Here is a 327,658-nt window from a genome sequence, read left to right on the forward strand (position 1 = left end):
TATGCCCACCATCGTGCACGGCTTCGACTGGCCGGACCGTCTCGTCGTCGGGACCGTCGGCCTTCCGGGCGAGCGCTCCTTCTACATCCAGGCCCGTGACGGCCGCCGCGTCACGAGCGTGGCGCTCGAGAAGGAGCAGTCGTCCGTCCTCGCGGACAAGATCGACGAGCTCCTCGACGAGGTCGCCACGGTCGAGGACAACCGCTTCAGCGTCCCGCCGTCCGCTCCGACCGAACTCCGCGACGGTGCTCCGCTCGACCAGCCGGTCGAGCCCGAGTTCCGCGCCGGCGCCCTCAGCCTCGGCTTCGACCCCGCGACCGCGCAGGTCGTGATCGAGGCGTACCCGATCGACGACGAGATCGAGATCGTCACCGAGACCGACGACGACGGTGAGGAGATCGAGGCCGTGGTCGAGATCCCCGAGCCCGCCGAGCTGTTCCAGGTGAAGATCCCGGTCGGCACGGCGCGTGCGTTCGTCGAGCGCACGCGGCAGATCGTCGCCGCCGGCCGTCCACCCGGGGACGCATGAGCGACGGATCGCTGTCCATCCGGGCGCGCATCCGAGAAGCCTCGAACGCCACGTTCCTCGCCGACCTCGACGGCGAATCGGTCGTGTACAAGCCGATCGAGGGCGAGCGACCGCTGTGGGACTTCCCCGACGGCACCCTCGCCGGCCGCGAGGTCGCCGCGTACCTGGTGTCCGAGGCGTTCGGCTGGGGCGTCGTCCCGCCCACGTGGATGGGCGACGGGCCGTTCGGGCGCGGCATGGTCCAGCGCTGGCAGGACATCGACCCCGAGCAGGACGCCGTCGACCTGGTCCCCACCGAGGACGCCGAAGCCGACGGCACCCCGTGGCTCCCGGTGCTCGAGGCCATCGACGAGCAGGACCGCCCCGTCACCCTCGTGCACGAGGACACGACCGCGCTCCGCCGGATGGCCGTGTTCGACGTCGTCGTGAACAACGCCGACCGCAAGGGGGGCCACGTGCTCGCGATGCCGGACGGCCATCGCTTCGGCGTCGATCACGGGCTGGCCTTCCACGTCGAGCACAAGCTCCGCACGGTGCTCTGGGGGTGGATCGGGGAACCCCTCGACGCCGACGAGCTCGAGGGCATCGACCGCGTCACCGAGGCGCTGCACGGCGACCTCGGCGCAGCCCTCGACGAACACCTGACCGTCGCCGAGGTGGACACCCTCCGGCGCGCTGCGCCGCACTGCGGGCCGTCGGGGTCTTCCCGCCGCCGCCGGGGAACGGGCCGGCCGTGCCCTGGCCGCTCTTCTAGCAGGCCGTCGTGCAGGTGCCCGTCGAACCGAGATCGGGTCGGCAGGCACCGTCGGGTCCGAGCCCGCCGACCCGTACCGCGCCCCGGCTGCAGGGACGCGGAACCCGCGGTGATCCGGTCGGAGTGCGCCGTTGCCCTCCGGGACCCCCGCAGGGGGTCGACCGGCCGAGGACGGATCAGGTGCACTCGGCCGGTCGGCTCCGACGCGCCGACGAGGTCGGTGCGCGTGGATCGGTGACGGCGGCCGGGGTCTCGGGCAGCTGTGGCGTCAGCATACGACGGTCGCGGCAGGAGCAACAGACCCAGCTGGATGACGGACGGGAGGCGCGGTGCCGGCTGGCACCGCGCCTCCCGTCCGCCGTTCCCGCGTCAGACCGCCCAGTCGTCACCGAACAGGCTGCCGCGCCGTGCACCCAGGTACGAGCCGACGACGGCGACCCCGAGGTCGTCGTTCTCCGGTGCGACCACCGTGCCGTCCACCCGCTTCGCCATCGAGTCGATGAAGCGGGCCAACCCGGGGTCGTCGCCGAGCCGGAAGAAGGTCGTCTGCGCGCCGAGGCGTCCGGCGTTCTCGAGCTCCCGGACGGACAATGCGATCGTGATCGGGTCCGGCGGGTAGCCGAACCAGACCTGCCCGTTCGGCTCGAGGTGGGACGTCGGCTCACCGTCGGTGACGATGAGGAGCACGGGCTGCGCCGTCGGGTGCTTCCGGAAGTGGCGGTTGGCGAGCAGCAGCGCGTGGTGCAGGTTCGTGCCCTTGTCCCACATCGCGTCGAGTCCGACGAGCTGTTCGATGTCCATCACCTCGGCCTCGCGGCCGAAGGCGATGAGCTGCAGGTCGTCACCGCGGAACCGCGTCGACACGAGCGTGTGGAGCGCCAGGGCGGTGCGCTTCATCGGCACCCACCGGTCCTCCATCGCCATCGAGAACGACGTGTCGACGAGGAGCGCCACGCACGCCTGGGTCCGCGCCTCGGTCTCCTGCACCTCGACGTCGTCGATCTCGAGCCGGACACCCGGGCCGATCCGACCGGACGCCGCGGTCCGCGTCAGCGCGTTCGTGATCGAGCGGGTGACGTCCCACGGCTCGGTGTCGCCGTACTGCCACTGCCGGGTCGACCCCGACGGCTCCCCGGCCGCACCGGACCGGCGGAGGTCGCGAGCGCCCTGCCTGCCGGACATCCGCTCGGCGACGTCGCGGAGCAGGCTCTTGCCGAGCTGCCGCATCGCCTTCGGGGTGAGCCGGAGCTGCCCGTCCGCACCGCGCCGCATCGCCCCGGAGTTCCGCAGGGCCTTCTCGAGCTGCTGCAGGGTCTTCGCGTCGACCGCGGCCTCGTTGCCGAGCTGCCGGGCGAGGGCGTCCAGGTCGAGGTCGTCGAGATCGGATCCCGGTCCGGACTGTGCGATCTGGTCGGCCAGGGCGTCGAGGTCGGCGATGTCCTGGAACACCCCGGTGCCGTCGCCGAGTCCGAGCCCCTGTTCGCCGTCCATCCGTTCGGAGCCGCCCCAGTCCGCACCGGGGCGGAGCGACCGGAGGTTCCCGTCGAGCTGCGCGAGCTGGCCCATCAGGTCCGGTGACCCGAAGGCCTGTTCGGCGAGTGCGTCGAGTTCGTCCCGCTGCTCCTGGGTCATCGAGTTCCGCATCCGCTGGGCGGCGGCGGCCTGTTCGGCGAGGTCGTCGAGGAGTTCCTCGACGTTCTGCGGGTTCGACGGGAAGTACTGCCCGTGCTCGGCCATGAACTCGTCGAACTGCTCGGGGGTGTCCTCGCCACGAGCGTGCGACTCGAGCAGGGCGTTCAGGTCGCGCATCATGTCGGCCACGGCCTGCCGGTCCTGGTCCGTCGCACCCTCGAGCGCCTGCTTCATGCCGGCGAAGCGCTGGTCGAGCATCTCGCGGCCGAGCAGGTCCTTGATCTCCTCGTACTTCTGCCGCGCGGTCGGGCTCTTCCAGTCGTAACCGCTGAGCTCCTGCACGGCGGACGCGGGCGAGGGGGAGAGGCTGTCGAGCTGCATCTCGGCGAGGGCGCGGTCGCCGTCGTCGATGTCCGTGTCGCGGGCGAGCTGGCCGCGTTCGGCGAGCACGGCCTCGTCGAGCAGCTGCTTGACCTGCTGCAGCGTGCCGTCGAGGTTGTTCTTGCTCGTCAGCTCACGGCGTCGTTCGGCCACGCGACGAGCCAGGTCGTCCAGCCCGCGCTGGTCCCGACCGCCGCGCCGGAGGAACTCGCGGATCGCGCGCTCGGGCGAGGTCCCGCCCATGACGTCCTCGCCGATGGCGTCGAGCGCCTCGGCGAGGTCGACCGGGGAGCCAACGGATCCGGGCCGTCCTCGTACTTTCCGTACCGGGCGTCGCGGGACAGGCGCCGGTTCTGCCTAGCCATAGACGGCTTCGCCCCCGCCGGACTCCTTGCTGATGCGGCGCGCCAGGTAGAGCCCCTCGAGCGCGAGCTCGATCGCACCAGCCCGCTCGCCGTCGTTCGTGGCGCCGAGTCGATCGCACACCTGGTCGTACAGGTCGGACTCGCCGATCGACGGCAGCCCCTCGAGGAACGCACGGGCGCTGACCTGCTCGCCCGTGGTCACCATCGTGCCGCCGTCGAGCGCCTCGACGAGGACGGCGAAGTCGAGTCCCGTGAACCGGGAGCGCACGGTCTCCGCCGTGGCCGTCCGGAGCAGGTGCTCGAGGACCTCGTCGGCGCGGTCCTCTTCGCCGTTCTCGAACTCGATCTTGCCGCCGAGCACGTCGACCGCCGTCTCGAGGTCGATCGGACGCGCGACCGCGTGGTCCTCGCCCTGTCGGGCCGCACGGTGCACGGCGGCCGCGGAGACCGTCTCGGCGCCGGCGATCGAGAAGCGGGCGCTGACGCCGCTGCGCTGGTCGACCGCGCTCGACGCGCGGAGCGCCCGGGTGAACCGGGCGAGGATCTCGATGAGGGCGTCCGGCACGTCGGCGGTCAGCTGGGCCTCCTGCCGGATGACGGCGATCTCGTCCTCGAGTTCGATCGGGTAGTGGGTGCGGATCTCGGCACCGAAGCGGTCCTTCAGCGGCGTGATGATCCGGCCGCGGTTCGTGTAGTCCTCCGGGTTGGCGCTGGCGACGACGAGCACGTCGAGCGGCAGGCGCAGGACGTACCCGCGGATCTGGACGTCGCGCTCCTCCATCACGTTGAGCATCGCGACCTGGATGCGCTCGGCGAGGTCGGGGAGCTCGTTGATCGCGACGATGCCACGGTGGCCGCGGGGGACGAGTCCGAAGTGGATCGTCTCCGGGTCACCCAGGCTGCGGCCCTCGGCGACCTTCATCGGGTCGACGTCGCCGATCAGGTCCGCCACGCTCGTGTCCGGCGTCGCGAGCTTCTCGACGTAGCGGTCGTCGCGGTGCCGCCACTCGACGGGCATCGCGTCCCCGAGGTCCTCGGCGCGACGGATGCTGCGGTGGTGATCGGTTCGAAGGGGTGCTCGCCGAGCTCGGACCCCCCCCCCCCCCCGGCGATGACGGGCGTCCACTCGTCGAGCAGGCCCTGCAGGGTGCGGAGCAGACGGGTCTTGCCCTGCCCGCGTTCACCGAGCAGGACGACGTCGTGGCCGGCGATGAGGGCTCGTTCCAGCTGGGGGACGACGGTGGTGGCGAAACCGTGGAGGCCGGGCCACGGGTCGCGGCCCTCGCGGAGGGCACTGAGCAGGTTGTCGCGGATCTCGGCGCGGACCGTCTTCTGGACGTGACCAGAGGTGCGGAGCTCGCCGACCGTTCGGATGGAGGGTCGGGTCACCCGTCCGACGTTACGCCCGTGCCGTGGACGCGACCAGGTGCTGGCCTGGAGGCGCGTGGCGGGTCCGCCCCGCGCCTCCGGGCCGGCCGGCGCTGCCCGGCCCGCTTGTGGGTTTACATAGCAGTTGCAATGATTGTGGTTTCCGGCGTCCGGAGCCGGGTTTGATAGGGGGATTCGGCTCCGCGCCGGATCGTTCGTACCGAATGTGAACCAGCGTGGGGATCTCGGCGTACGGTCCCCTTTCGTGAGCAGCACGAACGGGGCGATCAAGAGCCTGGTCCCCGCCAGGATGGCAGACTGCCGTGGACCCGGTTTCACTGGAGTGTCGTCGTCGGACTCGGGGTCTCCTGGATCCTCGACGGTCTGGAGATCCAGATCGTCTCCAACGCCGGGTTCCAAGCCGACCTGAACCTGTCGACGCAGCAGGTGACGTCCCTCGGGACCATCTACCTGGTCGGCCAGGTCGTCGGCGCACTGGTGTTCGGGCGCATGTCCGACCGGTTGGGACGACGGGAAGCTCTTCATCCTCACGCTGGCGATCTACCTGATCGGCTCCGGCATCGCGGGACTGGCGCAGGACTTCTGGTTCCTCGCGGCGTTCCGGTTCGTCGCCGGCCTCGGCATCGGTGGTGAGTACGCGGCGATCAACTCCGCGATCGACGAGCTCATCCTCGAAGTACCGCGGCCACGTCGACATCGCGATCAACGGCACGTACTGGGGTGGTGCCGCGCTCGATGCCTTCGCGAACATCTACCTGCTCGACACCGCGTACTTCGCCGAGAACATCGGCTGGCGCATCGGCTTCTTCCTCGGCCCGGTGCTCGGCATCGCGATCATCTTCCTGCGACGCCACATCCCCGAGAGTCCGCGGTGGCTGATGACCCACGGGCGCGAGGAGGAGGCCGGCGCGACCGTGACGCAGATCGAGGAGTCCGTCGAGAAGTCGACCGGGCACCGCCTGCCGGACGTGGACCAGTCGAAGGCGTTGACGGTCACGCCGATGGACCGCGTCGGGTTCCTGACGATCGCGAAGGTGCTCCTCAGGCAGTACCCGACCCGCACCCTGGTCGGCGCCACGATGATGATCACGCAGGCCTTCCTCTACAACGCGATCTTCTTCACCTACGCGCTCGTGCTCACGAACTTCTTCGGCCTGAAGACCGCGCAGACGTCGATCTACTTCTTCCCCTTCGCGGTCGGCAACCTGCTCGGACCGATCATCCTCGGGCGGTTCTTCGACACGTGGGGTCGTCGCCAGATGATCTTCCTGACGTACCTGGTGTCCGGGCTCGTCCTGGCGGCGTCGGCGTTCCTGTTCCGCGCAGACGCCATCAGCGCCACCGTGCAGGTCGCCTTCTGGTGCGTCTCGTTCTTCTTCGCCTCGGCGGGAGCGTCGAGCGCGTACCTCACCGTCAGCGAGATCTTCCCGCTCGAGCTGCGGTCGCAGGCCATCTCGTACTTCTTCGCCCTCGCGCAGATCTTCGGTGCGGTCGCGCCGGCGATCTACGGGGCGTTCATCGAGGACAGGGTCGTCCCGTGAACCACTTCTTCTGGGGGTACTTGCTGGGCTCGGCGGTGATGATCGCCGGCGGGGTCGTGGCGTTGATCTTCGGGGTGGACTCCGCCCGGAAGGGACTCGAGGACATCACGCAACCGCTGTCGGTGTTGACGGGGGAGTCCGACTCGGCGCGGAAGTAGTATTCCGTATACGGAGTGTTTAGCGGGCGTGATCCGGAGCTGCCACCGTCATCGCATGGCGCTCCTCCACACCACGACGACAGTCCGCACGGTCCACGATCCGACCCCGACCGAACCCGGCGGCGTGGACCGTGCGTGATCCTGGCGAGATGGATCGATCGACGAACCGTCCAGGGCGCGGCGGGGACGGCCCGAACGGCATCCGCCGCAGCCTGCTGCGCGACGCCGTCTTCGCGCGCTTGCTCGACCACGTGCTCCGCGGGGTCTACCGACGGGGGCAGCGCATCCGGCTCGACGACATCGCCGGCGGCATGGGCGTCTCGCGAACTCCCGTGCGAGAAGCACTCGTGCCGCTCGAGACGCTCCGCCTCGTGACCGTGCAGCGCTACGTCGGCGTCGTCATCACGGGTTGGACGGTCGAGCACATGACCGAGCGGATCCGGATCGCCCGGACGATGTTCACAGCCCCTCCGTCGGGTCGGACTGCACCAGGGACCGGTTCGACGCGGGGTGGTTGCGGGAGTGCTCGACCGAGGGTGGGGCCTTCGTCGAGGTCGGCTCGTGGTGGCTCCGCCGGCACGGCGCCGCCGTCAGTGCCGACTGGTTGCTGTCCCAGCGCGCCGTGCTCGACGCCTTCTACAAGGACGACGTCGCGCTGGCGAACGGGATCGACGCCGTCGTTGCGCGGCGCGATCGCCTGGATCGTCGAGCGTGCGGCCCGCGCGGCCGAGGCCGAGGCGCTCGGGGACTGCGCCGATGCCCTCGTGGAGCTCGCCACGGCGCTCATCGCCCTGCCCGATCGGTTCCGGGCGGCCGCCTGGGCGCTCGCCGCGGGGTTGCGGGTGCCGCGCCCCGTGGTCCCTGTCGCGAAAGCGACGCCGGACGCCGAACATCCGCGTGCAACTGTCGCTTCGCGGGCAGCGCCGGCGTGGGTCGGCCGGTGTGCCCGGAGGCGGCCGAGAACGAGGGGCGCGGTGGTGGACCGCGCCCTGGCCGTTCCCGGCCGGGCGCCGCACGATCGGGCGCGTCGCGCGTCAGCTGCAGGGAACGACGTCGGTGCTGTGTCGCGACTACGGAGGCGCGAGCCCCGGGGAATGTGATCGCCGCGTCCCGACGATGCTATTGACCGGGGTACGTGCCGACAACCCCGCACGTCCCCACTTCGGGGGACCGGTGGTGACGCGGCCGACCGGAGCCGGGTCGAGACCGGTCTCGTCCTCCTGTATGGTGGTGTGAGCACTCGCGAGAGTGCATGGAGACGTCGCATAGTCCGGCCGAGTGCACCACCCTGCTAAGGTGGAGTCCCTTTGAGGGGACCGAGGGTTCAAATCCCTCCGTCTCCGCACAAGCCAAGAACTGGCAGCGCGCCAGAGAGGCGCGGCGCGAAACCCCGGTCCACGCGGACCGGGTTTTCGTCGTTCCACCGACGGTCAGACCGTGGCGAGCGCCGCTCCCCGTACCCGCCCCGACCGGCCGAGCCGCCCGTGACCGCCGCGCCGCCCCCGCCTTGATCCCGGTGAGCACCACGGCCGCCAGCGTGATCCCGGCACCTGCACCCAGATCGGCGGCGTGTACCCGAGCCCGGCGGCGATGGTGAAGGCCGCCGATCCACGCCCCGCAGCGCGTTGCCGAGGTTGAACGCCGCGATGTTCGCCCCGCTCGCCAGGGTCGGCGCGTGGTCGGCGTACTGCATCACGCGCGTCTGCTAGTGCTGGCACCGTGGCGAGCCCGAACGCGCCCATGAGCACGAGGGCGATGACGGTCAGCACGGGCGAGGTCGCGACGATGGCGAACAGCGCGAGCACGACCGTGAGGACGACGAGCACCACGAGGAGCGATGCCGTCGATCGACCGCGAGGCGAGCTTCCCGCCGGCGAAGTTCCCGACGAACAGCCCGACGCCGAGCGCGACGAGGAGCCACGGCACCGCACTCGAGGCGAAGCCCGACACCGAGGTCAGCGTGTACGCGATGTAGGTGAAGGCGCCGAACATGCCGCCGTAGCCGAGCACCGTGATGCCGAGCGAGAGCCAGACCTGCCCGGACCGGAGGGCGCTGGGCTCCCAGGCGAGTGGCGAGGGTCTCGGCGACTCGCACCGCGGGCACGAGCACGAGGACGCCGACGAGTGCGACGACACCGATGACCGCGATGGCCCAGAACGTCGCGCGCCAGCCGAGCGCCTGCCCGAGGAAGGTGCCGAAGGGGACGCCGAGGACGTTCGATGCCGTCAGAGCCGGTGAACATGAGGGCGACTGCCGGGCTACGCTTCTCCCGCGCGACCATGTTCGAGGCGACGACCGGAGCCGATGCCGAAGAACGCTCCGTGGCACTAGCGCGGCGATGACCCGGCCGAGCATCATCACGCCGTACACCGGCGCGAGTGCGGAGAGCGTGTTGCCGATGATGAACAGCACCAGTAGGCCGACCAGCACGGGCTTGCGGGGGAGTCGCGTGGTTGGCGGCGGTGAGGCTCGAGCGCTCCGACGATGACGGCGAGGGCGTACCCGGTGACAGCGAGACCAGCCCGCCGTGGTCTCGGTCACGCCAGCTAGTGCGGCGGCGACCTCGGGCAGCAGTCCAGTGATGACGAACTCGGTCAAGCCGATGCCGAAGCCGCCGAGTGCGAGGGCGATGAGTCCCGCGGGCATGGGTCGTCCCTTCCGTTGTGCGGTGCAGCTGTCCCGCGTGCGCTGGTTGTTGCACACGCGGGGTATCGATAGTTGCACACGCGAGGCCTATCCGCGCAAGCAACCACGTGGCGAACGCCTGCCCGCGCACCCGAGAACCGAAGGAGTCCGATGTCGGTCGACGACACCTCTACCAGATCCGCGCCCACGGCTGGCGCGCCCTCAGCCGCCCTGCACGGGCTGATCGAGACGCGCCTCGAGCGCGCGCTGCGCGAGGTCGACCTGTCCGTGGTCGAGTTCACGGTCCTCGATGCGCTCCGCCGCCAGGACGGCTTCCACATGCGGATGCAGCAGCTCGCCCGGGCGGCCGCCCTCAGCCCGAGTGCGATCACCCGTCTGGTGAACCGTCTCGAGGAACGAGCCCTCCTCACTCGCGTCCTGTGCGCTGACGACCGCCGGGGGCTCTGCACGGAGCTCACGCACGCCGGCCAGGCACTGCTCGACCGTGCCACCCCGATCCACGCCGCAGCCCTCGAAGGGGCGCTCGCCGAGGCGCGCGACGTCCGGGAACTCGAGGAGCTCGCCGTCGCCGTCGACCGGCTCGAGGGCGCGTCCGTCTGACGAGTGCGGCCGACCCGGCCGGGAGGCGCGGCTCCTCCCACCGCACGCTACGGTGACCGGGTGATGCGGCGGACAGGGCTCGTGGTCGCCGGAGCGCTCGTGCTCACGGTGGTGCTGGGTGGCTGCGCCACCCACGGCGGGTCCGACGACGGTGCCACCGGACTCGCGGTCGAGGCGTACGCGGAGCCCGGCCCGGGTACGGAGCAGCGGGTCGCGGACGCGGCTCCGGGTGCCACCACGATCGGCATCGACGGTGTCACGGTCGCCGACGACGGTGCCCGGCTCGACGACCTGCCGGACGGCGTCGGCACGCTCGCCCGCGCCGCCTCGAAGGGCGGCGCGACGTCCGAACTGCTCGTCAGCAACTACTCCGAAGCGCTCGGTGACTTCTCGCCCGGCATCGGGACGGCGCTGCTGTCCGACCGGGGCAACCGTGACCGCGTGGCGGCGCAGCTGGCCGGGCTCGCCGCCGAGCGGCACGTGACCGGGGTGCAGATCGACCTCGAGTCCTCCGGAGCCGTGACCGTGCCGGACTCGTGGCGTTCGCTGCAACGCTCGAGGCCGCCGTGCACGACGAACTCGGTGACGACGCCGAGGTCTTGATGGCCGTGATGGCCTCGACGAACGCCGGCGGGTACCGCGACACCGGGTACGACCTCGGCGCGCTCGCCGACCACGTCGACCGCTTCGTGCTGATGACCCGACCAGCACGGTCCCTGGAGCGGTCCGGGCACGATCAGGCGCCGCCCTGGGCGAAGCGGGTGGTCCGTGCTGCCGAGGCCGAGGGGGTGTCAGCTGACCGGATCGACCTCGGGATCGCCGGCTACGGCTACGTGTGGGGCGGCTCCGGCGACGCGCAGGTGTCCCCGGCGCAGGCGCGCACGGCCGCCGGGGACCGCGCTCGGTGGTCGTCGCGGAACGGGGGAGTGGTCCGCCGCGCTGGACGACGGCCGTCGACTGCACTGGTCCGACGCACGTTCCTACCGGGCACGCATCGCCCTCGCCGAGGACCTCGGGCTGCACGGTGTCGCCCTCTGGTCCCTCGGGACGCTCGCCCTCCCCGACTGATCCCGCGACGGACCGTTGCGCGGCGCCGGACGACAGTGGATCCTGACTGCGACGACCTGTGCCGCAGACCCAGGAGGCGACGTGAAGCTCTTGCTGACATCCGGTGGTGTCACGAACCCGAGCATCCATGCGGCGCTCGTCCGGGCTCCTCGGTAAGCCCGTCGACCAGAGTCCCGCACTGGTCATCCCGACCGCCCAGTGGGGGCACCCGATGTGCGGACCGGCCTCCGTCCGTGACACGGTGTCGGGTGGTAGACGACTCCCGGTTCTTCTCGGGGCTCGGGTGGGCGTCGCTCGGCGTCCTCGAGCTCACCGCGCTGCCCACGATCGGCGTCGAGCGGTGGGTCAGCTGGGTGCGGGAGGCCGACGTCCTGCTCGTCGACGGCGGCGACGCGACGTACCTCAGCCACTGGATGCGCGCCTCCGGGCTCGCGGACCTGCTGCCGTCCCTGCGTGACACAGTGTGGGTGGGGGTGAGCGCGGGGAGCATGGTGATGGCCCCGCGCATCGGCGAGTTCTTCGTGGAGTGGCCGCTCGCGGCCGACGACCGGACGCTCGGCGTCGTCGACTTCTCGATCTTCCCGCACCTCGCCGCGTTCCCCGAGAACACCCTCGAGAACGCGGGCGATCAGGCCGCCGACCTCGGTGTGCCGGCGTACGCGATCGACGAGCAGACCGCGATCCAGGTCGTCGACGGCGTGGTCGAGGTGGTCTCGAAGGGCGATGGGTGCACCTCGACCGGGAACCGACCGACTAGCTGATCGCCTCGTCGTCGCGGAGGGCGGCCAGCACCACCGTCCGCAGATCGGCCGCTCCCGCCGCCGAGTGGTCGACCAGCACTGCGCGCATGCCGGCGGCTCAGGCATCGGCCGATGTCCCGGTCGGCGTCGTCACCGACGAAGAGGCAGTCAGCAGCGTCCACGTCGAGTTCGTCCGCCAGCGTCAGGAGCGCTCGCGCGTCGAGGGTTTCTGGAAGCCGATGCGCTCCGAGACGCAGACGGCGTCGAGCGCGCTGCCCCAGCCCGGTCCGCGCGGGTTGTCGCGCTGCTGTTCCTCGGTCCCGTTGGTGAGGAGACCCAGCCGGTAGCCGCCTGCCCGGAGCTCGCGCAGCACGGTGCACTGCCCTGGAACAGCCGCCACGACGCGCGGTACGAGCGCAGGTAGCCCTCGAACAACCGGTCCAGGGCGGCATCGTCACGAGGCAGATCCGCGCCGAGCCGTGGCAGGACGGCGCGGAGGCGCTCGCGGCGCTGCCCCTGGAAGCTGATCTGCCCGGACCGCCAGCGCTCGAACTGCTCGGCCTCGGCAGATGACCACGCGTCGAGCGCCGACTCCGTCGCGGCCGACCCCAGACCCTCGAGGAAGTGCGTCGCGCCGGCTCGGGCGGCGCCCGCGTGGTCGAACAGGGTCCCGTCCAGGTCGAAGCACACTGCGCGAACGGCACCCACTCGTCCAGACTACGAGGCATGCAGCACGACGACGTGACACTGGCCTGGCGGACCGAGATCGCGGACCACGAGCTCGTGGCGCTCACGGCGGCGCACGGGGGTAGCGCCGCGGCCGGATGGTGGGATCGCGTCCGTCCCCGGTCGCTCGGGTGGGTCGCGGGTCGGACCCTGGACGGCGCACTCGTGGCGTTCGTCAACGTCGCGTGGGACGGTGCGGACCACGCCTTCCTCATCGACACGAAGACCCACCCCACCCACCAGCGCCGGGGGCTCGGCACCGCCGTCGTGCAGCTGGCGGTCGAGGCGTCCCGCTCAGCCGGCTGCGAATGGCTGTTCGTCGACTACGGCGAGGACCTGGTGCCCTTCTACGAGGGCGCGTGCGGCTTCACACCGACGCACGCGGGCCTGATCCGGCTGCGCTGACCGACGACCGGGCGCTCAGGCGCGCGGGGAGCGGTGGTCGAGCGGACGACCAGCGACGGCGGCACGAGGGTCCGCGTCGGCGCGGGGCGGTGCGGTGCCCCGATGAGCTCGACGAGTCGGGCCGCTGCGAGCCGACCGACCTCGTCGTTGTGCGGGTCGACCGTCGTCAGGCGCAGCAGGGGAGACGACGCCAACGGGGTCTCGTCGTTGCCGATCACCGAGACGTCCTCGGGCACGCGGAGCCCGGCCTCGCGCACGGCGGCGATCGCCCCCATCGCCATGACGTCGTTGGCGGCGAACACGGCGGTCAGGTCGGGGTGGTCCTCGAGCGCGCGCCGGGTGCCCTCGTAGCCGGTCTGCTCGGACGTCGGTCCGGCGCCGTACACCAGGGCCGGGATGCCGGACTCGGCCAGCCGCGTGACGGTGGCGGCGCGGCGGACGGCAGCCGGGCCTCCCGAGCCGGTGACGTGGGCGATGCGGCGGTGACCCAGGTCGACGAGGTGTGTCGCTGCCAGCCGGCCGCCGGCGGCTTCGTCGGAGGCGACCACGTCGAGTCCGCCCGGCACCTCGGCGCGTTCGCCGGCGACGACCACGGGGGTGTCGGCCGGGACGACGAGGTCGGTGAAGCCCTCGGCGGCGAGCACGACCCCGTCGACCCGGAGCGACACGAGGTCGTCGAACGGTGACGAACCGAGGTGGGCGTTGGCGAGGGTGTCGGTCAGGGTCAGGCGGAGGCCGTGCGGGGCGAGGGCTTCGCGCACGCCGTCGAGCATCGGGACGTACCAGGGGTTCCGGAAGTCGTCGACGACCACGCCGATCGTCCGCGTGCGTGTGCCGGCGAGGATCGCGGCGGCACGGTTCGGCCGGTAGCCGAGCTCGGCCGCGGCGGCGAGGACGGCGGCGCGGCGGGCGTCCGACACCCCGGGGTCGTCGCGCATCACCATCGACACCAGGGACTTCGAGACGCCGGCGCGGGTGGCGACGTCGATGATCGTCGGCGGACGGGACACACGGCTCCTTGACAGGACATGGGTTGCTACGGCTACAGTCTACCGACAGCTTCTGGAACGTTCCAGAAACAGCGCGAGTTCTCGAAGGAGAGACCATGAGCGACAGCATCGGCGTCGCCGTCATCGGGGCGGGCATGGCGGGCAAGGCCCACATGGCCGCGTGGCGGAACGCACCGTCCCTGTTCGGTTCGACCCTGCCGCCGGTGCGGCTCGTGTCGGTCGGCGACGTGTACGAGCCCCTGGCCGCCGAGGCCGCGAAGCGCTTCGGCTACGCCCGGCACGACACCGACTGGCGGGCGATCGCCGCGGCGGACGACATCGACGTGGTGAGCGTCGTCGTCGCGAACACGCTGCACCGCGAGATCGTCGAGGGACTCCTCGCCGCGGGCAAGCACGTGCTGTGCGAGAAGCCCCTGTCCGACTCGCTGGAGGACGCCCGGGCCATGGCGACCGCCGCTGCGCGCGCCGCCGACCGCGGTCTCGTCGCGCGCGTCGGCTTCACGTACCGGCGCGCACCGGGACTCGCGGCGATCCGGCAGCTCGTCGAGGACGGCACCCTCGGCCGGGTGCTGCACGTCTCCGCCCGCTACTGGACCGACTACGGCGCCTCGCCCGACGTCCCGTTCTCGTGGCGGTTCGCCGGGGCTCCCGGCACCGGCGCCCTCGCCGACGTCGGCTCGCACCTGACGTACGTCGCGGAGTTCCTGGCCGGGCCGGTGCAGCGCGTCAGCGGCGGTGTCTTCACGACCTCGATCACCGAGCGGCCGGTCGCCGCGGGTCCGACGCGCTCCGCGGGCAGGCGGCGCCGCTCACGGGCGAGACCGCCCGCGTCGAGAACGACGACTACGCGACGTTCAGCGCGCGGTTCGGCGACGGCTCGGTGGTCGGTTCGCTCGAAGTGTCACGGGTCGCCGCCGGGCACCCGAACGGCCTGGTGGTCGAGGTGTTCTGCGAGCGCGGCGCCGCACGCTGGGACCAGGAGCGTGCGTCGGAGATCGGCCTCGCGCTGCAGTCCGACGGCTCCCGCCTCGGCGGGTACCCGCCAGGTGGTGCTCGGCCCGGACCACCCCTACGTCGCTGGCGGCATGGCGATGGACGCGCCCGGCGTCGGCTGGGGCCAGAACCAGATGTTCGAGTACCAGGCCCGCGCGTTCCTCGACGAGGTCACGGGCGCGAGCGATGCCCTGCCCGCCAACGCCACCTTCGACGACGGCGTGCACAACATGGAGGTCCTCGACGCGGTGGCCCGGTCGGCCGCCGAGGGTGGGGCCGCCGTCGACGTGCCGCCCGTCCGCACCACTGAAGGAGCGCACGCATGAAGCTCGGGCTGTACGACGCGATCCTGCACGACCGCCCGCTGGCCGACGCCCTGCGGGTCATCGCGGACAACGGGCTGACCGGCATCGAACTGAACACCGGCGGGTTCCTGCCCCCGGTGCACGTCCCGGGGATCGACGAGATCCTCGTCGACGACGGTGCTCGCGACGCCTTCCTCGCGCAGTTCGACGGCACCGGCGTCGTGATCGCCGGCCTCAACTGCAACGGCAACCCGCTGCACCCGGACCCGGCGATCGGCCCGGCGCACGCCGAGGACGTCCGTCGCAGCATCCGGCTCGCAGCACGGCTCGGCCAGGACCGCGTGGTCACGATGTCCGGACTGCCAGCGGGGGAACCCGGCGGCACCCGGCCGAACTGGATCGTGAACGCGTGGAACTCCGCCGCGCTCGACGTCCTCGAGCACCAGTGGAGCGTCGCCGTGCCGTTCTGGCAGGAGATCGACGCGCTCGCCCGTGAGCACGGCGTCCGGGTCGCGCTCGAGCTGCACCCGCAGAACCTCGTGTTCAACCCGGCGACGATCCGCGAGCTCGTGGAGCGGGGTGGTCTGACGAACGTCGGGGTCGAGCTCGACGCGTCGCACCTGTTCTGGCAGCAGATGGACCCGGTGGCCGTCGTCCGCGACCTCGGGCCGCTCGTGGTCCACGCCGCCGCGAAGGACGTCCGGATCAACCCGCACGCCGCGATCAACGGCGTGCTCGACAACGCGTTCCGCCGCTTGTCGCCGGACGAGCCGCGCACGAACCTCGGCGGCGACGAGTGGGCGAACGAGTGGCCGAAGCCGTCGGCGTGGGACTTCGTCGCGCTCGGCAAGGGGCACGACGCGGCCTACTGGTCCGCGTTCCTCGAGGCACTGCACGGGGTCGACCCGGACATGTGGGTGAACATCGAGCACGAGGACACCGAGCTCGGCCGCGAGGAGGGGTGGCGGTCGCCGCCGCGGTGCTCCGCGCCGCGGACGCGGCTCTCGCGGCACGCGTCTGACCCGGCTGGGTCGGATGCACGGTGGGGTCGACCTGGAGGCCCGGATCACGTGAGCAGACCGCTCACGTGATCCGGCGCCTCCAGCTGCGCCGTCCCCCGGCCGGGTCGTGAGGCGCAGTCGGTGACGCATCTTCCGGAGGCTGTCACCGGGCCGTTGTAGCATGCACGACACCTGTCCGAGACGAGGAGGCCTGCGTGCCGGAACCGGCCGACCCCGCCTTCCCGATCGAGCGCATCCGCGATGTCGGCGACGGACGTCATCGCCGCCGTCTCGACGGTGATCGACGGCAAGACCGAAGCCATCCGCACCGCACTGACGGTGATGCTGGCCGAGGGGCACCTGCTGGTCGAGGACGTCCCCGGCGTCGGCAAGACCGTGCTCGCGAAGGCGCTCGGCGCGTCCGTCGGCGGATCGGTGAACCGCATCCAGTTCACCTCGGACATGCTGCCGTCCGACGTGACCGGCGTGAACATCTTCGACCAGTCCTCCGGCACGTTCCGGTTCTCGCCCGGCCCGGTGTTCGCGAACGTTGTGATCGGCGACGAGATCAGCCGCACGAGCCCGAAGACGCAGTCCGCCCTGCTCGAGGCGATGGCCGAGGCACAGGTGACGGTCGACGGCGTCACGCGCAAGCTGGACAGCCCGTTCATGATCGTCGCGACGCAGAACCCGATCGACATGGAGGGCACGTACCCGCTGCCCGAGGCCCAGCGCGACCGCTTCATGGCGCGTCTGACGATGGGGTACCCGAGTGCGGACTCCGAGCGGCAGATGCTCACGAACCGAGGCGGTGGTGACCCGCTCGCCCACCTGCGGCCGATCGTCGACGTGGACACGCTCCGCGACCTCATCCAGTCGGTCCGCACGGTGCACGTCGCCGCCGACGTCGAGGCGTACATCGTCGCGATCGTCCGGGCCACCCGCACCCACCCCGACATCGTGCTCGGCGCCAGCCCGCGCGCCACGCGCTGCACCTCGCGCAGGCCGCTCGCGCCCACGCCGCCCTGCTCGGTCGTCCCTTCGTCACCCCGGACGACGTCGCGACGCTCGCGCCCGCTGATCCTCGCCCACCGCCTCGTGCCCGTCGCCCGCGGCCTCGGCGGCGCCACCGGCGACGACACCGCGCGCGAGATCGTGGTGCGCATCGTCTCCGACACCGTCGTTGCCCTTCACCGCGACCGCCGTCCGCTCCTAGTGCCCGGCTCCCCGGCACCGTCGTCGTTCGCCCTGCGGACGGGTGCCGCGCGGTCGTTCGCCGTCCGGTACGGGCGCCGTGGGCCTGTCCCTGCTGCGCCGCTCCCGTTCCCGCGGCCGACCGCTCGGGGCTGGACCGTCATCGCGGTCGGCATCGGGCTGGTCGGTGGCGGTCTGGTGGGCACGACGAGCGTCGCCGTGTCCGCCGGACTCCTGCTGCTCGTGCTCGTCGTGCTCGGCGTCGTGATGGCGTTCGTCGTCGCGGCGCCGTTGCGGGGTCGTCCCGAGCTCGACACGAGGCGATCGTGCAGGTCGGCGAGGTGTACCGCGAACGCATCACCCTGGGCGGCACGAACCTGCCGATCGGACCGCGTTCGACGCTGCTCGTCCGTGAACAGCTCGACGACGGGCTCGTCGGCATGTCCACCGCCGAGACGTACGCGACCGTGGGGCCGCACGTCCCGCCGGCCGTCCTCGACGTCGAGGAGCCCTGGCGATGCACCGTGGCCGCAGCCTGGTCGGGCCGGTGACGATCCGCGTCGAGGACCCGTTCGGGTTGCTCCGCATCGACCGTCCGGTCGTGCCGGCCGAAGAGGTCGTGGTCGTGCCGGCCACCACCCCGCTCGCCGCGCTCGACACCGGTGCGCTGGCCGAGAGCCGTCTCCGCCGACGAGGGCCGGGTCGGCCGGGGCGGATCGGCGGACGACAGCGAACTCCGCCCCTACCGTCCGGGTGACCCCGATCCGTCGGGTGCACTGGGCCCAGAGCGCCCGCCGCGGCGAACTCCACGTCCGGCAGAACCACGCAGGCCCAGCCACCAGAGGCGGTGATCGCGCTCGACGTGCGGCGCGAGTCGTACCAGCGCCTCGAGCCGCGACGACCTCGCCGAACTGTCCGACCTCGGCGGCGACGCGGCCTTCGAGCACGCGGTCGTCGTGGCCGCCAGCGTCGCCCGCGCCCTCGCCGCACGGACCTCGCGCGTCCTCCTCGTCAGCGACGGGCCGTCCGGCAGCACCCGGCACGCCGGCGATGCCGGTGGACTGACCGACGTGCTCGTCGGCCTGGCCGACGTTCGCGTCCGGTCGGACGCCCGCGAGGTCACCGAGGTGCTGCCCGACGTCCGCGGCCGCGACGTGCACGGGATGACGGCCGTCGTCACCGGGCACTGCACCACCGAGCAGGCCGCCGAACTCGTCTCCGCGACCACCGGGTCGAGCCGGGGCATCCTCGCCACCATCGTCCCGCCGGACCCGGTCGTGCGTGGGATCCTCGACCGCGGCGGCTGGCGCACCCTCGTCGTGCCGGTCGCCGGCGCGCACACCGCGGGGAGCATCCGGTGAGCGGCGTCTCCGCGCGTCCCGTCGTGCCCGGCAGCGCCCCACGCGGTGGCGGTCCGCGTCGGTGCGGACGACGGTGCCCTCGCCGCGCGTGCGGAGCGTCCGGACTCCCCGAACCCCTGGGTCGTCGCCCTCGCACCCGTGCCGGTGCTCATCGCCGCCCTGGCGATGCGCCCGCTCGTGCAGGGTGCCGCCTGGTGGGTGTCCGGCGTCCTGATGGCCGCCGTGCTGGTCGGCACGATGCTCGCTTTCCGTCGCCGTGCACCGGGCGTCCGGTTCGTGGCCCTCGTCGCGGCGCTGATCGTCTGCTCGTGCGCGGCCGCCGTGGTCAACGACGTCCAGCCGCTCGGCTGGCTCGACAAGGACGGCGCGCTCGGTGAGACCCTGGCCGCCATCCGCCTCAACCCCGCGCCGCTGCCGCAGACCGACTCGATCCGGCTCATCGTCACGGTGGCGATCGGGTGGGTCGCCGGCGTGTCGCTGTTCCTCGCCGCCGTCGCCCCGACCGCGGCCCTCGCCGCGGTACCCGCCCTCGTGATCCTCATCGTCCCGGGCATCGTCACCGGGGCGCCGGCCGCACCCGGGCTGGTGATCGCCACGGGGCTGGCGTTCCTCGCCCTGCTCTGGCTGTCGGTCCGACCCGTGCAACGCGCCGTACCGGCTGCCGTGGTCGGCGCGATCGGCCTCGTCGTCGCGGTGGGCCTACCGGCGATCGTGCCGCTCAACGCCAGCTGGCTGTCCGGCGTGACCGGGGCCATCCAGTCGCCCGTGCAGCCCGGACGCCCCGGCACGCTGCTGAACCTCGGGCAGGACCTGCGGCAGCCGAACGAGCTCGAGGTCTTCCGGTACCGCTCGGCGGACGGGCAGCCGGAGTACCTCAAGCTCGCCGACCTCGACGAGTTCGGCACCGGCGACTGGGTCCCGACGACGACCGACGCCAGCACCTCCGAGACCGCCGACACGCAGCAGTGGGCGGTCGGGGTGAACCCACGGCTGTCGGCGCGCGGCGATGTGACGATCCGGATCACCGGGCTGTCGAGCAACTACCTGCCGGTGCCGGCCGGCGCGGTCTCGATCGAGTCGCGCTCCACCAACTTCGACCTGGCGCAGTGGCGCTGGATGGGCAACTCGGGCACCGTCCGGTCGACCGGCCCGGCGACACCGCGCGGTGCCACCTACGAGGTCTACGGCGCATCGACGTGGTCCGGCGAGTACCTCGACGCCATCGCCCAGTCCGGGCTGCTCGGCCGTGCCGACGGCCGCGGGTTCGCGCGCCCGTCGAACGCGGAGCTCCGGACCGACCGCGAGCTGCCGAAGCGGCTGCCGGCGAGCATCGCGCGGACGGCCCAGCGCGTCGCCGGTGGCGCCGGCAGCGACTACGAAGAGGCCCGGGCGCTCGAGCAGTGGTTCCGCAGCGACCTGTTCACCTACTCCGAGACCGCGCCCGTCGAGCAGGGCTACGACGGCGGCAGCATGGACGTCGTCGCGAAGTTCCTGCAGGTGCGCGAGGGGTACTGCGTGCACTTCTCGTCCGCGATGGCGGTGATGGCCCGCACGCTCGGCATCCCGTCGCGCATCGCGGTCGGCTACCGGGCCGGCTCGACGCAGGCGGACGGCGAGTACACGGTCTCCAACCGGCAGCTGCACTCGTGGCCCGAGCTGTACATCAAGGGCGCCGGCTGGGTCGCGTTCGAGGCCCACCCCTGACTCCGACCAGGCCGCGACCTCGTCGACCGAAGCGACCGCCACGCCGTCGCCCGCCGCTCCGGACACACCGCTGCCGGCACCCGGCGAGGCCTCGGCTGCGCCGTCCTCGGCGACCCCGACCCCAGCGCCTCCAGCCGGTCCCGGGGCCGCAGGGTCGACGAGCGGTGGTGCCAACGGTCCGCTCGGCCTCGGGGTCGGGATCCTGCTCGCGCTCGCCCTGCTGGTGGCACCGTCTGCCGTCCGGGCGATCCGCGAGACGATCGCAGTCTCGGTGCGATCCGCTCGGGCCGGTCGCCGGCGGTGAACGCCTGGCGCGAGGTCCTCGACGACGTCGCCGACCACGGGTACGCCCCGGGGCTCGCGCCACCGGACGACGCGGCCGCTGCGGCACGCACGGCACGCGCGGTGCTCGGTCGGCTTCGGCCATCGTTGCCGCCGGCCGTGTTGCCACACCTGGACGCCGTGGTCGACGCCGTCGACCGGGGAGCGGTTCGCCGCCGGTGGCGCAGCATCGGTGGACGTCGCCGCGTTGCAGGTGGCCGTCCGGCAGGCCCGGGTCGCCCTCGACGCGTCGGTGTCGGTGCGAAGGTGGTCCGGTCGCGCCTGCTGCCGCCGAGCCTGCTGCCGTCGTCGGCCTGGTCCCACGAGGGACGCCGGACGCGCCGCCGCCCCGCGTAGCGGTCGGCGCCGCAGCACCGCGCAGAGGGTCGGGGCCGCAGCCCTGCGGAGCGGGTCGGCGACGCAGCGGGTCGTAGCGGTTCGGAGCAGCCCCGTCAGCGGCGCCGGATGACCGCCTCGACCAGGGTCGCGACGACCTCGCCGGGGTTGACCCCTGGAAGCGCCGCGGTGTCGAACATGATCCCGACGTTCGCCCCGACGAGCACGGTCGTCAGGTCCTCGAGGGGCGTGCCGGGGTCGATCTCCGGGTGGGCGCCGAACCACAGCCGGATGAGTTCGAGCCGCACCGTCCTGCAACTCGCGGCGCTGCCGGACGAACTCGGGCAGGAACTCGGGGTGCCGGATCGCGTAGCCGCGGAACTCCGACAGCAGGGCGAACTGTGCGCTCTGGTCGTGCCGCCCGAACGCCGCCCGGACGACGTCCCCGATCTCGACGGCGGCGATGTCGGCGCTGACGAGCTCCCGCAGCGCGCCGAGCACCAGGTTCGTCGCGCGTTGCATGACCTGCGCGACCAGGTCGTCCTTCGACGAGAAGTTCGAGTAGACGGCACCCTTGCTGAACCAGCGCGGGCGGCGACCTCGTCGAGCCGGGCCTCGTGCACGCCGTACTCGGCGAGCACCTCGGCGCCCGCGTTCAGCAGACGTTCGCGGACTTCGGCGCGGGGGTCCGAGGGGTGGGGGAGTCGGAGGCGTCGTCGCTCATCGTTCCTGGTTCGGCGGGCCGTCGCGGTCCGTCGGGTCCAGCTGCGTCGGGCTGGCGTGGTGGTGGTCGGTCACCATTCTGTCGCGGGCAGATCGGTGGCGGAGACCTGCCGCGCCGCTCGTCTGATCCCGCGCGGCATCAGCCGTAGCCCCCATCCACACGTCTGCTCGGAACCGCCGCGTTCGGGTCGCGTCGGTGCGTGAGCGGACGACGTGCGCCGAGTCGATACCCGGCGGTACCGATGGTACGCCCGGGCACCGACGAGATCACACCCCCAGGTCGTCCTCAGGCGTGTCGTGCTCGCTCCGCACGCTGCCGGCACCGGAGCGGCGCCCGGGTCGGCGGAGCAGGCGGATGGCGTCCGGACGGGTCGCCGCCCGCGCTGCAGGGCGAACCGAGGGTCGACTTCGGCTGCCAGTCGCGGCCGTTCGGCAGGCCCCAGCCGCGCCGGACCGCGCCCCACCGCAGGCCGAGCGAGAGCACGATCGCGGCGACGATCCCGGCTCGTCGGCGACCCGAGGTGCGAGGCGATGACCATCACGGCCGAGGCGGCGACGGCGACGGTGGCGTACAGCGCGTTCCCGCCGAACACGGCCGGCACGCGCCGGAGCAGCAGGTCTCGCATCGCACCGCCGCCGACCGCCGTGATCGTCCCCATGATGATCGCGGCCGGCCACTCGAGTCCGGCGTCGAAGGTGCGTTGCACGCCGACGACCGCCCAGAACCCGATCACGGCGGCGTCGAGCACGGTGAACAGGCGGTCCCAGGTGCGCTCGGAGAACGACACGAAGAAGGCGATGAGCGCGCCGGCGATGGCGACCGGCACGTAGAGCGGGTCCACGAGGGCGACCGGCGGCCCGTCCTGCAGCAGGGTGTCGCGCAGCATGCCGCCGCCGAGGCCGGAGACGAACCCGACGACCAGGAACCCGAACAGGTCGAAGTCCATCGTCCGGGCGATCGATCCACCGAGCAGCGCCGAGGCGAAGACCCCCGCGAGGTCGAGGACGCTCGTGACGGAGGTCAGGCCCTCGGGGGACAGCAGGTTCATGAGAACCATCAAACCCCACGCCGCACGACTGGCGGGCCGAGCGCCGGTTAGGTTAGCCTCACCTTCGTCATGCTCGCCACCCTCGTCATCGGCCTCCGTGAAGGCCTCGAAGCGACGCTCATCGTCGGCATCATCGCCGCGTTCCTCCGTCGCAACCGTGTCCCCCTCGCCCCCATGTGGCTCGGCGTGGGGGTCGCCGTGGTGCTCAGCGTCGCGGTCGGCTTCGGTCTGCAGGTGGTCGAGCAGGCGCTCCCGCAGGCCCAGCAGGAGGGCATGGAGGCGGTCATCGGCATCGTCGCCGTCGTCTTCGTCACCGGGATGATCGTCTGGATGCGCACGCACGCGCGCACCCTGACGAAGGAGCTCGAGGCCAGCGCGACCGCCGCGCTCGGCCGTGGCACCGCGTGGGCGCTCGCCGGCATGGCGTTCCTGGCGGTCCTCAAGGAGGGCTTCGAGACCGCGGTCTTCCTCCTCGCGACCTTCCAGGCGTCGTCGGACACCGGGCTCGCCGCACTCGGCGCCGTGATCGGGATCGCCGCCGCGGTCGTCGTCGGCTACGGCATCTACACGGGTGGCGTGCGGCTGAACCTGTCGCGCTTCTTCACCGGCACGGGCGTCTTCCTGGTCTTCGTCGCCGGCGGCTTGGTGCTGACCGTGCTCCGCCGGGCCCACGAAGCCGGCTGGATCGTCATCGGCCAGCAGCGCACGGTCGACCTCTCCTGGCTCGCCCCGAACGGCTCGGTGCAGGGCGCACTCGTCACCGGCGTGCTCGGCATCCCGCCGGACCCCCGCGTCATCGAGGTCCTCGGCTGGGTGCTCTACGTCATCCCCGTGCTCGCCCTGTCGCTCTGGCCCCGGGCCTGGCGTCCGTCCCCGGCGCGCGTGCCGGTGGTCCGGCTGGTCACCGCAGGTGTCCTCGCCGTCGCGGCCGCCGCACTCGCGATCGCCGTGGCCACCGGCGGCACCGACCTGCCGCGCTCCACCGCCGTGACCGGCGACGCCCGGTCCGTCTCAGCCTCCGTCGACGGCGCGGCAGCCGTCCTGCGCACCGCCGGCGACGGCCAGGAGGCCCGGATCACCCTGCCGACGTCGGCTCACCGCCGCGCGACCCGCGCGGGCGTGACCGCCGACCGCTGGCGGCTCACCCAGGACGGCTCGGCTGCACGGCGGCCGTCCACCCTGACGCTCGACGACCTGGTCGCCCTGTTCGGCCGGGTGCCCGTCGGGATCTCGCCGAGCACGAACCCCGGCCCCTTCACCGCGCGCTGGGCCGTCCGTGACACCGTCACGCTGTGGACCGTCCGGGGTGGCGTCCTGGACGCGACCCGCACGGAACGCACGGTGCTCACGCTCGGTGGCGGGGGCCTCCCGGCTGCCCGCACCACGACGCTGGACCGCACCGTCTGGGCCGTGCCGAGCGCCACCGTCCAGCAGTCCGCAGCCGCCGTCTCGGCGGCGGACACCCGCGGTGCCGAGCTCCTGCTCTGGAAGGCCTGGCTGCCGATCGCCCTCGGCGTCACCGCAGCCGCCCAGGTGCTGCTCGCGCTGCGCGACCGACGTCGCCGCCCCCTCGTTTCGACCACCGCACCCGACCCCGACCCGTCGCGCGGCCCACCCGCCGACGACCCCACAAGGAGCCCCGAGTATGCCCTCCGCTAGGACTGCCCGCCCCCTGTTCACCCTCGGCGCCCTCGGCGTCGTGGCCGCCCTCGCGCTCACCGGCTGCGCGGATGCGTCCCCGTCGACCGGCGGTGGCGCGAGCAGCTCCGGCAAGGTCTCGCGCGTGTCGGTGACGCTGACGAACGACGGCTCGGACACGTGCTCCGTCTCGACCACGAAGGTCCCGGCCGGCCCGGTCACGTTCACCGTCAAGAACGAGTCGTCGACCGCCATCACCGAGGTCGAGCTCCTGCAGGACCAGCGGATCCTCGGTGAGAAGGAGAACCTCGCACCCGGCCTCGACGCCGTGCGGTTCACCGCGACGCTCACCGGTGGGAAGTACCAGGTCTACTGCCCCGGCGCCGACCGCGAGCTCACCGACTTCACCGTCACCGGCAAGGTGACCTCGACCGCGAACAGCAGCGCCGCGACCCTGCTCGACGAGGGCACGAAGGGCTACGCCGAGTACGTGGACGGCCAGGTCACCGACATGGTGGCCGCGGTCAAGCAGCTGCAGGCCGACGTCGACAAGGGCGACCTCGCTGCCGCGAAGACCGACTACGCGAACGCCCGCCCGTTCTACGAGCACGTCGAGAGCGATGTCGACGGCTTCGTGAAGCAGGGCCACAAGGCGACCGACAACGCCGGCAACCTCGACTACCTCATCGACATGCGGGCGTCGAACCTCGACGACGCCGTCGGCTGGAGCGGGTTCCACGCGGTCGAGAAGGACCTGTTCGAGGCCGGCGCGATCACCGCCTCGACGAAGAAGACCGCTGCGGACCTGACCGAGAACGTCGAACTGCTGGCGAAGCTCGTGCCGACCCTCGACTACAAGCCCGAGGACCTCGCCAACGGCGCCGCAGGGCTGCTCGAGGAGGTCCAGTCGAACAAGATCACCGGCGAGGAAGAGGCCTACAGCCACATCGACCTCGTCGACCTGGCCGCCAACGTCGAGGGGGCCCGGCAGGCCTTCGCGTACCTCAAGCCCGGACTGACGAAGCTCGACCCGACGCTGACGAAGCAGATCGCGAAGCAGTTCGACGCGACGAACACCCTGATGGACGGGTACCGCGACGCCGACGACCTCGGCGGGTTCGCGACGTGGGACGCCGCGACGAAGGCGTCCGACCGCGAACACGATCTCGCAGCAGGTCCAGGCGTTGCAGGACCCCCTGTCCCGCCTCGCCGGAGAAGGTCGCCACCGCGTGACCGACCCGCACGACGACGGGGTGCCCGCGGACCAGCACCGCGGGCGTCTCGCGGCGCGGGCTCCTCGGCGCGGGGGTCGCGGCGGCCGGCGCCGGCGTCGGTGCTGTCGCGGGCATCGCCGGAGCCGCCGCCGCGACCGGGGTGAACCCCCTCACCGCCGCGACGAACGGCGACGAGTCCATCGACCTCTCGCAGAGCCACCCGTTCTACGCCACCGCCGACCGGCAGCCGCAGGGCGGGGTGCGCACCGCACCGCAGCGGTACTGCGTCTTCAGTGACCTTCGACATGTCGTCGACGGTGACGACCGACCTGCAGGTGCTCCTCGCCCGCTGGTCGGCGTCGATCGCGCAGCTGCAGGCCGGCAAGACCGTCGGCAGCGTCGAACCCGCGCACGGCGACGGCGTCGGCGCGGACACGGGGGAGGCGCTCGACCTCGGCCCCGCCTCGCTCACCGTCACGGTCGGCCTTGGCCCCGGGATCTTCGACGAGCGCTTCGGCCTGGCGTCGAAGAAGCCGGCGCACCTGGCGGCGATCCCGACCCTGCCCGAGCGACAACCTCGACGCCGGACTCACCGGCGGCGACCTGTCCCTGCAGGCGTGCGCGGACGACCCGCAGGTGGCGTACCACGCGGTCCGTGACCTCGCTCGGATGGCCCGTGGCACCGCGACCGTCCGCTGGACGGTCCTCGGGTTCGGGCGGGCGTCGGCCGGGCCGGACCAGTCCACGCCGCGGAACCTGATGGGCTTCAAGGACGGCACCCGCAACATCAGCACCGACGAGGACTACGACCGGTTCGTCTGGGTCGACGACGCGGGTGACGGCGCCGGGGTGGATGACCGGCGGCATGTACCAGGTCACGCGGAAGATCCGGATGAACATCGAGATCTGGGACGCCGACGTCGTCAGCGACCAGCAGCGGGTGTTCGGCCGGACCAAGATCGAGGGCGCACCGCTCTCCGGCGGCTCGGAGCACACCACACCGGACTTCACGCGAAGGCGACGGGCGGCGGGACGAAGATCGACCCGACGTCGCACATCGCCCTCGCCGCGCACGAGGCGAACGACGGCGTGAAGATCCTCCGTCGTCCGTACAACTACACGGACGGGCTGAACCAGTACGGGCAGCTCGACGCGGGGACTGCTCTTCACGGCGTACATGAACGACCCCGAGCACTTCACGCGGCTGCAGCGGAAGCTCGGGGCGTCGGACCGGCTGAACGAGTACATCTCGCACATCGGGTCCGCGGTGTTCGCCGTCCCGCCGGCCCCGCGCAAGGGGTCGTACATCGGCGAGCAGCTCTTCCTGACCCGTCGGCGCTCCCCGCCGGCGCTCCTGTCGAACCCGGTGGAATCGGGCGTACCCGGTCCGAACTTCCGGGTGAGAACGCCCGGATTCACCAGGTACGCCCGGACTGACGTGGAGAGGGTGCCCTCCGTCGTTTCCCTGGAGACGGAGAGCACCCGCGTCGCGGAGTCCGCCGGGCGGAACCACCGTCCGGACGAGAGGTGACCCAGCACGACGCGTCGCGGTCCGGCAGGCCGAGCGTACCCCGCGCATCGCCGGACCCGCAGGGAGGTACCGGGATGGGACAGTGATGGTGACCGCCCGCCGACGCGGGCCGGACCGGTGCCGGCACCGCGCCTCAGGCAGGACGAGAACGGGCCGTCCCACCATGGTGAGACGGCCCGTCTGCCGGCCTGGAGGCGCGGTGTCGGTCCGTCAGGACCGTCGCGTCGCACGTCGCCCGGTTCCGGCGGACGAGCAGCGCGGTCGAGAGCCCGGCGAGGAGGAGCAGCCCCGCGGCGATCGCCGGACCGGTGATCTCGGCACCCGTGAAGGCGAGCTCGCCGTCGGCGCCCAGCACCGGCACGGTGCCGTCGACGACCCCGTCGCCGTCGAGGTCGACGCCCACCCCTCCGTTCCCGGCACCCGGTGTGGTCGGGTCCTCGTCGACGGGGGTGTTCGGGTCGCCGTCGTCCGGGTCGGTGCCCGGGTCGACGACGGCGGGCAGCGGGATCGTCACCGCGAGGGTGATCGTCCGGCCGTTCGGCAGCGTCACGACGAGCGGTTCGTCGGTCGTCGCGGCCGGTGTGGCGGCGGCGGCGGGGGCGACCGGCTGCGTCTCCGGCGCGGGTGCCGCACCCGGGACCGTGAACCGGAGCGTGGCCTGACCCTGCTCGTCCGTCGTGTCGACGATCGTCGTGTCGACCGCCGACCGGGCGAGCTCCGTTTCACCGGCGCTGACCGCGACCTCGCCGCCCTGGCCCGGCACGTTGCTGAAGACCAGGGACGACGGGTCGGCGGTGACGGCGTCGCCGGGCTGGAAGCCGCCCGTCGGGGTCGGCGTCACGCGGACGCCGATCGAGCGCTGGTCCTCCTGGACCTGGACCTCGGGGTCCGACTCGAAGTACTCGACCTGTGCCTCGGGGTCGACCTTGCCGCTGTCCTGCTTCGTGGCTGCGGCCGTGAAGGCCGCGAAGTTGTCGCCGCCGCCCGCGAGGAACGAGTTCACCGTCACCCTGTAGGTGCTGCCGGGCACGATCGGCTCGTCGCCCAGCGTCATCGAGGTGATGCGGGAGCCCGCCTCGGCCTTCGGGTCGTAGGTGTACGCGAACCCGTCCGAGACGCCGAGCTTGAGGAACGGGCGGCTGGCCGTCGACGGCTGCCACTGCTGCTCGAGCGCCTGCTGGATCTGCGCGCCGGTCAGGTCGAGGACGATGAGCGTGTTCGCGAAGGGCTGGACGACCGCGGCCTCCTTGTAGGTGACCGCACCGGCGGTGATGTCCGCGCGGAGACCGCCGGGGTTCATGAACGCGATCTGCGACCCCTGACGTTCGGTCGCAGCACGCCGCACATCGGCGACGAAGTTGCCGAGCGTCGACTCGCCGCGGTTCTCCGAGCCGTCCTGCTTACCGCGCGGCGCAGGTCGCGGTCGACCGTGCCGAGCTCGACGGCTCCGAGGCGATCGCCCTCGGTGACCGCCGCGCCGACGGTTGCGGCGACGGCCGCGTCCGGTCCGTACGTGCCGTCGACGAGCCGGATGTTCTCGGCGATCGGTGCGGTGACCGTGCCGTCCTCGGCGACGGCGAAGCTGCACGTGACCGAGGTTGAATCCGTACGAGCCGGTCTGGATCACCGGTCGGGCGAGCCAGTGCCGCCCTCGGGGACGACCGAGTGCACGTAGGTCTGGTGGGTGTGCGCGGAGGGGATCGCGGCGACGTCGGGCGTGACGCCGTGGACCGCACGGGCGAAGGCGCTGTCGCGGTCCAGGTCCCGCTGCCGCGGAGGTCTCGGCGCCGTCGTGCACGAGCAGCACCATGGCGTCGGCGGCGTCCTCCGCGACGATCTGCGCGGCGACCTTGTTGACCTCGGTCGTGATGTCGCCCATCACGAGCCCCTCGATGCCGTCCGGGCTGACGGTGGCCCTGACCGACCAGGTCGACCGTGGCGCCGATGAACGCGACGCGCTGGCCGCTGGTCTCCTCGACCGCGTGCGGGTCGAACGCGGGCTCGCCCGTCGCCTCGTCGAGGATGTTCGCGGAGACGTAGTCCCACTTCGCGTTCGGGTCGGAATCCGGGCCGATCACGCGGTCGCGCAGGTCGTCCTGCCCCTTGTCGAGCTCGTGGTTGCCGATCGCGCTGACGGACAGGTCCATCTGGTTCAGCACGTCGATGGTGGGCTGGTCCTGCTGGATGAAGGACTCGAACGTCGACCCGCCGATGTTGTCGCCGGAGCTGACGAACGCCGACGTGGTCGGGTCCTCGCCGCGCAGCTCGTCGAGCGCGCCGGCCAGGACCGCAGCGCCCGCGGCGTCGCCGTCGCGGGGCGTCGGCGCGCCGTTCGTCTGCGAGATGGACTGCGCGATCCGACCGTGGAAGTCGTTCACGTTGTAGAGGTCGATGGTGGTGTCGCCGTCGGCCGCGGCGGCTCCGGACGGCAGGGACAGGGCGACGCGGACACCGGCGGTGGCGAGTGCCGCGCCGCCGGCAGAGACGCCGCCGTCGGCGCGGGGGAGTGTGAGCGTTCATCGGCGTCGAACCTATGAGAACGCACAGCAGACCCGCCAGGGTGTGCCGCAACACGTCACGTGTTGTTCACACGGCCGGCGCGGGGCTCAGTCGCGGCCCAGGGCGCCCTTCACCCGCTCGACGGCCTCGGCCGCCATCGCCTTCGCCGAGTCCTTCACGACGCCGAGCTCCGCCGGGTCGCCCTTGAGCAGGCTCTTCGCGGTGTTGATCGCGTACTCGGCAGTGATGTGCGGCGGCAGCGGGGGGACGTTCCGGCTGACGTACGCGTCGATGAGCGTGACGCCCGGGTTCGCGAACGCCCGCTCGACGGCCGCCTCGACCTCGTCGTCACCGTGCACCGCGATGCCGGTGAACCCGAGGGCTCGGCGTACCCGGCGTAGTCCATCGACTCGACGTCCTGGGAACCGCGCCACATCGGGTTGCCGTCCTCGGTGCGCATCTCCCACGACACCTGGCCGAGGTCGTCGTTGTGCATGACCACGATGACGAGCTGCTGGTTCGGCTACGCCGCCATGTACTTCTTCACGGTGATGAGCTCGTTCATCCCGAGCATCTGGAACGCGCCGTCGCCGATCGTGCACACCGCGGGCCGGTCCGGGAACGCGAACTTCGCGGCGACGGCGTACGGCATCGCCGCCAGCATCGTCGCCAGCCGCCCGGACATGTCGCCGTGCATGCCGCGTCGCAGGCGGGTGTGGTGGCCGTACCAGTCCGCCGTGGTGCCCGCGTCGCAGGTGACGGTGACGCCCTCGGGGAGGTGCTCGTTCACCGCACGGATGACCCGGCGGGGGTTCGCGCCGTCGTCGTAGGCGACCTCGGCCTGGCGGGCCATCTCGGCCTCCCACTCGCGCATCTCGCCCGCGAGCTGCTCCTGCCACGACTTGTCCGTCTTCTCGGTGAGCAGCGGGAGCACGGCGTCGAGCGTCGCGCCGACGTCGCCCCAGAGGTTGAGCTCGGTCGGGTAGCGCAGGCCCATCTGCTCCGGCTTGATGTCGACCTGCACCCCGCGCGCCTGACCGGTCGCCGGCAGGTACTCGCCGTACGGGTAGTTCGTGCCGAGGAGCACGATCGTGTCGCACTCCTTGATCTGCGTCAGGCTCGGTCGCGAGCCGAGCAGCCCGACCTGCTGCGTGTGCCAGGGCACGTCCGAGGGCACGACGTCCTTGCCGCGCAGCGCCGTGATGATCCCCGCGCCGGCCTTCTCGGCGGCGGCGAGCACCTGGTCGGTCGCACCGCGGGCCCCGCTCCGACCAGGAAGGTGACGCGTTCTCCGGCGTTCACGATCTCGGCGAGCTTCGCGATCTCGTCGGCGGGCGGCGTGATGCGCGTGGACGGTGCGACGTCGCTCGACCGGGACACCCAGTGCTCGGCCGCGGGCGCCTCGTAGGCCATCGCCTGCACGTCGTGCGGGAGCACCCCACCACCGCCGGCTGCTTCCGGAGCATCGCCGTCCGGAACGCGGTGTCGACGACCACGCCGACGGCGTCCGGCGTGGCGACGGTCTCGACGTAGCAGGCCACGTCGGCGAACACCCGCTCGAGGTTCGACTCCTGCTGCGTGAACGTGCCGATCGACGCCAGACCCTGTTGCCCGACGATCGCGACGACCGGCTGGTTGTCCATCTGCGCGTCGTACAGGCCGTTCAGCAGGTGGAACGCACCCGGGCTCGACGTGGCGACGCAGACCCCGACCTCGCCGGTGAACTTGGCGTGGGCGGTCGCCATCAGCGCGGCGATCTCCTCGTGCGTCGGACGGACGTACTCGAGCGCTCGCTCGCTGCCGTCCGCCTTGCCGAGGGCACCGTCGAAGGCCCCGATGCCGTCGCCGGGGTACCCGAACACGCGGGAGACGCCCCACGCCTTGATGCGGTCGATGACGAAGTCGCTCACGGTGGTGCTCATGGCACCAGCGTGCGCGGGCTGCGGCCCCCGCGTTCTCGGGCTTCGGCGATGAGGGGACGGAGGGTGCGGTGCGCGATTCAGGAGCCCCTCGAGGACCTTCTCGTCGGTGCCGCCCCAGAGCGGGTCCTCGTGCTCGACGCTCAGCGTGCCGTCGAAGCCCGCCTCGTAGAGCCGGTCGACCACGTGCGGCCAGTCCACGACGCCACGGCCGGGCACCCGGAAGCGCCACCAGCCCATGTCCCACGGGTCGTCGCCCTTGTCGACCTTGCCGAAGAAGCCGTACTCGTTCCGCTTCCGGGGGAAGAGCTCGAGGTCCTTCGCCTGCGCGTGCACGATGTGCTCGGCGAACGGCAGGATCGTCTCGACGGGGTTGATGCCGATCCAGGTCAGGTGCGACGGGTCCCAGTTCAGGCCGAAGCCGAGACCGGTCACCCAGCCCCAGAGCTCCGGCGAGTACGCGAGGTTGCCCGGGTAGCCGTCGGGGTGCCAGCCCTCCATGACGCGGTTCTCGATGATGAGCCGCACGCCCCGCTCACCGGCGTAGTCGACGAGCTCCGGCAGCACCCGGTCGCCCTCGGCCATGTTCTCGCGCACCGACTTCGAGTTGTCGCGACCGATGAACGTGCCGACGTACGGCACCCCGAGGCGCTGCGCCGCGTCGATCGCGTGGAAGAGGTGCTCCTTGATCTCGGCGCGGCGGTCGAGGTCCTGGTGGAGGTTGTTCTCGTAGTAGGCGAACGCGCTGATCTCGAGCCCGGTGCGGTCGAGCAGGGCGCGGGTCGCCTGCGCGTCCTCGTCGGTGAACGTGGCCACCGGCAGGTAGGCGGCCTCGAAGTCGCGGCCGCCGGTGCCGGGCCACACGCCCACCTCGAGCCGCTCGTACCCCTGCTCGGCGGCGAACCCGGCGATGCGGTCCAGCGACCACCCGGGCAGGCACGCCGTCAGCATCCCCAGCTTCATTGGATCTCCCTCCAGCCACCGTCGGCGGCGCTGCCGATCACGGCGTCGATGATGTGCGCGGCCCGTGCACCGTCCGCGAAGGTCGGCAGCCCCTCGGGCCGCGCCGACCGGTCGTCGCCGGCCCGAACGGCGGCGTAGGTGTCCGCCACGAACGCGGCGAACGCGTCGAGGTAGCCCTGCGGGTGGCCGGACGGCACGAGGGCGAGCCGGCGCTGGTCGGGGACACCGAGCGACGGATCGCGGACGACGATCTGCGCGCCGCGCTCGTTGCCGAACCACGCCGACTCCGGGCTGCTCCTGGTCGAACGCCGCCGACCCGCGGGAGCCGTCCACCTCGAACCACAGCCGGTTCTTCCGGCCGGCCGACACCTGCGAGATGACGACGTTGCCGGTCCGGCCCGTGCCCGTCCGGAAGGTGGCGACCGCGGTGTCCTCGGTCGTGACCTCGGCGCGCGAGCTCGGGTCGAGGACGGGGTCCGGGTCGGGGGAGCCGGAGAACGACGGACCCGACGCCGCGGGACGGGTGGGGTAGACGATGTCGGTCACCGCGGAGACCGACGCGAACGGGTCACCGGTGACGAACTCGACGAGGTCGCACCAGTGCGAGCCGATGTCCGCGAACGCCCGAGACAGCCCACCGGCCCCGGCGTCGACGCGCCAGCTCGAGGCGTCCTCGTCGAGCATCCAGTCCTGCAGGTAGTGACCGTGCACGGCGAGCACCCGGCCGAGGTCGCCGTCCGCGATGCGCCCGCGGATCTCGCGGATGATCGGGTGGTAGCGGTAGACGAACGGCACCGTCGCGACGACACCGGCCTCTGCTGCGGCCGCGACGGGCTCGAAGGCCTGTGCCGCGTCGATCGCGAGCGGCTTCTCGCGCACCACGTTGATGCCGGTGGCGATCACCGCGAGCGTCTGGGGGTGGTGCTGGTCGTTCGGGGTGCAGATGTGGACGACGTCCGGGGCGTCCGCGATGACCTCGTCGAGGGACGCGTAGCCACGCGGCAGGTCGAGCTGCGTCGCGACCTGCTCCGACCGGGTCGCGTTCCGCCCGAGCACGCCCAGCACCTCTGCGCCGGCCGCGCGCGCAGCGCGCGCATGGACCCGGCGATCATGCCCGTGCCGACCACGACGACGCGCAGGCGTCGCCCTCCGTACCCACTGCTCATGGTGCTCCCTCGCGCCGAACTGGTCCCACCGTATCGGCGTCTCCCGGCCACGTGCCGGAACGCATGAGTACGTTCTGGGGCATGTCCGAGCCTCCAGACCTCCTGCTCATCCTCGGTGCCAGTGGCGACCTGTCGAAGCGTCTGCTCCTGCCGGGCCTCGCCCACCCTGCTGGAGGTGAAGGAGGACTGGGACGTCCAGCTCGTCGGTGCCGGCGTGGAGGACATCTCGGACGCCGACTGGAAGCAGCAGGTGCGCGAGTCCTTCGAGAACGCGCAGGCGTCGAAGAACGAGGACGAGGGCGCCGAGGCCGAGACCACGTTGTCGGACCGGCTGCAGGCCGTGGTCGACGCGTCGAGCTACCGCAAGGCCGACGTCACGAGCGCCGACGACCTGAAGGCCCTCCTGGCCGACTGCCGGCGCGACCCGGCGATCTACTTCGCGCTCCCGCCGGCCGTCACCGAGAAGAGCTGCGAGGTCCTGAAGGACCTGCCGCTGCCGGCCGGCACCCGCCTGGCGCTCGAGAAGCCGTTCGGCACCGACGCGGAGAGCGCCGAGCACCTCAACGACGTGCTGCACTCGTTCCTGCCGGAGGAGCGCATCCACCGCGTCGACCACTTCCTCGGCCGCTCGACGGTGCTCAACCTGCTCGGCCTGCGCTTCGCGAACCGCATCATCGAACCCCTGCTGTCGTCGCAGCACGTCGAGCGCGTCGACATCGTGTCCGACGAGACCCTCGGCCTGGAGGGACAGCGCCCGCTACTACGACAAGGCCGGCGCCCTGGTCGACATGATCCAGAGCCACCTGCTGCAGGTGCTCGCCGTCGTCGCGATGGAGGCCCCGGCCTCGATCGACGCGGACGACCTGCGGACCCAGAAGGAGCTCGTGCTGCGCGCCGTGCGGCCCTGGGGCGGCGACGTCGTCACGGCCGGCAAGCGCGCGCGGTACACGGCCGGCACCGTCGGCGACCGGTCGATGCCGTCGTACGTCGACGAGGACGGCGTGGACCCGTCGCTCGGCACCGAGACCCTCGCGCAGCTGAAGCTCGAGGTGGCGAACTGGCGCTGGGCCGGCGTGCCGTTCACCCTGCGGTCCGGCAAGGCCCTCGGCAAGCAGCGCCGCGAGATCCTCATCACGTTCAAGGACTCCCCGCACGTGCCCGTCGGGCTGACAGGAGCGGAGCGGCCCGACCGGCTCTGCATCTGGATCGCGCCCGACGAGATGCAGCTCGAGCTGAACGTCAACGGCCCCGGCGACCCGTACACGATCGACCACACCGCGCTCGAGGTGTCCTTCAACCCCGGACGGCTCAGCGCCTACGGCGAGGTCCTCGCCGGCGTGCTCGAGGGCGACGCGACCCTCTCCGTCCGCGGCGACAGCGCCGTGCAGGGCTGGAAGGTCGTCGAGCCGTTCCTGGACGCCTGGCGTGCCGGCACGACCCCGCTCGACGAGTACGCCGCCGGGGTCCGAGGGCCCCGATGCCTGGGACAACGTCGACCGCGTAACGTCTGACCACGTGACCACCATCGACGACGTCCTGCAGACCGTCCCCGCACCCGCCGGCTCCGACATCCGTGTCGAGTCCGTCCGCTACGACCACGACGGCACCGCGCTGCTCGGTGTCCTGGCGAAGGACGCCGCGGTGTCCGGGCCCGTCCCGCCGTCCTGGTGGTGCACGACTGGCACGGCGTGAACGAGCACGTCGAGGCGCGGGTCACCATGCTCGCCCGACTCGGGTACGTGGCCTTCGGCGCGGACATCTACGGCGAGGGCGTCCGTCCGGGCGACGACACCGCCGGGCAGGTCGCGGGGTCGTACTACCAGGACCTCCCGCTGCTGCGGGCACGGGCGCTCGCCGGGTTCGAACGGCTCCGGCAGGACCCCGACGTCGACCACACCCGGATCGTCGTGATGGGGTACTGCTTCGGCGGCTCGACCGCGCTCGAGCTCGCGCGGACCGGGGTGGACCTCGTCGGGGCGGTCTCGTTCCACGGTGGGCTCATCACGCACGACCCCTCCGACGCGTCGGAGATCCGCGCGAAGCTCCTCGTCCTCACCGGCGCCTCCGACCCGGTCGTGCCGGACGAGAAGGTCGTCGCGTGGCAGCACGAGATGCGCGCGGCACCGTCCGTCGACTGGCAGCTCGTCACCTACGCCGGAGCCATGCACGCGTTCGCCGTGCCGGGGACCGATGCGCCGGACCACGGCGCGCAGTACCAGGAGCGCGCCGACCGCCGGTCGTGGCAGGCGCTCGAGGTGTTCCTCGCCGAGGTCTTCGACGAGGAGCTCGCCGGGCTCTGAGGCCGACACGCCGAGCGGGCCGCTCGAGCCTGCTCGATTGGCGCCCTGGCCGCAGCTGTTGTAGAGTCTTCCAGGCCGCAAGGCCACGCGCTCGTAGCTCAATGGATAGAGCATCTGACTACGGATCAGAAGGTTGGGGGTTCGAGTCCCTTCGAGCGCACAGTACCGACAGGTCGGTACGACACCGAACAGAACGAAGCCCCGTCGCACTGCGACGGGGCTTCGTTCGTTCGACAGCCTTTCGTTCCGACCGCCCTTCGTGTCGGCACCCGCCGTGTCAGCCGCCGTACTCGGCGCAGCTGTCGGTCCCGCTGTAGCACGCCGGCACGTCGCGGCCCGGCAGCTGGAAGCCGTCCGGGGAGTGCCACCGGCCCTGCGGCACCGCGAAGACGTAGGCCGTGATCGGGACGATCGGCACCATGGTCAGCGCCAGCAGCAGCACGCCCCGCCGTCCGGTGCGAGCCCCGAGGATCATCGCGACCAGGAACGCGATCGGCGCGAGCACGAGCAGCACCTCGTAGGTGCGGATGGACGCGAGACCCTCTTCGCTGCCGCCGATCAGGCGGAAGGTGGAGACCAGGTTCCCGAACATCACGAACGGGACGGCGCACAGTACCACCACCGCGACCAACGCGATGCGGCGCTCGTCGTGCTCGCGCTGCGCACTGCCGCCGTCGCTGCTCACCCCGCGCGTCATCGCCGCGCACGACGTCGCCACCCACCATGTCATCCGCCCCCGTCATGGCCCGAGTGTCGCACACGTCGGACCCGTGTCGCCGAGCAGGCGGGTGGCTCGGCAGTGGGACGTGCTCAGGGCAGGCTGACCGCCACGACGAGGGCGACGAAGCCGAGTGTCACCGTCCCGACGATCAGGATCGTGCCGGCACCCCACGTGGTCGGGGTCGGCGACCGGCTCGTGCGACCTCGCGGACCCGCACCACCGGTTCGTCGTGCGCGGGCACGACCTCGTCGACCCGCTCGTCACGCCACCGACCCCAGCGCTCGACCCGGTCGTCGAGCGCGTCGACCACCGCGGCCAGCGCCTGCCGCCGTTCGGCACTGTCGGTGACGAGGTCGCGGGCGCTGATGATCGGTACATCCAGTCGTCGATGATCTCGACGTCGAGGCCGCGCAGGTGGTCGACGAGCCGGGCCATCACGTCCGGGGTGAAGACGGTACAGCGCGTCGCGTTCGTAGCCCGCCGGGCGGTACAGCCGGAAGTACCGGTCGAAGTCGCCCTCCAGCGAGAGCACCTGCGAGTCGCGGACGACCGACGAGGTGTGCAGCGGCCGCTTCGGGCCGTCCTCCGAGCGCAGCAGGATGTTCGGCAGGGCCACCGGCAGACGCATCGCGCAGTACCCGCCGAAGGCCGGCGAGGTGTTGTCCATCGTCGACCGGACGAGTTCGTGGTTCGCGAACTCCAACCCGCGCGGGCCCGGTGTCCGCAGCACGCGGTACAGGTTCAGTGACCCGCGACGGCGCATCGGGGCACCCCGGGGGGCCCCGTCGGACCGGGTTCGTAGGTCATCCCGTTCGCGGCCGCGAAACGCGCCAGCCGGTGGTGCACACGCTTCCGAGGGCGTCGTCGGTGCAGTCGGAACCACGCCCAGCCGCAGAGCACCCAGGCGAGCAGCATGAACGCGCCGATGGTGCTCTGGACGATGACGGCGGTGACCACGTCGTCGGCGCCCTCGGCGATGGTCTCCGGGATCCCGATGCCCAGGGCCAGGAAGCCGAGCGGGACGGTCCACATCGCGAAGCCGAGCACTAACCGGCGCGCGAGCCCGGAGGTGTCACGCGCTCCGGGGTGCGCGCGGACGAGCGACCGCCACGAGCGACGGACGTCCCGGCGGCGGACACGCTCGGTGAGCGCGGTGGTGTCGAGGATGGTGTCGGCAGTGCCTGCACGGTTCCCCCCTGGATCGCGGCCAGACGAATCTACCGGTCGTGCAGACGACGGACGGGAGGCGCGGTGCCAGCTGGCACCGCGCCTCCCGTCCGTCTGTGGTTCCGTCGACTACGCGACCGGCGTGCGCACCTCGGCCAGCGTCGGGTAGTCGGTGTAGCCCTCGGCGCCCTGGCCGTAGAAGAACTCCGGCCGCGGCTCGTTGAGCTCCGCGTCGTGCTCCCAGCGGTGCGCCAGGTCGGGGTTCGCGATCGCTGCACGGCCCACGCCGACGGCGTCCGCGTGGCCGCCGTCGACGAGGGCGATGGCCTCGTCGCGGGTGGTCAGCGAGCTGAAGCCGGAGTTCGCGACGAACGGTGCGCGGGCGGTGCGGCGGATGTGCTGGACGAGCTCGCCGGTCGGGTCGGCATGCAGGACGTCGATGAAGGCGAGGCCGAGCGGGGCCAGGCCCTCGGCCACGGCGGTGTAGGTCGCGTGGACGTCCGCCGGGTCGTCCTCGATGACGCCCTGGATGCCGTGCTCGGGCGAGAGGCGGATGCCGGTGCGGTCGGCACCGATGGCCTCGGCGACGGCCGTGGTGACCTCGACGGCGAAACGGGCGCGGTTCTCGGGGGAGCCGCCGTACTGGTCGGTGCGGGTGTTCGACACCGGCGACATGAACTCGTGCACGAGGTAGCCGTTCGCACCGTGCACCTCGACGCCGTCGAGTCCGGCGGCGATGGCGTTGCGGGCCGCCTGGACGAAGCCCTGGACGGCGTCCTGCACCTCGTCGGTGGTGAGCGCGTGGGGGACCGGCATGGCGGCCTTGCCCGTGGCGGTGTGGGTCTCGCCGGGAGCGGCGATGGCGGACAGGGCGACGATGCGCGGCGTCTGCGAGATGTCGGTGTGCGAGACGCGACCGCCGTGCATGAGCTGCATCACGATGGTGCCGCCCTCGGCGTGCACGGCGTCGGCGACGCGGCGCCAGCCGGCGATCTGCTCGTCGGTCTCGATGCCGGGCTGGCCGGGGTACGAACGGCCCTCCTGCACGGGCCAGGTGCCCTCGGTGACGATGAGCCCGAGGCCGGCGCGCTGCCGGTAGTGCTCGACGAGCAGGTCGTTCGGGATCCCGGCCTCGCCGGCGCGGGTGCGCGTGAGCGGGGCCATGACGATGCGGTTCGACAGGGGCAGGGCGCCGAGGGTGGCGGGTTCGAAGAGCTTCACCTCACGTGCAACGCGGTGTTGCGCACTGCAATTCCTGCTCGGGAGGGATTCAGTCGCGCGGGCAGACGAGCGTCGAGGAGCGGACCTGTCCCTCGGGCCGGATCACCTGGTGCCGCGAGAGCGGCTTGCCGCAGATCGGGCACCCGCGGTCCACGGTGCGGTCGTCGACGCCCTCGGGGTGGCCGGCACCGATCTGCGAGGGACCCATCTTCGCGATGAGCGTGCTGTTCCACCGTTCGTACCACTGTCCGAAGCGACCCACGGTCCGTCCTTTCGTTCGTGCACCAACCATTGTGCCACGAACGATCGCGGATCACACCCGGTCGACGCCGTCGACTCGTTCGAGGAGTTCGGTCAGCTCGTCCTTGAGGGCCTCGAGTCGTTCGAGCGGCCACCCCAACCGGTCGGCGACGGCCAGGGGGACGGCACGAGCGCGTTCACGCAGGGACCGGCCGGCCGTGGTGAGCGAGACCTCGAGCTGGCGTTCGTCGGTCGTGCTCCGGGAGCGGCGGAGGTACCCGGACGCCTCGAGCCGCTTGAGCAACGGGCTGAGGGTCGCCGAGTCGAGCCGCAGCTCACGGGCGATCTCGCGCACCGAGCGGGGGTCGTGCTCCCACAGCGCGAGCATCACGAGGTACTGCGGGTGCGTCAGGCCCATCGGCTCGAGCAGGTCGCGGTAGAGCCCGATGACGCTCCGGCTGGTCGCCGCGAGCGCGAAGCAGAGCTGCCGGTCGAGGGCGAGCGGGTCCACGTCGGTCTCGGTCATCCGTCCACCATACCGTTCGTGCGCGAATGGTCGGCAGGGGTGCGGTCGTGCGCCGGTTCGGTCGAAACATGTACACGCGGGTTTCGACATCCCACGAGTCGTTCGACGCGTGGGTTGTCGCAGATGCACGTGCATCTTCTGCGTGTGCATGTTTCGACGTTCCACGAGTCGATCGACAGGTGGGACGTCGCGAGATGCACGCGCATCGATCGACGACCTGCAGCGCCGCCCGCACCGCGAGCCGACGACCGGCAGCGCCGCCCGCACCGCGAGTCGACCGCCCGACCGCCGGCAGCGCCGTGCGCACCGCCAGCCGACAGCCCGGGTGCGGCAGCGCGCGCCCGGCCGCAACCGCCTGGAGGCGCGGGTCGGCCGTGTGGGTCGACCCGCGCCTCCGGGACGGGTGCGCTGGTGCCTACGCGCGGTGCGTCGGCGTGTGCCCCTCGTGCGGGTTCGCGTCCGGCTCGACGGCCGCGGCGTGGGAGCCGTGGTGGTCGCCGCTGCCCGCACCCTCGTGGCCGGCGACGGGGTGCGACCGCTCGAGCTTCGCACCCTCGACGTCGACGTCCGGCACGATCCGGTCGAGCCACTTCGGGAACCACCAGGCGCTCTGGCCGAGCAGGTGCATCGCGGCCGGGATGAGCAGCATCCGGACCACGAACGCGTCGATGAGGACACCGAACGCCAGGCCGAAGCCGATCGGCTTGATGGTCGACGAGTCCGAGGAAGATGAAGCCCGCGAAGACCGAGATCATGATGATCGCGGCCGCCGTGACCACCGCGCGGCCGGCGTGCAGACCGCGCTGGACCGCGACCTTCGCCGAAGCGCCGTGGGCGTAGGCCTCGCGCATGCCGGACACCAGGAACAGCTGGTAGTCCATCGCGAGACCGAACAGGATGCCGATCTCGATGATGGGCAGGAAGCTCAGGATCGGTGCGGGGTCGTGCACCCCGAACACGCTGCCGAGCCAGCCGAACTGGTAGATCGCGGTCAGTCCACCGAACGACGCCAGGACGGACAGGATGAAGCCCGCCGTCGCGGTGATCGGCACGAGGAACGACCGGAACACGATGATGAGGATGATCAGCGACAGGCCGACGACGACCACGAGGTAGAGCGGCAGCACGTTGGCGAGCTTCTCGGACACGTCGATGTTCGCGGACGCGTTGCCGGCGACGCCGAGTGTGGCCGTGCCGTCGTCGACGGTCACACCCTGCGACCGCAGGTCCTTGACGAGCTCCTCGGTGGAGACGCTGTCCGGGCCACCGGCGGGCTCCACCTGGAAGGCGATGATGTCGCGGTCCTTCGAGGCACCGATCGGCAGCACGGCCTTGACGTCGTCGTTCTTCGCGATCGCCTCGCCGATGGTGACCTCGGTCGCGGTGACGTCGTCCTTGCTGACCGCCTTCGGCAGGGTCGCGACGACGAGCAGCGGCCCGTTCTGGCCGGCACCGAACTCCTGGTCGAGCGCCTTGTAGGCCTTGTACTGGCTGGAGTCGACGGCCTCGGACGAACCGCTCGGCAGGCCGAGGCGCATCTGCGTGGCCGGCAGGGCGATCGTGCCGAGCACCGCGACGCCGGCGACGAGCGTGATGACCGCGCGCCAGGTCGACATCGGCTTGTTCGGCACGCGGGTCGACCCCGTGTTGCCGATCCGCGACCGCTCCTTCTTCCGCAGGATCCGCATGCCGATGAGCGACAGCAGCGCCGGGGTGAAGGACGTCGCGATGAGGATGGCGAAGAAGACCGCGACGGCGCCGACCGTGCCCATCAGGCCGAGGAACGGGATGCCGGTGATGTTCAGCGCGAGCAGGGCGACGATGACGGTCGCGCCGGCGAAGACCACGGCGTTGCCGGAGGTGCCGTTCGCCAGGCCGATCGACTCGTGCACCTGCATGCCCTGCTTCAGCTGGGTCCGGTGTCGGTTCAGGATGAACAGCGAGTAGTCGATGCCGACCGCCAGGCCGAGCATCACCCCCAGCACCGGGGTGACCGAGATGAACTCGACCAGGCCCGAGAAGGACAGCGACGCGAGCGAGGCCACGCCCACGCCGAGCACGGCGCTGACGAGCGGGATCGCGGCGCCGATGATCGTGCGGAGCATCAGGAAGAGCACGAGCGCGGCGATGATCACGCCGACGATCTCACCGGGGCCGAGGATCGAGGGCACGCCCTGGGCGATGTCGTTCGAGACGTAGACGTTCACACCGCTGATGTCGGCCGAGTCGGCGTCGTCGGCGATGGCGGTCTTCGTGTCGGCGGGGACCTCGAACGTCGACTTCGTGAACTGCACGGTGCCGATCGCGGCGCTGCCGTTCGACGAGACGAAGCGGATGTCCTTCGACAGGTCGAGCAGGCGCGCGTTCTCGTCGAGCTGCCGCTTGGCGTCGGAGAGCTTCGTCTTGCCGTCGTCGAGCTTCTGCTGCGACGCGTCGAGGGTCTGCTGCTGCGCGTCGAGCTGCTGCTGCGCCGCGTCCACCTGGGCCTGCGCGGCGCTCTGGGCAGCACCGGTCAGGGCGCTGACCTGCTGCTTCTGCGCGTCGATCTGCGCCTGCGCGGTCGCGATCTGCTGCTTGCCCGCGTCGATCTGCTTCTGGCTGTCGGAGATCGTCGTCTCCTGGTCGGCGATCTTCGACTGGCCGTCGGTGATCTTCTGCCGGCCGTCGTCGAGCTGCTGCTGGGTGTCGAAGCCGCTCGTCGCGCCCTTCACCCCGTCGAGCTTCTCGATGTCCTTCAGGAAGTCGGCGACGTCGGACTTCTGCGCGTCCGTGAACGCCTTGCCGTCCTTCGTCTCGAAGACGATCGTCCCGTTGCCGCCGTTCGCGGACGGGAACTTGTCGGCCAGCTCGTCCTGCACCTGACTGGTCTTGGTGTTCGGGATCGTGATCGACGACGAGATCGTGCCCGCGAACAGGGTGTAGGTGACGCCGGCGACCGCCATGATCACCACCCAGGTGATGATCACGAGCCAGTGGCGTCGTGCGGAGAACCGTCCGAGACGGTAGAGGAGACCGGCCATGCGGTTGCCCCGTTCCTTTCGTGTCAGGTGTTGTTGCGGTGGGGTGCGCCGGTGGACCCCTGGGGGTGGATCAGTCGGTGGGCAGGTAGCCGCTGCGGACGCTGTGCACGAGCCGCGCGAGCAGGGCATCCCAGGCGGCGACCGACTGCGTGTCGATCGCCGGTCCGGACGTGGACAGCCAGTGCTCCGCGATGACGACGATGCCGCTCATCAGTGACTCGACGAGCAGGGCGGCGTCGAGGGGTCGGCCGCCGGGTAGCGTCGCGCGACCTCGTCCCGCAGCCGCTCGGTCACCCGGGCGAACGCCGTCTGGGTGAGGACCGCGGCCTTCGGGTCGTCCTTGCCGGGGTCGCCGAGGATCCGGTACATGCTCGAGATCGCCGAGGCGAGGTCGGCTCCGCGTGCCGCGGACTCGAGCTCGTCGAACATGGACGCGCGGCTGCCGTCGCCGACCGGGGTCTTCGCCATGTCGGCCAGGAACCGGTCGATGATGACGGAGAGCTCCTGCTCGCAGACGGCCAGCAGGACCTCGTCGAGCGATCCGAAGTGGTTGAACACCGTGCGTCGGGCGATGTCGGCGCGGGCGGCCAGGTCGTCGACGCTGAACTCGCGGCCGCCGCGCTCCTCGACGAGGTCGCGGGCGGCCTGCAGGATCGCCGCACGGTGCTTCGCCTTGAGGGCGGCACGGCGGTCGATCGAGAGGGTCACGTGTACGAACACTAGGTGCATCGATGCACTCGGTGCATCTTCTACGAGTGCATCTTCAGGTTCGTCCCCCGACGAGTCCACACTGGCGCACCCGATCCACCCGCGCCCGGAAACTCGGTTCAGCACACCTGTGCATGGTTGACTGGACCGAGCCCGTCCGCCGTACGAAGGAGTACCGATGCCCGTCCGCCTGTCCCCGGAGACCCTCGACGAGATCGCCGCCAGCGGCGTCGCCGTCCCGACCTACGACCGCGACGGGATCACGGCCGGCATCGTCCACTTCGGCGTCGGCGGCTTCCACCGTGCACACCAGGCGATGGTCGTCGACCGGCTCCTCCAGCAGGGCGAGGCCCGCGAGTACGGCATCTGCGGCGTCGGCGTCCTCGAGCAGGACCGCCGGATGGCGACGGCGATGGCTGAGCAGGGCGGCCTGTACACGCTCGTCCTCAAGCACCCGGACGGCACCCGCGAGTCCCGCGTGGTCGGCAGCATCGTCGACTACCTGCTCGCCGTCGACGACCCCGACGCCGTCGTCGAGAAGATGGCGCACCCCGACACCAGGATCGTCAGCCTGACCATCACCGAGGGCGGGTACAACTTCGACCACGTCACCGGTGAGTTCGTCGCCGACGAGCCCGGGGTCGCCGCCGACCTGCGCGGCGACGGCCCGCCGCACACCGTGTTCGGGCTCGTCGTCGAGGCGCTGCTCCGGCGACGCGATCGCGACCTCCCGCCCTTCACGGTGATGTCGTGCGACAACATCCAGGGCAACGGGCACGTCGCGCGGGAGATGTTCACCGCCTACGCCCGGCTGCAGGACCCGGCGTTCGCCGACTGGATGGACGAGCACGTCTCGTTCCCGAACTCGATGGTCGACCGGATCACACCCGTCACCGCCGACGAGGACCGCGCCTGGGTCCGTGACGAGCTCGGCATCGAGGACGCCTGGCCCGTCGTCGCCGAGCCGTTCTTCCAGTGGGTGCTCGAGGACGACCACCCCGCGGGCCGTCCGCCCTACGAGCAGGCCGACGTGCAGATCGTCGACGACGTCGAGCCGTACGAGCTCATGAAGCTCCGGCTCCTCAACGCCAGCCACCAGGGACTCTGCTACTTCGGGTACCTCTCCGGGTACCGGTACGCCCACGAGGCCACGCAGGACCCCGCGATCGCCACGTTCCTGCGTCGCTACATGGACGAGGAGGGCACGCCGACCCTGCACTCCGTGCCCGGCATCGACCTCGAGGACTACAAGTCCACGCTCATCGAGCGGTTCCAGAACCCGGAGGTCCGCGACACCCTCGCCCGGCTCTGCGCCGAGTCGAGCGACCGGATCCCGAAGTGGCTGCTGCCCGTCGTGCGCGAGAACCTGGCCGCCGACCGCCCCGTCGCACTGTCCGCCGGGATCGTCGCGTCGTGGGCGCGGTACGCCGAGGGCACCGACGAGTCCGGCGAGCCCATCACGGTGGTCGACCGCCTGGCCGAGTCGCTCACGGCCGCCGCGAGGACCCAGCGCGACGACCGGCTCGCCTTCATCCGGAACCGGCAGGTGTTCGGCGACCTCGTCGACGACGAGCGGTTCGTCGCGGCGTACCGCGACGCCCTCGACGGGCTCCTCACGGACGGCGCGCACGCCACCGTGACGCGCCTGTCCCGTTCCTGAGACGCTCGCCACGACGGCCTGGAGGCGCGGTGCCAGCTGGCACCGCGCCTCCAGTCCGTCATCGGGTCGGGTCCGACGGCGGCGGTGGACGCCCGGTGGATCCCGTCCGCAGGGATGTCGGATCCGGACGGCGGATCCCGCGGATCCCGGTCCGGATCCGACATCGCGCGAACCGATACCGGCCCTGCTCCCCTCGCGACGCAGCCGATCGGAGCAGCATGGTCCGGTGGCGGACGTGTCGGACCGGTGGGTGCAGCGCCTCCGCGACGGCGTCGTGCCCCGGTCGTGGCCGGTGCACCCGTCGGCAGCTGACCGCGACCGCCGACGCGGTGTCGGCGTACGCTGACGTCCGTGGGGGATCGCCAGCGTTCGAGACCGTCAGACCAGGACACCGACCGGGGACCGCACGACCCCTACGCGCGCCGACCCGGGTACGTCACCGGCGCGGACGGCCGGACCGACACGTGGACGACCGCGGCGGTCGCGGGCGTGGTGACGGGCGTCGCCGTGCTGTTCTTGTCGGGTCTGCTGGGCGTGGCCGAGCTGTTCGCGTACCCGGCTGCAGGTGGTGATCGGCGCCGCAGTCTGGTTCACCGTCCGGACGCGCCGCCGGGCAGCGGACCGTCGCGTCGGACGCGCCCCGGACGCGGTCGCGAAGGCCCGATCGCAAGCCGTTGCCGACGCGAACGGCGGGCGGCGCTTCTTCGTTGCGCAGAACCCGGTGGTCGTCATCGTGATGGGTGGGATCTTCCTCGTGTTCGGCATCGTGCGACTCGTCGCCGCCGGCGCCTCCGCCGGGTCGGTCATCGTGACGCTCCTGCTGGCCGTGTCCGCAGTCGTCCTGATCGTGCAGGGGATCGGCACCCTCGTCGTCAAACGCCGACACCGGTCGCGAGCGGCCACGGAGAAGTGAGCCACGCCACGCGACCGATGCCGCCCCAGGCGCTATGGTCACGTCGTGAACCGGACCGACCGCCTGTACGCGCTCGTTGAGGAACTCCGCGCGGCGGCGCCCGGCCGCCGGACCGCCAGGAGTCTCGCCGAGCGCTTCGCCGTCAGTGTCCGCACCGTCGAGCGTGACCTCCGATCACTGCAGGACGCCGGCGTGCCCATCTGGGCCGAGCCCGGCCGGACCGGCGGGTACGCGATGGACGCCCGGGCGACGCTGCCGCCGCTGGGGCTCACCGTCGACGAGGCCCTCGCGGTCGCGATCGGCCTCGGCATCGCTCCGTTCGAGTCCCTTCCGAGACGCCGCCCAGAGCGCTGCGCGGAAGGTGACCGCGGTCCTGACGGAGGACGATGCCCGCCGCACCACCACGCTGGCGCGACGCGTGCACCTGCTCGAGTCCGGTGGACGGGAGCCCGCGCCGACGGCACTCGCGAGCGCCCTCACCGGCGGCCGTGTCGTGCGGATGCGGTACCGCGACGCCGGGGGATCGGACACCGAGCGCGCGGTCGAGCCCCTCGGGTACATCGGCAAGGGCGAGGACTGGTACCTCATCGCCTGGTGCCGGCTGCGCGACGGCGTGCGTGCGTTCCGGGGCGACCGGGTGCTCGACGTCGTGGTCACCGACGAGGTCGCGCCGCAGCGGGTGGTCCGGATCGACGAGCTCGACATCCCGCACGGTGTCCTCCGGCCGGTGCTCGGCGCCTGATCGCGGAAACCCCGACAGGACGGTGTCGCGGGACCCGAGGATGCTCGACCCGGGAGGTCACGGAGGCCGCCCGGGAAGGCACACCATGGAGTTCGCATCGATCCGGATCATCACCGACGACCTCGACGGGATGGTCGCGTTCTACGAGCGGGTCACCGGGTCGGTCGCCCGCCGGCCCGCCCCGGTGTTCGCCGAGGTCGTGACCGGCGGTGCCGTCCTCGCGCTCGGCACCCCGGCGACCGTGGCAGCGCTCGGAGCGGGAGCGCCGACGGCGGGGGCGAACGGGAGCGTGATCGTCGAGTTCCTCGTCGACGACGTCGACGCGACGTTCGAGGGTCTGCACGAGGGGCTCGACGACGTGGTGCTGCCGCCGACGACGATGCCGTGGGGGAACCGCTCGACGCTGTTCCGTGACCCGGACGGCAACCTCGTGAACCTGTTCAGCCGTCCGGCCTGACCGCTCCGACACGATCCGCCGATCGAGGTCCTGCGCTAGCGTCGACCACATGTCCGGGATGCTCGCGGCGCTCGACCGGTGGAACGCCCGGCACCCCTGGTCGCACAACCAGGCCTACAGCCGGGTCGTGCTCACCCACGGCCGTCGAGCACGGGTCGGAGGCGGCCCGTTCCGTGCGCTCGACGTCGGGTGCGGGACCGGCGTGCTCGCGAGCCGTCTCGCCCTGGAGTTCGACGAGGTCGTCGGGCTCGAACCGTCGGCGCCGACGGCCGAGATCGCGCGACGCACGGCGGCACACCTGCCTGCCGTGCGGATCGTCGAGGGGTCCCTCGACGCCGTCGGGCACGAGCAGTTCGACCTGGTGACGTTGGTCGCCGTGCTGCACCACCTCCCGCTCGACCCCGCGCTGCGCCGACTGCGGCACCTCGTCCGTCCGGGTGGTCGGCTCGTCGTCGTCGGTGTGGCGGCGGAGACGCGACGCGACCTCGGCTGGTCCGTGCTCTCCACGGTGGTCAACCCCGTCGTCGGAGTGTTCCGGCACCCTCGTCGACGCAGTGGTCCCGCCCGCGCGCAGGCCCCGACCGCTCCCGCCACCGAGACGTTCGAGGAGATCCGGACGCTGGCCGCCCGGTACCTGCCGGGCATGCGGATGCGCCGCGGACCCTTCTGGCGGTACGTCCTGGTGTGGGAGGCCGTCGCGGTCTGAGGGTGTGCGCTCAGCCGCCGACCGCAGCCGCCACGTCGTCGTCCCACGGCACCGGCGTCACGGAGCCGGTCACCCAGTCGCGGCGGAGGATCCCGTAGGCCACGGACGCGACGGGCGCGGCGCCCTCGACCGGCCAGGCCTCGCGGTAGTGCGCCTCCTTGACCCAGCCCGACCGCACGAAGACGCGGCGCATCGCCGTGTTGTCCTCGCGGGTCTGTCCCTCGAAGCGTGTGACCTCGCCCATCGTGCGGAACACGTGGTCCGTCGTAGCCCGCAGCGCCGACGGGACCGATGCCCTGGCCGCGGAACCGGCCGGCGATGCGCAGGTCGAAGAGCGGAACGGGATCGGCGAGGTCCTCGAGCCGGACGATGCCGATGCGGCCGTGGTCCTCGTGCTGCAACCAGTACGTGTCGTGTTCGTCGTCGCGGAAGGCGCCGGCGTCGATCGCGGCCTCGGCGTCTGCGTGGGCGATCGTGCGGCGGACGTGGAACGGGAACTCCTCGCCGGTCAGGAACGCGACGAGGTCCGCACGGTCGGCGCCGGTCGGGTCGAGCCGGACGAGGGTGACCGTCACAGGTACGGCCTCGGGTCCAGCAGTTCGACGTAGTGGCCCGACGGGTCGAGCAGGTAGACGCCGCGGCCGTCGTGCTCGGTGTTCGTCTCGCCGGGGCGCTGCCGCTGCGGGTCGGCCCAGTGCTCCCGACCCTCGGCGGTGATGCGGGCGTACGCGCGGTCGAAGTGGTCGTCGTCGACCAGGAACGCGTAGTGCTGCGGCGGGAAGTCGATCGGCACCGCTGCGAACTGCAGCAGGACGCCGTCGGGCAGCTGCAGGTTGGTGAACGGGCCCCACGACGGGGCCTCGGCTGCTTCGAGGAGGTCGACGAAGAACGCCGCGGACACCGCGGGCTCCTTCGCCGCGATGATCGTGTGGTTGAACGATGCGGTCATGGCGCTCACAGTAGCGGTGTGACCGCCCGCGCCACAGGGCAGCCGTCGTCAGTGCCGCAGGGTCGCGGCCCACCGGGCGATCGAGTCGTACGCGTGCTCGCGCACCTCGGGGACGGACAGCACGACGTCGTGGAGCGCACCGTGCAGCCGCCGGACGGTGACCTCGCTGCCCAGCGACAGCGCCCGGTGCGCCACGACGTCGACGTTGAGCGCGACGTCGGCCCGGGCCATGCCGTCGTCCCACGTGGGCTGCAGCATGCTCTTGTCGCTGAGCATCACGAGCACCGGGACCTCGAGACCCAGCCCGGCCTCGACCGTCGCCTGCCCGTCGAACACCGCGGCGAGCCAGCCCGGGTGGAGCGGGAAGCCCCGGTCCGGCCGCCACTGCTGGTCGTACGTCCGATCCCTCGCCGGCGCTCGACACGGTGCGCGTGTAGAAGCCGGGGTCGACCGCGGGCATCGGCGCGAGCGGGTTCCGGCGGGCGCCGAGCTTGATCACCGGGGTCACGAGCGCGCGGCCGACGGCGTTGGCCTGGAACTCGAGCCACGGGCTGTTCAGGACGATCCCGGCGACGTGTTCCGGGTGCCGGGCCGCCCAGAGCGACAGGGTGAGTCCGCCCGTGGAGTGCCCCATCGGCACGAGCCGCCGCCCCGTGTCCCCGCGGCGGTGCTCGGCGGTGATCACGTCGAGCGCCGCGGCGATGTCCTCGTCGTAGGTGCTGAGGTCGTCGACGAAACCGGGCGTCTGCCGGGGTTGCAGGCTCCGGCCGTACTTCCGCAGGTCGAGTGCGTGGAACCGGGCGCCGAGCTGTTCGAGTCGCTCGGCCAGTTCGACCTGGAAGAAGTAGTCCGACCACCCGTGCACGTAGAGCACGTCGACGCCGTGCAACGGGCCGTGGGCGTGCAGCAGCAGGTCGGCCGCCGAGCGTCGACGCCGGACGAGGGTCGCGACCACGGGGCCTTCGGAGTCCTCGCCGAGGGGGAGCTCGAGCCGCTCGAACGCCGCCCCGAGGACGTCCTCGCGCCAGCCGTGGTCCGCCATCGGTCGAGCGTATCCGCCGGGGTCCACGCCGTCCGCGGGTAACGATCCGTACCGTCTCGGGCCTTTCCCAGCGCACGTGGCGGACTTCTCCGGAGAAGTCCCGGCGGTTGTCCGAACAGGGCTGGGACGCTCCGGGAACCGCGAGGGCGGTGGATCGACACGACGGGGGAGGCCCACGGGATGGCATTCAGACGAGCAGGGGGAGCCGCGCTCGGCTTCGTGGGCGGCAGTGTGCTCGCCGGGTTGCTGGTGGGGGTCGGCGTCACACCGGTGCTCGCGGTCGCCGGGGTCGGGACGAGCTCGGCGATCGGCGTGTTCGACTCGTTGCCGGAGTACATCCGGATCGGCGACCTGCCGCAGCGCAACGAGGTCTGGGCGTACCGCGGCGGCAAGCCGGTGCGGCTGGCGAACGTGTGGGACCAGAACCGCCAGGAGCTCTCGTTCGACCAGATCAGCGACCAGCTGAAGCACGCCGCGGTCGACGGCGGGGACAAGCGCTTCTACGAGACCGGCGGCATCGACGCGACGTCGATGGTCCGGTCGCTCGTGAGCGTGGTGGCTGCGAAGGGCAAGGGCGGCTCCGGCGGCTCGACGCTGACGATGCAGCTCGTCCGGAACATCAAGATCCAGCAGGCGAGCGAGTTGCCCACCGAGGAGGAGCGCGCCGCCGCGTTCAAGGAGGCGACGAAGCGCACCCCGGACCGCAAGCTCGCCGAGATGAAGCTCGCGATCGGGCTGGCCAAGGAGTACTCCAAGAAGGAGATCCTCACCGCGTACCTCAACATCGCCTACTTCGGCGACCAGACCTACGGCGTGCAGGCCGCGGCGCAGCGCTACTACGGCAAGGACGCCACCGACCTGAGCCCGGCCGAGGCGGCGTCCCTCGTCGCGATCGTGCAGTGGCCCGAGCGACGCGACCTGTCGAAGCCCGCCCACTACAACGACAACGTCGCCCGGCGGGACGTCATCCTGCGCTCGATGCACGCGCAGGACACCTGACCCGGGCCGAGCTCACCGAGGCGCTCGCGGCGAAGCCGACCGACTACGTCCGGCTCACCGCCCCGCAGCAGGGGTGCGAGGCGGTCGCCCACGGCGCCGAGTTCTTCTGCGACTACGCGGTCCGGGTCGCGAAGGAGCTGCAGCAGCTCGGCCCGACCGCGGACCGCCGCGCGGACGCCTGGCGGACCGGCGGGTACCGCATCCAGACCACGCTCGACCTCGACCTGAACGCGCAGCAGAAGGCGCTGCTCGACCAGTACGACCCGAACACCGAGTCGCGGTTCGCGCTCGGGGCGACGCTCGACACCGTCGAGGCCGGCACGGGCCGCGTGCTGACGATGGCGCAGAACACGGACTACGACCGGTCCGAACGGGCTCCGGCGACCGCCACCTCGCTCAACTACGCGACCGACCGGGCGTACGGCGGCTCGAGCGGGTTCCAGGTCGGCTCGACCTACAAGATGTTCACCCTGTTGGCAGTGGCTCGCGTCGGGCAGGAGCCCGGACGCGATGGTGAACGGCACGCGGCACACCCAGACGACGTGGACGCAGTGCGGGCAGACCATCGAGCGGGCGTGGACGCCGAAGAACGACTCCCCGGGGCAGCGGGGGATGTACTCCGTGCGGAACGCGACGGCGCAGTCCGTGAACGCCGCGTACTCGTCGATGGCGGCGCAGCTCGACCTGTGCGACATCCGCGACGTCGCCGCGCGACTCGGCGTGCACCCGGCGCGGGGCGGCGACCTGCCGGCGAACCCGGCAGCCGTGCTCGGCACGACGAGCATCGCACCGCTGACGATGGCGGCCGCCTACGCCGGTGTCGCGAACGGTGGCGTGTACTGCGCGCCCGTCGTGATCGACCAGGTGACGGGTCCGGACGGCGAGCAGCTCGGCGGTCAGGCGAAGGCGTGCGGGCAGGCGGTGCCCGCGGACGTCGCCGCGACCGCGTTCGAGGTGATGCAGGGCGCCTTCCGCGGCGGGACGGCGAGCGGCGGACAGACCCCGGACGGGGCGACGCTGTTCGGCAAGACCGGCACCACCGACGAGGCGGACCAGATCTGGTTGGTCGGCGGGACCTCGCGTGCCGTGACCGCGTACTGGCAGGGCAACACCGACGGCGGGAAGACGAACCTCCGGCACTACTCGAACGGCGAGGGGACCTACGCCGGCACCCGGGCCGCCGTCTGGCGGCAGGCGCAGACGGCGGTGAACGCGGCCGTGCCGGTCGGCTGACGATCCAGACGCAACGGCGGACGGCCTGGAGGCGCGGTGCCGGCTGGCACCGCGCCTCCAGGCCGTCGGACGGTTGCGTCTAGGACAGCTGCTTGCTGTCCTCGAGCCAGCCCGCGAGCTTCTGCATGTAGTCCGCCTGCGACGCGTAGTCGAGCGCCGGGAAGGTCCAGCTGTGCACCTGGCCCGCCTGGAGGGCGGCGTTGTCGGCGAACGTCGGCTGCTTCTCGAGGTCGGCGACCTGGTAACCCTGCTGCGACAGCAGCAGCACGTCGCCGCTGATCTGGCCCGCGTTCTCCCACGAGTAGATGCCCCAGTAGAAGCCCTTCGGCTTCGGGTTCACGAAGTCGACGCCGAACGACGAGTACATCTGCAGCAGCGGCTCGTCGGTCGGACGGGTGACGTAGGCGCCGTCGCCGTCGGCGTACATGGAGACGACCGACAGGTCCTTCTCCTTCGCGACCTGCTCGAGCTCGTCGCCGGCGGTGTCGAAGCGCTTCTCGGCGGCCTCGATCGTCGACTCCTTCGCGCCGAGCGACTCGGACAGATCGGCGATCTTCTCGATGACGTCCTCGCCCTTGCCGCCCCACTTGACCTGGACGACGGGCGCGATGGCCTCGATCTGCTGCTCCTGCTCCTTGTCCTTGAAGCCGTAGCCGGGCTGCGTCGTGTCGAGCGTGCCCTGCTCGTCGGTCGGGTAGACCGAGGTGACGACGAGGTCGGGCTTCAGGGCCGCGAGCTGCTCGCGAGGTCGATGTCGCCGTAGCCGGTGCCGAGCTGCGTGATGCCGTCGGTGTCGAGTCCCGTGAAGCGGGCGTCCTTCGCCATGGTCAGCTGGCCGAAGGTGCCGATCGGCTTCAGGCCGTACTCGACGAACGAGATCGCGATGTCGTTGAGGACCACGACGCGCTTCGGGGTGTGGTCGACCTTGACGGTGGTGCCGGTGGCGTCCTCGTAGGACCAGGCCTTGTCCGCGGCGGCGTCACCGTTGCCGGCGCGGTCGCCGTCGTCCGAGGCCGTTCGCGCCGGAGCAGCCGGTGAGGAGGAGGGCCGAGACGGCCACGGAGGTCACGAGGGCGGCTCGGAGGGAGCCGCGGCGGGGGATCTTCACGTTAGGAGAGGCTAACCCTAAGTTCCGAGCGGTCGCCAGTGTTCGTTCGGTTTCTCCGGCTCGGGTGGCGTCGTGCTCGTCCGCTTCGGGGACGATCATCGGCGCGCCCGTGACCGGGTCGGCGAGGACGCGGGCGTGCAGACCGAAGGCGCGCTCGAGCAGTGCGGGCGTGAGGACCTTGGCCGGGGTGCCGTCGGCAGCGACCCCGCCGTCGTGCAGGACGACGAGCCGGTCCGAGTACCGCGCCGCGAGGGACAGGTCGTGCAGGACCATCACCACGGTCGACCCCTGCTCGCGGTTGAGGCGACGGACGAGCCGGAGGACCTCGAGCTGGTGCGCCAGGTCGAGGTACGTGGTCGGCTCGTCGAGCAGGAGCGTCTCCGCCTGCTGCGCCACGACCAGGGCGATCCAGGCGCGCTGTCGCTGACCGCCGGACAGGCTCGCGACGTCGCGGTGCGCCACCTCGGTCAGACCGGTCGCCGCGATGGCCTGCTCGGCGACGTCGGCGTCGTCCGCCGTCCACGGCTTCGCCCACGACTGGTGCGGGTTGCGGCCGCGCATCACCAGGTCGAGCACGCTCGTGCCGGCCGGTGCGACGAGGGACTGCGGCAGGATCGCGAGCTTCCGCGCGACGGCCCGGTTGTGCTCCTTGCGGATCGGGACGCCGTCGAGGTGGACCTCGCCGGCCTGGGGCTTCAGGACCCGGCCGAAGGCCTTCAGCAGCGTCGACTTCCCGCAGCCGTTCGCGCCGAGGAACGTCGTCACCGTGCCGCGCTCGATGCGCAGGTCGAGGTCGACCAGGACCGGGTGCTTGTCGTAGCCGACGGACAGGCCGCGGGCCTCGAGCACGGGCACACCGCCGTCCGGTCCTGCTGCGTTCGTGGTCATCGGGACATCTCCTTGCGGTGACGGATGAGGAGCCAGATCAGGTACGGGGCGCCGATCACGGTGGTGATGATGCCGACCGGCACCTGCCACGGGAACGCCGACCGGGCGAGGAGGTCCGCGGCGAGCACGAGCACCGCACCGAGCGCCCCGGCGAGGAGCAGCGGCGGCCGGTTCGTCCCCGCGAGCCGGAGCCCGATCTGCGGGACCACGAACGCCACGAACCCGACCGGGCCGGCGGCGGCGACCGCGGCGGCGGTCAGGACGACCGCGAGCGCGATGACGATCAGCCGGTGCCGCTGCACGGCCAGACCGACGCCCGTCGCGACCTCGTCGCCGAGCTGCCCGATGCCGAGGGCCGCACTGGTCGCGAGGGCGAGCGGCACCGCGACGACGGCGACGGCGACGAGCGGCCAGACGCTCGACCACGACGTGCTCGACAGGCTGCCCACGAGCCACTGCGACGCGGCGGCCGCCACGGTGATCTTCGCGCGGACGAGCAGGTAGCTGGTGACGGCGTCGAGCGTGGCGCTCACCCCGATGCCGACGAGGACGAGGCGGTAGCTCTGCACCCCGCCGCGCCACCCGAGCCCGTACACGGCGACGGCGGCGACGAGGGCACCGATCGTCGCGGCGACCGGGATGCCGCCGCCGAGCACGATCGACGACACCGAGTACGTCCCGCCACCGAACACGATCGCTGCCACGGCTCCGACGCTCGCGCCGGCGGTCACGCCGATGATGTCCGGGGTACCGAGCGGGTTCCGCGTGAATGTCTGGGTCAGCGCGCCGGCGACCCCGAGGGTCAGCCCGACGAGCGCGCCGGTGAGCACCCGCGGGAGTCGGAGGGTCTCGACGATGAAGGCGTCCGGCCCCGACTCGAGGCCGAGCAGGGAGCGGACGACGGTGCCGGGGGCGATCCAGGTCGACCCGATGGCGACCCCGAGGACGACCAGCACGACCACGGCGCCGAGCGACCCCACCGTGTACCAGAACACCCGCGGGCGCCGAGGCGAGCCCGACCGGGCCGACGACGATGCCGCGGCGACCGGCGGCGGTCCTCGTCGCGGCCGTGGTGTCCGTGGCCTTCGCACGGCTGCCCGGACGCGTCGTGTCCGCCGCGCTCACAGGGACACCAGCGACCGGCGTCGGGCGACGGCGACGAACACCGGACCGCCGATGACCGCGAGGACGATGCCGACCTCGACCTCGGAGAACCCGCCGATCAGACGACCGACCACGTCCGCGAGCAGCACGAGCGCGGCGCCGACGATCCCGGACACCGGCAGCGTCCAGCGGTGCCGGTCCCGACGAGGGCACGGGCGACGTGCGGCACGGTCAGGCCGACGAAGCCGATCGGGCCGGCGGCCGCGGTGGCACCGGCGGCGAGCAGCGTGATCGCACCGAGTCCGACCAGCCGGGCGACGAGGACGTTCTCGCCGAGCCCCTTCGCCAGTTCGGTGCCGAGGCCCAGGGCGTCGAGCGCCCGGACGTTGAGGACGGCGAGGACGAGCCCGGCGACGAGGAACGGCCACACCGCGCCGAGTACGTCGAGCTGCCGCGCGGCGAGCGACCCGACGACCCAGAGCCGGTACGCGTCGAGCGAGGCCTGGTCGGTGAGCACCACGAACGAGGTCAGCGCGCCGAGGAGTGCCGAGACCGCCGCCCCGGCCAGGGCCAGCGGCACCGGGCTGGCCGTGCCGCTGCCCGCGATCGTCACCGAGAACACGACGACGCTCGCGACGAGCGCCCCGACGAGCGCGAACCAGACCGTGGCGCCGGTGCTCGTCACGCCGAAGACGTAGACGCCGACCACGACGGCCAGTCCGGCACCCGACGAGACGCCGAACAGGCCGGGGTCGGCCAGCGGGTTGCGGGTGTGCCCCTGCATGAGGAGCCCGGCGATGCCGAGGGCCGCACCGACCGCGGCGCCGATGAGCGTGCGCGGGACCCGGGAGCCCCAGACGATCGCCTCGTCCGTGCTGCTCCCCGTCCGCAACAGGCCGGCGACCACCTGGTCGACACCGATCCGGTTGCTGCCGAGGAGCATGCTCGCGACCGCGACCAGGACGAGCGCCACGACGAGCCCGACGATCACGAGGACCCGGCGACGGACCGCGGCGCGGTGGACGCCGAGCGCGGCGATCGGGTCGGTCTCGCGGGGCTGCGGGACGGACGCCAGGGCGGGAGAGGGGCTGGCACGCAGGACATCTTGGGTTAGCCTTGCCTCATGGCGAAGACCCCGCGGCTCCTGCCCGAGAACCCCCGGCTCTTCCGCGCACGTGTCCTCCGGAGCGCGCGGGCCGCCCCCTCGATGCAGCGCGTCACGGTCACCGGTGACGACCTGCACGAGTTCCCGTTCCTCGGGTTCGACCACTGGTTCCGCCTGTTCGTCCAGCGCCCCGACCAGGACGCCTTCCGGATGCCGGACCTCGACGGCAAGAAGTGGTGGCCGACGTTCCTCACGATCCCCGAGGACGTCCGCCCGCACTGCGCGAACTACACGGTCGCCGCGTACCGCCTGCTGCCCGACGGCACCGCCGAGCTCGACATCGACTTCGTCGTGCACACCGACGCCGACGGCGAACCCGAGGGGCCGCGCCGCGATCTGGGCCTGCGCCGCCCGTGCCGGCGACGAGCTCGCCCTGCTCGACCAGGGCTGCATCTTCGACGTGCCGGACGGCACGAGCGAGGTGATCGTCGCGGCCGAGGAGACCGGGCTGCCCGGCGTCGTCGGCATCGCCGCCTCGTTGCCGCGCCACACCGTCGGCCGCATCATCCAAGAGGTCCCGACCGCCGCGGACATCCGCGACCTCGACGCCCCCACCGGGGTGCAGGTGACGTGGATCGTCCGGCAGCCGGGCACGGTCCCCGGCAGCGGTGCGCTCGCCGAGCTGCAGCGGTACGTCCCCGCCGACGACCGGTGCTACGCCTTCGTCGTGGGGGAGTCGACGCTCGCCACCGAGGGGCGCCGACACCTGCACCGTGCGGGCCTGCCGAAGTCGCGCATCACGTTCTCGGGCTTCTGGAAGCACGAGGTGCGCAAGCACGCGCACGCCTGACCCTCGTCGAGGGAGCAGGAATCGTCGACTCCCGGGGCGGGACCCGACGATTCCTGCTCCTCGACTGCGACCTCGCGTCCTCGAAACGACAGGGAGACGGACTGGAGGCGCGGTGCCGGCTGGCACCGCGCCTCCAGTCCGTCGTGGGTGGCGTCAGCCCTTCAGACCGGACCCGGTCACACCCTCGACGATCTGCCGCTGGAAGATCGGGTACAGGATGATCAGCGGCAGCGCCGCCAGGATCGCCCCGGCCTGGATGTCCGCGTAGCGCTGACCGAAGCTGCCCTGGACCGTGGCGAGCCCGACCGGGATCGTCATGAGGTCCGGGTTCGACAGCACGAACAGCGGCAGCAGCAGGTTGTTCCAGACCCCGACGAAGGTCAGGATCGTCACCGCCGCGATCACCGGACGCGACAGCGGCAGGATGACCGACCAGTAGACCTTCCAGATGCCCGCACCGTCGATGCGCGCCGCCTCTTCCAGCTCCTTCGGGATGCCGTCGAAGAACTGCTTGAAGATGAACACCGCGATCACGGCCGGCACCTGCGGGAAGATCACCGACCAGTAGGTGTTGAGCAGGCCGACGGCGTTGAGCTCCTGGAAGATCGGGATGATCAGCACCTGCGTCGGGATCATGATCCCGAGGATGATGAGCAGGAACGCGACGTTCCGGCCGCGGAACACGAGCCGGGACAGCGCGAACGCGGCCATCGACGCGAACAGCACGGTGAGCACCGCGGTGATCACGCTGGTGATGGCGCTGGCGAGGTACCAGTTCCAGATGTCGCCGGCCCCGAACAGTGCTGCGTACGAGTGCAGCGTCGGGTTCCAGTTCGACAGGATCGAGTTCGCGCCCAGGGCGGCGACACCGTTGTCCGACAGCGAGGTCTTCAGCGCGAAGACGCTCGGGATGAGCCAGATGATCGCGAAGACCGTGAGGATGATCGCGGCGACGGTGTTGAAGCCCCGGCCCGAGACGCCGATCTTCGCGGCGTTCGCGGGTGCGGCGGCCGAGACGCCGTTGCGGAGCTTGGCACGGGGCGTCGTGATGCTCTCGGTGGTGGTCATGTCAGGCCCCGATCTCACGCTTGGCGGCAGCGCGCTCGACGAGCTGCCGGATGACCGCGATCGCGACGATCACGATGAACAGGAGCACCGACGCGGCCGATGCGGCTCCGAGTCGGTTGTCGGTGAACCCGACGCCGGTGATGAGCTGCAGCGAGACCTGGGTCGAGATGCCCGGCCCGCCGTTCGTCATCAGGTACACCTGGTCGAAGATCTTCAGGCTCGCGATCACCTGCAGCAGGATGACCAGGGTCGTCGTGCGGCCGAGGAGCGGCAGGGTGATCGACTTGATCTGCTGCCAGCTCGAGGCACCGTCGACGGCGGCCGCCTCGTACAGCTCGCGGGGGATCTCCTGCAGACCGGCCAGGTACAGCACGAAGTTGAACCCGAGCGTCCACCAGACGGTGGCGATCGCGACACCGATCATCGCGGTGTTCGGGCTCGCCAGCATGCCGGCCCCGGGGGTCAGCCCGATCAGCGACTGCATGCTCGCCCACAGGCCGGTGGACGGCGTGAAGATGAACACCCAGATCAGCGAGATCGTCGCCGACGGCAGGATGAACGGCAGGAAGAACGCCAGGCGGAAGAACCACTGGCCGCGGTTCATCCGGTTCGTCAGGACGGCGAAGACGAACGCCAGGATGACGAGCGGCGGCGTCGTGTACAGCGTGAACTGCAGCGTGTGCCAGAGCGACGACCAGAAGTCGGCGCGTCCGAGCATCTCGGAGTAGTTCGCGAACCCGGCGAAGCTGCCGAGCCCGGTGCGGACGGTCGAGGTGTTGAAGAAGCTCGAGACGATCATCCAGACCGTCGGGCCGAGCAGGAAGGCCAGGTAGAACAGGCCGAAGGGGGCGAGGAACAGCCAGCCGCTGCGGCCCTGGCCGCGGGTGAGGCTGGTGCGGTAGGTGCGGGCCCGCCGGGGCGGCGCGGCCGCGTCCGTGGGGCGGTCGAGGACAGGTGCTGTGGTCACGTCATCGTGCCTTTCGCGCGGTGTTCACGTCGGTGTGCCGGGCGTCCTGGTGCCGGCTCTGGTGCCTGGTCTGGTGCCTGGTCACAGCGGGCTCGGGGTGTTGAGGTAGGTCGCGAGCTGGTCCTTGATCGCGCTGAGTGCCTGCGCGGGCGAACTGCTGCCCTGCTGCACGAGGGCGAGCTGCGCGCCGACGGTGTTCTCGAACGTGGAGCCGGACCCGCCGTACCAGGCCGGGTCGTCGAACACCGCGGTCTCGGCGGCCGAGGCGTAGTTCGACTGCGGCGTCAGCTTCTTGTACGCCGTGCTGTCGAACGTCGGCATGTACGCCGGCACGTGTCCGCCCTGCGCCCACGTCAGGCTCTGCTCGAGCATCTGCTTGATGAAGAGCATGTGCGCCTTGCGCTGCTCGGGCGTCCGGTCCTTCCGCGGCAGGATGAACGTGTGCGAGTCGGCCTGGGTCGCCGGCTTGTCGAAGAGCTGGGGGATCGGCGCCATGCCGAACTTGCAGGCCCTTGATCGACTGCGCCGTGCTGATCTCCCACTCGCCCTGCATGAAGAAGCCGGCCTTGCCGGTGAACATCAGCGTCTGTGCGGTGGCGTAGTCGAGGCCCTTGTTCAGCCAGCCGTTCTTGACCCACTTCTGGGTCATGTCGGTGACCTTCGTGTAGGCGTCCTCGTTGACGGTGAGCTTCGAGCCGCCGTCGCTGATGAACAGGGTCGACCCCTCGATCTGGTTGTACATCGTCCAGAAGAAGCGCCACGGGGTCGCGATCTCGCTGACGTTCGCGACGTTGAGGGCCGTGCCCCCGGTGACCTTCGCGACCGCGGCGAGCGCCTTCTCGAAGGCGTCGATGCCGGTCAGGTCCTTGAGCTTGCCGTCCGAGTCGATCAGGCCGGCCTTCTGGCAGACGTCGACGTTGTAGAAGAGCACGAACGGGTGGGTGTCGAGCGGCACGCAGATGTTGTTGCCGTCGGTCTTCTGCGCCGCCCAGGCCTTCTGGTTGAAGTCGCTGGCGCTGAGGCCGACGCTCGCCAGGTCGTCGCTGGTGATCGGGTCGAGCAGGTCGCCGTCCCAGAGCGGCTTCGCCCGGGTCAGGTGGGCGATCCGCGACGTCCGGCGGCTTGTTCCCGACGGTGGCCAGTGTCACCTTCGAGTAGTACGGGTTGCCCCACGCGAAGGTCGTCGCCTGCAGCGGGGACGATCCGCCGTGCTGCTTGGCGTAGCCGGCTTCCATGTCCTGCATGCGCAGTCCGTCGCCGCCGCCGAAGAGGTTCCAGAAGACGAGCGTCTCGGGGTTGAGCGGAGCGCCGGCGACGCCGGCGGCGAGGGACTCGAGCAGGCGGCGAGCGGCAGCACCGTGGCGGCGGCTGCTCCTGCGGCGAGGAGGCTTCGCCGTGTGAAGGCGCCGCCTCGGGATTGCGGGGTGGGTACAGCGATTCGGTTCGGCATGGCATCACTCCATCGGGACGGGCCGAGTCGGAGCAGGGTCGGTGCTCCGTGAGCGCTCACATTAGCGCGCGCCCCGACGTGCCGCCACTGTTTTCGCCGACGTCGCACCCGATCTGTGACCTTCGTGCACGGCCCCTTTCGTGTCGCGCGGAAAGCCGCTAGCGTTTCGGGGACGTGAGCGCTCACTTTGACGAGGGGCCGCTCGCTCCGCTGCACCGCACGATCGAAGGAGATCCATGCCCCGCACACACCTCGTCCTCGACGCCGCCTTCACCGTGGGGCCGGTGCGACGTCGCCTCTTCGGCGGGTTCGTCGAGCACCTCGGACGCCACGTCTACGACGGCATCCACGAGCCCGCGCACGAGACCGCCGACGAGCACGGCTTCCGTCGTGACGTGATCGACCTCGTCAAGGAGCTCAACGTCTCGGCCATCCGCTACCCCGGCGGCAACTTCGTCTCCGGCTACAAGTGGGAGGACGGCGTCGGCCCCGTCGAACAGCGCCCCCGCCGTCTCGACCTCGCCTGGCACTCCACCGAGACGAACGAGGTCGGCCTGCACGAGTTCCAGCACTGGCTCGACCAGGTCGGCTCGGAGCTCATGCTCGCCGTGAACCTCGGCACCCGCGGCACGCAGGATGCCATCGAGCTCCTCGAGTACGCGAACATCGACGCCGGCACCGCGCTGTCCGAGTACCGCCGCTCGAACGGCCGCCAGGAGCCCTTCGCCATCAAGATGTGGTGCCTCGGCAACGAGATGGACGGCCCGTGGCAGCTCGGTCACAAGAACGCCGAGGACTACGGCAAGCTCGCGGCGATGACCGCGAAGGCCATGCGCCAGATCCAGCCCGACCTCGAGCTCGTCGCCTGCGGTTCCTCCGGGGCGTCGATGCCGACGTTCGGCGAGTGGGAGCGCACCGTCCTCGAGCACACCTACGACGACGTCGACTACATCTCCGCGCACGCCTACTACGAGGAGGGCGACGACCTGTCGTCGTTCCTCGCGTCCGGCGTCAACATGGACCACTTCATCAAGACCGTCACGACGGCCGCCGACCACGTGCAGGCCGCAGAAGAAGTCCGACAAGCGCATCGACATCTCGTTCGACGAGTGGAACGTCTGGTCGATCAGCAAGTGGAACGAGCAGCAGAAGACGTTCGGGCCGCAGGACTGGCCGGTCGCCCCGCGTCTGCTCGAGGACGTCTACACCGTCGCCGACGCCGTCGTCGTCGGTGGTCTGCTCATCTCGCTCCTCCGCCACGCGGACCGCGTCGCCTCGGCGTCGATCGCGCAGCTCGTCAACGTGATCGGACCGATCATGACCGAGCCCGGCGGCCCGGCCTGGCGCCAGACCACGTTCTTCCCGTTCTCGCTCACCTCGCGGCTCGCCAACGGCACGTCGCTGCAGGTGAAGGCCTCGGAAGTGACACGGTCGACGGCGGCAAGTACGGCGAGGTCCCGGTGGTCGACTCGGCCGCCACGGTCTCCGACGACGGCGCCGCGGTGTTCCTGGTCAACCGGCACCCGTCCGAGAGCACCACGGTCACGATCGACCTCGCCGGCCTGTCGGCTGACGGGGACGTCCGCGCCGAGGGTGTCTGGGACGACGACCTGCACGCGGTGAACGACCTGTCGAACACGGAGCGCGTCGGCCTCCGTACGAACGACACCGTCCGTCGCGAGGGCGACACCATCACGATCGAGCTGCCGCCGGTCTCCTGGACCGCCGTGTCGATCGGCTGAGGCGCCTCGGCGCACGCTGCGGCGGGCGTCGAGTGAGCACAGAGGGCGTCGGGTCCGCGCAGCGGCTCCGGCGCCCTCTCTCCGCGGCGGCGCCGTCCGCGGCGGCGCCGTCCGCGGCGGCGCCGTCCGTGGGGGCGTGCTCGTCACGCGCTCAGCGACAGTTCACGGGTCGGATCCCGCGTGAGGTGTCGGTCGGCGCGAAGAGTCGCGCTGCGGGCCGGCGCGCGGGACCGCCGGGAGGCGCCTGGCGGGCTGGCACCGCGCCTCCTGTCCGGCGGTCTGCTGCGTCCACGGCGCGGGCTGACCGCACGGGGGTGGGCGACAGTTCGCGGGTCGGATCGCGCGTGAGGTGTCGGTCGGCGCGAAGAGTCGCGCTGCGGGCCGGCGCGCGGGACCGCCGGGAGGCGCCTGGCGGGCTGGCACCGCGCCTCCTGTCCGGCGGGCCGCTGCGTCCACGGCGCGGGCTGACCGCACGGGTTGGGCGACAGTTCACGGGTCGGATCGCGCGTGAGGTGTCGGTGGGGGCGAAGAGTCGCCGCGCCAGGCCCGCACGGAGGGGCAGTCCGTCAGGAGGTCGGCGGCGGCGTGCTCCGGACGGCGCGTGCGCGCCAGGTGATCTCCTCGACGAAGGCGGCGGTGTCCGGGCCGAGCGGATCGTCGGGGGCGTCCTCCACGAGGATGCCGAGGGCGGGGGCGAGCAGGAACGAGGTGGTCGTCGTGCTGCCGAACGCGTCGACGGTCGGGACGGCCACGGTGTCCGCGAGTCCGGCGTGCGCGAGTGCGGCGGCGTAGTCGAGGACTGCTTCGGCGGCTTCGTCGGTGGTCAGGACGGCGGTGAGGCCGTAGACGATGTTCTTCATGATCCGTCAGCCGTGGTGGAGGAGTGAGGCGTCCCGCGAGGGTCGTACTCCGGAGACACGGAGGCGTCGCATACCCGAGGCCGGACAGCGAACCGGCACATCCGCCACGGTACGCCTGTCCGACTGGATGCGTCAGTGTGCGGGCGGGGCCGCGGTGCTCGACCGGACGACCAGGCGCACGGGAACGAGGTCGGCGGTAGCCCGCACGGGCTGCCCCTCGATCTGGGCGAGGAGGTTCGTGACGGCGCGACGCCCGACCTCGTCGAAGGACTGGTGCACGGTGGTGAGCGGCGGCCAGAACGAGTCGGACTCGGGGGAGTCGTCGAAGCCCACGACGCTCAGGGTCTCCGGGACGGCGCGGCCGAGCTCGTGTGCGGCCCGGAGGACGCCGAGCGCGGTCTGGTCGTTGGCGGCGAACACGGCGGTGATCTCCGGGCGCCCGGCGATCTCACGGCCCGCGCGGTACCCGGACTCGGAGCTCCACCCCGCCGTGGAACACCGGCGGGACGGTGCGCCCCGCGGCTTCGAGCGTGGCCTGCCAGGCGGCGAGCCGACGTGCGGCGGAGTAGGACGACGTGGGGCCGGCGACGTGCCAGACCGTGTCGTGCCCGAGGTCGAGCAGGTGCTGCGTGGCCTGCCGTGCGCCGTCGGCCTGGTCGGTGTCGATCGCGGGGTGGTCGGTGCTGCCGGTGGAGTCGACGATGACCATCGGGACGCCGTCGGGCAGGACGACCTCGGCGGTGTCGATGATGTGCGACTCGATGATGATCACCACGCCGTCGACCGCCTGTTCGTGCAGGCGGGAGAACGCCGAGCGGACGCCCTCTTCGGTGCGCGAGGCCATCGGCAGCAGCGTGATGGTGAAGTCGGCGGCCCCGGCGGCGTCGGCGATCGCCTCGAGCGTGCGCATGTTGCCGAACGAGGCGAGCGTGAACATGATCACGCCGATGGTCCGGAAGCGCCCGGACCGCAGCGCGCGGGCGGCGCGGTTGGGGCGGTAGCCGAGGTCGTCCATGACGCGCTGCACGCGGTCGCGGGTGTCCGGGGAGACGTTGTCGAAGCCGCGTGCCACGCGCGACACCGTCTGCATCGAGACCCCGGCGGCTTCGGCCACGGCGGCCATCGAGGGGAGCGACGCGCTGCGGCGGACAGCTCGGTCGTCACGGTCGCCCCTTCCGTCGAGGACCGGGCGGCTCCGCCCGGTCCCAGCCGGGCAGCGGACCCGGCGTCCCCCGAACGCTAGCGCATGTTGACGTTGCCATGCTATCGTCGCGGCGTTCGATGTTGACGTCAACATCGGACGGTCGTACTGCAGCAGGACAAGGGAGTTCCATGAGCACGCTCGAAGCGCGCCCGGCCGGTGCCACGACACCGACCGCGTCACCGCGCCGCCGCGCCAAGCCGCGCGGCCGCTTCACCGGCTGGCTCTTCGTCGGCCCGTTCGTCGTCGTCCTCGTGGCGATGCTCATCGTCCCGATCGGGTACGCCCTCTGGCTGAGCCTGTTCCGCGACCAGCTCATCGGCGGCAACCAGTTCGTCTGGTTCGCCAACTACGTCCAGCTCTTCCAGGACGCCAAGTTCTGGTCGGGTCTCGGCCGGGTCGCGCTGTTCCTCGTCGTGCAGGTGCCGATCATGCTCGGGCTCGCGCTGGTCGCCGCCCTCGCGCTCGACAGCGCCCGGCTCTGGGGCACGTCGTTCTTCCGCATCGCCGTGTTCCTGCCGTACGCGGTCCCCGGCGTCGTCGCCGCGCTCATCTGGGGCTTCATCTACGGCAACCAGTTCGGCCTGACGGGCACCGCGAACACCGCGCTCGGCATCGACCTGCTGCAGCCGTTCAGCCCCGACTGGGTCCTCACGTCGATCGGCAACGTGGTCACGTGGGAGTTCCTCGGCTACAACATGCTGATCTTCTACGCAGCCCTCCGCGTCGTCCCCGGTGACCTGTACGAGGCCGCCGAGCTCGACGGCGCCGGCCCCCTCCGCACGGTGTTCTCCATCAAGCTCCCGGCCCTCCGCGGCCCGATGGTGATCGCCACGATCTTCTCGATCATCGGCAGCTTCCAGCTCTTCAACGAGCCGAACCTGCTGAAGACCCTCGCCCCGAACGTCATCGGCAGCGCCTTCACCCCGAACATGTACGCCTACTCGCTGTCGTTCAGCGGCCAGCAGTTCAACTACTCCGCGACCGTCGCCATCGTCATGGGTGTCATCACCGCCGTGATCGCCTACGTCGTCCAGGTCCGCGGAACCCGCCAGGAGAACCGATGAGCACCCTGCAACACCCCGGCAACCCGGCGGCCACGCCGGCCACGGTCCACCGAGGCGACCACGACGCAACGCGACCCGCGCGACCGGGCGAGCCGCGCCTCCAGGCCGACACGGACCCGCCGCCTGCGCAACGGGATCGACGGACGCAAGCCGAAGCGCTCCGGTCTCCTGACCGCCGTGATGGTCGTCTTCGTCGTCTACTCGTTCGCGCCGCTGTTCTACCTGCTGGTCAACAGCACGAAGACGCAGTCGTCGCTGCTGTCGACGTTCGGCCTCTGGTTCGGCGGCAAGTTCAACCTCTGGCAGAACATCGTCGACACGCTGACCTACAACGACGGCATCTTCGTCCAGTGGCTCGGCAACACGCTCCTCTACGTCGTCGTCGGGGCCGGCGGTGCGACCCTGCTCGCCACCGTCGCCGGCTACGGCATGGCGAAGTTCCAGTTCGTCGGCCGCCGAGCGGTGTTCGCCGTGGTGCTCGGCGCGATCGCCGTCCCCGGCACCGCGCTGGCCGTCCCGACGTTCCTGCTGTTCTCGCAGTTCGGGCTGACGAACACCCCGTGGGCGATCATCCTGCCGTCGCTCATCAGCCCGTTCGGGATGTACCTGATCTGGACCTACGCGGTCGACGCGATCCCCGCCGAACTCCTCGAGGCCGCCCGCATGGACGGCGCCGGTGAGTTCCGGATCTTCTTCACCATCGCGCTCCGCCTGCTCGCACCGGGTGTCGTCACCGTCCTGCTGTTCGCCGTCGTCGCCACCTGGAACAACTACTTCCTGCCGCTCATCATGCTGAGCGACCCGAAGTGGTACCCGCTCACGGTCGGGCTGAACCAGTGGAACGCGCAGGCGACCGGCTCCGGCGCGCAGCCGATCTACAACCTCGTCGTCACCGGGTCGCTCCTCACGATCATCCCGATCGTGGTCGCGTTCCTCTTCCTCCAGCGCTTCTGGCAGTCCGGCCTCGCGGCCGGGTCCGTCAAGGCCTGATCCGTCGGCCTGGAGGCGCGGGGCGGCCCCGCCACACGCCTCCCGGCCCGGCACGCAGCAGCTCCACCACCCCCCCCAACACGAAGAAGTGAAAGGCACCCGAATGCACAAGCGCATCCGGCGCGGGCTCAGCGCCCTCGCCATCGGCGTCACCGCCGCCATCGCCCTGGCGGCCTGCGCCTCCGGCGGCTCGTCGTCGAGCGGTTCCTCGGACGACATCGACAAGGCGCTCAAGGACGGTGGCACCCTGACCTACTGGTCCTGGACCCCCTCCGCCAAGGCCCAGGTCGCCGCGTTCGAGAAGCAGTACCCCAAGGTGAAGGTCAAGCTCGTCAACGCCGGCACCGGTGCCGACCAGTACACGAAGCTGCAGAACACGATCAAGGCCGGCTCGGGCGCCCCCGACGTCGCGCAGGTCGAGTACTACGCGCTCCCGCAGTTCGCACTGTCCGACTCGCTCCTCGACCTGTCGTCGTACGGGTTCGGCGACCTGAAGGACGAGTTCGCCGCGAGCACCTGGAGCTCGGTGTCGATGGACGGCAAGGTCTACGGCCTGCCGCAGGACTCCGGCCCCATGGCGCTGTTCTACAACAAGAAGGTGTTCGACGAGCACGACATCGCCGTGCCGAAGACGTGGGACGAGTACGTCGCCGCGGCGAAGAAGCTGCACGCCGCCGATCCGAAGGCCTACATCACCGCCGACTCCGGCGACGCGGGCTTCACCACGAGCATGATCGCCCAGGCCGGTGGCACCCCCTTCACCACCAAGGGCGACAAGGTCACGATCAACCTGCAGGACGCCGGCACCAAGAAGTGGACGAGCACCTGGAACGAGCTCGTCGAGCAGGGCCTGCTGTCGAAGACCGTGGGCTGGAGCGACGACTGGTACAAGCAGCTCGGCAACGGCCAGATCGCCACGCTGATCACCGGCGCCTGGATGCCCGGCAACCTCGAGGCGAGCGTCGCCGACGCGTCCGGTGACTGGCGCGTCGCCCCGATGCCGACGTACGACGGCAGCGCAGCGCAGACGGCCAACAACGGCGGCAGCGCCGAGGCCGTGCTGAAGCGAGTCGAAGAACCCGGCCCTCGCCGCCGGCTTCCTCAAGTGGCTGAACTCCTCGAAGGAGTCGACCGGGGTCTTCATGAAGTCCGGCGGGTTCCCGTCGACGACGGCCGACCTCGACTCGTCCGCGTTCCTCGACGAGAAGCCGGAGTACTTCGGCGGCCAGCAGATCAACAAGGTGCTCGTCGACGCGTCGAAGTCCTCGGACAACGACTTCACCTACCTGCCGTACCAGGTGTACGCGAACAGCGTCTTCGCGGACACGGTCGGGCAGTCGTACGAGAACGGCACCTCGCTCGAGAGCGGTCTCGCGGCCTGGCAGAAGGCCCTCGCCAAGTACGGCAAGGACCAGGGCTTCACGGTCTCGACCAAGTAGCCAACCCACCCCTCGGCGGGGCCGTGCGGACACGTCCGCACGGCCCCGCTCCACGCCCGGCCGCGGCCGGCCATCAGGAGAGTCACACCATGCGCTTCGCCATCGGCGACACCGACTTCCTGCTCGACGGCGAGCCGCACCGGATCCTGTCCGGCGCGATCCACTACTTCCGCGTCCACCCCGACCTGTGGGCGGACCGGATCCGCAAGGCGAAGCTGATGGGGCTCAACACCATCGAGACGTACGTCGCCTGGAACGCGCACGCACCGTCGCCCGGTGTCTTCGACCTGACCGGCGGGCTCGACCTCGGCCGGTTCCTCGACCTCGTCGCGGCGGAGGGCATGCACGCCATCGTCCGCCCCGGCCCGTACATCTGCGCCGAGTGGACCAACGGCGGCCTGCCGTACTGGCTCTTCGCCGACGGCACGGTCGGCGTCCGGCGCGACGAGCCGCAGTTCCTCGCAGCAGTCTCCTCGTACTTGCAGGCGTTGGCGCCGGTGCTGGTCCCGCGGCAGATCGACCAGGGCGGACCCATCGTGCTGGTGCAGGTCGAGAACGAGTACGGCGCGTACGGCTCCGACCCCGTGTACCTGCAGAAGCTCGAGGCGATGCACCGCGCGATCGGCCTGACGGTGCCGTTCACGAGCGTCGACCAGCCGATGGGCACCATGCTCGAGGACGGTTCGCTGCCCTCCCTGCACAAGACCGGGTCGTTCGGCTCCCGCTCGGCGTCGCGTCTGGAGCGACTCCGACAGGCGCAGCCGACCGGACCCCTGATGTGCTCCGAGTTCTGGGACGGCTGGTTCGACAGCTGGGGCGAGCACCACCACACCACCCCGGCCGCCGCCTCGGCCTCCGACCTGGACGACCTGCTGGCCGCGGGCGGCTCCGTCAACATCTACATGTTCCACGGCGGCACGAACTTCGGCTTCACGAACGGCGCGAACGACAAGGGCGTCTACCGCCCGATCTCGACGTCGTACGACTACGACGCACCCCTCGACGAGGCCGGTCGGCCGACCGCGAAGTTCCATGCGTTCCGGTCCGTCATCGAGCGCTACGCGCCCGTCCCGCCGTTGCCGGCGTCGATGCAGCCGGGTGGGTCGGGGCGCCTCGAATCGTATGACCATTCGAGCGACCGGGAGGCCCGGATCACCCCCGCCACGGACCTCACCGTCCGTCTCGACCGCGTCGCGACGCTCCGGTCCCTGCTGCCCGCGCTCACCGACTGGTCGACGCACGACGCCCCGCCGACGTTCGACGCCCTCCGGAGCCGCCTCCGGCTTCGTGCTGTACCGCGCCGAGGTCGACCTGCCCGCAGGCGGCGTCCTCACCGTCGGGGAAGAGGTCCGCGACCGCGCGATCGTCACCGTGGACGGCACCGTCGTCGGTGTCCTCGAACGCGAACACCACGACCGGGCGATCGCCCTGCCGCCCGTCACCGGCACGCTCGAACTCCTCGTCGAGGACCAGGGCCGGGTCGACTACGGGCCCCGCATCGGCGAACCGAAGGGCCTGATCGGCGGCGTCGCCGTCGACGGGGTCCTGCTCGCCCGCTGGACCGCGTCACCGATCGCGCTCGACCCGATCGCCCCCGCCGCCCTCGCGGTGCTGGCCGCGATCGAGCCGACCGACGGCGACGTGCTCGCCGGCCCGGTGTTCGCCGCGGGGTCGTTCGACCTGCCGGTGGCCGACGACCGCTACCTGTCCCTCGACGGGTTCCGGAAGGGTGTCGCCTGGGTCAACGGGTTCTGTCTCGGCCGGTACTGGTCGCGTGGTCCGCAGTCGACGCTCGCGATCCCCGGGCCCGTCCTCCGCGAGGGCCGCAACGAGCTCGTCGTGCTCGAGCTCCACGCCGCGGCGTCCGCACGGCGTGCCTGCTGCTCGAGCCGGAGCTCGGCCACACCGAGGCCTGACCCGCGGCGCCGGGCCCGGCCCGGGTCCCGGGTCCGGGCCGGCGCCGGGCCCGGTCCGGTTGCCGCGTACTCGGTCGTTTCGGGCGTGCTTGCGTCGATTCGGGCGTACCTGGTCGGAAGTTTCGACCAGGTACGCCCGATTCCGCTTTCAATCGCGGGCGTTGTGGGAAGTTCCGGCCCAGGCACGCACCTGGAGCAGCGCCTCGCGCCGCCAGCGCCAGAGCGGCGCGAACTTCGTGCCGTCGTCCTGCCACGCCCGGGTCAGCATCCCGATCTGCCGACGGCGCCGGGCACCGGAGGGGTCGTCCCACTCGACGAAGGCGTCGTCGAGCACGGTCGTGATCCCGGAACGCGGGGCCTCCCACGACACGAGGAAGCCCGAGTACCGGAGCACGTCGTCGGAGAGGTGCACGGCGACACGGGGCAACCGGGCCGTCACGCCAGATGCCACCGGCGACGAAGGCCGCTCCGAGGACGAAGACGAACACCCGGACCGACGCACCCGGCACGAAGGCCACTGCGGCGACGGCCACACCGGTACCCACGAGCACGGGGCCGAAGACGACGGCGTTGAGGATGCGGTCGAGGCGGGGCGGGCGGATCGTCGTCACGGCAGGGCGTCGAGGTCCGTCAGGGCCTGCCGGGCGTCGGCGATGCGCTCGGCCTCGGGGCGCTCCCACCACTCGGGTCCGCGCTCGCCGAGGCCGTGCTTTGCGAGGCCGTTCCGGTGCCGCGCTGCCGCCAGTGCCTCGTCGTCCCCGGATCGCTTCGCCTGCTTCACCGCGTTCCGACCCCGGCCGAGGTGCGAGCGGAGCGCAGCGGCCACGTCCTCGGGCAACGCCGGATCCGTTCGTCGCCAGCGTCGGCCGTCGACGACGAAGAAGTGGTCGTCGGGCTCGCTCATGCACCGAGTCTGCACCGTCGGTGGTCTCGGGTAGACAGGGATCGATGAGCGAACACCGTCCGCGTCCGATGCTCGACGTCCGCCGCATCTACGCCGAGCCGGCGGCGCTCGGGCTCGCGCGGGGGCAGGAGGTCGTGGGGCGCTGGCCCGATGCCGAGGTCGTGCCGGTGGAGTCGCACTGGAACATCCCCGAGGTGCACGGCGACGAACGCAACGTGCAGCGCTGGGTCCGGATCAAGACCGAGGCGCTCGTGCTCGGCGTGAAGAAGTCGCTCGTCACGCGGCCGAACGGCCGTTCCGCCGACTTCATCGCCCCCTCGACGGCGAACGGCTGCGCGATGGCGTGCGCGTACTGCTACGTCCCGCGACGGAAGGGCTACAGCAACCTCGTCACGGTCTTCGCGAACATCGACCAGATCCACGAAGCACGTCGCACGGAACATCGCGAAGCAGGGTCCGAAGACCGAGCCGAACCAGTGTGACCCGGAGTCCTGGGTCTACGACATCGGCGAGAACAGCGACTGCTCGGTGGACGCGATGCTCAGCGACAACGTGCGGGACCTCTGCGACCTCTTCCGGATGAGCCCGACGGCGAAGGCCTCATTCGCCACGAAGTACGTCAACCGCGACCTGCTCGACTGGGACCCGATGGGGCGCACCCGCATCCGCTTCTCCCTGATGCCGCACGAGACGGCGAAGGTCACCGACATCCGGACCTCACCGATCGCGGAGCGGATCGCCGCCGTCAACGACTTCGTCGATGCCGGGTACGAGGTGCACCTCAACTCTCGCCCGTGATCCTCACGCCGACGTGGGAGTCCGACTGGGCCGAGCTCCTCGGACAGGTCGACGCCGTGCTCTCGCCGGCGGCGAAGGCGCAGCTCGCGGCCGAGGTGATCTTCCTCACGCACAACCAGCCCCTGCACGAGGTCAACCTCGGCTGGCACCCGAAGGCCGAGGACCTCCTCTGGCGCCCGGACCTGCAGGAGCAGAAGGTGTCGCAGAACGGTGCCGTCAACGTGCGCTACCGGTCCGGCATGAAGGGGCAGCTCGTCGAGCGCTTCCGCGAGCTCGTCGCCGAGCACCTGCCGTCGTGCCGGATCCGCTACGCCTTCTGAACACCGCAACGGCCCGACGTCAGCAGACGTCGGGCTGTTGCGGTGTCCGCGAGCAGGTGCTCACTTGTCGTCGACGGCGTCCTTCGCCTTCTCGGTCTGCATGCGGGCCTCGCCCATGTGCTGGTCCTTCTTGCCCTGGGCGTGCAGTTCGGCGTCGTCCGATGTGCTCAGCCGACCTTCTCCTCGACCTTGCCGACGATCTTCTGGGTGGCGTCCTTGGCCTTGTCTCCGAGCGACATGGGGTTCCTTCCGGTGGTCATCACCGGTGGTCCCGACGATGTGGACCCGACAGTACGTCCGCCCCTGTACCCCGTTCGAAGCAGGAGGACATGTGCGCCGCCGATCAGGGGGACGAGCCGGTCCGCACGGTACCGGTCGAACAGGTCGGTGAAGGACCGCTCGGTCCGCCGGAACCCGGTGAACCCGGCCTCACGGCTCTTCCCCATGTCGGTGACGACCTCCATCGTCCGGCCGAGGTCGGCGTCGGTGTGCCACCACGACGCGAGCCGACCGATGTCCGGCTCGACGAGGCCGTGGCGCTCGGCGATGCCCACCCACTCGGACTCGTACGGCGCCATCTGCTCCTCGAGGGCGGGGACGGTCCTGGTAGCCGACGACGCGTGCGGGGTCCACCGCCGAGGTGTGCGGCCAGCCGCGGCCACATCCACCGCCAGCCGGAACACGTCGCCGTTCACGATGTTGAACGGCTCGTCCGCGCCCTCCGGGGAGGTCGCCGCCCCAGACCATGTGCTCGGCGAGCAGCCCCGCGTCGGTCATGTCGGTGAGGCCGTTCCACTGCGCCTCGCTGCCCGGGAACACGAAGTCGAGGTCGAGCTCCTTCGCGAGCGTCGCCTGCACCGCGAGCGTCAGTCCCATATTCATGGCGTTGCCGACCCGCGTGCCCGATGACCGTGTGCGACCGGTGCACCGACCAGGTGAACCCCTGCCGTTCGGCGGCGGCGAAGAGCTCGTCCTCCTGCGCGTAGTAGAAGTTCGGGGTGTCGAGGCGGGGCTCCTCCTCGTGGAACGGGGTGTCGGGCATCTCGCCGGCGGCGTACGCCTCGAACGGGCCGAGGTAGTGCTTGAGGCCGGTGACGAGCGCCACGTGTGCGAGCGGCGCGTGCCCGAGGGCCGCGAGCAGGTCGCGGACCATCCCGCCGTTCACGCGGATGTTCTCGGCCTCGGTGTCCAGCCGCTGCCACGCGGTGAAGAAGACGTGGGTCGGGCGTTCGTCCGCCAGGGCGACGGCGAGGTCCTCCGGGTCGCGGAGGTCGGCGGGGACCGTGCGGACGCCGTCACGGGCGACGGGCCGTCGCGAGAGCGCCGTCACCCGCCACCCGTCGCCGAGCAGGCGGTCGACCAGGGCCGAGCCGGTGATGCCGCTGGCGCCCACGACGAGGGCGTGGCGGTCGGTGGACTGCGGGGTGGTGTCGTCGAGAGTCATCCGGGTTCCCCAACACATGTCGTCCCGTCGGTGTTCCCTCACCGCGGTCGGCGGATGCGGATCGGCCCCTTCGCGGTGGACGGGTCGACGACGCTGCCGTGCTGCGTGATCTCGACCTCGCCCCGCGCGACCATCCGCCGTGCCGCCCGACGCGCGGGCCTCCATCAGCGGCCGCCAGTCGTCCGGGTCGAGCGAGCGCGCGACCTCGGACGGGCAGATGCTCGACGTCCGCGCACGCGCCGCGAGCAACTCGTCGATCCGCTGTTCGAGGGCGCGGTCGGTCTCGTCGACCCCGTGCTTGCGGCAGGCGCGGGAGCACCACTTCGTCTCGGGGGCGGCCGACGACGGCATCCGGCGCCCGCACGAGGCGCAGGTCCGCTCGGCGTGCTCCGACTCCGACGCCGTGGCGTCCGCTTCCGTCCTGATCGCCCGTCCCATGGCTCCATCCTCGTCCCACCGCAGCCGCCAGCACACAGCCCAGGTACGGCTGGCACCATCGCAGTGGTGAACCCCGACACCGCACCGGTCCGACCGTCCGAACCCGACTGGGTCCAGCACGTGATGTGGTGGCACGTGTACCCGCTCGGTTTCGTCGGCGCCGAGGTCCGACCGGAGACCGCGGTGGCGGACCGCCCCGTCGAGCACCGGCTGGACCGGATCGCCGGGTGGCTCGACCACGTCGTCGACCTCGGGCTGAACGGTCTGCTGCTCGGTCCGGTGTTCGCGAGTTCGACCCACGGCTACGACACCGTCGACCACTTCCGGATCGACCCGCGCCTCGGCGACGACGACGATTTCGACCGCCTGGTCGCCGCGGCGCACGAGCGGGGCGTCCGCGTCCTGCTCGACGGGGTCTTCAACCACGTCGGGCGGGAGCACCCGGCGTTCCCCGCGCTCGACACCGACGGGCCGGGCGCGGCGACCGCCGACCTGTTCGCGGTGGACTGGGACGGGTGGCAGGCCGGCATGCCGGTGCGCGTCGGGGACTTCGAGGGGCACGACATCCTCGTCGCCCTCGACCACCGGTCGTCAGCGACGGAGGACCTCGTGGTCGAGGTCATGACCCACTGGCTCGGCCGCGGTGTCGACGGGTGGCGTCTCGACGCGGCCTACGCCGTCGCCCCGGCGTTCTGGGCGCGCGTGCTCCCGCGGGTGCGCGAGCGGTTCCCGGACGCCTGGTTCAGCGGCGAGGTCATCCACGGCGACGCCGCCACGATCGTCCGCGAGTCGACGATGGACTCGACGACGCAGTACGAGCTGTGGCAGGGGATCTGGCACGGCATCGCGGACGGCAACTGCCACGAGCTGGCGCACGCGGTCGAGCGGCACGACGCCCTGCTCGAGACGTTCGTGCCGACCACCTTCGTCGGCAACCACGACGTCACCCGGATCGCCAGCGCGGTGGGGGAGGGCTTCGCGCCGCACGCCGCCGCGGTCCTGTTCCACGGTCGCCGGGACGCCGATCGTCTACGCCGGTGACGAGTACGGCTGGGCCGGGGTGAAGGAGGAGCGTCTGGGCGGCGACGACGCCGTCCGCCCGGAGTTCCCGGACGCCCTGCCGGCACCGACGGCGATCACGCACGACCACGAGGCGCTCGTCGCGCTCCGACGGCGCAACCCGTGGCTGCACCGGGCGCACACCGACGTCGTGCACCTGACGAACTCGGCGATCGTGCTGCGGACGGCGACCTCCGACGCCGCCGTGGTGACCGCCCTGAACCTGGCGGCCGATCCCGTCGACCTGCCCGCGGCCGACGCGACGCAGGTGGAGGCGGGCGGCGGCGATCTCGGGGACGGGACCCTGCGCCTCCAGGCCGGTGGGTGGGCCGTCCTCACGAAGTGAGGAGCAGGAATCGTCGGGTGCCCGAAGGCGACCCGACGATTTCTGCTCCCTCGATGGGATGGGCAAGCGAGCCCCGCGCCCTACTTGCGCGCGGACGCCGCCCGGCGCTTGCTGGAACACGTCGAACGCGACGGCGGCGAGCAGCACCAGGCCCTTGATGAGGGACTGGAACTCGGTGCCGACACCGAGGATCGACATGCCGTTGTTCAGGATGCCGATGATGAGACCACCGACGATCGCTCCGGGCACGGTGCCGATGCCACCCGTGACCGCCGCGCCGCCGATGAACACGGCCGCGATGGCGTCGAGCTCGAACCCGTTGCCCGCGCCCGGAGCCGCCAGGTTGAGCTGGCCCGTGAAGACCACGCCCGCCAGCGCCGAGATGACGCCCATGTTGACGAACAGCAGGAACGTCACGCGCTTGGTCTTCACGCCGGACAGCTGCGCGGCGAGGGCGTTGCCACCGATCGCGTAGATGTGGCGGCCGAAGACCGCGCTGCGCATGACGACCGAGTAGATGACCACGAGGGCGCCCAGGATGACGAGCACGATCGGGGTGCCGTTGTAGCTGGCGAGCAGGAGCGCCACGTAGATGACGAGCACCGCGCCGAAGGCCGTCTTCACGATGAACCAGACGAACGGCTCGCTCTCGAGCTGGTACTTCCGCCGCGTGATCCGGCCGCGGAAGGCCGCGACCACCATCACGACGGCCGCGGCGAAGCCGAGGATCATCGTGAGGGGCTCGTACCCGGTCGTGCCGAACGACGGCAGGAAGCCGGAGCCGAGCGACCGGAAGCCGGTCGGGAAGGGCGAGATCTGCTGGTTGCGCAGGACGATCTGCGCCGCACCGCGGAACGCGAGCATGCCCGCCAGCGTCACGATGAACGCCGGGATCCCGAAGTACGCGATCCAGAAGCCCTGCCAGGCCCCGACGAGCGCGCCGACCACCAGGCACAGCACGACCGCGATCGGCCACGGGATGCCCCACTGCGTGATCATCACGCCGGCCATGGCGCCGGTGAACGCGACGACCGACCCGACGGACAGGTCGATGTGCCCGGCGATGATGACCATCACCATGCCGATCGCCAGGATCAGGATGTAGCTGTTCTGGACGATCAGGTTCGAGACGTTGATCGGGGCGAGGGTGATGCCGTTCGTCGTCACCTGGAAGAAGAGGACGATGACGATCAGCGCGATGAACAGGCCGATCTGTCGGAGCTGCCCGGTGAGGTAGCCGACGGCGGACTTAAGCGCGTTCATTGACAGGGTCTCCCGTTCCTGGGTCATGTACTGCATGAGGACCTCTGGAGTGGCCTCGGAGCGGGGCACGTCGGCGGTGATGGTGCCCTCGGACAGGGTGTAGATGCGGTCGCAGATCCCGAGGAGCTCCGGGAGTTCGGAGGAGATCACGATGATCCCCTTCCCCTGGTCTGCGAGCTGGTTGATGATCGTGTAGATCTCGTACTTCGCGCCGACGTCGATGCCACGGGTCGGCTCGTCGAGGATCAGGACGTCCGGGTCGGCGTACATCCACTTCGACAGGACGACCTTCTGCTGGTTCCCGCCGGAGAGCTTGCCGGTGATGACGTCCACGTTCGGCGCCTTGATGTTGAGGCTCTTGAGGAACTGCCCCGCGACGGTCGTCTCCTCGGCGGCGTTCACGAAGCCCCAGTTGGCGAGCTTCCCGAGCGCGGACCCGGAGATGTTCCGCTTGATGTCGTCGATCAGGTTGAGGCCGTAGCGCTTCCGGTCCTCGGTGACGTACGCGATGCCGTTGTCGATCGCCTGCGTGACGGTGTGCGTCTTGATCGGGGTGCCGCGCTTGTAGACGGTGCCGCTGATGCCGGCGCCGTAGGACTGCCCGAACACGCTCATCGCGAGTTCGGTCCGGCCGGCGCCCATGAGGCCCGCGATGCCGACGACCTCGCCGGCCCGCACGTCGAGGTTCGCGTGGTGGATGATCTCGCGGGAGGCGTCGAGCGGGTGATGGACGGTCCAGTCCTCGATCCGCAGGAGCTCCTCGCCGATCACCGGGTTCTCGCGCTCCGGGTACCGGTTCGACAGGTCGCGGCCGACCATCCCGCGGATGATCCGGTCCTCGGACACCTCGTCGGCGTGCATGTCGAGCGTCTCGATGGTCTGGCCGTCGCGGATGATCGTGACCTTGTCCGCGATCGCCTTGATCTCGTTGAGCTTGTGGCTGATGATGATCGCCGTCATGCCCTCGGCCTGCAGCGACCGGATGAGCTCCAGCAGGTGCGCGGAGTCGTCGTCGTTGAGCGCCGCGGTGGGCTCGTCGAGGATGAGGAGCTTCACCTGCTTCGACAGCGCCTTCGCGATCTCGACCAGCTGCTGCTTGCCGACGCCGATGTCGACGATCTTCGTGACCGGGTTGTCCTTCAGACCGACGCGCTGGCAGGAGTTCCGCCGCGGCGAGGTTCGTCTTGTTCCAGTCGATGAAGCCGCCCTTGGACTGCTCGTTGCCGAGGAAGATGTTCTCGGCGATCGACAGGGAACGGACTGAGCGCGAGCTCCTGGTGGATGATCACGACGCCGGACGCTTCGGAGTCGTTGATGTCGGAGAACTGCACGGGCGACCCGTCGAGCAGGATCTCGCCGTCGAACGTGCCGTGCGGGTAGACCCCGGACAGCACCTTCATCAGGGTGGACTTGCCGGCGCCGTTCTCGCCGCAGATCGCGTGGACCTGTCCGCGCTCGACCGCGATCGAGACCCCCTGGAGGGCCTTGACGCCGGGGAACGTCTTGGTGATGTCACGCATCTCGAGGATGGTGTCCGTCACGTCGACCGCCTTCCGTAGTGCACGCTCGCGCGCGCAGGTGGGGACGGACTGGAGGCGCGGTGCGGTCTGGCACCGCGCCTCCAGTCCGTCGATGGGTTGCGACTACTTCAGGTCGGCTTCGGTGTAGTAGCCCGAGTCGACGAGGACTTCCTTGTAGTTGTCCTTGGTGACGACGGTCGGCTGGAACAGGAAGGTCGGGACGACCTTGACCTTGTTGTCGTAGCTCTTCGTGTCGTTGACCTCGGGCTTCTTGTCCGTCAGCAGGTCCTCGGCCATGGTGACCGACTGCTTGGCGAGCTTGCGCGTGTCCTTGTAGATGGTCGAGTACTGCTGACCGGCGATGATCGACTTGACCGAGGCGGCCTCGGCGTCCTGACCCGTGATGGTCGGGAGCGGACGGTCACTGCTGCCGTACCCGGCGCCCTGGAGCGCCGAGATGATGCCGATCGACATGCCGTCGTACGGGGAGAGCACGCCGTTCAGCGTGGTGCCGCCCGAGTAGGACTTGGCGATCAGGTTCTGCATGCGGGCCTTGGCGGTCGCCGGGTCCCACTGCTGCGTGGCGGCCTGCGTGAAGCCGTCCTGGCCGGAGCCGATCTTGATGGTGCCGGCATCGATGTACGGCTTCAGCGTCTTCATCGCGCCGTTGAAGAAGAACGTCGCGTTGTTGTCGTCCTGCGACCCGGCGAAGACCTCGATGTTGAAGGGGCCCTTCTCGTCGGTCTTCTTGCCGTCCGCGTCGAGCAGACCGAGACCGGTGAGGAGCGAGTTCGCCTGGTCGACGCCGACCTTCTCGTTGTCGAACGACACGTAGTAGTCGACGTTCTTGTTGCCGGTGAGCAGGCGGTCGTAGGAGATCACCTTGATGCCGGCCTTCGCGGCCGCGTCCAGCTGGTCGGAGAGGGCACCGCCGTCGATCGACGCGATGATGAGGACCTTCGCGCCCTTCGTGATCATGTTGCTGACCTGCTGCGCCTGCTGCTGGACCTTGTTGTCCCCGTACTCGAGGTCGACCTTGTAGCCGGCCTTCTCGAGGTCGCTCTTGACGGCGTTGCCGTCCTTGATCCAGCGTTCGGACACCTTCGTCGGCATCGCGACGCCGACCAGTGCACCCCTTGTTGTCCCCGCTGCCGCCACCGCTGCCGGTGTCGCCGCGTCCGCCGGCCGAGCATCCGGCCAGTGCGATGGCGATGCCGAGGGCGGCGACGCCCGCGACGATCTTGCGCTTCATCATCGAAGTACCTCTGTTCCTGCGCGACGACGTCGACGCGCTCGGGTGACGGGGCTGCTGTGCCCCCGGTGAGTGCTCGTGTGAGCGCTCACATACTGAGGGGTTCCGTGACGGGGTGTCAACTCGTCGTGACCGTTTCGCGATCTTGCGGCGGCGGACCGACCGCGCGGTACGGTTGGCCTCGTGACCACCACGACCGCCCCAGGGGGCAAGGGCGGCAACCGCCGGAAGGCGCCCACGATCTTCGACGTCGCCGAGCGCGCGGGGGTGTCGCACCAGACCGTCTCCCGGGTCATCAACGGCGACCCCACGGTGCGCGAGCAGTACCGTTCGCAGGTCACCGACGCCGTCGCCGAACTCGGGTACCGCCCGCGGGCCGCCGCCCGGGCGCTCGCCGGGGACGCAGCCGGGCGCTCGGCATCATCACCGCCGGCGACGCGCTGTACGGCCCGTCGAGCACTGCGATCGGCTTCGAGCGGGCAGCCCGTTCGGCCGGGTACCACGTGCTCCTGTCGACCCTGCCGGACGATCCACGGCCCGGCGACCTGTCCGCCGCCATCACCACCCTGCTCGCGCAGGACGTCGCCGCGATCGTCCTGGTCGCCGCCGACAACCGGGTGCTCGACGCCCTCGCCTCGTTGACGGTCCCGGTGACCGTTCCCGTCGTGGTGTCGAACGCCGTGCAGCGTGACGCAGCCCGAGCACCGGTCGCCCCGAGCGTCGCCGCCGTCGCGATCGACCAGGTCGCCGGGACGTCGCTCGTGATGGAGCACCTGTTCGGCCGCGGACACCGGCGCATCGTGCACATCGCCGGGCCGGGGGTCTCGCAGGAGTCCGAGGTGCGCCGCGAGACCTACGTCCGGATCATGCGCGAGGCCGGGCTCGACCCGGTCGTGCTCGACGGGGACTGGACCCCGGCGAGCGGGTTCGCCGCGGCGCGGACCATCGACGTGCACACCGTCGACGCGGTCTTCGCGGGGAACGACCAGATGGCGCTCGGGGCGCTGCACGCCTTCGCCGACGAGGGACTCCGGGTGCCCGACGACATCGCCGTGGTGGGCTTCGACGACGTCCCCGAGGCGGCGCACTTCACGCCGCCGCTGACCACCGTGCGGCAGGACTTCCGGGCGATGGGGGAGCGGGTGCTCGACACCGTGAAGGCGCTCATCGAGGGGGAGCCCCGCGACGAGACGCTGCTCGCGCCCGAGCTCGTGGTGCGCCGGAGCGCGTAGCGCCCGCCGCGCCGCGCCGCGCCGCGCCGCGCCGCGCCGCCGCGCCGTCGAGATCGCACTTCGGCGCCCGACGTTCCGGCGGAACCACGCCGAAGTGCGATCTCACGGAACAACACGGAACAGCACGGAACAACACGGCACAACACGGAACAACACGGAACACCAGGGCGGCGCCCCTCGCACGGTGCGAGGGACGCCGCCGGCGAGCTGACCCGACCGTCAGCCCTTCAGCGCGCCCGACGACAGGCCGGCGACGTAGAACCGTTGCAGCCCGACGTAGAGCGCGATGCACGGGATCATCGCCACGACCGACCCGGCGACGAGGTTCCCGTACGACACCTGCCCGTAGGCGCCGGTCTGCAGGTTGAGCAGCGCGACCGGCAGCGTGTAGAGCGAGTCCTTCGTCAGGAAGGTCAGCGCTCCGAGGAACTCCGTCCACGACGCCAGGAACGCGTAGAGCGCGGCGGTCGCGGCACCGGGCAGCAGCAGCGGGCGGAGCACCGACACGACGACCCGGAAGCGCGAGGCGCCGTCGACGAACGCCGAGTCCTCGAGCTCGGTCGGGATCGACTCGAACGCGTTCCGCATCACGAACACCCCGAACGGCAGGTTCACCGTCGTGTAGAAGAGCACGAGCCCGAGCAGCGAGTTCGTGAGCTTCATGGCGTTCAGCTCGAGGTACAGCGGCGTGAGGATGGCCTGGAACGGCACCATCATCGTCAGCAGCACGAGCCCGAACACCACGCCGGACCCACGGAACCGGAAGCGGGCGAACCCGTACCCGGCCATCGTCGCGATCACCGCGGTGAGCACGGCGGTCGCGATCGACACGATGAGCGAGTTCACGACGCCGGTGAGCAGGTGCGACGACGAGCTGAACACGGCGGCGAAGTTCTGCCACCCGAGCTGGAAGAACGTCGCCGGGTCGGCGGCCTGCGTGATGACGGCCTCGGACTGGAACGCCCGCAGGATCGACCAGATGAGCGGAACCCCGAACACCAACGCCGACCCGACGCCGGCGATGACGTAGAGCGTGCGCTTCACGGCGGTGTCCCGCGGGTGCCGGACGCTGCCCTGGTGGTGGCGTCGCCGACCACCGTCTCCGGTGGTGGTGAGCGTGCGGGTGGACAGGTCCGGAGCCAGGCCGGCCCGGGAGGTCGTGGTGCTCATGGCTCAGTCCTTCTCTCGCAGTGCCCAGAACTGGAACACCGTGACGGCGGCGATGACGACGACGAGGGCGATGGACTCGGCGGTCGCGGCGCCGAGCTGCAGGTTCACGAAGCCGCGGTTGTAGATCGCGTTGACGATCGTCGTGGTCTCCGTCCCCGGCCCGCCTTGGGTCAGGATGTAGAACTGGTTGAACGCCAGCAGGGACCCGATCACCGAGATGATGACGCTGAGCGCCACCGTCGACCGGATCATCGGGAGCGTGATGAGCCGCTCGGTCTGCCACCAGGACGCGCCCTCGAGCTGCGCGGACTCGTACACCTCGTCGGGGATGCCCTGCATCGCCGACATGAGCAGCACCATCGTCAGCCCGGAGACCGCCCAGACGACCAGCACGCAGATCAGCAGCGTCGCGAGCGGGCCGTTGACGAGCCAGGCCGTGCTGCCATCGGTGATCCCGAGCCAGCGGAGCACCATGTTCACGGCACCGGAGTTCGGCTGGGCCTCGAGGACGAGCATGAACGACAGCGTGGTCAGGCCCACCACGTACGGCAAGAAGAACACCGTCCGCAGCAGGGTGCTCCCGCGCCGCCGTGCCCGGATGAGCACGGCGAGGAAGTAGCCGAGCGCCAGGATCGGCACCGTCACGATCGCGGTGTACAGCAGCGTGTACCCGATGGCGTGCACGAACGTCGGGTCCTGGAACAGCGTCGCGTAGTTCTGCAGCCCGATGAACCGGTACGGGCCGATCAGGGCCAGTTCGTGAACGAGATGTAGAGCGCGAACAGGAGCGGCACGAGCACGAACACCGCGACGAACAGGATCGCCGGCGCGACGAGGACCGCCCCGGTGCGCGGCGGGTGGGTGAGCGAGTTGCGGACGGGCCGCGGCCGCGACCGCGGCCGACGGTGGGGCCGGCCCGCACCGGTCCGGCCGGGTGCGGCCCGGCTGGCGGAGCGCCGGGTGGAGATGGTCGACATGACGTGCACCTCTCTGTGCAGCAAACGAGCGAACGAGCGACGGACGGTCAGGCCTGGACCTGGTCGAGGATGCGGGTGTAATCCGCCTGCGCCGTCTTCATCGCGGCGGCCGTACCGGACCCGAACACCGCCTCGCGGAACATCGCGAAGTAGGGCGACGACGGCTGGTTGTTGAGCAGGTTGTACGCCAGCGTCTGCGGTGCGTACCCCTTGTCGATGGCGTCGAGCGGGCCGAACGCCAGCGGGTACTTCTTCCGGTACGCCGGCGTTGCCGCATCCGAGCGGGTGGGGAAGTACCCGCCGTCCGGCAGCGCCTGCTGCTGCGTTGCAGCCCGTTCGCGTACTGCATGAACGCCCAACCGCCGGACGGGTTCGCCGCCCCGTTCGGGATGCACATGTTGTCGCCGCCGTCGAAGAACGACCGCTTGCCGTCCCACGAGGGGATGAGCACGGTCTGCATCTTGGCCCGCATCGCCTTCGTGGCGGCGGGCACGGTCGCGCCGTACGACGTGGGGAAGATCCCGACCTTCCCGGCCCGGAAGTCGGCGCCCCACGTGGTGCCGGCGTCGGAGTACGTCGCCTTCGAGAGCACGCCGTCCTTCCACATCTGGCGGTAGAACTCGAGCATCCGTTCGAGGGCCTCGTTGCCGGTGATGTTCGCCTGCTGCTTGCCGACCTCACCGGACATCATGTCGACGCCGGTCGCCCAGACGTGCGGCTGGGTGACGAAGCCGATGATGCCCGCCGCGTTGCCGGAGATCGACCACCCGTAGACGTCGTCGCCGGTCTTCCGGATCGCCTTCGCCGCGGCGAGCAGCGAGTCGAGGTCCTTCGTCGAGTCCTCGACGTCGAGCCCCGCCCGCTCGAACAGCTCGGTGTTCACGAACAGCTGCGAGTTGTCGGCCAGGTACGGCAGCCCGTAGTACCGGTCGCGGTACTCGAGCAGCCGCAGGTGGCCGGGGAGATCGCGTCGAAGTAGTCGAGTCCCTTGACGACGTCGGTCAGGTCGGCGAACGCCTCGCGGAAGATGAACAGCTGCGAGTTGATGTCGTCGATGTCCACGACGTCCGGCGGCTCACCGCCGCGGATCGCGGTCGCGAGCTTCGTCACGTACTGCCCGTCGGGCACCGGGGTGAGCTCGACCTGCAGCTTCGGGTTCGCCTTGTTGAAGCCGGCGACCGCCGCCGTCAGGCCGGCCTGGGTTGCGGACCGGCACCAGACGTGCACGGTGCCGGTCGCGTTCCGGCCGAACGACGCCGCCTTCGCGTCCACCTTGGGCAGCGTGCCGGAGCACGCGGCCAGGGTGAGCGCGGCCCCGCCGGCGAGCCCGCCGGCGAGGAACGCTCTGCGCAGCATCACGTCACCGCGCCAGCGGGAGCCAGACGCGCATCGGCGCGGCTCCGCGGTTCGCCCAGGCGTAGTACGGGACCGCCGTCGCGGTGACGGCCTGGAGGCCCGTGGCGGGGTCCGAAGCGCCAGCCACGTCGTCGACGCTGGTGGCGCCCACGGCGCGATCCGCGCCTCCCGGCCCGTCCAGACGCCGGTACGGCCACGCTGCCTGCGCATGCTCGGCAGGGGCGTGTCCTTCGATCCGCAACGTGACCACGCCGTCGAGGAGTCCGTCCTGGCGCTCCTCGGTGATCGGCGCGTCCGCGTCGACCGTCAGGTCGTCGACCGTGAAACCCTGCTGGTCCGCCTGCTCGACCGCGTACACCAGCGGGCCGCGCTCGATCGCGACCTGCCCGCGGGCGGCGTCGATGCGGGTGTCGGCGACGTAGCGGTGCGGCGTGGTGTCGAACGCGAGCTCGACGGTGTCGCCGGCGGTCCACTCGCGGTCGATGACGTGGAGCGTGCCCGCTGCGGGACTCGCGTCGCCGCCGACACCCGTGACGGTCGTCGTGTCCGACCACGCCGGGATCCGGAGGCCGAGCGCGAGCGGGCCGTCCTCGGTGACCGTGACGACCACGCGGCCGTCGTGCGGGTAGCCCGTCTCGACGCGCACCGGCCCGAGGTCTGCCGTTGCGTACTGGTGGATCTGCAGCCCGCCGTCGGTCGCGGTCGCGAGGTAGCCGTCGAGGCTCGCGAACGTCCGCATGATGTTCGGCGGGCAGCAGGCGCAGTCGAACCAGCCGCGACGCCCATGCGCGGGGAGCGGTTCTCGTCCTGGTGCGCGTGGTCACGCTGCTGGAGCGGGTTGACGTAGAAGTACTCGGTGCCGCCCAGGCTGACGCCCGCGAGGAACGCGTTGTAGAGCAGGCGCTCGATCGCGTCGGCGTAGACGGGCTTACCGGTCGCGAGCAGCAGGCGCCAGGCCCACTGGACGCCACCGATCGCGGCGCAGGTCTCGGCGTAGCCGCGGTCGGTCGGGAGCTCGTACGGGTCGCCGAACGCCTCCCAGTCCCAGCGTGCGCCGAGGCCGCCGGTGATGAACGCCTTCGTCGCCATCATGTCGGCGAACTGGCGCTCGCTCGCCGCGAGCAGCTCGGTGTCGCCGGTCTCGATCGCGACGTCCACCGCACCCGCCGCCAGGTACACGGCGCGGACGGCGTGGCCCTCGACGGTCGCGGCCTGCCGGCTCGGCACCCGGTCGGAGAAGTACGTCGGCTCGCCGCCGGCGCGCTCGATGATGCCGTGACCGCGGGCGTCGACGAACCAGTGCGCCAGCTCGAGGTAGTCGCGGTTGCCGGTCTCGCGGTAGAGCTCGACGAGGCCCATCTCGACGACGGGGTGCCCGTCGATGTCGGTCGTCTTGCCGTCACCCTCGCCGAAGGTCCTCACCAGGTGGTCGGCGTTCTTGATCGCGACCTCGAGCAGGCCGGTGTCACCCGTCGCACGGTGCTGGGCCACGGCCGCCTGGTACAGGTGCCCGGCGCAGTACATCTCGTGGCTCCACTTGAGGTCCGTGTACCGCTCGCCCTTCCCCCCGGATCTGCTGCACGGAGTCGAGGTAGCCGTCGTCGGCCTGCGCCTGGGCGTACAGGGCGGTGACCTCGCGCTGGAGGTCGAGCAGGTCCTCCGACGGCGCGCGGCCGTACTCCCACGCCACGGCCTCGAGCCACTTCGTCACGTCGGAGTCCATGAAGATCGGGCCGGTGGCCTCGCCCTCCTCGAGCCCGGCCGCGATCCGGAGGTTCCGGAAGTTCCCGGCCGTCTCGAGCAGCGCGTAGCCGCCGCGGACCGCATCACGGCCGTTGGCGCTCCTGCCGGAGGGCCCAGAAGCCGCCGGTGATCCGGGCGTCGCCGGTCGGCAGGGGCCGGAGCGTGAGGTGGGCGTCGGCGGTCGGGAGGACCGGCGTCGCGGTCTGCGCACGGCTGTCGGTCGCGAGCGTGGTGGTCATGTCGCCTCCTTGCGATGTGACTGGGGCCGTTCCGGTGTCCGCGGTTCGTGCAGCGTTCGGAAAACGGTTTCTGCGGTGGACAGTACGACACAGACCGCCGGGGCGCAAGTGTCAGAGCGCTGTTGTGCGTATGCTCATCCACACGCCACTCGATCCGGAAAGGAGCTTGCCGTGACCCTCGAACGCAGCTCCCTCGACCGCGCCGCGCAGCCCGTCCGGATCACCGACGTCGCGGCGCTCGCCGGGGTGTCGATCGGCACCGCGTCGAAGGCGCTCAACGGCACCGGGCAGCTCCGCGACGCCACACGACTCCGGGTGAAGGAGGCCGCCGAGAAGCTCGGGTTCGTCGGCGACGCCCGGGCGCGGGCGCTCTCCTCGGGCAGGACCTACACCGTCGGCATGATCACCACCGACTCGTTCGGCCGGTTCTCGATCCCGGTGCTGCTCGGCGCCGAGGACGCGCTGTCCGCCGGCCAGATGGCCGTGCTGCTCTGCGACACCCGCGACGACCACGTGCGCGAGACCCACTACCTCCGCTCGCTCGCCGCCCGCGGGGTCGACGGCATCATCGTCACCGGACGCTCGGCCGACCCCCGCCCACCCATCGACGCGGCGATGCCCGTCGTCTACGCGTTCACGCCGTCGACCTCGGCGTCCGACGTGTCGATCACCCTCGACGACTCGGCGGGCAGCGCGGCCGTCGCCTCCCACCTGCTGACGCTCGGGCGCTCGCGGGTCGCCATCGTGACCGGGCCCGAGCGGCACCGTTCCGCCGAACGCCGAGTCGCGGGGGCGGTGTCGGTGCTCGGGTCACGGGTCGTCGCTCCGCCGATGTACGGCGAGTGGACGGAACGGTGGGGGCGCCAGGCGGTCGACGTGCTGGCGCGGGGATCGGTGGAGGTCGACGCGATCGTGTGCGGGAGCGACCAGATCGCCCGCGGTGTGTGCGACCGGCTGCGGGAGCTCGGTCGGTCCGTCCCGGAGGACGTCGCCGTCACCGGGTTCGATGACTGGGACGTGATGGCGCTCGCGAGCCGTCCGCCGCTCACCACGGTGGACCTGCGGCTCGAGGAGCTCGGCCGCGTGGCGGGGCAGGCGCTGCTGAGTCTCATCGACGGGGGACCGGCGGCGTCGGCCGCGGTCACCCCGACCCTGGTCGTCCGCGAGACACCGTCGGCGCCTAGGCCGGGCCGCGCGGGGTCGCGCGGGGCCGCGCGGGGTCGCGCGGGGTCGCGCCTGTCGCGCCGCGGGGTCGCGCCTGTCGCGCCGCGGGGTCGCGCCGGTTCGCCGAGATCGCACTCCGGCGGCCATCGGTCCTCAATGTCGCCGCGAAAGTGCGATATCGGCGGGGCGCTTGCCCGGGGCGTGTTCGGTGAGATCGCAGTTCGGCGGACGATTCGCGCGATGAACCCCGACGAAGTGCGATCTCGGCGGAGGGGGCGTCCGGGCTCGGGTGGGCGGCACTTCGTGCGACCCGCGAGCCGCGTTGCGGGAGTGAGCGCTCACGTGCCAGGATGTGAGCGCTCACGGGGACGACGAGGTCTGGGAGGACTGCATGAGCGACGACCGCCGACACCAGGTCGAGGACGGCCGCACCACGCTCGGCATCGAGCTCGGCTCCACGCGCATCAAGGCGTGCCTGGTGGACGAGGACCTCGTGCCCATCGCCGCCGGCTCGCACGAGTGGGAGAACGAGTTCGTCGACGGGCGCTGGACCTACTCGCTCCAGGCGGTCGAGACCGGACTCCGCGCCGCCTACGCCGCCCTCGTGGCCGATGTCGAGGCGCAGTACGGCGTGACCCCGACGACGTTCCGCGCCGCCGGCGTGAGCGCCATGATGCACGGCTACCTCGCGTTCGACGCCGAGGACGACCTGCTCGTGCCGTTCCGGACCTGGCGCAACACCTCGACCGGCCCGGCAGCCGAACGGCTCAGCGACGCGCTCGGGTTCAACATCCCGCTGCGCTGGTCGATCGCGCACCTGTACCAGGCCGTCCTCGACGACGAGCCGCACGTGCCGCAGATCGCCGGCATCACCACGCTCGCCGGGTACGTGCACCGTCGGCTCACCGGCCGCGACGTCCTCGGCGTGGGCGACGCGAGCGGCGTCTTCCCGATCGACAGCAGCCCCGCCGACAGCGGCCCGGGCGACCCTGGCACGCGCGACTTCGACACCGAGATGCTCGCCGTCACGCAGGACCTGCTGGGCGACGCCGTGCCGGACCTCCGCGCGCTCCTACCCGAGGTCCTCGTCGCCGGGGACGACGCCGGCACCCTCACCCCCGATGGGGCCGCGTGGCTCGACCCGACCGGTTCGCTCCGCCCCGGCGTCCCGCTCTGCCCGCCCGAGGGCGACGCCGGCACCGGCATGGTCGCGACGAACGCCGTCGCACCGCGGACCGGCAACGTCAGCGTCGGCACGAGCATCTTCGCGATGGTCGTCCTCGAGCAGCCGCTCGAGTCCGCGCACGAGGAACTCGACGTCGTCACCACCCCGTCCGGCGACGCCGTCGCGATGGTGCACTGCAACAACGGCGCGAGCGAGATCGCGAGCTGGGCACGGGTCTTCGGCCGCTTCGCCGAGGCATCGGGCAGCCCGATGGCGACGGACGACGTGTTCCGGGTCCTGCTGGACGAAGCCGAACACGCCGACCCCGACGCCGGCGGGCTGCTCTCCTTCAACTACCTGGCGGGCGAACCCGTCACCCACGTCGAGGACGGCCGGCCCCTGCTGCTCCGCACCCCCGACGCGCGCTTCACCCTCGGCAACCTGGTCCGCTCCGAGGTGCACGGCGCGTTCGCCACCCTCGCGATCGGCATGGACGTGCTGCACGGCGAGGACGTGCAGGTGGACCGGATGACCGCGCACGGCGGACTCTTCCGGACGCCCGGCGCCCCACAGCAGCTGCTCGCCGCGGCACTGCGGGTCCCCCGTCGCGCTCGAGGAGACCGCGGGCGAGGGTGGCGCCTGGGGCATCGCCGTGCTCGCCGCGTACCTCGAGCACACCGAGCACCACCTCGCCGACTTCCTGGCGGACACCGTCTTCGGCGGGGGCACGGTCCACGTCGCCGACCCCGAGCCGCGCGACGTCGAGGGCTTCCAGACGTACCTCGGCCGGTACCGCGCTGCGCTGCCCGTCCAGGCCGTGGCGGCAGCGGCGACCCGACCCGAGACGACCGGAACCGGTGCGGCAGCCGCCGCCGGCGCCGACGCGACCACGACCCGAGGCGAGGGGACGGCGGGAGCCGAGCCGCGCCTCCCGGCAGAGCAGGAAGTGACCAGATGACCAGCGCAACCGACCCCGACACCCAGCGGGCCGTCGCGGCCACCCGTGAACGCGTCGCCCGCCTGCACGGCGAGCTCGTCCGCTACGGCCTGGTCATCTGGACCGGCGGCAACGTCTCCGAGCGCGTGCCCGGCACGGACCTGTTCGTCATCAAGCCGAGCGGGGTGTCGAGCGACGACCTGACGCCGGAGAACCAGGTCGTCTGCACGCTCGACGGCGTGCCCGCCGACGGTTGGGGCAACGAGCACGGGCCGAGCTCCGACACCGCTGCGCACGCCTACGTGTACCGGAACATGCCCGAGGTCGGCGGCGTCGTCCACACCCACTCGACCTACGCGACCGCGTGGGCCGCACGAGCGGAACCCATCCCGTGCGTGATCACCGCGATGGCCGACGAGTTCGGCGGTCCGATCCCGGTCGGACCGTTCGCGATCATCGGCGACGACTCCATCGGCCACGGCATCGTCGAGACGCTCGCCGGTCACCGGAGCCGGGCGGTCCTCATGCAGAACCACGGCGTCTTCACCATCGGCAAGGACGCGAAGGACGCCGTCAAGGCCGCCGTGATGTGCGAGGACGTGGCGCGCACCGTGCACATCGCGAAGCAGGGCGGCGAGGTCGTCCCGATCGCACCAGCAGACATCGATCGACTCTTCGATCGCTACCAGAACGTCTACGGACAGAACCCCGAAGGAGCCATGCAATGACGCAGGAGACCACCGTCGAGACACTGGCGGGCTACGAGGTCTGGTTCCTGACGGGGAGCCAGGGGCTCTACGGCGAGGAGACCCTCCGCCAGGTCGAGGAGCAGAGCAAGCAGGTGCACGCGGAACTGGTCGCGGCGCTGCCCGTGAAGCTCGTCTGGAAGCCCGTCCTCAAGGACGCCGACGGCATCCGCCGCGCCCTCATCGAGGCGAGCGCCGACGACAAGGTCATCGGCGTCACCACGTGGATGCACACCTTCAGCCCCGCGAAGATGTGGATCGGCGCCCTGCAGGCGCTCACGAAGCCGCTGCTGCACCTCCACACGCAGGCGAACGTCACGCTGCCGTGGGCGGACATCGACTTCGACTTCATGAACCTCAACCAGGCCGCGCACGGCGACCGTGAGTTCGGCTACGCCCTCGCGCGCCTCGGCGTCCGGCACGCCACGGCCGTCGGCCACGTGTCGGACCCCCGCGTCCAGCAGCGCGTCGCGAACTGGACCCGTGCCGCCGCCGGTGCCGCCGCCGTCCGCGAGCTGAAGCTGACCCGCTTCGGCGACAACATGCGCTACGTCGCCGTCACCGAGGGCGACAAGACCGAGGCCGAGATCGAGCTCGGCGTGCAGGTCAACACGTGGGCCGTCAACGAGCTCGCGGCAGCGGTGGAAGCCGCCTCGGACCACGAGATCGACGCGCTGCTCGCCACCTACGACGCGTCCTACGACCTCGTACCGGAACTCCAGGAGGGGGCGAACGCCGAAGCGCGCTCCGCGACGGCGCCGCCATCGAGATCGGCCTCCGCACCCTGCTCGCGCAGAACGGCAGCGCCGCGTTCACCACGAACTTCGAGGACCTCGGCTCGCTCAAGCAGCTGCCGGGCCTGGCCGTGCAGCGCCTGATGGCCGACGGCTACGGCTTCGGGGCCGAGGGCGACTGGAAGACGGCGGTCCTGGTCCGCGCGATGAACGTCGCCGGCGCCGGCCTGCCCGGTGGTGCTCTCCCTGATGGAGGACTACACCTACGACCTCACCCCGGGCGCCGAGAAGATCCTCGGGGCGCACATGCTCGAGGTCTCGCCCAACGCTCACGACGACGAAGCCGACGTGCTCGAGATCCACCCGCTCGGCATCGGCGGCAAGGACGACCCGGTCCGCCTGGTCTTCACCGCCGACCCCGGCGAGGCCGTCGTCGTGGCGCTCTCCGACACCCGCGACGGCTTCCGCCTCACCGCGAACGTCGTCGACGTGGTGCCCCCGACCGAGGCCCCTGCCGAAGCTCCCGGTCGGCCGTGCCGTCTGGGAGCCGCGTCCGTCCTTCCCGGTCGCCGCGGAGGCCTGGCTCACCGCCGGCGCCGCCCACCACACCGTGATGACGACCGCCGTCGGCCTGCAGGGGTCGTCGAGGACTTCGCCACCATGGTGGGGACCGAGTTCCTCGTCATCGACGAGCACACCACCGCTCGCGGGTTCCGCGACGAGCTGCGTCTCCAGCAGACGTGGCACCGTCTCGACCGCGGTTTCTAGGAGTCAGGACCCCACGATGAGCGACGTGATCGCGGCCGAGCGCACGCGGACGAACTGGGCGGGCAACGTGACCTACCGGGCCTCGGCGCTGGCGCGCCCGACCTCGGTGGACGCGCTCCAGCAGCTCGTCGCGTCGACCCCGCGCCTGACGGCGCTCGGCTCGCGTCACTCGTTCAACACCATCGCCGACACCGACGCGGTCCAGGTCTCCCTGGCCGACCTGCCGCCCGTGCTCGACATCGACACGTCGCGTCGGGTGGTCCGGGTCGCCGCCGGGATGATCCACAGTCAGGTGGCGGCCGGCCTGGAGGCACGTGGCTGGGCACTCGCGAACCTCGCGTCCCTGCCGCACATCTCCACGGCCGGGGCGGTCGCCACCGGCACGCACGGTTCCGGTGTGCGCAACCCGTCCCTCGCGCAGGCGGTGGTCGGCCTCGAGGTCGTCCGGGCCTCCGGCGACCTGGTGCGGGTCGATGCGTCGACGGCGGACGGTGCGCTCGACGCCCACCGTGTGGCACTCGGGGCGCTCGGTGTCGTCACCGCCGTGGAGCTCGCGATCGAGCCGACGTTCCAGGTCGCCACGACCGTGCACCTCGACCTGCCGTGGGAGGCCGTCGCCGCGCACTTCGACGACATCGTGTCGGACGCCTACTCGGTGTCGATGTTCACGTCGTTCGACGACCGGGGCGCCCGGCAGGTCTGGGTGAAGCACCGCGTCGACGAGCCGGCGCCGGCCGTCGACCTCGTGCCGCACTCGGTGCCCGGCCCGCCGCCGGTCCGGTGCACCCGGGGGAGAACGACCCCGCCGGTGTCACGGAGCAGGGCGGTGTCCCGGGCCGTGGTCCGAGCGGCTGCCGCACTTCCGGTCGTCGTTCACACCGTCGACCGGTGCCGAGATCCAGGCGGAGTACCTGATCCCCGCAGCCTCGGCCGTCCCGGCACTGCAGGCCCTGCGACCGCTCCGCGAGCTGTTCGCCCCGCTCCTCATCGCCGCCGAGGTACGGACCATCGCGCCGGACACCGCGTGGCTCGCGCCGTCGTCGGGCCGGCAGTCGGTCGGGATCCACTTCACCTTCCGCCGGGACGCCGAGGCCGTGGCCGCCGCGGTCGCGCGGATCGAGGACGTCCTCGCGCCGTTCGATGCCCGGCCGCACTGGGGGAAGGTGTCGTCGACGAGTGTCGAGCGCCTGCACGAGGTGTACCCGAGGCTGTCGTCGTTCGCGGCGCTCGCGCGGGACCTCGACCCCACCGGGCGGTTCCGAACCTGTTCCTCGCGCGCGTCCTCGCCTGAGGCCGGAGCGCGTTTCACAGCACATCCGGATGCGATCTCGGGGTGGCACACCGCGTCGTCCCTGAGCGTCCACATGTGAGGACGCAAAGGTCGGGGCATGGCGAACCTCAACCGCATCCTCGGCATGGCCTCGAAGGTCATCGACAAGCAGCTCCAGAAGCGCGGGCAGGGTGACGGCGCGCCTGGCTCCGGTCCGCAGCAGGGTGGCTCACAGCAGGGTGGCTCCGACTGGCGGGACATCGTCCGGACGGCGGCGGACCGGCTGACCGGCGACGACCGTGGGCAGCAGCAGCAGCAGCAGCAGCAGCGGCCGCCGCAGCGGCAGTACGGCCAGCCGATGTCGGGCCACCAGCCGGCGCCCGGCCAGCCCGCGTCTGGTCGGTACGGTCAGCCGCAGTCGGGTGGGGCCGTCGACTCGGACAAGGTCGCCCTGGCGAAGTACGACTACCTCCTCCGCACCTCGTCCCCGGACCAGCTCGAACAGGTCCACCACGACGCCTTCGCCCGCCTGACCCCGGCGCAGCGCCAGCAGGTACGGAACCGGCTCAACTCCGAGCTCCCGCCGCACGAGCACCTCCGCGACGACTCGGCCGGCGGGATGGCCCGCGCGATGACCCGTGGCGAGGTCTCCCGTCCGGGACTCATCCGACGGGTCCTCGGCGGCTCCGGCTCCGGCTCCCGGTCGCGGCGGCGGTCGTGGTGGCGCGTTCGCCGGCGGCGCCGCGGTCGGCGCCGGAGCGATGGCGCTCGGAGGCCTCGGTGTCGCCGTGGCCGGTGGGGCCGTCCTGAGTGCTGCGGCCGGACCGGTGCTGGCCGAGGCGGCGAACGTCGGCGTCGACTTCGAGGGGATCGCCTCGGGCATCGGCGACCTCGGCCTCGCCGACCTCGGTGGTGGCATCGAGGGGCTGGCGGGTGAGGGGGAGCAGCTCCTCGGGGGCTTCGGCGAGCAGTTCTCCGGGTTGGGGGAGCAGGCGTCGGGCCTCGGCGAGCAGGCGTCGAACCTCGGCAGCGACTTCCTCGGCGGCCTCTTCGACCGTTGACCTCCGGTGGCGGATGGAGCGCCCCCACATCGCTCGTCGCGGTGTGGGGGCGCCCGTGTCCCTAGGCCTTGCGGATCAGGTCGAGCAGGAGCCGGGTGAGGTTCACGAGCAAGCTCGCGATCCCCAACCACAGCGCCTGGCGCCTGGTCCGGCCGTCGTTGTCCTGCGACATCGATGACCTCCTTGTGTCGTCGCCGGCTGACACGAGGAGCTTCGACCAAGGGATGCGGAGCCGAGCGGGCTCGGCTACCATCGGTTCCGAGCGATTGACTCCGGGATGGGTTTGCATCCCTTGGCTTCCACTCGGAAGGCAAATCGAGGCCCGGAAACTGTTCGTGCAGTTCCGGGCCTCGCTCATTCGCCCAGGTCGTGCTCCGGCGGGTGACACGACCACGAGCAGCCTACGACCAACTGTCCGCTGGTACGACGTATTTCACCGTTCGTCGCTCACAGATCCGCGTGTCGACGCATCGGGAATAGCGGGACGTCGCCCAGGGCTTGGACCGTTACGTGGTGCGACGTCCGTCGCACGCGGGATTCGGACGGGCGACCACCGCGGTGTCAGGATGGACGCCGCCCGGTGCCCCCGAACCCGCGGTCCCGCAGCGACCGTCGCCGGTCGACACCACACCCCTTCCCCACGAGGAGCAGCATCGTCATGAGACGCCCCAAGCGCCTGACCATCACCGCGGCGGTCGCCGCAGCAGCAGCACTGGTGCTCACCGGCTGCTCGGGCGGGGAGCCTCGGACGACGCCTCGAGCGGCACGAGCAAGGGCGGCACGCTCAACGTCCTGACGACCGCCACTGCGGTGCACCTCGACCCCGCGACGAGCCAGAACCTCAACATCACGACGCTCGGCCTCGTGCTGCGTCGTCTGACCGCGTGGGACGTCGAGCCCGGCAAGACGGCGAAGGTCGTCCCGGACCTGGCGACGAACACCGGCGACTCGAGCGACGGCGGCAAGACCTGGACCTACCACCTGAAGAAGGGGCTGGAGTTCCAGGACGGCAAGGCCATCACCACGAAGGACATCAAGTGGGGCATCGAGCGCTCGTTCGCGCCGACCCTCACCGGTGGCCTGAGCTACCACAAGTCGCTCCTCGTCGGCGGTGACTCGTACAAGGGTCCGTTCGACGGCAAGACCCTCGACAGCATCGAGACGCCGGACGACTCGACGATCGTGTTCAAGCTCAACGCGGCCTACGGCGACTGGCCGTGGATCGTCTCGATGCCGGCGTTCGCCCCGGTCCCCGAGGGCGACGGCACCGACACGGGCGCCTACGACACCAAGCCGGTCGCGTCCGGCCCGTACCAGGTGCAGTCGAACACGCAGGGCTCGCAGATCACCTTGGTCCGGAACAAGTCGTGGAGCGCGAAGACCGACGACGTCCGCACCGCCGGCCCGTCGAAGGTCGTCTTCAAGGAGAGCCAGGACCCGTCGACCGTCACGCAGACGCTCATCGCGGACAACGGCGACGCGAAGGACTCCTTCGGTGCGACCTACCTCGGCGCAGCCGAACTGAACCAGGTCCGGTCGAACCCGGCCGCGCAGGACCGCCTCGCCACGTCGAAGGCCGGCCCGATCAACTACCTGGCGATCAACACGCAGAAGGGCTCGCTCAAGGAGCTCAAGGTCCGTCAGGCCTTGCAGTACGCGGTCGACAAGAAGTCGTACCGGATCGCCGCGGGCGGTGGCCCTCGCCGGGACCTACGCCTCGACCCTCATCACGCCGGGGATCGCCGGTCGCCAGCAGTACGACCTGTACGAGCCCGGTGCCACCGGTGACGTCGCCAAGGCGAAGAAGCTCCTGCAGGAAGCAGGCGTCTCGGACCTCAAGCTGACGCTCGCCACACAGAACGACTCGGCGAACCTGGCTGAGGCGCAGGCGATCCAGGCGGGTCTCAAGCGCGCCGGCATCACGGTGACGCTGAAGCCGTACGACATCGACTCGTTCTACACGGCGACCACGGACGGCTCCGACTTCGACCTCGCGATGTTCAGCTGGCAGCCGGACTTCCCGAGCGCCAACGCCAACATCCAGCCGCTCTACGACTCGTCGCAGATCGGCGGGGGCGGCTACAACGTCTCGAAGTACAGCAACCCCGAGGTGGACGCCCTCATCGACCAGGCGAGCGGCACCGTCGACCAGAAGGACGCGCAGAAGCTCTGGGCCGAGGCGGACAAGAAGATCATGGAGGACGCCCCGATCGTCCCGCTGACCTACGCGAAGCAGTCCTTCCTGGCCGGCTCGAACGTGCAGAACTTCCAGATCGCGGACTTCCCGGCGTACCCGAACTACCTCAAGGTCACGCTCGCGAAGTGAGTTCTCCGCTGCTCGAGGTCGAGGGGCTCCGCGTCGCGTTCGGCGACGCGGAGCCTGTCGTCCGTGACGTCTCCTTCTCGCTGACGCCCGGCCGCGTGCTCGCCCTGGTCGGCGAGTCCGGCTCGGGCAAGTCGGTCAGCGCCATGAGCCTGCTCGGACTGCTGCCGCCCGAGGCGCACGTCTCCGGCAGCATCCGGTTCCGCGGCGAGGAACTCGTCGGCGCGTCCGCCGACCAGCTCCGAGCCGTGCGTGGCGCGGGCATCGGGGTGGTCTTCCAGGAGCCGATGAACTCCTTCACGCCCGTGCTGTCGATCGGCACCCAGATCGCCGAGGCCGTCCGGGCCCACCCGTCGGGCCTCCACCGTGCCGAGGTGTCGGCGCGGATCGACGAGCCGCTGCGCTCCGCCGGCCTGACCGATCCGGAGCGGATCCGGAAGGCGTACCCGCACGAGCTGTCCGGTGGGCAGTTGCAGCGCGCGATGATCGCGATGGCGCTGGCGGGCGACCCGGTCGCCCTCATCGCGGACGAGCCGACGACCGCGCTCGACGTCACCGTGCAGGCCGGGATCCTCGACCTGCTGGCGTCGGCTCGGCCGCGAGCGCGGCCTCGCGGTGCTCCTCATCACCCACGACATGGGTGTGGTGGCGGACGTCGCCGACGAGGTCCTGGTGCTGCGACGCGGCGACCCGATCGAGCACGGGAGCGTCGCCGAGGTCTTCGCCCACCCCGCGGCCGACTACACGCGTGAGCTGCTGGCGGCCGTTCCGAGCCTGGAGGCGCGTGGCGGGTCCGAGACAGCGACCAACGAACCGTCGCTGGTCGCCGCTGCGGACGCGAGTCGCGCCTCCCGGCCGCTGGTCGCGCAGCTGCGCGACGTCGCCGTCCGGTACGGGCGTCGCGGCGAGCCGACCGTCTCGGGGATCGACCTCGACCTCCACGCCGGCGGGACCGTCGGCCTGGTCGGCGAGTCGGGGTCCGGCAAGTCGACCATCGGACGTGCCCTCGCCGGCCTCGTGCCGGTCGTCGGGGGCTCGGTCGAGGTGGACGGCAGCGACCTCCGCACCGCTCGTGGCAAGCGCCTCCGCGAACTGCGCAGCCGCGTCGGGATCGTCTTCCAGGACCCGGCCTCGTCCCTGAACCCGCGGCAGACCATCGGGTGGAGCATCGCCGAGCCGCTCCTCGTGCACGACGCCGCGTCGGCAGACTCCCGAGCCGACCACGTCCGTGAGCTCCTCACCGCCGTGCAACTCGACCCGTCGTGGGCCGAGCGGTTCCCGCACCAGCTCTCCGGCGGACAGCGGCAACGCGTCGCCGTCGCCCGCTGCGCTCGCGCTCCGGCCGGCACTGGTGATTGCGGACGAACCGACCTCGGCGCTCGACGTCACCGTGCAGGCCGCCGTGCTCGACCTGCTCTCCTCACCTGCAGCAGGACTTCGGGTTCGGCATGCTGCTCATCAGCCACGACCTCGCCGTCGTCCGGCAGCTCGCCGACGAGGTGGTCGTGCTCCGCGACGGACGCGTGGTGGAGCGCGGCACGACCGACGCGGTGCTCGACGACCCGCAGCAGGACTACACGCGCATGCTCCTCGCCGCAGCGCCCGTCGCCGACCCCGTGCGACAGGCTGCTCGCCGCGAGGCCTGGCGCGCATGGGAAGGGGTGGCCTCGTGACCGCCAACGTCGTCGACCGTCCGGTGTCGGCCGCCGCGGCCCGGAGCACCGGGTTCCGCGCCGGTCGTGCGCCGCGTCCGGAAGGACCGCTGGGCGGTCGCGTCCGCCGTCGTCATCGTCGTGTTCGTCGTCGTGGCCGTCGCCGCGCCGCTCATCGCCGCCGTGACGGGACAGGATCCGTACGGGTACAACATCGACGCGCTGAACTCGTTCGGTGCGCCGAAGGGCGTCGGCGGTGGGATCAGCGCCGAGCACTGGTTCGGCGTCGAGCCGCTGACCGGCCGCGACCTGTTCGCGATCGTCACCTACGGCGCACGGACCTCGCTCGGGATCGGGCTCGCGGCGACCGTCGTGTCGATCGTCATCGGCGTGCTCGTCGGCGTCACCACCGGGTTCTTCGGCGGATGGTACGACCGCGTGCTCTCCCGCGTGGTGGACGTCATCTTCGGCTTCCCGTCGCTGGTGTTCATGATCGCCCTCACCGCGATCGTGCCGACGTCGTTCCCGAAGCCCGTGCTGGTCGTCCTCGTCATCGGGTTCTTCGGCTGGCCGTCCGTCGCCCGTGTCGTCGGGGACAGACGCTGTCGCTCGTGCACCGGAACTACGTCGTCGCGTCGACCGCGATGGGCGCCGGCCGGTGGCACGTGATCCGGACCCAGTTGCTGCCGAACCTCGCCGCGACGATCACCGTCTACGCGACGATCTCGATCCCGTCGATGATCGGGGCCGAGGCCGCGCTGTCCTTCCTCGCCGTGGGGGTGACCCCGCCGACGCCGTCGTGGGGCCGCAGCATCGGCGACGCCGTCGGGTGGGTGCAGACCGACCCGGCGTACCTGCTGTTCCCCGGCCTCGCACTGTTCCTGATCACCCTGGCCTTCAACGTGCTCGGTGACGCCCTGCGCGACGCCCTCGACCCACGAGGAGGAACCGGTGAGCACCTTCCGCTTCATCGCCATCCGCGTCCTCGGCGCCGTCGTCGTGCTGTTCGTCGTCGCCGCGATCACGTACGCGCTGTTCATGCTCCTGCCGACGAACCCGGCACGAGCGATCTGCGACAAGCCCTGCACGCCCGACCGGCTGCGCGAGGTGCAGGCGTTCCTCGGCACCGACAAACCGTGGATCGCCCAGTTCGGCGCGTACCTCGGCGGGATCTTCGCCGGCCGGACGTTCGGTTCCGGGGCGTCCGTGATCGACTGCGCCGCACCGTGCTTCGGGTACTCGTTCCAGCTGCACGACAGCGTGACGAACCTCATCCTGACGCGCCTGCCCGTCACCGCCTCGATCGCGGTCGGCGCGGCCGTGCTCTGGCTCGTCGCCGGGGTCGCCGGGGTGCGCTGTCGGCACTGCGCCGTGGCACCTTCGTCGACCGGGCTGTGATGACCGTCGCGGTCGCCGGGGTCTCCGCGCCCTCGTACCTGGTCGGGCTGCTCGGCATCCTGCTGTTCGGCTTCGTGCTCGGGATCCTGCCGACGAGTGGCTACGTGTCGTTCGCCGACGACCCGGTCGGGTGGTTCACGCACCTGATCCTGCCGTGGTGCGTGCTCGCGTTCATCAGCGCGGCGATCTACGCCCGGTTGACCCGTGGCGAGATGCTCGAGTCGATGTCGCAGGACTTCGTCCGGACCGCCCGGGCCAAGGGTCTGCGCGAACGCCAGGTCGTCGTGCGGCACGGGCTCCGGACCGCGATCCTGCCCGTGGTGACGCTGTTCGGGCTCGACCTCGGGTCGCTGCTCGGCGGAGCGGTCATCACCGAGAAGGTGTTCGCCATGCAGGGCCTCGGCGCGCTGCTCATCGACGCGGTGCACACGCTCGACCTGCAGGTCGTCGTCGGCTTCACACTGTTCTCGGCGCTGCTGATCGTCACCGCGAACGTGATCGTGGACGTCGTCTACGCGTTCGTCGACCCACGGGTGCGTCGCCGGGCGTAGCGCTCGGGCCGGACGCGCGCCCGGATACCGCCAGCACAACCGAAGTCACCCCGAACCGTCCGATCGCGCGGTTCGGGGTGACGTCAATCGTGCCGGACCCCGGTGGCACCGACGAACCGGTAGGCGGCGCCGTCGTCCGTGCGTTCGAGCACGCCGAGGTCGACCGCGTCACGCCGGACGATCGCCACGTCGTCGGCGAACATCGCGATCGCCGCGTTGAGCACGGCCTCGGACACCGTGCGTGCGACGCCGAGGCGCTCGAACACGAGTCCGACGATCCGCACCGACAGCGGGTGTCGCTCGACGTCCTTCACGGGCATGCGCGCGATGCGGTCGAAGGCGAGCAGCGCCGACGGTTCCTGCAGTCGTCGGAGGTCCTGCGCGGTCCGTCCGAGCAGCGGGGTGTCCGGCCCGTCGTCCCCGAGCCAGTCGAAGGCGGCGATGGCTGCCCGCGTCCGGTCGTCGAGGTCCGCGCCGCCCACGACCGCCGCGCGCAGCGTCGGACTGGCCAGCACGGCGACGGCCTGTCGTGCCCGCCCGATCGACTCGTGCAGCTCGGTCACGAACCCGCCGCCAGTCGATCGGGGTGCCACTTCGACCACTTCTCGCGGACGGCGTCGTCGATCGGCACCTCGAAGTGCCGGGCGACGAGCAGGACCTGCGCCAGGACGTCGGCGATCTCGTCGCGGAAGTCCTGCTCGAGTTCGTCGTCGGTGCGCCCCTTGCGCCGCGCCTGCCCGGCTCGGGCGAGAAAAGCCTGCGTGAGCTCGCCGACCTCTTCCCCGAGCTTCAGGACGAACCACTCGTCGGTGCGGTCGATGCCGTGGCGCTCGGCGTAGAACGCCGAGACGGCCTCGACCTCGTCGCTCAGGTCCTGCACGTCCATCAGAAGTAGGTGATCCCGTGCGGCGTCCGCGGCGGTGTCAGCATCGCGCGGAGGAGCGCCGGCGCAGCCGCGTCCGCGGAGCGGAGCAGCCCGGCCGCGGCCAGCGTGACCGGGGACACCGACCCGATGAGCAGCGCACCCAGGTCGGCCACGTCGAGCTGGAGGTCGGAGCCTGCCACGTCGGCGTCGTCGGCAATGCGCGTGACGCGGCCCCGTGCCTCCTGGACGTCCAACCGGTACGTGCCGGCGGCGAACCCGAGTGCATCGGTGACCGCGAGGGTCAGCGACCCGTCGACGGCGTACGGGCGGGACGCGAGGACGGCCGGGACGTCGAGGACGCGCAGCCAGACGTGGTCCTCCTCGTGGTCGACGTCGTACGCGCGGTTGTCACCGAGCGCCGCGACGATCGGGTCGTCGAGGCGTGAGCGGCTGTACTTGACGACGTCGTTGAGGTCGACCGAGAGCAGGAACTCCCACAGCGACAGGTAGGCGGCGTCGGTCGCGTAGACCAGGTCGACGACCTCGAGCGTGGTGTCGCCGTCACGACTCTCCTTGACGCGCCAGGTGACGTAGCCGTCGACCTCGTCCGAGTCGTCGGGGCGGTGGACGGCGGCGCGGACGTCCTTCGCCGGCTCGCCGTCGCCGGTGCGGAGCCCCAGGGCCACGGGCCAGGTGCCGGCGTTCCGCACCATCGACCCGGGGGTGCGTGCGTCGAAGCGGTCGAAGACCGACCGGGCCGGACCGCCTGCGAGCCACGCGGGCGTGACGACGCTGACCGTGCCGGTCGTGGGCGCCAGGAAGGGGAGGGCGCGGTCGCGGCGGACGCTGATCGCCCGCTCGCGGATCGCACTGCCGAAGCCGAAACGGCGGTAGATGGTGCCCTCCGACGCGGTGAGGGAGGCGATCGCGTAGCCATCGGCGACGCCGCGTTCGAGCGCGTGCGTCATCATCCGGCGGAGGATGCCGCGGCGGCGCTCGGTCGGTCGGACCGTCACGGCGGAGATCGCCTGCGTGTCGATCGACGAGCCGTCACCCCAGCTCAGCGGCTTCCGGAACCACGCGAAGGTGCCCGCGGGCCAGGTCTCGTCGACGGAACCGGGGGCGGGCCGACGGACGTAGGCGCCCAGCCAGGTGTTGTCGTCCTCGACGAAGTGCTCGACCATGCGGGCCGCCGCTTCGTCGCCGGGGTGCGTCTCGTGGAAGCCGAGTCCGACGGCCTGCATCCAGGCCTCGGTGTCGGCGTCCGGCGCCCCCTGGTCGTCCGTGCCGGGCGCGAACTCGCGCAGGTCGTAGCGGTCGTCGAATGCCTCGTTGCTCACGGTCCGACACTATCGGGGAGCGCTGACGTCGTCGATGCGCGGGCAGGAGGCGCGCAGGGCGTGCGTCGCGGTCAGGACGCGCGGTGGACGTGCGCTCCGGTTCAGACCCGCCGGAGCGTCTCGCTCGGGTACTCGCCGAACTGCTTCGCGTAGGCGGCCGAGAACCGTCCGGCGTGCGCGAACCCCCAGTGCCGCGCGACGTCGGCCACGGCCGTCGCCGACGGTTCGCCGTGGACGAGTTCGGTGCGGATCCGGTCGAGCCGGACGGCGCGGATGTAGGCGTTCGGCGACATCCCGAGCACCCGCCCGAACGACGCCTGCAGGGCGCGGAGGCTGAGGTTCGCCAGGGCGGCGAGGTCGGTGCTCGTGATCGGCAGGTGTGCGTGCTCGTGGACGTACTCGACGACGTGCCGGATCCGTGCGTTGCGGGGCAGCAGCAGCGCGGAGGGGAAGTCCGCGGTGGCCTGGGGGTAGAGCTCGAGGAAGGAGACCGCGGCGAGCCTGCCCATCTCGGCCTGCAGCAGCGGCGAGGCAGCGCGGTCCATCGTCGTCGCCGAGATGAGGTGCACCGTCTGGCGCCACTGCCGCATCGCGGTGTCGCTCGGCTGTGCGGTGTGGTCGAAGCGGGTCCCGGCGACGCTGACGCCGCGCTCGGAGGCGACCTCGTCGACGGCGTGACGGTTGACCTGGACGAGCCGCTGGTCGTAGTCCCGGAAGTCGAACCGGAACGCCTGGTTCGGCCACATCTGGGGCCGACCCGCCTGCAGATGGAGCTCCTGTCGGCCGAGGTCGAGGATGCCGCTGCCCCGGGTGATCCACTGCACGACGAAGTCCTCGCCCGCGGGCATCTCGCCGGTCAGGCGTCCGTCGAACTGCACGGCCCGCAGGGTCATCGCGTCGTCGCCGGCCGCGGCGTACCGGTAGGTGAACGGCACGTCCGTGGTGTCCGCCGTCCACGAGATGCCCGCGTACGCGGTGGCCAGGGTCTCGCGGGCGCGCACGACGTCGTCGCCGCGTTCGTCGACGCGGATGCGAGCAGGCGGTTGGTCAGTCATCGGGCACCGCGGATCAGTGTCACATCCCGATGTACCCGAGGACGGTGGCTGTCCGGTAAGCGTCGCTCAGAACCGGTCGGCGCCGTCGTACACGGACATGAGCATCGCGGCCGCCGTCCGGGCCGTGCGCGCGGGGTGGACGACCCCGTGGATCGCGGCCTCGACCTGCGCGCCCTGCACGAGGAGGGTGAGGGCCGGCGCGAGGTGGGCGGGGAGCTCGGCGGCGTCGCAGAGCATCGCGATGTGCTGCTCGCACTGACCGAGGTGTTCACCTGCGAGCCGGGCGATCAGGGGGTCGACACGACCGAGTTCGCCGTAGCCGTTGATGAACGCGCACCCCCGGTAGCCGTGGTCGGTGAAGCAGGTCTCGAGGTACCCGAACAGGGCGAGGATCTTGTCCCGCGGGTCCTGCTGGTGGGACTCGGCGTGCAGGAGTCCGTCCATCCACTCGCGGTGCCGGTACCGAAGGGCCGCCACGACGAGCTGCTGCCGCGACGGGAACGCTGCCTCGACGTCGGCGACGGTGATCCCCGCGCCGGACGCGATCCGTTCGATGGGCACCGAACCGACCCCCTCGGCGGTGAAGAGTGCGTCGGCGCTCACGACGACGGCCGCCTGCGCCGCGGAGAGCGCCGGAGCCGCGTCGGTGAGGGTCGCCGGCATCATGCGACGGTGTCGGACTGCGAGCGGTCGGTCGACAGGGGAGCGGCGAGGGCGATCGTGCGGAAGTACACCAGGCGGTCCCAGGTCGCCCGGTGCTGGGCGGTGAGGGGATGCGGGTCCACGATGAGCACTGGCTAGGCGCCGGCGAAGAAGTCGGCGTACGAGGGGTCGACCGGCAGGCGCGAGCCGGGGGTGTTCGCGACCCGGGCGGCGACCATGGCGTCGAGCTCTGCCGGGGGCGTCAGGCCCCGTCGGCGCCACTCGGTCGGGTGGGCTCGGAGCATCTCGAGGGTGATCGTGTCACGCATCGGTGCGGTCCTGTTCTGCGGAGGGTGGGTCGTCCCGGTCACCCGGGACCCTCCGACCCTACGAGTCGGGACGGACGCGACCGGCACGATCCCGCGAAGACGACGAAAGGCGGACAGCGTCAGGTCACGGGCCTGGAGGCGCGGTGCCAGCTGGCACCGCGCCTCCAGGCCGACCGTCGTCACCCGTCGGCTGCGCGAGCGACCCGAGGAGCCGCAGCTTGTCCGCCGCGTCGCTGCCCGTCTCCGGGTAGTAGAGGACGAGGATGAGCCCACCGACGGGCAGCTTCTCGCGGTGCAGCCGGAGCGATCCGAGGACCGGGTGCTCGATCTCCGCCGTGTTGCCCTCCAGCCTCCGGACGTCCTGACGTGCCCACAGCGTGCGGAAGCGAGCACTGGCGAGACTCAGTTCGCCGACCACCTCGACCGCCCGCGGATCGGAGACGTCGTTGCCGATGCTGCGCCGGAACGCGGCGACCATGTCGACGACCGCCTGCTCCCAGTCCGCGTGGAACGCGCGCTCCTCGGGGTCGAGCAGCAGGGAGCGCAGCCGGTTCTGCCCCGGCGTCAGCCGCGGCGAGAGCGCGACGGCCAGGTCGTTGGCGGCGAGGACGTCGAAGTGCCGCCCCTCGACGAAGGCCGGCACCGCGATCGTGGCGAGCAGGTGCTCGAGGCGCGCCGGCACGCGTTCGGCCATCCGTGGACGTCGGGCCCGTGGGCGACCGCTCGCCAGGGTGATCAGGTACTCCGTCTCGACCTCGTCGAGCAGGAGCACCCGGGCGAGCGCCTCCAGCACCTGCGCCGACGGGTTGTCGTCCCGCCCGCGCTCGAGTCGGAGGTAGTAGTCCGCGCTGATGCCGGCGAGCATCGCGACCTCTTCGCGACGCAGCCCGGGGACGCGTCGGCGTGCGCCGGAGGGCATGCCGACCTGCTCGGGCGAGACCAGCGCCCGGCGTGCGGCGAGGTACTGGCCCAGTCGGTTCGTGTCGGCGCGGTCGTCCATGTCCGTCACGCTAGCGATCCTCCGGCGGTGAGAGGGGGCCCTGCCACTCCCCGGATCACGGGGGCCTCGCCGGCGGTCCGGTCGGCGGCGGACGATCGTCCGGTACCGGCCGCCGGGCCGGATGAAGGAGTCGTCATGGACATCACCGACCGCACCGTCCTCATCGTCGGAGGGACCTCGGGCATCGGTCTGGGCCTCGCCCGCCGCTTCGCCGACGCCGGGTCCACCGTCGTCGTCGGCGGTCGCGACACCGACCGGGTCGCGGGCCTCGAGACCGTCACCGTCGACGTCTCCGACCCGGAGTCCGTCACCCGTGCCCGCGACGAGGTCCTGGCCGTTCACCCCGGCCTCGACCTCGTCGTCACGATGTCCGGCGTGATGCTGCTCGAGGACCTCCGCGACCCGGCACACATCGCGCAGACCGAGACCACGATCGCGGTGAACCTGCTCGGGACCATCCGCGTCCTCGACGCCTTCACCCCGCACCTGATCGCACTCGGACACGGCGACGTGATGACCGTCACCTCGGGGATCGCGTTCCTGCCGTTCCCGCTCATGGCGAGCTACGGCGCATCCAAGGCCGGGGTGCACGCGTACACCGAGGCGCTCCGCGCGCACCTCGCGGGGACCGGTGTCGGCGTCACCGAGCTCGTCCCGCCGGCGGTCGCGACCGCCGGCCAGGAGCAGGTGAACCCGAACGCGCTGCCCCTCGACGCGTTCCTCGACGAGGTCGTCGGCCTGCTCACGCAGACCCCGACCCCGGACGAGATCGTCGTGGAGCGTGCCCAGGCGCTCCGGTGGGCCGAGCGGGACGGCACCTACGCCGACCTGCTCGCGCAGCGGTCGCAGGCGCTGGCGTCGCTGCCCGGGCGCTGACCGTCCTCAGCGCCCGCCAGCGAGGTCCGGCCGCGTCTGCACGGGTGCGAGCCAGCGCGTGAGCAGGACGGCCGTGACGCTGCCGGTCGCCATGATGGCGGCGAGGACGACGATCTGGAACCGACCGGCCTCGAGCGGGGAGACGCCGCCGAACACCGCGCCGACGAACGCGCCGGGCAGCGTCACGAGGCCGGTCGTCTTCGTCTGGTCGACCGTCGGGATGAGCGCCGCGCTCACCGCACGCCGCACCAGGTCGGTCGTCGCCCGACGCGGAGCCGCGCCCAGGGCGAGCCAGCCCTCGACCTCGTCCCACCGGTCGTCGACGAGTTCACGGAACCGCCGTCCGGCGATCGTGGCGATCGACATCGCGTTGCCGATCACGATCCCGCCCACCGCGAGGGCGTAGCGCGGGGAGAGCTCGATGGCTCCGGTGCCGAACACCACGACACCGGTGACGAGGATGCCGGACGCCATCGAGACCGCGACCGGCAGCGCCATCGACCGGAACCCGCCGAGCCGCCGCGCCGAGGTGACGACGGCGACGCTGAACATCACGCCGAGTGCCAACCCGATCAGGACGGGGGAGCGGATGACGCCGGTCAGGACGAGGCTGATGGCTGCGAGCTGCAGGACGCCCCGGGCGATGGCGGCCGCCGGGGCCCACGGCGCCGACGCCCGTGCGGCGAGGAGGACGCCGGTGGCGATCGCGACGAGCACCAGCACGCCGAGCAGGGTGTGGGCGAGCGCGTCACCGTTCACGCATCACCGTGGCCTCCAGCCGTCCCGCGCACCGAGCGTCACAGCACGCTACCGCGTGCCGGCCGGGAGGCGCGGTGCCAACCCGCACCGCGCCTCCAGGCCCTGGTCGGTGCGGTCTCGGGCGCCGGCCGGTTCCGCGCCGTCGGCGCGCGTGGCAGGGTGAGCGGATGCCGAGCATCAGGAACATCGCGGTGGGGCTGCCGGTCCGGGACGGCCACGTCCTGGTGTCCGAGTCCCACGACGCCGTCCGCGACCTGGTCTTCTTCCGTGCTGTCGGGGGCGGGATCGAGTTCGGCGAACGCGCCGACCAGGCACTGCGACGTGAGTTCCGCGAGGAGCTCGCCGTCGAACTCGACGAGGTCGAACTCCTCGGGGTCATCGAGAACCTCTTCACGTTCGAGGGGCAGCCCGGGCACGAGTACGCACACGTCTTCGCGGTGCGGTCCGGCGAGCTCGACGCCGTGCCGCTCGACGCCGAGCTCGTCGTGCTGGACGAGGGCAGCCCGGTGCGGTGGGTGCCGCTCGACACGGGTGTCCCGGTGTTCCCGGACGGCGTCCTGGAGTTGCTGCGGGCGTCCGGCGTCAGCCAGCCGCGGGGTCCGGGTCCGGGCCCGGTCTGAGCCGACGTGTGACGCCCGGTCGGTGCACCGGCAGTCGGAAGCGGCCGCTGGCGATCGCCGCCGCGACTGCTCCGAGGGTCTCCGGCGGTGACTGCGTGGTCGTGCCGATCACGAACGGCTCTAGCCCGCCCAGGTCGGCGAACTGGTCCCAGAGCGCGAGGACCGGGCCCTCGTCGACCAGGGCGTCCGGATCGCTCCGACGTCGGGCGCGGTCGAGCGCGACGGCTCGAGCGGGCCGGAGGACGACGTAGTGCACCGCGACCTGCGGGTGCTCGGACACGGCCTGCCGGTAGTGGCCGAGCATCCACGGACCGACGATGCCGTCGACCACCACGGTGAACCCGCCCTCGGCGTAGGCGAAGGCCGCCGCGACGATCGCCCGGACCACGGTGTGGTTCTGCGCGTCGGCCGCGGGGAGGTACGGCGGCACGGCACCCGAGACGACGGCGTGCCAGAAGTCGTCCGTGTGCAGGTGGACCGCCCGGTCGAACTGCACGGCCAGCTGTCGTGCCGTCGTCGTCTTGCCGGAGCCCGGCGGTCCGGTGAGCACGATGACGGTCCCGGGGAGTCCATGCGGGAAGTATGCGCCCGTGGCAGCCTCCGTGGCGCACCGTCCGGCGTCGACGAGAGCACCATGTCCGTCACGGCGACACCCGAGCGGAAGCGAGTCCCACCATGACCGCAGACGATCCCATCGAGACGGACCCGCAGCACTACCGGCTGCTGTGGGAGAACGAGCACGTCCGGGTGCTCGACTACTCCGACGAGCCGGGCGACCAGACCCACCCGCACCGGCACCCGAACAGCGTGATGGTCACGCTGACGGCGTTCGAGCGGCAGCTCGCAGCCGACGACCGCAGTGTCGACGTCGCGCTGCCCGCGGGCGCCGCCGTCTGGTTGGCGGCCCAGCGACACTCCGGCCGCAACACCGGCACGACGCCGACCCACACGGTCCTGATCGAACTCAAGGACGTGCCGGACGACGGCGCGCCGACGTCCGTCCTCGGTCCGCTGAGGTGACGACGTCACAATTCCTTGACTTGGCACTTGTATTTTGCAAGTGTTGCGCCCATGAGCCTCTTCATCACCTGTCCGGTGGACAGCGTCGAACGCGCGACCGCCTTCTACACGGCCCTCGGCTGGGTCCTCAACCGGGACATGTCCGACCAGAACGTGTCGTGCTTCGCGATCGCGCCCGAGCAGTACGTCATGCTCGGCACCCGTGCGATGTACGCCGCCGTCGGGGGAGTCGAGGACCTCGTCGGCGGGCCCGACACCCCGTCGAAGGTGACGGTCTCGTTCGACCTCCCCAGCCGCGAGGCGGTGGACGAGCTGATCGAACGCGCGGGTGCTGCCGGGGGCCGGATCGGTGACACCGACGACTACCCGTTCATGTACCAGCGTCAGTTCGACGACCCGGACGGCTACCACTACTCGCCGTTCTGGATGAAGCCAGAGGCCGAACCGGAAGCGTGAGCGACCTCGCCGCCGCGCTGGACGTCGTCGGCGCACGGTGGGCGCTGCTCGTGGTCGAACGGCTGCTCGACGGGCCGCAACGGTACGGCGACCTGCAGCGCGAGCTCGGCGCGCCGACGAACGTGCTCGCCACACGGCTGCGCGAACTCGAACAGGCCGGAGTGCTGACCCGGCTGCCGCTCCGGCACAACACCCGCGCGTACGCGTTGACCGAACGCGGGCTCGCGTTGCGCCCGGCGATCGCCGCGCTCGGGCAGTGGGGTGCCGAGCACTCCCCGGACGATCCCGTCGAGGAGGACGAGCACGCCTGATCACCGGTCGCGGCTGCACGCCGCCCCGTGGTGCTCGTCCGGGAACACCACACGGCGTCGCGCGTTGCACGGCTGAGGGACCCCGACGTCCGCACGGGGTACTGACGGTGAGCAAGGAGGAACACGATGGACGCGCACGAGCACCACGGCACGAGCTGGACCGCGGCCGCGCAGGCGACGCTGCACTGCCTGACCGGCTGCGCGATCGGTGAGGTCCTCGGCATGGTCATCGGCACCGCCACGGGCCTGCACAACACCGGGACGATCATCCTGTCGATCGTGCTGGCGTTCGTGTTCGGGTACGCGCTCACCATGCGCGGCGTCATCCGTTCCGGGCTGACCTTCGCCGCCGCGTTCACGGTCGCCCTCGCTGCGGACACGGTCTCCATCGCCGTCATGGAGCTGATCGACAACGCCGTCATCGTCGTCGTCCCGGGTGCCCTGGACGCTCAGCTGGACGACTGGCTGTTCTGGGGTTCACTGGCGTTCTCGCTGGTGATCGCGTTCATCGTCACCACCCCGGTCAACCGGTGGATGATCAGCCGGGGCCGCGGCCACGCGGTCGTCCACGGCCACCACTGAGTCGTCCGCCCCGGTGCGGGGTGTCCCCGGACTGGTCAGCAACAGTCGCAAGGGCTCCTCGCCGGGGCGTTCTCCGGTGAGGACAGCGGTCGGGACGGCGCAGGTCTCACCGCGCCACGCTTCGAGCCCCTCGCGCAGCGCGAAGACCACGATGACGAGCCCGGCGACGGCGTCCGCCCACGCCCAACCCAGCAACGTGTTCGCCAGCAGGCCGACCAGGACGGCGGCGGACAGGTACGAGCAGATCAGGGTCTGCTTCGAGTCAGCGACCGCGGAGGCGCTGCCGAGCTCCGTGCCCGTCCGCCGCTCGAGCAGGCTCAGTCCGGGCATCACCAGCAGGGACACCGCCGCGAGGACGATGCCGACCGTCGAGTGGTCGGGGCTCCGCAGGCCCGCGAGGGCGAGGACGGCGTCGACGGTGACGTAGGCGGCGAGGCCGAAGAACGACACGGCGATCACCTTCAGCGCGACGCGCTCCCGCGCTTCGGGGTCGCGCCCGGAGAACTGCCACGCGACCGCTGCCGCGGAGAGCACCTCGACGACGGAGTCGAGGCCGAACCCGATGAGCGCGGTCGACGACGCGACAGACCCGGCAACGATGGCGACGACCGCTTCGACGACGTTGTAGGTGATGGTCGCCGCGACGACCCAGCGGATCCGACGCTGGAGCACCCGCTTCCGGTCCGTCCCGACGACCCCGACCGCGGCGGTCATGCGCCTGGCCTGCAGCAGAGCGGGACGTCGCAGTACTCGTCGACGCAGGCGGCGCCGTCCTCGACGGCGAGGACGACGTCGAGGAGCGACCGGAGGGCGGCCGTGAGGTGGGCATCCGCGATCTCGTACCGGGTCGAACGTCCTTCGGGAACGGCGACGACGATGCCGCAGCCGCGGAGGCAGGCGAGGTGGTTGGACACGTTCGAACGCGTCAGGGTCAACTCGGACGCCAGACGGCCCGGGTAGACCGGTCCCTCGAGCATCTCGAGCAAGATGCGGGAGCGAGTGCGGTCGGCCATGGCCCGGCCCAACCGGTGCATGACGTCCAGGCGTGGCGCAGTGGTCAGCATGAGCTGACATTACAGCGGTGACTGACCAGTGTCGAGACCTGTCGACACCGCGCACACGGCTGCGGAGAACCGCACGGTCCGGACGAACGGGGCCCGCGGCGGTTCATGATGAACGCCGTGGGCCGCCGAGCCCGAGGGAGCAACGATGCGAGTCCTGGCCTACCTGTTCGTGATCCTGGCGTCGACGGCGCTGTCCCTGGGAGCGGCACTCCTCATCGGGCTCCAGTTCGACGACGTGCCGAACGGACTGCTCATCGCGACGGCCTTCACGTCGCCGTTCCTGGTCATGGGGCCGCTCGTGATCGGTGCGCTCGCCGCGTACTGGGACCACCGGGCATCCCCGGAGAGCCGGCGGTACCTGGCGTGGTGGTTCACCGGCGTGGTCGTGGTGGACGTCGTCGCCGCCGTCCTCATCGTGCTCGCAGCGTTCTCGGCGGGGGCGCCGGCCTGGGTTCCGGGGCTGCTCATCGTCGGCACCGCGGTCCTGCTCATCGTCGCTCGGCCCCTCGGCGGGCTGTTCCGCCGCACCGAGCGCCCGATCGCGGACGACCCGGACCGATCGCTCCCGGACGCACGCACCATCCGCGGCAAGGTCCGGGCGATCGGCACCACGTTCGTGATCGCCGCGGTCCTGGCGACCCTCGGGGCGGCATTGCTCGCATCCGTCGGCGGAGAGCGTGGAGCGATCTCCTGCAGTCGGTGCTCATCGCCGGGCAGCTCACGTTCACCGCGACGGCGATGGCGACGATCTTCGTCACCCTCCCGCTCAACACCGCACTCCGTGACGCGGGCGGGCGTGACATCGGGCGACTGCGTCGGTTCGCGAAGGTCGTGCTCCGGGGCAAGCCGATCCCGCTGGACGACGCCGAGGAGCGGGGTGCGGTGCAGTACGCGCGCATCGTGCCGGTGACGCAGCAGTTCCAACTCGCCTACATCGGGTTGCTGTACATCGGGATCGCCTTCCAGTTCGTGTCGGCGGCGATCCGCGGAGAACTCGGCGTGCTGCCGGACTTCTTCCTGGCCGCCCAGGTGGTGGTCCTCGTCATCGTGGTGCCGCTGACGGTGCGTCGGATCCAGCGCGCCCGGACGTACGCCGAGCAGCACGGCGGGTCCGCCGGGATCGCATCGGGGGCTGCCGCACCGCTCCGGTGAACGAACCCGTGCGGGTGCGGTGGCGTCAGCGCTGCGCCGTCGGCCGGACGATCACCTCGCCGACGTCGACCCCCGCGGGCTGCGCGATCGCGTATGCCACCGCGGCGGCCACGGCGTCGGCGGGCATGGCGATCGCGTCCCGCTGCGCCTCCAGCAGTGCGCGCTGTTCGAGGTCGTCGGTCTTCGTGACGCCCTCGGTCGCGGTGAACCCCGGCGAGACGACGGTGACGCGCAGGCCGGTGCCGCTCTCCTGACGCAGTGCTTCGCTGAGCACCCGGACCGCCGTCTTGGTCGCTGCGTACACGCCCTGGGCCGGCACGATGCGGTGCGCGGACGTCGACGCCGTGTGGACGAAGTGGCCGGATCCCTGCTCGTGGAACACCGGCAGTGCTGCCGCGATCCCGTTGAGCACCCCGACCAGGTTGACGTCGACCATCTGCTGCCATCCGTCCACGTCGAGCGCGTCGAACGGCGACACCGCCATGGAGCCGGCGTTCTGGTGGAGCACGTCGAGGCGACCGAAGCGCGACCGGGCCGATGCGACCAACGCGTGCAGCGCCTCCCGGCTGCGCACGTCGGTCTCGACCGCGATCGCCTCGCCACCCGTCTCGGTGATGCGCTCGACGACGGACGCGAGCCGCTCGACGCGACGCGCGGCGAGGACGACGCTCGCGCCGCGCGCCGCCAGGTGCAGCGCAGTCGCCTCGCCGATGCCGCTCGATGCGCCGGTGATCGCGACGACCTTCCCCTGGATCCCCTCCATGGTGTTCCCTTCCGCTAGTCTGAAACGGACACACGTCCGATTCGTCGAGAGGTTACCGAACACTTGTCCGTTTCACCACCACCCCGTCGCGCCGACGCCGCGCGGAACCGCGCCCGCCTCGTCGACGTCGCCCGGGCGGCGCTCGCCACCGACCCGGAGGCGACGTTGCAGTCGATCGCGCGGCTGGCCGGCGTCGGCCAGGGCACGATCTACCGTCACTTCCCCAGCCGGGAGGCGCTGCTCGCCGAGGTCTACCGCGAGGACTTCCAAGCACTGGTCGCGTCCGCACGCGCGCTCGCAGCGGGTCGCGACAGCGGGCGCGCTGCGGTCCTGGCTCGACGAGCTCGCCGCGTTCGGGTACCAGAAGCACGCGCTGGCCGAGGTGCTCGACGCCGCCACGCGGCAGGAACTACACGACGAGCAGTACGACGAGATCGTCGACGCGATCGGGGCGCTGCTCGGTGCCGGAGTCCGCGCGGGGAGCTCCGGTCCGACGTCGGTCCGGCCGACCTGCTGGCACTGGTCGCGTTCCTCTGGCAGCTCGGGTCGTCAGCGGCGGGGCGGGTGCCGCACCTGCTGGACCTGGTGGTGGACGGGCTCCGCGCCTCCTGACCGACGGAGTCGCCACTTCTTCCCCGAAGGAGTGCGCCATCGTGTCGCCCCGTTCCTCGTCCTCCACCGAACGTCTGCCCGCCGGTGACGCCCTCCTCGTCTCGTCGACGCCTGGATCGCCCTCGCCGGGCTGTCGGCCGTGTTCCTCTTCGAGATGCTCGACAACTCCGTGCTCAACGTCGCCCTGCCGACGATCGGCCGCGAACTCGGGTCGTCGACGACGGGCCTGCAATGGGTATCGGCCGGACGGGTCCCGTGGCCTGCGGCTACGCGATCCACGGTGGCCTCCTCGGCTCCGTCGTTCAGCGGACGAGTCGTACCGTCGCCGAGATCGGACCGAAGCTCGAGGTCGCGCCGTCCGGTGCGAAGCCGTTCCGCCGGTAGAAGGCGTGGGCACGGGGGTTGTCGGCCGCGACCCAGAGCGACGCCGGACGTGTTCCGAGCACGGCGTCCAGCAGCGCTTGGCCGGCTCCACTCCCGTGCGCACGGGCGAGCACGTAGAGCATCGTGAGTTCCTCGGGGCGGACGGCGCCGGGCTCGTCGGTGGCCTGGACAGCGGCGAACCCGACGATGCCCGTCTCGTCCGCTGCGACCACCGTTCCGAAGGTCGCCTGCTCGAGGTTCGACCGCCACATCGCGATCCGCCGTTCGACGTCGAACCACGGATCGGTGTCCGGATCGTCCACGAAGCGGCCGTACGTCTCGCGCCAGGAACCGGCGTGGACGCGTGCGATCCCCTCGGCGTCGTCGAGGGTCGCCGGTCGGACCCCCACGGCGGCTGCGTCGCGCTCTGTCATGTCCCGACCGTACCGGTGGGTCCGCGGGTCATCGGCTCGTGCGCGCGACCTCCAGCAGCGTCGACGCGAGCGGCGTGCGGTCGCCCGCCCAGATCGCACGGAGCGGCCGGACCAGTGGTGCCCCCGCGAGCGGGATCCGGACGAGGGCACCCGAGGCGAGGTCCGCGTCGACAGTCCGGACACTCATCACCGCCGGCGCGATCCCCGCACGGGCGTTCGCCCGGACGATCCCGGTCGTCTCGAGCACCGCCGCCGGGACCGCGGGCGTCGCCCCTGCCTCCCGGAACCACGCCTCGATGGTCGCTCGGGTCCCGGAGCCCTCTTCGCGGAGCAGCAGCGGCGTCGCGGCCAGCTGTTCGACGTCGATGCTCGTGGCACCGCTCCAGGGGTGTCCCGGTGCGACGACCACGACCAGCTCGTCTTCCGTGATGACGACCGAGGACACCCCCGCGGGCTCCGCCGGCATCTCGACGAACCCGATGTGCGCGACGCCGGTCCGGACGAGCTCGGTGACCGTGGTGGAGTTCCCGGCGACGAGCCGCACGGTGACGTCGGGTTCGCGGCGCTGGAACTCGATGAGCCAGCCCGGCAGCAACAGCTCGGCGATCGTCTGGGAAGCAGCGATCACGAGTGCGCCGGTCGGTTGCTGCAACGCCGCCAGGCCGGCCGCGAACCGGCGCGACGCATCCAGCACGGGCCCCGCCAGGCCGAGCAGCAGACGCCCGGTCTCCGTCATCGTGGAGCCGGACGACGAACGGTGGACCAGGGGCTGACCGACCGCGCGCTCCGCCAGGGCGAGTCGCGCCGAGACGGCCTGCTGGGTGACACCGAGCGCCTCCGCCGCGCGGGAGAGGGAGCCGGCCTCGGCGATGCGTTCGAGCACCTCCAACGTGTCGAGGTCCAGGGTCCGGTCCGTCAGTCGCCGCGTCGCCACAACGAGCCATTGTGCCCCGCCAACCAGACCGCCGTTCCGCGGACCGCCGCAGATGCGCAGGCTGATCACATGTCCGTTGCGATCGCTCCCACGCCCGATCCCCTCGAGCACCGCGGGGGCCGCCCGAGACGGCTGTTCCGAGAACTGGAGCGTCCGGGGCAGATCGTGTCGAACCTGACGCCGAACTGGTTCGCGTCGATCATGGGCACGGGCATCGTCGCGGTCGCCGCCGCGTCGCTGCCGGTGCAGTTCCCGGGCCTGCGCACCGGCGCGACCGTCGTCTGGGCGATCGCCGCGGTCCTGCTGGTCGCACTCACGATCGCGACCGGCCTGCACTGGCTGCGCTCCCGGGACGTCGCCGCACGGCACCACCTGAACCCGGTGATCTCGCACTTCTACGGCGCCCCACCGATGGCGAGCCTCACGGTCGGCGCGGGCACGCTCCTCCTGGGCAGGGACTGGATCGGCCTGCCGGCCGCCGTGACCGTCGACTGGGTGCTGTGGACCGTCGGGACGATCGGCGGCCTGGTCACGGCCGTCGTCGTGCCGTACCTCGCGTTCACCCGGCACGAGAACGGGCCGGACTCCGCGTTCGGCGGCTGGTTGATGCCGATCGTGCCACCGATGGTGTCCGCGTCCACCGGTGCGCTCCTGTTGCCGTACGCGCCCGCCGGGCAGGTGCGGGCGACGCTCCTGTGGGGCTGCTACGCCTGTTTCGGCCTGAGCCTGATCACGTCCCTCGTCGTGATCACCCTGATCTGGAACCGGCTCGTCCGCCACTCGATCGGCAGCGCCGGCATGGTGCCGACGTTGTGGATCGTCCTCGGACCCGTCGGGCAGTCGATCACGGCCGTGAACCTGCTGGCGTCGAACGCGCCGACCGCTGTCGACGCCGACACCGCGCGTGCGCTGATGGGCGTGGCGCTCGTGTACGGCTTCGCGATGCTCGGCTTCGCGCTCCTCTGGACCGTTCTCGCCCTCGCCGTCACCGTCCGGACGGCCCGGCAGCACCTGCCGTTCAGCCTCACGTGGTGGTCCTTCACGTTCCCCGTCGGCACCTGCGTCACCGGGCTCAACGGGCTCGCCCTGCACTCGGGCCTCACCGCCGTCTCCGGCCTTGCCGTCGTGTACTACACCGGGCTCGTGGCAGCGTGGATCACCGTGGCGATCCGCACGTTCCACGGCTCCGTGATCCGCGGCAACCTGCTCGCACCGCCGCAGTCGACCTGAGCAGCACGACCACCGCCCACGGTTCAGCGGTCGGCGTCGTCCCCGGTGCGCAGCAGCGTCGGCACGAACAGGCCGAGCGCGAGTGCGAGGAGCGCGACCGCGCCGGCGACCGCGAGCCAGACGCCCCCGACCGGCCCCGCGTCGCCGAACCGCGCGACCACGATGAACGCGACCGCCTGGGTGCCGACCTGCACCGCGACGAACCGCAGCGCCGAGGGCAGGAGCGCTCGGAGCTGCACGCGGGCGGTCATCGGTGTCCACGCCCAGAGCAGGCTCGTCGCGAGCACGAGGTGCGTGGTGAGGAGGAGCACGGGGAGGTCCGTCCCGCCGAGCCCTGCGATCGCGAGCTGCACCACGAGCAGGGCGGCGAACGGTCCACGGGGCAGCACCGCGGCGGCCACGGCGAGGAGGGCCGCGACGACGAGCCAACCGCTCGCACCGATGACGACGATCGACCCGACGAGCCCCGCGACCAGGCCGAGCGCACCGATCGTCCACGCCGGGACCGCCGCGCCGATCGACGGCGCTCCGGTCCGCGTCGCTCGCGAACCGAGCCTCATCCGGCCCGCCGCGGGCGGCCGAGGAGCCGGAGCTGCACGGCGGGGGAGCCGTCGTCGCCGGTCTGCCAGTGGATCTGCTCGACACCGGTGGCGGCCATCTCGGCGAGCCGGTCCTCGCGTTCGAGGGCGACGAGCCGGAACGCCGTGCGCTCGTGCTTGCTCGCCCGGCGCAGGTCCGGTGTCGGCAGCACGTCCACCGCGACGACCCGGTGGCCGGTGGCGGCCCACGTCATCGCCATCGAGGCGGCCTGGTCGTCGAGGAACGTCGACAGGACCACCACGAGCGACGCGGCCGGCACGAGGGGCATCCGCGCCGCCTCGGTCGCATCGCCGGTCGGGGTCACCGAGGCGATCGTCGACCGGAGCCGTTCGAGGTGCCGTGTGCCGCCGCCGGGTTCGACCGAACGCGCGGTACCGGCCAGGGCGCGGAAGCCGACCCGGTCGCCGGCGGCGACGTACGCGGTCGCCAGGGACACGGCGGCCTCGCGCGCGAGGTCGAGCGACGTCGCCTCGTGCACGGGGCGACGGGAGCCGCCCCACTCCGTGACGTCGGAGCCGAGGTCGTCGCGGCCGTCCACGACGAGGACGACGAGCGCGTCCGCGGTGGCGAAGGTCCGCCGGACGTAGAGGTCCCCGGGGCGTTCGGCGCGTCGTGCGGTGCGCCGCCAGTCGATCCGCCGGAGCCGGTCACCGGGCGCGAACAGGGCGACGTCGCGGAACTCACCACCGTCACCCGGTCGGGCCGAGTCGTGCGCACCGGTGATCCCGGTCACGCGCCGCGGCATCGGCAGGTGCTGCATGCGGAGGTGCGGCGGCGGGACGACCGCCTCGCGCACGGGGCCGGCCGCGGGCACCGACACCGCGGTGCCGCCCCGACCGAGGAGGGAGACGTGCGTCCGCAGGATCTCCTGGGGTCCGGAGTGCGAGACCGGCACGGTCCCGGTGAGCCCCGCCGCCGCCCGGCGATCGACCACGACGACGTGCCGACGGTCACCCGCGACGCGGAGCTCGAGGGCGACGGCCTCGGCGGACGGCGGCAGTGCGACCTCCGTCCGGTAGCCGACCCCGCGGCCCGAGTCGGACGGGGCGAGTGTCGTCACCACGCGGACGCGTTCCCCGCCGAGCCGTGGACGCGCACCGAACCCGGCGGCCACGAGTGCCGGCAGCGCCACGACGGCGAGCTCGGGGCGCCCGGTGACGAGTGCGAGACCGGCGAGGAACACGCCGCCGGCGAGCCCGAACACGAGCGCCGGGTTGCGCGCCCACACCGGCGTGGTGTCGGGCCCGGGCGCGAGGCGGGCGGGAGGCGGGTCGGGAACGCTCACCGCGCCTCCCGGTCGACCACACCGGACGCGACCGCCGTGGCGGAAGTACCCCGGCCGACCACCGGCGGCCCCGGCACCTGCGCGACGATGCCCCGGACGATCCCCGCGGGGTCCACCCCGTTCGCCCACGCCTGCGGCGTCAGCGAGATCCGGTGCGCCAGCACCGCGACCGCGGTGAGCTTGACGTCCTCCGGCGTGACGAAGTCCCGCCCGTCCATCACCGCGCGGGCGCGGCCGACGAGCATCAGCGCCTGCGCTCCGCGCGGCGACGCTCCGACCTGCACGTCGCGATGGGATCGCGTCGCGCTCGCCAGGTCGACGCAGTACATGGCGATGTCGTCGTCGACGTGCACGCCCTCGACGCTCGCCTGCATGCGGAGCATCTCGGACGCGCTGACCACGGCCGGGACCTCCGCGACCTCGCGTCGCCGACCGATCCGGTTGAGGAGCACCCGGTGCTCGCCCTCGCGGGTCGGGTAGCCGACGGAGAGCCGCACCATGAACCGGTCCAGCTGGGCCTCCGGCAGCGCGTAGGTCCCCTCGTACTCGATCGGGTTCGACGTCGCGATGACGTGGAACGGTCGCGGGAGCGGAACCCCTCGCCCTCGACCGTGACCTGCCCTTCGGCCATCGCCTCGAGCAGCGCGGACTGCGTCTTCGGCGACGTCCGGTTGATCTCGTCGGCGAGGAACATCCCGGTGAAGACGGGACCCGGCCGGAAGACGAACTCGGCGGTCGCGGGGGCGTAGACGAACGACCCGGTGATGTCGGCGGGCAGCAGGTCCGGGGTGCACTGGAGCCGACGGAAGTCGAGTCCGCACGCCGCGGCGAGGCTCCGCGCTGCGAGGGTCTTCCCGAGCCCCGGGACGTCCTCGAAGAGCACGTGGCCGCCGGCGAGGATGCTCGCGAACGCCAGCGCGAGCGGTTCGCGCATCCCGACGACGACGGCGCCGACCGCGTCGAGGACGTCACGAGCTCGCGCGGCGACCTCAGCGATCGGCATCGGGGCCTCGGTCTCGGGCTGTGTCACGGTCACGGATGCCTCTCGGTCGCGGTGCGGTCGGTGGGGGGTGCGAGCGCCTCGACGGCGGTGAGGACGGCTCCGAACGCGGTGAGGTCGAGTTCGGGCCGCCGTTCGCTCCGCAGCACGGCGACGACGTCCGGCGGCAGGAGCGCCTCGATCGCGGCGCGGTCGCCCGGGTCGTCCAGGTCGAGTCGGTGCAGCAGCCGGAGACGGTGCCGCGCGACCGCGCGGGCGCGGCCGAGCGCGCGCTCCGGCACGCCGCCGCGGGACCGGAGCGCCCAGGCGGTCTCGGACAGGCCGCGCCGGGCGCCGGGTGCGGATCGGACGGGAGGCACGGGCCAGGTCAGCGACGGACCGTCGCGGATCGCGGTCCACGTCAGACCCACCGCGGCGACCACGCCGCCGACGGCGAGGGACAGCGGGACGCCGACGCCGAAGAACCAGACGACGGCGGACGCGATGACGGCGAGCACGACGACGCCGGCGGCGGCGCGGGGGTTCACGATCGACCCGTCGGGGCGACGGCCCACTGCCGCTCCAGCGTCCGCAGTGCGGCACGGACCGCGTCGACGTCCGCCTCGGTGGCCGGGACGCCGCCGAACCGCACCGCGAGGTAGCAGCGGCGGAGGGTGCCGAGGGCGGTCTCGTCGACGTCGAGCTGCTGGAGGATGCGCGTGGTGAACTCGGTCGGGGTCTCTGCGGAGCCGCGGCGGAACCCGGCGTCCTCGGCAGACTCCTGCAGACCGAGCCACGCTGCCGTGACGGCGTCCGACGGATCGCGGCGTTCCGACAGCACCGCGAGCGCGCGACCGAGCCCGCGGCGGATGTGCTGCAGCCCGACCTCGACCGAGGGGTCCGTGGTCACGTCGACCGCGAGTCCGGCGACGTCGATCCGTTCCGGGCGGACCCGACGGCGCCGGTGCCGGAGGACGTACAGCACCGCGAGGACGGCGAGCGTGACGAGGACGACCACCGCGACGACGAGGAGCCACGTCGTGTCGACGTGCTGGGCGGCCTGAGCGCCGAGCGGTTGTGGACCGGCGGTGGCCGGAGCGGAGGCGTCGTCCGGTGCCGGCGGCGCCGTGGCCGGGTCGACGGTCGGGGACCACCGTGCTCCGGTCAGGACGGGACGTGCGCCGAGGCCGGCCGCGACGACGACGAGACCGCCGAGTGCGAACACGATGACCGGAACGAGCAGGGGGCCGCCACGATGGGGACCGTCGTCGTTCGCCATGGGGCCACGGTACCCCGCGGTGGCCGCATCTCGCGGCGACGGCGGTCGGTGGCCTCAGTCCGTCGCACCCCTCGGCGGATCGACCAGGAGCCCGACCCGGTCGACCAGGTACTCCTCGAGCGGCACCGCAGCGCCGGCCGTGGGGGACCACCGCACCAGGGGGACGTCGCCCTCGACGAAGAGCACCCCGTCCGACCCGACCAGCGACTCGTCGAGGGGGATCGGTGTCGCGCCGTGGTTCACGGTGTCGCCCGGCTCGAAGTGCCCCTTCGCCGCCGCCGCCCGGTACGCCCGGCGCACCTCGGCGGACACGGACACGAACTGCGACCGCCCGGCCTCGGTCACCCGGGTGATCCGTCCGGTGGCCCAGACCCGCCCACCGGTCTCCACCGTCGAGCCGATCAGCAACGCGCCGACCCGCCACACCCGGCCGAGCGACCGGATCGTGGGCTCGCGCCGGATGCCGAGCACGGCCTTCGGCTCGACGTACTCGCCGAGTGCCTCGTCGGCGACGTCGGCGGCACGGAGCGTCCGTGCCGCGTCGTCGAGCAGCGACCTGGCTCGTTCCACCCCGTCCGTCACGTCACCCGAGCGTAGTGTCGGCGGTCGTCGCGTGGTCACCGCCGGTGGGGGCGGTGCGGCGGTGCGCATCTGGCCTGGAGGCACGGTGCCCGCCCGGAATACCGGCCCACCCCATGCAGTTGCATCGACCGGAACGAGGAGGACCCCATGGGGATCGTGCGGTGGTTGTTCGACGCGCAGCTCGTCATCGGTGACCAGACGGTGCTCTGGCGCGAGGTGATCGGCAACGTGTTCGGCCTGCTCAGCGCGCTCGGCGGGATGCGCCGCAAGGTGTGGGCGTGGCCGGTCGGCATCGTCGGCAACGCGCTGCTCTTCACCGTCTTCATGGGCGCGCTCTTCGACACCCCGAACCCGGTGAACCTGCTCGGCCAGGCCGGCCGGCAGGTGATGTTCATCATCGTCAGCATCTACGGCTGGTACCGGTGGACGCACCGACCCGACGACGCGACGACCGTGATCGAGCCGCGCTGGGCCTCCTGGAAGACCCGCGGACTGCTGGTCCTCGCCCTGGTGGGCGGCACCGCGGTGCTGACCCCGGTCTTCCGTGCCCTCGGCTCCTACGAGCCGGTGTGGAGCGACGCCTGGATCTTCGTCGGCTCGCTGCTGGCCACGTACGGCATGGCGAAGGGGTGGGTCGAGTTCTGGCTCATCTGGGTCGCCGTCGACCTGGTCGGCGTCCCCCTGCTGTTCTCGGCGGGCTACTACGCCTCGGGCTTGATGTACGTCGTCTACGGGGTGTTCACCCTGACCGGGTTCTTCGTCTGGATGCAGCAGCGCACGAAGCCGTCGTCGGCGCCCGTCACGGTCGGCTGACCGGGGGCGGGGTCCGCGCGGATCATCCGCAGAACGCAACGGCCCCCGGTCGGGGAGCAGACAGAAGCCCGTCCGTCCGCTGGGATGGTCGGATGGACCACGAGCAGGGCGAGCGCATCGAGGACGAACAGTCCATCGCCGAGCGCATCGTCCGCGGAGCAATCCGCGCCTACCGCCTGCACCCCTTCGACGCCGTGGACGCATCGGTGGTCGCCGAGGTCGCGGGCGTCGGGCTCGAGGTGGTCGAGCGGCTCTTCCCGACCTGGGACGCGCTGCTGCTCGTGACGTACGACCGGTGGACGCAGCTCCGCGGGACCCGCCGGAAGAACCCGCCGAGCTGCACGATCGCGTTCGTCCGGATGACCCTCGCCGAGGACGTCGCCGACCTGGGTCTCGTGCGGGTGCTCGCCGGCGTGATCACGATCGCCGCTGCCGACACCCGCTTCGCCGAGCTGTTCCGGAAACGCTTCGAGGAGTACGTCGCGCAGCTCGAGACCGGCATCCAACGGGACGTCGACGCCGGGAACGAACGCCTCGCGATCCCCGCCTACCAGGCGGCGACGCAGCTCCTCGCCCTGTACGAGGGCCTGCAGATCCAGATGCTGGTCCGGCCGCACCTCGACGTGCTGGTGGAGTACGACCGCGCCGTCCGGACCCTCCGCCAGGGCTGGCGTGAGCGTGAGGTCCCGGCCTGGGACCTCGACGAGGTCGTCCTGACGAGCTGATCCATCCTGCTGGATTCTCTGGAAAGTACTTGCCAATGCGGAAAGTACTTGCCAGACTGTTGTCAACGAGAGGGGACACCATGGACCAGACCGCAGGACGACCGCGACCCGCCGAGGCGGCGGAGTTGCTCGAACGAGCCGACCGGATCAGCCGACGGGCGCACGACGCCGTCCGCTGGCCGTACGTCACCTTCATCACCGCGCTCGGCGTCTCGACCGCGCTCGGCACGCTCGGGATGGGACTCACGACCGGCGATGCCTTCGCGGCCGTCTACGTCGGGACCCTCGCGACCCTGTTCGCGTTGCTGCTCTTCTTCGCGATCAGCATCCGTGGGCGGTCGGCGTTCGCGCGGAGTCGGCGGTGGACCGTCTACATCGCGAGCTGGACGGTGACCTACTGTGCGGCGATCGCGGTCGTCGCCTGGGTGCACGGATCGGTGCTGTGGTCCGGCGTGACGTCCGGCGCCGTGCTGGTCGTGGCGCTCGCGTGTGCCGCGTGGGAGTCGCGCTCGTGACGACCACCGACCGGACCCATCCGCGCCACGAACTCGACGACCTGCTGCAGCATCCGGTGCGCTTCTCGGTGGTCGCAGCGCTGACCCGGGCGGGGACCCTCGGCTTCCGCGAGGTCCGTGACGCCGTCGAGGTCAGCGACTCCGTCCTCAGCAAGCAGGTCTCCCTGCTCGAGGCCGCCGGGTACGTGTCGGTGGGCAAGGCCTTCGTCGGGAAGACACCGCGCACGTCGATCACGCTGACGAAGCAGGGACGGTCGGTGTGGGACGCGCACCTCGACGCCCTCCGGCGGATCGCCGGCAGCTGACGCCTCACCGCGCTGGTGGCCGACGCCTCACCGCGCGGTCAGCGCGCGCGGGTCCGCCGCCACGACGCGATCTGGCGCAGCGTCACCTTCGAGCCGTACTGGGCGACCGAGTGCCGGAACAGGTACTCCGCGAACCACAGCAGCAGCCCGGCGACGACGAACACCTCGACGATGCACACCACCGACTCGGTCACGCTGAGGGAACCGACGGCGTTCCGCACCATCGCGGTGATCGGCGTGAACGTCGGGAAGTACGTGAAGAACCCGGCGATCGGCGACGTCGGCGTCGTCATCACGAAGAACGCCGCGTAGATCGGGATGATCAGCGCGAAGATCGCCGCGGACTGCAACGCCGAGGCGTCCTTGATCGACGGCACGGCGGCGCCGACGGCCACGAAGAGCCCGGACGCCAGCAGCACACCGCCGATCAGCAGCAGCGCCCCGACGGTCATCCGCCACGGGTCGATCACGAGGCCACCCAGGCGCGAGGCGATGAGCGGCAGGAGCGCCACCAGGCCGACGAGCCCGGGGATCACGAACACCCCGACCTGGACGAACCCGACGAGCAGCATGGCGATGACCTTGCCGCGGATGAGGTCGCCGGCGGTGACCGTGGTGAGGATCATCTCGGAGATCCGGTTCTCCTTCTCCTCGACGACCACGGTCACCATCCGCGCTGCGAGCAGGATGACGAGCCCGAAGAACGCGGCGACGAAGACGAACGGCGGCACGATCGACAGCCACCCCGGCGCGACCTTGCCGTCGGCGTAGGTGGTGAGGTCGGTGTCCGGCGGCGTCCGCAGCAGGTGGACGGTCTCGGGGTCGTCGACCGTCGACGCGACGCTCTGCTCGAGGACCTGCGTGGCGAGGGACGAGTAGCCGCCGTTGCCGAACAGGCCGCGGTCGGCGGCCTCGACCCGGATCGGCGTGGTCGACGGCGACTCGGGGAAGGTGATGAAGGCGTCGAGCCGGCCGTCGCGCACCGCCGCACGGTCGGCTGCCGGGTCACTGGACGGTGATCCGCCCCACTTGTGCGCGACCCGCTCGGACACCAGGCCGGAGTCGTCGACGTAGTGGAAGGGGTCCGTGCCGCCGAGGAGCTCGACATCACCGAGTCGGTGCCGGCGGCCTGCCCGACGCCGACGAGCAGCGAGACGACCACGATGACGACGGGTAGCGCGAGCGTGCCGATCCAGAACGCGCGGGCTTCTTCACCGCACGGACGAACTCGAACCGGACGACGGTCCCGAGGCGGCTCACGCGGCCACCCCGGCGTCGGCGTCGTGCCCGTAGACCTGCACGAAGATCTCGTCGAGGGGGATGCGGCGCATCTCGAACGCGGTGACGTGGACGCCGGCGGCGACGAGCGTCGCGAGGATGTCCGACCCGTCGGCCGCGGCGGCCTCGGTCGGGACGAGGTAGGCGACGTGCCCCTCGTGGCGGGCGAGCCGGTAGAGCGGGGAGCGCGGGACGGTGCCGTCGAGGCCGACCCGGGCCACCGCGCCGCCGAAGGCGTCCTGCACGTCGGGGATGGTGCCGTAGGCGGCCGCGGCGCCGTCCTTGAGCAGCAGGATCCGGTCGCAGAGCCGTTCGACCTCGTCCATGTGGTGCGTGACGAGGATGACGGTCGCACCGTCGGCCTTCCGCTCGTCGACCAGGTCGAGCAGCAGCCGACGGTTCACCGGGTCGAGGCCCTTCGTCGGTTCGTCGAGGATGAGCAGTCGCGGGCGGTCCATGATCGTGATGCCGAGCTGCACCTTCTGCTGCTGGCCGCCGGAGAGCTTGTCGACCCGGAGCTTCGCGCGGTCGGCGAGACCGACCCGGGCGAGGTAGTCCATGCTCCACGCCGTGGCCTCGGGACCACGGAGCCCCCGCAGTCGCCCGAAGTAGGACATCACGTCGATCACGGATTCCTTGCGGTAGAGCCCGCGTTCCTCCGGCAGGTAGCCGATGCCGCCAGTGGCGGGCCTGTAAGGGTGCCCGTCGATCGTGAGCGTGCCGGCCGTCGGGGTCGTGATGCCGAGCAGGGCGCGGATCGTGGTGGTCTTGCCGGAACCGTTGCTGCCGAGCAGGCCGAAGGTCTCGCCGGGGGCGATGTCGAACGACAGGCCGTCGACCACGTTCCGGTCGCCGAAGCGCATGACGAAGTCCTGCACGGTGATCCTCGCCCCGGTCATCCTCGCCCCTCTCGACGTGCCGACACTACCGGGACCGCCTGACGGCCCGTCGGTCGGCTGAGCAGCGTGGGCCGTCGGTCAGAGGACCAGCGCGGCCACCGCTCCGAACAGCACGGTGAGGCCGATCCCGACACCGTCGCGGACCGGACCACCGCGGCGGTGCGGGTCCCGCCACGGCAGGTCCGGCCACCGCAGCGCGATCCCGACGGCGCACGCCGCTGCCACCCCGGTGAGCACCCACCACACTGCGGACAGCGCGCCGTCCCAGTCACCGAGCTGCCGGGCGACGACGAGGATCGCGGCGGCTCCGACCGCGCCGGACAGCACGACGAGCCGGTCCTGCGCGCCCGCGCGGCGCGGTACCGGACCACGGAGGCCCCGGAAACCGGCCAGCGCGACCCCGGCCGGTGCGACGAGGCCGATGACCGAGACGACGACGAGCACCCACCCGGCGTTCACGCGGCGACCTCCGCCAGCAGCCGGATGCCGACCTGGTCCACCGTGGCGGCGACGTCCGACGCGACGAACACCCCGGTGCGCGAGTGACGGTCCATCGCGAGCATGGTGGCGTACCCGCCGGTCCCGCCGTTGTGCCAGGTCACCGTGCGACCGCGGAACCGGTCCGTGAACCAGGCGAGTCCGATGCGGCTGCCGTCGCCGGCGTCGAAGCGCGGCTCGAGCAGGTCGTCGGCGGCGACGCCGGGCAGCGCGTCGTCGAGGAGCGCGCGGAGGTACCGGGACATGTCGCTCGCCGTCGAGCGGACCCCGCCGGCCGGCGCCCAGCCCGCCATCGTCCACGGGTCTGCGGGTCGTCCGGCCGCGGTCCGTCCACGTGGGGCTCCGGGAGCGAGGCCCGCCGGGCTGAGCGGGGTGGTGGTCGACCCCATGCCGAGCGGTTCGAGCAGGTGGGTCCGGAGCAGCTCGTCCCACCGGGTGTCGGCCGCCGTCGCGAGCGCCTGCCCGAGCAGGGCGACGCCGAGGTTCGAGTAGGACACCTCGCCGCGGTCGGTCGCGCCGGCGGAGCGGGCCGCGGCGACCACGTCGGCGGGACCGTCGGCCTGGTACGGGTCGGAACGCAGGAAGTTCGACAGGACCATCCGGCCAACGGCAGCCGGTCGAGGGTCCAACCGGGGGAGTCCGGACCGGTGGCTGGCGAGCTCGAGCAGGCTGTACTCGCCCGCGCCGACGTCGAGGTGGTCGGCCACCCGGTCGTCGAGGGAGACCACCCCGAGGGCGTCGAGTCGGGCGAGGAGGAACGCGGTCGTGGTCTTCGTGACGGACCCGATCTCGACCTCGGTGTGCCGGTCGGCGCCGAGCCCGGCGAACCGCGTGTCGTCGGGTCCCACCACCGTCGCCGTCACGTTCCCGACGGTGGTGCCGGCGCAGATCGCAGCCAGCCGGTCGGCGAGCTCCGGGTCTCCGGTCCGGAGGCGCCGGCACGCGGCGGCCGCGGGCGTCCGAGCGCGCCGAGTCCGAGGACCGCGGCACCCGCGGCAGCCGCCGTGACCGCCGTCCGACGGCGGACCGGCCGCGCGGTCACGGGGTCCTCCCGCCGGCCAGGACGGTTGCGAGCAGGGGGGACGAGACGCTCCGGCGGGACGGCGTAGTGGCCCCGCGTGGTCTGCCGCACCCACCCGGCTGCCGCAGCAGCCCGAGGTGGTGGTACACCTGCCCGGTGCTGCCGACGTCGGGGAGGTCGCGCAGCTCGGCCACCGAGGCGGGCCGGTCGGCGAGTGCCTGCAGGAGTCGCAGCCGGACCGGGTGTCCGAGGGCGGAGAGGGACGTCGCCACGGTACCGGCCGACCAGTCGTCGGTGAACAGGTCGGTCGCGGTGGCGCCGTACTGCCACCGCACGGGGCCGCCGACCGTCGGGACGCTGCCGGTGTAGAGCACGCCGCCGGTGTCGCCGAGGCGCGCCTCGAGCCCGGTCAGCGCCCAGAAGGCGTCCGCATCCGCGTCGGACGGCGGGTCGATGTCGGGGGTGGGGTGTTCGAGCAGCGCCGCTTCCAGCGCCGCGACCCGCTCCCGCAGGTCGGTGATCGCTGCCTCGGTGTCCGTCATGATTCGATCCTACGGATTTCCGGAATCATCGCAACGGTCGGGAACGAGACCGCCTGACGGACTGGAGGCGCGGTGCCTGCCTGCACCGCGCCTCCAGTCCGGCACCTGGTCACGTCGAGGACGCGCACCTTCCGTCAGGAACGCAACCAGGCCGTCCCCACCCGACAGTGCGCCGTCTGCCACCGGCGCGAGGGCGAGCAGCAGCTCGCCGGCGGGGAGTCCGCTAGGGCTCGTCACCGAACACCGTCACGCTCGTCCAGCCGTTCGGCCGGCGGAAGGCGAGCACGTCGTCGCGTCCGGTCTCGAGCCACTCGAGGTGCTCCTCGGACTGCAGCTGCCCGCGCAGCCCGAGGGCCTTCCGGTACAGGTTCAGCTGGAGTCGGGGTCGGCGTCCTCGGCCTCGACCGAGGACTCGCCGAACCACGACGGCTGCGGCAGGTGCGACCCGGCGGTACCGAAGCCGAACGACGATCCGGAGCGGGTCCACGGAGGGGCACGCGGCAGCCGTCACGGCCGACGTCGACGCCCGGGTTCCGGAAGAACGCCGGGTCCTGGCGGTCGGCATCGGGGATGTCGCCGACCTCCTGCAGACCGAGTTCCTCGCCCTGGTACAGGTAGGCCGAGCCGGGCAGCGCGAGCTCGAGCAGGGTCGCGGCCTTCGCCCGTCGCAGGCCGAGCGACCGGTCGAGCGCGTCCTGCGAGCCACCGCTGAGCCGCCACGCTGCCCTGCTTCTCGGTGGTGGGGGCGTGGTCGGCGTCGCCGCTCCGCGGCGGCAGCGCGTACCGGGTGGCGTGCCGGACGACGTCGTGGTTCGAGAACACCCACGTGGTCGACGAGCCGGACTGCTCGGCCAGGCCGAGGTTGAACTCGATGATCTCCTTGAACGAACCGGCGTCGAAGTCGGCCTCGAGCAGGTCGAAGTTGAACGCCTCGCTCGAGCCCCTCGGCGCTGGCGTAGCGGGCGCGGCGGTCGGCGGCGACCCAGGCCTCGGCCACGGCGGTGCGTGCGGGGGTGTACTCCTCGAATACCCGCCGCCACTCGGCGTAGATCTCGTGCACGTCGTCGCGGTCCCACAGCGGGTGCGTGCCGTCCTTCGGCATCTCGGCGAGCTCGGCCCACGTCGGCAGGGTCTCGCCCAGGTCCTTCGCGAGCCCGTGCGCCACGTCGATGCGGAACCCGTCGACCCGCGGTCGGACCAGAAGCGGAGGGTGTGCAGGAAGTCGTCGCGGACCTCGCGGTTGGCCCAGTTCAGGTCGGGCTGCTCCTTGGCGAAGCTGTGCAGGTACCACTGGCCGTCGCCGACGGCGGCCACGCCGGACCGCCGAAGATCGAGATCCAGTCGGCGGGGGCGTCCTCGCCGGAGGGCCCGCTGCCGTCGCGGAACACGTAGCGGTCACGGGCGGCGGGCCCTTGGGTGCTGCGAGCGCCCCACGGAACCACTCGTGCCGGTCGCTCGGCGGTTCGGCACGATGTCGACGATCATTCGGATGCCCGCACCGTGCAGCGCCTCGACCATGGCGTCGAAGTCGTCGAGCGTGCCGAGCTTCGGGTCGACGTCGCGGTAGTCGTCGACGTCGTAGCCGCCGTCGGCGAGTGCGGACGGGTAGAACGGGCTGAGCCAGACGGCCTCGATGCCGAGCGACGCCAGGTACCCGACGCGCGAGGTCACGCCGAGCAGGTCGCCGATGCCGTCGCCGTTCGCGTCCGCGAAGGAGCGCGGGTAGATCTGGTAGACGCTCGCCTGGCGCCACCAGGTCTCGTCGGTCGTGGTGGCGGCGGGCTGGACCAGGATGTCGGTCACGGGGATCCTCTCGAGGTCGGGGTCGTGGAGGTCGGGGTCGTGGAGGGTCTGGGTCGAGGAGGTGGGGGTCGTCGAGGTCTGGGTCGTCGTGGTCACTTGATCGCGCCCTGGGTCACGCCGGCCATCACCCATCGCTGGGTGACGAGGTAGACGATGATCGCCGGGGCCATCGCCATCAGGTACGAGGCGAAGGACACGTTGTAGTTGTTGCTGAACTGCGTCTGGAACATCTGCTGCAGCACCGGCAGGGTCTGCAGCGCCGGGTTCGAGGTGATCAGGGACGGCATCACGAAGTCGTTCCACGACGCAGGAACGCGAAGATGCCGACGGTGGCGCTCATCGGCGCGAGCAGGGGGAACACCAGCTGCCAGAACACCTGCCCCGTGCTCGCACCGTCGATGCGGGCACTCCTCCAGCTCGGCGGGGATCGACCGCAGGAACGCCGTGAAGAGGAGCACGCTGAAGGACAGCTGGAACATGACGTGCAGGATCGCGACGCCGACCGGGTTGTCGAGCCCGGCCATGCCGGTGAGCTTCACCCGCGACAGCGCGAGCACCGGGAACGGCAGGAACATCGCCGCGAGCAGGTAGAAGAACGACCAGCGGAAGAGTCGGCGGTCCCAGTTCCGGGCGATCGCGTACGCCGTGAACGAGGCGAGCAGGATCGTGCCGACGACCGTGACGGCCGCGACGAACACCGAGACGCCGAACGCCCGTGGGAAGTCGGTCAGCTGCCAGGCCTGCACGAAGCCGTCGACGCTGAACGGCGCCGGCAGCGAGAACGCGTTGCCGTCGACCGACTGCGCGGTCGTCTTGAACGCCATCGTGAGGGTGACGTAGAGCGGGACGAGGACGGACAGGGCGCAGACGACCAGCAGGACGGTGACGGGCCAGTTGGACCGGCTACCGCGACGGCCGGTGGTCTTGTCGGCGTCGACGGACCGGATGCTGCCGGTCGTCGTGGTGCCGGGGCGGGAGGGGTGCTTGCAGGGACATCAGAGCGCTGCCTTCCCGCGGGTCGCCCGCAGCTGGATCACGGCGATGACGACCGCGATGACGAAGAAGATCGTGGCGTTCGCCATCTGGTAGGCGTAGTCGCCGCCGTTGAACCCTTGAAGATCGACATCGCGACGCTGGTGGTCGACGTTCCGGGGCCGCCGTCGGTCAGGCCGACGATGATGTCGTACGAGTTCAGGAAGTTCTTGAACCCGATGACGAGGTTGATCAGGATGTAGCCGGCCGTCAGGGGCGCGGTGATCGAGATCAGCTGGCGCACGAGCTCGCCGTCGAGCGCCGCGTGCCTCGTAGACCTCGCCCGGGATCGACAGGACCCCGGCGATGTAGATGAGGAAGCGTCGACGGGATCGCCTGCCACGCGGTGACGATCTTGATGGCCACCCACGCCAGGTCGGGGTTCGCCAGGATGCTCTGCTCGAGCGGGGCGAATCCGAGAGTGCGGACGCGGCCGCCGGCAGGCTGTTCGCGAACAGGAACGAGAATACGTACGCGATGACGATGCCGGAGATCACCATGGCAGGACGAACACCCCGCGGAGCGCTGATCTTCCCGCGGATCTTCGACGTCAGCGCGATGGCGAGCAGGAACGCGACCGCGTTCACGACGATGACCGTGACGAGCGAGAAGCCGAGCGTGAACACGTACGCCTGCAGGATCGCCGGGTCGGAGAACACGGCGACGTAGTTCGTCAGGCCGACGTGCAGCGGAACTCGCCGAAGCCGACGGAGTTCGTGAAGCTGAGCACGATGCCCATCCGGCCGGCAGCGTGACCACGGCGAGCGTGAAGAGCAGCAGGGTGGGGAGCAGGGAGGCGAGGAAGAGCGGTTCGATCCGCTTCCGCTTGGGGGTGACGGACTGGAGGCGCCGGTGCGGCTCCGCCCCGTCGGCGGCGGTCCGCCGTCGTGATCGATTCGGTGGTCGTGGTGGCCATGCGAGGTCTCCCTTACGCGGCCGTGCGGAGCGCAGAGACTCGCCCAGTCGGCGTCGAGGGTGTCGGTTGCCGCTGCGCCGTCGCCGCCGAAGGCGATCGGACTCGCGCGTAGTTCGCGACGGGGATCTCGGCGGGGATGAGCTGCGAGGCGCCGAGGTAGAAGGCCGCGTCGTCGTAGTACGACTGCATGCCGGTGAGTGCGGGGTTGAGCTTGCGGGAGGAGCGTCCTTCCGGACGCCGAACCCGTTGTTGTCCGCGTTGTACTGGTCGTTCACCTTCGGGGTCATCAGGTACGACAGGAACTCGCGGGCGGCCTCCGCTTGCGGGACGCCTCCGGGATCCAGAGCGCCAGGTCGACGTTCACGCGAACCTTCCGGTCGGCGGCATCGTCGGTGACGGGGAGCGGGAACGTGCCGAGGTCCATGTCCTTGTTCGTCTTGGCGATCTCGCCGAGTGCCCACGGCCCCTGCAGGTACATCGCAGCCTTGCCCTGCGCGAAGGCGAGGTTCCCGTCGCCGTACCCGCGGCTGGCCGCACCGTCCTGGTGCCACTGACCGGAGCTGCTCCATCCGCTGCATCGGGGCGGCGAAGTCCCTCCTCGAACGACACGGACGAGTCCTTCCCGACGCTGGTGCCCTCGCGCTCGAAGCGCCGCGAACGTCTTCGGGACGTCGATCATGCCGCCGATCGAGTAGTCGAACATGCCCTGCGCGATCGATCCAGTTGTCCTTGAACGTGCCGTAGATCGGGGCGATGCTCGAAGCCTTCGTCAGGCGCCCGCAGACGTCGGCGAACTCGGTCCACGTCGTTGGGACCTCGAGGCCCTGCTCCGGCGAACGAGCCCTTTGTTGTAGATCACCGACGTGGCGGTGACCGAGTACGGCAGGGCGCTCTTCCCGCCCGGGGTAGTCGGCGGTCTGCTCGAGGGAGCGGCCACAGGTCGGGGTTGATCGTGTCCGCCTGGGGCAGGTCAGACAGGTCGGTGAGCGCGCCGTGCTCGACGAACGGGGCGACGGAGAAGTTGTAGTTCCAGCACCCGGAGGTCCGGCGGCCGGTTCCGGACGAAGTTCGCGGACATGCTCGACGTCGAGTCGCGGGCGACCCGGATCTTGTCCATGGCGTGGCGTGGAACTTCGCGATGACGTCGTCGAAGTACCCGATCACCTCGGGCTTCAGAGACGTCGAGAAGCTGGCCGTCGATCGGCTCCGGGTCGGCTGCTCGACGAAGACCACGGCGCCGGGCGCATCCCGCGAGGGATAGGCTCGCTCCGGATGCCGCCCGCACCGAACAGGAAACCGCGGCGGCTGACCGCTGCTGCGGCTCCTGGCGGGTTCCGTGGCGTGTGGTCGCACGTCGTCTCCCGTCCACACCGGACCCGGCGTCCCGCCTTTCGGACCGCGGGACGGCTCCGGTGCCGCCCGCAGGACTAAACGCAGCGAGAGGATCTAATCGCGCAAGCAATTGTCGTCGCGATAGGGTCACGACATGCCGTCGTACCGGAGGAACGAGCGCAGAGACGCTGCTCGACTACGCCCTTCGCCGTGCACGCCTTCACCGCGACCGAGGCGATCGACGCCACCTGGCCTGACCCGCTCGAAACCGCGCTCGGCGTGTGCGAGGAACTGGTCCGTCTCGGCCGGGTCCGTGAGCTCGACGACGCCCGGGCCGCGGGGAGTACCTGCATGGGGCGCCCCGCGTGGCGGTTGCCGAACTCGACACTCGACGCCGGTGGTGGTGATCGGCGTCGACGCCGGGCTAGCTACCGCGTGACCGTCCTCGTCGCCGATCTCCGCGGTGCCGTGCTCCGGGCGCTGCGAAACGGGCACCCTCGGCGATTCCGGACTCGACGTGCCTGATCCGCCTGCGGGTGCTGGCCGAGACCATCGCGACCGCGCTCGCCGACGCCGCGGTCGACCCCGCCCTGGTGCTCGTGACGGTGGTGGGGATCCCGGCGCTCGTCGACGCCGCCGGAGTGTCACCGGAGCGACGGCGGCTTCTGGGGCCGGATGAACCCGGGCTTCGGCGACGCCGTGCCGGGCGGCCGCGTGGTGGTCGAGAACGACGCGAACCTGGTGGCGCTCGCCGAGGGGCCATCCTCGGGCGAGGCCTCGTTCGCGGCGCTGCTCTCCGGAGAGCGCTTCGGAGCGCCGAGCTCGTCGTCGACGGTGTGCTGCTGCGCGGTGCCCACGGCGGCGCCGGCGAGATGCGCGTGCTCGAGATCGTGGACGGCGTGGGCTCGTCCGACGGCATCGGGGCGACCGCCCGCACGCTGGTCGTCGAGGCGGCGGCCGCGGGGGAACTGCCCGTCGGGGGGCCACTCGGGCCGGAGTCCGACGCCGCCGCGGTGTTCGCCGCCGCCCGGGTCGGGGACCCCGTCGCGGTCTCGATCGTCGGCCGGCTCGGCGACCGGTTGGCCCGGGTGTGCGTGCTGCTCGCGAGCCTGCTCGACATCGACCGCGTGGTCGTCGCCGGCGCCATCGCCGAGCCGGCCGCCGCGGTGATCGACCGTGCACGCGCCTTGCTCGACGGCGGCCACTTCGACCCCGTGCCCGAGATCGTGGCCTCGTCGCTCGGGGCCGACGTCGTCGTGCTCGGCGCCGTCGAGCACGCCGTCGACGCCGTCCGGGCCGACCCGCTGGCGTTCATCGTACGATCGGTCACCACTCCGGGTCGCTTCCTGACCAGGAGCGGTCGCGGCCTGGCCGGCCGAGGGCGGACCGATGGCCCGACCCCCTCTCATGCGTGTTCGGGGATCAGGAAGAAGTTGACCGAGAACGTGGAGACGGTGCTCGAGGTCTCACCGAGACCTCAGTGGCTGGATGGTCTGCGGACCGGAGGTCTTGGAGCTGACGAACGCGACGGCCTGGCCGGGAAGTCGAAGCCCGAGAGGCGCTCGGTGTTGCCGTTCAGCGTGACGAGGAACTCGGAGCCGGCGAGCTTCTGCCCCTGGATGAGGATCGAGGCGCGGCGCTGGAAGCCGAAGTTCTCGATGAGCGAGACCTTCCGGAGCGGAGATCGTCGACGAGGTCGGCGGCGGTTACCGTGAAGCCGGGGTCGGTCGGGCGCGTCGGGTCGACCGGGACTACGGGCGAGACGGGCTGCACGGGGGTCACCGTGGTGTCGCCGAACTTGACCGTGAGCAGGCCCACGGTGCTCGAGGTGCTGCCCGAGACCTGGAGGACGCGGACCCGGTCTGCGATCCCGAAGTAGGGCGACTCGACGAACGCGACGGCCTGGCCGCTGGAGGCGTCGAGGCGCTGCTTCCCGCCGACGCTGACGACGAACTCGGAGCCGGCGAGTTTCTGGCCCTCGATCTTGATCGAGGCGCGGCGCCGGAGGCCGAAGTTCTCGACGAGCAGAGACCTTCCAGGGCGTGATGGCCGCGGCGGGCGGCGGGGTGACGGTGAAGCCGGGGTCGGTCGGTCGGGTCGGGTCGACCGTCGCGACGGGGTCCGGGGTCGGGGTCGGGGTGGTGGTCCCCGACGTGTCGCCGAAGTCACGCGGAGGGTGCCGAACGCGCTGGTGGTCGATCCGGAGGACCTGCTTGACGCCGACGAACTGGTTGCCCGGAGGTCGTGGAGCTTCGACGAACGCCGATCCGGCCTGGCCGGTGGCGGCGTCGAGGCGCTGTTCTTGCCGTTGAGCGTGACGACGAACTCGGAGCCGGCGAGCTTCTGGCCCTCGATCTTGATCGAGGCGCGGCGCCTGAGGCCGAAGTTCTCGACGAGCAGAGACCTTCGGGGGCGTCGATGGCCGCGACGGGCGGCGGGGTGACGTCGGCGCCCGGTTTCCACCGGCGTGACCGGGCCCGGCGTCTGCGTGGCGTGCAGTTCGTCAGGCGCAGCAGGCTCTGGTCCGACGCGGCGTGCTCGGTGCCCTGGAACGCGACGGCCTTGATGACCGTGAAGGCCCTTCGGCTGACGACGACGTCACACGAGAACACGTACGAACCCGCGGTGCCCTCGATGGTGGTGTCGGTGCAGAGCGTCTTGTCGCCGGACACCAGCTGGACCTTGGAGATCGCGGTGCAGGACCTCGACCTGCCCACCGATCGTGGCGGTGCCGTTCTGGATGTAGGCGGTCCGGTCCCGAGCATGTACCTTCGCGCGCGAGGCTGTTAGCACCACCCGTGTACACGGAGGTGATCTCGGGGGCCGTGACCGGGGTGGTCGCGGCGAACGCACTGACGGCCGGGACTGCCACCATGCCGGCGGTGAGTGCGCCGATCGTGATGGCCTTGATGGTGTACTTCACGTGAGTGAACCTTCCTCGATGCGCGTCAGGAGGACACGCACTGGGAGCGTACCGCAGAAATACGATATTGAAATATAACAGCTCTCCAGCTTCCCCACCCGGAGGAAGCGCTGCAGCTGCGTCACGTGGCCCGGCTCGAGCTCGTCGAGGGTCGCGACGCCGAGCAGCTGCATCGTCCGTTCGATCTGTTCGGACAGGATCTGGATCATCCGGTCGACACCGGCCTCGCCACCCGCCATCAGGCCGTACAGGTAGGCACGACCGACCATCAGTGAACTTCGCGCCGAGTGCCACCGCCGCGACGATGTCGGCGCCGGACATGATGCCGGTGTCGAGGTGCACCTCGGTGTCGTTCCCGACCTCCTTCACCACCTGGGGCAGGAGGTGGAAGGGGACGGGCGCGCGGTCGAGGCTGCTTGCCGCCGTGGTTCGACAGCGTGATGCCGTCGACGCCGAGGTCGGCCAGGCGCTTGGCGTCCGCCAGGGACTGCACGCCCTTGACCACGACCTTGCCCTTCCACTGGTCGCGGATCCAGGCGAGGTCCTCGTAGGTGACGGTCGGGTCGAACATGTGGTCGAGGAGCTGCCGACGGTGCCGGACCAGCGGTCGAGGGAGGCGAACGCCAGGGTGTCTCGGTCATTGAGGAAGTCGAACCACCACCACGGCCGGGGGATCGCGTTGACGAGTGGTCTTCGCGCCGAGCTGCGGCGGGATCGAGAAGCCGTTCCGCTTGTCACGGAGGTGGGCCCCGGCGACGGGGACGTCCACCGTCACGAGCAGGGTGTCGAACCCGGCCGCCTCGGCGCGGGAGACCAGCGCCATGGACTTCTCGCGGTCCTTCCACATGTACAGCTGGAACCAGTTCCGGCCGTGCGGGTTCGCGTCGCGGACGTCCTCGATGGCGGTGGTGCCCATCGTGGAGAGCGAGAACGGGATGCCGGCGCGACCGGCCGCGCGGGCCTCCGGCGCGCTCGCCCTCGGTCTGCATCATCCGGGTGAAGCCCGTCGGTTGCGATGCCGAACGGGTACGCGACGTTCCCGCCGAGGACCCCTGTCGCGACGTGTCGACCGACGAGACGTCGCGGAGGATCAGCGGGCGTGAACTCGATGTCCTCGAACGCCTGCCGGGCCCGGGCGAGGGAGATTCGGCCTCGGCGGCACCCTCGGTGTAGTCGAAGGCCGCCTTCGGGGTCCGGCGGGCCGCGATCTTCCGCAGGTCCCAGATCGTCAGGGCGGACTCCAGACTGGCGACGTCGAGCGTTGAGGTCCGGCTTCTTGAACTGCATGAGCGGGGCGAGGTCGTGCACGGTCGGCAGCTCGCTTCTCCACCCGGGCTACGCGCGGTGGACGCGGGACCGGTCGAGGCAGCGGGGGCCCTGGTCGCGGGGTCGACGCGGTGCTGGTCGTCGGTCGTGGTCATGCGGGTGTTCTGGACGGTGGTTCGATCGGCGGGCGATGCGGCGCGCGAGGGCCGGGGAGGGGGTGTACCGCACGCGGGCCGGGCGGTCCGTGCGACGGTGCCTGCGGAGTGCCTCCGGTGAAGCCCTCCGAGCCCGCGCGAGTCCAGGCGGCGCGCGCCTGCAACCAGGACGTTGCCCAGCGCCGTCGGCTCGACGAAGCCCGCGAGCACGCGCAGCCCGGTGCAGTCGGCGGTGAGTTGCGGCAGAGCGTCGGGTTCTGCGATCCGCCGCCGACCACGTGCACTGGACGCGGACGTCCCCGCCGGTGACGTCGCGGATGGTGTCGAGCGTCGAGGCGTAGGCGGTCGCGAGCGACTCGAGGATCGACCGGACGAACTCCGCACGGGTGGCCGGTGCGCTCAGTCCGTGCGTCGTGCACCACGTCGCGATGCGCGACGGCAGCTATCGCCAGGGGGTGTGAACGACTCGTCCGCGGGGTCGAAGACGGGGACCGGGGCGGTGACGGCCGCGGCGGAGGTCGAGCAGCGCCTCCAGGTCGATGCGGGCCCGCCACGTTCCCAGGTGCGGACGCTCTCGGAGAGCAGCCACAGTCCGGACACGTTCTTGAGGAACCGGACCCGTCCGTCGACCCCGCCCTCGTTGGTGCAGTTGGCCTGTCGTGCCGCGTCCGACCAGGACCGGGGCGTCGAGTTCGACGCCGACGAGCGACCAGGTGCCCGAGGAGATGTACGCGAAGTCCGGCTCGGTCGCGGGGACCGCGACGACCGCGGAGGCGGACGTCGTGCCGACCCGACCAGCGTCACGGGTGCGTTGCCGCCGACCAGGTCGGCGACGGCGCGCAGAGGGGTCCGAGCCGGTCACCTGGTCGCGCAGGGTGGGCAGGAGTCCGGACGGGGAGGCGGCGCAGCCGCCTCGCAACGCCGGGTCCCACCCGCGCGTGGTCGCGTTCAACAGCCCGGTGGTCGACGCGTTCGTGCCAGCTCGGCCGCCTCGACGCCGGTCAGCCAGTGGCCGAGCAGGTCGGGGACGAGCAGTGCCTGCTGGGCGAGCAGGCACGGTCGGGTCGGCGGCGAGCTGGTCAACGGCGTGTTGAAGGGCAGGTGCATGCAGGCCGTTCCGTGCGGCCACAGCTCCGCCGCGTCGAGTCGCTCGTGCACGGGTGCGACCCCTGCTCGTGGCGCTCGTCGCGGTAGTGGTAACGGCTTGGCCTCGAGCAGGCGCCCGTCGCGGAGGAGCCCGTAGTCGACCGCCCACAGAGTCGATCCCGATGCTGACGAGCTTCTCGGGGTGCATGGGAATGCCTGGCGGAGCCCGTCGGTCACCTGCCGGTAGAGGCTCGACGACGTCCCAGTGCAGGGGTTTGTCGGTCGTGCTCGTGCACCGACACGGGGCCGTTCGGGAACCGGGCGACGTGCTCCATCCAGGACGCCGTCGGCGTCGACGTGGCCGACGATCACCCGGCCGCTCGTGGCGCCGAGGTCGACCGGCAGGCGACGCGCTGCCGCTGGTGGGTATCGCTCCTGCCCTCCAGGAACGCGGCGGCGACACCCGCGTCGACCGGTACGTGCAGCCCGGTCGTGTGCGAGAAGTCCGCGGTGCAGATCGCGTAGACGGCGTTGGCGACGTTCTCGGGCACGACCTCGCGCTTCTTGAGGATCGGTGCGCTGCGCGTAGAACGCGCCGAGGTCCTGCTCCTCGATGCCGTAGGTCTTGGCGCGGTTCGCTCCCCAGCCGCTCGCGAAAGATGCCCGAGCCACGGACGACGCCGTCGGGGTTGATCCCGTTGACGCGGATCCCGTGCTCGCCGAGCTCGGCCGCGAGGAGCCGGACCTGGTGCGCCTGGTCGGCCTTGGTCGCCGAGTACGCGATGTTGTTCGGGCCGGCGAACACCGAGTTCTTCGACGAAGATGCAGACGATGTTGCCGCCGAGCCCCTGTTCGATGAGGACCATTCGCCGCTGCCTTCGACACCAGGAACGAGCCCTTCGCCATGACGTCGTGCTGCAGGGTCCCAGTCCTGTTCGGTGGTCTCGAGCAGGCTCTTCGACAGGCTCAGCCCGGCGTTGTTCACGACGAGGTCGAGACCGCCGAAGTGCAGCAGCGTCCGCTGGATCGCCTGGTCGATGTCCGCTGCGGAGGTCACGTTCGCGGCGACGCCGATGGCCTCGGTCCGAGGCCGCCGATCTCGGCTGCCGCAGCGGGTGGCCTTGCTCGACGTCGAGGTCGGCGATGACGACCGCGGCGCCCTCGGCGGCCGGCAGCTTCGCGATCGCCTTGCCGATGCCGCTCGCGGCACCGGTGACCAGGGCGATGCGGGTGGCGAGCTTCTTGGGCGCTGGCATCCGGCTTGAGCTTCTCGCCTCTTCGAGGGCCCAGTACTCGATGCGGAACTTCTCGGCCTCGTCGATGGGGTCGCGTAGGTGCCTTTCGAACGACTCGGCACCGCGCATGACGTTGATCGCGTTGACGTAGAACTCGCCGGCGACGCGGGCCTCGGTCTGGGCGTCCTTGCCGTACGAGAACATCCCGACGCCGGGCACCAGCACGATGAGCGGGTCGGCGCCGCGGATCGCGGGGAGTCCGGGTCCGCGTGGCGGTCGTAGTAGGCCTGGTAGTCCACGCGGTACTGCTCGTGGAGTTCGTGCAGGCGGGCGGTCTGCTCCTCGACGCTCGCGGTGGTGGGCAGATCGAGGATGAGCGGCTTGACCTTGGTGCGGAGGAAGTGGTCCGGGCAACTGGTGCCGAGCGCCGCCAGTTTCTTCGGCGCGTTCGCTCTTGAGGAAGTCGAGCACGACGTCGCTGTCGGTGAAGTGACCCACCACCGGCTTGTCGTGCCCGGCGATGCCGCGGATCGTCGGGGCGAGGGCGGCGGCGCGTGCGTGGCGTTCGTCAGTCGGCAGCGCGCCTCGAAGCCTGCAACGGGTCCGCTTCGAACGGGTCGGCCTTCCCGTGCTTCGCGATGTACTGCTCGGCGGTGTCGATGATCCAGCGCGAGTTCGCTTCGAGCTTCCCCGGACGAGAAACCCCACGCCGATGGTATCGACCGCCGAGGATCGCGCCGATCGCCTGCGGGTGGTCCGCTTGATCGCGGCGATGTCGAGCCCGAGCTGGAAAGCCCGGTCGGCGCCAGGGGACCCACTCGACCTGGCCGCCGAAGATGCGCTCCGTGAGCGAGGGGCCGTCCGCCGCCGTCGCGATCGCGATGCCGGCGTCCGGGTGCAGGTGGTCGACGTGCGCGGCGTCGACGAGGGCGTGGTATCTCGGTGTCGATCGACGGCGCCGCACCGCCCTTGCCGTGCAGCGTGTAGTCGAACGCGGCGACCATCTCGTCCTCGCGCTCCACCTCTGGGTAGATGATCACTAGAGTGCACGGACGCGGTCGACGCGCAGGACTGCGAAGGCCCGCCGGGGTGAGGGTGCGCCGAGGTCGCCCCCGAACCCTTCACCCAGAGCAGCCTCCACCGGCTCGCGGGTCACCGGGTCGGTGTCGGTGCCCTTCGCCGAGGTGTTCTCGATGGCGTAGTTCGGTGATCCGCGGATCCGAGCCGAGCGCGTTGGAACGTGCGATGAGGGCACCGATCGTCGTGTCCGCGTCGGTTGCCGTGCGTTGCGGGGTCCACCCGTGCCTCCAGGTCGTTGATCGTCATCTGTCTACGCGCCCCAACCGGCCTGGACGCCACCGACGCGGTCCTCGGCGATGGACTGCTGGTAGCCCGACTCGAGGTACGCGCGCATCGGGTTCGCCGGCCAGGCCTCGGGATTCGCGCCAGGCGGCGAGGTCCTTCCGGACGTCCGTCTGGTACGCGTCCATGAAGACCTCGTTCGCGCCGAGGACGTCGTGGGCCTCTTGCGCGGCGGTCAGTGCCACACGGTCGAGCAGCAGCGCCCGGGCCGTCATCTCCTGCACGTTGAGCACCGGATGGCGGATCTGCCCGGGGATCTTGTCCTCGATGTTGTGGCACTGGTCGAGCATGAACGCGACGTCGGGGTTGTCGTGGCCGCCACCGCGGATGACCTCGACCAGGATGCGGAATAGCCGAGAAGGGTCCGCTGCACACCACGATCAGGTCGTCGTCGGCGTAGAAGCGCGAGTTCTCGAAGTCGAAGCTGCCGAGGCTTGCCGAGGCGCAGCAGCTGCATCACGATGAACTCGATGTTCGTGCCGGGGGGCGTGGTGTCCGGTGTCGAGGCAGACCATCGCCTTCGGCTCGAGGGCGCTCGTCTGCACGTAGCTCGTGCCCCAGTCCGGCACGTCGGTGTGGTAGAACGACGGCTCGAAGAACTTGTACTCGAGCACCAGGCGCTGGTCGGCACCGAGGCGGTCGTAGATCGTGCTGAGCGAGTCGTGCAGGCGGTCCTGGCGGGAGCGCATGTCCTCTTGTCCGGGGTAGGTCGAGCCCTCCGGCCAGCCAGATCTTCAGGTCGCGGCTGCCGAAGGTGGCGTCCATCACGTCGATGCAGCGCAGGTAGGTGGTCGATCGCCTTCTGCCGGATCGTCTCGTCGACGTGGGTGAGGGCGCCGAACTTGTAGTCGTCGTCCTGGAAGGACAGGCGCTCGAGTTCACCGTGCCGAGCCGCACGCCGTGCTCTTCCGCGTGGCGGCGGAGGTCGGCGAAGTCGTCCACGAGGTCCCACGGGATGTGCAACGCCACGGTCGGTGCGAGGCCGGTGTACCGGTGCACCTGGGCAGCGTCGGCGATCTTCTCGTAGGGGTCCCGCGGGGTGCCCGGCGTGCTGAACACCTTGAAGCGGGTGCCGGAGTTGCCGAAGGCCCAGCTGTGCAGCTCGATCTGCTGTCGGGCCAGCTGGTCGGCGATGCCGGCGAAGCTCGAGGGTCGATGTCATCGTGTCACTTCCTCGTGTGCGATTGAATCGTTTCATACGGTACGCACTGCGCGGGGTCCGCGCAAGCGGGTGGTGCGGGGGTGCGGTGCGGTGGCGGCCGGTTGCGGGCGCCGGTCGTCGTGCCGGTCGTGCGGGTGGCCCGGTTGCGCCCCGTGGCGAACATCGCGCCCCCGGTGTGCGGGGGTGCGATGTTCGTGCGGGGGGTGCAACCCGAGGCCCGCCGCCGCGGGACGACAGCGCCCGCCCCGCAGCCGGCGCTACGCCGCGGGGACCGCGGCCGGCGCTACGCCGCGGGGACCGCGGCCGGCGCGCGGAGCTCGTGCGTGCCTCCCGACACGCGGTGCTCGGGCGCACCCGGCAGCCGCACCAGCGCGGTGACGCCCTCGGGGACCGTCGCGTGCACGACGAGCTCGCCGTCGACGAGCTCCCACCGCACCGCCACGTGCCCGTGCACCGTGTCCAGCGAGGTCGACGCCCACGTCAGGCCACCGCCCGGCTGCGGCGCGATGAGCACGGACGAGTACCCCGGCTCGAGCGGCGCGAGACCGCCCACCACCCGGTGCATCCAGTCCGCCACGGCACCGAGCGCGTAGTGGTTGAACGAGGTCATCTCACCCGGGTTGATGGTGCCGTCCGGCAGCATCTAGTCCCAGCGTTCCCAGACCGTCGTCGCGCCCATCGTGACCGGGTACAGCCACGACGGGCACTCGGTCTGCAGCAGCTCGTACGCGTCCGACAGGTGGCCCGTCTTCGTGAGCGCGTCGGTGATGAACAGCGTCCCGCGAAGCCCGTCGAGATCCGGTACCCGGACTGCTCGGCCAGCTCGGCGAGGCGGTCGCCCGCCCTCGCCTCCTGCTCGGCGTCGAGGATCCCGAACACGATCGCGAGCGTGTACACGGTGGTCGCGTCGGACAGGATCCGGCCGTCGTCCAGCAGGTAGTGGGCCCGGAAGGCTGCCTGGAGGCGCGCAGCAGTTCCCGGAACTCGGCCGCTTCCGCCTCGTGGCCGCCCAGGAGCTCCGCCGCCTCCGCCACGATGGTCGCGGACCGGAAGGCGCAGATCGTCGCGACGACGCCCTTGTCGGCCTTCGCGTCCGCCGGGTTCTCCGGCGGGGCGTCGGGGTCGAGCCAGTCGCCGAACTGGAACACCGTGTCCCAGAGGTCCTGGGGGGACAGGTGGTCGCGGATCCGGCGGAGGTGCGCGGCCATCGAGTCGAACTGCTCCTCGAGGACGGCCGTGTCGCCGTACGCCTGGTACAGCGTCCACGGCACCCAGACCCCGGCGTCCGACCAGATCGCGGTGGCGTCGGGCTTGCCGAAGTCCTCGGCGGGGGAGTACTTCAGCACGTCCGGCACGACGAACGGGATGACACCCTCGGCGTGCTGCTGCTCGAGCCACACGTCGCGGAGCCAGTCGCCGAGGAACGTCCTGGTGTCGAACAGGTACGACGCCGTCGGCGCGAAGGCCGCGATGTCGCCCGTCCACCCGAGGCGCTCGTCGCGCTGCGGGCAGTCGGTCGGCACGCTCAGGAAGTTGCCCTGCATGCCCCGGACCACGTTGTCGTGGAAGGTGTTGAGCAGGTCGTGGCTCGACTCGAACGTGCCGTCCGCGTGGTCGGAGCCGACCTGCACGGCGGTGATCGCGGTGCGGAGCTCGTCGAGGGTGCCCGGCCAGCCGTCGACCTGTGCGTAGCGGAACCCGTGGAAGGTGAAGCGGGGCTCGAAACGGTCCTCGCCGCCGCTCAGGGTGAAGTGGTCCGTCGCCTTCGCCGAGCGCAGGGTCGGGTGCCGAGTTCGTCGTGCTCGAGGACCTCGGCGTGCTTGAGTGTCAGCACCGTGCCCGCGGCCCGGCGGCGACCACGCGGAGCCAGCCGACCAGGTTCACGCCGAAGTCGAGCAGGGTCGCTCCCGACGGGCTCGTCCACGTCGACCGGTGCGATCTCGGCGAGGGGCCGGACCGGCGGCACGGTGTCGGCGACCAGTGCGCGTTCCCCGAGGTCGACGGTGTGCACGCCGCTCGTGCGGCCTCGTGTCCGTCGACGCTCGGCACGGTGACCTCGCCGGGCGTCAGGAACGAGCCGTCGCGCAGCCGGGCGTCGACGTCCTCGCCGTCGTACAGCTGGTCGGCGGTGATCGCCCTCGACAGTGCCTGCCAGTCGGTGTCCGTCACCACGTGCTGCTCGTGGCCGTCCTCGAACGTGATGCGGAGCTCGGCGAACCCGGCGCGCTCGTCCGTGTACCAGCCGCCGCCACCGCCCCACGCGAGGCGTCCGGCGGCCCAGCCGTTGCCGATCACCAGCGCGAGGACGGCGGCGCTGCCCGGAGCCGTGTCGGCCAGGTGCGCCGTCACGTCGTGCGACGCGACGCGGATGCGCCACTCGTAGCTCGTCCAGCCCGGTTCGAGCAGGTGGTCGGAGACGCGCTGCCCGCCGAGCCAGCCCTCGACGACGCCGAGGGCGCTGAGGTCGAGGGTCGCCGCGGTGACGGGGCCGTGGCCCTCCTCGAGGGTGAACTCCCGGCGCAGGATCGGTGCGCTGCCGAGGTCGTCGTCGCTCGCGATGAACGATGCGGTCCAGGTGGTCATGTGGTGTGGTCCTTTCCGCCACCGGTCGTCGTCGACCGGAGCGGGGGTCGTGGGCCCGGCCGCCCCGACGGGGTGGGACGACCGGGGGAGGCGAGCCGTGCCTCCAGGCCGGGGTCGGGCGTCAGCCCTTGACGGCGCCGCTGGTCATGCCGGCGACGATCTGACGGTTGAAGAAGATGTACAGGACGAGCGGTGGGATCGTGATGAGCAGGACGTCGGTGAACAGCAGGTTGAGCTGACTGACGGACTGGCTCTGGAACGAGTAGAGCGTCTGCTGGACGGTGGCGTTCTCGAGCCGGGCAGGAAGTACAGCGGGTTCGTGAAGTCGTTGAACACCGTCACAGACTGCACGAGCACGACCGTGATGATGACCGGCTTGGGGAGCAGCAGGACCACCCCGAAGAACAGCCGGATCGGGCCGGCACCGTCGAGGACGGCGGCCTCGTCGAGCTCCTTCGGGATCGTCGCGACGAACGCCCGGAAGAGCAGGATGCAGAACGACAGGCCGAAGGTCGCCTCGATGAGGATCATCCCGCCCATCGTCTTGAACAGGTTCAGTCCCTGCAGCACCCAGATCGTCGGGACGATGGCGGGCGGGACGATGAGGCCGGCCAGCACGAAGAAGTTGATCAGGCCGTTCCACCTGCTCGGCCGTCGCTGCAGGACGTAGCCGACCATCGCGGAGAACACCACCATGATGATGACGCTGCCCACGGTGAGGATCGCGCTGTTCCAGAAGGCGCGGAGGATGCCGCCGTCGCCGGACTGGAACACGGTCTGCAGGTTCTGCCACAGCTGCCACTCGGTCGGCAGGCTGAAGCCGAGCTGGTTCGCCTCGGCCGGGTTCTTCGCCGCCTGGAACAGGACGAAGACGAACGGCACCAGGAAGACCACGAAGCTGACGACGATCGCGATCGAGCCGATGACCCACTTGCGGGTACGGCCCGGGTGGCGGGACCGCGTCGGGGGCGCCGACGCGGGGACTGGTGAGCGCGGTCACCAGGTCCGCCTCCTTGCGGTTGATGAGCCACGAGATGGGGACCATGATCGCGGTCACGACGATGAACAGCACGACGTTGCCCGCGGTCGACAGCCCGTAGAAGCCGGCCTGGTACTGCTTGTAGAATCCGCCATCGCGATGACGTCGCTGGTGAACCCGGTCCGGCCGCCGGTCATCGCCCAGATCAGGTCGAAGGACCGCAGGCCGCCGATGAGCGACAGGATGATGACCGTCCCCATCGCCGGTCAGGGACAGCGGCAACGTGATGTTCTTGAAGATCGACCACGCGCTCGCGCCGTCGACGCGGGCCGCCTCGAAGTACTCCTGGGGGATCGCCACGATGCCGTTGATGAAGATGAGCGTCGCGATGCCGACGCCCTTCCAGACGTCCACCGCGGCGACGCTCCAGAGCGCGAGCGCCGGGTCGGTCAGCCAACCAGGGTGGGGAGGCCGACCGAACCCAGGACGCCGTTGATGATCCCGTGGAAGGGGTCCATCAGCGCCTTGAGCGTGATGCCGATGCCGATGGTCGACACCAGCACGGGGAAGAACACCACCGCGCGGAGGTACCCGCGCTCGAGCACGGGACTCGTGAGGAGCAGGGCGGAGGCGAGTCCGAGGACCACCTTCGCCGCGCTCGTCACGAACCCGTACTCGAACTTGTGTGCACGAACCCGGAGACGAGCTGCGGGTCCTGGAAGAACCGGACGAAGTTGTCGAAGCCGATGAAGGTCTGGTCGAACAGCGTCCAGCGGGTGAGCGAGAAGTAGAACCCCGCGAAGGTCGGGACCAGCGAAGAACACGACGTACAACGCGATCGCCGGGATGAAGAACCACGCCGGGTAGAACGAGCGCATCCGGCGGGCGTGCGGGCCCGGCCCGGCCTTGAGGGTGTGCGGCGGTGCTGCCGCCGTCGTGAGCGTCGCGGTCACCGGATCACCAGCCCTTGATGCCGAGCCTGCTGCGCCTGCTGCACGACGTCCTGGTCGTACTGCTTCGCGCCGACAGCGGCGGAGGAGATGCCCGAGCCGACCTGCACGCAGATCTTCTCGAGGTTCGGGCCCTTGATGGGGGAGAGGAACTCGAGGGCCGGCGATGCCTTGCCGTCGTCGAGGTACTTCTGCAGGTCGCCGATCATCGTCGGGACGCTGTCCGGCAGCGTGCACGTCGAGATGACGTACGGGCCACCGGGGGTGCCGGTGTCGTTCTGCACCTTGCAGCCCTGGTCCGAGTTCGCGAAGGCGACGAACTTCTTCGCCGCCGCGAGCTTGTCGCCCGTCGACGTCTTCGGGATGTACAGGCCGTTCGGCTCCCAGATCGTCAGGTTCGTGTCGTCCGCGTTCTCCGCCGGCAGGGCGAAGGCGCCGATGTCGTTCACCGCGTCGGGGCTGTCCTGCTGCAGGGTCGAGATCGCGTTCGTCAGCATCGGGTACTGCGCCCCGGTGCCGTCGGCGAGCATCTTCAGGCCGTTGGCCTGCGTCGCGGACGCGTAGTCCTTGTTCACGAGGCCCTTGTCCTTGACCTCGGCGAGGTGGTCGAACCCGGCGAGTGCGGGGTCCTTCGCGTAGGACTCCTTGTTCTTCGTGTACTGCGTGGCCCAGTTCTTCTGCTGCGCGGTGATGTTCGCGAAGTCGCCGAGGATGAACAGCTGGCTGGTCCAGGTGTCGCCGTAGGTCTGGATGATCGGGTCGACGCCGGAGTCCTTGATCTTCTCGCTGTTGCTGATGAACTCGTCCCACGTGGTCGGGACGCTCAGGCCGAGCTTCTCGTAGACCTTCTTGTTGTACATGACGCCGCCGCCGAAGCTGGTGCCGAACAGGGCGCCGTACATGCCCTTGTCGGTGCTGACCACCTTCGTGAACTGCGGGTCGACGTCCTTCGCCCACTTCTGGTCGGTGAGGTCGACGAGGGTGTTGTCCGGGTTGAGCGCCTGCATGAGCGGGCCGCGAGTTGTAGTTGAACACGTCGGCCATCTCGCCGGTGGACAGCTGCGTCTTCACCAGGTTGTCGCCGTCGGTGCCCTGCGGGGGGGTGTCGAACTTGACCGTGATGTCCGGGTTGGCCTTCTCGAACGCGGCGATGAGCGGCTTCGCGGTGGCGGCCGTCGCGGGCGAGTTGTCGGCCTGGTACGTGATCTGCACCTTGCCGCCGCCGCTGCCGGTGTCGGCGGAGCCGCCCGACGAACACGCGGCCAGGCCGCCGATGAGGACCGTGGCGCCGCCGATGGCGATGAGCCTGGTGGTCAGGGAGCGAGCTGACATTCCTTACCTCCTCGTAAGGCCCGGGGCGGGGGTACCCCGGGGTGAAACGGACCGGATCCCGCTCCGCTGCGGGGCTCCGGTGCTGCTGTTTAGAACGTTTCAATCGGAATGGAACCACGGCGATTGAAGCGTGTCAATCGTCCGCCGCGATTCGTTACGGAAGTGGGTGCGGGTGGGGGTGCGGGTGGGGGTGGCGGCGCGGCGGGTGCGGTGGGCGCCGGCCCGAGTTTCGCGCTCAGCGACACATCACGGGCTCGTCGGGGCGTGAAGTGTCGCTCACCGCGAGACCTGGGTGCGGCGCGGGGCGGCGCGGCGCGGAGCGGCGCGGCGCGGTGCGGTGCGGCGCGGTGCGGTCGAGCGGCGCCCGCCTCCGCGGTCGCGCACTTCCGGCAGACGGAGGCGCGGCCCACCTCCGCCCCGTGCCGCACCGCCCGGGGTGGTCGCCACCAGGGCCGCCAGCCGGCTTTCGCTCAGCGACACTTCACGCGCTCGTCGGCGCGTGAACTGTCGCTCACCGCGAAACTCGTCAGCGGCGCGCGTGCCGCCCGCCGCGCCCACCCGCCCGCCGCCCGCCCCGCCCGCGTCAGCTCTCGCGCAACCGCGGGTCGCTCGGCTTCCGGCACCGCGCCGCCGCCGCAGCCGCCGCCCGGCCGAGCGTGCTCTCCCGCGCCACGAGTTCGCTGCCGATCACCACGGTCCGGTGCAGTGCTCGCCCGGCGCGTCCTGCAGCTCGTCGAGCAGGAGCCCGACCGCCGCCGCACCCATCTCCGCGCCGTGCATCGTCACCGAGGTCAGCGGCACCGCTCCGCCCCACGCCACGGAGTTGTGGTCGCAGCCCGACACCGGGATGTCCTCCGGCACGCGGAGCCCCGCCGCCCGCAGCTCGGTCACGACGGCCATCGCCAGGATGTCCGTCACCCCGAGCACCCCGTCCGGCCGTTCGGAGGCGGGCATCCGGGCGATCCGGCTCCGGCGTCCGTGCCGCCGACCGGGTCGATGTCCCCGGCGTCGACGTCGACGAGGGCGACCCCGGGGTGTTCCGCGAACGCCCGCAGCACCCTCGCGCGCCGTCGGTGCACCGGTTGCAGTTCGGGCGGGCGCTGACGAAGCCGATCCGCTTGCTGCCCCGCTCGATGAGGTGCGTCGTGGCGAGGTACGCTGCCTGCTCGTTGTCGACCACGACCGAGCAGGCCTCGACCTCGGACGGCTCGTGGTTCACGTACACGACCGGGTGCCCGTGCCGCCGGGTCAGGTCGACCTGCTCCTTGGACTCGGACATCGTCGCGAGCAGGATCCCGGACACCCGCGTGCTCTCGAGGTACGCCAGGTGGTCGGCCTGGGCCTCGAGGTCGTCCTCACTGCTCGCGATGAGCAACGCGTGCCCGCGCTCCGCGCCTCGAGCTGCGCCGTTCACCATGTCGCTGAACAGGGAGTTCCGCAGCGACATGACGACGAGCCCGATGGCGCGCGTGCTGCCGGACACGAGGGCGCGCGCGTTCCGGTTCGGCGTGTACCCGAGTTCGTCGATGGCGGCGCGGACCGGGGCTGCGGTGCGGTCCGCCACGCGCTCCGGGTGGTTGAGGACGTTCGAGACTGTCGCGAGCGAGACGCCCGCCCGGGCGGCGACGTGGTGCACGCTCGGCGGGCTGTCGCGCCGGGGGACATGCACCATGTTCCGATCGTAGGCGGCGGGTGGGGTGGTGCGGACACGTGCCGGCCTGGAGGCGCGGTGCGGCGCCGCCACGCGCCTCCAGGCCCGGGGGCGGAGCCGGCCGCGGGACGCGACCCGAGTCTCGACTCCGCGGTGCCTCGCGGGTCAGCGCTCGGCGACGGTGGACTGCCGCACCACGAGCTCGGGCGTGAACTCGACGTGGAGGGTCTCGACGGCGTGCCCCTCCTCGACCTGCGCGAGCAGCAGCTCGATCGCACGGCGGCCGAGGTCCTGCGCGGGCTGCCGCACCGAGGTGAGGGGGACGATTGCCGCCTCGGCGAACGCGATGTCGTCGTAGCCACGATCGCGATCTCGTCCGGCACCCGGATCGACCCGCGCGATGATGAAGGCCTGCTCGAGCCCGACGCGGCGAGCAGGTCGTTCGCCGCGAAGACCGCGTCCGGCCGTTTCGAAGCCGGGCGGGCCTGGATCTCCTCGCCGATGCGGCGACCCTCGAGGACGGAGAGCGATCCGGTCGTGAGGACCTCCAGCGACACCCCGGCCTCGGTGGCGGCGGCGACCGCTCCGGCGTGCCGGTCGGTGATACCTGCCGGATGCCGAACGGGCCGCCGACGAACGCGATCCGGCGTCGGCCGATCGCCGCGAGGTGCGACACCGCGATGTGCCCGCCGGCGACGTCAACCACCGAGACGGAGGCGAAGTGTTCGTCATCGGCGCGGCGGTCGACGAGCACCACGGCGGTGCCCTGGTCGCGGAGGCGGGCGAGGCGGGAGAGGTCGTCGCCGGCGGGGGAGATGAGGAGCCCGGCGACCCGGCGCTCCTCGAAGAGGTCGACGTAGGTGTGCTCGCGGTCGACCGACTCGTCGGAGGTTGCCGACGAGGACGGCGAGGCCCTTCTGCATCGCGGCGTCCTCGGCGCCGCGTGCGACGTCGGTGAAGAACGGGTTGCCGCCGTCGAGCACGATGAGGCCCACGGTGGAGCTGCCGGCCGGCCCGGAGCTGGCGAGCGGAGTCGTTGCGGACGAAGCCGAGCTGGGTGATCGCGGACTGCACGCGTTCGACGGTGCCGGGGGCGACTTTGTCGGGGCGGTTGAGCACGTTCGAGACGGTGCCGAGGGACACACCGGCGAGCGCTGCGACGTCCCGAACGCTCCACTGCCATGGGGTCATCCTGGCATCCCGCTGCCCGATCGGGGCGTCGTGCGGGTGGTGTCGGGGCCGGATCGTGGTGCTTTCCTTCCCATGACGCCTGCGATGGAAGTGTGGGGCGGAACTGGGCGTGACCTGGTCGGAATTTCCGGGCAGGTACGCCCGATTGCGGCAACTACGCCCGAAAGCGGCAACGACGCCCGACCCCGCCAACCGCCACCGCGCGCGCGCCGCGCGGGACTTGCTCCTCGTGCCCCGCGCCGAGTAACGTCCTCGCAGCACCGTTGAAACGATTCCACCGACGAACGCACGAACGGAGGACCAATGGCGGTCCGCATCCGGAGCCCGCACCACCACGGGCTGGAAGAGAGCGACCATCTCCGTCGCCATGTCGAACTACATCGAGTCCGGGTCGATCATCGCGATCGCCACGAGCCTCGGCCTCTGGCAGGCGCAGTTCCACATCGGGGACCTGCAGGTCGGGCTCCTGGCGAGCCTGTCCGCGAACGCGTTCGGGCGCTGCCGCCGGCTGCGATCGTCGGTGGACCGCTGTGCGACCGCTACGGCCGCAAGTTCATCTACACGTACGACCTGCTGCTCTACATGCTCGGCATCCTGCTCGCGGTGTTCGCCGGCAGCTACGGCATGCTCCTCGTCGGGTTCATCCTGACCGGCATCGCGGTGGAGCCGGGGTACCGGCCGCTGGACCTACATCGCCGAGCAGGCACCGGCCGACAAGCGCGCAGCCCACGTCGGCACCGCGCAGCTCGCCTGGTCGATCGGCCTCGATGGTGGGCTTCGCGCTCGCCATCGCCGCCGCGCGCCCCTCGGACTCCCTCGGCAGCCGCCTGATCTTCGCGCACCTGTTCGTCGTCGCCGCGATCGTGTGGTGGCTCCGCCGCGGCCTGGCCGAATCCACGATCTGGAAGGACGAGCGCGCGGCCACCGGCAGCGGGACTTCTTCCACGGCTTCTCCCAGCTCTTCAGCCGCCGCAAGAACCTCACCGCGATGCTGTTCATGTTCGGCGTCTACGCGCTCTGGAACACCGTCGCCGGCCAGGCCGGCATCTTCCAGCCGCGCGTGTACTCCGCGACCGGCGTCACGAGCGTCCCCGAGCAGTACGGACTGCAGATCCTGGTCTGGGGCTGCACCGTCGCCGCGACGTACTTCGGCTTCATGCGCTTCGCCGACCGGATGAGCCGCCGGGTCCTCTTCGCGATCGGCGCCGTGCTCGCGATCATCGCCTGGGCCGTCCTCATCTACGCGCCGGCGAACCTCGGCACCCTGCTGTTCTTCGCCGTCGCGTGGGGCATCTCGTCGGGCATCGGCGCGCAGGCGTTCTACGGCCTCTGGACGTCCGAGCTGTTCGCCACCCGGTACCGCGCCAGCGCGCAGGGCGTGCTGTTCCTCGCGGCGCGGGTGTGGTCGGCCTGCTGAGCATCTGGTTCCCGTTGCTGCTGTCGGACATCGGCCTCCGCGGCCTCGGCGGCCTCATCATCGGCCTGCTCGCGCTGTCGTTCCTATCGGCACGATCTGGGCCCCGAACACGCGCGGCAAGACGCTCGAGGAGATCGAGGCCGAGCGGTACGGCACCGTCACCAGCATGACCGGCACGGTCCGCACCCCGGAGGAGCACGCCGCGCGCCAACAAGGCGCTGCAGGGTGCGCGAGACCAGCGGACGCCTGGTGAGCGGGGCGTGGACCAGGGTGATCCGCGCCTGCGGCAGGCTGGAGGAACGGATCACGTGACCCGCGTCTGCTTCCGTCTGCAGGTGGCGGCGGCGCTTCATGGACGCCTACCGGGAGCGCCACGCTGCGGGTCTGGCCGGCCAGTGCTGCGGGTCGCCAGTCGCGACGGCGGGGCGGCGGGCACTACTCGCTGTTCCTCGACGACGACGGCCTGCTCATCGGGTACTACGAGACGGACTCGGTGGCGGACGCCGATGTGTCGCTCGCCGCGTCCGAGGTCGCGGGTGCGTGGGAGTCCCACATGCAGGACCTGTTCGACGGCGCGACGGGCCGGGCCGACCAGACGGCGCGTGTACTGCCCGAGGTCTTCAACCTGGAGGACCAGCTGGCCGTCGCCGACGCCGACGCCGACGCCGACGCCGCCGACTGACCGGGCGACCGCTGCGTCGAGGGAGCAGAAGTCGTCGGGTCCTCGGTCCTCCGGCTCGACGATTCCTGCTCCCTCGACCACGCCGGTGCCGCGCAGCGCCCGACGCGACGGCACCAGGCAACGCCAACCCGTGCGGAATGGTGGTGGCCGCATGCAGCCCGCCCGCACCGGGGACCCTCCGTGTCCTCCACCTCTCCGACACCCACCTGACCGGCGACGGCGCCCTCCACCAGGGGTCCGTCGACACCACGGCAGCCCTCGAGAGCGTCCTCGCCCGGGTCGACGACGTGCCCGGCGTGGGGGTGGTCATCGTGTCCGGCGACGTCTCCGAGGACGGCTCCGCGGAGTCCTACGCCGCGGTCCTCGAACGGGTCGGCGGCTGGGCGGAGCGGCATGGCGCGGCGCTCGTCACCGTGCCGGGCAACCACGACCTCCGCGAGGCGTTCCGTCAGTGCTGGCGAACGGCCACGTCCTCGGCGAGGGTGGGACGCGGCTCATGCACAACGATGGAGTACCTCCCGCCGACGGTCCCGGTGTCGGGGCAGTCGCTCGTCGCCGGCCGTCGGATCGTCACGGTCGACACGAGCGTCCCCGGGGCCGGGTACGGCGAGATCGACGAGACCTCGCTCGAGCGCCTGCGGACGGCGCTCGCCGGGGAGCCCGCGCCGCACGGCACCGTCGTCGTCCTGCACCACCCGCCGCTGCCGGCACTGACCGCCCTGCACGAGGCGCTGCGGTGCTCCGGAACCCGGGCGCGCTCGCCGACGCGATCCGCGACCTCGACGTCCGCGTGGTCCTCGCCGGCCACTACCACCACCACTTCGCCGGGGCCCTCGCCGGTGTGCCGGTCCTCGTCGCCCCGGGCGTCGCGAACGACACCGACGTCGCGGGACCCTGGTCCGAAGAAGCAGCCTTCGTCGACTCGGGTGCGCTCGTCGTCGACCTCGGCGAGGACGGCTCCGTCTCGGTCGACCCCGGTCCGGTACCCCGGACGGACGCCGACCGGCTGGCGTTCCGCTTCGACGCCGAGACGGTGACCCGCATCATCGAGGCGTCGACCGGCCGCTGACCCGGGTACCCCGCGCGTTCGGGTTGCATCCGGGAACTCCGAGTAGGCGGGTGGCACCTCTCCAGCGAAGGAGCACCCCATGCGGATCGGCAGTGCAGTCCAGTACGACCGGTACGGCGACTTCGACGTCGTCGAGCTCGTCCCCCAGGAACGTCCGGAGCCCGGACCCGGCGACGTCGTCGTCGAGATCATCGCGGCCGGCCTGAACCACGTGGAGCGCTTCCTCCGCGAGGGACGGTTGCAGGACCACATCGAACTCGCGTTCCCGGCGCACCAGGCGTCGACTTCGCCGGCATCGTCCGGGCGAAGGGCAAGGAGGTCAAGGGGATCCGCGTCGGTGACGAGGTGATGGGCCACGCTCCGGACGGCGGGGCGCACGCCACCTGGATCCGGGTGCCGCGCGAGGCCGTCATCCCGAAGCCGACGCACGTCGGGTGGGAGGTCGCCGGCGGCCTGTACCTGGCGGGGTGCACCGCGGTGACGATCGTCCGCGACCTCAAGCTCGGACCCCGACGACACCGTCGTCATCAGCGCCGCCGCGGGCGGTGTCGGGCACATCGAGTGCCAGCTCGCCCACGACGCCGGCGCGACCGTGATCGCCCTCGGCAGCGCGCGGAACCACGACTACCTCCGGCAGATCGGCACGCTGCCCGTCGTCTACGGCGACGGCGAGGAGGCCCGTATCCGCGAGATCGCCGACGGTCGGCCGATCACCGCGTTCATCGACAACCACGGGGACGCACCTCGAAGGCCCTGGCGGGGACTACTCGGCATCGACGACAAGCGGTACGTGTCGTCCGAGGAGCGCCGCGACGTGGAGATCCGGTACCTGCGTGCCCCGGCCGGCGACCAGGAGGCGATGGAGAACCTGACCATGCTCGCCAAGGCCGTGGAGGACCGCCGGGTCCAGATCCTCATCTCCGGCTACTACCCGTTCGAGTACATCGTCGACGCGTACGAGGACCTGGCCGAGATGCACTCCCGCGGCAAGGTCGTCGTCGGCATGCAGCCCGTCGAGACCGGGGCACGGCTGGACTGGTACCGGTCCGAGAAGGCCCGGGACCTGCGCGACCGGTACGCCGATGAACGCGGCAGCGACACCGAGACGATGGCCGGCGGATCGGCGAGCCCCGCGAGCTGACCGTCGGGCCGGCGGCTCAGCTCAGGATGTCCTTCGTGGCGAACCGGCTGTACGCCAACGCGCCGAACACCACGACGTAGCCGAGTTGCAGCAGGGCGTTCGACCCGAACGAGTCGAACGCGATCGGGTCGCGCAGCAGGTCGCCGAAGCCGAGCCACTGGTGCGAGAACAGGAACGGGTGCAACCAGTCGAGCTGCGGCAGCTGGTCGAGCACCTGCGAGGCGCCGGCGAGCACGACCGTCGCGGCCATCGCCCCGACGGGCACGCTCGTCAGGGTCGAGGCGAACAGTCCGATCGCGGACAGCCCGAGCATCGACAGCGTGACGTAGAGCGCCAGGAGCAGTGCCCGGCCGGCGTAGGACCAGCCGTCGACCTGCGTGCCGGACAGCAGGGTCACAGGACCGGGATCGGGAACAGCACCGCGCCGATCGCCGCACCGACGAGCACGATCAGCAGCGTCGCCGCCAGGCAGAACGCCACCGCACCCGCGCGTACTTCACCAGGATGAACCGGACACGCCCCGTCGGCGCGACGAGCAGGTACCGGATGGTGCCGTGGCTCGCCTCACCGCGCGACGGTGTCACCGGCGACGACGCCGACGGTGAGCGGCAGGAACAGGGGGATCGACACCGTCAGCGCGGTGAACGACACGAACAGGCCGTTGTTCGTGATGTCGCCGAGGAACGCGGGGCCGCCACCGTCGCCGCCGGTGGTCAGGCGGATCGCCACGGCGATCAGGATCGGGACGAGCGCGAGGGCTCCGAGCATCGCCCAGGTGCGGCGACGGCGGAAGACGAGGGCCAGCTCGGAGCCGAGCAGTGCGAACGGGCGCGGTCGACGGGCGACGGGGAGTCGGCCGGTCCGGCGGGTGCGACGGCGCTGCGGTCGGCCGCGGGTGCCGTGCCGTCCGCGACGCCGGTCTCAGGCTGCGACATCGAATCCCTCTCCGGTGAGTGCGACGAACAGGTCCTCCAGCGTTCCGCCCCCGACGGTGAGCCCTCGCACCCGGACGTCCGCGCGCACGAGTTCGGCGGTGATGGTCTCGGCGAGGACCTCGTTCGGCAGGTCGGCGACGAGCACGTCGGCACCGCCCTCGTGCCGCGGGGTCAGCCCCAGCCGGGTCAGGACGCTGCCGGCCTGCTCGAGGTCGGGCGTCCGGACGGTGACCGTGCGGGCCCCGGCCGACCGGAGGTCGTCCATCGCCCCCTGCGCCACGAGCTTGCCCGTCCGCATCACGGCGGCGTGCGTGCACACCTGCTCGATCTCGGCGAGCAGGTGACTCGACACGAACACGGTCGTGCCGTCGTCGGCGAGGGAGCGGATGAGGTTGCGGACCTCGCGCGTGCCCTGCGGGTCGAGGCCGTTCGTCGGCTCGTCGAGCACGAGGAGGTCCTGCGGGGCGAGCAACGCGTTGGCGAGGCCGAGCCGCTGCTTCATGCCGAGGGAGTACGCGTGCGCCTTCTTGTCGGCCGCGTGCGTCAGGCCGACGCGGTCGAGGGCACTCGCCACGCGGTCCTTGCGGGTGCGCGGGTCGGACGTGGGGTCGGCGGCGTCGAAGCGGAGCAGGTTGGCCCGGCCGGACAGGTACGGGTAGAACGCCGGCCCCTCGACGAGCGCGCCGACCCGCGGCAGCACGGTGTGCAGGGACCGCGGCATCGACTCGCCGAGCACCTCGATGGTGCCGCCGGTCGCGCTCGACAGCCCGAGCAGCATCCGGATCGTGGTGGTCTTGCCGGACCCGTTCGGGCCGAGGAAGCCGAAGACGGCCCCACGAGGGACGGCGAGGTCGATGCCGTCGACCGCGCGCTGCTTGCGGAAGACCTTCTGGAGGCCCGTGGTGCGGATCGCCAGGTCGGCCGCCGGCACCGGGGCGCTCGCGTCCACGGCGTCCGGTGCGGTCGTGCTCACCCGGTGGTCGTCCGCGCTCACTTCGCCGCGGCGACCAGGGCGGACACCGGCACGGCGCCGGCGAGCACACGGCCGTCGTCGGTCAGGTAGACCGACACGAGCGAGGTCTGCACCGCGCGACCGCCGTCGACCGCCTTCGTCACCTGGCTCAGCAGGCCGGAGGCGTCGGCACCGAGCGAGGACTGGTCGACCGTGCCGGCGGGGAGCTCGGCGATCGTGGCCCAGCCCTTCCCGGTGAACGTCGGCTCGTCACCGGCGACACGCTTGCCGTCGGTCCGGTGGTGGTCGGCGTCGCCCTTCGCGTGGGCGCCGGCGTCGGAGAGGTCCTTCGTCCTCGACCTTGGCGTTCGACGGCGGCGTGAAGTCGAACAGCCGCGCGGCCGGGGCGCCGTAGGACAGGCTCGTGAAGCCGACCTGCACGGCCGGGTCGTCCTGGCCCTTCGCGTCGACCGTGGCGCGGAGCGGCAGGCCGGTCTGCTGGTCGATCGCCAGGCGGACGGTTCCGACGAGGGTGCCCGACGCCTTCGGCGTCAGCGTGATCTGCCAGGCGTCGTGTCCGGCGACGCGGACCTCGGTCGGCTTCGACACCGTCGTGGTGGGCGTGATCCCGTCGACGGCCTGCTTGGCGATCTCGGCCGGGGTGGTCGCGCCGTCGTGCGGCGTGGCGGCGTCCTTCGGCAGGGTGACGTGCGTGGCCGTCCGCTCCTTCGAGTTCCACGTCCAGACGTCGGAGCCGTTGCGGATCAGGTCCTGCTCGGCGAGCTGCTGCGTCAGCTGGACGCGCTGCTTGTCGGCGCCGTCCACGTAGACGCGGGCGGTGTGCGACGAGGTGAGGAGCCCGACGACGTCCGAGGCGTCACCCTCGAGCGAGGATCCGCCGGAGCCGGTGGGGAGCTCGGGCAGCCCGAGGTCGCTCGTCTGCACGAGCTTGCCGGAGTACTGCGCGTCGGAGGACTTCGCGATGCTGGCGATGACGTCGGCGGCGCTCGGGTTCGTCCCCGCGATCGGGTCGTTCGCGGCGTTCGCGATCATCGGCGCGGCGACGGCGCCGGCCACGACGACCGGAGCGATGACTGCTGGCAGCCAGGCTGACTTCTTCATCGGTTTCCCCTCGGTGGAGCATCGGAGTCGGGAGTACGGTACGTCCGGCCCCCGACAGGAGCCTGGGCGTCGCCGTTCCCCCACGATCCCTCCTGCCGCTCCGCCGTGTCGTCCCCCGCGAGGATGACGACGCTCGATCGTTCGTAGACTCGCGGGGACCGACGACGGTCGACAGCGGCGAGGGAGGCGGCATGCGGGCGGTGCTCGGACTGGACATCGGGACGTCGAGCACGAAGGCGTTGCTCGTGCGGATCGACGGCACCGTCATCGCCGAGGCGGGCCGCCCGCACGACGTCGACCGCCCCGAGCAGGGCCTCGTCGAGATGGACGCCGACGTGTGGTGGGAGGAGTTCGTCGCCCTGACGCGCGAGCTGCTCCAGCGCGTCCCGGAGGCCGACGTGGTCGCCGTCGGGGTCAGTGGCATCGGACCCTGCGTGCTCCTCACCGACGACGCCGGCGCACCCTGCGTCCCGCGGTCCTGTACGGCGTCGACACCCGGACGGCGGACATGCTCGCCGACGTCACCGCGGAACTCGGCGGCGAGGGAGCGGTCCGGGAACGCTGCGGTTCGGCACTCACCACGCAGGGGGCCGGTGTGAAGCTCGCGTGGGTCGCCCGGAACGAGCCCGCGGTGTGGGAGCGTGCCGTCCGCTTCACGATGCCGTCGTCCCGCATCGTCGAGCAGCTCACCGGGGAGTACGTCCTCGACCACCACTCGGCGAGCCAGACCACGCCCCTCTACGACGTGCACGAGAACGCCTGGATCCCGGAGTGGTGCGACCTGCTCGCGCCGGGCCTGTCGATGCCGAGGCTCCTGTGGGCAGGTGACCAGGCCGGGTCCGTCACCGACGAGGCGGCCGCGGCCACGGCCTTCCCGGCCGGCATCCCGGTGACCGCCGGCACCATCGACGCGTGGGCCGAGGGCGTGAGCGTCGGCGAGTCCGTGCCGGGCCGGATGTTCCTGCAGTACGGCACCACGATGTTCATGATCGTGCCGACGGAGCAGCCGGTCGCGGTGCCCGGGATGTGGACGACGGTCGGGACGCACCCTGGTCAGCCGAGCGTGTCCGGCGGCACGGCGACCTCGGGAGCGGTGACGGAGTGGCTCCGGCGACTCGTCGACGGGGAGTGGCCGACGATGCTCGACGAGGCCCGGTGCGCCGGGATCGGCGCGAACGGGTTGCTCATGCTGCCGTACTTCGCGGGGGAGCGGACGCCGATCGCCGATCCGGACGCCCGTGGGGTGATCGCCGGGCTCACGGTGCGGCACACCCGCGGCGACCTCTACCGGGCGACGCTCGAGGCGACGGCGTACGCGGTGCGCCACAACCTCGAGGTGCTGCGGGAGGCCGGGGTCGAGGTGCGGGAGCTCGTCGGCGCGGGCGGCGGGCTGCTCGGGCGGCTCTGGCCGACGATCGTCAGTGACGTGACGGGCCTGCCGCAGACGATCCCGACGGTGACCGTGGGCGCGTCCTACGGGTCGGCGTTCCTGGCGGCGGGACTCGTGGCGGACGTCGACGTCCGCGACTGGAACCCGCCGGCGGTCCGCATCGAACCGGACCCGCACGCGACGGCCGCCTACGAGCCCGGGTACCGCGACTACCGCGAGCTGTACGAGACGACGAAGGCGGTCGTGCACCGGCTGGCCGCGCGCAGTTGACGTCGGCGCGACCGCGCTGCGCACAATCGAGGTGAGCCCGAACCACGCGATCACGTGGTTCGGGCTCACCTCGGTTGTGCAGAACGGCTCCGCGCCGCGCCGAAGCGCCGCGCCGACGCCGAGCCGACGCGTCCGCTGCTACGCCTGCGCGTCGACGCCGGCGGGGCGCTGCCGTCGTACTCGCAGATCGCCTGGACCTTCTCGGCACTCGCCGACGAGGTGTCGAACTCGTACCCGAGCCACTCCTTCGCCAGGCGTCGTGCGAGCTCCACGCCGATGACCCGCTGCCCCATGCAGAGCACCTGGGCGTCGTTCGAGAGCACCGAGCGCTCGACGCTGTACGAGTCGTGCGCCGTCACGGCCCGGATGCCGGGGACCTTGTTCGCGCTGATCGCGACGCCGAGGCCGGTCCCGCAGATCAGGATCGCGCGGTCGGCCTCGCCGTTCGCGACGAGCCGGGCGGCGTCGACGGCGACGTGCGGGTACGCGGTGTGCCCGTCGGCGTCGACCCCGACGTCCTGCACCGACGAGACCCGCGGGTCCGCCTGCAGGTCCTGCTTGATGATCTCCTTGTAGTCGTACCCGGCATCGTCCGAGCCGATCACGAGACGGTACGTCATGCGTTCACACCTTCCTGTTCTGCACGGGCGGCGAGGACCTCGCCGACCCGCGTGAGGATCATCCCCATCGAGGTGGCGCCCGCGTCGGGCGTCCCCAGGCTCTTCTCCGCCAGCGGCCGGGCACGCCCGACCTTCGGCTTGAGGTCGGCGGGTCGCCGCGGCCTGTTCGACCGCGACGCGCGCCGCCGTCTCCCACGCTGCCACCAACGGGGCGCCGCCGTCGACCGCGCTTCGCAGTTCGTCCACGAACGGCAACAGGGCATCGAGCAGCGTCTTGTCCCCACGGGACGCTCCGCCGAGGTGCACGATCGAGTCGGCGAAGGCCTGTGCGGCCTCGACCACGTCGCCCGGTCCGTAGGACGGACGGTCGTCGCCGAGCGAGCGGCCGAAGGCCTCGAGTGCTGCACCCCACAGGACCCCGGAGGTGCCACCGGCGAACTCGGCCCACGCGTCACCGGCGCGTCCGAGGACGAAGGCGACCCCCGCCTCCTGGCCGGCGCGGTCGACCGCCCCGCGGGCCGCGCCGATCCCCTTGACCATGCCGCGTCCGTGGTCGCCGTCGCCGGCGACCGCGTCGATGCGGCCGAGTTCCTCCTCGTGGTCGCGGAGGAGCGCGTCGACGGCCTCGACGGCGGCGCGCGCCGTCCCCGCAGCCCGCCTGGAGGCATCGGTCGCGTCCGGCACGACGGTCGCCTCGTCCTCGGCGACGTCCACGGCGTCGGCCGGCACGAGCGCGGCGACCGGCGCCGCCACCTTGCGGTACGCCGGCGTGTACGCGTCGGCCCGCCACAGCGTCTCGAGCTCGTCGTCGAGCCACTGCAGGGTCAGCGAGCAGCCGCCCATGTCGAGGCTCGTGACGAGTTCGCCGACCTCGGGTTCGACGACCTCGACCCCGGCGTCCTGCAGCAGCGGGAGGATGCGACCCCAGAGCAGGAACAGCTCCTCGTACTTGGTGTCGCCGAGGCCGTTGAGGATCGGTGCGACCCGGGTGCCGGCGGCCGGGCCGGATCGGCGAGGAGTCGCGACACGAGCAGGTCGGCGAGGTCGGTCGCGCGGAGGAGGGGGACGTCCTCGATGCCGGGTTCGCCGTGGATGCCGAGCCCGAGTCCCAGGTGCCCCTCGGGCACGGTGAAGAGCGGCTCGGTGGCACCGGGCATCGTGCAGCCGGAGAACGCGACGCCGATCGTGCGGGTCGCCGCGTTCGAGGCGTTCCCGATGCGCTCGACCTCGTCGAGGTCCGACCCGGCAGCAGCCGCCGCGCCCATGGCCTTGAAGACCGAGAAGTCGCCTGCGATGCCCCGGCGCCGCGCCGGCTCCTCGGCCGAGGCGACGTCGTCGGTGACGACCACGATCCGGGTGTCGATGCCCTCGGCACGGAGCCGTTCGGCCGCCAGCCCGAAGTTCATCGTGTCACCGGCGTAGTTGCCGAACGAGAGCACCACGCCCTTGCCCTGGTCGGCGGCCTTGGCGACCGAGACACCTGCGCGGTGGACGGCGAGGTGAAGACGTTGCCGACGACGGCGCCGGTGGCGAAGCCCGGGCCGACGACACCGCAGAAGGCGGGGTAGTGGCCGGAACCGCCGCCGACGACGACCGCGACCTGCGGCTCGGCGCCCTCGGTCGGCAGGCCGACGACGCCGCCGTGGACGCCGCGGACCCGGTCGGCGTAGAGCGCGAGCCAGCCGGCGAGCTGGTCCTCGGCGAACTCGTCGGGGGCGTCGTGGATCGTGGTCATGCGGTGCAGTCCTTCGTGTCGGTGGTGTGGCTCGCGGGACGAGCCGGTGGTGCACCGGGCGACGACGGGACGGCGTCGTCGCCCGGAACTCAGTGTGCTCGGTCCGCCTTCGGGGCCGGTCGGCCGTGGGCACCCGTCGGGCCCTGGGGCACCCGGAGGAAGTGGATCATCACGAACGCGCAGGCGTAGAGCCCGACGAACGTCCACGTGACGGCCTGTCCGCCACCGCCGAGGGCGAGGACGGCGGCCACGACACCGGTGCCGAGGAACGCGGCGCCACCCGCCGCGGTCGTGTACATCGCCATCGCAGCGCCCTTGTGCTCGGGTGCGAGTGCCGGCATGATCGCGCCCATCGGGACGAAGCCGGCGAGCAGGCAGCCGAACACGCAGCCGGCGATCACGGAGAGCACGTAGCCCCAGGTCGAACCGGCGGGGACGAGCTGCGGGACGTACCACCAGGCGACGAGCCCGACGGCGGAGCCGACGATGCCGAACCACTTCACGGTGCGCTGCCAGCCGATCTTGTCGCCGACCCAGCCGAACAGGGCGTTCACGAGGATGTTCGTGGCGTAGACGCACACCGTCATGAGCAGCCACCGGCTCTGGCCCCAGCCGCGCTCGTTCGCGATCACCGCGGGCAGGACGACGAACATCCCGAACTCGGGTGCGGTGTTGATCAGCCGGACCAGGAAGCCCATCAGGATCTTCGGCCGCGTGACCGTCAGCCGGATGCCGCTCGTCAGGACCCGCCAGGCGCTCTCGTCGGCCGGGGCGATCCGCCGGAACCCGTTGGGGAGCCGGACGCCGAACAGCAGGATGAGGAACCCGATGACGACCAGGCCGATCGACGCGACCATCGCACCCGTCTCACCACCCGTACCGCCGCCGAACACCGGGATGGCGCCGATCGCGAAGAGCGAGCCGAGGGTCGGCAGGCCACCCGTGAAGGCGACGTAGAACCACCCCACCGCGGAACCGTTGCGCTCGACCGGCGTGGTGATGTTCACCCAGACGAGGAACGCGAAGGCGAAGAGCGGGTACCTCGAAGCCGCGGATCGCGTAGGCGACCGCCGCGAAGGGCACGCTGCCGATGCTCAGCGCGAGCAGGAACAGGACCTCGAAGACCACCCACACGGCGAACCCGAGGATCATCACCCGGCGCGGCCCGACCAGGTCGGACAGGGCGCCCGAGACGTAGCTGCCGATGAGGGCGGCGAGGCTGTAGAAGGTGACGATCGTCGCGACCGTGGCCTCGGGGCTGCCGAGGACCGCGACCATGTGCGGGGTGATGAAGTTCGACTCGACGCCGTTGCCGGTCATGAAGACCAGGACGGCGACGAACCCCAGGGCGAGCGGCCGCGGGATGCCCATCCGGTCGAGTCGACCCTCGGTGCGGGGCGTGGTGGCGCCGGTGGCGCGCTGTGTCGTCGTTGACATGCTTGCTGACTCCTGTGGTGGGCTTCGGCTCAGGCCGACAGGGACGGGATGATCGACACCTTGACGCTGGCGCCGGCGGAGTCGCCGACGAGGTCGAGGGCCTCCTGGAACCGCTCGAGCGGGAACTGGTGCGTGCAGATCTCCGACATCGGCAGCGTCCCGGCCTCGAGCAGCTTGATCGCCGCCGGCCAGGTGTGCGGTCCGAGGTGGGCACCGCGGACGTCGAGCTCCTTGTCGTCCGAGATGATCGACCAGTCGACGGACACGTTGTCCTTGAACACCGAGTACTCGACGAAGGTGCCGAGCTTGCGCAGCAGGTTGAGCCCCTGGGGGACCGCCGACGGGTGACCCGTCGCCTCGATGTAGACGTCGGCGCCGTAGCCGTCGGTGAGCTCCTTGACCCGGGCGACCGCGTCGTCCTCCGCGATGTTGATCGTCAGGTCCGCGCCGACCTTGCGGGCGAGCTCGAGCTTCGCGCGTCGACCACGTCGAGCGCGATGATCCGGAGCGGGTTCTTCTGCCGTGCCCCGGCGATGGCGGAGAGGCCGATCGGGCCGGCGCCGGCGATCACCACGGTGTCGCCGAATTTGACGTCGCCGCGCTCGACGGCGTGGAACGCGCAGGACAGCGGCTCGGCGAAGGCGGCGACCTGACCCGGCAGGTCGCTCGACACGGGGTGCGTCAGGGCCTTCGTGGGGCACCAGGACGTACTCGGCCATCGCGCCGTCGTAGCCCTTGAAGCCGAACATGTCGTGGACGTCGCACATCCAGTACGCCCCCTCGAGGCAGTACCGGCACTCCCAGCACGGCACGATCTGCTCGCACGCGATGCGGTCGCCGAGCGAGACCTTCCGCTTGGCCAGGGCGTCGTCGTCGCCGGCGACGATCGTGCCGACGAACTCGTGCCCGGGGATCCGGTCGGTGTCGGCCCAGGCGGGGCGGTTCTCGTCGCCCCAGAACTTCGCGGCACCGTGGTAGCACTTCAGGTCGCTCGCGCAGACGCCGACGGCGTCGGTGCGGAGCAGGAGCTCGCCGGGGCCGGGGGTCGGGACCGGACGGGTCTCGAGGCGGTAGTCCTGGCCGTGGACGACGACGGCGCGCATCGTCTCGGGGATGGTGGTGGTCTCGGTCGTCGTCGACATGATCTGCTCCTCCTCGTTGGGTGGCTTCCGCGACGACTGTACACCGCTCGGAACACTTGTCCAGAACACAATTTCTGGTAGGTTCGGCACGACCGCGAAGGAGCGACCATGACCACCAGCACCGACTTCACCGCTGCCCTCCGTCCGGGCCCGGACACCGTCGACCTGACGAACGACTTCACCGACCGCACCGCGATCGTCACCGGCGGGGCCTCCGGCATCGGCAACGCGATCGGCTAGCACGCACATCGCCGGTCGCGGTGCCCGGGTGGCCGTCTCCTCACGTCCGTGCCGACGGCGCCGCAGCCGCCGCGGCCGAGCTGCCCGAGGTCGCCACGGGCGTCCACGGCGGGTTCGGGTGCGACGTGACGGACGAGGACTCCGTCACCGGCACGGTGGCCGAGGTCGTCGAGCGCTTCGGCCGCGTCGACGTGCTCGTCAACTGCGCCGGCATCGCCGCACTCGCCCCCGCCGAGGACCTCGACGCCGCGACGTGGGCGAAGACCATCGACGTGAACCTCACCGGCACGTACCGCGTCGCGCGAGGCGGTCGGTCGGCACATGCTCGGCGCCGGGTACGGCCGCATCGTGAACATCGCCTCGCAAGCAGCCCACGTCGGCATCGACGGGCACGCGGCCTACTGCGCGTCGAAGGCCGGCGTCACCGGACTCACGCGCGTGCTCGCCCTCGAGTGGGGCGGTCGTGGCGTCACCGTGAACACCGTCTCGCCGACCGTGGTGCTGACCGACCTCGGCCGTGCGGCCTGGGCGAACGAGAACGGACTCCGGCACCAGGACGAGATCCCGACCGCCGCTTCGCCACCCCCGACGAGGTCGCCGCCGCCGTGCTCTTCCTGGCCGGTGCGTCCAGCGCCATGGTCAACGGCACCGACCTCCGGGTGGACGGCGGGTTCGCGATCCGCTGACCGGCGCCCGGACTACGATCACGGTGTCCGATCGAGTCGAAGGGTCCCGCCGCATGTCCTCCGAGAGCACTGCCGGCACGGAGGCTGCCCGACCCGGTCCCCCTCGACACCGTCTACCAGGCGGCGCGGATGTACTACCTCGAGGACGCCACCCAGGTCGAGATCGCGTCACGCTCGGGGTGTCGCGGCCGACCGTCTCGCGGCTCGTCGCCGAGGCCCGGAAGGCCGGGCTCGTCCGCATCGAGGTGGTCGACCCGTTCCAGGACGAGACCGTCGCCCTCGCCGAACGGCTGCAGGTCGTGCTCGGGCTCCGGGCCGTGCACCTCGCCGCCGTCACGCACGCCACCACGCTCGGCGCCGACCTCGCCGGACCGGTCGCGGCCGCCCTCGAGGGCATGGCCCTGGTGCCGGGTGATGCCGTCCTGATGTCGTCCGGGCGCACCGTGCACGACGTCGCGCAGTCCGGCATGCCGCCGCTCGCCGGTGTCCAGCTCGTCCCCACCGTGGGCGGGCAGGCCGACCCGATGCCGTGGTTCCAGACGAACGAGATCACCCGGACCGCGGCCGAGCGCTCGGGGCCATCCCGGCGTTCCTCTTCGCGCAGGCGCTGCCGTCGCCCGCGATGCGGTCCTCGCTCGACGAGGACCCGGCGTTCCAGCACGTCGTCGGCCTGTGGTCGCGGGCCAAGGGAGCGATCCTCGGCATCGGCGCGCTGACCCTGACCCGCGATGCCCTCGCCCGCGGGGTCCCCGTCGAGGACGCCGCGTTCGACCAGGCAGCGGGGGACGTCTGCCTCAACTTCTACGCCGCCGACGGGTCGGCGATCGAGTTCCCCGGCAGTGACCGGATGGTGCGCACCTCGCGCGCGTTGCTCGCCGACGTCCCGCACGCCGTCGGGGTCGCCGTCGGCGCGGCGAAGGTCCCGAGCATCATCGGCGCCGTCCGCGCCGGGCTCGTGAACGAGCTGGTGACGGACGCCGCGACCGCGCGCCCTTGCTGGACACGCTCGCTCTGAGCGGTTCCCACCCGTCGGCCTGGAGAGCGCGGGGCGGCCCCGCCCCGCGCCTCCAGGCCGTCAGCCGGGACGGCTACTGCGTGCGCCGCACGTCCCACAGGTGGTGCACCGGGTCGTGCGCGTAGTAGGTCGCGAGGGTGGCGACCGTGAAGGCGCTGCCGTCGGACCGGAGGCCGGTGCGCTCGAGCTGGTCGTCGCGGACGTCGTCGAACGCCCGTGCCGCACGGTGTGCGGCCTCGCCGAGTTCGCGGGCCACCGTTGCCGGGTCCTGCTCGCCGTAGCGGTCATCGACCGCCGTCCGGTCCTGGTCCCAGTTCGCGAACGTCGGGGCGTCCTCGGCGAGCATGAGCCCGAGCCGTTCGGCCATCTTCCGGTGCACGTCGCGGACGTGGGCGCCGTACTCCAGCGGTGACCAGGCGTGGTCGTCAGGATCGCTCGTGCACGTCGTCGCGGCCGAGCACCGCGGGCCACGCCGCCGCGTTCGCCTCGATGATCCCCGGCACGTCGCGGATCGTCACTCGTCCTGCCGTCGTAGCCGCACTCCGGGCACGCGGTCTCGATGACCCAGGTCCAGTTCTTCGTCTCGGGTTCGATCGCCATGTCGCCGATGTTATGGCCTCGTTACCGTCGTGGCCGCTTCCGCACGGGCGTGCGGATCGGGAGCGACCCCTGTTCGGGTGACACGCCGTTCCCTGAGAATCACCGGCCAATGACATTTCGGTTGCTCGGTAACGTCGCTGGCTGTTCCGGGCCGGTACCGATCCAGCCCGCTACCCCCCACCCCCCCCCCCGAGGAGAGACGAATGGGTTCCGATCCCAGCAGTACCAACACCCGACCGCACCGACGGCTGCGCGAGAGCGACGTCACCGTGGTCGACAAGAGCATGATGCGGCGGGCCGTCAGCGGCATGGTCGTCGGCAACACCATGGAGTGGTACGACGTCGGCGTGTACGGCTACCTGGCCGTCACGATGGGGAGGGTCTTCCTCCCCACCGCGGAACCGGCGGTGCAGATCCTGTTCAGCCTCGGAGTCTTCGCCGCGACCTACATCGCGCGCCCGCTCGGCGGCATCGTCTTCGGGCGGCTCGGGGACCGCATCGGTCGCCAGAAGGTCCTCGCGACGACGCTCATCATGATGGCGGCGTCGACGTTCCTGATCGGGGCACTGCCCGCCTACGCGACGATCGGGGTGTTCGCGCCGATCGTCCTGGTCGTGCTGAAGCTCGCGCAGGGCTTCTCGACCGGCGGTGAGTACGGCCGGGGCCACCACGTTCGTCACCGAGTACGCGCCGGACCGTCGCCGCGGGTTCTTCGCGAGCATCCTCGACTTCGGCAGCTACCTCGGCTTCGCGCTCGGCGCTGTTCGTCGTCTCCGTGCTGGCTGATCACCCTCGGTGACGAGGCCATGACCGCCTACGGCTGGCGCTTCCCGTTCCTCGCAGCCGGGGTCATCGGCGTCGTCGCGATCTGGTTCCGCCTGCGCATCGAGGAGTCCCCGGTGTTCCAGGCCACCCAGGCCGCGCAGGAGGCCGCGACGGCGACCCGTGCGTCCTTCGGCGAGGACGAGCGTCCGGCGAACGTCCTCGCCATGGTCCGGCAGCACTGGCGCCCGATCGTCATCGCCGTGATGCTCGTCGCCGCGTCGAACACCGTCGGCTACGCGCTCACCTCGTACATGCCGACGTACCTCACCGACGCGCTCGGGTACTCCGCGCGCTCGACGGCACGCTGCTGACGATCCCGGTGCTCGTCCTGTTGGCGCTGATGCTGCCCCTGACCGGCAAGCTCTCCGACCGCCTCGGTCGCCGCGTCGTGATGTGGATCGGCGCCGCCACCACCGTCGTGCTCGTGGTGCCGGCGTTCCTGCTCATCGGCCACGGCGAGCAGTGGTCCACCCTCGCCGGACTCGGGCTGCTCGCCCTGATGACCGCGCTCTGGGTGTTGAACCAGGCCGCGTCGCTGCCCGCGCTCTTCCCGACCTCGACGCGGTACGGCGGCATGGGCTTCGCCTACAACATCGCGATCGCGGTGTTCGGCGGCACGACGCCCTCATCGTGCAGGCGCTGCTCACCGCGACGGGCGACGACCTCGCGCCGGCGTACTTCCTGATGGCGATGAGCGTCGTCGGGGCGATCGGGGTCTTCTGCATGAAGGAGTCCTCGAAGCGTCCGCTGCCCGGGTCGATGCCGGCGGTGGAGACCGAGGACGAGCCCGCGAGCTCGTGCTGACGCAGGACACCAACCCGAACCTCGACCTGGGGGACCTGCCGTTCGCGGCGCAGGACGCTGCGGCTGCGGCCGCGCGCGAGGCCGAGGGCGTGCCGCGCGCTGACGCTGGGGGTCGTGCGGGTCGGTCGCTGCTGACGGTGCCGGACCCCGGAACGACGAGGTCGGTGTCGTACGACATCGGCCTCGTCGTTCGTTAACGCGCGGTCCGTCGCGCCCCGGGAGGAACGACACCGTCGTGCGTCGTGCGTCGCGCGTCGCGCGTCGTGCGTCGCGCGTCGTGCGTCGTGCGACGTCGCCGATGTCGTACCGAGTCGCCGGACACCCGCACCCCGTTCCGTAGGGTGGCTGCATGCGACTGCTGCTCATCCGCCACGGCCAGACCCCCGCGAACGTGAACGGCGTCCTCGACGCCGAGGTGCCCGGGCCCGGCCTGACGGAGCTCGGGCAGCGGCAGGCCGACGCGCTCCCCGCCGCCCTCGCCGACCGGGGGATCGAGCGGCTCTTCGCCTCGACGATGGTCCGGACGCAGGTCACCGCGGCACCGCTCGCCGCCGCGCTCGGGCTCGAACCGGTGGTGCTGCCCGGCCTCCGCGAGATCGAGGCCGGCGAGACCCAGGGCAAGCGCGACAAGGTGTCCGTGCAGATGTACATCTCGACGGTGCACGGCTGGTCCGCCGGCGACCGCAGCACCCGGATGCCCGGTGCCGAGAGCGGCGACGAGTTCTTCGCGCGCTACGACGACGCGATCCGACAGATCGAGGCGACCGGTGTCGACGTCGCGGCGGCGGTGAGCCACGGCGCCGCGATCCGGACGTGGGCGAGCGCGGCCGCGCACAACACCCCGGACGAGTTCGGCACGAGCGGCACCTGGAGAACACCGGCATCGTCGAACTCGAGGGGTCGTTCGCCGACGGCTGGCGCCTGGTCGACTGGGAGGGCGAGCCCGTCGGCGGCGAGGACCTCGTCGACCGGACGGCGCAGGACCCGACCGGCGAGCGGTTCTGACCCGGCCCCCAACCCCGGCCCGCCCGGTCCCCTCCGCCAAAACGCAACGACGGCGGTTGCTCAGCGAGGTACCGCTGCGAGCAACCGCCGAGGTTGCGTTTTGCGAAAGGGAGGGTGGGGTCAGGCGAGCTGCGACGCGGACGTCAGCGGCACGATGACGCCGTGCGACTCCCGCAGGACGTCGAGGGTGCGCTGGACCTCGTCCGCGCGCTCCTCCGGCGTCCAGCCGAGGGTCTCGGCCATCACGTCGGCGAGCTCGTCGAGCAGGTCGATCGTGACGCCGCCGACGAACGCCAGGTTCGTGCGACGCAGCACGACGTCGACCAGGTGCACGGCCTGCTCGTGGCGGGCGAAGTACGCGACCTCGGCGCGGGTGAGCGACGGCTCGGACTCGAGCGCCTCGACCGAACCGTCGACCGATCGGTCGACGACCTCGGCGGCACGGGTGCCATAGCGCTCGAGCAGCCCCTCGACGATCGACGCGTCGAGGCCGTCGCGGTGCGACTTGATCCACAGGGCACGCTGCGCGTCGGTGGTCGGGTACTCCTTGCCACCGCCGATCGGCATGCCCGTGGTGTCGACCTTGCGGGTCATGCCGAGCTTCTGCGTGGCCTCGGTGGAGAGGTGCGCGGCGAGGGCGCGGAAGGTCGTCCACTTGCCGCCGACGAGCGACAGCACGGTGCTCTTCGGCAGCCCGGCGATCGGGGTGTCCACGATCCGGTAGTCACGCGACACGAACCCGGGGGCGGTGTCCTCGTGACGGGGGAGCGGACGGATGCCGGAGTAGCTGTACACGATGTGGTCGCGCGTGACGTCGATCTGCGGGAACACGTGCTTCACGAGTCCGAAGAAGTAGTCGATCTCCTCGTCGGTCGTGGTGACCGGCTTCGAGGGGTCGGCGTCGATGTCGGTCGTCCCGATGAGGACCCGCCCCTTGAGCGGGTAGATGAGGACGATGCGGCCGTCGTTGTTCTCGAAGAACAGCTCGCGGCCCTTCGTCGCCTCGAGCAGCTCGGGGTTGTCGACGACGATGTGGGAGCCCTTGGTGCCGCCCATGAACTTCGTCTCGCCGCCGAACGCGCCGTTGGTCAGGTCGGTCCAGGGGCCGGAGGCGTTGATGACGACGTCCGCCGTGAAGACGAACTCGTCGCCGGTCTCGCGGTCGCGCAGGACCACGCCGCCGTCACGCGTGCCCGCGGCCTCGACGTAGTTGACTGCGCGTGCCTTGTCGGCTCCCGCGGCCAGGCCGTCCTTGAGGACGTCGAGCGCCAGGCGCTCCGGCTCGTGGACACTCGCGTCGTAGTAGGTGCCCGTGTACTTCAGGTCCTTGTTGAGGGCCGGCATGTCCTCGAGCGCGGCCTTCTTGGTGCGGAAGACGTGCTTCGGGACGGAGCCGCCGTCACGCCGAAGGAGTCGTAGATCGTCATGCCGATCTTGATGAGCATCGCGCCGCGCTCCTTCGTGGAGCGCTGCTTGTGCGTGAGCATCCGCAGGGCGCGTTCATGATGCCGGAGAACGTCGAGAAGATCGGCATCGTGGTCTGCAGCGGCTTGACGTAGTGGGCGATGCGGATCAGGCCGTTGCGCTCCCCTGCACGCTCTCGCGCACCAGTCGGAACTCGCCGTTCTCGAGGTAGCGGATGCCACCGTGGATCATGTGGCTCGAGGCGGCCGAGGCGCCCGAGGCGTAGTCGCCGCGCTCGACGAGGGCGACGTCGACGCCCTGCAGGGCGAGGTCGCGGAAGGTGGCGATGCCGTTGATGCCGCCACCCACGACGAGGACCTGTGCGTTCGGGCGCTCCGTGAGCGCGTTCACCGTGTTCCGGGGCTGCGTCTTCTTCGACATCTGCTGCGTCGCTTCCTTGATCGGTTCGTTGTGTTCGAGATGAATCGTGCGCCTCCGTGAGAAGCCGGGCAACTCGCGTGCACGAACGTGCAGCACACGTGTCGGACAGGCTCCAGAGCGGGTCTGGAGGCGCGACAGGGGTTGCAGAGGCCGTGCACGTCCGTGCATGTGGTTGCGTTCTACCGGATCAAGGAGCACCCGTGAGCGATGCGGCTCAGCCCATGCGGACGCAGCAGGCGCTGCGCGCCGCCCACCTGTACTACCTGCAGGACCTGACGATGGACGCGATCGCCGACGAACTCGGCACCTCGCGGTCGTCGGTGTCCTCGCCTGCTCAAGTACGCCAGGGACACCGGGCTCGTCGACATCCAGATCCGCTCGCCCCTCGACCAGGCCGCCGCGCTCAGCCGGAGCATCCGTTCCCGCTTCGGGGTGCACGCGCACGTCGCCGGTGCCGGACCACACGAGCGACGTCGACCGCCTGGAACGGGTCGCCCTGTCCGCCGCGCGCATCCTGACGCAGTACGTCGAGTCGAACAGTGGTGATCGGCATCTCGTGGGGGGTCGACCGTCAGTGCGGTCAGCCGCTACCTCGTGCCGAAGACCCGCGACGGCTCACCGTCGTGCAGATCAACAGAGCCGCGAACACCCGCACCACGGGCATCGTCTACGCGTCCGAGATCCTCGGTCGGTTCGGCGAGGCCTACGGCGCGTTCGTGCAGCAGTTCCCGGTGCGCGTTTCTTCGACGACCCGGCGACGAAGGAGGCCCTGTTCAGGGAGCGCTCGATCCGCCGCGTGCTCGACCTGCACGAGCGGATGGACCTCGTCGTGTTCGGCGTCGGCGCGCCGCAGGCCCCGGTGCCCTCGCACGTCTACTCGGGGCGGCTACCTCGACCCGGAGGACCGCGACGAGCTGACGAAGGCCAAGGTCGTCGGCGACGTGTCGACCGTCTTCTACCGGGCCGACGGGTCGTGGAAGGACATCGGCGTGAACGCGCGGGGGGGGGCTCCGGACCTCGACACGATCAAGCGCGCGCCGCGCCGGGTCTGTGTCGTCGCGGGCCGTTCCAAGGCGGCCTGCTCCGCGGTGCGCTTGCAGCCGGACTGGTCACGGACCTCATCCTCGACGAGAGCGTCGGGCAGGCGATCCTCCAGCCCCTGAGTCACGATCTGATCTAGTTTGTCGGTGGTGCCCCGTAGGTTCTGGGCATGGTGCCCATTTCCGAGACCCTCACCGACACCCGGTACTACCGGCGACTCGTCGGCACCGACATCGACGAAGCGCTGACCTTCTTCGGGGGCGACTACGACTTCCGGTCGCCGAAGGTGCGACGAACCCGGCCGACGGCCCACTGGGACTTCGCGGGCGTCGGCGACGACTGGAGTCGCTGCGGTCGTCGCGGTTCCTCGTCGACCTGCGCACCGACAGTCGGACCGACGGCGAGTTCCTCGTCGCGTGGACCAGCCGGGGGTCCAGCACGCTGACCCACGCCGGCGAGGACCACGACCTCGAGCCGGGCGTGCCGGTGGTCCTGCCGTTCGCCGAGTCGTTCGAACTGCACCACCACGACATCGGGATGAACATCGTCCAGCTCGACGCGGACTTCTTGCGGACCGTCGCGGGCGACGACGACTTCGCGTTCGAGGCACTCCGGCGACCCACCGCCGAGGGGATGCGTGCGTGGCAGTCCGTCGTCCACGGGTACTCGTCGACCTGGCTCGACGTCGACACGGAGATGACCCCGACGATCCAGCGCGACATCGCCGAGGCGTTCGCCACCGCGGCGATCGCAGCTTTCCCGGAGCGCAACCGTTGGCGGTCGACGGTGACCGGCACCGGGCCCGAGCACGAGCGGCTGCGACGGGCGCTCGAGTTCGTGCACGAGCACGCGCGCGAGCTGATCGGCACGCCGGAGATCGCGGCGGCCGCCGGCCTCAGCCCCCGCGGGTTGCAGCAGTTCCTCCGGCGCCACCTCGACCAGACGCCGGGCGACCTGCTGCGCGGCGTCCGGCTCGACGGCGCCCGCGCCGACCTGATCCGCAGTGACCGCGACGACACCTCCGTGGCGGACGTCGCCCGGGCGTGGGGGTTCGGGCACCTCGGACGCTTCCTCGGCCACCTACCGCGCACGCTTCGGTGTGCTGCCGAGCGAGTCGCTGCGCTCGCGCTGACAGCGGTGCTCGGTAGCGTGGCGGCATGGACACCGTCGTCACCGCCCTCCGGTCCGCCCTCGACGACCCGGACGGCACGCTCGTCCTGACCGACCCGGCCGTGCTCGACGCGGCACTGGACCGACAAGTCCGGTTGGACCGCGCCCGGCGGCCGTCGCCGTGGTCGAGGCCCGGACGGTCGAGCACGTCCAGGCCACCCTCCGCACCTGCACCGCGCTGGGCGTCCCGGTCGTCCCGCGGGGTGCCGGCACCGGACTGGCCGGGGGTGCGAACGGCACCGAGGGCACGGTGGTGCTCAGCGTGGCGCGGATGAACCGCATCGTCGGCGTCTCGACGGAGGACGAGTTCGCGATCGTCGAACCCGGTGTGCTGAACGGCGACCTGAACGCGGCGGTCGCGGAGCACGGGCTCCGGTTCGCGCCGGACCCGGCGAGTGCGGCGATCGCGAGCGTCGGCGGCAACATCGCGACGAACGCCGGGGGACTCGCTGCGTGAAGTACGGCGTGACGAGGGAAGCGGTGCTCGGACTCGACGTCGTGCTCGCCGACGGTCGACTGGTCTCGACCGGACACCGCACGGTCAAGGGCGTGACCGGGCTCGACCTGACGGCGCTCCTGGTCGGCTCCGAGGGCACCCTCGGCGTGATCGTCGGCGCGACCGTCCGGCTCGTCCCGATCCCGGCGGGGGAGCCGGCGACCCTCGGCGCGGTCTTCCCGTCCGTCGAGTCGGCCGCCCGGGCCGCGGCGCTCGTCGTGACCGGAGCCGACCGCCCGTCGACGGTGGAGCTCCTCGACGCGGCCGCCCTCGAGGGCATCGCCGCGTACCTCGGGCCGGACGTGATCGCCCAGACCGTGGGGAGCACCGCGGCGGGCGAGGTGTTCCTGCTCGTCGAGTACGACGGACCGGGTGCGACCCAGGCTGCGCTGGCGGCTGCACCGTGCCTCCAGTCCGAGGGCGGCACCGTCCACCTGGCCGCGTCGGCCGAGGAACGCGAGCGCCTGCTCACCATCCGGCGGTCGTTCCACCCGGCGATGGAGGCACGGGGCCGGGTCCTCATCGAGGACGTCGCGGTGCCCCGCAGCCGGCTTCGCCGAGATGTTCGCCCGGGTCGAGGCGATCGGCGAGCAGTACGGGATCGCGATCCCGACCGTGGCGCACGCGGGCGACGGCAACCTGCACCCGAACTTCGTGTTCGCGGGCGACAGTCCCGCCGCACGTGTGGCAGGCGGCGGACGCGATGTTCCGTGCGGCGATCGAACTCGGCGGGACGCTCACCGGGAGCACGGGGTGGGTGTCCTCAAGCGGCGGTGGATCCGCGACGAGCTCGGCGACGACGTGCTCGAGCTGCAGCGCACGATCCGGCGGGTGTTCGACCCGGCGGGGATCCTCAACCCCGGCAAGGTGTTCTGAGCGGTCTCGCGAATCCGGTGACACGGATCGGCGGTTCTGCAGAAGATCGTTCGGCCGCTAACCCCCGCTGTAACGAATCCGGTGCTCAATGGACGGGACGACAGCACCGCCCACGAAGGAGTCTGCAATGCGCATCGGCATTCCCACCGAGATCAAGAACAACGAGTTCCGCGTCGCCGCCACACCGGCCGGAGTCGCCGAGCTCGCACTGCACGGCCACGAGGTCCTGGTGCAGGCCGGAGCGGGCGACGGCTCGTCCTTCCCCGACGCCGAGTACGCCGAGGCCGGTGCGACGATCGTCCCGACCGCGGCCGAGGTCTGGGAGCGCGCCGACATGATCATGAAGGTCAAGGAGCCGGTGGCGTCCGAGTACGCCTCGATCCGCCCAGAGCAGGTCCTCTTCACGTACCTGCACCTGGCGGCGGACCGGCCCCTGACCGACGCGCTCATGAGTCGGGCGCGACCGCGATCGCCTACGAGACGGTCCAGCTGCCGGACCGCTCGCTGCCGCTGCTCTCGCCGATGTCCGAGATCGCCGGACGGCTCTCCGCGCAGGTCGGCGCGCACCACCTCATGCGCGTGCACGGCGGTCGCGGACTGCTGCTCGGCGGGGTCCCCGGCGCGCCGAAGGGGCGCGTCGTCGTGATCGGCGGCGGCGTCGCGGGCGAGCACGCGGCCACCATGGCGCTCGGCCTGGGCGCCGAGGTGACCGTCTTCGACATCAGCCTGCCGCGGCTGCGCGCGCTCGACGCCCGGTTCGACGGACGGATCACGACGCTGCGGTCGTCGGCACACGCGATCGCGGAGGCGCTGCGGGACGCCGACCTCGTGATCGGGTCCGTGCTCATCCCGGGGCCCGGCGCCGAAGCTCGTCACGGACGCCATGGTCGCGGACATGCAGCCCGGGTCGGTGCTCGTCGACATCGCGATCGACCAGGGCGGCTGCTTCGAGGGCTCGCACCCGACCACCCACGACGACCCGACCTTCGCGGTGCACGACTCGGTGTACTACTGCGTGGCGAACATGCCGGGCGCCGTTCCGCGCACCCTCGACGATCTCGCTCACGAACGCGACGCTGCCCTACGCCGTGGCGATCGCGGACCGCGGGTGGCAGGACGCGACCGCGGCGGACCCGGCGCTAGCGCTCGGGGTGAACGTGCACGCGGGACAGGTCGTGAACGACGCCGTCGCCGCGGCGCACGGGCTGGTGGCCGCCGCGCGCTGAGCGGCTGCGGCGCCGCCGGCCGCCCGCCCGCCGCCCCCCCGCCGCCCCGCCCGCCGCCCTCGCCCGCCCGCCCGCCCGCCGCCGGGCGGGATTCGCTGAGCGACACTTCTCGCGGCCACGACCCCGAGAAGTGTCGCTCAGGGCGAAACGCTCGTCGCGCCGGGCGGCTGTCAGGACATCTGTCGCTCCGGCAGCACGGACGCACCGTGCCCACTCCGCCCCGCGCGTCCGGCGACCCAGCCGACCCGCGCCCGCACCACGAGGGTCACGACGACCGCCGCAGCCGCCGCGACCACCGCCGCCACCGCCGTCGGCGTCGACACGAGCGGCCCGTCGAGCCGCGCGACCGCCACCCACACCAGCCCCCACGCGAGCGCGGCGGTCGGCGCGAGGCGCCCGCGGCCCCACACCGCGAGCAGCACCCCGACGAGCCCGGCGACGGCGGCGACGAGCACGCCCCAGACGTCCTGCCCGAGGCCGAAGCCCCGGAAGCCCGCCGCCGTCAGGACCGCAGCCAGTGTTGGCCGCCGTCGCGACGCAGACCCAGCCGAGGTACAGGCCGAAGGTCCCGTCGGTGACGATCGCCGACACGATGCCGGACGGCCGCGTACGGCGCAGGATCGCGAAGACCCAGACGAGCACGACGAGCAGCGCGACGATGATCGGTTCGCTCAGCCACAGGAACCCGAACTGCACGGACAGGATCCACGCGGCGTTCAGGAGCAGCGAGAGCACGACCGGCACCGCGAGGCGTGCGTGACGGTCGTCGTCGGCGGTGCGGAAGCACTGGCGGACGGCGTACGCCAGCAGCCCCACGTAGATGACGCTCCAGATCGAGAACGCCGGGCCGTCCGGGGCGATCGCGGTCGAGGACGCCGAGAGCGCCCCGCCCGCGGCGTCCTGGATCGGGGTGCCCCCGGCGGCCCCGGAGCCCACGAACGCGCCGACGACCGCGACGACGGCGCTCACCGCGACGGCGATCCGCTTCCAGATCCTCTTCATGACAGTCCCTTTCGTCAGCATGCTGATGACCTGCACCGTAGGCGCACGGTCACCACCGGCGCGCAGCGTGCGTCCAGGCAGACGGGGGACGGCCGGGAGGCGCGCGGCGGCGCCGCCACGCGCCTCCAGGCCGGAAGCCGCTCACCCTGCGTACGGTGGTGGCGTGACCGTCGAGCTGAACACCGTCTACGTCGACCGGATCGCCCCGATCCCGAGTCCGTCGCTCGACGACACCTTCCGGATGCTCGAGGACCAGGGCGCCAGCGCGTGCATCGTGCTGCACCAGCCCGACGCCGAGGAGCTCGGCGACGTCGCGGTCGCGCTGGGCCTGCACGAACTGGCGGTGGAGGACTCCGCCGAGGGGCACCAGCGACCGAAGCTCGAGCGCTACGGCTCGACGCTCTTCGTCGTGCTGAAGCCGGCGCTGTACAACGACCGTGCGGAGGAGGTCGAGTTCGGCGAGGTGCACGCCTTCGTCGGCGAGGACTTCTTCCTGGTGGTGGTCAAGGCCGATCCCGAGGGGCGCGGACCGTGCCGCGGGCCCTGCAGCGGATGAGCGGGAAGCCCGGGCTCGTGACGGTCGGCCCGCAGGCGCAGGCTCTGGGCCCTGATGGACACGATCGTGGACGGCTACGTGCCGGTCATCGACGGCCTCGAGGAGGACATCAACCAGATCGAGGACCAGCTGTTCGCGGGCGAGGCCGGCGTCTCGCGGCGCATCTACGAGCTCTTCGGCGAGGTCGTCGACTTCCAGCGCGCCGCTCGTCCACTGATCCACATCATCGAGAACCTGCACCGGGGCGCCGAGAAGTACCACCTGCCGGTGGAGATGCAGCGACCGTTCCGCGACGTCCTCGACCACGCCATCCGGACGGTGGAGCGCCTGGACACCTTCCGGCAGCTGCTGCAGAACGCGCTGACGGTCGACTCCACGCTCGCGGCGCAGAAGCAGAACGACGACACGAAGAAGATCTCGGGGTGGGGCGGCGATCCTGTTCGCGCCGACGCTGGTCGCCGCGATCTACGGCATGAACTTCACGCACATGCCCGAGCTGCGTGGCCCTCGGCTACCCGCTGGCGATCGTCGCGATGGTGGTGTTCGCGGCGGTGCTCTGGGTGGTGTTCAAGGTCAAACGCTGGTTCTGAGCGGCGACGCCGTGTGACGGGGCGGGATCGGGGCAGCCGTTAGGCTTCCCGACATGCCGCACACGGGACACGCGACACGGACGACCCCGCTCTGGGCGCTCAAGCTGGCCGTGATCACGGCGCTGGTGGGGGTCGCCGGAGGCATCGCCGGGATCGCGGTGTGGCTCGCGCTGCAACTCATCCAGTTCGTCGCGTTCGGGTACCCGTTCGGCGGGCACCTCGAGGCGGCGGACGCCCTCGTCGCCCTCAACCGCTTCCTCGCGCTCGTCGCCGCCGGTGTCCTGACCGGGTTCGCCTGGTGGGCCCTCCGTCGCTGGGGTCGACCGATCGTCTCGGTGCCCGCGGCCGTCGGCGGCAAGCGGATGCCCGCGCTCGCGACGGTCGCGAACGCCGGCGTGCAGATCCTGGCCGTCGGACTCGGCGCCTCGATCGGCAAGGAGGTGGCACCGCGCGAGATCGGCGCCTGGCTGTCCCAGCTCGTCACCGCCCGGGCCGGTCTGACCGCCCGCGAGACGAAGATCCTCGTCGCCTGCGGTGCCGCCGCCGGCCTCGCCGCCGTGTACGACGTCCCGCTCGGCGGTGCGCTCTTCGCGGTCGAGGTGCTGCTCGGCGAGATCAGCTTCGCCACCGCGCTGCCGGCGTTTGCGACGAGTGCGGTCGCGGCCGTCGTCGCGCGCCTGGTGATCCCGGACGAGGTGCTGTACCACGTGCCGGCGACGCACCTCTCGCCGTCCCTGCTGGTCTGGGCGGTGGTGGTCGGCCCGGTGCTGCTCGCGGTGCGTGGGGTTCGTGAAGCTCGGCGAACCAGCTGCAGGGCATCGCGCCGAAGGGGTGGCACCTGCTCGTCGTGCTCCCCGTCGTGTTGGCGATGGTCGGCCTCATCGCGGTCCCGTTCCCGGAGATCCTCGGCAACGGGCGGGCGCTCGGCCTGGTGGCGATGAACGCGTCGCTCGACGACGGCACCGTGGCGGGCATGGCCCCGATCGTGCTCCTGCTGGTGCTCGGCCTGGTCCGGACGATCACGACCTCGGCGACGATCGGCGCGGGAGCGGTCGGCGGCACCCTCACCCCGTCGATCGCGATCGGCTCGGCGGTCGGCGGCGGACTCGGCGGGCTCTGGCTCCTGCTCTGGCCGACGGACTCGCAGGGCCTCACCGCCTTCGCGTTCATCGGTGCCGCGGCGTTCCTCGCGACGACGATGCGCGCGCCCTTCACCGCCCTCGTGCTCGTGGTCGAGTTCACCCAGGAGGGCACGGACATCCTCATCCCGTCGCTCCTGGCCGTGTCCGGCTCCGTCGCGGTCGGCTACGTGCTCGCACGACGCCGCAGCGCGCAGATGGTCTGAAGCGCGCAGATCGGCCTACCATCGGCTGCACGACGGAGCGACGGGCTCCGCACGATGCGAGGAGCAGGCCGATGGCGGGGTTCGACGACATCACGAAGAAGGCGCAGGAGTTCCTGAAGGACGGCAAGGTCCAGGACGCCCTGAAGAGCGAGCAGGCCGAGGGGGTCAGCGACAAGGTCCTCGACGGCGTCGCGGGACGCCGTGAAGAAGGCGACCGGCGGCAAGTTCGACGAGAAGATCGACGGCGCGCGCGACGCCGCCGACAAGCACGTCGGCAACCAGTAGCCGTCCGAGCGGCCGGCAGCCGTCCGAGCGGCCGGCAGTCGTCCGAGCGGCGGCAGCCGTCCGAGCGGCCGGCAGTCGTCCTGACAGCGAGCACACCGACCCGGGCGACGACGCCCGGGCTGGCGTGCGTTCGCCGTGGGCAGGTGCCGGTCGACTGGACGCCGGACCGCGCACGCACCACCATTGTCTGGTGACTGTCGTGGCGCCGAACCAACCGCTCACCGAGTCCGAGGTCGAAGCGATCAAGCGGGACTTCCCGATCCTCCAGCAGGAGGTGAACGGGTTCCCGCTCGCCTACCTCGGCTTCGGTGCCACCGCCGAACGACCCCGGCAGGTGCTCGACGCCGAGCGCCGGTTCCTCGAGCACGACAACGCCGCCGTCCACCGCGGCGCGCACACGCTCGCGGCCCTGAGCACCGACGCCTACGAGGACGCTCGCGCCACCGTCGCCGGCTTCATCGGTGCCGCGGCCCGACCGAGGTCGTCTGGACCTCGAACGCGACCGACGCCCTCAACCTGGTGGCGTACGGCATCGCGAACGCCAGCCGCGGCCGTGGCGGCACCCCCGCCGAGCGCTTCGGATCGGCCCGGGCGACGAGGTCCTCGTCACCGAGGCCGAACACCACGCGAACCTCGTGCCGTGGCAGGAACTCGCCGCCGCCACCGGCGCGACGCTCCGCTGGGTGCCGGTCGCCGACGACGGCACCTGGACCGCCGAGGACGCCGTCGCCCTGGTCTCCGAGCGCACGAAGGTCGTCGCGTTCGCGCACGTGTCGAACGTCACCGGCATGATCGCGCCCGTCTCGGCGGTCGTCGCGGCGGCCCACGCCCACGGCGCCCTCGTCGTGCTCGACGCCTGACCAGTCCGCCCCGCACGGCCGCTCGACGTGCAGGAGCTCGGCGTCGACTTCGCCGCGTTCTCGGGGCACAAGATGCTCGGCCCGAACGGCATCGGCGTGCTCTGGGGACGCCAGGAGCTCCTCGACGCCCTGCCCCCGTTCCGCACCGGCGGCTCGATGATCACCACGGTGACGATGGAGCACAGCGAGTTCATGCCCGCGCCCGAGCGGTTCGAGGCGGGGACGCAGCCCGTGTCGCAGGCCGTCGCGCTCGCCGAGGCGGTGCGGTACCTGCAAGGCATCGGCATGGAGCGGGTGCGCGCGCACGAGGAACACCTCGCCCGGCGGCTGCTCGACGGCCTGGCGTCGATCCCCGGGATCCGGTCCGATCGGCCCGCCCGCGGGGTGCCCCGGTCCGGTCTCGTGTCGTTCGACGTCGACGGCGTGCACGCGCACGACGTCTCGCAGTACCTCGACGCGCAGGGGATCGCGGTCCGCTCCGGCCACCACTGCGCCCAGCCCCTGCATCGCAGGCTCGGGCCGACGGCGACGAGCCGCGCCAGCACGTACGTGTACACGACCGAGCAGGACGTCGACCGCTTCCTCGTCGCGGTCGGCGAGATCCCGTGCGTACTTCGGAGCGACCTCGTGAACGGCCTCGACTCGCTCTACCAGCAGGTCATCCTCGACCACGCCAAGGCCCGGCACGGAGACGGCGAGCTGCCCGACGCGGATGCCGCCCACTTCGAGCGGAACCCCACCTGCGGCGACGAGATCACCGTCCGCCTGCGGCTCGAACCGGGGACCGACCGCATCGCGGCGCTCGCCTGGCAGGGCGACGGCTGCTCGATCTCGATGGCGTCGGCGTCCGTCCTCACCGACATGGCCGTCGGTCGCACGGTGCCGGAACTGCAGGCGCTCACCGAGGAGTTCCGCACCATGATGCGGTCCCGCGGCGTGGGCGAGCCCGACGAGGACGTCCTCGAGGACCTGGTCGCCTTCCACGGCGTCTCCAAGTTCGTGATGCGCGTGAAGTGCGGGATGCTCGCGTGGGTGGCGGCCGAGGCCGCGGCGCGTGAGGCGACCGTCCGCCCGTGACGTGACCGGTCGACGGCCTGGAGGCGCGGGGCGGGCCCGCACCGCGCCTCCAGGCCGTCGGTCCAGCCGTCCGGACCGGCGGGAGACGGCTCCGGGGGGAGCATGATCGGACCGTGCAGTACACGACGCGGTTGCTGACGGAGGAGACCTGGCCGGACTTCGCCGCGCTCGTGGAACGCAGCAACGGCGTCTGGGGCGGCTGCTGGTGCATCGGGTTCCACCCCGACGCCGCCGAGGTCCGCGCGGACCCGGACGTCCGGAACGAGGACGCCAAGCACCGGCACGTCCGGGCGGGGACCAACCACCAGGTGCTCGTGTACGCCGACGGCGTGGCGGTGGGGGTGGTGCCAGTTCGGGCGTCCGACGGAGCTGCCCGGCATCCAGAACCGGAAGGCGTACGAGCGGGACGTGGCCGCGGCGACACCACCGGACTGGCGCATCGGCTGCGTCTTCGTGGAGTCCCGGCACCGTGGCCACGGGGTCGCCCGGGCAGCCGTCACCACGGCGCTCGAGGAGATCCGCCGTTCCGGCGGCGGGGTGGTCGAGGCGTACCCGGAGCAGACGGCCGAGCGCCCGCCGCAGCGCGGGGCGTACCTGCACACCGGACCGGAGGAGCTCTTCACCGCGTTCGGGTTCGTCCGCGACCGCCGGATCGCGAAGTGGCGCTGGGTGATGCGGGCCACGGTCTGACCGCGACGTCACGGTTCGTCACCGTGCGTGACCAGCGGCGGACCGGCACGTAGCGTCGCGGTCGTGAGCGATCCGAAGCAGCGACAGATCCGGTTCAACGCGTTCGACATGAACTGCGTGGCGCACCAGTCCTCCGGGCTCTGGCGGCACCCGCGGGACCGGTCGCGGCACTACAACGACCTGTCCTACTGGACCGAGCTGGCGAAGACGCTCGAGCGCGGGGCGTTCGACGGCGTCTTCATCGCCGACGTGCTCGGGACGTACGACGTGTACGGCGGCACGGACGAGGCGGCGCTGAGCACCGCGTCGCAGGTGCCCGTGAACGACCCGATCCTGCTCGTGTCGGCGATGGCTGCGGTGACCGAGCACCTCGGCTTCGGCATCACCGCCGGCACCGCCTACGAGCACCCGTACCCGTTCGCCCGGCGCATCTCGACCCTCGACCACCTGACGAAGGGCCGCATCGGCTGGAACGTGGTGACCGGGTACCTGCCGAGCGCCGCGCGCAACATGGGGCAGACCGACCAGCTCGGCCACGACGACCGGTACGACGTCGCGGACGAGTACCTCGAGGTCCTCTACAAGCTGTGGGAGGGCTCGTGGGAGGACGACGCGGTCGTCGAGGACCGCGAGACCGGGGTGTTCACCGACCTGTCGAAGGTGCACCCGATCGGGCACCACGGGAAGCACTTCGACGTCCCCGGCATCCACCTGTCCGAGCCGTCGGTGCAGCGGTCCCCGGTCATCTACCAGGCGGGTGCCTCGCCGCGCGGGATCCGGTTCGCGGCCGAGAACGCGGAAGCCGTGTTCGTCGGTGCCCCGACCCTGCCGCAGCTGGCGGCGACGGTGCGGGAAGATCCGCGACGCCCTGGAGGCAGCTGGTCGCGACCGGTACGCCGCTCGCGTCTACACACTGCTCACGATCATCACCGACGAGACCGACGAGGCCGCGCAGGCCAAGTACCGCGACTACGCCTCCTACGCGTCGGAGCTCGGTGCGCTGGTGCTCAACTCCGGCTGGACCGGCGTCGACCTGTCGCAGTACGACCTCGACGAGCCGCTCGGGAACATCGAGTCGAACGCGATCCAGTCGACGGCCGCGAACCTGTCGGCGGCCACGGGTGAGGACGGTGCGAACTGGACGGTGCGGGACATCGCGAAGCACACCGCGATCGGCGGGCTCGGGCCCGTCGCGGTCGGCTCCGGCGCCACCATCGCCCAGCAGCTCGTGGACATCCAGGAGCAGACCGACGTCGACGGGTTCAACCTGGCGTACGCGGTGAGCCCCGGCACGTGGGAGGACGTGATCGAGTTCGTCGTGCCCGAACTCCGCGCGCGGGGCGTGTACCCGGACGGCTACCAGGACGGCTCCCTCCGGCACAAGCTGCACGGGCGCGGAGACCGGCTCCCGGAAGAGCACCGCGGCGCCTCCTTCCGGATCGCCAGCGACGCCGTCGTAGGGTGAGCGGGTGATCGGTGCCTCCTTCGTCGTGCGGACCGCGACCCAGGACGACACCGATGCGTGCGTCGAACTCTGGGTGGCGGCGGTGGCGACGCGGGACGGCGTGCCGGAGTCCGACGCGGTGCGCTCCCGGGCGTGTGCGAAGTTCGCCGCGGAGCGCGTGGTGCTGGTCGTGGCGTCGGAATCCGAGGCGGTCGACGCCGCGCTCGTCGGGTTCGCCCTCGTGACCGCACCGGGCACCGGGCTGCCCGACGACCCGGCGGACGCCGCCTACCTGTCGCTCCTCGCCGTCGACCCGCGGGCACAGGGACGAGGGCTCGGGCGTTCCCTGCTGCGCGCCGCGGTCGCCGAGGCCGGGCGCGCCGGCCACCGACGGTGCCTGCTGCACGCGCTCGAGGACAACGCGCCGGCGCTCGCGCTCTACCGGAGCGCCGGGTTCCGTCCGGTCGGGCCGGTGTTCCCGCACGCGCTGAACTTGCGACCGACCCGCGCGTGGGTGGCCGGTCCTGCGCGCTGACGGGTCCTGCTCGCTGACGGGTCCCGCTCGCTGACGGGTCCCGCTCGCTGACGGGTCCCGCGCTGACGGGTCCCGCTAGCTGACGGGGACGGAGCTCCCCGCGCTGCGGACGGCGTCGGCCGTGGTCGGCCAGGGCGCCCACTTCGCCCGGGGTGCCTGCAACAGGTACGGCTGCGGCGTCGGGTAGCTGACGAGCTCGAGGGTCGACCCCCACGGCGTCCGGGTGTAGACGAAGCGGTTGCCGTCGCCGGCCTCGAGCCCGCGCAGGTCGCGCGGGTCCGAGTTCCGGCTCCCGCCCGCGGCCTCGACCCGGGCGAGCGTCTCGTCGAGGTCGTCCGTGTAGATCGCCAGGTGCTGCCACCCCAGGTCGGAGGGGAGCGACGCGCCGTGCTGGTCCGTGCCGAGGTACTCGAACAGCTCGAGCCCCGGCCCTTCGGGGAGCGCGAGCATCCGGAACGCGCCCTGCGCCATGCTCCGTGGGATCCCGAGGTAGCGGTGCGCCTCGGGGGAGTCGTTCGGCGCCTCAGTGCGGCACCGCATGTCGTACAGGACGACGGCGTCGAACGCCGCCTCGAAGAACGCCGTGGCTGCGTCGATGTCCGGCACCGTGACGCCCACGTGGTCGATCACTGATTCCCCTGGTCATTGCTGTTGTCTAGCAGCGCCGTCGCGGCCCGTCGCAGCCCGGGCAGCACGGTGCGACATCACTGCGGCATGCCGCACGATCACCCCGGCTGTGGTGATGTTCAGCCCTTGCAGGACGTTCGGTGTGGCAGTCGTCCACGTCGGGAACGTCGCCGACCGGCCGTCGCCGGAGGATCGGCGGGTGACGCGACGGCCCACCCACGGCAGCACGTGCTCGCGGTAGTAGCGGGCCTCCTCGCGGAGGCGTCGTCGGCCGGCCGGGGCCTCGGTCGGGACCACCGGCGCGGGGCCGTCCACGACGGCGTGCAGGGCGAGGTCGGCGACGCGCTGGTGGCCGGTCGCGTTCATGTGCAGTCGGTCCTCGGACCAGAACTCGGCGCGGCGCAGGTGGTCGTCGCGGGAGACGTCGACGAACGGCAGGTCGTGTCGACGGGCGAGGTCGCCGAGCGCCTCGGCCCAGGCGTCGCCGCGGCGGTTGATCAGGGGCCCCAGGGGCAGTCGGGCGCTGGGGTCGGCCGGGCTGAGCAGGGCGATCCGGACCCCGCGGTCGAGCACGGTGGTCACCGCTGCCTCGAGTGGGCCGATGAGCTGGTCGGCGTCGAAGCGCGGGCGGAGCAGGTCGTTGCCGCCACCGCAGAAGGTGATGAGCGTCGGTGCGGGGTCGAGGGTGAGCGCCGCGTCGAGCTGCCCGTCGAGGACCCCGGCCAGCAGCCGCCCGCGGACGGCGAGGTTGGCGTACGAGACGGGTGCACCGAGGTGGTCGGCCATGCCGCTGGCGAGCCGGCCCGTCCACCCGGGGAACGGGACCGCGCCGGCATCGCCGACCCCTTCGGAGAAGCTGTCGCCGATGGCCACGTAGCGGGTGTCGTACTGCATCCCGCCATCATCGTGCACAAGCCTGTGCAAGTTCCTGGCGGCCATCGCCGGCTGGAACGGTCGTTTCAGGCCCGTCGCTCGGACACACGACCGTTACACGGGGGGAAACGGGCGCATCGAAGAGGCTTCGTAGCGTCGTGCGCAGAGGCGGGCACCGCTCGCCCTTCCCACTCCTCGGAGGACGCAATGGCTACAGAGATCCAGGCCCCGGTCGCCGTGCCCCACGCCCCCTTCACCACACCGGCCCCCGCCGGTGCCGGTGTCGTCAAGCCCGGGTACGACCCGGCGCTCACGAACGAAGACCTCGCCCCGCTGCGGAAGCAGTCGTGGACGAGCTACAACATCTTCGCGTTCTGGATGTCGGACGTGCACTCGGTCGGCGGGTACGTCACCGCCGGGTCGCTCTTCGCGCTCGGCATCGCCAGCCGGCAGGTGCTCATCGCCCTGGTGGCCGGCATCCTCATCGTGCAGGTGTTCGCGAACCTCGTCGCGAAGCCGTCGCAGCGCACCGGGGTGCCGTACCCGGTCATCAACCGCGCGGTGTTCGGCGTCCTCGGCGCGAACGTCCCCGCCATCATCCGCGGCCTCATCGCGATGGCCTGGTACGGCGTGCAGACCTTCCTCGCCGCGCAGTCGCTCAACATCATCTTCCTGAAGTTCATCCCGGCGTCGGCGGGGCTCCTCGAGCACTCGTTCCTCGGGCTCTCCGCGCTCGGCTGGATCTCCTACGCGATCCTCTGGGTCGCCCAGGGCGCCCTGTTCTGGATGGGCATGGACGCGATCAAGAAGTTCATCGACTGGGCCGGTCCCGCGGTCTACGTCGTGATGATCGCCCTCGCGGTCTACCTCGTCAGCCAGGCGGGCATCGGCAACATCTCGTTCACGCTCTCGGCCGGCGAACCGCTCTCGTTCGGCGCGAGCATCCCGGTGATGCTGTCCGCGATCGCCCTCGTGGTCAGCTACTTCTCCGGCCCGATGCTCAACTTCGGCGACTTCTCCCGCTACGCGAAGTCCTTCGACGCGGTCAAGCGCGGCAACCTCTGGGGGCTGCCGATCAACTTCCTGTTCTTCTCGGTGCTGACCGTGCTCTGCGCCAGCGCCACGGTGCCGGTGTTCGGCAAGCTCATCACCGACCCGATCGAGACCGTGCAGGCCATCGGCGCACCGTTCGCGATCCTGCTCGGCGGCCTGACCTTCGTCACCGCCACCGTCGGCATCAACATCGTCGCGAACTTCATCAGCCCCGCGTTCGACTTCTCGAACGTCGCCCCGCGGCGGATCAGCTGGCGCGCCGGCGGCATGATCGCCGCGGTCGGTTCGGTGCTGCTCACCCCGTGGAACTGGTACGGCAACGACCAGGCGATCCTCTACACGCTCGGTGTGCTCGGCGCGCTGATCGGCCCGTTGTTCGGCATCCTCATCGCCGGCTACTACATCGTCGCGAAGCAGCGGGTCGCGGTCGACGACATGTACACGAAGGACCCGACGGCGCGGTACTGGTACGCGAAGGGGTTCAACCCGAACGCGATCTGGACCCTCGTCGTCACCGGCGCCGTGTCGGTCGCCAGCGCGGTCCTGCCGCCGGCGCTCGGTGTGCTCCCCGTGGCTGTCGAACTACAGCTGGTTCATCGGCTGCGCGCTCGGACTCGTGGTCTTCTGGGCCTCGAGCGGGTCCGGCCGAGCATGCCCGTCCTCGACGCCGACGACCCCACGGTCGACGACGGCGCCGCCACCGGCCGCGCCTGACCCCGTCGCCGCGACCCGTCCTCCACAGGCGGGTCGCGGCGGCCGGCCGTCCACCGACCACGGTCACGGCCTGGAGGCGCGGCTCGCCTCCGCCACGATGGTCACCACCCAGCACCACGCTCCACGCACCACCGGAAGGACCCCGATGCGCATCCGTGTCGTCAACCCCAACACCACCGCGTCGATGACGCGGAGCATCGGAGCCGCCGCTGCGGCGGTCGCCGGCCCCGGCACCGTCGTCGAGGCCGGTCAACCCGACGATGGGGCCGGCCTCGATCGAGAGCCACTACGAAGAGGCGCTGGCCGTGCCCGGGCTGCTCGAGCAGATCGCGATCGGGGAACGGGACGGGGTGGACGCGTACGTCGTGGCCTGCTTCGGCGACCCCGGGCTCGACGCCGCACGCGAGGTCGCCGGCGGCCCCGTGATCGGCATCGCCGAGGCGGCCTTCCACGCCGCCGCGATGCTCGGCCGGCGCTTCGGCGTCGTCACCACGCTCGCCCGGACCACGGCCGTGCGCACGAGCTCGCCGAGCGGTACGGCTTCGCGTCGCTCGTCACCGAGATCCGGGCGTGCGAAGTCCCGGTGCTCCGGCTCGGGGACCCGACCTCCGGCGCGCGTGGACTCGTCGTCGAGGAGTGCCGGGCCGTGCTCGCCGGGGGAGCGGACGCGGTCGTGCTCGGGTGCGCCGGGATGGCCGACTTCTGCGCCGAGGTCTCGCGCGAGGTCGGGGCGCCGGTGGTCGACGGCGTCGCCGCCGCCACCGTGCTCGCCGAGTCGCTCGTGCGCCTCGGGCCGACGACGGGCAGACGTGGCGAGTACGCCGCGCCACCCGCCAAGCCGATGTCGGGACTGCTGGCGGGGTTCGAACGCCACCCGTCGGTCGCCGTGACGGTCGGGGCGGGCGCATGACGCGCCTCCAGGCCGACCTCGTCCTGCGCGCAGGACGCGCGTGGATCGACGGCGCCTTCCGTCCCGCGGCGGTCGTCGTGCGCGACGGCCGGATCGACGCCGTCCTGCCGGTCGACGCCACGGTCGCCGCAACGGTGGACCGGACCTGTCCCCGACGACCAGGTCCTGCTCCCCGGACTCGTGGACACCCACGTGCACGTGAACGAGCTGGGCCGGACCGAGTGGGAGGGCTTCGCGTCCGCCACCCGGGCCGCCGCCCTCGGCGGGGTCACCACCGTCATCGACATGCCGCTCAACCTCGATCCCCGCGACGACCACCGTCGACGCGCTCGCCGTCAAGCAGGCGAGCGCCGAGGGCCGGGTCGCGGTCGACGTCGGGTTCTGGGGCGGAGCCGTCCCGGCGAGCCTCGGATCGCTCGACGCACTGCACGACGCCGGCGTCTTCGGCTTCAAGTGCTTCACCGCGCCGTCCGGCGTCGACGAGTTCCCACACCTCGAGCCCGCGCAGCTCCGGGCCGCGATCGAGGAGGTCGCCCGCATCGACGCGCTCCTCATCGTGCACGCCGAGGACCCCGCGTTCCTGGTCGACCACGACGCCCTCGGCGACCACTACGACGACTTCCTGGTCACCCGACCCGTCGACGCCGAGCGGTCGGCCATCGCCCGGGTGATCGACGGTGCGCGGCGACCGGGCGCGGTGCATCGTCCTGCACCTGTCTCGACGCCGGCGCCCTGCCGATGATCCGGGCCGCGAAGGACGACGGCGTGCGGATCACGGTCGAGACCCGCCCGCACTACCTCGCGTTCGAGGCCGGCACGATCCCGGACGGTGCGACCGAGTACATGTGCTGCCCGCCGATCCGCGACGACGCCAACCGGGACGCCCTCTGGGCGGGCCTGCTCGACGGCACGATCGACATGGTCGTGTCGGACCACTCGCCCTCCACCGCAGACCTCAAGGTCGACGACTGGGACTCGCCTGGGGTGGCATCGCCGGACTGCAGGTCGGGTTCCGCGCGGTGTGGACCGAGGCGTCGCGTCGCGGCGTCCCGCTCGAGGACCTGCTCCCGTTCTTCACGACCGGCCCCGCAGCGCTCGCCGGCTTCGCCGACCGCGGCGTGGTCGCCCCCGGCGCGCTCGCCCACTTCGCGGTCTTCAACCCGTCCGCCACGGCCGTCATCGACGTGGCCGGCCTCGCGCACCGCAACCCGGTCTCCGCGTTCGCCGGCCTGGAGGCACGGGGCCTGGTCACCGAGACCTGGCTGCGCGGGCAGCTGGTCGCCACGGCAGCGGACGGCGCACCGCCGTCACGGGGCGGCTCGTGCCACGACCGGTGCCAGCGACCGCGACGGTCCCCGCAACACGTCTGTAACGATCGTTCCGATATCCTCGGACCAGGAACGGAGGAACCACCATGCTCCCAGTGAACCCGCCCGCACGCCTCCTCATGGGGCCCGGTCCGATCACCGCCGACCCGCGCGTGCTCCGGGCGCTGTCGACCCCGCTCGTCGGGCAGTACGACCCGTGGATGACCACCACGATGAACGAGACGCAGGCGCTCTACCGGCAGGTGTTCGGTACCGACAACGAGGCCACCGTGCTCGCCGACGGCACCTCGCGCGCCGGCATCGAGGCGCGCTGTGTCGCTGCTGGCCCCCGGCGACCGGGTGCTCGTGCTGGTGTTCGGCCGCTTCGGCACCTGCTCGCCGAGATCGCCGGACGGGCGGGTGCCGAGGTCCACACGATCGAGACCGCCTGGGGGCAGGTCTTCACCCCGTCCGCCGTCGAGGAAGGATCGTCCGCGTCCGGCCGAAGGTCCTGGCCATCGTGCAGGGCGACACCTCGACCACGATGAACCAGCCGCTCGACGAGCTCGGCGCGATCTGCGAGCGGCACGGCGTGCTGTTCTACACCGACGCGACGGCGACGATCGGCGGCAACCCGCTCGAGACCGACGCGTGGGGGATCGACGCCGTCAGCGCCGGGTTGCAGAAGTGCCTGGGCGGCCCGTCCGGCAGCGCACCCCTCACCCTGTCGCCGAAGGCCGTGGCGGTCCTCGACGGCCGACGCAGCGTCGAAGCGGGCATCCGCGAACCCGGTGACGAGGTCTCCGGACGACCCGATCCGGTCGAACTACCTCGACCTGGCGATGATCCTCGACTACTGGGGCCCGCGTCGGCTCAACCACCACACCGAGGCCGCCTCGATGCTCTACGCCGCCAACGAGTGCGCCCGCATCCTGCTGGAAGAGGGCCGCGACGCCGTCGTCGCCCGCCATGAGACCGCGGGCCGCGCGATGCTCGCCGGCGTCCAGGCCCTGGGACTCGGCGTCTTCGGCGACCTGGCGCACAGGATGCACAACGTCGGCGTGGTGGAGATCCCGTCCGACGTCGTCGGCGACCAGGTCCGCGCGGCGATGCCCTCGACGACCACGGCATCGAGATCGGCACGTCGTTCGGGCTCGCTGCACGGCAGGGTGTGGCGGATCGGCACGATGGGCTACAACGCCCGGAAGGACACCGTCGTGACCACGCTCGCCGCCCTCGAGCAGACACTCCGCCGCGCGGGGCACGCGGTCCCGCAGGGTGGGGGCGTAGACGCCGCGCTGGACGTGTACGCGGGTGTCCGGGTGCTCGCATGAGCGCCGCACCCGTCGTGGCCGCCACCGACCTGGCCACCACCGACGCCGAACTCGTGGCGGGGTGGTGCGACGAACTCGCGCTGATCACCGCGGAGACCGGCCGCATCACCCGCGTGTACCTGTCGCCCGAGCACGCCGCCGTCAACGCCGTCGTCGCCGGGTGGATGCAGGACGCCGGCCTGCGCACCTGGCAGGACGCCGCCGGCAACCTGCACGGGCGCGTCGACGGGGCGGAGCCGGACGCCCCCGTGCTGCTCCTCGGCTCGCACCTCGACACCGTGGTCGACGCCGGTCGGTTCGACGGCATCGTCGGGGTCCTCATGGCGATCCGGACCGTCGCACGCCTCACCGCCGACGGTCCGCTGCCGGTGGCGCTCGAGGTCGTTGCGTTCTCCGACGAGGAGGGCACCCGCTTCGGCAAGGCCCTGCTCGGCTCCTCCGCGGTCGCCGGCGTCTGGGACGAGTCGTGGTGGGACCTGGCCGACGGCGACGGCGTCACCCTCCGCCGCGCGTTCGAGGACTTCGGGCTCGACCCGTCACGGGTCGGCGAGGCCGCAGCGGACCCCGGCACGCTCGTCGGCTACCTCGAGGCGCACATCGAGCAGGGCCGTACCCTCGAGCAGGCCGGCCAGGCGCTCGGCGTCGTCACGAGCATCGCCAGCGCACGCCGCTTCACGGTCGAGGCCGTGGGCGAGGCCCGGCACGCCGGCGGCACCTCGTACGAGCGCCGCCACGACGCACTGCTCGCCGCCGCCGAGGCCGCCCTCGCCGTCGAGCGGATCTGCCGGGCGTCGCAGCACGTCGGCACGGTCGGCACCATGACCGTCGAACCGGGCGCAGTCAACGTCGTCCCCGGCCTCGCGCGGTTCTCGGTCGACCTCCGCGGGGAGTTCGACGAGGGACGCGACCGGGTGTGGGACGAGCTCACCAAGGCGTTCACGCTCATCGGGGAACGCCGCGGGGTCAGCGTGACGCCGACCGAGGTGCACCGCGCACCCGCCGTGTTCTGCGCGCCCCGGCTGATGGACGCCGTCCGCGCCGGGATCGAGTCGACGGGGGAGACCGAACCGATGGAGCTGTTCTCGCGGGCCGGACACGACGCGATGTCGCTCGGGCTCGTCACCGACGTCGCGATGCTCTTCCTCCGCAACCCGGACGGCATCAGCCACCACCCGGACGAGTTCGTCGCGACGGCGGACATCGCCCTCGGGCTCGACGCCCTCGCCGTCGCCGTGGACCGGGTGGCCCGCGCATGAGCACCGCCGGCCCCGACGTCCGCGCCCGCATCGACTCGGTCTGGGAGCAGCTCGCCGGCCGAGCGTCGGGTCGCCGCGATGGTCCGCCACGACCCGGAGCTCCTGCTCGTCGGCACCCTCCGCCGAGCTCGCCGCCGAGTCGGGCACCTCGAAGGCCACGGTCTCGCGGCTCGTCCGGTCGCTCGGCTTCCAGGACGCCGCCGAGGTCCGGGCGAACCTGATGTCGGCGCGCGGCACCGGACTGCCGTGGGCTATGGAGGACGCCGCCCACGTCGACCAGCGCGCCGTCGAGTCGCGCAACCTCGACGCCGCGTTCGCCTCGCTCGCGCGTGCCGACCGGCCCCGGCTCGCGCGGCGCATCGTCCGTGCGCGACGCGTCCTGGTGATCGGCGAACGCGGGGCCTTCCCCATCGCCCTGCAGCTCCGCGCCCAGCTCGCCCAGGTCCGACCCGACGTCCGGATCGGTCTCGGCGCCCGGGCAGCGCCTCGGGGAAGAGGTCGCCGACCTCGACCGCCGCGACCTCGTCGTCATCGTCACCGTGCGGCGGCACGCCTCCGGGATCGGACGGCTCGTCCGGCACTGCGTCGCGACCGGAGCCGACGTCGTCGTGCTCGGGGACCCGACTGCGGCGGTCATCGCCGCACCGGCTGCCACCGCGATCCTCTGCCCCGTCGACTCCCCGTCGGCGTTCGACTCGATGGCAGCGCTGTTCGCCGTGGTCGCGGCGGTCGCCAACGACGTGTACGAGGCGTCCGGACCGGGTGGCCGGGCGCGTGTGGACGCCGTCGCGAACGCCTACGAGGCGCTCGGCGAGCTCACCGCCCCGTGAGCGGGCAGGCGGTCGCGCCCGTCGGGGCCGTGCGCGTCGCGGTCGTGCGCATCGCCGTCGCGTGGAGTGCCGAGATCGCACTCCTGCGGGCCGACGCCGCCACCGAAGCCGCACGAACTGCGATCTCGGCGCTCGATCAGTCCTCGGCCGAGGCGCGGAGCTCGGCGGCGAGCGAGGCATTGCGCTCGGCGATCAGCCGCGGAAGGTAGCGCGCCAGCGCGACCCGTTCGGCCAGTCGGCCCAGCGGGCCGAACGGCGCCCGGAACTCGATCTCGTCCACCACTCCGCGTGCCGCGCGCCGACGGCTCGAAGCGGTGGAGGTGGTGGAACCGGGCGAACGGCCCACGCACCTGTTCGTCGACGAACCGGTGCGGCGCCTCCAGTGCGGTGATCCGACTCGTCATCCGCCACACGATCCCGAAGTGCCGTGCGCGCCAGGTGACGGTCTCGCCCAACCCGATCGTGCCGGAGGTCGTGCTGGCCACGGCACGCTCGCTGCTGCCGGCCATCGACCGCTCGTGCGCACCGATGTCGAGGGAGAGCGCGAACGCGCGGTCAGGCGGAGCGTCGAGTTCGGTGACGACGCGGAACGCGACGGTCACGCGTTGGGCCAGACCGTCGGCACCGAGCGGTCGTCGTCCCGCAGGACGGCCGCGATGAGCTGGTCGTGGCGCGCGCCGCGGTGGGAGACGCCGGATCGGAGTCGACCCTCGTACCGCAGGGCGAGCCGCTGGGCGATCGCGGCGGACGGGGCGTTCGTCGCGATCGCACGCCACTGCACCCGGACGAAGCCGAGCCCCTGCGGCGTCGGGGCGAACGCCCAGTCGAGGACGGCGCGCGCCGCCTCGGTCACGAACCCGTGGCCCCGTCCGTCGGGGTGCACCGCGTAGCCGATCTCCGCCGCACCGTCGACGAAGCCGAACAGGCCGACCGTGCCGAGCAGCCGGAGGTCGTCCGCACGTCGGATCCCGAACTCGTAGCGGGTGTCGGCCGCCCAACCGGGGCGCACGACCTCTGTGATCCAGTGCCGCGCTTCGGCGTGCCCGTACGGCACCGGGACCGGCGTGTACGCGATCACGTCCGGGTCGTTCGCGTACGCGACGACGTCGTCGGCGTCGGACTGGTCGGGGACGGAGAGCACGAGCCGGTCGGTGCGGAGCGTGACGGGGTCCATGGGCCGACCCTACCGACGTCGGGCGGCCGGTAGCGTCGTGGCATGACGTTCGACGCGCTCCTGTTCCCGGTCATCGACGGCCACAACGACCTGCCGTGGGAACGTCGGGACACGCACGCCTCCGGCGTCGAGGGGATCGACTCGGAGGAGGGCTCGCTCCACACCGACCTGCCGAAGCTGCGCGCCGGCGGCGTCGTCGGGCAGTTCTGGTCGGTGTTCGTCCCCGCCGACGACCCGGACCCGGTCCGAACGACCCTGCAGCAGGTCGACGTCGCGCACCGGATCATCGAGCGCTACCCCGAATCGCTCGTGCTCGCCCGGACCGCGGCCGAGGTCCGGGCGGCGATCGACTCCGGCCGGATCGCCTCGTTGCTCGGTGCCGAGGGCGGCCACTCCATCGGCGACGACCTGGCCGTGCTCGGACCCTCGCCCGGCTCGGCGTCCGCTACATGACCCTCACCCACAACGACGACACCCCCTGGGCCGACTCGGCCACCGGGGAGCGGGCGCACGACGGCCTGACCGACCGCGGTCGGCAGGTCGTGGCGGAGATGGAACGGATCGGCATGCTCGTCGACCTGTCCCACACCGCTCCCGCGACGATGCGGACACCCTCGACGTCGCGACGCAGCCCGTCGTGTTCAGCCACTCGTCGACCGTCGCCGTCGCCGACCACCCGCGGAACGTGCCCGACGACGTCCTCGGACGCCTGGCCGACAACGGCGGCGTCGTGATGATCACCTTCGTGCCGCAGTTCGTGTCCACGGCGTACGCGGAGTGGGTCGCGGCAGGTTCACCGGGAGCGCCGCCGCTCGTCACCGTGTCGGACGTGGCAGACCACGTCGAGCACGCGCGGGAGGTCGCGGCGTGGCGCACATCGGCCTCGGCGGGGACTACGACGGCACGCCGGTGCTGCCGCCGGACCTGCGGGACGTGTCGCGGTACCCGGTGCTCGCGGCGGAGCGCAGCGGCGCGGGTGGGGCGCCGCGGACCTGCGGGCACTGGCGGGCGGCAACGTGCTGCGGGTGCTCGAGGCGACCGACGGGCGCTTCGCGCGCACGGCGTTCGTGCGCTGAGACGCTGCTCGTCGGGGTTTCGTGCTCAGCGACACCTCACGGCTGGCCGAACGCGTGACGTGTCGTTCACCGCGAAAGCGACAGATGGCCGCCGCCCCCCCCCGACCGGGCAGCGACTCAGCCGTACGTCGGGTACTGCGGCCAGCCCTCGGGGCTGTCCTCCCAGTCCTGCTGTCGCCCGTACACCGTGCGGTCCATGATGTGCGCGACCGGCAGGATCGCCTCGGTGCCGCGCGAACCGGTCGCGTAGGTCAGGTACGGCACCCCGTCGCGCAGCAGGTAGTACGAGTAGCCGGGCACCGGGCCGTCCCAGCCCTCGCTGTGCACGGTCCACTCCCAGTCGTCGTGGTACGTCGTCCCGCCCGACGACACCCACGTGTGCGGCCAGCCACGCTGCTCCCGCCAGGCCTCGAGCTTCTCGATCGGCCCCTCGGAGACCATCGCGAACGCGATCCCCTCGTCGTCGAGTCGGCCCATGTCGGCGGGCAGGTTGTCGACGGCCCAGGTGCAGCTCGGGCAGCCCTCGTCCCAGTCCTGTCCGAACATGACGTTCTGCACGACGAGCAGGTACTTGTCGCCGAACAGCTCGGTCAGGCGAACCGGTCCGTCCGACCCCTTGAAGACGTAGTCGTCGACCCGGACCACTCGGCAGGCGGCGACGGGCGGCGGACACGCGGTCGCCGTGTCGCGTGAGTTCCTTCTCGTCGCGCACCTGCGCGGCCAGCGCCTCGTCGAACGCCGCGCGGTCGACCACCGGTGGGGCGACGTCGGGTTGCTGTTCCTTGGACATGACGACCTCCTCGTCGTTGCGGAGCACGGTACGCGCGGCGGCGCGCGTCGGCAACGGCCTGGAGGCGCGGCATTCGTCCGGCGCAGAGCGCACGTCATCGACAGGGACACGCCGGGTGCGCTCGGTAGGGATCGCAGCGCACGCCGTGCCTCCAGAGGGGTGGGCACGCGACCTGACCCGATGAGGACGGAACCGATGAGCGGCACCATCTACGACGACATCTCGCAGGCGTTCGGCAACACGCCGCTGGTCCGGCTGAACCGACTGCCGAAGGCCGGCGGAGCCGAGATCCTGGCGAAGCTCGAGTTCTACAACCCCGGTGCGAGCGTGAAGGACCGGCTCGGCGTCGCGATCGTCGACGCGGCCGAGGAGTCCGGCGAGCTGCAGGCCGGCGGCACCATCGTCGAGGGCTCGTCCGGCAACACGGGCATCGCCCTGGCGCTGGTCGGTGCGTCCCGCGGCTACCGGGTCGTCATCGCGATGCCCGAGACCATGAGCGTCGAGCGTCGGGCCCTCGTCCGCGCGTTCGGTGCCGAGATCGTCCTGACCCCGGGCTCCGAGGGCATGAAGGGCGCGGTCGCGCGGGCCGAGCAGATCGTCGCGGAGACGCCCGGCGCGATCCTCGCCCACCAGTTCGAGACCGCCGCCAACGCCGCGATCCACCGGAAGACCACGGCGGAGGAGATCCTCCGCGACACCGAGGGCCACGTCGACGTGTTCGTCGCGGGCGTCGGCACCGGCGGCACCATCACAGGCGTCGGGCAGGTGCTCAAGCGAGCGCGTGCCGGGCGTGCAGATCGTCGCGGTGGAGCCGAAGGACTCGCCCCTCCTCACCGAGGGCAAGGCCGGCCCGCACAAGATCCAGGGCATCGGTGCGAACTTCATCCCCGAGGTCCTCGACCGCAGCGTCATCGACGAGGTCTTCGACGTCGAGCTCGACGACGCGCTCCCGGGTCGCCCGCGACCTCGGCACGCAGGAGGGCATCCTCGCCGGCATCTCGTCCGGCGCGATCCTGCACGCCGCGATCGAGATCGCTGCGCGTCCCGAGAACGCGGGCAAGCGGGTCGTCGCGATCGTGTGCGACACCGGGGAGCGCTACCTGTCGACGGTGCTCTTCGAGGGACTCCACCGCGTGAGACGACCTGCTCGACGAGGCGTGCTGCGGACCGTCCGTGAGGACCTCTCCGCAGCACGCCGAGGCGACCCCGCATCCCGCGGTGACCCTCGAGAACGCGATCGTGTACTCGGGGCTGCACGCCATCTGGACCTACCGGCTGACGCACCGGCTGTGGAACGCCGAGGGGCTGCCCGGATCGCGGTTCGCCGCACGGGTCGTCGCCCAGGTCGCCCGCTCGGTGACGGGCATCGAGATCCACCCGGGAGCCCGCATCGGCCGACGCTTCTTCATCGACCACGGGATGGGCGTGGTGATCGGCGAGACCTCGGTCGTCGGCGACGACGTCGTGGTCTTCCACGGGGTGACCCTCGGAGGCCGCGGCGGCGAGCACGGTCGGGGCGTCCGCCGGCACCCGGCGGTGGGGGATCGCGTGGTCCTCGGCGCCGGGTCGTCCCTGATCGGTGCGATCACGGTCGGCGCGGACTCGGTCGTCGGTGCGAACACCGTGGTCACGAAGGACGTCCCCGCGGGTTCGGTCGTCACCGGGGTCGCCGGGACCGCGCGCCCGCGCTCCGGCACGAGGGCGTCCCGCCGCTCTGAGCCGTCAGCTCTTCTCGCAGGCGATCCCGGTCGGCGTCCGCGTCCATCTTCTTGTTCGCGGCGTAGAGCGCGTCGTCCTTCTTCACCGTGCCCTTGAGCGCGCGGTACGTGACCTTGCCCTTCGAGGTGCCGCGGTTCTTCGTGACGGACTTCTTCGCGATCCCGCCCGAGTACACCTTCTGCACGGCGGTGCAGTTCTTGTAGACGGTCGGAGCGGCCTGCGCGGTGGACGTGCCGCCGACGACGACGGACGCGGCGAGGACGACGGTGGCGGCGGTGACGCCGAGGGTACGGGTGAGACGCACGGGTTCTTCCCCCAGGGGTGGTCGTGACCGCGGGAGCGGCCGCCGGGTCGGGTGCACGGCGCGTCGATCGTACGACGGCGGGCACGGCCGCTCCCGCCCCCAGAACGAGGCGCGCCGTCGGCGGTGTGCGGCATGCTGGTCGCATGGACGGCGAGGCGCTGCACGAGGTGGCGGTCCGCACCGCGATGGCCCTGCCCGCGGTGGCGGAGACGCAGCCCTTCGGCGAGGGCGCCTTCGTCTACAAGGTCGTCGGCAAGATGTTCGTGATGACGTCCGAGCTGCGGGGTGTGCCGATCGTGAACCCGGCGCGCACCGCCGCACGGCGCCGCGCTCGTGCGGGAACACGACGAGATCACCCCGGGCTGGCACATGAACAAGCAGCACTGGATCACGCTGTCCCCGGGGGACGGCATCGACGCGACGCTGGTCGAGGACCTGGTCGGCAACGCGTACGACCTGGTGGTGGCGGGCCTGCCGCGGGCGAAGCGACCGATCGACCTGTCGCGCGGCACCGGCGGTGGGGCTGCCGGTCGAACGGGTTCTGCGCCATGATCGTCACGTGACCCCGAACCTCGAAGACGAGCAGCCGACGGTCGTCGCCGTGAGCCGCGACACCGCCCACCACTTCACCAAGCCCGTGGTCGACGAGGTCGTCCTGGTCGAGGGGTGGGGCATCGAGGGCGACGCCCACGCCGGTACCACGGTGCAGCACCGCTCCCGGGTCGCGCGGGACCCGTCGCAGCCGAACCTGCGCCAGGTGCACCTGCTGCACGCCGAGGTCTTCGACGAGGTCGCCGACGCGGGCTTCACCGTGGCGCCCGGACAGATGGGCGAGAACGTCACCACGCGTGGCGTGGACCTGCTCGGGCTGCCGGCCGGCACGCTCCTGCACCTCGGCGACGACGCGTGCGTGCGGGTGACGGGGCTGCGGAACCCGTGCCAGCAGATCAACGACTTCGAACCGGGGCTGCTCCGCGCGGTCCTCGGTCGTGCCGACGACGGGACGGTCGAGCGGAAGGGCGGCGTGATGAGCGTCGTGGTCGCAGGCGGCGTGGTCCGTGCGGGCGACCCCATCCGGGTCGAGCTGCCGGCGGGGGAGCTTGCAGCCGCTCAGCCCCGTCTGATCCCAGTCCAGTCTGACCGCAGCCCCGTCTGACCTCAGAACCGGACGAACACCGGAAGCGCCCCCGTGTCAGCGGTCGAGGACCTGTCCGCGCGCGAGGAACCGGGACACGTCGCGCACCACTTTCGGCGCCAGACCCGTCCCCGAGTCGAGCACCGCGCGCGCCTGCTCCGATGACAGCCCGGCGAAGAGCTGCCCGATCGTGACCCCGTGCTCCGGCCGGTGCGTGACGACGACCGGATCACCGGCGGCGACGGGCCGGACCGCAGCACGCGGAGGTACGCCCCGGGCCGTCCCTCCTCGGCGAACCGCTTCACCCACCGGTCGACCTTCATACGCCGGGCGAAGGTGCCGCACGGCGTGCGCGGGATGGTGACCTCGAGCTCGAGGGTCTCGCCGATGCGCCAGCGCTCCCCGGTGACGGCGCCGGTGACGTCGATGCCGCTCGTGCGGAGGTTCTCGCCGAACAGCCCGGGCGGGACGTCGCGGCCGAGGGACTCGGCGAAGAACGCGGCGTCCTCGTCGGCGTAGGCGTACACGGCCTGGTCCTCGCCGCCGTGGTGCTTGCGGTCGGCCTGCACGTCGGCGTGCAGCCCGAGCGGCCGAACCCGGACGGGGCCGTCGACGGGGCGCTTGTCGATCGCGGTGATCCCGATCGTGCCGGAGTCGCGGTGCAGGCGGTCGACGCGGCAGACGGCGGTGACGAGGGACATGCAACCACTCTGCCGCAGAAGTGTGACGAACTCCGTCCTCGTCACGTCTCACCGGTGCAGGACCACACCCGAGGAGACCACCATGACCGACACCGCCGCCCCGCAGCAGCCGTCGCACGCCCGCGTCGCCCACGCACACCTCCTGGCGACGGCACGGGTCCGTTCCCCGCGGCACGGCCCGCCGGTCCGTTCCGTGTGCGCCGCGCACCGGGCGTCCGCACCGGCCGGGAGTGACGCCCGAGACCGACGCCCAGCAGACCCCCATCCGCCACCAGTAGAAGGAATCCGTGCCACACCCGCCCCTCACCGACCTCGACGACGCCGTCCTCGCGGATCGGTCGTCCGACGGCGACGTCCGTGCGTTCGAGGTGCTCATCCGCCGGTACACCCCGCTCCTGCGCGCCTACGCCCGCCGGACGCTCGGGTCGACGGACGAGCTCGACGACGTCGTGCAGGAGACGTTCATCACCGCCTGGAACCGGATGGACCGCCTCGACGACGGGGCCCGTGTGAAGGCGTGGCTGATGCGCATCCTCAGCCGCAAGTGCCTCGACCGGATCCGCGCCAGACGCTTCCACGACGACGTGACCGAGCTCGAGGTCGAGGCGCCCGCCGACGACGCCCCCGACCGCGTCGCCGAGGCGCGCTCGCGCGAGGAAGCGGTGGAGACGGCGCTCGCCGAACTGCCCGAGGCGCAGCGGCGGTGCTGGCTGATGAAGGAAGTGCTCGAGTACTCGTACGACGAGATCGCGGAGGAACTGGACCTCCCCGCCTCGACCGTCCGCGGACTGCTGTCCCGGGCACGGAAGAACATGATCCGTCTCATGGAGGGATGGCGATGACCGAACCCGATCCCGTCCGGCTCGACTCCCTCGAACCCGACGACCTCGACGGCCACACGATCGACGAGCTGGCCGACTACCTCGACGCGGGCATGTTGCCCGCCGACCCGAGCATCGACGAGTCCGCCGCGTGTCAGAACGCGCTCGCGGCGATCGTCCGCCTCCGCCACTCGTCGCTCGGTTCCCTCGAGGCAGCCGCGGCGAACGAGGCCCCAGCCGACGAGTCGTGGATCAGCGGCGTGCTCGCGAACATCTCGATCGAGGCGCGGTCCGGTCGCGACGTCCCGCTCCGACCGGAGGCCCCGACCGAACGGCCCGTCATGACCGAGGGTGCGATCCGCTCCCTGGTCCGCAGTGTCGGCGACGGCGTGCCGGACGCCCTCATCGCCCGGTGCCGGCTCGAGGGCGACGTCGTCGAGCTCGGCGCGCCGGTGCGGGTCGTGGTCGAGATCGCCGTCCGCGCCGGAGCGGCCATCCCGGCCGTGGCGTCCGAGGTGCGCGAGGCGGTCGCCGAAGTACTCGCCACCCAGACGGACCTGCTGGTCGAGTCCGTGGACGTGGTGGTCCGCGACCTGCTGCCCCCGACGACCGACGACGAGGAGGACCGCGCATGAGCGCCGACGACGACGTCCTGACCGCCGTGGAGACCGCCGTCCTCGCGGTCCCCGGCGTGACCGAGCTCTACCACGCACGCCCCACCCTGGGCGCGACGATCGACACCGCGAAGCGGCTCGCGACGCGTGCAGCGCTGGCGCGGGTCGTCCTCGACGACGACGTCCTGCGCGTCGTGATCGGCACCGACGGAGCACGTCCGGCACCGGAGACGGCCCGCGCGGCGCACCTCGCGGCCCTCGCGGTGGCCGAGGCCCACGGCCTCGCCCTCAGCCGGGTGGACGTCCGGGTCGCGCGCGTCGGCTGACGGATCCGCCTGACGGCCTGGAGGCGCGGTGCGGGCCCGCACCGCGCCTCCAGGCCGTGTGACGGTCGCCTGTTCGGACCGCCACCGGTGCGCAGACCGGGTCACCCCTCCCGAGTGAGGCGGCGGCGTCCGCCGCGATGCACCATCGCCGCATGGTGGAGACGGGGTCGCGGCGGTCGGACGGTGCGCGCGAGGCGCGCTGGGTCCGGATGCGGTCGCGCTTCGGCGACGCACGGTTGGACCGCGTCGGCGCGGTCGCGTCGCTCGGCGCCGCCGTGACCGGCGTCGGCATGGGGTTCGTCCGTCTGGCCGTGCCGGCATCCGACCCGTGGGCGGTCGGCCGCTTCACCGCACTCGAGGTCGTCCTGGCCGTCCTGTGGACGTCCGTGCCGGCGTCCGTCGGTGCGTCGCTCGGACTGGACCCGCTGCGACGGTTCGTCACGGCCCTGCTCGGCGGCGCCGGCCTGGCGCTCGCGGCCGCTTCGACGGCGGGGGAGGACCCGCTGGTGCTCCCGCTCACCGCTGCCGGCGCGTCGGTCCTGGCGACCGGTGCGGCCTGGTGGCTGCTGGCACGGCGGATGACGACGGCCCCGCACCGTGCCGCGTGGACGGCTGTGGCCGGGCTGCACGGCGCGACCGGGCTGGTGCTGATCGGGGTCGAGCGTCTGGGCGTCGGCCCGGGAGACGACCTCGTCCTCGTCGCCGGCGCGTTCGTGTGGCTCGGACTCGGCCAGGCCGCCGTGCTCGCGATCCGGGCACAGGTCGTCGACTGACGGTCGTTCAGGAACCGGCCGAGGCCGTCGCCGACGAGGACCGCGCCGACCAGCACGAGGACGACGATCGTCACCGCCCGGGAGTTGTGGCGGAGCCACGCCCGGACCTGGCCGAGCCGCCCGCGAGCCGCGTCGCCGCCCACCAGCGCGTAGACGATCGGACCGGTGACCGTGCTCGTCATCAGCACGGTACCGACCGTGAGCAGCACGCCGGTCGGAACCGGTGGCAGGTCCGCCGGGGCGAGCACCAGGCCCACACCGGACGCGAGCAGCAACGCCTTGGGCCGGAACGCGAGCACCGCGCCGACGGCCAGGGCGACGGCGGGGCGAACGGTCCCGACGGCGGTCGCGAGCAGGCCACTCGCCCGACCCGGACCGGTCGTGCCGCGGCGTCGGAAGAGGACGCCGCCGGCGACGACCGCGGCGACGCCGAGCAGGCACTCGCAGAGGCCGAGGGCGGGCGACCCGGTGACCGTGACGTCGGCGAGGAGGACGCGGCCGAGGAGTGCGGTCGCGGCGGCCGTGACGGCGAGGACGGCGACGACGTACCCGGCGGCGAAGAGGACGGCCGGGCCGAGACCGCGTCCGCCGAGCAGCAGCGTCAGCACCGCGGCGATGGGGACGGAACTCAGCGCCCCGGCGATCACGAGGGGCAGCATCTGACCGATCACGGCGAGCACGGTGCTCCTGTCCGCCCTCGTCGCGGGCTGCCGGGTCCGGGTTCAGGCCCGGGTGTCGTCCTCGTCGATCCGGCGGACCGTGCGCTGCCCGGTCACGGGGTCGACGTCGGTGACCACCGTCGTCTCGGCGCGGCGCGGTCGGAGCCGCAGGACGATGCCCAGCACGAGGACCAGGAAACCGGCGACCATGAGGATGTAGCCGATGAGCTGGATGTCGATGCCGACCACCTGGAAGTCCAGGGCGAACGCCAGGATCGCCCCCACGACGAGCAGGAAGATCCCGCCGCCGATGCTCACGGGGTCACCGCGTGCGTGTGGACGTGCCGTGCCGTCGCAGGAGTCATGAGCGCACGCTGCACCCGGCGCGCGCGGGGTGCATCACCCGCCCCGGGTGATCCGTCCGGCGCCCGTCAGATCACCCGCTTGGGGTGGTCCTCCCCGTTCGTCGCGCCGGGTAGACCTGGGCCATCAACTCAGGGAGGAACGGTCATGGACTTCTGGGACACCTTTTGGGCGATCGTCTGGTACGCCTTTCTCGCCTTCACGTTCGTCGCGGCGCTCATGGCGCTGTTCTCCGTCATCGCCGACCTCGTCCGCGACCGCGAGCTGAGCGGGTGGTACAAGGCGATCTGGGCCTTCTTCCTCGTGTTCGTGCCGTTCCTGACGGTGTTCGTCTACTTCATCGCGCGGGGCCGGGGCATGGCCGACCGCAGCGCCCGAGCCGCCGAGCGGGACCAGCAAGCGGCCGAGGGGTACATCCGCCGGGTCGCCGGGAGTTCGCCCTCCGACGAGATCGCGAAGGCCCGGGCGCTCCTCGACGCGGGGACGATCGACCAGGCCGAGTTCGAGGCCATCAAGCGACACGCCGTCGGCTCCGGCCGCCCGGCAGCCCACGCGACGGCCTGGAGACCGTGACCACCTTCACGTACGGGCCGGCCGAGGTCTTCGTGGCCGCCTACCGGGGCGAGCTGCCGGACGCCGCCGTGCTCGGAGCGCTGACGGACCTCGTCGCGAACGAGACCGTCCGGCTGCTCGACCTGCTGCTCATCAGCCGCGACGCCGACGGCAGCGTCCGGGTCCGTGAGGTCGACGACGTGACGCCGGACGGGTTCCCGGACGGGCCGATCGTGCTCGAAGCGCGTGGCCTCGCCGCGAACGACGACGTCGACCACGTGGCCGACTCGCTCGAGCCCGGCACCTCGGCGGCGATCGTCGTCATCGAGCAGCTGTGGGCGAAGTCGCTCGCGGAACGGTTCGCCGACAGCGGCAGCCACCTGCTCTGGAGCGCCCCGGTGCCCGCGCCCGAGCTCAACGAACTCGCCGCCGCGGCGCACATCGGGTAGGGGACGCCATGCCGTTCAGACGTTTCGGCCGACCGGGGACTCCTCGGCCTCGCCGCACGGACCGCCGTCGTCGCCGGGACCGCATCCGCGGTCGGCGGTGCGATGCGGAACCACCAGGAGCGTGCCGCCGAGGAGCGTGCCGAGGCGGACGCCTGGGACGCCGAGCAGACCGTGCCGATGCGACCGGCGCCGCCGGCTCCCGCTGCACCGCCGCCGGCTTCCGGTTCCGCCGACCTGCTGACCGAGCTGGAACGGCTCGGGCAGATGCAGCAGCAGGGACTCCTCACCGCCGACGAGTTCGCCGCGGCCAAGCAGCGGCTGATCAGCGGCTGACCACCACACACCACGAAGGGGACGCACCATGGCAACGACCACCACCGCCACCGCCACCGACTCGACCGTCGGCGTGTTCGACTCGAGCGACGACGCGCTCGGGGCGGCGAAGGCGCTCAAGGACGCCGGCTACGGCGACGACGTCGTCTCGATCGTCGGCAAGGGCGTCAAGGACGACAAGAAGGTGCACGGCTGGATCCCGGTCGGCAACGAAGCCGGCACGTTCGGCGGATGGGGTGCGCTCTGGGGCGCCCTCACGGGCTGGCTGCTGCTCGGCTTCGTCTGGCTGCCCGGCATCGGCTGGGTCGCCGCGGCCGGCTGGCTGGCGAGCACCCTCGTCGGCGCCGGCATCGGTGCCGGACTCGGAGCACTCATCGGCCTCGCCGTGCCGGAGGAGGAGATCCCGCAGTACGAGGACGACCTCAAGGCCGACCGCTACCTCGTCGTCGTGCACGGCGATGCCGCGACGGTCGACGCCGCGCACCGGATCATCGACGCCGCCAGCCCGGTGCGCGTGAACCGCTACTCCGCCTGACCCACCACCGAACCGAAGGGAACGACCATGGCAGACCTCATCGTGATCTCGTTCGACGACGACGCGAACGCCGTCGCCGCGTACGAGGAGGTGCAGCAGTTGCAGAACGACCTCGTCGTCGAGCTCTGCCGGCCTCGCACTCGTCCGCGTCGACGAGAAGGGCAAGACGCACGTCGAGACACCCGGACCGGTCGGGAAGGTCGGAGCGGGAGCGGCCGGTGGTGCGCTGTTCGGCACCCTGCTCGGGCTCCTGTTCTTCGTGCCGTTCTTCGGCCTCGTCATCGGCGGAGCCCTCGGGGCACTGTTCGCCGGACTCGACAAGACCGGGCTGAACGCCGAGTTCCGCGACCGCGTGAAGAGCGCCGTCGCCGACGGTCGGTCCGCGGTGGTGATCTACGCGACCAAGATCACCGAGGACAAGTTCGGTGCCGCGCTGTCGCGCTTCGGCGGGACGGTCGTGCAGACCTCGCTGTCCGCCGACGACGAGCACGAACTCGCGCACGACATGACGGGTGCTCGCTGAGCCCCCACCGATCGACGACGCGCCGCCGCCCCTGACCGCGGCGGCGCGTCGTCCCCACGTCTTCGAAGGGACCGGGCCATGGGTGCGCCTCATCGTCGGGCTCATCGCCCCCGCGCTCGGCATCCTGCTCAGCCCGCTCGCGATCATGGCGCTCGTGGCCGAGTTGCTCTCGCGGCGCTACCGCGAGAACGGTCTGGCGTTCTTCATCGGGTGGTTGCTCGCCACCGTGGTCGTCGTCGGGGTCTCGGTCGCCGTCTTCACCGCGATCGACTTCCACCCGCGCACGGACACCCCCGTCTGGCTCGGCGTCGTCCGGCTCGTCATCGCACTCGGCCTGCTCGCCGCCGCCGTGTGGGTGTACCGCCGCGGTGGACGGCGCCTGCGGAAGATGTCGGAGGCCTCCACACCCGAGGAGGTCGCGGCCGCCGCACCGCAGCTGCCCGGGGTGGCTGCAGAAGGTGAGCGAGTTCACGCCGGGCCGGTCCCTCGCCCTCGGGTTCGGGATCTTCGCGATCAACCCCGTCGATGCGTCCTGCGCGATCATCGCCGGCCTCGACATCGCCGGGGCGCAGGTGACGATCGTCGAGGGAGCGGTCGTGGCGGTCGGGTTCGTGGTCGTGGGCGTCGCCCCGATCGCCGTGCCCGTGGCGTACGTCCTGGCTCGGGGTGGAGCGGCCGCCCCGGTCCTCGAACGCCTCCGGGTGTGGATCGCCGGACACACCAACGTCCTGAACGCCGCCCTCATCCTCGTCATCGGCGTGCTGCAGTTGCAGAAGGCCGTCTCCGCCCTGGTCTGACACCCCGTCCGACCCCACCACCGCCCCGCTCGGGAAGGAGCGCGTCATGACCACCACCGAGGACCAGCTGGCTGCACTCCGCGCCGAGAACGCAGCACTCCGTCACCAGCTGTCGGCGCGCTCGGCACCGGACCGGGCGGAGCCTCGCCGTCGTGGCTGGGCGTGGGCGATCCCGTCCGCCGCGCTCATCGTCATCGGTGCGGTGCTCGCGCCCGTCGCGGTCGTCTCGACCTGGGCGCAGCGCGAGGTGACCTCGACGGACGCGTTCGTCGCCACCTTCGCGCCGCTCGCGCGGGACCGAGCGGTGCAGACCTTCGTCGCGGACCGCACCGTCGGGGTCATCGAGGACCGGCTCGACGTCGCCGAGCTCACCGGGACGGTCTTCGACGGCATCGGTTCGCTCGACCTCCCGCCGCGAGCGAAGACCGCACTGTCGGCGCTCGAGGCACCCGCCACCGCCGGGATCCAGGACCTCATCAGCTCCACCGTCGACCGGTTCGTCGCGTCCGACCAGTTCGCGACGCTGTGGAACCGCCTGCTCCGGACCGGGCACACCCAGATGGTGGCGTCCCTCAGCGGTGACCGACGAGCGGCGGTCGCGATCGGCGAGGACGGCTCGATCGGGATCCAGCTCGGCCCGGTGGTCGCCGAGGTCAAGGACCGGCTCGTCGACCGCGGCCTGACGTTCGCCTCGCGGATCCCGGCGGTCGACCGCACCATCGTGATCGCCACCTCGGACGCCGCGGTCCGCGCGCAGACCGGCTACACCCTCCTTGCAGGTCACCGCGGTCTGGCTGCCGTGGCTCGTCGTCGCCTGCATCGGGATCGGCGTCGTGATGGCACGCCGCCGTGCACGAGCGCTGGCCCTCGGGGCGGTCGGCGTGGCAGTGGCGATGCTCGCGACCCTCGCCGGGATCGGCATCGGTCGGGTGGTCACGGTGCGCACCCTCGCGCCCGAGCTCATGCCGCGGAACGCCGCGCGCGCGATCTACGACGCCGTCGCGGCGTTCGCCGTGCACGCCGCAGTCGCCACGGCGGTGCTCGGACTGGCCCTGGCCCTCGTCGCCTGGTTCGCCGGCACGTCGGTGCCGGCGCGGCGGGTGCGGGGGCCGCGGTGGCGGGGGCCGCCTCGCTGCGGCGATGGGGCGACGCGCACGGGGTCGGCACGGGGCAGGTGGGCGTGCAGCTCCACCGTGGGCGGGTGCTCGTCCGCACGCTCATCGCGCTCGGGGCCGCTGCGGTGATCGTGCTCCACCGTCCGCTCGAACCGGCGCTCATCGTGTGGACGCTCGTCGGGGCGCTCGTGCTGGTCGCCGTCCTCGAGGTCGTCCAGCGGCCGACCGTGCCGAGCGGGCGGTGAGGGCGATGCCGTTCTGGCGACGCCGCGCTCGGGCCGTGGTCGCACCGGTGGTCCCGGAGGACGCCGCCGAGCGAGCGGGCGGCTCAGGACGAGGACTCCGGATCATGCTCGGGCTGGCGGCCGCTGTGGTCGTCGCCATCGGGTGCGCCCGCTTCTCGGGATCATCGGGCCCACTGTCCTCGCCCTCGTCGTCACGATCTGCGTCCAACCCGCCCGGGTCTTCCTCGAGCGGCTCGGCGTCGCCCGGAGCCTGGCCTCCGCGCTCGTCATCGTCGTGATCCTGGTGCTGATCGTCGGCTTCTCACTGGCCTTGGTGGTCTCCGTCGCCCAGTTCACGACGCTCTTCCCCCAGTACGCCGACCAGATCCACGACTTCGAGGTGCAGCTCGGTGGCTGGCTGACGTCGCTCGGCATCGGGCAGCAGGAGGTCCAGACGCTCCTCGCCGGGCTCAACCCCGGGAAGATCATCGGCGCCGTGTCCGACGTCGTGGGCAGCGTGTTCGGCCTCGGCGTCAGCCTCGTCGTCGTCCTGGCGCTCATCGTGTTCATGACGCTCGACGCGGGATGGGGGGCACCTGATCGCCGACCGGCTCCGGCCGGTTCGTCCCCGCCTGGTCGAGGCACTCACCGGCTTCACCGTCAGCGTCCGCCGCTACATGGTCGTCACCGCCGGCCTCGGCGCCGCCGTCGCGGTACTCGACGCCCTCGCGCTGGTCCTGCTCGGGGTCCCCGGCGCAGCGCTCTGGGGGCTGCTCGCGTTCATCACGGGCTTCATCCCGAACATCGGCTACTGGATCGGCATCATCCCGCCGGTGATCCTGGCGCTGCTGGCGAACGGCTGGCAGAACGCGGTCGTCGTCATCGTCGTGTACGCGGTCATCAACGGGGTGATCCAGTCCGGGCTGCAGCCGCACATCGTCGGCTCGGCGGTGTCGCTCAACCAGACCGTCGCGTTCCTGTCGGTGGTGTTCTGGTCCGCCGTGCTCGGCCCGCTCGGGGCGATCCTCGCGATCCCGCTGACCCTGCTGGTCCGCGCGGTCCTCGTCGACGCGAACCCGGACGCGCACTGGATGCGTTCGGTCCTCGGCGACGTGACCGGGCTCGGCCCGCCGTCCCGCAGGCAAGGACGACGAGGGCGGCGGACACCGGACGGCACCACGACCAGGAAGGACGCACCGTGACCACGGCAGCACTCATCGGCGAACTCCTGCCCCAGGCGGTGACCATCGCGATCAGCCCGATCCCGATCATCGCCGCGATCCTCGTGCTCCTCAGCCCACGGGCACGGTCGGTCGCCACCGCGTTCCTCGTCGGCTGGGTGGCCGGCATCGCGGTCGCGGTCGTGGTCGTCACGCTGCTCTCCTCGTCGGTCCCCGCCACCGACCCGGACGCCTCGAAGCCGGTCGCCGGCGTCGTGAAGACCGTCCTCGGCGTGCTGCTCGTCCTGCTCGCCGTGCGGCAGTGGCGGGCCCGGCCGGCACCGGGCACCACGGCGGCGCCTCCGAAGTGGATGGCGGCGATCGACTCGATGACGCCCGTGAAGGCCGCCGGACTCGCGTTCCTGCTCGCCGCGGTCAACCCGAAGAACCTCATGATGGCCGTCGCCGCGGGCGTCACGGTCGGTACGAGCCAGGCGTCCACCGGAGCCGTGGTCTGGTCGCTCGTCGTCTTCGTCGTGATCGCATCCCTGAGCATCGCGCTGCCCGTGGTCGGGTTCCTCGTCGCGGGTCGGCGGATCGCGGACCGCTCGGGACCATGCGGGACTGGTTGACGGCGAACAACGCCACGATCATGGCCGTGCTGTTCCTGGTGATCGGCGTGACCACCCTCGGCAAGGGCATCGGGTCCTTCTGATGCGGATCCTCGCCGGGCTGGACCGGCACACCTGGAGCACCGAGGTCCTGTCCGGCGTCACGCTCGCCGCGATCGCGATCCCGCTGAACATCGGCTACGCGCAGATCGCCGGGCTGCCACCCACCGCGGGCCTCTACTCGCTCATCGTGCCGGCGGTCCTGTTCGGCCTCCTCGCCTCGAGCCGGCAGCTCGTCGCGTCGCCGGACGCGGCCGCGGCGGCCCTGGTCGGGTCGTCGCTGGCGGGGCTCGCCGCGACCGGGAGCGCCTCGTACATCCAGCTCGCCCTGGCCCAGGCACTGTCGGGGCCGTCGTCTTCGCGCTGTGCGCCGTCCTGAAGCTCGGGTTCCTCGCGAACTTCCTCTCCGCCCCGATCCTGGTCGGTTTCGTCGGCGGCCTCGCGCTCGACATCCTGCTCAGCCAGGTGGCGAAGATGCTCGGGGTGAAGGTGGACAGCGGCGACGAGTTCCTCCCGCGCCTCGGCGAACTCCTCGCCGGACTCCAACACCTCAACGTCTGGTCGGTGTGCCTGTCGGCAGGGTCGGTGCTCCTGCTCCTGATCGGCCGTCGGTACCGTGCGGTCCTGTGGGCCCTCGTGGTCCTCGTCCTGACGACCGTCGTCCTGGTGGTGTTCCGGCTCGACGACGCCGGGGTCGCGGTGCTCGGCGAGGTCCCGGCCGGCCCGCCGACCCTCGACGTGGCCCCAGATCTCCTGGCAGCAGTGGGTCCAGGTCGTCCCGAGCGCCGTCGCGCTGACGCTGGTCGCGATGGCCGAGGGACTGCTCGTCGCCCGGCGCTACGCGGAGAAGAACGACTACCGCGACCACGCGAACCGCGACCTCTACGCCTTCGCCGCGTCGAACCTCGGCTCCGGACTCACCGGCGGGTTCACCGTGGGGTCGTCCGCGTCGCGCACGGCGGCGATGGACCAGAGCGGGTCGCGCACGCAGCTGCCGTCGCTCGTCGCGGCGGTGCTGACGCTCCTCGTGGTCTGCTTCGGGACGGCGCTGCTCCAGGACATCCCGTCGCCGGCGATCGGTGCGATCGTCGCGGTGGCGGTGGTCCCGCTGCTCGGCATCCGCGACTTCGCGCGGCTCTGGCGGCTCCGGCGGTTCGAGTTCGCGGTGGCCGCGGTCTGCTTCCTCGGAGCGCTCCTGCTCGGGCCGATCATCGGCATCGTCATCGCGTTCGTGCTGTCGCTCGTCAACGTCATCCGTTCCGCCGCCAACCCGCCGGTCGACGTGCTCGTGCCGAGCGGCGACCCGGTGGACGTCTTCCGCGCGGCACGGAACGGGAGCGTCACCGCCGAGCCGGGCGTCGTCGTGCTCTGGTTCGCCGGGCCGCTCTTCTTCGGCAACGCGCAGCTGTTCGCGAGCGCGCTCCGGTCGGCCGTGACCGCCGGCGGGGAGGAGGGGGTGCACGCGCTCGTGCTGGACTGCAGCGCCGTCACCGGGATCGACACCACCGCCGCCGACGTGGCCGGCGAAGCCCTGGACTGGGCCCGCGCCAACGGGGTCACGGTGGCGTTCAGCCGGGCACGCGCAGCGACTCGGGCGGACCTCGAGCACTTCGACGGCCCCCCCCCCCCCCCCCCCCCCCCCCCCCCCCCCCCCCCCCCCCCCCCCCCCCCCCCCCCCTGGTCGGCGACAGCCGCTTCTTCCCGAGCAACCGGGCGGCGGTGGCCGAACTCGCGCGCTGACCTGGCGGCGGTCAGCGGTCGGTGTCCGTCCTCAGCGCAGCTGTCGGAGTTCGGCGATGTCGAGCCCGAGGTCGGCGATCCGCGCGAGCAGGCCGTGCAACTGCGTCCTGGTCGGCGAGGTCCCCGACGAGCAGGGTCTCGCCCGGGCCGATCTGCACCAGCGCGAACTCCGGGAAGGCCGCCGTCAGCGTGTCCGACAGGGCGTACGGCAGACGGACCTCGTAGCGGCTCATCGTCGGCCTCCCGCTCGTCGTGAGGGTTCGATCCTCCCGCTGCGGCCACGTCGTCTGGTTCCCCTGAACCGGGTGAGGTCCGGTGGTCAGAGCAGGCCGCGCCGTCGAGCGGCCTGCACCGCCTCGGTCCGTCCGGCGGCCGACAGCTTGCCGTAGATGCCCCGCAGGTGCGTCTTGATGGTGTTCACGCTGAGGTGGTGCTTCGCGGCGATCTCGGCGACCGTCTGGTGCGCCGGCAGCTCGAGCAGCAGCTCCTGCTCCTTCGGCGTCAGCGGGACGGCGGCGTCGGGCTCCTCGCGCCCGACCCCGATGCGTTCGTGGTCGGCGAGCGCCAGGACGTGGTCCGCGTACGGTTCGAGCGCGCCGTACGATCCGCGGAACCGGAACACGAGCTGCGCGCCGGCTCCCCGGCAGGCGAGGAACTCGCGCGCGTAGCCGAACTCCTCGCTCACGGCGAGCGCACGACGGACCCGCTCTGCGGCCTCGCCGGGCCTGCCGTGGGTGCAGGCGTGCTCGGCGAGGGCCAGGTGCGCGTTCACGATGCTCGAGCCGGACCACGCGGCGTCCCGGCCGTCGACCACCGATGCGACCTCGAGCTCCAGGAGGTGGTCGTTCCGGCCACCGGCGAGCAGCCGCAGGGTGTTCACCTCGAGGCAGTCCGACCCGAGGACCTCGGCGACGAGCCGGCGGACCTCGGCTGCTGCCGGGGCGCCGTGCAGGACCGTCGGCCACGTGTGCAGGCGCACTGCGACCCACGCGATCACCCGTGGGTGCCGACGGCCGTCGAAGCGCACGAGCTGGACCAGCCGGGCGAGGGCCTCGCGCGGGGTGGGGGAGGCGTCGAGCGCGGCGACGAGCAGGAGCGCCCGCACCTGGAAGAGCAGTCCGAGTTCGCTGCCGGTCGGGTCGGCCGCGTCGATGCGGTGCAGCGAGGTGAACGACACCGGCTCGCACCGCGTGTAGGCGCGGGAGGTGGAGAGCAGCAGCGCGCGGGCGGTCGCTCGGTTGTAAGGCGGGGACGTGTCGAACGTCACCGCGCCCATCCGGGCCTCGTAGGCGCAGGCCGTCCGCCAGTCTCCGGCACGGACGGCCAGGGTCGCGGCAGTGTCCGTCGCGATGAGGTAGACCCAGGCGTGTCCGGCGTGGGCCGCGGCACCCTGGATCGAGCGCAGGAGCTGGTCGGCGTCCTCACGGTGTCCCGCGACGACGAGGCACCAGGCCACCGCGGCACGGAGCAGGAGCGCGACGTCGAGTGAGTCGACGGGTGTCTCGCGGAGGAACGCCCCGAGTTCGCGCAGTCGGGACTCCGCGGCGTCCGCGTCCTCGATCGTGAACGAGCCGAGCGCCTCGACGACGGGACGCCACCGGCGCGCGACCTCCGGGGCCGCATCAGCGAGCAGAGCCGCCGCCTGCACGAAGCGTTCCTCGGTGCCGATCCGGTCCGAGAACGCCGGGGCGTCCATGCCGAGCCGGATGGTGAGCGTGGCGAGGGTGTCCTGGCACGACGGCAGCGCCTTGCAGAGCAGTCGCCACGAGCGCGGCGCGGCCCTGCATGAGGAGCACGCCGCCGGAGCGCTCGACCTGCGCCCGGAGCGCGACCGGGTCCCGCGCCAGCAGTGCCTGCTCGAGCGCGAGGGCGTGCTGCCCCTGCGCTTCGTACCAGGTCGCCGCGGCCGCGTGGTTGCGGACCGACCCGCACTCGTCCCGCCGGCGGAACTCCGCCCGCATGAAGCCAGCGAGGATCGGGTGGAACCGGAAGCCGTCCTGGTCGGCGCTCGTCGTGACCAGCACGTTCCGTGCGCTCAGCCGCTGGAGCACCGCGCCGGCGTCGGGGCGTCCGGTCAACGTGACCGCCAACGCCAACGGGACGTCGGTCGCCACCGCGGTGCGCATGAGGACGTCGCGGTGGTCGTCGTCGAGCGAGTCGAGCACCCGGGTGACCAGGTAGTCGGCCACCTGGTGCTGGTCGCCCTCGAAGTGCCGCACGGCGGCGGCCCGGTCGGGCTGTTCGAGGAGGTAGGGGATCGCGAGCGCGAGACCGGCTGCCCACCCGTCGGTCCGGGTCGTCAGGGTCTCGGCGTCCTGGATCGGCAGGACGAGGTCGGACCGCAGGGCGAGCGCGAGGGTGTCCTCGACGCTGAACGCGAGGTCCTGCGGGGTACGACGAGCCGGCCGCCTGCAGCGTCGGTCACCGCGGCGAACCCGCTCGGTTCGAACCGTCCGGTGACGACGACGCGGGTCCGCGGGCCGAGTCCGCTGAGCAGCCGGACGAGCGGGGGGACGCCGGAGTCCGCCGAGCAGCCGGTCGACGTCGTCGAGGAACAGCCAGACCTCGGCCTCCCCGTCTTCGTCCGGCCCGCCGGTCGGGTGCTGCAGGAGGACCGTCGCGTCCAGCCAGCGGACGACGGCGCCGTCCGCGGCGAGGACGTCGGCCCAGCGTGCCAGCGCGGTGCTCTTGCCCGCACCGGCCGGGGCCCACATCGTGAGCAGTCGGCGATCGGACTCGCGGAAGTGACGGAGGTGCCCGAGCAGTCGTGGTCGGTCGAGTGCGTCAGCGAGGCGTTCCCCTGACGCGCGGTGCTCGGTGCTCCTGGTCTCCTGGTTGGTGTACATGTGGAGCCTTTCCCTGAAAAGGCGTGCTGCTGCACACCCTAGGTGCCGAAAGTGGACACCGGGAGGCCCCGAGGTGCGTCACCCGGACAATCACCCCATCCGGGTGAGCGCCCGCGCGGAACGGATGGCGTCTCAGGCCTCCGGTCCGGCCGGTGGCCTCGCCAGGGCCGCCTCCACCGACGGGTACACGCGCTCCTGGTCGACGAGCCCGCCGAACCACCTCGACCGTCCGGCGGTGACCGCAACGGATCCGGTGACCCCGGCGAGCAGCAGCACGACGCGCCGCTGCCGGAGCTCGCGGTCGAGGTCGGCCAGTCCGTCGAGCACGGTGACCGAGGTCTCCTGCACGCGCGAGAGGTCGAGGACGAACGCGACGACGGGGATGTCGGCGTCCGCAGCGGTGCGAGCATCGACGAGGTCGAGGACCGCCGTCTCGTACCCGAGCACGTTGGCGGTGTAGACCGCACCCTCGACCCGGGCGCTCATCGTCCGGCCGGCGGCGGGGCCGGGGACGAGCCGGACGCGCTGGAGTTCCCGGAGGACCAGGAAGTAGGTGCCGAGGACCCCGACGAGCACCGCGGCGAGCAGCCCGGCGGTCAGCCCGACCGCGGCCGTCACCACCGCGAGCCAGAAGTCCCTCCGGCTGATGCGTGCGATCCGCCGGAGCTCCGCGACGTCGATGAGTCCCACGACCGCGGTGACGACGAGTACCGCGAGCGTCGCGGTCGGCATCAGCGCGAGCACGGGCCCGAGGACGAGTGCGACGAGCACGGCGAGCGCAGCCGTCACCAGGGCGGAGACCTGCGTCCGGGCGCCGGCACGTTGGTTGACGGCGCTCTGCGAGAACCCACCGGCGGCCGGCAGGGCCTGCGTCACGGAACCGGCGAGGTTCGCGGCGGCGGTGGCGAGCAGCTCGCGGTCGCTGTCGATCTGCGGCTCGCTCGGGCGTCGGATCCCGCGTGCGACCGCCGCCGACTCGAGGAACGCCATCATGGCGATGCCGAGCGCGCCCGGCAGGAGCGCGGGGACGAGCGTCAGGTCCGGCAGCGCCGGTACCGGCAGACCGCTCGGGACGGGCGGGATCACCTCGACGCCGTGAGCCGGCAGTTGCAGGAGAGCCGCGGCAGGCGATCCCGCCGGCGACGACGACGAGGGGACCGGGGACGACGGGCAGGAACCGCCGCAGGAGCAGCAGCACGGCGATCGAGGCGACGGACAGCACCACCGTCGGGCCGTGCGCGCGGGGGAGCGCCTCGACGACGGCCACGACGGAGCGGATGAAGCCGGCGCCGGTGGGGTCGTCGCGCAGGCCGAGCAGCTTGGGCAGCTGTCCGACGGCGACGGTGGCACCGACGCCGATCTGCACGCCGACGAGGGTCGACTTGTTGATGTTCTCGACGAGCGAGCCGAGTCGGAGCAGTCGCGCGAGCACCAGGACGAGTCCGACCAGGAGCGTCAGCGTGGCCAGGGCACGGAGCGCGTCGTCGGACCCCGCGGGCGACGCCGGCCGCGACGAACGTCGTGGCGCTGAGGGTCGCGATCGTCGACGTCGTGGAGACGCTCATGGCCCGCGAGCCGCCGAGGAGCGCGTAGACGACCATCGGGGCGGTGCAGGTGTAGAGCCCGACCTGCACCGGGAGCTCGGCGATCGAGGCGTACGCCATCGCCTGGGGCACGACGACCGCGCCCGCGCTCAGCCCAGCGACGAGGTCGCGGCCGAACGAGGCCCGGTCGTACCCCCGGATGGTCGGGGCGAACCAGCTCCGTCGGCCGACCGGTGTGGCACCCGCCTCCATGGTCGGCTCCCGCCTGTCGGTCTGCTCGGCGATCGTGGTCGGCGCCGCACCCCGCGCACACGCCCGGAACGGGTGAGATCGTCGTCAGTCGAGCGCGTCCACCCGGGCACTGGTGAACCGCGGCGGGTCGGACGACACCGAACACGGCAGCCCGGTGCTCCGCAGCGCCTCGGCCACGGCGCGCACGACGTCGGACCGCACGGCCTCGCGGTCGTCGTAGGACGACCAGAACCGCACCGTCACGTCCGCCCACGCCGGGGTGAGGGTGTGCAGGAACACCTCCGGGTCGACGGCTGCACGACCGTCGATGGCGGTCACGGCGGAGACGACCGTCGGGCAGATCGCGTCGAGGTCGGGAGCGCCGTGGATGCGCGCCTCGACCTCGCTCCGCACGGCTCCGCTCTCGCTGGCGTTCCAGAGCGGGTTCTCGAGCAGCATCGTGTTCGGGATCCGGATCGTCCTGCCGTCCGAGGTCTTCAGCAGGACGGCCCGTCCGGTCATCTCGACGATGCGTCCGGCGACCCCCTCGACCTCGATCGAGTCCCCGATCCGCACCGGGCGTCGCGCCTGGATGACGAGCCCGGCGCCGAAGTTCGCCGCGATGCCGCGGAGCGCGAGGAACGCCACCGTGCTGATGATGAGCACCGCGGCGAGCACGGGCGCAGCGGCGCCCTCGAGCACGGTGAGCACGATCCCGATGGTGAGCAGCAGGACCGCGTACCGGGTCAGGCGTGCGGCGAGGTTGGTGGCGCTCGGCCCGAGGCCGCTCCACTTGGACAGGGCCGCGACGACCTCCGCGGCGCGCCCACCCGGACACCAGCCAGCCGGTGACGAGCACGACCAGCGCCAGGACGACGTCCCACGCGCCGAAGGACGAGTTCCGCACCAGCCCGCTCACGAACTCCTGCATGGCGTCTCCTGCTCCCGTTGGACGACGGAGCGTAGCCGCACGCGCACCACCGCCCATCGCACCCTCCGGGTGAGATGGGCGGCCCGAACCTCGGGGTCAGCGCGCCGGTCCGCGACCTCGAGCACGACCACGATCGCCACGACCAGCACCGCCGTCGCGACGAGCGACACCGCGGGCACGGCGGTGCTCGCGAGCACCGCCAGCGCGAGCACCACGACCACGACGTTCCACCCGGTGGTCAGCGACGGGCGGAGCGCGAGCCACCAGATCGCGAGCACGAACAGCGCGACGGGCACCGCGATCGTGCCGGCGACGGAGGCGTGGGACAGGTCGGCCTCACCCGCGTCCGCGCTGACGGCGACCTCGATGCCGGCGGGCAGCGCGCCGGCGGCCGCGAACACGAAGTAGTGGCCGTAGCCGAACACGAGGGCGGTGGGCAGCGACCGGATGTGGGCGTGCTGCTCCCGCGAGAAGTAGATCCACCACATGCCGACGACGATGACGAGGCCGCACGCCGCGAGCACGAGGAGCGACGCCAGGTGGTCGGCGTGCGCGATGCCGTCGATGACCGCGTTCGCGGACGCGACGAGCCCCTCGCCGAGGACGATGAGCGTGAAGAGGGAGTAGCGCTCGGCGATGTGCCGGGTGTGCCACGGGGTGGTGTGGGCGCCGACCTCCGCGAAGGGCGGGACCAGGACCTCGAGCAGGATGAGCACGGGGATGACGAACCGCTCGACCTCCCAGGGCAGCAGCACGGCGAGCACCCAGAGCGCCTGCACCACCACGATCCCCGCGGCGTAGCGGAGAGCCGTCCGCCGGTACTCGGGCGACGAGGCCGCGACCCGCAGCCACTGTCCGACCAGGGCGAGCCGCATCACCACGTAGCCGACGACCACGACGAGGGTGGAGCCGTCGACCATGACGGCGTGCACGCCCGCGGCGAGGACGAGCACGCCCGCCATCTGCACGACCGTCATGACCCGGTAGAGCCAGTCGTCGGTGTCGAACGAGGTCGCGAACCACGTGAAGTTGATCCAGGCCCACCAGATCGCGAAGAACACGAAGGCGTACGCGACCACCGCGGAGGCGACGTGCCCCTCGGCCTCGATCTCGTGCAGGTTCGACGCGGCGAACCCGACGGCGACGACGAAGACCAGGTCGAAGAGGAGCTCGAGGGGGCTGGCGGCACGGTGCCCCTCGGTGGGGTCGCGGGGCGCCATGCGGCGGAGTCCGATGGTGGTCACCCGGTATGCCTACACGACGAAGGGCCCCGGAGCGATCCCGGGGCCCTTGACGTCACGTGCTCAGTAGAAGTTCGACGCCTGCGAGTGCGCCCACGCCGCGCACGGCGTGCCGTAGGACTGGCTGATGTACTGCAGCCCCCACGTGATCTGGGTGGTGGCGTTGGTCCGCCAGTCCGCCGCGATCGTGCCCATCTTCGAGCCGGGGAGCGCCTGCGGGATGCCGGTCGCGCCGCCGTTCGCGTTGACGGCCTGGTAGTTCCAGCCGGACTCCTTGGTCCAGAGGTTGTCGAGGCACTGGAACTGGTCGGAACCCCAGCCGTACTTCGACGCGGCGAGCGAGCTGGCCGTGGCCTTGGCCCCGGCGGGGGTGTTGGTTGCAGCCTGCTTCCGCGCGGCCTCGGCTGCGGCGGCCCGCTCGGCTGCTGCCTTCTGCGCTGCCGCCTCGGCTGCTGCCTTCGCGTCGGCGTCCCGCTTGTCCTGCGTGGCGCTGGCGTTCGCGACGTCGGTGCTCGCGTCCACCGTCGAGGAGATCCGCGAGGTCAGTGCCGCGCCGGAGAGCTTCCGGTAGTCGCCGAGCGCGTCGATCCGACGCTCGAGCGCGGTCGTGTCGGTCTTCTCGTTCGCGGTCGAGATGACCGTCTGCGCCGTGGAGATGGTCGCGGCGGCCTGCGCCCGGTCGAGCGCGGTGCCGTCGAGGGCCGGTGCCGGAGTGGCGCTGGCACTCGGCATGCCGAGTGCCTCGCCGATCGCGGGCTGCGTCCCGACGGTCGCGATGCCGCCGGCGACGGCGAGGACCGCGGCGCCACCCACGATGAACGTCGTGGGACGGCGGAGCGCCCGGCGGAGGCGCCGGTCGCGGGTGTTCAGGGCCTCACGTCGGGTCGAGGCAGTGGTGGTGGGGAGGTCGGTGGTGCTGTGTCCTGTCATCGATTCCGGTGGTCGGCCGGCTCGTGGTGCGTGGCTGTCGACGTTGCGCGCGGGGGGTGGGGGAGCGCGCCGGTGTTCCGTGACGTGGGGACGTCCGTCGTCGAGAGCTCGCGAGCCGGGGGAGGACCGGACGGTGGTGTGGGGCCCGTCCGTCCGCCGGCCGGCAGCCGTGGGGTGGCCGCCGATGGGCGAAGCCGACACGATGACTCCCGAGTCTGGACGGCGCGTCCAGGGAGGCTGGCAGAACCGTCCGTCCACCCGTCGGTAACGGTTCGGTAACGACGGGATCAGGCCTGCGCGCTGTGCGCTTCCGGGAGCGATCGTGCCGCTCGCCCTGCGCCACCCGCTCGAGTGCGTCGAGCGCCGCGGCGATGGCGTCCACGTCGTGGTCGGGCAGGTCGGCGATGAGCTCGGCGACGATGCCGGTGCGGTCGGCGCGGGCGCGCTCGACCGCCGCGATGCCCTCGGGCGTCGCGGTCACCATGAAGGCCCGTCCGTCGCGCGGGTCGGCTTCGCGCTCGATGAACCCGCGCTGCTCGAGCTCGGTCAGGATGCGCGTCATCGTCGGCTTCGTGACCACCTCGATCCGCGACAGGTCGCCCGGGCGCAGGGGTCCTCGCGCTGGATGGTCGCGAGCGCGGACACGATGCCGTACCCGAGGGCGGCCGAGTCGGTCCGGGCCCGGCGGTTGATGCGGCCGACGGCGGCGGCGAGGCGCGCGGCGATCTCGGTGCGGTCCGGCTGGCGGTGGCTCATGCGGTGCTCCGGGTGGTCCGACAGGTGGTCGGAGCGATGTTACCGGCTTCCGTCAGTGCGTGACTGCGCGTGCCCGGCGCGCTCGGTCGGGGACTGCCGGGAGGCACGGGGAACGCGGGACGCCCGCCTCGCGTGGGCGAGACGGGCGGGTTCCTGTACGGCTGTTCAGCCAGGGTCAGCGCTTTTCCCCCGGGAGTAGGTGGATGGCCTCGGTCGCGAGCTCCGCGGCGACGTTGTCGCCCTGCTCGGTGGCCTCGCGCAGCAGGCGGAAGTCCGCCGTCATCCGGTCCCAGTCGACGAGCTCGTCGAGGTTCGGCAGGCGCAGCCGGAACGCCAGGCCATCCATGGTGTCGCGGCAGACCCGCTGCAGGTTCTCGTTGCCGCACTCCGCGACGTACAGGGCGAAGACCCCGAGGGCGTCGCGGTTGACGGCCGGGACGTCGTGCGCCTCGAAGTCCGCGATGGCGGTGTCGAGCTGGGCCAGGATCTTCTTCTTCGACGCCGCACCGAGCCGCGGGACCGCCAGGCGCACGACGCCGCCGAACAGCACGCCGAGCGTCTGCATCGCCTCGACGACCTCGGACGGGTTCGGGGTGGTCACCCGGGTGTACCGGTTCGGTGCCATCTCGATGAGACCGGCGCGGGCGAGCTGGCTGAGGGCTTCGCGGATCGGGGTGCGGGAGACCCCGAGCCAGGCGATCAGCTCGTCGTCGTTCAGCCGTTCGCCCGGTTCCAGCGTGCCGTCCATGATCGCGTCGTGGATCTTCTCGCGGACGGTGTCGCGGAGCAGCTGGTGCTCGGTCGGGTGCGCTGCTGGGGACCGGCATGCGGGTTCCTCCGGGTCGTGGTGGACGGGCGACGGGTTGCGCGGCCGACCGATCGGTACGGACGCATGGTTCACCGTACCTGATATACGAACGGCGTTCCGATCGGATCGAGGCGTGTCAGTCGTCGAGGTGCAGGAGGCGCACCGTCACCGGGTCCTCGCGGCCGCCGTACCAGCGGTCGAGCACCGCGCGGAAGGCCCGGATCGGCGGCGGCGTGCGTGAACAGGGTCATCGAGGAGCGCAGCTTCAGCGCGTCGACGCCACCGAGCAGGTCGTCGGCGGAGCGCGCGGGCGCGGTCGCCACGACGCCCGTCGCCTCGAGCAGCCGCGGGCCGAGCACCGGGGTGGTCGAGGTACGCCCGGGCCTCCGCCGCGCCGTCGAGGGAGTAGTGCTGCGCGGTCGCGCTCCGTCCGAGCCCGGCCAGCTGCGGGAAGACGAACCACATCCAGTGCGAGGTCTTCCGGCCGGCCCGGAGCTCGGCGAGCGCCGTGTCGTGGACGCCCTCCTGCGCGTGGACGAAGCGGTCGAGGTGGTGCGGGTCGTCGGTCACCGGACCACGTCCCCCCACGCGTACCGGACCGTCGTGCCGTCGACCACGAGCAGCGAGTCCGGTTCACGGTCGAACAGCCCGGACATCCCGACGGCGTCCGGCAGGTCGCCGTCCAGGCGTTCGAGCCGCGCCGACCGGACCGTCAGCGGCGGGTGCTGCCGCTGCCAGAACAGGGTCTGCGCGAGCAGGCGGGCGTGGATGCCCTGTCGGGTCGTGAGCTCGGCGGCCAGCGGGCTGTCGACGACGTCGCCGGCCACCACCCGGACGGTGGCCGCGTGGCGGGGCTGCACCGCGCCTCCAGGCCGTGCCCGCAGCCACCGGACCGGGTGCAGCGCGCGTGCTCGGGCCGGGTGCCGGACCGAGTGGTGCGCGATGGTGTCGCCGCGCCGGCGCGCCCGAGCGTGCGCGAACGTGTAGGGGACGCCGAGGAGCGCGTGCGCGGCGACGATCGCCGGCACGTTCGCGGTGTCGACCGTGCGGTAGGCGACGCCGCGCCGACCGCGGTCGTCGACGGTCAGGATCTCGATCGTGACCTCGGTCATCGAGCCGAGCCGGCCGGACGGCGGGAACGGCGGGACGCGGGTCTCGCGGAACATGTACGCCGACAGCCCCGCCCAGGCACTGCCGTCGACCACGTCCGGGCGGGTACCGGGCGGAACGAGCGCGGCCAGGGACGCCGGGTCGTGGCGCCAGTGCGCGAAGACGATGTCCTCCCACGCGTGCACGGTCACCGGGCGGTGCAGCAGCGGCACCGCGGCACGGTCCCGCGTCGCCCCGGTCACCGCTTCGGCGCGTGCCGGCCGACGCGCACGGCCCAGGCGACGAGGGGTGCCTGCAGCGGCAGGCGGAGGACGGAGCCGAGCCGCATCCCGCGGGTCGACCGCGGGCTGTCGAGCAGGTCGTTCGCCATCTTGAGGTTCGCGGGGAACACCGCGAGGAAGAGCGCGGCCGCGGCCCAGCCGGCGTTCCGACGGGTCGACGGCACCAGCAGGCCGGCCGCGATGCCGAGCTCGGCGGCACCGGAGGCGAGGGTCGTGATCCGTGCGGGCAGGGCGTCCGGCACGATCCGGTCGTAGCCCCGCGGTCGGAGGAAGTGGGTCACACCGGCCCCGCCGAGCACGACGGCGAGGAGGGTGGCGGTCCGGGTGGCGCGTCGTGCACGCTCGCGTCGTCGCATGCCTCCATCGTGCCCGGCGGACACCGCGCACGCACGGAGACCGCTCAGGTCAGCGCGGTCGCCACGAGGTCGAGGACCGCCGTCGCCACCTCGGCCTTGCTGCCCGAGGTCTCGCGGACGACCTCGCCGCCCGGCACGAGCACCTCGATCGCGTTCTCCTCGCGCTCGAACCCCGCCGACCAGCCGACGTGGTTCACCACGAGCAGATCAGCGGGCTTCCGGGTGATCTTCGCGCGGCCGAGCTCGATCCGTGCGGCCCGGTCGGGTTCGGTCTCGGCGGCGAAGCCCACGATGATCTGCCCGGTCCGGCGCGCCGCCACGAGGTCGGCGAGGACGTCCGGTTCCGCACGAGCTCGAGCGTCATGGTGTCGCCCTGCGACTCCTTCTTGAGCTTCTCGGCACGGACCTCGGCCGGTCGGTAGTCCGCGACCGCCGCCGTCATCACGACGACGTCGGCATCGGCGGCCGCGGTGTGCACGGCGTCGGCGAGTTCGAGGGCGGAGCCGACCGGCACGACGGTGGCGTCGAGTCCGGCGGTGAGCGACGACTCGACGTTCGCGGCGACGACCGTGACGGTCGCGCCGCGGCGGGCGGCGTCGGCGGCGATCGCGACGCCCTGGCGGCCGCTCGACCGGTTGCCGACGAAGCGGACCGGGTCGAAGGGCTCGCGGGTCCCGCCGGCGCTGACGACGACGCGCACCCCGGCGAGGTCGCCCTGCTCGCCGCGTGCGCCGGTGCCGGCGATGTCCGTGGTGCCGGCCTGGAGGCGCGGTTCGGCCCCGGCGGGCCGCTCGCCGTCGGCTCGTGGTGCGGTCCCGACCGCGTGGCCGGCGGTCGGTCCGTGGTCCAGCACGGCGAGCGCCGCGGTGACGATGTCCTCGGGCTCCGCCATCCGACCGATCCCCGCGTCGTCGCCCGTCAGGGCCCCGACCACGGGGCCGACGAAGCGGACGCCGCGCTCCCGCAGCGTGGCGACGTTCGCCGTGGTTGCGGGTGCTCCCACATCTGCGGGTGCATGGCGGGGGCGACGACGACGGGGGCCTCGGTCGCGAGCAGGGTCGTGCCGAGCAGGTCGCCGGCCATGCCCGCGGCCATCCGGGCGAGCGAGTCGGCGGTCGCGGGGGCGATGACGACCAGGTCCGCCCGACGGCCGAGGGACGACGTGCCGCACCTCGGCGACGTCCTCGAACACGCTCGTGGTGACCGGGTTGCGGCTGAGTGCTTCGAGCGTCGGCAGTCCGACGAACCGGAGCGCGCCCTCGGTCGGCACGACGTGCACGTCGTGGCCGCGCTTGACGAGGTCGCGGACGACGCCCACGGCCTTGTAGGCGGCGATGCCCCCGGTGATCCCGACGACGACGGTCAGACGGCTCCTCTGCTGCTGCGTTCACGTCGGTCACGCTACCCGGGGGCCCGTGCGAGGATCGACCCCATGTGCACCGTCGTCGTCCGCGTCGATCCCGGTTCCGACTGGCCCGTCACGATGCTCGCCCTGCGCGACGAATCGCCGGACCGACCGTGGGACCCGCCCGCCGCGTGGTGGCCGGAGCGCGACCCGTCGGTGCGCGGCGTCCGCGACCGCTCGGCCGGGGTGCCTGGCTCGCCGCCTCGGACGACGCCGGACTCGCGGTGGTGCTCAACCGTGCCGAGCCCGTCGCGAGTGCCGACGGCACCTGGACCACGCGCGGGGTGGTCCTGCTCGACGCCGTCGACGGGGTGCTCCCGGGGCACGACGGCACGGTGCCGACCACGCGGGCGTTCAACCTCGTCCGCGCCACCGCCGACGGCGCCGAGGTCGTCACGTGGGACGGCGTAGCGGTGCGCACCACGGCCCTCGGCCCGGGCGTGCACATGGTCACGCACGGCGAACCGGACGACCCCGCCGCGCCGCGCATCGGCCGCTGGCTCGAGGCGTTCCGTGGGGTCGGGGCGCCGGTCGGGCCGCCGGAGCTCGGGCCCTTCGACGAGCTCCGCGCCGTCGACGCCGGGGACGACGCGGGCGACGGGTGGAGCGGGTGGTTCGGGGTCCTCGCGGCGTCGGCCGCACTGCCGGCGGACGACCCCGACGCGATCCTGCGCGACGCCCACGAGCACGAGGGGCACGTCGCGACGCTCTCGATCGTCGCCGCAGCGGTCGGACCGTCCCGCACGGTGCTGCAGCACGCCCGCCTCACCGAACCCGGACGCCTCGACGGGTCGGTCGAGCTGCACCGCTCCTGAGCCAGGCCTCAGCGGGGCCGCGGTCCGTCCATCGGAGCGCGGCGTACCGTCCCCGACGTGCCCTCCCCACCCCTGGCTCGTGGGTCGCCGTGCGGCGGCCGCGACCGCACTGGCCGTCACCGTGTCGCTCGCCCTCGGCGCCTGCGCCGAGGGCTCCGCGTCGGCGGACGGCACCGCCACCACCAGCCGGGCGAGCGCAGCCAGCGGCCGACCGTGGAACGCCGCGCCGGGTGCCCGGGTCGTCGTGGTCGGCGACTCGATCAGCGGCGGGCACGGCCTCCCCGCCGAGCAGGCGTGGCCCGCGGTTCTCGCCCGGACGGAGCACTGGCAGCTGACGAACCTGTCGTGCGACGGCGCCGGCGTGCTCACCGAGGGTGACAGCGACTCGTGCGCGAGCGCGTACGAGGGGCTCGTCGAGCGGGCGGCCGCGCTCCGGCCCGCGGTGGTGCTCGTGCAGGCCAGCTCGAACGACCTCGGCCAGGACGCGGACGAGGTCGACGGCGCCACCGAGCAGCTCGTCGCCGACGTCCACCGGCTGCTGCCCCGCGCGCGCGTCGTCGGGCTCAGCGCGATCTGGAACGAGGACGCCCCGCCCGCCGGGCTCGGGGCGGTCTCCGCGGCGCTGCGGTCCGCGATCGACCAGGACGGCGGCACCTACGTGGACATCGGCCAGCCGCTCCGCGGGCACGCCGACTGGATGCAGTCGGACGACGTGCACCCGACCGCCCGCGGGCAGCGCGCCGTCCTGGAGGCGGTGACCACGGCCTTCGAGCGTGACCACGTGCGGTTCTGACGGCCGGGCCGGCGGGGTGCGCCGCGCCTCCAGGCAGGACGCGCCGCCGTCGGGGCCGGACCGGCCGGCCTCCGCCGCTCGGGCGGGTGTCAGACCGGCGGGCGCGTGCCGGTCAGGTCCTCGGCGACCGCCCACAGTGAGCGGGCCAGGTCGGCGCTCCGCGCGGACCGCGGGATCGACGCGACCGTCGTCGGTCCGGTCAGGCCGAACGCGCCGGACGGGCCGTAGTAGGCGCCACCGACCGCCGCCGGTCCGACCGCGGCGTACAGCAGCGGCTCGGAGCCCTGCTCGACCGCCTGCGTGAACGGCACCGCGCGCTTCATGGGTGCCGCCTGCTTCGCCTTCCCGAGGGACCGCCCCGACGACTGCAGGTTCGTGCGCGTGAAGCCGGGGTGTGCGGCCGTGCTCATCACGGGCCAGTCGAACTCGACCGACAGCCGGTGCAGGTGCAGTGCGAAGAGCAGGTCCGCGAGCTTCGACTGCGCGTACGCGCGCCACGTGTTGAAGCCGTGCTCCCACTGCAGGTCGTCGAACCGGATCCGTCCGCCGACCGCGGCGATGCTCGACATCGTCGCGACGCGGGCGTCGGGCGACCGGAGGAGCGCCGGCAGCAGCAGGTTGGTCAGGGCGAACGGGCCGAGGAAGTTCGTGCCGAGCTGCAGCTCGAAGCCGTCGACCGTCTCGAACCGCTTCGGCGGCGCCATCACGCCCGCGTTGTTGACCAGGACGTCGAGGGAGCGGTCGTCGGCCAGGATCCCGGCGGCGAACCGGCGGACGCTCGCGAGGTCGGCGACGTCGAGCTCACGGACCTCGACGTCGGCGCCGGGGTGGGCGGCACGGATGCCGGCGGCGGCCTCCTCGCCCTTCGCGATCGTGCGGACGGCGAGCACGACGGAGGCGCCCGCGGCGGCGAGCCGGGTCGCGGTCTCCTTCCCGGTCCCGCTGTTGGCTCCGGTGACGACGACGCGGCGTCCGGTCTGGTCGGGGATCTGCGGCATGCCGGCGACCGTACACGGGAGGCCTGGTCAGGGCGGGTCCGTCGTGCTATGTTTATGCAAACGCATCGATCTGGGAGAGCAGCATGAGCAACGCATTCGGCACCGACCGCCCCTCGGACGTGCCGCCGCCCGCACCCGAGCGGATCGGTCCCGTGCAGCTCGGCCTCGACACCTTCGGCGACGTCACCGAACTCGCCGACGGCAGCCTGCAGTCCGACGCGCAGAGCATCCGCGACGTCGTCGACCAGGCCGTCCTCGCCGACCAGGTGGGCGTCGACTTCATCGGCGTCGGTGAGCACCACCGCGCCGACTTCGTCGTGAGCGCACCCGAGGTCGTCCTCGCCGCGATCGCCGCCCGCACCTCGCGCATCCGGATGGGCTCCGCCGTCACCGTGCTGTCCTCGGACGACCCGGTCCGCGTGTACGAGCGCTTCGCCACCGTCGACGCGCTCTCGAACGGCCGCGCCGAGGTCATCCTCGGCCGCGGGTCCTTCACCGAGTCGTTCCCCCTGTTCGGCTACGAGCTGTCCGACTACGAGGTCCTGTTCGAGGAGAAGCTGCAGCTCTGGGCGTCCCTCCGCGGCGGCGACGCGGTCACCTGGTCCGGCACGAAGCGCGCCTCGCTCACCGACCAGGACGTCTTCCCGAAGCTCGAGCACGGCGCCATCCCGACGTGGATCGGCGTCGGCGGCTCGCCCCAGTCGGTCATCCGAGCGGCCTCGTACGGCCTCCCGCTCTTCCTCGCGATCATCGGCGGCCAGCCCGCCCAGTTCGCTCCGTTCTCGCGCCTCTACCGGCAGGCACTCACGCAGCTCGAGCTGCCGCAGCAGCCGATCGCGATGCACTCGCCCGGTTTCGTCGCCGCGACCGACGAGGGGGGGGGGGGGGGGGGGGGGGGGGGGGGGGGGGGGGGGGGGGGGGGGGGGGGGGGGGGGGGGGGAGGCCGCCGAGCGCTACTGGCCGTACCACAAGGCCGTCACCGACCAGCTCGGCCGGGAGCGCGGCTGGCCGCCCCTCGACGTCGCCGGCTACCGCGCGGGCCTGTCGGCCGGAGGGTCGCTCTACGTCGGTTCGCCCGAGACTGTCGCGCGGAAGATCGCGCGGAACATGCGGATCCTCGGGGCCTCGCGGTTCGACATGCGGTACGCGACGGGTCGCCTGCCGCACGAGGACATGATGCGGTCGATCGAGCTGTACGGCACCCAGGTGGCCCCGCGGGTGCGGGAGCTGCTGGCCGAGCCCGTCCCCGTCCCGTAGGCGGGCTGGCCGCCTGATCGCAGGCGTCGAGGGAGCAGGAATCGTCGAACGGCCTCGCGTCGCTCGACGATTCCTGCTCCCTCGATCACGTCCCCGGCTGGTCAGCGTCGGCCGGGAGGCGCGACTCGCCTCGCCGACGCCCCTCACGGGAGCGCCGCGTAGCGTCCAGGGCATGCCGTCACGTCCCAGCACCCCTTCCGTCGAGCGCCGGTTCCGCGGCCGGATCGCGGGCGTCGGGACGACCTCCGGCGTGCGACTCGTCATCGGGATGTGGGAGCGCTCGCCGTTCGGGGCGTTCACCGACGTGTTCGTCGAACTCCCCGACGGCTCGAGCGTGCTGCTCGCCCCGGACGAGATCGTCGCCGCCTACGTGTCCGGCACCTACCGGTTCGACACGGTCTCCGTCGTCGACGTCTCCGCCCGCCGCACGGCCACCGGGATCGAGCTCGCCGCCGGGGCCCTGCAGGCGACGATCGACGTCGGCACGATCTCGCCGCTCGGCCGCGTGCTCCGGATCGTGCCGAAGCCCATCGCGCGCGACCCCCGCTGGCTCGCCGTCATCGACCCGGTCGCGCGGCTCGTGGCGCCCGGTTCGGGCACGGCCGGGTCCGCCGGCAACGGCCGCCGCGAGTACTACGGCGTGACCGGGGCGCACGACGTCACCGGCGTGCGCGGGACCTGGGCGGGGGAGCCGCTCGGTTCCCTGGCGCCGCTCGACCCGCCCGTGGCGTTCGGCTTCGCGTCGATGCCGCGTGTCCCGCAGGTCGTCGACGTCGAGACCACGATCCGCGAACCCGCCTGAGCCGCCGTTCCCTGCTCCGGCCCGCGGCCCGCCGCCGACGGCCCGCCGCCGACGGCCCGCTGCCCGCCGCCCGCCGCCGCCGCCCGCGCAGATCGGATGCACGTGCATCGGTCGACGAAGCACCCCGTGATCGACTCGTGGATCGTCGCTCGGTACGCACGCATCGGATACTCGTGCATGTTCCGACGAGCCACCTGTCGATCGACTCGTGGGGTGTCGCACCATGCACCCGCATGCGCGAGCCGGCGGTCTCCACCCGGGGAGGGCGTGCCGTGGAGTTGGCCCGTCCGCGGTGCCGGCGCAGTGGGACGGACGCCGGCCGCGCCTCCTGGCTGCTGATCGCGGACCGCGGCGGACGTGCCCAGCGTCGAGGGGCAGACTGGCCGGAACGGACCGCGCCCCGGGAGACCCGGCCGCACGTCGAGCACAACGGGGCGCACGACGCGAGAGGAGCACCATGACCGACACAGAGGCAGACCAGCGAGCAGCCATCTCGGACATCGTCCACGGAGCCCACACGGCCCTGCTGACGACCGTGAGCGAGGACGGGCACCTCCACGCCCGACCCCTCGCCGTGCAGGACAAGGCGTTCCACGGCACGCTCCGCTTCCTCGTGCAGGACGGCAGCGAGAAGGTCGAGGACATCGCCCGGAACCCGCACGTGAACGTCTCGATCGAGTCGCAGGGCGGCTACCTGTCCATCGCCGGCACGGCCACCGTCACGCAGGACGACTCCGTCGTCGACGAGCTGTGGTCGCCGTTCGCCGAGGCGTGGTTCCCGGACGGCCGTGACGACCCCTCGATCCGCCTCCTCACCGTCGAGGGGGTCTCGGTCGAGTACTGGACGCAGGACACCGGGCCGGTCGGCAGCCTGGTGCAGACGCTCAAGGCCGCGCTCGGCAAGCAGAGCCAGCCGGACACCGGCGACCACGGGACCGTCGAGCTCTAGCGAACGCGGTCGCGCGCTCGCGCGCGCGCGTCCGGCGCTCGCCCGAGCGTCGAGGGAGCAGCAATCGTCGGGTTGCCGTGTGCGACCCGACGATTCCTGCTCCCTCGACGAGCGGAACGACCCCGCGCCGTGCGCTACGGCGGCCCGAGCAGCCACAGCACGGCGACGAGCACCGGCTGACCGAGGACCGCGCAGGTCACCAGGGTCCACCGCATCCACGGCTTCGCCACGAGCTCCGGCGAGCCGAACAGCGGCGCGAGCGGCATCAGGAGCCGCGGCGTCGACGCCATCGGCAGCGACACCGCGAAGATGTAGAGCGCGTACGCCGCCGAGAACACCACGGTCGTGAACCCGAGCTTCCGCGTCGACCGGCGGAGGAGCCACACCGGGTACGACACGAGCAGGAACACCACGATGAGGACCCCGCCGACGCCGAGCCAGCGCGCTGCGATGAGGAACCACGGGGTGAGCGGCATGAAGTCGACCCGCCCGATGAAGTTCACCCACCACGACATCTCGGTCTCGAGGTAGGCGTTCGGCGACCCCGTCACGTGCGAGGCGATGACCGGCCAGGCGAACCCGGCCACGACCATCGTGACGCCCGCCGCGACGACCCGCACGCGCTCGGCCACCGGGAACGCGTCGAGGGATCGCACCCCCTCGGTCCGGCGGGCGCGGACGTACCGGACGAGCGCGATGACGCCGAGCACGAGCGGGATCGCCAGGGCTCCCGGCCGGGTGAACGCGGCGACGACGCCGAGGACGGTCAGCAATCCGTACCGCCGCCGTTCGAGGGCGAGCAGCGCGCCGAAGGTCAGCGCGAGGAACATGCTCTCCGCGTAGCCGACCTGGCAGCAGGAACGACAGCGGGCCGCACGTGAAGAAGAAGACCGCCCACATCGCAGCGGACGACCCCGCCCGATCGCGGACCAGCCGGTGCAACAGGTAGGTCGCGAGCAGTCCGGCCACGAGGGCGATCGCGGGCGCGCCGACGTCGAACGGCACCCCGGTGGACGCGGTGAGCATCCGGATCGTGAACGGGAACGCAGGCAGGAAGGCCCAGGCGTTCTGCGCGACGTTGCCCGTCGCGTCGAGCGGCAGCGTCGTCGGGTAACCGTGCACCGAGATCTGCTCGTAGTACTGGCCGTCCCACGCCGTCAGGAAGTTGAGGAAGCCGTGACCGTTGCCCCAGATCGCGTTCTCGGGCAGGGCGCGACCGATGAGCGGGAACGCCAGCGCCAGCCAGAACGTCGACACGATGCGCCCACCGGTCCACACGAGCAGCACGGCCGCCCATGCGGGCAGGCTCGTCGCGAGGTCGAGGACCCGGCGACGGCCGCTGGCGATCGTCTCCGGGAGAGTCCCGTCCAGTCGACTCACCGCGGCACTCCGCGATGTTCGGGCAGGGCAGGGGGCACGCTGGCAGCGTAGTCGGGGCTGCCTGGTCGGAGCCTCACCGTCGCGGCGTGGTCGGGTGCCACGGCCTGGAGGCACGACTCGCGTTGTGCAGGACGGAACGGCCCCGGTGGGCGGGACGGTCCAACGAGTGGGGCGCGCCTAGCCTGGAGGTCGCGTCCGGCGGGCGCTTCCGTGGACGCACCCGCGGACGCTTCTGCGGACGCCGCAACCGCAACGACCCTCGAGGAGCACCGTGCCGAACAAGACCGCCATCGTGACCGACAACGCCCCGAAGCCCGCCGGCCCCTACAGCCAGGGCATCGTCGCGAACGGCTTCCTCTACACGGCCGGCTTCGGGCCGCAGGACCCGGCCACGGGGGCGATCGCCGACGACGTCGCGGGCCAGACCGCCCAGGTCCTGGCGAACATCGCGGCCGTGCTGGCCGAGCACGGCGCCACCCTCGACGACGTCGTGAAGTCGACCGTCCACCTCGAGCACTCCGACCGCGACTTCCCCGCCTTCAACGAGGAGTACGCGAAGCACTTCTCGCAGCCGTACCCGGTGCGCACGACGGTGCAGTCGCACCTGGCGAACATCCTCGTCGAGATCGACGTCGTCGCCGTGCGTCGCGCCGCCGCTTGATCGCGGCGGCTGGCTGAGTGAAGCCTCACCGACCCCCGGCGCCCCGATCGCCCCGCTCCGGCTGGGCTCGGCCGAGTCCGTCTCGGCGGAGTCCGGCACCGGGGGTCGCGTGCGTCAGGGAGCCGTCGGCCAGCACGGGGACCCCGGCCACCAGGACGTCGTCGACGCCCTCCGCGAGCTGCATCGGACGCTCGTAGGACGACCGCGCGGCGACTCGTGCGGGATCGACCACGACGAGGTCCGCGACCGCGCCCGGTCGGACGGTCCCGCGGTCGCCCAGCCGGTACCGCTCGACGCTCGTGGTGGACAGGTGCCGGACGGTCTCCGACCAGCCGAGCCGGCCGGTCGCGCCGTACTCCTGCAGGTAGCGCGCGAAGGTGCCGTAGGCCCGTGGGGTGCGGGTGGGTCCCGACGAAGATGCCGTCCGAGCCCGCCGTGTGCCCGGGCAACCGGAACAGGGGTGCGAGCTCGTCGGCCGTGCGCGGACGAGGGACCCGCATCACGACGGTGACCTTGCAGCGCCGAGTCCACCAGGACGTCGAGCGCGAGGTCCACCGGGTCCGTCCCCGTGGCCGTCGCGGCCTCGTCGAGGGTGCGGCCCTGCAGTGCGTGGAACTCGGCCGCCGGCACGTGCGAGAGCGTGATCTGCTCCGCCCACCCGGTGCCGAGGTCTGCCCGGCCGAGGACCCGCTCGAGCACGGCGGCACGCACACGCCGTCGCCCCGGTTCGTCGGCCAGTGCCCGGGCGAGGTCGTCCGAGCCGGGGCGCGCCAGGTCGGCCGGCAGGAGCAGCATCGACAGGATCGTGCACCCGCGCGAGTACGGGTAGGCGTCGAAGGACATCGGGGCGCCGTCGTCGGCGAGCTCGGCGAGGGCGGCGATCGCCAGCTCGACCGGGGCGTGCAGGTGCGAGACGTGCGCCCGGACCCCGGAAAGGCGCACGATCTCGGCGATCTCGTCCAACCCGGCCCGGGCGTTGCCCTCGTACCCGCCGCGCATGTGCGAGACGTAGAGCCCGTCGGCCGCGGCGACCTCGGTGCAGAGCGCGGCGAGCTCCGCGGTGTCGGCGTACAGCCCCGGCACGTAGTCGAGCCCTGTGGCGAGGCCGACTGCTCCCTCGGACAGCCCCTGCCGGACCAGCGCCCGCATGGCGTCGAGCTCCGCCGGGCTCGCCGGTCGGTCCTCGTCGCCGAGCACCTCGTGCCGCACGGTCCCCGCGGGCACCAGGGTCGCGACGTTCACCGGTGTTGCTCCGTCGTAGGTGGCGAGCAGCGCATCGATCCCGCCGCCGCGGTGGCGGGGGTGCGGGCCGTCGATCGCGGCGAAGTACGTGTCGGCCCAGGAACCGTCGCCGGGAGCGGGCCCGACGCCGTCCTGCCCGGTGACGATCGTCGTGACGCCCTGCCGGAGGAGCGCGAGCTGCACGCCCTCGTCGAAGACGAGCGAGCCGGCGTGCGAGTGGCCGTCGACGAAGCCGGGCAGCACGAGGCGCTCGCCGCAGTCGATCGTCTCGGTGTCGGACGGGGTGTCGAGGGCGGTCCCGACGGCGACGATCCGGCCGTCCGCGACGAGGACGTCCGCGCGCACGGGCTCGGTGCCCGGGGTGCTGCCCGGTTCGGAGCCAATCGGTACCGAGCCACTCGGTACCGAGCCCCCCAGTACCGAGCCGCCGCGCAGGAGCGTGGACCGGGTCGGGCCGGTCACCGGGGGAGTCCGGCGACGAGCCGCTCGGCGCGGGTCCGGAGGGCGTCGAGGTCGCCGCTCGTCAGCGCGTCTCCGACCAGCGGCGATCCGAGCCCGACGGCGACCGCGCCGGCCGCGAGGTACTCGGCCGCGTCCTCGACGCCGATGCCGCCGGTGGGGATCACGTCGACGAAGTCGAGCGGTGCGAGGACCTGCTTGAGGAACGCCGGTCCGCCGAGCTGCGCCGCCGGGAACACCTTGACCGCGCGGGCGCCGAGCTGCCAGGCGCGCACGATCTCGGTCGGCGTCGCGGCGCCGGGGTACCAGCCGAGGCCGCGTTCGTGGGCGCGCTCGCCGATGGCCGCGTCGAGGTGCGGGCTGACGGCGAAGACCGCACCCGCGGCTGCCGCCTCGTCGAGCTGGCGTGGTTCGAGCACGGTGCCGACGCCGATCGACGCCGACGTGCCGTAGCGCTCGGCCGCCCAGGCGATGCCCTCCCGCCAGTGCGGGGTGTTCGTGGTGATCTCGATCGCGCGCACACCGGCTTCGACCAGGGTGGCGATGACGTCTTCGACGTGGTCGCCGGTGCCGCCGCGGAGGATTGCGATCGCGGGCCCGGCGGCGTGCCGGTGCCGTGCGGGAGCTGCCGTCGCGGCGGTGTCGGTACTGCTGGTGTTCGTCATGGGTTCGTTTCCTCGTGGTCGGCGGACGTGGGTCGCGGCGGTCGTGATCACGGTGCGGTCGCGGGTCAGCGGTCGACGCGGTCGTGGACGGCGTGGTCGACGTCCGAGGGGATGGTCGGATCGTGCAGCGCGGCAGGATCCGGCTGCCGCCAGTCACTCTCGACCGTGCAGGCGAGCGCCCCGGCGTCGGCGGCGCGGTCGAGTGCCTCGTCGGCCGACGCACCGGTCAGGGTCGCCGCGAGCCACCCCGCGACGAAGGCGTCGCCCGCGCCGACCGGGTCGACGACGCGCACCGGGGTCGCCGGCCGCCGGAGGAAACGTCCGTCGATCGACGCCACCGCCCCGCGCGACCCGAGCTTGACGACGGCGCGGCCACGGCCGAGTGCGGCGAGTTCGTGCGCCAGCGTCTCGTCGTCGCCCTCGTCGTCGGTGAGTCCGAGCACGAGGCGTGCTTCGTCGTCGCCGGCGAACACCACCGACGAATGCGCTGCGGCGCTCCGGTACCGCGCCCGTGCAGTGTCGGCGTCGATGAGCTTCGGGCGGTGGTTGACGTCGAACGAGACCGGCACACCGGCGCGGTCGGCCCGCTCGATCGCGGCGTCGACGGCGTCCCGCGCCGAGTCGGAGAGCGCGAGGGTGATGCCGGTGACGTGCAGGAGCGTCGCGCGCTCGACCACGCTGACGGGCAGGTCCTCGGCGCGGAGTGCGGAGCCCGCCGAGCCCCGCCGGTGGTAGGTCACCCGTGTCCGTCCGTCGGTCAGGCGCTCCTTCATCATGATGCCGGTGGAGTGGTCGGGGTCCGGCACGGCGACGACGTCGACCCCCTCGCCCCGGACGTCCCGCGTCACGCGGTCACCGGCGGGGTCGGTGCCGACGCGGCCGATCCACGTCGTCGGCACCCCCCGCACGGACGAGCCCGATCGCGACGTTGCTCTCGGCACCCCCGGTGTCGACGCGCATGTGCTCGAGGTCCGGGACGGCTCCGACGTCGCGCCCGGTGAGGAGCAGCATCGTCTCGCCGAACGTCAGGACCCCGCCGGTCACCGGGTGCCCTTCGACAGGGCGAGCTGGGCGGAGGACGAGCCGAGTGCGACGGAGATCTCGAGCGCGGTCCGGACCACCCCGTCGCCGAGCTCGCGGACGGCTGCCGCCGGGAAGCGGGAGGCGAGTCCGGAGATGCTCATGGCGCCGACGACCTGGTTCGCGTGGTCGAGCACGGGAGCGGCGACGCAGCGGATGTCCGGCTCGTTCTCGCGGTCGTCGATGCCGTACCCGCGGCCGTGCGTCCGGTCGATCTCGGCGCGCCACCGGTCGTCGTCGACGATCGAGTGCTCGGTCATCGCCGTGGCCGGTTCGGCCAGCACACGGGCGAGCAGCTCCGGTTCGCCGAACGCCACCATCGCCTTGCCCGACGCGGTGTTGCGCATCGGCAGGCGGTTGCCGATCCGCGAGCCCATCCGGACGGTGCCGCGGGTCTCGACCTTGTCGACGTAGACGATGTCGGTGCCGTCCGGCACGACGAGGTGGCACGTGAGCCCGGTCTGCTCGGCGGTGCGGCGGAGGAAACGGCGCAGCCGCGGACCGGAGGTCGATGCCCTCGAGGTAGCTCTGCCCGAGCAGCAGTGCGCCGAGGCCGAGCGTGAAGCCCGCGTCGGCGGTGCGGCGGAGCAGGTCGTTCTCGAGCATCGGCGCCGTCAGCCGGAGCACGGTCGACTTCGAGGTGCCCAGCTCGTCGGCGAGCGTGGTGAGCGACACCGAGGACTCGCCGTTCCGGGTGCGGTCCGCGATGCAGTCGAGCAGGCGGAGACCCCGGCGGAGGGAGAGCGCGGCGTTGCGCGCCGGGGCGTCGTCCTCGGCGGAGACGACCGGTGTCGTCGCACGCATCAGAACCACGTCGCGATCGTGTCGAGCACGGTGTCGTCGTCGTCGAGGACGACGACCTGCCGCCACTTGTCGAAGACCGTGCACGGGTGCGAGATGCCGAACACGACGACGTCGCCGGGCGTCAGCCCGATCGGTCCGGTGGTGCCGTCGGTGCCGTCTGCCAGCGCGAGGTAGCAGTGCTGGTCGTCGAGGCGGGTGACGGTGACCGCCCCGGGTGGTGGGACGACCTGCGCGGCGTCAGCCGTGCCTCCTGGCCGGATCCCGCGCACCACCGGGAGTCCCTCGTCGAAGGAGATGTCGCGCTTGCCGACCGCGACGAGGGCGAGCCCTGGTTCCGGACAGGACGTCACGCGGCCCCAGACCTCGATCGCGGGGACGAGCGCGCTCCCTCGTCGGGGTGCCGGCCGAAGGGCGTGCGTTCGGCGTAGAAGCCGTCGTCGTGGGTGAGGTAGGCGCCGGAGCGCAGGAGGACGTCGAGGTCGTCCGGGCGGGCGGTGACCGCGTCGACGACGCCGTCGAACCAGGCGCTCCCGCCCATGCTGAGCAGCGCACGCGGTCCATCGACGAGTGGCCGGACGGCGACCGCCACGTCGAGGACACCCTCGACGTAGGCGCGGGCCGCGTCGACCCCGGGCAGGCCGCCCTCGTACCCGGAGACCCCGCGGAGCGCGAGACCGCCGTCGTGGGCGAGTTGCGCGAGGTCGCGTGCCTCGGCGGCCGTGCGGACGCCGGTTCGACCACCGGGGAAGCCGACCTCGACCAGCACGTGCAGGGTGCCGTCGACCGCGGCCTGCGCGGCCCGTCCCGCCGCGACGCCGACCGGTGAGTCGACGTAGCAGAGGACGTCGGCGTCGGGATCAGCCGCCCGACGCGACGCGAGCCACGCGAGGCCCGTCGGGTCGAGGACCTCGTTCGCGACCAGGATCCGGTGGACCCCGTGCTCCCACGCGACCATCGCCTGCTGAACCGAGGCGACGGTGACGCCCCACGCGCCCGCGTCGACCTGGCGTGCGGCCAGGGCGGGCGCCATGTGCGTCTTCATGTGCGGCGCGAACAGCAGCCCGTGCCGGTCGACGTAGGACTGCATGACCGCGGTGTTGTTCGTCAGGGCGGACTCGCGCAGCGTCATCACCGGCAGGTACGCGTGGTCGAGGACGTGCCGCGTGGACGGCGCGGCCGGGTCCGGAGCGCCCTTCGCCGTGACCGTGCCGGGGACGGGTGTGGTCGTCATCGAGCCTCCTGGTGCGTCGTGTGCGGTCCCACGCTCCCCGAGCCGGGAGTGGCGGAGCAACGTCGTCGTCGTTCTCATTCTGCAATGCAGAAGTCGCGCGCGAGGGGGCGCTCGCCGGACAGTGCGCGCGTCGGCCGGGCATAGCATCGGACACGACATGGCGACGATGACGACGACACGACGACGGGGGAGCACGGCGGTGGCGGTGCTCGTCGCGGGCACCTTCTTCATGGAGCTCCTGGACGGCACGATCCTGGCGACCGCGGCCCCGGCGATGGGCCGTGACCTCGGGGTCGACTCCGCGGCCGTCGGCGTCACGATCACCGCCTACCTCGTGACGCTCGCGGTGTTCATCCCGGTCAGCGGATGGCTCACCGACCGCATCGGCTCCCGCACGGTGTTCACCGGCGCGATCGCGCTGTTCACGATCGCCTCGGCGTTGTGCGCGCTGTCGACCGGGCTCGTCGACCTGACGCTCTGGCGCATCGTGCAGGGCCTCGGCGGGGCGCTCATGGTCCCCGTCGGCCGGCTCGTCGTGCTCGAGCGCGCCGGTCGCGAGCAGCTCGTCACCGCCATCGCGATCCTGACCTGGCCCGCACTCGCAGCGCCGATCATCGCCCCGTTCGTCGGCGGCGTGCTCGTCGACACCCTGTCGTGGCACTGGATCTTCCTCATCAACATCCCGCTCGGGATCATCGCCTTCGTCGCGGCCCTCGTGCTCGTGCCGCAGGAGCGGGCGGCCGAGCGCGTGCCGTTCGACTGGTTCGGCTCGCTGCTGGCCTGCTTCGGCCTCGGGTCGCTCGTCGTGATGGCGTCGCTGCTCGCCCTCGACACGGTGCCGGTGCTCGCCGTGGTGCTCTCCGGCGTGCTCGGCGCCGTGTGCTGCTGGCTCGCGGTGTGGCACTTCCGCCGCGCCCCGCACCCGATCATGGGGCTGGACTCGTTCCGGCTGGAGACCTTCCGGGTGTCCCACGCGGGCGGCAGCCTGTTCCGGCTGGCGGTCTCGGCGGTGCCGTTCGTCCTGCCCCTGCTCTTCCAGGACGCCTGGGGCTGGAGCGCCGTGCTCGCCGGCTCCGCCGTCCTCTGGGTCTTCGTCGGCAACCTCGGCATCAAGCCGATGACGACGCCGTTCCTCCGCTGGTTCGGGTACCGACCGGTGATCGTCGTGTCGAGTGCGGTGGCGGCTCTCAGCGTCGTGGCGATGGTGTTCATGACCGAGGACACCCCGTTCTGGCTCCTCGCCGCGCTGCTCGTGGTGAGCGGCGCCGCGCGGTCGGTCGGCTTCACGGCGTACAACACCATCGCCTTCGCAGACGTCGAGCAGGCGGACATGACGCCGGCGAACACGCTGTCGTCGACGCTGCAGCAGACCGCGGCCGGGTTCGGCGTGGCGGTCGCAGCCGTCGTGATCCGGGCCGCCGCCGGGCTCGGCGGGACGGGGCCGTACGACGCCGCGTTCTGGGTCATCGCCGTCCTGCTCGTCGTGGCCTGCGTCGAGGGACTCCTGATGAGCCGCACGGCGGGGGACACCGTGCGACCGGCGCGACGGGTCCGCGCCGCCTGACGCCCGCTCGCCGCCTGACTCCTCCTCGCAAAACGCAACCTCGACGGATCCGCGCAGCGGTACAGCGCTGCGAGCTCTCGCCGACGTTGCGTTTTGCGGCCCGGCCCGGCCCGGACGCCCGGCCCGGCCCGGACGCCCGGCCCGGACGCCACCCAGGGGACGCACGCAGCCGTTCTCCGCACGGTCACACGCACGAAACCCGGCCCGCGCTACAGTCTCAGCAATCGTTTGCGATCGCCGAGTACGGTGACCGCGGCAGGGTGACCGGAAACACCCGGAACAGGAAGGCAGCATGGCCGCGCCACAGCAGCAGGGGACGATCGCAGCCGAGACGGCAGCGGAACCGACCGGGCTGCGTGTCGTCAGCTACAACCTCCGCGAGCACACCGCGAACGGCGAGCTCGCCGCCCTGGCCGAGGCCTCGGACGCCGACGTCATCTGCGTGCAGGAGTGCGACAGCAACGACCTCGCCCCCTCGGTCGCCGGGCTGTCCCTGGCCGCCTCCACCAAGGCGAACCGCCTCGGGCTCGCGATCTACAAGCGCGACGACCGGTTCGAGGTGCAGGACTTCAGCATCCACTCGCTGCAGAAGTCACTGCACGACCGAGTCCTGGCGCCCGCGCACGAGCGGCTGATCGCCATGCACCTGCGCGACACCGAGGCCGACGCCGAGGTCGTCGTCGCGTCCTTCCACGCCTCGCCACTGACCGCCACGAACTCCCTGCGTCGCAAGCAGATCGAGGCCGCGCACCAGTTCCTCCGCGAGCTGGCGAAGGACGCCCCGGCGATCATGGTCGGCGACTTCAACTACCCGTGGTTCCAGACGAACCTCCGCCGGAAGATCGAGCAGCACGGCTTCGCCCTGTCGCTCTCCGACCAGCCGACGTACCTGCGGTACCGCAAGTTCACCGGACACTTCGACTTCGCCACGAGCGTGGGCCTGCACATCGCCGGCGTCGAGACGCTGCCGGCGGGCATCTCCGACCACCGGCCGATCCTCGTGCGCGCGCACTACGAGCACGACGGCGCGACCGGAACCGTCGCCACGGTCGAGTCGCCGGCCGCCTGACGCGCCGAGCGGGCGCAACGCGCCGCCGGCGCCCGCCGAGCGGGCGCAACGGCCGAGCGTGACGAACCGGGCCCGCTCGGGGAGCGCCCCGCGCCCGACCGGCGACGCACTGGAGGCGCGGTGCCGGTCTCGTGGACCGGCACCGCGCCTCCAGGCGGTCGCGTCCACCACCGGGGCCGAGATCGCACTCCGGCGCCCCGCCCCGAGACGGACGCGCGCCGGCGTGCGATCTCAGCGACGCAGGGTCGCGCGGGCCAGCCGGTTGCCGACGAACTGGCCGAGCTGCACGATGACGACGATCGCCGCCACCGACACGTACACGATCCACCAGTCGTAGCGCTGCGACCCGTAGGTGATCGCGTACTCGCCGAGGCCACCCCCACCGATGAGCGCACCCTGCGCCGTCATGTCGACGATGCCGATGTAGATGAAGGTGTAGCCGAGGATGAGCGGCCCGAGGCCCTCGGGGATGAGGACCGTCAGCAGGATCGACACCGGGTGCGCACCCGAGGCCCGCGCCGCCTCGACGACGCCCGGGTCGACCGCGAGCAGGTTCTGCTCCACGATCCGGGACACCGCGAACGCCGCCGCGAGCGAGATCGCGAACGTCACCGCCGGCACGCCGATCGTCGTCTGCACGACCACGCGGGACAGCGGTGCGATCGCCGCGAGGAAGATCACGAACGGGATCGGTCGGACCAGGTTCACGACCACGTTGAGGATCGTGTACGCGGCCCGGTTGCCGAGCAGGTTGCCCGGTCGGGTGGCGTACAGCGCGAGGCCGAGCGCCAGGCCGATGATCCCGGCGATCACGAGGGAGACCAGCGACATCACGATGGTGTCGCGCACCGACGCGAGGAAGACGTCGAACGTGTCGATCACGCTCTGGAACGAGTTGTTCACGCGGCGGCCTCCTCGTCGGTCGTGACGCCCGCGGCGCGCAGGGCGGCGATCGCGGTGTCGATGGCTGCGGGTGTGGCGGCGCCGAGTTCGTAGGTGAGCGAACCGATCCGGCGCTCGCGGATCTCGCCGACCCCGCCGTACACGAGTTCGGCGGTGACCCCGGCCGCCCGGAAGGCGGCGTCGATGCGGTTCTGCAGCCCGGCCTCGTCGGTGATCTGCACCGTGACGAGGCGACCAGGGTGCCGTTCCCGCAGTCGCGCGAGCGTCTCGGGGGAGGGACGGTCGTGCAGCGCGGTCCGGACGAAGCGCTGGGCGGCGTCGGTCTGCGGTGCGGAGAACACGTCGTAGACGTCCCCGACCTCGACGACGCGGCCCTGCTCCATCACGGCGACGCGGTCGGCGATCTGCCGGACGGCGTCCATCTCGTGGGTGATGACGATGATCGTGACGCCGAGCTCGCGGTTCACCCGGCGGAGCAGTCCGAGCACCTCGGAGGTGGTCTCCGGGTCGAGGGCGCTGGTCGCCTCGTCCGCGAGGAGCAGCTCGGGGTCGGCGGCGAGCGCACGGGCGATGCCGACGCGCTGCTTCTGCCCGCCGGAGAGCTGCTCCGGGTAGGCGTGGGCGCGTTCGAGCAGTCCGACGAAGTCGAGCAGTTCGGCGACGCGACGGTCGCGCTCGGCCTTGGCGACGCCGGCGACCTTGAGCGGGTACGCCACGTTGCCGGCGATGGTCCGGGACCGGAACAGGTTGAACTGCTGGAAGATCATCCCGATGTTGCGACGCGCCAGACGGCGGTCCCGCTCGGGGATCGCCGTCAGCTCCTTGCCGGCGACCGTGACCGAGCCCGAGCTCGGCAGTTCCAGCGCGTTCACGAGACGCACGAGGGTGGACTTGCCGGCACCGGAGTACCCGATGACGCCGAGGACCTCTCCTGGTGCACGTCCAGGGAGACGTCCTCGACGGCCACCACGTTCTCGCCGGTGTCGGCGCGGCGGTAGTGCTTCGAGACGCCGCGGAGTTCGACGAGGACAGCCACTACTGCTTGGCCGCCTTCGCGTCCTTCTCGACCGCTGCGAGCTCGGACTGCAGCTTCGAGGCGCTCTCGTCGCGGCTGACGGCCTCGGGCAGGTCCTTCTTGAAGGCCTTCTGCACCGACTCGTCCTGGAACAGCCTCGCGAGGGCGAGGTAGGTCGCGTTGTCCTTGTCGGCCTTGCGGACCGCGAAGACGTTCACGTACGGGGCGGCGCTGGCGCTCGAGGGGTCGTCCTGGTAGATCGCGTCGGAGATCGGCAGGCCCGCGGCGGTCGCGTAGTTGTTGTTCACCACGGCGGCGGCGACGGAGCCCTGCTGCAGCGCGTTCGCGGTCTGCGAGGCGTTCAGCGGCTGGACGTCGACCTTCGACGACTCGATGTCCGTGGTGGTCGAGAAGGCCGAGCCGCCGTCACGCAGGGTGACGAGCTTCGCGGCCTGCAGGATGAGGAGCGCACGCGCCTGGTTGATCGAGTCGTCCGGGATCGCGACCTTGGCACCCTCGGGGAGCGCGGACGGCTTGTCGTACTTCGTCGCGTAGAGCGGCAGCGGGTAGACAGCGGTCGAGCCGATCGGCTGCAGGTCGTCGTCCGAGGTGACGTTGTAGTCGGCGAGGTACTGGATGTGCTGGAACTGGTTGAGGTCCAGCTGACCGTCCTTGAGCGCCGGGTTCGGCAGCGAGTAGTCCGCGAAGTTCGTCAGCTTCACGGTGACGTCGAGCTTCGACTTCGCGAGCTTCGTGTAGGTGCTCCAGTACCCGAGGGACTTGTCGGCGACGCCGATCGTGACGGTCTTCGGGCTGCCCCCTGCGGCGCCGGCGCTGCCGTTGCCGTCGTCACCGGAGCGGACGGCTCCGACGATCACGGCGACGACGATCGCGACGACGACCACCGCGGCGGCGATGATCCAGCCGATCGGACGCTTGCCCTTCGGCTTCTCGGGCAGTGCGGGTGCTGCGGTCATGGTGGTGCTCCTCGTGGGCCGTGCTGTGTGGGGGACCGCGGTGGCCGCGGCGTGCAGTCGAGTGTGACGGGCCGTCCGGCGCGGTGCGAGTTCCGTTCCGCTGTGTTACATCGCAACGGGCACGGGCACGGGAACGGGCCCGTTGTTGGGCGCGCTTGGTTCACTCGGGGGTGCGCAGCATCGAACTCCTCCTGGACCCCGCGTCGGACGCGGCCGTGCGGACGGCGTGGACCGCCCTCGTCGACGCCGACCTGCCGAGTCTCGGTCGGCACCCTCACCGTCGAACGCCCCGCACGTGACCCTCGCCGCCGGCCCGGAGCTCCCCGTGCCGACCGGGTTCGCGGTACCGGTGCCCACCGATGTCCGGCTCGGCGGGCTGCTGCTGTTCCCCGCCGGCCCCACACGGTCGGTGCTCGTGCGCGCGGTGGTCGTCGACGCCGCGCTCGCCGCCTTCCACGAGGCGGTGCACGCCGTGGCGCCCGGCGGCCTCGAGACGTCCTTGCCGGGCTCGTGGTCCCCGCACGTCACGCTCGCCCGGCGGGTGCGCGACGAGGACCTGCCCCGTGCCGTCGCCGCGCTCCGGACGGCGCCGCTGCCGGACTCGCTCGGCGTCGCGGGCGTCCGGCACTGGGACGGCGAGACGCGGGCGATCACGCCCGTCGGCTGAGGCTGTGGTGGGGACCGTCGGCCTGGAGGCGCGGGTCAGCTCCCGAGCACGCGCTCGCCGAACGCGGATGCGAACGTCCGGTCCGGGTCGGCCGCCGCCACCAGGGCGCGGAAGTCCGGCAGCCGCGGGTACAGCGCCTCGACGGCGTCGCGGTCGAGCGAGCTCATCTTGCCCCAGTGCGGGCGCCCACCGAACGGTGCGAGCCGTGCCTCGAGGTCGGGCAGCAGCGCGGCGACCTCGACGGGGTGCTTCTGCCACGTGAAGGCGATGCAGAGCACGTCCTCGCCCTGCGTCGGGCTGAGCCAGAACGGGTCGGCGGCCATGGTGCGGAGTTCGCAGACGTGCAGGTGCGGCTGGATGCGGTCGGCCAGGCTCCGGACGGCCTCGAGTGCTGCGGCGGCGTGCCGCAGCGGGACGAAGTGCTCGCTCTGCACCTCGGACCCGTGGCTCGGCACCGACTCGATCGGGAAGTGCGGCAGCCGGTCCCACCACGGGCCGACGGACCCGTCGCGCGCGGTGTGGTGCTCGTCGCCGGGGGAGCCCGGCAGCCTGGGGGCACCGACGAGCGAGTCCGGCACGGCCACGTCGTCGGCGCCGTCCGGCACGCGGGACTTCAGCAGGACCTCGCCGATCTCGTCGCCGAACACCGTGTACGCGCACACCGAGTAGGCGGCTGCGTGGATCTCGGCGACGTGTGCGGTGAACGTGTCCCAGGGGATCGGGCCGTAGGAGTCCTGCCGCATCCGGTAGCTCGGCTCGACGTCGACGGTCACCCGGGTGACGATCCCGAGCAGGCCGAGGTGCAGCACGGCGCCGTCGAACGACGGGTCCTGCCGGTCGATCGTGCGCGCGGTGCCGTCCGGCCCGAGCACCTCGAAGGAGCGCACGGCGGTGCTGAGCGAGCCGAGGGCGGTGCCGGAACCGTGCGTGCCGGTCGCGATCGCGCCGCCGAGGGAGATGTGGGGCAGCGACCCCTCGTTGTGCAGCGCGAACCCGGCGCGGTCGATCTCCGGCGCGACGATGCCGTACCGGGTGCCGGCGCCCATCGTGGCGGTGCGCTGCTCGGCGTCGACGTGCAGGTCGGTCGGGATCGCGGTGAGGTCGAGCAGGACCCCCGGCGCGTCGGCGGAGTCGTTGAACGAGTGCCGGGTGCCGAGCCCGTGCACGCGGGGTTCGCGCGCGACGATCTCGGCGGCCTCGTCGATCGACGTCGGACGGAGGACCCGTTCGGCCGTGTAGGTGACCGTGCCGGACCAGTTCAGCTCGCTCGTCGTCGACCGCATGCCGCCCACGATGCCACGCGCCGCCGGGATCGCACCCCCGAACGCACATCGCGCCCCGTCGAGACGGGGCGCGATGTGCGTGGGTGGGTGCGAGCGGTCAGTGCATCGCCGGCTTCGGTGCGCCCTCGGGCACGTCGGGCTTCCGGACGAGCGAGGAGGTCGCGATGCCGAACAGCGAGATCACCGCACCGACCAGGAAGGCCGTCCGCACGCCGGAGGCGGTCGCCTCGGCGAGGCCGTCCGCACCCGAGCCGGCGGTCGCGGTGGCCGCGCCGATGGTCAGCAGCGTGACGAACAACGCCGTGCCCGCCGCACCGGCGAGCTGCTGGGCGGTGCCCAGGACGGCGCTGCCGTGCGAGTAGAGCTTCGGGGGCAGCCCGCCGAGCGCCGCGGTGAAGAGCGGCGTGAAGGTCAGGGCCAGGCCGATGCTGAGGACGACGTGCGCGCCGAGCACGAACCACACGCTGGTGTCCACGCCGACGGTGGAGAGTGCCCAGAGCACGGCGCTGATGATGATCGAGCCCGGGATGAGCAGCACGCGCGGACCACGGCGGTCGTAGATCCGGCCGACGATCGGCGACAGGAGCCCCATGATGAGCCCACCGGGCAGGAGCAGGAGCCCGACGTTCAGGACCTCGAGCCCGAGCACGCGCTCGAGGTAGATCGGCAGCAGGATCAGCGTGCCGAACATCGCCATGAAGCTGAGCCCCATCGCGACGATCGGGATCGTGAAGCCCTTCGTCTGGAACGTGCGGAGGTCGAGCAGTGCACGGTCGGCACGCTGGAGGCGCGTCTGCCGGACGATGAAGAGGGCGAGTGCGACGGCGCCGACGACGAGCGCGGTGATCGGCACGGCGGGACCCGTCGCGCCGGCCTCGCCGATGCTCGACAGGCCGTAGACGATCCCGCCGAACGCGAACGCCGACAGCACGACGGAGAACACGTCGAGCGGGGCCTTCCGCGGCGTGGACACGTTCCGCACCTTCACCATGCCGAGCACGAGGGCCGCGAGCGCGATGGGGAGGACGAAGCCGAACAGCCAGCGCCACGAGAACGCGTTGAGGATCAGACCGGAGATCGTCGGGCCGATGGCCGGGGCGACGGAGATGACGATCGAGATGTTGCCCATCACGCGGCCACGGTGCGCGGGCTCGACGAGGGTGAGCACGGTGGTCATCAGGAGCGGCATCATGATCGCCGTCCCGCTCGCCTGCACGATGCGGCCGAGCAGCAGCATCGTGAAGCCGGGGGCGAGCAGCGCGATCAGGGTGCCGGCGGAGAACAGGCTCATCGCCCAGACGAACACCGGACGCGTGTTGAAGCGCTGCAGCAGGAACCCGGTGATCGGGATGACGACCGCCATGGTGAGGAGGAAGCCGGTGGTGAGCCACTGCCCGGTCGCGGCGCTGATGTCGAGGTCGTCCATCAGGCGCGGCAGGGCGACACCCATGATCGTCTCGTTGAGGATGACGACGAAGGCGGAGACGAGCAGCAGCCCGATCACGAGCCGGGTCTCGGCGGGGGAGGGCTGCGAGACGCTCCCGGTGCGGGGTGCGGAATCGACGGCCTGGGTCATGCGGGGCTCCTGGTGGATCACGACTGCTGGAACGAGGGGGCGCAGGACGCGCAGACAGGGCAACCGCCTGGAGTGGATTCGATTATTCCGCTTCGGGCCGACATCCGCAGGTGAACGGTCGGTGCCGGGGCGTCAGTGCAGGATCGCGAAGCCGTCGTCGTCGCCGTGCGGGACCACCGACCGGCAGGCCACGTCGGTCACCGTGGCGGACGGAGGACCGGTGCGGATCCAGGTCATGAGCGCGTCGACCGCCGGAGCCGGTCCCTCGGCCTCGACCTCGACCGTCCCGTCGAACAGGTTCCGCGCGTAGCCCGCCAGGTCCAGCCCGTCGGCCTTCCGTGCGGTCCAGTACCGGAACCCGACCCCTTGGACCGTCCCCGACACCACGGCGTGCATCCTCGTCACCGTCGTCATGTCGCTCAATGTGAGGCGCGCGGTCGGACCGGGAGTTTTCGGCGCTGTTTCGGTCTCGTGAAACCCAGTGATAGTGTCATCCCAACCCGAACACTTCGAGTCATCATGACACTATCTCCTGAACCCCACGAGCCAGCCATCCGCGTCGCGGTCTCGACCGTGATCGTGGCGCTGCGCCCGCACCCCGACACGGGCGCCCCGGCGCTCTGGATGCCGCTCGTAGCGCCGCGTCGCCGAGCCGTACGAGGGGTCGTGGGCGCTGCCGGGTGGTTGGGTCCGCCCCGACGAGGGGCTCGAGGACTCCGCCGCCGCACGCCTCCGCGAGACGACGAACGTGCAGCCGCGCTACCTCGAGCAGCTCTACGCCTTCGGTGACGTCGACCGTTCCCCGAGCCGCGTCGTCTCGATCGTCTACTGGGCCCTGGTGCACCCGGACGAGGCATCGTCGGTGCCGGACGACTGGAACGTCCGGTGGTTCCTCGCCGACGAGCACCCGCCGCTCGCCTTCGACCACGACCGCATCGTCGACTACGCCCTCTGGCGGTTGCGCAACAAGATGTCGTACTCCCGGATCGCGCAGGCGTTCCTGGGGGACCGGTTCACCCTCGCCGAACTCCGCGGGGTGTACGAGGCGGTGCTCGGGCGTGCGCTCGACCCCGCGAACTTCCGTCGGCAGGTCGAGAAGACCGACGCGATCCTGCCGACCGACGAGACCACGAGCGGCGGGCGGCACCGACCGGCCCGGCTCTACCGCTCGAACCCCGATCTGGCCTACGCGGACAACGGCCCGCTGCAGACCGGCACCCCCCAGCAGCGGAACCGATAGGAAAACCGTGTCCATCGCCACCACGATCGAACTGATCTCCAACGGCCAGGCGGCCGGCAGCACCTGCACGCCCGACCTCGCCGCTCCGACCTGGGACTTCGATGCCCGACCCGGCTACGGCCCCGGCTCGTCGATGTCCGACGTCATCCCGACCTCGGCCCCGCGCCAGGGCGTCCTGCCGGACGAGTACAAGCACGCCCCGGTCGACGAGCTCCACGAGCGGATCGAGCGCGCGAAGGCCACCCTCGGCGACCGCGTCGTCGTGCTCGGAGCACTTCTACCAGCGCGACGAGGTGGTCCGGCACGCCGACTTCCTCGGCGACTCGTTCCAGCTCGCCAACGCCGCGCTGACGAAGCCCGACGCCGAGGCGATCGTCTTCTGCGGCGTGCACTTCATGGCGGAGACGGCGGACATCCTGGCCCGTGACGACCAGCGCGTGATCCTGCCGAACCTCGCCGCGGGCTGCTCGATGGCCGACATGGCCGACATCGACAGCGTCGAGGCGGCCTGGGCCGAACTCACCGCCCTCTACGGCACCGAACCCGACGCCGACGGCCGCGTGCCGGTCATCCCCGTCACCTACATGAACTCGGCGGCGGACCTCAAGGCGTTCTGCGGCCGGAACGGCGGGATCGTCTGCACGTCGTCGAACGCCGCGACCGTCCTCGAGTGGGCGTTCGAGCGGGGACAGCGCGTGCTGTTCTTCCCGGACCAGCACCTCGGCCGGAACACCGCGAAGGCGATGGGCATCAGCACCGATCTCATGCCGATGTGGAACCCGCGGCTCGCGGGCGGCGGCAACACCGCCGAGGACCTCGAGGCGGCGAAGGTCATCCTCTGGCACGGCTTCTGCTCGGTGCACCGCCGCTTCACGGTGGACCAGATCGACCAGGCGCGTCGCGAGCACCCCGGCGTGCAGGTCATCGTGCACCCCGAGTGCCCGATGGCGGTCGTCGACGCCGCCGACCACGCCGGCAGCACCGACCTCATCCGGAAGACCGTGGCCGCGGCGACCGAGCCCACCACGTTCGCCATCGGCACCGAGATCAACATGGTGAACCGGCTCGCGGCCGAGTACCCGCAGCACACGATCTTCTGCCTCGACCCCGTGGTGTGCCCCTGCTCGACCATGTACCGGATCCACCCGGGCTACCTCGCGTGGGTGCTCGAGGCGCTCGTCGACGGCGAGGTCCTCAACGAGATCGTCGTCCCCGCCCACGTGCAGGCCGACGCCAAGGTCGCCCTCGAGCGCATGCTCGCCGCGAAGCCGCGTCCGCTCGCCGGCCAGATCGACCCGAGCGCAGAGGCCGGCCAGCCCGACCCGAGCGCGCAGGCCGACCCGCGCGCACACGCCGACCAGAACCCGCAGGCCGGCCCGAGCGCGCAACCCGACCCGACAGCCCCCGCGGCCCGCTGACCGACAGGACCGCACCGTGCACGTCGTCATCGTCGGCTCCGGCATCGCCGGACTGACCGCAGCGATCCGCGCGAGCGCCCGCCACGACGTCACCCTGGTGACGAAGGGCGCGCTCGCCGACGGCGCGACCGCGTACGCCCAGGGCGGCGTCGCGGTCGCGCTCGGGGCGGACGACTCGTCGTCCCTCCACCAGGCGGACACCCACGTCGCGGCCGCTGGCAGCGCCGACGCCCGCGCCGTCGAGGTGCTCTGCACCGACGGACCGGCCCGGGTGCGCGACCTGCTCTCGCTCGGGGTGCCGTTCGACCGCACGGCGGACCCGTCGAGCCTCGACCGGTACGGCGACGACCTCGCGCGCGGCCGTGAAGCCGCCCACGGCCGGTGGCGGGTCGTGCACGCGGACGGCGACGCGACCGGTGCCGCGATCGAGCGCACCCTCGTCGACGCGCTGCACCGCCGGCACGTCACGATCCTCGAGCGCACCTGCCTCACCGACCTCGTCGTCCGCGCCGGAGCCGTGGTCGGGGTCGACGTCCTCGACCTGCTCGGTGAACCCCGGCGCATCGACGCGGACGCAGTCGTGCTCGCCTCCGGCGGCGCCGGCCACCTCTACCGCGAGACCACCAACCCGCTCGTCGCGACGGGCGACGGGGCCGCCGCGGCCTGGCGCGCCGGCGCCGTCCTCGCCGACCTCGAGTTCGTCCAGTTCCACCCGACACGCCTCGCCGTGCCGGACGGCGGACTGGTCTCCGAAGCGGTCCGCGGCGAGGGCGCGGTCCTCCGCGACGCCCACGGACGCCGCTTCATGACCGCGGTGCACCCGGACGCCGAGCTCGCCCCGCGCGACGTCGTCGCCCGGGGCATCGCGAGCGCGGTGCGCGACCAGGGCGGGGAACCCGTCCTCCTCGACGCGACCGGCCTCGACCCCGCGTTCCTCGTCCGACGCTTCCCCGGCCTCACCCGCGCCACCCGAGCGGCCGGCTTCGACTGGACCCGCGAGGGCGTCCCGGTCGCACCCGCAGCCCACTACTCGATGGGCGGTGTCGCCACCGACGCCGAGGGCCGCACCAGCCTGCTGGGCCTCCTCGCGATCGGCGAGGTCGCCTGCACCGGCGTGCACGGCGCCAACCGCCTCGCCTCCAACTCGCTCCTCGAGGGCCTGGTCTTCGCGGTCCGCGCCGCCGACGCCCTGGACGCGCCGCGTCCCGACCGGCTGCGCCTGCGCGGCGACGCAGGTCTCCACCCGACCACCGTGACCGATGCGGCGGACGTGATCCGCGCCTCCCGTCCGGACACCGCCTGGAGGCGCGGATCACCGCACCGACGTCGTCGACGTCCGGCAGGCGGTCCAGTCCGTCATGACGGACCGTGTCGGGCTGCTGCGCGACGCGACCGGACTCGCGAGCGCCCGCCGCGAACTCGCCGCCCTGACACTGCCGGAGCCGACCGGGGTGCGCGACCACGAGGACCGCGCCCTCCTCGACCTCGCCCGGATCACGGCGCTCGCCGCCGAGACCCGGACCGAGTCCCGTGGTGCGCACGCCCGCACCGACCACCCCGACACCGACCCGTCCGCTCCCGCGTCGTACGCGTGGGTCGCACAGCACGCACCCGTCCCGCAGGAGGTACCCGCATGACCGTCACCGCAGCCCCGACCGAGACCGCACCGACCGACCCCGGCAGCATCGCGCCGCACGCCCTGCGCCGCGTGATCGAGACCGCGCTGGAAGAGGACGCGCCGTGGGGTGACGTCACCAGCGAGACCTTCATCCCCGCCGACGCCGTGGCCACCGCGACCCTCGGCGCCCGTGAGCCCGGCGTGCTGAGCGGCGGCGGGGTGTTCGCCGCGGTCGTGCACGCGGTCGACCCCTCCGTCGACGTCGTCCTGCACGTCCCCGACGGCTCCTCGTTCGCGGCGGGCACGCTGCTGGCGACGGTGACGGGCAACGCCCGCTCGGTGCTCCGGGCCGAGCGGGTCGCGCTCAACCTCGTGCAGCGCATGTCCGGCATCGCGACCGTGACCGCCACCTACGTCGCGGCCGTCGAGGGCACGCGGGCGCGCATCGTCGACACCCGCAAGACGACGCCGGGCCTGCGCGCGCTCGAGCGGTACGCCGTCCGGTGCGGCGGTGGACACAACCACCGCACGTCGCTGTCCGACGCCGTGCTCGCGAAGGACAACCACCTCGCGGTGCTCCTCGCCGGCGGGATCGGGATCGGCGACGCGATCGCGGGCGCACGGCACCGACTCGGGCACACCGTGCACGTCGAGGTCGAGGTGGACCGCATCGACCAGATCGAACCCGTCGTCGCGGCCGGGGTCGACACGATCATGCTCGACAACTTCACCCCGGAGATGCTCGAGACCGGCGTCGGGATCGTCGCCGGGCGCGCGCTCGTCGAGGCCTCCGGCGGGGTCTCGCTCGACACCGTCGCCGCGATCGCCGCCACCGGCGTCGACGTCATCTCGGTCGGCGCGCTGACGCACTCGGCGCGGGCGCTCGACCTCGGGCTCGACGTGTCCGTGGAGGCGCCCGCCGGGTCCTGACCGTGTTCTACCTCGACCGCGCCGCCACGACCCCCGTCCGCCGCGAGGTGTTGGAGGCGATGTGGCCGTACCTGACCGGCACCTTCGGCAACCCCTCGTCGACGCACGGTGTCGGTGACGCCGCCGCACGGGGCCTCGCCGACGCCCGCGCCGCCGTCGCCCGGGTGCTCGGGTGCCGACCGGGCGAGGTCGTCTTCACCACCGGCGGCACCGAGGGCGCCAACACGGCCGTCAAGGGCATCGCGCTCGCCGCACCCCGGGGACGGCACGTCGTCACGAGCGCGATCGAGCACGAAGCCGTGCTGGAGAGCTGCCGGTACCTCGAACGGTTCCACGGCTTCGACGTCACGGTGCTGCCGGTCGACCCCGACGGCCACGTCGACCCGGCGGTGCTCCGCGCGGCGCTGCGGCCGGACACCACGCTCGTCTCGGTCGCGCACGCCGACAACGAGATCGGCACCGTGCAGGACGTCCGGGCGCTCGCGGCGGTCGCGTACGACGTCGGTGCGCGCCTCCACACCGACGCCGTGCAGTCGGCACCGTGGCTGCCGGTCGGCCTCGACGTGCTCGGCGTCGACGCGGTGTCGCTGTCGGGCCACAAGCTCGGCGCCCCGAAGGGCACCGGGGTGCTCGCCGTCCGCGCGGGGGTGCAGCTCGAACCGCTGCTGCACGGTGGGGGACAGGAGCGGGGTCGACGGTCGGGCACCGAGGACGTCGCCGGAGCCGTGGCCGTCGCGACGGCGCTGACACTGGCGGACGCCGGTCGGCGCGCTGCCGCATCGACCGCGACCCGCACCCGTGACGCCGTCATCGACGGGGTGCTCGGCGTGGTCCCCGGCGCGTTCGTCACCGGGTCGCGGACCTCGCGCCTGCCCGGGCACGCGTCGTTCTGCTTCCCCGGTGTCAACGGCGAGACGGTGCTGCTCGAGCTGGAGCAGCGGGACGTCGTGTCCTCGTCGGGGAGCGCCTGCGCGGCCGGCAGCACCGAGGCGTCGCACGTCCTCACCGCGCTCGGGCTACCGGAGGACGTCGCCCGGACGGCCGTCCGCCTGACCTTCGACGCGGGGCTCACCGATGCGGACGTCCCCGTCGTCGTTCGGGCCGTGGCGTCCGCCGTCGGAGCCGTCCGCGCGCTCGCCTGAGCCCGACCGCTCCGCGCGAGGGTGTACTAGACGTTCTACTCCATGAGTGGGGCCGTGTCCCCCTTTTGCGGACCGGAGAAGTGCGTCAGAGTACTCACATGGCAAACGCGATGACGACTCGGGTCCGGCAGGAGGACCACTTCCGGGCGGTCCAGCTCCTCCCGGCACCCGCGACCGTCGTCGCGCTCGTCCTGGCCGCACAGCACGACCTCGGCACAGCCCCGCTCGGGCTGATCGCCGTCGTCGGGGCACTGGCGACCATCGGGAGTGCCCTGCTCCCCATGGTCCGACCCGCGGCGGCTCGACGGTCGATGCCCGCACCGACCGAGACAGACCGGTACCGAGAGGACACCGAACACCCTTGAGGACCAGCACCGACGGGACCGTCCCCCGCGGACCCGACGGTGCGACGACCGGACGCGACCCCCTGATCTGCGTCCGGCGCGGGGCACGACACCCCCTGATTCGTCGTGCCCCGCAGCACTTGTGACCCGTCGTGGGCACGAGCCTCGCTGCCCCCGCGCGACGCTCAGTCCCCCTCAGCCCACGACGGGTCCGTGCACTGCCAAGCGCGTCCCGCCCGCTGCGTTACCGTGTGGCGGTGCCCTCGTACCGCGTGACTCTCGCCGTCGGCGCACTCGCCGCGGGGACCAGCCCCGACGCCGTCCTGCCCGAGGCGGCCCGGCTCGTCGCCGAGCTCACCGTGGTGGAGGCGAAGGACGTGCAGTTGCTGCGCGGCGTGCCCTGCGCCGTGGTCCGGTACGACGCGCCGTCGGACGAGATCGCCGAGGCGGTCGCCGAGCACGCCGTCGACGGCCTGGCCGGTGTGGTCGAGGTCCGCTCCGCCGTCGTCACGCGTCGCGACGGGCAGCGGTGGACGCCCGTCCGCTGACCGGCCAGACGTAGTCCAGGTCGTCCGGCACGTCCGGGAACAGCGGCCGGTAGTGCTCCGGGGCCTTCTGCACGAGCTTCGACCGGTGCGAGCGGTGCACGGCCGGGTCCTCGTTCCAGGCCGGCACGACGTAGTCGCCGCGCTCGTAGGCGTCGAGGTCCTCCGGCACGAGCGCCAGGTCCGCCAGGGTCTTCCCGAGGCACGTGTCCGCGTGACCGCGCTCCGCCCACACCCGGCACGTGGCGTCCTGGTAGGCCATCAGTGCGGGCCGGTAGCCGCGCCACATCGCCACCACCGGGTGGTGCTGCCAGCCGTAGTCCGGCAGGGTCAGCGCGCGCATCACCTGCAGCGTCTCGACCCGCTGCTTGCCGAGTCGCCGGTCGTCGAGCACCTCGGCCGAGGCACGGAAGTCCGGGTACGGCAGGAACGTCTGCATGGCGCGGACGGTACGCGGGGGCGCTGGTACCTGACACATGTCGTCACACGCGCACGTGCCGTCCGTGGTCGTGTGAGCATCGACGGCATGAGCGGAGAACTCGTCGTCGGTGTCAGCGGCAGCCCTTCGGACCCCTCGCGGACGTCCACCCTGGTGGCTGCGACCGTGGCGCGCCTCGGGCAGGAGATCGAGGACTCCCGGACGGAGACGATCGAGATCGGGCCGCTGCTGGCCGACCTCGGAGCGTCACCGTCCCGGGCTGCGATGTCCGACCGCACCCGCCGGGCCCTCGAGACCGTCGAGTCGGCGGACGTCCTGGTGGTGGGCAGCCCCGCGTTCCGCGCCGCCTACTTCGGCGCGTTCAAGCTCTTCTTCGACTGGGTCGGGCAGTACGACCTGGTCGACACCCCGGTGCTCCTGACCGCGACGGGCGGCAGCGACCGGCACGCCCTGCTCGTCGAGCACCAGATGCGCCCGCTGTTCGGCTTCTTCCAGTCGACGACGCTGCCGATCGGGGTGTTCGGCAACGAGCGCGACTTCACCAAGCGCGAGGGCGGCTACGACATCACGAGCGTCGACCTCGAGCTCCGGATCGACCAGGCCGTCGTGCGGGCGCTGCCGCTCATCCGCGGTGGCTTCGCGACCGCCGGCGCCCACGAGGTGCGTCGCCCCGCCGAGTTCTGACCGGCCGGCGCTTCCGGGCGTACTCGGCGTTTCCGGGCGTACTCGGTCGTTTCGGGCGTACTCGGTCGGAAGTTCCCACCAGGTACGCCCGTTTCGACCCTGCATCGCGGGCGTCATGGGAAGGAACGGGCGCGTCCCGGCGCGACCAGCCGACGGACTGGAGGCGCGGTGCGGCGCCGCCACGCGCCTCCAGTCCGGACTCAGGCCAGCAGCGACGCGACGTGCGCGACCGCGAGCCGGTAGCCGTCCGGTCCCGCACCCGCGATGACCGCCGTCGCGGCGGTCGCCACGTGGTCGACGTGTCGGAACGGCTCCCGCTTCCACGTGTTCGACAGGTGCACCTCGACCACGGGCACCGACAGTGCCTCGACCGCGTCGTGCAGCGCGACCGAGGTGTGCGCGTAGGCGGCGGGGTTGATCACCACGCCGACGAAGTCGTCGAGCGCCTCGTGCAGCCACTCGACGAGCTCGCCCTCGCGGTTGGTCTGCCGGAAGTCGGCCTCGAGCTCGTGGACCGCGGCCTCGGTGTGGACGATCGCCTCGATCTCGGCGAGCGTCACGGTGCCGTACTGCGTCGGGTCGCGCCGACCGAGGATGTCGAGGTTCGGGCCGTTGAGGACGAGGATGCGCGACTGCTCGGTCATGCAGCGAGCCTAGCGATCGGCGTCGAACCGTCCGGCTCGTGATGCATACCCCGGCTATGTGAACGGTCACAATTCGGTGTAACGTCTCCGTCCGGGTCGGCGGAGTTGTCGACTGCAACACATCGACGGAGAGTGTCAATGGTTCTCGCGGCAGCGAACAACGGGATCCGGCTCGACTTGGGCTGGGTCGACTACCTGATGATCATCGTGTACTTCGCGGTGGTGATCGGGATCGGGTTCACGGCTCGGCGGCAGGTCCGCACGAGCATGGACTTCTTCCTCTCGGGCCGGAGCATGCCCGCGTGGATCACGGGGCTGGCGTTCGTGTCCGCGAACCTCGGAGCGACCGAGATCCTCGGCATGGCCGCCAACGGTGCCCAGATCGGCATGGCGACCCTGCACTACTACCTCGTCGGCGCGGTGCCGGCGATGGTGTTCCTCGGGCTCGTGATGATGCCCTTCTACTACGGCTCGAAGGTCCGCTCCGTGCCGGAGTTCATGCTCCGACGGTTCGGCAAGGCCCCGCACCTGGTGAACTCGATCGCGTTCGCGGTGTCGAACGTCCTCATCGCCGGCATCAACCTCTACGCGATGGCGATCGTCATCGAGGCCATGCTCGGCTGGCCGGAGTGGCTCGCGATCATCGTCTCGGCGGGCTTCGTCCTCGTCTACATCACCCTCGGCGGCCTCTCGAGCGCCATCTACAACGAGGTCATGCAGTTCTTCGTGATCATCGCCGGGCTCATCCCGCTGACGATCGTCGGTCTGCACCGCGTCGGCGGCTGGGACGGCCTCACCAAGGCGATCACCGAGACGCAGGGCGTGCAGCACCTGCAGGCGTGGGCCGGCACCGGCTTCGGCGACGTGACCAACCCGATCGGCGCGAACTGGCTCGCCATCGTGCTCGGCCTGGGCTTCGTGCTCGGCTTCGGCTACTGGACGACCAACTTCACCGAGGTGCAGCGCGCGTTCTCGGCGAAGAACATGTCCGCGGCCCGCCGCACCCCGCTCATCGCCGCGATCCCGAAGCTCTTCATCCCCGCGATCGTCGTCATCCCCGGCCTCATCGCCGCGGCCGTCGTCGGCAACCAGTTCGCGTCCGGCGCGCTCGACTACAACGACGCGATCCCGAAGCTCATCCAGATGTACCTGCCGACGGGCGTGCTCGGCGTCGCGGTGACCGGTCTCCTCGCCTCGTTCATGGCGGGCATGGCGGCGAACGTCTCGTCGTTCAACACCGTCTTCACGTACGACATCTGGCAGCGCTACATCAAGCCGAACATGCCCGACGTGCACTACCTCACGACCGGCCGCTGGGTCACCGTCGTCGGCGTCGTGGTCGGCATCGCGACCGCGTTCATCGCCGCGCAGGCGTCGAACATCATGACGTACATGCAGACGCTGTTCTCGTTCTTCAACGCGCCGCTGTTCGCCGTGTTCATCCTCGGTCTGCTCTGGAAGCGGATGACCACCCAGGGCGCCCTCTGGGGCTACGTGCTCGGGATCGTCACGCCGACGATCACGTGGATCGCCTACCTGGTGAACCCCGACCTCTTCGCCACCGCGACCGCGGAGACCCTGTACGGCGCGATCATCTCGTTCGTCACCGTGCTCGTGGTCGGGTTCGTCGTCTCGATGGTCACGAAGCCGAAGGCCGAGAAGGAGCTCAGCGGCCTGGTCTACGGCATCGGGAAGATCGACCTGCACGGCGACTCGGTCGCGACGGACACCGCCTGGTACCGCTCGCCGGCGCTGCTCGGCACCGTGGCGCTCGTGCTCTGCGTCGTCCTCTACCTCCCGTTCCTCTGAGCCATCCCGCGAGATCCGCGAAGGAGATCACCACACATGAGTGACACCACCACCGGCATGACGGACGAGCAGAAGGCCGCACTCGTCCGCTCCACCCGCCGCCTCGACCTGCGCCGCATCCTCGGCGGCCTGTTCGTCCTCTACGGCGTCATCACGACGATCGTCGGCATCGTGCACTGGAACACCGACCCCGAGAAGACCGGCGGCATCCACATCAACCTGTGGGTCGGGCTCTCGATGCTCGTCGGCGGGCTGCTGTTCTTCCTCTGGGACCGCCTGAACCCGGTGCCGGCCGAGGACATCATCGGCCAGGCCGAAGCCGAGGCGCACCAGAAGGCCGCCGGCGAAGGGCGCGAGCTGGCCTGACCAGCGCGCGTCGCTGCGCTCCGGGCGCCGACCCGGAACGACGAAACCGCTGTCGGACGACGGCGGTTTCGTCGTTCCCGGGCGGCCGCAGCTGCTGGTGCCCGCGACGAGTGACGAGGCCGCGGTCGACCCTGACCTGTCGGCTCGCGTCGGCCGAGGGGGCAGCGCCAGCCTGGAGGCACCGTGCAAGTCCGTCGCGTGACTCACGCCCGCCTCGGCGACGGTTGACAGCCTTTCCGCGCGGCTCCTAGTATTGATATGTCGATCGGGTGCTCTCGGTCGAAAGTGATCCCCGGATGTCCTGCAGCCAGCGCGGGCCCGGGGATTTGCGTTGTCGGCGACCGATCACGACACGACGACCGCTTCCTCTGCGCCGATCGCTCCGCCGTCCTGTGCGACATGGGCGCCGCATGCGATGTCCGCCAGTGCGAGCAGCGGCTCCTCCGGATGCCCGGACGTGCTGGAACCGGATCCGTTGCCCGAGTCCGCGGTCTCGAAGGACGTGGAACATCGCCCGGTCGTCTCGGTCACGGGCTGCTCCTCGTGTCTCGAGCACGACCTCGCGGATGTTGCGCTCCTCGAGTTCGTGAACGAGCCGTTCGAGGCATCGCCGTCGGCGCCGCTCCGACCGTGCGGGAGCTCCGTCGTAGCGGATGACGAGGACCGAGATCGCGTGCCGCAGGAGCTCGAGCCACGAGAGGCGCTGTCCGGGGAGGCCCTCGTACCAGTGCAGCTTCCGCATCCGGCGCGGCGTGGCTGAGCGGATCTCGGCTCGAACTCGTTCGGCATCGGCGTCGCTGACCACCACGGCTGCGAGGACGTACGCGGTGTGGTCGCGCCCACCGCCGGGCTCGGACTCGTCGACGTACGCGCGCATCGGACCAGCATATTGCGTATCACTGGCTCGGGGTGGTACCGGGAAGGAACGGTTGCGGCCCGCGGGCGGGTGGGCCAGGTTGATCCTGACGAAAGGACCTCCCATGGACACGATGGTCTTCATCAACCTGCCGGTCGACGACCTCGAGCGCTCGAAGGCGTTCTACGAAGCGCTCGGCTACTCGATCAACCCGGACTTCACCGACGAGACCGCGGCGTGCGTGGTGGTCAGCGACACGATCTACGTGATGGTGCTGACGAAGGCGAAGTTCGCCGAGTTCACCGACAAGCCCATCGCCGACGCGGGCACGATCGAGGTGATCAACTCCGTCAGCGCACCGTCGAAGGACGAGGTCCACCGTGTGGTCGACGCCGCGGTGATGTCGGGCGGGAACGAGGACCGGCCGGAGATGGACCTCGGGTTCATGTACCAGCGGAGCTTCACCGACCCCGACGGCCACCGCTGGGAGTACGTGTGGATGGACTCCGAAGCGATGCAGGACGGCCCGCCCACGGAGTGACGCTGTCGGCCGGGGCGGCCATGATGAGGGGATGAGCCCCGAACCCGTCGCCGCGCCCACGTCCGACCTCGTCGTGGGGGACGACGGGCTCGCCCGACCGGTGTGGGCCTCGACGGACGCGCTGCTCCGCGACTACTACGACACCGAGTGGGGCATGCCGGTGCGCGACGAACGGGGCGTGTTCGAGCGGCTCTCGCTCGAGGCCTTCCAGTCCGGGCTCTCCTGGCGCACGATCCTGGCGAAGCGGCCGGCCTTCCGAGCGGCCTTCGCGGACTTCGACCCCGACACCGTGGCGCAGTTCGGCGAGGACGACGTCGCACGGCTGATGGCGGACGCCGGGATCGTCCGGAACCGCGCGAAGATCCTCGCCACGATCACCAACGCGAACGCCACGATCGCCCTGCGCGAGGACGGTGGCCTGAGCGACTTCGTGTGGTCGTTCCGGCCCGCGTCGACGCCCGAGCCGCGGTCGTACGCCGAGGTCCTGACGAAGTCCGACGAGTCCGTCGCGCTGTCGAAGGCACTGCGGAAGCGCGGGTTCGCCTTCGTCGGCCCGACCACGATGTACGCGCTGATGGAGGCGCTCGGCATCGTCGACACGCACCTGGTCGGCAGCCACCGGCGGGGGACCTCGGGCGTCTGGGGCTGATCGAGACCGGGCAGGTCGGTCAGGGCTATGGTCGCGACATGAGCTCCGAGAACCCGCGCGTCCACCCCGTCCACCCGGTCGACGCCGACGTGGTCGAGGTGCCGGTCGACGCCGAGGTCCCGACCCCCGACCCCGTCGACGACGGCGACGCGGTCACCCCCGAGCACGACCCGGACGAGGTCCGGATCTCGTTCCTGCTCTTCCCGCACCTGACCCAGCTCGACCTGACCGGTCCGGCGCAGGTGCTGTCGCGGGTGCCCGGAGCGCGCGTCGAGTACGTCGCCGCCACGCTCGAGCCCGTCCCGAGCGACTGCGGGCTCGCCCTCGTGCCGACGACGACCATCGACGAGGCCGGCCCCGCGGACGTGCTCGTCGTACCCGGCGGGGACGGAGTCTTCGACGCGATGCTCGACCCCGCGGTGATCGCGTTCGTCCGGCGGGAGGCTGAGCGTGCGACCTGGGTGACCTCGGTGTGCACCGGCGCGTTCGTGCTCGGAGCGGCGGGGCTGCTGGCGGGCAAGCGTGCGACGACGCACTGGGCGTCGAAGCCGATGCTCGAGGCGTTCGGAGCACAGCCGGTGGAGGACCGCGTGGTCGCCGACGGGTCGATCGTCACCGCGGCCGGGGTGAGCGCCGGCATCGACATGGCGTTGTGGCTCGCGGCCGAACTCGTCGGTCAGCCCGTGGCCGAGGCGATCCAGTTGCAGATCGAGTACGACCCGCAACCGCCGTTCGACGCCGGTTCCGTTCTCCGTGCCGACACCCGGGTCGTCGCCGAGGCTCGCGCGGCATCCGAGGACGCCCGCGGTGCACGGGTCGCACGAGCGGCGGCGGCCGTCATGCGCTGAGCGCGTCGGTCAGGGTGACGGCGTCCTCAGCGGTTGCCCTTGGACCCGCGCTTCGGCTTGCCCTTCATCCCGCGCTGCGTCCGGCCGCGGCCGGACGAGTTCTTCCCGCCGCCGCTCTTCGCGCCGGTGCCCTTCGTGGCGGAGCGCTTCGCGACGGTCTTCCCGTTGGCGGGTTTCGCCTTCCCGCCACCGCCGGTCGACGAGCGCGAGCCGTCCCCGCCACCTGACCGACGCGAGCCGTCCTCGGCGTCGCGATCCGCGCCTCCAGGCTGGTCCGCCTGGTTCCGGGAACTGTTGGCGGTGCGTCCACGCACCACGCCGATGAACTCCTCCGTCGTTTCGGAGGCGTCCTCGTCGCGCCAGGCGAGCACGATCTGGGTGCCGGGCGCGCCGACGAGCGGGCGGCCGACCAGGTCCTTGCGGCTGGCCGCGCGGAACAACGACTGGGGGAGGACCGCCACGCCGACGTTCGCCTCGACCAGGTCGAGCGTCGCGTCGATGTCGGCGGGGACGGGGCCGGCGTCGATGACGTGCACCTCGGCGTCGGCGAGGTCGACCTCGGCGAGTTCGGCGAGCGGGGAGTCCTTCGGCATCGCGACCACGGCGGTCTCGGTCCACAGCGGGATCGCGTTGTGGGCGTCCGACACGGGGACGCGGGCGAAGACCATGTCGACCTCGCCGGCGAGTGCGTCGTCCACCTCGTCGGCGCCGATCGGGCGGAGGAGGAGCTCGACGGAGGGGAAGCGTTCCCGCCAGACGCGAGCCCACTTGGCGGGGGAGACCCCGGGCACGAAGGCGATGGTGAGAGCCGCGGTCATGCAGACGAGCATAGGGGCCGTACCCTTGTCGGTATGGCGCAGGAACAGACCATGAAGCCCGAGACGGCCGCGAAGAAGCTCGGCATCCTGCTGGCGGCCGCCCCGGAGACCTTCCAGAGCGCGCCGATCAGCCGGACCGCGTTTCGACGAACTCCGTACGGAACCCCCGACCTGGCTCGAGGACCTCCGTCGCGACGGACCGCACCCCCGACCCGTCGTGGCGCAGAAGCTCGGCATCTCGATCTCGGGCTTGACCCGTGCCGGGATCGACGATCCGCTCACCACGGCCGAGATCAAGACGCTGCTCGAGCAGAAGCCCGAGTGGCTCGTCCGCGAGCGTGCGACGCAGGCAGCGGTGCACGCCGAGAACGCCCGCGCTGAAGCAGGAGCGCGCCGCCAAGGCCGCTTCCCGCGCCCAGGACTGACCACCGCGCGCCACCCAGCGCTCCCGCCCGAGGAACCGCCGTGCACGAGACCGTCGCCGACGCCATGCTCGTCGTGCCGCAGTTCGCGTCGGTGTGCTGCATCGTCGGGGACCGGTACCGGCCGCGTCCGGCGGTGATCGTGCCCGCGGCGGTGATGCTCGTCGCCATGCTCATGCCCGTGGTGCACGCCGGTGCGTCGTGGACCCTGCTCGCGGCGACCGTCCTCGCTGCTCGCTCGCACCGCTGCCGGTGATGCGTCGACGACGCGCCGACGGACGTCGCGCCGAGCCGATGGACGTCCACCGGGCGCTGTCGGCGGTGGTGATGGCGGGCATGCTGCTGATGGGGCACGCGACCGGACTCGCCGACGGACACGCCGGGCACGGCATCGCGCTGACCGCGGTCCTCGGAGCCGGGGTGATCGGCTACTGCGCGTTCAGCGGGTGGCTGCTCCGGTACGAGTGGGGGCGCGACGACCGTCGTGCGATCCGCAGCGGCGAGGTGTTCGCGATGACGGTCGCCGTGGTCGGCATGACGCTCGCGATGTAGTCAGACCGCGTCGGTGTCGGCGTCGGTGTCGGCGTTGCTCGCGGAGTGGACCCGCTCCTTCGTCGCCTGGATCGTGTCGCGCGGCACCGGCGGCACGCCGCGACGGATCCCGCGCACGCCGACGGCCAGCAGGATCGCGGTCACGATCCCGAAGCCCACGAAGGTGATGCCCGTCGCCGCCCAGAGCGGCAGCGCCAGCGCGAGCAGTGCGACCACGAAGCCGGCCAGCGCCACGAGGGTGGTCAGCGCGAAGGCCACGCCGACGCCGGTCAGCACGAGCCCGGTCTTCGCGCCGCTCACCCGCTCGCCGACCTCGCGTCGGGCCGACGCGACCTCGTCGCGGACGGCGCGGAGCACCGGCTCGAGCGCCTTCTGCACCAGTCCGGCGGTCATCGTGTCGCGGAACGACGGCTTGCTGCTGCGGCTCTCGTCGTGGTCAGTGCTGCTCATGGGGTCTCCTGTCCGGGGCGCGGCGTTCGCGCCCACGGGGTGGACGCAGCGGAGTCGATGATCGTCACGGCACCGGCGAGGGTGCTCGGCGGGTTCGCAGGTTCAGCAGGGCTCGCGAGACGCGCACCGCGCGCCGCCGGACGCATCGCACCCCCGCACGGTCGTCGCGCCCCCGCACGCGGGGGCGCGATGTCCGCGTCGGGGTGCGATCCGCGCGCGTGACGGCCACGGGTGGGCACCGCAACGGCCTGGAGGCCCGCCCCGCGTCGACGACGCAGGGCGGGCCTCCAGGGACGGTGGCGTTCAGGGCGTCAGGACGCAACCTCGTCGAGGTCGTCGATCCCGCGGGCCGCGGCCGCTGCGCGGCGGGCGCGCATCGACGGCGCGATGAGGGCCCCGACGACCGCGAGGACCGCCACGCCGGTGCAGGTCCAGAAGCCGATCGTGAACGCGTCGTCGGTCGGCAGCCCCTGCGGCGTGCTGTGCGAGGTGATGAGCGCCGCGATGACGGCGGCAGGCCGACGCTCGAACCGATCGTCCGGACGACGGTGTTGGCGCTGATCGCCTCGCCGGTCTGGTTCGCGGGGACGCTCTCGATGATCGCGTTCGAGCACGCCGCGAGGGCCATGCCGATGCCGACACCGGTCAGGACGCCGGAGACGACGACCTGCCAGAGCTCGGCGTGGCTGATCGCCGGGATCACGAACGCGGCGACGATCGCGACCCCACCGATGAGCATCGGCGGCTTCGGGCCGACCTTCCGGACGAGGATGCCGGCGATGGGGCCCGCGATGACCATCATGATCACGGTCGGCAGGAGGAAGAGCCCGGCCTCGGTGACGTCCTTGCCGAAGCCGTACCCGACGGCGCTCGGCAGCTGCAGCAGGGTCGGGACGAGGACGAACGTGCCGAACATCGCGAAGCCGAAGACGAGGGCGACGACGTGGGCGGTCCAGACCCCGCGGACCGCGAAGAGCCGGACGTCGATCAGGGGTTCGCTGACGCGGAGCTCGACGAACACGAAGGCGATGAGCGCGACCGCGCCGAGCACGAGCAGACCGACGGTCTTCACGTCGCCCCAGCCCCAGGTCTCGCCCTCGCTGATCGCCAGCAGGATCGCGACCAGGGAGACGCCGAGCACGAGGGTGCCGACCATGTCGAGGCGCCCGGGCTTCCGGACGGGGGACTCGGGCATGCCGAACACCGCGCCGAGCAGGGCGATCACGACGAGCACGGCGGGCAGCCAGAACAGCCAGTGCCACGACAGGTGCTCGACGATCGGACCGGCGGCGACGATGCCGACACCGGCGCCGATGCCGAAGATCGCCGAGAGCAGTCCGATGGTGACGCTGACCTTCTCCTTGGGGAGCTCGTCACGCACGATGCCGATCGACAGCGGCATGACCGCACCGGCAGCACCCTGCAGCGCACGGCCGACGATGAGCGTGCCGAGGTTCGGCGCGAGGGCGGCGAGGACGGCCCCGACGAGCAGGATCGACAGCACGACGATGAGGACCTTGCGCTTGCCGACCATGTCCCCGAGACGGCCGAGGATCGGCGTGAGCACGGAGGCCGACAGCAGGTAGGCGGTCAGGACCCAGCTCGTCGCGCTCGTGGAGGCGCCGAGGTCCTGCCCGATGGTCGACAGCGCCGGGGCGACGAGCGACTGCAGCACCGCGAAGGACAGGCCGCCGAGGGACAGGTAGACGATGATCGCCGTGCTGTTCGGTCGCCGGCCGTCGGTGGTGGGATGGGACCCGGTCCGCGGGGTCGCCATGGTCTCGGTCATCGTGCTCTGTACGATCGATGTGCAACGCTTGCTGACTTCGACGAGGGTACGCGGTTGCGGGCCGATGTCAACACTTGCTTACATCGCGGCTCGGGCCGGTACGCTTCGACCATGAGCAAGGACGCCGAGGCCACCCGCCTGCTGCTCGTGCAGTCCGCGCGACGCCGGTTCGCCTTCGACGGCTACCGGTCCACGACTGTGCGCGACATCGCTGCCGACGCCGGCGTCAACGTCGCGCTCATCAACCGGTACTTCGGGTCGAAGGAGGGGCTCTTCCGCGCGTGCCTCGACCGCGTCGTGCGGGACCTCGGCACCGAGGAGCGCACCGACGGCGACGCCGAGCGGGCGGTCCGCGGCTTGATCGGGCACGTCGTGCGGTCGCCGACGGACGAGGACTCGCTGCAGCTCATGCTCCTCCTGCGGTCCTCCGGCGACGACGGCGCCGACGCCATCCGCCGCGAGACGCTCCGCCGCTACGCCGAACGGCTGGCCGGCGCCGTCGCGACCGAGGTCACCGACGACCTGCTCGTCCGTGCCGAGATCGCGCTCGCCGTGGTGCTCGGCATGACCATGCTGCGGACCTCGACGCAGGTCGAACCGCTGGCGTCAGCCGACCACGAGGCCGTCGCGGTGCCGCTCGAGGACGCCCTGCGCGCACTCCTCACCGGCGGCACGGCACGGTAGCGTCGAGCCGTGTCCGAACGCGCCGTCCGCCGCCCCGACCCCGCCCCGCGCCTCGACGAGGTCGACGAGCGGATCCTCTGGACGCTCGCGGCCGACGCCCGGATCCCGAACAACCGGCTCGCCGCCGCGGTGGGCATCGCCCCGTCGACGTGCCTGACCCGGGTGCGAGCGCTCGAGGACGCCGGGGTCATCCGGGGTACCGCGCGGAGGTCGACGTCGCCCGGCTCGGGTTCGCGATCGAGGCGATGGTCTCGGTGCGCGTGCACGCCGCCGCCCGGCACGAGCTCCGGGACTTCGCGAAGCGCCTGCTGCGGGTGCCCGTCGTGCAGGACGTGTCGTTCCTGGCCGGCGACAAGGACTTCCTCGTGCACATCGCCTGCACGTCGACGGAGCAGCTGCGGGACTTCGTGGCCGACGAGCTCAGCGGCGACCCCTCGGTGGCGACGACGCAGACGAACATCGTGTTCGAACGGCTCGTCGCGGACCAGGCGCACCAGGGCCGCTCGTTCGACGAGCTCCGCCGCTGGCGCGCCTGACCGGCGGAGCCGCTGGCGAGCCCGACGGCCGCCGCGCCTCAGCGCGTGCGGGTCATCGGGAGGTGCGTGATCCCGTCCTCGACGAAGTCCTCGCCGGAGCGCACGAACCCGAACCGGCCGTACCACTGCTCGAGGTGTGCCTGGGCGTCGAGCGCGATGCTCGGCGAGCGGGTCTCGGCGATCGCGGCCTCGATGAGCTGCGCGGCCAGACCCTGACCACGGGACGCCCGCGCGGTGGCGACCCGACCGATGCGCTCGGTGCCGTCGGGCTCGCGAAGGAGCCGAAGCGTCGCGTCGACCGACCCCTGCCCGGCCCAGAACTGCACGGTGCCCGGCTCGAGGTCGCGGCCGTCGATGTCGGGGTACGCGCACCCCTGCTCGACGACGAAGACGTCCTGCCGCAGACGGAGGATCTCGTGCAGCGTGACGACGTCCAGATTGCGGGTCGGAGCGTTGAAGATCGAGACCAAGACCGGCCTTTCCTGACGAATTCTTGAAAAACTGGTGCATTCGGGAACGGACGGGCGTACCGTGCCGATCAACCACTCTACGTGCGCAGCCGAGATCGGAGGTGAGCGCATGGACCAGCCGTTGCGCGCACCCTGGCGCGCGATGACCCGGTACGCGCTGTACGGCATCGTCGTCGCCGCGGCCCTCGTGCTGCTCACCCTCGTGCTCGGTGCCCGTCCTGCCTCCGCGGCGACGAACGCACCCCAGCCGTCACAGCAGCGCGGCCTCGTCGGTGGCCTGGTCCAGGGCCTCGGCGACACCGTGCAGGGTGTGACGAGTGGTGTCGGGCACGTCGTCGAGCGTGCCGTCGACCCGGTCCGGACCGCGGTCGCGCCGCCCGCGGCACCCGCACCCGCAGCGCCCGCTCCGGCGCCTGCATGCTCCGGCTCCGGCAGCGCCCGCTCCCGCCCGGTGTCGTCCGCCCCGGTGTCGTCCGCCCCGGTGTCGTCCGCCCCTGCGGCGCCGGCCCCCGCAGCGTCAACACCCGCGGCCTCGAGCCCCGCACCGTCGTCCCCGACGCCGTCGAGCCCCGCCCCGCGGCACGGCTCCGGCGCCCGCGACGACCCCCGCAGCTCCCACCGGCAGCGCGCCGACCGGCGCCACCGCCGGCTCGAAGCCGGCCACCGGGACCATCCCGGCCACCGGGACCATCGCGGCCACCCCGGCGACCGCCGCGGACGCGACCGGGGCGAGCAGCGCCTCCAGGCCCGTCACGGAAACCCTCGTCACCGTTCTCCGCCCCGTCACGGGAGCCGTCGAGCACCTCACCGGCGCACGCCCGGTGACCACCGTCGTCGGTGCCCTCGACCAGGTCGTCGGCTGCCTGCCGGTCCTCGGGACCGTGCTCGGCGACGACACCCTCGGCACCGTCACCCGCCCGGTCACCGGGCTGGTCGACGACACGCTCGGCGGCGTCGGTTCGACCGTCGGGTCCGTCCCGGACGTGGTCGCCGGCCTGCCCCCGGTCGTGGGCGGCGTCCTGCCTGGAGGCACGGATCCCGTCGTCGACGTCCCCGGCGCCCCGGTGGGCGGCGGCTCCACGGCCCCCGTCGGCTCGGCACCCTACGGCGCGCGTCCGGACGGCGCGACGTCGGTGGCCGGCACGGCGGCCCAGTCCGCACCGGCCTCGAGCGCGGCTGCGACCGCCGCCGAGCGCTCGGCGCGTGCGGACGCGGTGTCGTCCGAGAGCGCGACGATCATCGCCGGCGACCGGACCACCCGGGCTGGCCTCGCCGCCCAGGACGTCACCGTCGGCGGCCGGGCGCTCCTCGTCCCGCAGGGCAACGGCACCGGGAACGGCGACGGCCCCCTCGACGGCCCCGTCGCGGGCGTCCTCGGCAGCAGCGCCACTCGGCTCGACCGGCTCGGCAGCAGCCGTCGGCATCGTCGGTTCCACCGGCGGACAGATCTCCCTCGCCGCGGGGTCACGCGGCACCCTCTCCGACGACGCGGTCCCCGCATCGGTCGTCGGCGAGCACGACGTCGCCCCTGACTGAGATCGGTGCTCCTGTCCACCACGGCAGCAGCGCACCACCGGCCGCCATCGCGGTCGGCCAACGATCTCGATCAGTGAGGAACGACCATGAACAAGTACGTCTCCAGAGGGCTGTGGTTCACCCTCTTCGTCGGCGGGCTGACGCTCGGAGGAGAGCATGTGCCGCGAACGCGGCCACGACCTCCGGCGCGGACAGCACCGTCTCGGGGCACACAGGTTGCCCCGTCCGTCTCCGCCCCGGTGTCGGCCTCCGGCAACGCGCTCGGCGTGCTCGGCGACGCGGTGTCGTCGGTCACGTCGGCCGTCACGGGCGCTCCGACGGCTCCCGCATCCACGCCGGCAGCTCCGGCCGCAGCGCCCTCGACCGCGGCGCCCTCGACCTCCGGGTCGGACGGCGTCGCCTCGGGTACGCAGGTCGTGCCGGAGGTCGCCGCTCCCGTGCAGGTCTCCGGCAACGCCATCGCCGTCGGCGGGGACGCCGCGTCGACCTCGGCGGCGCCGGCCGCTCCTGCGGCGGCTGCTGCACCTGCACCTGCCGCTGCACCTGCCGCTGCTGCTCCGGCGACCTCCGGGTCGGACGGGGTGGCCTCGGGCACCCAGGTGGCCGGTGACGTGACCGCTCCGGTCACGGCGACCGGCAACGCGATCGCCGTCGGTGGGGACGCCACGTCCTCGACGCCGGCGTCCTCCGCTCCGGCTGCGCCGGCGTCCTCCGCTCCGGCTGCGAGTGAGGTCGGCTCCGACGACGTCGGGGTCGGACGGGGTGGCCTCCGGCACGCAGGTCGCGCCGGTCGTGTCGATCCCGGTGACGGTGACCGGCAACGGCATCGGGCTGCTCGGTGACGGCTCCTCGAGCGGTGCCACCGCGGGTTCGGCAACGACCACGCCGGCTGCGGGTGGTTCGACCTCCGGGTCGGACGGCATCGCGTCGGGTTCGCAGGTGTCCCCGGTGGTGTCGCTGCCGGTCACGATCGGTGGGAACGGCATCGGTCTGCTGGGTGACGGACCTCGACGGGGTCGACGACCCCGGCGACGGGCACGGGCACCGGCACGATGACGCCGGCTGCTGGCGGGTCGACCTCCGGGTCGGACGGCATCGCGTCGGGTTCGCAGGTGTCGCCGGTGGTGTCGCTGCCGGTCACGATCGGTGGGAACGGCATCGGGCTGCTGGGTGACGGGACCTCGACGGGGTCGACGACCCCGGCGACGGGCACGGGCACCGGCACGATGACGCCGGCTGCTGGCGGGTCGACCTCCGGGTCGGACGGCATCGCGTCGGGTTCGTAGGTGTCGCCGGTGGTGTCGCTGCCGGTCACGATCGGTGGGAACGGCATCGGGCTGCTGGGTGACGGGGCCTCGACGGGTTCGACGACCCCGGCGACGGGCACGGGCACCGGCACCGGCACGACGACGCCGGCTGCGGGCGGGTCGACGTCGGGCGACGGAGGACTCCTCTCCGGCACCCAGCTCACCCCGGTGATCAGCCTGCCGGTCACGATCGGCGGCAACGGGATCGGCATCGTCGGCGACGGCACCAGCACGACCACCACGCCCGGCACCGGGACGGACCCCGGCACGGGCACCGACCCCGGTGACGGGACCGACCCCGGTGACGGGACCGACCCCGGTGACGGCACGACGCCCGGCGACGGGACCGACCCCGGTGACGGCACGACGCCCGGTGACGGCACCACCCTGGTGACGGCACCACTCCCGGCGACGGCACCAGCACCCCGGGGGCCGCGACCGGTGCCGGCGACGGCACCACGGTGGGAACGGTGACCACCCCCGTCACCGGAGCCGCCGCGGTCGTGGCGACCACTGCCTCCCGGGCCGTGAGCGCCGACACGATGACCGCCGGTGCCTCGACGGTGGCACAGACGGCGGTCCGCGCCGCTGCCGGCGCGGCCGCGCCGGGGCTCGCCTACACGGGCGCGACCTCGCCGGTCCTGCCCGCCGGGTTCGCCCTGCTCCTGCTCCTCGCCGGAGCGGGGACGATGGTGCTGCGCAAGCGGCACTGACCACGCTGCGGGTGTCGGTGCCGTGCACGCGGCACCGACCCCGCGGTACACAGCGGGTCGGAGGGGCACCGGATCAGGGTGCCCCTCCGACCCGTGCCCGCGGTGCGTCGCAGCCGATCAGAGCTGAACGCCGGCTGGTGGCGGTCTGGGAGCGGTCGGTGGTGAACCTGTGGACAGCAGAAGCGCCTCCGGGGCTGCCCGGCAGCGGGGTGCGGCCACGATGAGACCGTGCTCCACGACCTCCTGCGCATCCCGATCACCGGGCGCGACGTCCTCGTCCCCGTCGACGTCCTCGCCCTGGTGCTCACCGTCTGGGTGGTCGTCGTGCCACTCCTGCAGCGGGGCGATCGGCGGCGATCGGCGCACCCCGTCCGCGCCGTCGTGATCCGGGTCGCCGCGCTCGTGGTGGGCGCCGGTGCCGGACTCGTGGCGGTGTGGTGGACCGGGGACGTGCTCGACCTCTTCGGGGTCTCGTTCACGCCGGTGACCCGCATGTGGATCGCCTTCGCGTGCGCCGGCATCGCTCTGCTCGTCGTGGTGCTCGTGCAGGGCGGGTGGACCCTCCGCGTGGTCGCGCTCGGCGCAGCGGCGTGCGTGGCCCTGGCCGCCGGACTCGGCGTCAACGTCGACTTCGGCTTCTACAAGGACGTCGAGCAGGCGGTCGCGACGAACCCGTACCCGACGCGGACGCTCCCCGCGCCCCACCACGGCGGCGCGACCGGTGCTGAAGCCGCTCCGCCCGCCGGCAGCGCCGAGGTCGACCCAGCGGACTGGCACGCTCCGGCGGGGATGCCGCACGAGGGCGAGACGATCAGCGTGCGGATCCCGGGACGGTGTCGCACTTCCACGCTCGGAAGGCCGTCGTCTGGCTGCCGCCGGCTGGCCGCACCGCGCACCCGCCGAAGCTTCCCGTGCTCGTCTCGCTGTCCGGCCAGCCCGGGCAGCCGGCAGACATGTTCCAGACGGGGTGACCTCGGCGAGTACCTCGAGCACTACGCCGAGACCCACGACGGGCTCGCCCCGATCGTCGTGGCGCCCGACCAGCTCGGCGCTCCCGAACGGAACCCGATGTGCGTGGACTCCCGCCGGCTCGGGCGCAGCGCGACCTACGTCATGACGGACACCGTGCAGTGGATCCGGCACCACCTGCCGGTCGCGAGTGCGCCGAGCGCCTGGGGCATCGTCGGGTTCTCGGAAGGGGCCACCTGCGCGATGCAGTTCTCCGCCGCACACCCGGAGGTGTTCGGCACGACGCTGGCGATCTCGAGCGAGATCGGCCCCGGAACGGCAGCGTGCAGCAGACGATCGCGCTCGGCTTCGGCGGATCGGTCGCGGCCTACCGGGCGGCGGCGCCGAGCGCGATCATGACGGCGCACGGGCACTACCCGCACCACCTCACCGTGTTCGGGTACGGCCAGGACGACGCGCCCTACCACGCGTCGACGGACGCGCTCGAGCGGTCGCCGAACGGGTCGGGATGCAGACGTCGCTCATCGTGTCGCCGGGGTCCGCCCACGACTGGAACACCGTGCGCTACGTTCTGTCCCACGGCCTCCCGGCGGTCATCGCGCACCTCGGGCTGCCGGCGACGAAGGGATCGCTGTGACCCAGACCGACCCGGGCACGAGGGAGTCCGGACCGGCGGCGACCCGCTGGCGGAGCGCCTGGCGGACCGTCTCGCGCACGGTCCGGAGGCGCCCGGTCACGACCGCGATCCTCGTCCTGGTGCTCGCCACCTCGGCGACCGCCGTCGTCCTCCGCGTGGTGCACGGCACCGGCCCGGTCTCCTACGGCCCGTTCCGGGTGTTCGCCGCGTCGACCGGCGTCATCGCGATCCTGCTCACCCTGGCCGGCGTGGTCGTGCTCGTCGGTGCCGCCGAACGCCTGATGGGCTCGTGGCGGACGGCGGTCGCGTTCGTCCTGACGACCGTCGTCGGCACCGGCATCGGGGCGTTCAGCGCCTTCGTCGACTCGGACGGACGTGACGTCGGGCCGCTGCTCCTCGGGCGGGCGACGAGCTTCGACCCGTGGACCGCCATCGTGGGCACGATCGTCACCGCGAGCGCCTTCGCCGGTCCGCTGTGGCGTCGCCGGATCCGGGTGAACGCGCTCGCCGTGGTGGCCGCACTGCTGCTCTACGCCGGACACGCCTCGGACCTCTACGCCGTGCTGGCAGCCGGCGCCGGTTGGCTGCTCGGTGAACTGCTCCGCCGGACCCCGAAGCGGAACGGCTGGCTGCGGCAGGCTCGCACCGTGAGACCCGGGTCCTGCTCGGCACCGTGGTGCTCGTGTCGGCGGTCGGCCCGGTCATCGCCCTGGTGTCCCGCGCCCGGGTCGGGATCCTCGCGCCGCTCGCCGCCGTGGTCGGGGCCGGACCGGTGACCCCGGTGCACGGCTGCCGTGCCGACGGCATCGCGGGGGAGTGCCTGCGGGCCCTCATGGCCTACCGCGCGACCGACCCCTGGACGGTGGTGCTGGCGGCAGCCCCGCTCCTCGTCCTCGTCGTCGCGGGGCTCGGGCTGTTCCGCGGCAGCCGGTTCGCCGTGTGGCTCGTCGTCGTGGTGGACGTCGTCACCGCCGCGGCCGCGGCGATCACCTACGGCGCCGTCCCCGGCCGGGTCGAGCAGCTGCACGGCACCGAGGACCAGTTCATCGTCGACGTGTCGATCGCCGCCTCGATCATCGTCCCCCTGGCGACCGCCGTCGTGCTGGTGGTCCTCCGCCGGTCCTTCACGGTGCTGTCCTCGCGCCGTCGCGTGGTCACCTTCGCGGTGACGGTCGGGTCCGCCCTGGTCGTCATCGTCGCGGTCGTGCTGGTGACCGCGGCGTCCGCACCCCAGCACGTCGAGGACCCGCTCCGGCTCGCCGTCGCCGCCCTCGGTCCGCTCTCCCCGGTCACGTTCTGGGACCGCCTGCCGTCGCTGCACCCGATGCTGCGCGTGGTCCTCGGCCTGGCCGGACCGGTGCTCTGGTTCGTCATCGCCCTGGCGTCCGTGCGGCCCACCGGCGCCGTCCGAGGCCCGACGCCGACCCGGACGGCACCCGGCACGACCGTGACCGTGCCCGCGCCCTGCTCGAGGCCGGTGGCGGCGACGCGTTCGGCTGGATGACGACGTAGCACGGCAACGCGTACTGGTTCGCCGAGGACGGTCGTTCGGCGGTCGCGTTCCGCCCGCAACGGCCGCGTCGCGGTGACGGTCGGCGGCCCGTTCGGCTGGCCGGACGCCCGCGCCGACGCGATGACCGCCTTCGCCCGCTGGTGCGACGACAACGGCTGGACGGCGGTGTTCTACGGCATCGGCGTCGAGGCCGCCGGCTCCCTCACGGAGCAGGGCTGGAGCACGCTGCCCGTCGCCGAGGACGCCGACCTCGACCCGCGCACGTGGACGACGAGCGGCAAGAAGAAGCAGGACGTCCGGACCTCGGTGAACAAGGCGAAGCGCGAGGGCATCACGGCGACCTGGTCGTCGTGGCAACAGCTGCCGAGCTCGACGACCCGGCAGATCGAGGCGATCTCGGAGGAGTGGGTCGCCGAACGCGAGCTGCCCGAGATGGGCTTCACCCTCGGCGGCGTCGACGAGATGCGGGACCCGGCGGTCCGCACCCTCGTCGCGCAGGACCAGGCGGGCACCGTGCTCGCGGTCACGAGCTGGCTGCCGAGTCACCGCGAGGAGCGCGTCGTCGGGTGGACGCTCGACGTCATGCGCCGGACCGGTGCCGCGCCGAACGGGGTGATGGAGTTCCTGGTCGCGAGCGCCGCCGGCCGGATGCGCGAGGACGGCGTCGAACGCCTCAGCCTGTCCGCCGCACCGCTCGCGCGGGCGTCGGACACCGCGCCGGCGAACGAGGGCGTGCAGGACCTGCTCGACCTGGTCGGCGGGGTGCTCGAGCCCGTGTACGGCTTCCGGTCGCTGCTGAAGTTCAAGCTGAAGTTCGGCCCCGAGCTGCACCCGCTGGTGCTCGCCTACCCGGACCCGGTCGCGCTCCCGGCGATCGGGATCGCAGTGGTCCGCGCGTACCTGCCGGACCTGTCGCTCCGGCAGGTGGTCGCCCTGGCGCGGGGGCGCGGCTGACGGGAGGCGCGGTGCGGGCCCCGCCCCGCGCCTCCCGGCAGTCGGCACGCACGTCGCGAGCCGCCGTCGGGACGGCGACGCCCCGTTACGTCCGCGCAGGTGGCGGAACGCGACCGTCGTGCGTCTGGGGTATCGTTCGACTACGCAAGCGCTCCGGGGTCGGTGTAATTCCGAACCGGTGGTGACAGTCCACGAACTGATGACGGGTGCGAACCCGGCAGAGGTTGACCTGGTGAAACTCCGGGACCGACGGTGAGAGTCCGGATGGGAGGCGCGCTGGCGGACAGGACGTCCACCGTGCGGTGGCGCGACCCGTCCGTCGATGCCGACGATCGTCGAACGCCCCGGAGTCCCGTTGAGAGGACACCAGTGTTCACCGGCATCATCGAGGAACTCGGCACCGTCACCGCCGTCGAGGAGCACGGCGACTCCGTCGCGCTCACCGTCCACGGCCCGCTCGTGGTCGCGGACGCACAGCACGGCGACTCCATCGCCACGAGCGGCGTCTGCCTGACCGTGGTCGAGCAGACCCCCGAGACCTTCACCGCCTTCGTCATGAAGCAGACGCTCGACATGAGCGCGCACGGCACCCTGGCCGTCGGCGACCGGCTCAACCTCGAGCGTGCGGCCTCGGTCGGGGACCGCCTCGGCGGCCACATCGTGCAGGGGCACGTGGACGGCACGGCGTCCGTGCTCGAGACGTCGGACGGCGACGGGTGGCGCCGCGTGCGGTTCTCGCTCGCGCCCGACCTCAGCCCGCTCGTCGTCGACAAGGGCTCGATCGTCGCTCGACGGCGTCTCCCTCACGGTCAGTGCCGTCTCCGCGGAGGACACCCTCCGGATGCCGCCTGGTTCGAGGTGAGCCTGATCCCCGAGACCCTCGCCGCGACCACCCTCGGCGCGCGGAAGCCGGGGGACCGGGTGAACGTCGAGACCGACGTGCTGGCGCGGCACGTCCGGCGGATGCTGCGGCTCGACGCCGCCGTGCAGTCCTTGCCGGCGGGGTCGGGTGCGGCCGTCGGGTCGACCGCGGCGCCTGCGCCGGTCGGTCTGGAGGCGCGGTAGTGGTCGCCGAAGCACGGACGCCGCCGACGTACCCGCCCCGACCGACGTGCTCGCGCTGTCCGGCATCGACGAGGCGGTCGCCGCCATCGCCGCCGGCCGACCGGTGATCGTCGCGGACGACGAGCACCGCGAGAACGAAGGGGGACGTCATCCTCGCCGCGGAACTCGCCACCCCGGAGTGGATCGCCTGGACCGTCGCCCACTCGTCCGGGTTCATCTGCGCCCCGGTCAGCGCCGAGATCGCCGACGCACTCGACCTGCCGCCGATGGTGGCGCACAACGAGGACGTGCGCGGGACCGCCTACACGGTGACCGTCGACGCCGCCGTCGGTGTGACCACCGGCATCGCCGCCCACGACCGGTCCCGCACGCTGCGGGTCCTCGCCGACCCCACCTCGGTCCGCGACGACCTGCACCGCCCCGGACACGTCGTGCCCCTGCGTGCGCGACCGGGCGGGGTCCGCGAACGCGCGGGCCACACCGAAGCCGCGATCGACCTCGTCACCGCAGCCGGGCTCCGGCCCGCCGCGGCGATCTGCGAGATCGTCGACGAGGACGGCGGCATGATGCGCCTGCCGGGACTCCTCGCACTCGGGGCACGCGCCGGCGTGCCGGTCATCACCATCGCCGCACTCGTCGAGTGGCTCGACGCGGCAGACCGGGCGACGGCCGAGGCCGTGCCCACGGAAGAACGACACGATGAGCGGAGCAGGCGCGGCGGACCGCGACCACGTCGACGGCAGCGGGATCCGGGTGGCGATCGTCGCCAGGCAGTGGCACGAGGCCATCGCCGGCGGGCTGCTCGCCGGAGCGCAGCGCGAGGTCGAGCGCCTCGGGGCCACCGGCGAGGTCATCCCGGTCCCGGGCAGCTTCGAGCTGCCGGTCGTCGCGAAGACCGCGCTCGAGTCCGGCTTCGACGCGGCGGTCGCGCTCGGCGTGATCATCCGCGGCGGCACCCCGCACTTCGAGTACGTGTCGGACGCGGCCACCAGCGGCCTGACCCGCGTGGCGATCGAAACCGGCAAGCCCGTCGGGTTCGGCGTGCTCACCCTGGATGACGAGCAGCAGGGGCTCGACCGCGCCGGGCTGCCGGACTCCAAGGAGGACAAGGGCGCCGAGGCCGTGCACGCCGCCGTCTCCACGGCGGTCACGCTGCGGAAGCTGCGCGTGCTGGCCTAGCGCGGACGCCGCGGATCACACCACGAATCCGACATCGAACCGGGCCCCGTGGTCGGTTCGATGTCGGATTCGTGGTTCGGCACGGGCCGGTCCCGCCGCCGAACGCAGAACGGCCCCGCACCTCTGCAGGTGCGGGGGCCGTTCTGCGTGCGGTGTAGGTTACCGCTTGCCGAACACGTGGATCGGCAGGAAGAAGGGAGAGCGACATGAGCAGGAGGCCGCCCATGAAGATGAAGGCCTGACCGGACTCCACCTGGAACGCGAAGCCGAACAGGTACATCGACACCAGCAGCAGCAGGATCGAGAAAACAGCGGCGATGACGCGGCCCACGGTGGTACCTCCGGAAGTCAGGCGGGTGGATCGTAGCCAGTCTATCCCCAGCGGGGTCGGTGTCGGTTTGCGCACCGGGCCTGGTCGCGATGAGGCGGTCGACGACGCCGAGCAGGGCCTCCATGTCGACGGTGCTGCGGTTCGGCCGGACGTCGCTCGCGGCCCCCAGGGATGCCTGGTGGTACAGCCCGTCGCCGAGCAGTTTCACGGCCTGGGCGGTGGGTTCGTCCCCGAGCGCGTCGACGAGCGTGGTGAGCCAGCCGTTCTCGGTCTCGTCGAGGGTCCGACCCGCCTCTTCGTAGCCGGCCTGCTGCAGGCGGCTCGCGGCGAGGAGGGCGAGGTCGAGCTCGCTGCCCACGAACAGGCAGTTCCGCACGAAGTACCGCGCGGCGCCGTCCTCGGCGTCCCGCATCCGGTCGACGTTCATCGCGGAGAGGTCGGAGAGACGCTCGCAGAGCCTTCGACCAGGGCGGCCTTCGAGCCGAAGTGGTAGAGCAGTCCGCCCTTCGAGACCCCGGCACGAGCGGCGACGGCGTCGAGGGTCGCCGGACGCTCTCCTTCCTCGCACACGATGGCGACGAAGCTGTCCAGAACACGATCGCGGGCGCTTGCCATGGGCACGAGTCTAGGAGTCGTGCAGTGCTCCGGCGCCGTGGGCGGCGACGCGGCGGCCGCGCCGCCCCACGGTCCACGGTCAGCCCTTCAGTGCACCGGCGGCGATGTTCGCGATGAAGTGCCGCGACCCGATGATGAAGACGCCGATCAGTGGGAAGACGCTGATCACTGCGCCGGCCATCACGGCGCCGAGGTCGGTCGCGTTCACCGAGCTCAGCCCGGCGAGGGCGACCTGGAGCGTCTGGCCCTTCGGGTCGATGAGCACGATGAGCGGCCAGACGTAGTCGTTCCAGGCGGTGATGAACGTGAAGATGCCGAGGAACGCGAGCCCGCCGCGGAGCATCGGCACCGCGATCGACCACCAGGTGCGGAAGAACCCGGCGCCGTCGACCCTGGCGGAGTCGATCACCTCGTTCGGGATCGACCCCGTCGCGAACTGCCGGAGCAGGAAGATGCCGAAGGCGTTCGCCGCTCCCGGCACGATGAGCGCCTGCAGGCCGCCGATCCACCCCAGGTTCGCCATGAGCACGAAGCTCGGCACCAGGGACAGGCTGCCGGGGACGAGGAACGTGGCGAGCATCACGGTGAAGAGGGACCGCTTGAACGGGAACTCGTACTTGGCGAACGCGAACGCGGCGAGCGAGTCGAACAGCATCACGAGGACGGCGGTGCTGCCCGCGACGACGACGGTGTTGAGGAGCGCCCGCAGCATGTCGACGTTGCTGAACACCGAGGCGACGTTGGCGAGCGCGTTGTCGCCGAACCAGAGCGACGGCGGGTAGCCGAAGATCTCCGCGTTGGTCGAGGTCGACATCACGAGCAGCCAGTAGAAGGGGAAGATCGACAGCAGCACCCCGACGATCAGGCAGAGGTGCGTGACGGCGGTGCCGAGCCACCCGCGGCGGAACCCGTGGCCGCGGTCGTCGCCCGCGGCGCCCGGACGTCCGAGGGCGGCTGCGGTGTTCGTGGTCGTCGTGGTCGGTGTCGTGGTCATGCGTCGACCCCCTTCGCGCTGGTGCGGGTGGTGCGCGGGGCCCGGAGGCGTCGCGGCGTCTTCAGGCCGTCGCGCTCACTGAGCAGGCGCCAGTTGATGATGGCGAACACCACCGAGAAGATGAACAGCACCCAGGCGATCGCCGACCCGTAGCCGAAGTCGAACTGGTTGAACGCCTGCTCGTACTGGTAGAGCACGATCGTCATGCCGGCCTCGTCGGGGCCGCCCACCGCCTGCCCGTTGAACAGGATCTGCGGCTCGGTGAAGAGTCCGAGCCCACCGATCGTCGACGTGATGAGGGTGAAGAGGATCACGGGGCGGAGGAGCGGCACGGTGATCCGCGAGAAGATCTGCCACGCGTTCGCGCCGTCGACCTTCGCGGCGTCGTACAGCTCGGTCGAGATCGACTGCAGCCCGGCGAGGTAGATGATCGCGTTGTACCCGGTCCAGCGCCAGATCACCATCACCGAGATCGTGATCTTGATGCCCCAGTACGACGACAGCCAGCCGACCGGATCCGCTCCGAGTGCCCGCAGTGCCGCGTTCACCAGACCGAAGCCGTCGGAGAACACCGATCCGAACACGATGGCCATCGCCACCATGCTCGTGACGTTCGGCACGAAGAACGCGACGCGGTAGAAGCCCTTCGCCCGGATGTTGCCGTGCAGCAGGAACGCGAGCACGAGTGCGAGGAACAGCATCGGGATCGTCGACATGATCCAGATCAGGAAGGTGTTGCCGACGGCGTTCCGCAACCGCGGGTCGCCGAGGAGGTACTGGTACTGCGCGATACCGACGAACGCGGGGGACCCGACGCCGTCCCAGTCGGTGAACGACAGCACGATCGAGAACACGATCGGGAACAGCCCGAACACCAGGAAGAGGACGTAGAACGGCGCGATCGCGACGTACTGCGGCCAGAACCGTCGGAGCCCGAACCGCTTGCCGGTCGCGGCGGTGGTGATCGACGAGGTCGGTGTGCCGACCACGGCGGGGATGCTCGTCGTCGGGGGAGCCTGCTTGGTGCTCATGCCGCCACCCCGCGCTTCTCGAGGACCCGGTTGGTCTGGTCGACGGCGTCCTGCCATGCCCGGTCGGGGTCCTTCCCGCCGGCTTCGACGTTCGTGATCTCGGTGGCGAAGGCTCCGACGAACCGCTCGGAGTTCGAGATGTACGTCACCGGGACGTCCATCGCCGAGGCGTTGAAGAACGCCAGGGGGTCCTGGTCGCCGAAGTAGTCGCCGGGCTTCCGCATGATCCCGTTCGCGAACGACGCCGGTGTCGACGTGGAACAGCTGGATGTCGTTGTACGTGTGCGACTGGACCTCGGGCGAGGTGATCCACTGCGCGAAGGCGGTGGCGGCAGCGGGGTCCTTCGACGTCTTCGGGACGGCGAGGAACGAGCCGCCGCTGTTGCCCGGCCGCTCCGGCTGCCGTGCGATCCGCCACTGACCGGCGGCGTCGGGCGCGGTGTCGTGGATGATCTGCGTCCACCACGCGCCCTCGATCTGGCCGGCGACCCGGCCGGACACCCACCCGGCGTTCTGGTCGGTGCCCGACTGACCAGGTTGCCGGTCAGCCCGGACCGGACACAGGCGACGGCGTTCTCCCACGCCTGCCGGATCGAGCTGTCGTGCCGCTCGAACACCGGGCGGTCGTCGCGGTCGAAGTACCGCGTGGGGCTCGCGTAGACGTACTGGTTGAACAGCTGCGTCGCCGTGATCACGGTGGCGGCGTCCGCGCCCTTCCGGATCTTCGCGCCGAACGACCGGAATCCGTCCCAGGTCGAGACGGCGTCCGAGACCTCGTCCGGGTCGGTCGGCAGCCCGGCCTTCGCCAGGACGTCCTGCCGGTAGAAGAAACCGGTCGGTCCGGTGTCGACCGGCCAGAAGCACTGCCTGCCGCTCGGCGTCCGGCCCAGCGCGGTCTTCCAGTCGTAGTACTCACCCCGCTTCGCCGTGCCCCCGTGGTCGTCGAAGTCGGTGAAGAGGTCCTCGTCGGGGAAGTAGAGCCAGCAGTTCGAGTTCACCATGAGGACGTCGGGGATGAAGGCATTGCCGGCCAGCGCCGTCCGGAACTTGGTGTCGTACGACGCTCCGCCGATGAGGTCGGGGCGGAGTCGCTTCGAACCGTGGCCGCTGATGCCGTCGGCGGCCTGCCGGAGGAACTTCGGGTCGAGCGACCGGTTCCAGTACCAGAGGACGAGCTCGTCCGGGTCCTTCGAGATCGCGGTGCCGGTGGAACACCCGGCGAGGAGCGCCGTGGAGGCGAGAGCGCCGAGGGCGCCCGCACCGGCGAGGAACCCCGCCGGCTGAGACTGATCGATGGTGCTGCTGTCACGGAGTACCTGCTCTCGTCGTTGAGATCGGGATACCTGGAGCGTTCGACCGTGAACGCTCACGAAGTGGTGCAGAGCCTCCTCCCGTGGACACGCCGTGTCAAGCACCTGCACCGTTGCAGGCCCGGCACGCTGGCAGTACGGTCGTCGTGACCGTGAAGGTTCACGACGAGAATGGGTACCCGCATGTCAGCGCAGACCGCGACCACCGCCAGCAGCAGCACGGACGTGCAGCAGGACGTCCCCGGCTGGGCGGTCCTCGGCCCCGGCGGGATCGCTCGCCGCTTCCTCTCCCAGCTCCCCGCGAGCGCCGTCGGCGCCACCCTCGTGGCCGCCGGCAGCTCCTCGCCGGAGCGGGCACAGGCGTTCGCCGACGAGGCCGCGGAGCACGGCTTCACCGGTGTCGTCGCCGGTTCCTACGACCAGGTGCTCGCAGACCCCCGGGTGCACGCGGTGTACGTCTCGACGGTGCACACCGGGCACGCCGCCCTCGTCCTCGCCGCGCTCGAGGCGGGCAAGGCCGTTCTCTGCGAGAAGCCCCTGTCGCCGAACCACGGCACGTCGATGGCACTCGCCGATGCCGCGCGCCAGGCCGGCCTGCCGCTCGTCGAGGCGTACATGTACCGCTTCCACCCGCAGACCGCTGCGCTGCTCGAGCTCGTCCGCGACGGCGCGATCGGCGAGGTCACCCACATCGACGCCTCGTTCGCCTTCCGCGCCGGCGAACGGTCCGGCCGGCTGTTCGACGTCGACACCGCGGGCGGCGGGATCCTCGACGTCGGCGGGTACCCGGTCACGATGGCGGCCGCGATCGTGCAGGCCGCCACCGGCGTCGCGGTCGCCGAGCCGACCGAACTGACGGCCCGCGGGACCCTCGGCCCGACCGGCGTCGACGAGTGGACGGTCGCACACCTCACCTACCGCGACGGCATCACCGCGGACGTGCGCACCGGCGTCCGGGTGCAGGACGACAACGCCGTCCGGGTGCACGGCACGCGCGGGACGGTCACGCTCGCCGACCCCTGGACGCTCGGCGACGACCCGACGATCGTGGTCCGGACCGTCGACGAGGACCCGCGCACGCTGTCCTTCGCCGGCGAACTACCCCTACGCGCGCGAGGCCGACGCGACCACCGCGGCGCTCGCGGCCGGCCGGGTCGAGGTCCCCGAGTACACACTCGACGAGTCGCTCGCCACGGCCCGCACGCTCGACAAGTGGCGCGCCGCCATCGGTCTCCGCTTCCCGTTCGAGGCCGAGTCCGCCGACATCCCCACCGTGAGCGGTCGGCCGCTCCGCGTGCAGGACGGCAACCCCATGCGGTACGGCGAGATCCCCGGCGTCGGCAAGCAGCTGTCCCGCCTGGTGATGGGCGTCGACAACCAGCCCGACCTCGCGCACGCCAGCGCGATCTTCGACCTGTTCGTCGAGCAGGGCGGCAACGTCTTCGACACCGGTTACATCTACGGTAGCGGCGTGCTCGAGGGTCGGCTCGGCAAGTGGATCCAGAACCGCGGCGTCCGCGAGGACGTGGTCGTCATCACGAAGGGCGCACACACCCCGTTCTGCGATCCGGAGTCGCTCACGAAGCAGCTGCTCGAGGAGCCTCGAGCGCCAGGGCACCGACTACGCGGACATCTACATGATGCACCGCGACAACCCGGACATCCCGGTGGGGGAGTTCGTCGACGTCCTCGACGAGCACCGCCGTGCCGGGCGGATCCGCGTGTACGGCGGCTCGAACTGGACGCCCGCGCGCTTCGACGAGGCGAACGCCTACGCGCGGGCCAACGGCAAGCACGAGTTCGAGGTGCTCAGCAACCACTTCGGTCTGGCCGAGGCGTACGACGTGCCGTGGGCCGGGGTGCGAGCACGCCACCGACGCGGCGTCGAAGGCGTGGCTCGAGGAGCGGGCAGGTCCAGCTCCTGCCGTGGTCGTCGCAGGCACGCGGGTTCTTCACGGGACGTGCGACGCCGGAGGACACCAGCGACGCCGAGCTCGTGCGCTGCTACTACAGCGACCAGAACTTCGAGCGGCTCCGCCGTGCGCGCGAGCTCGGCGAGCGGTTCGGGGTCCCGGCGACGGCGATCGCCCTGGCCTACGTCCTGAACCAGCCGTTCCCGACCTTCCCGCTGTTCGGACCGCGTACGATCGCGGAAGCCCGGTCGTCCATGACCGGCCTCTCCGTCGACCTCACTCCGGAACAGGTGGCATGGCTGGACCTCCGCGACTGACCCGGTCGCCCCCGGACGGCCCGCACCCCGGCGGCCGCGCGACGATCATCGACGTCGCCGCGGCCGCCGGGGTGTCCCGGCAGACCGTCACACGCGCCATGAACGGCATGTCCGGCATCAGCGCCGCGACCAAGCAGCGCGTCCTCGCCGAGGCCGAACGGCTCGACTACCGGCCGTCGCGGTTCGGCCGCGGGCTCGTCACCGGCGGCGACCACCAGCTCGGGCTCGTCGTCAACGACCTGCGGAACCCGTACACACCGCAGCTCGCGTCGGCGGTGTTCCGGCTCGCCGCCGAGCAGAGTGGAACGTCATGCTCGCCGACGTCGACCTGGCGAGCGACGCCGACCGGATGGTCCAGGCCTCGGTGCGCAGACCGACGTGGTGATCGGCTACCTCGGCTCCCGGCGGCACCGGTGGAGCGAGCTCCTCGGCAGCGTGCCGATGGTCGAGCTCGACCGTCGTCCGACCGCCGACCGCCGCGGTCTGGATCGACCCCGCCGACGCGATCGAGACCCTCGCCGACCACCTCGTGGCGACCGGGGTGCGACACCCGGTGGTGCTCGACAACTCGTCGCCCGAGCACACGAGTGCCCGTGGGGTGCTGCTGATGGACGCCCTGCGCGGCGCGGGTACCTGCCCGAGCTCGTGCACGCCCCGCACGGCACGGCGGAGTGCGGCGCCGAGGAGACGACGGCGATCCTCGGACGACGACGCCTCGACTGATCCTCGCCTTCAACGACGTGATGGCGCTCGGTGTGCTGCAGGCGTGCCGCCGTGCCGGCGTGGACGTGCCCGGTAGAGGTCCGGGTCGTCGGGGTCGAGCGGGCTGCCGCTCGGCGGGCTCGTGTCGCCGACCCTCACGACCTTGGCGGTCGACCTCGACGCCGTCGCGCGCGAGGCGCTCGACCTCGCCCTCGGCATGCTCGCCGGTGAGCTGCCGCGGCAGGGTGCGACGGTGCAGCGCACCGTCCGGCCCAGCCTGCTCCTGCGCGAGTCGGCCTGACGACGAGGGCTGCCCTGGGCGGGGACCCGAGGGGACTGACGGGAGAGCGCGGTGCGGGCCCCGCACCGCGCGCCTCCCGTCCGCCCTTGGTTGCATTTGCAACCATCACCGTCCGACGGTATACTAACGGAGTCCTGACGGGACGCGTGCAGCCCCCGCGTCCCGTCTCGTCCTGCCCACCGCCGTCGACCTGGTCCGGCTCGAAGTCCCGGGAGTCCTTCCGTGTCCGCACTGCTCACCGGTCCCGTCACCACCGCCCGTCACCGGCAGCCGCACCAGTCGGTTCGCCGCGCTCTTCGTCCTCATGCTGCCCGTCCTGCTCATCTCGGTGGACAACACCGTGCTGAGCCTTCGCGCTGCCGTCGATCTCGCGCGCGCTCAACCCGGACGCCACGACGCAGCTCTGGATCGTCGACGCCTACCCGCTCGTCCTCGCCGGGCTCCTCGTCGTGATGGGCAGCATCGGCGACCGCATCGGTCGGCGTCGGATCCTGGTGATCGGCGCGAGCGGCTTCGCCCTGTTCTCCGTCGCCGCGGCGTTCGTGACCGACGCCTGGATGCTCGTCGCCGCCCGCATCGCGATGGGTGTCTTCGGCGCGATGCTCATGCCGGCCACGCTGTCGATCATCCGCAACGTCTTCGTCGACGCGGGGGAAACAGCGCGGATGGCGCTCGCCGTCTGGTCGGCGATTGTTCCGCTGGCCGGCGGCGCCCTCGAGCCGCTCGTCGGCGGCGTCCTGCTCGCGCACTTCCACTGGGGCGCCGTGTTCCTGGTCGCCGTGCCGATCCTCGTCCTCATGCTCGTGGGCGTGCCGTTCTTCGTCCCCGAGTCCCGCGACCCGATGCCCGGGCCGGTCGACGTGCCGAGCATGTTCCTCTCCCTCGGCACGCTCGCGCCGATCGCGTGGGCCATCAAGTCGGTCGTGCACCCGGAGGAGCGCGGCTTCGCGATCGCCATGCTCGCCGTCGGCGTGCTCGGCGGGATCGCGTTCGTGCGGCGGCAGCTCCGCTCGCGCACGCCGATGCTCGACCTCCGGCTGTTCCCGCAGCACCGCCTTCAACTGGGCAGCGTCCTGATGAACATGGCGGCGATGTTCTCGTTGACGGGCTTCCTGTTCTTCTTCATCGCCCAGCACCTGCAGCTCGTCGCCGGGCTCGACCCGTTCACGTCCGGCATCGTGCTCGTCCCAGGTCCGGTGCTCACCATCGTCGCCGGGCTCGTGGTCGTGCCGATCGTCGGCCGGGTCGCACCGCGCTGGGTCGTCGCGGTCGCCCTGCTCTTCTCGGCCGCGGCCTACGCGATGGTCGCCGTGCTCGGCCACCACGCCTCGATCGTGGCGCTCGCGTTCGCCTTCGTGCTGCTCGGCATCGAGGAGATCGGCGCGTCGGGAGACCGTGACGAACGACCTGATCATCTCGACAGCCCCCGCGGACAAGGCCGGCGCGGCGTCGGCGATGTCCGAGACCGCGTACGAGATCGGTGCGGTGCTCGGAACAGCCGTCCTCGGCACGATCCTCGCCACCGCCTACCGGGCGCACGTCGTGGTGCCGGGCGGGTTGTCCTCGTCGGCGCACACGGCGGCGCAGGAGGCCCTCGGCGGTGCGGTGTCCGCGGCGAACTCGCTCGGCGGGTCCGCGGGGCAGGTGCTCCTCGAAAGTCGGCGCGGGTAGCGTTCGGCTCGGGCGTGACGATGACGGCCGGGGTCGCGGCGCTCCTCATGGTGGTCGCGGCGGCCGGCGCGGTCGTCATGCTCTTAGCAGCTGACGCGCGGGCATGGGGCGCTCGCTCGCCGCTTGAGGGAGCACAAATCGTCGGGGAGCTCTCGTGCGCTCGACGATTCCTGCTCCCTCGACGGACACTGGCCCCGCGCCACGCGCCCGCGCGTGCCTGCCCCGCGCCCGTCCGCCGCATTGAGGGAGCACAAATCGTCGGGGGGCTCTCGTGCGCTCCACGACCGATTCCTGCTCCCTCGACGCCCGCCCGCCAGCGCCCGCGCCCTCACCCCGCCCCGACGCCCGCGCCCACTCCCGGCGCGTCACGCGTGGTCACTCGGCGCGCCCGGGATCGGTCGAACCTGAGAATCGTTGACCTCAGCCACGGTTGAGGTCCTACGTTGGGACATGGCCGCGGAGCCGCGGCCTCCCCTCCCCGAAGGAACGACCACGACTCCCATGCCCGACGAAGCACCGGCGACCATCGCGGACGCGTACAAGGCCGCCTTCCGGGGACACCCCGCAGGCGTCGCCGTCATCACCGCCGAAGGGCCGGACGGCCCCACCGGTCTCACCGCCTCGGACGTCGCGAGCGTCGCGATCGACCCGCCCGTCCTCGTGTTCTCGCTGTCCACCAACTCCGGGTCCGCCGGCGTCGTGCTCGGCGCCCCGCTGTTCGTCGTGCACCTGGTCGACTCCCTCGGGGTCGCCCTCGCGAAGCGCTTCGCCTCGACCGGCAGTCCGGCGGCCGACGACCCGATCTGGGGGACGCTGCCCTCCGGGGACCGCTACCTGCCGAGCGCCGCGAGCGCGCTGCGCTACCGACCGCTGTCGACCACGCCGATCAGCTCGTCCACCGTCGTCGTCGCCGAGGTCCTCGACATCGTCGTCGGCCTCGAACAGGGCGAGCCGCTGGTCTACCACAACCGGGAATTCCCTCCCTCACCGATCGTTCCCGGCTCTCGTGAGCCGCCAGACACCATCCGCACACCACTGATCCGAAAGGAACTCACATGGCTGAGTACGCCCTGCCGGAGCTGCCGTACGACTACGCCGCGCTCGAGCCGCACATCAGCGGCAAGATCATGCAGCTGCACTACGACAAGCACCACCAGACCTACGTGACCGGCGCGAACACCGCGATCGAGCAGCTCGCCGAGGCCCGTGAGTCCGGCAGCCTCGCCACCGTGAACAAGCTCGAGAAGGACCTCGCGTTCAGCCTCGGCGGTCATCAAGCCCTCGTCTTCTGGACCAACCTCGGCCCGGACACGAAGGTCCCGGAGGGCGAGCTCGCCGCCGCGATCGACGAGTTCTTCGGCTCGTTCGAGAAGTTCCAGGCCCAGTTCACCGCCGTCGCCACGGGTATCCAGGGCTCCGGCTGGTCCGTCTCGCGTGGGACACCGTGGGTCAGAAGCTCACCACGTTCCAGCTGTTCGACTGGCAAGGCCAACGTGCCGCTCGGTGTCGTGCCGATCTTCATGCTCGACATGTGGGAGCACGCCTTCTACCTCGACTACCTCAACGTCAAGGCGGACTACGTCAAGGCCGTGTGGAACATCGTCGACTGGGAGAACGTCGCCGCGCGCTTCGCGAACGCGAAGTCGCAGAGCTTCATCACGCTCTGACAGAGCGTCGGCGGGTCGCCTCGGTGACCGTCTGACGGACTGGAGGCGCGGGTGCCGGCTGGCACCGCGCCTCCAGTCCGTCGGGGTTTCGTTCGAGACCGCAGCGCGCCGGCCAGGCCATTGCGTCGGTGTAGACCGGCGTCACCGCTCCGTCGGCGGCTCGCTCGCGATCGCGCGCGCAGTTCGACGTCGACGTCGCTGTGCTCGTGGTCCACGATGGCGCCCCACTGAGCCCCGCGTGCGGAGAGGACGGCGTCGCGTGCCGATCGGTCGGCCTCGTCGGGGTCGGCACCGTGCTCGCGACACCACGCTGCGATCAGGACGACCTGGTCGTGGTGGAACACGTGCTCACGGTCGCGGCCGTCGAGTGACTCCACTGCGCCGAGCTCGAAGGCGAGCCGCGCGGCGAGTGCCCGTTCCGGGTCGTCGAGTCCGCCGAACACGGCGACGAGGTACTCGGCGAGTCCGTGCGCATCGGTGGCGGGGTCGAGCGCCGGGGGCATCGCGGAGTCGGCGAGGTGCGCGACGACGGCGTCGATCAGGGCGTCGCGCGAGCCGAAGTGGTAGACGATCGGGTAGGCGCTGGTGCCGAGCACCCTGCCGAGGCTGCGGACGGAGACGTCTTCGAGCTTGGTGTCCCGGAGGTGCTGCGCCACCTTCGCGATGATCGCCGGCTTCAGCGTCGGGTCGGGCTTCCTGGGCATGGCGTCTCCGTGGGGTCGGTGTGGGTCGCGACCGTTCACATACGATCGTTGAGTATATTACCGGTCGTTCCCGGGAAGAGCCACCACGTCGTCATGAACCGGAGATTTACTCGTGTTCGCGTAGGATGGGGCCGATGACCACTCCGCTCCGAGCGCCGGCCCGACGCCCCGTCACGTCCCGGGGCGACCCGTGCCGGACGCACGGTCGCGGGGCGACGTCGGGGAGCAGGGAAGCGCTTCCTGGTCGTCGGCGACGTCCTGGACGGTGTCCTCGTGCAGACCACCGCCACCACCGTGGGCGACACACGACCTGGCCGCCGTCATCCGCCACCGTCCAGGTCGGAGCGGCCGGCAACGCCCCACCTGGCTCGGGTGGCTCGGCGCCGAGGTCGACCTCGTCGCTCGCGTCGGGGTCGACGACGTGTACCGACACGAAGGGTCACTCAACACCTCGGCGACGCCGGGGTCCGTGCCCACATCCGCTACGACGCGCGGAGCACGACGGGCGGGTCGTGTCCGTGCGGAACGACGTCGGCAGGACCGCGATGTCCGACCCCGCAGCGAGCGGTGCGCTGACCGCCGACGACGTGCTCGGCCGAACTCGTCGACCGCGCGGACATCGTGCACCTCACCGGAGCGGCGATGCTCGGCGGCGGCGGTGCGGACCGCATCGCCGCCTTCCGTCGCACGCGCACGGACCGGGGCAGCACGGGTGTCGCTCGATCCGTCCGCCACCGCGGGCCGGTACGACCTGGTGGGGGCCGACGAGTTCGTCGAGGCACTCGCCGGTGTGGACGTGCTCTTCCCGAGCGAGGCCGAGGCGATCGCCCTGACCGGTGCCGACACCGTCGCGGACGCGGTGCGGGCACCTCACCGAGCGGGTCCCGCTCGTGGTCGTGACCCGGGCGCACGACGGCGTGCTCCTCGGGCGGAGGGGGCGGAGTCCGCAGCGGGTGCTGGTCACGCCGGCGACCGTGGTGGACACCCTCGGTGCGGGGACGGCGTTCGCCGCGGGCTTCCTCCGAGCGTGGGCGACCGACCCGGTGCGGGTCGGGGCGGCAGCCCGCGAGGGCACCCGTGTCGCCGCACGGGCGCTCGGTTTTGTCGGCGGGCGACCGCCGGTCTAGGAGCCGTGCGACGGGCCGTCGGTCGGGGTCGCCGTTCGCGGGCGTCAGGCTGACGGGCTCGGGGGTGACGGTGAGGGTCTGGACGCGACCGGCCGCCAGCGGGGCCAGCCGGATCTCGACGCGCAGGCGTCCGGTGGTACCGGGCAGCCACCACCGGAGGTGCGACGGGGCGGAGGACTGCTCGGCCTCCGGCGCAGCGGTGACGTCCGCGCCGACGGCCTGGACCGCCTCGGCGATCGCGCGACGTCGACGTTCGTACGGCACGTCCTGTGCGACGTTCGGCGATTGCCAGATCGCATCCGGCGAGCTCGTCTGTTCCACCCGGCGAGCAGCTGCGTCACCGCCCGCTGCGCAGCCCTGGTCGCGGTGGCCGTCCGGCCGGTGGTGGCCGTCCGTCCGGCGGTGGTCGGTGCGGTCGTCCGGCCGGTGAGGACGAGGTCGAGCGCGGCGTCGGCGGCCGCCGGTCTTCGCCTGCGTGGCGTTCTCGAACGCCACGACTCCGAGGCCGTCCGCACGGACCACCGCATGTGCGCGGAGAAGCCCGGGTACCCGCCGGAGTGCGACACGAGCTCGCCGAACCGCGGGTCCTGCTCGACGAACAGTCCGAAGCCGTACGCGGTCGCGCGCGCGGCGCCCGGCACGGTCGTCGGGGGCACGACGCGCATCGCCTGCTGCATGGCCAACGGTCCGCGGGGAGACCGAGGCCTGGTTCAGGGAGACCGCTCCGAACGCCGAGACGAGGTGCCGACCCCACCGTGCCAGGTCCGCCACGGTGGAGAAGAAGAGCCCGCCGATCGGCGAGAACGCTCCGGACCGGTCAGCGGCAGCGGTTCCCAGGTGCCCGCGTGCGGACGGACGCCGGTCACGACGAACCCGTATGACTCGGCCGCGCTGAACACCGTGTCGTCGAGCCCGAGCGGGCGGAGGACCCTGGCCGCTGCGACCCTGGGTGTAGGGCGCTCCGCCTACCGCGGCGATCACGCGGCCGAGGAGCGCGTACCCGAGGTTCGAGTACGCGAACCGGGTGCCCGGCACGGAGTCGAACAGGAGCCCGGCACGCAGCACGGCGTCGAGCTCGGCGTCGGAGATCGATTCCTGCCGATCGGCCCAGGGGTCGTCGGTGGGGAACCCGGCGCCAAGGGTCAGCAGCATCCGGAGGGTCGGCACGGGGAGAGTCCGCGGTGGGCAGCTCGACCGCGGCGAAGGCCGGCACGAAGTCCGTCACGGCGCGGCCGAGGTGGACGCGTCCGGCGGCCACCAGGGCGAGCAGGGTGGCGGCGGTCAGCCGCTCTTGGTGCAGGACGCGATCCGGTAGACGGTGTTTCGTCCGGAGCGCGTCCGTCTCCACGGTCGCCGTGCTTCCGCCGGATGCGACGAGGCCGGTCCGGTCGAACACGCCCCACACGCTGCTCGGCGCCGTGCCGCGTTCGACCCGCAGTCGGAAGACGGCGTCGACCTCGGTGAGGACCTGCGCGTCGGCCCCGGTCACGACCGGCGCATCTTCGTCGTAGGCGTCGAGTGCCCGCTGTCGCGTCGCTCTGAGGTCGACCATCGCTCCGGCTCGTCCGGACGGCACCCACCGGTGCACGTAGCCAGCGGCGCGGGGTCGAAGCGCTCGAGCTGTCGGTCGGGGTTGAACACCTCGAAGTACGGTGCGGCGTCGAACTCGACCCCGCGACCCACTGCCAGTTCGCGGCGTTGTTGGCCGGGTCGGCGTCGACCAGGGTGTCCCAGAACCACTGCTCGCCGATCCGCCAGTCGACGAGCAGGTTCTTCACCAGGAAGCTCGCGGGCGGCCAGGCGGACGCGGTTGTGCATGGCGCCGGAGTGCCAGAGTTCCTGCATGCCGGCGTCGACGAGGTCGAAGCCGGTCGTGCCGGTGCGCCACCGATCGAGCTCGTCGTCGGAGACGTCCCCGCCGGAGAAGGCGTCGAACTCGCGCCGGACGTTGACCGTGGCGATGTCGTCGCAGTAGAAGTACTCGTTCCAGTTGAACTCCTTCGGCCAGGCCAGCTGCCGGAGGAATGCCGGCGCCTTGCTGGCGCTGCTCGGGTTCGAGCCGGCCGCAGGCGGTGCCACACCTGGTACGGGCTCACCTCGCCCCAGCGCAGGTGCGGCGAGAGGTCACTGGTGGCGGCCATCGCCGGTTCGTCGCGCTGGTCGTAGTCCTCGAGCGCGCCGTCGACGAAGTGCTCGAGCCGACGGTGCGCGCCGGCCTCGCCCGGCTCCCACGCCTCGCGCAGACCACCGGCCCAGTCCGGTTTCTTGGTCGGCAAGGAGCGCCCAGTAGCCGAGGTCGTCGGACACGCCACGTCGGGCGTCGGGGGCAGGTCGCGCGGTTTCGGCGGAGGGTGCTCGGGGCTCGGGCATCGCCTGCGCTGCCCGCCAGAACGGCGTGAAGACCTTGTACGGCTCGCCCTGACCGGTGAGCACCGTCCACGGTTCCCAGAGCAGGTTCGCCGCGAAGCTGTGGGCCTCGGTGCCGGCCTCGGTGAGCGCGCTCTTGATGCCCGCGTCGAGGTCGCGCTCCACCCGGCCGTAGCGCCGGTTCCAGAACACCCCGTCGGCGCCGGTCTCGGCCACGAGCCGGTGGACCACGTCGGCGGCGGGGCCGCGGCGGAGCACCAGGCGGGAACCGCGGTCGCGCAGCTCGGCATCGAGCGCGGTGAGCGAGTGGTGCCACCACCGACTCGCCGCACCGAGCGGTCGGATGCCGGTGCTCTCCTCGTTGAGCACGACGACCACGGCGAGGTCGCCGCCGTGGTCGATCCCGGCCTCGCAGCGCGGGGTTGTCGGCGATGCGCAGGTCTTCGCGGAGCCAGACGAGTGCGCCGGTCACACCGTGGCCGGGTCCGGGGTGATCGCCGAACGTGCCTCGGCCCGTCGCGGGGACGTCGCGGCGGCCGCTGTGTGAGCTTCGTGCAGAGCTCGGTGAGGTCCGAGTTCGAGTCGTCCAGCCCGGCACCGACCTGGTCGGCGATCGTCTGCGCGTGCTGCACGGCGACGGACCGGTAGACGTCGAACCTGTGCGCCGTGAGCGCGACGATGACCCCGCGTGCGTCCGTCGGGTCGGGCTGCTTTCGACGATGCCGCGGGTGGTGAGACGGTCGACGAGGCGGCTCACGCTCGGCTGCGTGAGGAGCAGGTGGTCGGTCAGCCGCGCATGCGGCAGCGGCGACCGGGCTGCGTCGACAGGTTGAAGCAGACGTCGTACTCGTTGAAGGAGATGTCGTCGGCGGGGAAGTCGGCGTTGAGCGCCTGCATCACGGTGACCTGTGCGCGGAAAGAGCGCTTCCCAGGCCGCCACGGCGGTCGCCTTCTCGGTGCGACGGGCCCGTCCACGGTCGCGCCCTCCGGTCGTGCGGTCATCCCACACTACCGACGGGCGACGACACCGGCCGCGAGGAGCACGGGATCGGGGTACGAGGAGTGGCCGCGGATGACGAGGGCCGGCCGTCACGGGGACGACCGGCCCTCTCCTTGCACCAAGAGTGTCCTGCAATCACACTCACAGCCGGTGCCACAGCAAACACCGACTGCACGACCGACTGTATAATGAACTGGTAACGGCGCGCCAGAGGGTAACCGCCGTTCGCTGCGAATACCAAGCGCTCGCCGTGCGGGTCAGAAGAGATCGGGCGACGGCGTGGAGGCGTAGCGCACGGCGACGTCGGCGTGACGGTCGAACTGGTAGCCGATGCCGCGGACGGTCCGGACGATCTTCTCGAAGGCGCCGAGCTTCGAGCGGAGCCGGCGGACGTGCACGTCGATGGTGCGCTCGTTCGGCGTCTCGTCCTCGCCGCCGGACCAGAGTCCGTCGATGATCGCCGAGCGGTCGACCGTCTGGCCCTCGCGGAGCACGAGGAACTGCAGGAGCTCGAACTCCTTGAAGGTCAGGGAGCGGCCTTCGCCGTCGAGGGTCACCGCTTCCGCGAGATGTCGATGACGACCTCGGTCTCCTCGGGCTCGGCTTCTCGGCCTGCTTGGTGTGCCGCGACGGCGGAACGGTCTCAGTGCGCGAGGCGGACCACGTCGACGTCGCGCCCACCAGAGCCCTCGGAGGCGACGGCCGGCGGCGTACGTCTCCGACGTCGGACGAGTTGCGCGGTGAGGGCCTTCAACTGCTCGACGACCGCGGCGAGCGTGCCGGCGGCCGCGGCCTTCGCCTCGTCGATGCCGACGCAGAGCGCGAAGCCGCGGCCCGGTGCCCGGGGAGTGCGCGGTTCCGCTGCGGAGCGACGACCGGGTCGGGACGCCGTTCGACGACGGCGGGGCGACGGGCAGACGACGCGGGCGGATCGGCGTCACGGTGCCGAGGTCGGTGGCCGCTGCGGGGTGCGGAGGTCGGACGGGGCTGGGCGATGGTGAGCGACATGGTGGTTCTCCGGGCGATGTGGCTGCGGCCCGATGTGGTGGCCGCGGCCGTGTCGAAATGCGTCGACCCGGGGACGGCGAGCGCCGTGGTGCCCTGCGGTCCGGTTGGGGGACCGGGGCGGACCTGGGGGCAAGGGAGACGAGTCTCGTGACGTGGTGCGCGTCGTCGACGAGGTCGTCATCCGGGGATCACGCGCGCGCGACCGGGGTGGTGTCGCGGGGATCCGGCTGGAACGAGTGCTGATCAGGCACACATTCGACAACGCATGACGGCCATGGCCGGCATCATCGCCGACGGTCCCCACTGCCCCTGCGGAGGAGCACGCTCGGAGAGGACGCGGTGGACACGGTTGCAGCCATGGGACGAGTATCGGCGGTATACCAAGTCGTGTCAACCGTCCGAGCGGACGGTGCGGTCCGCGCGGACGACATGGACTCCGCGCTGCACGCTCGTTCCTTCCCATCACGCCTGCGATGGGAGGTCGAAGGGCGTACTGGTCGGAAGAACGGACCCAGTACGCCCGTTTCTGCCGAGTACGCTCCGGTTCGCCAGGTACGCCCGATTCCACCAGGTACGCCAGGGGCGCCTCGGCGGGGGACGGATTGAGGCGCGGCGCCAGCCGGCACCGCGCTCAGTCCGTCAGGTGGCGGGTCTGCGCGTTTCGGCGAGCCCGTACAGGTCGCCGGCGTCGCCGAGACCCGGCACGATGTACCCGTTCTCGTCGAGCTTCTCGTCGAGTGCCCCGAGGACGATCGACACAAGCTGCGGTCGCCGACGGCCTGCTCGACCACCGCGAGGCCCTCGGGCGCACCGAGGATGCACACGCAGGTGACCTCCTTCAGGCGCCGCGGGCGAACAGGAAGTCGATCGCCGCGGCGAGGGTGCCGCCGGTCGCGAGCATCAGGTCGAGCACGAAGCACTGGCGGCCGGAGAGGTCGTCGGGCAGGCGCTCGGCGTAGGTCTGCGGCTCGAGGGTCTCCTCGTTGCGCGCCATCCCGAGGAAGCCGACCTCGGCCGTGGGGACGAGCTTGACCATGCCCTCGAGCATGCCGAGCCCGGCACGGAGGATCGGCACGACGAGCGGACGCGGCTTCGCGATCGAGACGCCCATGGTGTGGGCCACCGGGGTGTCGATCGGCGTCGCGGTGACGCGCACGTTCCGGGGTGGCCTCGTACGCCAGCAGCGTCACGAGCTCTTCGGTGAGGGCGCGGAACGTGGGGAGGGCGTCGTACGGTCGCGGAGCACCGAGAGCTTGTGGGTGATGAGCGGGTGGTCGGCGACGTGGACTCGCATAGGGTCGACCCTACCGTGCCGCCGACTGCCAGGAGGTCCCGTGGAGGAGCCCGCCGCCCGACCGTTCGTCCCCGCGATGCGACGTGCGCTCGACGAGGCCCGCGCCTGCCTGGACACCGGTGACGTGCCCGTGGGGGCCGTCGTGCTCGACCGGCACGGCGCCGTGGTCGCGGTCGGACGGAACGAGCGCGAGGCGCTGCAGGACCCGACGGCGCACGCCGAGGTGCTCGCGCTCCGGGCAGCGGCGGCCGTCACCGGCGACTGGCACCTGGCGGAGCACACGCTCGTCGTCACGCTGGAGCCCTGCCCGATGTGCGCCGGCGCGGTCATGGCTGCCCGGGTGCCGCGCGTCGTGTTCGGGGCGTGGGACCCCAAGGCCGGCGCGAGCGGCAGCGTCTACGACATCGCACGGGACCGCCGCCTGCCGCACCGGTCCGAGGTCGTCGGCGGCGTGCTCGAGGCCGAGTGCGCGGCCGTGCTCGACGCCTTCTTCAGTCAGCGGCGCGGATGACGATCGCCTCGGTCGGCGGGCGCGGGCCGGTGCGGAGCACGTCCGGCTCCACGTAGATGACCCGGGCGATCGGCACGGCGGCACGGATCCGCTGCTCGACCGTGTCGATGCCCGCCGCCACGTCGCCGAGCCGTCGGTCACCGTCGACCGCGACCTTCACGCCGACCATGAGCTCGTCCGGCCCGAGGTACAGGGTCTTGATGTGGATGATCGAGTCGACCTCCGGTCCGTCGAGCAGCGCGTGCTTGATGCGCTCGACGTCGGCAGCGGTCGCGCCCTCGCCCACCAGCAGGCTCTTCGTCTCGATGCCGAGCACGACCGCGACGGCGATGAGCAGGGCCGCGATGAAGATCGTGCCGATGGCGTCGAACACGCCGTTGCCGGTGATCGCTATGAGGCCGACGCCGAACAGCGCGAACACGAGGCCGAGCAGGGCCGCGGTGTCCTCGAGCATGACGACCGGCAGCTCGGGCGCCTTGGCCCGGCGGACGAACTGCACCCAGCTCTGCCGGCCCTTCTGCGGGCGGGCCTCGCGGAGGGCCGTGCGGAGCGAGAACCCCTCGAGCCCGATCGCGATGACGAGCACCACGAGCGGCAGCCACCAGTTCTCGAGCGGGTGCGGGTGGGTGAGCTTCTCGATGCCCTCGTACAGCGAGAAGACGCCGCCGACCGAGAACAGGATGATCGAGACGACGAAGGCGTAGACGTAGCGCTCCCGGCCGTAGCCGAACGGGTGCTCCTCGTCCGCCGCACGCCGAGCACGTCGGCCGCCGAGCAGCAGGAGGAGCTGGTTCGCCGAGTCCGCGAGGAGTGCACACCCTCGGCCAGCATCGACGCCGACCCGCTGATCGCCGCGGCGATGAACTTGACGATCGCGATGCCGACGTTGGCACCGAGTGCGGCGAGGATGGCCTTCGTGCCTCCGGAAGCGCTCACGGGTGTCCCTTCTCCCTGACGTGCGATCCGATCCTAGGCGCGAGGGCTGGATAGGGTCGGGAGCATGACCATCGAACTGCCCCGCACCGCCCTGCTCGGCGTCGGCTCCATGTCCGGCGCGGTCTTCGACGGGCTGCTCGCCGCCGGGCTCGACCCGGCCACGGTCACGCTGACGACGAAGTCCGAGGCGTCGGCGGCCGCGCACCGCGGGCGCGGGCTCGACGCCGCGGCGACCGACACCGACGCCGACGCGAACCGCGCGGCCGTCCGGGGTGCCGCGCTCGTCGTCCTCGGCGTCAAGCCCTACGCGATCGGCGACCTGCTCGACGAGGTCGCCGCGGACCTCGAGCCCGGCGCGGTCGTGGTGAGCGTGGCGGTCGGCACGACGACCGCCAGCATGGAGGCGAAGGTCCCCGCCGGTGTCCGCGTGGTGCGCGCGCTGCCGAACACGCCGATCGGCGTCGGGCACGGCGTGACGGGCATCAGCCCCGGCAGCTCGGCCGACGCCGACGCGGTGGCGCTCGCGTCGTCGGTGTTCACCGCGTCCGGCGTCGTCATCGAGGTGCCCGAGTCGCAGCTCGACGCGCTGTCCGCGGTCTCCGGTTCAGGGCCGGCGTACGTGTTCCTGCTCGTGGAGCAGTGGCAGCAGGCGGCCGAGTCGCTGGGCTTCACCGCCGAGCAGGCCGAGACCATGGTGCAGGGCACCCTGCGCGGCGCGGTCGAGCTGCTCGCCGCGTCCGGCAGGGAACCGGCGGACCTCCGCCGCGCCGTCACGAGTCCGAAGGGCACCACCGAGCGTGCCGTCGCAGTCCTGCAGGACGCCGATCTGGCGGGCACGTTCGAGCGGGGCATCCCGCGCTGCGATCGCGCGGGCAGCGGAACTGTCACAGGGGTAGACGGCGACCGGTGACGGACTGGAGGCGCGGGGCGGGCCCGCCACGCGCCTCCAGGCCGTCCCGGGTCACTCCAGGGCTGCGAACCGCTCGAGATCGCCCTCGGTGCCGGAGACGATGATGACGTCGTCTTGACCGATCACGCTCTCCGGGGTGGCCGGCACGAACGCCCGGCCGGGCGTCTTGATGCCGAGCACGGTGAGGCCGAAGCGGGTGCGGATGACGGTCGTGGCGAGGTCCTTCCCGCGGACCGAGGCCGGCGGGAACATCTTGACCACGGCGAAGTCGTCGTCGAACTCGATGAAGTCGAGCATCCGCCCGGACACCAGGTGGGCCGTGCGCTCGCCGGCCTCGCGTTCCGGGTAGACGACGTGGTTCGCGCCGATCCGGGACAGGATCGTGCCGTGCGACCGGCTGATCGCCTTCGCCCAGATCTGCGGGATGCCGAGGTCGACGAGGTTCGCGGTGATGAGGACGCTCGACTCGAGGTCGCTCCCGGTGCCGACCACCGCGATCGGGAAGTCCTGGGCGCCGATCTGCCGGAGCGCGTCGATGTCGGTCGCGTCGGCCTGCACCGCGTGGGTGACCCGGTCCGACCACTTCTGCACGAGGTTGGCGTCGGTGTCGACGACGAGGACCTCGCGGTCCTGCCGCTCGAGCTGCCCGGCGGTGGCGGCCCCGAACCGGCCGAGGCCGATGACGAGCACCGGGGCATCGTGGCTGACGGCACCCAGCGGGTGCGGACGGTTGCGGTCAGCCAACGATCGGCCTCTCCTCGGGACGGCGGAACAGCTGCCGGCTCTGGCTGGCAGCCAGGGCAGCGGCGATGGTCACTGTACCGACACGACCGAGGAACATCGTCGCAGCCAGCACGTACTTGCCCGACTCGGGCAGGCTCGCGGACACCCCGGAGGACAGGCCGCACGTGGCGAACGCGGAGATCACCTCGAACAGCACGCGGTCGAGGGACTCGTGCGTGATCTGCAGCAGGACCACTGTGGCGATGGCGACGATCGTGGCGCCCCAGAGCACGACGGCGACGGCGACGCGCAGCACGTCGCTCGGGATGCGCCGCCCGAAGGCCTCCATGCTCTGACGTCCGCGTGCCTCGGCGACCGCGGCGAGGAACAGCACGGCCAGCGTCGTGACCTTGATGCCGCCGGCGGTCGAGGCCGAGCCGCCGCCGATGAACATGAGCATGTCGGTGACGAGCAGGCTCGACCCGTTCAGCTGGTCGAAGTCGACGAGGGAGAACCCACCGGACCGGGTCATCGTCGACAGGAGGGGCCTGGAACGCCGGCCGGCGCCCTCCTCACCGAAGGTGGTCGGGTTCGACGCCTCGAGCGCGATGTACACGGTCGCGCCGCCGACGAGCAGGACCGCGCTCGTCGCCAGGGTCAGCTTCACGTGGATTGGCCACCGCCGGGGCGTGCGGAGCTGCTTCGTCAGGGCGCGGATCACCGGGAAGCCGATGGAGCCCGCGACGACGCCGACCATGAGCAACGACAGGAACCAGTAGTCGTGCGCGAAGGGGGTGAGGCCGCTGGCGTTCGGCACGAAGCCGGTGTTCGTGAACGCCATCGCCGCGTAGTAGACGAGTCGCCGACCGCCGTCCAGAACGGCATGCCGGCGATGAGCACGGACGGCAGCAGGAGGAGCCCGAGGACGATCTCGGTCGACAGGGTGCTCACCGCGACGGTGGCGAGCAGGGTGCTGACCTCGCCGAGGCGGACGGCCTGCCCCTCGGGGACGGCTCCGTGGTGGGTCGGGCGGGTTCGAGTCGCCGGCTGCCATGAGCTTGGCGCGCAGGCCGAGCTTCCGCGTGACGAAGAGCCCGAGGATCGAGGCGAACGTCAGGACCCCGACGGCGCCGATCTGGGTGCCGATGACCACGAGCGTCTTGCCGAAGACGGACCAGTGCGTCGCCATGTCGACCGTCGCGAGCCCGGTGACGCACACCACCGAGGCGGCCGTGAAGAGGGCGTCCGCGAAGTGCGTCGACTGCCCGTCGGCCTTGGCCCACGGCGTCATGAACAGACTCGTGAAGAGGAAGATCAGCGCGACGAAGACCGCGATCGCCAACCGGGACGGCGACGAGCGGAGGGCGGTGCCGAGACGCGACGGGCGTCGGCGGGTCGCGCCCGCGGAGCGGGTCGGCGGCTCGTGCCGGTCGAGCATCGTTGCCTCCGGGGACATGGGCGGGACGGTTCGTCATGGTACATCCGTGGTGCCGCGGCTGGCCTTGCCCCATGGCCGACATCGCTTCAGCGTCGCGGCGGACCCACCAGACGCGAACTGCTCGGGGCGCTCCTCTCCGCGTACGGATCCGACGCGACCGGCGGCGAACTCAGCGTCGGCCAACTCGTCGAGCGGCTCGGCGTCAGCCAGCCGACCGTGTCGAAGCACCTGCGCGTCCTGCGGGACATCGGCCTCGTCACGAGTCGCGAAGAGGGCCAGCACCGCTACTACCGGCTCGATCCGGAGCCCCTCGTCGGCATCGAGGAGTGGGTCCTGCCCTTCACCGGTGCCGTCGACGCCGACGGCACCCTGGCGACGACCGCGTGGACGATGGACGGCCAGCCGGTGTCGATCCGGCTTGAACGGCGTGGCGGGCAAGGCCACCGTCGAGGTGGGCACCGAACTCGGCCGGGTGATGGCCGAGGCGTCCCACCGCGCGACCGCGGCGCTGTCCGGCGCGCAGCAGGAGCTGGGGCGCGTCGTCGAGAGCAGCCGCAAGCGCTTCACGCGGCGTGGCGACGAGGACTGACGCCTGTCTGGACACCGATCCCACCGGCCCCTACAGTGTCCAGTGACCACACAGGATCACACCGATCCCGAAGGCGGACCATGACCGGCAGTTTCGACGACGTGCGCTTCCTCACCGTCGCTGAAGTCGCCGAGATGATGCGCGTCTCCAAGATGACCGTCTACCGCATGGTCCACGCGGGAGAACTCCCCGCCATCCGCTTCGGCCGTTCGTTCCGCGTCGGAGTCCGCCGTCGCGGGCGTCCTGCGCGGTGGCGTCGCCGACGTCGGGCTAGAGCGGGTCCAGAACCGCGCCGTTCGACATCGCGTCAGCGCTCCGCTGGAGCTCGGCGGGGTTGTTTTTTCCGCGGGTCTCGTTGGCCCCGGTGTCCCGCACGGCATCAGATCCGAGTGTGAGGTCCGTTATGGGTTTCTGTCCGTCAAGAAGCGTCTGCAAGCGCATGGCGAAGAGGAAGCACCGCAAGCTGCTTCGCAAGACGCGCCACCAGCGTCGCAACAGAGAGTAAGTCGCACGACTTGCCGCTGAAGCCCCGGTTCGCCGGGGCTTTCGCGATTTGTCGGCTTAGCCGCATTTTCCGGGTTGCCCCGACGGCTCTGCGCCGCCGGATATGGTGGTGCCATGCCCGCCAGTGACCCTGCTGACGAAGCCCGGCTGCCGCCTCTGCGACGACGCCCGACCGGTCGTCGAGCACGTGTGGCGAGCTACCCCGGAACGACACTGCAGGAGCGGTCCTGATCCTCGACGACGACGCCCTCCGCCTCGAGTACGCAGAGGACATCCCGGTCGTGCTGGTCGACGGTCTGGGTCCACCGCCAACTGGCACGTCGACGCCGACCGGCTCCACCGTGCCCTCGAGCAAGGGGAGGCTCGCGCATGATCCACTACGTCGTCCTGCTGGACCCTGCGCGAGGACCTCGACCGTGACGAGTCGATCGCGCGGATCCGGGAACTGCTCGTCGGCCTGATCGGCACCGGCGTCGGCGTCGATCCGCTCGCTCGGAGGTCGTCGAGGAGCGATGGCCTACCCGGGGAAGAACCAGGACGTCGCCGTCGTCGCGGCGTTCGACGACCTCGCCGGGCTGGACGAGTACCAGGTGCACCCGCAGCACCAGGCCGCGGCAGCGGAGATCCGCGGCCTGGTCGCGGGGCAGGCCGCCATCGACTGGCGGAGCTGAGCCGCGCCTCCCGGCAGACGCGAAGGGCCCGGCCGTCCCTGTCGGAACGGGGGCCGCTGTCGTGGACCGGATGACTACGAGGGTCAGGCGCGTCGGGCCGCGGAACAGGTACGTGACCTCGCGGATGGACGGCTCGTGCAGCGCGAGCGTCAGGCGCGTGCGAGGGCCATGCCGAACCCGCCGTGCGGCGGCACGCCGTAGCGGAAGAAGTCGAGGTACCAGCCGAGCTCCTCCGGGTCGAGGCCCTTCTCGACGGCCTGGGCCGTCAGGGTCTCGACGCGGATGCTCGCGCTGCGCGCCGGTCGAAGATCTCGGCGCCGTTGAACAGCAGGTCGTAGCTGTTCGTGAGCGTCGGGTCGTCGGCGTGACGCATGTGGTAGTACGGCCGGATCGAGGCGTCGTAGTCGGTGACGAAGACGAACTCGGAGCCGTGGTGCTCCTTCGCCCAGGCGCTGACGCGGCACTCGCCCTCGGGGTCGAGGTCACCGTCGGCGCGGACGGCCTCGTAGCCGCTGTCGGCGACGATCTTCCGGGCCTCGGCCAGGGTGACGCGGGGGAGCAGGGCGGTCGGCACGACGAACTCGAAGCCGAAGACCTCTTCGATGTCCTTGCCGTGCTTCTCCTTGACGGCCGTGAAGCCGGCGACGAGGAGTTCCTCGTGCATGGCCATGACGTCCTGGTGGGACTCGACCCACGAGAACTCGGCGATCGATGCTCGTGAACTCGGTGGCGTGGCGGCGGCTGGTGAACGAGGGGTCGGCGCGGAAGGCGTCGGCGATCTCGAAGACCGCGCCGAAGCCGGCCGGCTGGGCCATCTGCTTGAAGTTCTGCGGCGACTGGGCGAGGTACGCCGTCGTCTCGAAGTACTCGAGCTGGAAGAGCTCGGCGCGGGACTCCGACGCCGGGGCCATCAGCTTCGGGGTGTGGATCTCGATGTAGTCACGCTCGACCCAGTACGTGCGGAACGCGTGCTCCATCGTCGTCTGGATGCGGAAGATGAGGTTCTGCTTGCGGTTTCGCAGGTCGAGGAAGCGCCAATCGAGCCGCTTGTCGAGCGACGAGTCGTCGGCGATCGGGGTCTCCGGGATCGCGGCGCTGATCACCTCGAGCGAGCCGACCTTGACCTCGAGCCCGCCGAGCTTGACCCGCTCGTCGTGCTTCAGCGTGCCGCGCACGTGCACGAAGGTGCCATGTGCGAGGCCGAGGATCTCGTTGGTGATGCCGAGCGCGAGCTGGGCGGCGTCGTCGCCGTCCTCGGCTTCGCGGGTGGCGGGGTTGACGAGCTGTACGGCGCCGAGCTCGTCGCGGAGCACGACGAACTGCACCTTCTTCTGGTCTCGGACGGTCTCCACCCATCCGGCGACGGAGACGGGGCCGTCAGGAGGTGCGGCGAGGTCGGCGATGCGGGTGCGTTCGATCACGGTGGTCGAGTCTAATGCTCCGGCTCAGCCGGTGCTCGTTCCTCCACAGGTCGGGTCGGCTGCGGTGTTCTCCACGGGTGGGCCTGGAGGCACGTGCCGGGTCCGCCGGGTCCGTAGCGTCCTCGACGTGGCCGGTCGCGAGCTGGGAGAGGCCCGGATGACGGCAGAGGTCGAGGGGCTCGCGGCCTGGCCGCCTGCGGCGGTGGCGACGGTGGTGGTCGCGGCGCTCGCGGCGGCGGCGTTGACGCTGGTGGCGGGGCTCGTCGGGGGAGTGTGGGCGGTGCTGCGGTGGCGGCGGGACGTGGCGCGTGAGGAGCGGGATCGTGCGTGGTCGCGGTTCGTGTGGACGGTGGAGCAGGCCTGCGATGGCGACGTCGGGCGTGCGGAGATCGGCTCGACGAGTGCCGAGGCGATGTACGACATGCGGATTCTTCGCGGAGACGACGCCGCGCTCGGCACGATGGTGCTGGGGCTGATCACGGGAAGGGAAGGACCATGACGGTCGAGGACTGGTGCTGGCACTGGTGACGCGTCGGCAGGAAGTGGCGGGAGAGAACGAGTCCGGCGGCCAGTGCCGCTTCCGGCCGTGGAAGGCCCGCCGGATCATCTGGGAGCACGACGAGCTGATCCGCCGGAGCGCGGGTGGCGCCGCGCGCCGTGAGCGTGCGCGCCTGATCGACGCCGGGGGCTCCCCAATGGCTGACGGCCCGATGGCTGACGGCCCGATCGCTGACGCTCAGGGGAGCGAGGCGCGGAGTGACCCGAGGGTGCCGATGAACTCCTCGGCCATGCCGGCCCGCTCGACGAGCTTCGCGTGCCGGGCGCGGGCGTCGAGCAGGAACTCGTCGAGGCGGGCGGCGACGCGACCTCGTCGTCGGGGTCCCTTCGCGGCTTGAGGCCGGCGACGACCCGGAGCAGCTCTGCCATCTCGTCGAGCGTGAGAACCCGAGCGGCTTCATGCGTCCGGATCACGAGCAGCCGTTCCGAGGTCCTGCTCGGTGTAGACGCGGAACCCGCCCGAGGTCCGACCGCTCGGCACGAGCAGCCCGACCTCGTCGTAGTGGCGGATCGTCCGGAGGGACATCTCGGCCCGCTCGGCCAGTTCCCCGATGTGCATGGTGGTGCTCACGCCCCCAACTCTACCCTCACGTGAGGGTAGAGTTCCCCGTGATGTCCGCGATCACCCACGCCCCCACCGCCCCGAGCGTCCTCAGCGCCCTCCGCTCGCCCCGGCTCCTCACCCGAGAGGTCCTGGCCGGCGTCGTCGCCGCGCTCGCCCTCATCCCCAGAGGCGATCTCGTTCTCGGTGGTCGCCGGGGTCGATCCCGCCGTCGGGCTGTTCTCGAGTGTGGTGATCGCCGTCGTCATCTCGATCATGGGCGGTCGTCCGGCGATGGTCTCCGCCGCGGCCGGCTCGGTCGCGCTCGTCATCGCCCCGCTCGTGCGCGACCACGGCATCGCCTACCTCGTGCCGACGATCGTCCTCGGTGGCCTCATCCAGATCGTGCTCGGGTTCCTCGGGGTCGCGCGGCTCATGCGGTTCATCCCGCGGGCGTGAACGTCGCGTTCGTCAACGCCCTGGCGATCCTGATCTTCACCGCGCAGCTCCCGAACCTCTTCGGCGGCGACGTCCCCGTGGTGGTCTGGCCGCTCACCGCGCTCGGCGTCGCGATCATCGTCGGCTTCCCCTTCCTGACGAAGTCGATCCCGGCGCCCCCTCATCGCGGTGGTGGTGGTCACCGCGATCACTGATCGTCTTCGGCGTGGCCGTGCCGACGGTCGGCGACGAGGGCTCGCTGCCGACCGCGCTGCCCGGGTTCAACGGCATCACCACCCCGATCAGGCTCGAGACCCTGCTCATCGCGCCGTACGCGTTCGGCGTCGCGATCGTCGGGCTCATCGAGACCCTGCTCACCGCCCAGCTCGTCGACTCGATCACCGAGACGGGGTCGAGCAAGTGGCGCGAGTCCTGGGGGCAGGGCGTCGCGAACGTCGCCTCGGCCTTCTTCGGCGGGACGGGCGGCTGCGCGATGATCGGGCAGACCGTCATCAACGTGAAGACCGCCGGCGCGCGGACGCGGGTCTCGACCTTCACCGCGGGCGTCTCGGTCCTCGTGCTGACGATCGTGCTGCACGACATCGTGGCCGAGATCCCGATGGCCGCCCTCACCGCGGTGATGATCATGGTGTGCGTGGCGACGTTCGACTGGCACAGCATCCGGCCGCGCACGCTCCGTCGGATGCCGCTCGGCGAGACCGCGGTGATGGTGATCACGGTCGTGGTCGTCGTCGCCACGGACAACCTCGCCACCGGGGTCCTCGTCGGGGTGGTGGTCGCAGCCCTCGTCTTCGCCCGTCGTGTCGCACACGTCGTGGCGGTCGTCCGCGAGCCGGTCGACGACCGCACGGTCCGGTACCGCGTGCGCGGCGCGCTGTTCTTCGCGTCGTCGAACGACCTGGGTCGCCCGGTTCTCCTACGCCGAGGACCCGGAGCACGTCGTCATCGACATGTCCGAGGCGCACGTCTTCGACGCCAGCACGGTGGCCGCGCTCGACGGGGTCGAGCAGCGCTTCGCGAAGCACGGCTCCACGGTTGAGGTGGTGAACCTCAACACCGGCTCGGTGGCGCTGCACCGGCGGCTGTCCGGCGAGCTCGGCTGTAAGCGGTTCCGCATCCGGTGAATCGTCTGTGCGGCCGGTGGCGAAGGCCTGAGCGACCTACACTGGAACCCATGCCCCGCGCGACCCGAATCCACCTCGTCCGTCACGGCGAGGTGCTACAACCCGGACCGCGTGCTCTACGGACGACTGCCGGGCTTCGGCCTGAGCGAACTGGGCGGCCAGATGGCGCTCGCGTCGGCGACCGCCTGGAAGGACGCCGGGGTCGACGTGCGCAGATCGTCGCCTCACCGCTGCAGCGCAGAGGAGTCCGCGGCGCCGTGGGCCGCCGCGTACGGGCTCGAAGTCGCCCTCGACGAACGACTCATCGAACCGACCAACCGGTACGAGGGACGGCCCCCGGGTTTCACCAAGCGCTCGCTCGGACGCCCGGCGGAGTGGCCCTGGATCGCGAACCCGTTCCGGCCGAGCTGGGGCGAGGCGTACGAGTCGATCGCGAACCGGATGGTCGCCGCCGGTCGCCAACGCGTGGGAGAGCGTGGACGAGGGCGACGTCGTCCTCGTCAGCTGCCAGCTGCCGATCTGGATAGTGCACCGTCGGCTGGCCGGCGAGCAGCTCTGGCACGACCCGAGGAAGCGCCGCTGCGGCATGCTCTCCAGCATCACGACCGTCGAGGCGATGTACCGCCGCCTCGTCCGGCCGTTTCACCGAGGTCGGGTACCCGGACCCGGCGCAGGCACTGCGTGCGACCGCGATCGACGAAGGAGCAGTGTGAGCGTCATCAGCAAGCGGTTCGCGGTCCTCGCGGCGACGGCCGTCGCCGCCGTCCTCGTCCTGTCCGGGTGCTCGTCCGACAGCGGCGGCCTCTGCCAAGCAGTACGGCAACGGCGCGACGCAGAACTACATCTCCGGCGACGGTGCGGTGACCGAGGTCGCCACCGACAAGCGCACTGATGCCGTCGACTTCTCGGCGAAGGACACCGACGGTGACACCGTGTCGTCGAAGGCGCTCAAGGGCAAGGTTCGTCGTCCTGAACTACTGGTACGCCGGATGCCCGCCCTGCCGGGCCGAGGCGAAGTACCTGAGACAAGGAGTGCACGACGAGTACGCGGGCAAGGACGTCCAGTTCATCGGCGTGAACGTCCGCGACGAGCGCAAGCATGGCCTGCTGCCACGTTCGAGCGCACCTTCGGGATCGACTACCCGACCGTGCTCGACCAGAAGACCGGCGAGGTGCAGCTCGCACTGTCCGGGCAGATCGCTCCGAACGCCGTCCCGCGACCATCGTGCAACTTCGACAAGCAGGGGCGGGTCGCGGCGCGCGTCCTCCGGAGCGGTCGACGGCCCGTCGATCCTCGACACGCTCGTCGGTGACGAACTGGCCGGCGAAGGCCTCCCTGACCCGTGTCCAGCAACCCCTTCGCCGACGCGATCCTGAGCGGGCAGATGGCCGTCGCGCTGCCCGTGGCGGCGCTCGCCGGGCTCGTCTCGTTCCTGTCGCCGTGCGTGCTGCCCCTCGTGCCGGAGCTACCTCGGCTACGTCGGCGGCGTCGCCGAGGGCGGAGCAGCGCCGCGGTCCGCGTGGTGCTCGGGGTGCTGCTGTTCATCCTCGGCTTCACGGCCGTCTTCGTCGCCTACACGACGGTCTTCGGCGCGCTCGGGTTCTGGCTCGTCCGCTGGCGCGACCTCGTCACGCGAGATCCTCGGCGTCGTGGTCATCGCGATGGGCCTACGTCTTCGTCGGCCGGTTCACGTTCATGCAGCGCAGCCTCGAAGCCGAGCTGGACCCCGGCGACCGGGCTCGTCGGGGCGCCGCTGCTCGGCATCGTCTTCGGCCTCGGCTGGACCCCGTGCCTCGGCCCGACCCTCGCCGCGATCAACCTGCTCAGCGTCCAGTCCGGCAGCGCCTGGCAGGGCATGTGGCTCGGGGTCGCGTACTGCCTCGGACTCGGCATCCCGTTTCGTGCTCGTCGCGCTCGGCGCCGGCTGGGCCACGGGTGCGATCCGCGCCGTGAAGCGCCACATGCGCACCGTCAACATCATCGGAGGGGCGATCCTGATCGGTAATCGGTCTGCTCATGGTCGCCGGCATCTGGTCGGCCGTCATGTCGAGCGCAGGGGCGGTGATCCAGAGCTTTGTCCCCCGCAGTCTGACCCGACCAACCCGGCCGACGCGGCCGAGGACCGCACCCCGACCGACGCGTCCGAGGACCCGCTACCCCGACCGACGCGGCCGAGGGCGCCGACGCCGTCTCCGACCCGCAGCGACCGTCCGACCACGTCGACGGCTCCGGCCCCGGCGAGTCCGGCGTCGCCCAGCCGGGCTCGGTCCGATCGGCTACCTCCGCTTCTTCTGGCGCCAGCTCACGAGCATGCGGACGGCGTTCTTCCTCCTCATGCTCCTCGCCCTCGCGGCGATCCCGGGTTCCCTCGTGCCGCAGCGCACGGCGGACCCGAACGGCGTCGTGCAGTACAAGGCCGACCACCCGCAGCTCTTCCCGGTCCTCGACAAGCTGCAGGTCTTCGACACCTACACGTCGGTGTGGTTCTCGGCGATCTACCTGCTGCTCTTCGTGTCCCTGATCGGCTGCATCGTCCCGCGCACCGAAGCACCACCTGGCAGGCCCTCCGCAACCGGCCGACGAAGAAACGCCGGTGCGTCTGGCCCGCCTGGCGGGCTACCGCAGCGTGCCGGTCGGTCGCACGACCCTGGAACGCGACACCACGACCGGGCGCGAGCGGCGAGGACCGGACGCGGCCACGGGCCTCCCGTCCGTCGAGCACGCGGTCACCCGCGCTGATGGCGATCCTGAAGCGGTCCGGGTACCGCGTCGAGCGCTTCGGCGACTCGGTGAGCGCGGAGCGCGACTTCCTGCGCCGAGACCGGCAACCTGGTGTTCCACGCGGCCCTGGTCGGCGTGCTCCTGGCGGTCGGTGTCGGCGGCGGGTTCGGCTACACGGGGCAGCGGCTCCTCGTCGAGGGGCAGACCTTCTCCGAAGACGTGCTCGGCTGTACGACTCGTTCAACCCGGGCCGCTGGTTCCAACCAGAGCGACCTCGAGGGCTACAACCTGACGCTCGACAAGTTCGTCACGAAGTACGAGGAGCGGAACCTCGAGGCCCTCGGACAGGCGCTCGACTACTCCGCGACCGACCACCCGGCGGCGCCGGGCAGGCGCCGGGCATGGCCAGCTCAGCGTGAACGACTGGTGAGCGTCGGCGGCACGAACGTCTACCTGCTCGGCAACGGCTACGCGATGCAGATGACGGTGCGCGACGGCAAGGGCGACATCGCCTTCCAGGACGTCGTGCCGTTCCTGCCCGAGGACGCCAACTACACCTCCACCGGCGTCGTCTGGGTGCCGGACGCGGTGCCGGACCAGCTCGGCATGGTCGGGTTCTTCTACCCGACGGCGGCAAGCTGTCGACCGGCGCCTACACGAGCAACTACCCCGACGGCCAGAACCCGCTGCTGACCCTGCAGGTCTACACGGGCGACCTCGGGCTCGACGACGGTGTCCCGCAGAGCGTCTACACGCTCGACACGAGCGAGCTCAAGCAGATCGCCTTGAGTCGGCAGTCGGCCGCAGCGAGCATCGAGTTGAAGCCGGGGCAGACGAAGTCCCTGCCCGACGGCGCGAGGTCCATCACCTTCGACGGGGTGAAGCGGTACGTGTCGCTCGACGTGCACCACGACCCGTCGCAGCTGTTCGTCGCCGGGTTCGCCGTGCTGTCCGTGCTCGGGCTGCTCACCTCGCTGTTCGTGCCGCGCCGCCGGGTGTGGGTGAAGGTCGTCCCGACGAAGCGCACCACCGACCCCGACCCCGACGGGTCGGACACCGAGTACACCCTGGAGTACGCGGGTCTCGCCCGCGGTGAGGACCCGAACCTCGAACGGGCCGTCGCGGACATCGCCAACGCCACACGTCGGACCTCGGGTTAGGATGCCCCAGTGAACGACATGACCACGAACCTCGCGACCTACTCGGTCGTGCTGACGTACTCCGCGATGGCGGTCTACGTCATCGCGTTCATCGCGTTCGCCCTCGACATGGCGAAGCGCTCCGGCGAGTCCTGCGCAACTGCGGCCGGCACCGCCGCACCGCAGGCCACCGCCGAGAAGACGGTCGCGACGGTCCAGGGCGACACCGTCGTCCTCGAGCAGGTCGACCAGAGCTCCGACGGCGACGCCGGGTCACGTCGCTGACACCCGCTTCGAGCGGGTCGGCGTAGCGATGACCGTCCTCGCGCTCGATGCTGCACGTTGGCTCGGTGGTGCTCCGCGGCATCGCTGCCGACCGTGTGCCGTGGGGCAACATGTTCGAGTTCTCGCTCACCGGCACGGCGCTGATCATCCTGATCTTCCTGCTCGTGCAGCTCTGGCAGAACCTGAAGTTCCTCGGCGTCTTCATCACCGGCCTGACGATCATCCTGCTCGGCATCGCCACCGTGAACTACTACGTGCCGGTCCGCCCGCTGGTGCCCGCGCTCGAGTCGTACTGGCTCGTCATCCACGTGTTCGTGGCCATCGCCGGCACCGGGTTCTTCGCGCTCGGTGCGGGCCTGGCGGTCGCGCAGCTCGTGCAGACGTACCGGCAGGGTCGCGGCCCGACCGGCAAGCTCCGCTTCATGGCGACGCTGCCGGACGCCGACCGGCTCGAGGTGCTCACCTACCGCGTGCTGCTCGTCGGCTTCGTGCTCTGGACCTTCACGCTCATCGCCGGTGCGATCTGGGCCGAGCGGGCCTGGGGTCGCTACTGGGGTTGGGACACGAAAAGAGGTCTGGACCTTCATCATCTGGGTCGTCTACGCCGGGTACATCCACGCACGGGCGACGCGCGGCTGGCGCGGTGCACGGTCCTCGTGGCTGGCACTCATCGGCTTCGCTGCGGTGATGTTCAACTTCTCCGTCGTGAACGTGTTCTTCAAGGGGCTGCACAGCTACTCGGGGCTGCTGACCCCGGAGCGTCGCTGACGCGACCACGATCGTCCTGGAGGCGCGGCGCCAGCTGGCACCGCGCCTCCAGTCCTCCGGTCGCGTCTCGGGGCCGCACTCGCGTCGTTCCTGCCGCCCGCCCGCCGCCGGCCGCCCGTCGTCCGTCGTCCGTCGTCAGCGAGATCGCACTTCGTGGCGCCCGGGCCGCGGCGAGACCGTCGGAAGTGCGATCTCGGCGAACGGGAGCGGCAGGCACGTCGTGCCACCTCGCCGGCCGCCGGTGAGCGCCCGCCGCCCGTCAGATCGCACTTCGTGGCGCTCGGGCCGCGGCGAATCCGTCGGAAGTGCGATCTCGGCGAGCGGGAGCGGGAGCGGCACGTCGTGCCACCTCGCCGGCCGCCGGCGAGCGCCCGCCGCCCGTCAGATCGCACTTCGTGGCGCTCGGGCCGCGGCGAATCCGTCGGAAGTGCGATCTCGGCGAGGCGCGCAGCGCTCCGCGACGCGCGTGCCGCGCGCGACGTCAGGCGGCGAGGAGTGCGTGCACGCGCTCGAGCCACGCCACCACGCGGTGCGCTCCGGCGACGCCGCGTTCCGTTCCAGCAGCTCCCGCGACACCGCAGCGCGCTCGACCGGGATGCGTCCGGCGACCGGCAGGAGCGGCGACGCCGACACGTCCGACGCGAACATTGCGGCCGTCCCGAGCCCCGCTGCGTACCCCGGTGACATCGCGGCCGCCGCCAGGAACGCCCCCATCCCGAGCCCGACCGACGTGTCGGGCGCACTGGAGACCACGCAGGGCAGTCCGGCGTCCGCCACCACGGCGCGCGCCGCGGTGATGCCGCCGAGCGGCTGCGCCTTCACCACGAGGACGTCGGCGGCCCCGGCCCGGGCGACGGCGAGCGGGTCGGAGGCCTTCCGCACGCTCTCGTCGGCGGCGACGGGCACGTCGAGGCCCGCGATCCGGGCCCGGAGCTCGGCCAGTTCCGGCACCGTGCGGCAGGGTTGCTCGGCGTACTGCAGACCGAACGGGGCGAGGCGCTCGAGCGCCTCGGCGGCCTGGCCGACCGACCACAGCCCGTTCGCGTCGACCCGGACGGCGGCGTCGGGGCCCATCACTCGTCGGACCTCGGTGACCCGGGCGACGTCGTCGTCGATCGTCGTGCCCGGTTCGGCGACCTTCACCTTGGCGGTCGTGCACCCGGGGTAGCGGGCGAGGAGCGTGGCGACGGCGTCGGGCGCGATCGCGGGGACGGTGGCGTTCACCGGGACGGAGTCGGCGGCGGGCTCGTGCTCGGTCCACCCGAAGTCGACGGTGGCGCGGAGCCACGCAGCGGCCTCGGCGTCGTCGTACTCGACGAAGGGCGAGAACTCGGTCCAGCCCGCGGGGCCGCGGAGGACGAGGGCCTCCCGCACGGTGATGCCGCGGAACCGCACCCGCATCGGCAGGGCGACGACGTGGGCGTCGGCGAGGAGTTCGGCGAGGTCGGGGAGCACGGTCCCATCCTCCCAGCCGGTGTCCGTCCGCGACGTCCAGGGCACCTCACACTTCCTCGGAGGGTACCTGCCAGGGCAGGGCATTAGCATGCATCGGTCGGCCTCCGGTCGGCAGCAGGGTGAGGGTCGGACGAAGTCGAGGCTCGGTGGCGCGTGATCCGCAGCAGCGCACGTCGGGGCGTTCGTCGACGCCGGCGTCGCAGCGTGCCGCGCAGGCAGCGCAGCGCCCCGCCCAAGCACCGCCCCGAGCCGTGACCCCGCCTTCGCAGCGAGCCACTCCGCCGTCGCCGCGCGCCGGGGTCGCCGGCAGCGTCCCCTTTCCCCGGTCCGCAGCACCCCGCCGGTGCCGCTCGCGCCCCCGGCCGCGACACCCGACGAGTTCGCCCCGCCTCATGCAGCGCCAACACGCGACTCGACGTCCGCCAGCAGGACCAGGCGGCACGGCGGAAGCGCAACCCGGTCGTAGGCAAGATCGCCCTCGGGCTGGCGGTCGCTCTGGCCGCCGTCGACGCCAGTGCCTTCGCCAGTCTTCATGGGCAAGCGATCACCGACTTCGCGTTCGGCATCTGCTTCGTCGTCGTGTTCCTGACCCTCATCGCCGCGGTGCTCGGTTTCGTCGCCGCGGTCGGCTCGTTCGGCCGGTGGTACGGGGCGGTCGGCGTCGTGGTGGCGTTCTTCGCGAACCCGGTGATCCTCATCGTCCTGCTCGTGATCTGGCGGCGGAGCTCCTCACCGACATGGGCGGCCTGGCGACGGGCGGCTCCGGCAACTAGCCGTCCGGACCCGGCGGTAGCGTGGGGGCATGGCTTGCTCCCGTCTCCGACCTCTTCGACCCCCGACGTCTGGACCGCGGCTCCGATCGCGGAGCAGTTCACCGACATCACGTACCACAAGCACGTCTCGCAGGGCATCGTCCGGGTCGCGTTCGACCGTCCCGAGGTCCGCAACGCCTTTTCGCCCGCGCACCGTCGACGAGCTCTACCTGGCCCTCGACGACGCCCGTCAAGGACCCGCGCGTCGGCGTCGTCCTGCTGACCGGCAACGGCCCGAGCCCGAAGGACGGCGGCTGGGCGTTCTGCTCCGGCGGCGACCAGCGGATCCGCGGTCGGAGCGGCTACCAGTACGTCGGCGACGAAGGTACTCCACCCGAGGGGGTCGACCCGCGGCCGCGGCGCAGGCGTCGATGGGCCGGCTGCACATCCTCGAGGTCCAGCGCCTCATCCGGATGATGCCGAAGGTCGTCATCGCGGTCGTCCCGGGGTGGGCGGCCGGCGGCGGACACTCCCTGCACGCGATCTGCGACCGCCTGACGATCGCCAGCGCCGAGCACGGGAAGTTCAAGCAGACCGATGCCGACGTGGGGGCTCGTTCGACGGCGGGTACGGCAGCGCCTACCACGCGAAGCAGATCGGCCAGAAGCTCGCGCGCGAGGTCTTCTTCCTCGCCGAGGGAGTACCCGGCGCAGCGCGCGTACGAGATGGGCGCCGTCAACAAGGTGGTGCCGCACGAGGACCTCGAGCGCGAGGCGATCCGCTGGGGCGAGGTCGTCCTCGGCAAGCTCGCCGACGGCTATCCGGATGCTCAAGTACGCCTTCAACGCGGTCGACGGCCGGCCTGGTCGGCCAGCAGGTCTTCGCGGGCGAGGCCACCCGTCTGGCCTACGGCACGGACGAGGCCGTCGAGGGTCAAGCGTCCTTCCTCGAGAAGCGGAAGCCCGAGTGGACCGCGTTCCCTGGCACTACTGATGGCCGGATCCGACCGATGACGCGTCCGCTGGTCACCCCGGGTGCGTCCGACCCGGTGAGCGTGCTGCGCGGCCTGGAGGCGGTACTCGCCGGCGGCCCACGTACTGCTCCCCGTCGCCGAGGACGCCCCGGCGCTGCCGACACCGGCTCCGGCCGACGTCCCGCAGCGGGTCGCCCTGGTGGTCGAGACGAGCGGCTCCACGGGGACGGGCAAGCGGGTGGCGCTCTCGTCGGACGCGCTCCTCGCCGGCGCCGCTGCCGCGGACGCGGCGCTCGGCGGACCTGGCGCGTGGGTGCTGGCGCTGCCGACGCACTACATCGCGGGCCTCAACGTCCTGACCCGGTCGATCGCCGCGGGGACGACGCCCGCCGTTGTGGCACCGGGGCACTTCGACGCTGCGGCGTTCGCGGACGCCGCGGACCGGGTCGACACGGGGCCCGCGGCCCTCGCGGCGGTACACCTCGCTCGGTGTGCCGGTGCAGCTCGCCCGCGTGCTCGACGACACCCTGTGCGACCGAGGCGCTCGCGTCCTTCGACGCCGTCCTGGTCGGCGGTCAGGCCACGCCCGCGCCCCTCCGCGACCGAGCCCGTGCGGCCGGGGTCCGGGTGGTGACCACCTACGGCGCGAGCGAGACGAGCGGCGGCTGCGTGTACGACGGCGTGCCCTTCGGCACCGTCCGGACCACGGTCGTCGACGGCGAACTGTGGCTGCACGGGCCGATGCTCGCCGAGGGGTACCTCGGCGACGACGTCCGTACGGCCACGACCTTCGTCGAGCGGGACGGCTCTCGCTGGTACCGCACGGGCGATGCCGCGACGGTCGATGACCGTGTGCAAGTGCTCGGCCGCCTCGACGACGTCGTCATCTCCGGCGGGGTGGAGGTCCCGCTGGGGCTCGTCGAACGGCTCGTCCAAGAACTCCCCGGGCAGGACGCCGCCGTGGTCACCCGGCGTGCGTCGGGGGTGGGGCGAGGTGCCGGTCGTCGTGACGGCACGACCGCTCGACCTCGACCGCGTCCGGGAGCACGTCGGAGCGGCCCTCGGTCGCGCGGCCCGTCCCGCCGCTGTCGTCCTCGTGGACGCGCTGCCGATGCTCGCGTCCGGCAAGCCGACCGGCGGGCGATCCAGGCGCTCGCAGCGACTCCGTAGGCCCGGGGCCGTGCTGCTGCCGACCGGCGAATAGGATGAGCGGTCGTTGGCACAGAACGAAGAACTCGACGCAGTCCAAGCGCCGCTCCGGCAACCCGGCGAAGGCCGCGGCGCCCGCGCCGCACGAAGCGCACGGCGACCGCCCGCGACTGGATCGGTGGCGCACGCTCCGCACCCTGACGCTCGGCGTCGTGCCCGTCGTGATGGGCCCGACGGTCGGCTTCGTGGACAGCGGTGAGCCGGGCGACTTCGGCGCGTACCTGGCGAATGATCGAGCACGTCGTCATCGCGGTCCTGGCGCTGCTCGTGGCGCTGTTCCTGCAGATCGGCGTGAACTACAGCAACGACTACTCCGACGGCGTCCGCGGGACCGACGAGTTCCGCGTCGGCCCGGCCCGGCTGACCGGCGCCGGACTCGCGAAGCCCCGCACCGTGCTGACGGTCGCGCTGACGTTCTTCGGGCTCCCGCCGTCGCGGGGATCGCGATCGTCGTGCTCACCCAGCTGTGGTGGCTGCTCCTCGTCGGCGCGGCCGCGATCGTCGCCGCGTGGTTCTACACCGGCGGCAAGAAGCCCTACGGCTACAACGCCCTCGGCGAGGTCTTCGTCTTCGTCTTCTTCGGCCTCGTCGCGGTGCTCGGCGCACGTGTACGTGCTCAATCCACGTCGACGACGAGCGGTTGGGCGGCCGCCGTCGCCGCCGGCTTCTTCGCCTGCGCGGTCCTGATGGTGAACAACATCCGCGACATCGACGAGGACCGGCTCGCCGGCAAGCGCACTGCTCGCCGTCGTGGCTTCGAGACGGCCCGTCGCCCGGGTGCTGTACGGGCTGTTCCTGATGCTGCCGTACGTGGTGCTGCTCTGGTTCGTGCTGCTCTACTTCCGCACCGGCTTCACGTACTTCTCGCTGCTGCTGGCCCTGCCGGCACTGGGCGATCGGGGTGTCGTCGCGGAAGCCGCGCGAGCTCATCACGGCGCTTGGCCAGCTGTCGTCGTTCGCGTCGCTCGTGTTCGGCGTCGTGCTCGGGATCACGCTGGCGATCCAGCCGTAGTCCCCGGCTGGCGCCACGGACCAGCCCTGGTCGGGCTCGAAGTCCTGGTCGTGCTCGCGACGGGCGGCATGCCGGTCGGCGTCGGAGATCGGACGGGCGACGGGGGCGTCGGAGTCGGCGGTGTCGACGAAGTCGTCCTCGAAGTCGGAGTCCGCGTCGCGCTCGGGCTTGCCGCGGCGGTTCGCCAGGCTCGTCGTCGCCTGCTCGCGCAGCTTTCCCGAGCGCGATGTACGACACGAGCAGGCCGATGAGGGCGCCGATGATCACGGCCCAGTACCAGGGCAACGGGGTCAGGAGGAGCAGCGCCTGCCGGCCGCGGGCGAAGATGCCGAGACGGGCCAGGGTGTAGACGAGCCCGCTTTCACCCGGCAAGTCTACGGAAGCGCAGGCCGCTGGGAGCGCAGGCAGGGGAGGACCCCACAGGCTCGCGACGTAGTGTCGTCGCCATGGTCCGACTGTGGTTGATCGTCGTCGTGGCCGCCGTGGCCGTCCACGGTGTACGCGGTGATCGACTGCGCCACCATGCCCCGCCAGCGGATCCGCTCCCTGCGACGCGGCGTCTGGATCCTCCTCGGTGATCGTCCTGCCCGTGCTCGGCGCCGTGCTCTGGTTCCTGCTCGGTCGTGCTCCCGCGACCCGAACCCGGCGGCGGGTCCGGGTACCGTGGACCCGAAGATGACCCCGAGGACTTCCCTCGGCGGCCCATCGGGCTCCCGAGCGGCACCGCACGGACAAGGACCAGGATGTACGAGACCCTCAAGAGACCTCGAGCAGCAGTTCCGAGACCGCGAACGGGACCGCCGCCGCGAACGAGACCAGCGTGGCGAGCGGGACCAGCGCCCCGACGACGGCCGCACCGATCGCTGACGGCCCTGCGGGGTCCGGCAGCCCGGCGACCGACTTCGCCCTGGCGCGCCTGACCGAACTGGCCCGCGCCGGTGTCACCGACGTGGTCGTGAGCCCGGGTCCACGGTCGCAGGCCCTCGCCCTCGCCGCTGCGGCCCTCGAGCGCGCCGGCGGCATCAGCGTCACGTCCGCCTCGACGAACTGACCGCGGGCTTCCACGCGCTCGGCCTCGCGGTCGAGTCCGGCCGGCCCGCCGCGGTCGTGACCACGTCCGGCACCGCCGTGGCGAACCTGCACCCCGCCGTGCTCGAGGCGCACCACTCCGGCGTCCTTGAGGATGATCGTCGTCAGCGCCGACCGGCCCGACGGCTCCGCGGTATCGGCAGCAACCAGACCACCGTCCAGCCCGGCATCTTCGGCGCGGCCGTCGACTTCGTGCGCGACGTCGAGGCGCCCTCCGTGCACGGTGTCGAACGCGAGCATCGGTCGATACGGTCCGGACCCTCGTCCGCCAGGCCGTCGCCGCCGCCGGGCACCAGGGCTGGTGCCCGGCCCGGTGCAGCTCAACGTGGCGTTCCGCGAACCGCTCTCCGCCGGACTCCGCGACGAGGACGTCCACGCGATCCCCGACGACGAGGTCGACCTCGCGTTCGCCACACGCCGCGTGCACTCGGGACTGCCGGTGATCGAGCTCGCGCCGGACGACGAGGCCGCGACGGTCGTCATCGCCGGGCACGACGCCGGTGCCGACGCCGAGCGCATCGCCTGGGGCTCGGCGCGCCGCTCATCGCCGAGGGTGTCGAGCGGTGCCCGCTTCGAGGAGCGGAACCTCGTCGTCACCTACCGCGAGCCCTTCCTCCGTGACCCGGCCTTCGGCGGCGTGGTCCGCCGCCGTCGTGCTCGGCCACTCCGACGCTCAGCCGCGAGGTCCCCGCGCTCCTGCAGCGCGACGACGTCGAGACGATCGTGGTCCGCTCACCGGCGGCCGACCTGTTCGACCCGGCCCGCGCCTCCCGGCCCGACGCCCCGACCACCTTCGTGTCCGACGTCCGCGTGACGGGCCGCACCTCGATCGGCCGGAACACCGGGCGGGGTGGGGCGTTGGGTGGCGGCGGCCGCGCGCTCCTCGGGGACGGCGACGCCGGACCGGACCTCGACGCTGAAGCTGTCCGAGGACCGCGCCGAGCGCAACAAGTTCCTCCGGCGACGAGGTCGCCCCTCTCGCCGCCGTCCTCGTCGACCGCACCATGCTCGCCGGACGCGGTGTGGGGCGCGATCCTAGCCAGCACGACCGGCTCGTGCTCGGGGCGTCGCAGATCATCCGCGTCGCCGACGGCCACGTCGCCGGCAAGGCGATCCGGGTGCACGCCAACTGGGCTCGCCGAAATCGACGGCACCGTCTCGACCGCACTCGGCATCGCGGGCGGCGCTCGAGCGGTCGTCGGCCTCGGTGGGGACGACCCGGGTGCTGCTCGGCGACCTCACCCTGCTGCGACTACGTCGGCGCGTTCGTCACCGGCACCGAGGAGCCGCACCACCGCGCAGGTCATCGTCGGCAACGACGCCGGGGGAGCGATCTTCCGTGGCTTCGAGGTCGCCGCGACCACCCCCCAGGCGGACATGCGACGGATGATGACGACGCCGCGCAGCACGTCGACGTCGAGCGCGTGGTGACCGGCCTCGGGGTGGGAGTACCGGCGTGCCGCGACGGTGGGCGACCTGGAGCAGGTGCTCACGGACCCCGCCGAGCGGCTCGTCATCGAGGTCCTGCTGGCCGAGTGAGCCGGGCGCACCGATCAGGCGAGTGCGTCCGTCATCCGACGGAACCCGAGAGCACAATCTCGGTGACCTCGCGGTCGGGATCGGACCCCGCCACGATCCCGGCGCCCGCCCAGGCCCTGAGGGCCCCGTCCTCGATCTGCGCGCTGCCCGGAGCGCGAGCATCCACTCGCCGTCGCCGGTCGCCGCCGAGCCAGGCCGACCGGCCCGGCGTAGCCGACCGCGGTCCGCTGCCCTCAGAGCTCGGCGACGAAGCCGGACCGCGACGTCCGTCGGGGAAAGCCGGCGACCGCGCGGCCGTCGGGTGCAGCACGTCCGCGACGTCGAGGGCGAGGTCGTCCCGATGGAGCAGCGCGTCGCCTGCACGTCGGTCGCGAGGCGTGCCACAGGTTCGGCAGCTGCAGCCGAACGGCTCCTGGTCGGCGCGGAGGTCCGTGGCGATCGGGCGGAGTGCGGCGAGGAGGCTGGTCGATCGCGAACGCGTGTGCTCGCCGACGTCCTTCGCGCTGGCCGCCAGGTCTTCGGCGGCGGCACGGTCGGACACCGCGTCCGTGCCGCGGCCGCGCTTGCCGGCGAGCACCCGGGCGGAGAGCCTCGTGCCGTCGGTGCGGGCGAGGGTCTCCGGCAGGTGGCGCCGACCAGTCCGTCGACCGCGAAGGTGACGCACTGCGGGTAGGCGGCGGCGAGGTCGAGCAGCAGCGCCCGGTGGTCCGCGCCAGGTGGGAGCTGCCCTCATCGAGGTCGCGTGCGAGGTTGACCTTCTCAGCGTCCCCGGCGGCAGGGATCCGGCGGACGGCGTCGGCGCACGCGCGGCGTAGGCCTCGGGGCCGATCCGGCCGGGGGTGAGCTGCGTTTTCGCCACGGTGCTCCGCCGACGCGGGGGACTCGGCGCCGTACGGGCTAGCACCATGAGGGTCGAATCCAGCGTGGTGTCGACCGCGGTCAGCCCGCCTTGGCCACGACGCCGACCGATCACGACGCGGCGGCATCGATCAGGACGCTCGTCTCGGCGGAGTCGTCGGCGAACGTGAAGGCCCCGAACGCGACCAGGCCGGTCCCGCGGAGCTGTACCGGGTCGTCCACCACCGCGTCCTGCACGAAGGCGTGTCGCCAGACCGCCAGATGCCTCGCGCATCCGTTTCCGGGCCGCTGAAGGTGAAGCGGGCGCCTCGCCGATCCCGACGATGTCGTCGCCGTTCCGGACGAACGCGAGCGGGCTGTCCCGGAGGGTGTGGCAGAGGACGGCGCCCGGGTCGTCGAGGATCGGGTCGAGACCGTCAGCGGTGGGGCCGCCGTGGTGGTTCGGGTCACGGTCCGATCGTACGCGTCGGGCGATCCGACGACGGACCGGGGAACGCTCGGCCGGGACCTCCCAGGATGTTGTGGGTGAGCAGAGCGGACCTGAACAAGCGGCCGGACGAGGTGGCGGCCATGTTCGACGACGTCGCCGCGAAGTACGACCTCACGAACGACATCCTCTCCGCGGGCAACGCCCCGCTGTGGCGTGTCCTACGGTCCGCGCGCGGTCGACCCCCAGCCGGGCGAGGCGCATGCTCGACATCGCCGCCGGCACCGGTGACGAGCGCCGCGGCCTTCTACAAGAAGGGTGCAGAGGTCACCGCACTCGACCTGCTCGGCGTGGCATGATCGCCGTCGGCCGCGAGCGTCACCCTGGAGATCACCTTCGTCGAGGGCGACGCCGAGCACCTGCCCTTCGACGACGACTCCTTCGACGCCGTCTCGATCTCGTTCGGCCTGCGCAACGTCAACGACCCGATGCAGGCCCTCGGTGAGATGCTCCGCGTCCTCAAGCCCGGCGGCCGCGTCGTCATCTGCGAGTTCTCCACGCCCCCGCTCGCACTCCTGCGCTTCGGCTACGGCGCCTCACCTCAAGCGCGTCCTGCCCGGTGTCGCACGCCTGTCGTCGAGCAACCCGGCCGCCTACCGCTACCTGGCCGAGTCGATCGAGGCCTGGCCCGAGCAGCAGGTGCTGAGCCAGTGGCTCCGGGGCGTCGGGTTCACGATGGTGGCCTACCGGAACCTCACCGCGGGCATCGTCGCGCTGCAACTGCGGGCGGAAGCCCGTGGCCGAGCCGGTGCGCGAGTCCGTCGCCCGCCGCGCGAAGGCCCGTCGTGCGCACCAGCACACCGGCGAGCAGCCCAGCGTCGAGCAGCCCGGCGTCGAGCAGGCCGACGTCGACCAGCCCGACGTCGACCAGTCCGACGTCGACCAGACCGGCCCCGCCCGGCCCGGTGCCGAACCCACCGCCGGCTGACCGGTCCACCCCCGAACCACGGAGCAGCACTTGAACCCGAGCGTCCCGGTCGCACGTCGCCCGCACCGAGTCTCCCGCGCATCGTTGGGCATCGGCGAGCGCCTGTTCGCGAACCCCGGCGGAGCGTCCGGTTCATCTCGGCCGCTCGACGACGGGCTCGGGCGCTCGTCGAGCAGGGCCTCGAAGAAGCGATGCGCTCCACCGACACCCTCGCCGACACGACGAGCCGGTACCTGCTCTCCGCGGAGCGGCCAGCGGATCCGTCCGACGCTGACCCTCCTCATCGCACAGCTCGGCGACGGCGTGCAGACCGACGCGGTCGTGAAGGCCGCGGTCAGCATCGAGACCACCCACCTGGCGCTGCTGTACCACGACGACGTCATGGACGAGGCCCCGGTGCGCCGCGGGGTCCCGGCAGCGCACGTGACGTACGGCAACAACGTCGCGATCCTCACCGGCGACCTGCTCTTCGCTCGGGCCAGCCTGATCACGGCCGACCTCGGCACCGAGGGCATCCGGACGTGCAGGCCGAGACCTTCCAGCGCCTCTGCATGGGCCAGCTCCACGAGACGACGGGCCCCCAGCCCGAGGACGACCCGGTCGAGCACTACATCCAGGTGCTCAGCGACAAGACGAGGTCGCTTCATCGCGACCGCCGCCCGCGCCGGCGTGATGTTCTCGGGTGCCGACCGGTCGTACCTCGACGCAGTCGGCACGTTCGGCGAGAAGGTCGGCGTGGCCTTCCAGCTCGTCGACGACGTCATCGACCTCGCGCCGGCCAAGGGGCGGCGAAGACCCCGGCAAGATCGCCGGCAACGACCTGCGCGCCGGCGTCGACACGCTGCCGCTGCTCCAGCTGCGCCGCCTGGCGCAGGCGACGGGAGCGCCGGACGCCGTCGCGCTCCTCGAACGGATCGAGCGTGACGTGAACGCGGCACCGGACGACGTGGTCGACTCCGGGCGCCGTACCAGTCCCGCGGTCGCCGCACTCCGCGAGCACGAGGCCACCTCCGCCACCCGGGCCGTCGCGGTCCGCTGGGCGACGGAAGCCGGTCGACGCGCTCGCACCGCTCCCCGACGGGACGGTGAAGCGGGCGTTGATCCGGTTCGCCGAGTCGGTCGTGGAACGCAGCCGCTGACACGGACCGCCCCGAGCGACGGACCGACCAACTCGCCCCAGCGACACAGCCCATCGGGAGCACCCCGCCCGAACGAAACTGGAGACGATCAGTGCCCACCCTCCGAGTCGCCATCGTCGGCGCCGGCCCCGCCGGCATCTACGCCGCGGACATCCTGCTGCGCGAGGCCCACGGCCACGACGTGTCGATCGACCTGTTCGAGCAGCTCCCCGCCCCCTACGGCCTGGTGGTGTACGGCGTCGCGCCGGACCACCCCCGGATCAAGGGCATCGTCAACGCCCTGCGGGACGTGCTCGACCGGGGGGTCGTCCGGTTGTTCGGCAACGTCCGCTTCGGCGAGGACATCACCCTCGACGACCTCCGCAAGCACTACCACGCGGTCGTGTTCTCCACCGGAGCGATCAGCGAGGACGCCGACCTCGACGTGCCGGGTGTCGAGCTCGAGGGCTCCTACGGTGCCGGCCGAGTTCGTCAGCTGGTTCGACGGCCACCCGGACGTCCCCGCACCTGGCCGCTCGAGGCCTCGAAGGCGTCGCCGTGATCGGCAACGGCAACGTCGCCCTCGACGTCTCACGCATCCTCGCGAAGCACGCCGACGACCTCCTGCCGACCGAGATCCCGGCGAACGTCTACGAGGGGCTCAAGGCCTCCCCGGTGACCGACGTGCACGTGTTCGGCCGTCGCGGCCCCGCGCAGGTGAAGTTCACACCGCTCAGCTGCGCGAGCTCGGCGAGCTGCGCGACGTCGACATGGTCGTCTACGACGAGGACTTCGACCACGACGAGGCCTCGAAGAACGCCATCGCGACGAACAAGCAGGTCATGGTGATGAACCGCGTGCTCGAGCAGTGGCGCACCCGTGAGACCGGGCAGGCCAGCCGCCGCCTGCACCTGCACTTCTACGCGAAGCCCCTCGAGTTCGTCGGCGAGGACGGCAAGCTCACCGCCATCCGCTACGAGCGCACCCGTCCGAACGGGCAGGGTGGCGTCGAGGGCACCGGCGAGGTCCGCGAGATCCCGATCCAGGCCGCCTACCGCGCGGTCGGCTACTTCGGCTCGCCGCTGCCGGGAGTGCCGTTCGACGAGCGCCACGGGGTCATCCCGAACCACGAGGGCCAGGTCCTCGACGACGACAACCAGCAGATCCCGGGCGTCTACGCCACCGGGTGGATCAAGCGCGGGCCGGTCGGACTCATCGGGCACACCAAGTCCGACGCGATGGAGACCGTGCAGCACATCGTCAACGACCAGGCGAGCTGGTGGACGCCGGAGGACCCGTCCGAGGGTGCGGTCCCGGCGCTGCTGGCCGCGCGCGGCGTCGAGGTACACACCGACCTCGACGGCTGGCACAACCTCGACGCGCACGAGCTCGCGCTCGGCGAGGCCGAGGGTCGCGAGCGCATCAAGGTGGTGCCGCGTGACGAGATGGTCGAGGTGTCGCTCGGCCGCACCGCCGACGCCCGCACCGCCGACGCACACCGCCGAGCGCACCTGGCTTCGAGCACCGAGCCGACCGCCATGTCGACCGCACGCCCCGCACCGCCCACCGCGCTGCGGGGCGTGTCCGTCTCGGTGCCCGTCTGCAAGTCGACGTCGCGCGGGCACGGCGCTCCTCGGCATGATGGCGACGCCGTGGGCGGCATCGCCGACGAGGTCGACTGGTCCGACCCGACGACCTGGGCCGCCGTGGCCCGCTACGGTCGTTCCTCGTCGCTGTTCGCTGTGCTCGCTGGCGTCTCGATCGGGCTGACGAGCGGCCGGACCGCGCCGCCCGGGCCGCCGACGATCGGCGGGGTCCGCGCGCGGCTCGCGATCCGCGCGGCGGTCGTGGTCGCGATCGGCCTGCTCCTGATGGCTGCAGACCCCCGTGTACGTGATCCTGCCGACGTACGGAGCCCTCTTCCTGCTGGCCGTCCCCGTCCTGCGGGTCCGGGCCGGATGGCTGCTCGTGCTGGCGGCGGCGTGCGCGGTGGCCTCGCCGGTCGTCGCGCTGAGCATCGTGCCGCTCTACGCGGACGCCGGCATGTGGGAGGTCCAGCTCGGCCTGGTCTACCCCGTGGTCACCTTCCTGGCGTACGTCCTGGTCGGGCTCGCGGTCGTCCGTGCGGGCCTGGAGGAACGTGGCCGCCAGGTCGCGCTCCTCGCGTCCGGCGCCGTGGTCGCCACGGCCGCCTACGTGGTCGAACGTGCTCGCCCCGGTGCCCGTCGACGCCGTCCAGGCCTTCCCCGGGGTGCCGTACGCCGGGCAGAGCAGTACGCCGGCGGCGGCTTCGCGCAGCTCTTCCTGTCGCCGCGTGACCACTCGTCGTCGGTCGTCGACGTCGTCGGGACGGCGGGTGTCGCCGTCGCGGTGATCGCCCTGTGCACCCTGCTGTTCGACGGACACGAGAGGCGGGGCGCGGGCGGTCGCCTGGCCGGGCGCATCGCCTTCCCGCTCGCCGCGGTCGGAGTCGATGCCGCTCACGGTCGCGGGGGCACCTCGTCGTGCTGGCGATGCTGCGGGGTACGGACTCCGGGGTGCGGCGTGGGCGTGGTTCGCCGTCGGGTCGGTGCTGTTCGCGATGGTGTGGCGGACGGCCCTGGGTCGCGGTCCCCCTCGAACGCCTGACCGCGACGCTGAGCGGACTCGTCCCGCTGCGTTGACCCGGCTGCGCTGACCCGATGGCGCTGACCCGTCGGCGCTGACCCGTCGGCGCTGACCCGTCGGCACGAACGCGCGACACCGTCGACGTCGTCCGGCGAGCGCCTGGTCACCGCACGTCGACGCGCGACGCCTGTCGGAGCCGGGCCGCGCCTCCTGGCTGTCCGCTACTGCGCGCCGCCGGTGAGCCGCGCGACGTTGTCGAGCACCTGGGACCGGCGCGGGCGACCGAGCCACGAGTCCAGCCGCAGCTCGAAGCTGTTCTCGCTGTAGGCGTCCTGGACCTCGCGCAGGGCGTCGACGAACCGCTTGCCACGGACCATCACCGAGACCTCGGGGTTGAGGCTGAAGGACCGCATGTCCATGTTGCTCGACCCGATCACGGACACCTCGTCGTCGATCGTGAAGTGCTTCGCGTGCAGGATCGTCGGCGCCCGGTAGAGGCAGATCTTGACGCCGGCCCGCAGCAGGCCCTCGTAGTAGGAGCGCTGGGCGTGCCAGGTCATCGCGTGGTCGCCCATCTCGCCGACGAACAGCTCGACCTCGACCCCGCGCTGTGCCGTGGTCGTGATCGCGTAGAGCATCGAGTCGTCCGGCACGAAGTACGGCGACGTGATCGACACCTTTTTCTGCGCCGAGTAGAGCAGCGCGTTGAAGAGGCGCAGGTTGTTCTCGCCGTCGAAGCCGGGGCCGGACGGGACCACCTGGTCCAGGGCGTCACCGCGGTCGGCACGCTGCCTGAGGTCGCTCTCGCGCAGCAGCAGCTCGTCGGTCTCGCTGTACCAGTCGGTCACGAACAGGGCGTTGAGGCCGGCGACGACCAGACCCTCGAACTGGGCGAACAGGTCCTTGTAGACCATGCCCTTGTCGATGTGCGACTGCAGGTCGTAGGAGCTGTCGATCAGGTTCTGCGACCCGGTGAAGGCCACCGAGCCGTCGATGACCATGATCTTCCGGTGGTTGCGGAGGTCGGGGCGCTGGAACTTCCCCTGCAACGGCAGGAGCGGCAGCATGAGGTGCCACTCGATGCCGGCGCGGTCCATGAACGCCAGCGTCTCCTTGTAGCCGGGGTACCCGCAGCTGGCCAGGTAGTCGAGCAGGAACCGCACCGACACCCCGCGTGCCTGGGCACGGGCGAGGGCGTCGAAGAACGGGCGGGTGGTGTCGTCGATCGTCGCGATGTAGAACTCGACGTGCACGAACCGCCGGGACTGGTCGATCGCACGGGTCATCTCGGCGATGGACTCCTCGTAGTCCAGGTAGAGCTCGGCGGAGTTGCCGCCGACGAGGGCATCGCGCAACTCGCGGTTCAGCGTCGTGATGCTCTCGAGCCACAGCGGCCACGGGTGGTCCTGGCGGACCGCTCGATGCCCTCGGTCTGCTCGAGGATGTAGGCGTTGATCTCGGTCTGCTTCTCACGCCGGGCATGCGGGAGCTTCGTCGACCCGATGATGAGGAAGACGATGAACCCGACGTAGGGGATGAGGAAGATCGCGAGCAACCAGGCCGTCGCGGTCTGCGGCTTCCGGTTGATCGGGACGTAGATGATCGAGAAGACGCGGATCGCCAGGTCCAGCAGGACGAGCAGGACGACGATCGCGACGTTGAGCCAGTGCTCCAAGGCGGCGGGCGGCGCGTCAGCGGAAGTTGATGAACTGGGTGGCGTCAGAACTCTTCACCTTGAGAACCTGGATCGTGTTCTGCAGGTCGTCGCGGCTCTTCGAGGGCGAACTCGTCGCCCTGGATCTGGCTCTTCACGGTCTTCGGCACCATTCGCGCAGGAAGCGCCGATCTTCTTCGCGACGTCCTGCTCGACGATGCCGTTCTTGAACTTCACCTCGATGCGGTACTCCTTGCCCGACGGGTACGGGTCGCCCGCGTCCAGGCTCTTCAGCGAGATGTTCCGCTTGATCGCCTTGCTCTGGAGCACGTCGAGGACGGCCTTGGCGCGCTCCTCGGAGTTCGCCTTGATGAGGACGTCCTCGCGGAACGACCGAGGCGTCGGCGCCCTTGAAGTCGTACCGCTGCTCGATCTCCTTGGCCGCTTGGTTGAGGGCGTTCTCCGCCTCCATCTTGTCGACCTTGCTGACCACGTCGAGGGAACTGTCTGCCATGCCGGACAGCCTAACGGCGGACAGGAGGCGCGGTTCGGGTCCCGCAGGTCGGCCCACCGTGGTCACGAGCACCGTCTCCGATCGGCTATGCTTTCATGCGCGCCTTCGGTTGGTGACCACGGGCCGGGTGCGCGTAGCCAAGTTACCCAAGCGGCCAAGGGATCTGACTGTAAATCAGCCGGCGTAGCCTTCGGGGGTTCGAATCCCTCACTTGCCACGTGATCGACGAAAGCCCCGTCCTCGGACTGGAGGCTTTCGTCGTTCCTGGCAGGATCGGTGGATGACCTCCGCGCTCACCCCGTCCCAGTACGCCGACCTCGCCGAGTCGATCGCCCGCGAGGCCGCCGACCTCGCCGCACGCCGTCGAGCCGAGGGGGTCGAGGTCGCCGACCAGGAGTCGAGCATCGCCGACGTGGTCACCGCGGCCGACCGTGAGGTCGAGGCCCTCATCCGTGCCCGCATCGCCGAGGCCCGACCGGACGACGCGTTCTTCGGCGAGGAGTCCGGCACCGAAACCGGCACGTCGGGCACCACCTGGTGGTCGATCCCATCGACGGCACCGTCAACTACCTCTACGGTAGCCCGGACTACGGCGTCGGCATCGGGGTCGTCCGCGGGGCGGCCGACCCGGCGACCTGGGAGCCGGTCGCCGGCGTCGTCGTCGCTCCGGCGACCGGCGTCGTCCACCGTGCGGTCACGGGGCAGGGTGCGACGCGGGACGGCGTGACGCTCGAGGTCAGCGCCCCCGCGTCCCTCGCCGAGACCCTCGTCGCCACCGACTTCGGGTACACCGCCGACCGCCGCCGGGAGCAGGTCGCGGTGCTGGCCGGGCTGATCGGCGAGGTCGGGACATCCGCCGCGGGGGAGCGGCGTCGCTCGACTGCTGCGCGGTCGGAGCCAGTACCGTCGACGCCTACTACGAGCGGGGATCAACCCGTGGGACATGGCCGCCGGGTCGATCGTCGCGCGGGAAGCTGGCGCCGAGATCCGCGTCTGGGACGCCGGCAGGACGCGGTCCGCTTCCTGTTCGCGAGCCCCGCCGTCGTCGACGAGCTGGCCGCTCTGCTGCGGCGGCTCGAGGGCCCCGTCCTCGCGCGCTGAGCCGCACGTCCCTCGCTCTGGGGGACCCCTGTGGTCATGACCAGGACGAAACCGCTGGGCGCTTTTTTACCGTTCTCCCGGTGTTCGTGTCACCT

General features: G+C 71.8%; 322 protein-coding genes, 3 tRNA genes, 108 pseudogenes and 1 riboswitch. Of the genes and pseudogenes, 237 read left to right on the forward strand and 196 right to left on the reverse strand.

Features of this window, described 5'->3' with window-relative positions; all coding sequences use genetic code 11:
- Nucleotide 1: 1 nt before the first annotated feature.
- Nucleotides 2-529 carry a DUF3090 domain-containing protein gene (locus ACZ8AI_RS07895; protein WP_071290829.1) on the forward strand — a complete coding sequence of 176 codons (528 nt, stop codon included), beginning with the start codon at nucleotides 2-4 and terminating at the stop codon, nucleotides 527-529.
- Nucleotides 526-1,283: pseudogene (locus ACZ8AI_RS07900) on the forward strand (SCO1664 family protein). The gene ACZ8AI_RS07895 and the pseudogene ACZ8AI_RS07900 overlap by 4 nt, the downstream one beginning before the upstream one ends.
- Nucleotides 1,284-1,652: 369 nt before the next feature.
- Here the strand turns inward: ACZ8AI_RS07900 and ACZ8AI_RS07905 are convergent.
- Together ACZ8AI_RS07905 and ACZ8AI_RS07910 are read right to left on the reverse strand one after the other, a co-directional pair.
- Nucleotides 1,653-3,661 (reverse strand): annotated as a pseudogene (locus ACZ8AI_RS07905) (vWA domain-containing protein).
- Nucleotides 3,654-5,050: pseudogene (locus tag ACZ8AI_RS07910) on the reverse strand (MoxR family ATPase). Before ACZ8AI_RS07910 ends, ACZ8AI_RS07905 begins: the two co-directional pseudogenes overlap by 8 nt.
- Nucleotides 5,051-5,476: 426 nt before the next feature.
- Between ACZ8AI_RS07910 and ACZ8AI_RS07915 the strand changes: the two are divergent.
- The 5 genes from ACZ8AI_RS07915 to ACZ8AI_RS07935 all read left to right on the forward strand — a co-directional run bounded on the left by ACZ8AI_RS07915 (nucleotide 5,477) and on the right by ACZ8AI_RS07935 (nucleotide 8,092).
- Nucleotides 5,477-5,683 (forward strand): hypothetical protein, encoded by a 207-nt coding sequence (locus tag ACZ8AI_RS07915; protein ID WP_464857824.1) that lies wholly within the window; start codon nucleotides 5,477-5,479, stop codon nucleotides 5,681-5,683.
- Nucleotides 5,680-6,591 carry an MFS transporter gene (locus tag ACZ8AI_RS07920; protein ID WP_464857826.1) on the forward strand — a complete coding sequence of 304 codons (912 nt, stop codon included), beginning with the start codon at nucleotides 5,680-5,682 and terminating at the stop codon, nucleotides 6,589-6,591. The genes ACZ8AI_RS07915 and ACZ8AI_RS07920 overlap by 4 nt, the downstream gene beginning before the upstream one ends.
- Complete coding sequence (locus ACZ8AI_RS07925; protein WP_464857828.1) at nucleotides 6,588-6,749, forward strand: hypothetical protein; 162 nt, start codon at nucleotides 6,588-6,590, stop codon at nucleotides 6,747-6,749. The genes ACZ8AI_RS07920 and ACZ8AI_RS07925 overlap by 4 nt, the downstream gene beginning before the upstream one ends.
- A gap of 149 nt (nucleotides 6,750-6,898) precedes the next feature.
- Nucleotides 6,899-7,849 carry a GntR family transcriptional regulator gene (locus ACZ8AI_RS07930; protein ID WP_464857830.1) on the forward strand — a complete coding sequence of 317 codons (951 nt, stop codon included), beginning with the start codon at nucleotides 6,899-6,901 and terminating at the stop codon, nucleotides 7,847-7,849.
- Nucleotides 7,850-8,003: 154 nt separating this feature from the next.
- Nucleotides 8,004-8,092, forward strand: a tRNA-Ser gene (locus tag ACZ8AI_RS07935).
- Between the two features lie 87 nt (nucleotides 8,093-8,179).
- On the opposite strand, the gene ACZ8AI_RS07940 is transcribed toward ACZ8AI_RS07935, so the two are convergent.
- Nucleotides 8,180-8,554: a hypothetical protein gene (locus ACZ8AI_RS07940; RefSeq protein ID WP_464857832.1), complete on the reverse strand. Its 375-nt coding sequence runs from the start codon at nucleotides 8,552-8,554 to the stop codon at nucleotides 8,180-8,182.
- Nucleotides 8,512-9,396 (reverse strand): MFS transporter, encoded by an 885-nt coding sequence (locus ACZ8AI_RS07945; RefSeq protein WP_464857834.1) that lies wholly within the window; start codon nucleotides 9,394-9,396, stop codon nucleotides 8,512-8,514. The genes ACZ8AI_RS07940 and ACZ8AI_RS07945 overlap by 43 nt, the downstream gene beginning before the upstream one ends.
- 176 nt (nucleotides 9,397-9,572) lie before the next feature.
- Between ACZ8AI_RS07945 and ACZ8AI_RS07950 the strand changes: the two are divergent.
- The 3 genes and pseudogenes from ACZ8AI_RS07950 to ACZ8AI_RS07960 all read left to right on the forward strand — a co-directional run bounded on the left by ACZ8AI_RS07950 (nucleotide 9,573) and on the right by ACZ8AI_RS07960 (nucleotide 11,825).
- Nucleotides 9,573-9,996: pseudogene (locus ACZ8AI_RS07950) on the forward strand (MarR family winged helix-turn-helix transcriptional regulator).
- Between the two features lie 60 nt (nucleotides 9,997-10,056).
- On the forward strand, nucleotides 10,057-10,599 hold the full coding sequence (locus ACZ8AI_RS07955) for a glycoside hydrolase family 18 protein (protein WP_464857836.1): 543 nt from the start codon (nucleotides 10,057-10,059) through the stop codon (nucleotides 10,597-10,599).
- 713 nt (nucleotides 10,600-11,312) lie between these two features.
- Nucleotides 11,313-11,825 carry a Type 1 glutamine amidotransferase-like domain-containing protein gene (locus ACZ8AI_RS07960; protein WP_464857838.1) on the forward strand — a complete coding sequence of 171 codons (513 nt, stop codon included), beginning with the start codon at nucleotides 11,313-11,315 and terminating at the stop codon, nucleotides 11,823-11,825.
- A 181-nt stretch (nucleotides 11,826-12,006) separates the two neighbouring features.
- On the opposite strand, the gene ACZ8AI_RS07965 is transcribed toward ACZ8AI_RS07960, so the two are convergent.
- On the reverse strand, nucleotides 12,007-12,177 hold the full coding sequence (locus tag ACZ8AI_RS07965) for an HAD family hydrolase (protein ID WP_464857840.1): 171 nt from the start codon (nucleotides 12,175-12,177) through the stop codon (nucleotides 12,007-12,009).
- A 353-nt stretch (nucleotides 12,178-12,530) separates the two neighbouring features.
- Between ACZ8AI_RS07965 and ACZ8AI_RS07970 the strand changes: the two genes are divergently transcribed.
- Nucleotides 12,531-12,935, forward strand: coding sequence for a GNAT family N-acetyltransferase (locus ACZ8AI_RS07970; RefSeq protein ID WP_464857842.1), 405 nt, complete (start codon nucleotides 12,531-12,533; stop codon nucleotides 12,933-12,935).
- Here the strand turns inward: ACZ8AI_RS07970 and ACZ8AI_RS07975 are convergent.
- A complete protein-coding gene (locus tag ACZ8AI_RS07975; protein WP_464857843.1) occupies nucleotides 12,878-13,945 on the reverse strand; it encodes a LacI family DNA-binding transcriptional regulator in 1,068 nt (355 codons plus the stop codon). The genes ACZ8AI_RS07970 and ACZ8AI_RS07975 overlap by 58 nt on opposite strands.
- Before the next feature lie 95 nt (nucleotides 13,946-14,040).
- Here ACZ8AI_RS07975 and ACZ8AI_RS07980 point away from each other — a divergent pair, with 95 nt between their 5' ends.
- The 7 genes and pseudogenes from ACZ8AI_RS07980 to ACZ8AI_RS08010 all read left to right on the forward strand — a co-directional run bounded on the left by ACZ8AI_RS07980 (nucleotide 14,041) and on the right by ACZ8AI_RS08010 (nucleotide 21,181).
- A complete protein-coding gene (locus ACZ8AI_RS07980; protein WP_464857844.1) occupies nucleotides 14,041-15,264 on the forward strand; it encodes a Gfo/Idh/MocA family protein in 1,224 nt (407 codons plus the stop codon).
- Nucleotides 15,261-16,264: pseudogene (locus ACZ8AI_RS07985) on the forward strand (sugar phosphate isomerase/epimerase family protein). Before ACZ8AI_RS07980 ends, ACZ8AI_RS07985 begins: the two are co-directional and overlap by 4 nt.
- Before the next feature lie 322 nt (nucleotides 16,265-16,586).
- A pseudogene (locus tag ACZ8AI_RS07990) lies at nucleotides 16,587-16,931 on the forward strand (AAA family ATPase); the annotation flags it as partial.
- A gap of 302 nt (nucleotides 16,932-17,233) precedes the next feature.
- On the forward strand, nucleotides 17,234-17,989 hold the full coding sequence (locus ACZ8AI_RS07995; protein WP_464858123.1) for a hypothetical protein: 756 nt from the start codon (nucleotides 17,234-17,236) through the stop codon (nucleotides 17,987-17,989).
- Nucleotides 17,990-18,508: 519 nt separating this feature from the next.
- Nucleotides 18,509-18,799, forward strand: a complete 291-nt coding sequence (locus ACZ8AI_RS08000; protein ID WP_464857845.1) for a hypothetical protein — start codon at nucleotides 18,509-18,511, stop codon at nucleotides 18,797-18,799.
- Between the two features lie 45 nt (nucleotides 18,800-18,844).
- Nucleotides 18,845-20,503, forward strand: a complete 1,659-nt coding sequence (locus tag ACZ8AI_RS08005; RefSeq protein ID WP_464857846.1) for a transglutaminase TgpA family protein — start codon at nucleotides 18,845-18,847, stop codon at nucleotides 20,501-20,503.
- A gap of 300 nt (nucleotides 20,504-20,803) precedes the next feature.
- The gene (locus ACZ8AI_RS08010) at nucleotides 20,804-21,181 is read left to right on the forward strand and encodes a hypothetical protein (RefSeq protein WP_464857847.1); all 378 of its coding nucleotides are present in this window, start codon (nucleotides 20,804-20,806) and stop codon (nucleotides 21,179-21,181) included.
- A gap of 95 nt (nucleotides 21,182-21,276) precedes the next feature.
- Here ACZ8AI_RS08010 and ACZ8AI_RS08015 read toward each other — a convergent pair whose 3' ends face one another.
- Nucleotides 21,277-21,801 carry a hypothetical protein gene (locus ACZ8AI_RS08015; protein ID WP_464857848.1) on the reverse strand — a complete coding sequence of 175 codons (525 nt, stop codon included), beginning with the start codon at nucleotides 21,799-21,801 and terminating at the stop codon, nucleotides 21,277-21,279.
- 153 nt (nucleotides 21,802-21,954) lie between these two features.
- Entirely contained in the window at nucleotides 21,955-22,932 is a 978-nt protein-coding gene (locus ACZ8AI_RS08020; protein ID WP_464857849.1) for a trimeric intracellular cation channel family protein, read from the reverse strand.
- Between the two features lie 69 nt (nucleotides 22,933-23,001).
- On the opposite strand from ACZ8AI_RS08020, the gene efeU reads away from it, so the two are divergent.
- From efeU to ACZ8AI_RS08045, 5 genes and pseudogenes are all read left to right on the forward strand, one after another.
- Nucleotides 23,002-24,591 carry an iron uptake transporter permease EfeU gene (gene efeU / locus ACZ8AI_RS08025; RefSeq protein ID WP_464857850.1) on the forward strand — a complete coding sequence of 530 codons (1,590 nt, stop codon included), beginning with the start codon at nucleotides 23,002-23,004 and terminating at the stop codon, nucleotides 24,589-24,591.
- On the forward strand, nucleotides 24,578-25,948 hold the full coding sequence (efeO, locus tag ACZ8AI_RS08030; RefSeq protein ID WP_464857851.1) for an iron uptake system protein EfeO: 1,371 nt from the start codon (nucleotides 24,578-24,580) through the stop codon (nucleotides 25,946-25,948). Before efeU ends, efeO begins: the two co-directional genes overlap by 14 nt.
- A 129-nt stretch (nucleotides 25,949-26,077) precedes the next feature.
- Nucleotides 26,078-26,443, forward strand: a complete 366-nt coding sequence (locus ACZ8AI_RS08035) for a Dyp-type peroxidase domain-containing protein (RefSeq protein WP_464857852.1) — start codon at nucleotides 26,078-26,080, stop codon at nucleotides 26,441-26,443.
- A pseudogene (locus ACZ8AI_RS08040) lies at nucleotides 26,394-26,876 on the forward strand (Dyp-type peroxidase domain-containing protein); the annotation flags it as partial. The gene ACZ8AI_RS08035 and the pseudogene ACZ8AI_RS08040, both read left to right, overlap by 50 nt.
- An 85-nt stretch (nucleotides 26,877-26,961) precedes the next feature.
- On the forward strand, nucleotides 26,962-27,315 hold the full coding sequence (locus tag ACZ8AI_RS08045) for a hypothetical protein (RefSeq protein WP_464858124.1): 354 nt from the start codon (nucleotides 26,962-26,964) through the stop codon (nucleotides 27,313-27,315).
- 133 nt (nucleotides 27,316-27,448) lie between these two features.
- On the opposite strand, the pseudogene ACZ8AI_RS08050 reads toward ACZ8AI_RS08045, so the two are convergent.
- The 5 genes and pseudogenes from ACZ8AI_RS08050 to ACZ8AI_RS08070 all read right to left on the reverse strand — a co-directional run.
- Nucleotides 27,449-28,693 (reverse strand): annotated as a pseudogene (locus ACZ8AI_RS08050) (5'-nucleotidase C-terminal domain-containing protein); the annotation flags it as partial.
- A 22-nt stretch (nucleotides 28,694-28,715) separates the two neighbouring features.
- Nucleotides 28,716-29,693 (reverse strand): hypothetical protein, encoded by a 978-nt coding sequence (locus ACZ8AI_RS08055; RefSeq protein ID WP_464857853.1) that lies wholly within the window; start codon nucleotides 29,691-29,693, stop codon nucleotides 28,716-28,718.
- A gap of 228 nt (nucleotides 29,694-29,921) precedes the next feature.
- A complete protein-coding gene (locus tag ACZ8AI_RS08060; protein ID WP_464857854.1) occupies nucleotides 29,922-30,281 on the reverse strand; it encodes a hypothetical protein in 360 nt (119 codons plus the stop codon).
- A 56-nt stretch (nucleotides 30,282-30,337) separates the two neighbouring features.
- Nucleotides 30,338-31,054, reverse strand: a complete 717-nt coding sequence (locus ACZ8AI_RS08065; RefSeq protein WP_464857855.1) for a thiamine pyrophosphate-dependent enzyme — start codon at nucleotides 31,052-31,054, stop codon at nucleotides 30,338-30,340.
- A 58-nt stretch (nucleotides 31,055-31,112) separates the two neighbouring features.
- Nucleotides 31,113-33,752 carry a TIM barrel protein gene (locus ACZ8AI_RS08070; protein ID WP_464857856.1) on the reverse strand — a complete coding sequence of 880 codons (2,640 nt, stop codon included), beginning with the start codon at nucleotides 33,750-33,752 and terminating at the stop codon, nucleotides 31,113-31,115.
- A 360-nt stretch (nucleotides 33,753-34,112) separates the two neighbouring features.
- Here ACZ8AI_RS08070 and ACZ8AI_RS08075 point away from each other — a divergent pair.
- From ACZ8AI_RS08075 to ACZ8AI_RS08095, 5 genes and pseudogenes are all read left to right on the forward strand, one after another.
- Nucleotides 34,113-34,445 (forward strand): annotated as a pseudogene (locus ACZ8AI_RS08075) (glucose-6-phosphate dehydrogenase); the annotation flags it as partial.
- Nucleotides 34,446-34,650: 205 nt separating this feature from the next.
- On the forward strand, nucleotides 34,651-35,373 hold the full coding sequence (locus ACZ8AI_RS08080) for a hypothetical protein (RefSeq protein WP_464857857.1): 723 nt from the start codon (nucleotides 34,651-34,653) through the stop codon (nucleotides 35,371-35,373).
- Nucleotides 35,374-35,377: 4 nt separating this feature from the next.
- On the forward strand, nucleotides 35,378-35,554 hold the full coding sequence (locus ACZ8AI_RS08085; RefSeq protein ID WP_464857858.1) for a hypothetical protein: 177 nt from the start codon (nucleotides 35,378-35,380) through the stop codon (nucleotides 35,552-35,554).
- Entirely contained in the window at nucleotides 35,533-36,162 is a 630-nt protein-coding gene (locus ACZ8AI_RS08090; protein WP_464857859.1) for a dienelactone hydrolase family protein, read from the forward strand. The genes ACZ8AI_RS08085 and ACZ8AI_RS08090 overlap by 22 nt, the downstream gene beginning before the upstream one ends.
- 87 nt (nucleotides 36,163-36,249) lie before the next feature.
- Nucleotides 36,250-36,322, forward strand: a tRNA-Arg gene (locus ACZ8AI_RS08095).
- Between the two features lie 117 nt (nucleotides 36,323-36,439).
- Here the strand turns inward: ACZ8AI_RS08095 and ACZ8AI_RS08100 are convergent.
- The 9 genes from ACZ8AI_RS08100 to ACZ8AI_RS08140 form a co-directional block, all read right to left on the reverse strand.
- On the reverse strand, nucleotides 36,440-36,847 hold the full coding sequence (locus ACZ8AI_RS08100) for a hypothetical protein (RefSeq protein ID WP_464857860.1): 408 nt from the start codon (nucleotides 36,845-36,847) through the stop codon (nucleotides 36,440-36,442).
- A gap of 184 nt (nucleotides 36,848-37,031) precedes the next feature.
- Nucleotides 37,032-37,613 carry a hypothetical protein gene (locus ACZ8AI_RS08105; protein WP_464857861.1) on the reverse strand — a complete coding sequence of 194 codons (582 nt, stop codon included), beginning with the start codon at nucleotides 37,611-37,613 and terminating at the stop codon, nucleotides 37,032-37,034.
- Nucleotides 37,614-37,624: 11 nt separating this feature from the next.
- On the reverse strand, nucleotides 37,625-37,930 hold the full coding sequence (locus tag ACZ8AI_RS08110; RefSeq protein WP_464857862.1) for a hypothetical protein: 306 nt from the start codon (nucleotides 37,928-37,930) through the stop codon (nucleotides 37,625-37,627).
- 249 nt (nucleotides 37,931-38,179) lie between these two features.
- Nucleotides 38,180-39,271 (reverse strand): alkene reductase, encoded by a 1,092-nt coding sequence (locus tag ACZ8AI_RS08115; protein ID WP_464857863.1) that lies wholly within the window; start codon nucleotides 39,269-39,271, stop codon nucleotides 38,180-38,182.
- A 49-nt stretch (nucleotides 39,272-39,320) separates the two neighbouring features.
- Nucleotides 39,321-39,533: a hypothetical protein gene (locus ACZ8AI_RS08120; RefSeq protein ID WP_175477544.1), complete on the reverse strand. Its 213-nt coding sequence runs from the start codon at nucleotides 39,531-39,533 to the stop codon at nucleotides 39,321-39,323.
- A gap of 51 nt (nucleotides 39,534-39,584) precedes the next feature.
- Nucleotides 39,585-40,037: a MarR family winged helix-turn-helix transcriptional regulator gene (locus tag ACZ8AI_RS08125; protein ID WP_464857864.1), complete on the reverse strand. Its 453-nt coding sequence runs from the start codon at nucleotides 40,035-40,037 to the stop codon at nucleotides 39,585-39,587.
- The gene (locus ACZ8AI_RS08130) at nucleotides 40,034-43,057 is read right to left on the reverse strand and encodes an MMPL family transporter (RefSeq protein ID WP_464857865.1); all 3,024 of its coding nucleotides are present in this window, start codon (nucleotides 43,055-43,057) and stop codon (nucleotides 40,034-40,036) included. Before ACZ8AI_RS08130 ends, ACZ8AI_RS08125 begins: the two co-directional genes overlap by 4 nt.
- A 70-nt stretch (nucleotides 43,058-43,127) precedes the next feature.
- Complete coding sequence (locus ACZ8AI_RS08135; protein WP_464857866.1) at nucleotides 43,128-43,268, reverse strand: hypothetical protein; 141 nt, start codon at nucleotides 43,266-43,268, stop codon at nucleotides 43,128-43,130.
- On the reverse strand, nucleotides 43,268-43,765 hold the full coding sequence (locus tag ACZ8AI_RS08140; RefSeq protein ID WP_464857867.1) for a TetR/AcrR family transcriptional regulator: 498 nt from the start codon (nucleotides 43,763-43,765) through the stop codon (nucleotides 43,268-43,270). The genes ACZ8AI_RS08135 and ACZ8AI_RS08140 overlap by 1 nt, the downstream gene beginning before the upstream one ends.
- 178 nt (nucleotides 43,766-43,943) lie before the next feature.
- On the opposite strand from ACZ8AI_RS08140, the gene ACZ8AI_RS08145 reads away from it, so the two are divergent.
- The 6 genes and pseudogenes from ACZ8AI_RS08145 (at nucleotide 43,944) to ACZ8AI_RS08170 (ending at nucleotide 48,243) form a co-directional block, all read left to right on the forward strand.
- The gene (locus ACZ8AI_RS08145) at nucleotides 43,944-45,425 is read left to right on the forward strand and encodes a mannitol dehydrogenase family protein (protein WP_464857868.1); all 1,482 of its coding nucleotides are present in this window, start codon (nucleotides 43,944-43,946) and stop codon (nucleotides 45,423-45,425) included.
- Between the two features lie 568 nt (nucleotides 45,426-45,993).
- The gene (locus ACZ8AI_RS08150) at nucleotides 45,994-46,338 is read left to right on the forward strand and encodes a hypothetical protein (protein WP_464857869.1); all 345 of its coding nucleotides are present in this window, start codon (nucleotides 45,994-45,996) and stop codon (nucleotides 46,336-46,338) included.
- 45 nt (nucleotides 46,339-46,383) lie between these two features.
- Nucleotides 46,384-46,509, forward strand: a pseudogene (locus tag ACZ8AI_RS08155) (HTH domain-containing protein); the annotation flags it as partial.
- Between the two features lie 190 nt (nucleotides 46,510-46,699).
- Nucleotides 46,700-47,080, forward strand: a complete 381-nt coding sequence (locus tag ACZ8AI_RS08160) for a helix-turn-helix transcriptional regulator (RefSeq protein WP_464857870.1) — start codon at nucleotides 46,700-46,702, stop codon at nucleotides 47,078-47,080.
- A gap of 85 nt (nucleotides 47,081-47,165) precedes the next feature.
- The gene (locus tag ACZ8AI_RS08165) at nucleotides 47,166-47,537 is read left to right on the forward strand and encodes a VOC family protein (protein WP_464857871.1); all 372 of its coding nucleotides are present in this window, start codon (nucleotides 47,166-47,168) and stop codon (nucleotides 47,535-47,537) included.
- Between the two features lie 49 nt (nucleotides 47,538-47,586).
- On the forward strand, nucleotides 47,587-48,243 hold the full coding sequence (locus tag ACZ8AI_RS08170) for a class I SAM-dependent methyltransferase (protein ID WP_464857872.1): 657 nt from the start codon (nucleotides 47,587-47,589) through the stop codon (nucleotides 48,241-48,243).
- A 10-nt stretch (nucleotides 48,244-48,253) separates the two neighbouring features.
- Here the strand turns inward: ACZ8AI_RS08170 and ACZ8AI_RS08175 are convergent, their stop codons facing one another.
- A complete protein-coding gene (locus ACZ8AI_RS08175; RefSeq protein WP_464857873.1) occupies nucleotides 48,254-48,499 on the reverse strand; it encodes a GNAT family N-acetyltransferase in 246 nt (81 codons plus the stop codon).
- Between ACZ8AI_RS08175 and ACZ8AI_RS08180 the strand changes: the two genes are divergently transcribed.
- Nucleotides 48,489-48,851: a hypothetical protein gene (locus tag ACZ8AI_RS08180; RefSeq protein WP_464857874.1), complete on the forward strand. Its 363-nt coding sequence runs from the start codon at nucleotides 48,489-48,491 to the stop codon at nucleotides 48,849-48,851. The two genes, ACZ8AI_RS08175 and ACZ8AI_RS08180, sit on opposite strands and share 11 nt — an antisense overlap.
- Here the strand turns inward: ACZ8AI_RS08180 and ACZ8AI_RS08185 are convergent.
- The 3 genes and pseudogenes from ACZ8AI_RS08185 to ACZ8AI_RS08195 form a co-directional block, all read right to left on the reverse strand.
- Nucleotides 48,815-49,192, reverse strand: coding sequence for a VOC family protein (locus ACZ8AI_RS08185; protein ID WP_464857875.1), 378 nt, complete (start codon nucleotides 49,190-49,192; stop codon nucleotides 48,815-48,817). The two genes, ACZ8AI_RS08180 and ACZ8AI_RS08185, sit on opposite strands and share 37 nt — an antisense overlap.
- Before the next feature lie 48 nt (nucleotides 49,193-49,240).
- Nucleotides 49,241-49,528: a hypothetical protein gene (locus ACZ8AI_RS08190; RefSeq protein WP_464857876.1), complete on the reverse strand. Its 288-nt coding sequence runs from the start codon at nucleotides 49,526-49,528 to the stop codon at nucleotides 49,241-49,243.
- Between the two features lie 226 nt (nucleotides 49,529-49,754).
- Nucleotides 49,755-50,066: pseudogene (locus ACZ8AI_RS08195) on the reverse strand (alpha/beta hydrolase); the annotation flags it as partial.
- Here ACZ8AI_RS08195 and ACZ8AI_RS08200 point away from each other — a divergent pair.
- Entirely contained in the window at nucleotides 49,983-50,276 is a 294-nt protein-coding gene (locus tag ACZ8AI_RS08200; RefSeq protein WP_464857877.1) for a hypothetical protein, read from the forward strand. The pseudogene ACZ8AI_RS08195 and the gene ACZ8AI_RS08200 sit on opposite strands and share 84 nt — an antisense overlap.
- A gap of 138 nt (nucleotides 50,277-50,414) precedes the next feature.
- Nucleotides 50,415-51,233 carry a transglycosylase domain-containing protein gene (locus ACZ8AI_RS08205; RefSeq protein WP_464857878.1) on the forward strand — a complete coding sequence of 273 codons (819 nt, stop codon included), beginning with the start codon at nucleotides 50,415-50,417 and terminating at the stop codon, nucleotides 51,231-51,233.
- A gap of 112 nt (nucleotides 51,234-51,345) precedes the next feature.
- Here ACZ8AI_RS08205 and ACZ8AI_RS08210 read toward each other — a convergent pair whose 3' ends face one another.
- Nucleotides 51,346-51,585, reverse strand: a complete 240-nt coding sequence (locus tag ACZ8AI_RS08210; RefSeq protein ID WP_464857879.1) for a hypothetical protein — start codon at nucleotides 51,583-51,585, stop codon at nucleotides 51,346-51,348.
- A 158-nt stretch (nucleotides 51,586-51,743) separates the two neighbouring features.
- Between ACZ8AI_RS08210 and ACZ8AI_RS08215 the strand changes: the two genes are divergently transcribed.
- Nucleotides 51,744-52,466: a penicillin-binding transpeptidase domain-containing protein gene (locus ACZ8AI_RS08215; protein WP_464857880.1), complete on the forward strand. Its 723-nt coding sequence runs from the start codon at nucleotides 51,744-51,746 to the stop codon at nucleotides 52,464-52,466.
- Between the two features lie 79 nt (nucleotides 52,467-52,545).
- Here ACZ8AI_RS08215 and ACZ8AI_RS08220 read toward each other — a convergent pair whose 3' ends face one another.
- The 5 genes and pseudogenes from ACZ8AI_RS08220 to ACZ8AI_RS08240 all read right to left on the reverse strand — a co-directional run bounded on the left by ACZ8AI_RS08220 (nucleotide 52,546) and on the right by ACZ8AI_RS08240 (nucleotide 56,509).
- Complete coding sequence (locus tag ACZ8AI_RS08220; protein ID WP_464858125.1) at nucleotides 52,546-53,193, reverse strand: ABC transporter substrate-binding protein; 648 nt, start codon at nucleotides 53,191-53,193, stop codon at nucleotides 52,546-52,548.
- On the reverse strand, nucleotides 53,190-53,366 hold the full coding sequence (locus tag ACZ8AI_RS08225) for a hypothetical protein (protein ID WP_464857881.1): 177 nt from the start codon (nucleotides 53,364-53,366) through the stop codon (nucleotides 53,190-53,192). The genes ACZ8AI_RS08220 and ACZ8AI_RS08225 overlap by 4 nt, the downstream gene beginning before the upstream one ends.
- A 79-nt stretch (nucleotides 53,367-53,445) precedes the next feature.
- Nucleotides 53,446-54,462 carry an ABC transporter ATP-binding protein gene (locus ACZ8AI_RS08230; RefSeq protein ID WP_464857882.1) on the reverse strand — a complete coding sequence of 339 codons (1,017 nt, stop codon included), beginning with the start codon at nucleotides 54,460-54,462 and terminating at the stop codon, nucleotides 53,446-53,448.
- Complete coding sequence (locus tag ACZ8AI_RS08235) at nucleotides 54,459-55,457, reverse strand: FecCD family ABC transporter permease (RefSeq protein WP_464857883.1); 999 nt, start codon at nucleotides 55,455-55,457, stop codon at nucleotides 54,459-54,461. The genes ACZ8AI_RS08230 and ACZ8AI_RS08235 overlap by 4 nt, the downstream gene beginning before the upstream one ends.
- A gap of 126 nt (nucleotides 55,458-55,583) precedes the next feature.
- A pseudogene (locus tag ACZ8AI_RS08240) lies at nucleotides 55,584-56,509 on the reverse strand (FecCD family ABC transporter permease).
- Between the two features lie 264 nt (nucleotides 56,510-56,773).
- Here ACZ8AI_RS08240 and ACZ8AI_RS08245 point away from each other — a divergent pair.
- Nucleotides 56,774-56,974 (forward strand): annotated as a pseudogene (locus ACZ8AI_RS08245) (siderophore-interacting protein); the annotation flags it as partial.
- Nucleotides 56,975-57,131: 157 nt separating this feature from the next.
- Nucleotides 57,132-57,521, forward strand: coding sequence for a siderophore-interacting protein (locus ACZ8AI_RS08250; protein ID WP_464857884.1), 390 nt, complete (start codon nucleotides 57,132-57,134; stop codon nucleotides 57,519-57,521).
- A 153-nt stretch (nucleotides 57,522-57,674) separates the two neighbouring features.
- Here the strand turns inward: ACZ8AI_RS08250 and ACZ8AI_RS08255 are convergent, their stop codons facing one another.
- The 3 genes from ACZ8AI_RS08255 to ACZ8AI_RS08265 are packed head-to-tail and all read right to left on the reverse strand — an operon-like array spanning nucleotide 57,675 to nucleotide 60,511.
- Nucleotides 57,675-58,589, reverse strand: a complete 915-nt coding sequence (locus ACZ8AI_RS08255) for a carbohydrate ABC transporter permease (protein WP_464857885.1) — start codon at nucleotides 58,587-58,589, stop codon at nucleotides 57,675-57,677.
- 1 nt (nucleotide 58,590) lies between these two features.
- The gene (locus ACZ8AI_RS08260) at nucleotides 58,591-59,556 is read right to left on the reverse strand and encodes a carbohydrate ABC transporter permease (protein WP_071291369.1); all 966 of its coding nucleotides are present in this window, start codon (nucleotides 59,554-59,556) and stop codon (nucleotides 58,591-58,593) included.
- A gap of 1 nt (nucleotide 59,557) precedes the next feature.
- Nucleotides 59,558-60,511, reverse strand: coding sequence for a hypothetical protein (locus ACZ8AI_RS08265; protein WP_464857886.1), 954 nt, complete (start codon nucleotides 60,509-60,511; stop codon nucleotides 59,558-59,560).
- A 731-nt stretch (nucleotides 60,512-61,242) separates the two neighbouring features.
- Here ACZ8AI_RS08265 and ACZ8AI_RS08270 point away from each other — a divergent pair.
- Nucleotides 61,243-61,950 (forward strand): annotated as a pseudogene (locus ACZ8AI_RS08270) (alpha-L-arabinofuranosidase); the annotation flags it as partial.
- Between the two features lie 181 nt (nucleotides 61,951-62,131).
- A complete protein-coding gene (locus ACZ8AI_RS08275) occupies nucleotides 62,132-62,629 on the forward strand; it encodes an alpha-L-arabinofuranosidase C-terminal domain-containing protein (protein ID WP_464858126.1) in 498 nt (165 codons plus the stop codon).
- A gap of 685 nt (nucleotides 62,630-63,314) precedes the next feature.
- Here the strand turns inward: ACZ8AI_RS08275 and ACZ8AI_RS08280 are convergent.
- From ACZ8AI_RS08280 to ACZ8AI_RS08290, 3 genes are all read right to left on the reverse strand, one after another.
- Nucleotides 63,315-63,608, reverse strand: coding sequence for a hypothetical protein (locus ACZ8AI_RS08280; protein ID WP_464857887.1), 294 nt, complete (start codon nucleotides 63,606-63,608; stop codon nucleotides 63,315-63,317).
- A 132-nt stretch (nucleotides 63,609-63,740) separates the two neighbouring features.
- A complete protein-coding gene (locus ACZ8AI_RS08285; protein ID WP_464858127.1) occupies nucleotides 63,741-64,055 on the reverse strand; it encodes a substrate-binding domain-containing protein in 315 nt (104 codons plus the stop codon).
- 1 nt (nucleotide 64,056) lies between these two features.
- A complete protein-coding gene (locus tag ACZ8AI_RS08290; protein ID WP_464857888.1) occupies nucleotides 64,057-64,731 on the reverse strand; it encodes a LacI family DNA-binding transcriptional regulator in 675 nt (224 codons plus the stop codon).
- A gap of 209 nt (nucleotides 64,732-64,940) precedes the next feature.
- On the opposite strand from ACZ8AI_RS08290, the gene ACZ8AI_RS08295 reads away from it, so the two are divergent.
- From ACZ8AI_RS08295 to ACZ8AI_RS08310, 4 genes and pseudogenes are all read left to right on the forward strand, one after another.
- Complete coding sequence (locus ACZ8AI_RS08295; protein WP_071291365.1) at nucleotides 64,941-65,876, forward strand: carbohydrate ABC transporter permease; 936 nt, start codon at nucleotides 64,941-64,943, stop codon at nucleotides 65,874-65,876.
- Between the two features lie 180 nt (nucleotides 65,877-66,056).
- Complete coding sequence (locus tag ACZ8AI_RS08300; RefSeq protein WP_071291385.1) at nucleotides 66,057-66,866, forward strand: carbohydrate ABC transporter permease; 810 nt, start codon at nucleotides 66,057-66,059, stop codon at nucleotides 66,864-66,866.
- 103 nt (nucleotides 66,867-66,969) lie between these two features.
- Nucleotides 66,970-68,305, forward strand: a pseudogene (locus ACZ8AI_RS08305) (ABC transporter substrate-binding protein).
- An 89-nt stretch (nucleotides 68,306-68,394) separates the two neighbouring features.
- A pseudogene (locus ACZ8AI_RS08310) lies at nucleotides 68,395-70,221 on the forward strand (glycoside hydrolase family 35 protein).
- 148 nt (nucleotides 70,222-70,369) lie between these two features.
- Here the strand turns inward: ACZ8AI_RS08310 and ACZ8AI_RS08315 are convergent.
- On the reverse strand, nucleotides 70,370-70,660 hold the full coding sequence (locus tag ACZ8AI_RS08315) for a hypothetical protein (RefSeq protein ID WP_464857889.1): 291 nt from the start codon (nucleotides 70,658-70,660) through the stop codon (nucleotides 70,370-70,372).
- 168 nt (nucleotides 70,661-70,828) lie between these two features.
- Complete coding sequence (locus tag ACZ8AI_RS08320) at nucleotides 70,829-71,125, reverse strand: biopolymer transporter Tol (RefSeq protein ID WP_464857890.1); 297 nt, start codon at nucleotides 71,123-71,125, stop codon at nucleotides 70,829-70,831.
- A gap of 44 nt (nucleotides 71,126-71,169) precedes the next feature.
- Between ACZ8AI_RS08320 and ACZ8AI_RS08325 the strand changes: the two genes are divergently transcribed.
- From ACZ8AI_RS08325 to ACZ8AI_RS08335, 3 genes are read left to right on the forward strand one after another with little or no spacing between them, the layout of a single operon-like run.
- On the forward strand, nucleotides 71,170-71,607 hold the full coding sequence (locus ACZ8AI_RS08325) for a spore photoproduct lyase family protein (protein ID WP_464857891.1): 438 nt from the start codon (nucleotides 71,170-71,172) through the stop codon (nucleotides 71,605-71,607).
- A 55-nt stretch (nucleotides 71,608-71,662) separates the two neighbouring features.
- Nucleotides 71,663-71,923 carry a spore photoproduct lyase family protein gene (locus ACZ8AI_RS08330; RefSeq protein WP_464858128.1) on the forward strand — a complete coding sequence of 87 codons (261 nt, stop codon included), beginning with the start codon at nucleotides 71,663-71,665 and terminating at the stop codon, nucleotides 71,921-71,923.
- Complete coding sequence (locus tag ACZ8AI_RS08335) at nucleotides 71,920-72,243, forward strand: hypothetical protein (RefSeq protein ID WP_464857892.1); 324 nt, start codon at nucleotides 71,920-71,922, stop codon at nucleotides 72,241-72,243. The genes ACZ8AI_RS08330 and ACZ8AI_RS08335 overlap by 4 nt, the downstream gene beginning before the upstream one ends.
- 347 nt (nucleotides 72,244-72,590) lie before the next feature.
- Here the strand turns inward: ACZ8AI_RS08335 and ACZ8AI_RS08340 are convergent.
- Both ACZ8AI_RS08340 and ACZ8AI_RS08345 read right to left on the reverse strand, forming a co-directional pair.
- A pseudogene (locus ACZ8AI_RS08340) lies at nucleotides 72,591-73,687 on the reverse strand (SDR family oxidoreductase); the annotation flags it as partial.
- 213 nt (nucleotides 73,688-73,900) lie between these two features.
- Nucleotides 73,901-74,125, reverse strand: a pseudogene (locus tag ACZ8AI_RS08345) (hypothetical protein); the annotation flags it as partial.
- Between the two features lie 123 nt (nucleotides 74,126-74,248).
- On the opposite strand from ACZ8AI_RS08345, the pseudogene ACZ8AI_RS08350 reads away from it, so the two are divergent.
- A pseudogene (locus tag ACZ8AI_RS08350) lies at nucleotides 74,249-75,530 on the forward strand (alpha-amylase family glycosyl hydrolase).
- Nucleotides 75,531-75,617: 87 nt separating this feature from the next.
- Here ACZ8AI_RS08350 and mmsB read toward each other — a convergent pair.
- The 3 genes and pseudogenes from mmsB to chvE all read right to left on the reverse strand — a co-directional run.
- Nucleotides 75,618-76,793 (reverse strand): annotated as a pseudogene (gene mmsB, locus ACZ8AI_RS08355) (multiple monosaccharide ABC transporter permease); the annotation flags it as partial.
- 9 nt (nucleotides 76,794-76,802) lie between these two features.
- Nucleotides 76,803-78,334: pseudogene (gene mmsA / locus ACZ8AI_RS08360) on the reverse strand (multiple monosaccharide ABC transporter ATP-binding protein); the annotation flags it as partial.
- A gap of 102 nt (nucleotides 78,335-78,436) precedes the next feature.
- Nucleotides 78,437-79,414, reverse strand: a complete 978-nt coding sequence (gene chvE, locus ACZ8AI_RS08365; RefSeq protein WP_464857893.1) for a multiple monosaccharide ABC transporter substrate-binding protein — start codon at nucleotides 79,412-79,414, stop codon at nucleotides 78,437-78,439.
- A 418-nt stretch (nucleotides 79,415-79,832) separates the two neighbouring features.
- Here chvE and ACZ8AI_RS08370 point away from each other — a divergent pair.
- Nucleotides 79,833-79,877: pseudogene (locus ACZ8AI_RS08370) on the forward strand (hypothetical protein); the annotation flags it as partial.
- Between the two features lie 152 nt (nucleotides 79,878-80,029).
- Nucleotides 80,030-80,797 carry a substrate-binding domain-containing protein gene (locus ACZ8AI_RS08375; RefSeq protein WP_464858129.1) on the forward strand — a complete coding sequence of 256 codons (768 nt, stop codon included), beginning with the start codon at nucleotides 80,030-80,032 and terminating at the stop codon, nucleotides 80,795-80,797.
- Between the two features lie 219 nt (nucleotides 80,798-81,016).
- Here the strand turns inward: ACZ8AI_RS08375 and ACZ8AI_RS08380 are convergent, their stop codons facing one another.
- The 8 genes and pseudogenes from ACZ8AI_RS08380 to ACZ8AI_RS08415 form a co-directional block, all read right to left on the reverse strand.
- Nucleotides 81,017-81,967 carry a carbohydrate ABC transporter permease gene (locus ACZ8AI_RS08380; RefSeq protein WP_071291272.1) on the reverse strand — a complete coding sequence of 317 codons (951 nt, stop codon included), beginning with the start codon at nucleotides 81,965-81,967 and terminating at the stop codon, nucleotides 81,017-81,019.
- 3 nt (nucleotides 81,968-81,970) lie between these two features.
- Nucleotides 81,971-82,651 carry a carbohydrate ABC transporter permease gene (locus tag ACZ8AI_RS08385; protein ID WP_464857894.1) on the reverse strand — a complete coding sequence of 227 codons (681 nt, stop codon included), beginning with the start codon at nucleotides 82,649-82,651 and terminating at the stop codon, nucleotides 81,971-81,973.
- 62 nt (nucleotides 82,652-82,713) lie between these two features.
- Nucleotides 82,714-82,944, reverse strand: a complete 231-nt coding sequence (locus ACZ8AI_RS08390; RefSeq protein WP_464857895.1) for a hypothetical protein — start codon at nucleotides 82,942-82,944, stop codon at nucleotides 82,714-82,716.
- A 97-nt stretch (nucleotides 82,945-83,041) separates the two neighbouring features.
- Complete coding sequence (locus ACZ8AI_RS08395) at nucleotides 83,042-83,827, reverse strand: extracellular solute-binding protein (RefSeq protein WP_464857896.1); 786 nt, start codon at nucleotides 83,825-83,827, stop codon at nucleotides 83,042-83,044.
- The gene (locus tag ACZ8AI_RS08400) at nucleotides 83,824-84,300 is read right to left on the reverse strand and encodes an extracellular solute-binding protein (protein WP_464857897.1); all 477 of its coding nucleotides are present in this window, start codon (nucleotides 84,298-84,300) and stop codon (nucleotides 83,824-83,826) included. Before ACZ8AI_RS08400 ends, ACZ8AI_RS08395 begins: the two co-directional genes overlap by 4 nt.
- 4 nt (nucleotides 84,301-84,304) lie before the next feature.
- Nucleotides 84,305-85,039, reverse strand: a complete 735-nt coding sequence (locus ACZ8AI_RS08405; protein ID WP_464857898.1) for a glycoside hydrolase family 127 protein — start codon at nucleotides 85,037-85,039, stop codon at nucleotides 84,305-84,307.
- Nucleotides 85,040-85,152: 113 nt separating this feature from the next.
- Nucleotides 85,153-86,023 (reverse strand): annotated as a pseudogene (locus ACZ8AI_RS08410) (glycoside hydrolase family 127 protein); the annotation flags it as partial.
- Nucleotides 86,024-86,126: 103 nt separating this feature from the next.
- The gene (locus ACZ8AI_RS08415) at nucleotides 86,127-86,282 is read right to left on the reverse strand and encodes a hypothetical protein (RefSeq protein ID WP_464857899.1); all 156 of its coding nucleotides are present in this window, start codon (nucleotides 86,280-86,282) and stop codon (nucleotides 86,127-86,129) included.
- A 171-nt stretch (nucleotides 86,283-86,453) separates the two neighbouring features.
- Here ACZ8AI_RS08415 and ACZ8AI_RS08420 point away from each other — a divergent pair.
- The 15 genes and pseudogenes from ACZ8AI_RS08420 to ACZ8AI_RS08490 all read left to right on the forward strand — a co-directional run.
- Nucleotides 86,454-87,392, forward strand: a pseudogene (locus ACZ8AI_RS08420) (LacI family DNA-binding transcriptional regulator); the annotation flags it as partial.
- Nucleotides 87,393-87,837: 445 nt separating this feature from the next.
- Nucleotides 87,838-89,569: pseudogene (locus ACZ8AI_RS08425) on the forward strand (xylulokinase).
- Nucleotides 89,566-90,276: an L-ribulose-5-phosphate 4-epimerase gene (locus ACZ8AI_RS08430; RefSeq protein ID WP_464858130.1), complete on the forward strand. Its 711-nt coding sequence runs from the start codon at nucleotides 89,566-89,568 to the stop codon at nucleotides 90,274-90,276. Before ACZ8AI_RS08425 ends, ACZ8AI_RS08430 begins: the two are co-directional and overlap by 4 nt.
- Nucleotides 90,273-91,796: pseudogene (gene araA, locus ACZ8AI_RS08435) on the forward strand (L-arabinose isomerase). Before ACZ8AI_RS08430 ends, araA begins: the two are co-directional and overlap by 4 nt.
- Nucleotides 91,797-91,938: 142 nt before the next feature.
- Nucleotides 91,939-92,208 (forward strand): annotated as a pseudogene (locus ACZ8AI_RS08440) (FAD-binding protein); the annotation flags it as partial.
- Between the two features lie 538 nt (nucleotides 92,209-92,746).
- Nucleotides 92,747-93,166 carry a D-arabinono-1,4-lactone oxidase gene (locus ACZ8AI_RS08445; protein ID WP_464858132.1) on the forward strand — a complete coding sequence of 140 codons (420 nt, stop codon included), beginning with the start codon at nucleotides 92,747-92,749 and terminating at the stop codon, nucleotides 93,164-93,166.
- Between the two features lie 18 nt (nucleotides 93,167-93,184).
- The gene (locus ACZ8AI_RS08450) at nucleotides 93,185-94,003 is read left to right on the forward strand and encodes a hypothetical protein (protein WP_464857900.1); all 819 of its coding nucleotides are present in this window, start codon (nucleotides 93,185-93,187) and stop codon (nucleotides 94,001-94,003) included.
- A gap of 682 nt (nucleotides 94,004-94,685) precedes the next feature.
- A complete protein-coding gene (locus ACZ8AI_RS08455; protein WP_464857901.1) occupies nucleotides 94,686-95,915 on the forward strand; it encodes an ABC transporter substrate-binding protein in 1,230 nt (409 codons plus the stop codon).
- The gene (locus ACZ8AI_RS08460; protein ID WP_464857902.1) at nucleotides 95,821-96,453 is read left to right on the forward strand and encodes an ABC transporter substrate-binding protein; all 633 of its coding nucleotides are present in this window, start codon (nucleotides 95,821-95,823) and stop codon (nucleotides 96,451-96,453) included. The genes ACZ8AI_RS08455 and ACZ8AI_RS08460 overlap by 95 nt, the downstream gene beginning before the upstream one ends.
- Nucleotides 96,450-97,202, forward strand: coding sequence for an ATP-binding cassette domain-containing protein (locus ACZ8AI_RS08465; RefSeq protein WP_464857903.1), 753 nt, complete (start codon nucleotides 96,450-96,452; stop codon nucleotides 97,200-97,202). The genes ACZ8AI_RS08460 and ACZ8AI_RS08465 overlap by 4 nt, the downstream gene beginning before the upstream one ends.
- Nucleotides 97,087-98,289, forward strand: a complete 1,203-nt coding sequence (locus ACZ8AI_RS08470) for an ABC transporter ATP-binding protein (protein ID WP_464858133.1) — start codon at nucleotides 97,087-97,089, stop codon at nucleotides 98,287-98,289. The genes ACZ8AI_RS08465 and ACZ8AI_RS08470 overlap by 116 nt, the downstream gene beginning before the upstream one ends.
- Nucleotides 98,190-98,771 (forward strand): ABC transporter permease, encoded by a 582-nt coding sequence (locus ACZ8AI_RS08475; RefSeq protein WP_464857904.1) that lies wholly within the window; start codon nucleotides 98,190-98,192, stop codon nucleotides 98,769-98,771. Before ACZ8AI_RS08470 ends, ACZ8AI_RS08475 begins: the two co-directional genes overlap by 100 nt.
- A pseudogene (locus ACZ8AI_RS08480) lies at nucleotides 98,747-98,983 on the forward strand (ABC transporter permease subunit); the annotation flags it as partial. The gene ACZ8AI_RS08475 and the pseudogene ACZ8AI_RS08480, both read left to right, overlap by 25 nt.
- Nucleotides 98,984-99,053: 70 nt before the next feature.
- Nucleotides 99,054-99,500, forward strand: a complete 447-nt coding sequence (locus tag ACZ8AI_RS08485; RefSeq protein ID WP_464858134.1) for a hypothetical protein — start codon at nucleotides 99,054-99,056, stop codon at nucleotides 99,498-99,500.
- On the forward strand, nucleotides 99,500-100,051 hold the full coding sequence (locus ACZ8AI_RS08490; RefSeq protein WP_464858135.1) for an ABC transporter permease: 552 nt from the start codon (nucleotides 99,500-99,502) through the stop codon (nucleotides 100,049-100,051). Before ACZ8AI_RS08485 ends, ACZ8AI_RS08490 begins: the two co-directional genes overlap by 1 nt.
- Before the next feature lie 83 nt (nucleotides 100,052-100,134).
- On the opposite strand, the gene ACZ8AI_RS08495 is transcribed toward ACZ8AI_RS08490, so the two are convergent.
- From ACZ8AI_RS08495 to ACZ8AI_RS08530, 8 genes are all read right to left on the reverse strand, one after another.
- On the reverse strand, nucleotides 100,135-100,614 hold the full coding sequence (locus tag ACZ8AI_RS08495) for a DUF2087 domain-containing protein (protein ID WP_464857905.1): 480 nt from the start codon (nucleotides 100,612-100,614) through the stop codon (nucleotides 100,135-100,137).
- Nucleotides 100,611-100,937 (reverse strand): MazG nucleotide pyrophosphohydrolase domain-containing protein, encoded by a 327-nt coding sequence (locus ACZ8AI_RS08500; RefSeq protein ID WP_464857906.1) that lies wholly within the window; start codon nucleotides 100,935-100,937, stop codon nucleotides 100,611-100,613. The genes ACZ8AI_RS08495 and ACZ8AI_RS08500 overlap by 4 nt, the downstream gene beginning before the upstream one ends.
- Complete coding sequence (locus ACZ8AI_RS08505; protein WP_464857907.1) at nucleotides 100,937-102,256, reverse strand: GNAT family N-acetyltransferase; 1,320 nt, start codon at nucleotides 102,254-102,256, stop codon at nucleotides 100,937-100,939. Before ACZ8AI_RS08505 ends, ACZ8AI_RS08500 begins: the two co-directional genes overlap by 1 nt.
- Nucleotides 102,257-102,357: 101 nt before the next feature.
- Nucleotides 102,358-103,311 (reverse strand): helix-turn-helix transcriptional regulator, encoded by a 954-nt coding sequence (locus tag ACZ8AI_RS08510; RefSeq protein WP_464857908.1) that lies wholly within the window; start codon nucleotides 103,309-103,311, stop codon nucleotides 102,358-102,360.
- Between the two features lie 66 nt (nucleotides 103,312-103,377).
- Nucleotides 103,378-103,977, reverse strand: a complete 600-nt coding sequence (locus ACZ8AI_RS08515) for a TetR/AcrR family transcriptional regulator (protein WP_083402637.1) — start codon at nucleotides 103,975-103,977, stop codon at nucleotides 103,378-103,380.
- Nucleotides 103,974-104,096 (reverse strand): hypothetical protein, encoded by a 123-nt coding sequence (locus ACZ8AI_RS08520; RefSeq protein ID WP_464857909.1) that lies wholly within the window; start codon nucleotides 104,094-104,096, stop codon nucleotides 103,974-103,976. The genes ACZ8AI_RS08515 and ACZ8AI_RS08520 overlap by 4 nt, the downstream gene beginning before the upstream one ends.
- Nucleotides 104,097-104,108: 12 nt before the next feature.
- Nucleotides 104,109-104,282, reverse strand: coding sequence for a hypothetical protein (locus tag ACZ8AI_RS08525; RefSeq protein ID WP_175477448.1), 174 nt, complete (start codon nucleotides 104,280-104,282; stop codon nucleotides 104,109-104,111).
- A 124-nt stretch (nucleotides 104,283-104,406) separates the two neighbouring features.
- Nucleotides 104,407-105,282 (reverse strand): helix-turn-helix domain-containing protein, encoded by an 876-nt coding sequence (locus tag ACZ8AI_RS08530; RefSeq protein ID WP_464858136.1) that lies wholly within the window; start codon nucleotides 105,280-105,282, stop codon nucleotides 104,407-104,409.
- A gap of 135 nt (nucleotides 105,283-105,417) precedes the next feature.
- On the opposite strand from ACZ8AI_RS08530, the gene ACZ8AI_RS08535 reads away from it, so the two are divergent.
- Nucleotides 105,418-106,158, forward strand: coding sequence for an SDR family oxidoreductase (locus ACZ8AI_RS08535; RefSeq protein WP_464857910.1), 741 nt, complete (start codon nucleotides 105,418-105,420; stop codon nucleotides 106,156-106,158).
- A 6-nt stretch (nucleotides 106,159-106,164) separates the two neighbouring features.
- Here ACZ8AI_RS08535 and ACZ8AI_RS08540 read toward each other — a convergent pair whose 3' ends face one another.
- Nucleotides 106,165-106,917, reverse strand: a complete 753-nt coding sequence (locus tag ACZ8AI_RS08540; protein WP_464857911.1) for an ABC transporter permease — start codon at nucleotides 106,915-106,917, stop codon at nucleotides 106,165-106,167.
- Nucleotides 106,918-107,084: 167 nt separating this feature from the next.
- On the opposite strand from ACZ8AI_RS08540, the gene ACZ8AI_RS08545 reads away from it, so the two are divergent.
- Complete coding sequence (locus ACZ8AI_RS08545) at nucleotides 107,085-107,537, forward strand: NUDIX hydrolase (protein ID WP_464857912.1); 453 nt, start codon at nucleotides 107,085-107,087, stop codon at nucleotides 107,535-107,537.
- Here ACZ8AI_RS08545 and ACZ8AI_RS08550 read toward each other — a convergent pair.
- Nucleotides 107,500-108,087, reverse strand: coding sequence for an AAA family ATPase (locus tag ACZ8AI_RS08550; protein ID WP_464857913.1), 588 nt, complete (start codon nucleotides 108,085-108,087; stop codon nucleotides 107,500-107,502). The two genes, ACZ8AI_RS08545 and ACZ8AI_RS08550, sit on opposite strands and share 38 nt — an antisense overlap.
- Nucleotides 108,088-108,212: 125 nt before the next feature.
- Here ACZ8AI_RS08550 and ACZ8AI_RS08555 point away from each other — a divergent pair, with 125 nt between their 5' ends.
- The 4 genes from ACZ8AI_RS08555 to ACZ8AI_RS08570 all read left to right on the forward strand — a co-directional run bounded on the left by ACZ8AI_RS08555 (nucleotide 108,213) and on the right by ACZ8AI_RS08570 (nucleotide 109,906).
- Nucleotides 108,213-108,557 carry a cupin domain-containing protein gene (locus ACZ8AI_RS08555; RefSeq protein ID WP_464857914.1) on the forward strand — a complete coding sequence of 115 codons (345 nt, stop codon included), beginning with the start codon at nucleotides 108,213-108,215 and terminating at the stop codon, nucleotides 108,555-108,557.
- Between the two features lie 51 nt (nucleotides 108,558-108,608).
- Nucleotides 108,609-109,013 (forward strand): VOC family protein, encoded by a 405-nt coding sequence (locus ACZ8AI_RS08560; protein ID WP_464857915.1) that lies wholly within the window; start codon nucleotides 108,609-108,611, stop codon nucleotides 109,011-109,013.
- Entirely contained in the window at nucleotides 109,010-109,324 is a 315-nt protein-coding gene (locus ACZ8AI_RS08565) for a winged helix-turn-helix transcriptional regulator (protein WP_464857916.1), read from the forward strand. The genes ACZ8AI_RS08560 and ACZ8AI_RS08565 overlap by 4 nt, the downstream gene beginning before the upstream one ends.
- A gap of 126 nt (nucleotides 109,325-109,450) precedes the next feature.
- Complete coding sequence (locus ACZ8AI_RS08570) at nucleotides 109,451-109,906, forward strand: DUF4396 domain-containing protein (RefSeq protein ID WP_071291293.1); 456 nt, start codon at nucleotides 109,451-109,453, stop codon at nucleotides 109,904-109,906.
- Here ACZ8AI_RS08570 and ACZ8AI_RS08575 read toward each other — a convergent pair.
- Nucleotides 109,802-110,620, reverse strand: a complete 819-nt coding sequence (locus ACZ8AI_RS08575) for a cation efflux transmembrane domain-containing protein (RefSeq protein ID WP_464857917.1) — start codon at nucleotides 110,618-110,620, stop codon at nucleotides 109,802-109,804. The genes ACZ8AI_RS08570 and ACZ8AI_RS08575 overlap by 105 nt on opposite strands.
- The gene (cmtR, locus tag ACZ8AI_RS08580; RefSeq protein WP_464857918.1) at nucleotides 110,617-110,970 is read right to left on the reverse strand and encodes a Cd(II)/Pb(II)-sensing metalloregulatory transcriptional regulator CmtR; all 354 of its coding nucleotides are present in this window, start codon (nucleotides 110,968-110,970) and stop codon (nucleotides 110,617-110,619) included. The genes ACZ8AI_RS08575 and cmtR overlap by 4 nt, the downstream gene beginning before the upstream one ends.
- Nucleotides 110,971-111,115: 145 nt before the next feature.
- On the opposite strand from cmtR, the gene ACZ8AI_RS08585 reads away from it, so the two are divergent.
- Nucleotides 111,116-111,880: a hypothetical protein gene (locus tag ACZ8AI_RS08585; RefSeq protein ID WP_464857919.1), complete on the forward strand. Its 765-nt coding sequence runs from the start codon at nucleotides 111,116-111,118 to the stop codon at nucleotides 111,878-111,880.
- Nucleotides 111,877-112,122: a hypothetical protein gene (locus ACZ8AI_RS08590; protein ID WP_464857920.1), complete on the forward strand. Its 246-nt coding sequence runs from the start codon at nucleotides 111,877-111,879 to the stop codon at nucleotides 112,120-112,122. The genes ACZ8AI_RS08585 and ACZ8AI_RS08590 overlap by 4 nt, the downstream gene beginning before the upstream one ends.
- A gap of 25 nt (nucleotides 112,123-112,147) precedes the next feature.
- Here the strand turns inward: ACZ8AI_RS08590 and ACZ8AI_RS08595 are convergent, their stop codons facing one another.
- Entirely contained in the window at nucleotides 112,148-112,885 is a 738-nt protein-coding gene (locus tag ACZ8AI_RS08595) for an SDR family oxidoreductase (protein WP_464857921.1), read from the reverse strand.
- Nucleotides 112,886-112,948: 63 nt separating this feature from the next.
- Here ACZ8AI_RS08595 and ACZ8AI_RS08600 point away from each other — a divergent pair, with 63 nt between their 5' ends.
- The gene (locus ACZ8AI_RS08600; protein WP_464857922.1) at nucleotides 112,949-113,497 is read left to right on the forward strand and encodes a TetR/AcrR family transcriptional regulator; all 549 of its coding nucleotides are present in this window, start codon (nucleotides 112,949-112,951) and stop codon (nucleotides 113,495-113,497) included.
- Nucleotides 113,498-113,799: 302 nt separating this feature from the next.
- On the opposite strand, the gene ACZ8AI_RS08605 is transcribed toward ACZ8AI_RS08600, so the two are convergent.
- Both ACZ8AI_RS08605 and ACZ8AI_RS08610 read right to left on the reverse strand, forming a co-directional pair.
- A complete protein-coding gene (locus tag ACZ8AI_RS08605) occupies nucleotides 113,800-114,294 on the reverse strand; it encodes an N-acetyltransferase family protein (protein WP_464857923.1) in 495 nt (164 codons plus the stop codon).
- Between the two features lie 28 nt (nucleotides 114,295-114,322).
- Nucleotides 114,323-115,228, reverse strand: coding sequence for a LysR substrate-binding domain-containing protein (locus ACZ8AI_RS08610; RefSeq protein WP_464857924.1), 906 nt, complete (start codon nucleotides 115,226-115,228; stop codon nucleotides 114,323-114,325).
- 69 nt (nucleotides 115,229-115,297) lie between these two features.
- Here ACZ8AI_RS08610 and ACZ8AI_RS08615 point away from each other — a divergent pair, with 69 nt between their 5' ends.
- The gene (locus ACZ8AI_RS08615) at nucleotides 115,298-116,458 is read left to right on the forward strand and encodes a TDT family transporter (RefSeq protein WP_464857925.1); all 1,161 of its coding nucleotides are present in this window, start codon (nucleotides 115,298-115,300) and stop codon (nucleotides 116,456-116,458) included.
- A gap of 23 nt (nucleotides 116,459-116,481) precedes the next feature.
- On the opposite strand, the gene ACZ8AI_RS08620 is transcribed toward ACZ8AI_RS08615, so the two are convergent.
- The 6 genes and pseudogenes from ACZ8AI_RS08620 to ACZ8AI_RS08645 all read right to left on the reverse strand — a co-directional run bounded on the left by ACZ8AI_RS08620 (nucleotide 116,482) and on the right by ACZ8AI_RS08645 (nucleotide 121,171).
- Nucleotides 116,482-117,018 (reverse strand): hypothetical protein, encoded by a 537-nt coding sequence (locus tag ACZ8AI_RS08620; protein WP_071291301.1) that lies wholly within the window; start codon nucleotides 117,016-117,018, stop codon nucleotides 116,482-116,484.
- A complete protein-coding gene (locus tag ACZ8AI_RS08625) occupies nucleotides 117,015-118,343 on the reverse strand; it encodes a DUF58 domain-containing protein (protein WP_464857926.1) in 1,329 nt (442 codons plus the stop codon). Before ACZ8AI_RS08625 ends, ACZ8AI_RS08620 begins: the two co-directional genes overlap by 4 nt.
- Nucleotides 118,340-119,346, reverse strand: a pseudogene (locus tag ACZ8AI_RS08630) (AAA family ATPase). The gene ACZ8AI_RS08625 and the pseudogene ACZ8AI_RS08630 overlap by 4 nt, the downstream one beginning before the upstream one ends.
- A 29-nt stretch (nucleotides 119,347-119,375) precedes the next feature.
- Entirely contained in the window at nucleotides 119,376-119,870 is a 495-nt protein-coding gene (locus ACZ8AI_RS08635; RefSeq protein ID WP_464857927.1) for a hypothetical protein, read from the reverse strand.
- Nucleotides 119,867-120,601 (reverse strand): DUF4129 domain-containing protein, encoded by a 735-nt coding sequence (locus ACZ8AI_RS08640; RefSeq protein ID WP_464857928.1) that lies wholly within the window; start codon nucleotides 120,599-120,601, stop codon nucleotides 119,867-119,869. The genes ACZ8AI_RS08635 and ACZ8AI_RS08640 overlap by 4 nt, the downstream gene beginning before the upstream one ends.
- A 54-nt stretch (nucleotides 120,602-120,655) precedes the next feature.
- Nucleotides 120,656-121,171, reverse strand: a complete 516-nt coding sequence (locus ACZ8AI_RS08645) for a hypothetical protein (protein ID WP_464857929.1) — start codon at nucleotides 121,169-121,171, stop codon at nucleotides 120,656-120,658.
- Nucleotides 121,172-121,330: 159 nt separating this feature from the next.
- On the opposite strand from ACZ8AI_RS08645, the gene pnuC reads away from it, so the two are divergent.
- The 4 genes from pnuC to ACZ8AI_RS08665 all read left to right on the forward strand — a co-directional run bounded on the left by pnuC (nucleotide 121,331) and on the right by ACZ8AI_RS08665 (nucleotide 123,541).
- Entirely contained in the window at nucleotides 121,331-121,996 is a 666-nt protein-coding gene (gene pnuC / locus ACZ8AI_RS08650; RefSeq protein ID WP_464857930.1) for a nicotinamide riboside transporter PnuC, read from the forward strand.
- Between the two features lie 92 nt (nucleotides 121,997-122,088).
- Nucleotides 122,089-122,721 (forward strand): hypothetical protein, encoded by a 633-nt coding sequence (locus ACZ8AI_RS08655; protein WP_464857931.1) that lies wholly within the window; start codon nucleotides 122,089-122,091, stop codon nucleotides 122,719-122,721.
- Between the two features lie 80 nt (nucleotides 122,722-122,801).
- Nucleotides 122,802-123,236 carry a chemotaxis protein CheY gene (locus ACZ8AI_RS08660; RefSeq protein WP_464857932.1) on the forward strand — a complete coding sequence of 145 codons (435 nt, stop codon included), beginning with the start codon at nucleotides 122,802-122,804 and terminating at the stop codon, nucleotides 123,234-123,236.
- Nucleotides 123,233-123,541, forward strand: coding sequence for a winged helix-turn-helix domain-containing protein (locus ACZ8AI_RS08665; protein ID WP_464857933.1), 309 nt, complete (start codon nucleotides 123,233-123,235; stop codon nucleotides 123,539-123,541). Before ACZ8AI_RS08660 ends, ACZ8AI_RS08665 begins: the two co-directional genes overlap by 4 nt.
- Before the next feature lie 38 nt (nucleotides 123,542-123,579).
- On the opposite strand, the gene ACZ8AI_RS08670 is transcribed toward ACZ8AI_RS08665, so the two are convergent.
- The 12 genes and pseudogenes from ACZ8AI_RS08670 to ACZ8AI_RS08725 all read right to left on the reverse strand — a co-directional run bounded on the left by ACZ8AI_RS08670 (nucleotide 123,580) and on the right by ACZ8AI_RS08725 (nucleotide 132,763).
- On the reverse strand, nucleotides 123,580-124,593 hold the full coding sequence (locus ACZ8AI_RS08670; RefSeq protein WP_464857934.1) for an ABC transporter permease: 1,014 nt from the start codon (nucleotides 124,591-124,593) through the stop codon (nucleotides 123,580-123,582).
- A gap of 55 nt (nucleotides 124,594-124,648) precedes the next feature.
- Nucleotides 124,649-124,801, reverse strand: coding sequence for a hypothetical protein (locus ACZ8AI_RS08675; RefSeq protein WP_464857935.1), 153 nt, complete (start codon nucleotides 124,799-124,801; stop codon nucleotides 124,649-124,651).
- Nucleotides 124,798-125,718: an ABC transporter ATP-binding protein gene (locus ACZ8AI_RS08680; protein WP_464857936.1), complete on the reverse strand. Its 921-nt coding sequence runs from the start codon at nucleotides 125,716-125,718 to the stop codon at nucleotides 124,798-124,800. The genes ACZ8AI_RS08675 and ACZ8AI_RS08680 overlap by 4 nt, the downstream gene beginning before the upstream one ends.
- A gap of 78 nt (nucleotides 125,719-125,796) precedes the next feature.
- Nucleotides 125,797-126,177 carry a hypothetical protein gene (locus tag ACZ8AI_RS08685; protein ID WP_071291313.1) on the reverse strand — a complete coding sequence of 127 codons (381 nt, stop codon included), beginning with the start codon at nucleotides 126,175-126,177 and terminating at the stop codon, nucleotides 125,797-125,799.
- Nucleotides 126,174-127,079, reverse strand: a complete 906-nt coding sequence (locus ACZ8AI_RS08690) for a serine hydrolase domain-containing protein (RefSeq protein WP_464857937.1) — start codon at nucleotides 127,077-127,079, stop codon at nucleotides 126,174-126,176. The genes ACZ8AI_RS08685 and ACZ8AI_RS08690 overlap by 4 nt, the downstream gene beginning before the upstream one ends.
- A gap of 175 nt (nucleotides 127,080-127,254) precedes the next feature.
- The gene (locus ACZ8AI_RS08695) at nucleotides 127,255-127,779 is read right to left on the reverse strand and encodes an ArsR/SmtB family transcription factor (protein ID WP_464857938.1); all 525 of its coding nucleotides are present in this window, start codon (nucleotides 127,777-127,779) and stop codon (nucleotides 127,255-127,257) included.
- Between the two features lie 134 nt (nucleotides 127,780-127,913).
- Nucleotides 127,914-129,714 (reverse strand): annotated as a pseudogene (locus ACZ8AI_RS08700) (glycoside hydrolase family 13 protein).
- Nucleotides 129,675-130,529 (reverse strand): annotated as a pseudogene (locus ACZ8AI_RS08705) (carbohydrate ABC transporter permease). Before ACZ8AI_RS08705 ends, ACZ8AI_RS08700 begins: the two co-directional pseudogenes overlap by 40 nt.
- Nucleotides 130,530-130,577: 48 nt before the next feature.
- Nucleotides 130,578-131,430: pseudogene (locus tag ACZ8AI_RS08710) on the reverse strand (carbohydrate ABC transporter permease).
- 112 nt (nucleotides 131,431-131,542) lie between these two features.
- Nucleotides 131,543-131,719 carry a hypothetical protein gene (locus ACZ8AI_RS08715; protein WP_464858161.1) on the reverse strand — a complete coding sequence of 59 codons (177 nt, stop codon included), beginning with the start codon at nucleotides 131,717-131,719 and terminating at the stop codon, nucleotides 131,543-131,545.
- A gap of 97 nt (nucleotides 131,720-131,816) precedes the next feature.
- Nucleotides 131,817-132,233, reverse strand: coding sequence for a hypothetical protein (locus ACZ8AI_RS08720; protein ID WP_464857939.1), 417 nt, complete (start codon nucleotides 132,231-132,233; stop codon nucleotides 131,817-131,819).
- Between the two features lie 152 nt (nucleotides 132,234-132,385).
- A complete protein-coding gene (locus tag ACZ8AI_RS08725) occupies nucleotides 132,386-132,763 on the reverse strand; it encodes a hypothetical protein (protein WP_464857940.1) in 378 nt (125 codons plus the stop codon).
- Between the two features lie 309 nt (nucleotides 132,764-133,072).
- Here ACZ8AI_RS08725 and ACZ8AI_RS08730 point away from each other — a divergent pair, with 309 nt between their 5' ends.
- Nucleotides 133,073-133,387: a hypothetical protein gene (locus ACZ8AI_RS08730; RefSeq protein ID WP_464857941.1), complete on the forward strand. Its 315-nt coding sequence runs from the start codon at nucleotides 133,073-133,075 to the stop codon at nucleotides 133,385-133,387.
- Between the two features lie 11 nt (nucleotides 133,388-133,398).
- Entirely contained in the window at nucleotides 133,399-134,577 is a 1,179-nt protein-coding gene (locus ACZ8AI_RS08735; RefSeq protein ID WP_464857942.1) for an ROK family protein, read from the forward strand.
- Nucleotides 134,578-135,460: 883 nt separating this feature from the next.
- Here ACZ8AI_RS08735 and ACZ8AI_RS08740 read toward each other — a convergent pair.
- Nucleotides 135,461-135,655, reverse strand: a complete 195-nt coding sequence (locus tag ACZ8AI_RS08740; protein WP_464857943.1) for a hypothetical protein — start codon at nucleotides 135,653-135,655, stop codon at nucleotides 135,461-135,463.
- 5 nt (nucleotides 135,656-135,660) lie between these two features.
- Between ACZ8AI_RS08740 and ACZ8AI_RS08745 the strand changes: the two genes are divergently transcribed.
- Nucleotides 135,661-135,789 (forward strand): hypothetical protein, encoded by a 129-nt coding sequence (locus ACZ8AI_RS08745; RefSeq protein WP_464857944.1) that lies wholly within the window; start codon nucleotides 135,661-135,663, stop codon nucleotides 135,787-135,789.
- Here ACZ8AI_RS08745 and ACZ8AI_RS08750 read toward each other — a convergent pair.
- The 17 genes and pseudogenes from ACZ8AI_RS08750 to ACZ8AI_RS08830 form a co-directional block, all read right to left on the reverse strand.
- Nucleotides 135,782-136,054 carry an alpha-hydroxy-acid oxidizing protein gene (locus ACZ8AI_RS08750; RefSeq protein ID WP_464857945.1) on the reverse strand — a complete coding sequence of 91 codons (273 nt, stop codon included), beginning with the start codon at nucleotides 136,052-136,054 and terminating at the stop codon, nucleotides 135,782-135,784. The genes ACZ8AI_RS08745 and ACZ8AI_RS08750 overlap by 8 nt on opposite strands.
- A 203-nt stretch (nucleotides 136,055-136,257) precedes the next feature.
- A pseudogene (locus ACZ8AI_RS08755) lies at nucleotides 136,258-136,722 on the reverse strand (alpha-hydroxy acid oxidase); the annotation flags it as partial.
- A 926-nt stretch (nucleotides 136,723-137,648) separates the two neighbouring features.
- Nucleotides 137,649-138,158, reverse strand: a complete 510-nt coding sequence (locus tag ACZ8AI_RS08760; RefSeq protein WP_464858162.1) for a hypothetical protein — start codon at nucleotides 138,156-138,158, stop codon at nucleotides 137,649-137,651.
- Nucleotides 138,155-138,529, reverse strand: coding sequence for a hypothetical protein (locus ACZ8AI_RS08765; protein WP_464857946.1), 375 nt, complete (start codon nucleotides 138,527-138,529; stop codon nucleotides 138,155-138,157). Before ACZ8AI_RS08765 ends, ACZ8AI_RS08760 begins: the two co-directional genes overlap by 4 nt.
- Nucleotides 138,530-139,028: 499 nt before the next feature.
- Nucleotides 139,029-139,502 (reverse strand): annotated as a pseudogene (locus ACZ8AI_RS08770) (SDR family NAD(P)-dependent oxidoreductase); the annotation flags it as partial.
- Nucleotides 139,459-139,731 (reverse strand): annotated as a pseudogene (locus ACZ8AI_RS08775) (bifunctional rhamnulose-1-phosphate aldolase/short-chain dehydrogenase); the annotation flags it as partial. The pseudogenes ACZ8AI_RS08775 and ACZ8AI_RS08770, both read right to left, overlap by 44 nt.
- A 364-nt stretch (nucleotides 139,732-140,095) precedes the next feature.
- Entirely contained in the window at nucleotides 140,096-140,491 is a 396-nt protein-coding gene (locus ACZ8AI_RS08780) for a hypothetical protein (RefSeq protein ID WP_464857947.1), read from the reverse strand.
- Between the two features lie 75 nt (nucleotides 140,492-140,566).
- Nucleotides 140,567-140,782 carry a hypothetical protein gene (locus ACZ8AI_RS08785; RefSeq protein WP_464857948.1) on the reverse strand — a complete coding sequence of 72 codons (216 nt, stop codon included), beginning with the start codon at nucleotides 140,780-140,782 and terminating at the stop codon, nucleotides 140,567-140,569.
- 75 nt (nucleotides 140,783-140,857) lie between these two features.
- Nucleotides 140,858-142,023 (reverse strand): annotated as a pseudogene (gene rhaI, locus ACZ8AI_RS08790) (L-rhamnose isomerase).
- A 311-nt stretch (nucleotides 142,024-142,334) separates the two neighbouring features.
- Complete coding sequence (locus tag ACZ8AI_RS08795; RefSeq protein ID WP_464858137.1) at nucleotides 142,335-142,661, reverse strand: alpha-L-rhamnosidase C-terminal domain-containing protein; 327 nt, start codon at nucleotides 142,659-142,661, stop codon at nucleotides 142,335-142,337.
- Nucleotides 142,662-143,829, reverse strand: a pseudogene (locus ACZ8AI_RS08800) (family 78 glycoside hydrolase catalytic domain); the annotation flags it as partial. It abuts the gene before it with no gap.
- Nucleotides 143,830-143,878: 49 nt separating this feature from the next.
- Nucleotides 143,879-144,634 carry an alpha-L-rhamnosidase N-terminal domain-containing protein gene (locus ACZ8AI_RS08805; RefSeq protein WP_464857949.1) on the reverse strand — a complete coding sequence of 252 codons (756 nt, stop codon included), beginning with the start codon at nucleotides 144,632-144,634 and terminating at the stop codon, nucleotides 143,879-143,881.
- Nucleotides 144,635-144,778: 144 nt separating this feature from the next.
- On the reverse strand, nucleotides 144,779-145,528 hold the full coding sequence (locus tag ACZ8AI_RS08810) for a carbohydrate ABC transporter permease (protein WP_464857950.1): 750 nt from the start codon (nucleotides 145,526-145,528) through the stop codon (nucleotides 144,779-144,781).
- Nucleotides 145,529-145,687: 159 nt separating this feature from the next.
- The gene (locus tag ACZ8AI_RS08815; RefSeq protein ID WP_464857951.1) at nucleotides 145,688-145,873 is read right to left on the reverse strand and encodes a hypothetical protein; all 186 of its coding nucleotides are present in this window, start codon (nucleotides 145,871-145,873) and stop codon (nucleotides 145,688-145,690) included.
- Between the two features lie 64 nt (nucleotides 145,874-145,937).
- Nucleotides 145,938-146,027, reverse strand: a pseudogene (locus ACZ8AI_RS08820) (sugar ABC transporter permease); the annotation flags it as partial.
- 35 nt (nucleotides 146,028-146,062) lie between these two features.
- Nucleotides 146,063-146,566 carry a hypothetical protein gene (locus ACZ8AI_RS08825; RefSeq protein WP_464857952.1) on the reverse strand — a complete coding sequence of 168 codons (504 nt, stop codon included), beginning with the start codon at nucleotides 146,564-146,566 and terminating at the stop codon, nucleotides 146,063-146,065.
- Nucleotides 146,563-147,570 (reverse strand): ABC transporter substrate-binding protein, encoded by a 1,008-nt coding sequence (locus tag ACZ8AI_RS08830; protein WP_464857953.1) that lies wholly within the window; start codon nucleotides 147,568-147,570, stop codon nucleotides 146,563-146,565. The genes ACZ8AI_RS08825 and ACZ8AI_RS08830 overlap by 4 nt, the downstream gene beginning before the upstream one ends.
- A gap of 20 nt (nucleotides 147,571-147,590) precedes the next feature.
- On the opposite strand from ACZ8AI_RS08830, the gene ACZ8AI_RS08835 reads away from it, so the two are divergent.
- A complete protein-coding gene (locus tag ACZ8AI_RS08835) occupies nucleotides 147,591-148,022 on the forward strand; it encodes a hypothetical protein (protein ID WP_464857954.1) in 432 nt (143 codons plus the stop codon).
- A 560-nt stretch (nucleotides 148,023-148,582) separates the two neighbouring features.
- On the opposite strand, the gene ACZ8AI_RS08840 is transcribed toward ACZ8AI_RS08835, so the two are convergent.
- From ACZ8AI_RS08840 to ACZ8AI_RS08850, 3 genes and pseudogenes are all read right to left on the reverse strand, one after another.
- A complete protein-coding gene (locus ACZ8AI_RS08840; RefSeq protein WP_464858139.1) occupies nucleotides 148,583-148,849 on the reverse strand; it encodes a substrate-binding domain-containing protein in 267 nt (88 codons plus the stop codon).
- Nucleotides 148,850-149,006: 157 nt separating this feature from the next.
- Nucleotides 149,007-149,567: pseudogene (locus tag ACZ8AI_RS08845) on the reverse strand (LacI family DNA-binding transcriptional regulator); the annotation flags it as partial.
- A gap of 144 nt (nucleotides 149,568-149,711) precedes the next feature.
- Nucleotides 149,712-150,737, reverse strand: a pseudogene (locus ACZ8AI_RS08850) (LacI family DNA-binding transcriptional regulator).
- 303 nt (nucleotides 150,738-151,040) lie between these two features.
- On the opposite strand from ACZ8AI_RS08850, the gene ACZ8AI_RS08855 reads away from it, so the two are divergent.
- The 7 genes and pseudogenes from ACZ8AI_RS08855 (at nucleotide 151,041) to ACZ8AI_RS08885 (ending at nucleotide 155,046) form a co-directional block, all read left to right on the forward strand.
- Nucleotides 151,041-151,568, forward strand: coding sequence for an MFS transporter (locus ACZ8AI_RS08855; RefSeq protein ID WP_464857955.1), 528 nt, complete (start codon nucleotides 151,041-151,043; stop codon nucleotides 151,566-151,568).
- 37 nt (nucleotides 151,569-151,605) lie between these two features.
- Entirely contained in the window at nucleotides 151,606-152,154 is a 549-nt protein-coding gene (locus ACZ8AI_RS08860) for an MFS transporter (protein ID WP_464857956.1), read from the forward strand.
- 14 nt (nucleotides 152,155-152,168) lie between these two features.
- A complete protein-coding gene (locus ACZ8AI_RS08865) occupies nucleotides 152,169-152,324 on the forward strand; it encodes a hypothetical protein (RefSeq protein ID WP_464857957.1) in 156 nt (51 codons plus the stop codon).
- A 293-nt stretch (nucleotides 152,325-152,617) separates the two neighbouring features.
- Nucleotides 152,618-152,836 carry a hypothetical protein gene (locus ACZ8AI_RS08870; RefSeq protein WP_464858140.1) on the forward strand — a complete coding sequence of 73 codons (219 nt, stop codon included), beginning with the start codon at nucleotides 152,618-152,620 and terminating at the stop codon, nucleotides 152,834-152,836.
- Nucleotides 152,837-152,979: 143 nt separating this feature from the next.
- Nucleotides 152,980-153,873 (forward strand): metallophosphoesterase, encoded by an 894-nt coding sequence (locus tag ACZ8AI_RS08875; RefSeq protein WP_464857958.1) that lies wholly within the window; start codon nucleotides 152,980-152,982, stop codon nucleotides 153,871-153,873.
- A gap of 326 nt (nucleotides 153,874-154,199) precedes the next feature.
- Nucleotides 154,200-154,268, forward strand: a pseudogene (locus ACZ8AI_RS08880) (hypothetical protein); the annotation flags it as partial.
- A 229-nt stretch (nucleotides 154,269-154,497) separates the two neighbouring features.
- Nucleotides 154,498-155,046, forward strand: a complete 549-nt coding sequence (locus ACZ8AI_RS08885) for a zinc-binding dehydrogenase (protein ID WP_464857959.1) — start codon at nucleotides 154,498-154,500, stop codon at nucleotides 155,044-155,046.
- Nucleotides 155,047-155,062: 16 nt separating this feature from the next.
- Here ACZ8AI_RS08885 and ACZ8AI_RS08890 read toward each other — a convergent pair.
- The 4 genes and pseudogenes from ACZ8AI_RS08890 to ACZ8AI_RS08905 all read right to left on the reverse strand — a co-directional run bounded on the left by ACZ8AI_RS08890 (nucleotide 155,063) and on the right by ACZ8AI_RS08905 (nucleotide 158,055).
- Nucleotides 155,063-155,814: pseudogene (locus ACZ8AI_RS08890) on the reverse strand (ABC transporter permease).
- Nucleotides 155,815-155,967: 153 nt separating this feature from the next.
- Nucleotides 155,968-156,954, reverse strand: a complete 987-nt coding sequence (locus ACZ8AI_RS08895) for an ABC transporter ATP-binding protein (RefSeq protein ID WP_464857960.1) — start codon at nucleotides 156,952-156,954, stop codon at nucleotides 155,968-155,970.
- Nucleotides 156,955-156,971: 17 nt separating this feature from the next.
- Nucleotides 156,972-157,097, reverse strand: coding sequence for a hypothetical protein (locus tag ACZ8AI_RS08900; RefSeq protein ID WP_464857961.1), 126 nt, complete (start codon nucleotides 157,095-157,097; stop codon nucleotides 156,972-156,974).
- 106 nt (nucleotides 157,098-157,203) lie between these two features.
- Nucleotides 157,204-158,055, reverse strand: coding sequence for a LolA family protein (locus ACZ8AI_RS08905; RefSeq protein WP_464857962.1), 852 nt, complete (start codon nucleotides 158,053-158,055; stop codon nucleotides 157,204-157,206).
- A 191-nt stretch (nucleotides 158,056-158,246) separates the two neighbouring features.
- Here ACZ8AI_RS08905 and ACZ8AI_RS08910 point away from each other — a divergent pair.
- Both ACZ8AI_RS08910 and ACZ8AI_RS08915 read left to right on the forward strand, forming a co-directional pair.
- Nucleotides 158,247-158,908, forward strand: a pseudogene (locus tag ACZ8AI_RS08910) (FGGY family carbohydrate kinase); the annotation flags it as partial.
- Between the two features lie 171 nt (nucleotides 158,909-159,079).
- A complete protein-coding gene (locus ACZ8AI_RS08915; RefSeq protein WP_464858141.1) occupies nucleotides 159,080-159,715 on the forward strand; it encodes a xylulokinase in 636 nt (211 codons plus the stop codon).
- Nucleotides 159,716-159,888: 173 nt separating this feature from the next.
- Here the strand turns inward: ACZ8AI_RS08915 and ACZ8AI_RS08920 are convergent.
- The 5 genes and pseudogenes from ACZ8AI_RS08920 to ACZ8AI_RS08940 form a co-directional block, all read right to left on the reverse strand.
- Nucleotides 159,889-160,335 (reverse strand): annotated as a pseudogene (locus tag ACZ8AI_RS08920) (ribose-5-phosphate isomerase); the annotation flags it as partial.
- Nucleotides 160,332-162,070: pseudogene (locus ACZ8AI_RS08925) on the reverse strand (dihydroxyacetone kinase family protein). The pseudogenes ACZ8AI_RS08925 and ACZ8AI_RS08920, both read right to left, overlap by 4 nt.
- Before the next feature lie 89 nt (nucleotides 162,071-162,159).
- Nucleotides 162,160-163,038, reverse strand: a complete 879-nt coding sequence (locus ACZ8AI_RS08930; RefSeq protein ID WP_464857963.1) for an MFS transporter — start codon at nucleotides 163,036-163,038, stop codon at nucleotides 162,160-162,162.
- Entirely contained in the window at nucleotides 162,938-163,507 is a 570-nt protein-coding gene (locus tag ACZ8AI_RS08935; protein WP_464857964.1) for an MFS transporter, read from the reverse strand. The genes ACZ8AI_RS08930 and ACZ8AI_RS08935 overlap by 101 nt, the downstream gene beginning before the upstream one ends.
- Before the next feature lie 29 nt (nucleotides 163,508-163,536).
- Nucleotides 163,537-164,649, reverse strand: coding sequence for an alcohol dehydrogenase catalytic domain-containing protein (locus ACZ8AI_RS08940; RefSeq protein WP_464857965.1), 1,113 nt, complete (start codon nucleotides 164,647-164,649; stop codon nucleotides 163,537-163,539).
- 108 nt (nucleotides 164,650-164,757) lie between these two features.
- On the opposite strand from ACZ8AI_RS08940, the gene ACZ8AI_RS08945 reads away from it, so the two are divergent.
- The 6 genes and pseudogenes from ACZ8AI_RS08945 to ACZ8AI_RS08970 all read left to right on the forward strand — a co-directional run bounded on the left by ACZ8AI_RS08945 (nucleotide 164,758) and on the right by ACZ8AI_RS08970 (nucleotide 166,590).
- Nucleotides 164,758-164,889, forward strand: coding sequence for a hypothetical protein (locus ACZ8AI_RS08945; protein ID WP_464857966.1), 132 nt, complete (start codon nucleotides 164,758-164,760; stop codon nucleotides 164,887-164,889).
- Between the two features lie 20 nt (nucleotides 164,890-164,909).
- Nucleotides 164,910-165,137 (forward strand): annotated as a pseudogene (locus ACZ8AI_RS08950) (SDR family NAD(P)-dependent oxidoreductase); the annotation flags it as partial.
- 73 nt (nucleotides 165,138-165,210) lie between these two features.
- Nucleotides 165,211-165,375, forward strand: a pseudogene (locus ACZ8AI_RS08955) (SDR family NAD(P)-dependent oxidoreductase); the annotation flags it as partial.
- Between the two features lie 119 nt (nucleotides 165,376-165,494).
- On the forward strand, nucleotides 165,495-165,575 hold the full coding sequence (locus tag ACZ8AI_RS08960) for a hypothetical protein (protein ID WP_464858142.1): 81 nt from the start codon (nucleotides 165,495-165,497) through the stop codon (nucleotides 165,573-165,575).
- Nucleotides 165,576-165,628: 53 nt separating this feature from the next.
- A complete protein-coding gene (locus ACZ8AI_RS08965) occupies nucleotides 165,629-166,291 on the forward strand; it encodes a sugar-binding transcriptional regulator (protein ID WP_464858163.1) in 663 nt (220 codons plus the stop codon).
- Nucleotides 166,198-166,590, forward strand: coding sequence for a sugar-binding domain-containing protein (locus tag ACZ8AI_RS08970; protein ID WP_464858143.1), 393 nt, complete (start codon nucleotides 166,198-166,200; stop codon nucleotides 166,588-166,590). Before ACZ8AI_RS08965 ends, ACZ8AI_RS08970 begins: the two co-directional genes overlap by 94 nt.
- Nucleotides 166,591-166,663: 73 nt before the next feature.
- On the opposite strand, the gene ACZ8AI_RS08975 is transcribed toward ACZ8AI_RS08970, so the two are convergent.
- Complete coding sequence (locus ACZ8AI_RS08975; protein WP_464857967.1) at nucleotides 166,664-166,969, reverse strand: DinB family protein; 306 nt, start codon at nucleotides 166,967-166,969, stop codon at nucleotides 166,664-166,666.
- 424 nt (nucleotides 166,970-167,393) lie between these two features.
- Between ACZ8AI_RS08975 and ACZ8AI_RS08980 the strand changes: the two are divergent.
- The 3 genes and pseudogenes from ACZ8AI_RS08980 (at nucleotide 167,394) to ACZ8AI_RS08990 (ending at nucleotide 169,824) form a co-directional block, all read left to right on the forward strand.
- Nucleotides 167,394-169,016, forward strand: a pseudogene (locus ACZ8AI_RS08980) (MFS transporter).
- 152 nt (nucleotides 169,017-169,168) lie between these two features.
- Nucleotides 169,169-169,612: pseudogene (locus tag ACZ8AI_RS08985) on the forward strand (histidine phosphatase family protein); the annotation flags it as partial.
- 20 nt (nucleotides 169,613-169,632) lie between these two features.
- Entirely contained in the window at nucleotides 169,633-169,824 is a 192-nt protein-coding gene (locus ACZ8AI_RS08990) for a hypothetical protein (RefSeq protein WP_464858165.1), read from the forward strand.
- Between the two features lie 120 nt (nucleotides 169,825-169,944).
- Here ACZ8AI_RS08990 and ACZ8AI_RS08995 read toward each other — a convergent pair.
- Nucleotides 169,945-171,669, reverse strand: a pseudogene (locus ACZ8AI_RS08995) (glycerol-3-phosphate dehydrogenase/oxidase).
- Nucleotides 171,670-171,890: 221 nt separating this feature from the next.
- Here ACZ8AI_RS08995 and ACZ8AI_RS09000 point away from each other — a divergent pair.
- The 7 genes and pseudogenes from ACZ8AI_RS09000 (at nucleotide 171,891) to ald (ending at nucleotide 176,478) form a co-directional block, all read left to right on the forward strand.
- Nucleotides 171,891-172,849, forward strand: a pseudogene (locus tag ACZ8AI_RS09000) (sugar-binding transcriptional regulator).
- A gap of 30 nt (nucleotides 172,850-172,879) precedes the next feature.
- Nucleotides 172,880-173,155: a hypothetical protein gene (locus ACZ8AI_RS09005; protein WP_464857968.1), complete on the forward strand. Its 276-nt coding sequence runs from the start codon at nucleotides 172,880-172,882 to the stop codon at nucleotides 173,153-173,155.
- A 41-nt stretch (nucleotides 173,156-173,196) separates the two neighbouring features.
- The gene (locus tag ACZ8AI_RS09010) at nucleotides 173,197-173,931 is read left to right on the forward strand and encodes a helix-turn-helix domain-containing protein (RefSeq protein ID WP_464857969.1); all 735 of its coding nucleotides are present in this window, start codon (nucleotides 173,197-173,199) and stop codon (nucleotides 173,929-173,931) included.
- 70 nt (nucleotides 173,932-174,001) lie between these two features.
- A complete protein-coding gene (locus ACZ8AI_RS09015) occupies nucleotides 174,002-174,337 on the forward strand; it encodes an FAD-binding oxidoreductase (RefSeq protein WP_464857970.1) in 336 nt (111 codons plus the stop codon).
- A 257-nt stretch (nucleotides 174,338-174,594) separates the two neighbouring features.
- Nucleotides 174,595-174,852, forward strand: a pseudogene (locus tag ACZ8AI_RS09020) (FAD-binding oxidoreductase); the annotation flags it as partial.
- An 85-nt stretch (nucleotides 174,853-174,937) separates the two neighbouring features.
- Nucleotides 174,938-175,252, forward strand: coding sequence for an FAD-binding oxidoreductase (locus ACZ8AI_RS09025; RefSeq protein WP_464858144.1), 315 nt, complete (start codon nucleotides 174,938-174,940; stop codon nucleotides 175,250-175,252).
- A 127-nt stretch (nucleotides 175,253-175,379) separates the two neighbouring features.
- Nucleotides 175,380-176,478 (forward strand): annotated as a pseudogene (gene ald, locus ACZ8AI_RS09030) (alanine dehydrogenase).
- On the opposite strand, the gene ACZ8AI_RS09035 reads toward ald, so the two are convergent.
- On the reverse strand, nucleotides 176,392-177,480 hold the full coding sequence (locus ACZ8AI_RS09035; protein WP_464857971.1) for a tryptophan-rich sensory protein: 1,089 nt from the start codon (nucleotides 177,478-177,480) through the stop codon (nucleotides 176,392-176,394). The pseudogene ald and the gene ACZ8AI_RS09035 overlap by 87 nt on opposite strands.
- Nucleotides 177,481-177,721: 241 nt before the next feature.
- Here ACZ8AI_RS09035 and ACZ8AI_RS09040 point away from each other — a divergent pair.
- From ACZ8AI_RS09040 to ACZ8AI_RS09080, 9 genes and pseudogenes are all read left to right on the forward strand, one after another.
- Nucleotides 177,722-178,669, forward strand: a pseudogene (locus ACZ8AI_RS09040) (CorA family divalent cation transporter).
- A 10-nt stretch (nucleotides 178,670-178,679) separates the two neighbouring features.
- A complete protein-coding gene (locus ACZ8AI_RS09045; RefSeq protein WP_464857972.1) occupies nucleotides 178,680-179,567 on the forward strand; it encodes a chloride channel protein in 888 nt (295 codons plus the stop codon).
- Nucleotides 179,495-179,971, forward strand: coding sequence for a chloride channel protein (locus ACZ8AI_RS09050; protein ID WP_464857973.1), 477 nt, complete (start codon nucleotides 179,495-179,497; stop codon nucleotides 179,969-179,971). Before ACZ8AI_RS09045 ends, ACZ8AI_RS09050 begins: the two co-directional genes overlap by 73 nt.
- 71 nt (nucleotides 179,972-180,042) lie before the next feature.
- Complete coding sequence (locus ACZ8AI_RS09055) at nucleotides 180,043-180,450, forward strand: hypothetical protein (protein WP_464857974.1); 408 nt, start codon at nucleotides 180,043-180,045, stop codon at nucleotides 180,448-180,450.
- 5 nt (nucleotides 180,451-180,455) lie between these two features.
- Nucleotides 180,456-181,747, forward strand: a pseudogene (locus tag ACZ8AI_RS09060) (SufS family cysteine desulfurase).
- A 17-nt stretch (nucleotides 181,748-181,764) separates the two neighbouring features.
- A pseudogene (sufU, locus tag ACZ8AI_RS09065) lies at nucleotides 181,765-182,193 on the forward strand (Fe-S cluster assembly sulfur transfer protein SufU); the annotation flags it as partial.
- A gap of 408 nt (nucleotides 182,194-182,601) precedes the next feature.
- Nucleotides 182,602-182,883, forward strand: a complete 282-nt coding sequence (locus ACZ8AI_RS09070; RefSeq protein WP_464857975.1) for a GNAT family N-acetyltransferase — start codon at nucleotides 182,602-182,604, stop codon at nucleotides 182,881-182,883.
- Nucleotides 182,884-182,991: 108 nt separating this feature from the next.
- Nucleotides 182,992-184,348 (forward strand): annotated as a pseudogene (locus tag ACZ8AI_RS09075) (LLM class flavin-dependent oxidoreductase).
- Nucleotides 184,349-184,352: 4 nt separating this feature from the next.
- A complete protein-coding gene (locus ACZ8AI_RS09080) occupies nucleotides 184,353-184,862 on the forward strand; it encodes an N-acetyltransferase family protein (RefSeq protein ID WP_464857976.1) in 510 nt (169 codons plus the stop codon).
- Between the two features lie 75 nt (nucleotides 184,863-184,937).
- Here the strand turns inward: ACZ8AI_RS09080 and ACZ8AI_RS09085 are convergent, their stop codons facing one another.
- Together ACZ8AI_RS09085 and ACZ8AI_RS09090 are read right to left on the reverse strand one after the other, a co-directional pair.
- Nucleotides 184,938-185,480, reverse strand: coding sequence for a VOC family protein (locus ACZ8AI_RS09085; RefSeq protein WP_464857977.1), 543 nt, complete (start codon nucleotides 185,478-185,480; stop codon nucleotides 184,938-184,940).
- Between the two features lie 24 nt (nucleotides 185,481-185,504).
- Entirely contained in the window at nucleotides 185,505-186,383 is an 879-nt protein-coding gene (locus tag ACZ8AI_RS09090; protein ID WP_464857978.1) for an SGNH/GDSL hydrolase family protein, read from the reverse strand.
- 186 nt (nucleotides 186,384-186,569) lie between these two features.
- Here ACZ8AI_RS09090 and ACZ8AI_RS09095 point away from each other — a divergent pair, with 186 nt between their 5' ends.
- The 3 genes and pseudogenes from ACZ8AI_RS09095 to ACZ8AI_RS09105 form a co-directional block, all read left to right on the forward strand.
- Nucleotides 186,570-188,129, forward strand: a complete 1,560-nt coding sequence (locus ACZ8AI_RS09095; protein WP_464857979.1) for an NCS1 family nucleobase:cation symporter-1 — start codon at nucleotides 186,570-186,572, stop codon at nucleotides 188,127-188,129.
- A gap of 260 nt (nucleotides 188,130-188,389) precedes the next feature.
- Nucleotides 188,390-189,039: pseudogene (locus tag ACZ8AI_RS09100) on the forward strand (aspartate/glutamate racemase family protein).
- 198 nt (nucleotides 189,040-189,237) lie between these two features.
- Nucleotides 189,238-189,321 (forward strand): annotated as a pseudogene (locus tag ACZ8AI_RS09105) (hypothetical protein); the annotation flags it as partial.
- 10 nt (nucleotides 189,322-189,331) lie between these two features.
- Here ACZ8AI_RS09105 and ACZ8AI_RS09110 read toward each other — a convergent pair.
- Nucleotides 189,332-189,601, reverse strand: coding sequence for a hypothetical protein (locus ACZ8AI_RS09110; RefSeq protein WP_464857980.1), 270 nt, complete (start codon nucleotides 189,599-189,601; stop codon nucleotides 189,332-189,334).
- Here ACZ8AI_RS09110 and ACZ8AI_RS09115 point away from each other — a divergent pair.
- The 6 genes from ACZ8AI_RS09115 (at nucleotide 189,596) to ACZ8AI_RS09140 (ending at nucleotide 193,766) form a co-directional block, all read left to right on the forward strand.
- Nucleotides 189,596-189,781: a hypothetical protein gene (locus ACZ8AI_RS09115; protein ID WP_464857981.1), complete on the forward strand. Its 186-nt coding sequence runs from the start codon at nucleotides 189,596-189,598 to the stop codon at nucleotides 189,779-189,781. The genes ACZ8AI_RS09110 and ACZ8AI_RS09115 overlap by 6 nt on opposite strands.
- Before the next feature lie 103 nt (nucleotides 189,782-189,884).
- Nucleotides 189,885-190,466, forward strand: coding sequence for an amidohydrolase family protein (locus ACZ8AI_RS09120; RefSeq protein ID WP_464857982.1), 582 nt, complete (start codon nucleotides 189,885-189,887; stop codon nucleotides 190,464-190,466).
- Entirely contained in the window at nucleotides 190,454-190,894 is a 441-nt protein-coding gene (locus ACZ8AI_RS09125) for a hypothetical protein (protein ID WP_464857983.1), read from the forward strand. Before ACZ8AI_RS09120 ends, ACZ8AI_RS09125 begins: the two co-directional genes overlap by 13 nt.
- Nucleotides 190,867-191,319 (forward strand): aminotransferase class V-fold PLP-dependent enzyme, encoded by a 453-nt coding sequence (locus ACZ8AI_RS09130; RefSeq protein ID WP_464858145.1) that lies wholly within the window; start codon nucleotides 190,867-190,869, stop codon nucleotides 191,317-191,319. The genes ACZ8AI_RS09125 and ACZ8AI_RS09130 overlap by 28 nt, the downstream gene beginning before the upstream one ends.
- A 357-nt stretch (nucleotides 191,320-191,676) precedes the next feature.
- Entirely contained in the window at nucleotides 191,677-192,936 is a 1,260-nt protein-coding gene (locus ACZ8AI_RS09135; RefSeq protein WP_464857984.1) for a hydantoinase/carbamoylase family amidase, read from the forward strand.
- A 539-nt stretch (nucleotides 192,937-193,475) separates the two neighbouring features.
- Complete coding sequence (locus ACZ8AI_RS09140) at nucleotides 193,476-193,766, forward strand: hypothetical protein (protein WP_464857985.1); 291 nt, start codon at nucleotides 193,476-193,478, stop codon at nucleotides 193,764-193,766.
- Here the strand turns inward: ACZ8AI_RS09140 and ACZ8AI_RS09145 are convergent.
- Together ACZ8AI_RS09145 and ACZ8AI_RS09150 are read right to left on the reverse strand one after the other, a co-directional pair.
- Nucleotides 193,733-194,368 (reverse strand): SRPBCC family protein, encoded by a 636-nt coding sequence (locus ACZ8AI_RS09145; protein ID WP_464857986.1) that lies wholly within the window; start codon nucleotides 194,366-194,368, stop codon nucleotides 193,733-193,735. The two genes, ACZ8AI_RS09140 and ACZ8AI_RS09145, sit on opposite strands and share 34 nt — an antisense overlap.
- Nucleotides 194,365-194,940: a GNAT family N-acetyltransferase gene (locus ACZ8AI_RS09150; RefSeq protein ID WP_464857987.1), complete on the reverse strand. Its 576-nt coding sequence runs from the start codon at nucleotides 194,938-194,940 to the stop codon at nucleotides 194,365-194,367. The genes ACZ8AI_RS09145 and ACZ8AI_RS09150 overlap by 4 nt, the downstream gene beginning before the upstream one ends.
- 42 nt (nucleotides 194,941-194,982) lie before the next feature.
- On the opposite strand from ACZ8AI_RS09150, the pseudogene ACZ8AI_RS09155 reads away from it, so the two are divergent.
- Both ACZ8AI_RS09155 and ACZ8AI_RS09160 read left to right on the forward strand, forming a co-directional pair.
- Nucleotides 194,983-195,751, forward strand: a pseudogene (locus ACZ8AI_RS09155) (dipeptidase); the annotation flags it as partial.
- 56 nt (nucleotides 195,752-195,807) lie between these two features.
- Nucleotides 195,808-196,074, forward strand: a complete 267-nt coding sequence (locus tag ACZ8AI_RS09160; protein WP_464858167.1) for a hypothetical protein — start codon at nucleotides 195,808-195,810, stop codon at nucleotides 196,072-196,074.
- A 59-nt stretch (nucleotides 196,075-196,133) separates the two neighbouring features.
- Here the strand turns inward: ACZ8AI_RS09160 and ACZ8AI_RS09165 are convergent, their stop codons facing one another.
- Nucleotides 196,134-196,661: a DUF899 family protein gene (locus tag ACZ8AI_RS09165; protein WP_464857988.1), complete on the reverse strand. Its 528-nt coding sequence runs from the start codon at nucleotides 196,659-196,661 to the stop codon at nucleotides 196,134-196,136.
- 340 nt (nucleotides 196,662-197,001) lie between these two features.
- On the opposite strand from ACZ8AI_RS09165, the pseudogene cysK reads away from it, so the two are divergent.
- The 4 genes and pseudogenes from cysK to ACZ8AI_RS09185 all read left to right on the forward strand — a co-directional run.
- Nucleotides 197,002-197,933, forward strand: a pseudogene (cysK, locus tag ACZ8AI_RS09170) (cysteine synthase A); the annotation flags it as partial.
- Nucleotides 197,934-197,966: 33 nt separating this feature from the next.
- Nucleotides 197,967-198,621: pseudogene (gene epsC, locus ACZ8AI_RS09175) on the forward strand (serine O-acetyltransferase EpsC).
- A gap of 351 nt (nucleotides 198,622-198,972) precedes the next feature.
- A complete protein-coding gene (locus tag ACZ8AI_RS09180) occupies nucleotides 198,973-199,392 on the forward strand; it encodes an MmcQ/YjbR family DNA-binding protein (protein ID WP_464857989.1) in 420 nt (139 codons plus the stop codon).
- The gene (locus ACZ8AI_RS09185) at nucleotides 199,389-199,985 is read left to right on the forward strand and encodes an MOSC domain-containing protein (RefSeq protein WP_464857990.1); all 597 of its coding nucleotides are present in this window, start codon (nucleotides 199,389-199,391) and stop codon (nucleotides 199,983-199,985) included. Before ACZ8AI_RS09180 ends, ACZ8AI_RS09185 begins: the two co-directional genes overlap by 4 nt.
- 2 nt (nucleotides 199,986-199,987) lie before the next feature.
- Here the strand turns inward: ACZ8AI_RS09185 and ACZ8AI_RS09190 are convergent, their stop codons facing one another.
- Nucleotides 199,988-200,665, reverse strand: a complete 678-nt coding sequence (locus ACZ8AI_RS09190) for an MOSC domain-containing protein (protein ID WP_464857991.1) — start codon at nucleotides 200,663-200,665, stop codon at nucleotides 199,988-199,990.
- Between the two features lie 287 nt (nucleotides 200,666-200,952).
- Between ACZ8AI_RS09190 and ACZ8AI_RS09195 the strand changes: the two genes are divergently transcribed.
- The 4 genes from ACZ8AI_RS09195 (at nucleotide 200,953) to ACZ8AI_RS09210 (ending at nucleotide 203,199) form a co-directional block, all read left to right on the forward strand.
- Nucleotides 200,953-201,507: an RNA polymerase sigma factor gene (locus ACZ8AI_RS09195; RefSeq protein ID WP_133518868.1), complete on the forward strand. Its 555-nt coding sequence runs from the start codon at nucleotides 200,953-200,955 to the stop codon at nucleotides 201,505-201,507.
- Nucleotides 201,504-202,121, forward strand: coding sequence for an Asp23/Gls24 family envelope stress response protein (locus ACZ8AI_RS09200; protein ID WP_464857992.1), 618 nt, complete (start codon nucleotides 201,504-201,506; stop codon nucleotides 202,119-202,121). The genes ACZ8AI_RS09195 and ACZ8AI_RS09200 overlap by 4 nt, the downstream gene beginning before the upstream one ends.
- Entirely contained in the window at nucleotides 202,118-202,426 is a 309-nt protein-coding gene (locus tag ACZ8AI_RS09205) for a hypothetical protein (protein ID WP_464857993.1), read from the forward strand. The genes ACZ8AI_RS09200 and ACZ8AI_RS09205 overlap by 4 nt, the downstream gene beginning before the upstream one ends.
- 152 nt (nucleotides 202,427-202,578) lie before the next feature.
- Nucleotides 202,579-203,199 carry a hypothetical protein gene (locus ACZ8AI_RS09210; RefSeq protein ID WP_464858168.1) on the forward strand — a complete coding sequence of 207 codons (621 nt, stop codon included), beginning with the start codon at nucleotides 202,579-202,581 and terminating at the stop codon, nucleotides 203,197-203,199.
- Between the two features lie 32 nt (nucleotides 203,200-203,231).
- On the opposite strand, the pseudogene ACZ8AI_RS09215 reads toward ACZ8AI_RS09210, so the two are convergent.
- Nucleotides 203,232-203,858: pseudogene (locus ACZ8AI_RS09215) on the reverse strand (GAP family protein); the annotation flags it as partial.
- Between the two features lie 63 nt (nucleotides 203,859-203,921).
- The gene (locus ACZ8AI_RS09220; RefSeq protein ID WP_464857994.1) at nucleotides 203,922-204,176 is read right to left on the reverse strand and encodes a DUF6458 family protein; all 255 of its coding nucleotides are present in this window, start codon (nucleotides 204,174-204,176) and stop codon (nucleotides 203,922-203,924) included.
- A gap of 192 nt (nucleotides 204,177-204,368) precedes the next feature.
- Here ACZ8AI_RS09220 and ACZ8AI_RS09225 point away from each other — a divergent pair, with 192 nt between their 5' ends.
- From ACZ8AI_RS09225 to ACZ8AI_RS09290, 14 genes and pseudogenes are all read left to right on the forward strand, one after another.
- On the forward strand, nucleotides 204,369-204,794 hold the full coding sequence (locus ACZ8AI_RS09225) for an SHOCT domain-containing protein (protein ID WP_464857995.1): 426 nt from the start codon (nucleotides 204,369-204,371) through the stop codon (nucleotides 204,792-204,794).
- Nucleotides 204,791-205,222: a DUF6325 family protein gene (locus ACZ8AI_RS09230; protein ID WP_464857996.1), complete on the forward strand. Its 432-nt coding sequence runs from the start codon at nucleotides 204,791-204,793 to the stop codon at nucleotides 205,220-205,222. Before ACZ8AI_RS09225 ends, ACZ8AI_RS09230 begins: the two co-directional genes overlap by 4 nt.
- Before the next feature lie 102 nt (nucleotides 205,223-205,324).
- Nucleotides 205,325-205,555: an SHOCT domain-containing protein gene (locus tag ACZ8AI_RS09235; protein WP_464857997.1), complete on the forward strand. Its 231-nt coding sequence runs from the start codon at nucleotides 205,325-205,327 to the stop codon at nucleotides 205,553-205,555.
- 28 nt (nucleotides 205,556-205,583) lie between these two features.
- Nucleotides 205,584-206,090, forward strand: coding sequence for a hypothetical protein (locus ACZ8AI_RS09240; protein ID WP_464857998.1), 507 nt, complete (start codon nucleotides 205,584-205,586; stop codon nucleotides 206,088-206,090).
- Nucleotides 206,091-206,349: 259 nt separating this feature from the next.
- The gene (locus tag ACZ8AI_RS09245; protein WP_464857999.1) at nucleotides 206,350-206,613 is read left to right on the forward strand and encodes a DUF1269 domain-containing protein; all 264 of its coding nucleotides are present in this window, start codon (nucleotides 206,350-206,352) and stop codon (nucleotides 206,611-206,613) included.
- Nucleotides 206,614-206,758: 145 nt separating this feature from the next.
- Nucleotides 206,759-206,938 (forward strand): annotated as a pseudogene (locus ACZ8AI_RS09250) (hypothetical protein); the annotation flags it as partial.
- A gap of 43 nt (nucleotides 206,939-206,981) precedes the next feature.
- The gene (locus ACZ8AI_RS09255; protein ID WP_464858146.1) at nucleotides 206,982-207,410 is read left to right on the forward strand and encodes a GAP family protein; all 429 of its coding nucleotides are present in this window, start codon (nucleotides 206,982-206,984) and stop codon (nucleotides 207,408-207,410) included.
- 46 nt (nucleotides 207,411-207,456) lie between these two features.
- On the forward strand, nucleotides 207,457-208,770 hold the full coding sequence (locus ACZ8AI_RS09260; RefSeq protein WP_464858000.1) for a hypothetical protein: 1,314 nt from the start codon (nucleotides 207,457-207,459) through the stop codon (nucleotides 208,768-208,770).
- Nucleotides 208,771-208,912: 142 nt separating this feature from the next.
- Nucleotides 208,913-209,269, forward strand: a pseudogene (locus tag ACZ8AI_RS09265) (AI-2E family transporter); the annotation flags it as partial.
- 112 nt (nucleotides 209,270-209,381) lie between these two features.
- On the forward strand, nucleotides 209,382-209,951 hold the full coding sequence (locus tag ACZ8AI_RS09270) for an AI-2E family transporter (RefSeq protein WP_464858147.1): 570 nt from the start codon (nucleotides 209,382-209,384) through the stop codon (nucleotides 209,949-209,951).
- Nucleotides 209,948-210,541: a GAP family protein gene (locus ACZ8AI_RS09275; protein ID WP_464858149.1), complete on the forward strand. Its 594-nt coding sequence runs from the start codon at nucleotides 209,948-209,950 to the stop codon at nucleotides 210,539-210,541. Before ACZ8AI_RS09270 ends, ACZ8AI_RS09275 begins: the two co-directional genes overlap by 4 nt.
- 82 nt (nucleotides 210,542-210,623) lie before the next feature.
- Nucleotides 210,624-210,959 carry a SulP family inorganic anion transporter gene (locus ACZ8AI_RS09280; RefSeq protein WP_464858001.1) on the forward strand — a complete coding sequence of 112 codons (336 nt, stop codon included), beginning with the start codon at nucleotides 210,624-210,626 and terminating at the stop codon, nucleotides 210,957-210,959.
- Nucleotides 210,956-211,258, forward strand: a pseudogene (locus tag ACZ8AI_RS09285) (SulP family inorganic anion transporter); the annotation flags it as partial. The gene ACZ8AI_RS09280 and the pseudogene ACZ8AI_RS09285, both read left to right, overlap by 4 nt.
- 115 nt (nucleotides 211,259-211,373) lie before the next feature.
- Nucleotides 211,374-212,126, forward strand: a pseudogene (locus ACZ8AI_RS09290) (SulP family inorganic anion transporter); the annotation flags it as partial.
- Between the two features lie 22 nt (nucleotides 212,127-212,148).
- On the opposite strand, the gene ACZ8AI_RS09295 reads toward ACZ8AI_RS09290, so the two are convergent.
- From ACZ8AI_RS09295 to ACZ8AI_RS09380, 18 genes and pseudogenes are all read right to left on the reverse strand, one after another.
- A complete protein-coding gene (locus ACZ8AI_RS09295) occupies nucleotides 212,149-212,289 on the reverse strand; it encodes a hypothetical protein (protein ID WP_464858002.1) in 141 nt (46 codons plus the stop codon).
- A 42-nt stretch (nucleotides 212,290-212,331) separates the two neighbouring features.
- The gene (locus ACZ8AI_RS09300; protein ID WP_464858003.1) at nucleotides 212,332-212,553 is read right to left on the reverse strand and encodes a hypothetical protein; all 222 of its coding nucleotides are present in this window, start codon (nucleotides 212,551-212,553) and stop codon (nucleotides 212,332-212,334) included.
- An 86-nt stretch (nucleotides 212,554-212,639) separates the two neighbouring features.
- Nucleotides 212,640-214,016, reverse strand: coding sequence for a helix-turn-helix transcriptional regulator (locus ACZ8AI_RS09305; protein WP_464858004.1), 1,377 nt, complete (start codon nucleotides 214,014-214,016; stop codon nucleotides 212,640-212,642).
- Nucleotides 213,943-215,166 (reverse strand): hypothetical protein, encoded by a 1,224-nt coding sequence (locus tag ACZ8AI_RS09310; RefSeq protein WP_464858005.1) that lies wholly within the window; start codon nucleotides 215,164-215,166, stop codon nucleotides 213,943-213,945. Before ACZ8AI_RS09310 ends, ACZ8AI_RS09305 begins: the two co-directional genes overlap by 74 nt.
- 132 nt (nucleotides 215,167-215,298) lie before the next feature.
- Nucleotides 215,299-216,252 (reverse strand): SulP family inorganic anion transporter, encoded by a 954-nt coding sequence (locus tag ACZ8AI_RS09315; RefSeq protein WP_464858006.1) that lies wholly within the window; start codon nucleotides 216,250-216,252, stop codon nucleotides 215,299-215,301.
- A gap of 103 nt (nucleotides 216,253-216,355) precedes the next feature.
- Nucleotides 216,356-216,598, reverse strand: a pseudogene (locus tag ACZ8AI_RS09320) (SulP family inorganic anion transporter); the annotation flags it as partial.
- Between the two features lie 142 nt (nucleotides 216,599-216,740).
- Nucleotides 216,741-216,962: pseudogene (locus ACZ8AI_RS09325) on the reverse strand (SulP family inorganic anion transporter); the annotation flags it as partial.
- 84 nt (nucleotides 216,963-217,046) lie between these two features.
- The gene (locus ACZ8AI_RS09330) at nucleotides 217,047-217,652 is read right to left on the reverse strand and encodes a mechanosensitive ion channel domain-containing protein (RefSeq protein ID WP_464858007.1); all 606 of its coding nucleotides are present in this window, start codon (nucleotides 217,650-217,652) and stop codon (nucleotides 217,047-217,049) included.
- A gap of 204 nt (nucleotides 217,653-217,856) precedes the next feature.
- A complete protein-coding gene (locus ACZ8AI_RS09335) occupies nucleotides 217,857-219,116 on the reverse strand; it encodes a low temperature requirement protein A (protein ID WP_464858008.1) in 1,260 nt (419 codons plus the stop codon).
- A 60-nt stretch (nucleotides 219,117-219,176) separates the two neighbouring features.
- Entirely contained in the window at nucleotides 219,177-220,043 is an 867-nt protein-coding gene (locus ACZ8AI_RS09340) for an aggregation-promoting factor C-terminal-like domain-containing protein (RefSeq protein WP_464858009.1), read from the reverse strand.
- Nucleotides 219,988-220,605, reverse strand: coding sequence for a MarR family winged helix-turn-helix transcriptional regulator (locus tag ACZ8AI_RS09345; protein WP_464858010.1), 618 nt, complete (start codon nucleotides 220,603-220,605; stop codon nucleotides 219,988-219,990). Before ACZ8AI_RS09345 ends, ACZ8AI_RS09340 begins: the two co-directional genes overlap by 56 nt.
- The gene (locus ACZ8AI_RS09350) at nucleotides 220,602-220,799 is read right to left on the reverse strand and encodes a hypothetical protein (protein WP_464858011.1); all 198 of its coding nucleotides are present in this window, start codon (nucleotides 220,797-220,799) and stop codon (nucleotides 220,602-220,604) included. Before ACZ8AI_RS09350 ends, ACZ8AI_RS09345 begins: the two co-directional genes overlap by 4 nt.
- 175 nt (nucleotides 220,800-220,974) lie before the next feature.
- Nucleotides 220,975-221,700: a GntR family transcriptional regulator gene (locus tag ACZ8AI_RS09355; RefSeq protein ID WP_464858012.1), complete on the reverse strand. Its 726-nt coding sequence runs from the start codon at nucleotides 221,698-221,700 to the stop codon at nucleotides 220,975-220,977.
- The gene (locus tag ACZ8AI_RS09360) at nucleotides 221,697-221,966 is read right to left on the reverse strand and encodes a DUF1810 family protein (RefSeq protein WP_464858013.1); all 270 of its coding nucleotides are present in this window, start codon (nucleotides 221,964-221,966) and stop codon (nucleotides 221,697-221,699) included. Before ACZ8AI_RS09360 ends, ACZ8AI_RS09355 begins: the two co-directional genes overlap by 4 nt.
- A 61-nt stretch (nucleotides 221,967-222,027) precedes the next feature.
- Nucleotides 222,028-222,195: pseudogene (locus tag ACZ8AI_RS09365) on the reverse strand (DUF1810 family protein); the annotation flags it as partial.
- Nucleotides 222,174-222,929 carry a YqjF family protein gene (locus ACZ8AI_RS09370; RefSeq protein ID WP_464858014.1) on the reverse strand — a complete coding sequence of 252 codons (756 nt, stop codon included), beginning with the start codon at nucleotides 222,927-222,929 and terminating at the stop codon, nucleotides 222,174-222,176. The pseudogene ACZ8AI_RS09365 and the gene ACZ8AI_RS09370, both read right to left, overlap by 22 nt.
- A 26-nt stretch (nucleotides 222,930-222,955) precedes the next feature.
- Nucleotides 222,956-223,354 (reverse strand): DoxX family protein, encoded by a 399-nt coding sequence (locus tag ACZ8AI_RS09375; protein WP_464858015.1) that lies wholly within the window; start codon nucleotides 223,352-223,354, stop codon nucleotides 222,956-222,958.
- A gap of 44 nt (nucleotides 223,355-223,398) precedes the next feature.
- Nucleotides 223,399-224,720: pseudogene (locus tag ACZ8AI_RS09380) on the reverse strand (bifunctional phosphopantothenoylcysteine decarboxylase/phosphopantothenate synthase).
- Between the two features lie 152 nt (nucleotides 224,721-224,872).
- On the opposite strand from ACZ8AI_RS09380, the gene ACZ8AI_RS09385 reads away from it, so the two are divergent.
- Both ACZ8AI_RS09385 and ACZ8AI_RS09390 read left to right on the forward strand, forming a co-directional pair.
- Nucleotides 224,873-225,574: an NRDE family protein gene (locus ACZ8AI_RS09385; protein ID WP_464858016.1), complete on the forward strand. Its 702-nt coding sequence runs from the start codon at nucleotides 224,873-224,875 to the stop codon at nucleotides 225,572-225,574.
- A 79-nt stretch (nucleotides 225,575-225,653) separates the two neighbouring features.
- Nucleotides 225,654-226,367, forward strand: a complete 714-nt coding sequence (locus ACZ8AI_RS09390; RefSeq protein ID WP_464858017.1) for an SGNH/GDSL hydrolase family protein — start codon at nucleotides 225,654-225,656, stop codon at nucleotides 226,365-226,367.
- Nucleotides 226,368-226,456: 89 nt separating this feature from the next.
- Here ACZ8AI_RS09390 and ACZ8AI_RS09395 read toward each other — a convergent pair whose 3' ends face one another.
- Nucleotides 226,457-227,365 (reverse strand): SDR family oxidoreductase, encoded by a 909-nt coding sequence (locus tag ACZ8AI_RS09395; protein WP_464858018.1) that lies wholly within the window; start codon nucleotides 227,363-227,365, stop codon nucleotides 226,457-226,459.
- Between the two features lie 83 nt (nucleotides 227,366-227,448).
- Between ACZ8AI_RS09395 and ACZ8AI_RS09400 the strand changes: the two are divergent.
- From ACZ8AI_RS09400 to ACZ8AI_RS09410, 3 genes and pseudogenes are all read left to right on the forward strand, one after another.
- Nucleotides 227,449-228,622 (forward strand): annotated as a pseudogene (locus tag ACZ8AI_RS09400) (LLM class flavin-dependent oxidoreductase).
- A 172-nt stretch (nucleotides 228,623-228,794) separates the two neighbouring features.
- Nucleotides 228,795-229,424 (forward strand): hypothetical protein, encoded by a 630-nt coding sequence (locus tag ACZ8AI_RS09405; protein WP_464858019.1) that lies wholly within the window; start codon nucleotides 228,795-228,797, stop codon nucleotides 229,422-229,424.
- A 457-nt stretch (nucleotides 229,425-229,881) separates the two neighbouring features.
- Entirely contained in the window at nucleotides 229,882-230,373 is a 492-nt protein-coding gene (locus ACZ8AI_RS09410) for a pyridoxamine 5'-phosphate oxidase family protein (protein WP_464858020.1), read from the forward strand.
- Nucleotides 230,374-230,507: 134 nt separating this feature from the next.
- On the opposite strand, the gene ACZ8AI_RS09415 is transcribed toward ACZ8AI_RS09410, so the two are convergent.
- Complete coding sequence (locus tag ACZ8AI_RS09415; RefSeq protein WP_464858021.1) at nucleotides 230,508-231,203, reverse strand: hypothetical protein; 696 nt, start codon at nucleotides 231,201-231,203, stop codon at nucleotides 230,508-230,510.
- Between the two features lie 821 nt (nucleotides 231,204-232,024).
- Between ACZ8AI_RS09415 and ACZ8AI_RS09420 the strand changes: the two genes are divergently transcribed.
- Nucleotides 232,025-232,414 carry a RidA family protein gene (locus ACZ8AI_RS09420; RefSeq protein WP_464858022.1) on the forward strand — a complete coding sequence of 130 codons (390 nt, stop codon included), beginning with the start codon at nucleotides 232,025-232,027 and terminating at the stop codon, nucleotides 232,412-232,414.
- A gap of 25 nt (nucleotides 232,415-232,439) precedes the next feature.
- Here ACZ8AI_RS09420 and ACZ8AI_RS09425 read toward each other — a convergent pair whose 3' ends face one another.
- The 9 genes and pseudogenes from ACZ8AI_RS09425 to ACZ8AI_RS09465 form a co-directional block, all read right to left on the reverse strand.
- Complete coding sequence (locus ACZ8AI_RS09425) at nucleotides 232,440-232,778, reverse strand: hypothetical protein (RefSeq protein WP_464858150.1); 339 nt, start codon at nucleotides 232,776-232,778, stop codon at nucleotides 232,440-232,442.
- Nucleotides 232,779-233,329: 551 nt separating this feature from the next.
- A pseudogene (locus ACZ8AI_RS09430) lies at nucleotides 233,330-234,118 on the reverse strand (amidohydrolase family protein); the annotation flags it as partial.
- Nucleotides 234,115-234,780 carry a bifunctional 4-hydroxy-2-oxoglutarate aldolase/2-dehydro-3-deoxy-phosphogluconate aldolase gene (locus ACZ8AI_RS09435; RefSeq protein WP_464858023.1) on the reverse strand — a complete coding sequence of 222 codons (666 nt, stop codon included), beginning with the start codon at nucleotides 234,778-234,780 and terminating at the stop codon, nucleotides 234,115-234,117. The gene ACZ8AI_RS09435 and the pseudogene ACZ8AI_RS09430, both read right to left, overlap by 4 nt.
- Nucleotides 234,781-234,845: 65 nt before the next feature.
- Nucleotides 234,846-235,679 carry a sugar kinase gene (locus tag ACZ8AI_RS09440; RefSeq protein WP_464858024.1) on the reverse strand — a complete coding sequence of 278 codons (834 nt, stop codon included), beginning with the start codon at nucleotides 235,677-235,679 and terminating at the stop codon, nucleotides 234,846-234,848.
- Entirely contained in the window at nucleotides 235,633-235,824 is a 192-nt protein-coding gene (locus ACZ8AI_RS09445) for a hypothetical protein (protein ID WP_464858169.1), read from the reverse strand. The genes ACZ8AI_RS09440 and ACZ8AI_RS09445 overlap by 47 nt, the downstream gene beginning before the upstream one ends.
- Entirely contained in the window at nucleotides 235,821-236,354 is a 534-nt protein-coding gene (locus ACZ8AI_RS09450) for an IclR family transcriptional regulator (RefSeq protein WP_464858151.1), read from the reverse strand. Before ACZ8AI_RS09450 ends, ACZ8AI_RS09445 begins: the two co-directional genes overlap by 4 nt.
- Before the next feature lie 97 nt (nucleotides 236,355-236,451).
- A pseudogene (locus ACZ8AI_RS09455) lies at nucleotides 236,452-236,664 on the reverse strand (helix-turn-helix domain-containing protein); the annotation flags it as partial.
- A complete protein-coding gene (locus ACZ8AI_RS09460; protein ID WP_464858025.1) occupies nucleotides 236,664-237,014 on the reverse strand; it encodes a hypothetical protein in 351 nt (116 codons plus the stop codon). The gene ACZ8AI_RS09460 and the pseudogene ACZ8AI_RS09455, both read right to left, overlap by 1 nt.
- Entirely contained in the window at nucleotides 237,011-237,895 is an 885-nt protein-coding gene (locus ACZ8AI_RS09465) for an alanine racemase (RefSeq protein WP_464858026.1), read from the reverse strand. Before ACZ8AI_RS09465 ends, ACZ8AI_RS09460 begins: the two co-directional genes overlap by 4 nt.
- 157 nt (nucleotides 237,896-238,052) lie before the next feature.
- On the opposite strand from ACZ8AI_RS09465, the gene ACZ8AI_RS09470 reads away from it, so the two are divergent.
- Both ACZ8AI_RS09470 and ACZ8AI_RS09475 read left to right on the forward strand, forming a co-directional pair.
- A complete protein-coding gene (locus tag ACZ8AI_RS09470; RefSeq protein WP_464858027.1) occupies nucleotides 238,053-239,459 on the forward strand; it encodes an MFS transporter in 1,407 nt (468 codons plus the stop codon).
- A gap of 292 nt (nucleotides 239,460-239,751) precedes the next feature.
- Nucleotides 239,752-240,528 carry an endonuclease/exonuclease/phosphatase family protein gene (locus ACZ8AI_RS09475; RefSeq protein ID WP_464858028.1) on the forward strand — a complete coding sequence of 259 codons (777 nt, stop codon included), beginning with the start codon at nucleotides 239,752-239,754 and terminating at the stop codon, nucleotides 240,526-240,528.
- Between the two features lie 231 nt (nucleotides 240,529-240,759).
- Here ACZ8AI_RS09475 and ACZ8AI_RS09480 read toward each other — a convergent pair whose 3' ends face one another.
- From ACZ8AI_RS09480 to ACZ8AI_RS09490, 3 genes and pseudogenes are all read right to left on the reverse strand, one after another.
- Entirely contained in the window at nucleotides 240,760-241,410 is a 651-nt protein-coding gene (locus tag ACZ8AI_RS09480; RefSeq protein WP_464858029.1) for a methionine ABC transporter permease, read from the reverse strand.
- 17 nt (nucleotides 241,411-241,427) lie between these two features.
- Nucleotides 241,428-242,467, reverse strand: a pseudogene (locus ACZ8AI_RS09485) (methionine ABC transporter ATP-binding protein).
- A complete protein-coding gene (locus ACZ8AI_RS09490; RefSeq protein ID WP_464858030.1) occupies nucleotides 242,467-243,423 on the reverse strand; it encodes a MetQ/NlpA family ABC transporter substrate-binding protein in 957 nt (318 codons plus the stop codon). Before ACZ8AI_RS09490 ends, ACZ8AI_RS09485 begins: the two are co-directional and overlap by 1 nt.
- 295 nt (nucleotides 243,424-243,718) lie before the next feature.
- On the opposite strand from ACZ8AI_RS09490, the gene ACZ8AI_RS09495 reads away from it, so the two are divergent.
- Nucleotides 243,719-244,090 carry a 2'-5' RNA ligase family protein gene (locus tag ACZ8AI_RS09495; protein ID WP_464858031.1) on the forward strand — a complete coding sequence of 124 codons (372 nt, stop codon included), beginning with the start codon at nucleotides 243,719-243,721 and terminating at the stop codon, nucleotides 244,088-244,090.
- 35 nt (nucleotides 244,091-244,125) lie between these two features.
- Here ACZ8AI_RS09495 and ACZ8AI_RS09500 read toward each other — a convergent pair whose 3' ends face one another.
- The 3 genes from ACZ8AI_RS09500 to ACZ8AI_RS09510 all read right to left on the reverse strand — a co-directional run bounded on the left by ACZ8AI_RS09500 (nucleotide 244,126) and on the right by ACZ8AI_RS09510 (nucleotide 247,363).
- Nucleotides 244,126-245,373: a D-arabinono-1,4-lactone oxidase gene (locus tag ACZ8AI_RS09500; RefSeq protein WP_464858032.1), complete on the reverse strand. Its 1,248-nt coding sequence runs from the start codon at nucleotides 245,371-245,373 to the stop codon at nucleotides 244,126-244,128.
- A gap of 97 nt (nucleotides 245,374-245,470) precedes the next feature.
- Nucleotides 245,471-246,949 carry an MDR family MFS transporter gene (locus ACZ8AI_RS09505; protein WP_464858033.1) on the reverse strand — a complete coding sequence of 493 codons (1,479 nt, stop codon included), beginning with the start codon at nucleotides 246,947-246,949 and terminating at the stop codon, nucleotides 245,471-245,473.
- Between the two features lie 132 nt (nucleotides 246,950-247,081).
- Nucleotides 247,082-247,363, reverse strand: a complete 282-nt coding sequence (locus ACZ8AI_RS09510) for an acylphosphatase (RefSeq protein WP_464858034.1) — start codon at nucleotides 247,361-247,363, stop codon at nucleotides 247,082-247,084.
- Between the two features lie 105 nt (nucleotides 247,364-247,468).
- Between ACZ8AI_RS09510 and ACZ8AI_RS09515 the strand changes: the two are divergent.
- From ACZ8AI_RS09515 to ACZ8AI_RS09545, 7 genes and pseudogenes are all read left to right on the forward strand, one after another.
- Nucleotides 247,469-248,189 (forward strand): annotated as a pseudogene (locus ACZ8AI_RS09515) (NUDIX hydrolase).
- 7 nt (nucleotides 248,190-248,196) lie between these two features.
- A pseudogene (gene nadA / locus ACZ8AI_RS09520) lies at nucleotides 248,197-249,607 on the forward strand (quinolinate synthase NadA).
- A gap of 16 nt (nucleotides 249,608-249,623) precedes the next feature.
- A pseudogene (locus ACZ8AI_RS09525) lies at nucleotides 249,624-250,697 on the forward strand (L-aspartate oxidase); the annotation flags it as partial.
- 543 nt (nucleotides 250,698-251,240) lie between these two features.
- Nucleotides 251,241-252,155, forward strand: coding sequence for a carboxylating nicotinate-nucleotide diphosphorylase (gene nadC, locus ACZ8AI_RS09530; protein WP_464858152.1), 915 nt, complete (start codon nucleotides 251,241-251,243; stop codon nucleotides 252,153-252,155).
- 2 nt (nucleotides 252,156-252,157) lie between these two features.
- Nucleotides 252,158-253,297, forward strand: a complete 1,140-nt coding sequence (locus tag ACZ8AI_RS09535) for a cysteine desulfurase family protein (RefSeq protein WP_464858035.1) — start codon at nucleotides 252,158-252,160, stop codon at nucleotides 253,295-253,297.
- Nucleotides 253,298-253,407: 110 nt separating this feature from the next.
- Nucleotides 253,408-253,662 carry a hypothetical protein gene (locus tag ACZ8AI_RS09540; RefSeq protein WP_079236662.1) on the forward strand — a complete coding sequence of 85 codons (255 nt, stop codon included), beginning with the start codon at nucleotides 253,408-253,410 and terminating at the stop codon, nucleotides 253,660-253,662.
- Between the two features lie 251 nt (nucleotides 253,663-253,913).
- Complete coding sequence (locus tag ACZ8AI_RS09545; protein ID WP_464858036.1) at nucleotides 253,914-254,189, forward strand: hypothetical protein; 276 nt, start codon at nucleotides 253,914-253,916, stop codon at nucleotides 254,187-254,189.
- On the opposite strand, the gene ACZ8AI_RS09550 is transcribed toward ACZ8AI_RS09545, so the two are convergent.
- Nucleotides 254,149-254,625 (reverse strand): MSMEG_6728 family protein, encoded by a 477-nt coding sequence (locus ACZ8AI_RS09550; protein ID WP_464858037.1) that lies wholly within the window; start codon nucleotides 254,623-254,625, stop codon nucleotides 254,149-254,151. The genes ACZ8AI_RS09545 and ACZ8AI_RS09550 overlap by 41 nt on opposite strands.
- An 87-nt stretch (nucleotides 254,626-254,712) precedes the next feature.
- On the opposite strand from ACZ8AI_RS09550, the gene ACZ8AI_RS09555 reads away from it, so the two are divergent.
- On the forward strand, nucleotides 254,713-255,309 hold the full coding sequence (locus ACZ8AI_RS09555) for an NAD(P)H-dependent oxidoreductase (protein ID WP_464858038.1): 597 nt from the start codon (nucleotides 254,713-254,715) through the stop codon (nucleotides 255,307-255,309).
- A 200-nt stretch (nucleotides 255,310-255,509) separates the two neighbouring features.
- Here ACZ8AI_RS09555 and aroQ read toward each other — a convergent pair whose 3' ends face one another.
- Entirely contained in the window at nucleotides 255,510-255,953 is a 444-nt protein-coding gene (gene aroQ, locus ACZ8AI_RS09560) for a type II 3-dehydroquinate dehydratase (RefSeq protein ID WP_464858039.1), read from the reverse strand.
- A 138-nt stretch (nucleotides 255,954-256,091) separates the two neighbouring features.
- Here aroQ and ACZ8AI_RS09565 point away from each other — a divergent pair, with 138 nt between their 5' ends.
- Nucleotides 256,092-257,762 (forward strand): sodium:solute symporter family protein, encoded by a 1,671-nt coding sequence (locus ACZ8AI_RS09565; RefSeq protein WP_071292311.1) that lies wholly within the window; start codon nucleotides 256,092-256,094, stop codon nucleotides 257,760-257,762.
- A gap of 36 nt (nucleotides 257,763-257,798) precedes the next feature.
- Nucleotides 257,799-258,128, forward strand: coding sequence for a hypothetical protein (locus ACZ8AI_RS09570; protein WP_133518830.1), 330 nt, complete (start codon nucleotides 257,799-257,801; stop codon nucleotides 258,126-258,128).
- A 247-nt stretch (nucleotides 258,129-258,375) separates the two neighbouring features.
- Here the strand turns inward: ACZ8AI_RS09570 and ACZ8AI_RS09575 are convergent, their stop codons facing one another.
- On the reverse strand, nucleotides 258,376-259,005 hold the full coding sequence (locus tag ACZ8AI_RS09575; protein WP_464858040.1) for a DUF3800 domain-containing protein: 630 nt from the start codon (nucleotides 259,003-259,005) through the stop codon (nucleotides 258,376-258,378).
- 103 nt (nucleotides 259,006-259,108) lie between these two features.
- On the opposite strand from ACZ8AI_RS09575, the gene ACZ8AI_RS09580 reads away from it, so the two are divergent.
- The 3 genes from ACZ8AI_RS09580 to ACZ8AI_RS09590 are packed head-to-tail and all read left to right on the forward strand — an operon-like array spanning nucleotide 259,109 to nucleotide 261,022.
- On the forward strand, nucleotides 259,109-259,525 hold the full coding sequence (locus ACZ8AI_RS09580) for a VOC family protein (RefSeq protein WP_464858042.1): 417 nt from the start codon (nucleotides 259,109-259,111) through the stop codon (nucleotides 259,523-259,525).
- 31 nt (nucleotides 259,526-259,556) lie between these two features.
- A complete protein-coding gene (locus ACZ8AI_RS09585) occupies nucleotides 259,557-260,174 on the forward strand; it encodes a DNA-3-methyladenine glycosylase I (RefSeq protein ID WP_464858044.1) in 618 nt (205 codons plus the stop codon).
- 38 nt (nucleotides 260,175-260,212) lie between these two features.
- Entirely contained in the window at nucleotides 260,213-261,022 is an 810-nt protein-coding gene (locus ACZ8AI_RS09590) for a DJ-1/PfpI family protein (RefSeq protein ID WP_464858045.1), read from the forward strand.
- A 26-nt stretch (nucleotides 261,023-261,048) separates the two neighbouring features.
- Here ACZ8AI_RS09590 and ACZ8AI_RS09595 read toward each other — a convergent pair whose 3' ends face one another.
- The gene (locus tag ACZ8AI_RS09595) at nucleotides 261,049-261,840 is read right to left on the reverse strand and encodes a LysR family transcriptional regulator substrate-binding protein (protein ID WP_464858046.1); all 792 of its coding nucleotides are present in this window, start codon (nucleotides 261,838-261,840) and stop codon (nucleotides 261,049-261,051) included.
- A gap of 33 nt (nucleotides 261,841-261,873) precedes the next feature.
- Between ACZ8AI_RS09595 and ACZ8AI_RS09600 the strand changes: the two are divergent.
- The 3 genes and pseudogenes from ACZ8AI_RS09600 (at nucleotide 261,874) to ACZ8AI_RS09610 (ending at nucleotide 262,814) form a co-directional block, all read left to right on the forward strand.
- A pseudogene (locus ACZ8AI_RS09600) lies at nucleotides 261,874-262,265 on the forward strand (DUF5997 family protein).
- Between the two features lie 40 nt (nucleotides 262,266-262,305).
- On the forward strand, nucleotides 262,306-262,518 hold the full coding sequence (locus ACZ8AI_RS09605) for a hypothetical protein (RefSeq protein ID WP_464858047.1): 213 nt from the start codon (nucleotides 262,306-262,308) through the stop codon (nucleotides 262,516-262,518).
- A 38-nt stretch (nucleotides 262,519-262,556) separates the two neighbouring features.
- A complete protein-coding gene (locus ACZ8AI_RS09610; protein WP_464858048.1) occupies nucleotides 262,557-262,814 on the forward strand; it encodes a hypothetical protein in 258 nt (85 codons plus the stop codon).
- Here ACZ8AI_RS09610 and ACZ8AI_RS09615 read toward each other — a convergent pair whose 3' ends face one another.
- Together ACZ8AI_RS09615 and ACZ8AI_RS09620 are read right to left on the reverse strand one after the other, a co-directional pair.
- Nucleotides 262,815-263,264, reverse strand: a complete 450-nt coding sequence (locus ACZ8AI_RS09615; RefSeq protein WP_464858049.1) for a phage holin family protein — start codon at nucleotides 263,262-263,264, stop codon at nucleotides 262,815-262,817.
- A gap of 64 nt (nucleotides 263,265-263,328) precedes the next feature.
- Nucleotides 263,329-265,053 (reverse strand): MFS transporter, encoded by a 1,725-nt coding sequence (locus ACZ8AI_RS09620; protein ID WP_464858050.1) that lies wholly within the window; start codon nucleotides 265,051-265,053, stop codon nucleotides 263,329-263,331.
- A gap of 111 nt (nucleotides 265,054-265,164) precedes the next feature.
- Here ACZ8AI_RS09620 and ACZ8AI_RS09625 point away from each other — a divergent pair, with 111 nt between their 5' ends.
- The 3 genes and pseudogenes from ACZ8AI_RS09625 (at nucleotide 265,165) to ACZ8AI_RS09635 (ending at nucleotide 266,273) form a co-directional block, all read left to right on the forward strand.
- Nucleotides 265,165-265,737 carry a TetR/AcrR family transcriptional regulator gene (locus ACZ8AI_RS09625; RefSeq protein WP_464858051.1) on the forward strand — a complete coding sequence of 191 codons (573 nt, stop codon included), beginning with the start codon at nucleotides 265,165-265,167 and terminating at the stop codon, nucleotides 265,735-265,737.
- 9 nt (nucleotides 265,738-265,746) lie between these two features.
- Nucleotides 265,747-265,872, forward strand: a pseudogene (locus tag ACZ8AI_RS09630) (AsnC family transcriptional regulator); the annotation flags it as partial.
- A 14-nt stretch (nucleotides 265,873-265,886) separates the two neighbouring features.
- Nucleotides 265,887-266,273, forward strand: a complete 387-nt coding sequence (locus tag ACZ8AI_RS09635) for an Lrp/AsnC family transcriptional regulator (protein ID WP_464858052.1) — start codon at nucleotides 265,887-265,889, stop codon at nucleotides 266,271-266,273.
- Between the two features lie 38 nt (nucleotides 266,274-266,311).
- Here the strand turns inward: ACZ8AI_RS09635 and ACZ8AI_RS09640 are convergent, their stop codons facing one another.
- Together ACZ8AI_RS09640 and ACZ8AI_RS09645 are read right to left on the reverse strand one after the other, a co-directional pair.
- Nucleotides 266,312-266,743: a GNAT family N-acetyltransferase gene (locus tag ACZ8AI_RS09640; RefSeq protein WP_464858054.1), complete on the reverse strand. Its 432-nt coding sequence runs from the start codon at nucleotides 266,741-266,743 to the stop codon at nucleotides 266,312-266,314.
- Between the two features lie 517 nt (nucleotides 266,744-267,260).
- On the reverse strand, nucleotides 267,261-267,497 hold the full coding sequence (locus ACZ8AI_RS09645; protein ID WP_464858055.1) for a hypothetical protein: 237 nt from the start codon (nucleotides 267,495-267,497) through the stop codon (nucleotides 267,261-267,263).
- A 67-nt stretch (nucleotides 267,498-267,564) separates the two neighbouring features.
- Between ACZ8AI_RS09645 and ACZ8AI_RS09650 the strand changes: the two genes are divergently transcribed.
- Nucleotides 267,565-268,275, forward strand: coding sequence for a hypothetical protein (locus ACZ8AI_RS09650; protein ID WP_464858056.1), 711 nt, complete (start codon nucleotides 267,565-267,567; stop codon nucleotides 268,273-268,275).
- A 90-nt stretch (nucleotides 268,276-268,365) separates the two neighbouring features.
- On the forward strand, nucleotides 268,366-269,121 hold the full coding sequence (locus ACZ8AI_RS09655; protein ID WP_464858058.1) for a hypothetical protein: 756 nt from the start codon (nucleotides 268,366-268,368) through the stop codon (nucleotides 269,119-269,121).
- A 122-nt stretch (nucleotides 269,122-269,243) separates the two neighbouring features.
- Here the strand turns inward: ACZ8AI_RS09655 and ACZ8AI_RS09660 are convergent, their stop codons facing one another.
- The gene (locus ACZ8AI_RS09660) at nucleotides 269,244-269,594 is read right to left on the reverse strand and encodes a hypothetical protein (protein WP_464858059.1); all 351 of its coding nucleotides are present in this window, start codon (nucleotides 269,592-269,594) and stop codon (nucleotides 269,244-269,246) included.
- On the opposite strand from ACZ8AI_RS09660, the gene ACZ8AI_RS09665 reads away from it, so the two are divergent.
- The 10 genes and pseudogenes from ACZ8AI_RS09665 to ribH all read left to right on the forward strand — a co-directional run bounded on the left by ACZ8AI_RS09665 (nucleotide 269,575) and on the right by ribH (nucleotide 276,616).
- Nucleotides 269,575-270,060: a hypothetical protein gene (locus ACZ8AI_RS09665; RefSeq protein ID WP_464858060.1), complete on the forward strand. Its 486-nt coding sequence runs from the start codon at nucleotides 269,575-269,577 to the stop codon at nucleotides 270,058-270,060. The two genes, ACZ8AI_RS09660 and ACZ8AI_RS09665, sit on opposite strands and share 20 nt — an antisense overlap.
- The gene (locus ACZ8AI_RS09670; protein WP_464858061.1) at nucleotides 270,057-270,299 is read left to right on the forward strand and encodes a hypothetical protein; all 243 of its coding nucleotides are present in this window, start codon (nucleotides 270,057-270,059) and stop codon (nucleotides 270,297-270,299) included. The genes ACZ8AI_RS09665 and ACZ8AI_RS09670 overlap by 4 nt, the downstream gene beginning before the upstream one ends.
- A 228-nt stretch (nucleotides 270,300-270,527) precedes the next feature.
- Nucleotides 270,528-271,667 (forward strand): hypothetical protein, encoded by a 1,140-nt coding sequence (locus ACZ8AI_RS09675; RefSeq protein ID WP_464858062.1) that lies wholly within the window; start codon nucleotides 270,528-270,530, stop codon nucleotides 271,665-271,667.
- Nucleotides 271,668-271,776: 109 nt separating this feature from the next.
- A complete protein-coding gene (locus tag ACZ8AI_RS09680) occupies nucleotides 271,777-271,905 on the forward strand; it encodes a hypothetical protein (RefSeq protein WP_464858063.1) in 129 nt (42 codons plus the stop codon).
- Complete coding sequence (locus ACZ8AI_RS09685) at nucleotides 271,902-272,681, forward strand: hypothetical protein (RefSeq protein WP_464858064.1); 780 nt, start codon at nucleotides 271,902-271,904, stop codon at nucleotides 272,679-272,681. Before ACZ8AI_RS09680 ends, ACZ8AI_RS09685 begins: the two co-directional genes overlap by 4 nt.
- The gene (locus ACZ8AI_RS09690; protein ID WP_464858065.1) at nucleotides 272,588-273,409 is read left to right on the forward strand and encodes a hypothetical protein; all 822 of its coding nucleotides are present in this window, start codon (nucleotides 272,588-272,590) and stop codon (nucleotides 273,407-273,409) included. The genes ACZ8AI_RS09685 and ACZ8AI_RS09690 overlap by 94 nt, the downstream gene beginning before the upstream one ends.
- Before the next feature lie 75 nt (nucleotides 273,410-273,484).
- A pseudogene (locus ACZ8AI_RS09695) lies at nucleotides 273,485-274,372 on the forward strand (bifunctional lysylphosphatidylglycerol flippase/synthetase MprF); the annotation flags it as partial.
- 145 nt (nucleotides 274,373-274,517) lie between these two features.
- Nucleotides 274,518-274,652: riboswitch (FMN riboswitch) on the forward strand.
- A gap of 89 nt (nucleotides 274,653-274,741) precedes the next feature.
- The gene (locus tag ACZ8AI_RS09700) at nucleotides 274,742-275,437 is read left to right on the forward strand and encodes a riboflavin synthase (protein ID WP_464858066.1); all 696 of its coding nucleotides are present in this window, start codon (nucleotides 274,742-274,744) and stop codon (nucleotides 275,435-275,437) included.
- A gap of 46 nt (nucleotides 275,438-275,483) precedes the next feature.
- Nucleotides 275,484-276,114: pseudogene (gene ribB / locus ACZ8AI_RS09705) on the forward strand (3,4-dihydroxy-2-butanone-4-phosphate synthase); the annotation flags it as partial.
- A gap of 22 nt (nucleotides 276,115-276,136) precedes the next feature.
- Nucleotides 276,137-276,616, forward strand: a complete 480-nt coding sequence (ribH, locus tag ACZ8AI_RS09710; RefSeq protein WP_464858067.1) for a 6,7-dimethyl-8-ribityllumazine synthase — start codon at nucleotides 276,137-276,139, stop codon at nucleotides 276,614-276,616.
- Here the strand turns inward: ribH and ACZ8AI_RS09715 are convergent.
- The 6 genes and pseudogenes from ACZ8AI_RS09715 to ACZ8AI_RS09740 all read right to left on the reverse strand — a co-directional run.
- Nucleotides 276,613-277,374, reverse strand: coding sequence for a hypothetical protein (locus ACZ8AI_RS09715; protein WP_464858068.1), 762 nt, complete (start codon nucleotides 277,372-277,374; stop codon nucleotides 276,613-276,615). The genes ribH and ACZ8AI_RS09715 overlap by 4 nt on opposite strands.
- Complete coding sequence (locus ACZ8AI_RS09720; protein WP_464858069.1) at nucleotides 277,371-277,562, reverse strand: TetR/AcrR family transcriptional regulator; 192 nt, start codon at nucleotides 277,560-277,562, stop codon at nucleotides 277,371-277,373. Before ACZ8AI_RS09720 ends, ACZ8AI_RS09715 begins: the two co-directional genes overlap by 4 nt.
- Before the next feature lie 79 nt (nucleotides 277,563-277,641).
- A complete protein-coding gene (locus tag ACZ8AI_RS09725; RefSeq protein WP_464858070.1) occupies nucleotides 277,642-278,556 on the reverse strand; it encodes a carbohydrate ABC transporter permease in 915 nt (304 codons plus the stop codon).
- Nucleotides 278,553-279,587, reverse strand: a complete 1,035-nt coding sequence (locus ACZ8AI_RS09730) for a carbohydrate ABC transporter permease (protein ID WP_464858153.1) — start codon at nucleotides 279,585-279,587, stop codon at nucleotides 278,553-278,555. Before ACZ8AI_RS09730 ends, ACZ8AI_RS09725 begins: the two co-directional genes overlap by 4 nt.
- A gap of 300 nt (nucleotides 279,588-279,887) precedes the next feature.
- Nucleotides 279,888-280,169, reverse strand: a pseudogene (locus ACZ8AI_RS09735) (extracellular solute-binding protein); the annotation flags it as partial.
- Between the two features lie 35 nt (nucleotides 280,170-280,204).
- Nucleotides 280,205-281,008 (reverse strand): annotated as a pseudogene (locus ACZ8AI_RS09740) (extracellular solute-binding protein); the annotation flags it as partial.
- A 72-nt stretch (nucleotides 281,009-281,080) separates the two neighbouring features.
- Here ACZ8AI_RS09740 and ACZ8AI_RS09745 point away from each other — a divergent pair.
- From ACZ8AI_RS09745 to ACZ8AI_RS09765, 5 genes and pseudogenes are all read left to right on the forward strand, one after another.
- Nucleotides 281,081-281,842: pseudogene (locus ACZ8AI_RS09745) on the forward strand (Gfo/Idh/MocA family protein); the annotation flags it as partial.
- 418 nt (nucleotides 281,843-282,260) lie between these two features.
- Nucleotides 282,261-282,386: pseudogene (locus ACZ8AI_RS09750) on the forward strand (hypothetical protein); the annotation flags it as partial.
- Nucleotides 282,387-282,462: 76 nt separating this feature from the next.
- Nucleotides 282,463-282,660: pseudogene (locus ACZ8AI_RS09755) on the forward strand (aldo/keto reductase); the annotation flags it as partial.
- Nucleotides 282,661-282,869: 209 nt separating this feature from the next.
- Nucleotides 282,870-283,127 (forward strand): annotated as a pseudogene (locus tag ACZ8AI_RS09760) (aldo/keto reductase); the annotation flags it as partial.
- Nucleotides 283,106-283,735 (forward strand): LacI family DNA-binding transcriptional regulator, encoded by a 630-nt coding sequence (locus tag ACZ8AI_RS09765; protein WP_464858072.1) that lies wholly within the window; start codon nucleotides 283,106-283,108, stop codon nucleotides 283,733-283,735. The pseudogene ACZ8AI_RS09760 and the gene ACZ8AI_RS09765, both read left to right, overlap by 22 nt.
- Nucleotides 283,736-283,859: 124 nt before the next feature.
- Here the strand turns inward: ACZ8AI_RS09765 and ACZ8AI_RS09770 are convergent, their stop codons facing one another.
- Nucleotides 283,860-283,988, reverse strand: coding sequence for a hypothetical protein (locus ACZ8AI_RS09770; RefSeq protein ID WP_464858073.1), 129 nt, complete (start codon nucleotides 283,986-283,988; stop codon nucleotides 283,860-283,862).
- A gap of 4 nt (nucleotides 283,989-283,992) precedes the next feature.
- On the opposite strand from ACZ8AI_RS09770, the gene ACZ8AI_RS09775 reads away from it, so the two are divergent.
- From ACZ8AI_RS09775 to ACZ8AI_RS09790, 4 genes and pseudogenes are all read left to right on the forward strand, one after another.
- Nucleotides 283,993-284,130 carry a hypothetical protein gene (locus ACZ8AI_RS09775; RefSeq protein WP_464858075.1) on the forward strand — a complete coding sequence of 46 codons (138 nt, stop codon included), beginning with the start codon at nucleotides 283,993-283,995 and terminating at the stop codon, nucleotides 284,128-284,130.
- A gap of 190 nt (nucleotides 284,131-284,320) precedes the next feature.
- Nucleotides 284,321-285,884 (forward strand): annotated as a pseudogene (locus ACZ8AI_RS09780) (MFS transporter); the annotation flags it as partial.
- Nucleotides 285,885-286,302: 418 nt separating this feature from the next.
- Nucleotides 286,303-286,968: a flavin reductase family protein gene (locus ACZ8AI_RS09785; RefSeq protein ID WP_464858077.1), complete on the forward strand. Its 666-nt coding sequence runs from the start codon at nucleotides 286,303-286,305 to the stop codon at nucleotides 286,966-286,968.
- Nucleotides 286,857-287,468 (forward strand): superoxide dismutase, encoded by a 612-nt coding sequence (locus ACZ8AI_RS09790; RefSeq protein ID WP_464858078.1) that lies wholly within the window; start codon nucleotides 286,857-286,859, stop codon nucleotides 287,466-287,468. The genes ACZ8AI_RS09785 and ACZ8AI_RS09790 overlap by 112 nt, the downstream gene beginning before the upstream one ends.
- Here ACZ8AI_RS09790 and ACZ8AI_RS09795 read toward each other — a convergent pair.
- The 7 genes and pseudogenes from ACZ8AI_RS09795 to upp form a co-directional block, all read right to left on the reverse strand.
- The gene (locus ACZ8AI_RS09795; protein WP_464858079.1) at nucleotides 287,378-288,172 is read right to left on the reverse strand and encodes a TetR/AcrR family transcriptional regulator; all 795 of its coding nucleotides are present in this window, start codon (nucleotides 288,170-288,172) and stop codon (nucleotides 287,378-287,380) included. The two genes, ACZ8AI_RS09790 and ACZ8AI_RS09795, sit on opposite strands and share 91 nt — an antisense overlap.
- Before the next feature lie 171 nt (nucleotides 288,173-288,343).
- Nucleotides 288,344-288,496 carry a hypothetical protein gene (locus ACZ8AI_RS09800; RefSeq protein WP_464858080.1) on the reverse strand — a complete coding sequence of 51 codons (153 nt, stop codon included), beginning with the start codon at nucleotides 288,494-288,496 and terminating at the stop codon, nucleotides 288,344-288,346.
- A gap of 158 nt (nucleotides 288,497-288,654) precedes the next feature.
- A complete protein-coding gene (locus tag ACZ8AI_RS09805; protein ID WP_464858081.1) occupies nucleotides 288,655-290,451 on the reverse strand; it encodes a serine hydrolase in 1,797 nt (598 codons plus the stop codon).
- A gap of 349 nt (nucleotides 290,452-290,800) precedes the next feature.
- Nucleotides 290,801-292,138 (reverse strand): annotated as a pseudogene (locus ACZ8AI_RS09810) (cryptochrome/photolyase family protein); the annotation flags it as partial.
- Between the two features lie 314 nt (nucleotides 292,139-292,452).
- Complete coding sequence (locus ACZ8AI_RS09815) at nucleotides 292,453-292,668, reverse strand: hypothetical protein (protein WP_464858082.1); 216 nt, start codon at nucleotides 292,666-292,668, stop codon at nucleotides 292,453-292,455.
- Nucleotides 292,669-292,923: 255 nt separating this feature from the next.
- A complete protein-coding gene (locus tag ACZ8AI_RS09820; protein ID WP_464858083.1) occupies nucleotides 292,924-293,607 on the reverse strand; it encodes a winged helix-turn-helix domain-containing protein in 684 nt (227 codons plus the stop codon).
- 706 nt (nucleotides 293,608-294,313) lie between these two features.
- A pseudogene (upp, locus tag ACZ8AI_RS09825) lies at nucleotides 294,314-294,968 on the reverse strand (uracil phosphoribosyltransferase).
- A gap of 76 nt (nucleotides 294,969-295,044) precedes the next feature.
- Here upp and ACZ8AI_RS09830 point away from each other — a divergent pair.
- Nucleotides 295,045-295,479, forward strand: a complete 435-nt coding sequence (locus ACZ8AI_RS09830; RefSeq protein WP_464858154.1) for a nucleoside deaminase — start codon at nucleotides 295,045-295,047, stop codon at nucleotides 295,477-295,479.
- On the opposite strand, the pseudogene ACZ8AI_RS09835 reads toward ACZ8AI_RS09830, so the two are convergent.
- Nucleotides 295,460-296,415: pseudogene (locus ACZ8AI_RS09835) on the reverse strand (cation diffusion facilitator family transporter). The gene ACZ8AI_RS09830 and the pseudogene ACZ8AI_RS09835 overlap by 20 nt on opposite strands.
- Nucleotides 296,416-296,524: 109 nt before the next feature.
- On the opposite strand from ACZ8AI_RS09835, the gene ACZ8AI_RS09840 reads away from it, so the two are divergent.
- Complete coding sequence (locus ACZ8AI_RS09840; protein ID WP_464858155.1) at nucleotides 296,525-297,325, forward strand: pyrroline-5-carboxylate reductase family protein; 801 nt, start codon at nucleotides 296,525-296,527, stop codon at nucleotides 297,323-297,325.
- Nucleotides 297,326-297,376: 51 nt separating this feature from the next.
- Here ACZ8AI_RS09840 and ACZ8AI_RS09845 read toward each other — a convergent pair whose 3' ends face one another.
- Both ACZ8AI_RS09845 and ACZ8AI_RS09850 read right to left on the reverse strand, forming a co-directional pair.
- Nucleotides 297,377-298,015, reverse strand: coding sequence for a potassium channel family protein (locus ACZ8AI_RS09845; RefSeq protein WP_464858084.1), 639 nt, complete (start codon nucleotides 298,013-298,015; stop codon nucleotides 297,377-297,379).
- Between the two features lie 46 nt (nucleotides 298,016-298,061).
- Nucleotides 298,062-299,504 carry a TrkH family potassium uptake protein gene (locus ACZ8AI_RS09850; protein ID WP_464858085.1) on the reverse strand — a complete coding sequence of 481 codons (1,443 nt, stop codon included), beginning with the start codon at nucleotides 299,502-299,504 and terminating at the stop codon, nucleotides 298,062-298,064.
- Between ACZ8AI_RS09850 and ACZ8AI_RS09855 the strand changes: the two are divergent.
- The 5 genes and pseudogenes from ACZ8AI_RS09855 to ACZ8AI_RS09875 all read left to right on the forward strand — a co-directional run.
- Nucleotides 299,472-299,738 (forward strand): annotated as a pseudogene (locus ACZ8AI_RS09855) (ArsR/SmtB family transcription factor); the annotation flags it as partial. The gene ACZ8AI_RS09850 and the pseudogene ACZ8AI_RS09855 sit on opposite strands and share 33 nt — an antisense overlap.
- A 175-nt stretch (nucleotides 299,739-299,913) precedes the next feature.
- Nucleotides 299,914-300,075: a hypothetical protein gene (locus ACZ8AI_RS09860; protein WP_464858086.1), complete on the forward strand. Its 162-nt coding sequence runs from the start codon at nucleotides 299,914-299,916 to the stop codon at nucleotides 300,073-300,075.
- An 80-nt stretch (nucleotides 300,076-300,155) separates the two neighbouring features.
- Nucleotides 300,156-300,339: pseudogene (locus ACZ8AI_RS09865) on the forward strand (helix-turn-helix domain-containing protein); the annotation flags it as partial.
- Nucleotides 300,340-300,478: 139 nt separating this feature from the next.
- The gene (locus ACZ8AI_RS09870; protein WP_464858087.1) at nucleotides 300,479-300,580 is read left to right on the forward strand and encodes a 30S ribosomal protein bS22; all 102 of its coding nucleotides are present in this window, start codon (nucleotides 300,479-300,481) and stop codon (nucleotides 300,578-300,580) included.
- A gap of 511 nt (nucleotides 300,581-301,091) precedes the next feature.
- Complete coding sequence (locus ACZ8AI_RS09875) at nucleotides 301,092-301,250, forward strand: Dabb family protein (protein ID WP_464858156.1); 159 nt, start codon at nucleotides 301,092-301,094, stop codon at nucleotides 301,248-301,250.
- Nucleotides 301,251-301,334: 84 nt separating this feature from the next.
- Here ACZ8AI_RS09875 and aspS read toward each other — a convergent pair.
- A pseudogene (gene aspS / locus ACZ8AI_RS09880) lies at nucleotides 301,335-302,671 on the reverse strand (aspartate--tRNA(Asn) ligase); the annotation flags it as partial.
- Nucleotides 302,672-302,798: 127 nt separating this feature from the next.
- On the opposite strand from aspS, the gene ACZ8AI_RS09885 reads away from it, so the two are divergent.
- On the forward strand, nucleotides 302,799-303,170 hold the full coding sequence (locus ACZ8AI_RS09885) for a hypothetical protein (RefSeq protein WP_464858088.1): 372 nt from the start codon (nucleotides 302,799-302,801) through the stop codon (nucleotides 303,168-303,170).
- A 456-nt stretch (nucleotides 303,171-303,626) separates the two neighbouring features.
- On the opposite strand, the gene ACZ8AI_RS09890 is transcribed toward ACZ8AI_RS09885, so the two are convergent.
- Nucleotides 303,627-303,800, reverse strand: a complete 174-nt coding sequence (locus tag ACZ8AI_RS09890; RefSeq protein WP_464858089.1) for a MerR family DNA-binding transcriptional regulator — start codon at nucleotides 303,798-303,800, stop codon at nucleotides 303,627-303,629.
- Nucleotides 303,801-303,841: 41 nt separating this feature from the next.
- On the opposite strand from ACZ8AI_RS09890, the pseudogene ACZ8AI_RS09895 reads away from it, so the two are divergent.
- From ACZ8AI_RS09895 to ccsA (ACZ8AI_RS09940), 10 genes and pseudogenes are all read left to right on the forward strand, one after another.
- Nucleotides 303,842-305,353, forward strand: a pseudogene (locus ACZ8AI_RS09895) (SulP family inorganic anion transporter).
- Between the two features lie 162 nt (nucleotides 305,354-305,515).
- Nucleotides 305,516-305,752 (forward strand): annotated as a pseudogene (locus ACZ8AI_RS09900) (histidine phosphatase family protein); the annotation flags it as partial.
- 76 nt (nucleotides 305,753-305,828) lie between these two features.
- On the forward strand, nucleotides 305,829-306,245 hold the full coding sequence (locus ACZ8AI_RS09905; protein WP_464858170.1) for a hypothetical protein: 417 nt from the start codon (nucleotides 305,829-305,831) through the stop codon (nucleotides 306,243-306,245).
- Entirely contained in the window at nucleotides 306,245-306,730 is a 486-nt protein-coding gene (locus ACZ8AI_RS09910; RefSeq protein ID WP_464858090.1) for a TlpA disulfide reductase family protein, read from the forward strand. Before ACZ8AI_RS09905 ends, ACZ8AI_RS09910 begins: the two co-directional genes overlap by 1 nt.
- Nucleotides 306,731-306,738: 8 nt before the next feature.
- Nucleotides 306,739-307,436, forward strand: a pseudogene (locus ACZ8AI_RS09915) (cytochrome c biogenesis CcdA family protein); the annotation flags it as partial.
- Between the two features lie 252 nt (nucleotides 307,437-307,688).
- A complete protein-coding gene (locus ACZ8AI_RS09920; RefSeq protein WP_464858157.1) occupies nucleotides 307,689-308,093 on the forward strand; it encodes a cytochrome c biogenesis ResB family protein in 405 nt (134 codons plus the stop codon).
- 117 nt (nucleotides 308,094-308,210) lie between these two features.
- A pseudogene (locus ACZ8AI_RS09925) lies at nucleotides 308,211-309,235 on the forward strand (cytochrome c biogenesis ResB family protein).
- Between the two features lie 18 nt (nucleotides 309,236-309,253).
- On the forward strand, nucleotides 309,254-309,499 hold the full coding sequence (locus tag ACZ8AI_RS09930; protein ID WP_464858091.1) for a hypothetical protein: 246 nt from the start codon (nucleotides 309,254-309,256) through the stop codon (nucleotides 309,497-309,499).
- A gap of 110 nt (nucleotides 309,500-309,609) precedes the next feature.
- Nucleotides 309,610-310,002: pseudogene (gene ccsA, locus ACZ8AI_RS09935) on the forward strand (cytochrome c biogenesis protein CcsA); the annotation flags it as partial.
- Nucleotides 310,003-310,015: 13 nt separating this feature from the next.
- Nucleotides 310,016-310,267, forward strand: coding sequence for a cytochrome c biogenesis protein CcsA (ccsA, locus tag ACZ8AI_RS09940; RefSeq protein WP_464858158.1), 252 nt, complete (start codon nucleotides 310,016-310,018; stop codon nucleotides 310,265-310,267).
- Nucleotides 310,268-310,648: 381 nt separating this feature from the next.
- Here the strand turns inward: ccsA (ACZ8AI_RS09940) and ACZ8AI_RS09945 are convergent, their stop codons facing one another.
- Nucleotides 310,649-311,722, reverse strand: a complete 1,074-nt coding sequence (locus ACZ8AI_RS09945) for an o-succinylbenzoate synthase (protein WP_464858092.1) — start codon at nucleotides 311,720-311,722, stop codon at nucleotides 310,649-310,651.
- A gap of 579 nt (nucleotides 311,723-312,301) precedes the next feature.
- Here ACZ8AI_RS09945 and ACZ8AI_RS09950 point away from each other — a divergent pair.
- The 3 genes from ACZ8AI_RS09950 to ACZ8AI_RS09960 all read left to right on the forward strand — a co-directional run bounded on the left by ACZ8AI_RS09950 (nucleotide 312,302) and on the right by ACZ8AI_RS09960 (nucleotide 314,081).
- Entirely contained in the window at nucleotides 312,302-312,757 is a 456-nt protein-coding gene (locus ACZ8AI_RS09950; RefSeq protein WP_464858094.1) for a hypothetical protein, read from the forward strand.
- Between the two features lie 148 nt (nucleotides 312,758-312,905).
- Complete coding sequence (locus tag ACZ8AI_RS09955; protein WP_464858095.1) at nucleotides 312,906-313,487, forward strand: enoyl-CoA hydratase-related protein; 582 nt, start codon at nucleotides 312,906-312,908, stop codon at nucleotides 313,485-313,487.
- 159 nt (nucleotides 313,488-313,646) lie between these two features.
- Nucleotides 313,647-314,081: a hypothetical protein gene (locus ACZ8AI_RS09960; RefSeq protein WP_464858096.1), complete on the forward strand. Its 435-nt coding sequence runs from the start codon at nucleotides 313,647-313,649 to the stop codon at nucleotides 314,079-314,081.
- A gap of 4 nt (nucleotides 314,082-314,085) precedes the next feature.
- Here the strand turns inward: ACZ8AI_RS09960 and ACZ8AI_RS09965 are convergent, their stop codons facing one another.
- The gene (locus tag ACZ8AI_RS09965; RefSeq protein ID WP_464858097.1) at nucleotides 314,086-314,232 is read right to left on the reverse strand and encodes a hypothetical protein; all 147 of its coding nucleotides are present in this window, start codon (nucleotides 314,230-314,232) and stop codon (nucleotides 314,086-314,088) included.
- Between the two features lie 59 nt (nucleotides 314,233-314,291).
- Here ACZ8AI_RS09965 and ACZ8AI_RS09970 point away from each other — a divergent pair, with 59 nt between their 5' ends.
- The 6 genes and pseudogenes from ACZ8AI_RS09970 (at nucleotide 314,292) to ACZ8AI_RS09995 (ending at nucleotide 318,188) form a co-directional block, all read left to right on the forward strand.
- Nucleotides 314,292-314,651 carry an AMP-binding enzyme gene (locus tag ACZ8AI_RS09970; protein ID WP_464858098.1) on the forward strand — a complete coding sequence of 120 codons (360 nt, stop codon included), beginning with the start codon at nucleotides 314,292-314,294 and terminating at the stop codon, nucleotides 314,649-314,651.
- 169 nt (nucleotides 314,652-314,820) lie between these two features.
- Nucleotides 314,821-315,369: pseudogene (locus tag ACZ8AI_RS09975) on the forward strand (UbiA family prenyltransferase); the annotation flags it as partial.
- 37 nt (nucleotides 315,370-315,406) lie between these two features.
- Entirely contained in the window at nucleotides 315,407-315,919 is a 513-nt protein-coding gene (locus ACZ8AI_RS09980) for a hypothetical protein (protein ID WP_464858172.1), read from the forward strand.
- Nucleotides 315,920-316,715: 796 nt separating this feature from the next.
- Nucleotides 316,716-316,784 (forward strand): annotated as a pseudogene (locus tag ACZ8AI_RS09985) (hypothetical protein); the annotation flags it as partial.
- Between the two features lie 286 nt (nucleotides 316,785-317,070).
- On the forward strand, nucleotides 317,071-317,571 hold the full coding sequence (locus tag ACZ8AI_RS09990) for a hypothetical protein (protein ID WP_464858099.1): 501 nt from the start codon (nucleotides 317,071-317,073) through the stop codon (nucleotides 317,569-317,571).
- The gene (locus ACZ8AI_RS09995) at nucleotides 317,481-318,188 is read left to right on the forward strand and encodes a thiamine pyrophosphate-dependent enzyme (protein WP_464858100.1); all 708 of its coding nucleotides are present in this window, start codon (nucleotides 317,481-317,483) and stop codon (nucleotides 318,186-318,188) included. The genes ACZ8AI_RS09990 and ACZ8AI_RS09995 overlap by 91 nt, the downstream gene beginning before the upstream one ends.
- A 139-nt stretch (nucleotides 318,189-318,327) precedes the next feature.
- On the opposite strand, the gene ACZ8AI_RS10000 is transcribed toward ACZ8AI_RS09995, so the two are convergent.
- Nucleotides 318,328-319,155, reverse strand: coding sequence for an isochorismate synthase (locus ACZ8AI_RS10000; RefSeq protein ID WP_464858101.1), 828 nt, complete (start codon nucleotides 319,153-319,155; stop codon nucleotides 318,328-318,330).
- Nucleotides 319,156-319,679: 524 nt separating this feature from the next.
- Here ACZ8AI_RS10000 and ACZ8AI_RS10005 point away from each other — a divergent pair.
- The 7 genes and pseudogenes from ACZ8AI_RS10005 (at nucleotide 319,680) to ACZ8AI_RS10035 (ending at nucleotide 324,364) form a co-directional block, all read left to right on the forward strand.
- The gene (locus ACZ8AI_RS10005) at nucleotides 319,680-319,940 is read left to right on the forward strand and encodes a class I SAM-dependent methyltransferase (RefSeq protein WP_464858102.1); all 261 of its coding nucleotides are present in this window, start codon (nucleotides 319,680-319,682) and stop codon (nucleotides 319,938-319,940) included.
- Nucleotides 319,941-320,000: 60 nt separating this feature from the next.
- A pseudogene (locus ACZ8AI_RS10010) lies at nucleotides 320,001-320,105 on the forward strand (class I SAM-dependent methyltransferase); the annotation flags it as partial.
- Nucleotides 320,083-320,301 (forward strand): annotated as a pseudogene (locus ACZ8AI_RS10015) (class I SAM-dependent methyltransferase); the annotation flags it as partial. The pseudogenes ACZ8AI_RS10010 and ACZ8AI_RS10015, both read left to right, overlap by 23 nt.
- 76 nt (nucleotides 320,302-320,377) lie before the next feature.
- Nucleotides 320,378-320,569 carry a hypothetical protein gene (locus ACZ8AI_RS10020; RefSeq protein ID WP_464858103.1) on the forward strand — a complete coding sequence of 64 codons (192 nt, stop codon included), beginning with the start codon at nucleotides 320,378-320,380 and terminating at the stop codon, nucleotides 320,567-320,569.
- A gap of 30 nt (nucleotides 320,570-320,599) precedes the next feature.
- Nucleotides 320,600-321,493, forward strand: a complete 894-nt coding sequence (locus ACZ8AI_RS10025; protein ID WP_464858104.1) for a polyprenyl synthetase family protein — start codon at nucleotides 320,600-320,602, stop codon at nucleotides 321,491-321,493.
- A 306-nt stretch (nucleotides 321,494-321,799) separates the two neighbouring features.
- Nucleotides 321,800-323,156: pseudogene (locus tag ACZ8AI_RS10030) on the forward strand (FAD-dependent oxidoreductase); the annotation flags it as partial.
- A gap of 1,004 nt (nucleotides 323,157-324,160) precedes the next feature.
- Nucleotides 324,161-324,364 carry a hypothetical protein gene (locus ACZ8AI_RS10035; protein ID WP_464858105.1) on the forward strand — a complete coding sequence of 68 codons (204 nt, stop codon included), beginning with the start codon at nucleotides 324,161-324,163 and terminating at the stop codon, nucleotides 324,362-324,364.
- 151 nt (nucleotides 324,365-324,515) lie between these two features.
- Here ACZ8AI_RS10035 and cls read toward each other — a convergent pair.
- Both cls and ACZ8AI_RS10045 read right to left on the reverse strand, forming a co-directional pair.
- A pseudogene (gene cls, locus ACZ8AI_RS10040) lies at nucleotides 324,516-325,969 on the reverse strand (cardiolipin synthase).
- A gap of 16 nt (nucleotides 325,970-325,985) precedes the next feature.
- Nucleotides 325,986-326,462, reverse strand: a pseudogene (locus ACZ8AI_RS10045) (nucleotide-binding YajQ family protein).
- 138 nt (nucleotides 326,463-326,600) lie between these two features.
- On the opposite strand from ACZ8AI_RS10045, the gene ACZ8AI_RS10050 reads away from it, so the two are divergent.
- Nucleotides 326,601-326,679, forward strand: a tRNA-Tyr gene (locus ACZ8AI_RS10050).
- A gap of 63 nt (nucleotides 326,680-326,742) precedes the next feature.
- Nucleotides 326,743-327,563 (forward strand): annotated as a pseudogene (locus tag ACZ8AI_RS10055) (inositol monophosphatase family protein).
- Nucleotides 327,564-327,658: the final 95 nt, after the last annotated feature.

The organism is Curtobacterium sp. AC273, from assembly GCF_979253735.1.

What these genes read in the sequence shown, in the direction of transcription:
- ACZ8AI_RS08655 (WP_464857931.1), top strand. Translation starts at nt 122,089, where the DNA reads ATGGACCACGAGCAGGGCGAGCGCATCGAGGACGAACAGTCCATCGCC.
- ACZ8AI_RS09210 (WP_464858168.1), top strand. Translation starts at nt 202,579, where the DNA reads ATGGTGGAGACGGGGTCGCGGCGGTCGGACGGTGCGCGCGAGGCGCGC.
- ACZ8AI_RS07945 (WP_464857834.1), bottom strand. Translation starts at nt 9,396, where the DNA reads ATGCCCGCGGGACTCATCGCCCTCGCACTCGGCGGCTTCGGCATCGGC.
- ACZ8AI_RS08470 (WP_464858133.1), top strand. Translation starts at nt 97,087, where the DNA reads ATGGGTGTGGTGGCGGACGTCGCCGACGAGGTCCTGGTGCTGCGACGC.
- ACZ8AI_RS09875 (WP_464858156.1), top strand. Translation starts at nt 301,092, where the DNA reads ATGGCCTACCCGGGGAAGAACCAGGACGTCGCCGTCGTCGCGGCGTTC.
- ACZ8AI_RS07930 (WP_464857830.1), top strand. Translation starts at nt 6,899, where the DNA reads ATGGATCGATCGACGAACCGTCCAGGGCGCGGCGGGGACGGCCCGAAC.
- ACZ8AI_RS09790 (WP_464858078.1), top strand. Translation starts at nt 286,857, where the DNA reads ATGGCTGAGTACGCCCTGCCGGAGCTGCCGTACGACTACGCCGCGCTC.
- ACZ8AI_RS08330 (WP_464858128.1), top strand. Translation starts at nt 71,663, where the DNA reads ATGCTCAGCGACAACGTGCGGGACCTCTGCGACCTCTTCCGGATGAGC.
- ACZ8AI_RS09830 (WP_464858154.1), top strand. Translation starts at nt 295,045, where the DNA reads ATGCGACGTGCGCTCGACGAGGCCCGCGCCTGCCTGGACACCGGTGAC.
- ACZ8AI_RS08595 (WP_464857921.1), bottom strand. Translation starts at nt 112,885, where the DNA reads ATGGAGGGGATCCAGGGGAAGGTCGTCGCGATCACCGGCGCATCGAGC.
- ACZ8AI_RS08585 (WP_464857919.1), top strand. Translation starts at nt 111,116, where the DNA reads ATGCGAGTCCTGGCCTACCTGTTCGTGATCCTGGCGTCGACGGCGCTG.
- ACZ8AI_RS09095 (WP_464857979.1), top strand. Translation starts at nt 186,570, where the DNA reads ATGGCTACAGAGATCCAGGCCCCGGTCGCCGTGCCCCACGCCCCCTTC.
- ACZ8AI_RS08715 (WP_464858161.1), bottom strand. Translation starts at nt 131,719, where the DNA reads ATGCAGTCGTACTACGACGACGCGGCCTTCTACCTCGGCGCCTCGCAG.
- ACZ8AI_RS09125 (WP_464857983.1), top strand. Translation starts at nt 190,454, where the DNA reads ATGCTCCCAGTGAACCCGCCCGCACGCCTCCTCATGGGGCCCGGTCCG.
- ACZ8AI_RS08215 (WP_464857880.1), top strand. Translation starts at nt 51,744, where the DNA reads ATGGTGAACGGCACGCGGCACACCCAGACGACGTGGACGCAGTGCGGG.
- ACZ8AI_RS08280 (WP_464857887.1), bottom strand. Translation starts at nt 63,608, where the DNA reads ATGAAGAACATCGTCTACGGCCTCACCGCCGTCCTGACCACCGACGAA.
- ACZ8AI_RS08515 (WP_083402637.1), bottom strand. Translation starts at nt 103,977, where the DNA reads ATGATGCCGGCGACCCTCACCGACGCGGCTCCGGCGCTCTCCGCGGCG.
- ACZ8AI_RS09540 (WP_079236662.1), top strand. Translation starts at nt 253,408, where the DNA reads ATGACGACTCGGGTCCGGCAGGAGGACCACTTCCGGGCGGTCCAGCTC.
- ACZ8AI_RS09035 (WP_464857971.1), bottom strand. Translation starts at nt 177,480, where the DNA reads ATGAAGAGGATCTGGAAGCGGATCGCCGTCGCGGTGAGCGCCGTCGTC.
- ACZ8AI_RS09305 (WP_464858004.1), bottom strand. Translation starts at nt 214,016, where the DNA reads ATGGACGCCCCGGCGTTCTCGGACCGGATCGGCACCGAGGAACGCTTC.
- ACZ8AI_RS08255 (WP_464857885.1), bottom strand. Translation starts at nt 58,589, where the DNA reads ATGACCACCACCGAGAGCATCACGACGCCCCGTGCCAAGCTCCGCAAC.
- ACZ8AI_RS08415 (WP_464857899.1), bottom strand. Translation starts at nt 86,282, where the DNA reads ATGACCACCACGCTCGCGACCGACAGCCGTGCGCAGACCGCGACGCCG.
- ACZ8AI_RS09625 (WP_464858051.1), top strand. Translation starts at nt 265,165, where the DNA reads ATGAGCAAGGACGCCGAGGCCACCCGCCTGCTGCTCGTGCAGTCCGCG.
- ACZ8AI_RS09045 (WP_464857972.1), top strand. Translation starts at nt 178,680, where the DNA reads ATGCCGCACACGGGACACGCGACACGGACGACCCCGCTCTGGGCGCTC.
- ACZ8AI_RS08660 (WP_464857932.1), top strand. Translation starts at nt 122,802, where the DNA reads ATGGACCAGACCGCAGGACGACCGCGACCCGCCGAGGCGGCGGAGTTG.
- ACZ8AI_RS07970 (WP_464857842.1), top strand. Translation starts at nt 12,531, where the DNA reads ATGCAGCACGACGACGTGACACTGGCCTGGCGGACCGAGATCGCGGAC.
- ACZ8AI_RS09565 (WP_071292311.1), top strand. Translation starts at nt 256,092, where the DNA reads ATGGTTCTCGCGGCAGCGAACAACGGGATCCGGCTCGACTTGGGCTGG.
- ACZ8AI_RS08490 (WP_464858135.1), top strand. Translation starts at nt 99,500, where the DNA reads ATGACCGTCGCGGTCGCCGGGGTCTCCGCGCCCTCGTACCTGGTCGGG.
- ACZ8AI_RS09720 (WP_464858069.1), bottom strand. Translation starts at nt 277,562, where the DNA reads ATGGCAAGCGCCCGCGATCGTGTTCTGGACAGCTTCGTCGCCATCGTG.
- ACZ8AI_RS09620 (WP_464858050.1), bottom strand. Translation starts at nt 265,053, where the DNA reads ATGACCGAGACCATGGCGACCCCGCGGACCGGGTCCCATCCCACCACC.
- ACZ8AI_RS09090 (WP_464857978.1), bottom strand. Translation starts at nt 186,383, where the DNA reads ATGCAGTACGACACCCGCTACGTGGCCATCGGCGACAGCTTCTCCGAA.
- ACZ8AI_RS08695 (WP_464857938.1), bottom strand. Translation starts at nt 127,779, where the DNA reads ATGACGGACACCGAGGCAGCGATCACCGACCTGCGGGAGCGGGTCGCG.
- ACZ8AI_RS08400 (WP_464857897.1), bottom strand. Translation starts at nt 84,300, where the DNA reads ATGCTGCGCAGAGCGTTCCTCGCCGGCGGGCTCGCCGGCGGGGCCGCG.
- ACZ8AI_RS09730 (WP_464858153.1), bottom strand. Translation starts at nt 279,587, where the DNA reads ATGAGCACCAAGCAGGCTCCCCCGACGACGAGCATCCCCGCCGTGGTC.
- ACZ8AI_RS09785 (WP_464858077.1), top strand. Translation starts at nt 286,303, where the DNA reads ATGCCCGACGAAGCACCGGCGACCATCGCGGACGCGTACAAGGCCGCC.
- ACZ8AI_RS08205 (WP_464857878.1), top strand. Translation starts at nt 50,415, where the DNA reads ATGGCATTCAGACGAGCAGGGGGAGCCGCGCTCGGCTTCGTGGGCGGC.
- ACZ8AI_RS08380 (WP_071291272.1), bottom strand. Translation starts at nt 81,967, where the DNA reads ATGAGCACCACGACCTCCCGGGCCGGCCTGGCTCCGGACCTGTCCACC.
- ACZ8AI_RS08185 (WP_464857875.1), bottom strand. Translation starts at nt 49,192, where the DNA reads ATGACCGCATCGTTCAACCACACGATCATCGCGGCGAAGGAGCCCGCG.
- ACZ8AI_RS09240 (WP_464857998.1), top strand. Translation starts at nt 205,584, where the DNA reads ATGGCAACGACCACCACCGCCACCGCCACCGACTCGACCGTCGGCGTG.
- ACZ8AI_RS08525 (WP_175477448.1), bottom strand. Translation starts at nt 104,282, where the DNA reads ATGCGTGACACGATCACCCTCGAGATGCTCCGAGCCCACCCGACCGAG.
- ACZ8AI_RS09345 (WP_464858010.1), bottom strand. Translation starts at nt 220,605, where the DNA reads ATGACGCGCATCCTGACCGAGCTCGAGCAGCGCGGGTTCATCGAGCGC.
- ACZ8AI_RS09260 (WP_464858000.1), top strand. Translation starts at nt 207,457, where the DNA reads ATGACCACCACCGAGGACCAGCTGGCTGCACTCCGCGCCGAGAACGCA.
- ACZ8AI_RS08965 (WP_464858163.1), top strand. Translation starts at nt 165,629, where the DNA reads ATGTCCTCCGAGAGCACTGCCGGCACGGAGGCTGCCCGACCCGGTCCC.
- ACZ8AI_RS09340 (WP_464858009.1), bottom strand. Translation starts at nt 220,043, where the DNA reads ATGACAGGACACAGCACCACCGACCTCCCCACCACCACTGCCTCGACC.
- ACZ8AI_RS08165 (WP_464857871.1), top strand. Translation starts at nt 47,166, where the DNA reads ATGGAGTTCGCATCGATCCGGATCATCACCGACGACCTCGACGGGATG.
- ACZ8AI_RS08640 (WP_464857928.1), bottom strand. Translation starts at nt 120,601, where the DNA reads ATGGCGAACGACGACGGTCCCCATCGTGGCGGCCCCCTGCTCGTTCCG.
- ACZ8AI_RS09310 (WP_464858005.1), bottom strand. Translation starts at nt 215,166, where the DNA reads ATGTACACCAACCAGGAGACCAGGAGCACCGAGCACCGCGCGTCAGGG.
- ACZ8AI_RS09575 (WP_464858040.1), bottom strand. Translation starts at nt 259,005, where the DNA reads ATGCGCGCGTACGTCGACGAGTCCGAGCCCGGCGGTGGGCGCGACCAC.
- ACZ8AI_RS09395 (WP_464858018.1), bottom strand. Translation starts at nt 227,365, where the DNA reads ATGCCGCAGATCCCCGACCAGACCGGACGCCGCGTCGTCGTCACCGGA.
- ACZ8AI_RS07895 (WP_071290829.1), top strand. Translation starts at nt 2, where the DNA reads ATGCCCACCATCGTGCACGGCTTCGACTGGCCGGACCGTCTCGTCGTC.
- ACZ8AI_RS09475 (WP_464858028.1), top strand. Translation starts at nt 239,752, where the DNA reads ATGGCCGCGCCACAGCAGCAGGGGACGATCGCAGCCGAGACGGCAGCG.
- ACZ8AI_RS09135 (WP_464857984.1), top strand. Translation starts at nt 191,677, where the DNA reads ATGAGCGCCGCACCCGTCGTGGCCGCCACCGACCTGGCCACCACCGAC.
- ACZ8AI_RS08940 (WP_464857965.1), bottom strand. Translation starts at nt 164,649, where the DNA reads ATGTCGACGACGACCGAGACCACCACCATCCCCGAGACGATGCGCGCC.
- ACZ8AI_RS08045 (WP_464858124.1), top strand. Translation starts at nt 26,962, where the DNA reads ATGAACGACCCCGAGCACTTCACGCGGCTGCAGCGGAAGCTCGGGGCG.
- ACZ8AI_RS09025 (WP_464858144.1), top strand. Translation starts at nt 174,938, where the DNA reads ATGTTCGCCCGGGTCGAGGCGATCGGCGAGCAGTACGGGATCGCGATC.
- ACZ8AI_RS08130 (WP_464857865.1), bottom strand. Translation starts at nt 43,057, where the DNA reads ATGGCCGGTCTCCTCTACCGTCTCGGACGGTTCTCCGCACGACGCCAC.
- ACZ8AI_RS08170 (WP_464857872.1), top strand. Translation starts at nt 47,587, where the DNA reads ATGTCCGGGATGCTCGCGGCGCTCGACCGGTGGAACGCCCGGCACCCC.
- ACZ8AI_RS08615 (WP_464857925.1), top strand. Translation starts at nt 115,298, where the DNA reads ATGTCCGTTGCGATCGCTCCCACGCCCGATCCCCTCGAGCACCGCGGG.
- ACZ8AI_RS08575 (WP_464857917.1), bottom strand. Translation starts at nt 110,620, where the DNA reads ATGACCGCCGCGGTCGGGGTCGTCGGGACGGACCGGAAGCGGGTGCTC.
- ACZ8AI_RS09505 (WP_464858033.1), bottom strand. Translation starts at nt 246,949, where the DNA reads ATGACCCAGGCCGTCGATTCCGCACCCCGCACCGGGAGCGTCTCGCAG.
- ACZ8AI_RS08555 (WP_464857914.1), top strand. Translation starts at nt 108,213, where the DNA reads ATGACCGCAGACGATCCCATCGAGACGGACCCGCAGCACTACCGGCTG.
- ACZ8AI_RS09465 (WP_464858026.1), bottom strand. Translation starts at nt 237,895, where the DNA reads ATGACGACCACACCCGTCCCCGGCACGGTCACGGCGAAGGGCGCTCCG.
- efeO (WP_464857851.1), top strand. Translation starts at nt 24,578, where the DNA reads ATGCCCTCCGCTAGGACTGCCCGCCCCCTGTTCACCCTCGGCGCCCTC.
- ACZ8AI_RS09795 (WP_464858079.1), bottom strand. Translation starts at nt 288,172, where the DNA reads ATGCCCAGGAAGCCCGACCCGACGCTGAAGCCGGCGATCATCGCGAAG.
- ACZ8AI_RS09470 (WP_464858027.1), top strand. Translation starts at nt 238,053, where the DNA reads ATGGCGACGATGACGACGACACGACGACGGGGGAGCACGGCGGTGGCG.
- ACZ8AI_RS09655 (WP_464858058.1), top strand. Translation starts at nt 268,366, where the DNA reads ATGAACAAGTACGTCTCCAGAGGGCTGTGGTTCACCCTCTTCGTCGGC.
- ACZ8AI_RS09225 (WP_464857995.1), top strand. Translation starts at nt 204,369, where the DNA reads ATGGACTTCTGGGACACCTTTTGGGCGATCGTCTGGTACGCCTTTCTC.
- ACZ8AI_RS08720 (WP_464857939.1), bottom strand. Translation starts at nt 132,233, where the DNA reads ATGTTCGACTACTCGATCGGCGGCATGATCGACGTCCCGAAGACGTTC.
- ACZ8AI_RS09300 (WP_464858003.1), bottom strand. Translation starts at nt 212,553, where the DNA reads ATGAGCCGCTACGAGGTCCGTCTGCCGTACGCCCTGTCGGACACGCTG.
- ACZ8AI_RS08530 (WP_464858136.1), bottom strand. Translation starts at nt 105,282, where the DNA reads ATGGACGACCGCGCCGACACGAACCGACTGGGCCAGTACCTCGCCGCA.
- ACZ8AI_RS09180 (WP_464857989.1), top strand. Translation starts at nt 198,973, where the DNA reads ATGGACGGCGAGGCGCTGCACGAGGTGGCGGTCCGCACCGCGATGGCC.
- ACZ8AI_RS09580 (WP_464858042.1), top strand. Translation starts at nt 259,109, where the DNA reads ATGGACACGATGGTCTTCATCAACCTGCCGGTCGACGACCTCGAGCGC.
- ACZ8AI_RS07980 (WP_464857844.1), top strand. Translation starts at nt 14,041, where the DNA reads ATGAGCGACAGCATCGGCGTCGCCGTCATCGGGGCGGGCATGGCGGGC.
- cmtR (WP_464857918.1), bottom strand. Translation starts at nt 110,970, where the DNA reads ATGCTGACCACTGCGCCACGCCTGGACGTCATGCACCGGTTGGGCCGG.
- ACZ8AI_RS09280 (WP_464858001.1), top strand. Translation starts at nt 210,624, where the DNA reads ATGCGGATCCTCGCCGGGCTGGACCGGCACACCTGGAGCACCGAGGTC.
- ACZ8AI_RS09550 (WP_464858037.1), bottom strand. Translation starts at nt 254,625, where the DNA reads ATGCAGACGTTCCTGCCGTACCCGGACTTCCGTGCCTCGGCCGAGGTG.
- ACZ8AI_RS09805 (WP_464858081.1), bottom strand. Translation starts at nt 290,451, where the DNA reads ATGCTGCTGACCCTTGGCGCCGGGTTCCCCACCGACGACCCCTGGGCC.
- ACZ8AI_RS09590 (WP_464858045.1), top strand. Translation starts at nt 260,213, where the DNA reads ATGAGCTCCGAGAACCCGCGCGTCCACCCCGTCCACCCGGTCGACGCC.
- ACZ8AI_RS09910 (WP_464858090.1), top strand. Translation starts at nt 306,245, where the DNA reads ATGCCGTCGACTTCTCGGCGAAGGACACCGACGGTGACACCGTGTCGT.
- ACZ8AI_RS08125 (WP_464857864.1), bottom strand. Translation starts at nt 40,037, where the DNA reads ATGACCGAGACCGACGTGGACCCGCTCGCCCTCGACCGGCAGCTCTGC.
- ACZ8AI_RS08145 (WP_464857868.1), top strand. Translation starts at nt 43,944, where the DNA reads ATGCCCGTCCGCCTGTCCCCGGAGACCCTCGACGAGATCGCCGCCAGC.
- ACZ8AI_RS08510 (WP_464857908.1), bottom strand. Translation starts at nt 103,311, where the DNA reads ATGACTGACCAACCGCCTGCTCGCATCCGCGTCGACGAACGCGGCGAC.
- ACZ8AI_RS08935 (WP_464857964.1), bottom strand. Translation starts at nt 163,507, where the DNA reads ATGTCAACGACGACACAGCGCGCCACCGGCGCCACCACGCCCCGCACC.
- ACZ8AI_RS08795 (WP_464858137.1), bottom strand. Translation starts at nt 142,661, where the DNA reads ATGACCTCGTTCAACCACTACGCGCTCGGTGCCGTGGCGGACTGGATG.
- ACZ8AI_RS09840 (WP_464858155.1), top strand. Translation starts at nt 296,525, where the DNA reads ATGTCCGGCGCGGTCTTCGACGGGCTGCTCGCCGCCGGGCTCGACCCG.
- ACZ8AI_RS09680 (WP_464858063.1), top strand. Translation starts at nt 271,777, where the DNA reads ATGCAGACGTCGCTCATCGTGTCGCCGGGGTCCGCCCACGACTGGAAC.
- ACZ8AI_RS08405 (WP_464857898.1), bottom strand. Translation starts at nt 85,039, where the DNA reads ATGCGGACGTTCGCGAGCCTCGACGGCTACCTCGCGACCGCGACCGAC.
- ACZ8AI_RS08295 (WP_071291365.1), top strand. Translation starts at nt 64,941, where the DNA reads ATGAGCACGCTCGAAGCGCGCCCGGCCGGTGCCACGACACCGACCGCG.
- ACZ8AI_RS08750 (WP_464857945.1), bottom strand. Translation starts at nt 136,054, where the DNA reads ATGGTCGGTCGTGCCTACCTGTACGGCCTGATGGCGGGTGGCGAGGCC.
- ACZ8AI_RS09050 (WP_464857973.1), top strand. Translation starts at nt 179,495, where the DNA reads ATGGTCGGCCTCATCGCGGTCCCGTTCCCGGAGATCCTCGGCAACGGG.
- ACZ8AI_RS09725 (WP_464858070.1), bottom strand. Translation starts at nt 278,556, where the DNA reads ATGACCACGACACCGACCACGACGACCACGAACACCGCAGCCGCCCTC.
- nadC (WP_464858152.1), top strand. Translation starts at nt 251,241, where the DNA reads ATGACCGTCACCGCAGCCCCGACCGAGACCGCACCGACCGACCCCGGC.
- ACZ8AI_RS08135 (WP_464857866.1), bottom strand. Translation starts at nt 43,268, where the DNA reads ATGAGCGGCATCGTCGTCATCGCGGAGCACTGGCTGTCCACGTCCGGA.
- ACZ8AI_RS09595 (WP_464858046.1), bottom strand. Translation starts at nt 261,840, where the DNA reads ATGACCGCGGCTCTCACCATCGCCTTCGTGCCCGGGGTCTCCCCCGCC.
- ACZ8AI_RS10035 (WP_464858105.1), top strand. Translation starts at nt 324,161, where the DNA reads ATGCCGCTCACGGTCGCGGGGGCACCTCGTCGTGCTGGCGATGCTGCG.
- ACZ8AI_RS09415 (WP_464858021.1), bottom strand. Translation starts at nt 231,203, where the DNA reads ATGTTCCTCGCGCTGACCTTCGGCGCGCTGCTCGCCCTCGAACGGCGG.
- ACZ8AI_RS08320 (WP_464857890.1), bottom strand. Translation starts at nt 71,125, where the DNA reads ATGAGCGAGCCCGACGACCACTTCTTCGTCGTCGACGGCCGACGCTGG.
- ACZ8AI_RS09150 (WP_464857987.1), bottom strand. Translation starts at nt 194,940, where the DNA reads ATGGACCCCGTCACGCTCCGCACCGACCGGCTCGTGCTCTCCGTCCCC.
- ACZ8AI_RS09870 (WP_464858087.1), top strand. Translation starts at nt 300,479, where the DNA reads ATGGGTTTCTGTCCGTCAAGAAGCGTCTGCAAGCGCATGGCGAAGAGG.
- ACZ8AI_RS09970 (WP_464858098.1), top strand. Translation starts at nt 314,292, where the DNA reads ATGACCGTGTGCAAGTGCTCGGCCGCCTCGACGACGTCGTCATCTCCG.
- ribH (WP_464858067.1), top strand. Translation starts at nt 276,137, where the DNA reads ATGAGCGGAGCAGGCGCGGCGGACCGCGACCACGTCGACGGCAGCGGG.
- ACZ8AI_RS08500 (WP_464857906.1), bottom strand. Translation starts at nt 100,937, where the DNA reads ATGGACGTGCAGGACCTGAGCGACGAGGTCGAGGCCGTCTCGGCGTTC.
- ACZ8AI_RS08915 (WP_464858141.1), top strand. Translation starts at nt 159,080, where the DNA reads ATGTGGACGACGGTCGGGACGCACCCTGGTCAGCCGAGCGTGTCCGGC.
- ACZ8AI_RS08080 (WP_464857857.1), top strand. Translation starts at nt 34,651, where the DNA reads ATGATCCAGAGCCACCTGCTGCAGGTGCTCGCCGTCGTCGCGATGGAG.
- ACZ8AI_RS08605 (WP_464857923.1), bottom strand. Translation starts at nt 114,294, where the DNA reads ATGACAGAGCGCGACGCAGCCGCCGTGGGGGTCCGACCGGCGACCCTC.
- ACZ8AI_RS08545 (WP_464857912.1), top strand. Translation starts at nt 107,085, where the DNA reads ATGCCGAGCATCAGGAACATCGCGGTGGGGCTGCCGGTCCGGGACGGC.
- ACZ8AI_RS08570 (WP_071291293.1), top strand. Translation starts at nt 109,451, where the DNA reads ATGGACGCGCACGAGCACCACGGCACGAGCTGGACCGCGGCCGCGCAG.
- ACZ8AI_RS09005 (WP_464857968.1), top strand. Translation starts at nt 172,880, where the DNA reads ATGGTGCCCATTTCCGAGACCCTCACCGACACCCGGTACTACCGGCGA.
- ACZ8AI_RS08905 (WP_464857962.1), bottom strand. Translation starts at nt 158,055, where the DNA reads ATGAAGAAGTCAGCCTGGCTGCCAGCAGTCATCGCTCCGGTCGTCGTG.
- ACZ8AI_RS08970 (WP_464858143.1), top strand. Translation starts at nt 166,198, where the DNA reads ATGCGGTCCTCGCTCGACGAGGACCCGGCGTTCCAGCACGTCGTCGGC.
- ACZ8AI_RS08020 (WP_464857849.1), bottom strand. Translation starts at nt 22,932, where the DNA reads ATGAACCTGCTGTCCCCCGAGGGCCTGACCTCCGTCACGAGCGTCCTC.
- ACZ8AI_RS09190 (WP_464857991.1), bottom strand. Translation starts at nt 200,665, where the DNA reads ATGTCCCTCGTCACCGCCGTCTGCCGCGTCGACCGCCTGCACCGCGAC.
- ACZ8AI_RS09850 (WP_464858085.1), bottom strand. Translation starts at nt 299,504, where the DNA reads ATGTCCCCGGAGGCAACGATGCTCGACCGGCACGAGCCGCCGACCCGC.
- ACZ8AI_RS09920 (WP_464858157.1), top strand. Translation starts at nt 307,689, where the DNA reads ATGCTCCTCGCCCTCGCGGCGATCCCGGGTTCCCTCGTGCCGCAGCGC.
- ACZ8AI_RS08390 (WP_464857895.1), bottom strand. Translation starts at nt 82,944, where the DNA reads ATGTCGACCATCTCCACCCGGCGCTCCGCCAGCCGGGCCGCACCCGGC.
- ACZ8AI_RS09615 (WP_464858049.1), bottom strand. Translation starts at nt 263,264, where the DNA reads ATGAGCAGCACTGACCACGACGAGAGCCGCAGCAGCAAGCCGTCGTTC.
- ACZ8AI_RS09350 (WP_464858011.1), bottom strand. Translation starts at nt 220,799, where the DNA reads ATGAGCCACCGCCAGCCGGACCGCACCGAGATCGCCGCGCGCCTCGCC.
- ACZ8AI_RS08450 (WP_464857900.1), top strand. Translation starts at nt 93,185, where the DNA reads ATGGCGAACCTCAACCGCATCCTCGGCATGGCCTCGAAGGTCATCGAC.
- ACZ8AI_RS08300 (WP_071291385.1), top strand. Translation starts at nt 66,057, where the DNA reads ATGGTCGTCTTCGTCGTCTACTCGTTCGCGCCGCTGTTCTACCTGCTG.
- ACZ8AI_RS08680 (WP_464857936.1), bottom strand. Translation starts at nt 125,718, where the DNA reads ATGACCGGGGCGAGGATCACCGTGCAGGACTTCGTCATGCGCTTCGGC.
- ACZ8AI_RS08830 (WP_464857953.1), bottom strand. Translation starts at nt 147,570, where the DNA reads ATGCAGGCGCTCAACCCGGACAACACCCTCGTCGACCTCACCGACCAG.
- ACZ8AI_RS08230 (WP_464857882.1), bottom strand. Translation starts at nt 54,462, where the DNA reads ATGACCACGAACGCAGCAGGACCGGACGGCGGTGTGCCCGTGCTCGAG.
- ACZ8AI_RS09955 (WP_464858095.1), top strand. Translation starts at nt 312,906, where the DNA reads ATGGGCCGGCTGCACATCCTCGAGGTCCAGCGCCTCATCCGGATGATG.
- ACZ8AI_RS08855 (WP_464857955.1), top strand. Translation starts at nt 151,041, where the DNA reads ATGGCGGTCCGCATCCGGAGCCCGCACCACCACGGGCTGGAAGAGAGC.
- ACZ8AI_RS09490 (WP_464858030.1), bottom strand. Translation starts at nt 243,423, where the DNA reads ATGACCGCAGCACCCGCACTGCCCGAGAAGCCGAAGGGCAAGCGTCCG.
- ACZ8AI_RS08620 (WP_071291301.1), bottom strand. Translation starts at nt 117,018, where the DNA reads ATGAGGCTCGGTTCGCGAGCGACGCGGACCGGAGCGCCGTCGATCGGC.
- ACZ8AI_RS09570 (WP_133518830.1), top strand. Translation starts at nt 257,799, where the DNA reads ATGAGTGACACCACCACCGGCATGACGGACGAGCAGAAGGCCGCACTC.
- aroQ (WP_464858039.1), bottom strand. Translation starts at nt 255,953, where the DNA reads ATGACCGAGCAGTCGCGCATCCTCGTCCTCAACGGCCCGAACCTCGAC.
- efeU (WP_464857850.1), top strand. Translation starts at nt 23,002, where the DNA reads ATGCTCGCCACCCTCGTCATCGGCCTCCGTGAAGGCCTCGAAGCGACG.
- ACZ8AI_RS09205 (WP_464857993.1), top strand. Translation starts at nt 202,118, where the DNA reads ATGAGCGCCGACGACGACGTCCTGACCGCCGTGGAGACCGCCGTCCTC.
- ACZ8AI_RS08430 (WP_464858130.1), top strand. Translation starts at nt 89,566, where the DNA reads ATGACCAGCGCAACCGACCCCGACACCCAGCGGGCCGTCGCGGCCACC.
- ACZ8AI_RS09055 (WP_464857974.1), top strand. Translation starts at nt 180,043, where the DNA reads ATGGCGGGGTTCGACGACATCACGAAGAAGGCGCAGGAGTTCCTGAAG.
- ACZ8AI_RS08805 (WP_464857949.1), bottom strand. Translation starts at nt 144,634, where the DNA reads ATGACCACCTGGACCGCATCGTTCATCGCGAGCGACGACGACCTCGGC.
- ACZ8AI_RS08560 (WP_464857915.1), top strand. Translation starts at nt 108,609, where the DNA reads ATGAGCCTCTTCATCACCTGTCCGGTGGACAGCGTCGAACGCGCGACC.
- ACZ8AI_RS09435 (WP_464858023.1), bottom strand. Translation starts at nt 234,780, where the DNA reads ATGACGAACACCAGCAGTACCGACACCGCCGCGACGGCAGCTCCCGCA.
- ACZ8AI_RS09200 (WP_464857992.1), top strand. Translation starts at nt 201,504, where the DNA reads ATGACCGAACCCGATCCCGTCCGGCTCGACTCCCTCGAACCCGACGAC.
- ACZ8AI_RS09235 (WP_464857997.1), top strand. Translation starts at nt 205,325, where the DNA reads ATGCGGAACCACCAGGAGCGTGCCGCCGAGGAGCGTGCCGAGGCGGAC.
- ACZ8AI_RS09585 (WP_464858044.1), top strand. Translation starts at nt 259,557, where the DNA reads ATGAGCCCCGAACCCGTCGCCGCGCCCACGTCCGACCTCGTCGTGGGG.
- ACZ8AI_RS09405 (WP_464858019.1), top strand. Translation starts at nt 228,795, where the DNA reads ATGCCGTCACGTCCCAGCACCCCTTCCGTCGAGCGCCGGTTCCGCGGC.
- ACZ8AI_RS08290 (WP_464857888.1), bottom strand. Translation starts at nt 64,731, where the DNA reads ATGGCCGCCGTGGCCGAAGCCGCCGGGGTCTCGATGCAGACGGTGTCG.
- ACZ8AI_RS08840 (WP_464858139.1), bottom strand. Translation starts at nt 148,849, where the DNA reads ATGCCCGCCTCCGAACGGCCGGACGGGGTGCTCGGGGTGACGGACATC.
- ACZ8AI_RS09815 (WP_464858082.1), bottom strand. Translation starts at nt 292,668, where the DNA reads ATGACCGCACGACCGGAGGGCGCGACCGTGGACGGGCCCGTCGCACCG.
- pnuC (WP_464857930.1), top strand. Translation starts at nt 121,331, where the DNA reads ATGGGGATCGTGCGGTGGTTGTTCGACGCGCAGCTCGTCATCGGTGAC.
- ACZ8AI_RS09510 (WP_464858034.1), bottom strand. Translation starts at nt 247,363, where the DNA reads ATGACGACGGTGACGAGGATGCACGCCGTGGTGTCGGGGACGGTCCAA.
- ACZ8AI_RS09800 (WP_464858080.1), bottom strand. Translation starts at nt 288,496, where the DNA reads ATGACGGCGGCCAGGTCGTGTGTCGCCCACGGTGGTGGCGGTGGTCTG.
- ACZ8AI_RS09500 (WP_464858032.1), bottom strand. Translation starts at nt 245,373, where the DNA reads ATGCGGTCGACGACGAGCGAGCTGAACTGGTCCGGCACGGTCACCTAC.
- ACZ8AI_RS08945 (WP_464857966.1), top strand. Translation starts at nt 164,758, where the DNA reads ATGACCACCAGCACCGACTTCACCGCTGCCCTCCGTCCGGGCCCGGAC.
- ACZ8AI_RS09715 (WP_464858068.1), bottom strand. Translation starts at nt 277,374, where the DNA reads ATGAACGTCGACCGGATGCGGGACGCCGAGGACGGCGCCGCGCGGTAC.
- ACZ8AI_RS09930 (WP_464858091.1), top strand. Translation starts at nt 309,254, where the DNA reads ATGACCACGAACCTCGCGACCTACTCGGTCGTGCTGACGTACTCCGCG.
- ACZ8AI_RS09765 (WP_464858072.1), top strand. Translation starts at nt 283,106, where the DNA reads ATGGCTGGACCTCCGCGACTGACCCGGTCGCCCCCGGACGGCCCGCAC.
- ACZ8AI_RS08815 (WP_464857951.1), bottom strand. Translation starts at nt 145,873, where the DNA reads ATGGGGACGGTCATCATCCTGTCGCTCATCGGCGGCCTGCGGTCCTTC.
- ACZ8AI_RS09410 (WP_464858020.1), top strand. Translation starts at nt 229,882, where the DNA reads ATGACCGACACAGAGGCAGACCAGCGAGCAGCCATCTCGGACATCGTC.
- ACZ8AI_RS09375 (WP_464858015.1), bottom strand. Translation starts at nt 223,354, where the DNA reads ATGCGACGACGCGAGCGTGCACGACGCGCCACCCGGACCGCCACCCTC.
- ACZ8AI_RS08535 (WP_464857910.1), top strand. Translation starts at nt 105,418, where the DNA reads ATGGACATCACCGACCGCACCGTCCTCATCGTCGGAGGGACCTCGGGC.
- ACZ8AI_RS09610 (WP_464858048.1), top strand. Translation starts at nt 262,557, where the DNA reads ATGGACGTCCACCGGGCGCTGTCGGCGGTGGTGATGGCGGGCATGCTG.
- ACZ8AI_RS09555 (WP_464858038.1), top strand. Translation starts at nt 254,713, where the DNA reads ATGAGCGGAGAACTCGTCGTCGGTGTCAGCGGCAGCCCTTCGGACCCC.
- ACZ8AI_RS08325 (WP_464857891.1), top strand. Translation starts at nt 71,170, where the DNA reads ATGAGCGAACACCGTCCGCGTCCGATGCTCGACGTCCGCCGCATCTAC.